Annotated in this window: 339 protein-coding genes, 8 tRNA genes and 1 riboswitch (1 of these 348 only partly in view); of the genes, 193 read left to right on the forward strand and 154 right to left on the reverse strand. The window is 33.7% G+C overall.

Translation table 11 applies throughout. The features are described 5' to 3' along the window. The 3 genes from gldJ to ACFO3N_RS05640 all read left to right on the forward strand — a co-directional run. Window positions 1-870, forward strand: the 3' portion of a protein-coding gene (gene gldJ, locus ACFO3N_RS05630; RefSeq protein WP_250835060.1) for a gliding motility lipoprotein GldJ. It extends 816 nt beyond the left edge of the window; only the last 870 of its 1,686 coding nucleotides appear in the window; its start codon lies beyond the left edge, outside the window; its stop codon occupies window positions 868-870. 117 nt (window positions 871-987) lie between these two features. After that, the gene (locus ACFO3N_RS05635; RefSeq protein WP_379795929.1) at window positions 988-2,271 is read left to right on the forward strand and encodes a UDP-N-acetylmuramoyl-tripeptide--D-alanyl-D-alanine ligase; all 1,284 of its coding nucleotides are present in this window, start codon (window positions 988-990) and stop codon (window positions 2,269-2,271) included. A gap of 470 nt (window positions 2,272-2,741) precedes the next feature. After that, the gene (locus ACFO3N_RS05640; protein ID WP_379795931.1) at window positions 2,742-2,927 is read left to right on the forward strand and encodes a SymE family type I addiction module toxin; all 186 of its coding nucleotides are present in this window, start codon (window positions 2,742-2,744) and stop codon (window positions 2,925-2,927) included. Between the two features lie 42 nt (window positions 2,928-2,969). Here the strand turns inward: ACFO3N_RS05640 and ACFO3N_RS05645 are convergent, their stop codons facing one another. After that, window positions 2,970-5,849, reverse strand: a complete 2,880-nt coding sequence (locus ACFO3N_RS05645; RefSeq protein ID WP_379795933.1) for a helix-turn-helix and ligand-binding sensor domain-containing protein — start codon at window positions 5,847-5,849, stop codon at window positions 2,970-2,972. A 344-nt stretch (window positions 5,850-6,193) separates the two neighbouring features. Between ACFO3N_RS05645 and ACFO3N_RS05650 the strand changes: the two genes are divergently transcribed. The 13 genes from ACFO3N_RS05650 to ACFO3N_RS05710 all read left to right on the forward strand — a co-directional run bounded on the left by ACFO3N_RS05650 (window position 6,194) and on the right by ACFO3N_RS05710 (window position 28,940). Beyond that, entirely contained in the window at window positions 6,194-9,424 is a 3,231-nt protein-coding gene (locus ACFO3N_RS05650; RefSeq protein ID WP_379795935.1) for a SusC/RagA family TonB-linked outer membrane protein, read from the forward strand. A 16-nt stretch (window positions 9,425-9,440) separates the two neighbouring features. Next, the gene (locus tag ACFO3N_RS05655; RefSeq protein WP_379795937.1) at window positions 9,441-11,150 is read left to right on the forward strand and encodes a RagB/SusD family nutrient uptake outer membrane protein; all 1,710 of its coding nucleotides are present in this window, start codon (window positions 9,441-9,443) and stop codon (window positions 11,148-11,150) included. Window positions 11,151-11,178: 28 nt separating this feature from the next. Then, window positions 11,179-11,970, forward strand: coding sequence for a hypothetical protein (locus tag ACFO3N_RS05660; RefSeq protein ID WP_379795939.1), 792 nt, complete (start codon window positions 11,179-11,181; stop codon window positions 11,968-11,970). Between the two features lie 1,004 nt (window positions 11,971-12,974). Beyond that, a complete protein-coding gene (locus tag ACFO3N_RS05665) occupies window positions 12,975-16,085 on the forward strand; it encodes a SusC/RagA family TonB-linked outer membrane protein (RefSeq protein ID WP_379795941.1) in 3,111 nt (1,036 codons plus the stop codon). A gap of 14 nt (window positions 16,086-16,099) precedes the next feature. Beyond that, complete coding sequence (locus tag ACFO3N_RS05670; RefSeq protein WP_379795943.1) at window positions 16,100-17,608, forward strand: RagB/SusD family nutrient uptake outer membrane protein; 1,509 nt, start codon at window positions 16,100-16,102, stop codon at window positions 17,606-17,608. Window positions 17,609-17,636: 28 nt separating this feature from the next. Continuing rightward, complete coding sequence (locus ACFO3N_RS05675; protein ID WP_379795945.1) at window positions 17,637-18,512, forward strand: hypothetical protein; 876 nt, start codon at window positions 17,637-17,639, stop codon at window positions 18,510-18,512. 151 nt (window positions 18,513-18,663) lie between these two features. Next, complete coding sequence (locus tag ACFO3N_RS05680; protein WP_379795947.1) at window positions 18,664-20,118, forward strand: glycoside hydrolase family 30 protein; 1,455 nt, start codon at window positions 18,664-18,666, stop codon at window positions 20,116-20,118. Between the two features lie 91 nt (window positions 20,119-20,209). Next, window positions 20,210-21,661: a glycoside hydrolase family 30 protein gene (locus tag ACFO3N_RS05685; protein ID WP_379795949.1), complete on the forward strand. Its 1,452-nt coding sequence runs from the start codon at window positions 20,210-20,212 to the stop codon at window positions 21,659-21,661. A gap of 28 nt (window positions 21,662-21,689) precedes the next feature. Beyond that, a complete protein-coding gene (locus tag ACFO3N_RS05690; protein WP_379795951.1) occupies window positions 21,690-23,162 on the forward strand; it encodes a glycoside hydrolase family 30 protein in 1,473 nt (490 codons plus the stop codon). A 124-nt stretch (window positions 23,163-23,286) separates the two neighbouring features. Next, on the forward strand, window positions 23,287-24,360 hold the full coding sequence (locus ACFO3N_RS05695) for a glycoside hydrolase family 16 protein (RefSeq protein WP_379795953.1): 1,074 nt from the start codon (window positions 23,287-23,289) through the stop codon (window positions 24,358-24,360). 72 nt (window positions 24,361-24,432) lie between these two features. Further along, entirely contained in the window at window positions 24,433-25,272 is an 840-nt protein-coding gene (locus ACFO3N_RS05700; RefSeq protein WP_250834198.1) for an endonuclease/exonuclease/phosphatase family protein, read from the forward strand. 2 nt (window positions 25,273-25,274) lie between these two features. Further along, on the forward strand, window positions 25,275-26,699 hold the full coding sequence (locus tag ACFO3N_RS05705; protein ID WP_379795955.1) for a glycoside hydrolase family 30 protein: 1,425 nt from the start codon (window positions 25,275-25,277) through the stop codon (window positions 26,697-26,699). Window positions 26,700-26,711: 12 nt separating this feature from the next. Then, window positions 26,712-28,940, forward strand: coding sequence for a glycoside hydrolase family 3 N-terminal domain-containing protein (locus ACFO3N_RS05710; protein WP_379795957.1), 2,229 nt, complete (start codon window positions 26,712-26,714; stop codon window positions 28,938-28,940). A 46-nt stretch (window positions 28,941-28,986) separates the two neighbouring features. Here the strand turns inward: ACFO3N_RS05710 and ACFO3N_RS05715 are convergent, their stop codons facing one another. Together ACFO3N_RS05715 and ACFO3N_RS05720 are read right to left on the reverse strand one after the other, a co-directional pair. Further along, window positions 28,987-31,008: a hypothetical protein gene (locus ACFO3N_RS05715; protein ID WP_379795959.1), complete on the reverse strand. Its 2,022-nt coding sequence runs from the start codon at window positions 31,006-31,008 to the stop codon at window positions 28,987-28,989. A 156-nt stretch (window positions 31,009-31,164) separates the two neighbouring features. Then, a complete protein-coding gene (locus ACFO3N_RS05720; protein ID WP_379795961.1) occupies window positions 31,165-31,422 on the reverse strand; it encodes a hypothetical protein in 258 nt (85 codons plus the stop codon). A 283-nt stretch (window positions 31,423-31,705) separates the two neighbouring features. Here ACFO3N_RS05720 and ACFO3N_RS05725 point away from each other — a divergent pair, with 283 nt between their 5' ends. Both ACFO3N_RS05725 and ACFO3N_RS05730 read left to right on the forward strand, forming a co-directional pair. Then, window positions 31,706-32,461, forward strand: a complete 756-nt coding sequence (locus ACFO3N_RS05725) for an NUDIX hydrolase (RefSeq protein ID WP_379795963.1) — start codon at window positions 31,706-31,708, stop codon at window positions 32,459-32,461. Between the two features lie 63 nt (window positions 32,462-32,524). After that, complete coding sequence (locus tag ACFO3N_RS05730; protein WP_379795965.1) at window positions 32,525-32,845, forward strand: MmcQ/YjbR family DNA-binding protein; 321 nt, start codon at window positions 32,525-32,527, stop codon at window positions 32,843-32,845. Between the two features lie 4 nt (window positions 32,846-32,849). On the opposite strand, the gene ACFO3N_RS05735 is transcribed toward ACFO3N_RS05730, so the two are convergent. The 12 genes from ACFO3N_RS05735 to ahcY all read right to left on the reverse strand — a co-directional run bounded on the left by ACFO3N_RS05735 (window position 32,850) and on the right by ahcY (window position 44,062). Further along, complete coding sequence (locus tag ACFO3N_RS05735) at window positions 32,850-33,458, reverse strand: alpha-ketoglutarate-dependent dioxygenase AlkB family protein (protein WP_379795967.1); 609 nt, start codon at window positions 33,456-33,458, stop codon at window positions 32,850-32,852. Then, entirely contained in the window at window positions 33,445-33,690 is a 246-nt protein-coding gene (locus ACFO3N_RS05740) for an Ada metal-binding domain-containing protein (RefSeq protein WP_379795969.1), read from the reverse strand. Before ACFO3N_RS05740 ends, ACFO3N_RS05735 begins: the two co-directional genes overlap by 14 nt. Window positions 33,691-33,925: 235 nt before the next feature. Continuing rightward, window positions 33,926-34,639: a 2OG-Fe(II) oxygenase gene (locus ACFO3N_RS05745; protein ID WP_379795971.1), complete on the reverse strand. Its 714-nt coding sequence runs from the start codon at window positions 34,637-34,639 to the stop codon at window positions 33,926-33,928. Between the two features lie 82 nt (window positions 34,640-34,721). Then, window positions 34,722-35,564 (reverse strand): bifunctional helix-turn-helix domain-containing protein/methylated-DNA--[protein]-cysteine S-methyltransferase, encoded by an 843-nt coding sequence (locus ACFO3N_RS05750; RefSeq protein WP_379795973.1) that lies wholly within the window; start codon window positions 35,562-35,564, stop codon window positions 34,722-34,724. A gap of 354 nt (window positions 35,565-35,918) precedes the next feature. Then, window positions 35,919-36,386 (reverse strand): GNAT family N-acetyltransferase, encoded by a 468-nt coding sequence (locus tag ACFO3N_RS05755; protein WP_379795975.1) that lies wholly within the window; start codon window positions 36,384-36,386, stop codon window positions 35,919-35,921. Between the two features lie 27 nt (window positions 36,387-36,413). Further along, complete coding sequence (locus ACFO3N_RS05760) at window positions 36,414-37,373, reverse strand: Fic family protein (RefSeq protein ID WP_379796466.1); 960 nt, start codon at window positions 37,371-37,373, stop codon at window positions 36,414-36,416. 42 nt (window positions 37,374-37,415) lie between these two features. Continuing rightward, on the reverse strand, window positions 37,416-37,748 hold the full coding sequence (locus ACFO3N_RS05765; protein ID WP_379795977.1) for a DMT family transporter: 333 nt from the start codon (window positions 37,746-37,748) through the stop codon (window positions 37,416-37,418). A 39-nt stretch (window positions 37,749-37,787) separates the two neighbouring features. Continuing rightward, window positions 37,788-38,867: a hypothetical protein gene (locus ACFO3N_RS05770; RefSeq protein WP_379795979.1), complete on the reverse strand. Its 1,080-nt coding sequence runs from the start codon at window positions 38,865-38,867 to the stop codon at window positions 37,788-37,790. 10 nt (window positions 38,868-38,877) lie between these two features. Then, complete coding sequence (locus tag ACFO3N_RS05775) at window positions 38,878-39,162, reverse strand: hypothetical protein (protein WP_379795981.1); 285 nt, start codon at window positions 39,160-39,162, stop codon at window positions 38,878-38,880. Between the two features lie 267 nt (window positions 39,163-39,429). Further along, the gene (locus ACFO3N_RS05780; RefSeq protein ID WP_379795983.1) at window positions 39,430-41,745 is read right to left on the reverse strand and encodes a patatin-like phospholipase family protein; all 2,316 of its coding nucleotides are present in this window, start codon (window positions 41,743-41,745) and stop codon (window positions 39,430-39,432) included. Window positions 41,746-41,916: 171 nt separating this feature from the next. Next, window positions 41,917-42,588 carry a hypothetical protein gene (locus ACFO3N_RS05785; RefSeq protein ID WP_379795985.1) on the reverse strand — a complete coding sequence of 224 codons (672 nt, stop codon included), beginning with the start codon at window positions 42,586-42,588 and terminating at the stop codon, window positions 41,917-41,919. Window positions 42,589-42,745: 157 nt separating this feature from the next. After that, window positions 42,746-44,062 carry an adenosylhomocysteinase gene (gene ahcY, locus ACFO3N_RS05790; protein ID WP_012023655.1) on the reverse strand — a complete coding sequence of 439 codons (1,317 nt, stop codon included), beginning with the start codon at window positions 44,060-44,062 and terminating at the stop codon, window positions 42,746-42,748. Window positions 44,063-44,374: 312 nt separating this feature from the next. Between ahcY and ACFO3N_RS05795 the strand changes: the two genes are divergently transcribed. Further along, complete coding sequence (locus ACFO3N_RS05795; RefSeq protein ID WP_379795987.1) at window positions 44,375-45,025, forward strand: 4'-phosphopantetheinyl transferase family protein; 651 nt, start codon at window positions 44,375-44,377, stop codon at window positions 45,023-45,025. A 34-nt stretch (window positions 45,026-45,059) separates the two neighbouring features. Here the strand turns inward: ACFO3N_RS05795 and ACFO3N_RS05800 are convergent, their stop codons facing one another. The 3 genes from ACFO3N_RS05800 to ACFO3N_RS05810 all read right to left on the reverse strand — a co-directional run bounded on the left by ACFO3N_RS05800 (window position 45,060) and on the right by ACFO3N_RS05810 (window position 46,421). Continuing rightward, the gene (locus tag ACFO3N_RS05800; RefSeq protein ID WP_379795989.1) at window positions 45,060-45,458 is read right to left on the reverse strand and encodes a group III truncated hemoglobin; all 399 of its coding nucleotides are present in this window, start codon (window positions 45,456-45,458) and stop codon (window positions 45,060-45,062) included. Beyond that, window positions 45,455-45,742, reverse strand: a complete 288-nt coding sequence (locus tag ACFO3N_RS05805; RefSeq protein WP_095927983.1) for a hypothetical protein — start codon at window positions 45,740-45,742, stop codon at window positions 45,455-45,457. Before ACFO3N_RS05805 ends, ACFO3N_RS05800 begins: the two co-directional genes overlap by 4 nt. 82 nt (window positions 45,743-45,824) lie before the next feature. Next, the gene (locus tag ACFO3N_RS05810; RefSeq protein WP_379795991.1) at window positions 45,825-46,421 is read right to left on the reverse strand and encodes a Crp/Fnr family transcriptional regulator; all 597 of its coding nucleotides are present in this window, start codon (window positions 46,419-46,421) and stop codon (window positions 45,825-45,827) included. A 95-nt stretch (window positions 46,422-46,516) separates the two neighbouring features. Here ACFO3N_RS05810 and ACFO3N_RS05815 point away from each other — a divergent pair, with 95 nt between their 5' ends. From ACFO3N_RS05815 to ACFO3N_RS05835, 5 genes are all read left to right on the forward strand, one after another. Continuing rightward, entirely contained in the window at window positions 46,517-47,245 is a 729-nt protein-coding gene (locus ACFO3N_RS05815; protein ID WP_379795993.1) for a phosphoglycerol geranylgeranyltransferase, read from the forward strand. Window positions 47,246-47,266: 21 nt separating this feature from the next. After that, complete coding sequence (pnuC, locus tag ACFO3N_RS05820; protein WP_379795995.1) at window positions 47,267-47,890, forward strand: nicotinamide riboside transporter PnuC; 624 nt, start codon at window positions 47,267-47,269, stop codon at window positions 47,888-47,890. Then, window positions 47,851-49,965, forward strand: coding sequence for a DUF4301 family protein (locus ACFO3N_RS05825; RefSeq protein WP_379795997.1), 2,115 nt, complete (start codon window positions 47,851-47,853; stop codon window positions 49,963-49,965). Before pnuC ends, ACFO3N_RS05825 begins: the two co-directional genes overlap by 40 nt. 1 nt (window position 49,966) lies before the next feature. Continuing rightward, window positions 49,967-50,368: an alternative ribosome rescue aminoacyl-tRNA hydrolase ArfB gene (gene arfB / locus ACFO3N_RS05830; protein WP_379795999.1), complete on the forward strand. Its 402-nt coding sequence runs from the start codon at window positions 49,967-49,969 to the stop codon at window positions 50,366-50,368. Window positions 50,369-50,635: 267 nt separating this feature from the next. Next, a complete protein-coding gene (locus tag ACFO3N_RS05835) occupies window positions 50,636-52,786 on the forward strand; it encodes a TonB-dependent receptor (RefSeq protein WP_379796000.1) in 2,151 nt (716 codons plus the stop codon). 51 nt (window positions 52,787-52,837) lie between these two features. Here the strand turns inward: ACFO3N_RS05835 and ACFO3N_RS05840 are convergent, their stop codons facing one another. Continuing rightward, entirely contained in the window at window positions 52,838-53,254 is a 417-nt protein-coding gene (locus ACFO3N_RS05840; RefSeq protein ID WP_379796002.1) for a Rieske (2Fe-2S) protein, read from the reverse strand. Between the two features lie 157 nt (window positions 53,255-53,411). On the opposite strand from ACFO3N_RS05840, the gene greA reads away from it, so the two are divergent. Beyond that, entirely contained in the window at window positions 53,412-53,888 is a 477-nt protein-coding gene (gene greA / locus ACFO3N_RS05845) for a transcription elongation factor GreA (protein WP_057117494.1), read from the forward strand. A 70-nt stretch (window positions 53,889-53,958) separates the two neighbouring features. Then, a complete protein-coding gene (locus ACFO3N_RS05850; RefSeq protein WP_379796004.1) occupies window positions 53,959-54,348 on the forward strand; it encodes an HIT family protein in 390 nt (129 codons plus the stop codon). Window positions 54,349-54,440: 92 nt separating this feature from the next. On the opposite strand, the gene ACFO3N_RS05855 is transcribed toward ACFO3N_RS05850, so the two are convergent. Next, window positions 54,441-55,592 (reverse strand): sensor histidine kinase, encoded by a 1,152-nt coding sequence (locus ACFO3N_RS05855; RefSeq protein ID WP_379796006.1) that lies wholly within the window; start codon window positions 55,590-55,592, stop codon window positions 54,441-54,443. Window positions 55,593-55,752: 160 nt separating this feature from the next. Between ACFO3N_RS05855 and ACFO3N_RS05860 the strand changes: the two genes are divergently transcribed. From ACFO3N_RS05860 to ACFO3N_RS05875, 4 genes are all read left to right on the forward strand, one after another. Continuing rightward, on the forward strand, window positions 55,753-56,628 hold the full coding sequence (locus ACFO3N_RS05860; protein WP_379796008.1) for a flavin reductase family protein: 876 nt from the start codon (window positions 55,753-55,755) through the stop codon (window positions 56,626-56,628). Between the two features lie 32 nt (window positions 56,629-56,660). Further along, window positions 56,661-57,032, forward strand: coding sequence for a DUF3127 domain-containing protein (locus ACFO3N_RS05865; protein WP_095927972.1), 372 nt, complete (start codon window positions 56,661-56,663; stop codon window positions 57,030-57,032). Between the two features lie 121 nt (window positions 57,033-57,153). Continuing rightward, a complete protein-coding gene (gene aat, locus ACFO3N_RS05870) occupies window positions 57,154-57,792 on the forward strand; it encodes a leucyl/phenylalanyl-tRNA--protein transferase (RefSeq protein ID WP_379796010.1) in 639 nt (212 codons plus the stop codon). Between the two features lie 3 nt (window positions 57,793-57,795). Further along, window positions 57,796-58,590 (forward strand): MOSC domain-containing protein, encoded by a 795-nt coding sequence (locus ACFO3N_RS05875; protein ID WP_379796012.1) that lies wholly within the window; start codon window positions 57,796-57,798, stop codon window positions 58,588-58,590. Here the strand turns inward: ACFO3N_RS05875 and ACFO3N_RS05880 are convergent. The 13 genes from ACFO3N_RS05880 to ACFO3N_RS05940 all read right to left on the reverse strand — a co-directional run bounded on the left by ACFO3N_RS05880 (window position 58,587) and on the right by ACFO3N_RS05940 (window position 68,858). Beyond that, window positions 58,587-59,297, reverse strand: a complete 711-nt coding sequence (locus ACFO3N_RS05880; protein WP_379796014.1) for a HesA/MoeB/ThiF family protein — start codon at window positions 59,295-59,297, stop codon at window positions 58,587-58,589. The two genes, ACFO3N_RS05875 and ACFO3N_RS05880, sit on opposite strands and share 4 nt — an antisense overlap. A gap of 77 nt (window positions 59,298-59,374) precedes the next feature. Then, the gene (gene thiH, locus ACFO3N_RS05885) at window positions 59,375-60,487 is read right to left on the reverse strand and encodes a 2-iminoacetate synthase ThiH (protein WP_379796016.1); all 1,113 of its coding nucleotides are present in this window, start codon (window positions 60,485-60,487) and stop codon (window positions 59,375-59,377) included. Between the two features lie 74 nt (window positions 60,488-60,561). Continuing rightward, complete coding sequence (locus ACFO3N_RS05890) at window positions 60,562-60,939, reverse strand: GxxExxY protein (RefSeq protein WP_095927967.1); 378 nt, start codon at window positions 60,937-60,939, stop codon at window positions 60,562-60,564. A gap of 140 nt (window positions 60,940-61,079) precedes the next feature. Further along, on the reverse strand, window positions 61,080-61,856 hold the full coding sequence (locus ACFO3N_RS05895; protein WP_379796018.1) for a thiazole synthase: 777 nt from the start codon (window positions 61,854-61,856) through the stop codon (window positions 61,080-61,082). Beyond that, on the reverse strand, window positions 61,837-62,475 hold the full coding sequence (locus ACFO3N_RS05900) for a thiamine phosphate synthase (RefSeq protein WP_379796019.1): 639 nt from the start codon (window positions 62,473-62,475) through the stop codon (window positions 61,837-61,839). Before ACFO3N_RS05900 ends, ACFO3N_RS05895 begins: the two co-directional genes overlap by 20 nt. Next, window positions 62,468-63,208: a hydroxymethylpyrimidine/phosphomethylpyrimidine kinase gene (locus tag ACFO3N_RS05905; protein ID WP_379796021.1), complete on the reverse strand. Its 741-nt coding sequence runs from the start codon at window positions 63,206-63,208 to the stop codon at window positions 62,468-62,470. Before ACFO3N_RS05905 ends, ACFO3N_RS05900 begins: the two co-directional genes overlap by 8 nt. After that, entirely contained in the window at window positions 63,175-63,768 is a 594-nt protein-coding gene (locus ACFO3N_RS05910) for a thiamine phosphate synthase (protein ID WP_379796023.1), read from the reverse strand. Before ACFO3N_RS05910 ends, ACFO3N_RS05905 begins: the two co-directional genes overlap by 34 nt. A gap of 120 nt (window positions 63,769-63,888) precedes the next feature. Beyond that, complete coding sequence (thiC, locus tag ACFO3N_RS05915; protein WP_379796025.1) at window positions 63,889-65,712, reverse strand: phosphomethylpyrimidine synthase ThiC; 1,824 nt, start codon at window positions 65,710-65,712, stop codon at window positions 63,889-63,891. 115 nt (window positions 65,713-65,827) lie between these two features. Then, entirely contained in the window at window positions 65,828-66,034 is a 207-nt protein-coding gene (gene thiS / locus ACFO3N_RS05920; protein ID WP_379796027.1) for a sulfur carrier protein ThiS, read from the reverse strand. A 65-nt stretch (window positions 66,035-66,099) separates the two neighbouring features. Next, window positions 66,100-66,197, reverse strand: a riboswitch (TPP riboswitch). 85 nt (window positions 66,198-66,282) lie between these two features. Continuing rightward, a complete protein-coding gene (locus ACFO3N_RS05925; protein ID WP_250834162.1) occupies window positions 66,283-66,846 on the reverse strand; it encodes a DNA-3-methyladenine glycosylase I in 564 nt (187 codons plus the stop codon). Window positions 66,847-66,918: 72 nt separating this feature from the next. Beyond that, complete coding sequence (locus ACFO3N_RS05930; protein ID WP_379796029.1) at window positions 66,919-67,344, reverse strand: lipocalin-like domain-containing protein; 426 nt, start codon at window positions 67,342-67,344, stop codon at window positions 66,919-66,921. Window positions 67,345-67,498: 154 nt separating this feature from the next. Then, entirely contained in the window at window positions 67,499-68,179 is a 681-nt protein-coding gene (locus tag ACFO3N_RS05935; protein ID WP_379796031.1) for a hypothetical protein, read from the reverse strand. 16 nt (window positions 68,180-68,195) lie between these two features. Beyond that, on the reverse strand, window positions 68,196-68,858 hold the full coding sequence (locus ACFO3N_RS05940; RefSeq protein ID WP_379796033.1) for a queuosine precursor transporter: 663 nt from the start codon (window positions 68,856-68,858) through the stop codon (window positions 68,196-68,198). 170 nt (window positions 68,859-69,028) lie between these two features. Between ACFO3N_RS05940 and ACFO3N_RS05945 the strand changes: the two genes are divergently transcribed. Next, window positions 69,029-71,092, forward strand: coding sequence for a M3 family metallopeptidase (locus tag ACFO3N_RS05945; protein WP_379796035.1), 2,064 nt, complete (start codon window positions 69,029-69,031; stop codon window positions 71,090-71,092). Window positions 71,093-71,161: 69 nt separating this feature from the next. Here ACFO3N_RS05945 and tsf read toward each other — a convergent pair whose 3' ends face one another. From tsf to ACFO3N_RS05975, 6 genes are all read right to left on the reverse strand, one after another. Beyond that, window positions 71,162-72,124, reverse strand: coding sequence for a translation elongation factor Ts (gene tsf, locus ACFO3N_RS05950; RefSeq protein ID WP_250834157.1), 963 nt, complete (start codon window positions 72,122-72,124; stop codon window positions 71,162-71,164). A 140-nt stretch (window positions 72,125-72,264) separates the two neighbouring features. Next, the gene (rpsB, locus tag ACFO3N_RS05955) at window positions 72,265-73,029 is read right to left on the reverse strand and encodes a 30S ribosomal protein S2 (protein WP_095927954.1); all 765 of its coding nucleotides are present in this window, start codon (window positions 73,027-73,029) and stop codon (window positions 72,265-72,267) included. A gap of 176 nt (window positions 73,030-73,205) precedes the next feature. Then, window positions 73,206-73,592 carry a 30S ribosomal protein S9 gene (rpsI, locus tag ACFO3N_RS05960; protein ID WP_035645327.1) on the reverse strand — a complete coding sequence of 129 codons (387 nt, stop codon included), beginning with the start codon at window positions 73,590-73,592 and terminating at the stop codon, window positions 73,206-73,208. Continuing rightward, window positions 73,592-74,047, reverse strand: coding sequence for a 50S ribosomal protein L13 (gene rplM, locus ACFO3N_RS05965; protein ID WP_095927953.1), 456 nt, complete (start codon window positions 74,045-74,047; stop codon window positions 73,592-73,594). Before rplM ends, rpsI begins: the two co-directional genes overlap by 1 nt. 194 nt (window positions 74,048-74,241) lie before the next feature. Continuing rightward, the gene (locus tag ACFO3N_RS05970) at window positions 74,242-75,054 is read right to left on the reverse strand and encodes a ferritin-like domain-containing protein (RefSeq protein WP_379796037.1); all 813 of its coding nucleotides are present in this window, start codon (window positions 75,052-75,054) and stop codon (window positions 74,242-74,244) included. Between the two features lie 26 nt (window positions 75,055-75,080). After that, complete coding sequence (locus tag ACFO3N_RS05975) at window positions 75,081-75,827, reverse strand: ferritin-like domain-containing protein (protein ID WP_379796039.1); 747 nt, start codon at window positions 75,825-75,827, stop codon at window positions 75,081-75,083. Window positions 75,828-76,035: 208 nt separating this feature from the next. Here ACFO3N_RS05975 and ACFO3N_RS05980 point away from each other — a divergent pair, with 208 nt between their 5' ends. Next, window positions 76,036-77,061: a LacI family DNA-binding transcriptional regulator gene (locus ACFO3N_RS05980; protein ID WP_379796041.1), complete on the forward strand. Its 1,026-nt coding sequence runs from the start codon at window positions 76,036-76,038 to the stop codon at window positions 77,059-77,061. Between the two features lie 136 nt (window positions 77,062-77,197). Here ACFO3N_RS05980 and polA read toward each other — a convergent pair whose 3' ends face one another. Next, window positions 77,198-80,038, reverse strand: a complete 2,841-nt coding sequence (gene polA, locus ACFO3N_RS05985) for a DNA polymerase I (protein ID WP_379796042.1) — start codon at window positions 80,036-80,038, stop codon at window positions 77,198-77,200. 326 nt (window positions 80,039-80,364) lie between these two features. Here polA and ACFO3N_RS05990 point away from each other — a divergent pair, with 326 nt between their 5' ends. The 6 genes from ACFO3N_RS05990 to ACFO3N_RS06015 all read left to right on the forward strand — a co-directional run bounded on the left by ACFO3N_RS05990 (window position 80,365) and on the right by ACFO3N_RS06015 (window position 84,870). Beyond that, window positions 80,365-80,592: a hypothetical protein gene (locus ACFO3N_RS05990; RefSeq protein WP_379796044.1), complete on the forward strand. Its 228-nt coding sequence runs from the start codon at window positions 80,365-80,367 to the stop codon at window positions 80,590-80,592. 185 nt (window positions 80,593-80,777) lie between these two features. Continuing rightward, window positions 80,778-81,452 carry a response regulator transcription factor gene (locus ACFO3N_RS05995; RefSeq protein WP_379796046.1) on the forward strand — a complete coding sequence of 225 codons (675 nt, stop codon included), beginning with the start codon at window positions 80,778-80,780 and terminating at the stop codon, window positions 81,450-81,452. 10 nt (window positions 81,453-81,462) lie between these two features. Further along, window positions 81,463-82,791: a sensor histidine kinase gene (locus ACFO3N_RS06000; RefSeq protein ID WP_379796048.1), complete on the forward strand. Its 1,329-nt coding sequence runs from the start codon at window positions 81,463-81,465 to the stop codon at window positions 82,789-82,791. A 106-nt stretch (window positions 82,792-82,897) separates the two neighbouring features. After that, window positions 82,898-83,098, forward strand: a complete 201-nt coding sequence (locus ACFO3N_RS06005) for a hypothetical protein (RefSeq protein WP_248729350.1) — start codon at window positions 82,898-82,900, stop codon at window positions 83,096-83,098. 160 nt (window positions 83,099-83,258) lie between these two features. Then, window positions 83,259-84,494: a metallophosphoesterase gene (locus tag ACFO3N_RS06010; RefSeq protein ID WP_379796050.1), complete on the forward strand. Its 1,236-nt coding sequence runs from the start codon at window positions 83,259-83,261 to the stop codon at window positions 84,492-84,494. Window positions 84,495-84,567: 73 nt separating this feature from the next. Then, a complete protein-coding gene (locus ACFO3N_RS06015; RefSeq protein ID WP_008466807.1) occupies window positions 84,568-84,870 on the forward strand; it encodes a thioredoxin family protein in 303 nt (100 codons plus the stop codon). Window positions 84,871-84,893: 23 nt separating this feature from the next. Here ACFO3N_RS06015 and ACFO3N_RS06020 read toward each other — a convergent pair whose 3' ends face one another. After that, the gene (locus ACFO3N_RS06020; protein ID WP_379796052.1) at window positions 84,894-85,535 is read right to left on the reverse strand and encodes a polysaccharide deacetylase family protein; all 642 of its coding nucleotides are present in this window, start codon (window positions 85,533-85,535) and stop codon (window positions 84,894-84,896) included. A 97-nt stretch (window positions 85,536-85,632) separates the two neighbouring features. Further along, window positions 85,633-88,911, reverse strand: a complete 3,279-nt coding sequence (locus tag ACFO3N_RS06025; protein WP_379796054.1) for a glycosyltransferase family 117 protein — start codon at window positions 88,909-88,911, stop codon at window positions 85,633-85,635. Between the two features lie 245 nt (window positions 88,912-89,156). Here ACFO3N_RS06025 and ACFO3N_RS06030 point away from each other — a divergent pair. Continuing rightward, window positions 89,157-89,227: transfer RNA gene (locus ACFO3N_RS06030), tRNA-Gln, on the forward strand. A gap of 108 nt (window positions 89,228-89,335) precedes the next feature. After that, window positions 89,336-89,406, forward strand: a tRNA-Gln gene (locus ACFO3N_RS06035). Window positions 89,407-89,641: 235 nt separating this feature from the next. On the opposite strand, the gene ACFO3N_RS06040 is transcribed toward ACFO3N_RS06035, so the two are convergent. Beyond that, the gene (locus ACFO3N_RS06040) at window positions 89,642-90,448 is read right to left on the reverse strand and encodes an AraC family transcriptional regulator (protein ID WP_379796056.1); all 807 of its coding nucleotides are present in this window, start codon (window positions 90,446-90,448) and stop codon (window positions 89,642-89,644) included. Window positions 90,449-90,509: 61 nt separating this feature from the next. Continuing rightward, window positions 90,510-91,931 (reverse strand): aldehyde dehydrogenase family protein, encoded by a 1,422-nt coding sequence (locus ACFO3N_RS06045; RefSeq protein WP_379796058.1) that lies wholly within the window; start codon window positions 91,929-91,931, stop codon window positions 90,510-90,512. 383 nt (window positions 91,932-92,314) lie between these two features. On the opposite strand from ACFO3N_RS06045, the gene ACFO3N_RS06050 reads away from it, so the two are divergent. Further along, window positions 92,315-92,488, forward strand: coding sequence for a hypothetical protein (locus tag ACFO3N_RS06050; RefSeq protein WP_379796060.1), 174 nt, complete (start codon window positions 92,315-92,317; stop codon window positions 92,486-92,488). A gap of 91 nt (window positions 92,489-92,579) precedes the next feature. Here ACFO3N_RS06050 and ACFO3N_RS06055 read toward each other — a convergent pair whose 3' ends face one another. Continuing rightward, window positions 92,580-93,404 (reverse strand): universal stress protein, encoded by an 825-nt coding sequence (locus ACFO3N_RS06055; protein WP_379796062.1) that lies wholly within the window; start codon window positions 93,402-93,404, stop codon window positions 92,580-92,582. Between the two features lie 175 nt (window positions 93,405-93,579). On the opposite strand from ACFO3N_RS06055, the gene rimP reads away from it, so the two are divergent. From rimP to ACFO3N_RS06080, 5 genes are all read left to right on the forward strand, one after another. Beyond that, window positions 93,580-94,044: a ribosome assembly cofactor RimP gene (rimP, locus tag ACFO3N_RS06060; RefSeq protein ID WP_172426838.1), complete on the forward strand. Its 465-nt coding sequence runs from the start codon at window positions 93,580-93,582 to the stop codon at window positions 94,042-94,044. A 19-nt stretch (window positions 94,045-94,063) separates the two neighbouring features. After that, entirely contained in the window at window positions 94,064-95,317 is a 1,254-nt protein-coding gene (gene nusA, locus ACFO3N_RS06065; RefSeq protein WP_095927936.1) for a transcription termination factor NusA, read from the forward strand. Window positions 95,318-95,375: 58 nt separating this feature from the next. After that, window positions 95,376-98,252: a translation initiation factor IF-2 gene (gene infB, locus ACFO3N_RS06070; RefSeq protein ID WP_379796064.1), complete on the forward strand. Its 2,877-nt coding sequence runs from the start codon at window positions 95,376-95,378 to the stop codon at window positions 98,250-98,252. Window positions 98,253-98,509: 257 nt separating this feature from the next. After that, window positions 98,510-99,292 carry an acid phosphatase gene (locus ACFO3N_RS06075; protein ID WP_379796066.1) on the forward strand — a complete coding sequence of 261 codons (783 nt, stop codon included), beginning with the start codon at window positions 98,510-98,512 and terminating at the stop codon, window positions 99,290-99,292. 71 nt (window positions 99,293-99,363) lie between these two features. Continuing rightward, window positions 99,364-99,876 carry a DUF4920 domain-containing protein gene (locus tag ACFO3N_RS06080; RefSeq protein WP_379796068.1) on the forward strand — a complete coding sequence of 171 codons (513 nt, stop codon included), beginning with the start codon at window positions 99,364-99,366 and terminating at the stop codon, window positions 99,874-99,876. A gap of 78 nt (window positions 99,877-99,954) precedes the next feature. On the opposite strand, the gene ACFO3N_RS06085 is transcribed toward ACFO3N_RS06080, so the two are convergent. Further along, window positions 99,955-100,344, reverse strand: a complete 390-nt coding sequence (locus tag ACFO3N_RS06085; RefSeq protein ID WP_379796070.1) for an SPOR domain-containing protein — start codon at window positions 100,342-100,344, stop codon at window positions 99,955-99,957. Window positions 100,345-100,564: 220 nt separating this feature from the next. Between ACFO3N_RS06085 and ACFO3N_RS06090 the strand changes: the two genes are divergently transcribed. The 30 genes from ACFO3N_RS06090 (at window position 100,565) to ACFO3N_RS06235 (ending at window position 150,185) form a co-directional block, all read left to right on the forward strand. Then, window positions 100,565-101,899 (forward strand): c-type cytochrome, encoded by a 1,335-nt coding sequence (locus ACFO3N_RS06090; protein WP_379796072.1) that lies wholly within the window; start codon window positions 100,565-100,567, stop codon window positions 101,897-101,899. A 32-nt stretch (window positions 101,900-101,931) separates the two neighbouring features. Further along, window positions 101,932-104,982, forward strand: coding sequence for a TAT-variant-translocated molybdopterin oxidoreductase (locus ACFO3N_RS06095; protein ID WP_379796074.1), 3,051 nt, complete (start codon window positions 101,932-101,934; stop codon window positions 104,980-104,982). 34 nt (window positions 104,983-105,016) lie between these two features. Then, window positions 105,017-106,420 carry an NrfD/PsrC family molybdoenzyme membrane anchor subunit gene (nrfD, locus tag ACFO3N_RS06100; protein ID WP_008466839.1) on the forward strand — a complete coding sequence of 468 codons (1,404 nt, stop codon included), beginning with the start codon at window positions 105,017-105,019 and terminating at the stop codon, window positions 106,418-106,420. Then, the gene (locus tag ACFO3N_RS06105) at window positions 106,413-106,937 is read left to right on the forward strand and encodes a DUF3341 domain-containing protein (protein WP_008466841.1); all 525 of its coding nucleotides are present in this window, start codon (window positions 106,413-106,415) and stop codon (window positions 106,935-106,937) included. Before nrfD ends, ACFO3N_RS06105 begins: the two co-directional genes overlap by 8 nt. An 8-nt stretch (window positions 106,938-106,945) precedes the next feature. Beyond that, a complete protein-coding gene (locus ACFO3N_RS06110) occupies window positions 106,946-107,491 on the forward strand; it encodes a c-type cytochrome (RefSeq protein WP_248729362.1) in 546 nt (181 codons plus the stop codon). Window positions 107,492-107,518: 27 nt separating this feature from the next. Then, window positions 107,519-108,913: a quinol:cytochrome C oxidoreductase gene (locus ACFO3N_RS06115; RefSeq protein WP_095928198.1), complete on the forward strand. Its 1,395-nt coding sequence runs from the start codon at window positions 107,519-107,521 to the stop codon at window positions 108,911-108,913. Window positions 108,914-108,932: 19 nt separating this feature from the next. Next, on the forward strand, window positions 108,933-110,123 hold the full coding sequence (locus ACFO3N_RS06120; protein WP_095927928.1) for a cytochrome c oxidase subunit II: 1,191 nt from the start codon (window positions 108,933-108,935) through the stop codon (window positions 110,121-110,123). A 30-nt stretch (window positions 110,124-110,153) separates the two neighbouring features. Further along, the gene (locus tag ACFO3N_RS06125) at window positions 110,154-111,956 is read left to right on the forward strand and encodes a cytochrome c oxidase subunit I (protein WP_379796077.1); all 1,803 of its coding nucleotides are present in this window, start codon (window positions 110,154-110,156) and stop codon (window positions 111,954-111,956) included. Between the two features lie 106 nt (window positions 111,957-112,062). Continuing rightward, window positions 112,063-113,085, forward strand: coding sequence for a Holliday junction branch migration DNA helicase RuvB (ruvB, locus tag ACFO3N_RS06130; RefSeq protein WP_095927926.1), 1,023 nt, complete (start codon window positions 112,063-112,065; stop codon window positions 113,083-113,085). Between the two features lie 4 nt (window positions 113,086-113,089). Then, window positions 113,090-114,436 carry a cytochrome P450 gene (locus ACFO3N_RS06135; RefSeq protein ID WP_379796080.1) on the forward strand — a complete coding sequence of 449 codons (1,347 nt, stop codon included), beginning with the start codon at window positions 113,090-113,092 and terminating at the stop codon, window positions 114,434-114,436. Continuing rightward, a complete protein-coding gene (gene queG / locus ACFO3N_RS06140) occupies window positions 114,433-115,359 on the forward strand; it encodes a tRNA epoxyqueuosine(34) reductase QueG (RefSeq protein WP_250834135.1) in 927 nt (308 codons plus the stop codon). Before ACFO3N_RS06135 ends, queG begins: the two co-directional genes overlap by 4 nt. 657 nt (window positions 115,360-116,016) lie before the next feature. Further along, the gene (locus ACFO3N_RS06145; protein WP_379796083.1) at window positions 116,017-126,864 is read left to right on the forward strand and encodes an Ig-like domain-containing protein; all 10,848 of its coding nucleotides are present in this window, start codon (window positions 116,017-116,019) and stop codon (window positions 126,862-126,864) included. Between the two features lie 47 nt (window positions 126,865-126,911). Beyond that, complete coding sequence (locus tag ACFO3N_RS06150; protein WP_379796085.1) at window positions 126,912-127,823, forward strand: PorP/SprF family type IX secretion system membrane protein; 912 nt, start codon at window positions 126,912-126,914, stop codon at window positions 127,821-127,823. 8 nt (window positions 127,824-127,831) lie between these two features. Next, window positions 127,832-129,844, forward strand: a complete 2,013-nt coding sequence (locus ACFO3N_RS06155; RefSeq protein WP_379796087.1) for an OmpA family protein — start codon at window positions 127,832-127,834, stop codon at window positions 129,842-129,844. 474 nt (window positions 129,845-130,318) lie between these two features. Then, window positions 130,319-130,744 (forward strand): CBS domain-containing protein, encoded by a 426-nt coding sequence (locus ACFO3N_RS06160; protein ID WP_177210944.1) that lies wholly within the window; start codon window positions 130,319-130,321, stop codon window positions 130,742-130,744. 153 nt (window positions 130,745-130,897) lie between these two features. Beyond that, window positions 130,898-133,189 (forward strand): NADP-dependent malic enzyme, encoded by a 2,292-nt coding sequence (locus tag ACFO3N_RS06165; protein WP_379796090.1) that lies wholly within the window; start codon window positions 130,898-130,900, stop codon window positions 133,187-133,189. Window positions 133,190-133,267: 78 nt separating this feature from the next. Continuing rightward, window positions 133,268-133,849: a Holliday junction branch migration protein RuvA gene (gene ruvA / locus ACFO3N_RS06170; RefSeq protein WP_095927916.1), complete on the forward strand. Its 582-nt coding sequence runs from the start codon at window positions 133,268-133,270 to the stop codon at window positions 133,847-133,849. Between the two features lie 25 nt (window positions 133,850-133,874). Continuing rightward, window positions 133,875-141,074, forward strand: coding sequence for a T9SS outer membrane translocon Sov/SprA (gene sov, locus ACFO3N_RS06175; RefSeq protein WP_379796092.1), 7,200 nt, complete (start codon window positions 133,875-133,877; stop codon window positions 141,072-141,074). An 86-nt stretch (window positions 141,075-141,160) separates the two neighbouring features. Then, window positions 141,161-141,541: a glycine cleavage system protein GcvH gene (gcvH, locus tag ACFO3N_RS06180; protein WP_095927914.1), complete on the forward strand. Its 381-nt coding sequence runs from the start codon at window positions 141,161-141,163 to the stop codon at window positions 141,539-141,541. Further along, window positions 141,534-141,917, forward strand: coding sequence for a VanZ family protein (locus tag ACFO3N_RS06185; protein WP_379796095.1), 384 nt, complete (start codon window positions 141,534-141,536; stop codon window positions 141,915-141,917). Before gcvH ends, ACFO3N_RS06185 begins: the two co-directional genes overlap by 8 nt. A gap of 113 nt (window positions 141,918-142,030) precedes the next feature. Then, complete coding sequence (gene deoC / locus ACFO3N_RS06190; protein WP_379796097.1) at window positions 142,031-142,774, forward strand: deoxyribose-phosphate aldolase; 744 nt, start codon at window positions 142,031-142,033, stop codon at window positions 142,772-142,774. A 19-nt stretch (window positions 142,775-142,793) separates the two neighbouring features. Continuing rightward, window positions 142,794-144,917 (forward strand): energy transducer TonB, encoded by a 2,124-nt coding sequence (locus ACFO3N_RS06195; protein ID WP_379796099.1) that lies wholly within the window; start codon window positions 142,794-142,796, stop codon window positions 144,915-144,917. 157 nt (window positions 144,918-145,074) lie between these two features. Further along, complete coding sequence (gene cyoE, locus ACFO3N_RS06200) at window positions 145,075-145,977, forward strand: heme o synthase (RefSeq protein WP_379796101.1); 903 nt, start codon at window positions 145,075-145,077, stop codon at window positions 145,975-145,977. Between the two features lie 5 nt (window positions 145,978-145,982). Continuing rightward, entirely contained in the window at window positions 145,983-146,570 is a 588-nt protein-coding gene (locus ACFO3N_RS06205; RefSeq protein ID WP_379796103.1) for a cytochrome c oxidase subunit 3, read from the forward strand. 42 nt (window positions 146,571-146,612) lie between these two features. Beyond that, window positions 146,613-147,596, forward strand: coding sequence for a cytochrome c oxidase subunit 3 (locus tag ACFO3N_RS06210; RefSeq protein ID WP_095927908.1), 984 nt, complete (start codon window positions 146,613-146,615; stop codon window positions 147,594-147,596). A 19-nt stretch (window positions 147,597-147,615) separates the two neighbouring features. After that, window positions 147,616-147,966 (forward strand): cytochrome C oxidase subunit IV family protein, encoded by a 351-nt coding sequence (locus ACFO3N_RS06215; RefSeq protein WP_095927907.1) that lies wholly within the window; start codon window positions 147,616-147,618, stop codon window positions 147,964-147,966. A 79-nt stretch (window positions 147,967-148,045) separates the two neighbouring features. Beyond that, window positions 148,046-148,687: a hypothetical protein gene (locus ACFO3N_RS06220; protein ID WP_379796105.1), complete on the forward strand. Its 642-nt coding sequence runs from the start codon at window positions 148,046-148,048 to the stop codon at window positions 148,685-148,687. Window positions 148,688-148,700: 13 nt separating this feature from the next. Next, on the forward strand, window positions 148,701-149,387 hold the full coding sequence (locus tag ACFO3N_RS06225) for an SCO family protein (protein ID WP_095927905.1): 687 nt from the start codon (window positions 148,701-148,703) through the stop codon (window positions 149,385-149,387). 2 nt (window positions 149,388-149,389) lie between these two features. Then, a complete protein-coding gene (locus ACFO3N_RS06230; RefSeq protein WP_095927904.1) occupies window positions 149,390-149,932 on the forward strand; it encodes a DUF420 domain-containing protein in 543 nt (180 codons plus the stop codon). Continuing rightward, window positions 149,922-150,185 (forward strand): hypothetical protein, encoded by a 264-nt coding sequence (locus ACFO3N_RS06235; protein WP_379796108.1) that lies wholly within the window; start codon window positions 149,922-149,924, stop codon window positions 150,183-150,185. Before ACFO3N_RS06230 ends, ACFO3N_RS06235 begins: the two co-directional genes overlap by 11 nt. Before the next feature lie 21 nt (window positions 150,186-150,206). Here the strand turns inward: ACFO3N_RS06235 and ACFO3N_RS06240 are convergent, their stop codons facing one another. Further along, complete coding sequence (locus ACFO3N_RS06240) at window positions 150,207-151,613, reverse strand: DUF4403 family protein (protein WP_379796112.1); 1,407 nt, start codon at window positions 151,611-151,613, stop codon at window positions 150,207-150,209. 178 nt (window positions 151,614-151,791) lie between these two features. Between ACFO3N_RS06240 and ACFO3N_RS06245 the strand changes: the two genes are divergently transcribed. From ACFO3N_RS06245 to tsaB, 7 genes are all read left to right on the forward strand, one after another. Further along, window positions 151,792-152,493: an ABC transporter ATP-binding protein gene (locus tag ACFO3N_RS06245; protein WP_095928196.1), complete on the forward strand. Its 702-nt coding sequence runs from the start codon at window positions 151,792-151,794 to the stop codon at window positions 152,491-152,493. Continuing rightward, the gene (locus tag ACFO3N_RS06250; protein WP_379796115.1) at window positions 152,486-153,730 is read left to right on the forward strand and encodes an ABC transporter permease; all 1,245 of its coding nucleotides are present in this window, start codon (window positions 152,486-152,488) and stop codon (window positions 153,728-153,730) included. Before ACFO3N_RS06245 ends, ACFO3N_RS06250 begins: the two co-directional genes overlap by 8 nt. A gap of 2 nt (window positions 153,731-153,732) precedes the next feature. Continuing rightward, window positions 153,733-154,998, forward strand: coding sequence for an ABC transporter permease (locus tag ACFO3N_RS06255; RefSeq protein WP_095927901.1), 1,266 nt, complete (start codon window positions 153,733-153,735; stop codon window positions 154,996-154,998). A 37-nt stretch (window positions 154,999-155,035) separates the two neighbouring features. Next, complete coding sequence (locus ACFO3N_RS06260; protein WP_095927900.1) at window positions 155,036-156,157, forward strand: efflux RND transporter periplasmic adaptor subunit; 1,122 nt, start codon at window positions 155,036-155,038, stop codon at window positions 156,155-156,157. Between the two features lie 85 nt (window positions 156,158-156,242). Beyond that, entirely contained in the window at window positions 156,243-157,625 is a 1,383-nt protein-coding gene (locus ACFO3N_RS06265) for a TolC family protein (protein WP_379796118.1), read from the forward strand. A gap of 6 nt (window positions 157,626-157,631) precedes the next feature. Next, window positions 157,632-158,924 carry an efflux RND transporter periplasmic adaptor subunit gene (locus tag ACFO3N_RS06270; protein ID WP_379796120.1) on the forward strand — a complete coding sequence of 431 codons (1,293 nt, stop codon included), beginning with the start codon at window positions 157,632-157,634 and terminating at the stop codon, window positions 158,922-158,924. Between the two features lie 89 nt (window positions 158,925-159,013). Beyond that, window positions 159,014-159,685: a tRNA (adenosine(37)-N6)-threonylcarbamoyltransferase complex dimerization subunit type 1 TsaB gene (gene tsaB, locus ACFO3N_RS06275; protein ID WP_379796122.1), complete on the forward strand. Its 672-nt coding sequence runs from the start codon at window positions 159,014-159,016 to the stop codon at window positions 159,683-159,685. Between the two features lie 3 nt (window positions 159,686-159,688). Here tsaB and ACFO3N_RS06280 read toward each other — a convergent pair whose 3' ends face one another. The 3 genes from ACFO3N_RS06280 to ACFO3N_RS06290 all read right to left on the reverse strand — a co-directional run bounded on the left by ACFO3N_RS06280 (window position 159,689) and on the right by ACFO3N_RS06290 (window position 162,042). Beyond that, complete coding sequence (locus tag ACFO3N_RS06280) at window positions 159,689-160,501, reverse strand: mechanosensitive ion channel family protein (RefSeq protein WP_379796124.1); 813 nt, start codon at window positions 160,499-160,501, stop codon at window positions 159,689-159,691. 86 nt (window positions 160,502-160,587) lie between these two features. Next, entirely contained in the window at window positions 160,588-160,998 is a 411-nt protein-coding gene (locus ACFO3N_RS06285; RefSeq protein WP_379796126.1) for a YtxH domain-containing protein, read from the reverse strand. A gap of 144 nt (window positions 160,999-161,142) precedes the next feature. Further along, window positions 161,143-162,042 (reverse strand): NifU family protein, encoded by a 900-nt coding sequence (locus ACFO3N_RS06290; protein WP_250834113.1) that lies wholly within the window; start codon window positions 162,040-162,042, stop codon window positions 161,143-161,145. Window positions 162,043-162,185: 143 nt separating this feature from the next. Here ACFO3N_RS06290 and ACFO3N_RS06295 point away from each other — a divergent pair, with 143 nt between their 5' ends. Continuing rightward, window positions 162,186-163,175 carry a PorP/SprF family type IX secretion system membrane protein gene (locus ACFO3N_RS06295; RefSeq protein ID WP_379796128.1) on the forward strand — a complete coding sequence of 330 codons (990 nt, stop codon included), beginning with the start codon at window positions 162,186-162,188 and terminating at the stop codon, window positions 163,173-163,175. Between the two features lie 10 nt (window positions 163,176-163,185). Next, window positions 163,186-163,704 (forward strand): gamma carbonic anhydrase family protein, encoded by a 519-nt coding sequence (locus ACFO3N_RS06300; RefSeq protein WP_379796130.1) that lies wholly within the window; start codon window positions 163,186-163,188, stop codon window positions 163,702-163,704. An 88-nt stretch (window positions 163,705-163,792) separates the two neighbouring features. On the opposite strand, the gene ACFO3N_RS06305 is transcribed toward ACFO3N_RS06300, so the two are convergent. The 6 genes from ACFO3N_RS06305 to ACFO3N_RS06330 form a co-directional block, all read right to left on the reverse strand. Beyond that, entirely contained in the window at window positions 163,793-164,506 is a 714-nt protein-coding gene (locus tag ACFO3N_RS06305) for a LytR/AlgR family response regulator transcription factor (RefSeq protein ID WP_379796132.1), read from the reverse strand. Window positions 164,507-164,614: 108 nt separating this feature from the next. Beyond that, complete coding sequence (locus ACFO3N_RS06310; protein ID WP_379796134.1) at window positions 164,615-165,325, reverse strand: dioxygenase family protein; 711 nt, start codon at window positions 165,323-165,325, stop codon at window positions 164,615-164,617. A gap of 12 nt (window positions 165,326-165,337) precedes the next feature. Further along, window positions 165,338-166,453 (reverse strand): sensor histidine kinase, encoded by a 1,116-nt coding sequence (locus ACFO3N_RS06315; RefSeq protein ID WP_379796136.1) that lies wholly within the window; start codon window positions 166,451-166,453, stop codon window positions 165,338-165,340. Next, window positions 166,454-166,783 (reverse strand): DUF4907 domain-containing protein, encoded by a 330-nt coding sequence (locus ACFO3N_RS06320; protein ID WP_379796138.1) that lies wholly within the window; start codon window positions 166,781-166,783, stop codon window positions 166,454-166,456. It lies immediately after the preceding gene. Continuing rightward, entirely contained in the window at window positions 166,770-167,777 is a 1,008-nt protein-coding gene (locus tag ACFO3N_RS06325; RefSeq protein WP_379796140.1) for a Kelch repeat-containing protein, read from the reverse strand. Before ACFO3N_RS06325 ends, ACFO3N_RS06320 begins: the two co-directional genes overlap by 14 nt. A 14-nt stretch (window positions 167,778-167,791) precedes the next feature. Continuing rightward, on the reverse strand, window positions 167,792-168,631 hold the full coding sequence (locus tag ACFO3N_RS06330) for a DUF6268 family outer membrane beta-barrel protein (RefSeq protein ID WP_379796142.1): 840 nt from the start codon (window positions 168,629-168,631) through the stop codon (window positions 167,792-167,794). Window positions 168,632-168,862: 231 nt separating this feature from the next. Here ACFO3N_RS06330 and ACFO3N_RS06335 point away from each other — a divergent pair, with 231 nt between their 5' ends. Both ACFO3N_RS06335 and ACFO3N_RS06340 read left to right on the forward strand, forming a co-directional pair. Beyond that, on the forward strand, window positions 168,863-170,191 hold the full coding sequence (locus ACFO3N_RS06335) for a DUF4270 family protein (protein WP_379796144.1): 1,329 nt from the start codon (window positions 168,863-168,865) through the stop codon (window positions 170,189-170,191). Further along, the gene (locus ACFO3N_RS06340) at window positions 170,192-171,427 is read left to right on the forward strand and encodes an aromatic hydrocarbon degradation protein (protein ID WP_379796146.1); all 1,236 of its coding nucleotides are present in this window, start codon (window positions 170,192-170,194) and stop codon (window positions 171,425-171,427) included. 4 nt (window positions 171,428-171,431) lie between these two features. On the opposite strand, the gene murI is transcribed toward ACFO3N_RS06340, so the two are convergent. The 8 genes from murI to ACFO3N_RS06380 form a co-directional block, all read right to left on the reverse strand. Further along, window positions 171,432-172,208: a glutamate racemase gene (murI, locus tag ACFO3N_RS06345; protein WP_379796148.1), complete on the reverse strand. Its 777-nt coding sequence runs from the start codon at window positions 172,206-172,208 to the stop codon at window positions 171,432-171,434. 146 nt (window positions 172,209-172,354) lie between these two features. Beyond that, window positions 172,355-172,858 carry an OmpH/Skp family outer membrane protein gene (locus ACFO3N_RS06350; protein WP_172426837.1) on the reverse strand — a complete coding sequence of 168 codons (504 nt, stop codon included), beginning with the start codon at window positions 172,856-172,858 and terminating at the stop codon, window positions 172,355-172,357. 14 nt (window positions 172,859-172,872) lie between these two features. After that, a complete protein-coding gene (locus ACFO3N_RS06355; RefSeq protein WP_379796150.1) occupies window positions 172,873-173,907 on the reverse strand; it encodes an OmpH/Skp family outer membrane protein in 1,035 nt (344 codons plus the stop codon). A gap of 42 nt (window positions 173,908-173,949) precedes the next feature. Then, on the reverse strand, window positions 173,950-176,700 hold the full coding sequence (locus ACFO3N_RS06360) for a BamA/OMP85 family outer membrane protein (protein WP_379796152.1): 2,751 nt from the start codon (window positions 176,698-176,700) through the stop codon (window positions 173,950-173,952). Beyond that, complete coding sequence (locus ACFO3N_RS06365; protein ID WP_095927880.1) at window positions 176,633-177,373, reverse strand: isoprenyl transferase; 741 nt, start codon at window positions 177,371-177,373, stop codon at window positions 176,633-176,635. The genes ACFO3N_RS06360 and ACFO3N_RS06365 overlap by 68 nt, the downstream gene beginning before the upstream one ends. Before the next feature lie 3 nt (window positions 177,374-177,376). After that, window positions 177,377-178,069 (reverse strand): type IX secretion system protein PorG, encoded by a 693-nt coding sequence (gene porG, locus ACFO3N_RS06370; protein ID WP_379796155.1) that lies wholly within the window; start codon window positions 178,067-178,069, stop codon window positions 177,377-177,379. A gap of 173 nt (window positions 178,070-178,242) precedes the next feature. Then, window positions 178,243-179,127 (reverse strand): NAD kinase, encoded by an 885-nt coding sequence (locus ACFO3N_RS06375; RefSeq protein ID WP_379796157.1) that lies wholly within the window; start codon window positions 179,125-179,127, stop codon window positions 178,243-178,245. A gap of 100 nt (window positions 179,128-179,227) precedes the next feature. After that, window positions 179,228-179,887 (reverse strand): CBS domain-containing protein, encoded by a 660-nt coding sequence (locus tag ACFO3N_RS06380; RefSeq protein WP_250834099.1) that lies wholly within the window; start codon window positions 179,885-179,887, stop codon window positions 179,228-179,230. Window positions 179,888-180,002: 115 nt separating this feature from the next. On the opposite strand from ACFO3N_RS06380, the gene ACFO3N_RS06385 reads away from it, so the two are divergent. The 3 genes from ACFO3N_RS06385 (at window position 180,003) to ACFO3N_RS06395 (ending at window position 183,943) form a co-directional block, all read left to right on the forward strand. Next, complete coding sequence (locus ACFO3N_RS06385; RefSeq protein WP_250834098.1) at window positions 180,003-180,716, forward strand: pyridoxine 5'-phosphate synthase; 714 nt, start codon at window positions 180,003-180,005, stop codon at window positions 180,714-180,716. 82 nt (window positions 180,717-180,798) lie between these two features. Then, entirely contained in the window at window positions 180,799-183,072 is a 2,274-nt protein-coding gene (locus ACFO3N_RS06390) for a TonB-dependent receptor (RefSeq protein ID WP_379796160.1), read from the forward strand. A gap of 4 nt (window positions 183,073-183,076) precedes the next feature. Beyond that, window positions 183,077-183,943, forward strand: a complete 867-nt coding sequence (locus tag ACFO3N_RS06395; RefSeq protein WP_379796162.1) for a DUF4249 domain-containing protein — start codon at window positions 183,077-183,079, stop codon at window positions 183,941-183,943. A gap of 37 nt (window positions 183,944-183,980) precedes the next feature. On the opposite strand, the gene ACFO3N_RS06400 is transcribed toward ACFO3N_RS06395, so the two are convergent. Then, entirely contained in the window at window positions 183,981-185,333 is a 1,353-nt protein-coding gene (locus ACFO3N_RS06400) for a hypothetical protein (RefSeq protein WP_379796164.1), read from the reverse strand. A 213-nt stretch (window positions 185,334-185,546) separates the two neighbouring features. Here ACFO3N_RS06400 and ACFO3N_RS06405 point away from each other — a divergent pair, with 213 nt between their 5' ends. The 7 genes from ACFO3N_RS06405 (at window position 185,547) to ACFO3N_RS06435 (ending at window position 192,430) form a co-directional block, all read left to right on the forward strand. Continuing rightward, window positions 185,547-186,311 carry an alpha/beta fold hydrolase gene (locus ACFO3N_RS06405; RefSeq protein WP_379796166.1) on the forward strand — a complete coding sequence of 255 codons (765 nt, stop codon included), beginning with the start codon at window positions 185,547-185,549 and terminating at the stop codon, window positions 186,309-186,311. A gap of 140 nt (window positions 186,312-186,451) precedes the next feature. Next, window positions 186,452-187,381, forward strand: coding sequence for a sterol desaturase family protein (locus tag ACFO3N_RS06410; protein WP_379796168.1), 930 nt, complete (start codon window positions 186,452-186,454; stop codon window positions 187,379-187,381). Window positions 187,382-187,470: 89 nt separating this feature from the next. Beyond that, window positions 187,471-187,815: a phage holin family protein gene (locus tag ACFO3N_RS06415; RefSeq protein WP_095927871.1), complete on the forward strand. Its 345-nt coding sequence runs from the start codon at window positions 187,471-187,473 to the stop codon at window positions 187,813-187,815. A gap of 112 nt (window positions 187,816-187,927) precedes the next feature. Then, entirely contained in the window at window positions 187,928-189,250 is a 1,323-nt protein-coding gene (locus ACFO3N_RS06420; RefSeq protein WP_379796170.1) for a trigger factor, read from the forward strand. Window positions 189,251-189,570: 320 nt separating this feature from the next. Next, window positions 189,571-190,245: an ATP-dependent Clp endopeptidase proteolytic subunit ClpP gene (clpP, locus tag ACFO3N_RS06425; protein WP_095927869.1), complete on the forward strand. Its 675-nt coding sequence runs from the start codon at window positions 189,571-189,573 to the stop codon at window positions 190,243-190,245. A 164-nt stretch (window positions 190,246-190,409) separates the two neighbouring features. Further along, the gene (clpX, locus tag ACFO3N_RS06430) at window positions 190,410-191,642 is read left to right on the forward strand and encodes an ATP-dependent Clp protease ATP-binding subunit ClpX (protein ID WP_095927868.1); all 1,233 of its coding nucleotides are present in this window, start codon (window positions 190,410-190,412) and stop codon (window positions 191,640-191,642) included. A gap of 260 nt (window positions 191,643-191,902) precedes the next feature. After that, the gene (locus tag ACFO3N_RS06435; protein WP_379796469.1) at window positions 191,903-192,430 is read left to right on the forward strand and encodes a murein L,D-transpeptidase catalytic domain-containing protein; all 528 of its coding nucleotides are present in this window, start codon (window positions 191,903-191,905) and stop codon (window positions 192,428-192,430) included. A 166-nt stretch (window positions 192,431-192,596) separates the two neighbouring features. Here ACFO3N_RS06435 and ACFO3N_RS06440 read toward each other — a convergent pair whose 3' ends face one another. Then, window positions 192,597-193,562, reverse strand: coding sequence for a GlxA family transcriptional regulator (locus tag ACFO3N_RS06440; protein ID WP_379796173.1), 966 nt, complete (start codon window positions 193,560-193,562; stop codon window positions 192,597-192,599). A gap of 141 nt (window positions 193,563-193,703) precedes the next feature. Here ACFO3N_RS06440 and ACFO3N_RS06445 point away from each other — a divergent pair, with 141 nt between their 5' ends. The 7 genes from ACFO3N_RS06445 (at window position 193,704) to serB (ending at window position 197,443) form a co-directional block, all read left to right on the forward strand. Beyond that, complete coding sequence (locus tag ACFO3N_RS06445; RefSeq protein WP_379796175.1) at window positions 193,704-194,114, forward strand: VOC family protein; 411 nt, start codon at window positions 193,704-193,706, stop codon at window positions 194,112-194,114. 35 nt (window positions 194,115-194,149) lie between these two features. After that, on the forward strand, window positions 194,150-194,554 hold the full coding sequence (locus tag ACFO3N_RS06450; protein WP_379796177.1) for an SRPBCC family protein: 405 nt from the start codon (window positions 194,150-194,152) through the stop codon (window positions 194,552-194,554). A 134-nt stretch (window positions 194,555-194,688) separates the two neighbouring features. Further along, complete coding sequence (locus ACFO3N_RS06455) at window positions 194,689-194,814, forward strand: hypothetical protein (protein ID WP_379796179.1); 126 nt, start codon at window positions 194,689-194,691, stop codon at window positions 194,812-194,814. Next, window positions 194,805-195,098, forward strand: a complete 294-nt coding sequence (locus ACFO3N_RS06460) for a VOC family protein (RefSeq protein WP_379796181.1) — start codon at window positions 194,805-194,807, stop codon at window positions 195,096-195,098. Before ACFO3N_RS06455 ends, ACFO3N_RS06460 begins: the two co-directional genes overlap by 10 nt. Before the next feature lies 1 nt (window position 195,099). After that, window positions 195,100-195,540 (forward strand): SRPBCC family protein, encoded by a 441-nt coding sequence (locus tag ACFO3N_RS06465; RefSeq protein WP_379796183.1) that lies wholly within the window; start codon window positions 195,100-195,102, stop codon window positions 195,538-195,540. 79 nt (window positions 195,541-195,619) lie between these two features. Then, a complete protein-coding gene (locus ACFO3N_RS06470) occupies window positions 195,620-196,057 on the forward strand; it encodes a VOC family protein (RefSeq protein ID WP_379796186.1) in 438 nt (145 codons plus the stop codon). Window positions 196,058-196,213: 156 nt separating this feature from the next. After that, window positions 196,214-197,443 (forward strand): phosphoserine phosphatase SerB, encoded by a 1,230-nt coding sequence (gene serB, locus ACFO3N_RS06475; RefSeq protein WP_250834083.1) that lies wholly within the window; start codon window positions 196,214-196,216, stop codon window positions 197,441-197,443. A 219-nt stretch (window positions 197,444-197,662) separates the two neighbouring features. On the opposite strand, the gene ACFO3N_RS06480 is transcribed toward serB, so the two are convergent. Genes ACFO3N_RS06480 through ACFO3N_RS06495 form a run of 4 tightly spaced genes read right to left on the reverse strand, consistent with a single transcriptional unit; the run spans window position 197,663 to window position 200,400 of the window. Further along, a complete protein-coding gene (locus ACFO3N_RS06480) occupies window positions 197,663-198,202 on the reverse strand; it encodes an STM3941 family protein (protein ID WP_379796188.1) in 540 nt (179 codons plus the stop codon). Next, window positions 198,195-198,437, reverse strand: coding sequence for a redox-active disulfide protein 2 (locus ACFO3N_RS06485; RefSeq protein ID WP_379796190.1), 243 nt, complete (start codon window positions 198,435-198,437; stop codon window positions 198,195-198,197). Before ACFO3N_RS06485 ends, ACFO3N_RS06480 begins: the two co-directional genes overlap by 8 nt. A gap of 33 nt (window positions 198,438-198,470) precedes the next feature. Next, window positions 198,471-198,872: an NTF2 fold immunity protein gene (locus ACFO3N_RS06490; protein ID WP_379796192.1), complete on the reverse strand. Its 402-nt coding sequence runs from the start codon at window positions 198,870-198,872 to the stop codon at window positions 198,471-198,473. Between the two features lie 16 nt (window positions 198,873-198,888). Beyond that, a complete protein-coding gene (locus tag ACFO3N_RS06495) occupies window positions 198,889-200,400 on the reverse strand; it encodes a GH3 auxin-responsive promoter family protein (protein ID WP_250834078.1) in 1,512 nt (503 codons plus the stop codon). A gap of 242 nt (window positions 200,401-200,642) precedes the next feature. On the opposite strand from ACFO3N_RS06495, the gene ACFO3N_RS06500 reads away from it, so the two are divergent. Beyond that, on the forward strand, window positions 200,643-201,437 hold the full coding sequence (locus ACFO3N_RS06500; RefSeq protein ID WP_379796194.1) for a DUF2797 domain-containing protein: 795 nt from the start codon (window positions 200,643-200,645) through the stop codon (window positions 201,435-201,437). 249 nt (window positions 201,438-201,686) lie between these two features. Further along, window positions 201,687-202,769, forward strand: a complete 1,083-nt coding sequence (locus ACFO3N_RS06505; RefSeq protein WP_379796196.1) for a glycosyltransferase family 9 protein — start codon at window positions 201,687-201,689, stop codon at window positions 202,767-202,769. A 134-nt stretch (window positions 202,770-202,903) separates the two neighbouring features. On the opposite strand, the gene ACFO3N_RS06510 is transcribed toward ACFO3N_RS06505, so the two are convergent. The 3 genes from ACFO3N_RS06510 to sppA form a co-directional block, all read right to left on the reverse strand. Next, window positions 202,904-205,501, reverse strand: coding sequence for an AsmA-like C-terminal region-containing protein (locus ACFO3N_RS06510; protein WP_379796198.1), 2,598 nt, complete (start codon window positions 205,499-205,501; stop codon window positions 202,904-202,906). A gap of 176 nt (window positions 205,502-205,677) precedes the next feature. After that, entirely contained in the window at window positions 205,678-206,625 is a 948-nt protein-coding gene (locus ACFO3N_RS06515) for an alpha/beta hydrolase family protein (protein ID WP_379796200.1), read from the reverse strand. Between the two features lie 12 nt (window positions 206,626-206,637). Next, the gene (gene sppA / locus ACFO3N_RS06520; RefSeq protein WP_379796202.1) at window positions 206,638-208,395 is read right to left on the reverse strand and encodes a signal peptide peptidase SppA; all 1,758 of its coding nucleotides are present in this window, start codon (window positions 208,393-208,395) and stop codon (window positions 206,638-206,640) included. A gap of 138 nt (window positions 208,396-208,533) precedes the next feature. Here sppA and folK point away from each other — a divergent pair, with 138 nt between their 5' ends. Continuing rightward, window positions 208,534-209,667 (forward strand): 2-amino-4-hydroxy-6-hydroxymethyldihydropteridine diphosphokinase, encoded by a 1,134-nt coding sequence (gene folK / locus ACFO3N_RS06525; protein ID WP_379796204.1) that lies wholly within the window; start codon window positions 208,534-208,536, stop codon window positions 209,665-209,667. Between the two features lie 96 nt (window positions 209,668-209,763). On the opposite strand, the gene ACFO3N_RS06530 is transcribed toward folK, so the two are convergent. From ACFO3N_RS06530 to ACFO3N_RS06540, 3 genes are all read right to left on the reverse strand, one after another. Then, complete coding sequence (locus ACFO3N_RS06530; RefSeq protein WP_379796206.1) at window positions 209,764-213,081, reverse strand: Ig-like domain-containing protein; 3,318 nt, start codon at window positions 213,079-213,081, stop codon at window positions 209,764-209,766. Window positions 213,082-213,192: 111 nt separating this feature from the next. Beyond that, window positions 213,193-213,729 carry an RNA methyltransferase gene (locus ACFO3N_RS06535; RefSeq protein ID WP_379796208.1) on the reverse strand — a complete coding sequence of 179 codons (537 nt, stop codon included), beginning with the start codon at window positions 213,727-213,729 and terminating at the stop codon, window positions 213,193-213,195. A 75-nt stretch (window positions 213,730-213,804) separates the two neighbouring features. Continuing rightward, complete coding sequence (locus ACFO3N_RS06540) at window positions 213,805-214,236, reverse strand: DUF1573 domain-containing protein (RefSeq protein ID WP_379796210.1); 432 nt, start codon at window positions 214,234-214,236, stop codon at window positions 213,805-213,807. A 156-nt stretch (window positions 214,237-214,392) separates the two neighbouring features. Here ACFO3N_RS06540 and mutS point away from each other — a divergent pair, with 156 nt between their 5' ends. The 4 genes from mutS (at window position 214,393) to ACFO3N_RS06560 (ending at window position 217,963) form a co-directional block, all read left to right on the forward strand. After that, complete coding sequence (gene mutS, locus ACFO3N_RS06545; RefSeq protein WP_379796212.1) at window positions 214,393-216,999, forward strand: DNA mismatch repair protein MutS; 2,607 nt, start codon at window positions 214,393-214,395, stop codon at window positions 216,997-216,999. Window positions 217,000-217,161: 162 nt separating this feature from the next. Continuing rightward, window positions 217,162-217,234, forward strand: a tRNA-Gly gene (locus ACFO3N_RS06550). 15 nt (window positions 217,235-217,249) lie between these two features. Then, window positions 217,250-217,335: transfer RNA gene (locus tag ACFO3N_RS06555), tRNA-Leu, on the forward strand. Window positions 217,336-217,576: 241 nt separating this feature from the next. After that, window positions 217,577-217,963: a DUF1508 domain-containing protein gene (locus ACFO3N_RS06560; RefSeq protein ID WP_379796214.1), complete on the forward strand. Its 387-nt coding sequence runs from the start codon at window positions 217,577-217,579 to the stop codon at window positions 217,961-217,963. A 132-nt stretch (window positions 217,964-218,095) separates the two neighbouring features. Here ACFO3N_RS06560 and ACFO3N_RS06565 read toward each other — a convergent pair whose 3' ends face one another. Then, entirely contained in the window at window positions 218,096-218,311 is a 216-nt protein-coding gene (locus ACFO3N_RS06565; protein WP_008467260.1) for a PG1828 family lipoprotein, read from the reverse strand. Window positions 218,312-218,628: 317 nt separating this feature from the next. After that, window positions 218,629-219,858: a 3-deoxy-D-manno-octulosonic acid transferase gene (locus ACFO3N_RS06570; RefSeq protein ID WP_379796216.1), complete on the reverse strand. Its 1,230-nt coding sequence runs from the start codon at window positions 219,856-219,858 to the stop codon at window positions 218,629-218,631. A gap of 136 nt (window positions 219,859-219,994) precedes the next feature. Between ACFO3N_RS06570 and ACFO3N_RS06575 the strand changes: the two genes are divergently transcribed. The 5 genes from ACFO3N_RS06575 (at window position 219,995) to ACFO3N_RS06595 (ending at window position 223,863) form a co-directional block, all read left to right on the forward strand. Then, a complete protein-coding gene (locus tag ACFO3N_RS06575) occupies window positions 219,995-221,128 on the forward strand; it encodes a DegT/DnrJ/EryC1/StrS family aminotransferase (protein ID WP_379796218.1) in 1,134 nt (377 codons plus the stop codon). 2 nt (window positions 221,129-221,130) lie between these two features. Next, window positions 221,131-221,571, forward strand: a complete 441-nt coding sequence (locus ACFO3N_RS06580) for a nuclear transport factor 2 family protein (RefSeq protein ID WP_379796220.1) — start codon at window positions 221,131-221,133, stop codon at window positions 221,569-221,571. Between the two features lie 15 nt (window positions 221,572-221,586). Further along, entirely contained in the window at window positions 221,587-222,603 is a 1,017-nt protein-coding gene (galE, locus tag ACFO3N_RS06585) for a UDP-glucose 4-epimerase GalE (protein ID WP_379796222.1), read from the forward strand. Between the two features lie 81 nt (window positions 222,604-222,684). Next, complete coding sequence (locus tag ACFO3N_RS06590) at window positions 222,685-223,590, forward strand: DMT family transporter (RefSeq protein ID WP_379796224.1); 906 nt, start codon at window positions 222,685-222,687, stop codon at window positions 223,588-223,590. A 51-nt stretch (window positions 223,591-223,641) separates the two neighbouring features. Continuing rightward, window positions 223,642-223,863, forward strand: coding sequence for a hypothetical protein (locus tag ACFO3N_RS06595; protein WP_379796226.1), 222 nt, complete (start codon window positions 223,642-223,644; stop codon window positions 223,861-223,863). Window positions 223,864-223,981: 118 nt separating this feature from the next. On the opposite strand, the gene fabD is transcribed toward ACFO3N_RS06595, so the two are convergent. Both fabD and ACFO3N_RS06605 read right to left on the reverse strand, forming a co-directional pair. Next, window positions 223,982-224,854: an ACP S-malonyltransferase gene (fabD, locus tag ACFO3N_RS06600; protein ID WP_379796228.1), complete on the reverse strand. Its 873-nt coding sequence runs from the start codon at window positions 224,852-224,854 to the stop codon at window positions 223,982-223,984. Between the two features lie 69 nt (window positions 224,855-224,923). Beyond that, window positions 224,924-225,286 carry a DUF983 domain-containing protein gene (locus ACFO3N_RS06605; protein WP_095928529.1) on the reverse strand — a complete coding sequence of 121 codons (363 nt, stop codon included), beginning with the start codon at window positions 225,284-225,286 and terminating at the stop codon, window positions 224,924-224,926. Window positions 225,287-225,463: 177 nt separating this feature from the next. Here ACFO3N_RS06605 and ACFO3N_RS06610 point away from each other — a divergent pair, with 177 nt between their 5' ends. Next, entirely contained in the window at window positions 225,464-226,324 is an 861-nt protein-coding gene (locus tag ACFO3N_RS06610; RefSeq protein WP_379796230.1) for a helix-turn-helix domain-containing protein, read from the forward strand. Window positions 226,325-226,487: 163 nt separating this feature from the next. On the opposite strand, the gene ACFO3N_RS06615 is transcribed toward ACFO3N_RS06610, so the two are convergent. From ACFO3N_RS06615 to ACFO3N_RS06640, 6 genes are all read right to left on the reverse strand, one after another. Beyond that, complete coding sequence (locus ACFO3N_RS06615; protein WP_379796232.1) at window positions 226,488-227,021, reverse strand: YceI family protein; 534 nt, start codon at window positions 227,019-227,021, stop codon at window positions 226,488-226,490. A 286-nt stretch (window positions 227,022-227,307) separates the two neighbouring features. Further along, window positions 227,308-227,538 (reverse strand): (4Fe-4S)-binding protein, encoded by a 231-nt coding sequence (locus ACFO3N_RS06620; protein WP_250834058.1) that lies wholly within the window; start codon window positions 227,536-227,538, stop codon window positions 227,308-227,310. A 166-nt stretch (window positions 227,539-227,704) separates the two neighbouring features. Beyond that, entirely contained in the window at window positions 227,705-228,421 is a 717-nt protein-coding gene (locus ACFO3N_RS06625; RefSeq protein WP_379796234.1) for a pirin family protein, read from the reverse strand. A 421-nt stretch (window positions 228,422-228,842) separates the two neighbouring features. Beyond that, on the reverse strand, window positions 228,843-229,253 hold the full coding sequence (locus ACFO3N_RS06630) for a DMP19 family protein (protein ID WP_379796236.1): 411 nt from the start codon (window positions 229,251-229,253) through the stop codon (window positions 228,843-228,845). Between the two features lie 126 nt (window positions 229,254-229,379). Next, window positions 229,380-229,739 (reverse strand): hypothetical protein, encoded by a 360-nt coding sequence (locus ACFO3N_RS06635; protein ID WP_379796238.1) that lies wholly within the window; start codon window positions 229,737-229,739, stop codon window positions 229,380-229,382. A gap of 6 nt (window positions 229,740-229,745) precedes the next feature. Then, window positions 229,746-231,227 (reverse strand): helix-turn-helix domain-containing protein, encoded by a 1,482-nt coding sequence (locus ACFO3N_RS06640; RefSeq protein ID WP_379796240.1) that lies wholly within the window; start codon window positions 231,225-231,227, stop codon window positions 229,746-229,748. A 209-nt stretch (window positions 231,228-231,436) separates the two neighbouring features. On the opposite strand from ACFO3N_RS06640, the gene aceB reads away from it, so the two are divergent. Next, a complete protein-coding gene (aceB, locus tag ACFO3N_RS06645; protein WP_379796241.1) occupies window positions 231,437-233,038 on the forward strand; it encodes a malate synthase A in 1,602 nt (533 codons plus the stop codon). Window positions 233,039-233,366: 328 nt separating this feature from the next. After that, window positions 233,367-234,647, forward strand: a complete 1,281-nt coding sequence (gene aceA / locus ACFO3N_RS06650; RefSeq protein ID WP_379796243.1) for an isocitrate lyase — start codon at window positions 233,367-233,369, stop codon at window positions 234,645-234,647. Window positions 234,648-234,740: 93 nt separating this feature from the next. Here the strand turns inward: aceA and ACFO3N_RS06655 are convergent, their stop codons facing one another. From ACFO3N_RS06655 to ACFO3N_RS06680, 6 genes are all read right to left on the reverse strand, one after another. Further along, a complete protein-coding gene (locus ACFO3N_RS06655; protein WP_073407828.1) occupies window positions 234,741-235,316 on the reverse strand; it encodes a Crp/Fnr family transcriptional regulator in 576 nt (191 codons plus the stop codon). Next, window positions 235,316-235,636, reverse strand: coding sequence for a DUF6370 family protein (locus ACFO3N_RS06660; protein ID WP_379796245.1), 321 nt, complete (start codon window positions 235,634-235,636; stop codon window positions 235,316-235,318). Before ACFO3N_RS06660 ends, ACFO3N_RS06655 begins: the two co-directional genes overlap by 1 nt. A 3-nt stretch (window positions 235,637-235,639) precedes the next feature. Then, complete coding sequence (gene purT, locus ACFO3N_RS06665; RefSeq protein ID WP_379796247.1) at window positions 235,640-236,800, reverse strand: formate-dependent phosphoribosylglycinamide formyltransferase; 1,161 nt, start codon at window positions 236,798-236,800, stop codon at window positions 235,640-235,642. A 474-nt stretch (window positions 236,801-237,274) separates the two neighbouring features. Continuing rightward, window positions 237,275-239,143 carry a peptidase U32 family protein gene (locus ACFO3N_RS06670; RefSeq protein WP_379796249.1) on the reverse strand — a complete coding sequence of 623 codons (1,869 nt, stop codon included), beginning with the start codon at window positions 239,141-239,143 and terminating at the stop codon, window positions 237,275-237,277. A gap of 145 nt (window positions 239,144-239,288) precedes the next feature. Then, window positions 239,289-239,951 carry a hypothetical protein gene (locus ACFO3N_RS06675; RefSeq protein ID WP_379796251.1) on the reverse strand — a complete coding sequence of 221 codons (663 nt, stop codon included), beginning with the start codon at window positions 239,949-239,951 and terminating at the stop codon, window positions 239,289-239,291. 64 nt (window positions 239,952-240,015) lie between these two features. Continuing rightward, the gene (locus ACFO3N_RS06680) at window positions 240,016-240,471 is read right to left on the reverse strand and encodes a ferritin-like domain-containing protein (protein ID WP_379796253.1); all 456 of its coding nucleotides are present in this window, start codon (window positions 240,469-240,471) and stop codon (window positions 240,016-240,018) included. A gap of 364 nt (window positions 240,472-240,835) precedes the next feature. Here ACFO3N_RS06680 and ACFO3N_RS06685 point away from each other — a divergent pair, with 364 nt between their 5' ends. After that, on the forward strand, window positions 240,836-241,894 hold the full coding sequence (locus ACFO3N_RS06685; RefSeq protein ID WP_379796255.1) for a serine hydrolase domain-containing protein: 1,059 nt from the start codon (window positions 240,836-240,838) through the stop codon (window positions 241,892-241,894). 115 nt (window positions 241,895-242,009) lie between these two features. Here the strand turns inward: ACFO3N_RS06685 and ACFO3N_RS06690 are convergent, their stop codons facing one another. After that, window positions 242,010-243,200 carry a pyridoxal phosphate-dependent aminotransferase gene (locus ACFO3N_RS06690; RefSeq protein WP_379796257.1) on the reverse strand — a complete coding sequence of 397 codons (1,191 nt, stop codon included), beginning with the start codon at window positions 243,198-243,200 and terminating at the stop codon, window positions 242,010-242,012. Window positions 243,201-243,273: 73 nt separating this feature from the next. Next, entirely contained in the window at window positions 243,274-244,371 is a 1,098-nt protein-coding gene (locus ACFO3N_RS06695) for a fatty acid desaturase family protein (protein WP_095928544.1), read from the reverse strand. 107 nt (window positions 244,372-244,478) lie between these two features. Between ACFO3N_RS06695 and rsmG the strand changes: the two genes are divergently transcribed. After that, on the forward strand, window positions 244,479-245,108 hold the full coding sequence (gene rsmG, locus ACFO3N_RS06700; protein ID WP_379796259.1) for a 16S rRNA (guanine(527)-N(7))-methyltransferase RsmG: 630 nt from the start codon (window positions 244,479-244,481) through the stop codon (window positions 245,106-245,108). A 57-nt stretch (window positions 245,109-245,165) separates the two neighbouring features. Here the strand turns inward: rsmG and ACFO3N_RS06705 are convergent, their stop codons facing one another. The 8 genes from ACFO3N_RS06705 to map all read right to left on the reverse strand — a co-directional run bounded on the left by ACFO3N_RS06705 (window position 245,166) and on the right by map (window position 254,945). After that, the gene (locus ACFO3N_RS06705; RefSeq protein WP_379796261.1) at window positions 245,166-245,897 is read right to left on the reverse strand and encodes a hypothetical protein; all 732 of its coding nucleotides are present in this window, start codon (window positions 245,895-245,897) and stop codon (window positions 245,166-245,168) included. Between the two features lie 355 nt (window positions 245,898-246,252). After that, window positions 246,253-247,878 carry an L-glutamate gamma-semialdehyde dehydrogenase gene (pruA, locus tag ACFO3N_RS06710; RefSeq protein WP_379796263.1) on the reverse strand — a complete coding sequence of 542 codons (1,626 nt, stop codon included), beginning with the start codon at window positions 247,876-247,878 and terminating at the stop codon, window positions 246,253-246,255. 153 nt (window positions 247,879-248,031) lie between these two features. Further along, entirely contained in the window at window positions 248,032-248,418 is a 387-nt protein-coding gene (gene apaG / locus ACFO3N_RS06715; RefSeq protein ID WP_008467225.1) for a Co2+/Mg2+ efflux protein ApaG, read from the reverse strand. 79 nt (window positions 248,419-248,497) lie between these two features. Next, window positions 248,498-249,751, reverse strand: coding sequence for a type IX secretion system plug protein (locus ACFO3N_RS06720; RefSeq protein WP_379796265.1), 1,254 nt, complete (start codon window positions 249,749-249,751; stop codon window positions 248,498-248,500). A gap of 74 nt (window positions 249,752-249,825) precedes the next feature. Continuing rightward, window positions 249,826-252,729: a DEAD/DEAH box helicase gene (locus ACFO3N_RS06725; RefSeq protein ID WP_379796267.1), complete on the reverse strand. Its 2,904-nt coding sequence runs from the start codon at window positions 252,727-252,729 to the stop codon at window positions 249,826-249,828. Window positions 252,730-252,840: 111 nt separating this feature from the next. Further along, window positions 252,841-253,614 carry a class I SAM-dependent methyltransferase gene (locus ACFO3N_RS06730; RefSeq protein WP_008467221.1) on the reverse strand — a complete coding sequence of 258 codons (774 nt, stop codon included), beginning with the start codon at window positions 253,612-253,614 and terminating at the stop codon, window positions 252,841-252,843. Window positions 253,615-253,654: 40 nt separating this feature from the next. Next, window positions 253,655-254,059 (reverse strand): GxxExxY protein, encoded by a 405-nt coding sequence (locus ACFO3N_RS06735; protein WP_250834040.1) that lies wholly within the window; start codon window positions 254,057-254,059, stop codon window positions 253,655-253,657. Between the two features lie 67 nt (window positions 254,060-254,126). Further along, entirely contained in the window at window positions 254,127-254,945 is an 819-nt protein-coding gene (gene map, locus ACFO3N_RS06740; protein WP_095928550.1) for a type I methionyl aminopeptidase, read from the reverse strand. A gap of 236 nt (window positions 254,946-255,181) precedes the next feature. Between map and ACFO3N_RS06745 the strand changes: the two genes are divergently transcribed. Beyond that, a complete protein-coding gene (locus ACFO3N_RS06745) occupies window positions 255,182-256,435 on the forward strand; it encodes a DUF445 domain-containing protein (protein ID WP_379796270.1) in 1,254 nt (417 codons plus the stop codon). Window positions 256,436-256,662: 227 nt separating this feature from the next. Here the strand turns inward: ACFO3N_RS06745 and gpmI are convergent, their stop codons facing one another. Together gpmI and ACFO3N_RS06755 are read right to left on the reverse strand one after the other, a co-directional pair. Then, window positions 256,663-258,180: a 2,3-bisphosphoglycerate-independent phosphoglycerate mutase gene (gene gpmI, locus ACFO3N_RS06750; protein ID WP_379796272.1), complete on the reverse strand. Its 1,518-nt coding sequence runs from the start codon at window positions 258,178-258,180 to the stop codon at window positions 256,663-256,665. 141 nt (window positions 258,181-258,321) lie between these two features. Next, on the reverse strand, window positions 258,322-260,751 hold the full coding sequence (locus ACFO3N_RS06755) for a DUF5916 domain-containing protein (RefSeq protein WP_379796274.1): 2,430 nt from the start codon (window positions 260,749-260,751) through the stop codon (window positions 258,322-258,324). A 301-nt stretch (window positions 260,752-261,052) separates the two neighbouring features. Here ACFO3N_RS06755 and ACFO3N_RS06760 point away from each other — a divergent pair, with 301 nt between their 5' ends. After that, window positions 261,053-261,778, forward strand: a complete 726-nt coding sequence (locus tag ACFO3N_RS06760; RefSeq protein ID WP_320492789.1) for a murein L,D-transpeptidase catalytic domain family protein — start codon at window positions 261,053-261,055, stop codon at window positions 261,776-261,778. On the opposite strand, the gene ACFO3N_RS06765 is transcribed toward ACFO3N_RS06760, so the two are convergent. Together ACFO3N_RS06765 and ACFO3N_RS06770 are read right to left on the reverse strand one after the other, a co-directional pair. Further along, a complete protein-coding gene (locus ACFO3N_RS06765) occupies window positions 261,767-263,350 on the reverse strand; it encodes a L,D-transpeptidase family protein (RefSeq protein ID WP_379796276.1) in 1,584 nt (527 codons plus the stop codon). The two genes, ACFO3N_RS06760 and ACFO3N_RS06765, sit on opposite strands and share 12 nt — an antisense overlap. A 1-nt stretch (window position 263,351) precedes the next feature. Then, window positions 263,352-263,789 carry a GNAT family N-acetyltransferase gene (locus tag ACFO3N_RS06770; RefSeq protein WP_379796278.1) on the reverse strand — a complete coding sequence of 146 codons (438 nt, stop codon included), beginning with the start codon at window positions 263,787-263,789 and terminating at the stop codon, window positions 263,352-263,354. A 135-nt stretch (window positions 263,790-263,924) separates the two neighbouring features. Here ACFO3N_RS06770 and ACFO3N_RS06775 point away from each other — a divergent pair. Together ACFO3N_RS06775 and ACFO3N_RS06780 are read left to right on the forward strand one after the other, a co-directional pair. Continuing rightward, window positions 263,925-263,997: transfer RNA gene (locus tag ACFO3N_RS06775), tRNA-Gly, on the forward strand. 98 nt (window positions 263,998-264,095) lie between these two features. After that, a tRNA-Gly gene (locus tag ACFO3N_RS06780) sits at window positions 264,096-264,168 on the forward strand. A 167-nt stretch (window positions 264,169-264,335) separates the two neighbouring features. On the opposite strand, the gene pepE is transcribed toward ACFO3N_RS06780, so the two are convergent. Next, a complete protein-coding gene (gene pepE, locus ACFO3N_RS06785; RefSeq protein ID WP_379796280.1) occupies window positions 264,336-265,043 on the reverse strand; it encodes a dipeptidase PepE in 708 nt (235 codons plus the stop codon). A gap of 243 nt (window positions 265,044-265,286) precedes the next feature. Between pepE and ACFO3N_RS06790 the strand changes: the two genes are divergently transcribed. The 7 genes from ACFO3N_RS06790 (at window position 265,287) to ACFO3N_RS06820 (ending at window position 271,331) form a co-directional block, all read left to right on the forward strand. Further along, on the forward strand, window positions 265,287-265,994 hold the full coding sequence (locus tag ACFO3N_RS06790; RefSeq protein ID WP_379796282.1) for a carboxypeptidase-like regulatory domain-containing protein: 708 nt from the start codon (window positions 265,287-265,289) through the stop codon (window positions 265,992-265,994). Continuing rightward, complete coding sequence (locus ACFO3N_RS06795) at window positions 265,981-266,709, forward strand: carboxypeptidase-like regulatory domain-containing protein (RefSeq protein WP_379796284.1); 729 nt, start codon at window positions 265,981-265,983, stop codon at window positions 266,707-266,709. Before ACFO3N_RS06790 ends, ACFO3N_RS06795 begins: the two co-directional genes overlap by 14 nt. Beyond that, a complete protein-coding gene (locus ACFO3N_RS06800) occupies window positions 266,699-267,454 on the forward strand; it encodes a hypothetical protein (RefSeq protein ID WP_250834029.1) in 756 nt (251 codons plus the stop codon). The genes ACFO3N_RS06795 and ACFO3N_RS06800 overlap by 11 nt, the downstream gene beginning before the upstream one ends. Next, a complete protein-coding gene (locus tag ACFO3N_RS06805) occupies window positions 267,451-267,957 on the forward strand; it encodes a DUF6702 family protein (protein WP_250834028.1) in 507 nt (168 codons plus the stop codon). The genes ACFO3N_RS06800 and ACFO3N_RS06805 overlap by 4 nt, the downstream gene beginning before the upstream one ends. Before the next feature lie 66 nt (window positions 267,958-268,023). Beyond that, window positions 268,024-270,267, forward strand: coding sequence for a M1 family metallopeptidase (locus ACFO3N_RS06810; protein WP_379796286.1), 2,244 nt, complete (start codon window positions 268,024-268,026; stop codon window positions 270,265-270,267). A 153-nt stretch (window positions 270,268-270,420) separates the two neighbouring features. Continuing rightward, window positions 270,421-270,768 carry a Sec-independent protein translocase subunit TatA/TatB gene (locus ACFO3N_RS06815; RefSeq protein WP_095928562.1) on the forward strand — a complete coding sequence of 116 codons (348 nt, stop codon included), beginning with the start codon at window positions 270,421-270,423 and terminating at the stop codon, window positions 270,766-270,768. After that, window positions 270,768-271,331 (forward strand): phosphatase PAP2 family protein, encoded by a 564-nt coding sequence (locus ACFO3N_RS06820; RefSeq protein WP_379796289.1) that lies wholly within the window; start codon window positions 270,768-270,770, stop codon window positions 271,329-271,331. The genes ACFO3N_RS06815 and ACFO3N_RS06820 overlap by 1 nt, the downstream gene beginning before the upstream one ends. Window positions 271,332-271,618: 287 nt before the next feature. On the opposite strand, the gene ACFO3N_RS06825 is transcribed toward ACFO3N_RS06820, so the two are convergent. From ACFO3N_RS06825 to ACFO3N_RS06850, 6 genes are all read right to left on the reverse strand, one after another. Beyond that, on the reverse strand, window positions 271,619-272,260 hold the full coding sequence (locus ACFO3N_RS06825) for an O-methyltransferase (RefSeq protein WP_095928565.1): 642 nt from the start codon (window positions 272,258-272,260) through the stop codon (window positions 271,619-271,621). Between the two features lie 110 nt (window positions 272,261-272,370). Continuing rightward, window positions 272,371-272,769 (reverse strand): hypothetical protein, encoded by a 399-nt coding sequence (locus tag ACFO3N_RS06830; protein ID WP_248729477.1) that lies wholly within the window; start codon window positions 272,767-272,769, stop codon window positions 272,371-272,373. Between the two features lie 174 nt (window positions 272,770-272,943). Then, window positions 272,944-273,495, reverse strand: a complete 552-nt coding sequence (locus ACFO3N_RS06835) for a hypothetical protein (protein WP_379796291.1) — start codon at window positions 273,493-273,495, stop codon at window positions 272,944-272,946. 10 nt (window positions 273,496-273,505) lie between these two features. Beyond that, entirely contained in the window at window positions 273,506-274,957 is a 1,452-nt protein-coding gene (locus ACFO3N_RS06840; RefSeq protein ID WP_379796293.1) for a hypothetical protein, read from the reverse strand. 5 nt (window positions 274,958-274,962) lie between these two features. After that, window positions 274,963-275,532, reverse strand: coding sequence for a YceI family protein (locus tag ACFO3N_RS06845; protein WP_379796295.1), 570 nt, complete (start codon window positions 275,530-275,532; stop codon window positions 274,963-274,965). Window positions 275,533-275,832: 300 nt separating this feature from the next. Next, window positions 275,833-276,393 carry a YceI family protein gene (locus tag ACFO3N_RS06850; RefSeq protein ID WP_379796297.1) on the reverse strand — a complete coding sequence of 187 codons (561 nt, stop codon included), beginning with the start codon at window positions 276,391-276,393 and terminating at the stop codon, window positions 275,833-275,835. A gap of 373 nt (window positions 276,394-276,766) precedes the next feature. Between ACFO3N_RS06850 and rlmN the strand changes: the two genes are divergently transcribed. Continuing rightward, complete coding sequence (gene rlmN / locus ACFO3N_RS06855) at window positions 276,767-277,813, forward strand: dual-specificity RNA methyltransferase RlmN (protein ID WP_379796299.1); 1,047 nt, start codon at window positions 276,767-276,769, stop codon at window positions 277,811-277,813. Window positions 277,814-277,976: 163 nt separating this feature from the next. On the opposite strand, the gene ACFO3N_RS06860 is transcribed toward rlmN, so the two are convergent. Beyond that, entirely contained in the window at window positions 277,977-278,837 is an 861-nt protein-coding gene (locus ACFO3N_RS06860) for a hypothetical protein (protein WP_379796302.1), read from the reverse strand. Window positions 278,838-278,999: 162 nt separating this feature from the next. On the opposite strand from ACFO3N_RS06860, the gene ACFO3N_RS06865 reads away from it, so the two are divergent. Further along, window positions 279,000-279,977 (forward strand): polyprenyl synthetase family protein, encoded by a 978-nt coding sequence (locus ACFO3N_RS06865; RefSeq protein WP_250834019.1) that lies wholly within the window; start codon window positions 279,000-279,002, stop codon window positions 279,975-279,977. 3 nt (window positions 279,978-279,980) lie between these two features. On the opposite strand, the gene ACFO3N_RS06870 is transcribed toward ACFO3N_RS06865, so the two are convergent. Genes ACFO3N_RS06870 through ACFO3N_RS06880 form a run of 3 tightly spaced genes read right to left on the reverse strand, consistent with a single transcriptional unit; the run spans window position 279,981 to window position 282,280 of the window. Next, window positions 279,981-280,877 (reverse strand): hypothetical protein, encoded by an 897-nt coding sequence (locus ACFO3N_RS06870; RefSeq protein WP_379796304.1) that lies wholly within the window; start codon window positions 280,875-280,877, stop codon window positions 279,981-279,983. A gap of 31 nt (window positions 280,878-280,908) precedes the next feature. Next, the gene (locus ACFO3N_RS06875) at window positions 280,909-281,796 is read right to left on the reverse strand and encodes a hypothetical protein (RefSeq protein WP_379796306.1); all 888 of its coding nucleotides are present in this window, start codon (window positions 281,794-281,796) and stop codon (window positions 280,909-280,911) included. Between the two features lie 58 nt (window positions 281,797-281,854). Further along, window positions 281,855-282,280, reverse strand: coding sequence for a hypothetical protein (locus ACFO3N_RS06880; RefSeq protein WP_379796308.1), 426 nt, complete (start codon window positions 282,278-282,280; stop codon window positions 281,855-281,857). A 269-nt stretch (window positions 282,281-282,549) separates the two neighbouring features. Between ACFO3N_RS06880 and ACFO3N_RS06885 the strand changes: the two genes are divergently transcribed. The 4 genes from ACFO3N_RS06885 to dnaG all read left to right on the forward strand — a co-directional run bounded on the left by ACFO3N_RS06885 (window position 282,550) and on the right by dnaG (window position 287,167). Continuing rightward, a complete protein-coding gene (locus tag ACFO3N_RS06885) occupies window positions 282,550-283,110 on the forward strand; it encodes an RNA polymerase sigma factor (protein WP_379796310.1) in 561 nt (186 codons plus the stop codon). Further along, window positions 283,097-283,840 carry a hypothetical protein gene (locus ACFO3N_RS06890; protein ID WP_379796312.1) on the forward strand — a complete coding sequence of 248 codons (744 nt, stop codon included), beginning with the start codon at window positions 283,097-283,099 and terminating at the stop codon, window positions 283,838-283,840. Before ACFO3N_RS06885 ends, ACFO3N_RS06890 begins: the two co-directional genes overlap by 14 nt. A 36-nt stretch (window positions 283,841-283,876) precedes the next feature. Next, on the forward strand, window positions 283,877-284,965 hold the full coding sequence (locus tag ACFO3N_RS06895) for a hypothetical protein (RefSeq protein WP_379796314.1): 1,089 nt from the start codon (window positions 283,877-283,879) through the stop codon (window positions 284,963-284,965). Window positions 284,966-285,094: 129 nt separating this feature from the next. Beyond that, window positions 285,095-287,167: a DNA primase gene (gene dnaG / locus ACFO3N_RS06900; RefSeq protein ID WP_379796316.1), complete on the forward strand. Its 2,073-nt coding sequence runs from the start codon at window positions 285,095-285,097 to the stop codon at window positions 287,165-287,167. 91 nt (window positions 287,168-287,258) lie between these two features. Here the strand turns inward: dnaG and ACFO3N_RS06905 are convergent, their stop codons facing one another. After that, complete coding sequence (locus ACFO3N_RS06905) at window positions 287,259-287,888, reverse strand: response regulator transcription factor (protein WP_008467169.1); 630 nt, start codon at window positions 287,886-287,888, stop codon at window positions 287,259-287,261. A gap of 92 nt (window positions 287,889-287,980) precedes the next feature. Next, complete coding sequence (nadE, locus tag ACFO3N_RS06910; RefSeq protein ID WP_379796318.1) at window positions 287,981-288,787, reverse strand: NAD(+) synthase; 807 nt, start codon at window positions 288,785-288,787, stop codon at window positions 287,981-287,983. A gap of 99 nt (window positions 288,788-288,886) precedes the next feature. Here nadE and gldB point away from each other — a divergent pair, with 99 nt between their 5' ends. Both gldB and gldC read left to right on the forward strand, forming a co-directional pair. Then, a complete protein-coding gene (gene gldB / locus ACFO3N_RS06915; RefSeq protein ID WP_379796320.1) occupies window positions 288,887-289,843 on the forward strand; it encodes a gliding motility lipoprotein GldB in 957 nt (318 codons plus the stop codon). Then, window positions 289,843-290,175 (forward strand): gliding motility protein GldC, encoded by a 333-nt coding sequence (gene gldC, locus ACFO3N_RS06920; RefSeq protein ID WP_172426852.1) that lies wholly within the window; start codon window positions 289,843-289,845, stop codon window positions 290,173-290,175. The genes gldB and gldC overlap by 1 nt, the downstream gene beginning before the upstream one ends. Before the next feature lie 126 nt (window positions 290,176-290,301). Here gldC and ACFO3N_RS06925 read toward each other — a convergent pair whose 3' ends face one another. The 3 genes from ACFO3N_RS06925 to ACFO3N_RS06935 form a co-directional block, all read right to left on the reverse strand. Continuing rightward, complete coding sequence (locus ACFO3N_RS06925; protein WP_379796322.1) at window positions 290,302-290,931, reverse strand: hypothetical protein; 630 nt, start codon at window positions 290,929-290,931, stop codon at window positions 290,302-290,304. A gap of 155 nt (window positions 290,932-291,086) precedes the next feature. Continuing rightward, a complete protein-coding gene (yihA, locus tag ACFO3N_RS06930; protein WP_379796324.1) occupies window positions 291,087-291,707 on the reverse strand; it encodes a ribosome biogenesis GTP-binding protein YihA/YsxC in 621 nt (206 codons plus the stop codon). A 44-nt stretch (window positions 291,708-291,751) separates the two neighbouring features. Continuing rightward, on the reverse strand, window positions 291,752-292,516 hold the full coding sequence (locus ACFO3N_RS06935; RefSeq protein ID WP_095928582.1) for an alpha/beta fold hydrolase: 765 nt from the start codon (window positions 292,514-292,516) through the stop codon (window positions 291,752-291,754). A 378-nt stretch (window positions 292,517-292,894) separates the two neighbouring features. On the opposite strand from ACFO3N_RS06935, the gene ACFO3N_RS06940 reads away from it, so the two are divergent. The 16 genes from ACFO3N_RS06940 (at window position 292,895) to ACFO3N_RS07015 (ending at window position 310,103) form a co-directional block, all read left to right on the forward strand. Continuing rightward, window positions 292,895-293,368 carry a division/cell wall cluster transcriptional repressor MraZ gene (locus ACFO3N_RS06940; protein ID WP_035691746.1) on the forward strand — a complete coding sequence of 158 codons (474 nt, stop codon included), beginning with the start codon at window positions 292,895-292,897 and terminating at the stop codon, window positions 293,366-293,368. Continuing rightward, on the forward strand, window positions 293,343-294,251 hold the full coding sequence (rsmH, locus tag ACFO3N_RS06945; RefSeq protein ID WP_248729495.1) for a 16S rRNA (cytosine(1402)-N(4))-methyltransferase RsmH: 909 nt from the start codon (window positions 293,343-293,345) through the stop codon (window positions 294,249-294,251). Before ACFO3N_RS06940 ends, rsmH begins: the two co-directional genes overlap by 26 nt. A 21-nt stretch (window positions 294,252-294,272) precedes the next feature. Continuing rightward, window positions 294,273-294,620: an FtsL-like putative cell division protein gene (locus ACFO3N_RS06950; protein WP_008467159.1), complete on the forward strand. Its 348-nt coding sequence runs from the start codon at window positions 294,273-294,275 to the stop codon at window positions 294,618-294,620. Further along, window positions 294,611-296,617, forward strand: coding sequence for a penicillin-binding protein (locus ACFO3N_RS06955; RefSeq protein WP_379796327.1), 2,007 nt, complete (start codon window positions 294,611-294,613; stop codon window positions 296,615-296,617). Before ACFO3N_RS06950 ends, ACFO3N_RS06955 begins: the two co-directional genes overlap by 10 nt. Then, window positions 296,614-298,077 carry a UDP-N-acetylmuramoyl-L-alanyl-D-glutamate--2,6-diaminopimelate ligase gene (locus ACFO3N_RS06960; protein ID WP_379796330.1) on the forward strand — a complete coding sequence of 488 codons (1,464 nt, stop codon included), beginning with the start codon at window positions 296,614-296,616 and terminating at the stop codon, window positions 298,075-298,077. The genes ACFO3N_RS06955 and ACFO3N_RS06960 overlap by 4 nt, the downstream gene beginning before the upstream one ends. A gap of 86 nt (window positions 298,078-298,163) precedes the next feature. Next, window positions 298,164-299,396: a phospho-N-acetylmuramoyl-pentapeptide-transferase gene (mraY, locus tag ACFO3N_RS06965; RefSeq protein ID WP_379796332.1), complete on the forward strand. Its 1,233-nt coding sequence runs from the start codon at window positions 298,164-298,166 to the stop codon at window positions 299,394-299,396. After that, complete coding sequence (gene murD, locus ACFO3N_RS06970; protein WP_379796334.1) at window positions 299,397-300,728, forward strand: UDP-N-acetylmuramoyl-L-alanine--D-glutamate ligase; 1,332 nt, start codon at window positions 299,397-299,399, stop codon at window positions 300,726-300,728. Window positions 300,729-300,818: 90 nt separating this feature from the next. Next, on the forward strand, window positions 300,819-302,129 hold the full coding sequence (locus ACFO3N_RS06975; RefSeq protein WP_379796337.1) for an FtsW/RodA/SpoVE family cell cycle protein: 1,311 nt from the start codon (window positions 300,819-300,821) through the stop codon (window positions 302,127-302,129). Between the two features lie 45 nt (window positions 302,130-302,174). Continuing rightward, entirely contained in the window at window positions 302,175-303,263 is a 1,089-nt protein-coding gene (gene murG / locus ACFO3N_RS06980; RefSeq protein ID WP_095928588.1) for an undecaprenyldiphospho-muramoylpentapeptide beta-N-acetylglucosaminyltransferase, read from the forward strand. 144 nt (window positions 303,264-303,407) lie between these two features. Further along, window positions 303,408-304,757 carry a UDP-N-acetylmuramate--L-alanine ligase gene (murC, locus tag ACFO3N_RS06985; RefSeq protein WP_379796339.1) on the forward strand — a complete coding sequence of 450 codons (1,350 nt, stop codon included), beginning with the start codon at window positions 303,408-303,410 and terminating at the stop codon, window positions 304,755-304,757. Next, on the forward strand, window positions 304,744-305,466 hold the full coding sequence (locus tag ACFO3N_RS06990) for a cell division protein FtsQ/DivIB (RefSeq protein ID WP_248729504.1): 723 nt from the start codon (window positions 304,744-304,746) through the stop codon (window positions 305,464-305,466). Before murC ends, ACFO3N_RS06990 begins: the two co-directional genes overlap by 14 nt. Window positions 305,467-305,472: 6 nt before the next feature. Further along, on the forward strand, window positions 305,473-306,879 hold the full coding sequence (gene ftsA, locus ACFO3N_RS06995) for a cell division protein FtsA (protein ID WP_250834005.1): 1,407 nt from the start codon (window positions 305,473-305,475) through the stop codon (window positions 306,877-306,879). A gap of 79 nt (window positions 306,880-306,958) precedes the next feature. Continuing rightward, window positions 306,959-308,953 (forward strand): cell division protein FtsZ, encoded by a 1,995-nt coding sequence (gene ftsZ / locus ACFO3N_RS07000; protein ID WP_379796342.1) that lies wholly within the window; start codon window positions 306,959-306,961, stop codon window positions 308,951-308,953. A gap of 247 nt (window positions 308,954-309,200) precedes the next feature. Then, a complete protein-coding gene (locus ACFO3N_RS07005) occupies window positions 309,201-309,650 on the forward strand; it encodes a GatB/YqeY domain-containing protein (RefSeq protein WP_379700681.1) in 450 nt (149 codons plus the stop codon). 116 nt (window positions 309,651-309,766) lie between these two features. After that, window positions 309,767-309,840 (forward strand) — tRNA-Arg (locus ACFO3N_RS07010). Between the two features lie 119 nt (window positions 309,841-309,959). Then, entirely contained in the window at window positions 309,960-310,103 is a 144-nt protein-coding gene (locus ACFO3N_RS07015) for a hypothetical protein (protein ID WP_172426854.1), read from the forward strand. A gap of 126 nt (window positions 310,104-310,229) precedes the next feature. Here ACFO3N_RS07015 and ACFO3N_RS07020 read toward each other — a convergent pair whose 3' ends face one another. The 13 genes from ACFO3N_RS07020 to ACFO3N_RS07080 form a co-directional block, all read right to left on the reverse strand. Next, window positions 310,230-311,108 (reverse strand): hypothetical protein, encoded by an 879-nt coding sequence (locus ACFO3N_RS07020; RefSeq protein WP_379796344.1) that lies wholly within the window; start codon window positions 311,106-311,108, stop codon window positions 310,230-310,232. 114 nt (window positions 311,109-311,222) lie between these two features. Continuing rightward, entirely contained in the window at window positions 311,223-312,221 is a 999-nt protein-coding gene (locus ACFO3N_RS07025; protein WP_379796346.1) for a hypothetical protein, read from the reverse strand. A gap of 6 nt (window positions 312,222-312,227) precedes the next feature. Further along, window positions 312,228-315,020, reverse strand: coding sequence for an OmpA family protein (locus ACFO3N_RS07030; RefSeq protein WP_379796348.1), 2,793 nt, complete (start codon window positions 315,018-315,020; stop codon window positions 312,228-312,230). 80 nt (window positions 315,021-315,100) lie between these two features. Further along, window positions 315,101-315,598: a DUF4280 domain-containing protein gene (locus ACFO3N_RS07035; protein ID WP_379796350.1), complete on the reverse strand. Its 498-nt coding sequence runs from the start codon at window positions 315,596-315,598 to the stop codon at window positions 315,101-315,103. A gap of 11 nt (window positions 315,599-315,609) precedes the next feature. Next, a complete protein-coding gene (locus tag ACFO3N_RS07040) occupies window positions 315,610-316,800 on the reverse strand; it encodes a hypothetical protein (protein WP_379796352.1) in 1,191 nt (396 codons plus the stop codon). 864 nt (window positions 316,801-317,664) lie between these two features. Then, a complete protein-coding gene (locus tag ACFO3N_RS07045; RefSeq protein WP_379796354.1) occupies window positions 317,665-317,856 on the reverse strand; it encodes a hypothetical protein in 192 nt (63 codons plus the stop codon). Between the two features lie 40 nt (window positions 317,857-317,896). Further along, entirely contained in the window at window positions 317,897-318,757 is an 861-nt protein-coding gene (locus ACFO3N_RS07050; protein ID WP_379796356.1) for a tol-pal system YbgF family protein, read from the reverse strand. Window positions 318,758-318,864: 107 nt separating this feature from the next. Then, window positions 318,865-319,368, reverse strand: a complete 504-nt coding sequence (locus ACFO3N_RS07055) for a hypothetical protein (RefSeq protein WP_379796358.1) — start codon at window positions 319,366-319,368, stop codon at window positions 318,865-318,867. A 54-nt stretch (window positions 319,369-319,422) separates the two neighbouring features. Beyond that, window positions 319,423-321,261, reverse strand: coding sequence for a TlpA disulfide reductase family protein (locus ACFO3N_RS07060; protein ID WP_379796361.1), 1,839 nt, complete (start codon window positions 321,259-321,261; stop codon window positions 319,423-319,425). 138 nt (window positions 321,262-321,399) lie between these two features. Beyond that, window positions 321,400-322,293, reverse strand: a complete 894-nt coding sequence (locus tag ACFO3N_RS07065; protein WP_379796363.1) for a class I SAM-dependent methyltransferase — start codon at window positions 322,291-322,293, stop codon at window positions 321,400-321,402. Window positions 322,294-322,300: 7 nt separating this feature from the next. Beyond that, window positions 322,301-322,765, reverse strand: a complete 465-nt coding sequence (locus tag ACFO3N_RS07070; protein WP_379796366.1) for an Mpo1 family 2-hydroxy fatty acid dioxygenase — start codon at window positions 322,763-322,765, stop codon at window positions 322,301-322,303. 45 nt (window positions 322,766-322,810) lie between these two features. After that, complete coding sequence (locus ACFO3N_RS07075) at window positions 322,811-323,326, reverse strand: DUF2199 domain-containing protein (RefSeq protein ID WP_379796369.1); 516 nt, start codon at window positions 323,324-323,326, stop codon at window positions 322,811-322,813. Between the two features lie 2 nt (window positions 323,327-323,328). Continuing rightward, the gene (locus tag ACFO3N_RS07080) at window positions 323,329-324,576 is read right to left on the reverse strand and encodes a TMEM143 family protein (protein WP_379796371.1); all 1,248 of its coding nucleotides are present in this window, start codon (window positions 324,574-324,576) and stop codon (window positions 323,329-323,331) included. 383 nt (window positions 324,577-324,959) lie between these two features. Here ACFO3N_RS07080 and ACFO3N_RS07085 point away from each other — a divergent pair, with 383 nt between their 5' ends. Next, window positions 324,960-325,277, forward strand: a complete 318-nt coding sequence (locus tag ACFO3N_RS07085) for a GIY-YIG nuclease family protein (protein ID WP_379796374.1) — start codon at window positions 324,960-324,962, stop codon at window positions 325,275-325,277. 368 nt (window positions 325,278-325,645) lie between these two features. Here the strand turns inward: ACFO3N_RS07085 and ACFO3N_RS07090 are convergent, their stop codons facing one another. Next, window positions 325,646-326,110, reverse strand: a complete 465-nt coding sequence (locus tag ACFO3N_RS07090; protein ID WP_095928610.1) for a hypothetical protein — start codon at window positions 326,108-326,110, stop codon at window positions 325,646-325,648. Window positions 326,111-326,433: 323 nt separating this feature from the next. Here ACFO3N_RS07090 and ACFO3N_RS07095 point away from each other — a divergent pair, with 323 nt between their 5' ends. Together ACFO3N_RS07095 and ACFO3N_RS07100 are read left to right on the forward strand one after the other, a co-directional pair. Continuing rightward, window positions 326,434-326,853: a DoxX family protein gene (locus tag ACFO3N_RS07095; RefSeq protein ID WP_379796376.1), complete on the forward strand. Its 420-nt coding sequence runs from the start codon at window positions 326,434-326,436 to the stop codon at window positions 326,851-326,853. An 83-nt stretch (window positions 326,854-326,936) separates the two neighbouring features. Next, window positions 326,937-327,338 carry a helix-turn-helix domain-containing protein gene (locus ACFO3N_RS07100; RefSeq protein ID WP_379796378.1) on the forward strand — a complete coding sequence of 134 codons (402 nt, stop codon included), beginning with the start codon at window positions 326,937-326,939 and terminating at the stop codon, window positions 327,336-327,338. 112 nt (window positions 327,339-327,450) lie between these two features. Here ACFO3N_RS07100 and ACFO3N_RS07105 read toward each other — a convergent pair whose 3' ends face one another. Beyond that, entirely contained in the window at window positions 327,451-327,837 is a 387-nt protein-coding gene (locus ACFO3N_RS07105) for a hypothetical protein (protein ID WP_379796380.1), read from the reverse strand. 36 nt (window positions 327,838-327,873) lie between these two features. Between ACFO3N_RS07105 and ACFO3N_RS07110 the strand changes: the two genes are divergently transcribed. Next, entirely contained in the window at window positions 327,874-328,323 is a 450-nt protein-coding gene (locus tag ACFO3N_RS07110; protein ID WP_379796383.1) for a hypothetical protein, read from the forward strand. Between the two features lie 223 nt (window positions 328,324-328,546). On the opposite strand, the gene ACFO3N_RS07115 is transcribed toward ACFO3N_RS07110, so the two are convergent. The 3 genes from ACFO3N_RS07115 to ACFO3N_RS07125 form a co-directional block, all read right to left on the reverse strand. Continuing rightward, the gene (locus ACFO3N_RS07115) at window positions 328,547-328,738 is read right to left on the reverse strand and encodes a hypothetical protein (RefSeq protein WP_379796386.1); all 192 of its coding nucleotides are present in this window, start codon (window positions 328,736-328,738) and stop codon (window positions 328,547-328,549) included. Between the two features lie 235 nt (window positions 328,739-328,973). Continuing rightward, entirely contained in the window at window positions 328,974-329,687 is a 714-nt protein-coding gene (locus tag ACFO3N_RS07120; protein ID WP_379796388.1) for a LytR/AlgR family response regulator transcription factor, read from the reverse strand. Then, window positions 329,663-330,745, reverse strand: coding sequence for a sensor histidine kinase (locus tag ACFO3N_RS07125; RefSeq protein ID WP_379796390.1), 1,083 nt, complete (start codon window positions 330,743-330,745; stop codon window positions 329,663-329,665). Before ACFO3N_RS07125 ends, ACFO3N_RS07120 begins: the two co-directional genes overlap by 25 nt. A gap of 83 nt (window positions 330,746-330,828) precedes the next feature. Between ACFO3N_RS07125 and ACFO3N_RS07130 the strand changes: the two genes are divergently transcribed. The 4 genes from ACFO3N_RS07130 to ACFO3N_RS07145 all read left to right on the forward strand — a co-directional run bounded on the left by ACFO3N_RS07130 (window position 330,829) and on the right by ACFO3N_RS07145 (window position 334,985). Further along, window positions 330,829-331,074: a hypothetical protein gene (locus tag ACFO3N_RS07130; RefSeq protein ID WP_379796392.1), complete on the forward strand. Its 246-nt coding sequence runs from the start codon at window positions 330,829-330,831 to the stop codon at window positions 331,072-331,074. A gap of 241 nt (window positions 331,075-331,315) precedes the next feature. After that, window positions 331,316-332,845, forward strand: a complete 1,530-nt coding sequence (locus ACFO3N_RS07135; protein WP_379796394.1) for a SulP family inorganic anion transporter — start codon at window positions 331,316-331,318, stop codon at window positions 332,843-332,845. A 299-nt stretch (window positions 332,846-333,144) separates the two neighbouring features. Next, window positions 333,145-334,053 (forward strand): helix-turn-helix domain-containing protein, encoded by a 909-nt coding sequence (locus ACFO3N_RS07140; protein ID WP_379796396.1) that lies wholly within the window; start codon window positions 333,145-333,147, stop codon window positions 334,051-334,053. Window positions 334,054-334,145: 92 nt separating this feature from the next. Then, a complete protein-coding gene (locus ACFO3N_RS07145; protein ID WP_379796398.1) occupies window positions 334,146-334,985 on the forward strand; it encodes an oxidoreductase in 840 nt (279 codons plus the stop codon). Between the two features lie 449 nt (window positions 334,986-335,434). Here ACFO3N_RS07145 and ACFO3N_RS07150 read toward each other — a convergent pair whose 3' ends face one another. The 8 genes from ACFO3N_RS07150 to miaB form a co-directional block, all read right to left on the reverse strand. Then, a complete protein-coding gene (locus tag ACFO3N_RS07150) occupies window positions 335,435-336,634 on the reverse strand; it encodes an alkaline phosphatase family protein (RefSeq protein ID WP_379796400.1) in 1,200 nt (399 codons plus the stop codon). A 452-nt stretch (window positions 336,635-337,086) separates the two neighbouring features. Then, complete coding sequence (gene groL, locus ACFO3N_RS07155; protein WP_095928620.1) at window positions 337,087-338,718, reverse strand: chaperonin GroEL; 1,632 nt, start codon at window positions 338,716-338,718, stop codon at window positions 337,087-337,089. An 83-nt stretch (window positions 338,719-338,801) separates the two neighbouring features. Further along, entirely contained in the window at window positions 338,802-339,077 is a 276-nt protein-coding gene (locus ACFO3N_RS07160; protein WP_008467105.1) for a co-chaperone GroES, read from the reverse strand. A 144-nt stretch (window positions 339,078-339,221) separates the two neighbouring features. Then, window positions 339,222-339,566 (reverse strand): preprotein translocase subunit SecG, encoded by a 345-nt coding sequence (secG, locus tag ACFO3N_RS07165; RefSeq protein WP_095928621.1) that lies wholly within the window; start codon window positions 339,564-339,566, stop codon window positions 339,222-339,224. A 3-nt stretch (window positions 339,567-339,569) separates the two neighbouring features. Further along, a complete protein-coding gene (locus ACFO3N_RS07170) occupies window positions 339,570-341,411 on the reverse strand; it encodes a tetratricopeptide repeat protein (RefSeq protein WP_379796403.1) in 1,842 nt (613 codons plus the stop codon). Window positions 341,412-341,518: 107 nt separating this feature from the next. Continuing rightward, on the reverse strand, window positions 341,519-342,022 hold the full coding sequence (locus ACFO3N_RS07175) for an LptE family protein (RefSeq protein WP_095928622.1): 504 nt from the start codon (window positions 342,020-342,022) through the stop codon (window positions 341,519-341,521). Window positions 342,023-342,103: 81 nt separating this feature from the next. Beyond that, window positions 342,104-343,363 (reverse strand): sigma-54 interaction domain-containing protein, encoded by a 1,260-nt coding sequence (locus tag ACFO3N_RS07180; protein WP_379796405.1) that lies wholly within the window; start codon window positions 343,361-343,363, stop codon window positions 342,104-342,106. 145 nt (window positions 343,364-343,508) lie between these two features. Then, the gene (gene miaB / locus ACFO3N_RS07185) at window positions 343,509-344,954 is read right to left on the reverse strand and encodes a tRNA (N6-isopentenyl adenosine(37)-C2)-methylthiotransferase MiaB (protein ID WP_379796407.1); all 1,446 of its coding nucleotides are present in this window, start codon (window positions 344,952-344,954) and stop codon (window positions 343,509-343,511) included. A 550-nt stretch (window positions 344,955-345,504) separates the two neighbouring features. Between miaB and topA the strand changes: the two genes are divergently transcribed. The 8 genes from topA (at window position 345,505) to ACFO3N_RS07225 (ending at window position 356,487) form a co-directional block, all read left to right on the forward strand. Beyond that, on the forward strand, window positions 345,505-348,021 hold the full coding sequence (gene topA, locus ACFO3N_RS07190; protein WP_250833977.1) for a type I DNA topoisomerase: 2,517 nt from the start codon (window positions 345,505-345,507) through the stop codon (window positions 348,019-348,021). Window positions 348,022-348,027: 6 nt separating this feature from the next. Continuing rightward, complete coding sequence (locus ACFO3N_RS07195) at window positions 348,028-349,179, forward strand: formimidoylglutamase (RefSeq protein WP_379796410.1); 1,152 nt, start codon at window positions 348,028-348,030, stop codon at window positions 349,177-349,179. Between the two features lie 262 nt (window positions 349,180-349,441). Then, on the forward strand, window positions 349,442-350,836 hold the full coding sequence (gene porK, locus ACFO3N_RS07200; RefSeq protein WP_095928630.1) for a T9SS ring complex lipoprotein PorK/GldK: 1,395 nt from the start codon (window positions 349,442-349,444) through the stop codon (window positions 350,834-350,836). A 56-nt stretch (window positions 350,837-350,892) separates the two neighbouring features. Beyond that, on the forward strand, window positions 350,893-351,540 hold the full coding sequence (porL, locus tag ACFO3N_RS07205; RefSeq protein ID WP_379796412.1) for a type IX secretion system motor protein PorL/GldL: 648 nt from the start codon (window positions 350,893-350,895) through the stop codon (window positions 351,538-351,540). 51 nt (window positions 351,541-351,591) lie between these two features. Beyond that, the gene (gene porM / locus ACFO3N_RS07210; RefSeq protein ID WP_250833974.1) at window positions 351,592-353,133 is read left to right on the forward strand and encodes a type IX secretion system motor protein PorM/GldM; all 1,542 of its coding nucleotides are present in this window, start codon (window positions 351,592-351,594) and stop codon (window positions 353,131-353,133) included. 44 nt (window positions 353,134-353,177) lie between these two features. Then, entirely contained in the window at window positions 353,178-354,167 is a 990-nt protein-coding gene (gene porN, locus ACFO3N_RS07215; protein WP_379796414.1) for a type IX secretion system ring subunit PorN/GldN, read from the forward strand. A gap of 179 nt (window positions 354,168-354,346) precedes the next feature. Further along, entirely contained in the window at window positions 354,347-355,336 is a 990-nt protein-coding gene (porN, locus tag ACFO3N_RS07220; protein ID WP_379796471.1) for a type IX secretion system ring subunit PorN/GldN, read from the forward strand. A 77-nt stretch (window positions 355,337-355,413) separates the two neighbouring features. Continuing rightward, window positions 355,414-356,487, forward strand: coding sequence for an NAD(P)/FAD-dependent oxidoreductase (locus tag ACFO3N_RS07225; RefSeq protein WP_379796417.1), 1,074 nt, complete (start codon window positions 355,414-355,416; stop codon window positions 356,485-356,487). On the opposite strand, the gene ACFO3N_RS07230 is transcribed toward ACFO3N_RS07225, so the two are convergent. After that, a complete protein-coding gene (locus ACFO3N_RS07230) occupies window positions 356,468-356,851 on the reverse strand; it encodes a DUF983 domain-containing protein (protein ID WP_379796419.1) in 384 nt (127 codons plus the stop codon). The genes ACFO3N_RS07225 and ACFO3N_RS07230 overlap by 20 nt on opposite strands. 338 nt (window positions 356,852-357,189) lie before the next feature. On the opposite strand from ACFO3N_RS07230, the gene ACFO3N_RS07235 reads away from it, so the two are divergent. From ACFO3N_RS07235 to ACFO3N_RS07315, 17 genes are all read left to right on the forward strand, one after another. After that, window positions 357,190-357,765, forward strand: coding sequence for a TerD family protein (locus ACFO3N_RS07235; protein ID WP_250833971.1), 576 nt, complete (start codon window positions 357,190-357,192; stop codon window positions 357,763-357,765). A gap of 9 nt (window positions 357,766-357,774) precedes the next feature. Further along, window positions 357,775-358,440 (forward strand): HAD family hydrolase, encoded by a 666-nt coding sequence (locus ACFO3N_RS07240; protein WP_379796421.1) that lies wholly within the window; start codon window positions 357,775-357,777, stop codon window positions 358,438-358,440. Window positions 358,441-358,442: 2 nt separating this feature from the next. Next, a complete protein-coding gene (locus ACFO3N_RS07245; RefSeq protein ID WP_379796423.1) occupies window positions 358,443-359,249 on the forward strand; it encodes a phosphoribosyltransferase family protein in 807 nt (268 codons plus the stop codon). A gap of 3 nt (window positions 359,250-359,252) precedes the next feature. Then, window positions 359,253-359,807 (forward strand): TerD family protein, encoded by a 555-nt coding sequence (locus tag ACFO3N_RS07250; RefSeq protein WP_095928640.1) that lies wholly within the window; start codon window positions 359,253-359,255, stop codon window positions 359,805-359,807. 3 nt (window positions 359,808-359,810) lie between these two features. Then, window positions 359,811-360,419 carry a TerD family protein gene (locus tag ACFO3N_RS07255; RefSeq protein ID WP_095928641.1) on the forward strand — a complete coding sequence of 203 codons (609 nt, stop codon included), beginning with the start codon at window positions 359,811-359,813 and terminating at the stop codon, window positions 360,417-360,419. A gap of 5 nt (window positions 360,420-360,424) precedes the next feature. Beyond that, entirely contained in the window at window positions 360,425-361,510 is a 1,086-nt protein-coding gene (locus tag ACFO3N_RS07260) for a toxic anion resistance protein (protein ID WP_379796425.1), read from the forward strand. Between the two features lie 35 nt (window positions 361,511-361,545). Continuing rightward, window positions 361,546-362,511 (forward strand): hypothetical protein, encoded by a 966-nt coding sequence (locus ACFO3N_RS07265; RefSeq protein ID WP_379796427.1) that lies wholly within the window; start codon window positions 361,546-361,548, stop codon window positions 362,509-362,511. Between the two features lie 7 nt (window positions 362,512-362,518). After that, the gene (locus tag ACFO3N_RS07270) at window positions 362,519-363,070 is read left to right on the forward strand and encodes a TerD family protein (protein ID WP_379796429.1); all 552 of its coding nucleotides are present in this window, start codon (window positions 362,519-362,521) and stop codon (window positions 363,068-363,070) included. Window positions 363,071-363,089: 19 nt separating this feature from the next. Beyond that, entirely contained in the window at window positions 363,090-363,749 is a 660-nt protein-coding gene (locus tag ACFO3N_RS07275) for a TerD family protein (protein ID WP_095928645.1), read from the forward strand. A gap of 177 nt (window positions 363,750-363,926) precedes the next feature. Further along, window positions 363,927-364,565, forward strand: a complete 639-nt coding sequence (locus ACFO3N_RS07280; protein WP_095928646.1) for a vWA domain-containing protein — start codon at window positions 363,927-363,929, stop codon at window positions 364,563-364,565. Window positions 364,566-364,646: 81 nt separating this feature from the next. Next, complete coding sequence (locus ACFO3N_RS07285) at window positions 364,647-365,282, forward strand: vWA domain-containing protein (RefSeq protein WP_095928647.1); 636 nt, start codon at window positions 364,647-364,649, stop codon at window positions 365,280-365,282. A gap of 9 nt (window positions 365,283-365,291) precedes the next feature. Then, complete coding sequence (locus tag ACFO3N_RS07290) at window positions 365,292-365,750, forward strand: hypothetical protein (RefSeq protein WP_379796432.1); 459 nt, start codon at window positions 365,292-365,294, stop codon at window positions 365,748-365,750. Between the two features lie 252 nt (window positions 365,751-366,002). Beyond that, window positions 366,003-367,055, forward strand: a complete 1,053-nt coding sequence (locus ACFO3N_RS07295; protein WP_379796434.1) for a TerY-C metal binding domain-containing protein — start codon at window positions 366,003-366,005, stop codon at window positions 367,053-367,055. A gap of 5 nt (window positions 367,056-367,060) precedes the next feature. Beyond that, the gene (locus ACFO3N_RS07300; RefSeq protein ID WP_379796437.1) at window positions 367,061-368,470 is read left to right on the forward strand and encodes a PP2C family serine/threonine-protein phosphatase; all 1,410 of its coding nucleotides are present in this window, start codon (window positions 367,061-367,063) and stop codon (window positions 368,468-368,470) included. 2 nt (window positions 368,471-368,472) lie between these two features. After that, window positions 368,473-369,984, forward strand: coding sequence for a helix-hairpin-helix domain-containing protein (locus ACFO3N_RS07305; protein WP_379796439.1), 1,512 nt, complete (start codon window positions 368,473-368,475; stop codon window positions 369,982-369,984). A gap of 30 nt (window positions 369,985-370,014) precedes the next feature. Next, entirely contained in the window at window positions 370,015-371,013 is a 999-nt protein-coding gene (locus tag ACFO3N_RS07310; protein ID WP_379796441.1) for a TerC/Alx family metal homeostasis membrane protein, read from the forward strand. Between the two features lie 230 nt (window positions 371,014-371,243). Beyond that, a complete protein-coding gene (locus tag ACFO3N_RS07315; RefSeq protein WP_379796443.1) occupies window positions 371,244-373,166 on the forward strand; it encodes an ABC-F family ATP-binding cassette domain-containing protein in 1,923 nt (640 codons plus the stop codon). Between the two features lie 186 nt (window positions 373,167-373,352). Here ACFO3N_RS07315 and ACFO3N_RS07320 read toward each other — a convergent pair whose 3' ends face one another. Continuing rightward, the gene (locus tag ACFO3N_RS07320) at window positions 373,353-374,315 is read right to left on the reverse strand and encodes an App1 family protein (protein ID WP_379796446.1); all 963 of its coding nucleotides are present in this window, start codon (window positions 374,313-374,315) and stop codon (window positions 373,353-373,355) included. A 61-nt stretch (window positions 374,316-374,376) separates the two neighbouring features. Between ACFO3N_RS07320 and ACFO3N_RS07325 the strand changes: the two genes are divergently transcribed. After that, on the forward strand, window positions 374,377-375,246 hold the full coding sequence (locus ACFO3N_RS07325) for a diacylglycerol/lipid kinase family protein (protein ID WP_379796448.1): 870 nt from the start codon (window positions 374,377-374,379) through the stop codon (window positions 375,244-375,246). 239 nt (window positions 375,247-375,485) lie between these two features. Here the strand turns inward: ACFO3N_RS07325 and ACFO3N_RS07330 are convergent, their stop codons facing one another. Together ACFO3N_RS07330 and ACFO3N_RS07335 are read right to left on the reverse strand one after the other, a co-directional pair. Beyond that, on the reverse strand, window positions 375,486-376,631 hold the full coding sequence (locus ACFO3N_RS07330) for a peptidogalycan biosysnthesis protein (RefSeq protein ID WP_379796450.1): 1,146 nt from the start codon (window positions 376,629-376,631) through the stop codon (window positions 375,486-375,488). Between the two features lie 119 nt (window positions 376,632-376,750). After that, entirely contained in the window at window positions 376,751-377,239 is a 489-nt protein-coding gene (locus ACFO3N_RS07335; RefSeq protein ID WP_379796452.1) for a DUF1761 domain-containing protein, read from the reverse strand. Window positions 377,240-377,417: 178 nt separating this feature from the next. On the opposite strand from ACFO3N_RS07335, the gene ACFO3N_RS07340 reads away from it, so the two are divergent. Continuing rightward, the gene (locus tag ACFO3N_RS07340) at window positions 377,418-378,260 is read left to right on the forward strand and encodes a leucine-rich repeat domain-containing protein (protein ID WP_379796454.1); all 843 of its coding nucleotides are present in this window, start codon (window positions 377,418-377,420) and stop codon (window positions 378,258-378,260) included. Between the two features lie 260 nt (window positions 378,261-378,520). Then, entirely contained in the window at window positions 378,521-378,826 is a 306-nt protein-coding gene (locus ACFO3N_RS07345; protein WP_248729545.1) for a hypothetical protein, read from the forward strand. A gap of 69 nt (window positions 378,827-378,895) precedes the next feature. On the opposite strand, the gene ACFO3N_RS07350 is transcribed toward ACFO3N_RS07345, so the two are convergent. Then, a complete protein-coding gene (locus ACFO3N_RS07350) occupies window positions 378,896-380,155 on the reverse strand; it encodes an outer membrane protein assembly factor BamB family protein (RefSeq protein ID WP_379796456.1) in 1,260 nt (419 codons plus the stop codon). A 168-nt stretch (window positions 380,156-380,323) separates the two neighbouring features. Then, window positions 380,324-380,395, reverse strand: a tRNA-Glu gene (locus tag ACFO3N_RS07355). Between the two features lie 486 nt (window positions 380,396-380,881). On the opposite strand from ACFO3N_RS07355, the gene ACFO3N_RS07360 reads away from it, so the two are divergent. After that, on the forward strand, window positions 380,882-381,310 hold the full coding sequence (locus tag ACFO3N_RS07360; RefSeq protein ID WP_379796458.1) for a hypothetical protein: 429 nt from the start codon (window positions 380,882-380,884) through the stop codon (window positions 381,308-381,310). The last annotated feature ends 253 nt before the right edge of the window (window positions 381,311-381,563 follow it).

The following is a 381,563-nucleotide window of genomic DNA, read 5'->3' on the forward strand; positions in this document are numbered from 1 at the left end:
GAATGGGAATATGCAGCTGCTGCAGATGTTGGACAAAGAGAATACAACATCTACAAAGGACAAAAGAAATATCCTTGGTCTGGAGATTATACACGTTCTAATAAACGTAAAAACAAAGGTGACCAATTGGCTAACTTTAAACAAGGAAACGGTGATTACGGTGGAATTGCAGGTTGGTCAGATGACGGAGCTGATATTACTAATGAAGTAAAAAGTTATGCACCAAACGATTTCGGTCTTTATGATATGGCAGGAAACGTTGCAGAATGGGTAGCTGACGTTTACAGACCTATTATTGATAATGAAGCAAATGATTTTAACTACTACAGAGGAAATCAATATGCTAAAAACAAAATTGGTAAAGATGGTAAACTTGAAATCGTTTCTACTGCTAATATTAAATACGATACTTTAAGTAACGGTAAAGTTGTTGCAAGAAACCTTCCAGGAGAAATTGCTCAGATTCCAGTTGACGAACAAGAAACGTATTTGAGACAAAACTTTAGCACAAGCGATAATATCAATTACAGAGATGGTGATAAACAATCTTCTAGATATTTTGATTTTGGTGACTCAGAGTCTGGATCTAAAACAGAACAGGCAATGTACAACTCTCCTAAGCATAATGTTACAACAGACAGTTTAGGAAAAATGATCAGAAAATATGACAACTCTAGTAAACGTACTACTTTAATAGATGATAAAGTAAGAGTTTACAAAGGAGGATCTTGGAGAGATAGAGCTTACTGGTTAGATCCAGCTCAAAGAAGATACTTCCCGCAAGATATGGCAACTGATTACATTGGTTTCAGATGTGCAATGTCTAGAGTAGGTTCTAAAGCTGAAAAAAGAAAATCTCCTAGAAACTAAGATTTAGGAATTATAATATCAAAAATTCCAAATTCCAAAAGCTGAATATTCAGTCTGGAATTTGGAATTTTTTTATTGTTTTTTTTCTACTTTTATGACATATTAAAAAAATTATAAATGAATATTCAAGACATTCATAACTTATATTTACAGTGTAGTTCTCTATCTATCGATACCAGAAAAATCGAAAAGAATTCGATGTTTTTTGCTATTAAAGGAGAGAATTTTGATGCTAATACATTTGCTAAAGAAGCATTAGATTTAGGAGCTTTATTTGTTGTTATTGACAATGAATCTTATTTTATAGACGACAGGACTATTTTGGTAAAAAATAGTTTGGAGACGCTTCAGGAGCTGGCAAAGTTTCACCGTGCTTATTTAGCGCTCCCAATTGTTGCTTTAACAGGTAGTAACGGAAAAACGACGACAAAAGAATTAATCAATGTTGTTTTGTCAAAAAAGTTTAAGACAAAAGCGACTGTTGGGAATTTAAATAACCATATTGGCGTTCCTCTGACACTACTTTCTTTTACAAAGGAAACCGAAATTGGAATTGTAGAAATGGGTGCCAACCATCAAAAAGAAATTGAATTTTTGTGTCAGATTGCACAGCCTGATTTTGGCTATATTACCAATTTTGGAAAAGCGCACTTGGAAGGTTTTGGCGGAGTTGAAGGTGTAATCGCAGGTAAAAGTGAAATGTACCAATATCTTTCTGCAAACGGGAAAACTGTTTTTGTAAATTTAGAAGATCCGATTCAGATTGAGAAATCAGCAGGTATAAAATCTTTTACTTTTGGAGTAAAAAAAGAAAAGGCAGACTTGAATATACAGAATATTACGGCAAATCCTTTTGTTGCTATTGAATACAATGATTTTTCAATAGAATCTCATTTAATTGGGCTGTACAACGCCAACAATATAAATGCGGCTACAGCAATCGGAAAATATTTTGAAGTAAAAGAAAGCGATATTAAGAGCGCTATTGAGAATTATATTCCGGCTAATAATAGATCTCAAATGATGCAAAAAGGCTCAAATGAAATCATTTTAGATGCTTACAATGCTAATCCGAGTAGTATGGCGGTGGCGATTACCAATTTCTTGCAATTGGACAAGAAGAATAAGATTATGATTCTTGGAGATATGTTCGAATTGGGAGAGGAGAGCCTTCAGGAGCATAAAATAATAATTGATTCTTTAGCAGATCAAAAACAGGCTTTATGTTTTCTAATAGGAAAAGCCTTTTTTGCTAATAAGATTTCGAGTGAAAATATTCAATTTTTTGAAACATTCGATGCTTTTGCCGAATTTTTAAAGACCTTCAGCTTTGAGTCTAATATGATATTGATAAAAGGTTCACGAGGTATGGCCTTAGAGAGAACATTAGATTATATTTAAAAAGGAAGACCAACTAAATTTAGTTTAAGCCCAAAAGTTTTGGCAAATATTTAGTTAAGTTTTATAATAATGAGTTCGATATTTTATCGGGCTCATTTTGTTTAAATTTGAAAATTACTAGTTTATTGCCTGTATAGCTTTTGAAAATTATTTTTCATCTTTTTTCTTACAAAAATAAAAAGCTTTTAGCTACATTTGCTTCGACTTACATTTATATAGGGCGAGTATTTCGTCAAAGTAAAGTAGATTTTGTCTACTCTAATAATACGCGGTTTTGGTATCCCCGTGTGGTGCGTTAATGCGCCCACTGCTCTTAAAAGGTGTAAGTCAACGGGAAAGGCTGAAACCGTATTTTTTTTGGCCAGCTAAAAAATTTCTGAAATGACTTACGCAGAAAAACAAGCAGTAAAGAAGTAAAGATTACAGGCTCTAAAATCAAAAAAACTTCAAAAGTATTATCAATTAGGCGAATGAAAGCTTATGCATTTTATAGGCTTTCGCGTTCTATTGGCGTGTACAAAACAGAGCCAGTAATTGTACCGCAAATACGTTTGTGTGGTAATTGGCTTAAAGAGGCTGGATTTTTAATTGATGAACCTGTTGCTGTAACCGTAATGAAAGGGGAACTTATTATAAGGCCTGTACAAAAAGAATAATTAAAAAACAAAAGCCATTCAGTTTTGAATGGCTTTTGTTTTTTAAATACTCATCAAAAATCCGATTAAGTTTTCTTTTTTGTTTAGACCTAGTTTTTTTCTTAAACGATAACGAGCTAATTCGACTCCACCTGTAGAAATGTTCATAATTTCGGCAATTTCTTTGGTAGACATATTCATTAATAAGTAAGTAGATAAATCTAATTCTCTTGGAGAAATGGTTGGATATTGTCCTTTTAATCGCTTTAAAAACTCAAAATGAACGTTTTTAATGTGCTTTTCTAGGTCTTTCCAACTCTTGTCTGTATTTACTTCTTTTACAATGCTTTTATGTAATTTGCTAAACTCAGATTTGGTGTTTTCGTCCAAAATCCCAGTGTCAATATCTTTCAGTTTATGAATGATTCCGTTTAAAACTTTGTTCTTTTTTACAACCTGTAAAGAGTTGTTTACTAGTTCTTTATCTTTTGCTAAGATTTTGATTTGAAGCTTATCGTTTTTCAGCTTTTCAATTTCTTTTTCCAAGTCATGTTGCTCATGTCTAATTTTAGACTCCTTTTCAAGATATAGTCTTCTTTGTTCAATGGTTTCATAATACCTGTTTTTTCTAATCTTCAGTTTAATTCTAACTGAGATTAAATACGCGCCAAGCAAAATAAGCACCAGATAAAATAAGTAAGCCAAAAAGTGCCTGTACCATGGCGGAGATACTGTAAATTCTACTTCTGTGATATTAGATTCTATACCATAACTATTTCTGGCTTTTAGTTTCATTACATAATTGCCTTCTCTCAGATTGGTATATTCTTTAATTGCTGTCGATGACCATCCGCGCCAGTTTTCTTCAAAAGGTTCTAATTTATAGGAGTACATTACGTTATCCTGATTTTCATATGTTGGTGACGCAAAAGTAAATTTGACACGATTGTATTTATATGGTATGCTATAGGATTCTAGTTTATTAGCCAAATTACCGGTTAGAATAGTATCTCCAGGATTAGTAAAGCTTTCAATAAAAGCTTTTGGTTTTGTCATAAAAGTGTTTGGAATGGTTGAGTTATAATGCGCCAAACGATCCGTTAATCCTATAAAAATATTCTGCGGATCTATTGCGTTAACAGAGATGTAATTGTTAACCAAATTCCCAGTTAAATTTGAAAAAATAGCTTGTTTTTTCGTAAAAGTTCCGTTCTTGTTTTTGACTAATACACCGAGAGATTCGTTAAAGGCATACCAAAGGTTTCCAGCAGAATCTTCAATTAAGGTATTAATAGTAGGAATTCCGTTGAATAGGTTTGTTATTTTTTTATCTTCAAAAAAAGCTTCTTGCTCAACAGAATATCTGAAAAAATGATTTTTTACTTGAAAATAGACTTTGCCATTTATATTTTGTAGACTGTTTATTCCTTTATATTTTTCTGATATGTTGACGTGCTTTTTTATGAAATCAAAGCGTTGTAAATCTTCAGATAATTTTACCTGATATAAGAAAGGGTTTTTCTTTAGCCAAAGATAATTCGCATCAATTTCTACAGAAAAATTATTGGTCGTTTCATCAAATCCTTTTACCTGATGTAAATAATCGTACCCAGTAGCTGATCGTTTAAAGACTGAAAAGCCATTGTAACTTTCGCCTATTATGTAGTTTTCATGATCGGGTATTTTTTTGAAGCCAAAATATCCTTTATTATCCAATATCTTTGAAACCCTGTTATTCTCAATGATTAGTGCTCCACTATTACTGGCGCATATTAATACATTGTTTAAAACCTGGATGTTCCAAACTTGCGAAATTGTTCCTTCAACTCTTGTAAATGGACTGTCTTTAAAAGAACCTCCCCAAGAATGATAAAATAATCCCTGGTTAGTTGCGACATAAAGATTCCCGTTATACATCGTAGAGGCGTATACAGTACCTATATTATAACTGTAATCAAAATAGGAGAAAGGAGAATTTTCATTTATAAAAGTGATACCATTATCTAGTCCGAGCCAGATATTGCTTTTATTGTCAACAAATGAAGCTAGAATTGTATTGTTCTGAATTCCTTTTTGGCGGTTTAAATGCTGGATTATTTTTCCGTTTAGATCGCAGATAATGGCTCCATCTAATACTGAATTAAGGATTATAAATTTATTTTTAATGATAGATCCACCAAGCGAAGTGTTTTTCTTTATAAATTCATTCGCTTCTGTTGCCCAAGGTTTAATAATGCCATTTTCGGATACAAAAAGTCCTTTCTCTAAAGTAGCGTATAGTAATTTATTGTTAGACAACGGGAAAAGTGACCATATTTCTTTGTCATTAAATACGGTAGTGCCTTTTATTGCAGTAAGCTTTCTGTTTTTATATTCAAGGACACCTAATGTTTTATCTTGAAAATAAAGTCGATTGTTTACTAAAAATGAAAATTGGAATTTATGAGGGGCTGTAAGTGTTGTGACTTTTTCATTTTTCAGAAAAAAAACTTTGCTGAAAGATTGAAAGATAACTTCTCCATTAAAGATGTGAATTCTCCATATTAAGTTGATGTTTTCTTTGTCTATTGGGCTCAAGAGATTATAAAGAGAATGATATTTTAAAATTCCTTTCTCGTCGTTTTTGAAATAACCAAATTCGTTATTTCCTCCAACAAATATTCGTCCTAAAGCATCAATTTTTAAACTTCTGATTTCAGATTTGTTCGGTAAAGAGTATTTATGCCAGTTGGAACCGTCAAATTGAATTAAGCCACTGTTATTTGCAAAATAAATATTTCCATTTTTATCCTGATCAATACTCCAGTTTTGAGTTCCACCTTTATATTCTGATCTTTTATAATTTTTTATATCTGGAATTCCAATATTTTTTACTTGCGAAAGACCTTTGATTTGTAAGAATAATGCCAAAAATAATGTAAAAATTCTAACTGTGGATTTCATAAAATTTTAAATGTATTTTTATTATAAATGCTTTATATTGATTTTAAATTGTTGATTTATCAATCGTGATAAATCTTGTTTTTTGAATTTTTTATAAATTATAACGTAATAGTTACTCTTCTGCTGATGTAATATACGTTTTTTTTAATTAACATTTTTATAACAATTTTTTTTAAAAGTTAAAATTCATTAAATCAATTGTTTAAAAGATAAATGTTGTGTTTTTGTAGTGTGTTAATATTTAGTTTGAAGTGTTTTTGTAAAGATTTTTAATAAGAGTTTATTCAAATTTAACATTATCATTGCATTAAATTACTAATTAATTAACCAAAATTTTTAGAAAAATGAAATTGACAAAATTATTTATTTTTTGTATTTCGTCTTTACTGTTTTCTGTTGTCGCATTAGCTCAGGATGTGACAATAAATGGAATCATTAATGACGAAAGTGGATTACCCGTCCCAGGTGCGACGGTTTTAGTAAAGGGAACCAATAAAGCAACTGCATCTGACTTTGATGGGAAGTTTCAGATTAGTGCTCCCTCTAACGGAACTTTGAGTATTAGTTTCGTTGGTTTTGAAACTGTAAATGAAGCAATAGGAGGAAAAACCAAGCTTACTATTGTTCTTAAAGCAGTATCTCAAAGTTTAAATGAAGTTGTGGTTATCGGGTACGGTACGCAAAAGAAAGCTTTGATTACGGGTGCTTCTACTAACTTAAAAGGAGAAACACTAAAAGAATTGAATACAGGATCGGCAATGGAGGCTCTTCAAGGTATTGCGCCAGGTATTAGCATTACAAGAAATAGTGGTGCGCCAGGAGCGGGTACAAAAGTTGTTATTCGTGGTATTGGTACCATTGGGTCTTCAAATCCGTTGTATATCGTAGATGGAGTTGCTGTTGGAGATATTGATTATCTAAGCCCTTCAGATATTGAATCTATAGATGTTCTTAAAGACGCGGCTTCTGCTGCAATCTATGGTTCTAGAGCGGCAAATGGGGTTGTTTTGGTAACTACAGTGAAAGGACGTAAAGGAAGACCAGCTAAAATTTCTTATGACACTTATTTTGGAATTCAGAACATCTACAAAAATCTGGATCCTTTAAATGCGCAAGAATACATGTATATCATGGATGAAGGAAGAGTAAATGATGGTCTTGCTCCAAATGACTGGAAAACAATGTTGACTACCAACGATTGGTTAGAGAGAAATTATCCTGGAGCTGGAACACAGCTTGGTGAAGAGATCTGGAATAAACTGCAAAATGGTTGGACAGGAACGAACTGGATCAATGAAATGTCTAAAAAAGATGCTCCTGTAGTAAATCATTCGATTAATATTACTGGAGGAACTGAAGATATTACGTATTCATTTGGAGTTTCTTATTTTGATCAAGACGGTATACTAGGTGGAAATATAGTAGATGCTGGATTTAAAAGATTAACCGCAAGGATGAATACCCAAATGGTTTTGAAAAAAAATGAAAGCCATAATATTATCACTATTGGAGAGAATTTAACGTATACCAATATTCAAAAGAGAGATGTTTCAAATGGAAACATTTATGGAAACGACTTGCATAATGCTCTTACACAAAACCCGTTACAACCTGCTTACTGGCAGACAGCGATTGATAGAAATATCAACGAATACGGATTTACTCCTACATTGGATGGGTTAAATACAAATCAAACCAACCCTTTAGCGATAATGTATTACAGAAGTAATTATAATTATCCAAAAGATCATAAAATTATTGGGAACGTATTTGTAGAGATTGAGCCTATTTCTAACTTGAGATTTAAATCAGTTTACGGAATCGATTCATGGTTTGGATACAATAGAACAATGAACCCAACCTATCATTTGGGAGTACTTTACAATGATGCTATTGATGGCGCTACGCAATCTCAGTATTTTGGCGCTAACTCAACATGGACTAATACAGTTGCGTATCAAAAACAAATTGGTAATCATAATATTAACGCAGTAATTGGTACCGAGCTATGGCAAAGAATAGTTGAAAATAATGTATATGGTTCAAGAAACGGTTTATTGTTTCCTAATGATCCAAAGTATGCTTATTTAGACAACACTAAGAGTCCAGGAACTGTTGCAGATATCAACACAACAGGTTTTGACAAAGCAGCAGGTGGCGGGGCTATTATGTCTTATTTTGCACGTGCACAATACGATTATAAAGAGAAATATCTTCTTTCTGCAGTTATACGTCGTGACGGATCTTCCAACTTTGGTGATGGAAACAAATATGGTAATTTCCCTTCTGTATCTGCAGGATGGGTGGTTACAAAAGAAGATTTTATGGCCAGCACTTCAAAATATCTTAATTTCTTGAAGTTAAGAGCAAGCTGGGGACAAAACGGTAATCAATATACTGATTATGCTTTTTATTACTCCTCTAGTATTAAATATGCTTTCCCTGGGTACTTCTTTGGAGACACAAAACCAGTTTCTGGACAGACTGCATATCCTTCAACAGTGCCAAATCCAGATGTTAGCTGGGAAACGTCAGAACAGTTAGATTTCGGATTTGATTCAAGTTTTTTCGATTCAAGATTGGGAGTAACATTTGACTGGTACAAGAAAACAACAAAAGACTGGTTGGTTAAAGCGCAATACCCTGGAACTGCTGGTGCTGATGATCCTTATATTAATGGGGGAGATATTGAAAATACGGGTTATGAGCTTTCTGTTACTTGGAAAGATAAAATAGGTGGCTTTAAATATGGTGCTACTGTAAGTGGAGCTTTCAATAAAAATAGAGTTACAAGAATTGCAAACGGTAATGGTATCATTAACGGTTTATCGCACGTACTATCTCAAGGAACCTCAGAGATTTCAAGAGCTCAAGTAGGCTATGCGATTGGTTCTTTCTATGGCTTTAAAACAGCAGGAATTTTACAAAACCAACAAGAGGTTGAAGCTTATGTAGGTCCTACAGGTCAGCCGTATTTTAATGATCAGCGTCCTGGTGATGTTCGTTTTGTTGATCTAAATAACGATGGTGTTATAGACGAAAAGGATAAAACAATGTTAGGAGATCCAAATCCTGATTTCCAATTAGGTATTCAGTTAAACTTCGAATATAAAAATGTGTATTTAAACACTACAATGGCAGGGAAATACGGAATGCAGGTAATGCAATCTTACAGATCATTTGCTGATAGTCCAAAACAAAATTATACTTCAGATGTTTTTGATCGTTGGCACGGAGAAGGAACTTCGAACAAAATGCCTCGTTTAAGTTCCGTATCAAACAGAAATACAAATTATGTTTCTGATATATACATGCACAATGCTGATTATTTGAGAATTAATAATTTAACTGTAGGTTATAACTTTAATGAAATACTGAAAGATTTTAAATTTATCTCGAATCTTAAATTTTATGTTGCAGTAAATAACTTGTACACATTTACTAAATATGATGGTATGGATCCAGAGGTTCGCTGGGGAGGAGATAATACAAACTATTCATGGGCTTCTGGGGTAGATCTAGGTCTATATCCACAATCGAGAACAGTAATGTTTGGATTAAGTGCAGATTTTTAATATTAAAACATTGACAATGAAAAAACTAAGATATATAATAGCAATTTCAGCAATTTTTGCAGTATCGAGCTGTGATGATTATCTGGATACCGAGAACCTTTCAGAAAAGAGTTTAAATAGTTTTTATAAGAGCCCTACTGATATAAACGAAGCCATGGCAGGTGTTTATAATGCCATTTATACACCAAATGTTCATAGCGAAGAACAAGTTGCTGCCAATTTAATGGATAATATGATGTTTGGTGGAGGAGGTCCTGATGATAAATCTGCAAAGTGGGTAGATAATTTTGAAGACCCGGCTGAAGATACTTATCGCGACATGTGGAAACAATCGTACAATGGAATTTCTAGAGCAAATGCCATTATAGAAAAAGTGCCGACGGCAGATTTTTCTAAACATTTTAATACACCACAAGAAGCAGAGGATTTTAAAAAGCAAGCGCTTGGTGAAGCTTTATTTATGAGAGCTTTCTTTTACTTCAGATTAGCTAAATTCTTTGGGGGAGTTCCATTGATTGTAACATATGATGCTGATAGATTGGTGCCGAGAGCAACTTATGAGGAGACCTTTGCACAAATTACATCTGACTTAAAATTAGCCATTGAAACGTTGCCTTCTACACCATTTACAAGCATTCCAACTTCTAGATATGGACATGCTAATAAATGGGTTGCCGAAGCTTATTTAGGACGTGTATTTTTGTTTTATACTGGATACATGAGCAATATCGAAAAGAAAGCAACCGCAGATTTACCTCTTGTAGGCGGCGGTTCTTTAACAGGAACGCAAGTTGCCTCTTATTTAGATGATTGTATCAATAATAGTGGTCATAAGTTAGCATCTGATTTCAGAAACCTTTGGCCGTATTCTTATGTGAATAAAAGTGCAAAAAGCGATAGCGTATTGCCTTGGGCTGCTGCAGAAGGTTTGTCATGGGTAGGCCAAGATGGCGTTACACCAACATTTGGCACAGGAAATTTAGAGACTATGTTTGTACAAAGATATTCTTTTGGTAACTGGGATTGGACAAATGGTCAGAGCTATACTAATAGACTTGCTCTATTTAATTCATTGCGTGGTAACTCATTGGCGCCTTTCGGAGAAGGCTGGGGATGGTGTACGGTAAATCCGAGATTGTATAGTGGCTGGGATGATGCCGACCCAAGAAAAAGAGGTTCTATACTTGAAGTGGGTAAAGCGGATCAAGGAACAGATGGCTATGCTGCAGATAAAGGGGACCATGAAACAGGGTATTTTAATAAAAAATATGTTTCATTACAGCACGACAATGGTAAAGGATCATATGTTGGTATGTTTGTTCAAATGTATGCTTGGTCAATTACAGATATGCAGTTGATGCACGCTCAAGACTTTATTTTTATGCGTTTTGCAGATGTATTATTAATGCACTCTGAAATTACTAAAACAGCTGACGGTATGAATGCGGTAAGAGGAAGAGCACATCTCGGACCAGTTGCCTATTCTCTTGAAAATATTAAAACAGAACGCTTGCATGAATTGGCTTTTGAAGGTTTGCACTGGTTTGACTTGGTTCGTTGGGGAGATGTTGAAACTGCTTTTAATGACGTAACTCAAGTTAGAAATTCTGGTGTTGATGCTAATTATAGTGTAAAATACAGAACCGAAACTAAAGGGTTGGTTCCGATTCCTGAAACTGAAATCAGACTATTGAATGGAGTTTACAATCAAAATCCGGGTTGGTAATATTTAATAACTATTAATAATTAGAAAGATGAAAATTCATAATATAAAATATTTACTAATTGCTGCGTTTATGCTGGTCTTTTCGGCATGTGACCCAATTGTAGATGAACAGCATTTACAGAATTCTACAGACGTTGCTGGTGTTCAATTAAAAAGTGTGCAAACCCCTCCTGGCGGAAATAAAATTACTTTAAGTATGGATACGCCTGGTGTTACGGGGTATTGGGACTATAATTTAGGAAAAGCGCTTACAAATGAAGTAACTGTTGTTTATCCAATTCCGGGTAAGTCTACTTTTACATTCATAGGAACATTAGGAGGAGAATTTTTTACAAAAACGATAGATGTACAAGTCGACAAACTTGATACACCATTAGATCAAGATTGGTATGATTTAGTTAGTACTAACACTGCGGTAGGTAAAACTTGGGTTTTTGATGGTGCTGCAGGTACAGGTGAAGCTTATTGGTTTATGTCTCCGCCAGATAATCCTGATTCAGCCATGACTGCATGGTGGAATGCGGGAGATTGTTGTCCTCCTCTAGACGTTGCTGGTAAAATGCATTTTGACTTAAATGGGGCTGCGAATTATAATCATTATCAAACAGCTTCTGCAGCAGCTGAAAAAGGAAGCTTTGTTTTGGATATTGCTAATAAAAAGCTATTTATTACGAATTCAAAGATTTTAGGATATGAAGCTGGAAACACTGCCAATGAGTATAATGTTGTTACACTTACAGAAGATAAATTGGTGCTATATGTGCCAAGAAGTTTAAAAGATGCTGGAACTGGTTGGACATTTGTTTATAGACCTGAATAAAATATTTTGTGTTAGTTATTTCGAAAAAGGAAGACTAAAAGATTCCTTTTTCGAATTTCAAACCTTTTATGCTTCATTCTAAGAAAGAAGTGTATTTACGATTTAAACTATGGTTAGTTTAAGTTAAGTTTATTGCCTGGTTAGCCCATAATTTCGATTATGGGCTATTTTTTTTGCTTATTACTTTCTAGAAGTTAAGTGAATGTGATTGTAAGCGATATGCTCTGTAACGCCTCAAAAGGCCTTTTATATCTAGTCTGCTGACCATATCCCAACAAAACTCTTTTTTATTTTCATTTAAGGAAGTATAGGAAATGTACAATGGTGTTTTGAAGCTTTCTAAGGCTTTTTTTAAGATTCTTTTCTTATTTTCTTTTTCTTTTAAAATAAAATTACAATGACTCTTAAAAGCGCTTTAAAAGAAAGTACAATTGCGAGATTAAATTCCAATGAAAAAAACCAACCTTCTTCTCATTTGCGCTAAAAATGATGTTTTTTCCATTTTTTAAGCTGCTATTTCGCATTATTTTGATCCATAAATCTTTTTAAAAGAAAGTAATTTCCTGTAAAATTTTACAAAATAAGTTTTTTCTTATAATAAAAATAATTATTGATAATGTAAAAAAAGTAGGGTAAAAAAATGATATTCTCTGTTTTTTTGGTTTTAGTAAATATGAAAGCTTTATTCCTCTAATTGTTTGTTTAATAGCTATTTACAACGTAATAGTAGGTACTATCACGTTATAGTTTTAATGATTTTTAATAAACTATTGTAGCAAAAAGTTGATGTAGTGTTATTTTTTAATATTAACTTTTCTTTAGTACTATTTTTTGTTTTTTTAAAATGCTAATAATTAAATAATTATAGTTTTTTTGATGTGTTTTTATAATATTATTTTTTTGTTTTTGATGTGTTTTTGTAATGACTTTTAGATGTGAAAAGTAAAAATTTAGTTTTAGTATTGCATCAAATTACTAATTAATTAACCAAAATTTTTAGAAAAATGAAATTAACAAAATTACTTGTTTTTTGTATTTCATCTTTGTTATTCTCGGTTATAGCTGTGGCTCAGGATGTCACAGTAAATGGAATAATTAAAGATGAAACTGGTATGCCTGTTCCAGGTGCAACAATTTTATTAAAAGGTACTACTAAATCTACTGCGTCAGACTTTGACGGAAAATTCCAGATGCAGGTACCTTCAAACGGATCATTAACAATTACGTTTATTGGTTACTCTACAGTAACAGAAGCGGTAAACGGAAGAACAAAAATTACTATTCAATTAAAACCAGAATCACAATCTTTAAATGAAGTTGTTGTTGTTGGATATGGTACTCAAAAGAAATCTGTTGTAACTGGAGCAATCTCTAGTGTAAAAGCAGCTGATCTTGAAAAAGTGCCAAACGGACGAGTTGAACAATCTTTACAAGGTAGAGTAGCAGGGGTTTCTGTTGCAGCTACTTCTGGAAGTCCGGGTGCAGCGTCTAAAGTTCGTGTAAGAGGTATCACTACCTTTAGAGAAGGGGGAAATGATCCTTTATGGGTAGTTGACGGAATTGCTGTGGATGCTGGCGCGATTGGTTTTATCAATCAGTCTGACATTGAGTCTATTGAGGTACTTAAAGATGCGGCTTCTGCTGCTATCTATGGTACTCGTGCTGCAACTGGGGTTATTTTGGTTACTACTAAAAAAGGAAAATCAGGAAAAATTTCTGTAAACTATAATGGTTTTGCAGGTATTTCTGCTCCAGCCAAAAAATTAGATATGTTGAATGCGACTCAGTATGCAACTCTTATGAATGAAAAATCTTTGAATGATGGTGGTGCTATTAAGTATGCAAATCCAGCTGCTTTCGGTAAAGGTACAGATTGGCAAGATGCCATTTTTAACGATTCTGCTTTCAGATACACGCATGAATTAAGCATTAGCGGTGGTGGCGAAAAATCTACTTTCTATGCTTCTTTTGGAATTCAAGATCAGCAAGGTATTGTTGTAACAGATATTTCTAACTATACAAAGAAGAACTTCCGATTAAACTCAACACACAAAATTTCTAATTATTTTACTTTCGGACAGACTTTTGGATATACACACCAAAAAACAAAAGGAATTGGTAACGTAAATAACGAATTTGGTGGGCCTCTAAGCTCTGCAATTAACTTAGATCCTCTTACTCCGCTTGTAGTTACTGATCCTGCTGTTGCAAACACAGGTTATTACACAAACCCAAATGTTGTTAGAGATGCAAATGGAAATCCTTACGGAATTTCTTCTCTAGTACAACAAGAGATGACAAATCCTCTAGCTTATACTCAAACTAGATTAGGAGGATTTGACTGGTCAGACGATTTTGTTGGTAATGCTTATTTAGAGGCTAACATCACAAGTCATTTAAAATTTAGAACAACACTTGGCGGTAAGTTAGCGTACTGGGGGAATGAAATGTTTACTCCGGTTAACTTCTTAAACCCAAACATGAAAGCGGATAGAAATAACTACAGCCAAAATAATGAAAAAGCACTTTCTTGGACTTTGGAAAATACATTGTCTTATGCTAACAAATTTGGAGATCATAATGTAAGTGTTTTAGCTGGGCAAGGTGCTTATGTAGAAAATATTGGTAGTACTATCGGAACAACAATGTTTGGTCTTCCAATTACAAGCTACAAAGATGCTTCTTGGAATTTTGATATTCCTCAGGCTGATAGAACAACAAGAACAAGCGATAAAGTAGAGCACAAATTAGCTTCATTGTTCTTGCGTGCCAACTACGATTACATGGAGAAATATCTTTTTACTGGTATTGTTCGTCGTGATGGATCAACTCGTTTTGGTGAAAACAATAAATTTGGAGTTTTCCCTTCATTCTCTTTAGGATGGGTAGTTTCTAAAGAAGGTTTCTGGAAAGAAAACAATGTGGTAAACACTTTGAAATTCCGTGGAGGTTACGGAGTGGTAGGTAATGATAATATTGAAGAATTTAAATATAGAGCTACGGTTGTAGGAGGTTACAATTACGCTATTGGAAATTCGGGAAGTATTACAACTGGATACGGAAACTCTACTTTGCCAAATGCAAACTTAGGATGGGAAGAAACATCTCAAACTACTGTAGGTCTTGACGCAAAATTATTCAATGATTTTTCTCTTACACTTGATTATTTCAAAAAATCAACAAAAGGAATCTTAAGAAACGTTGTAATTCCTGGATACGTTGGAGCAACTGATGCACCTTCTGCTAACATTGCAGATATGGACAATAGCGGTTTGGAGGTTGAATTAGGTTACAAGAAAAGACTTGGAGACTTTAATTTAGGAGTTAATGCCAACTTTGCTTACTTGAAAAACGAAATTACTTATGTAGGATCATCTACAAATTTCATTGTTGGAGATGCTAGTTTCCAATCTATGGGACCTGTAACTAGAACACAAGTTGGACACTCATTTAACGAATTCTATGGTTTTAAAACAGCTGGAATTTTCCAAAATGAAGCTGAAGTTGCAGCTTACAAAAATGCAAATGGAGCTTTAATTCAGCCAAATGCTAGACCTGGAGATTTCCGTTGGGTAGATACAAATGGTGATGGAGCTATTACTGAGGATGATAAACAATTCTTAGGAACAAATATTCCTAAGTATACTTTTGGTTTCACAGTAAACTTAGACTATAAAAACTTCGATTTTATGGCATTTACTCAAGGAGCTGCGGGAAGCAAAATTTTCCAAGGTTTAAGAAGATTAGATGTATTGAATGCAAACTACCAAACTAAAGCTTTAGAACGTTGGGTTGGAGAGGGAACTTCAAACGATTATCCAAGATTGACCAATAATGACCCAAATAAAAACTACACAAACATGTCTGATTTTTACTTGGAAGATGGAAACTACTTACGTTTAAAAGTGGTAACTCTTGGATATACAATGCCAGCTAGTTTATCATCTAAAATTGGAGCAGATAAATTACGTTTTTACCTAACAGGAGAGAACTTAATCACTTTTACAAAATATACTGGATTTGATCCAGAAATTGGAGGCCAAGTTTTTGGTATAGATAAAGGAGTTTATCCGCAAGCAAGATCTATTCTATTTGGAGCTAACGTTCAATTTTAAAAAATTAAAGAATCATGAAAACGATAAAATTTAAATATATTTATATAGCTGTGGCACTGGCAGTTCTAGGATCTTGTTCTGAAGATTTCGTGACCACTAATCCTGAAGGAAAATTTGATACAAGCACTTATTTTTCTAATGAGCAGCAATGTTATGCTGCTTTAGTCGGGGTTTACGATCCATTGAGAAAAAATACAGGTGGTTTCGAAAACCTAGTAGCAATGCTAAATGCTGGTTCTGATGATTTTTATGCTGGTGGAGGTAGTTCTACAGATGGAACTGGAATTCAAAATTTCTCTACACACTCGCTTTCTTCAATTACTATTCCAGCAAGTTACTGGAACGATCATTACCAAGGTATTTCTAGAGCAAATCTTTTGTTATTCAAATTGCCAGCAGCTAATATGAATGATGGAGTTAGAAAGAGATTTGCTGCAGAGGCTAAGACATTACGTGCGTTTTACTATTTTAATTTAGTAAGAATGTTCAAAAACCTTGCTTTAGTTTTAGAACCGTTAACTACAGAAACGATCTATAATCCTGAACAAGTTGCACCAGAAGTAATTTATGCTCAAATCGAAAAAGATTTAACAGAAGCTATTGCAGATTTACCAAATACTGTGGCGGCAGATACTGAATCAGGAAGATTTAATAAAGGGGCAGCTCAGGCGCTTTTAGGAAAAGTGTTATTGTTTGAAGGTAAAAAACCTCAAGCAGCGGAAATTTTGGCAGAAGTAAACGGTACGCCAGGAGCTGTGAACCAATACGGTAATAAATTATTAGAAAAGTTTAGCGATTTATGGGTAACATCAAACAAATTTAATCAAGAATCATTAATCGAAGTTTCCCACAGTAGTGCTGGTAACTCTGATTGGACTTTCTGGGGACAAGGTAAAGACGAAGGAAACTCTTTAAACATCATGGTTGGACCAAGGGGATACTCTAGACCAAAAGGCTCAGATGCACCAGATCTTCCTGCAGGATGGGCTTTCAACGTTGCAACTCAAAAATTATATGATGCAATGCAAGGCGATCCACGTAAGGATGCTACAATTCTTGACTTAAAAGCATTAAAAGCAGCAGGTAAAGCAGATTACATTCCAGCTTACCAAGATACTGGATTTTTCTTAAACAAATATCTTCCAAGACAGTCAGATGTTAGTACTGGTGGAGGTAACTCAGAGTTGAACTACAAACAAAACTCTTATGTAATCAGACTTGCAGACACTTACTTAATGGAAGCAGAAGCATTAGGGTCTGGACCAAGAGCACAAGCTTTACTTGACGCAGTTAGAAAAAGAGTTGGACTAGATCCAGTTCCTGTAACATTAGCAGCGATCAAACATGAAAGAAGAATGGAGTTAGCAGGTGAAGGACATAGATTCTTCGATTTAGTAAGATGGGGAGATGCGGCGGCAGCCTTATCTGATAGAGGTTTTGATGCTGGAACAGATGAGATTTTCCCAATTCCATACACAGAACTTAACGGTACTAAATTGAAACAAAATCCTAATTACCAATAGTATTTACTAATTAACCAAAACAAAAAAAATGAACCTAAATATATATTTTAGAAAAAGTGTATACCTAATGCTAGCTTTAGCATTAGGAACACTAAACAGTTGCAGCGAAGAAGTTAATGAGAATCCTCTTGTAGCTACAAATGTTGATGCTTCGTTTACAATAACACCAGTTGCAGGTGCTATGAATACTTACCTTTTAACGGCACAGCCTAAAGGAGTTATTTCTTCAAAATGGGATACTGGTGACGGTGCTAGTCCAGGAAAAATGAATCAAGTGATTTCTTTACCTGATGCAGGAACGTATACAGTTACGCATACAGCTATTGGAGCTGGAGCAGCAATGGCAACTTCTTCTCAGCAGATTATAGTAGCACAAACAGATCCTGCAAAAGGAAACTTAGTGCAAGGAGGAACTTTTGCTACAGCCGCAGATCAAGCGAAATGGACTAGCGTACAATTAAGCCCATCTGGTGCTGCTTTTTGGTCTTTTGCTAATAACAGTGCTACAATTCATTCGCCTGGAGGATGGGCTCAAGAAGGTATCTACCAAGCAATCGAAGTTGTAAAAGATAGAGAATATACTATAGATATGACAGTGTCTTGCCCAAGTGGTTCCGATGAAACTTGGTTTGAAGTTTACGCTGGTAAATCATTGCCTCAACCTGGAGTAGAATATAAAGACAATAAAGTAATGGGTCTAAGTACTTGGGATGGTTGCGCAAAAGAGAAATTTTCAGGAAAATTATCCGCAATTGGATGTGTGAAAAACGATGTAACAGGTACAGTTTCAAATGTTGTAAAATTCAATGAAAGCGGAAAAATCTACTTATTGATTCGTTCTGGAGGTAATACTTTCACTAAAGACGGAATTACAGTTACAAAAATTGAGTTCAGAGGAAAATAAAAAGTTTAAGTTAAGTTTAAGTTTAAGTTTGGTTGTAAATAGCCCATAATCATTATGAGTATGGGCTATTTTTTAAATCCTTCAAAGGGTAGAACTCGATTTTTGATTTCTTCTAAACTTCAATTTAATAACACACAATAATTGGAAGCGAATGAAAAAAAATAGCCTAAAAATTTTATGCCTTTTGTTTTCTGCTGCAGCATTTGCACAACAGCCAAAGACAAAAAAAGAGTTTACAACCAGCGGCAAAAAGATAACCGTTTATACTACCGCAGAGAACTCTAAGTTGCGATTAACAACCACAGACAATTTGACTTTTTCTGCCGCAAAACAGCCTTTAGAAATAGAAACTTCTGTTTTTGTACAGCCATCTAAAAAGTTTCAGACTTTTATGGGAATCGGAGGGGCTATTACAGATGCTAGCGCCGAAATATTTGCTAAACTTTCAAAAGAAAAACAAGCAGAATTTTTAAATGCCTACTACGATCAGCAAAAAGGTATTGGCTATTCTTTGCTAAGAACAACAATTCAAAGTTCTGATTTTAGCAGTGGAAGTTATTCTTATATCGAAGAAGGAGATAAAGATTTAAAGACTTTTTCTATTGATCATGATAGACAATATCGTATTCCCTTAATCAAACAAGCCATTCAGAAAGCGGGTGGAAAATTGACAACATATGTTGCGCCTTGGTCGCCAAATGCTTTTATGAAAAGCAATAAGAATGTATTGAAAGGCGGAACTTTACTTCCAGAATACTACCAGACTTGGGCAAATTTCTATGTAAAGTTTATTAAAGCCTACGAAAAAGAAGGTATTCCAATTTGGGGAACTTCTACACAAAATGAGCCAATGGCGGTGCAGACTTGGGAATCTTGTATTTACACAGCTGAAGCTGAAAGAGACTTTATCAAAAATTACCTTGGACCAACTTTGAAAAAAGAGAACCTTGGCAATAAAAAAATAATCGTTTGGGATCATAACCGCGATTTAATGAACTATCGTGCAAACGTAATTTACTCAGATCCAGAAGCGTCAAAATATGTTTGGGGAATGGGATTTCACTGGTACGAAACTTGGTCGGGCGGTGCGCCGATGTTTGATAATGTAGGGAAAGTAAATGAAGCTTATCCAGATAAAAAACTGATGTTTACTGAAGGATGTATTGAAAAGTTTGATGCATCTAAATATCAATTTTGGGGTAATGCAGAACGTTACGGAATCAATATGATAAATGATTTTAATAACGGAACAGTAGCTTGGACAGACTGGAATATTCTTTTAGACCAGTTTGGAGGACCTAATCATGTTGGAAATTTCTGTTTTGCACCAATCCATGCAGATACTACAACAGGAGAATTAATCTACACACCATCTTATTATTATATCGGACACTTTTCAAAATTCATCCGTTTAGATGCAGTTAGAGTAAGTACTGCAGTAAGCAAAAGTGCTTTATTAAGCACCTCTTTTTTAAATGCTGACGGAACAATGGCAACAATTGTCATGAACCAATCGGCAAACGACCTTACCTACAATTTGATTATTGGAGATAAAAAGGCAGAAATAAAAATTCCGCCACACGCTATACAAACACTTGTTTATTAATATTTTGTAGTAAAGTAATGAAGAGGACTAATTTGAATCATCCATCTTAGTCTTCTCTTGCTTTTAATTTTAGAACGATTATTTAAGCAACATGAAAGTTACATCTCAAATATTTTTATCAGCCTTTGTCTTAATACAATTAAGCGGTTTTAGCTCAAAAATAACAGCTCAAAAAAACAGCAAAATAAAGGTTTATACTACTGCCGAAAACACCAATTTGAAATTGACTTTATCAAATGATTTAATTTCAAAAAACAACACTACACAACAAAAAACACCAACAGTATCTATTCGAGTAAATACTGAAAAAACAGACCAGACCTTCCTCGGAATCGGGGGCGCAATTACAGATGCAAGTGCAGAAGTTTTCGCAAAATTATCAACCAAAAAACAGCAGGAATTCTTAACTGCCTATTACGATAAAAACAAAGGTATTGGTTATACTTTGGCAAGAACAAACATTCACAGCTGCGATTTCAGCAGTGACAGCTATACTTATGTTTCTGAAGGAGACAAAGAACTAAAGACTTTTAATATAAACCACGATCGCAAATATAGAATTCCATTAATTAAAAAAGCAATTGAAACAGCCGGCGGAAAACTAACCTTATTTGTTAGCCCATGGAGTCCCCCAGCATTCATGAAAGACAATAATGATATTTTGCACGGCGGCGTTTTGTTGCCAGAATTTGCTCCTGCTTGGGCATTGTATTATGCTAAGTTTATAAAAGAATACGAAAAAGAAGGAATCCCAATCTGGGGTTTAACAGTTCAGAACGAACCAATGGCTAAACAAAGCTGGGAATCTTGCATTTACACTCCAGAAGCAGAAAGAGATTTTCTTAAAAACCATCTTGGGCCAACTTTAGAAAAAGAAGGGTTGGGTTGTAAAAACGTTATTATTTGGGATCATAATAGGGGAGATATGTTGGAAAAAAGAGCCAATCTTGTTTTCTCAGACCCAGAAGTTTCTAAGTATGCTTGGGGAATTGGATTTCACTGGTATGAAACTTGGAATGGAGGCCCGCCTCAATTTGAATCGGTAGCGAAAGTTCATGAAGCATTTCCAAATAAAAATCTCCTTTTTACCGAAGGATGTATTGAGAAATTTGATGCCACAAAATATCAATTTTGGGGAAATGCAGAACGTTACGGAATCAATATGATTCATGATTTTAATAATGGCACTGTAGGTTGGACAGATTGGAATATTCTTTTAGACCAAAATGGAGGCCCAAATCATGTTGGCAATTTCTGTTTTGCGCCAATCCATGCCGATACCACAAAAGATGAATTAATCTATACCCCAATGTATTATTATATTGGACATTTCTCAAAATTCATTAGACCAAATGCAAAAAGAGTACTTGAAACCGTAAACGACAAATCGTTGTTAAGCACTTCTTTTAAAAATTCTGACGGACAATTGATTACAATCGTAATGAATCAATCTGAAAAAGAGATTGTTTATTCTTTAGAAAATCAAAAAGAAAAAACAACAATTACAATTCCGGCACACGCTATACAGACAATTGTATATTAATTGTCAGCTAACTAAATAACCACGAAATATGAAATTTAATCTAAAGAACACCATAAAAGCGTTTTTCTTTATGGCAGCTGTAATGGCTCAAGTAAAATGCTCTTCTTCAAGCGATCCGGTAGAAAATCCGCCAGTAGATCCACCAGTTGTAAACCCGCCAGTAGTGGTAACAAACGATGTTGATTTTTGGCTTACAAAAGGTAATCAAAGTGTTTTATTGGCAAAACAATCAGGAACATTAGGATTTAGTACAACAGCAAATGGGTATGCTAATATTGAAGTGAATGCTGCTCAAAAATACCAGACTATCGATGGTTTCGGATATACTTTGACAGGAGGAAGCGTAGATGTTATAAACCAATTAAATGCGGCTAAAAGAACGGCTCTTTTGCAAGAATTATTCGGAAATGGAGAAAACTCAATTGGAGTGAGTTATATCAGAATCAGTATCGGAGCTTCAGATTTAAATGCAACACCATTTACTTACGACGATCTTGCAGCTGGAGAAACAGATTTAAATCTAGAGAAATTTAGTTTAGAAAAAGACAAAAATCTAATTGCCATGCTGAAAGAAATTGTGGCAATTAATCCTAAAATATTAATCTTAGCAACGCCTTGGTCTGCGCCTATTTGGATGAAAGATGTAGCAAGTTTTAAAGGCGGAAAACTGAAAACAGAATACTATGATGTTTACGCTAAATATTTTGTAAAATACATTCAGCAGATGAAAGCAGAAGGAATTACAATCGATGCTGTAACTCCTCAAAACGAACCTTTGCATGACGGGAATAATCCAAGTATGTATATGTCTGCCACTGATCAGGGGAATTTTATTAAAAAGAGCTTAGGGCCTGCATTTAAAGCCGCAAATCTAAACGTAAAAATTATTGCCTACGATCACAATTGCGATAATCCAAATTATCCAAAAGCAATTTTGGCAGATGCAGATGCCTTTCCTTTTGTAGACGGATCGGCTTTTCATTTATATGCAGGAGATATTAGTGCGCTAACCAATGTGTACAATTCTTATCCGACCAAAAACGTATATTTTACAGAACAATGGACTTCTTCTGAAGGTAGTTTTGATGGCGATTTAAAATGGCATCTTCGTAATGTAATTATCGGATCAATGAGAAATTACAGTAAAAATGCTTTAGAATGGAATATGGCAAATAATGCAAATTTTGGTCCGCACACTGATGGTGGTTGTACAATGTGTAAAGGAGCTATCACGATAACTTCAGCCGATAGTTTTCAGCGTAATGTGGCGTATTATATTATTGCTCATGCTTCAAAATTTGTTCCAATGGGATCTACTAGAATCGAGAGCAATTCTGGTGGTAGCTTGCAAAATGTTGCCTTTATTACGCCTTCAGGTTCTAAAGTATTAATTGTTGAAAATGATGGATCTGCAACAGAAACTTTCAATATTAAATTCAATGGAAAATGGGTAACCACTTCACTTGAAGGAGGATCTGTCGGAACTTATACTTGGAAATAAACGCATAAAATTTAAAACTCGTTTTGATCTAAAACTTTTTGTTATGAACAAAAACAAAAAGTAGAAGAAATAATATTTATCTTGATATTCAATTTATTAACTAAACCATTTAAATAATAAAAAGATGAAAATGATTAATCTCGCAAATAGAGCTGGAGTTCTTACTTTAATTCTGTTGTTTGTATTCCAATCTTGCAGCAGTAACAACGATACGACAGATACCCCTGTCGTTGTAGCTCCCGATAAAATTTCTGTAGAAGTTGATGTAGTGGGCAAAACCGCCGAAATGCCAAATGGAGACGGAAGCGGAAAAATTAATTTAAAAATTGATGCTCCTAATGCAAAGTCATATAAGGTAGTGGTAAACAACGAAACAAAAGAGTTTACAAGTAGTAGTTTTACATACGAATTTACGCAGCCAGGAACAAAAACCTATACGATTGATGTTACAGCATTTAACGGAATAAAATATACCAATACTTCTGCAACAGTAAATATTTTCGTAGCCAGAAAATTAATCTGGTCAGACGAATTTAATACAGACGGAGCTCCCGATTCTAATAAATGGGGTTATGATTTAGGAAACGGAAACGGTTTTGGAAATAACGAATTACAATATTACACAAACCGCCCTGAAAATGTAAAAATAGAAGGAGGTCTTTTGAAAATTACGGCAATCAAAGAAAATTACCAAGGAAGCCAATACACTTCTACAAGAATGCTAACCAAAGGGAAGTTTTCTTTTAAATACGGAAGAGCAGAGATTCGCGCAAAATTACCAGCTGGCGGCGGTACTTGGCCAGCTTTCTGGTTGCTTGGAGATAATATAGATACGGCAGGATGGCCGTTATGCGGAGAAATAGATATTTTAGAATCGGTTGGGAATAATCCTAATGTAATCCATTCGTCCTTGCATTCTCCAGGACGCTCAGGAAACACGCCAGATACCAAAACAACAACGGCTCCAAATTCGACAACCGAGTTTCATATTTATGCTGCAGAATGGGACGCAGAAAACATCAAATTTTTTGTAGACGATAATTTATTTTACACTTATAAAAACTCGAGCACAACTCCATTTAATGCCAAATTCTTTGTGATTATAAACTTTGCAATGGGAGGAAATTTTGGAGGAGCTGTCGATCCAAACTTTCAAAGAGCAACCTACGAAATTGATTATGTCAGAGTATATAATTAACATAATTTTTAAACAGATTTTTTTCTTTAAAGCCTCGTAAACACTAGCTTTACAAGATTAAAATTTTTTAACATGAAAAAGATAAACAAACTTGTTTTTGCAGTAATCCTGCTTTTAAGCGTGAACTCATTTTATGGTCAGAACTTAAAAATTATGACATATAATATCCGTTTGGATGTTGCTTCAGATGGAGAAAATGCGTGGCCGAACCGAAAAGATTATTTTACATCTCAAATTGGTTTTTACAGTCCAGATGTTTTCGGAGTTCAGGAAGCAACGCCAAACCAAGTGTTAGATATTGCATCGGCTTTGCCAAATTATAACAAATTCGGAGTTGGAAGAGAAGAAGGAGGTTTAGGTGAAGCGTGTACGATTTACTATAAAAAAGATCGTTTTAAGGTCGAACAATCTAATACTTTCTGGTTGTCTGAAACTCCAAATGTCGTTTCAAGAGGTTGGGATGCAGCTTGCAACAGAGTTTGTACATACGGACTTTTTAAAGATCTAAAAACTAAAAAAGTATTTTGGGTTTTCAATTTGCATTTAGATCACATGGGCGAAGAAGCTAGAGTAAAAGGCGTACAGCTTGCTCTTTCTAAAATAAAGGAATTAAACACAAAAAATTATCCCGCTTTTTTAATGGGTGATTTCAATTCTGAACCAAACACAACGCAAATTGGAGAAATCAAAAAAGTGATGGATGATACCAAAGATGTTTCAATAGAAAAGCCTTTCGGTCCTTCAGGAACTTTCAACGATTTCAAACACAATGAACCCGTAACATTATTATTAGACTACATTTTTATTTCAAAAAATAGTGGTCTAAAAGTTCAAAAACACGCAGTGTTAAGTGATTCCAAAGATTTAAAATATCCGTCAGATCATTTGCCTGTCTTAATAGAAATAGATTAAAAATGAAAAACATCAACAAAAAACTTCAAATCCTAGTTTTGCTGCCATTAATTGCAATGCAGTTCAACTGTGGATCTTCAACAAATACTGTAAAAAATACTGGAAAAGTTTCTTCTTGGATTACCACAACAGATGAAACTTCAAAACTTAAAAAACAACCTGAGTTAGTTTTCACTTCAGAAACAAATCCAAATCAAACCATTGAAGTAAATCCTTCAGAGAAATTCCAAACTATTGAAGGTTTCGGATTTTCATTAACAGGAGGAAGTGCGCAAGCAATTAAAAAACTAGACAAATCAAAAAGAGAAGCTTTGCTTCAGGAATTGTTTTCTAGAAAAGAAGATGCCATTGGTTTAAGTTATTTAAGAATAAGTATTGGAGCATCAGATTTGAATGAAAAAGTTTTTTCGTATGATGATATGCCAGAAGGTCAAACCGACTTAAAATTGGAACACTTTAATCTTGGTCCAGATTTAGACGATGTGATTCCGGTTTTGAAAGAGATTTTAGCTATAAATCCTAAAATCAAAATAATGGGTTCTCCGTGGTCGCCTCCAGTTTGGATGAAAGATAACGGAAGTTCAAAAGGCGGTAGTTTACAGCCAAAATACTATCAGGTTTATGCAGAATATTTTGTGAAATATATTCAGGCAATGAAATCGCACGGAATTGTAATTGATGCGATTACGCCTCAAAATGAGCCTTTACACCCAGGAAACAATCCAAGTTTGTTAATGTTGGCAGAGCAGCAAGCAGATTTTGTTGGGAATAATTTGGGTCCCGCTTTCGCGAAAGCAGGAATCAAAACCAAAATTATTGTTTACGACCACAACTGTAATAAACCAGAATATCCTTTGACGATTTTAAGAGATCCAAAAGCAAATCCGTTTGTAGCAGGATCAGCTTTTCACTTGTATGAAGGAGACATTAGTGCTTTATCAACTGTTCATAATGAATTTCCAAATAAGGATTTGTATTTTACAGAACAGTATACCGGAAGCGGAACTAATTTCGAAACCGACTTGAAATGGAGTGTTAAAAATGTAGTAATTGGCTCAATGCGTAACTGGAGTAAAAATGCGCTTTCTTGGGGATTAGCAAATGATGAGTTTTACAAACCTTTCACGCCAGGAGGATGTTCAACTTGTAAAGGTGCTTTGATGATTGATCAAAATCAGAATATCAAAAGAGAAGTAGGATATTACATTATCGGACATGCTTCTAAATTTGTTCCAGAAGGTTCAGTAAGAATTGGTAGTAATATCATTGGGAATTTACACAATGTTTCTTTCATAACTCCGTTAGGACAAACAGTTTTAATTGTAGAAAATGACGGAGCTTCAGCAGAAACTTTTAATATAAAATACAACGACAAACAAACTACAACCACACTAAACGCAGGAGCAGTTGCTACTTACGTTTGGTAAACCACTTAAACTATGAAAAAAGCAATTACAATTACACTGTTTATGCTCTCGCTTTTTGCGACGGCACAGCAGCAGTCAATAGATCAGAAAGTCAATGATCTGTTGAAAAAAATGACAATTGAAGAAAAAATTGGTCAGCTAAATCAGTACACTGGCGACAATCAGGCAACAGGACCAATTACAATTAATCCGAACAAACAAAACGAAATCAAACAAGGTTTAATTGGTTCGATGCTAAATGTTATCGGAACAAAATATACAAGAGGATATCAGGAATTGGCGATGCAGTCAAGACTTAAAATTCCGCTGTTGTTTGGCCAAGACGTTATTCACGGTTACAAAATGACTTTTCCTCTTCCGTTAGCAGAAGCGGCAAGTTGGGATTTAGCAGCAATCGAATTGGGCGCAAGAGTGGCGGCAACAGAAGCAGCAGCAAGCGGAATTCATTGGACGTTTGCTCCAATGGTAGATATTGGTCGTGATCCTCGCTGGGGACGTGTAATGGAAGGCGCGGGAGAAGATACTTACTTAGGTTCTAAAATTGCTTACGCAAGAGTAAAAGGTTTTCAAGGAAACAAACTGGGAGACTTAAACTCTGTTATGGCCTGTGTAAAACATTTCGCGGCTTATGGAGCAGGAGTTGGAGGAAGAGATTACAACTCTGTAGACATGAGCGAAAGAATGTTATGGGAAACCTATTTACCGCCATTTAAAGCGGCTTTAGATGCAGGAGCTGCAACATTTATGAATTCATTTAATGATATTAACGGAATTCCAGCAACTGGAAATGCGCATTTGCAAAGAGATATCTTAAAAGGGAAATGGAACTTTCAAGGTTTCGTAGTTTCAGACTGGGGATCAATTGGAGAAATGGTAGCTCATGGTTATTCTAAAGATCTTAAAGAAGCCGCTTATTCAGCGATTACTGCAGGAAGCGACATGGATATGGAAAGTAATGCATACCGTAAGCATTTAGCAGAGTTAGTAAAAGAAGGCAGAGTTTCTATTGATTTAATTGATGATGCTGTAAAACGTATTCTTCGCAAGAAATTCGAATTAGGATTATTTGATGACCCTTACAGATACTCAGACGAAAAACGTGCTGAAAAAGCATTAAACAATCCAGAACACAGAAAAGCAGCTAGAGAAATGGCTGAAAAAAGTATCGTTTTATTAAAGAACGAAAACCAAACTTTGCCAATTTCAAAAAATGCTAAAACCATTGCTTTTATTGGCCCAATGGTAAAAGAATATAAAGAAAACATGGGATTCTGGTCTGTAGAACTTCCAGAAGTTGATTACAATAAATGGATCGTTTCGCAATGGGATGGATTGCAAAATAAAGTGGGCAAAAACACCAAATTATTGTATGCAAAAGGTTGTGAAATAGAAGGAACAAACAAAGATGGTTTTGCAGAAGCGGTTGCGACAGCTAAACAAGCCGATGTTGTGATTTTGAGTATTGGTGAAAGACGCGACATGAGCGGTGAAGCCAAAAGTAGAAGCGACTTGAATTTGCCAGGAGTTCAAGAAGATTTAGTAAAAGCAGTTATGGCAACAGGAAAACCAGTTGTAGTTTTAATAAATGCTGGAAGACCTTTGGTTTTCAACTGGACTGCAGATAATGTTCCAGCAATTTTATACACTTGGTGGTTAGGAACTGAAGCTGGAAATGCTATTGCAAATGTTTTGTTTGGAGACTACAATCCGTCTGGAAAATTGCCAATGACTTTTCCAAGAGAAGTAGGGCAGATTCCAATTTACTACAATCACTTCAGCACAGGAAGACCTGCTAAAGACGAAAACGCAACAAACTATGTTTCGGCTTATATCGACTTGAAAAACTCTCCAAAATATCCTTTTGGATATGGTTTGAGCTATACAACGTTTGATTATTCAGGTTTAAAATTATCTTCAACTAAAATAAAAAGCAATGAAACGATTAAAGTTTCTTTCCAATTAAAAAATAGCGGAAAAGTAGCTGGAGAAGAAGTCGCTCAATTGTATTTGAAAGATAAATTTGGATCTGTTGTAAGACCCGTTTTAGAATTAAGAGATTTCCAGAAAGTGAAATTAAATGCAGGAGAATCTAAAACAATCGAATTTACAATTGACAAAGAGAAACTTTCTTTCTATAATGATAAAGTAGAATGGGTTGCTGAACCAGGAGATTTTGAAGTTATGATCGGAACTTCATCAGCAGATATTAAATTAAGATCTGATTTTGAATTAGTAAACTAAATGAAAAACGGGGCTTCTTTTTGAGCCCCGTTTTTTTATATCGAAATTATTTTAATCGTTTTTTAAAACTATATTTCAGCATGTTCATTAAACCTTGTTCGATAATGTCAATTCCAACTCCATAATTACTGTCGGCAATTTCATGATGAGCATTTCTAAAATCTTCAAAATCTTCACTTGGAATTTCTAAGTTGATCAACGGTTTATAATCAACAACTATAGAAGCACCATGTTTGGTTACTTTTTTACGGCTTGTAAAATCAAAATAAGGATTTGTGATCGTACTTTCCTGAATTGTATATTTTTCCTGAGTATCGATTTTTTGATCTGTTGTTAAATTGATTTCGTACTTCTCGTTATCAAAATTATGCCAAAACAAAAGATCCGTGTGCATAAAGTCGCGTGCAGCATTTTTAACCACATTGCGATCAAAATACATTAGAAAGCGATTCTTTTCGGCATCTATAAAATACGGATTTTCGACTGTAGCATTATACTGAATCGTAAATTCATTTAGTTTTTTATCATCACTTACAAGTTCAATCGTCGCATCTTTAAAAATGGTTCTGATATCCGTTCCGTTTCGATCATTAGAATAATTTAAAGCATAGAACAAGAAATTATTCCAGCTGTCAATGATCTCTCTTTTGTTTGTGTTTTTGAAATATTTACGCATATAATTGGCACGACCTCCTTTGTAAGTCGAAACCAATTTTAGCGTTCCTATATTATTTTGAGCACTAAAATCTGCTTTTTCAGTTATTCCATAATAAGGAAATCTGTAAGGCTCCTTAATCTGCAATTCCTGATTTGGTTTTACTTCCAAATAATGCATAAAATAGATGTAGCCGCGATTTTCAATTAACCCAAATTCGTCTCTTGAAGTAGCATCAACAAAATAAGTTTCGCCTTTGTAATTGATTTTTACAATAACGTGATTAAAAGTCAATAATGACGGAAGGTAATATTTAATGTAAAGATCTGAATTGAAATTAACCAAAACTACAGAAGCATCAACATTGATATAATCTAAAACCACTTTCAGTAAAACCGACTTTGCCTTGCAATCTCCCTGTTTATTTTCATACGTTACTGATGGCTCTTGCGGTTTATGGCCATTCATTTCATCCGCATTATAAATATAGTAAACATGGTTCTGCACGTAATCAATTGCAAATTGTAATTTTTCGTCTTGATCTGCAATGGCATCCAATTTTTCTACAAGTTTTGGAGCAAATTCTGTTAAAGAAGCTTTACTGTATATGTCTTCGTAAAGCGGAGAAATGTAATTTGATAAGTCACCCCAGTTACGATCTGTTGCAAAATCAATAAAAGGAGCAATTTCTCGGTTTGAATCAAAAGAGTTAATATAATCTTCTTTTTCGATTACAAATTTTTCTCCTTTTTTCAAGAAATTAATTTCTGGTTCCAAAACATTTCCTTCTTCATCTCTAAAGAATGTTTTTTTGTATGTAATTGGTTCCTTTCTGTCATTGATAAAAGAAAACTTGTATTTGCCATAAGCCCAGTAAGTACTTGGTGTTACGTACACATACTTAAGAAATTCTTTTCGCATAAAATCGCGATCAGTAAAAACCTTGGTACGCGAATCTTCAGTAATTAAAACATCATAAAGGCGTAAATCTTTAATCGTAATATTTACTTTTTTGTTACTGCTTAAAATGCCGCCTTCACTCTGATTTTCACTATCTAAAACTTTAATTTTAGTATCAGGAATTTTATCAATCAAAACACCATCTCTCAGCACGCTAATTCTGTGTATCAGATAAGTTTCATTTTCTTCTACAACAACATCTTTTACCGAAGCGTTTTCAAGATTTGAAGGCTCGTTAAGTGTATAGGCAACGCAAGCATATTCGCTGTTTTCGGTATCGCTTGTGTAGTAGATTTTATCTAAGAAGTAGCAGAAATCACGACCTTCTTCAACTTGTTTGTTTGAGAAATCGGATTCTTTTATATAGTCGATAAGTTGATCGTCATTAATTGTAGGGGCCCAGTTTTCTGGTTTTTGAATTTTGTAACTTTCTGATTCAATGATGTTTTCCATGTATTCGGTCTATAGGGGTATATTCTTACTTTTAAAACGGCTAAAATAACTAATAAATGACCATTTTCTTTCATTTTATTGTAAAATTTATAATAAAAAACCTCACCGAAGTGAGGCCAGCATTATAAATTATAAATTATAAAAATGTGTAGGTATTTATTTTAAAACGGTATTTATAAAATCCATTGCGCCAATTCCTTTGTAAGATGCATACAAAGCTTTTTCATAAGCTTCTCTCTTTGCTTTTTTGTCTTTTGCATCAGTTTCGACAATCATTTCATTGAAAATTCTCTCCTGTTCTTCGCTATATTTTAGAGATTCTTCCAGAAGATATGTTTTCGAAACAAATCCGAATGAAGACCAGATTCTGGATCTAATTTTTTTATTGATGTCTTTTAAAGGATTGGTAATCATAACTTCTGCATTTAAATTTCTACGCTCACTTGAAGAAAAATGGAAACAGCTTGTATTATTTTTCTTTGAATTTGATTCTAATTTTAACAATTAAAATCATTAATGTGTTATTATGACGCAATGTACTTATTTTTTTTAAATTTGATTTTAAATTTTCGTTAAAATTGTAGTTTCAACACTTCTGTTTTAATGAAAGTCAGCGCTTTGTTTCTATAACATATTTGCATTTTATAAAAATGAAGTAAATTGCAGCGTTATTAAAAGAAGAATTTATACCCATCTGATGTTAAAAGACATTATAGATAATAACGAAAATTATCAACCAGGACTTTCTATAGACTGTGTCATTTTTGGTTTTCATGACAATCAGTTAAAAGTTTTATTGATTAAAGTGGAACGAGCCAATAAATGGTCTTTGCCCGGCGGTTTTATTCCTGTAGATCAAGATATTGATACGGCTGCAATCACGGTATTGAATGGCAGAACAGGTGTTGATGGAGTATTTTTAAGGCAATTTGCAACCTTTGGAAAAGTAAATCGCAACCATCAGCATTTTGATAAAAAAACCTTGGAATATCTCCAAATTGAAGAAGAAAAAGGAAAATGGCTAACGCGCCGTTTTGTTACAATTGGATATTATGCTTTGGTGGATTTTTCTAAAATTCTTCCTAACCCAACAGGCAGATATGAAATAGTGGAATGGATTGATCATAAAGAAGTTCCCGAGCTTATTCTAGATCATAAGGAAATTTTGGATAAAGCCTTAGACACTTTACGTACAGAATTAAATTTAATGCCAGTGGGTTACAATTTATTGCCAGAGAAATTTACCATTCCAGAACTGCAAAAATTGTACGAAACAATTTTGGATAAAAAATTAGACCGGCGAAACTTTTTACGTAAAATCACCAATATAGGAATCCTTAACAAATTGGACGAAAAGAAAAGTAACGTCGCACATAAAGCTCCAAACTTATATTCTTTCGATAAAGAAAAATACGATGAGGTGCTTAAAAACGGACTGAATCAAGGGTGGTAAATTTTACATAACGAAGACCTAACAGGTTTTTAAAACCTGTTAGGTCTAACTAAAAAAGCCGATATGATTTCAATTGAAGAATTTAGGAAATTAGCAATGTCATTTCCAGATGCTACCGAAGAGCCCCATTTTGAGAAAACTTCCTTTCGAAGCAAAAAGAAGATTTTTGCCACTTTTGACGAAAAAAATAATCGCGCCGTTTTAAAACTAAACGAAATCGACCAATCCGTTTTTTGTGCTTCGAGCGAAAAGATTTTTTATCCAATCCCGAATAAATGGGGAGCACAAGGCTGGACTATTGTTGAACTTTCAAGAGTGAGACCCGAAATGTTTGAAGATGCCTTAATACGTTCGTATGAAAATGTTGCTACAAAAAAGAAGTAACATTTTATCTCACAATAGTTCTAAAAGTTAAATTTACTCGAGGTTTTTGGGTTGTTTTTGTTGGAGGTAATCGATGTAACCAATGTGTTTGTGTTTCATCTTTCATAACCAATAAACTTCCGTGTTCCAGAATTAGAGAAATAGTTTCTTTGGTTTCTTTATGTTTGAAGGCAAATTTACGTTCGGCACCAAAACTTACCGATCCGATTGCGCCATTTTTTTTTAAATCCTTCTCGGCATCGCTGTGCCAAGCCATTCCTTCTTCGCCAGTATGATATAAATTTAGTAAGCAAGAATTGAAAGTTTCTCCCGTTTTCTCTTCAATGATTTTCTTTAACTTTAAAAGTTCAGGAGTCCAAGGCAACGCTTTTTTGGTAGTATTGGAATATGTATATTCAAATTCCTGATCGCCGTACCAAGCTACTTTTCTTTTGGTCAAAATTAATTTTCCGAAGATCACCGCTTCGTCATTTTTCCATTCAATTGTATTTAATAAGACATCGCGATAGAAATCGGCTTCCTGTCTGGAGAAGCATTTTCCATAATAATTCACCGTTCCATCTTTCGGAAGCAGATTAGTTGTTTCGTCTGTTTGAGGATTAAATAAGTCCATTTTTCCATTTTTGATATTCCGATTTCATACAATGCCCGCACGGCCTGAAACCATTTTGTTTGGCGTCATTTTCAGATAAAAAGAAAACACGATTTTCTCGTTTCATTCTTTTTCCCGAAGAACATTTGAGCGTTCCGTAGATTTTTAATTTTTGATTGCCGCCGAAACAAATTTCCGCATTTTTAATTTTATTTCGAAGATCTGAATCTGAAATTTTATTGTGTTCAGTCATAGTTTTATCGCATTTTTATTCTGTAGAGGCGCACTGCAGTGCGTCTACGCAAAGATTGGTTTTTAATTTGCCACAGATTAAAAAAAATATTAGGATTAAAATCTGTTTAAATCTGCGGTATCTGTGAGAAAAATGCCTTTGCAGATTTGCGTTACGTAGACGCACTGTGGTGCGTCTCTACAGATATGCATTGTTTTGAAACCTTTGCACCTTTGCGCCTCTGTACCCTTGCACCTTAATTTAACGCATCATGAAAAATAATTCCCAACGTGTATCTTTCGCCAGAATGAACTTCGCTTACTCCATGTTTCATATTCACGCGATAATAGCCTTTTGTACCTTTTACAGGTCTGAAATTAGTTGTAAAAACGAGAATATCTCCCTTTTTAGGTTTTAAGACAATCGCTTTCGATTGTGCTCGCGGAGTTTGTTGCGTCAGCACAAATTCACCGCCAGTAAAATCTTCATCAGGTTCGTTTAGAAAAAGCACAATTTGAATAGGAAAAAATACATCTCCATATAAATCCTGATGTAAAGTATTGAATCCGCTTTTTCCATACTTTAAAATTAGAACCGTCGCTTTCAGCTGATTATTGTCGTGACATTGTTTCAATAATTCTTCGTGTTTGTTAGGAAAAACGGTATTGATGTTCAACGCTTTCATCCAAGAATTAGCAATCGGAGCCAGTTTAGGATAAATTGATGAACGAAGATCTTGAATTAAACTAGGCAACGGATAATTGAAATATTTGTATTCGCCTAAACCAAATCTATAACGTTCCATAACAACTGTTTTTCGATATAAATTCGGATTGTCATAATCGAATTTTAAATTTGCGCATTGTTCGTCATTAAGTACTTTTGGAATAATGGCAAAGCCGTTTTCGTGCATAGATTCGGTGATGCTTTCCCAATCTTGGGAAGCGATTTTTGATTGTGTATTTTGCATAGCAATTAGATTTTATGAAATTTTCAATGAAGATTAATCATTGAAATTTGGAATTTGGGATTCGAAATTTGGAATTTTGTTTTCATGGATTTATTTGAGCACCTTCCCAGCCAATAATGGCTGTTTTTCGTGTATTTCCCCACATATAGCCACCAAATGTTCCCGAAGATTGAATTACGCGGTGACAGGGAATTAAAAACGCTACAGGATTACTTCCAATTGCTGTTCCAACTGCTCGTGATGCATTTGGTTTTTGAATTTGATGCGCAATAGTTCCATATGTAGAAAGCTGTCCCATTGGGATTTTTAGTAAAGTTTCCCAAACTTTCAATTGAAAATCGGTTCCTTTTAAATGCAGTTTGATTTCAGATAATTTGCTCCAATCGTTTTGAAAAATGAATAAGGCATTTTGCTGCAATAAATCCAGTTTTTTCGAAAATTGAGCATTCGGGAATTTATCTTTCAACGCAATAAATCCGGTTATTTCATCTTCGGCGAAAGCCATAAAACAAACGCCTTTTTGAGTAGACGCAACAATAATATTCCCAAATGGACTTTCGGCAAAACTGTAATTTATTTCAAGATTTTTTCCTCCGTTTTTATATTCGGCCGGAGTCATTCCTTCGATATTTACAAATAAATCATGAAGACGGCTGGTTCCTGAAAGGCCAGTTTCAAAAGCAGTTTCAGATATTGTGGCTTGATTTTCTTTAAGTAACTTTTTAGCGTGTTCGATACTGGTATATTGTAAAAACTTCTTCGGACTTGTTCCTGCCCATTCACTAAAAAGTCTCTGAAAGTGAAATGGGCTCAAATGCACTTTTTCTGCAACCTCATCTAGATTGGGCTGCTCTTTAAAATTAGCTTTGATATAATCTATAGCTTCAGCGATACGATTATAATTTATGGTTTCCTGTGTGTTCATCTTCTTTCCATTTTATAATACAAATATCGATTGGTTTTAGAAGGTATAAAATCCGAAACTTGCTGAGTTTTTTTACCGCAAGGAGCGCTAAGGTTTACGCAAAGTACGCAAAGTTTTTTTTCTCGCAAAGACGCGAAGACGCTGAGTTTTTTTAACCGCAAGGAGCGCTAAGGTTTACGCCAAAGTTTGCAATATTTTTAATCTCGCAAAGACGCAGAGTAGCAAAGATTTTTCTCAATTTTGTCTTCCTGAGCGAAGTCGAAGGATCTCAAAGTAATTCTACAAAGATTATAAACTTAAAAAATAAAACTTTGCGACTCTGCGTCTTTGCGAGAGATTTATTTCGCTAGACTTTTATTGTTTTAATTGCTTCTCCATTTTGTAATTGATCAGTTCAATATTTAAGCGTATGTTTTTTTGCTCAGCTTTTGCAACAAATCCTTTCTTTTCAAAAAAAGGTTTGGCAGTAATGCTAATATCCGAAGTTATCATTTTTGAATGCTGTTTTTGAGCTTCAAGTTCTAATTCGGCTAAAAGTTTATCTGCAATTCCTTGTCGTTGAAAATCTTTATGAATGTAGAAAAAATCAATATAATTTTCGTCTTTTAAAGTTGCGAAACCTGCAATTTTGTTTTCAATTACCGCTAGTAAAACGTATTGTTTTTCAATTACTTCAAGCCAGCGCTCTTTATTATTTACCCCATAAGTCCAAGCTTCAATTTGTTCTGCATTGTAGTCGTTTTTGCAAACAGATTGAATGGTCTGGACAAATAACTCCTGCATTTCGGGAAGATCTGAGATTGTAGCTTTTCGAATGTTCATATTTATATTTTTTTAACTGAAAGGAGGCTAAGGGTTAATTAAGGTGTATTTGGCAGTACTCTGATTTCCAGTAATATCAAAAAGTTTTAGTGACAATCCTTTTTTTAAATCTCGGCTTGCAGTAGCTGCAGAAATATCCTTAAAAACATGCATATAATCTTTTCGGGTAAATTCCTTAATTCCTAGAGAATAAAAATACTCTAATCGGTCAATGTCTTTTATTGTTCTGTTATCGTAATTAAGGAGATTTGCCAATGATTTATTTATCACATCTAACATATACTCGATAAAATGGGTTGATTTACCGCTGCTATCACTCATGGCTAGAGACTTATAATAACTGTCTTGCGTTTTACTTATCAATGTTTCAAAAGGCAAAAATTCAAAAACAGGATATTCCTCCATTAGAATAACCGTTTGCCATAATCTTCCCATTCTGCCGTTTCCGTCTAAAAAAGGATGAATAAATTCCATTTCATAGTGAAAGACACAGCTTTTTATTAAGGTTAGTTCATCTTTGTTTTTTAAATATTCAAATAAATCATTCATTAAAAAAGGAACATTTTCGTGAGGAGGAGCTATATGGGCGACTTCGGTTCCTTTTACAATTCCAACTCCTTGTTTTCGGTACTTTCCAGCATCAAGAATTAGATCTTTCATTAATGAGTGATGGGCATTTAAAAAGCTTTGAGGAGAAGTGGACTTATATTTTTCTAAATCTTCATAAACTTTAATTGCATTTAAAACTTCTAAAACGTCTTTTTGAGGGCCAATTACTCTCTTATTTTCAATTAAAGCTGTAATTTGTTCTTCTGTTAAAGTGTTGCCTTCAATTTGTAATGAAGAATGTATTGTTTTAATCCTGTTTTGCTTTCGTAGTTTTGGAGAATGCTTATCAAGATAAACAGCGTTCAGTGCTCCGATCTTTTCAGATATGGAACTTACCAGTTTTAATATGATGGGCGTAATATCGTAAGGAGGTTTCATGATAGTATCATTTGATACTATCAAAAATACTGTTTTTTTGATTTAATGCGCCGTAGTTTTAGAAAAAACATTAATTACAATTACGCCAATTACAATTAATGCAAGACCAATTATTGCTGGCAAATCTGGAATTTCTTTAAAGAAAATAGCACCAATTGCAGTAATTAAAACAATTCCGACTCCAGACCAAATGGCGTAAGCAAAACCAACGGGAATGGTTCTGATGGCAAAACTTAAAAAGTAAAATGCACCGCAATAACCAATAATGGTGATGATGCTTGGAATTAGTTTAGTAAATTCTTCAGACTTTTTTAATGCTGAAGTAGCAATAATTTCGAAGATTATGGCAAGGCCTAAAAATATAAAATTTTTCATAGTTCACTTTTTTACAAAGTTAAACTTTAAAGCTGAAAATTATTTAAGATTATCTGTTCTAGAAGAAACACTGATCAACTTATATCCGTTTTCTGTTCTTAGAAATTCAAAATGATCTTGCCCGCGATCGGTTTGCTTTTTTGGGTTGATAACAATATCCATTGTCGGATAAATCCAATCTTTAGATTCATTACAATGGTTGAAATAAATGTCGTATTCGCTTGTTTCAAAAATAAACTGATTTAATCCGCCAGAAGAAATAAAGTAATCTGTTTTTGGATTTTTAAGCTCCTGAAGTTTTAGTTTTAAATACGTATAATTTTGATTTATGAATTTGGTTTTCGAAGCATTTATCCAGCCGTCTGGTTCTTTCCAATAAGTGATTTTGGCGAAGGTGTGTTTTTCTAAATTGGCTTTGGATAAATCCTTAAGGAGAGTATTTTCTAACCAATATTTAAACTCTTTATCAAAATTTATGAAAGAATAATATTGTCCATCAACTCCAAGAAAACTGTCTCTTGTTGGATCTTTGCTAGGTTCTTTTGACTTCTCTAAAGAGTAAAAATTCAATTTGTCATTATAAGAGAAATTTTCAATCAGGACTTTGTTGTTAATATCGATTAAAAATTCTTTTCCTCCTGTCAAGAAAAAGTGTTCTCCATCTTGTTGTTTTTTGGCGTCTTTCAAAGCCGTAATCATTCCGTTTCTTACTTTGGTTAAGGCACTGTATTCTGCTGGAATTGCAATTTTTCCTTCAGCATTAAATACTCCCATTTTATCAGTTTTACGATCTGTAAATCTTATAAAACCTTCGTTTTCGCAGTCTGGACCATTATCAAATACATACAGGCTATCTCGCCCGACAATCTTTCCTTGTTTGGTTAAATAATAGCTGTTCCATTTGCCGTTTTCTTCTTCAGTAACAGCAATTATATTTTCAAATTTGCGCGCAATGGTAAAACCACTAAACTTGGGTTCTATTTTTATAACTCCGTTTTTGTCTTTAAACCCTGTTAACGTGGTGTCTTTGTTGTGAAATGCAGTCCAGATGTCATTGCTTTGAGCAAATGCTAAAGAATTAAAGAGAAAGAATAGGAATAGGATAAGGGGCTTTTTCATAGAAAAGTATTTATCGGATATGAACTTCTGTTTCGTTGTTTTTTGCTTCTTCAAAACAATCGGAACATAACATTTTAAAATCGGCTAAGGTTTCAAAAGCATCGGTCCAATCTTCTCCATTATCCAAAAGATATTGTTCGCAGGAACCGCACCAAGCAATTTGCGGAAGATCTTCCTCGGTTTCTGAATAGAAAAATCCAACTTGATTTTTTGAATCTATCGCAGTTGCGATATGAATGCAGGTAAAAGACATTTCTTTTGAGCCGTGTATGTCGCAGGAAATTTTTTCGATCATTTTTTGAATTTTAAAAAGCTTTAAGTTCAAATTTAAAGCTATAAATTAAAAACCTTGTAAATGTCTTGTTAAATTAAATTGTTCATGATCTACGTGAGCGTGAGGGATAGAAGTAGGCTACCAAAGTAGCACGGATAGCCCGACAGCATCCTGATAAGAGGGCGAATTAGCAGAAAGTATTTTTGCCCTCTTATCGGGATGGTGGCACGCCCAGATTATTTTTTTGTTCAAGTTTCAGGTTTCAAGTTTCAGCGTTAGGTTTTTCATTTAAGGATTAAGAGATAATCCAACGCTAAAAAATAATCGCACTTTGTCGATATTGTTGATCCATGAAGTATCAAAATGAATTGGACCTAAAATGGATTGATAGGAAATTGCGGCGCCTCCCGATATTACGAGGCTTGTCTCGATATTGTCGTCCCACTTTCCTTTTGGATTGAAGGCATGTTTTAAATAGTCGTTAAAACTATCAAAACCGACAGAGGCAAGATTGAAATGTGGAGTAAGATAAATTTTTCCGATTAGATTGATTTGAGACGCAAGTCGGAGACCCAAATATTGTGTGACATTAAGTTCGTCTTCGTGGAGTCCAGCAAAGGAGAAGCGATTGCTGCCAGAACTAGGTATGATGCCGCCAATGAAATATTTTGCAGCATAACCAAATCCTGAAAATGGAATATCGTCATGTTTAAGTTTATCCTGAAAAATAAAATAAGAATCAAACCCTACGATTCCTGTAATTTTCTTTTTTATGGGCAATCTCTTTTCGTAGGTTAAACCAAATTTGGTGTAGCCATTTGTTGAACCCGAAACACGTGTTAAGTCCGGATCGGAAAATGCGGCATTAAGATCGGTAAGAAATGACCGTGCTATGTTTGATTTTATAATGGTTCCGTTTGTGGCAAAGAAAACTCTATCCATGTCATTATAAGAATAATGTAGGTTGAATTCGATGTTGTTAAAGTTGTAGCTGTTAATGCTCACAGAATTAGGGTTGTATTCTCTGTCATATTTTGGTTTTAGATTCGTGTAGCTATAGTTTAGGCCAAAACCTACATAGCTTTTAAGAGAATTTATATTTCTGTTTACCTCATTGTTGAGTTCAAAAGTATTGTAGAGTATATTGTCTGATGCTTTACCATTTATATAGATTTCTTGACGCAGGAAAGCTCCATAGGCTTCAGTTGCCCACCACCATTCTCTATGGCCTCCAAAATTTTTCTGATAATTGATTCTGGCTTTTGGCTGTTCGGCAATATCGGCAGTTATTAAAAGTCGGGAAGCATCAGCCAAGACGTTTCTTCCGGTGTAGTTAAAAATGATTCCAACACCTCTATACGTATCATAATGCACAGATGTATTTAGTTGATTTTTGGCACGTTCAAAACCAAACAATGTAATGCCTAATTTATCACCGTCTTGGAAATAACTATATGTAATCTCATCAAAAAGATTGGTTCCCATTGCTCTGTTAATGCCTGCGATTAAATCTTTGGTAGTATATTTTACATGAGTTTTAAGATTGGCTCTTCCGACAACCAATGGCATATTTTCAGGGCTTATTTTTTTATAAACAATCGTGTCTAGAACAAAATCATTTGGCATATCAGGCAATTTATGCGTTCGCTGCTGAAATCCTTTTAATTTTTCTGAAAGAGCAATTAAAGCTGGGAGATTTTGATTTGTTGCTATTTTTCCATCCTTATAAATTTCGTTACTATCGGCAAAATCGGCTGTTGAGAAACGGAGATTGGGTAGATGATCAACCAATATAGTGCATAAATCACGATTTGCAGGATTTTTAATGTTGCTCGGAAACATACTGGTCTGCATTAATATGGTCATAAGATTATTTAGCTTATCTACAGGTTCCATTCCGCCTCCAACGTCACTTCCAATAATAATGTCGGCACCCATTTGTTTAGCAACATCTGTTGGAAAATTATTCAATACTCCGCCGTCTACCAAAACCGTTTTTCCGTAAGGCATTGGCTTGAAGATAGCGGGTAGCGACATACTGGCGCGCATAGCATAAGATAAACTTCCTTTGCTTATAATAACTTCTTTTCCTTCTACCAAGTCTGTAGCCATGGCTCTAAAAGGAATCGGAAGACTGTCAAAATCTTTAACATTGTATACAGGGAAAGTTAATTCAGAAAGGTATTCTCTTAGATTTTGATCGTTTAACAGAGAACCAATGCTGTTAAGTTTCCCGTCTTTAACACCTATTCCGACTAAATACCGTTGAAATTCTCTTTTTTCTTCGGCACTTACAGATCGAAGCGCCTGTCCTCCGCCTAAGAGTTTATCCCAATAAATATCTTTGGTAATTTTTTCTATGCTGTCACCAGAATATCCCATTGCATATAAACCGCCTATAATGCTTCCCATACTGTTTCCAACAATAAGGTCTGGAACGATGTGAAGAGAATCTAATTTTTGTAAAAGAGGAATATGTGCAATTCCTTTTGCACCGCCACCGCTTAATACTAAGACAACTTTAGGCTTTTTTTCTTGAGAAAAAATAATTTGTGGGAGACTTAGTAAAAATAAGAAGACGAATAAATAAGATGTTTTTTTCAATTTTTTACTATTTAAGTATTTGATAAATAGATTCTTATTCTGGTTATTAAAAGTAAGCAGATATTTATAAAAGTACAATTTTTTGAGAGAAATGTTTTTTACTGAAGCATAAAAACAGAAAACCCGAAAAGTTTTTAAAAACCTGTCGGGTTTGAAATAAGTATTTAGAATCTAATTAAAATCATAATGATAATTTATTTCCTTGAGATCTTCCTCAAGTCTTTTCCAATCATCAAAATTTTTATCAAGCAATAAGACCATTTCTTTAGTTAGTTTTTTTTCTTGATAAATTTCGAATACTGGTTCAAATGAGGTTGGTTTTGCTTTATAATCATCTTCTTCCTCATCTTCATCTTGGGTGTAATCAAAAAAATATTCATATGCCCAATTAATATAGGTTTCAGGATTTCCATCAAAAATATTTAAAAGCTCTTCTGATCCATCATCATTCATTCTAATATTTCCTACTTCCCATTCTCCACCATTATTCGTCCATAAACAGAAGTCTGTTCCTCTTGATGATACAGGTTCTCCAAATATAAAATCATTATATATTTCAGGCATTCCTAATGTTAGATCTTCTTTGGATGCAACTTGTGAACAATATTCTTTTGCAAGCCCATTTATTATACAATTGTTTTTAAGAAAAAGAATCAGCATATGGTCTCCACTACCATCTCTCATCTCACAAAATTCTTCACCTTCTGCCCATTTTGAATTATAAGAGTAGTATCTGAATTCCCATTCATCGCAAAAGATCGCATCTAATACAGAAATTGCTTTGCATATTCTTTGTAGATCATCTTTGTTTGGCATTAATTGTAAATTTTTTGTAGATATCATAAAATTTTATTTAGATTATTTTTCTTACAAAAATATCATAAATTATTTTAATTTATGATTAATTTGAAAAATAAAAAACCCGACAAGTTTAAAAAACTGTCGGGTTGAATATGTAATTAAAGAAATCTAAAATCAGAAATCTTCAATCTAAAATATGTTAGTATCTGTAGTATTCTGGTTTAAATGGTCCTTGAACTTCAACACCAATGTAAGCAGCTTGATCTTCTCTTAGAACTTCAAGTTCAACACCTAATTTAGCCAAGTGTAAAGCAGCAACTTTTTCATCTAAATGTTTTGGTAACATGTAAACTTCGTTTTTGTAAGCTGCGCTGTTGTTCCATAATTCGATTTGTGCCAAAGTTTGGTTTGTAAATGAGTTACTCATTACAAAACTTGGGTGACCTGTAGCACAACCAAGGTTTACCAAACGACCTTCAGCCAAGATGATGATATCTTTTCCGTTGATGTTGTATTTGTCAACCTGAGGTTTGATTTCGATTTTAGATGCACCGTGGTTTTTGTTTAACCAAGCCATGTCGATTTCGTTATCGAAGTGACCGATGTTACAAACAACAGTTTTGTCTTTCATTTGCTCAAAGTGCTCTCCAAGAACGATATCTTTATTTCCTGTAGTTGTAATGATGATATCAGCATTAGCAATTACAGTGTTTAATTTTTTAACTTCATAACCGTCCATTGCAGCTTGTAAAGCACAGATTGGATCGATTTCAGTAACTGTTACAATAGAACCAGCACCTCTAAAAGAAGCAGCAGTTCCTTTTCCAACGTCACCATATCCACAAACAACAACTCTTTTTCCAGCTAACATTAAGTCAGTTGCACGGCGTACAGCATCTACAGCAGATTCTTTACATCCGTATTTGTTATCAAATTTAGATTTAGTAACAGAGTCGTTAATGTTGATTGCAGGCATTGGAAGAGTTCCAGCTTTTACTCTTTCGTAAAGTCTGTGAACACCAGTTGTAGTTTCTTCAGAAAGACCTTTAATTCCAGCAACTAATTCTGGGTAACGATCAATAACCATGTTAGTCAAATCTCCACCATCATCCAAAATCATGTTTAATGGTTTTCTTTCTTCACCAAAGAATAAAGTCTGCTCAATACACCAGTCAAATGATTCTTCGTCAAGACCTTTCCAAGCGTAAACTGAAATTCCAGCAGCAGCAATAGCAGCAGCAGCCTGATCTTGAGTAGAGAAAATGTTACAAGAAGACCAAGTAACTTCTGCACCAAGAGCAATTAAAGTTTCGATTAAAACAGCAGTTTGAATCGTCATGTGTAAACATCCAGCAATACGAGCACCTTTTAATGGTTGTTCGTCTTTGTATTCAGCGCGAAGTGCCATTAAACCTGGCATTTCAGCTTCAGCTAGTTCAATTTCTTTTCTTCCCCAAGCCGCTAGAGAAATGTCTTTTACTTTGAAAGCCACGTAAGGCGTAGTCGTTGTACTCATTTATATTATATTTGTAGAATTGTAATTTTTTTGCAAATTTAAGGAATAGCTTTTTATTTTTACTAATTTCTGACAGATTTGTGAAATCTTTAATTTCTTAATCTCTAGAATGTTAGTTTCTTAATCGTTTTAAACCATATAAGTAATATAAGTTCATTTTAAAAAAGATTCTGAAACTATTACCTTTGTTGCAAATTGCTTATATTTACTAATACATTTTTTGAACCAGCAGTTATATCTTCTTAAATGACTTATATGGTTTATAGTAATCAAGAAAGTAATTCACCATTCATAATCTACAATTAAAAAGTAATGCCTTTATTTCAGACCATACAATTCAATGAAACGACTAAAATTTTAATTTGGGAAATCACAGAATCTCTCGAAGAGTTATTGAGTAAAGTGGTGCTAAAAGAAAAAACACAAAAGAGATTGGACGGAATGAAATCTCAACTTCATCAGCGTGCTTTTTTAAGTGTTCGTATGCTGATTCAGGAAATGGGTTTTACAGATAAAGATTTGCATTATGATGAATTCGGAAAACCCTATTTTGATTGTGATAATCATATCTCAATTACACATTCGTACCATTTTGCGGCGATAATTATAAGCAAAGAAAAGGTTGGAATTGACATGGAATTGCAGCGAGAAAAAATCCAGAGAATTGCAGATAAATTCACAGACTTTGAAAGTAATTATTTAGATCCTTCATCTATAGAAGAATACATAAAAAAACTTACCGTAATCTGGGGAGCCAAAGAGGCGATCTTTAAAATCAGAAATGAAAAAGGAATCAGTTTTAAAGATCATATTAAGGTGAGCAACTTTTCTTTAGGAGAAACCCAAACGCAGGCAAGTCTTCATTTTGATAATCTGATCAAGGATTTTGAAGTACATTATCAAGAAGTCCAATCAGATAATTTTGAGGGTAAGTTTACTTTGGTTTATGCTTTTGAGAAATAGATTTTAGTCTCAGTCTCAGTAGACAGTTTTCAGTTTAAACTTCACTTTCTTTTTGACGGTGCTGAAACATGCTCATGTATAAAAAAGTGCTCATTTTTCGAGCGCGTCTTTTTAATGTTTCGGGATTTTCGCCTTCAAAATGTTCATCAATAGTTTGAAACCAATGATTCAACCAGATTCCGAATTCGTTTGTTGTGATTTTTTCGTCAAAATGAGCATCAACTTCATTATGGACCGCATGAGGATTTCCTTTGTATTTGCGAACACCAAATAGATTGGTTTCCCAAAAATCAGTTAGTTTTTCAAGATGAGCATCCCAATCCGAAATCATTTCATTAAAATAAAAGCCGATTTCTTTATCGGCTCTTATTTTAGCATAAAACTGATGAACCAAAAAGGAAACATCAGCTCTATTGTCTATTTGTTTTCTCATAGAATTAAACTATTTAAAAGTATAAAGAACAAACTTAAAAATGCACTTAGCATTATAAGGTTGAAAACTACTTTATGTTTCATTTGTGCCAAGATAGAGGTGTTTGCAAAAACACAAGCTAAAACAATAATGCCTAGCTGAATCATTTGCGGAATTGAAGTTCCGTTGGCTAAAACATACATAGCTGCAGCGCCTCCTAAACAGCTTTGTCCAATAACTGCCATTGCAGCAGAGCCCATATAGTTTCTATTGAAAATGTCGAATGTTGTTTGATATAGTGTCATGGTATTCAGTTTTTTATACCAACAAAATTACGCCTACAATAGTGCTGCATTTTATGATTAAAATCATAAAATGGGATTTTTTTTATCTGTATACTTTTCGGTTAATAATCTTCAATTCGCCTTTTTTCTCCAATGCTTTTATGGCTCTAATGACTGTTTCTACACGTAAACCGGTCAAATCTCCAATTTGTTGTCTTGTAAAGTTAATCAGATATCCATTTTTGTCTTTCTGAAAATTGAAATAGGCAATACCGTGATCTATTAGCTTCAGTACGCGATGTTCGGGTTCGTGTGTAGAAATTTCGGCTGCCATAACCGATTTGTAATACAATCGCTGTGCAAGATTTTCGATTACTTTAATGCTGACTTTTGGGTTTTCTTCTAAAAGCTTCATAAAGTTTTCTTTTGGAAGAATGAAAACTGCCGCTTTTTCTACAGCAATAGCATTTGCTGGATATTTTTGATTTAAGAATAAAGGAGGTTCGCCAAAAGACTGTCCGTTATAAAATATACCCTGAATAAATTCGCGTCCGTCATCATTATAATTACTCATTTTTATTTCACCCGAAATAATCTGATAATAGTGCAATGGCAGATTTCCTTCTTCGAAAATAATGTCATTTTTATCAAATGATTTTTTTGCAACACCATACTTTTCTAGTAATTCAACTGTAATCATAATGTATTATTTATGTTATCAAAAGACGTAGAACAAATATAATTTATTCAAAATAGTTCTTTGGCATTAAAAAACTTTTACTTTTACACCTTGGTATGCAAGAACAATTACTCACTATTAGACAACAGATTTTAGAAGCTAAAAGCAACGGTCAAAAGCTACTGGCAGTGCTTTTGGATCCTGATAAAATTGTACTGGAAAATTTAAATCATTTAATTGATAAAATTAATCAGTCTCCAGCAACTCATATTTTTGTGGGAGGAAGTATTGTTAAGAACAATATTTTAGAGGAATTAATTGCGGCATTAAAACAAGAAACGAATCTACCTGTTATTTTGTTTCCTGGAGATCCTTCGCAGATTTCACCAAATGCAGATGGTATTTTGTTTCTGTCTTTATTGTCTGGACGAAATCCCGATTATTTAATTGAATATCAAGTTCAGGCTGCTCCAATTCTTAAGAAAACAAATTTAGAAGTTATTTCTACTGGTTATATTTTGATAGAAAGCGGTAACGAAACCGCTGTTGCTCGTGTAAGTAAAACAAAACCCTTAAGCCGCGAAAATCTTGATTTAGTCTTGGCGACGGCACAGGCAGGAGAAATGTTAGGAAATCAACTGATTTATTTAGAAGCCGGAAGTGGGGCAAAACAGTCCGTTCCGACAGAAATGATTGAGATGATTTCTCAAAATATTAAAATTCCTGTTATTGTTGGTGGAGGAATTGTAGATTTGCACGGAATTCAGAAAGCATATAAGGCTGGTGCAGATTTGGTTGTTATTGGAACTGCTTTTGAAAACAACAGTCATTTTTTTGAACAATAAACGCCAAATACCACATTTCCGATGATAGATTTTTTTTTAGAAAGTTATAAAAATGCACCGCTATGGCATATTGCTTTAGAGTTTTTAGTATTTGTTTGCGGAATTTTGAGCGTTTGGTTTGCTAAAAAAGAAAATATTTGGGTATATCCAACAGGGCTAATTGCTACCGTAATATCGGTTTATTTGCTTTATGTTGCTGGTTATATAGGAGATATGATTATTAATGCTTATTTCTCAATAATGAGTATTTATGGATGGTATGTGTGGGCAAAAGGAGGAACAGCTGAAGACAATCTGCCGATTACCCGTACAAGTTTTAAGGAAAAAATAATCGGAATCTTACTGTTTATTGTGACCGTTTTTGTAGTTTTCGGGATTTATAAATATTTTGACTATGAAATTCATAAAGACAATTATGTCGATATGATTTCGTCTGGGATATTTTTTGCTGGAATGTGGTACATGGCCAGAAAAAAAATAGAAAACTGGACACTTTGGATTATTGGTGATATTATTGTTGTGCCTCTTTATGCTTATCGTGGCTTAGGGATGCTGTCACTTCAGTATATAATTTTTACAATTTTGGCTATTTCAGCTTATTTAGAATGGAGAAAGATCTTAGACAGCAAAAAACAAATATCATAAAAATTGCTTTGTTTGGACCTGAAAGTACAGGGAAAACAACCTTAGCAAAACAGCTTGCCGATTACTACGAAACAGAATGGGTTCCTGAGTTTGCACGTGACTATTTGCAAGAAAAATGGGAAGAAAATCAGCATATTTGCGTCGCAGATGATATGTTGCCAATAGCTTATGGACAGACTGCATTAGAAAACGAAAAGCTTGCAAATGCAAATAGATACTTGTTTTGCGACACCAACTTAATGGTGACTAAAGTATTCTCTGAAATGTATTATGGTTTTTGCGACCCGCTTTTGAATGAAGCGGCATTAAAGCATGAATACGATTTGTTTTTCTTGACCGATATTGATGTTCCGTGGGAAAAAGACGATATTCGAGATACTCCCGAAGGAAGAGAAACTGTTTTTTCTGCTTTTAAACAAACTTTAATAGATACAAAAAAGCCCTTTATAATCTTATCTGGTAATAAAGAAACGAGATTGGAAAAAGCAACAGCCATTATTGAGAATTTGACTATTGCTAAAGAAAATGATTTCTCATCGAATGATTTTGTGCAGATATACAATAGAGGTATTTCTTTTGATGCTATTCTAAAACAGTTAAAAAGTTTTAAAAAAGGAATTGCAAAAAGTAATTTAATTAGACCGGCTACAATCAGTGATGGGATTTTAAATTTGTCGGAGAATGAATTTCAGCAGAAAGCGTTGTTTTTTGATCAACAAAAGGATAAATTTAAAATTAAAAAATTTGTTCCAGCATCTGGCGCGGCAACAAGAATGTACAAATTCTTAATAGCATTTCTGAATGATTTTGATATTACAAAAGAAACCATAAATGCATACATAAACAGAAAAAACGATAAAGAACTTGCTATTTTTATTGTTGGTATGGAGAAGTTTCCCTTCTTTGAAACGGTAGATAAAAAATTAAGAGAAATTTATCCTGAATTTGAGACTTTAGAAAGAGATTATAAAAATTACTATTTTATAAAATTACTCCTGTCTCCAGAATATTTTAATTCAGCGAACAAACCCAAAGCTGTTTTGCCATTTCATCAATATGATACGCACATTGCCAATCCGATTGAAGAACATTTGAATGAGTGCGTACATTATGCGTCATCAAAAAATGTGTCAAATTTGCATTTTACAGTTTCGGAAATACATCAAAGCTTATTTGAAATAGCAGTTGATGAAATTAAAGAGAAAATAGAAAAACCTTCAGGTATCAAGATTGATATTGGATATTCTTATCAAAGTAAAAGCACAGATTCTATCACAATTGATATAAAAAATAAGCTAGTAAAAGATAAGAACGACAACTTGGTTTTCAGGCCAGGAGGACATGGTGCTTTGATCGAAAATTTAAATAATCTAGATGCTGATGTAATTTTTATAAAAAATATAGATAATGTAATCCAGAATCATATTGATCAAATTACATTGTATAAGAAAGCTTTGGCAGGCGTTTTGGTTGAGATGCAGCAAAACGTTTTTGAATATTTAAGATTAATTGATCAAGAGAAAATTAAAGAAGATAATATTGAAGAAATACTTCTTTTTTTAGAAAAGAGTTTTAGTGTTGAAATGACTGCTGATTTCAATAAATTTACTTTTGAAAATAAAATAAGTAAACTGAAAGAGCTTTTAGATAGGCCAATTCGTGTTTGTGGAATGGTTAAAAATGAAGGAGAACCAGGTGGTGGGCCTTTTTGGGTAATGAACAAAAAAGGGATAAAATCGCTTCAGATTGTAGAGACTTCTCAAGTTGATTTGGAAGATAAGAAACAAAAGAAAATTTTAGCCGAGGCAACACATTTTAATCCGGTAGATTTGGTTTGTGGTATAAAAAACTATAAAGACGAAAAATTTAATCTGCTAAAATATGTAGATCAAGAAGCAGGTTTTATTGTGGAAAAAAGTGTTGATGGAAAATCGGTTAAAAATTATGAATTGCCAGGTCTATGGAATGGTTCAATGGCAAATTGGCTTACTATTTTTGTCGCTGTTCCTTTGATTACTTTTAATCCAGTAAAAACGGTAAACGATTTATTGAAAGCGGCACATCAACCACAATAATATGGATGCAGAAAAAATCATATCAGAATTAAGCTTTAAAGCCGTTCGCAGTAGCGGATCGGGTGGACAAAACGTAAATAAAGTTTCATCAAAAGTGGTTCTGAATTTTGATTTGAATGCTTCTCAAGCTTTGTCTGATGAAGAAAAACTGCTCTTGCAGGAAAATATCTCAGCAAGATTAACTTCAGAAAATATTCTGATTTTAAATTGTGATGAAGACCGAAGTCAGCTTAAAAATAAAGAAATTGTAATTAAACGATTTTTGGAAATTATCAAAAAAGGTTTGTTTGTGCCTAAAGTTAGAAAAGCTACAAAAGTTCCAAAATCGGTAATAAAGAAAAGAATCAAAGACAAAAAGAATGTTTCTGATTTAAAACAATCTAGAAGAAAACCAGATTTTTAGTATTAAGACAGTAGAATTAAGTATTAAGAAATTCAAAGATGAAAAATCTTAATACTTAATACATTTATCTTAATACTTTTTTATATTTGCACTGTCTCAAAGGGGTGCTCTAAATAACGAGCTGAGATCATACCCAAAGAACCTGAGCGAGTAATGTTGCTAAGGGAAAAACGACACGATCGAGCGTATACACTTTATTTTGTCGGGAAACACATTTATTAATTTAACAAAAGAATAATTCCCCCTTTTATTCGTAATTCTTTACGAATGAAAATTTTATTTAAAGGTACAAAGGTACAAAGTTTCAGAGGTCCAAAGCTGACCAAAAAGACGTCTATTTTATTTCTTTCTTCTTTCTTCTTTACTCTATTCTCTTTTGCACAACAGCAAGATTCTACAAAGGTTAATCACCTTGATGATGTTCTAGTTTCTGCAGTTCGTGTTACTTCTAAAACTCCAGTGAGTTTTAGCAATATGGATAAAAAAGAAATTAAGTATAGAAATTTAGGTCAGGACATTCCTGTTCTGATGAATTACCTTCCTTCGGTTGTAACAACTTCAGATGCAGGTAACGGTGTTGGTTATACCGGAATTCGTGTGCGTGGAAGTGATGCTACTCGTGTAAATGTAACCATAAACGGAATTCCGTACAATGATGCCGAAAGTCAAGGAACTTTTTGGGTGAATATGCCCGATTTTGCTTCTTCTGTAGAAAGCCTTCAATTGCAACGCGGTGTTGGAACATCAACAAATGGAGCAGGTGCTTTTGGAGCTAGCTTAAATTTACTGACAGATAATTATGCTAATAAAGCAACTGGCGAAATTTCTAGTTCTGCAGGATCTTTCAATACATTTAAAAATACAGTGAAATTTAGTACTGGTTTGATGAATGATCATTTTGAAATTGCGGGACGTTTATCTACAATAAAAACAGATGGTTATATTGATCGTGGAAGCGCAGACTTAAAATCATATTTCCTTCAAGGAACTTATGTTGGCAAAACAACCTTGATTAAAGCTTTGGTTTTTGGCGGAACTCAAAAAACATATCAATCTTGGAACGGAATTGACGGGGAAACATTAAACGAAAACAGAAAGTATAATTCGGCAGGAGTATATACAGATGAGTTTGGTGTAACGCGTTATTATGATAATGAAACCGATAATTACAATCAAGATCATTATCAATTGCATTGGAGCGAATCTCTTTCTGATAAATGGAGTACAAATTTTGCATTGCATTATACAAAAGGAAAGGGGTATTTCGAAAATTATAAAGAAGATGCAGACATGGCCGATTATAGTTTAAATCCTGTTGGAACAGTAACAACGACAGATTTGATTCGCCAAAAATGGTTGGATAATGATTTTTACGGAACTACTTTCTCTGCTAAATATGTAACAGAGGACTTGAATGTGATTTTAGGCGGAGGCTGGAATAAATATGAAGGAGATCATTTCGGAAAAGTAATCTGGGCGAGATATGCTTCTCAGTCTGAATTAGAAGATCACTACTACGATGATTATTCATCAAAAACAGACGGTAATATTTTTGCGAAAGCAAATTATCAATTCACAGAAAAATTAAGTTTCTATGGAGATTTACAATACAGAAATGTAAAATACAAAGCGAATAGTGCAGAAACTGGTTTGGTAGATGATAATTTCAATTTCTTTAATCCTAAAGCAGGTTTAAATTATGCCTTTACTCAAAATAGTACTTTGTATTTTTCTTATGCAAGAGCGAATCGTGAGCCAAATAGAACCGATTACGAAGGCGGAAATGTAAAACCTGAAAAATTAAATGATTACGAGTTAGGATGGAGATTCAATTCAGAGAAATTCCAACTGAATTCCAACGTGTATTATATGGCTTACAAAGATCAATTAATCTTAACAGGAAGATTAGACGATGTTGGAAACCCAATTCGCGCCAACACAGAGAAAAGTTACCGTTTAGGTTTTGAATTTGATGCGACGATTGTGCTTTCTGAGAAATTCACCTTAAGACCAAACTTTACTTTAAGCAGCAACAAAAATGTAGATTTAGCAGTTGATGGCGAATATTACGGAACAACTAAAATTGCCTATTCTCCAGAAGTTATTGCTGGAAACGTTATTGTTTACAAGCCTATGGAAAGATTGTATCTTTCATTGTTGCAAAAATATGTTGGAGAACAATACATGAATAACATTGAGCTTCCTGCAGCAAAATTGGCAGATTACTTCGTAAACGATTTTAATGCTTCTTACGAAATAATTCCTAATAAGATTTTTAAATCGATAACCATAACGGCTTTGGTTAATAATATTTTCGACAAAAAATATGTTTCAAATGGATACATGTATGATGTTTATCCGTACTATTATCCTCAAGCAGGAACCAATTTCTTAATTGGTTTAAATTTGAAATTCTAATAAGTCAAATACAAAAAAAGCCTGAAATTTATTTTTCAGGCTTTTTTGTATTTAGTTGTATACGTGAATAACAGTTCCAGAAGATTCGACACGATATTGTTTCATCGGATATTCTTTTCCGCCAAGTCCTGTAAATAAATTATATTGAGTTTTATCGCAAGAACAAACAGCATAAATTCCGTCAATTGTCATTGCAGTGCAAGAAGTTAAGGCTTGGTTTGGACACGCAGCATCAAAAGCGGTGTAGGTTCCTTCGCCAGTCTTCATAACAATAATTCCTTTTGCACCGTAATTGGCAACGTAAACGGGGTTGCTCGGATACATTAACTTGTTATAAGTTGGCAAATTGGTATCAAGATATGCGTTTACAGAATAATTAGGAATGTAAGGATTGTTGCTGCTCTTGCTATTGTCACTACAAGAGAATAAAATAGCAGTAAATGCGATAAAAAACCAGATTTTTTTCATTATTTGAATAAGAATTAGTTAAAACAAAAATAATTTATTTAGATTTGAAATCTATATGATTAACATATAATTATGTACTATTAAAAATTATAGTATATTTGTGGTAAGAAAATCCCGTCGCGATGGGATTTTTTGTATTTATATAAACGATGAAGTTATGAGTAAAGTATCTTATTATACAGCTGAAGGATTAAAAAAATTAAAAGATGAATTGGAGCACCTGAAAAGTGTAATGCGTCCAAAAGCATCTCAAGATATTGCAGACGCAAGAGATAAAGGAGATTTGTCTGAAAATGCAGAATATGATGCCGCAAAAGAAGCACAAGGCTTGTTAGAGATGAGAATTTCTAAACTAGAAGAAGTATATGCAAACGCAAGATTAATTGACGAATCTCAATTGGATGTTTCTAAAGTTTTGGTTTTATCGAATGTAAAAATTAAAAACCAAAGCAACGGAATGGAAATGAAATATACGCTTGTTGCTGAAAGTGAAGCAGATTTAAAGACAGGAAAAATCTCTGTAACTTCTCCTATCGGGAAAGGTTTATTAGGAAAATCAGTTGGAGAAGTAGCTGAAATTACAGTTCCAAACGGAATTTTGAAATTTGAAATTCTAGAAATTTCTAGAGACTAAATTTTAGTTAACTGGTTAATCGTTTATTCGTTTAACCGATTTAACGATTAACTGATTACACAAATAAACCATGGCATCAATATTCACTAAAATAGTTAACGGAGAAATTCCGGCATACAAAATCGCTGAAGACGAGAACTATTTGGCATTTTTAGATGTAAATCCAAATGCTAAAGGACATACGCTTTGCATTCCGAAACAAGAAATCGATAAGATTTTTGATATGGAAGAAGAATTGTATTTAGGATTAATGAAATTCTCAAAAAGAATTGCAGCAGCTTTAGAAAAGACAGTTCCATGCAAAAGAATCGGAATCGCAGTTGTTGGACTTGAAGTGCCACATGCACACGTACATTTGATTCCGTTAAACCATATGGACGAAATGCGTTTTATTGATAAAGTTTCTCTTTCAAAAGAAGAATTCGAAGCTTTAGCAAAAGATATTCAGTCAAATTTATAAGATTCAAATAGAATAAGCTTGTCAGGCTGAGCGGAGTCGAAGCCATGTAAAGCTGAAGAATTATATATTAAACAAAAAAGTGCAGTAATTGATTACTGCACTTTTTTGTTTAATGAAATCTGAAAAGTAGTTCCTTTTCCAATTTCAGAATGCAGGACTTTTATTTTTCCATTGTGATATTCCTCGACAATTCTTTTAGTTAAAGAAAGACCAAGACCCCAGCCACGTTTTTTAGTTGTAAAACCAGTTTCAAAAATAGTTTTAAACTGCTTTTTAGGAATTCCGGTACCAGAATCTTTAATATTGATTTTTACATGATTTGCATCTTGTTCGAGATAAAGATCTAGTGTTCCTTTTCCTTTCATAGCATCAATCGCATTTTTAACTAAATTTTCTATAGTCCAGCTATGTAATGTTGGATTTATCATGGCTAAAATAGGTTCGTTTGGAGCTTGAAACGAAAATGCAACCTGTTTAGAAAAACGAGATTGTAGATATTCGTAAGCCGTTTTAGTTTCTTGTACGATGTCATGAAGTTCCAAAACGGGTATCGAACCAATTTTAGAGAAACGATCAGTAATAGTTTGTAGACGTTCAATGTCTTTTTCTATTTCAGTGCTAATTGACGGATCAATATCTTCTGTTTTTAATATTTCGACCCAGCCAATTAATGAAGAAAGCGGTGTACCAATCTGATGCGCTGTCTCCTTTGCCATTCCTGCCCAAAGTTTGTTCTGGGTTGCCATTTTTGTGCTTTTATAAAAGTTGTAAATTAAAGCAATACATAAAAATATAATTAGAAGCAGTGCAATAGGATAATATTTGAGTTTATTTAGCAATGAAGAGTTGCCATAATACAACGTCTGATATTTTCCTGGTGCATATTCGAAAGTAATTGGTTCATTTTCATTTTTTAGCTTATTCAAAAAAGCGATCCTTTTTTTCTTATCATTCAGGATTTCGTCGGGAACATTTACTGCACTCACTACTTTATCATACAGCATTATTATACCCGGAATAGAAGTGTTATTGTTGAAAATCTGAAGAGGAAGTTCTACATCGGTATTTTCATCGGCATTAACTATTGAAATTTGCGCCTTTACAAAAAGGTTCATTTTCAAGCGTTCTTCATTTTTAAAAATTTGGAAGAAAGTATAAGTATTCCAAAGAATTAGAGAAATGATTATAAAACAGACCGAAATAATAATCCAGCGGGTTGTATTTGTTCTTTCAGAAAAAGACATATCAGTTTTTTTGAGGTATAAATATAACGAAATATACACATTTTATATTTTGCCGATGTGGAAAGATTTTTCGTTTTTATCTGCAAAACTATTTCTTCGAATTAAACCATTTCAATACTTTTGTAGCTACTAAAATGAGATTCTGTCTAAATTTTAAAGTATGATCAGCGTTAACCCAAAAGAAATTCCAACGGCCAAATTGCAAGGCTATCTGCAGAGTTCAATCGGACCGAGGCCTATTGCTTTTGCAAGCACAATTAGCGAAACAGGGATTCCAAATTTATCTCCGTTTAGTTTTTTTAATGTATTTAGTGCCAATCCGCCAATTTTGGTTTTTTCGCCATCAAGACGTGTTCGCGATAATACGATTAAACATACTTTAATTAATGCCGAAGCAACTCGAGAAGTAGTGATAAATGTTGTAAATTACGATATTGTACAGCAAACTTCTTTAGCAAGCACAGAATATGGAGACGGAGTAAATGAATTTATTAAAGCTGGATTAACCCAAATTCCTTCAGATTTAGTAAAACCATATCGTGTAAAAGAATCTCCTGTTCAGTTTGAATGTAAGATTACGCAGATTATTCCGTTAGGAACAGAAGGAGGAGCAGGAAATCTGATTTTGTGCGAAGTGGTGAAAATTCATATCCACGAATCGATTCTAGATGAAAACGGAGCAATCGATCAGCATAAAATTGACTTGGTTTCGAGACTTGGAAATAATTGGTATTCAAGATCTAATCAAGGACTTTTTGAAGTTGCAAAACCCTTGACAACACTAGGGGTTGGAGTAGATGCAATACCAGATTTTGTAAAAGAAAGCAATGTTTTTGATGGAAATGATTTAGGTAAATTAGGTAATATAGAAGCCTTGCCTACAATTGAAGAAGTTACTATATTTGTGAAAGAAAATTTCGCAGTCAAAGGGGTTTTAAACTCAGACGACCAGAAAAAAGTACATTTAGAAGCCAAAAAATACTTGGATAATGGCGATGTAGAATCGGCTTGGAAAGTACTTTTAGCTAAAAAATAAAAGAAATAGAAACAATAATTAAATAGACGAAGATGGAAGTTACAGGAAAAGTAAAAGTGGTTAACCCAGAGCAGCAAGTTAGTGCCTCATTCAAAAAAAGAGAGTTAGTTGTTACTACTGAGGAGCAGTATCCACAACATATTTTAATCGAATTTACACAAGATAAATGCGATTTATTGAGTAGCTATAAACAAGGAGATGCAGTAAAAGTTTCTATCAATTTAAGAGGAAGAGAATGGGTTAACCCACAAGGAGAAACTAGATATTTCAATAGTATTCAAGGTTGGAGAATCGAAAGATTAGCTCCAGAAGGGCCTGCACAAGGAGCACCAATGCCAGCTGCAGAAACTTTTGCGCCAGCAACAAGTATAAACGAAGACGAACCAGACGATTTACCGTTCTAAAAAAGGTTTAAATTCCAAATTATAAATTCCAAATTCCAATTCATTCACGTGAGTTTGGGATTTGGAATTTTGTTTTTGAATTAATAATTCTAATTAGAATTTTGTCATTGAAATTTAAATCATGTATTTCTTATTTGATAATTTATATTTTCCGCCTGTTTCAGAAGCCGATGAAGAAGGTATTTTGGCTGTTGGTGGTGATTTAAGTCCCGAACGCTTAAAATTGGCGTACCAAAGAGGAATTTTTCCTTGGTTTAATGAAGGTGAACCTATACTTTGGTGGGCACCTGATCCTCGTATGGTTTTGTTTTTAGACGAATTAGTTATTTCTAAAAGCATGCGGAATATTTTAAATAGAAAACAATTTACAGTTACTTTTAATACCAATTTTAAAGAAGTAATTTCGAACTGCCAGAAAATACAACGTATTGGCCAGGACGGAACTTGGATTTCAGATGATATAGTAGAATCGTATTGTGAACTTAATCGTCAAGGAATTGCAAAATCGGTTGAGGTTTGGCAAGACGATGTTTTAGTTGGAGGTTTGTATGGCGTCGATTTGGGACATATTTTCTGTGGAGAAAGTATGTTTTCGAAAGTGTCAAATGCTTCTAAAGTGGCTTTTATATCTCTAGTAAAGCATTTAGAAAAAGAGAATTATAAATTATTAGATTGTCAGGTTTATAATCCACATTTGGATAGTTTGGGTTGTCGCGAAATTGATCGTGAAGAGTTTATGTCCATTTTAAAAAGTAAATAGAAAATGAATGCAATTTACAGCGTAAAAGAAATTTATATTTATCCGATAAAGAGTTTGGCGGGAATCAGCCTTGCGTCTGCAAAAGCTGAAGAAATGGGATTTGAAAACGATCGACGTTGGATACTCATTGATGCAGAAAATCAAATGCTGACGCAGCGAGAACATCGCGTAATGAGTCAGTTTTATCCCCAGATTTCAAATGAGAAAATCAGTATTACTTTTCAGGATCAAAAGCATGAATTTTCTATAGATGAACATTTAGAAAACACAATAGCAGTAAATGTCTGGGATGATAAAAGTGAAGTTGTTGAGGTGAATCTTGAAACTTCAAAATGGTTTAGCCAACATTTAGGTTTTGAATGTAAATTGGTCAAAATAATAAAAAATGGAGATCGTAAACATGAAAGCTCTAAATTAAAAGAAACGTTCAATGTGAGTTTGGCAGACGGATATCCGTACTTATTAATCGGATCAAAAAGCCTAGATTTTTTGAATGATAAATTAGATGAAAAAATTACCATAAAAAGATTTCGTCCCAATATTGTAGTAAGCACTGAAAATCCTCATGAAGAAGATGATTTTAAGACTTTTACAATAGGAGAAGTTCAATTTAAAAACATAAAACCTTGCGGAAGATGTGTTATGGTGAACAATGATCCCGAGAATGGGCGTTTAAAAAAAGAACCTTTGAAAACTTTAAGTAAATACCGAAATGTAGATAATTCGGTTTTATTTGGGACTAATATCGTGAGTTTGAATTCTGGAATTATTAGCGTTGGTGATGAGGTTATTTTTTAGAAATTCAGTTTTGTAAAATTCCAATTTAGAGTATTAAAAATGACCAATTCATTTTTTAAAGTTGGTAATTCTAAAATTAATTTTAAGGTTTCGTGCGCCATCATGTTGCCAATAATTCCTGGCAATGTTCCCAAAACACCGTTTAAATTGCAATTTGGAACATCTTTTGGATCTGGCATTTCGGGAAATAAATCTCTAAGATTTTTACTTCCGTTATGATTGAAAACCGCAATTTGCCCTTCAAATTTTAAAATGCTTCCATAAACTAAAGGTTTGTCATGCTCAACGCAAGTGTCATTGACTAAATAGCGAGTAGAAAAATTATCAGAGCCATCTACAACAATATCATACTGCTGAATGATTTTTGAAGCATTTTCAGCAGTTAGCTTTTCATTAATTGCAACAGCCTCAATCAGTGGATTTAGTTTTGAAACGACATCTTTTGCGACAATTGCTTTATGCTGACCAATTTCATTTTCAGTATATAAAATCTGTCTGTGAAGATTGTGAATTTCGATCGTATCAAAATCCATGATTCCAATAAAACCAACTCCTGCAGTTGCAATGTATTGTAAAATAGGGCAACCTAAACCACCAGCGCCAATTACTAAAACTCGTGCTTTTTTTAATTTTTCCTGACCTTCATCACCAATTTCTGGAAGAATAGTTTGTCTGTTGTAACGAAGGAATTCTTGTATAATGCTCATCTTTTTAATTGTGAATTGTGAGTTGTGAATTGTAAAATGTTAAGTTTTCAAACCTGAAACCTGAAACTTGAAACATTTCAACTATAAGCTTTATCCCAATCTTTCCAAACAGGTTCGTAGCCAGCATTTTTTATAATTTTTGAAATTTCTTCCGCCGAGCGCTCATCGCTGATTTCGAATTGCTCCAAAGATTGCGGGTCTACAACATAACCACCCGGATTTGTTTTAGAACCAGCACTCATGCTTGTAACCCCAATCGGAATAATATTATTTCTAAATTTCTCGTTTTCACGAGTTGAAATCGAAATTTCTAGATCTTCATTCCACAATCTGTAAGCACAGATAAGTTGTGTCAAATCTTTATCATCCATAATAAAATTAGGTTCTATAATGCCTTCAGCAGGACGGAGACGCGGAAAAGAAACGGAATATTTGGTTTGCCAATATTTCTTCTGGAGATAATCTAAATGCAGAGCATTAAAAAAGCTATCTGTTCGCCAGTCTTCTAAACCTAATAAAACGCCCAAACCTATTTTATGAATTCCGGCCGTTCCAATTCGATCTGGAGTTTCCAATCGATAATCAAAGTTTGATTTTTTTCCTTTGGTGTGATACTTTTTGTAAACTTCCTGATGATATGTTTCCTGATAAACCAAAACCGAATATACTCCAGCATTGTGCAAGCGTTCATAATCTTCTGTAGAAAGGGGTTGAACTTCAACAGAAATAATCGAAAAATCATTTTTGATTAAGTTAATGGCATTAAGGAAATAATTGATGTTTACAGTATAATTCGCCTCGCCTGTAACCAACAAAACATGATCAAAACCGGTGTTTTTTAGGGCTTCAACTTCCAGTTTTATTTCGGCATCCGAAAGGGTTTTTCTTTTTATTTTATTGTCCAGACTAAATCCGCAATAGGTACAGATATTTTGGCATTCGTTGCTTAGATATAATGGAGCGTACATTTGGATGGTTTTTCCAAAACGTTTTTTGGTGATTTCGTGGCATTTCTGTGCCATTTGCTCTAAATAATTTTGAGCAATAGGCGAGATTAAGACCAAGAAATCCTCGAGATTATATTTGGTTTTAGTCAAAACGCGTTCGACATCTTTTGATGTGGTTTTATATATCCTAGATTGGATTTCATCCCAATTATATTGCTCAAAAATAGATTTGAATGTTTTCATTTTGTTTTGGTTTCACGCAGATTTTACAGATTTAAGCTGATTAAAATGATTTAAATTTTGATCTGTGTGATTGATTAGATTTTATTTGCAATTCTTTTAATGTCATTAAGAATGTTTGTCGTATTGAAATTTACTAACAAGCCTAATTTTTTGTTTGTTAATCTTAAGTATGTTGCTACTTGTTTGTAATGAATAGGGGCTAAATCCTCTACAGATTTTAATTCTATAATTACTTTGTCTTCTACTAAAATATCAATTCTAAAAGCTGGATCTAACGTTATTTCTTCATATGGAATTATAACTTCAACTTGTTTTTGAATCTTTAAATCCAGCTTTTCTAATTCATAAAACAAAGCACTTTCATAAACAGATTCAAACAAACCTGGCCCTAAATTGTTATACACTTTAAAAATTGCTCCTCTTATCAGATACGAAATTTCATTCTCAGTCATAATTCTTTAAATTTTATTAAAAAACAAAATTAAAGAATTTTCCTTCTTTTTTTAAAATATTGGTTTTATACAGATTTGAGCGATAAAAAAAATCAAATTAAATCTGCTTTAATCTGCAGAAATCTGCGTGAAACCAAAAATTACTCATAAAGAAAAGAAGTCAACGGGCTAGAAGCCGAAGCATAATTCTGCTGATTGGCAACTTTGGCTTCAAAGGCTTTTCTTCCTGCAATTACAGCTTCCTTAAAAGCCTCAGCCATTAATTTCGGGTTTCCTGCAACAGCAATTGCAGTGTTCACCAAAACAGCATCAGCACCAATTTCCATTGCTTTTGCGGCATCAGAAGGAGCTCCAATTCCTGCATCTATAATAACAGGAACGGTACTTTGTTCGATTATAATCTCTAAAAAATCAATCGTTTTTAAACCTTTGTTACTTCCAATTGGTGAACCCAAAGGCATAACGGCAGAAGTTCCTGCACTTTCTAAATGTTTGCACAAAACAGGATCAGCGTGAATGTACGGAAGAATAATAAAGCCGAGTTTAGCCAATTCTTCTGTTGCTTTTAAAGTTTCAATTGGATCTGGCATTAAATATTTCGGATCGGGATGAATTTCCAGTTTTACCCAATTGGTTTCCAAAGCTTCACGAGCCAGTTGCGCTGCAAAAACAGCTTCTTTGGCATTTCTTGCTCCCGAAGTGTTGGGTAATAAATTGATATTTGGATGATTTAAATGCGATAAAATAGCATCTGTATCCGTTTCAAGATCGATACGTTTTAAAGCAACCGTAACCAATTCACTTTCTGAAGCTAAAATGGCGCTCTCCATTTCTTCATTCGAACCAAATTTCCCAGTTCCAAGAAACAAGCGGGATCGAAAGGTTTTGTCTCCGATATTAAACAATGATGTTTCCATGTAATTTTTCGTTTAGTTGTTGAATTAATTTTTCTTTCTCATCACTTTCGGTAATGATTCCAGAAACAGCAATTCCATGAATTCCTGTCTCCATTAACGGATTCACATCTCTTAATGTAATTCCTCCGATAGCATAAACAGGAATATCGATTTTATTTTTTTTTAGTTTTTGAAGAATATCAAAGTAACCCGATAAGCCTAAAATCGGACTTAGTTTTTCTTTTGTGGCAGTAAAGCGAAAAGGTCCTAATCCAATATAATCACAGCCATTTTTAACATGATTTTCAATATCTTCAAAAGTATTTGCAGTTCCTCCGATAATTTTTGCAGCGCCTAAAATTGCTCTTGCTTCGTCGATTTTGGTATCGGTTAATCCTAAGTGAACTCCACAAGCGTCTATTTCTTTGGTAAGATGCAAATCGTCATTTACAATAAAATTGGCGGTGTACTTTTCGCATAAAAATTTTACCGCTTCCGCTAAGGTGAAAGCATCTTTTTGTGTTTGGTTTTTAAAACGCATTTGTATCCAATTGCAACCAGCGTCAAGTGCTTTATGAATATTATACAATTGATTTTCGATCGTTTCGCCCTGCGAGATATATTGAAGTTTGCTATACATAGTGATATCCGATTAAAGTTGTAGTTGAGCTCAAGTAATTTTCGATATAGATTTTAGCGTTTTTACAGGCTTCTATTAGTGTCTGATTTAAAGCTAAATTCGAAGTAATGGCAGAAGAAAGCACACAACCTGAGCCATGTTTTTCAAAGCAGTTTTTTTCTGATGGAAGTAATTCTAACATTTCATCTTTTAGAAATAGATGATCTGTTCCTAGTGCCTTTTCGTTATGTCCGCCTTTTAATAAAATGTTCGTTGAAAATCTATTTTCTTTAGAAATATAATCAGGAAATAAAATTTCAGCTTCATGAAAGTTCGGTGTAATCAAATCGATTTTTGACAGTATTTTATTTAAATCAAATTGATCTTCAGTATTCATAAATTCAAATTTTGTAGTCGATTTCAACACAGGATCCCAAACAATTTTTGTTGAAGGAGAAAGCTGTTTTATAATTGAAAGAATCTGGTTTAAATCATGTAAAGAAGACACTATTCCGATTTTCACAACGCTAATTTTATAATTTAAAAACAAAGTTTCGATCGAACGAATTACAAAACTCAAATCAGTCCACTGGATTTCATAAAACTGATTTTCAGTCTGAATCGTATTTGCCGTCGAAATAGCAAAACCAGTCACTTTGTGCTGCTCAAATGTCTTGATGTCAGCCAAAATTCCAGCCCCTCCAGACGGATCTAAACCTGCTATTGTAAGTACGAATGGACGATTTTCTGACATAATTTAAATTGTTTTAACGGATTTTCATTTTTCCAAATAGTTCCCAAAAGTGCGACATCATCAAAACCATTTTCAAATGTTTTTTGAATGTTTTCTGAATCAATTCCGCCTAAAGCAACCATTTTTGTTTTATGATTTTTTCTTGATTTTATTTCTTCAAAAAGATCTTTTTCAGGAGAATAATTTTCTTTAGAAATACTTTTGAACACGGGGCTTAGAAACGCATAATCAAAATCATTTTCTAACGAATTGAAATCTTCAATAGAATGTGTTGATATTGAATTATACCTACAAGGTTTTGGAAACCTTGCAGGAAATTCTTTTCTATCTTTCTCAGAAAAATGAAATCTTTCAATACCAAGATCTTCGGCTAACTGATGATGACTGTGCAAAACCAGATTAGTCCGAAATTCTAATTTGATCTGATGAATGAACTTTGCCATTTCTACTTCTGAAAAATCAGGTTTTCGAATATGAAGCAAAGACAATCCTTCTTGCAATAAAGAATGAAGAATTTGAATTTCATCTTCAATAAAAAAAGGATTTGTAATTACAATCATTTTTTTTTGGAGTATTAAGATTTGAGTATTAAGAATTAAGACAAGAATATCAAGATGAAAGCATTGAAAGTTTATCGATTTAAAATCTTAATACTTAATTCTTTCATCTTAATACTTTGATTATATATAAATCTCTTTCCCTTGTTCAATAAATTCTTCTGATTTCTCCTGCATTCCTTTTTCAGCCGCAGCGACATCTCTAATTTCCTGAGATATTTTCATGGAACAGAATTTTGGTCCACACATCGAACAGAAGTGAGCGACTTTTGCGCCATCAGCAGGAAGTGTCTCGTCGTGGAATTCTCTTGCTGTATCTGGATCTAAAGCCAAATTAAACTGATCTTCCCAACGGAATTCAAATCTTGCTTTACTCAACGCGTTATCACGATATTGCGCACCTGGATGACCTTTTGCCAAGTCGGCAGCATGAGCAGAAATTTTATAAGTGATTACCCCATCTTTAACATCTTTTTTATTCGGTAGACCTAAATGTTCTTTCGGTGTAACATAGCACAACATCGCACACCCGTACCAGCCAATCATAGCGGCCCCAATTGCCGAAGTGATATGGTCGTAACCTGGTGCAATATCTGTAGTTAAAGGGCCTAAAGTATAAAATGGAGCTTCATGACAATGCTCCAGCTGTTTGTCCATGTTTTCTTTAATCATGTGCATTGGTACGTGCCCTGGACCTTCAATAAAAACCTGAACATCATGTTTCCAAGCGATTTTTGTCAATTCGCCTAAAGTTTCTAATTCGGCGAATTGTGCAGCGTCATTGGCATCTGCAATCGAACCTGGACGTAAGCCATCTCCCAAAGAAAAGGCAACGTCATATTGTTTCATGATTTCGCAGATTTCTTCAAAATGCGTGTAAAGGAAGTTTTCTTTATGATGAAATAAACACCATTTTGCCATGATAGATCCGCCTCGAGAAACGATTCCGGTAACGCGATTGGCAGTTAAATGAATATAACGAAGCAAAACCCCAGCGTGAATGGTAAAATACGAAACGCCCTGTTCTGCTTGTTCAATCAGTGTATCACGGAAAATTTCCCAAGTTAAATCTTCTGCTATTCCCTTTACTTTTTCTAATGCCTGATAAATTGGAACGGTTCCAATTGGTACAGGAGAATTACGAATAATCCATTCTCTGGTTTCATGGATATTTTTTCCTGTAGATAAATCCATAATCGTATCAGCTCCCCAGCGACAAGCCCAAACAGCTTTTTCTACTTCTTCTTCAATGCTTGAAGTCACGGCACTATTTCCAATATTGGCATTTATTTTCACCAAGAAATTACGTCCCACAATCATAGGTTCGCTTTCTGGATGGTTGATGTTGTTCGGAATAATAGCTCTACCACAAGCAACTTCAGAGCGTACAAATTCTGGAGTGATTTTGTTTTTTGGAGTATTGGCGCCAAAGCTGTTTCCACCGTGCTGGCATTGCATAGCTTTGGTTTGTTCATTTAAAAGTTCAATACGCTGGTTTTCACGAATCGCAATATATTCCATTTCTGGAGTAATGATTCCTTGTTTGGCGTAATACAATTGTGTTACATTCGCGCCTTTCTTAGCACGTTTTGGCTGATGTAAATACTCAAAACGAAGATGATTTAGACTTTCATCTTTTAATCGGCTTAAGCCATAATCTGAGGTAATTTCGTTTAGAATTTCAACATCATTTCGATCTAAAATCCATTGTTCTCTTAATCGCGGCAATCCTTTTCTAATATCAATTTCAATATTCGGATCTGTGTAAGCGCCCGAAGTGTCATAAACGGTTACGGGTGGATTTTTCTCAATTCCGCCATTTGAAAGTTTGGTATCGCTCAAAGTAATTTCGCGCATTGCTACTTTTATGGGATGAATTTCTCCATCGATATATACTTTCTTAGAATTTGGAAACGGGGTTCTTGATATTTGTTCTTCTGTAGTCATAGTAAAAGAAGTTATAAGTTATGAGTCATGAGCTGTTGTAGAGACGTACTGCAGTGCGTCTTCGTAAAGGATGAAAATTTGGAATTTGAAATTTTCTGTTTTGGAATTTTAAAAATTAACCTCCCTGCGTTGCAGAAATAATCAAAATTTCGTCAGTTTCTTGTACGAAGAATTCGCTCCATTTGTTTTTTGGAACAACAGTATTGTTGACGGCAATAGCGATTCCGTTTTGTTTTTGCGGAATTTCGAGATCGAGCAATGATTGAACGCTTAGCGATTCAGCATTGAATTTTTTAGTTTGTTGATTGATTTTAAGTTCCATTCCTTTTGAGTTTAGTGTATAGATACACCTTAGGAATGGCTACAAGAACGCATAAAAATGCGTGCAGAAGTCATCTTACTTTTCCCTACGCTAGTATGAACTAGATCAGGTTCAGAGGGTAAAATCTCAGCCTACAAGTTTGTAGACACCCCTAAAGTGTGAAGCAAATATAGGTAATTTTTGTTTAAAAGTTTCAGATTTAAAATTTCAGGTTCAAAAAAACTGAAAACTGTGACTGAAAACCGAGACTATTTTCCTTTTCGGGTAAAGCAATCTTCCACGTGATCATTGACCATTCCAGTTGCTTGCATGTGTGCGTAAATAACGGTCGAACCGACAAATTTAAAACCACGTTTTTTTAAATCTTTGCTGATTTCATCTGAAAGTGGAGTAGTAGCTGGGGCATCTTTTGAATTTTTTAAATGATTTACAATCGGTTTTCCATCAGTGTATTTCCAAATATAATCAGAGAAAGAACCAAATTCCTCTTGGACTTTCATAAAAGCCAGAGCGTTTGAAACCGCTGCCTTAATTTTAAGTTTGTTCCTAATAATTCCTGTATTCTGCATTAACTCTTCAATTTTATCTTCAGAGTAAAGGGCTATTTTTTTATAATCGAAATAATCAAAAGCAGCTCTGAAGTTTTCTCTTTTGTTTAAAATTGTAATCCAACTTAAACCAGCCTGAAAAGTTTCTAAAATTAAAAATTCAAATAAAGTAGGATCATCATAAACAGGAACGCCCCATTCTTCATCATGATATTTTTTATACAAATCGCTGGCAGAGCACCAGCTGCATCTTATTGGTTCCATCTTTTTATTTTAAATGTATAAAAAAACCTCAAACTTAAAGGCTTGAGGTTTTAAAAAAGTTTCAAAAAAAAATTATATGCGTTTAAACTCAACTACATATGTTTCAGATACACCGTATGTATATTTAATTTTTAAAGTTGTTTTATTTAATACTAAGATTTCTCCATTATCTCCAGAAGTATCTCCGTCATATAGAACAGTTATCTTATTGTCTTTTCTAGTCCAAGTTCCATTTTCAGTATAATCATTACATTTTGAATTGCTGTATTGAGAATAATGATCGATGAATTTTCCTCCTGCTTGAATTTCAAAAACATCTTTGTTACAGCCTCCTTCGTAAACTACTGGAGTTAATTTTTCTTTTCCGTCAACAATGGTTCCGTCTTGGTATACTTCCCATTTTCCTTCAAGAGACGCGTTGTCATTGTCATTACTGCTACAAGATACTGATAATCCTAGTGCCAATACAGACACAAAAAAAATACTTAGTTTTTTCATTTTGGTAGATTTGTTTTTGTTAAAATTTTTAACAAAAGTAAAATCTTTTTTAAGAAAATCTAGTCTTTAAAATCAGTATTTTCGCATCTATTTAACATTTTTTTATAATTTATTGATTTTCAGGCAAATCTGACTTTTAATATTTTTTTCTTTTCTATCTTCCTATTTGCCAACTATATCCCTTTACACTTGGGATATATGCAGAACGTCCAACAATGACTAGATTGGTATAGATTTTTCGGTTGTATTTAATGCCAATTGCATTTCCGGAAGTGTACATTTTATTAGCTTTAAATACTACTTTCATTTTACCATCTTCAAGTTCTGCGTCCGATACTTTTTCAACAAGCCAAGTAGATTGCCACTTTAAGGCCAATTCATTTTCTGCTGTTTTGGTTACGCTTTTTACTAGTTTGACAGCTTCTTCTGGAATTTCAAAGTGTTCTGTTAGTTGCTTTTGAGTGATAGTCTCACCTATTTTGCATTTTGCTAATATTTTACGAACATTAACAAAATTCAATAATTCCTCGTTAACTTCTTTTTTTACAGAGATTGGAGCACTTGCAGCGGTATTTTCCGCTTGAGAGTTTAAAGTGTTTACTTCTATCGGGTTTTTAAGTGAAAAAGGATTTTTTTGAGCAGTAGTTTTCTTTGAACCAAACTCTTTTGGAGCGGTGATATTTTTTGAAGAAACTTTACGAGGTATCTTCATAGCTGCTGGTGTCAACTTGTTGACAGATTGAATGACTTTTTTAGGCTGTTTTTTTTCGTCATTGCCACAGCTGAAAAAGAAATAGGTAACAGAGAATAAAATAAGTAAGTAATTATTTTTCATGACCTAACTATGTTTTTTATACTTTGTGTGCTGGATCTTGGTCTAAATATTTTTTAATCAGATGATGTCCTAAATAAATTGCTGGAGTTAATAAAATAGCAATTGCTAATTTAAAAGTATATCCTATTAACCCTGAAGATATAAAAGTGTCAAAATCAATTTTTCCTGGAAGCCAAAAAGCAATTCCTAGAACAATAAACGAATCAAATAATTGCGATATAACAGTAGAGCCAGTCGCCCTTAGCCATATTTTCTTTTCGCCAGTTCTGTTTTTAAAAAACCAGAATATCCAAACGTCAATCAGCTGAGAGGCCATAAAGGCAATTAAACTTCCTACAATAATCCACATACTTTGTCCAAAAACCGCTTCAAACTGTTGATCGTTAACAGGGCTGATTCCTTTTGCGGCGGGAATAACAATTGCCATAAAAAGTATCAGAAAAGCATAAGCAATCAGACATGCTGTAATGAAAGAAAGCTTTTTTACTCCTTTTTCGCCAAAATATTCATTAATCAAATCGGTTGTAAGAAATACAATAGGCCAAGGCAAAATTCCTATACTCATCACAAAAGGACCAATTTGAATTAGCTTTCCTCCAATTAACTCAGCCACAACGGCATTGGTTATAAATATTCCTGCTAAAATTACAAAAACAATTTCTTTTCTGGTTTTAAACATGTCATTTTTAAATTGATATTTCAAAAATAAACTATTTCTTTTAAATCTTTGAAACGGATTAATTTTTATAATCCGTTTCGATATGAAGTTTGCTTTTGATTGGTTAATTTTGAGATTCTGTTGCTTTTTTTTAATTGAAATTTTGCACAGAATTAATTAATGTATTTGTTATGAAAACACCAATAGAATTAGATAATTCATTATTAAAAAGCTGGTCTGGTCCTTATGGAGGCGTTCCAGATTTTACAGCTTATAAAGTTTCTGATTTTCAGCCCGCGATAGAATTTGCGATCAAGGAAAAATTAGAAGAAATTGATGCAATCGCCAATAATCCAGAGAAGCCTACATTTGAAAATACAATTGAAGCTTTAGAGCTTTCGGGCAGAAAATTAGATCGAATTCATGCGGTCTATGGTATTTACAGATCCAATTTGAGTACTCCAGAATTTAATGCAGTTGATACCGAAATGTCGCCAAAATTGGCGGAGATTAATGACAAATTGTATCAAAATGAAAAGCTGTTTTCTAGAATTGAAACCTTATACAAATCGGATGAAAAGGAGAATTTAAGTAAAGAACAACAACGCTTGCTTTGGCTGTATTATACCGATTTTGTTAGAGAAGGAGCAGAGCTAAACGAAGAGGATAAGGATAAAGTAGCAAAGATCAATCAGGAATTAGCAGGACTTTTTACTGCTTTTAGTCAAAAGTTGCTAGCGGAAGAAAACAATCAATATATAGAGCTCAATACAGAAGCTGACTTTGATGGTTTACCCGAAGAATTTAAGAAGGCAGCAATTGCAGAAGCGAAAGAAAGAAATCTAAATGTTTTAGGATGTATTGGGAATACAAGATCTTCAATCGAGCCTTTTTTGACTTTCTCAAACAGAAGGAATTTAAGAGAAAAAGCTTTTGATATTTTCGTAAAGAGAGGTGATAATAAGAATGGAAATGATACAAATGAAATATTGGTATCTATTTTAAAATTAAGAACTGAAAAAGCGAAGATTTTAGGGTTTAAAAACTTTGCTGAATGGAGCTTGTCTAATAAAATGGCCAAAGATCCGCAGAAAACGCTCGACTTGATGAATTCGGTATGGAAACCTGCTGTAGAAAAGGTGAAAAACGATGTTTCTGCTATGCAGGAAATGGTAAATAATGAGGGTGGAGATTTTAAAATACAGCCTTGGGATTACCGTTTTTATGCGGAAAAAGTCAGAAAAGCGCAATATGATTTGGATCAAAATGAAATAAAGCAATATCTGCAATTAGAGAATTTGCGAGAAGGAATGTTCTGGACGGCTGGTGAATTGTTTGATTTAGGATTTAAACAATTATTTGATGTTCCCGTTTATCATGCCGATGTTCGTGTTTGGGAAGTGAATAATAAAAATACTGGAGAGCCAATCGGTTTGTGGTATTTTGACCCCTACGCACGTGTTGGTAAACGTTCGGGAGCGTGGATGAATTCGCATAGAGATCAGCAGAAGATAAAAGGAAATGTACTTCCGATTGTTTCAAATAATTGCAATTTTATTAAAGGAAATAGCGATGAAGCTGTTTTGATTTCGTGGGATGATGCCACAACTTTGTTTCATGAATTTGGTCATGCACTTCACGGATTGTGTTCCAATGTTACTTATCCGAGTCTTTCAGGAACTTCTGTTGCGAGAGATTATGTAGAGTTTCCTTCGCAATTGCTAGAACATTGGTTAGCGACTCCAGAAGTGTTGAATAAATTTGCACTTCATTATAAAACGAACGAACCTTTATCCCAATCATTAGTAGAGAGAATAGGAAAAGCGGCCAATTTTAATGAAGGTTTTGCAACAGTAGAAACGATTTCAAGTTCGTTTGTTGATATGAAACTGCATTTAACAACTGAAACGGTCGATCCGGATGCATTTGAAGAGAAAGTCTTAAGTGAAATTAATATGCCTGCAGAAATTGTGATGCGACATAGAATTCCGCAATTTGCTCATATTTTTTCAAGTGACGGATATGCGGCTGGGTATTACAGCTATTTATGGGCAGATGTTATTAATGCAGATGCCTACGAAGCATTTTTGGAAGGAAATGGACCTTTTGACAAGAATGTTTCTGAACGCCTTTATAAAACGGTTTTAAGCGTTGGAAATACGATTGATAATGAAGAAATGTACGAGAATTTCAGAGGACATGCTCCGCAATCTGACGCATTGATGAGAGCAAGAAATTTTCCAATTGAAAGTTAGTCTTGTATGAAAATAAAAAAGCCCGAATAAATAAATATTCGGGCTTTTTAATATTGAAAAAATAATATATTAACCTAAAGTAACTCTTTTGAAACCTGTAATTTCAACATTGAATCCTTTTACGTAATCACTAACTTTTTTACTATCATCTTTGATGAAGTTTTGATCTAATAAAGCTTTCTCTTGATCTAAAGTAGTGTTGTCAGAGATAAAACGTTGAACTTTACCTGGAAGAATTTTATCCCAGATTTGCTCTGGTTTTCCTTCAGCTTTTAATTCAGCTTTAGCATCTTCTTCAGCTTGTTTGATAACTTCAGGAGTTAATTGAGAGAAAGAGATGTATTTAGGAACATTTTTTAAAGTTTTTCCTAAACGTTTTGCTTCTTCATTGTCTTTTTCGATTACAGCAATACGAGCAGCAAGTTCAGATTCAACGAAAGCAGGATCAAAATCTTTGTAAGATAATGTGTCAGCTCCCATAGAAGCAACTTGCATAGAGATGTCTTTTGTTAAAGCTTCAGCGTTTGCAACTGGAGCAGAAATTGCAGTTAAAGCAGCAATTTTATTAACGTGAACATAAGATCCAACGTAAGCACCTTCTAAAATTTCGAAACCACCGATTTCGATTTTTTCACCGATAACGCCAGTTTGCTCGATTAATTTCTCAGCAACAGTGATTCCGTTGAAATCAGAAGCTAATAATTCTTCTTTAGTAGAGAAGTTGATCGCTTTTTCAACTAAATCCTTAGCTAAAGTTACGAAAGCTTCATTTTTACCTACGAAGTCAGTTTCGCAGTTTAAAGTAAGGATAGCTCCTTTAGTGTTGTCAGCATTGATAAAAGAAACAGCAGCTCCTTCAGAAGACTCACGGTCAGAACGGTTAGCAGCAACTTTTTGTCCTTTTTCTCTAAGGATTTGGATTGCTTTATCGAAATCTCCTTCAGCTTCAACTAAAGCTTTTTTACAGTCCATCATTCCGGCACCTGTAGATTGTCTTAATTTATTTACGTCTGCAGCAGTAATTGTTGACATAATATTTTGAATTTTTAATGTTAAAAGTAAAAAATTCCAGCTTTTAAATCCCAAGCTCCAATTTTAATAAATTATCAACATAACGTTTTTAATTTTGTATTTGGACTTTGGAATTTAAAATTTGGAATTTAAAATTTGATTTATTCTTCAGTTGCAGGAGCAGCTTCAGCCTCAACAGCAGGAGCTTCTTCAGCAGCTTCAACTTCTTTTTCAGCACCTCTGTCAGAAAGACCTTCGATTACTGCAGTAGTTACTAAAGATAAAATTTTGTCAATTGATTTAGAAGCATCATCATTTGCAGGAATCACGTAATCAACCTCTCTTGGGTCAGAATTCGTATCAACCATTGCGAAAACTGGAATGTTTAATTTTTGAGCTTCTTTTATTGCGATGTGTTCAGCTTTGATATCTACTACGAACAATGCTGCAGGTAGTCTAGACATATCAGCAATTGAACCTAAGTTTTTCTCTAATTTAGCACGTAGACGATCAACTTGTAAACGCTCTTTTTTAGATAAAGTGTTGAAAGTACCATCTTTCTTCATTTTATCGATAGAAGACATTTTTTTAACTGCCTTTCTGATAGTTACGAAGTTAGTCAACATTCCACCTGGCCATCTTTCAGTGATGTAAGGCATGTTTGCAGCTTTTGCTTTATCAGCAACGATGTCTTTTGCTTGTTTTTTGGTAGCTACGAATAAGATTTTTCTACCTGATGCAGCGATTTTTTTCAAAGCTTCGTTAGCCTCTTCAATTTTAGCTGCAGTTTTATATAGATTGATAATGTGAATACCATTACGCTCCATATAAATGTAAGGAGCCATGTTTGGATCCCATTTTCTAGTCATGTGTCCGAAGTGAACACCTGCTTCTAGTAATTCTTTTACTTCTATTTTGTTTGCCATTTTTGTACTAGTTTACGTTCTGTTGATTAGCAATGTATAAATGGCGATTTCTCTGGCTTTATACATTTAGATGCTAAACTATATCCTACCTCGGTAGGAGAGCAACAATAACTGTGTTTTTTAATTTCAATAAATAATTGATAATGTCTTGTCCCATTTGAACAAGACAGGTAATATTAACGTTTAGAGAACTGGAATCTCTTACGAGCTTTCTTCTGACCGAATTTCTTACGTTCAACCATTCTTGGGTCTCTTGTTAATAAACCTTCTGGTTTAAGGATTCCTCTGTTTTCAGCGTTAACTTCACACATTACGCGTGCTAATGCCATTCTTACAGCTTCTGCCTGACCAGTTGTACCACCTCCGTAAACGTTTACTTTTACATCAAAGTTACCAGCGTTTTCTGTCATAGAAAGCGGTTGTAAAACTTTGTATTGTAAAGTTGCAGTTGGAAAGTAAGTTGCGAATTCTTTTTTGTTTACAGTGATGTTTCCAGTTCCTTCAGAAACGTATACACGTGCAACAGCGGTTTTTCTTCTACCGATTTTGTGAATAACTCCCATTACTTAAGATCATTTAGGTTAACAGTTCTAGGTTTTTGAGCTCCGTGAGTGTGCTCAGATCCTACAACAACATTTAGATTTCTAAAAAGTTCAGCTCCTAATTTGTTTTTAGGTAACATACCTTTTACAGCTTTTTCTACTAATAATGCAGGGTTTTTAGCTTGCAATACTTTAGCAGTTAAAGTTCTTTGTCCTCCTGGGTAACCTGTATGACGCATGTAAATTTTGTCATTCAATTTTGTACCTGTAAGGTTAATTTTTTCTGAGTTGATAACAATTACGTTATCTCCACAGTCAACGTGCGGTGTGTAACTTGGCTTGTACTTACCTCTTAAAATCATTGCAACTTTAGAAGCAAGACGTCCTAAGTTATGACCCTCAGCGTCAACAACAATCCACTCTTTAGTTACAGTGGCTTTGCTTGCTGAAACTGTTTTGTAGCTTAATGCGTCCATAATATTATTTTAATTAAACATTCCATCCCCAATAAAGGGGATGCAAAAGTACAATTAATTATTTTAAAACCAAATACCTGAAAGAATATTTTATCTGCTGAAAATCAGGGCTTCAGTTTTTTAAATAATTAGCGAATAAAAAAACCGTCTCTACAATAAAGCAAAGACGGTTAAATATTTATGAAAAAAAGTGATTATACAATAAATATATTGGCAATATCAACAACTTGCTGTGTCGTAAGTGGCTCATCGTAAGCTTCTGAGCCCGCTGCGGCACCAAAAGCGGTTGCGGTATTAAATCCCGCTTGCATCGTTACGCCTTCGCCATCGTAAACGGCTTGAGTTGCTGCTGGCATGCCAGCGCCTCTTTCTGCATTAGAGATCCATCCTTTTAAACCTCTTAATCTTCTTACTTCAGAAGCATGGCGCGCTTCAACAGAATGTATCTGTAATGCTGCAGTCAATAAATCGGGTGTGGTTATCAAGTTTGCAGCTTGTCCTTTATATGCTCTAACACCTGTATCTTCAAATGCTTGTGCCAAAGCTAAAAAGGTTGGGTAATCTCCAAACGGATTAAATGCTCCTCCAACCGTAAAATCAAAAGTAGGTTTAGGGACGAAGTTGGCACTTGCGGTACCGCCTAAGCCTGCAATTAAAAATTTAACATGATCAGATTCGTGTGCTGCAATTTGTTGGAATACTTTTAAGTCTCTTCCTCCGTTTTCTGAAGCTGGAATTACTCCAGAATCTAATGCCATGGCGTAAAATTCGTTTTCAAGATATTCTAACGTTAGCGCGAATTGCAAAGCTCCAATAGGTGTTGCCGGAGTTGCTGTAATGTCTTTTGCGAAAGCTTTATTGGTAAGAGCCGACAATCCGAATGGGATTGATGCTAAAGCTAAATTTTTCCCGATATTTCCAAACTGTGCAAAACTGTCTCTGCGAGAACCAGTACTGTTCATTAAATTATCGTCAGTAAAGGATTCTATAAATTTTAAAATGTTCATAATTTCTAAGTTTTTGACGGTTAAGATTAAGGTAGGTATTTAGCTGTAAATTTTGTGGTGATAAAACCAGCAGCAATTGGCAGTATTTTAGATGGATCTTTTGCATCATCTAAGCCTGTTGACATATTTACAATATCATCTCCGGCAAAATCTTTCGAATTAGGATTAATTAAACTTCTTATTGCTGAAGCATGTCTGGCTTCGACAGAAACAATTTTTCCTGCCAATAATAAGTAGTCAGCTGTTTTAATTAATTTCCCTGCTCCGTTATAAGCAGCAACGCCAGTATCTTCTAATGCTTTTGCAGTTGCGAGAACTTCGGCGCGGCTGTTGAAATTTAATGAACCATAATTAAAGGCTAAAGAAGGAAGTAATTGTGAACTAGGATCGGGAAGTGCTCCATTCAAAGCTGCTTTGAAGAAATCTCTGTGAACCACTTCATGATGGTATAAATCGGTTAGAACTTCACGTTCAAGACTGCTAAATACAGTATTAAAACTACTTGCATTAACAACTTTAGTATAAAAGTCGGCTTCTAGTTGTTCGAGAGCGTACGCGTAAGTCAAAACTCCAAAATCTCCAGAGCCCAAATCAAAAACACCATTTCTTATTCCAGGCAATGAGGTGTCTGGCATATCATTATCATTGTCATTGTCGCTGCAGCCAGCTAGAACCAAACCTGTGGTGACTAATGTTAATCCGCTGAGCTTAAGAAAGCTCCTTCTGCTATTCAGTGAAGGGTCAACTTCATGAATTTTAACTTCGTTTTTCATAATCAAGTTTTTTATTAGGTTAATAACATTGGTTTTTAGTTAACGGGTATTTAGTTATTAACGAAATTTTAGTAAGAGCGGTTTTAAAATCTCTGTTTAATTAATTATTATTTCGAAATGACTTATATTTTTAAATACTAATGGCTTGTTTTTGTTTTATTTTAGGTAATTCTACTATATTTGTATTAATTACATAAAATTCAATTGGATGAAAGCTAAAGCAACTCTAAAACAAATTGCGAAGGAACTGGGAGTTTCTGTTTCGACTGTGTCTAAAGCATTGAATGACAGTCCAGAAATTAGTGAACAAACCAAGGTGAAGATTAAAGAGTATGCCAAACTCAAAAATTATAAGCCGAATGTTATTGGTTTGAATCTTAAGAATCGTAAGACAAAAACGATTGGCGTAATTATTCCTAATATTTTAAATTCTTTCTTTGCGAAAGTTTTTAGCGGTATTGAGAAAGTTGCCGATAAAAAAGGATATAATGTAATTACCTGTATCTCGAACGAATCTTTGGAGAAAGAAATTCATACGCTTGAAATGTTGAGCAACGGAACTATTGACGGGTTTATTCTTTCGGTTTCTCAAGAAGCTCAGAAACTTCAAGATTACAATCACTTTTCGGAAATAATTAATGATGGAACACCAATCGTGATGTTTGACCGTATTGCCGATGAAGTAGATTGCGATAAAGTTGTCGTAGATGATTTTGATTCGGCGTTAAACTCAACGCAGCATTTAATTAATTTAGGATGCAAAAATATTGCTCTAATTTCTTCTGTAGATAATTTAAGTGTTGGAAAATTGAGAGCCGATGGATATTTGAAAGCTTTGGCAGATAATAATATTCCGGTTAACGAAAAAATTATTCTTCGTACCGATTCTGAAGATGATATGAAAGCAAAAATTGATTCGATTTTTGATCATAAAATTGACGGAATTTTTGCCTTAGACGAAAATGATTCTGTTGCGGCTTTAAGAGTAAGTTTGAAAAAAGGGTATAGAGTTCCTGAAGACATTTCAATCATTGGTTTTGCTGACGGAATTTTGGCCTCAAGACGTTTATCGCCAAGTCTGACTACTGTAAGTCAGCATGGAGTTGAAATTGGAGAAGTTGCTGCAAAAAGATTAATCGAAAGATTGGAAGAGCCAGAAGGAACAATTTCTGAATACGAAACAATCGTCATCAAAACAAAATTGAAAGAAAGAGAGTCAACTCGAAAAAAATAATAAAAACAAAAAAATCCATTCGAAAGAATGGATTTTTTTATACATATGTATGTCAGAAATGACAAGATTGGGTTGATTTTTTATTTAGATATCTGAAATCAATAATCTAAAATCAACAATCTAAAATCTAAAATTATTAATGCGCTTCTAGCCAATCTTTACCCATTCCTAATTCAACTTCTAAAGGAACCGACATTTTAAAAGCATTTTCCATTTCATGTTTAATCATCGGCTGGATTTTTTCGAGTTCGTCGTTATGAACATCGAACACAAGCTCATCATGCACCTGAAGCAACATTTTAGATTTCCAGTTTTCGTCACGAAGTTTTTTATGAATGTTGATCATCGCAATTTTAATCACATCAGCAGCGCTTCCTTGAATTGGAGCATTTACAGCATTTCGTTCAGCGGCACTTCTCACAACGGCATTGGCAGAATTAATATCTTTTAAATATCTACGACGGCCTAAAATGGTTTGTACGTATCCTTTTTCTCGTGCAAATTCGATTTGCTCAGAAATGTATGATTTCAATCTTGGATACGTTTTGTAATAAGCGTCAATCAAGGCAGCGCTTTCGCTTCTTGATAACGAAGTCTGATTACTCAATCCAAAAGCAGAAACACCGTATATAATTCCGAAGTTTACCGTTTTAGCGTTGCTTCTTTGTTCGCGGGAAACTTCTTCCAGCGCCACATCAAAAACTTTTGCTGCGGTTGCTCTGTGAATGTCTTCTCCGTTTTGGAAAGCTGCAATCATATTTTCTTCACCGCTCAAAGCAGCAATAATTCTTAATTCAATTTGCGAGTAATCGGCAGAGATTAAAGTGTAATTTTCATCACGTGCCACAAAAGCTTTACGAATCTGACGGCCTCTTTCGGTACGAATCGGAATATTTTGCAAGTTAGGATTATTAGAGCTCAAACGTCCTGTTGCAGCAACCGTCTGCATATAATCGGTATGAACGCGTAACGTTTTTTTATCAACTTGTTCTGGTAAAGCCAAAATATAAGTGCTTTGCAGTTTTACCATCTGACGCCAATCTAAAATCTGTTTTACAATCGGGTTGTCATTGGCCAAATAAGTCAAAACTTCTTCGCCAGTTGCGTACTGACCCGTTTTGGTTTTCTTTTGCTTTGCGCCACCAATTTTTAGTTTGTCAAATAAAATATCTCCTAATTGTTTCGGAGAAGCCAAGTTAAATTTCTCGCCAGCAGTTTCGTATATTTTTTCTTCTAAAGATTTGATTTCAACTTCCATTTCAGAAGACATTCCTTTTAAGAAATCTACATCCAAACGAATTCCTTCCGTTTCCATGTCGGCCAATACGCTTACTAATGGAATTTCGATTTCGTCAAATAACTTTTTAGTTTCGGTTTTGTCTAATTCGGTTGTGAAGATTTCTTTTAATTGTAAAGTAACATCGGCATCTTCAGCTGCATATTCTTTAATGTCTTCTAAAGGAACATCGCGCATATTAAGCTGGTTTTTTCCTTTTTTACCAATTAAAGTCTCGATAGATTTTGGTGAATATTTCAAGTATGTTTCTGCCAAAATATCCATATTATGACGCATATCCGGATTAATCAGATAATGCGCAATCATCGTATCAAAAAGTTTTCCTTTTACGGTTACGCCATAATTAGAAAGGATTTTTAGATCGTATTTTAAATTCTGTCCGATTTTCTCAATATTTTCATTTTCAAAAAAAGGAACAAATTTATCTATTAAAGCTTTTGCTTCTTCCTGACTTTCTGGAAACGGAACATAAAATGCTTTTCCTTTTTCGTAAGAGAAAGACATTCCAACAAGTTCTGCGTGCAAAGCATCGATTCCTGTGGTTTCAGTATCAAAACAAACCGAAGTCTGTTTTTGTAAATTTTGTAAAAGCATTTTAATACCTAAATCACCTTGAATGGTTTGGTAAAAATGCTCGGTGTTTTCTAAAGTATTATAAAACGAAGTTCTTTCGATTTCAGCGTTTTCTCCATTCGTATTTCCGCCTCCAAAAAGATCAAATTGGTCTTCATTTTTAGGTTGTGCTTTTTTATACAATTTGGCATCAGAAGCTGGAGCAGCAGTTTGGGTGCCATCCGTTTTAAATAAATTATCAAACTGTTCTGCCATTCTTCTAAACTCTAGTTCTTGAAAAATAGCATCTGTTTTTTCGATATCAGGACGAGAAAGTTCGTAATCTTCTTCATTAAAAGTAACATTGCAATCGGTAATAATTGCGGCTAATTTTTTAGAAAGAATCCCTTTTTCTTTGTTGGCTTCGATGTTCTCTTTCATTTTTCCTTTTAGTAAATGTGTGTTTTCTAAAAGGTTTTCCATTGTTCCAAATTCTTTCAAGAACTTTTTGGCTGTAACTTCGCCAACTCCAGGCAATCCAGGAATGTTATCCACGGCATCGCCCATCATTCCAAGAAAATCAATTACTTGTTCTGGTCTTTCAATTTCAAATTTTGCTAAAACCTCAGGAACACCCCAGATTTCGATTCCGTTACCCATTCGGGCAGGTTTGTACATAAAAATGTTTTCAGAAACGAGTTGGGCAAAATCCTTATCTGGAGTTACCATGTAGACTTTGTAGTTTTGTTTTTCTGCTTGTTTAGCGATTGTTCCAATTAAGTCGTCGGCCTCACAGCCCTCGATTTCAATAATAGGAATATGCATTGCTCGTAATAATTCCTGAATATACGGAATGGCAATTTTAATAGCCTCTGGTGTTGCATCACGATTGGCTTTATATTCTACAAACATTTCGCTTCTTACGTGGCTACCGCCTTTATCAAAAGCAACGGCTAAATGATCTGGTTTTTCTCTTTTAATAACATCCAAAAGTGAGTTCATAAAACCCATAATTGCAGATGTATCCATTCCTTTTGAGTTGATTCTCGGGTTTTTTATAAAGGCATAATAACCACGAAAAATTAGTGCATAAGCATCTAGAAGAAAAAGGCGTTTTTGAGTTGACATATTAAAAATATTAGTCTGTAAAAATAAACAATTGAGATTGCAAAAATTAATCAAAAAAGAAAATTTTTACCATATAAGTTATATAAGTTCATTTTAGCTGAGATGCGCCTGTAGAGACGCACCGCAGTGCGTCTCCTATTTTATCGTTAATGTTATTGTAGTGAATGTTTAAAGTGAACTTATATAACTTATATGGTAAAAAACCGCAAAGCGTTAATATCAAGTTAAAAATTTTTATTCAGGCATTTCTTCATTTTCTCTTCATGTTGCGAAGGTAATTTTGATCTGTAAAATAAAAGGTTATTAATTCTTAAATCTTAGAAATCATGAGAAATTTATTAATGTTACTAGTAGCAGTTTTAGGAACAAGTGCAATGGTTCACGCATTTCCTGCAAAAGATGGAAAAGAAGCTCCAGCTAAAGAAGTAAAAGCAACCAAACACCCTAAACACAAATCTGATAAAAAAGCAAAATCAGCAAAAACTGAAGCGGCAAAAACAGAAACTGCGAAACCAGAAGCTGTAAAACCAGAAACAGCAAAGGCTAAAAAATAAAAATTGCTCTCGTTTTGTTTTCGAAGCTTTGTAACGAAGGCAAAACAGGAATAATGATTATGAGAATGCGATTGAAGAAGCTGATGAAGAAATTTATCAGCTTTTTTCATTCGTTAATTTTTTAATAATACACTACTCAATTTTTTATAATTGATTAATTTTAATTTCGCTTAAATGTTGTGCTTATGAATGTTTTAATTGTTGAAGATAATAAGGAACTTGCCGTAGAGGTCTACGATTTTTTATGTAACGCAGGATATATTTGTAAAATTGCAAATAATTGTGCCGAAGCTCTTGAAGAATTTGGAAGCAATGATTATGATGTTATGCTTTTAGATCTTGGTTTGCCCGATGGTGATGGTTTTGATGTTTTGCAGGCAATTAGAAAAACAAAATCGAAAATTGCGGTAATTGTTCTTACTGCCCGTGGAGAGTTGGATGATAGAATAAATGGATTGCATTTGGGCGCTGATGATTATTTGACCAAACCTTTTGCTTTGACAGAATTGGCAGCAAGAATGTTTGCCGTAGTTCGCAGAATTCATGGTTTTACTTTAAACAATTTAAGCATTCATGGTTTTTTATTGCAACTTCAAGATTATAAAGTGAGCTTTAGCGATCAACCAATCAGTCTTACCAAAAAAGAATTTGATATTTTTCAGTATTTGGTTCTCAATAAAAACCGTGTTATTACAAGATTGCAATTAACAGAGCATATTTGGGGCGATATTCTAGAAGTTAATTCTGATTCTAATTTTATAGATGTGCATGTTCGAAATCTTAGAAAAAAACTGGATAAGCATACTGCTATAGATTGGTTTGAAACTGTTCGAAATGTTGGTTATCGTATAAACGAATAAATCGATTCTTGTGAAAATAAAACATCAATTAGCTATTTTTAACGCCTTGACCAGATTGCTGGTCATTTTGGTTTTATGGCTAATGCTTCCAATTTTGGTAGAAAATGTGGTTTATCATCATATTAATAATACGCTGCTAGAGAAAAAGAAAAAATTTATTGAACACCTGAATAAGGAAGAAATAAATGATTTTATTGAAAATCCAGAAGATTCAACCGACGCTTTTTCTGAATTTTCAACACTTCACAGTGAATTTTTAGTTTTATCCAGAGTTCCTATAAAACCACATCAGAAAAAAACAACTTTCAGTAATGAGTATCGAAAAATAGAAGGAGAAGAAAGCGAGTATCGGATTTTGCAGCATCATTTTACGTATGAAGGTGAAGATTATCAGCTTGAAATAGGAAGTAGTTTGAGTGAGGTTAATGATCTGACTTTTGCGATTAAACTTTTCATTATAATTGTTTTTGTGGTAATTCTTCTGATTACTTTTTTGGCCGATACTTTTTATATAGAATATCTTTTAAAACCATTTTACAAAATTATCGATACCAAAATTAGGCGTGTAAATGAGCCGGAAACATTTGATCATACTCCAATAAAAGCAACTTCAAGAGATTTTAGAGAATTAGATTTTGTTTTAAATCAAATGATGGATCGAATCACGGAGGTTTTTAAAAAGGAAAAACAGTTTATTTCGAATGTTTCACATGAACTTCTTACGCCAATTGCACTACTTAAAAATAAACTTGAAAACTTGTTGCAGAATGAGTCTTTGGATGATCATGCGATTGATAAGATTGCAGGTTCGTTGAAGACATTAGATATGCTGAAAAAAATCATTAACAACTTGCTGTTGATTTCTAGAATAGATAATAATCAATACGAAGCAAATGAAGAAATCAATCTTAGAGAAATTGTTTCTGATTTGCAGGAAGATCTTCTGGATCGAATTGAGGATAAAGATATTCAGTTTATGAACGAAATGGAAAATGATTTTGTTTTTATAGGAAATAAAACCTTAGTTCATATTCTTATTTATAATCTCGTAACTAATGCTATAAAATATAATAAGCCTAAGGGAGGAATAATTATAGAGGACGGTTTTGTAGACGAACATTATTTTATTTCGGTAAAAGATTCGGGAATAGGAATGGACGAATTGCAACTTGAAAAAGTATTTAGTCGTTTTGCGAGAATTAATTCAGATCAAGAAGGTCAGGGACTAGGACTTGCAATTGCACAAAGTATTGCTTCTTTTCATCATATTCAAATCAAAGTTAAATCGGCTTTAAACCAAGGGACAATTTTTACGTTGCTGTTTGAAAAAGCCAATTAAAAGTTAAAATTTTCTGTAAGACTTTTTCTTCATTTTGTCTTCATTTTGCGATTATATCTTTGACTTGTAAAAATGAAAATAAACAATCATAAAAAATTTAAAAGTCATGAAAAAATTAGCAATTTTAGCAGTAGCAGTTTTAGGAACATTCTCAATGGTAAACGCACAAACAACTCCAGCGCCAGCGCAAACGAAAGAAGTGAAAGCTGCTAAACACGATAAAAAAGCAGAAAAGAAAGCAGACAAAAAAGCTAAAGGAGAGAAAAAAGCAGAAGCTGCAAAAACAGAAGCTCCAAAAGCAAAATAAAACTAGACTTAGGTCTTTAAAGTAAATAGTTTTAAAGGTTGGTAGGTTAAAGCTGAAAGAGCCATCTTTCAGCTTTTTTATTTTAACAGCGTTAAATTTTTTATAATAAAAAGAAATAAAATTTTCATTCTTTGTTACTTTGTTTAAAACTATAAATTAAATGATCTTTCGTTTTATAATTCTATGCGCTCTTTTATTATTTATTGAGTTCTATTCTTATCAAGCTTTTCGAACTTTAATCAAAACGCGTTGGGTTTTGATTGGCTATCAAGTTATAAGCTTGCTGGTTTTAATTTTTATTATCTATTCTTTTTCGCAGGTAGACCGATCAGTTGGCCAGACTAGGCAATTTATGTTTACTACAGGTTTGATGCTTGTCGTTTATGTGCCAAAAATTGTACTGACATTAATAATGTTTGGCGAGGATATTATTAGAATAGGTGCCAGTATACTAAATTATTTTGTGTACAATACACCACGAAAAGAAATGATGCCTGACAGAAGAAAATTTGTAAGTCAGATTGCTTTAGGTTTGGCTGCTATTCCGTTTCTTTCTATTATTTATGGAATTTTTGAAGGGAAATATAATTTCAAAGTAATCAAACAAACCATATTTTTTCCAGATCTTCCAGATGCTTTTGATGGTTTTAAAATCACTCAAATTTCTGATGTGCATAGCGGTAGTTTTGATAATCCAGAGAAAATTAATTACGCTATTGATTTGATCAATGCACAAGAAGCAGATTTGATTTTGTTTACAGGAGATATTGTTAATACACATGCTAAAGAGATGCATCCTTGGCTGGAAACTTTTAATCGCATTAAAGATTATAAATATGGAAAGTTTGCTGTTTTAGGGAATCATGATTATGGTGAATATGTGACATGGCCATCTGAGAAAGAAAAAGACGAAAATTTTAAGGCGATTAAAAACCTTTATGGTCAGATTGGTTTTAAATTAATGTTGAATGAGCATACTTACATTCAAAAAGGGGATGATAAAATAGCTCTGATTGGCGTAGAGAATTGGGGAGTGAATTTTAAGAAAGCAGGCGATTTAAACAAAGCTTCAAAAGATGTGCATCAAGACGATTTTAAAGTTTTAATGAGCCATGACCCAAGCCATTGGGATGCTGAAATTAAAGACCATCCAAAGAATTTTCATCTGACTTTTGCTGGCCATACGCATGGTATGCAGTTTGGAATTGAAATTCCAGGTTATTTTAAATGGAGTTTGGCACAATACATTTATAAACAGTGGGCAGGTTTGTACGAAAACGTCGGAAAGTACGTTTATGTTAACCGCGGATTTGGTTTTCACGCTTATCCAGGACGAGTTGGAATTATGCCTGAAATAACAGTAATTGAACTAAAAAAAGGCCGTAATGTCGCTTAATTCGTTAAAAATGCTACATTTGTATAATATTTATTTCTTTTAAGAGATTTAAAAAACTTAAATTTTTGGTTTTATGTCAAAATTTGGAGAACTAATAAATGCCCAAGTTCCAGTGTTAATTGATTTTTACACAGATTGGAATGAATCTTCGGTTTCTATGCATCCTGTAATTAAGGACGTAGCGGCTGCGCTTGGCGATAAAGCCAAAGTAATCAAAATTGATGTAGATAAAAATCAGGAACTCGCAGAAGCGCTTCGTATTAAAGGACTTCCCACTTTAATGATTTACAAGGAAGGACAAATGATCTGGAGGCAATCTGGAGAGCTTGATGCTAATACTATTATCGGAATTGTTCAGGAACAATTTAATGTCTAAATAACTTCTTTTATTGATGTTATTTAGTGAATAATGTCAAATTTATACCCGTTTTCTTTTAAAAAATGCAGTGTTCTAGGCAAGGCAAATCTTAAATTTGGAGAAGCCTTAATACTGTCATGAAAAACAATTACACTACCTGATTTTACATTCTTTGTTACGTTTTCAAGACATTTTTCTGGCGTAATGCTTTGATCAAAATCGGCACTCAAAACATCCCACATTACAATTTTATAGCCTAAACTTCTAAGGATTTTAGACTGCGCTTTTTTTATTTTTCCATAAGGAGGACGAAATAATAAACGATGAGGGTTTTTCTCTTGTTCGTCTAAAATAGCGGCGCAGTTTTGTACATTTTCAATATACTCATTCGTGTGGCTTTTCCATCCATTAACATGATTCATAGTATGGTTTCCAATTGAATGTCCGTCGGTAATTAACTTGTCGAACAAAGCCAGATTAGCTTTAATGTTTTTTCCGATGCAGAAGAAAGTAGCTTTAGCATCAAATTTTTTTAATTCAGACAAAACCCAGTCTGTAATTTCTGGAGTAGGGCCATCATCAAAAGTGAGGTATATTTTCTTTTCGTTGTTAGGAATATCCCAGCAATATTTAGAAAATACCTTTTTGATAAATGCGTTAGTTTTTACCCAATAGAAGCTCATTTTGAATTAAAATTATTGTAGTATAAAATTAAAAAATGCAGCGCTATTTATCAAACAGCGCTGCATTTTTTTAATAAGTAAGATTTTCGTATATTAATTACTCTTTTTCACGTCCAAAACGCTCAAAAACATTCACATAAGTGTTAAACGTAGTTTTGTGCTGGTTGTAAAAAGCTGTGTCTTTATTATCGTCCATTACGTGTAGCAAACTTCTGTAACGTTCAATATCAGTAATAATGTCTACTGCTAAAGAAGTTTGATCAGAAGGAGGCAATGTGCTATAATAGTTTAGATTCTCTTTATATTTCTGAACTAATTTATTTAAAAGATCTTGCGCCTTAGCTTTTTCGCCAACTTTGTAATAGCCATCTCCAAAAGCTTCAACTAATGAATAATAACCATATTTGTCCAATGGCATTTTAGTCATCGCTAAATTGATTACATTTTTGGCTTTGTCAATTTTACCTTCAGCAATAAGCTGATTCATTAATCTCGAAAGATTAGTGCGATAAGTAATACTGTTTCTTCTAGTTTCAGGATCATGATAAATGTTTCCATTGCTATTTCCCCAATCCCATTTCATTACAATATCGTACATTTTATCTGCATCAATTTGTCCCATATCTAATGGTCCGCCATCTTTAGAAGGAGTATTTTTTACTGGAACCAATTTGTAAACCATTCCGTCCAATTGCAGATAATCTTTTAACCATAAATAGTCTTCATCATCAAAAGCACCACCGCTAAAGTAAATTGGTCTCTTCCAGTTGTTATTTGCTAAAATATCAAGCATCATTAAACGGTTTTTGTATAACGCGCTTCCTTTGATATCTATATCTAAGTAAGGAACAATAGAATCGTAATATTTAGGATTAACTACTTTATTTTGGATAATAGTGTTTTTGTCCACATTTACTCTAATCTTGTTTGTTGGGTAGAAATGGATGGTTTGTCCGTTTTGTAAACCAACAGTCGATTTAGGATTTTTGATAAAATCGATAAAATCTTTAATGTTCCAGCGTGTGTCAATTTTCTGGATGTAAGCGGTATAATCTAAATTATCTCCCACATATTGGCTATGTTCAAACGAAATAGGCAACGGATTTGACTCGTAAGACTTCGCTTTCATTTGATCAATGTACCAATCTGTCATAAATAAACTTGTATTTACGATCTTCACATCGGTTCTAAAATGCTCAATTTCCTGCGCATACCAAAGAGGGAAGGTGTCGTTATCTCCAATGGTAAATAAAATAGCATCTTTATCGCAAGAACTTAAATAAGCTTTTGCCATAGCAACTGCTGTATATCTTCCAGATCTATCGTGATCATCCCAGTTTTGAGAAGCCATTAAAACAGGAGCTGCCAATAAACTTCCAGCAATAATTACTGGACCTGCAATTTTTGGGGCCAAGTATTTCTGGAGACTTTCATAAAGTGAATAAACACCAAATCCGATCCAGATGGCAAAGACATAGAAGGAACCTACAAGAGCATAATCTCTTTCACGAGGTTCAAAAGGTCTTTCATTTAAATATATTTTTAGTGCAATTCCTGTAAATAAAAACAAAGCCAAAAGAACGTAGAAACTCTTCAAATCTTTGTTAGCATGGTACATAATACCGATTAATCCTAAAATAAACGGAAGGAAATAATAAGCATTACGCCCCTTGTTATTTAATACATCAGTAGGTAAATTGTCTTGAGAACCTAAATGAACAGAATCTAAAGCTTTGATACCGCTAATCCAGTTTCCGTCAAGGTTATCGTATTTACCTTGAACGTCGTTTTGGCGTCCAACAAAATTCCACATTAAATATCTCCAGTACATATATCCAAATTGGTATTCAAACATAAAGCTGAAGTTGTCTGCTGTAGATGGTTTTTCAATAAGCAAATACTCACCGTAGCTTCTTAAGAATTTTACGTAACCTTCGTTGTCAATTTGTTTTTGAGCGTAAGCTTTTCTAAATTCAGAAACTGTTTTTTCAACCTCATTACGCAATTGAGCAGTAGCTTTGTTGTATTCATCTTCGCTTAATTGACTTGCATCGATGCCATATTTTGCCAAATCTTCATCATAATTGTAATTAGGATTGATTCGGAATTTTGGAGGATTTGTAAAGTTGATATAGTTTTGAATATGACCGGTTTCTGTACTCCACATTCTTGGCAGAACTGCTTTCTGGTTGTCGTCAGAATTCTGTTCTGCGTTTTTATAATTATTGGTAATAATGTATTTACCAGTTTTATAATCTCTTTCGTAGTTTGGTTTTTTGTCTAAATAAGGTGTTTTAGCATCAAGGCCAGCAAAAAGTTCAGTGTATTGAGGTCCGTAAAACAAAGGATTCACACCATATTGCTCACGATTATAATATGCTAAAACCTCGGTAGCATCTGATGGTTTGTTTTCGTTAATAACGGTATTCGCATTTGCACGAACAGGAAGCATTAACCAAGTTGAGAAACCAATCAGGATGAATAAAACACATAATATAATAGTGTTGTAGAATATTAAGCCTTTTTGTCTTGTGTATTTTAATCCAAAATAGAAAAACGCAATAAATAATAATGCAACAAAGATAGTTCCGGAATTGAATGGAAGTCCCATACTGTTTACCATGAAGATTTCGGTTTTTCCGAAAAATGCCATAGTCAATGGAAGAAGTAATTTAAAAATAAACAACAAGATTCCGATAACGACTACATTGGCAATAAGGAAGTTTTTTATGGTAACTTTTTCGTAGTGTTTGAAATAATATAAGAATCCAATAGAAGGAATAGTTAAAAGAGCCATGAAGTGAACTCCAAACGAAAGACCAATAACCAAAGAAATAATTAAAAGCCATTTATTTCCTTTTGGTTTGTCCATGTCTTGTTCCCAACGTAAACCAAGCCAGAAAAGCAATGCGATTAACAAAGATGCCATTGCGTAAACTTCGGCTTCTACTGCGTTAAACCAAAAACTATCAGAAAATGTATAAGCCAAAGCTCCTACAAAAGAGCTTCCTAAAATAACAATCGAATTGTTTTGGTCAATTTCTGTAAAACGAGCCACGATCTTTTTCAAAATCATAGACGATGACCAGAACATAAATAATATGGTAAATGCGCTAGAGAAAACAGACATCATGTTAACCATAAGAGCCACATGCTGAGCATCTATAGCAAACATTGCAAAAAATGCACCCATCATCTGGAAAAGTGGAGCTCCCGGTGGGTGTCCTACTTCAAGTTTAGCTGCGGTAGCAATATATTCTCCGCAATCCCAAAAGCTCATTGTAGGTTCTACTGTTAATGTATAAGTTATTAAAGCGATTGCAAATGCAAACCAACCAATAATTGTATTCCATTTATTGAAATTGAATTGTGCCATATTTAGGTGTTAAAAATTTGAGTGTTTTTCTATCCTACAAAGAAAATGTTTTTTTATGTAAAGAAACGAGCATTAACAAAAAATTCTATAAAACTATCAGCAAAGAGCAATATGTTGTTTATGAGGAACTTCTATTGTTAGTAAAGATTTCAAACGAAGAAAAAGCAAAAAAAATGATTTTTTTTGCCCAAAAAGTTTGCACAAACTAAATAAAGACTTAAATTTGCACTCGCTAATAGCACTGCTGGTCTATGGTGTAATGGTAACACTACGGTTTTTGGTGCCGTCTTTCTAGGTTCGAGTCCTAGTAGACCAACAGAAAAGTCTCTCAGAAATGAGAGACTTTTTTTATTTAAAAAAGTTTCGTTTAAAATTTGCATAAATTAAATAAAGTTTTAATTTTGCACCCGCTTAACCGCACTGCTGGTCTATGGTGTAATGGTAACACTACGGTTTTTGGTGCCGTCTTTCTAGGTTCGAGTCCTAGTAGACCAACAGAAAAGCCTCTCAGAAATGAGAGGCTTTTTTTTATGCTTTAAATTCTGGCTGTTTTTTAACCGCAAAGTGCGCTAAGATATACGCAAAGTGCGTAAAGATGTTTTTAGGTTATGCAAAATCCGTAAAGCGTTATAATTTGTTAAGCCTTCTTTTGTTTTAAATATAGCCCGTGGTTTTAACCACGGGGATTTATTTCGAAAGATGTATTTTGGGAGGTCTATTGTGGAAGGTTCTATTTGTGATTTAAAGAGGAAGGAACGATTCCGAATTTCTTTTTGAATGAAAAGGAAAAATGTGAAAGATCTTCAAAACCAACACCGATATACACTTCTGATGGCGGATTTCCTTGACTAATTAAATAATAAGCTTCTTGAAGTCTTTTGTTTAAAAGCCATTTCCCGGGTGTTTGCTGGAAAACTTTTTGAAAATCTCTCTTAAATGTAGCTAAGCTTCTTCCGGTTAGATAAGCAAATCGTTGCGTTTGAACATTAAAGTGGAAGTTTTTATTCATGAAAGCTTCTAAATCAATTTTTCCAGGTTCATTAAAATCAAACAAAATGTCTTTTAATTCTGGATTTACTTTTAGTAAAAGATGAATGGCTTCTTTGATTTTTAAATTGAATAAAGTTTCGTTGTTTTCTTCTTCCACTTCCAGATAGGATATTAATGATTCCATGAAAGATTTGTAGAGTGGGTTAGGAGTCAATGAAAACATAGCTTCTGATTCGGATTTTTTATCAGATTTTAAATTGTATTCTTTGCTGACTTCTCTTAAAATTTCCTGATCAAGAAAAAGGGAAATAGTTTTGAATTCTCCTCCTTCTGGCGGAATTTTAGTAAACTTTGCTAAGTGATTTCTTCTGCTGAAACGGAAGTCCCCTGGTTTTGAGTGAAAAGTATTTTGATTATCTGTAACGATCATTTCGCCAGAAATCTGATAGCTGAAAACATGTTCGGGTATAAAATGTTCGCCCTCTCGACTGCGTGAGTAATAACAGGAGTAAAGAATCTTGGGTTTTGTATTTTGTTTGATGCTCATGATTGTAAAAATACTAAAATCTGGAAATCTTTAGATGTAAAGACTTCCAGATTGATGAAGATTATTTAGGCTGAATTAATGCTCTTGGTTCTAAGTAAGCTTCTAGGCCAAGTGTTCCAAATTCACGTCCGATTCCAGATTGTTTAAATCCTCCAAAAGGTGCCATTGGATCATGACCAATTCCGTTTATCTGAACACGTCCTGCATTAATCTGAGAGGCAACTCGATGAGCTCTTTCTATATTTGAAGAGCTTACATAAGCTTGTAATCCGTATGTTGTGTCATTGGCAATTTCTACTGCTTCTTCTTCTGTTTTATAAGTAATAATAGATAGAACAGGGCCAAATATTTCTTCTCGTGCAATTCTCATTTGATTTGTTACATTGACAAAGACTGTTGGTTTAACAAAATTTCCGTTTTCTAGCCCTTCTGGTTTTCCAAGTCCGCCAGTTAATATTTCTGCGCCTTCATTAATTCCGATTTGAATATAATCTTGAACACGATTGTATTGTTTTGTGCTGACCATTGGTCCTACAGCTGTATTTGGATTTTTTGGATCATCAACAATAAGATTTGAAATTATTTCTTTAATAAAGACTTTGGTTTCGGCTAACTTGTTTTCTGGAATAAGTAATCTAGTTCCGGCAATACAAGCTTGTCCGCTATTCATAAACGCAGCTCCAAGTGCAAGGGGAATAGCTTTTGAAAAATCGGCATCGTCTAGAATAATGTTCGGAGATTTTCCGCCAAGTTCAAGAGTTACTCTTTTCATGGTGTTGACAGCTTCCTTTGCGATTATTTTTCCAACGTTCGTTGATCCTGTGAAAGATATTTTGGCGATATCTGGATTTCTGCTTATTTCTGCTCCAACAATTTCTCCCAAACCATTTACAATATTAAATACGCCTTTTGGAAGATTTGCTTCGTGAAGACATTCAGTAATTAATTGTGTCTGTTGGGCGCTCATTTCACTTGGTTTAATTACGGTTGTGCATCCTGCTGCAATTGCGGTAGAAAGTTTGCTGCAGATAAAGCCGTTGCTTGAGTTCCAAGGAATGATAATTCCGACAACGCCAATTGGGGCCATTTGAACTTCTGATTCGCCCATCGTTTTGATAAAGTTGTAGTTGTTAAGGAGGTTAATTGCAGAGTCAAAACCTTTTAGCATATATTCGTAACTTATACTTGCAAATTGAAATGTGCCTCCATATTCTTCTATCATTACATTGATAAAATCGTCTTTTCTTTTTTCAATAGAAGATTTAATGTTTTTGAGGTGTTGAATTCTTTCTGAAACTGTTGTCTTTGAGAAAGTTTTGAAGGCATTTTTTGCTGCTTCGATTGCTTTTTTGGTGTCTTCCGTGTTTCCTAAAAGTACTTTTCCTAATTTTTCGTTTGTTGTTGGGCTAATAAGGTCAAAGTATTCTGTTCCTTGTGGAGTAACAAATTCTCCATTGATGTAAATTTTGTCTATTGTTTTCATTTTGTTGTTTTTTAATGAATTTTTATTTGACAAATTTCTGCATTAACTATGTGAGGTGCTTTGTTGTAAAGTTCAAAATGACTTTGTTGCAAAGCTCATTCTGAAATGAGTTTTTGATTAAAAAAAAAACATTGATCTAAGAAATCAGATGGTTTTTTATGATTAAATCCATACGCGAATCAATTTTAAAGTCTACCGGACAAGGAATTAAAGATTATATCTTTTTTAAATTTATCATATAATATATTTTGATTTATATATGAAGTAAGAATTGTTTTGTTTTTTAATTGCTGTGTATCAGTATTTTAGTTATATTTGGTATGATGAAAAATACTGCAGAATGTTTTTGTTTTAACTGAATGATAATTTAATAATTTAGAATTATGAATAATTTAGATAATTTGAATTTTACAGAGTTGAGTTCTTCCGAGATGAAATTAGTGCAAGGAGGAAACTGGATTGATGACTTACTAGTTTTTTTTGGTGGTAGTATTGAGGCTCTAGCGGCATATCTTGGTATGACTGTAGAAGAGGTGCGAAAATTACTGGGGACGTGAAGATAAATTGAAGAATGTTTTATTAATTCTTTATGTTTAATGTATAAAAAAAAGCTTCTCAACATGAGAAGCTTTTGTATTTATGTTACTTTTAAATTTTTAAAGTGATCACTGGTCTAACGGCATGATTGACTAATCCTTCGCTTATGCTTCCATTGAAAAAGTGTGCAAAACCGGTTCTGCCATGCGTGCACATTCCGATAACATCGGCATTTATTCTGTTGGAGAAGTTTATAATTCCTTTTTCAATATTGGTATCGTTGTAAATTTGAGTGGTGTAATTTGTAATATTGAATTCGGCAAGAAAGTCACTCATGGCTTTTTCGCTTACATGAGTTGGCTTAAAGCTGTTAGGTGTGCAAATGGTGACTAAGTGTAATTTTGAATCAAATAGCTTGGCGAAATTTAAAAGTTTTTCAAATGGTTTTTTTGCTTCTTCAGAAAAATCAGAGGCGAAAACAATATCAGAAGCATTAAAATTCGGGATATTTTTCTTAATGACTAAAACAGGAATTTCTGAATTTCTAACAACTTTCTCGGTGTTGGAACCAATTAATAATTCTTCAACGCCAGAAGAGCCATGAGATCCCATAATTATTAGGTCGACATCATAATCTTTGCTGATCTGTGTTATTCCATGTATAGGTTTGTCTATTTTTACAATTTCAGTCACCGGTATTCCTTCGAGATATTCTCTTGAAGCGACTTCATCTAGTGTTTCGTTTGCTTTTTTCATAAAAAGCATAGTTTCAGGAATGCTTGCTCCGCCCACTATAGCGTCGTTAGATTGCTGTGGCAATTCAAGCATATGAAGGAGAATGATTTCAGAATTGTTCTTTTTTGCGATTTGGGAGGCAACTCTTAAAGCGTCTTCTGCGTGTTCGGAGAAGTCGGTAGGTACTAAAATTCGTTTCATGATTTTGAGGGGTTAAAATATGAATAATTCTGTGTTTTTAATGCTATTATAAAGATACGGAATTATTTTAGAGCAATCAATTTATTTGATTTATAAAAAAAACACTATATTTGCACTGTTATTTATTAAAATCTAAATAATGAGGGGACTAAGTGTCCCCTCTTTTTATAAAATTATGACATTTAAAGAAAAAGTAAACGGATTAATTACAGAAGCTCTTCTGGAAAAACCATCAGTCTTTTTGGTTGATTTGGCAGTTTCAGATTCTTTTAAAATTAGTGTTGGTTTAGACGGTGATAATGGAGTGGCGTTGCAAGACTGTATCGACATTAGTCGTGCAATCGAGAATAATCTAGATCGTGAAGAACAAGATTTTTCTCTTGAAGTAGCATCAGTTGGAGTAGGAACGCCGTTAAAAATGGTAAGACAATACAAGAAAAATGTTGGTAGAACGTTGATTGTTACCACAAATACGGAAAAAATAGAGGCAGAATTAGTAGAAGCTAATGATGTTTTTATAATTTTGTCTTGGAAAGCAAGAGAACCGAAAAAAGTAGGAAAAGGAAAAGAAACAGTTCAAAAAGAACAACAAATACCTTATACAGAAATTAAAGAGGCAGTTGTTACGGTAACATTTTAATTTTAATTAAAAAATTCGCATGGAAAATTTAGCATTAATCGATTCATTCTCAGAGTTTAAAGATAATAAACTTATTGATCGTGTAACGCTTATGGCAATTTTAGAGGACGTATTTAGAAATGCATTAAAGAAAAAATACGGTTCAGATGAAAATTTCGATATCATTATAAACCCTGACAAAGGTGATATGGAAATCTGGAGAAGAAGAGTAATTGTTGCTGATGAGGATCTTGATTTTGAAAATGAGGAAATTACATTGACTGAAGCAAGAAAAATTGAAGCGGATTTTGAAATTGGTGAAGAGGTTTCTGAAGAAGTAAAATTGATTGATTTAGGAAGAAGAGCTATCTTAGCGCTTCGTCAGAATTTAATATCTAAAATTCACGAACACGATAATACAAATCTTTACAAGCAATTTAAAGATATTATCGGTGATATTTATACAGCCGAAGTGCATCACGTACGTCCAAGAGTAGTTATTTTAGTTGATGACGAAGGAAATGAAATTGTACTTCCAAAAGAAAAACAAATTCCGTCAGATTTCTTCCGTAAAGGAGATAATGTGCGTGGAATTATTGAAAGCGTTGAATTAAAAGGAAACAAACCTCAAATTATTATGTCTAGAACTTCAGAGAAGTTTTTAGAAAAATTATTTGAACAAGAAATTCCAGAAGTTTTCGACGGATTAATTACAGTTAAAAATGTAGTTCGTATTCCTGGTGAAAAAGCAAAAGTAGCTGTTGATTCTTATGATGATAGAATTGATCCAGTTGGAGCTTGTGTGGGGATGAAAGGTTCTCGTATTCACGGAATTGTTCGCGAATTAGGAAATGAAAATATTGATGTAATCAATTATACAAACAATATTCAATTATTTATAACAAGAGCTTTAAGCCCTGCTAAAGTTTCTTCTATCAAAATTGATGAGGATAACAAAAGAGCTGAAGTTTTCTTGAAATTAGAAGAGGTTTCTAAAGCAATTGGTAGAGGTGGTCACAATATCAAATTAGCAGGTCAATTGACAGGTTATGAGCTAGATGTTATTCGTGAAGGAGATGTTGCCGGTACTGTTGCAGATGAAGACGATGTTGAATTAACAGAGTTCTCAGATGAGATCGAAGAGTGGGTAATTGAAGAGTTTGCAAAGATCGGTTTGGATACAGCAAAAAGTATCTTGAAACACGATGTAGAAGATTTAGTAAGAAGAACAGACTTAGAAGAGGAAACGATTCTAGATGTTATGAAGATACTAAAAGAAGAGTTTGATAATTAAGCAATGGCTTAGATCTGCTCTAACAACACAACGAAAAAGGTAATAATAAAAAGGTTATATGTCTGAAGAGAGAGTAATAAGAATAAACAAGGTTTTAAGGGAATTAAATATTTCGTTAGAAAGAGCTGTAGATTATCTAAAAGATAAAGGAATTGCTATTGATGCAAATCCAAATGCAAAAATTTCTGATAGCGAATTTAATATCCTTCAAAGCCAATTTGCGGGCGATAAGGGGAACAAGGAGGCTTCTAAAGAGGTTGGAGAAGAAAAAAGAAAGGAAAAAGAAGCATTACGTGTAGAGCGTGAGAAAGAAATTGAAGACAAACGCAGACAAGAAGAAGAGCGTCAAAAACAGCAAGAAATAATTAAAGCGAGAGCAGTTGTTTCGGGACCTGTACAAGTGGGTAAAATTGACTTGAATCCAAAAAAACCTGCGATTACTCCTTCTGAGGAAACGGTTAAGGCTGAAGAGCCAAAAGCTGTTGTTGCACCTGTGCAACCAGAAAAACCTGTTCAAAATGAAACAGTAAAATCTGAACCAGTTGTTTCAACTCCTGTTTCTGAAACAAAAAAAGAAGAACCTATTATTACTGAGAAAAAAGAAGTTAAGGCAGAATCTAAAGTTGCTCAGGAGCCAATCGTGTCTACTGATCCAACAACTTCAGAGGAAACTATTACTACTCAATACCAAAAACTTACAGGAACAACTCTTACAGGTCAGACAATTGATTTATCTCAATTTAATAAACCTAAGAAGAAGAAAGAAGATCCTAAAGCGGCTCAGAATAAACCTGGAGCTCCTGGTGTTGGTAATAACAACAACGCAAATAATAAAAACAAGCGTAAAAGAATTGGTCCAAAACCGGGTACGCCTGGTGCGCCAAAACCTGCTACAGGTAATGCGGCTGGAACGCCAAATTCGAATAATAAACCAGCTCAAAATAGTGGAGGAGGTTTTAATGCGAACAGAAGTCAGAGACCAGGTTTTGTAAAAGGAAACCGTCCTGCAATTGTAGCAAAAGTTGAGCCTACTGAAGAAGAAGTAAAAAACCAAATTAGAGAAACTCTTGAAAAACTTCAAGGTAAAGGAGGGAAATCTAAAGCGGCAAAATATAGAAGAGATAAAAGAGAAACGCACCGTCAGAAATCTGATGATGAGCAAAGAGCTCTTGACGAAGGAAGTAAAACGATTAAAGTTACCGAGTTCGTTACTGTAGGTGAAATTGCAATCATGATGGATGTGCCGATTACTAAAGTAATTGGAACTTGTATGTCTCTTGGTATCATGGTAACTATGAATCAGCGTCTAGATGCTGAAACATTAACTATCGTAGCAGATGAATTTGGTTATGATGTTGAATTCATTACGGTAGATATTGAAGAAGCAATCGAGGTTGTAGAAGATAGAGAAGAAGATTTAGTAACACGAGCGCCAATTGTGACTGTAATGGGGCACGTTGACCACGGTAAAACATCTTTACTGGATTATATTCGTAAAGAAAATGTAATAGCTGGTGAGTCAGGAGGTATTACTCAGCACATTGGAGCATATGGAGTTACTTTAGATAACGGACAAAAAATAGCATTCTTAGATACTCCGGGTCACGAGGCGTTTACCGCGATGCGTGCACGTGGAGCTCAAGTTACAGATATTGCGATTATCGTAGTAGCGGCAGATGATGATATCATGCCGCAAACTAAAGAAGCAATTTCTCACGCACAGGCTGCGGGAGTGCCAATTATATTTGCAATCAATAAAATTGATAAACCAAACGCGAATGTTGATAAAATTAAAGAGCGTTTGGCTGGTATGAATTTACTTGTTGAAGATTGGGGTGGAAAAATTCAGTCACATGATATTTCTGCAAAAGTTGGAACAGGTGTTAAAGAATTATTAGAGAAAGTTTTATTGGAAGCTGAGATTTTAGATCTAAAAGCAAATCCAAATAAAGGAGCTCAAGGAACTGTTGTTGAGGCTTACTTAGATAAAGGAAAAGGATATGTGTCTACGATTTTAGTACAACAAGGTACTTTGAAAATTGGAGATTATATGTTGGCTGGTAAGCACCACGGTAAAGTTAAGGCAATGCATGATGAAAGAGGGCATACTATTTTAAGTGCTGGTCCTTCGACTCCGGTATCTGTTTTAGGTTTAGATGGAGCTCCAACAGCGGGTGATAAGTTTAATGTATTTGAAGACGAAAAAGAAGCAAAACAAATTGCATCTAAACGTTCTCAATTAATGCGTGAACAATCTGTACGTACACAAAGACATATTACACTTGATGAAATTGGACGTCGTATCGCTCTTGGTCAGTTTAAAGAATTAAACGTGATCCTTAAAGGAGACGTGGATGGTTCTGTTGAGGCATTATCAGATTCGTTCTCTAAGCTTTCTACAGAAGAAGTTCAGATCAATATTATTCATAAAGGTGTTGGTGCAATTACAGAAACTGATGTTAACTTGGCTTCTGCATCAGATGCAATCATCATCGGATTTAACGTTCGTCCAGCAGGAAATGCGAGACAGCTTGCTGATAAAGAAGAAATCGATATCCGTTACTATTCTATTATCTATGCTGCTATCGATGACTTGAAAGATGCAATGGAAGGAATGCTTGCTCCAGAGATGAAAGAAGAAATTTTAGGAAATGCTGAAATTCGTGAGATTTTCAAAATTTCTAAAGTTGGTTCGATTGCTGGATGTATGGTGACAGATGGTAAAATCTTAAGAACTTCTAAAATTAGAGTTATTAGAGATGGAGTTGTGGTTCATACAGGTGAGTTAGTTGCTTTAAAACGTTTCAAAGACGACGTGAAAGAAGTAAGTAAAGGTTATGATTGTGGTATCCAGATAAAAGGATTTAATGATATCGAAATTAATGATGTTATTGAGGCTTACCATGAAGTAGCAATCAAAAAGAAATTGAAATAATATTCAATTAATATATTTAAAAGTCCCAATGAAAATTGGGACTTTTTTTGTTTAGGTTTTTTATGCGTAAAGATTGTGGTTGTCATAGGATCAATTCTTATAAATATGTTTCATTTTATAATATGAAACCTAAATGAAAGATTTGACAGCGGTTTGGTTAGGAGATTGTTTGTTTCTTTGTGTAGTAATTTTCTTTTATTTTTTTAAACATAAATTCATGTAGGAAAGTATTGTTGGGTAAAATTATTTGTACTGATATGGGGATAAATGTAAGGATAAGTTATATTGTGAATACAATTTTAGGCAGGCGTTTTAAATCAGAGAATCCTGTTAGTAATTTTACAAATGTTCAGCAGTTAAGAGAAATAATGCCTGCCTTGTTAGAGGGATATTTGTCTGAAGCAGAAATGCCAAACAGTCTTCTTTTGTTATCACCGCCTCCGGCACACGACTCAAGTCTTTTTGAGTCAGATTTAGAGCATGCAAGAAAGGCTTTGGAGTCTAAAGATGATGAGCGTTTTTTGCAAGCGGCAAGAGATGCAGGCTTGTCTTTTCCTTTTGCGGTTAAATCATTTGAGCCAATTATAGGCATGGCAATTAGTGAGTCAAATACTCCTAAGCTTTATGTATTGATGCGAAGGGTTATGACAGATGCAGGATTGTCGACTTATGCTGCGAAAAATCATTACAAACGTGAGCGTCCTTTTATGGTTAATAATCAAAAAACATGTACTCCAGATCAGGAAAATATATTGTACAAAGTGGGCTCATTTCCTTCAGGTCATGCTGCTGTAGGTTGGGCATGGTCATTGGTTTTAATTAAGCTTTTTCCAGAAAAAGAGAGGGAGATTTTGAAACGCGGACATGATTTTGGTCAAAGTCGCATTGTTTGTAATGCGCATTGGGATAGTGATGTAAAAATGGGTAGGGTTATGGGACAGGCGGCTGTAGATTGTTTATGGGCTAATTCAGATTTTTTGACTGATTGGGATGGTGTCGAAAAAGAAATACGACAAATTTTAGATTCTAATTCAGAATAAAGTAAAGTGGATATGAATTTGGAGGGCTGTTTCAAATTTTAATATTATTTTTGAATATAAATGATGTAAATATGAAAAGAGTTTTAATATATGCGGCCTTGGTTTTTGTGAGTTTCTCAACGGTATCTTTTTCGCAAGAGAATGTTGAAAAACCAGCTCCGCCAGCAGGTAATGCTTTAGTTGGAGATTATTATGGCGAAGATGTTTCAGATGCTTTGATAGGAAAAGTAATTTCGGTAGAGGAATTACAGAAAAATCTAAAAGATGCAAATAAAATAGAAAGTGTTGCGGTTAGGGGAGAGGTGACTGACGTTTGTCCGAAGAGAGGATGCTGGATAAGCGTTAAAACGGAAGACGGGGCGTCTTTCTTTGTAAAAATGAAGGATTACGCTTTTTTTGTGCCTACTGCATTAAAAGGTAAAAATGTAGTTTTAGAAGGGAATGCCGAAAAAAAAATAACGTCGGTTGAAGAGCTTAAACATTATGCGAAAGATGCTAAGAAAACAAAGACGGAAATAGATGCGATAAAAATACCAAAAGAGGAAATACGTTTTTTAGCGAGCGGGATCAAAGTGGTAAATTAGATTTAAAAGTTGCAGTTCTGAAATAGAAACAAAAAAAGCGAGATATAAAGATCTCGCTTTTTTTTGTTTCTGCATGAATCATTTTCCGGGTTTAAGTAAGAAAACGCTTTTGTATCTTTTTTTGATTTCCGCTAAATTTCTTTCCGCTTCTATTCTAGTTTTAAAATTCCCAACAATTACTTTGTAATTTGGGGTGCTGAAAATGATAGTTCCGTCAATATTGGAATTTTCTCTTTTGAAATCCGATAATGTTTTTTTTGCTTCATCGCTTTTGCCGCTAAAGATTTGAATTCTATAAGTATCGTTTGTATTTATTGACGTGTTAATTTTGCGCTTTTCGTTTAGTAACTGCTCAAATTTAGAATCTTGATTCAGTGTTAAATTTTGATCTTGAGCATTAATATTGTGTGCGAAAGCAATCGTTGTAATTGTTAAGAAAAGGTTTTTTGAAGGACTTAAAATTCTCATAATGTGATGGTTTTTATGCAAAAATACTATTTAAAGTTTGAGTGTGAAATTTTAATATTATTTAGAATTGATATAAATTGATAATTAAGACTATTTTAAGGTTTTGAGAATAGTTCATAAGTCGTATTTTTGTGCAAGTTTTAAAAGAGGGTATAGGTTTTTACTGGATTTAGTACAGAAAAAATCATACCAAAAATTAGTAGACAATTATTTATACTATATGAAAAAGGTGGGTAACCATAATTCGATCTCAAGAAAATTGCTGTTTGGCTTATCGCTAACGTTAATTTTCTCCCTAACTTCATTTGCTCAAGATGCTGCTGCTCCGGCGGCGCCTGAGGCTGCTGCGGCTGCTCCAGCTGCAGGAGGCGGTGATCCAGTAAAAGGGAAAGAACTTTTTAATGCAAATTGCGCTGCATGTCACAAATTAGATGCCAAATCAACAGGTCCGGCTTTACGAGGAGTTGCTGATAAACATGATAAAGCTTGGCTTTATAAGTGGGTGCATAACAGTTCTGACATGATTAAGTCAGGTGATCCTGTTGCTGTTAAACTTTTTGAGGAAAATAATAAAGCAGTAATGACTTCTTTTCCTCAGTTATCTGAAGGTGATATTGATAATATTATAGCTTATACTTCTGAGCCGAAAGCTGAACCAGCTGCAGCTCCAGGAGGTGCTGCAACTCCTCCTGGGACAAGTGTTCAGGATGGTGCTATTTCAAATAACATTATTTTAGGAGCTCTTGCTCTTGTGATGGCTATTTTAGTTGTGATGTTGTTTATGGTAAACAAGGTTTTAACTAAAGTTGCAAACAAAAACGGTATTGAAATTGCTCCAAAAGAAGCTAGAACTCCAATTTGGAAAGCTTTCGTTAAAAACCAATTCTTGGTTTTGGTAACTTCAATCTTCTTGCTGTTGGCTAGTGGTTATTTTGTTTACGGATACTTAATGCAAGTAGGTGTAGATCAGAATTATGAGCCAATTCAGCCAATTCACTACTCTCACAAGATTCACGCTGGTGATAATGAAATCAATTGTAAATATTGTCACTCTGCGGCTCGTGTAAGTAAAACTGCTGGTATACCTTCATTAAATGTTTGTATGAACTGTCATAAAAACATTTCTGAGGTTGCTGAAACAACTGCGACTCCTGAGTACAGTAAAGCATTCTACGATGCTCAAATTCAAAAATTATATGATGCTGTTGGATGGGATAAGACTAAACAAGCTTATACTGGAAAAACACAGCCTGTAAAATGGGTTCGTATTCATAACTTACCTGACTTTGTTTACTTCAACCACTCTCAACACGTTTCTGTTGCAGGTATTGAATGTCAAACTTGTCACGGTCCAGTACAAGAATTTGAAATCATGAAGCAGTACTCTAAATTAACAATGGGATGGTGTGTTGATTGCCATAGAAAAACTGATGTTAAGATGGAAGGTAACGCTTACTATGACAAAATTCATGCTGAACTTTCTAAAAAATACGGTGTAGAGAAATTAACTGCAGCGCAAATGGGAGGTTTAGAGTGTGGTAAATGCCACTATTAATCGATTTATTAAGATTTTAATATATATATACAATGTCATCAAACAAAAAATACTGGAAAAGTGTTGAAGAGCTAGAAAATAGCTCTATTGTTGAGGCGCTTAGAAATAACGAATTTGTTGAAGAGATTCCTACTGATGAGTTTTTGGGTAACGCTGAGGCTTTATCTACATCTGGGACTTCACGTCGTGACTTTTTAAAGTACGTAGGGTTTAGTACAGCGGCTGTAACATTAGCTGCTTGCGAAGGTCCTGTTCACAAGTCTATCCCTTATGTATTACAACCAGAACAAATCATTCCTGGTGTTGCAGATTATTATGCAACTACAGTTTTTGACGGATTTGATTTTGCTAATCTTTTGGTGAAAACTCGTGAGGGTCGTCCAATTAAAATTGAAAACAATACAATTGCAGGAGCTAAATTTTCTGCGAATGCTAGAATTCATGCATCTATCTTAGGATTGTATGATAGTACTCGTTTGAAAGAGCCAAAAGTAGATGGTAAAAATTCTTCTTGGTCAGCTGTTGATTTAAAAATTAAATCAAGTTTGGCAGATGCAAAAGCAAAAGGTGGGCAAGTAGTATTATTAACGAATACTTTAGCTAGTCCATCTACTGAGAAATTAATTGCTGAGTTTATTGCAAAAAATCCAAACGCTAAGCACGTTGTGTATGATGCGGTTTCTTCATCTGAGGCTTTAGATGCTTTTGAATCTGCTTATGGTCAAAGAGCTTTAGTTGATTATGATTTTTCAAAAGCTTCTTTAATCGTTTCTGTTGGTGCTGATTTCTTAGGAGACTGGCAAGGTGGAGGATATGATACAGGATATGCACAAGGACGTATTCCTCAAAACGGAAAAATGTCTCGTCATTTTCAGTTTGAATCAAACATGACATTATCTGGAGCAGCTGCTGATAAGCGTGTTCCAATGACTGTAGCTGCTCAAAAGCAAGCTTTAGTTCAAATTTATAATATTGTTGTAGGTGCTTCTATTCCTGTGGCTTTAGAAGGAAACTTTAAAACTGAAGTAGTAAAAGCTGCACAACAGCTTAAAGCTGCTGGTTCAAAAGGAGTTTTAGTATCTGGAATTGAAGATAAAAATGCTCAATTATTAGTTTTAGCTATCAATCAAGTATTGGCTAGTGAAGCTTTTAGTACTGCTGGAGCTAGACAAATTAGAAAAGGTTCTAATGTTGCAGTTGCACAGTTGATTAAAGATTTGAATGCTGGAAGTGTTCATACTTTAATTATGAGTGGAGTTAATCCTGTTTACACTTTAGCTGATTCAGCTTCTTTTGTATCTGGATTGAAAAAAGTTAAAACGTCTGTTGCTTTTTCATTAAAAGAAGACGAAACTGCATCAATTGTTTCAATTGCTGCGCCAGCTCCTCACTACTTAGAATCTTGGGGAGATCTTGAACTTACAAGCGGAACATATAGCTTAACTCAGCCAACAATTCGCCCAATCTTTAATACAAAACAATTTCAAGATGTTTTATTGTCAGTAAATGGTACAGCTGGTACTTTTTATGACTACTTAAAAACAAATTCTGGAGCTTACACTGCAGGAGCTTCTTGGAATAAAGTATTACATGATGGTGTAGCTGTTCTTGGAGCTACAGCTTTGTCTGGAGGTACTATTGATGCTGCTACTGCTGCAAATGCTGTTACAAGATCTAAATCTGCTGGTGATTTTGAATTAGTATTATATACTAAAACAGGATTAGGAGATGGACAACACGCTAATAACCCTTGGTTACAAGAGTTTCCAGATCCAATTACAAGAGTTTCTTGGGATAACTATGTTACAGTTTCTAATGTAGATGCTAAAAAACTTGGTTTATCAAATGAAATTGTTGCAAACGGAGGTTTAAATGGTAGTTATGCTACTATTACTGTTGATGGCGTTAAATTGGAAAATGTTCCAGTTATCGTTCAGCCAGGTCAAGCAGTTGGTACTTTAGGTCTAGCTCTTGGATACGGACGTAAAGCAGCTCTAAAAGAAGAAATGCAAGTAGGTTTAAATGCTTACGCTTTATATAAAGGTTTCAATAATGTTCAATCAGTATCTATTGCTAAAGCTGGTGGTGTACATGAGTTCGCTTGTGTTCAAGGTCAGAAAACTTTAATGGGTAGAGGAGATATTATTAAAGAAACTACTTTAGAAATATTCAATACTAAAGATGCTGAACATTGGAATGAAAAACCAATGGTATCTTTAGATCACCAAGAAGTTGAGGCTACTACTGTAGATCTTTGGGAATCATTTGATCGTACAACTGGGCATCACTTCAACCTTTCAATTGACTTAAATGCTTGTACTGGATGTGGAGCTTGTGTTATCGCTTGTCACGCAGAAAACAACGTTCCAGTTGTAGGTAAAGCAGAGGTAAGAAGAAGCCGTGATATGCACTGGTTGCGTATCGATAGATATTATTCTTCTGAAAGTACTTTTGAAGGTGATAACGAAAGAAAAGAAGGAATTGCTGGTTTATCTAGTTCATTATCTACATTTAATGAAATGGAAAAAGCAGGAGATAATCCTCAAGTTGCATTCCAGCCTGTAATGTGTCAACACTGTAACCACGCACCTTGTGAAACAGTTTGTCCAGTTGCTGCAACTTCTCACGGTCGTGAAGGTCAAAACCATATGGCTTACAACAGATGTGTTGGTACTCGTTACTGTGCGAACAACTGTCCATATAAAGTACGTCGTTTTAACTGGTTCTTATACAACAAAAACAGCGAGTTCGATTATCATATGAACGATGATTTAGGCCGTATGGTATTAAATCCAGACGTTAACGTACGTTCTCGTGGTGTTATGGAGAAATGTTCTATGTGTATCCAAATGACACAAGCTACTAAATTAAAAGCTAAAAACGAAGGCCGTCCAGTTAGAGATGGTGAATTCCAAACAGCTTGTTCTAGTGCTTGTTCTTCAGGAGCAATGATATTTGGTGATGTAAATGATAAAGAAAGTAAAGTTGCTAAATTAGCTGCTGACGAAAGATCATACCACTTATTAGAGCATGTAGGTACAAAACCTAATGTGGTTTACCATGTTAAAGTTAGAAATACTTAGTAAAATTATTAATTAAGAAACAATATAAAGGATTATGTCGTCTCACTACGAAGCACCCATTAGAAAACCTTTAGTTATTGGTGATAAATCTTATCACGATGTAACTGTAGATGTAGCTGCACCTGTTGAGGGGCCTGCAAACAAGCAATGGTGGATTGTATTTTCAATCGCATTAATAGCCTTCCTTTGGGGGTTAGGTTGTATAATTTACACCGTATCTACCGGTATCGGAACATGGGGATTAAATAAAACAGTTGGCTGGGCTTGGGATATTACTAACTTCGTTTGGTGGGTTGGTATTGGTCACGCTGGAACATTAATTTCTGCGGTATTATTACTTTTCCGTCAACGTTGGAGAATGGCCATCAACCGTTCTGCTGAAGCTATGACTATTTTCTCTGTAGTTCAAGCAGGTCTATTTCCAATTATTCACATGGGACGTCCATGGTTAGCATATTGGGTATTACCTATTCCAAACCAATTTGGATCTTTATGGGTAAACTTTAACTCACCTTTACTTTGGGACGTATTCGCGATTTCAACGTATCTTTCAGTATCATTGGTGTTCTGGTGGACTGGTTTATTACCTGACTTTGCAATGCTTCGTGATAGAGCTATTACTCCATTTAACAAAAGAGTTTATTCTATCTTAAGTTTTGGATGGAGCGGTAGAGCTAAAGACTGGCAACGTTTTGAAGAGGTATCTTTAGTATTAGCTGGTTTGGCTACTCCACTTGTACTTTCTGTACACACAATTGTATCTATGGACTTTGCTACTTCTGTAATTCCAGGATGGCATACAACAATTTTCCCTCCATACTTCGTTGCTGGAGCGGTTTTCTCTGGATTCGCGATGGTAAATACATTGTTGATTGTTATGAGAAAAGTATCTAACCTTGAAGCATACATCACATTGCAGCATATCGAGTTAATGAACATCATTATCATGATTACTGGATCTATTGTAGGTGTAGCTTACATCACTGAGTTATTCGTAGCTTGGTATTCAGGTGTAGAATATGAGCAATATGCATTCTTAAACAGAGCTACTGGACCTTACTGGTGGGCATATTGGTCAATGATGACATGTAACGTGTTCTCTCCTCAGTTTATGTGGTTCAAAAAATTAAGAACTAGTATCATGTTCTCATTCATTATTTCGATTGTAGTAAACATCGGTATGTGGTTTGAAAGATTCGTAATTATTGTTACTTCTTTACATAGAGATTACCTTCCATCTTCTTGGACAATGTTCTCACCAACATTTGTTGATATTGGAATTTTCATTGGAACAATTGGTTTCTTCTTTGTATTGTTTTTATTATACTCTAGAACATTCCCTGTAATTGCTCAGGCAGAGGTTAAAACAATTTTGAAAGGAACAGGAGATAATTATATTAGAGAAAGAGCAAACAGTAAAGATTCACATCATGAGTAATAAAGTTATATACGCCATTTATAATGACGATGACGTTTTGATGAATGCAGTAAAGAAGACTAGAGCTGCTCATCATCATATTGAAGAGGTTTTTACTCCATTCCCGGTTCACGGATTGGATAAAGCCATGGGATTAGCACCAACAAGATTAGCAATATGTGCTTTTTTATATGGATGTGTTGGTATTTCTGTTGCAACAACTATGATGGGTTACATCATGATTCATGACTGGCCACAGGATATTGGAGGTAAACCAAGTTTTAGTTTTATCCAAAATATGCCATCTTTTGTGCCAATTATGTTTGAGATGACTGTGTTTTTTGCAGCTCATTTAATGGTTATTACTTTTTACATGAGAAGTAGATTATGGCCTTTTAAAGAAGCTGAAAACCCAGATGTAAGAACAACTGATGACCACTTTTTAATGGAGGTTGCTGTAAATGATAACGAAGCTGAATTAGTTTCTTTCTTTGAAGGAACTGGAGCTGTTGAAGTTAAAGTAATAGAAAAGAATTAATTGTAGCTATGAAAAGGATATATAAAATAACACTTTTAGTTGGTATAACTATTTTAGTTTCATCTTGCCACAATAATTCGGCACCGAACTATCAGTATTTCCCTAATATGTATGAATCTGTTGCTTACGAGCCATATTCAGAAGCAAAAATATTTAAGGGAGGAAAAGAAGGACAGCTTCCTGTTGAAGGAACTATCAATAGAGGTTTTGAACCTTATGAATATGAAAACTCAACTGCTGGTTATGAATTAGCAAAAGCTAATTTAAAATCACCTTTGACAGAAGAAGAGAAAAACTCTGGAAAAGGTAAAGAGCTTTTTGATATTTATTGTATCAGCTGCCATGGTGCAACTGGTAACGGTAAAGGTAAATTGGTTGAAAGAGAGAAATTTCTTGGAGTACCTAGCTATAAAGACAGAGAGATCACTGAAGGAAGTATCTTTCATGTTGAGACTTATGGTTTAAATGCAATGGGTTCACATGCAAATCAATTAAGTGCTCACGAACGTTGGTTAGTTGCTGACTATGTTCTGAAACTAAAAAGCCAATTATAATTGTTGAACAAACTGATCGTAATAGATATGTATACATTTTCAAGTAAATTAAAAACTTTTTCTATCATCTTAATGGCTGTTGGTCTATTAGGAATTGGGTATGGTTTTTTAAGTGCACCAAAAGATATTCAAGAAGTTGAAAAAATACTTGCTGCAGATGAACATGGTTCTCATGGCGCTGCGCATGAAGAAAAAGCGGAGGCATCTCACAAAGAAGCAGGTCATCATGAGGCTGCTGAAGTTGCACATGACTCTCACAAAGGAGCTGAGCATGCAGAAGTTTCTGGTGCAAATGAGCACGAAAAACATTTAGAGCACGTATTGCACCAATTGCAAAATAAGCCTTGGTCTGCTGTATATGTGGCTTGTATTTTCTTTTTACTTCTTTCAATGGGGGTTTTAGCTTTCTATGCAATTCAACAAGTTGCTCAAGCAGGTTGGTCTCCAGTTTTGTTTAGAGTTATGCAAGGTATAACAGCTTATTTGCCAGCTGGTTCTATAATCTTCTTTATACTTTTAGTATTATGTGGATTACATTTTAATCATATCTTCGTATGGTTAGGAGAAGGAGTAACTGATCCTAAAAGCCCAAATTACGATGCTATCATCGCTGGAAAATCAGGTTATTTAAACTTTCCTTTCTGGATTGCAAGAGCTTTTATCTTTTTATTAGGATGGAATATCTACCGTCATATTTCTAGAAAAAACTGTTTGGCACAAGATGAAGCAAATGATGATCTTTACTACAAAAAGAATTTTAAAGCATCTGCTGGATTCTTAGTATTCTTTATTGTATCTGAGTCTATTATGTCTTGGGACTGGATTATGTCTTTTGATCCACACTGGTTTAGTACTTTATTTGGATGGTATGTATTTGCTTCTTTCTTTGTAAGTGGTATTACAGCTATTGCATTAGTAACTATCTATTTAAAATCTAAAGGATATTTGGAGTATGTAAATACAAGTCATATCCATGATTTAGCTAAGTTCATGTTTGGTATTAGTGTATTCTGGACTTATTTATGGTTCTCTCAATTCATGTTGATTTGGTACGCTAACATTCCAGAAGAGGTAACTTATTTTGTAACAAGAATTCAGTTATATAACCTTCCTTTCTTTGGAGCGGTTGTTATGAACTTTGTTTTCCCATTATTAATATTAATCAATACTGACTTTAAACGTCTTAACTGGGTTATTGTTATGGCTGGTGTTGTGATATTATTAGGTCATTATGTTGATTTCTTTAATATGATCATGCCTGGTACAGTAGGAGACAAATGGTTTATTGGAGTTCCTGAAATTGCATCGATTCTTTTCTTCTTAGGTTTATTTATATTTGTTGTATTTACTGCATTAACTAAATCTCCTTTGCTTGCAAAAAGAAATCCTTTCATCGAAGAAAGTAAACATTTTCATTATTAATATTTAAAGAAGTAAACAGATGACAAGTTTGTTGGTAATTATAGTTTTAGTTTTATTAGCAGTTGCATTATGGCAATTGACGAAGATATTTGATCTTACTCAGGTAGGAGCTTCTTCGGACGATTCTCAAGTTGCATCAGATAATGATAATAATATTCAAGGGTATGTTATGTTTGGCTTCTTGGCATTCATATACATATTTACGATTTACGGTTTACTAAAATGGGGAGGTTTAGCACTTCACACTCCTGCTTCAGAGCATGGACTTTTAGTGGATAATTTAATGAATATTACTTGGGTTTTAATTTTTTTAGTTCAATTTATTACACAAGGTTTACTATACTGGTTTTCTTTTAAAAATAGAGGACATAAAGATAAAAAAGCATTATTTTTTGCTGATAGTAATAAATTAGAAGCAATCTGGAGTATTATTCCATCTGTAGTTTTAGCTTGTTTAATTCTTTACGGATTGTACGCTTGGAATAATATTATGTTCGTTGATAAAGATGAAGATGTAATCGAAATCGAATTATATGCTCAACAATTTAAATGGACTGCAAGATACGCTGGACAAGATAACGTTTTAGGTAAAGCTAACGTGCGTTTAATAGAAGGAATAAATACATTAGGAGTTGATATGTCAGATCCAAATGCTCAAGATGATATCGTAGTTTCAGAATTGCACATTCCTAAAGGTAAAAAAGTTCACTTTAAAATGCGTTCTCAGGATGTATTGCACTCTGCTTACTTTCCTCACTTTAGAGCACAAATGAACTGTGTTCCAGGTATGGTAACTGAATTTGCTTTCGTTCCAACATATACTACTTCGGAATATAGAGAATTACCATTTATGGTTGAAAAAGTTGCCAACATTAACAAACTTAGAGCTGAAAAAAGCATTGAGTTAGTTGCAAAAGGTGGTACAGCTTTAGATCCTTATACATTTGATTACCTATTATTGTGTAATAAAATTTGTGGAGCATCTCACTATAATATGCAAATGAAAGTTGTTGTAGATTCTCCAGAAGACTATAAAAAATGGTTAAGTGAAAAAACTACTTTGGCTCAGGATATTGCTGCTGCAAAAGCGGCTGAAAAACCAGCTGAAGGAACTGCTCCAACTGCAGATTCTACTGCAAAAGTAATTGACACTGTTAAAGCTGTTGTTGATACTGTTAAAGCAGCTGTAGCTAAAGTTGCATTGAAATAATATTATTTAGAAAATTTAAAGTACACATATATGTCAGCAGAAGCGCACGATCACGATCACGGACACGATCACGAGCACGAACATCATCATAAAGACACGTTCATTACTAAATATATTTTTAGTATTGATCACAAAATGATTGCTAAACAATACTTGATTACTGGTATTATTATGGGAATCATTGGTATTGCAATGTCCTTGCTTTTTAGAATGCAATTGGCGTGGCCAGAGGAGTCTTTTAAGATATTTAATGTTTTATTAGGAGATAAATTTGCACCTGATGGTGTAATGGCAAATGATATTTATTTAGCTTTAGTAACAATTCACGGTACCATTATGGTATTCTTTGTACTGACGGCTGGTTTAAGTGGAACTTTTAGTAATTTACTTATTCCGCTTCAGATTGGAGCAAGAGATATGGCATCTGGATTTATGAATATGATTTCATACTGGTTGTTTTTCTTATCAGCTGTTATAATGTTATGTTCTTTATTCGTTGAAGCTGGTCCAGCATCTGCAGGATGGACAATCTATCCACCTTTGAGTGCATTGCCACAAGCAATTCCAGGATCAGGAACAGGAATGACATTATGGTTAGTATCTATGGCTATTTTCATCGCATCTTCTTTGATGGGATCTTTAAATTACATTGTTACTGTACTTAACTTAAGAACTAAAGGAATGTCTATGACTAGACTTCCTCTTACAATCTGGACATTTTTCGTAACAGCTATTATTGGTGTTATTTCATTCCCAGTATTATTGTCAGCTGCTTTATTATTGATTTTCGATAGAAGTTTTGGTACTTCATTCTTCTTATCTGATATCTATATTGCAGGAGAGGTTTTACATTACCAAGGAGGTTCTCCAGTATTGTTTGAGCACTTATTCTGGTTCTTAGGTCACCCTGAGGTTTACATCGTAATTTTACCAGCGATGGGTCTTGTTTCTGAAATTATGGCTACGAACTCTCGTAAACCAATCTTCGGATACAGAGCGATGATTATGTCAGTTCTTGCAATTGCATTCTTATCTACTATTGTTTGGGGTCACCACATGTTTATTTCAGGTATGAATCCTTTCTTAGGATCTGTATTTACTTTTACTACTTTATTGATTGCAATTCCTTCTGCTGTAAAAGCATTTAACTGGATTACAACTTTATGGAAAGGTAACTTACAATTTAACCCTGCAATGTTGTTCTCTATCGGAATGGTTTCTACTTTCATCACTGGAGGTTTAACAGGAATCATTTTAGGAGATAGTACTTTAGATATTAACGTTCACGATACTTACTTCGTAATTGCTCACTTTCACTTAGTAATGGGTATCTCTGCACTTTACGGAATGTTTGCTGGTATTTACCACTGGTTCCCTAAAATGTACGGAAGAATGTTAAATAAAAACTTAGGTTATATTCACTTCTGGATTACTGCAGTTTGTGCTTACGGAGTTTTCTTCCCAATGCACTTTATCGGATTAGCTGGTTTACCAAGACGTTACTATACAAATACTAACTTCCCATTATTTGATGATTTACAAAATGTGAATGTTTTAATTACAACATTTGCTCTTGTAGGAGGTGCATTCCAGTTAGTATTCTTATACAACTTCTTTAGCAGTATTTTCTACGGTAAGAAAGCAGTTCAGAACCCATGGAAATCTACAACTTTAGAGTGGACTACTCCAGTTGAACATATCCACGGAAACTGGCCAGGAGAAATTCCTCACGTATATCGTTGGCCATATGACTACAGTAACCCTAATCATGATGTAGATTTTGTTCCTCAAAATGTACCAATGAAAGAAGGTGAAGAAGTTTTACACCACTAAAAATAATCAAAGGCTATCAGAAATGATAGCCTTTTTTGTTTAGTTAAAGTTTTAATCGTTCAGTCTTGCTATTTTACAAACTGATTAGTTTATATATCTTTGTAGGATGAATGAAAATCTAGATCCTACTACTAAAGGATATAACTCAGAAGAGTTAGATCTCGAAAAAAGATTGCGTCCGCTGTCATTTGATGATTTTGCTGGACAAGATCAAGTTTTGGAAAATTTAAAAGTGTTTGTTGCCGCCGCTAATCAGCGTGGTGAAGCACTCGATCATGCACTTTTTCATGGACCTCCTGGTTTAGGGAAAACGACTTTGGCTAATATATTGGCTAACGAACTGCAAGTTGGCATCAAAATTACTTCAGGACCAGTTTTGGACAAGCCTGGTGATTTGGCTGGTTTGCTAACTAATTTAGACGAAAGAGATGTTTTGTTCATTGATGAAATTCATCGATTAAGTCCTGTTGTTGAAGAATATCTGTATTCTGCAATGGAAGATTTCAAGATTGATATTATGATTGAATCTGGCCCGAATGCGAGAACAGTGCAAATCAATCTGAATCCCTTTACTTTAATCGGAGCAACAACGAGATCTGGATTACTAACGGCTCCAATGCGTGCGCGTTTTGGAATATCTTCGCGTTTACAATATTATACTACAGAACTTTTGACAACAATTGTTGAAAGAAGTGCCTCTATTCTAAAAATGCCTATTGATCTAGAAGCTGCAATTGAAATTGCAGGAAGAAGTCGTGGAACTCCTCGTATTGCAAATGCATTATTAAGACGTGTTCGTGATTTTGCTCAAATTAAAGGAAATGGAAGAATTGATATCGAAATTTCAAGATATGCTTTAAAAGCCCTAAATGTAGATGCTCATGGTCTAGATGAAATGGATAATAAAATTTTATTAACTATTATTAATAAATTTAAAGGTGGCCCGGTAGGACTTTCGACTTTAGCTACAGCTGTAAGTGAAAGCAGTGAAACTATAGAAGAAGTTTATGAGCCTTTCTTAATTCAAGAAGGGTTTATCATGCGAACGCCTCGAGGTAGAGAAGTTACAGATAAAGCGTATAAACATCTTGGAAAAATAAACACAAATATACAGGGAGGTTTATTTTAATTGTATGTCCGACAAGTTTAAATATAATTATCCTCAGAAACTATCTTTATTTAGATTTTTCAAGGATGCTGAAGGTGTTCGTAGAAATCCGATTCCCTTTCATAAAAGATATTTTGAGAAATTCGGAGATTCTTTTTCTATACGAATTGGTTTTTCTAAGTACATAATCTTGTCGCGTGATAATGATATTGCACAGCATATTTTAGTTAAGAACCAAAAGAATTATAACAAATCTAAATTTCAATCGGTTTATCTTTCCAAATATTTAGGAAAGGGACTTTTAACCAGTGATGGTGACTTTTGGTTAAAACAGAGGCGACTTATTCAACCGGCATTCCATAAACAAAAAATGAATCAGCTGGTTGATAATATGAATGCGACTATTGCTTCAGAAGTAAATAATTTAGTTGAAGAAAGGCCAATAGATCTTTTTCCGGTTATGAGTAATCTTGCGTTTAATGTTGTCGCAAAATCTTTATTCCAGCTTTCAAATGCTGAGGATAAATTTCATCGCATTAAATTTATAATAGAAGAAGTGCAAAACTTCTTGATTAAGGAAATTAGACTTCCGCATAAAGCTTGGTGGTTTTCATTGAGTGGACAGGTCAAGAAACATCTTAAGTTAGCGGAAGAAAATAATGCTATTATTAAGGAAATCATCGAAGAAAGAAAAGCTTCGAATGAACAAATTAATGATTTATTGAACATGCTTCTAGAAACCAGATATGAAGATACGGGCGAAAGCATGTCTATTGAACAATTGATTGATGAAATTAAAGTTCTCTTTATCGCAGGGCATGAAACTACGGCAAACGCATTAACTTTTACACTTTATCTTTTAGGAAGAAATCCCGAAGTTCAACAAAAGGTTTTTGAGGAAATCATTGAGGTTGAATCGCAAACGAGCAATAGTATCGAACAGCTTCAAAAAATGGTCTATACGAATGCCGTTTTGAACGAGTCTATGCGTTTATATCCGCCAGCTTGGATTACTGACAGACAAAATCTTGAGGATGATGCTTTGGTTGAATTTAAAATTAAAAAAGACACTTTGATTGGAGTTTCTTTTTACGAATTGCATCGTAATCCAAAATATTGGAATAATCCTGATGAATTCATTCCAGAGCGATTTCTTGGAGAACAAAAAAAGGAATCAATGCAATATTTTTATCCTTTTGGAGCTGGTCCTAGAATGTGTATCGGAACTGGATTTGCCATTTATGAAATGTGTTTAACGATATCTCAGATTGTTAAAAAGTATATTATTAAATCTGATAATGATACTGTTCATTTTAACCCATTAATTACTTTGAAACCTATTAACGTTGAAGTTTCATTTTCTAAACGATGAGTATCAATTCAAAAGAAACATATTCAAAATTTATAAAAGAAGAAGCCAAAAGACTTGGGTTTATTTCTTGCGGAATATCGAAAGCTGGTTTTTTAGAACAAGAAGCTCCTCGACTTGAAAATTGGTTGAAGAACAATCGCAATGGTCAAATGGCCTATATGGAAAACCATTTTGATAAGCGTCTCGATCCAACTTTGTTGGTTGATGATGGTAAAAGTGTCGTATCGCTTTTGCTTAATTATTTCCCAGATTCTAAGCAAAACGATGAGAGTTTTAAGATTTCTAAATATGCTTACGGTCAAGATTATCATTTTGTAATTAAGGATAAGTTAAAGGAGTTTTTGCATTCAATCCAAGAAAATATTGGAGAGGTATCAGGACGTGCTTTTGTCGATTCGGCGCCTGTTTTAGATAAGGCTTGGGCGGCAAAGAGCGGTTTAGGTTGGATTGGAAAAAACAGTAACCTTATTACTCAAAAGGTTGGCTCTTTTTACTTCATTGCTGAACTTATTATTGATTTAGAATTAGAATACGATTATGCAGTTACAGACCACTGTGGATCTTGTACGGCTTGCATTGATGCTTGCCCTACACAAGCAATTGTAGCACCATATATTGTTGATGGTAGCAAATGCATTTCTTATTATACCATCGAATTAAAAGAAAATCTTCCTGAAGAAATGAAAGGGAAATTCGATGAATGGATGTTTGGCTGTGATACCTGCCAAGATGTTTGTCCATGGAACCGATTTTCTAAACCCCACTCAGAACCTTTATTTAATCCTAATCCAGAGCTGCTTTCTTTTGCTAAAAAAGACTGGATAGAGATTACAGAAGAAACCTTTAAGCTAGTTTTTAAAAACTCTCCTATTAAAAGAACCAAATTTGATGGTTTAAAACGTAATATTAAATTTTTACAGTAACAACCAAATGTGTGTTGTTATTTTATCTTTTTGATTATCAGTTTTTTATTTTAAAAGGATCTTTCTCCTTTGCGCTATTTTTTTTCCTACGTTTTTTTACTTATTTATCAATAAATTCTGTAGGAATTGAACATCTCTTTAAATTTTTAAGAAAATTCAGCTGTTTTATTATCAAATATTTACAGAAATTAGATTTTCAATAGGTAAACAATTGTTAAAAAATGTTGTTTAACGACTTTATGTGCACTTTGTCGAAATAATAAGGATTCATTTCATTCCTAGATATACTTTCGCACTTTCCAAATCTACTTAATTTAAAACCAGTGAGACTTTTGTAGTCTTTAAATTACTATATGACAATGGTCTGCATAATGTCTTTTTTATATGTATGTCTTGAAAAAGCTGTTCTAAGTTTTTTTAAATCCATTTTATATTTTTTCACGTATCTCATCAATATGCTAAAAACAATCATCTGTTTTTTAGCATACGAAATTTCTGTTCCACAAACTCAAGTTGTCTATGCGTAACTCTACTTTTTGTAAGTCTGGATTTTACAGGCTAATTTTTCTTATTTTATTTATTACATTACCAATATTCTCATACTCACAAGTATGTGGTACCCCTGGAGTTGACGGACCTGTTGCGGTGTCAAGTTCAGTGAATACATATTATCCAATCACAGGAAATGTTACACTGAATGCAGGAGCACAATCTATATATCTAGCAGGTGTGCCAGCAACGGATCAATACTCGAATAATTTTGGCACAACTCCAATCTCTGCTGGAGATTTGATTTTAATTATTCAAATGCAAGATGCTTCAATAAATTATACAAATACAAGTAGTTATGGTTCTGGTACGACGAACAGCGGTCCAGATAATCTAGGAGGAACAGGATTTACAGCTCTCGGTAATACCGGGGTTTTTGAGTATGTAATTGCAACAAATAATGTACCCTTGACAGGAGGAAATTTAACGTTTAAAGGTACAGGTGCTAATAATGGTGTCTTGAATAGTTTTTATAATGCAGATCCAACTACTTCAAGAGGAAAGAAAACATTTCAAGTCGTTAGAGTACCTCAATATTCTAATTTAACTCTTACAGCCAATATTACTACTCCCCCTTTTAATGGTGTTGCAGGTGGTATTATTGCATTTAATGTTTCCGGAACTTTCAACTTTAACGGTTTTAGTATTGATGGAAGTGCAAGAGGTTTTAGAGGAGGATATAGCCCAAAAGCAGGTTCGGATGCTAATGACTCAAAAACTTATGTTGGTGATTCATCAAATAGCAAAATTTCAGGAAAAGGAGAAGGAATAGCAGGTACACCTAAGTATATGTGGGATGGTTTTAATCAGGTAGCAAATACAGTCGAAGGAATGCCAGGAGGTTCTTCAGGAAGAGGAGCTCCAGCGAATGCAGGAGGTGGTGGTAACGACCATAATACCGGCGGTGGAGGCGGTGGAAATGGTGGATTTGGTGGACTTGGTGGCGCTGGATGGCAAGGTGGAGGAGGAGATTTATTCTCCAATAACCTTACAGGAGCAGGAAGACCAGGATCAAAATCGTATACTGTGATTGAAAAATTTCCAAGGCTTATTATGGGCGGTGGAGGAGGCGCAGGTGATGCAAATGATGCTTCTTCTGGTGTAAAAGGTGGTGTTGGAGGAGCAATTATTCTTATAAACGCAGGGAATGTTTTAGGGAATGGTACTATTTATGCAAATGGAGGAAAAGGAGCACCTGGAACCTACGCTAACTCACCTGATGGTGCTGGAGGTGGAGGAGCAGGTGGAACAGTTTTGCTGAATGTTTCTAACAATAGTACTGCTACCATTCAAATTCAAGCTAAAGGAGGAGTAGGTGGAAACACTGAAAACGATAATAATAACGAGCACGGACCAGGTGGTGGTGGTGGTGGTGGAATAATCTGTCATAATGTTTCAAGTTCAGTAACCATTACAACAAATGTAACAGGTGGAGCAGCTGGTAAATCTAATGCAGGAAACGGAATTAATCATGGAGCTATTGCTGGAACAGATGGTTATGTATCAACTTTTACAGTTGCAGACGTACCTGCAAACCTACAAGTTAATGCGAATTGTTTCCCAGTTCTTGAGACAAAAGCCAAAACATTATCTACTACTGCAATTTGTAATGCTATTGATGAAAAAGTTTCTTATGAAATCGAAATAAAAAATACGGGAGCAGGAAATGCTGCTGGCGTGATGTTGGATTTTAGTTTTCCAACAGGTATCGAATTTGATTCCGCTACAGCAACTTACTCTACCGGAGCTTCAGGACCAGCAGGAACTCTAGCTAATTCGGCTACAGCTACGGCTAATAATCCTGTTTTTGGAGGATTTAACATTGCACAAAATGGTATTGTTACCATCACTTTAGTTGGAAAAGTAGCAGCTTCGATAGCAGCAGGAACTTATAGTGCAAATGCGCAAGCATTATATCTTGACCCAACACGTACAACAGCCAATTCTACTAGAAGAATAACGGCATTTACAAATGCTTATGGTACTGCGAATAAAACGTACGAAGGTACAGGCCAATCAAATGTTCCAGGTATAAATTTTAATGGAACAGGCACTGTCGTTGACGATATCTCAATTTTAGCTTTGCCTGCAGCTCCAACAGTGAGTGTAACGCAAACAACTTGTACTGCTCCAACAGGTACAATAACGGTTAATACACCTGCAAACGGTTCTGGAATAAGTTATACATTAACGGGAACAAATCCTGTTTCTGCTTCAGTAAATAGTACAACTGGTATTTTTTCTGGATTGGTACCAGGTACCTATTCGGTAACTACAACAAATGCACAAGGATGTACTTCTGCTGCAAACACTGGTATTGTTATTAATGCAGTTGCTGGAGCGCCAACGACGACAGGTGTGACTATTTGTCAAGATGGAACTGGTTCATTGACGGCTACTTCGCCATGTGGAACATCTAATAGCTCAGGAGCAAAAATTGCAAGAGCAGGTAATAGTGTAGGCACAGCATCACTTTCTTGGTCTAATCCTTCAAGAGTGAATTCTAATGATTCAAGCTATGCATCTGCAACTGTTAGCAGTGGAGGGAATATCACTGTTGTGACAAGGTCTCTTCAAGGAACAGATTTTGATTTTAATATTCCTTCTAATGCTACAATTACTGGAATTCAAGTTACAATTGGTCGTTATAGTAGTACTGCCAGCTCTACAGTGAATGTTAAAGATAATGTTGTTAGTCTAATTAAAGCAGGAACTGTTATTGGTGAAAATAAAAGTATAACAGGATCTAATTGGCCAATAAGTTCTACTTCTGCGGCAAATTATGGTGGATCATCAGATTTATGGAATACAACTTGGACGCCCGCAGATATTAATAATGCAAATTTTGGAATTGCTTTATCTGCAAGTATCACTAGAACATCAAATAATGACATTACTGCCTATGTAGATTATATGCAGATTACTGTAAATTATACTATAGGGGGAATTGAATGGTATACTACATCTACAGGAGGTTCGTCAATTTATACAGGTACTTCTTTTAATCCAGTGGGAGTTACAGGATCTGGATTGGCAAATACCGCTACAGCAACAACAAAAACGTATTATGCGGCTTGTTCAGGTAATTCAAATTGTAGAGCAGCGGTTAATTTTGTTGTTAATGCAAAACCAACCATTGCAACAATTACTTCTAACTCACGATGTGGTGCAGGAGAAGTAACTTTAGAAGCTACAGCATCAGCAGGAACTATTAATTGGTATGCAGCAGCAACAGGAGGAACGTCGTTAGGGACAGGAGAGAGTTTTACGACGCCAAGTTTATCAACATCAACTTCTTATTACGTTGACGCAACAGAAAATGGCTGTACTACACCAACAAGAACTGAAGTTAAAGCAACAATAAATGCAGTACCAACAATAAATTCGACAACAGAAGGTTCAATATGTGGCTCTGGATCAGTGAGATTAACTGCAACAGCGTCAACTGGAGCGACTATTAATTGGTATGCTGATCCTACAAGCGCGACAGTATTAGGAACAGGAACCACTTTTGATACTCCAACTTTAACAGCTACTACAACTTACTATGTAGGAGCAGTAACAGCATCAGGTTGTACTTCAACGTCTAGAATTGCTGTCGCGGCAGTTATAAATACAGCTTCTAGTATTATATTTACAAGTGGTACTCAAAATCCGACAGTTTGCTCTGGAGGATCAGTTCCAAATGCAGTATATACTTTTGGAGGAAGTGCTACAAATGCCACAGTATCTAATTTACCAACAGGATTATCTGCAACGGTTGATACTAATGCAAAAACAGTAACAATTTCCGGAAATCCAACAGCTGCTGGTACTTATACCATTACTACAGTTGGTCATACTGCGCCTTGTGTAGAAGTTACAATTCAAGGAAAGATTTCCTTAACACCAAATGTAACGATTGCATCATTTTCACCTGCAACGTCTTCTCGTTGCCAAGCAGTTGAAACAATAACAAGAACTACAACAGCAACAAATTCAACAGGAGGTATTACATATAGTCTAGATTCTGCAAGTAGCACAGGCGGAAATACTATAAATTCAACTACTGGAGCAGTAACTTATGTTGCTGGATGGTCGGGAGTAACTACAATCACAGCAAGTGCTGCAGGATGTAATGGACCAGTAACGACTACTCATACAGTAACGACAAATGCTTTACCTACAGCAACTATATCTGGAAATTTAACCGCATGTTTAACTACGACTTTGACAGCGAATTCAAATGCAACTTCAGCAACTTACGTTTGGTATAAAAATAATGCTGTAATCTCTAATCAGACTTCTTCTACATTAGTTGTAAATTCTGATGGAGATTATAAAGTAAAAATTAGAAATTCTTCAACTGGATGTGAAGCAACTTCTGCTGCTTCTACAGTAAAAATTAGTGACACAGAAAAACCTGTAAAACCTGTTTTAGCAGATATTACAGCAGAATGTTCGGTGACAGTAACGGCTCCGACAACAACTGATAATTGCAAAGGAACAGTTACGGGAACAACAACAGATCCATTGACATATAATGCTCAGGGAACTTATACCATTAACTGGAGTTTTAGCGATGGAAATGGAAACGTGGAAACAGCAACTCAAAAAGTAATTGTTAAGGATACTCAGAAACCTGTAAAACCAACATTAGCAGATATTACGGGAGAATGTTCTGCAACAGCAACTGCTCCGACAACAACTGATAATTGCAAAGGAACAGTTACGGGAACAACAACAGATCCATTGACATATAGTGCTCAGGGAACATATACCATTAACTGGAGTTTTAGCGATGGAAATGGAAATACAGAAACCGCGACCCAGAAAGTAATTATAAAAGACACTCAGAAACCTGTAAAACCAACATTGGCAGATATTACGGGAGAATGTTCTGCAACAGCAACTGCTCCGACAACAACTGATAATTGCAAAGGAACAGTTACGGGAATAACGACAGATCCATTGACATATAATGCTCAGGGAACATATACGATTAACTGGAGTTTTAGCGATGGAAACGGAAACGTAGAAACCGCAACTCAAAAAGTAATCATTAAAGACACTCAGAAACCTGTAAAACCAACATTGGCTGATATTACAGGAGAATGTTCTGCAACAGCAACTGCTCCGACAACAACTGATAATTGCAAAGGAACAGTTACGGGAACAACGACAGATCCATTGACATATAATGCTCAGGGAACTTATACCATTAACTGGAGTTTTAGCGATGGAAATGGAAATACAGAAACGGCGACTCAGAAATTAATTGTTAAAGACACTCAAAAACCTGTAAAACCAACATTGGCTGATATTACGGGAGAATGTTCTGCAACAGCAACTGCTCCGACAACCACAGACAACTGTGCGGGAACAGTGACCGGAACAACAACGGATCCATTGACATATAACGCTCAGGGAACTTATACCATTAACTGGAGTTTTAGCGATGGAAACGGAAACGTAGAAACCGCAACTCAGAAAGTAATTGTTAAAGACACTCAAAAGCCATCAATTACTTGTCCTTTGGCAGTTTCAGTTTCTACAGATACGAATTCATGCACCGCAACTGGAGTTGCTTTAGGTGCTCCGACAGTATCGGATAATTGCTCTGCAACTGTAACAGTGACGAATGATGCACCTTCAAGTTTCCCAATTGGAAATACTACAGTGACATGGACAGCAACAGATGCAGGAGGAAATACAGAGACTTGCACGCAAATCGTTAAAGTAATTGGTGAAATTATAGCAAATAATGATAGCGTTTCTTCATCAGATGGAGTAACTGGAGGAATAGTTATTACTAATGTTTTTGATAATGATGTTTTAAATTGTAATAAAGTAAATAGAGAAGATGTTGATGTTATAGTAAAAGGTACCGTACCTTCAGTGTTAATTTTCAATACTGCAAATGGTGCTGTTTCAGTAAAACCGAATACTCCAACAGGTACTTACACTTTTGATTATTCAATTTGTGAAATTGCTAATAGTGGAAATTGCAAGACAGCTACAGTAGAAGTTGAAATTGTAAATGATTTAATAGCCGTTAAAGATGATTTCGGAACAAAAACTTCTGGATCAGCATCGGCAATTGTCGGAAATGTTAAATCAAATGATACTTTAGACGGCGCATCTGTTACGTCCACAAATACTGTTGTTACAATTGACAGCGACGGGCCACTAAGCGTTGATGCAAATGGAGATGTTACTCTAGAGGCAAACACGCCAAGCGGAACCTACAGCATCACATACGAAATCTGCGAGAAAAATGCGAACCCTTCAAACTGCAAAACGGCTACAGCAGAGGTTAAAGTTGAAAACGGTCTAATTGCCGTTAAAGATGATTTCGGAACAAAAGCTTCAGGATCTGCATCGGCAGTTATCGGAAATGTTAAAACGAACGACACTTTAGACGGCGCATTTGTTACGTCTACAAACACGGTTGTTACAATTGATAGCGACGGGCCACTAAGCGTTGATGCAGACGGAGACGTTACTCTTGCAGCAAACACGCCAAGCGGAAGCTACAGCATTACATATGAAATCTGCGAGAAAGATGCGAATCCTTCAAACTGCAAAACAGCGACAGCAGAAGTTAAAGTTGTAAATGGTTTAGTAGCAGTTAAAGATGATTTCGGAACAAAAACTTCTGGATCAGCATCGGCAATTGTCGGAAATGTTAAATCAAATGACACTTTAGACGGCGCATCTGTTACGTCCACAAATACTGTTGTTACAATTGACAGCGACGGGCCATTAAGCGTTGATGCAGACGGAGACGTTACTCTTGCAGCCAACACGCCAAGCGGAAGCTACAGCATTACATACGAAATCTGCGAGAAGGGTGCGAATCCATCAAACTGCAAAACTGCAGTTGCTGAAGTTAAAGTTGCAAATACAATAGAGGCAGTATTAGATACGATCACTCCAATTAATGGAAACATTGGTGGAACAACAATATCTCTAGCAGGAAACGATACATTAAACGGTAATAAAGTAGTAATTGGGACTAATTCAGGAGAAGTTACAATAAGTATTGTACGCACTTTGCCATCAGGATTGACATTAAATACAAATGGAACTATTACAGTAGCTTCAGGAACTCCAAAAGGAGATTATAAAGTAGAATATACAATATGTGAAGTAGGTGCAGTTCCTGCAAACTGCGACTCGGTTACTATTACCGTACCAGTTACAGCAGGAAATCTTGTGGCAAATGCTGATGAAATCCCATCAGTTTTAGGATCGAATGTTCCTCAGACATTAGGGAAAAATGTATTTGACAATGATACTAAAAACGCGCAGCCATTAGACCCAGCAGATGTTACGCTGAAAACTACAGCGGCAGATCCGAAAGGATATCTGACTTTGGATGCAGACGGAAAAATTATCTTGGGAGCAAATCCTCCGGCAGGAGATTATGAATTAACGTATGAAATCTGCGAGAAATTAAATCTGGACAACTGCAGTTCAAACACTGTGAAGGTAACGGTAGGATTGCCTGTAATTGATGCAGTTGAAGACGTGATCGCTTCGATAAATGGAAACATTGGCGGAAAAACGATTTCCTTAACTGCAAACGATAAATTGAACGGAAATCCAATCACAGTTGGAACGGCAGCAGGAGAAGTTAAGTTTGAAATTATCGGAACGCTTCCATCAGGATTAACCCTTAATTCAGATTACACCATAAGTGTTGCGCCAAATACTCCAAAAGGAGATTACAAAGTAGAATATAAAATCTGCGAAAACACGAATCCAACAAACTGCGATTCAGTTATTATAACTGTACCAGTTACGGGAGGAAACCTTGTGGCAAATGCAGATGAAATTCCATCAGTTTTAGGATCGGATGCTCCTCAGACATTAGGGAAAAATGTATTTGACAATGACACTAAAAATGGGCAGCCATTAGATCCGTCAGATGTTACGCTGAAAACTACAGCAGCAGATCCGAAAGGATATCTGACTGTAGATGCAGACGGAAAAATTATCTTGGGAGCAAATCCTCCAGCAGGAGATTATGAGCTGACGTATGAAATCTGCGAAAAATTAAACCCAGACAACTGCAGTTCAAATACTGTGAAAATAACAGTAGGATTGCCAGTAATTGATGCAGTTGAAGATACGGTAAGTCCAATAAACGGAAATATCGGCGGAAAAACGATTTCCTTAACTGCAAACGATAAATTGAACGGAAATCCAATCACAGTTGGAACGGCAGCAGGAGAAGTTAAGTTTGAAATTATCGGAACGCTTCCATCAGGATTAACCCTTAATTCAGATTACACCATAAGTGTTGCGCCAAATACTCCAAAAGGAGATTACAAAGTAGAATATAAAATCTGCGAAAACACGAATCCACTAAACTGCGACTCGGTTACTATTACTGTACCGGTAACAGTAGGAAACCTTGTGGCAAATGCAGATGAAATTCCATCAGTTTTAGGATCGGATGCTCCTCAGACATTAGGGAAAAATGTATTTGACAATGACACTAAAAATGGGCAGCCATTAGATCCGTCAGATGTTACGCTGAAAACTACGTCGGCAGATCCGAAAGGATATCTGACTGTAGATGCAGACGGAAAAATTATCTTGGGAGCAAATCCTCCAGCAGGAGATTATGAAATGACGTATGAAATCTGCGAGAAATTAAATCCAGACAACTGCAGTTCAAACACTGTGAAGGTAACGGTTGTATTGCCAGTAATTGATGCAGTTGAAGACGTGATTGCTTCGATAAATGGAAACATTGGCGGAAAAACGATTGCATTGACTGCAAACGATAAATTAAACGGAAGTCCAATCACAGTTGGAACGGCAGCAGGAGAAGTTAAGTTTGAAATTATCGGAACGCTTCCATCAGGATTGACGCTGAATTCAGATTACACGATAAGCATTGCGCCAAATACTCCAAAAGGAGATTACAAAGTAGAATATAAAATCTGCGAAAACACGAATCCAACAAATTGCGATTCAGTTATTGTAACTGTACCAGTTACGGGAGGAAATCTTGTAGCAAATGAAGATCTTATGTCGTCAGCAGTAGGAGTAAACATTCCACAGAAACTAATCAACGTTTTTGAGAATGATACTAAAGATGGAAATAAATTAGTACCATCAGAGGTAGATCTTAAAGTAACGCAAGAAGATCCAAAAGGATATTTAACGGTGGATGCAGACGGAAATGTTGTACTAGCTCCTAATGCACCTGCGGGAGAATATGAATTGACATACACAATATGCGAGAAATTAAATCCGAATAACTGTGATTCAAATGTTGTAAAAGTTACAGTAACAGAACCAAAAATGGCAGTAACTGCAAATAGTTATTGTTTAAACAATGTTCCTTATGTTAACTATTCGGTTTCACCAGAAAATTTCACAACAAATAATCTATTAACAGTAAAATGGATTGATAGTAATAATAATGTAGTGGCAACTCAAACCAATCTGCCATTAAGCGGAAATATTTTATGGCCTGGAGCAGAGATTGACAGCAACAAAAATGGAACAGATTGGCCAGGATGGATTTTAAATAACGGAATATGGTCAGAAGGTGCCGACGGATTTGAAGCTACTAGAAATGGAGTGAAAATTGAGTTTTCATTAAATCCAACGGTTACAGTTTCTGTTGCTTATCCGCCAGCTACGCCAGATTGTAATGCACGTCCAACATTCTCAATAAAAGCAAATAATGATGAAACGGGACCTGTAAATGTGAAAAAAGGAGCAAATGCTACGGTTAATATTTTTGAAAATGACTTATTGAATGGAGCGCAAATTAAGCCTTCAGATGTTATTTTATCAATACCTGCAGTAAATCCAAACTTCTCATTAAATGCAAATGGTTCAGTCAATATTGCTGCAAATACGCCAGATGGAATTTACGAATTGACTTATCAGATCTGTGAAGCTGCAAATACATCAAATTGCAGTCAAGCAGTAATTAAAATTACAGTTGATAATGTTGCAGACCCAGCTCCGCCAACAGAAAATCAAATTACTTTAAATAATGATAATGATGTTAGTGCAGATGGAATTAATGGTTCATTAGAATTTGTAAATGTTTTAGAAAATGATTTAATAAACGGACAGCCAATAAATCCTGCTGATGTTATAATTAAGCCTTTAACAGAAAGTCCGTATTTTGAATGGAATGCTGACGGAACGGTAAATGTTAAGCCAAACACGCCAGGAGGAAATTATCCGTTGACTTATCAGGTTTGCGAAAAGGCAAATTCGTCAAATTGTTCTACTGCGACATTAAATGTTTTTGTAGAAGTGCCTGCTATTTCTGTGATTAAAACAGCAGTTTTTAATGACGAAAATAAGAGCGGTTTTGCAAATGCAGGAGAAACAATCACATACAAATTTACTGTAACCAATACAGGAAATGTACCACTTGTCGGAATCACAATAAACGATCCGTTGCCAGGAGTAGTAGTTTCTGGACCAGCAATTAATTTGGGTGTCAACGAATCTAACGAAACTAATTTTACAGCGGTTTATAAAATCACTCAAGAAGATATTAATCGTGGCAGTGTGAGTAATCAGGCAACAGTTAAAGGAAGCAGTCTAAGAGGAGTTGTAGTTGAAGATCAGTCAGACGATGCAAGCAATAGCGGAGATAGTCCAACAGTCTTAGACCTAAATGGATGTTCTATTAAAGTAATGAATGCTTTCTCTCCAAATGGAGATAGCAAGAATGCAAGATTCTACATTAGAGGAATTGAATGTTATCCAGATAATACGGTTGAAATTTATAACCGTTGGGGAGTTTTGGTTTTCAGTATAGATCAGTACAATAATAACGATCGAGTTTTTGAAGGATATTCTAACGGACGTTCTACAATCAAACAAACAGATGGTCTTCCAGTTGGAACGTATTTCTATATCTTAAAATACAAAGACAGCGCTCAGAAATCTCATCAAGAATCAGGGTACTTGTACCTTAATAAATAAAAAGGATTACGGCTTAGTTAACCCTAAGCCGTTCTAAAACTTAATAAATGAAAAAATTAATTTTAGTTTTTATGTTTTTTTCGATTGTGTCAAATGCGCAGCAAGATGCGCAGTATACACAATATATGTATAACACAATCGAAGTCAATCCAGCGTATGCGGGTTCACGTGGAGCTTTAAGCGTTTTTGGTTTGTATCGTACGCAATGGGTCGGGTTAGATGGAGCGCCAGAAACGAGTACATTTTCTGTTAATACACCTTTGAATAATACTGATTTAGGACTTGGAGTTTCTTTGGTAAATGATAAAATCGGACCAACGGTAGAGAATACTTTATCGGCAGATTTGTCTTATACAATTCCAACTTCCGATACATGGAATTTGTCTTTTGGTATAAAAGGAACAGCTAATCTTTTTAACATCGATATCAATAAATTGAGTTATGAAGACCAAGATGATCCGCAGTTTCAGAACCTTAAGAATAAATTTTCGCCAAATGTTGGAGCAGGACTTTATTTTCATTCAGACAGAGCATATGTCGGGTTATCGGTTCCTAATTTTATAGAAACAAATCGTTATGACTCAGACGATGTGGCTATTTTTAAAGAAAAAATCAATTATTATTTAATAGCAGGTTATGTATTTAATTTAGATCGTTTAGAGTACATAAAATTCAAACCAGCTTTAATGACCAAAATGGTAGAAGGAGCTCCTTTGCAGGTTGATGTTTCAGGAAATTTTATGTTTAATGACAAATTCGTTTTAGGACTTGCTTATCGTTGGAGTGCATCTGTTAGTGCAATGGCAGGATTTCAAGTTACAAAAGGAATGTACATAGGCTATGGTTATGATCATGAAACGACACGATTAAGAAAATACAATTCTGGATCTCATGAGGTTTTCTTAAGATTCGAATTCTTTAATAATTACAATAAAATGATATCCCCAAGATTCTTTTAATACAACCTATGAAAGCTAGAAATTTAATATTGATTATTTTACTGTTTTGTTTTTTTTCAAATGTAAATGCACAAAATCCATTTACTACGATGAATATAAAATATGCAGATAAAAAATACGAAGAGTACGCTTACGCGGATGCCATAAAAGTATACGAGACTTTAGTAAATGCTGAAACTACCAACGAAGGTGTAATTCAGCGTTTAGCAAATTCATACTATTTTAATGGTGAATTAAAGAAAGCCTTAAAATGGTATGAACAACTGTTTATAATAAACGAAAACCAAGAAGCTGAATATTTGTATCGATACGCACAATCATTAAAGTCGGGAGGAGACTATCGTAGATCTGATGAGATTTTGCAGAAATTCAATCAAAAAGCAACTGCAGAAAAGAGGGCAGATCTTATTAGAAGCGACAAGAATTATTTAGAAGATATAAAAGAAAACTCAGGCCGATTCCAAATTGCTGATGCTGGTGTTAATTCTCGATACTCGGATTACGGAAGTGCTGTTTATAATAATAAAATTGTTTTTACTTCTGCACGCGACACAGGCGGAGTTGTTAAAGCTAATTTTCAATGGACAAACAGATCTTTCTCTAGATTATATACAGCCGATCTACTTCCAGACGGAAGCGTTGGAAAACCAGAACTTTTAGTAAAAAGAAAAAAAGATAATTTCAATGAGTCAAGTCCTATTTTTACAAAAGATGGACGAACGATGTATTTTACTAGAAATAATTTTACAGATGGTAAAAGAAGAAGCAACGATAAAAACGTAACGCTATTAAAATTGTACAAAACAGAATTGATAGATAACGAATGGAAAAATGTTGCAGAACTTCCGTTCAATAGCGATCAATACAGTACGGCGCATCCCGCTTTAAGCGTAGACGAAAAAACACTTTATTTTGCATCAGATATGCCGGGAACTTTAGGACAATCTGATATTTATAAAGTTGCAATTAATAATGATGGAACTTTTGGTACACCCGAAAACTTAGGCCCAACTATTAATACAGAAGGAAGAGAAACTTTTCCTTTTATTTCTGGAGAAAATGAATTGTATTTTGCTACAGACGGACGTCCGGGTTTAGGAGGATTAGACATTTTTGCTTCTCGTATTAAAGCTAACGGAACTTATGATGACGTTTTAAATGTTGGAGAACCTGTAAATAGTAAACAAGACGATTTTGCCTTCAGTATTGACAGCAAAAGCAGAAGCGGTTATTTTTCTTCAAACAGAGAAAACGGACTAGGGATGGATGATATTTACAGATTTACAGAAACAAGAAGATTAATCTGCGAACAAAACTTATCAGGAACAGTAACAGACGCAGAGACAAACGAAATATTGTCCAATACTTCTCTGACTTTGTTTAATGAAAAATTTGATCCAGTTGGAACAATCACCACAGACGAAAAAGGAAATTACATTTTTCCTGATCTAAGATGTGGTAAAAAATACACCATTAGGACTGCTAAAAACGATTATAATGCCAAAGAAGTTGTAGTAACAATCCTTAAAGAAAAAGGAGAAACTACAGAAATGATTGCATTAAATAAAGTCTTTAAACCACTTGCAGCAAAAACGGTAGCGATCAAAAAAGTGGCAATTAGTCCTGTAAAATTGAGTTCTATGCGTGTAGGAGTAGACATTGCAAAATTGTTAAACCTTCCTATGAACTTCTTTGATTTGGGTAAAGCGACTATTAAAAAGACATCAGAACCACAATTAATGAAAGTGGTAAATCTTTTAAATGATTATCCAAACATGAGACTAGATATTCGTTCGCATACCGACAGCCGTTCTTCTTCAGAAAGCAATCAGATTCTTTCAGAAAAAAGAGCGCAATCGACAAAAAACTGGTTAATTCAAAAAGGAATCAGCGAAGATCGATTAACTGCAAAAGGTTATGGTGAAACGCAATTAGTAAACAAATGTGCAGACGGAGTGAAATGTACAGAAAAACAGCACATGCAAAATAGACGAAGCGAGTTTATTATTGTTGCGATGTAAAAGAATTTTCACATAAAATTTAAAAACCCTTTTCTAAATTATAGAAAAGGGTTTTTTGGGTTATAAATCATCCCTACGGGATAATGGATAGGTGGTGTGATAATTTTTTTTCTACCGATCAGTCACTCCTAGCGGAGTGAGGTTCGAATTATATATAATGTGTAAAAAAAACACTCCGGTAGGAGTGACTGGTCGGTAGTGAATGTTTATCCATATTTATAATGTCCCGTAGGGACATTTGATTGGTCAAAAAAAATGAAAACTCCGCTAGGAGTTTCTGGTCGGTAAACGTTAAAAAATCTAAATTTTCTTAAAAAACGATTCTAAACAAATTCATTCTTTACACTATAAATTTGAAAATCTCGATTTTTGTGTATTATGTTTAAAATGAATTGGTTATGTTTTAAAAAATCGATTTCGCTGTAGATTGCGTTGGTTTTTGTTTTAACTTTATAAACCTAAAAATTTTTCATTATGACTGTAGATCAAATACTTAAAGCAAAAGGAAGGAATGTGTATTCTATTTTCTCCAATTTAACGGTTTATGATGCGTTAAAAGTTATGGGAGAAAAAAACATTGGAGCAATTTTAGTTATGGACGATAATATTTTAAAAGGAATATTATCGGAGAGGGATTACGCCCGAAAAATTGTACTGAAAGATAAATCTTCTAAAGAAACTTTTGTTCATGAGATTATGGAAAGCCATGTCTTTACAGTTAAACTTTCAGATAATCTTGAAGATTGTATGGAACTTATGAGCGAAAAAAGAATAAGACACCTGCCTGTTTTAGAAGATGGAACAGTGGTTGGAGTAATTTCAATCAGCGATGTGGTGAAGGCAATTATAGAAATTCAAAAAGACACAATCAACCATTTGAATTCTTATATTTCTCAATAAACAGTAGCTAAAAACGATAAAAATTCAAACGAGTCCAATTTCTATTGGACTTTTTTTATTTATTCGAATAGATTTTAAGAAAAGAAAACGCTAAAAAGACGCCATTTTAAAACAAGACTTATATCTTTGTAAGCTAGAATAAATGCTAAAAAAATGAACAAAGAGAGTAAAAGAAGAGAGGCGTTACTGTACCATGCAGAACCAACTCCAGGAAAAATTCAGGTAGTTCCAACAAAAAAATATGCAACCCAGAGAGACTTATCATTGGCTTATTCGCCAGGAGTTGCAGAACCATGTTTAGAAATCGCAGCAAACAAAGAAGACGTTTATAAATATACAGCAAAAGGAAATTTAGTAGCCGTAATCTCAAACGGTACAGCTGTTTTAGGTCTTGGAAATATTGGTCCAGAAGCAGGAAAACCTGTAATGGAAGGAAAAGGTTTATTATTTAAAATATTTTCTGATATAGACGTTTTTGATATCGAAATCGATACTGAAAATGTGGAAGAATTTATTCAAACGGTAAAAAATATTGCCCCAACTTTTGGAGGTATCAATCTGGAAGATATTAAAGCTCCAGAATCTTTCGAAATAGAAAGAAGATTGATCGAAGAATTGGATATTCCAGTAATGCACGACGACCAGCACGGAACAGCAATTATCTCTTCTGCAGCTTTAATCAACGCACTTGAATTGGCAGGTAAAAAAGCAGAAGACGTAAAAGTAGTAGTTTCTGGAGCAGGATCTGCGGCGATTGCGTGTACAGATTTATATGTTTTACTTGGAGTAAAAGTTGAAAATGTTTTAATGTACAATAGTAAAGGACTTTTAACAAAAGACAATCCTGCACTTTCAGATTTACAATTAAAATATGCAATTGATGGTGCTAAAATTCCTTTAGAAGAAGCAGTAAAAGGTGCTGACGTTTTCATCGGGTTATCTTCTGGAGATATTCTTTCGCCAGAAATGTTATTAACAATGGCAAAAAATCCGATCGTTTTTGCAATGGCAAATCCGAACCCGGAAATCGATTATAATTTGGCTACAGAAACTCGTAAAGATGTTATTATGGCTACTGGACGTTCAGATTTTCCTAATCAGGTAAATAACGTTTTAGGTTTTCCTTATATCTTTAGAGGAGCGCTAGACGTAAGAGCGACAAAAATTAACGAAGAAATGAAAATGGCGGCTGTAAAAGCTTTAGCTATTTTGGCGAAAGAACCAGTTCCAGAACAAGTTAACGTAGCCTACGGTGCTATGAAACTTGGATTTGGACAGGAATATATCATTCCTAAACCTTTCGATCCTAGATTGATTACTGTTGTAGCTCCTGCAGTTGCAAAAGCAGCAATGGAATCTGGAGTAGCTAAAAATCCTATTACAGACTGGGCTGCTTATGAAGATCATCTTCGTGAGCGTATGGGTAACGATAACAAAATGGTGCGTTTGATTACAAACCGTGCAAAATTAAATCCAAAGAAAATTGTTTTTGCTGAAGCAGATCAATTAAACGTTTTAAAGGCAGCACAAATTGTTTACGAAGACGGAATCGGATTCCCAATCTTATTAGGGAACAAAGAGCAGATTTTGGAATTAAAAGCAGAATTAGGTTTTGATGCCGATTTAGAAATTATCGACCCAAAAACAGATGAGGAAGCCGTAAGACGTAACAAGTTTGCAAAATCATTCTGGGAAACTAGAGGAAGAAGAGGTGTTTCTAAATTAGATGCTGAAAAATTCATGCGCGAAAGAAACTACTTTGCCGCTATGATGGTTAACGAAGGAGAGGCAGATGCAGTGGTAACAGGACATTCTAGAAGCTATCCTTCGGTAGTTAAACCAATGCTTCAGTTAATCGAAAAAGCGCCTAACGCTTCTTTGGTAGCAACTGCAAATATGATGCTTACTTCTCGCGGGCCAATGTTCTTATCAGATACAGCAATAAACATTAATCCGTCTGCACAAGATTTGATTAATATTGCCATTATGACTGCAAAAACTGCAAAAATGTTTGGCATTGAGCCCGTTATAGCAATGGTTTCATTCTCAAACTTTGGATCTTCAACTAGCGAAAGCGCTTCAAAAGTTAGAGAAGCGGTAGCTTACTTGCATAAAAACCATCCAGAATTAATTGTTGATGGAGAAATTCAAGCAGATTTTGCATTAAATCCAGAAATGCTTCAAGAGAAATTCCCATTCTCTAAATTAGCAGGAAAAAAAGTGAATACATTGGTTTTTCCTAATTTAGAGTCAGCAAACATCACTTACAAATTATTGAAAGAATTGTATAAAGTGAATTCAATTGGACCAATTATGATGGGTATGGGCAAACCAGTTCATATTTTCCAATTGGGTGCTAGCGTTGAGGAAATGGTAAATATGGCAGCTATTGCTGTTATTGATGCACAGGAAAAAGAAAGCAAAAAGAATAAAATAACACAATAAACGTTCTAACAAGGATTGAACAAATTTGTCGTAGTTTTATGGCATTTTTGTTATATTTGATACTAATAAATTATATTTATGATAGCACATTTGCAGGGAAGATTAGTAGAAAAGAATCCTACAGAGGTTGTAATTGATTGTGGAGGGGTTGGTTATCAGGTAAATATATCGCTGCATACCTTCTCCTTAATTCCAAATTCTGAAAATATAAAATTGTATACGCATCTTCAAATTAAAGAAGATGCGCATACTTTATATGGTTTTGCCGAAAAATCGGAGCGCGAGATTTTTAGAATGCTACTTTCTGTTTCAGGAATCGGAGCTGGAATCGCGAGAACGATGCTTTCGTCTATAGAACCAAAACAAATTATAAACGCTATTGCATCAGGAGATGTTGGCGTAATCCAGTCTATCAAAGGGATTGGAAACAAAACAGCCCAAAGAGTTATACTTGATTTAAAAGAAAAAGTTGTTAAATTGTACGATATTGACGAAGTTTTTGCTGTTCAAAACAATAGAAATCGAGATGAAGCGTTATCTGCTCTAGAAGTGTTAGGTTTTGTCCGAAAAGCTTCCGAAAAAGTGGTAGAAAGAATCGTAAAAGAAGATCCAGAAGCTACCGTTGAAACAATTATCAAAAAGGCTTTAAAAAGCTTATAAATTTCATTTTATATAAAAGAATTCTATGCGTAAAATTTGTATTTTGTTGCTGGTATTGCTCTGCGGTAATGTTTTACGGGCACAGGTTACACCGGCGGCACAAGATACAACTAAAACTCAGTTTTCAGTAGGTAAGATAGAGCTCGAAGATCCTCCGAGTGTACTTTCGGCATATAGATATGATCCTATTACAGATCGTTATATCTATACCAATTCGGTAGATGGTTTCTCCATCAATTACCCTTTAATTCTAACTCCAAAAGAATACGAAGATTTAGTTCTTAAAGAATCAAGAAGAGATTATTTTAGAAAAAAATCAGATGCTATTGATGGTAAAAAAGCGGGAGCTGAGGCAGCAAAAAAAGATTTATTGCCAAGATATTACATCAACTCGAGCTTATTCGAAAGCATTTTTGGAAGTAATACTATAGATGTAAAGCCCACAGGATCAGTAGAAATGGACTTGGGTATGCGTTATACCAAACAAGACAACCCGTCATTTTCGCCAAGAAACAGATCCTCTCTAACTTTTGATTTCGACCAAAGAATCAGTATGAGTTTAATGGGGAAAATTGGAACTCGTTTGGAGGTAAATGCCAACTACGATACGCAATCTACATTTGCTTTTCAGAACTTATTTAAACTAGCTTACACGCCTTCAGAAGACGATATTGTTCAGAAAGTTGAGGTCGGTAACGTTAGTATGCCTTTAAATAGTACTTTAATTCGAGGTGCTCAAAGTTTATTTGGGGTCAAAGCCCAACTGCAATTTGGTAAGACAACTGTTACGGGAGTTTTCTCAGAACAAAAGTCTCAAACCAAAAGTATAGTCGCAGAGGGTGGTGGTACCGTACAAAACTTCGATTTGTTTGCCTTAGATTATGATAATGACCGACATTTCTTCTTATCACAATACTTTAGAAATAAATACGATTCTTCTCTAAAAAACTATCCGTTAATTGACAGCCGTGTTCAAGTTACAAGAATCGAAGTATGGGTAACGAATAAACAGAATAGGGTAACAACAACAAGTAACAACTTAAGAAACGTTATTGCACTTCAGGATTTAGGGGAAGGACAAGTTTCTGGTGTGCCAGATAATCAAGTTGTTGTCATTACAAATCCTGTAGGATTCTTTAATAATCCAATAGATTCACCTACAGATAATACAAATAACAAATACGATCCAGCATCAATCGGAAAAGCAGGAAGTTATTTAAACTCTAATATTAGAGAAATTGTAACAGCAAAATCTGGATTTAATAATACCAACGTAAACGAAGGAACTGATTATTCTGTTCTAGAAAATGCTAGAAAATTAACTACAAACGAATATACTTTCAATGCACAGTTAGGTTATATCTCGTTACAGCAGCGTTTGGCCAATGACGAAATTCTGGCGGTTGCATTTGAATATACCGTTGGAGGAAAAACATACCAAGTAGGGGAGTTTGGTAGTGATGGTGTAGATGCAACTGTAGTTACAGGAAACAACAATGCCAATCAAGCAATTGTAACACAGAGTTTGGTTTTAAAAATGCTGAAAAGTAGTTTGACAAACGTTCAAAATCCAGTTTGGAACTTGATGATGAAAAACGTTTATCAAATTCCTCAAGCCTACCAAATCAAACAAGAAGATTTTAGGCTTAACATTCTTTATACAGATCCTTCGCCAATAAATTATATTACGCCAGTAACAGGAAGTACTTTTCCAGCAAATCCTTCACCAGACGATAAAGTAGACCAAACGCCATTATTGAATGTTTTTAATCTTGACCGTTTAAATTACAACAACGATCCGCAAACTGGAGGAGACGGATTCTTCGATTATGTTCCAGGAGTTACGGTTGATGTGCAGAATGCCCGAATTATTTTCACCACTAAAGAGCCTTTTGGAGAACTTTTATTTAGAAAATTGAATACCAACTCTGGAGAAAGTTATGATGATCCAGCTACCTATAATGCAAATCAGAGGAAGTATGTGTTTAGAAACATGTACAAGAATACTCAGGCTGGTGCATTGCAGGATAGTGATAAAAACAAATTTTTATTAAGAGGAAAATATAAATCTTCGGGAAGCAGTGGTATTCCTATCGGAGCCTTTAATGTTCCGCAAGGGTCTGTTGTGGTAACTGCAGCAGGACGTGTTTTAGTGGAAGGTATTGATTATAGCGTCGATTATCAATTAGGACGTGTACAGATATTAGATCCTTCGCTTCAAGCTTCTAATACACCAATTGAAGTTTCGTTGGAAAATAATTCAATCTTTGGTCAGCAGACAAGAAGATTCATGGGATTCAATGTTGAACATAAAATTTCAGAAAAATTTGTTGTTGGAGGTACATTCTTAAAAATGACAGAACGTCCTTTTACTCAAAAATCAAGCTACGGACAAGAATCTGTAAATAATACCATTTTTGGCTTTAATGGAAATTATGCAACAGAAGTTCCGTTTTTGACAAGATTGGCTAATAAATTACCAAACATAGATACAGACGTTCCGTCTAATCTTTCGATTCGTGGAGAAGTCGCATTTTTAAAACCAGATGCTCCAAAGGCAAGTGATTTTGAAGGCGAAGCAACTATTTATATCGATGATTTTGAAGGTACTCAGACCACAATTGATATGAGGTCTGCTTACGCGTGGAGTTTGGCTTCTACACCATTTATTACTTCTGCAACAGACAATACTTTCAATGCCAACTCCAATACGCTTGAGTATGGTTTTAAACGTGCAAAATTGGCTTGGTATACTATTGATCCAATTTTCTACACCTCAAAACCATCTGGAGTTTCAAATGATGATTTATCATTAAACTCAACAAGAAGAATTTACAGCAGAGAGCTTTATCCAAATACAGATATTGCACAAGGGCAGATTCAGGTTGTTAATACATTAGACTTAACGTATTATCCATCAGATAGAGGACCTTACAATAATAATCCTAATTTTAGTTCAAGCAATCCGTCATCTAATTTTGGAGGAATTATGCGCGCGCTGAATTCTACAAACTTTGAACAAGGAAATGTTGAATACATTCAGTTCTGGGTACTTGATCCTTATGTTGGAACAGGGCAGGCTCAAGGAACTAATAATGGAAAAATTTACTTCAATTTAGGAGAAGTTTCAGAAGACGTTCTGAAAGACGGAAGAAAACAATATGAAAATGGTTTAGGTCCAGATCAGATTATGGTAAACCCACAGCCAATTTGGGGAGACGTGCCAGCATCTCAATCATTGATTTATGCATTTGATACTAATCCAGATAATCGTAAAAATCAGGATGTTGGTTTAGATGGTTTACCAGACGCAAAAGAGGGATCAATTTACACCAATTATGCAGGAGAAGAAGATCCCGCAGCAGATAACTACAAGTACTTCTTAAATACAGAAGGAGGCATTTTACAGCGTTATAAAAGATACAATGGAACAGAGGGGAACTCTGCCGTAAGTGTTGATGATCCAAATCGTGGTTCAACCACTCTTCCAGATGTCGAAGATATCAATCGTGATAATACCATGAGTACAATCAATGCGTATTATGAATATAGTATTGACGTAAGACCAGGAATGCAAGTTGGAGAAAATTATATTACGGATATTAGAGAGGTTCAAAATGTAGATCTTCCTAATGGTAGTACTACCAATGCAAGGTGGATTCAGTTTAAAATTCCGGTTTCGAAACCTCAAAATACTATTGGAAATATTACCGATTTTAGATCTATTCGTTTCATGCGTATGTTTATGACTGGGTTTAACGATCAAATGACAGTTCGTTTTGGAGCATTAGATTTAGTTAGAGGAGAATGGAGAAAGTATACAGGAACGCTTGATGCAAATGATACGAACCCTGATGATGACGGAACTCAATTTGATGTTGCAGCTGTAAATATTCAGGAAAACGGAACTAAATGTCCTGTAAACTATGTTATTCCGCCAGGAGTTCAAAGAGAGCAATTGTACAACAACAATACAATTATCAATCAGAACGAACAGTCTTTAGCATTGAGAATTGCAGGTTCAGGATTAGAATATCAAGATTCTAGAGCGGTTTTCAAAAATGTAAGTGTTGATATGCGTCAGTACAAAAAACTGAAAATGTTCCTTCACGCAGAATCTCTTCCAAATGAAACTCAGCTTTTAGACGATGAGATGATCGGATTTATTCGTTTTGGTAATGACTTTACACAAAACTTTTATCAAATTGAGATTCCATTAAAAGTAACGAGAACTGGAGGAAGTTGTACTATAAGTCCAGATCAAGTGTGGCTTGAAGAAAATAATATTGATGTAGCACTGTCATTACTTACTAGAATGAAAATCTTGGGAATGAATATCGATATTAATTCACCAAAAAGAGATGTAAATGGTATTTATTATCCAGACCGAGATCCAGATGTAGATGGTGGTGACCAGGATGGTAAATTGACTTTAGGTATTAAAGGAAATCCGAATTTCGGTTTAGTTCGAAATTTAATGGTCGGGGTAAAAAGCGCGGCAAACCATAAGGATATTATGGGAGAAGTTTGGTTTAACGAACTTCGTATGTCCGATTTAGAAAACAAAGGAGGTATGGCTGCATTGCTTAATGTAGATACCAATATGGCCGATTTAATGACATTATCGGCTTCTGGAAAAAAGAGCACAATCGGTTTTGGTTCTCTTGAACAAGGAGCCAACGAGAGAGATCGTGAAGATATTCAGCAGTACAACATTGTAACCAATATAAATTTAGGAAAGTTATTGCCACCGAAATGGGGTATTAATCTTCCATTCAATTATGCTATTGGAGAAGAAGTTATTACGCCAGAATACGATCCGTTTAATCAGGATATTAAGTTAGATCAATTGATTAAAGAAACGGCAGATCCGGCAGAAAAAGAAAATATTAGAACTCGTGCGGTTGATTATACGAAGCGTAAAAGCATCAATTTTATTGGGGTAAGAAAAGATAGAGCGCCAGAACAGAAACCGCATGTTTATGATGTAGAAAACTTTACGTTCTCGCAGTCTTATAATCAGGTAGAGCGACATGATTATGAAGTTGAAAGTTATAATGATGAGCAGTCTAATACTTCTGTCAATTATGCTTATACTTTTCAGCCTAAAGAAGTAGTTCCGTTTAAGCAAACCAAATTCATGAAAACAAGTGAATATTGGAAATTGCTAAGCGACTTTAATATAAATTATCTTCCCTCGAATGTTTCATTTAACACGAATATTTTAAGGCAAAGTAATCGCCAGCAATATAGACAAGTTGATGTAGAAGGTATTGGATTAGATCCTCTTTACAGAAGAAACTTTGCGTTTAATTATCAATATGGTTTCGGATTTAATTTGACAAAATCGTTAAAATTAAATTACACAGCAGCGTCTAACAATATCGTAAGAAACTTTTTGAACGACGATAATACGCCAAAAGAAGATTTTAATATCTGGGATGATTATTTTGATATTGGTATACCAAATCAGCATTTACAGCAATTGGTTTTAAACTATGACATTCCAATTAATAAAATTCCAATATTTAGTTTTATAAAAGCAAACTATTCTTATACGGCAGATTACAATTGGCAAAGATCGTCTACGGCACTTTCTCAATACGTTGATGATAGTGGAGTGTCTTGGGATTTAGGAAATACGGTTCAAAATGCCAATTCGAATACTTTCTCTACGACATTAAATATGAATACACTGTATAAATATTTAGGTTTGACACCAGGAGGCAAGCCAGCAAAAGCAAAACCTGCTGCACCGCCAAAACCAGGAGAGAAAATTGTAAATACGGCTAAACCAGTTACCAGCAGTAATCCTTTTTATGATGGTTTGATTGGAGTTTTGACAAGTGTTAAAAATGTTCAGATCAACTATACAAAAAACAGCGGAACCGTTTTACCAGGATATATTCCAGGAGTTGGTTTCTTTGGAACCTCTAAACCTTCGTTGGGATTTGTTTTTGGTAGTCAAGATGATGTGCGTTTTGAAGCTGCTAAAAATGGATGGCTGACTAGTTACCAGAACTTTAATCAAAATTATACGCAAGTAAGTAATAAGCTTTTGAAAGTAATGGCAAACGTAGATTTATTGCCCGATTTGAAAATCGATCTGGCTATGGATCGCGCTTATTCTGAAAATTCATCAGAGCAATATAGTGTAGACCAAAATACAGGCGAGTATATCTCATTGTCACCATACAGTTATGGAATGTTTTCAATTTCTACCGTATTGATTAAGACTGCTTTCTCAACAAGTTCAGAAACGGAGTCTTCTGCGTTTGATGATTTTAGAAGCAATCGTTTGGTTATTGCAAATCGTTTGGCAGAACAGCATTATGGAGGAGGAGAGATTCCTAGATACGGAGATGCAAGTAATCCTATCCCAGATGAATCAGATCCGAATTATAAAATTTATGTAGCCAATCAAGGTTATCCTATAGGTTTCTCAAAAAGTAATCAAGCGGTATTGTTGCCTTCATTTATGGCGGCGTATACAGGAGCAGATGCTTCAAAGAGTTCAACAGGTATTTTTAGAAGTTTCCCTATCCCAAACTGGAATGTGAAGTATAATGGTTTAATGCGTTATAAGTATTTTAAAGATCATTTTAGACGTTTTTCGTTACAACATAATTATAGAGCATCATATACAATAAGTCAGTTTAGGTCAAATTTTGATTATTTGGAAACCCCTGGAGGGCAAGACGTAAATACGAACTTCTTCAATAAAACAATCATGTCTAATGTTAACTTAGTGGAGCAATTTAGCCCGCTGATGAGAATTGACTTTGAGTTGAAAAATTCATTCCGTTTATTGACAGAAGTTAAAAAAGACCGTGCTTTGTCTATGAGTTTTGATAATAACTTATTGACAGAGGTTAAAGGAGTTGAATATGTTGTTGGAGTAGGATATCGTTTCAAAGATGTTATTATCTCATCAAGATTGGCAGATAATCCAACTGGAATTATTAAGAGTGATATCAATATAAAAGCTGATTTTTCATATAGAAACAATGAGACTTTAGTTCGATATTTAGATTACGATAATAATCAGCTGGCAGCGGGACAGAACATCTGGACTTTAAAATTAACGGCCGATTATGCCTTCAGTAAAAACTTAACAGCAATATTTTATTACGATCATTCGTTCTCGAAAGCAGTTATTTCGACTTCTTTCCCTTTAACGAATATCAGATCAGGTTTCACACTTCGTTATAATTTTGGAAATTAAATTTTAGTTTCTAAACTAGATTTTATTAGAAGATTATTACATTTGTGGCTTAAATTTTAAACAATCAATTTTCAAACACAACGATTATGAGCATACCAGCAAATTTAAAGTATACAAAAGATCACGAATGGGTTAGCATCGAAGGAGATGTTGCAACTGTAGGAATTACTCATTTTGCACAAAAAGAGTTAGGAGATATCGTGTATGTTGAGGTAGAAACTTTAGATCAGACACTTTCAAAAGATGAAGTTTTTGGAACTGTTGAGGCTGTAAAAACAGTTTCTGATTTATTTTTACCATTAACAGGTGAGATCATTGCTTTTAATGAAGACTTAGAAAGTGCTCCAGAAACTGTAAATTCAGATCCTTATGGAGCTGGGTGGATGATTAAAATAAAAATTGCTGATGCTTCAGAAATAGACACTTTATTGTCTGATCAAGCTTATAAAGAATTAATCGGTGCCTAAACAACTATTATTAATTTGGGCAATTATCTGCTCTGGAATCATTACTTATTTTTGTCTGACAGATTCTAGTAATATACCAGCGGTTAGTTTTCCAAGCATTGATAAAATTGTACATTTCTGTTTTCATTTTGGATTTACAATTTCATGGATTTTGTTTTTCAAAAAAGAATTAAAAGGAAAAGAAGCAGACGCTTATAAAGCGTATTTAATTTCTTTTATATTCTCTGTTTTTTTCGGAATTACAATTGAAATTCTCCAAAGCGCTCTTACACTAACAAGAGCTTCAGATGTTACAGATGTTTTAGCAAATGCACTAGGAGCGTTTGTGGCAGTTTTTTCTGCAATAGCTTTTAAAAGTCAAATCGATAAAATATAATTTCAAAACCCACTTCGGTGGGTTTTTTATTACAAGAAAATCAAGCAGTTAAAAGCTATGTTTTTTCAATATAAAATGTACTTTTGTGCTGGTTTCCTGCAACTTCAATCAATATGAATGTAAAGCAATATTTAGACTCCACGTATTTGAAAACTGCATCGCAAGCTGGTCTTTCGGAAGCAGAAAATACTGTTGTGGTTAAAAATGCAATTAAGGAAGCAATTCAAGAAGGTTTTAAGCTAATTATGATTCGTCCAGAATATGTTTCTTTGGCAAAAAACATGATTGTTGAAGCCAATTCTGTTTTATTGGTTGGAACTGTAATTGATTTTCCAGAAGGAAAGTCAAGTTTGGAAACCAAAATTAAAGAAGCAAACGAAGCAATTGCAAATGGAGCTGATGAATTAGATTTTGTTTGTAATTATGAAGCATTCAAGAATGGAGATTTCGATTTGGTTAAAAAAGAAATCTTGATTGGAACGCAGATTGGATTGGCAAATGATAAAACAGTAAAATGGATTATTGAAGTTGCGGCCTTAACAGATAAAGAAATTATCCAGTTGTCTTCTTTAATAAAACATGTTGTAGTATCTAATTTTAAAGAAGAAGATTTTGATTCTGTTTTTGTGAAATCCTCTACAGGTTTTTATAAAACAGAGAATGATCTTCCAAATGGAGCAACAGTTCCAGCCATAATTATGATGCTCGAAAATGCTTCGCCACTTTCAGTAAAGGCAGCTGGTGGAGTCCGTTCATTTGAAGAAGCTGCAGAAATGATTCGTTTAGGAGTAAAACGTATCGGAACTTCGGCAGCAAAAGCAATTGTAAACGGAGAAATTTCCCCAAATCAATATTAAATAAATACCCAAATTTTAAGTGAATAAGTTTTTTTTGTCCCTTGTTTTAATTTCTTCGTTCTTTATTGTTTCTGCTCAGCAAAATGGTAATTCTTCTGTTCAGCCAGGTTTTGCGGCAGAAATGTTTCCAGTTTTTCCTAACTGCGAAAATTTAGAAGGTAAAAAATTAGAAAATTGTTTTTATAAAGAAGTTCAAGATTTTGTGTTTGGCAATTTTCAAGTCCCTCAAAAATTAAAAGAAAACAATTATAAAGGAGTGGTAAAAGTACTTTTTGAGGTAAATGCAGAAGGCGAATTTAAAGTAATTTATGTTTCTGCAGAAACTGAAGAATTGTCTGAAGAAGCAAAAAGAGTTTTTAGCACATTTCCAAAAATAAAACCTTCAACTTACAACGGAAAACCCACGTATTCTAAATATACGATTTCTATTGATATACCGTTAAAAAGTGCATCGCAACTTGCAGCAGAAGCTCAGGCAGCGGCAGAAATCTTAAAGCCAACACAAAAACCAATGACTGAGCTGGATAGTATTGTGTACAAAAAATACAATAATCCAGAATTTGATAGCCATTTAAATATTCCTTTTTCACATAGTTATTATGCGCAGTTTGATGCAGAAATGAATCAGGTTGGGATTAATAACCACACGGCATCTAAGCCTTATACTTACGCTGAGGTTTCAAAATATTATAATTTAAGAGCGGTCAATGAATCGTTGCAGAAAAAAACATCGACTTGGCTGGGAAGAAAATGGTGGAATGAAAATCTAGTGCAGATTCAAGGAGAGGATTATTGGTTTTCATTAAATCCGATTGTAGATTTACAAATGGGTAAGGCTTCAGATCTTGATGCATCTTACACTTATGTGAATACTAGAGCACTAAACTTTAGAGGGGGGTTAGGGAAACAAATTAACTTTACGACTACTTTTTTTGAAAGTCAGGGAAGATTTGCAGGATATTTTAACGATTATGCTGAATCGATTAAACCATCTGGAGGAAATCCAGCAATAATTCCGGGGATTGGAATTGCAAAAGGATTCAAAACTGATGCCTATGATTTTCCTTTAGCGGAAGCGAATATTACTTTCGCGCCAGGAAAAATATTTGATTTTCAATTGGGTTACGGAAGAAATTTTATAGGTGATGGTTATCGTTCTTTGTTGGAAAGCGATGGAGCAAGTCCGTATCCATATTTTAAAATCAATACTAAATTTTGGAAAATTAAATATACCAATACGTATATGTGGATGAAAGATGTTCGTCCAGAAGTAACAGCCGAAAAGACGTATGCAACAAAATTTATGGCGAACCATTATTTGAGCTGGAACGTTTCGAATAGAGTAAACTTAGGTTTTTTTGAATCGGTTGTTTGGACAGACACCAACAACAGAGGTTTTGATGCTAATTTTGTTAATCCGATTATTTTTTATCGTGCAGTAGAATTTGGATCTTCATCTAAAAGTGGGAATGCGCTTTTGGGGATTACGGGTAAATACAAATGGAATAATAGCATAAATCTGTATTCGCAGTTCTTGATTGATGAGTTTTCTGTTTCAGATGTTGGAGCTGGAAACAAAAGTTGGAAAAATAAATTCGGATTTCAGCTTGGAGCAAAATACTTTAATGCATTTAATGTAAAAGATCTTTTGGTGCAGGTTGAATTGAACAGTGTTCGTCCTTATGTGTACTCGCACAGCGCTGTTATTACAAACTACGGACACAACAATCAGAGTGTAGGACATCAATGGGGTGGGAATTTTAAAGAACTTATTGCAATTGCGAGATACCATAAAGGACGTTGGCTTGCCGATGCGAAATTGACAGTTGGAACAAGAGGTTTGGATTTTGATACCGCAGCAGACTCATATAACTACGGAGGAAATATTTATAAAAGTTACGATGTAAAACGCCCTTATGATACAGGGGTGAAAATCGGGCAAGGAAATAAAACTAGTGTTTTTATTGCAGACGTTCAAGGAGGATATTTAATTAATCCAATGACAAACTTGAAATTATTTGGAAGTTTGATTTACAGAAATTTTGATCCGACTCAAGAAACGGCAGCAACTTTTAAGCAAAGTACAACTTGGTTTAGCATCGGATTACGTTCAGATATTTTTAATTGGTATTTTGATTACTAGTTTTTAATAAGATTTTTCGAAATAATAGTGTTAAAGAATGCTGAGATCTTAATTTGCAAAGGTTTTATTGAAAAAAATCTATTTTTATAGGCTTAAATTCTACAATCTAATTTGTACATTTGCACCACTCAAAAAAAATACACAAAATACAACGGTATTGAACGCTGCAAAAAATACATTATCAATCAAATCAATATTTCTGGATTTTAAAGAGATTACTAAAGCTGGTTTAGCTATTAGTGTATTGTTCTCTTCAATCGCCGGATATTTATTAGGAGTAGATTCTGAACATCCCTTCAAATGGAGTGTTTTGGCTGTTTTGGCAGTTGGAGGTTATTGCATGGTTGGAGCTTCGAATGCTTTTAATCAAGTAATAGAAAAAGATATCGATTCTTTGATGGATCGTACTAAAAATCGTCCGGTTCCATCAGGGCGTATGTCTCCTAAAGTGGCTCTGTTAGTAGCAAGTTTGCTTACTGTTATTGGTATTGCACTTCTTTATACGATAAATGCAAAGTCAGCAATGTTTGCTGCGATTTCTATATTTCTGTATACAAGTGTTTATACACCATTAAAAACAGTAACTTCGTTGTCTGTTTTTGTTGGGGCATTTCCAGGAGCAATTCCGTTTATGTTGGGCTGGGTAGCAGCAACGGGCGAATTTGGCATCGAGGCAGGGACTTTATTCTTAATTCAATTTTTTTGGCAGTTCCCGCATTTTTGGTCTATTGGATGGTTTTTATATGAAGACTATGAGAAAGCAGGAATTTTTATGCTTCCGACAGGTAAAAAAGATAAAGGAACAGCATTACAGATAATATTGTATACAATTTGGCTTATTATAGCATCGTTATTACCTGTGTTAGGTTTTACGGGTCAGTTGTTTATTTCTCCAATTGCGGCAGTTTTAGTGTTTCTATTAGGGATTTGGATGCTTTTTTATGCGGTTCGTTTGTATAAGTTAAGAACTGCAAAGGCAGCGAGAACATTAATGCTAGTGAGTGTTTCTTATATCTCGCTTTTGCAAATTGTATTTATAGTAGATAAATTTTTAAGATAGTTGTTATGGAAATGACATTGAAAACAAATGAAGAGCAAGCAAGGAAATCAAAATCGGCAAAACTGATTCTGCTTTTCGCGATGGTTAGTATGACCATGATGTTTGCTGGTTTAACAAGTGCATTTGTAGTTAGTAAATCAAGAGCAGACTGGTTGAAGAATTTTGAACTTCCTTCAGCTTTCTATTGGAGTACGGCAGTAATTATTGCCTGCAGTGTTACTTTTTACTTGGCAAAAAAAGCCATTCAAAAAGACAATAGAAGCGCAGTTACTGGATTGCTTCTTGGCACTTTAGCTTTAGGGATTTTATTTGTGGTATTACAATTCAAAGGATTTGGACAAATCGTTTCAGAAGGGTATTACTTTACAGGAGAAGGTAGTTCAATTACTACAACTTTTCTTTATGTGGTAACAGTTACACACTTGTTACACTTAGCTGGCGGATTAATTTCACTTTTAATTATAATTTATAATCATTTTAAACAAAAATACAATTCGACTCAAACTCTTGGGATAGAGCTAGGTGCGATGTATTGGCACTTTTTGGATTTATTATGGGTATATTTATTTTTATTTTTATATTTCTTTAAATAAGAAAAAAACGTAAATTTGGGAACTTTTTAACGAATATCTTTTATGGGAGCGACAGTTACTACTGCAAACAACGACGAAAAAACTTGGGGAGGCGGTCACAATGAGCCTTTAGGAGCAAGTTATGGTAAAATGATGATGTGGTTTTTTATCGTATCAGATGCCTTAACATTCTCTGGATTTCTAGGAGCTTATGGTTTTTCTAGATTTAAATTTATTGAAACTTGGCCTTTGGCTGATGAAGTGTTCACTCACTTCCCATTTATGCATGGTGTTGCGGCTCCAATGTATTATGTAGCATTAATGACTTTTATTTTGATCTTTTCTTCTGTAACAATGGTATTAGCTGTTGATGCAGGACACCAATTGAAAAAGACAAAAGTTGCTGTTTACATGTTCTTAACTATTATTGGAGGTTTAATTTTCGTTGGTTCTCAAGCTTGGGAATGGAAAAACTTCATTAAAGGAGAATATGGTGCAGTTGAAACTGCTGGAGGTAGTTTACTTCAGTTTGTGGATAAAGATGGTAAAAGAGTAGCTTTAGCTGACTTTGCTGTTAAATTGCCAGAACAAAGAGAAGCTTTAACAAGAAGCCACTCAACTTGGTTCATGGAAGATGCTCAGTCTCTTCCAACTTACACAGTTGCTGAAGTTCAGGCTGGTTTTAAAGCACACCCTGAAGTTTTAATCAGAACAGAAAAACTTACAGATAAAAAGAAAAAGACAATCTTGTCAAGAGAAGAATCTGAAAAACATTTAGCAACAGCTAAGTATGTAGTAGAAGGTGCTAACTTGATCAGAAACGAGTACGGTAATAAATTATTTGCTGATTTCTTCTTCTTTATTACAGGTTTCCACGGTTTCCACGTATTCTCTGGAGTTATTATCAATATCATTATTTTCTTTAATGTATTATTAGGTACTTACGAGAAGAGAAGAAGCTACGAAATGGTAGAAAAAGTTGGTTTATACTGGCACTTCGTAGATTTAGTTTGGGTATTTGTATTTACAGTTTTCTACCTAGTTTAATTTTTAGCATTTAATTATTATGTCACACGAGCACGTATCAAATACAAAAAGAATCTGGTTTGTTTTCGCATTACTTTCAGTAGTAACTACAGTTGAAGTTATTTTGGGTATCTACAAACCTGCATCATTAGAATTTACTCATTTTATTGGTTTGAATTTGTTAAACTGGATTTTCTATATCCTTACAATTTTCAAAGCATACTATATTGTATGGGCATTTATGCACATGGAAGGTGAAAAAAGCAGCCTTAGATGGTCTGTAGTTTCTCCTGTTATCTTCCTAGTTTTATATTTATTGTTTATTCTATTGACAGAAGGACATTATATTTATGGGGTTTTTAAAGATTCTACTATTAAATGGAATTTTTAACATGATATTAATTCGAAAAGAAGCTCCGATTTACGGAGCTTTTTTTATTTTTGTACCTCAATAATTCTCCGTTTATACAATGAAAAAAAATATAGTTCTCTTTGTACTTTTTGTATTGCCAATTGTAGCGTATTTGTTTTTCGCTTCAGGTGTAAATAGTTTTACAACACTTCCTGTAATAACACCAAAAGTGGCCGATTTTGGAAATTGGAATTCATTAAACGGAAAAAAAATCTCCCTTGATAAAAAGATTACCGTGTTAGGTTTTGCTGGTAAAAATATTCTAGAAAATAGAGGTAATTATTTTAATCTAAATGAAAAGATCTACAAACGTTATAACGGTTTTGAAGATCTTCAGTTTGTAGTGTTGTGTCCTATAGGAACTGAAAAAGAAGCTCAAAAAATTGTTGATGCTTTATCTCCTTTTACAGATGTTAAGAATTGGAATTTTGTTTTTGCTTCAAAAGAAGAGATTCAGAAATTTTATGACGGACTTCATTTAAAAGAAAAACTGAATGAAAACCTTGGAACTTCTAATGTGTATATTGTCGATAAAGAGCGCAATTTGAGAGGTAGAAAAGATCAGAAAGAATACAAAGAAGGTTATGATACTTTTCATCCGTCTGAGTTGAGTAATGAAATGCTTGATGACTTCAAGATTATTCTTTACGAATATCGCGCAGCTTTAAAGAAGAATCATAACGCTACAAAGCAACTTTAAAAAATCATTTATAATGTTTAAAAACAAATCATATATCGGAATCTCTTTTGTGATTCTAATTTTCGGGATTTATGCCATTCCTAAAATTGTCGATCGAGTTAAAAACGGTGACGTTGTAAAAGGAAACCGTTTGGATAATGTTGGGGTTAAAACTTCAAAAGATGCTAAGCTTTTGACAATTGGTCCAGCTCCAAAATTCGAATTGACGAATCAAGACAATGTGAAAATTTCGAATGAAACGTATAAAGGAAAAGTGTATGTTTTGGAATTCTTCTTTACAACTTGTCCTTCTATCTGTCCAAAGATGAACATGAGCATGCTGGAGATTGAAAAGACTTTTTTTGGAAATCCTAATTTTGGAATTGTTTCTATTACAATCGATCCGAAACACGATACTCCACAAGTTTTAAAAGACCATGCTAAATTGTTAGGTGTGAAATCTTCAAACTGGAATTTCCTAACTGGAGACAGAAACGTAATTATGGATTTGTCTAATAAAGGATTTAATCTTTATGCAGGAGAAAATGATAAAGTAAGCGGCGGATTTGAGCATTCTGGTTTGTTTGCTTTAATTGATAAAGATGGAAATATTCGATGCAGAAAAGACGAATTCGGAAATCCGAGTATTTATTACGACGGTTTAGACAAAAAAGGAGTTAGAGATATTCAGCAAGACATTAAAATTTTATTAGAAGAATAAAAATGGAAGATAATACTTTAGAGAAAAAATATAACAAGTTTATTATTGCGGTTTCAATTGTAATTCCAGTTGTCGTGGCAATTTTATTTGGTGTTAAATTAAAAGATTTTGGTTTTAATGTAGAACCTTTATCATTTTTACCTCCAATTTATGCAACTACAAATGGTATTACTGCTGTTGTGCTAATTTTGGCTGTTATGGCAATTAAGAAAGGAAATCAAAAATTACACGAAAGATTAATGACTTTTGCTATTGCATTGTCGGTAGCATTTTTGGTTATGTATGTAGCGTATCATATGACTTCAGATTCTACAAAATACGGAGGAGAAGGAGTATTGCGTTATGTGTATTTCTTTATTCTTGTAACGCATATTTTATTGTCAATTGCTATTATTCCGCTTGTTTTGATTACTTATGTAAGAGCGCTTGCAAAACGTTTTGACAGACATAGAAAAATTGCTAAAATCACTTTCCCGCTTTGGTTATATGTAGCAGTAACGGGAGTGGTAGTTTACTTAATGATTTCTCCATATTATGTACACTAAAAAAAATAATATTCAAATCGTGAAATTCAAATTTCGAGCTCTGTTTTTTGGAATTTGTTTTTTCTTTATTGGAATTTCTGCTAATGCGCAATGTGCAATGTGCCGTGCGGCTTTAGGAGGAGATTCTAATATTAAAAAGGCTGAAGCTGTAAATGATGGAATTGTTTACTTAATGGTAATTCCCTATTTACTTGTATTAATAATTGGATATTTGATTTATCGAATGTATTCTAAAAAGAAAAAAGCAGTGTAATTTACACTGCTTTTTTTGTTTTTATTTAAGTCCGTTTACGGATACATTTACCGTTCCGTTTATTTTGATGAAGGCTATAATGGCTTGATTGGTCAACTGTATTTTATCAAACTGAATGTCTTCCATTTTTCCGTTAACAAATACTCCAGGCATCGGCGAATAGTTTTTTAAGTAACCCGCCATACTTTTTTTGCCTTCTTCTAAATTCGGTTGAATGGAATAACTGCAGCTTTCTTCCATTTTTCTTAAAATATAACCCTGCGCGAGCCAGTTTGCTGTACGCATCAATTTGCTTTTGGTGTCTAAGACATAATCCAACTTTTCAAAATAAATCTCTTTAGTTTGTGCATTGTATGAAGGAAATCCATTTAAATAAATGGTTCCGTTTATAGATCCTAAAATGTCTAAAGCAATGACCATTTTTCCGTCTTTATGCCAAATTGAAACATTTTTTACGGTTACTTTTTTGCTTCCAGAACCAAACTCCTGACCTGCAAAATTCTTGGTCATAATCTTGGATGCATCTACATAGCTCGAAATGGCAGCAATATTAGCAGAAATCTGATTTGGGATTTTGGCAACAGGTTTTAGAGCAATTTTGCTAGCATTATATTTTGATTCTGGCTGTTTTCCAACGATGGTTTCCATATTGCATTTCATTCCCATATCAAGCAAGAAAGAATCGTTTTTCAGTTTTGCATTTGTAGAGTAAATTTCGATCGGAACAATTCGCAACCAGCTTTCATAGGTATCACTCATCTGAAAAGGAGTAGAGATTTTTTCAACAGCCTGAAGAACGTTTGGTTTAAAATCCATTGATTTTTCAATTGCTCCATCAATTTCCTTTTCCAATTGGGTTTTAAAAATAGAAATAGCTGGATTTATTAAATAAGTAATCGGCATATTTTTGCCAAATACAGTCATTGTTGGGCTTTCGTTCCAATTTAGAGACTTGAATTCTGTTTTTGTTGTTAGTTTCCAATTGGTAAGAGTGGTTTCACTAGATAAAGTTATAACTCCATTTAAGTTAAATTCTCTAACGTCGTACAGCTCTATCCCCATTTTTTTTGTTCCGATTCGATATTTGATATTCGCTTTAAGCGGTAAAATCGTTCTAATTTTTTTATTAGGATTTGATGGGTCATTTTGAATTTTGATCGGAGCCTGTTTCCAGATTTTCATTTCGATATCATCATCTTCGATGTTGTTATCCTCATAAATCAATCCGTTAAGGAGCGTGTTTGTCTGATTTTCGATATCACTTAATTTGATCGTAATCGGAAGGTTGATAAAGGATGGACTGCTGTCATAAACTAGCGGGCTGGCATCATCGGGTTCAGGTTTTAATGTTTCTAATTTTGAAGTTGAAGAACAGCTTGTTAATACGGCAAGCACCGAAAACATTGTAATAATAGAAGTAAGCTTCATTTTAGTATGAATTTTTAGACAAGGTAAAATTACAAAAACAATCATATTTTCTGAAAAAAGTGTAACAATAACTAAAAAAGGTAGTCTAATATAAAATAGGTAACACAAGTATTAACTTTTTATTATCATAAATTACTTAATAAATACGTTATTATTGTCTAAAAAATTTAACAATACCATGATTGAAATTAAAGATTTACACAAATCCTATAAAATGGGAAGTTCGCAATTACATGTATTAAAAGGGATTAATTTTAATATAGAGGAAGGGGAATTGGTTGCAATCATGGGATCGTCTGGTTCGGGTAAATCAACACTTCTTAACATTTTAGGAATTTTGGATGAAGCCGATTCAGGAAGTTATATTTTAGACAAAACACCAATTAAGAAATTAAACGAAACAATTGCTTCAAAATATCGTAACAAATTTTTAGGTTTTGTTTTTCAGTCTTTTAACTTAATAAATTACAAAACAGCATTAGACAATGTAGCGATGCCATTGTATTATCAAGGTGTTAAAAGGAAGGAACGTTACGAGATAGCGATGAAGTATTTGGAGAAAGTAGGTTTGGGTTCTCATGTTAACCACTTGCCAAATGAACTTTCTGGAGGTCAAAAACAACGTGTCGCTATTGCGAGAGCATTAGCTTCGAATCCGAAAGTATTACTTGCCGATGAACCGACGGGAGCTCTTGACACCAAAACTTCTTATGAAGTTATGGAGCTTATTCAAGGGATTAATGATGAGGGAAAAACAATTTTAATTGTGACACACGAACCTGATATTGCAGCAATGTGCAAAAGAAATGTAGTCCTAAAAGATGGGCTAATTATCGATGATAAAAGAGTAGAACAAGTTAGAGCTTCGTCTTATGTTTAATATTGAACGTTGGCAGGAAATATTTGAAGCCATTTCTAAAAACCGTTTAAGAACATTCTTAACGGGAGTGTCTGTGGCTTCGGGAATTTTTATTTTGGTAATCTTGCTTGGTGCAGGAAAAGGTCTTCAGAACGGAATTGAAAAACAATTCGAACGCGATGCGGCTGGAATTATAGAGGTTTGGTCTGGAACTACTACTAAAGAATATAAAGGATTAAATCCGGGGAGACAAATTCAATTTCGCAATAGCGATTACAATCAATCGGTACAGAAATTCGAAGATAAATTAGATTTGAGAGCTTCAACAAATAATTACTGGGGGCAGTCTTTTGCTTATGGCAAAGAATCTGGTAGTTATCAGTTTAGAGGAGTAAATCCAGATTATGGCGGAATCGAGAATCTAACCATAGTTCAAGGCCGTTATGTAAACGCGAAGGATTTAGAAAGTAATGCAAAAGTGGCTGTTATCGGAATGAAATTGAAAACCGATTTGCTTAAAGATAAAGAAGCAATAGGAGAAGAAATTCTAATTAACAACATTAACTTTAAAGTTGTTGGAGTCTTTACAGATCCAGGAGGAGAAAGAGAAGAAACTCGTGCTTATTTGCCCTTAACTACAGTTCAGAAAACATTTGGAGGTGGCGATAAAATTAGCAACTTGTTTTTTACCCTAAAAAAGACAAGCGATTATGATGAAGCATTGGCTCAATCAGAAAAATTTACCCAAGATTTAAAAAACTTATTAAAAAGTAAAAACGTAGTAGCTCCCGAAGATGATGGAGGTGTAGGAGTTTATAACTCGGTTAAAGACGCTAAACAGTTTTACGATTTAAATTTATATATCAGACTTTTTTTCTGGTGGGTTGGTATTTGTACGATTATAGCAGGAGTTGTTGGAGTAAGTAATATCATGCTTATTATTGTAAAAGAACGTACAAAAGAAATCGGAATTAGAAAAGCACTAGGAGCTTCGCCTTTTTCTATTATCACGATGATTCTTCATGAATCGATTTTTATTACAACCATTGCAGGTTTTGTCGGATTATTGGCTAGTCTTGCTTTATTGGAATTTGTTGGTCCAATGGTTCAGAGCGAGTATTTCAGAAATCCTGAAGTAGATTTTAGTGTAGCTTTAACTACTTTAGTATTACTTGTTTTTGCCGGAGCAATGGCAGGATTTTTCCCAGCCTACAGAGCAGCCAAAATTAAACCTATTGTAGCACTTAGAGACGAATAATTATGTTTAAAAAAGATAATTGGGACGAGATTTTACAGGCCTTAACCGCCAATCCTTTCAGGACTATCCTGACAGCTTTTGGTGTTTTTTGGGGTATTTTTATCTTGGTAATTTTACTTGCTGCAGGTAATGGTTTGGAAAATGGTATTAAAAAAGGTTTTGACGGGATTGCGACCAATACCATGTTTATGTGGAGCCAGACTACTTCTAAGGCGTATAAAGGTTTGCCAAAAACACGACGTTATGACTTTAGAAATAGTGATGTAACAGCTTTAAAAGCAGCATTGCCAGATTTGTTATATGTTTCTCCTAGAAATCAATTAGGTGATTTTAACGGAACAAACAACGTGGTAAGAGGTACAAAAACTTCTGCATTTACAATTTATGGAGATTACCCAGAGCTGATTAAACAACAGCCGATGGATATTATTAAAGGAAGATTTGTAAATCAGCAGGATATTGAGCAGAGAAGAAAAGTTTGCGTAATTGGTAAAGGAGTTATCAGTGAGCTTTATGGTAAAGAAGAGGAAGCTGTTGGAACTTATATAAAAATAAACAGCATTAATTTCATGGTTGTTGGAGTTTATAAATCAAAACAGCAGGGAGGAAATGCAGAACAGGAACAAAAGAATATTTTTATTCCTTTTACAACTTTTCAGCAAGCCTTTAATTATGGAGATAAAGTAGGATGGATGGCGCTTACCGCAAAAGATGAAACTTCTATAACCGATTTAAAACCTAAAATTTTAGAGATTATAAAAGCACTGCATTCTATAAATCCGACGGATGAAAGAGCGGTTGGAAATTTTGATTTGTATGAGCAGTTTAATAAAGTGCAAAGCTTATTTAATATCTTAAAAGTAATTGCGTATTTCGTAGGAACATTAGTTCTGATTTCAGGTGTAATCGGAATTTCGAATATCATGTTGATTGTGGTAAAAGAACGCACAAAAGAAATCGGAATTAGAAGAGCCTTGGGTGCAACTCCTGGAGCAATTAGAGGGCAGATATTATCGGAGTCTATATTTTTAACCATTATTTCAGGTATGCTCGGAATTGCTGTTGCAACAGGAATTATAGCACTTTTAAATATGGTACTAGATTCGATGCCTCCTGATCAAAATACTATGTTTGCTAATCCAACTGTAGATTTAGGAGTTGTATTTGTTGCATTAATTATATTAGTTGGATCTGGTTTGCTCGCTGGATTTATACCGGCACAGACCGCTATCAATGTGAAACCCGTAGATGCATTAAGGACAGAATAAATTATCAATCAAAATAAATCGATTAAACCAAGAACAAATGAAAAAAGGAGTAACCGTAACCATTTTAATATTTATTGCAGTTGTTTTTTTTGGCGCGCTTTACTATTTGTATGCTAAAAACCAAGAATCGCCAATTGTATTTAAAACGGAAAAAGCAGAAATAAAAACTATCGTAAAAAATACTATTGCGACAGGAAATATTCAGCCTGATGAAGAAGTTTTAATCAAACCAAATATTTCAGGTATTATTGAAGAAGTGTACATCAAAGCTGGTGAAAAAATCAAAGCTGGCGATATGATTGCTAAGATTAGAGTTGTAGCAAACGTTTCGAATGTAAGTAGTTCTCAGAATCAGGTACAGACTGCTAAAATAGCATTAGATAATCAGGAAAAAATCTACAAAAGACAGAAAACATTATTTGAGAAAGATGTAATTTCTGCAAATGATTATGATGCTGCACAGCTGGCTTACAATCAGGCAAAACAAAATTATCTAGCGGCAAAACAAGGTTTGGATATTGTTAAAACAGGAACAACTTCATCTTTAGGAAATTATGCTAATACATTAATTCGTTCGACAGTTAACGGAATGGTGTTAGACGTTCCAGTAAAAGTAGGGAACCAAGTTATCGAAAGTAATAACTTTAACGAAGGAACTACAATTGCTAGTGTTGCTGATGTTGGAAGAATGATTTTTATAGGTAAAATTGATGAATCTGAGGTTGGAAAAATTAAAGAAAAAATGCCAATAGAGATTACAATTGGTGCTATCGAAAACAAAAAATTTGATGCAGTTTTAAACTATATCGCTCCAAAAGGAGTTACAGAAAATGGTGCGATCCAATTTGAAATAAAAGCACAAATGATCAACAGAGACGATACTTTCATTAGAGCTGGTTTAAGTGCCAATGCTTCTATTATTTTGGAGAAAGCAGAGAAAGTTTTAGCAATAAAAGAATCTTTGGTTCAATTTGACAAAAAAACACAAAAGCCTTATGTAGAAGTCGAAAATGCCCCACAGAAATTTCAAAGAAGAGATTTGGTTCTGGGGGTAAGCGACGGAATCTACGTTCAAGTTAAAAGCGGTATAAGTGATACAGATAAAATTAAAATCTGGAATCAGGGCTTGATTAACGAAGGAGATAAAGAAAAAAAATAAGCTAATTTGAAAGGTTAAGGATCTTTTTGGTTTTAAAAATGTTAAATTTGCGTAGTTCGGTTTACTGCGCCTTCATTAAAAGTATATGAAAATAAATAAATATAATAGTCTGGTTTTTGCAGTGTTATTCGGATTCGGATTAACTGGGCAGGCGCAATCAAAACAATGGACTTTGGAAGAGTGTGTGAGATATGCACTCGAAAATAATATCACGGTAAAACTATCTGAATTAGATGTCAAAAATGCTGAGATCGATAAAAGAGGAGCTTTAGGAAATTATCTTCCATCTGTAAATGGAACCGCTTCTCACTCTTGGAATATCGGTTTGAACCAGGATGTTACAACAGGTATTTTACGTAATCAAACTACACAATATTCTTCAGTTGGGATAAACGCAGGAGTTGACATCTACAAAGGTCTGCAGAATCAAAATACGATGAGAAGGGCAAAATTAAGTATTATTGCCTCACATTATCAGCTGTTAAAAATGCAGGAAGATATTTCGTTGAATGTTGCTAGTGCCTTTTTGCAGATTTTATCTAATAAAGAAGATCTTAAGGTTAAAAAAGAGCAATTGTTAATTGATGAAAAACGATATGCTCGTTCTGAAGAAATGGTAAATGCAGGAACTATTCCGCGTGGAGATTTGTTCGATTTGAAAGCTACTGTAGCGACAGACAAACAAAACATTGCAGTTTCTGAAAACAATTTACTGATTTCTAAATTGAGTTTAGCACAGCTCTTACAATTAAAAGAATTTGCAGATTTTGATGTAGTTGACGATACGAATGTAGCGGATGAAAATAATATCCTAGCTCAGACTCCAATTGAAATTTATAATAAAGCGAAAGAAACTAGAACAGAGTTAAAATTAGCACAGACCAATTTGGAGATTGCCGAAAAAAATGTTGCTATTGCAAAAGGAGCTTATCAGCCAACGCTTTCTGGTTTCTATGGGTTTAATACCAGAGCAAGTTATAGCGATCAAGTTAGGTTGGATGCAAGCGGTAATCCATATACAGTAGGGCCAGATCCTATATTCCAACAGTTTAGCGACAATAAAGGTCATAATTTTGGTTTGCAGTTAAATGTTCCTATTTTCAATGGTTTCTCAGTTAAGAATAATGTAGAACGTAATAAAGTAAGTTTAGAAAAATCTAAAATAGATTTAGAGCAAAAAAGTTTAGATTTGCAGCGTAACGTTTACACCGCTTTTACAGATGCAAGAGGAGCTTTAAATACATATGAATCTTCTACTGTAACTTTAGAGGCAAGACAGCAGGCTTACAATTATGCAAAAGAAAAATACGATGTTGGTTTAATGAATTCATTTGATTTCACTCAAGCTCAAACATTATTGACTAATGCGCAGTCTGATGTTATCAGAACAAAATACGATTACATGTTTAAAATTAAAATATTAGAGTTTTATTTCGGAATTCCAATTGTTCCAATTATTACAAAATAATTCATTATGTCAAAAAAAACTGTTTATTTCTTATTAGGTGGTGCAATAGTTATTATTGCAGCTTTGGTCGGTCTTTCTAAGGCTGGAGTTATAGGAAATAAGGACGAAGGAAAAGAAGTAGAAATTGCAAAAGTAACCGCTTCAACAATTGTTGAAACTGTTTCTGCAACAGGTAAAATTCAGCCTGAAATTGAAGTTAAAATTGCTTCGATGGTGTCAGGCGAGATTATTTCATTAAACGTAAAAGAAGGGCAAGTGGTTAAAAAAGGAGATTTATTAGTAAAAATAAATCCCGATTTGTATACCTCTGGACTAGAAAGATCTGTTGCAAATTTAGCTGGAACAAAAGCAAGTCTAACTCAGTCTGACGCAAGTTTTAAAGAGGCAAAAGCAAATTATGAGCGTAATAAAATATTGTATGATAAAGGTGTAATCTCAAAATCGGATTGGGATAAAGCTATTTCTACTTTTGAAGTTGCCAAAGCAACAAAACAAAGCGCTTATTACAATGTTCAAAGTGCTTCGGCATCTGTTACTGAAGCTCGAGATAATTTAGGACGTACCACAATTTATTCTCCTGCAGATGGAACCATTTCGGTATTAAATGTAGAATTGGGAGAAAGAGTTTTAGGAACACAGCAAATGGCCGGAACGGAGCTTTTGCGTGTGGCAAACCTAAACAATATGGAGGTTGAAGTAGATGTGAATGAAAATGACATCGTAAAGATTAAAATTGGAGACGAAGCAAATGTTGAAGTTGATGCTTATTTAAAAAAGAAATTTAAGGGCGTTGTAACAAGTATTTCTAATTCTGCAAGCACAACATTAACTTCAGATCAGGTAACGAATTTTAAAGTTAAAGTTCGTATTCTGAAAGATTCTTATCAAGATCTATTAGAAGGAAAACCAAGTACCTATTCTCCTTTTAGACCAGGAATGACTGCTACTGTAGATATTATTACAACAACAAAAAATAATGTTTTGGCAGTGCCAATTAGTTCTGTTGTAGTAAAGTCAGATACTACTGCTGTAAAAGATTTTAAGGTTGAAGATCCGAATGAAGATAAAAAAGCAGCTCCAAAAAGCGATAAAAAATTCGAATGTGTTTTTGTGAAAGTTGGAGATAAGGCTAAGATTAGAGTTATTAAAACTGGAATTCAAGACGATACTAATATTGAAGTAATGTCTGGTCTTAAACCTGGTGATGTCGTAATTACAGGGCCTTACACAACAGTTTCTAAAGATCTTAATTCTGGAGACAAGGTAAAGCTTAAGAAAGCTGAGGCTCCAAAAAAATAACAATATAAGCATATTGTCATCCTGAGCAAATTCGAAGTTGCAACTTCGCTCAGCCTGACATCAATAATTAATTTTTAAAACTACATATTTTGTCTTTTATTCTCAATATCGAAACGGCTACTAAAAATTGTTCTGTATCTATTGCAAAAGATGGTGAAACAATTGTTTGCAATGAATTGGCAGATGAAGGCTATTCGCATGCCGAAAAACTTCATGTTTTTATTGAAGAGGTAATAGCAAAAGCAGGCATTTTGGCAAAGGATTTAAATGCTGTTGCAGTTAGCCAAGGCCCGGGATCTTACACAGGTTTAAGAATTGGCGTTTCAGCAGCAAAAGGGTTGTGTTATGCTTTAAATATTCCGTTAATTGCTGTCGACACTTTACATGCTCTAGCTTCTCAGGCTGGAGTTACAGACGGAAAAATTATACCGATGTTAGATGCACGCCGTATGGAAGTTTACAGCGCTATTTTTAATTCAGATTTGACAGTCGAAAGGGCTATCCAAGCTGAAATTATTGACGAAAATTCATTTCAAGAATATACAGAGAAACTTTATTTTGTTGGCGATTGTGCTGATAAATGTAAATCTGTTTTGACTAAAGACAATTTTGTGTTTTTAGAAGACATAAAATATCCTTCAGCGCAAGCAATGAGTAAAATCAGTTTTGATAAGTATCAAAAAAGCGACACTGTAGATGTCGCTTATTTTGAACCTTATTATTTAAAAGATTTTATGATTGCTCCTCCAAAGAAACAGTAATATTTATTTTTGTATAGTGTAGGGTTGAACCGATATTCCGGCTTCATCTAATGCTATTTTACAGTTTTCTAATGTTTCAGAAAAAACGGCTCCATAATTGGCATTTTTAGCCCAAGGGCGAACTGCAAAATCCACCGAACTTGCAGATAAATTTTTTACAAAAACTTCTGGAGCAGGATTTTTAAGAACCTTTGGGTTTTTAAGCAAGACATCTAAGAGAACTTCTTTTGCTTTTTTAATATCAGAGTCGTAGGAAACTGAAAATGTCAAGTCGGCTTTTCTTTCTCCCTTCATGGAATAATTAATGATATTTCCGTTAGACAAAGCACCATTGGGAACAAAAACAGTCTGATTGTTTCCAGTAATCATTTTTGTTACAAAAATTTGAATTTCTTCAACCGTAGCAACAATGCCTTGTGCTTCTATCGTATCTCCAACTTTAAATGGTTTAAAAACAATAATAAGCATTCCGCCAGCAAAATTAGAAAGTGATCCTTGTAATGATAAGCCAACTGCTAGTCCCATTGCTCCTAAAATGGCAACAAATGAAGAAGTTTCAATTCCTAATTTAGAAATAAAGGTTACAAATAATAAAATTCTTAAAGCCCATAATAAAATATCAGCTAAGAATTTTGTTAAGGTTGGATCAAGATTTCGCTGAATCATTATTTTTCTAATAATTCGATTAATCAATCTGATGGCGTATAAACCAACAAATAAGATAAAAAATGCAGAAATCAGTTTTGGTGAATAATCGACTAAAATATCAATAAATCGAGCAACGTATTTACTGACTTGTTCTGGGCTAATGTTCATAATTTAGAAATAAAAAAACCTTCTCAAAAGAGAAGGTATATTAGTAGTGCAAATATAAAAATATTTACATTATCAGAAAAGTGTGTTTATGCCTTGTCGGCTGCTTCATCGGCGATTTCTTCTACTTCTGCAGCCGATTTTTCGCTTACATCAACAACAGTTTCAGAAATAGTTTCTGGCGTCTCACTAACGGCTGTAGAAGCTGTTTTTTCTTTAACAGAATCAACCACATCATTTACTACTTTAGCGGCTTTGTCGGCATATTCGCTTACAGTATCTTTTGCTTTTTCAGCATACTCGGCTGCGTTGTCAATAATAGGTTCCGAAGCTTCTTTTACTTTTTCAATTGCTTCTTCTGCAAAAGCTTCCGCTTTCTCGATGTATGGCGCAGCAGCTTCTTTTGCTTGCTCAAAAGTACTTTCGGCATTATTTGCCAATTCAGTTACAGACTCTTTGGTTGAGCCAAATAGATTTTTAAAAAATGAAGATAATCCCATGGTTGTTAATTAATTGGTTAAGATTACAATATTAATTAATTTTATAGAATTACTCGTTTTTTAAATGGTAAATAATTGGTAACTAGTGGTTAATAATAAAAAAAGCGCCTCAATGAGACGCTTTTGAATAATAATTTAGTCAAATTATGCATTTGATGCTTCTACTTTTATAGCGTCATCATTCAACATGCTTTTCAGCATATTTTCGATACCACTTTTTAAAGTAAATGTTGATGAAGGGCAACCGCTGCAAGCGCCTTGCAATAGTACTTTTACTGTTTTGTCATCTTCATTATAAGATTCAAAAGCAATGTTTCCACCATCAGCAGCTACAGCTGGTTTTACATACTCTTCTAAGATATTGATGATTTGCTGTGAAGTAACATCCAATTTATCAAAAGCTTCATCTTTTGTTGCTTCATTTTTGACTTTAGTTTCGATTAAACTTTCGTCTAAAACTGTTCCTCCGTTTTCAATAAATTGTTTAATGAAAGTTCTTAATTCTAAAGTGATTTCATCCCAATTATTGATTTCATATTTGGTTACCGAAATATAATTTTCGTCAATAAAAATTTCTTTCACATAAGGAAATTTGAATAATTCCTGAGCTAATGGAGAAGAAGCAGTCTGGTCAATATTTTTATATTCTACAGCATTGCGAGTTAACATTCTGCTTACAACAAATTTTAATGCAGAAGGGTTTGGAGTTGTTTCTCCGTAAACTGTAATAGGCTGTTTTTTTGCTTTTGTTTCATCAATTTTAATGATAACGCCACCTTTGTCCACAAAAGCACTAATTTGTTCTGCAACTGCATCTTTTACATCATCCCAATCTACAATGCTATATCTTTCGATAGCGATAAAATTTCCTGAGATATAGACTGTTTTAACAAACGGTAAATAGAATAATTGCTGTGCGAGAGGAGAAGCTTGTGCTTCATCAATATTTTTGAACTCAAAGTTTTGATTTTGAGTAATGAAATCATCAAATTCGAACTTTAAAATAGTTGGATTTTGAGTTTCTTTTATAGTGATTTTAGTCATGGTAATATATTTTTTGCAAATTTACTAAAGTTATTTTCTACTAATGGCTATATTTGATTTTTTAATGAAATAATTAAGACTCTTTTCAAATAAATCGTGTTAAATTGCAAGAGTGAAAATTATCTGAAAACAAAATTGTCTTTATGGAATTTAAAATCAAGGTTTTATTAATTTTTCTTATTACTACTTTTTATTCCTACTCTCAAGAGGGACTACCTGTTTATTCTGATTATTTGTCTGATAATTATTACTTAATTCACCCTTCTATGGCTGGCGCGGCTAACTGTGCCAAAATAAGATTAACGGCCAGAAAGCAATGGTTCGGAGAAGAAGACGCTCCATCTTTACAGACTCTAAGTTTTAACGGAAGAGTTGGAGAACGTTCTGGAGCTGGTATAATTCTTTTTAATGATAAAAACGGATATCATTCTCAAAAAGGTGTGAAATTGACTTACGCGCACCATATTATGTTTTCAAGAGATGAATTAGATTTGAATCAGTTGTCTTTTGGAATTAGCGGAGGTTTAATACAAAGCCAATTGGACGAGACAAAGTTTGGTGGAACTTTTGATCCAATTGTTTTTGGGTCAATTCAGAAAGATTCTTATTTCAATCTTGATGTCGGAGCATCTTACAATTATTTAGATTTCTATGCGCACGCAACAGTTCAAGGATTGTTAGAAACTAGAAGAGAATTATATACCGATTATGAATCGGATAATCTTAGAAAGTTTTTATTGAGCGCTGGTTATGTTTTTGGAAAAAATAGCAGTTGGACTTGGGAGCCTTCTTTTCTTTTTCAGCTATTTGATCAGACAAAAGCAAAAACGCTTGATTTGAATATGAAAGCCTACAAAAATATGGATTTTGGAAGTCTATGGGCGGCTTTATCTTATAGAAGAGGTTTTGATGGCGCACAGTATATTTCGGGAACTGGAGTGTCCTCTCAAAAATTACAATACTTTACACCAATTATTGGAGTTAATTTTAAGAACTTTATGTTTGCTTACACCTATACTCAGTTAATGGGAGATGTTAAGTTTGATACAGGCGGTTTTCATCAAATTACTTTAGGAGTTAATTTATTCTGCAGAAAAGCACGTTACGACTGTAATTGTCCTGCTGTTAACTAAAATTATTATTATGCTTATTAAATCTGTAAACGGAAAATCACCTCTTATTCCAGAGGATTGTTATGTTGCCGAAAACGCGACTATTGTAGGAGATGTTACTTTTGGAGAATCTTGTAGCGTTTGGTTTAATGCTGTTGTGAGAGGAGATGTTCATTTCATTAAAATCGGAAACAAGGTTAACATTCAGGATGGTGCCATAATTCACTGCACGTATCAAAAACACCCAACAATTATAGGAAATAACGTTTCAATTGGACATAATGCAATTGTACATGGCTGTACTATTCACGATAATGTTTTAATCGGAATGGGAGCAATTGTAATGGATAACTGTGTGGTAGAAAGCAATGCTATTGTTGCTGCAGGTGCCGTTGTAACTCAGAATACTGTTGTAACCTCTGGAAGTATTTATGCTGGAGTTCCTGCTAAAAAAGTAAAAGACATCGATCAATCTGATTTTGCAGGCGAAATAGGGCGTATTTCAAACAATTATGTGATGTATTCTAGTTGGTTTAAAGAAGAAAAATAAAAGCTAAAAAATTCCAATAAAAAAATTCCAAATTCCAAGATGCGACTCTTTTGGAATTTGGAATTTTTATTATTGAAATTTCAGAAAATTATAGGTTGATTTTTTCGAAGAAAGTATTTTTATAGCTTTCGCTGATTGGAATTCTTTTATCGCTTATTAAAACCTTGTTTTTCTGAATCGATTTTACGTGTTTGATATTGATGATATACGATCTATGAATTCTTGCAAAACCCTTGCTTGAAAGTAGATTTTCAAGTTTGATCAAACTAATTAATGTCAGTGTAAATTTATTATCTGTTGTATAAATTTTGACATAATCTTTTAGGCCTTCAATAAAAAGAATGTCAGCAAAATTCAATTTTACATTTTCATATTCAGCCCTAACAAACATAAAATCCTGCTCAATTTCGGGTGCATTATTGTTTTCTGCAATTGCAGTATTGGCTACAGGCTGCAAAACTTGTTGTGCTCTTACGACTGCTTTCAAAAATCGATGAAACGGAATTGGCTTCACTAAATAATCGACAGCACCCAGATTAAAACCTTCTACAGCATAGTCAGAATAAGCAGTTGTAAAAATAACAAGAGGTTTTTTTTCAATTGTATTTAAAAAATCAATTCCAGAAAAATGAGGCATCTGAATGTCTAGGAAAACCAAATCAATATTATTCTGGTTGATAAATGAAACAGCATCAATAGCATTATTGAAAGTGCTTACCAGCTCTAGAGTATCTACTTTTTTGACAAAATCCTGCAATAAGTCTACAGCTAAAGGTTCGTCATCAATAATTACACATTTCATTTTTTTCGGGATTAATTTTTTAAAGTTTATTTCGCAGTCAAAAGTAGTTTGAAACCAGTAAATTAAGTTTTAAAATTTTCATAAAATACTGGTTTTTACAAATCAAAATTATGCGTTAACAGTTATAGTTTTAGTCAATGTGAAACCATCTGTCAAATTACCACTTATTGTAGCTAGCTCGTCGGATAAGCTATCAGCAAAAACATTGTCTTTTGTGTTTGCAGTATCTGCTTGCCCGTGTGCGATATAATTGGTGCTTGAATATACTTCACTTGAGATAGTTTCAGGAAAAGCAATCTGCGTTACCAATAAAGAAGTTCCTGTGCTCGATAGAACTTCTACATGCACATGTGGCGCTCTTCCTTTGTACCAACCAGGATAAATTGAAATAAAAGAAACTTCTCCGCTAGCATTAGAAGTTTGTCTGCCTCTAAGGAAATGAACAGAAGTATAATCTGTCTGCTGCATTTGCGTGCCGCCGTATTCAGAATAATTTCCATCTTTGTCGCAATGCCAAACATCTACTAAAGCTCCCGAAAGAGGTTGGCAATTGTTGTTTTTATTTTCGATTTTTAAATTAATCAATAGCGCAATTCCAACACGATCAGATTTGATGTTTTCTAAAACTAGCTGACTTGGCGTTTTGATAGGGAATGGCCCCTTTGTTTCTGAAGGAGAAACGGCACAGCTTCCGTCTCCAGAATTGCTTGTGTCAGTTTCGTCATTGTCGCTTTTAGAACAAGACTCTAAAAATTTTGAAGCTGTTGCCAATGATGCAATGCCCAAAATGCCATTTCGGATAAATTTCTTTCTGTCCATAATCAGTTTTGTTTAATGTATTGCGGTTTTAATTTCGTCCAACTTTAAATTTAAATGAACTCGGTAATATTCATTATCCTGAGTAATGGTTAGTTCGTGTGCGTTAGGATATAAAAGATCAAGACGGCTTTGAATATTTACCAATCCGATTCCTGAGTTTTCAGGATCTTTTACGTAATTCTCAATGGTGTTTTCAATCCAGAAATCCAGATTATGATCTGTAATTAGAATCTTAATTTTTACATGAGCCGCGCCTTTATAATCTGTTCCATACTTAAAGGCATTTTCGACAAAAGAAATCAGTAACAAAGGCTCAATAAATTTATTTTTAGTATCGCCATGTACGTTGATAATAATGTCTTCGATATTATTTAATCGCAGCTTTTGTAACTCTATATAATTCTGGATATAATTGACTTCTTTTTCTAAAGCCACCGTTTTGTTATCTGTCTCATACAGCATGTAGCGCATCAGTTCAGACAAGGTCACGATGGCATCAGGGACCAAATCAGATTTTTTGTGTGCCAAAGAATAAATACTGTTTAAAGAATTGAATAAAAAATGCGGATTGGTTTGTTTGCGCAAATAAATCAATTCTGTATTTGTTCTATGCGTTTCGGCAATCAGTTTATTTTGCTGATTATTGTAAAATTCAGTTAATGTTCTAAAAATTGCTGAGACTGTAATAATCAGAATATAGAAAAATGAAGGAGCAATTTTAAAGAAAAGAGGCTGTCTCATTTCTATTCTGTGATGCATTCTGCCATCTTTAGGGAAAAAATGGGGCTCCCGAATAATGGTTTTAGCATACTTCATGTTTTCAGGTCTTAAATGCCTAAATTCAGGAACAAAATAATTAAATCTAATTACCATAAATAGCGCAATAAGGCCAATAGCAAATATACCATACAGCCAATATTTTTTTTGCAGCAAATAATTTGGCACCAAATAAAAATAGTTCAGATAAAACAATAAAATTCCAGAAAGCCATTGGGCGTAAAAATCGTTGTCGAGTTTAAATGGACTTTCGTAAAATTGAATCAAAGAAGTTAAAATAAAGAAAATCCATATCATAGAATGGAATAATATTTTGTTGTAGCCTGTATTTTTAATGGTATCGATCTGCATTTACAATTTTATTTTTAATAAAATTAATTCATTTTTGGTTACCGTTGGAGATAAGTTTTGTTTGAGTTTCTGCTTAACAAGATCTGCAACTTTTAGAGCATCTGTTTCTGTTTCAAAACTTTTAGTATCGCTTATTACGGGAATAACAGACTGCTTAATTAAAACTTTTTCCTTGTAGGCAATTGTATATCCCCAACCAGAGTTTGTTTTAAAAGAAGCCGTGGTTAAAGTTTCTTTTTTCGCGCAAGCGATAAAAAATAGAAGAGCAAAAACTACAAAACTCTTCTGGATGTTACTCCAGAAGAATTGTTTAGTATTAATTATCATCATCGCTTTGTTCGTCTAATGGTCTAAATTCCCAAGCATCATCAAAATAAGTAGAACCAATTCTTCCTAACATGTAGAATCCGCGGTTGTTGATGGCAAAACCAACAGCATCTGTTCTTGTAGCGCCTTCCATTGGAGTTCTTTCTGTCCATAAATCAGTTGACGGATTGTACTCCCAAACTGTTTTTACGTTTTCACCACCTATAATGTATCCTAATCCATTCATAGAGAAACTTGAAGCATTAGAACGTACAATTGCATAATCATCATTATAGCTGTAATCGTCATCTGTATCTTTGTCAACGTCTCTTTTTCTTGTCCAGACATCTGTAGCTGGATCAAATTCCCAGAAATCTTCCTGATAAACACCATTGTTTACACCAGTAACTAAATATGCTTTGTCTGCAATTGTGAAAACAGTTGCATTTCGTCTTTTGTTACCACTAAAGCCATTTACCAGAGTCCACGTATTTGTCTGGTCATCGTACTGGTAGAAATCTTTCAAATAGTTTCCATCGTAACCTGTTCCAAAATAAGCTTTACCACCAACTTGAAAGCCTACAGCGGCATAACGCGCCGTTCCTGCAAAATCTGTTTTTTGTGTCCAGCTATTCGCAGAAGGATCATATTGGTAAAAGTCTTTCAGTCTGTTTGTTCCGTCATAACCAAGACCAACATAGCCTTTTTCATTTAGTGCAAAACTAGATGCAGAACTTCTTCCTACACCTCCAAAATCTGCTTTTTGCTCCCAGTAATCTCCGTTCGAGTTATAAACCCATAAATCTTTTAAATAAACATCGCCAGTATAACCGCCAACTACATAAGCATAATCTCCGATAACGAAACTTGTAGCACTAGATCTTGCAGGACCGTCAAAAGCTGATTTTTTAATCCAGTTACCCATCAAATCATCATCATCATTATCATTGCTGCAGCTTATCAAAAAGAGACTTGAAAAAAGCGCTGTGAATAAAATTCCTTTTTTTAGATTAATCATAGTGTATTTAATATTTATTGTTTGTATTTGATCCCTATTCCTAAAACATAACCATTTCCGCTATTATAGTCATATACTTTATGGTCACTGTTATCTAGTAAATTGTATTTTTTATTGAAATCGTAACCAGCTTTAAAATTTAAAAACCAATTGCCAGTAACATTTCTTTCATATTCTAAAGCCGATGTTATTTGCGATAAAACTGCTTTTTCGGCATTATTGTCTTTATTTATTTCATCCAAATGATAGAAATTTCCATTAAAACTATTCGTCAGGCTGAAATGGTTTCGATCATTATTAGAATAAGAAATTCTCGAATCTGGAAATCCAATTTTAAAATCGGTTTGCTCATTCATTTTATAATCAAAAGCCACAATCGGTGTTGTTTTCGGCGCTCCAAAAATTGATGTTCTGCCAACTCCAACAATTACATTTAATTTTGAACTCAATTGCTGGTTGATTGCCAAACTTCCTAGAACTGTCAGGTCTGAAAAATCCAGTTTGCTTTGGAAATTTGCTGTCGGAATTACAGAAAGTTGCCATTTTGTTTTTTCTGTTATTTCAGACGAATATTCGAATTTGTTTTGAACTTGATTGAATTGAGCCTGATCCGCATAAAAATTATAGGGATTGAATTCGTAATTCACCTTCAAATTAGAATATTCTAACGTGTTCATTATTTTGCTTTTTGTTCCTAGTTTCTTCTGATAAAAAACTGCTATATCTGTTTCGTTAAAATTTATCTTTTCTGTTGGCTCCGTTTTAAAATTTACTGCGGCACTAAAATTTTCCTGAGCTTTTAAACCTAAAAACGAAATCAAAAAAAGAGAACAAACTAAAAACCTTACTTTCATTATTTATTTTATTGGTTCAAAATTAGATGGATGACGCCCTTAAAAAAAAGAAGATATATATATGACGCGTTTTGATAGACAAAATCGCTGTTTTTAAGGTCGAATTAGAATTTGAGAATAGAAATCAGATTATAGATCGTTTTACGCAATTTGTAGCTTAAAAAAGCGCGATAGTATATGTTGTAGTGTGTTGCCGAAGTGCGCAATTTATATTTGTCCAAAAATTAAATTATGCACAAGTTTATATTGATACTGCTTTTTGTATTTACGCTATTTTCATGTGGTACAGATACAGATACTGGAGAATTTACCGTTGGTTCAGATTATCTGGCTTTAAGCAATAAAGTGATTATGATAGATACTGTGACAGTAGAAATGTCAACCATCAATTTTGACTCGCTGGTAACTTCGGCTAAAAACAGAATCTTGGTTGGGAATTATGATGATCCTATTTTTGGGAAAGTAAAATCAAACAGCTATTTTCAGGTTTCAAGCAATATTTACACTTTAAATAGTTCAGGCTCTGATACTGAATCGGTAAATTATGTTTTCGATTCTATTTCGATGATTCTGAAATATGATAAATATTATTACGGAGATACTACAAAAGTTCAAACATTTGATATTCATCGTTTACTTCAAAAAATTAAAGCCAATACTGGCGAGAGTGATTTATACAACAACTCGGCATTTAATTATAGTTCTGAAAGCTTGGGAAAGATATCCTTTATGCCAAGACCAACACAAAAGGACTCTATAAATATTAAAATGAATGATGAGTTTGGAGAAGCTCTTTTTCAGAAAGTAAAAAAGAAAGAAGTTACAGATTTAGATAGTTTTACCGAATATTTAAAAGGACTTGTTTTGGTTCCAGACACATCCAATTCTTCAAGTGTAATCGGATTTAATGCAGGAAGCAGTAAAATAAGAATGTATTACTCAAAATATAAGGGAGATGCAGATCAGGCATCTTATTATCTCGATTTTACAATTATTGATAACACAAAACAGTTCAATTCTATTTCTTTGGATAAAACTGGAACCATACTACAGAATCTCCCCGTTTCTAGCAGTAATCTTTCCAGTAAACTGACCAATAATCAAGGATTTATTCAGTCAGGAACAGGAGTTGCTTGTAGGGTTGAATTTCCAAATATCAAACAGTTTAAAAATATCTCGACCAACGGAGCTATTGTCAATGCTGAATTGTTTGTAAAACCAATTAATAATTCTTATTCGGATAAATATCCGCTGGCAGATTCTTTAGCAGTTTATGTTGGAGATAATTTGAATAGAATAAGCGGAACATTGGTAAATTCTGCCGGAACCACTGTCTATGGAATATTGAATAAAAAGAGTGACGAGTTTAATGAAAATTTAGGCTATACAATTCCGATTGGCGCTTTTCTTCAAAAAGAAATGCTTAAGCAAGCCGATTCTAGATCATCTCTTATTCTGACATTGCCTTCGATTTCTAAATCGGTTAACCGAATTGTTTTAGGAAATCAAAAACATGTCGACAACAAAATTCAGCTCAAAATTTATTACATCTCTTATTAAATGAAAAATAAAATTGTTTTATGGAGTTGCTTCCTTTTAATGTCGCTGACTTCATTTTCTCAAAGCATCTCAAGTTCTCCATATTCACTTTATGGTGTCGGAAGTTTGTACGATTCAGATTTTGGTAATCTGCCTTCAATTGGTGGTTCTGGAATTGCTTTGCCTTCAGATACTTTTATCAATAATTTAAATCCGGCATCTTTAGGATTTATGTATCAGAATCACTTTCTTTTTGATATTGGAGGGAAAGCCATTGCTACAGCTTATCAGAGCAGTACTCGCACAGAAAAGAGAAATAATTTTCAATTTTCTCATTTGGCTTTTGCCTTTCCAGTTACTAAAAATTCTGGTTTTAGTTTAGCACTTCGTCCGTATTCTAGCTCGGTGTTTAAGATTTCAAATTTAAAACTTCCTATTGCCGATAGCCAGGAATATTATTATGTGACGGCACAGGGATCTGGAGGTTTAAACAATTTGGATTTTTCGTACGGATATAGATTTGGAAAAAAATTAACATTGGGAGCAACAGGAACGTTTCTTTTTGGAAACACTGTAGACGATCGTGCTTTTTTGATTTCGAATGCTATTACGACCATACATAAAAAAACAGATTATAGTGGTGTACGCGCAACATTAGGAGGGCAATTCAAAATAGATTCCACTTTTACAATCGGTACAACAGTTAAAGTTCCGTCAAGAATAAAAGCATCCAAAGTACAATCGGTAGCAAGTATTGCAGATGATGTGGAAACTGCTGTAGAAACCAATGTAGCTACAGATACAGACGATTATTACTTGCCTTTAGAGCTAGGCTTTGGAGTCAGTAAACGATTTAAGAATAATTTGAATGTAACTTTAGATTATGAGAAAAGTTTCTGGGATAGTACAAAGCAATCTGAACTTTATGGAGAATTTGTAAATCAAGATCGTTTTGCGTTCGGAATTACCTATAACGCTAAAAAGAATATTAGGAAATATTGGGATAGAGTAGGGTATTCTGCTGGTGTAAATTATGACAATGGTTATCTTGAGGTAGATAAACATCGTGTTAATAATGCGTCTGTTTCTATTGGATTAAATTTGCCAATCGAAAATACATTTTCGTCACTTAACATTTCGTATTCTTATGGGCAGAAAGGCCGAATTGCAAATGATTTAATAAAAGAAAATTACCATAAAATATCAATCAATTTATCGCTGGACGGAATTTGGTTCGTCAAGCGAAAGTTTGAATAATAATCTAAAAGTCTTTTATGATTACGGGATATTTATGTTCTAAAATTGACTCTAAAACTTTTGGGTTTGAGTTGACATAAAATATAGGGTCGCGATCTGCACTTTCAGAAAAACCAACTTTATCACGTAACAGATTTTTAGTCTGACGTGCAACAGCTTCTCCTGAATCGATTATTTTAATATGATCTGGGAGAATTTTTTTTATCTGAGGAATTAGATAAGGGTAATGGCTGCATCCTAAAACCAAATAATCAATATTAGCTTCAATCATAGGTTGTAGATAAGATTCTAATAACTGAGTCATTTCTGGCGAGTACAAATTGCCATCTTCAATTAGCTGTACAAGTCCGTGTCCTACTTGCTCAATGATTTTAGTATTCTGAAACATCTCAGCAGTTTTATTAAACAATTCGCTGTTAAGAGTTCCTTTTGTAGCTAGAATTCCAATTACCTGTGTTTGAGAATTGTTTGCAGCAGGTTTAATAGCCGGCTCAATTCCAACAAAGGGAACATCATAATCTGCACGAAGTTCAAATATGGCATTTGTAGTTGCAGTGTTACACGCTACAACAATTAGTTTACAATTATTCTCTAGCAAAAATTCTACGTTTTTTTTGCTTAATGCAACAATCTCTTCTTTGCTTCTTTGCCCATAAGGAGCATTTTTACTGTCAGCCAAATAAATGGTTTTTTCGTTTGGAAGAAGATCATGAATGGCGCTCCAAATGGAAGTTCCGCCAATACCAGAATCAAAAACGCCTATAGGATTATTGTTTGTCATAAAGCAAATTTAATATTTTTTACTATAATTCTTTATTCTAAGTTAAGTCAAATCTTGAAATAATTCCAAAGATTACTTTTAAATTTTTGTAAAAAAAAACTGCTCAATTGTCTAATTGAGCAGTTTAATTATAGAGATTTAATTTCTTAGAATCCTAAATCTTTTTTAACGTCAGCAGTGATGTTTGGACCATCAGCTAATAATAAAGTAGAACCGTCTAAAACATATTGGAAACCTTTAGCTTTTCCTACTTTTTGAATAGAAGTTCTAACTTTTTCCATTAATGGTTTTACGATGTCAGTTTCTTTTTGTTGTAATTCTTTTTGAGCATTGTCTCTGTAATCAACAATTCTCTTTTGCATATCTTGAACCTCTTTAGAACGCTCACCGTTTACAGCATCAGTTACAGTTGCAGCTTCAGCTTCGTACTTTTTGATTTTTACTTGATATTCGTCAACCATTTTTTTGTATTCAGCATCATATGTACCACTTAATTTTTGCAGTTGATTTTGAGCATCTAGCATAGCAGGCATTTTCGACATGATCTCGCTTACATCAACATGAGCTACCTTCGCTTGTGCGTTCATTGTGTTACTTGCTCCTAAAATAAGAATTGCAGCAATTAGTAAAGTTTTGATTTGTTTCATCATTTTTAAAATATTAATTAATTATTGGTCGTATTTGTTTTTTGCGATTCGGCTTCTTTTGCTTTTTTAGCCGCTTCTCTTTCTTCTAAAATTTTCTTTCTTCTTTCTTCCAATTCTTTTTTACGTTGTTCGTAAAGTAATTGTCTTTCTTCTGCTTTTGTCATTCCAGACTGTTCAGCTGAAGGTGTCTCTCCGTTGGCATCAGGTGTTGCTGTTTTTGCAGTCGAGTTTGTATTAACCGCACCACTCGTTGCAGCAGGAACGGCTGTTGTTGTAGCTGTTCCAGAAACCGTGCCATTTTTTTTCGCGTCTCTCTCTTCTTGCAGAGCTTTTCTTCTGTCGTCGTATTCTTTTCTCTTAGCCTCTTGCTCTAGTTTTCGATCTTGAATAAGCTTTTCTCTAGCAGCTCTTTTCTCGTCAAGTGCTTTTTGACGGTCAGCCATTGCTGGATTTTCGTCAATTGCATTCTCAAGATTTTCTTTAACTTCTTGCTCTTTCAATTGTTTCTTTGTTAGCTGCTCACGTTTTTCAGTACGGTTTAAGATTCTTAAAACCTGATCGCTAATATCAAATCTTTTATTGCTAAAAAGCATGGTAAGATCTGATGATTTGTCAAAAACAAAATCGTAATTTTTTGCTTCTGCGATATCTTGTACAGCAGTAAAAACCTGATCTTGTATAGGCTTTGCCAAAGCCGCTTTTTGTCTCATTAGATTTCCATCAGAACCAAATTGTTTCTGCTGATAATCCATCATTTCTTGTTCAAGAAACTTAATTTCGGTTTCTCTCTCTTCTATTAACTCTTTTGTAAGTAAAGCTTTTTCTGTCTTTAAGCCTTCCTTCAAATTATTTATATTTAATTTTTTGGCCTCTACCTCTTGTTTCCACTTTTGAGCCTTTTGCTCTAATTGTGATTTAGCTTCTTTATAATCGGAAACATTTTCTAAAATATATTCCATGTCGATGTAGCCAATTCGAGTAGTCTTACCTTGTGCCTGACTTGTATTTGCTACAATCAAGGCTAAAAATATAAATAAAAATTGTTTTCTCATAACATAACTTTATTTGATGATTTTTAACCAAACGTATTATTTCTAAAATTGTTGTCCAATGATAAAGTGTGTTTCCCAACCATTAGCTTTTGTTTGTCCTGGAAGAGCGTCAAACCCATAACCAAAGTCAATACCCAATAATCCAAATGCAGGCATGAATACACGTAAACCAGCACCAGCAGAACGGTTTAAGTCGAATGGGTTGTAATCTTTGAACGTTGGGTATGATGAACCTGCTTCTAAGAACGTTAATGCAAAAATAGATGCCGACGCTTTTAATGTAATTGGGTAACGTAATTCCATAGAGAATTTGTTGTAAATCGTTGCCCCAATTGCATCACCATTTGCATTTACTGGAGTTAAAGAGTTGTTTGGATAACCTCTCAACTGAATAGTCTCTCTACCGTCCATTGAGTAGTTTGCCATACCATCACCTCCTAAGTAAAAACGCTCAAACGGAATTACACCTCTTTCTTGGTTATAAGCCCCTAAGAAACCAAATTCAGTAAGTGTTCTTAATACTAATTTTCCATAAACTTTAGTATACCAGTCTCCTTTAAATTTAATTTTATAGTATTCTAACCAGTTGTATTTTTTCTGATCTACTTTTGCCACATCTGTATCAGCACTTGCAAAATCAGATCCAACACTTACATATCCAGATGTTCCATTTATAGTTTCTGTTTTAACATAATCACCAGTGTTAAGTGGTTTTCCGTCTATACCGCTTCCTGATGTTCCTGTATATTGTGTTTTATATTCCTTTTCATTTTGTAAATTACCATAATCAACACCGTTAAATAATGAATATGGAGGTGTAACTTTAGCACTAATACTAAATTCAGAACCATAAGTAGGGAATATTGGGTTTACCCCTTTATTACTTCTTGAAAGCCCGATTGTATACGCTAAGTTTCTTGATGCACCATTACCAAAAGTAAATAAACCTGTGTTATAATTGTTCAAGTCATAGTGCTGATAACTTACAGATTGTGATAATACGAAGTAATCATCTGGCACCGTTAATCTTTTTGCTAACCCAACTTGGATTGTAAAAATATTAAAACTTTTGCTTCTATCAACAGTTCTAGTGATGTAATTGTTAAGAAATTGCTTACTGTATGAAATAGATGAACTAAACTGTACTGGTTTCTTTCCTCCAAACCATGGCTCTGAGAAAGATAAACTGTAGGTTTGGAAATAGGTACTTCCTTGTAAACGAAGCGCAACTTTTTGTCCGTCTCCCATTGGTAAAGGCTTATAAGCTTCTTTATCAAAGAGCTTTCGTGCCGAGAAGTTGTTAAACGAAAGTCCCAATGTACCAATGAAACCTCCACCACCATAACCTCCTTGAAGCTCGACCTGGCTAGATCCTTTTTCTACTACATTATACTCAATATCAACAGTTCCTGCTCCGGCATCTACGTTTTTAAACTTAGGATCAATTGCCTCAGGATCAAAGAAACCTAATTGTCCAATCTCACGAATGGTTCTAACTAATTGTTCTTTACTATATTTTTCACCTGGTTTTGTTCTTAACTCACGGTAAATAACGTGGTCGTTTGTTTTGTCGTTACCAACAACCGTAATTTTATTGAAATAAGCAATAGGACCTTCTGTAACTCTAATCTCAAAATCGATAGTGTCATTAACTGTTTTTACCTCTACAGCGTTGATGTTAGAGAATAAATAACCATTGTTTTGGTATAAATTCGTAATGTCTTCTGCGTCTGGTTTTGTCTTATCTGCAATTCTTTTTTCTAGTAAAACCCCGTTGTAAGTTTCTCCTTTTTTGATTCCTAAATAACGGCTTAGAAGCTGATCTGAATAAACAGTATTTCCTAAGAATTTGATATTTCCGAAGTAATATTTGTTTCCTTCTTCTACATTAATCTTAATTGCAAGGGTATTTTTTTGCTTGCTGTATTGAACAGAATCGTAGATAATACGAGCATCTCGATATCCCTTTTCTTTATAGGCAGCGATTACTTTTTCTAAGTCAGTTTTGTATTTCTCTGGAATGAATTTAGAAGCTTTAAATACACGAATGAAATTTTTCTGTTTCGTGTCTTTCATTGCGGCGCGCAATTGATTGTCAGTAAGCTGTTTATTGCCTATGAAATCAATACTGCTAATTTTAACTTTGTCTCCTTTATCTATTCTAACAAGCATATTAACTTGATGTCCGTTAATAGTGTCAGGAGTGTTTGTTATAGTAACTTTCGTATTATAAAAACCTTCTTTTTTGTACTTGTTTTCGATGTAATTTTTTGTCGTAGTAATTAAGTTTTCGTTGACAATTTTATTCTTTGTCAGGTTGTTATCTTTAATTAATCCTTCGATTTTGCTTTTCTTAACACCAACGATTTTAACTTCGTTTAATTTAGGAAGCTCCACAATATCTAAGTCTAAATAGATACTGTCGTTTTCTACTTTATTAACATAGAAAGCGATTTCGTCAAAAAGTCCTAGTTTGCCTAGTTTTTTAATTGCGCTACTGATTTCTTCTCCAGGCACAGTAATTTCTTGACCTTTTTGAAGTCCTGAAAAGGTTACAACAGTTTGCTCATTGAAGCTTATTTTACCAACAACAGAAACTTTAGCTAGAATATATTTTTTTCCTTGATCAAAAGGAACTCTTTCTTGTGCTTTGACTTGTGAAAAACTACCCAGTAATAAAAGGGCACAGATTATTTGTGGTATTCTTTTTTGTAACACTAAAAAATTATTTAATTTGTTCACTGGTTTTTCCAAATCTACGTTCTCTTTTTTGATAACTAATAATAGCCTCATATAAATCTTGGTCTTTAAAGTCTGGCCACAAGACATTAGTAAAATACAATTCTGCATAGGCAATCTGCCACAGTAAAAAATTACTTATTCTATGTTCTCCACTTGTTCGTATTAATAAATCTACGTCTGGTAAATTTTGCGTGTAAAGATGCTCATTTATAATTGAATCGTCAATAGTGTCTATTGAAATTATATTATTTTTAACTTTATCACTAATTGACTTTATGGCATTTACTAATTCTTCTCTAGAGCCGTAGCTTAAAGCGAGAGTAAGAGTTAAGCGAGTATTGTTTTTCGTTTTTTCCATAACATCCAAAAGTTCTTTTTGGGCTGTTTTGGGTAATTTGTCAAGATTTCCGATTGCGTTAAGACGAATATTGTTTTCTTGAAGCGTAACAAGCTCTTTCTTTAATGAATTGATCAATATTTTCATCAATGCCTGAACTTCTAATTTAGGACGATTCCAATTTTCTGTAGAAAAAGCGTATAAGGTTAGATATTCAATACCCAGCTTAGCTGAAGTTTTGATTATTTCTTTTACAGATTTTGTACCGTTTTCGTGGCCAAATGCGCGCAAAAAACCTTGCTGTTTTGCCCATCGTCCGTTACCGTCCATAATAATGGCCAGATGCTTAGGTAAGTTTGTGTGATCTATTGATTCTAGTAAATTCATTTTTTAGTATGCGCAATAGCATGGTTTCTTTCCAAAGGTATACGTTAATGTCATACCTGAAAAAATATACCAGTCATTATTATTTAAATTTCCAAATTTCATGATATTTGGACTGCTTGTATTAGGATTACTTCCGTCAATATTATCTGTAAAGGTATAGCGCGCACCAACTTCAGCGGCTAAAACAAAACGTGGTGATATATTTGATTTTATACCTAATATAATAGGTATAGCAACTGAGCTTTGATTTTTTAGCTCGTATACGGTGTTTGGGCTTGAAGTATATCGGTATAAATTATTGTAGAAAAAGTAATTTAAACCAGTAAATACATAAGGTGTCATTTTTGTATGATAATCGTGAAGATTAAAATCAAAAAAATTGAATTCTAAACCAGCAGAAAGTTCTTTTATATCATTGTCAAAACGATAGCCTCTCTGATTTCTTCCAGTTTCATCGGATTTATAATCATTTCCACTAATGTTTGATTGTGTGTAAGAGAATCGCCATGCATGTCTCGGACTTCTGTTCCATTTGTAAAGAACTCCAAAAGCTAGCTTTTCTGGGGCTATGTAAGTTGTTTTTCCAACATCACCTACAAAGTTGCTTCCGCCAAGAAAAACACCAAGCTCATTGATTTGAGCATTAAGTGTAATAAAGGGGAAAAAACATAACAATAAATTAAAAATTTTCTTCATTTAATTCAAAATTGCGTGCAAATATAATAATTATCAATACGAATCAAAGTTCCTTTGGTTAAATGTGCTTCTTTTTCAATTTACGATATGATTTCGAGCCATTTAATGATGATTCACTACATGCAGAACGAGAAAATGTGGTATTATCGTATAGTGAAGAATCAGAAAAGAGTTTAATTTCTTTTATCTTCTCCCCAGAGCAGTTTATTTCTTAAGGTCTTTAAGAAAGTCTCGCCTGGTATTTCAACCATTTTAATTTTGTAATCTGTTTTTTTAATCTTTAAAATAGACTCGTTTTTTACAGAAGAAATTCTCGAGTCTAAAGAAACCAAATATTGGTCTTCTCTTCCTGTTACTCGAAGTGTAATTTCGGTGTCGTCTGGAATAACAAGCGGTCTGGCAGTTAAATTGTGAGGGGCAATTGGCGTAATGACTAAACTTTTTACATCTGGAGTTAAAATGGGTCCGCCGCAGCTTAGAGAATATCCAGTAGAACCAGTTGGTGTAGAAATGATTAATCCGTCGGCCCAATAAGAGTTTAAATATTCGTTGTTCAAATAAGTCTCAACTGTAATCATCGAGGTTGTATCTTTTCTACTCACTGTAACTTCGTTCATAGCGAAATTAAGTTCTTTAAAGGCTTCATTAAAAGGTTCGCATGTAATTCCTAATAAAGTTCTTTCAGAAGTGGTGTAGTTTTGATCTATTACATATTGCAATAAACTCTCGATATTTTCTTTCTGAACTTTAGCAAGAAATCCTAAACGTCCAGCATTTATACCTAATAAAGGAACACCAGAATTACGAACAAAGGCAGCAGCTCTTAAAATCGTTCCGTCGCCTCCAATACTAATCAGCATTTCGAAACTATTGTCTAAAGCAGTACTTGGCGAAAAAGTTTTGTATTCTTTTTTTACAAGCTGTTTTTCATAAAGCATATTCAGGAAGTTTTCTTCAATTACCATTTCGACATTATTGGTATTGAAGAATGAGAAAATGTCTTTTATGATAGGTTCAGTGCTATTCTGATAGTATTGTCCGTAAATGGCTATTTTCATTCTTTGTAAATTAGATAATTTGTCAATGTGTCAATTAGATAATTTGGAAAAATGCGAAAATTATCTAATTAACTAATTCTCCCATTGGCACATTCATAATTTATATGTTGAGATATTTGTCTAAATAATCTGATCGCTCTTTTAAGCTGTTGATATAGTTGTCCTCTTGATGTTCTGAAATAATTTCGTATCCGTATCTTCTATACGTCTGGATAATTTCATTGATTGCTCCTAAACCTATTTTTACCGTAATCTGAACATTTTCGGTATCAGCTTCAGAAACAAAACAGCCTAAAATCTTACCATTATTGCTTTCTACAATTTGGGTTACTTCGCTCATAGAATAATCCAAAAGGCCTTTCTGAACAATAATAATGGCACCAGGCTCTTTTAAAAACGGAGTTTCCTGAAAAAACTTCATGATATCTTCCATTTCATAGTAGCCTATGTAAGTATTGTTTTCGTCAAGAATAGGGAGAATATTGGTATGATTTTTTGCAAAAACTTCTAGAACATCTAACCAAATCATAGATTTTCTCGCAAAAAAACGTTCCAAAGTATATTTGTAATCAATTGCTTTTTTATCAATGTCAAATGTTTCAACATCGTCAGAAGAGATGCTTCCGATGAAAATACCATCTTCTAAAATCGGAAAATGAGAAAAATTTACATCGATAAAAAAGTCCTGAATCGAAGCAATCGTTTCCTGACTGTCAATCGCTCTGAAATCGTTTGTGATATAGTTTGTAATTTCTGTCATAAATCAATTGAGGATATTTGATGCAAAATAATCAAAAAATACCAAAAACCGCTCTGTTTTACTTTGTATTTTTGTCGTAACAAATATAAGATTACTAGAATTAATATCTATTTATATGACAAAATTAAGTGTAAATATCAATAAAATAGCAACGCTTCGAAATGCTCGAGGCGGAAATGTTCCTGATTTATTAAAAGTAGCTGCAGATATTCAGCGATTTGGCGGGCAAGGAATTACCATTCATCCGCGTCCAGATGAGCGTCATATTCGTTATCAGGATGCGCGCGATTTAAAAGCAGTAGTTACTACAGAATATAATATTGAAGGAAATCCACAGCATAATTTTATTGATTTGGTTTTAGAGTGCAAACCAGATCAGGTTACCTTAGTTCCAGATGCAATTGGAGCAATAACATCATCTGCAGGCTGGGATACCATCAAAAATCAAGAATATTTGACAGAGGTTATTGGCGAGTTTCAAAGAAACGGAATTAGAACTTCGATTTTTGTTGATCCAATTCTAGAAATGATTGAAGGTGCTAAAAAAACAGGGACAGATAGAATAGAATTATACACCGAATCTTTTGCGCATCAATATAGTTTAGGAAACGAAAAAGGAATTGATCCTTACACTAAAGCAGCAGTATTGGCAAACGAATTAGGTTTAGGAATCAATGCGGGACATGATTTAAGTTTAGACAATATCAAATTTTTCAAAGAAAATATTCCAGGTTTATTAGAAGTTTCTATAGGCCACGCTTTAATTTCAGAGGCACTTTATCTTGGATTGGATAATACCGTAAATATGTATCTGAATAAATTGAAATAATATTAAATTTAAAAACAATTATAACCTGATATAATTGGGTTATAATTGTTTATTTTCGCACTTTTCTTATTAAAATTAAGTGTTGAAAATAATTGCCCTCTTCTTCTGTTTTATCTCTTTTTCTGGTGTATTTGCACAATCAAAGGCAACTATTTCAGGTAATGTAAAATCTTCCGACAATGAAAATTTAGTTGGTGCAACTTTACTTTTTGCATCAAACGATTCTCAAGTTTTTTTCACAGCCGATTCTTTTGGTAATTTTTCGGTAACAATTCCGTCAGGACAAGTAAAAATTAAGATTGATCATTCAGGATATATTCCAGCAAATATTCGATTTGAAGTAAAGAAAGACACCTTTTTTTCAATTGTTTTAGAAAAAGATATTGCGCATTTAAAAGAAGTTGTGATTTCCAACAATAAAAAAAATGCAATAACCAATCTCTCTAACGGAAAACTATCTTTTAATGTAAAAGAATTAGCTGCTGTTCCAAACATTTTGGGAACAACAGATATATTGAAAATTCTGCAGTTAACTCCAGGTGTTCAAAATTCAGGCGATGCAAATGGTTATTTTTATGTAAGGGGAGGAGATCCTGGGCATAATGCAATATTGTACAATGGAACTCCGATTTATGGAATGTCTCATTTGTTAGGTATTTTTCCTTTTTATAATGCAGACCATATAAAAGATGTAGAGTTTGATAAATCAAGTTCGAATGCAAAATACGGCGGAAGATTAAGCTCGACAACGTTATTAAATTCAAATAAAAAACTGCCATCAGAAGTTGGAATTCAAGGAAACGTTGGGATTTTAGCTTCGCAATTAAGTATTGCGGTCCCGCTTAGCAATAAAACAGGGTTTTATATTTCTGGAAGAAAAACTTATATAGATGAAATTGTGGGGCCGATTATGAAATCTGGCTCAAAAAGCAATGATGTTAAGGATATGAAATATGGTTTTTCGGATGGGAATTTTACATTTTTGTCTCAAATTTCTAAGAACAATTTATTTGTTTTAGATGCTTTTGTGAGCGGAGATGAATTGAAAGTTAAAGATGAAAATCTTGCACTCCGGACTAGTTTGAAATGGAGTAATTTTACAGTATCTCCATCACTTATCACGGCAATTTCGCCTAAAATAAGTATGTCAAATGCGGTTTACTTTAGTCAATATTCTAATGATTTAAATATGGAGCAGGCAACAATTCAGTTTAATGTCTCGTCTTATGTAAAAGACTTTGGATTTACTAATTCAGTTCGATATTCATTTAAAAATATTCCTTTTGAATCTGGATTTCAATATGCTTACCATAATTTACAGCCACAGAAAGTAAATGTGGAAAACTTCACAACAATAAACAACAATTCACAAGATATTATAAATGCCAGTGAAGCAGCAATTTTTACTTCTATAAAGCCTAAAATAGCAGAGAACCTGACTGCAGATTTAGGAATTCGCATTAATTATTATGCATCAGGAGCAGATTCTTATTTGCATTTTCAGCCTCGTGCGATGTTGAATTATGTTCCAAATGAAAAATATTCGTTTTATGCATCCTATAATAAGCAGTATCAATATTTAAGTTTAATTACCACATCGAGTGTTGGAATTCCTACCGATTTTTGGATTGCAAGTTCTGATGGTATTGAACCGCAATCTTCTCATGAATTTTCTGTTGGTTCCAATCAAAATATAACAAGAAACTGGACTTCTTCTTTAGGAGGATTTTATCGTTCGATGAAAAATTTATTAGAGTATCCTTATGGAATTACCCAGTTTAATGAAATCACAACATTCAAAAATGATTTGTATGTGGGTAAAGGAAAAGCGTACGGACTTGAAATGATGCTCAAAAAAAGCAATGGAAAGTTTAGCGGATGGCTGAGTTATACTTTAAGCTGGTCTGACAGAAATTTCGATGAACTTAATAATGGCAAAACGTATTTTGCTAAATATGACAGACGCCATAATCTTTCTCTTGTCGGAATGTACGATTTGAATTCAAAATGGAATTTTGGCATTACTCAGTTATTTAGCTCTGGAAATAGGTTTACCATGCCAACTTCATGGTATTTTATTAATAATAATCCAGTTAAAGAATATTCTGGGTATAATAATGCACAAATGCCAAATTATATCAGAACAGATATTGCGGCTAATTATTATTTTATAAAAACAGCAAAAAAAGAAAGCGCTTTGAATTTTTCAATTTATAACACTTTTAATATTTCCAATCCAATTTATGTCGTTTTAGATGTTGAAGTAAACGAAAACAAAGATAAAGTAGTAGTAACCCAGAAAGAAAAGGTGCTGTATCGAATACTGCCTTCTGTTAGCTGGAGATTTAAATTTTAAGCATATGAAAAAGTATCTATTCTTTATTTTAGGTTTAATTTTAATAGGCTGTTCTAATGATGATTTTAAAACAGAAAAAAGCCTAGAATCTAAAATAGTGGTGGAAGGCTGGATTGAAGAAGGCGATTTTGCCAATGTGTTATTGTCAAGCAGTATTCCCGTAACAGATGTTATTGACTCAACAAATGTTTTAAATCATGTTATCAGATCTGCAAAAATTACTATTTCTGACGGTGTAACATCTGAAGTTTTGAGGGTTAAAAATGATAAAAATAGAGTGCCCCCGTTTGTTTATTTCGGTTCAACATTAAAAGGAGAAGCGGGTAAAGAGTATTCGTTAAAAATTGAATATTTAAATCGTGTGATAAGTGCGGTAACAACTATTCCTAAAAGCGTTGGTTTAAAGAGTGCAGAATATATAAAAAGAAATCCGGCTGATACCACGGGATATGTTTTTGTAAAATTTGATGATCCTTCTGATCAGAAAAATTATTATCAGATTGCAACTAAAATAGAAGGGGAAGAGCCTATTTTTGTCCCTTCATTTTATGGAAACTTAGATGATAAAAATTTTGAAACTTCATCTGTTTCTGTACAGATAAATCGAGGTGTAATATTGTTTCCTAAAACTAAATTTACACCATATTTTGCCGATGGAGATCTAATTCATGTGAAATTAAGAACTCAGACGAAAGAATCTCTAGATTTTTGGAATAGTTGGCAAAATGAAATTGTAAACAGTCAGAATCCAATTTATCCGGCCAATATAAGTTTAAAATCAAATGTTAAGGGAGGAATAGGAATTTGGTCAGGATACGGACAAAGTACTATAACTGTCAGGACTCCACCTAAAAAAGAAAAGCCGATTTGAGTGATCAAATCGGCTTTATAGTTGTATTTAAAGTTTATTATTGTTTGTTAAAAGCAGTAATAAAATCTTCAAATTTAGTTTGTAATTTTTCAAATCCAGTAGAGAAGTAAGCGCTCATTTCAACTTCAGTGTTGTCATTGAATTTTAAGTAATATGCTTCGTAAAGATATGGTCGTGTAAAAGACTCTCCAGTGCTATTCCAATTATCCCAATACTTAAACTCTGCATCCCAAATTGGCAAGTTAAAAGTGTATTCACCATCTTTCTCTGAATGTTGAACAATATCAGCAATTTTAGTTCCGTCTTTTTTAGAAACTAAAATAAGTTTCATGTTTTTGTTAGCATTAGCTGCATTTCCTTCAGAGATTTTTTTCTCATAAGCATTCAAAGCAGTATAATAAGCTTTGTAATCACTTTTAGGGTCATCATATTTTGGCTCTTTTGGACGTGCAATATTATCTAAAGCAGCTTTATCAGCAGCTTCAGCAGCTAAATCCATATCTGCAATAATTACAAAATTATCCATCAAAGTAAATAAGCCATTAGCTTTTCCTCTGTATTGAATTAACTCGTCATTATCAATTAATTTGTCAACTTCAGCAGAGCTTCCAGCGCTAAATGAAATTAAATTTTTCCCATTGTAAGTAAGTGTAGCTTTTGAAGTATTAGCAGCAGCTTTTGTACCGCTCATTTCCCAAACATAACCATCGTTTAAGCTCATTTTGTATGAGAATTCAGTTGGTACTTCTTTTCCGTTAGTATATTTAGCTGCTTGAGTAAATACTGCAGCTTCTTTACTGTCGATCGTTAAAGTTGCATCCGAAGTATTAGGAAGGAAGAACCAATCGTTTACTTCTACATATCCATTTTCTGTCCAGTTATAAGTATCATTGTATTTTACTTTTATGTCAGAAGAAGTGCTTTTTGAAGAAAAAACGGCATTGTTTGTAGTTAGAGATTCTTTAGCAGGGAAAACAAATTTTAATTCTGTTGTTGAAGCAGTTTTAATCCATTTTTTTCCAGCATTATCCCAAGTGTAAACACCGTAAACACCTGATACATTTAAAATATCTTCAACTTCATTGTCATTTTTTCCGTTAAAAATATCAACATTGCTAATATCTAGTAAACGGTTTAAGTTTTCTACTGCTTCAATAGCACTAGAGCTTTTTGATTTGTCTAATTGAACAAGCATTTCATTAGCTTCAACTTCTAATTTAGCTTTTTGCTCAGTTGGAGTAAGTTTTGAGTAAGGTTGTTTTACTAAATTAGCAATTTGCTCTTCTAGAGTTAGATCTTTAGTTGGATCGGTTGTTGGGCTGTCGTCACTAGAGCAAGAAACCATAAGTTGAGAAGCAACCAATGATAACAAAATGAATTTTTTAATCATGATTTGGTGTTTAAATTAGTTTGTTAAATCAAGACTTTGATGCTTGATTTTGGTGCGAAAGTAGCGTTTTTAAAATGTATAACCTTACGGAAAACCGTAAAATTCAAAATATATATTTGTATTAAATATCTTGCAATATGTTGCAACTGTGTTTTTGAATATTTTTTGCTAATAACTTTTCTACCTTTGTAAAAGATATTAATACTAATACAAATGTTATACTCAAAAATAGAAGGCGAAGGAAAACCATTTGTCATCATGCACGGATTTCTAGGAATGTCTGATAACTGGAAAACTCTTGCTGGGCAATATGTAGAAGCGGGATTTCAGGTTCATATTTTAGATTTAAGGAACCACGGGCGCAGCTTTCATTCAAGCGAATGGAGTTATGAAGCAATGGTTCAAGATGTTTATGAATACTGTAAGGAAAATAATCTAACACGAATTGATATTCTTGGACATTCTATGGGAGGAAAAGTAGCAATGCTTTTTGCAACAACGCACCCAGAGATTGTAGATAAATTAATTGTGGCAGATATTGGCCCGAGATTCTACAAACAGCACCATCAAGAAATTTTGGCAGGATTAAATGCGGTTGATTTTTCGGTAAAACCAAGCCGAAATGATGTTGAGGAAATTGTTTCTCAATACGTTCCAGATTTTGGAACACGTCAGTTTTTGCTGAAAAATTTATACTGGAAAGAACCTGGGCAATTAGCTTTTAGATTTAATCTTGAAGCGTTTAATAATAATCTGGATGCCATTGGAAAGCCTTTGGCAGACGATTTAGTTTTTAATAACCCGACATTATTTATTCGTGGCGGAAACTCTGGATACATTCAAGATGAAGATTTGGACGGAATTCGTAAGCATTTTCCAAATTTAAAATTAGAAACAATTCCTAATGCTGGGCATTGGCTTCATGCTGAAAATCCGAAAATGTTTTTTGAATTGACAACAGAGTTTCTGAAAGAGTAATTCTAAATGAGTATTGATTTTTAGTGGCGTATTTTATTAATGCCATATTTTTAATCAGACAAAATAAAAAATAAGAATTAACTTACAAATAAACATTAAAATCCATAAATTTGCTTTTTGGATTTTAATGTTTATTATTTATGAATTTCAATTTTTATAATTTATTTGACGAAAGCGGTCTAGGTCTGATTTATTTGTATTCCTCTCCATTTTTTGCACTTTTGATTCTTATCGAAATGCTCTTTAGTCATTTTGGTAAAAAAAATCTATATACTAAAAATGACGTTTTTGTAAATGTCACATTTGCAGTGCTTAATTTTGCATTAGATTTCATAATGAAATCATTTGCCTTTGGGGTTATGTTTTTCTTTTTTCAACATCGCATTTTTTCTTGGAATATAGAAAGCTGGTATTATTGGGTCGCTGTTTTTTTATTGCAAGATTTTGCTTATTATGTTTTGCATCTTGTAGATCATAAGTCACGTTTTTTCTGGTCAGTACATATTACGCACCACAGCTCAGAATACTATAATATTTCTACTGGGTTCAGATCTTCTGTCTTCGAGCCACTTTATCGCTACCTATATTTTTCTCCCTTAGCTTTTTTAGGTTTCAATCCTTGGCATATTATGGCCGCTTATGCATTATTTCAGGTTTATGGAACCTTGGTGCATACACAAAGTATAAAAACTATGGGTATTTTAGAATGGATTTTAGTGACTCCATCACATCATAGAGTACATCATGCTAGAAATATCAAGTATTTGGACAAAAATATGGGAATGGCATTAATAATTTGGGATAGAATGTTTGGAACTTTTCAGAAAGAAGAACCAGAAATACCTGTAAAATTTGGAATCTATCCAAAACCAAAAAGCGACGGTGCTTTTGACCTTTTATTTTACGAATGGAAAAAAATGTGGCAAGATGTTAAGCAACCTAACATTGGCTGGCAAAACCGATTGAAATATATATTTTATGCTCCTGGATGGAGACCAAACGGACAAGGAAAAACAGTAAAAGATTATCAAAGAGAATATGAATTGAAGCAAAATAATATATCTATGTAGCTTGAAGTTTTTATTCAGAAACCATTTCTGAATAATATACGGTTAGATAAAAAATCATTACTTTTATTAAAAATTTAAAAGAAAAAGTTATGAAATTATTACTTAGACTTCTTGTTACAGCTGCCTTAGTTTTATTATTGTCTAATATTTTAACTGGAGTCCATGTTGCTAGTTTTGGTACGGCCGTAATTGTTGCAGTAGTTTTAGGATTGCTAAATATCTTCATTAAACCAATTCTAGTATTGCTAACTCTGCCGGTAACGTTTGTTACACTTGGTTTATTTTTATTGGTTATAAATGCTTTGATTATTTTGCTTTGTACAAAAATTGTTGGCGGTTTTGTAGTCGATACGTTTTGGACGGCATTAATATTTAGCATTATTTTGTCTATCCTTCAATCTCTTACTTATAAAATATTGGGAGACGATAAATAAAACAATTGAGTAGATTAAAACTGCTTCAAATACAATAGATTAAAAACTTGGTTGGGTTGCAAAAATTTTATAATTTTGCAACCCAATTTTATTATGTAAATTAAAGAAGAAGATGGATATTAAAAGAGTAGCAATAGACGCTGTAAACGAGACAATCGTTATGAACGTTGTTCATATGGATTATAAAGGTCAAGTAGCAAAAAGAATTAACGAAAAAATGCCTTTAGCGCAAGTAAAAGGATTTAGAAAAGGGGCTGTGCCTAAAGATCTTGTTGAAAAACAATACGGAAAAGCTATTAAGCAAGAAGAGATCAAAAAAGTAGTTGATTTGGCTTTAGAGCGTTATATTCAATCTGAAAGATTAAATCTTTTAGGAACTCCTCTTGCTAAAGTAAACGAAAACTTTAACTGGGATGCTGAAGAGTTAACTTTCGAATACGAAATTGGTTTAGTGCCAAACTTCGAAATTGATCTTGAAGCTAAAAATAATATCGTAAAATATATCGTTACTGCTGACGATAAATTAATCGACGGACAAGTGGAGCGTATCCAAAAACAATTTGGAAAAGCAGTTCCTCAAGAAGTTTCTGACGCTAAATCTGATTTAACTGGAACTTTCTCAAACGAAGCAAACGGAATCAATAATACGACTACAATTTCTGTTGATACATTCAGCAAAAAAGCTCAAAAACAATTCACAGGTAAAAAAGTTGGAGATGTTGTTACAGTAAGCACAAAAGGTTTATTTGAAGACGATCACCAATTAATGGATTACTTAAAAGTAGGTCACGAAGGTGTTCACGGTTTAGATGTTGAAGTAAACTTTACTATTGAGGCAATCAACGGTTCTGAGCCAGCTGAATTAAACCAAGAATTATTTGATAAACTTTTTGGTGAAGGAAAAGTAGCTTCTTTAGAAGACTTAAAAGCTAAAATTAAAGAAGATGCTGAAGCACAATTTGCTCAGCAAGCAGACCAAAAATTATTATTAGACGTTCAGGATTTCTTGATCGAAAATACAAAATTCGATTTGCCAGCTGAATTCCTTAAAAAATGGTTGCAAACTGTTGGAGAGAAAAAACTTTCTGCAGAAGAAGCAGAAGTTGAATACGCAAGATCTGAAAAAGGTTTACGTTTCCAATTAATTGAAGGAAAAGCATTGGCTCAAAGTAATATCCAAATTACATTTGATGACTTGAAAGAGTTTACATCAAATGCAATCAGACAGCAAATGGCTCAATTTGGTCAAACAAACCCAACTGACGAAGAAGTTCAAGGAATCGTGGCTAGAGTTTTATCTAACCAAGACGAAGTAAAAAGACTTTCTGAGCAAGTTGTAGCAGCTAAAATGTTAGATATCTTCAAAGAAAAAGCTAACCCAACTACTAAAGAGGTTACTTACGAAGAATTTATTGCTGCATCTTACGGAGAATAAATTTAAGTCTTAAAGTCTAAAGTTGTAAAGTCTAAAGTTAAGAAGTATACTTTTTAAAAATTAAGATTTTATTACAGAAACTGAAAGATAAAAATAATTATATTTGAACGTCAATGGAATTTTTTATTCTGTTGACGTTCTTTTTTGTTTCAAGTTTCAGGTTTCAGGTTTCACGTTTTCTTCAGTTAACTTGAAACCTTAAACTTGAAACAAAAGAAACGTTTCAGACAAATTGGCATCTCTTATAAAAAGGTATGAACTTTGTTTAATTCGTTTAAGTCACATGCTGACTTTAGACTTTTCAACTTTAAACTAAAAATATGAACTACGGTAAAGAATTCAAAAAATTTGCTACAAAGCACCAAGGAGTAAACGCAATGTATTACGATAAAATCGTAGCTGCGATGACACCAACAAACATGACTCCATATATTATCGAAGAGCGTCAGCTGAATATTTCTCAATTAGACGTTTTTTCAAGATTAATGATGGACAGAATTATCTTTTTAGGAACTGGTATTGACGATCAGATTGCTAATATCGTTCAGGCTCAGTTGTTATTTTTAGAGAGCGCTGATGCTTCAAAAGATATTCAAATTTACTTAAACTCTCCAGGAGGAAGTGTTTATGCAGGTTTAGGAATTTATGATACTATGCAGTACATCAAACCAGATGTAGCGACAATCTGTACCGGAATGGCAGCTTCTATGGGAGCAGTTTTATTATGTGCAGGAGCTGCTGGAAAACGTTCTGCATTACCTCACTCAAGAGTAATGATTCACCAACCATCTGGAGGAGCACAAGGTGTTGCAACAGATATGGAAATCAACTTACGTGAGATGTTGAAATTGAAAGATGAATTATACAACATCATCTCTCAACATTCTGGACAAACTTTTGATAAAGTGCACAAAGACAGTGAGCGTGATTACTGGATGAAAGCAGATGAAGCAAAAGAGTATGGAATGATTGACGAAGTATTAAGAAGAAGCTAAGAATTAGTTTCAGGTCTCATGTTTCAACTTGCTTCGGCAAATCTGAAATCTGAAACTTTAAACTTTAAACAAAAATATTAAGCTGTAAAGAGCTAAGTTTTTAAGTTTTAGGTCAAAAAGCTTAGAAACTTAGTATCTTTGCAGCTTAGTAACTTAAATATAGAATGGCAAAAGTAGTATTAGAATGTTCGTTTTGTGGAAGAAAGAAGCCAGAAACTAATTTATTAATTGCAGGTATCAATGCACATATTTGTGATAAGTGTATTGAACAGGCTCACGGAATTGTTTTAGAAGAATTAAAATCTAGTGGAAGCGCGAAACTAGTTGGGGACTTAATTTTAAAGAAACCGAAAGAAATTAGAGCTTTTCTAGATCAATATGTTATTGGTCAAGACCAGACGAAAAAAGTGATGTCAGTTGCGGTTTACAATCACTACAAACGTTTAATGCAACAGCAATTAGACGATGAAGTAGAGATCGAAAAAAGTAACATCATCATGGTTGGTCAGACAGGAACTGGAAAAACATTAGTGGCAAAAACTATTGCTAAAATGTTAGATGTTCCGTTAGCAATTGTTGATGCAACTGTATTGACAGAGGCGGGTTATGTTGGAGAAGACGTTGAAAGTATTTTGACACGTTTACTTCAAGCTGCAGATTATGATGTGGCTAAAGCAGAAAGAGGAATCGTATTTATTGATGAGATTGATAAAATTGCTCGTAAGAGCGATAATCCATCAATTACTCGTGATGTTTCTGGAGAAGGTGTTCAGCAAGCTTTATTGAAATTATTAGAAGGAACAGTTGTAAACGTACCGCCAAAAGGTGGACGTAAACATCCAGACCAGAAATTTGTTGAGGTAAATACTCAAAATATCTTATTTATTGCTGGTGGTGCTTTTGATGGGGTAGAACGTATTATTTCAAAACGTTTAAACCGTCAGGCAGTTGGGTACTCAACTTCTAAAAATGCTGACAATATAGATAAAGACAATTTGTTGCAATATATTATCCCAAAAGACATTAAAGACTTTGGTTTGATTCCTGAGATTATTGGACGTTTACCAGTTTTAACGCACATGGATCCTTTGGATAAAGCAACGCTTCGTGCAATTTTGACACAGCCTAAAAATGCGTTGATCAAACAATATCAGAAGTTATTCTTAATGGATGATGTTGAGTTTACAATTACAGATGAAGCTTTAGATTTTATTGTAGATAAAGCTTTAGAGTACAAATTAGGTGCGCGTGGATTACGTTCTTTATGTGAAGCTATCTTAACAGATGCCATGTACGAACTGCCAACATCTGATGATATTAGTCTGACAATCGACAAAGAATATGCAGAACATACGTTAAGTAAAAACTTATTGAAACGTATGGAGATTGCTTCGTAAATTTTAAAATCAACTTTTTCAAAGATTTAGACTTTGGTAAAGTTCAATTTATAGAACCTGCTCATTTATTTGAGCAGGTTTTTTTATATACTTTTTTAATTCTATTTTCGTTTGTGCTTTTGTGTAAATATTTGATATGAAAAGAATGCTTTTTATAATTTGTCTGGTATTTGTTTTTTCTTGTAATAAAGAAAGCAAAAGAATAACTATTTCTGAAAATAAGCATAAAAACGAAGCGGTTTCATTAGAAAAATCCTCGTATTGAAGTTAATTACAGTAATTATTATAAAGAAGCAGCATACTATTGTGAAGTCAATAATTTAAATCAAGATAAATTTATTTTGATTGACCTCGGATTGCATTCTGGTTATAAAAGATTTTTTGTTTACGATTTTAAAAAGAAGGAAGTCTCAAAATCGTATATGGTAAGCCATGGTTGTGGAGATAATCAATGGGGAGGAACTTCTTCTAAAAATAACGCAAGGATGAGCAATGAATTTGATTCACATTGTTCTTCACTTGGAAAATATGTTGTTTTAGATCGTGGTGTAAGTCAGTGGGGAATAAAGGTAAATTATGTTTTGCAGGGAAAAGACAAAACAAATTCAAATGCCAGAAGTCGCGCTATAGTTCTGCATTCTTGGGATGCAATTTCAGATAATGAAGTTTATCCCCAAGGAACACCAGAAGGCTGGGGCTGTCCTGCAGTTTCAAACGAAAGCATGAAAGAAATTGACGAACTTTTGAAAACGAATAAAAAAGTTTTAATGTGGGTTGTTAAGTCCTGATTTTGGGTTCTTCTGAAAAACTAAAGCTGCTCAATAGCCCTGATCGAAACGACATCTCCCGATTTAGAAAAACAAGGCTTTTTAGCCGTAGTTTTTGTTTATCGGGAATACAGTGTAGAGCAGGACAAAACGTTCTGATGAAAATGAATTGATCTGCTTCTAAAAATTACTGCACTCTAAATTTTTCTCGGTATTCAATTGGTTTCATACCGACCATTTTATAAAATACTTTTCTAAAAGCTTTTGGGTCGTTATAGCCGGTTTTTTCGATAATTTCTGAAATCGAAAGTTGGGTTTGTTCTAAGTATTTCTTCGAACTTTCTACTCTGATATTCTGTAAATATTCAATCGGAGGAATTCCTGTCACTTGTTTGAAACGACGAGTCATGTTTCGGGCACTTGTTGGGATATCTTTTGTGATTTCTTCCAGTTTTTCGATAGAATGATACTGATTTTCAATTTTTTGCTGTAAAAGTGCAACTAAGGAATCATTGTGTAAATGATTGGGTCTGAAGGTGCTGAAATAACTTTGTTTGTATCGATTCAAATCGATTGAAAATATTTTAGCAATTTTAACAGCCATTTCGTTACCGCAGAATTTCTGAACCAAGAGAATCAATAAATGAAAGGTTGAGGTAGATCCGCCGCTGGTGTATAAACTTCCGTCTGCAGTCAAAGTTTCTTCAGGTTTTAATTTTACCATCGGAAAAGCTTTGGTAAAGGCACTGCAAGCGTCAACATGTGTTGTGGCCAATTTTTCGTTCAATAAACCAGAAGCAGCAAACAAAAAAGCTCCAGTGCAAAAACTGGCTAATTCGGCTCCATTTTGATGTTGTTTTTGTAACCACGGAATAAAATTTCTATTCTTTTTAATCATTTCACTCATATTGTCAGTCGTAAAAGCGGGAATCAAAATGAGGTCTAAAATAATATCAGAAGTTTCAATTTCGTTAGAAGTATAACCAAATATCTTTCCTTGATCCGATTGTTCTTTAGATTGAAAAATCATGATTTCGAATGGTTTTTCGATTCCCGAACTTAATTTATTGGTTGTTTCGAATACTTCTAAAATAGCCGCAATACTTAATAATTTATAGTCGTGAGGCACGATTAATCCTAATTTCTTGCTCATGATTTTGATTGTTTTGAAAATTTCACATCCAGGCAAAAATAAGCATTTTGTCTTAAATGCCCCTAAAAATGACTTTTATTGGCATTTTTAAGTAATCTTAAAAAATTAAATTTGTTTTAATTAATTCGTAATTTTATCAATATGAAAACAAAAATCTTCTTAAATCTTGCTGTAAAAGATTTGAACAAGGCAGTGTCTTTTTACAACGGACTTGGTTTTTCAACCAATCCGAAATTCACAAACGAAAAAGGAGCTTGCATAGTTATTGACGAAAATATATTTGTAATGATATTGGTAGAAGAGTTTTATAAAACCTTTACTAATAAGCAGATTTGTGATTCTGCTACAACAAGCGAAGTTCTTATTTCGATTTCTCTTGATTCTCGTAAACAAGTAGATGAAATGCTTGAAAAAGCTGTTAAAGCTGGAGGAACAGATTATATTGAAGCAAAAGATTACGGATGGATGTATCAAAGAACTTTTCTAGATGTAGACGGACATCACTGGGAAGTTTTCTTTATGGATGAAAGTCAGATTCCAGCTAACATGTAATAATCAATTAACAAATCACAAAAAAAACGATAAAAATGATAACAATAAAAAACACTGTCAACGCATCTCTTGATAAAGTTTGGAATTTTTGGAATACTCCAGAACACATTACAAAATGGAGTTTTGCATCTCCCGATTGGCACACACCTTATGCTGAAGCGGATTTGAGAGAAGGAGGCAAGTTCAAATCGACTATGGCAGCCAAAGACGGAAGCATGAGTTTTGATTTTGGAGGAGAATTTACTTTGGTTAAACCAAACGAAGCACTTTCGTATGTTCTGGGAGACGGAAGAAAAGTTGAAATTACTTTTACAGAAACTCCAGACGGTGTAGAAATCGTTGAAAGTTTTGATCCAGAAACACAAAATCCAGAAGAAATGCAGCGTGCAGGCTGGCAGGCAATTCTGGATAATTTTAAAAGTTACGTTGAGGCTAATTAGTTTTTAGGTTTAAAGGCTCAAAGTAACAAAGGTTCAAAGTAACAAAGGTTCAAAGATTACAAACTTAAATAGCTTATATCACTTATATGGTTTAAAAAAAATAAACATCTAACCCAACAAAAAAAAAACAAAAAATGACAAAACAAATATGGTTGAATCTTCCTGTAAAGGATGTGGCAAAAGCGAAAGATTTTTTCTGGAAAATAGGTTTTTCGTTAATGAACAGCATGACACGCCAAGTTCGACGTGCATGGTGGTAGGTGAAGGACATTTTGTAGTAATGCTTTTTGAAGAAATGCTTTTTTCAAGCTTTTCGCAAAATAGTATTACAGATACGAAATTAAGCTCAGAAGTGTTGATTTCGATTGATGCAGAAAGCAGGGAAGAAGTAGATGAACTAGCAGAGAAAGTCAAAGAAGCTGGCGGAAACGTTTTTGCTCCTCCTGCCGAAAGTCAGGGTTGGATGTACGGCTGTGGTTTTGCCGATTTGGATGGTCATCGTTGGAATGTTTTATTTATGGATTTTAGCAAATTACCAGGTTAAGATGGAAAAATTAGTGTTTAATATCGATATAAAGGCTCCAAAAGAAAAGATTTGGAAAGTCTTATGGGACGATGAAACGTACAGAAAATGGACAAGCGTTTTTGCCGAAGGAAGTTACGCTGAGTCAACTTGGAACGAAGGGGACAAAATTTATTTTTTAGGTCCTGGAGGAGCAGATGGAATGAATAGTCTGATTGAGACCAAAATTCCGAATGAATATATGGCTTTTAAGCATCTTGGCGAAATCAAGGATCATAAAGAAGTACCACCAAATGCAGAAACAGAAAAATGGAGCGGTGCAATGGAAACTTACAGACTGACTCAAAAAGGAGATGTTGTAGATCTTCATATTGAGGTAGATGTAATTGAAAAACATATTGATTACTTCAAAGATGCGTTTCCGAAAGCGGTGGAATTAATTAAAGAATTGTCTGAGAAGTAAAAGTTAGAAGAAAGAGAATAGAATAAAGAATAAAGAGGAGAGATGGAAGGTAGATAATTAACAATTAAAAAGAAATATCATGGCAACAGCAGTCAATCCATATTTAATGTTTAACGGAACATGTGAAGAGGCATTTCTGTTTTATAAATCAGTTTTTGGTGGAGATTTTCCGTACATCGGAAAATATAAAGATGCACCAGCAGAAGAAGGAGAAGTGCTTTCTGAGGAAGCTCTAAATAGAATTATGCATGTTTCTCTTCCAATTGGAAATACTATTTTAATGGGAAGCGACAGTCATCCGAGATACGGAGATGTAGGTTTTGGAGATAATTTTTCGATTTCCATTAATGCAGAAAGTAGAGAAGATGCCGATAAAATTTTTAACGGACTTTCGGCTGGAGGAAAAGTAGAAATGCAGATGAACGACACTTTTTGGGGATCTTATTTTGGAATGTTTAAAGATAAATTCGGCATCAATTGGATGGTGAGTTTTGATAAAAATGAAGGAATGAAATAACATAAAAGTTACGTTATTTTAATAATAAAAGATAATTGTTAAATTACTCGAAAAAGCACATTTATATGTGCTTTTTCTTTTCAAAAAAACAAGGATTATTCTTTTTTATCAACGAGAGATTGCCGATTTTTGTCGCTTCATAATCAAGAAAGAAAAATGGCAGCAGAAGATAAAGAAATAATTTTATTAAAAGTTTCAGGACACGATAAAATTGGGGTTACAGCAGGTTTAACGGCTGTTTTGGCAGCATATGATGCTAATATATTAGATATTGGCCAAGCCGATATTCATGATACGCTTTCTTTAGGAATTTTGTTCGAAATTGCTGCAGGTTCTTCTTCGGCTCCCGTTTTAAAAGATCTTTTGTTTAAAGCATACGAATTGGAAATCAAAGTGAAATTCATTCCGATTTCTATCGAAGATTACGAAACTTGGGTAAAATCACAATCAAAACAACGTTATATCATTAATATTTTGGGTGAGAAACTTGCGGCTTCGCAATTGTCTGCAGTAACTCAAATATTGTCAGATCAAAATTTAAATATCGATTCTATTATCCGATTAACAGGGAGAACTTCAATTGTAGAAAAAGAAGAATATCCGCGTTCTTGTATTCAATTGTCTGTAACGGGCGAAATTGTAAACAAGATCATCATGACGGCGAGTTTTATGGAGATCTCTAGAACGCTAAACGTTGATATTTCATTTCAAGAAGATAATATTTATAGAAGAAACCGTCGTTTGGTTTGTTTCGATATGGATTCGACTTTAATTCAAACCGAAGTAATCGATGAGCTTGCAGAATTGAATGGCGTTGGAGATCAAGTTCGAGCGATTACAGAATCGGCTATGAATGGCGAAATTGATTTCAACGAAAGTTTTAAAAAGCGTATGGCTCTTCTTGAGGGGTTAAGCGAAGAAGTTCTACAAAACGTTGCTGTTAATTTGCCAATTACACAAGGGGCACATCGTTTAATGAAAGCCTTAAAATACTACGGCTACAAAACCGCAATTCTATCTGGAGGATTTACTTATTTTGGAGAATATCTTCAAAAAGAGCTAGGAATAGATTATGTTCACGCCAATCAATTGGAAATAAAAGACGGTAAACTGACCGGTAAATATTTAGGCGATATCGTAGACGGCCAGAAAAAAGCCGAATATCTAAAAGCAATTGCCGAAAAAGAAGGAATTCACATCAATCAGACCATCGCAGTTGGAGACGGAGCAAACGATTTACCAATGCTAAACTTAGCAGGTTTAGGAATTGCTTTTCACGCCAAACCAAAAGTAAAAGAAAGTGCCTCAACTTCAATCTCAAGTTTAGGTCTTGATGGTGTTTTATACTTATTAGGATATCACGATAGATATATTGATATGATGTAAAGTCTAGTTTGTCATTTCGACCGAAGGGAGAAATCACACTAGCAATTCCACAATCAAAATAAAAAAACAAAACCTCAGTTCTTCATAAAAGAGCTGAGGTTTTTTATATGGGCATGTCCCGCCAGAAAAAGGCGGGTCGGGCTATCCGTTCCAATCTTTTATGCCGAACCCCGGCATAAAAGGATTTCCACTTCTATCCCTCATGCGGGTTTAGTGGAATTAACGTGATTTGTATTTGTTCCATTCCTCATGCAGTAATTTCTCAAGATCATCAAAATTATAATTTAAACTATTAGAAGTAATAGAAAGAGGAGTTCCATACATTCTTAAGTTAGTTTTCATCAATAATCCTTTTAAATGAGAGCTTTTTTCAATAAACTCTTTTGGATTTGAAACATCAATTAATAAAAATTTAGTAGACATTACTTGTTGAATTCTTATCCCTTCGATTTTTGACCAAGCAATTAATCCAACACTGCCATAATGGGAATTGTCAGTAATTCCAATATCACTAATTATTAAGCCTGGTCTTGTGTCAAAGATTTTGAAAAAAATATAAATTAAACATATTCCAAAGAAAGATAATGAGGCAAAACCAGCAATTTTTATAAATTCAATATTTCTACATACATGCGAAATATACTGTTCTGGGTTTATAACAAATTGAATTCCTAATGCCACGAAGATTGCGGCGCCTATAAAAGCTAAAGCCATTTTTCTTTTGCTTAATCCAATTCTAGTTTCACTTATTTTATTCACGAGATTCTAATTCCTTTTTTATCTCTTTTAAATTCTTAATATTCAAAAAAAGAATAGGCAACAAAGCAATCGGAATAATATTCATGGCGCTAAAACCTTTCATGAAAACAATGAATAGATTAAGAACGAAAAGCATAAAAAGCACAACACAGAATATAGTATTCACAGTTTTTAATGTCTTCTGATTTTTAATCAGTTCTTCAGTAGTCATATCGCTGAATTTGGTATCCTTCATTTTGTATAATTTTTATTTAAGAAAATTAAATAGTTATTTGGAATGACTGATTTTTAAAACTTTTGCATTCCTAGCATCAATTATAATTAGAAATGTTCCGCCCTGTTCTCCCCACATTAACGTTCCGTTAATAACATAATGATTATAAATTAGATTTACTTCATAAGGTTTTTGATGTTTAATTTCATCTTCTCCATAAATATTAAAAAGAATAGGCTCTGCGATTTTGATTGCAGTTTGATTATCCTTGATGAGTAATTTTTTGTTATCCACAAAATTGCCCTTCCTTGGATTTTCAAGAGCATCTTTTAATTCAAATTCAGCCTGATCACTTCCAAACTTTGAATGAGAACAGCAACTGAAAATAAGAATTAAAAGAAGAGCAATTAGAATTTTAACCTCAATTTCTCTTTTAGATAAAAATTTCTTGATCAAATGAGTTAGATATAAATTAGCACATTTCTTTTAACTGCTCCAAATAATCTCTCTGATTCGATAATCTAGGAATCTTATGTTGGCCTCCCAATTTATCTCTTTCTTTCAGCCAATCATAAAAAAGGTTTTCTCTGGCAACATTTATTACCAAAGGATTTAAAGTCATGTTGTTGTAACGTTTTGCTTCGTAATCTGAGTTTAAAGTCTGCAACGTTTCGTCTAAAACTTTTTGGAAAAGACCAACATCAGCAGGATGTTTCTTAAATTCAATCATCCATTCGTGAGCGCCTTTTTCTTTATCTTGCATAAAAATAGGAGCTACTGTATAATCGATAACTTCAGTTTGGGTTACCTGACAAGCTTTTGCAATAGCCTGATCAGTATTTTCTACCATTAATTCTTCCCCAAAAACATTAATATGATGTTTGGTTCTTCCCGTAACTCTAATTCTGTACGGATTTAAAGAAGTAAAACGAACCGTATCTCCAATCAAATAACGCCACAAACCAGAATTGGTAGTAATTACAATGGCGTAATTTTTATTCAATTCTACATCGGCCAGGCGAACTACTTTTTGGTTTGGAGTTCCAAAAGTATCCATCGGAATAAATTCGTAGAAAATTCCATAATCCAACATCAATAATAAATCACTTGAGTTATTTAAATCCTGAATAGCAAAGAACCCTTCAGAAGCGTTGTAGATTTCATAATATTTAAAATCTTTGCTTGGTAAAATTTTCTTGTATTGTTCTTTGTACGGAGAAAAACTTACTCCGCCATGAAAATAGACTTCAAGATTCGGCCAAATTTCCAATAAACTCTGTTTGCCAGTATTTTCTAAAACTTTATTCATTAAAACCAGCATCCAAGAAGGAACTCCAGCAAAACTGGTTACGTTTTCATTTTTAGTTTCGTTGATAATCGCAGCCATTTTAGTTTCCCATTCGCTCATTAACGAAGTTTTACTGCTAGGCGTACTACTAAATTCAGCCCAAATAGGCATGTTTTCAATCAAAATTGCCGATAAATCGCCAAAGAAAGTGTTGTTGTTTTCGTAAATCTGAGAACTTCCACCCAAACGAAGGCTTTTTCCTAAAAACAATTCAGAATCTTCATTATTATTCAAATAAAGACACAAAAGGTCTTTACTTCCTTTATAATGACAATCTTCCAAAGCTTCGTTACTTACTGGAATAAATTTACTTTTTGCATTTGTGGTTCCGCTAGATTTGGCAAACCATTTAATTGGGGTTTCCCAAAACACATTTTGCTCGCCTAAACGTGTACGTTCGATTAGCGGTTGTAATTCTTCATAAGTGGCAATTGGAACTCTTTCTGCAAAGGTTTGATAAGAGTTAATACTCGAAAAATCATATTGTTTTCCAATAACCGTATTTTCAGATGCCGTCAATAAGTTGTGCAATAATTCTTCCTGAACTTCATTTGGGTATTTTAAAAAAAGCTCTATTTGATGAATCCTTTGTTTAAGGACCCAAGATGCAAACGAATTGATAATAGATAAAGGCATGAATCTGTTTTTTAGTTAGCTAATTTTAGGTTTTAAATCTTACAATCTCTGTAAAACAAAAAACTTAAAATTTGAATATCGATAGACAAATAGTAACTTTGTCTTCATATCAAAAATAATATTTTTTTGTAATAAACAATTCGATTTAAGGTAAAGATTCTACCTGATAAGTCGAATTTTAACACAAAAAATTTTAAATCTTTTGAGAAGTCTAAATCAGCAATTATAAATAAAAAATACGAATGCAATATCAAGGTGTACTCACAAAAATGCAAACCGAACTTGGAAGTCCAATTCAATATTATTTGGTTTTCGAAGATAGTTTCTTAAATGTTAATCAATTATTAGATAAAGAAATTGAAATCAATTTTGTGGGTTGTCAATGTTTAAATTGCGGTAAAAAGAAAAAAATATACCGACAAGGTTTCTGTTACGAGTGTTTTTATTCAAGCCCTGCAGTAGGAGATTGGATTATGAGACCAGAATTGAGCACAGCGCATTTAGGAATTGCAGATAGAGATTTAGAATATGAATCAAAAGCGCAATTGCAACCGCATGTTGTGTATTTGGCTTCGGCTTGCGAAATAAAAGTTGGAGTGACTCGTAAATCGCAAGTTCCAACTCGTTGGATCGATCAAGGCGCTTCTCAAGCGATTGCCATTGTTGAGGTTCCGAACCGATATTTGGCAGGAATAACAGAGGTAGCATTAAAAGACCATTATACAGACAAAACCAATTGGAGAAAAATGTTGCAAAATTCTGTTGAAAGTTTTGATTTAATTGCAGAGAAAGCAAAAATTAAAAGTTTAATTCCAACAGAAGTTAGAGATTATTTTTATGCTGAAAAAAATGATGTTTACGAACTTAAGTATCCCGTTTTGAGTTATCCTGCTAAAGTGAACAGTTTAAACCTTGATAAAACACCATCTTTCAGCGGAAAATTAACTGGAATTAAAGGTCAATATTTGCTATTTGAGAACGGAACCGTTTTTAATATTCGCGGTTCTGAAGGGTATGTGGTTTCAATAAATGTCTAGGTTTTTTAAGGATTTGTCGATATTTATTGCGTAATCGTCTATTAATTTGTTAATTATGTGATGATTTATTGTAATTTTAGCTCAATTCCAAAACACAAAAAAGTGTAAATGATGATACATTTGGTTACAATTTTGTAACAAATGCTTATTGGAAGAATTTATTTTTAGATAATAAAAGAAGGTAGATTTGAGACTGCCACTATTTCTAAAATTTAATTAAGATTTTATAATCAATAAATTATTCCATAAATGAGTGTTTTAAGCAAAATAAACGTACACAGACGTAGCATAATGCGGAATCTGACTAGGAATGTTGGAAAGACAAATATGCAGGACGATTTTATTTTGGTCGATAAGAGCGAGATTAAAAAAGTTCTGATCTGTAGACCAAATGGAAGATTAGGAAACCTTTTGTTAATCACGCCACTTGTTCAGGAAGTGTCTGAAATGTTTCCAAATTGTAAAATTGATTTATTTGTAAAAGGAACTTTGGCTCCAATTATTTTTGAAAAATACGATACTGTTGACAAAATAATTCATCTGCCTAAAAAACCATTTAAAAGTTTACTGGCCTATTCAAAAGTCTGGATTTCATTAAAGAGAACACCTTATGACTTAGCGATTAATGTAGATCAAAACTCTTCTTCTGGACGATTAGCTGTTCAATTTTCAAATGCTAAATACAAGTTTTTTGGAGACTCGAATGAAGAAGAAATAGAGCATAAAAGTGATTTTGAGCATATTGCAAAGTATCCTGTTTATAATTTCCGCAATTATCTTTCAAAACTGAGACTGCCAACAAACAGTAATAAAATAATTGCTCCTTTAGAGCTTAAATTATCGGCTTCTGAAATTGCAGAAGGTAGAAAGATATTAAGCGAACTAACGAATAACGATAAAAAGACGATTTGTATTTTTACCTATGCAACAGGAACAAAATGTCTTTCAGAAGAATGGTGGGAAAAATTCTATTCTCAACTTACTTCAGAGTATAAAGACTATAATATTGTGGAGATTTTGCCTGTAGAAAATGTGTCGCAAATTGGGTTTAAAGCACCTACATTTTACAGTAAAGATATTCGAGAAATAGGATCTGTTATTGCAAATGCAGATTTGTTTATTGGTGCCGATAGCGGAATTATGCATTTATCAAGCTCGGTACATACGCCAACTATTGGATTGTTTTCTGTGTCTAATTTGAAAAAATATGAACCGTATGACAATTGCAGTATTGGAATAGATGTTAATCTCTACACTAAAAAGCAATACATAAAAACAATAAATTCAATTCTGAATAACGGTAGATTAAATTTTTATTCAAGAGCAATATAATAACAAAAAAAAATCCTGTTCATTCGAACAGGATTTTTTTTTAAAGATGCTAAGTTTCTAAGATACTGAGGTTCTATGTTTTTTAAGCTTAGAGAAACTCAGTATCTTACAACCTTTGCATCTTAGCAACTTTTTTATGGATTCTTCTTCTTAAACAATCCATTCAATAAATCACTCGCTTTTTTAGTTACTTCCTGAGTTTTTTGCTCTTTCTCAGTTTTAGCAGCTTGAGTTGTATCTTTCGCTTTAGTATTTTTATTAATTAAATCTGTAAGCGCAGAAGTTCCTTTTTGAGTCAGTTTTTCTTTTTGCTGATTAACCAATTGTGTAGTCAAATTGCTTACAGCAGCTTTCATATCTGTACTAATCTTAGGATTTGAAAAGTTACCCGTCAAAGCAGCATTAATTGGAATATTATCCAGTTTTGCAGCATCTGCAGGAGACATTTTTGCAATTAAGTTGTTAGCCTCTGTTCCTAAATACTTAGCAGGAACATCAAATTTTAGAGTATAATTCATAGTTTGATCGAAACCATGAGTTCCTCCAACCGTTACTTTAATATCTTGGTATTTAATGTCAAAAGGTTTAACATTTACTTTTCCATTATCAAAAGTTAAAGCAGCTTTAATGTCATTCAGATTCACTTTATTTAAATCAAGAAACTTAACATTAGAACTTAATGCAGTGAGTAAAGTAGAGTTACTCGAGTTTACTGTAGTAGATAGTAATTGGCCAATTAAATCTCCTGAAATTGATTTAAGATCTGGAGTCAATTCTTTAGCATCCAAATTACCATTCAATTTGATAGTCGAATTTAATTTTCCGTTGATGATTCCCGCAATTGGAGCGATTTTTTTCATCATATCCAACTGTGTAAAAGTCTGTGCAATATCAACTTGATTGAAACCTAAGTTCATGTCAAAAGTAGGTACTTTTTCTTTTGTAGAAACAGCTCCGTTAAGACCAATTGATCCGCCGAAGATATTTGTTTTAAAGTTTTGAAGAGTTGCTTTCTCGTCTTTAATAATTAAGGTTCCAGCAACATCCTGAAGTTTTAAATTATCGTATAAAACGGTTGTCGCTTTAGCATTTAAAGTACAGTTTAAGAAAGCCGGAATCTTCATCGCTTCAGCTGGTTTAGCTTCTGTTTTTGCAGTTGCTGGTTCGCCAGAAGTCATAAAATCATCAACAGCCAATTGTTTTGAGCTCATGTTGAAATTTCCTCTTAGTTCTTGTTTCTTGAACATAAACCCATAGAAATTTTCTAGAACTCCGTTAATGCTAATATCACTTTTTCCAGTTGTAGCATCAAATTGTTTTAAATTAATTCTGCTCGGATTAAATTCAACCAATGCTGTACTAATGTTCATTGCTTTATTATTTTCATCAGTATATTTAAATCCTGACAAACTCATTGTACCCGCATTTTTTATGTTTTGATATTGACTTTTTTCTACAGAAGCCATATCAAAATTTGTTGTAACGTCCGCTTTTAAAATACCCGCCAAAGGCTTGTCCATTTTAATTGGATAGGCTTTCGAAAGATTAGTCAGGTTGATTGTTCCTTTTAAAGCAGCATCAATAATTGGATTTACCGTTATATTTTTGATATTCGCTTTAGCGCTAAAAACATCCTGGTCAATTCTGAAAGATAACTTATCTAAATTAACGTAAGTATCATTTAAGATTCCAGTTTCGTTAATGATTTTTGTATCAATTACAATATTCTGAACCGATTTTGGAAGGTTTGGATATTGGAAAGAAGAGTTGTTTGATGCAATTTCGATATTAAATTTAGGAACTGTCGTATCTGTCAATTCACCCTTTGCAAAACCATTTACAGTAAAATCTCCAGTCGTTTTTACACCTTCTAAACTAGAGGCGTATGCTGAAGGAATTAAACCTAAGAAGTTAGTAAACGATGAAGTAGGCGTTTTGAATTTCAAATCGTAAATCTGTGCTTTTTCAGTCATTTGAATAAATCCGTCAAACTCTAAAGGCAATTGATTGATTAAAGCTTTATTTTCTTTGAAAGTATATTTGCTCTTCTCTAAATCAATTCCTAGAACGGCATCTAAAGTCAGTTTCACATTTTTCATGTAATTCATTTTATCCATGTCCAATGAAACTTTTGCAGTAGATTTTGTTGTCAAATCTAATTTTGAATTGGTAAAATCTCCAGTTCCTTCGTGGTTTAAACTGTCAATTACCATTTTAATTTTAGAACCTTGATCGATGTATCTAAAAGTAAAATTCTCAATTTTATAGTTTTGAATTTTAAGCGCAAGTGGTTTGCTTGCTTCCTCTTTTTTATCTTCTTTTTTGTCTTTTAAGGCAATATCGAAGTTTCCGACACCATCTTTATTGAAAATAATGTTTATTAATCCGTTGGTAGAACTGATTCCCTGAATGCTTAAAGGTTCATCTTTTCCTTTGAAAAGTTCTTTAACGCTCATTTTTAAATTCAACTCTCCTAAAGAAACCAATGTGTCACCTTCAAAAGGAGCTTTGTTGATGATGACTAATTTCTCGATTCCAACCGTTGCATTTGGAAAATTTTTAAATAGACTTAAATCCGCATCTTTAAAACTTACTTTGGCATCAACACTTTCGTTAATTGCCTCGACGATTTTAGATTTGATCTGGTCTTTAAATAAAAACGGAATGGCAAATAGCGCAGCAACAAATACCACAATAACTATGGCACTTATTTTTAAAACTTTTTTTAGCATATATTAATAGATTTGAGGGTTAACATTTTAAAATCGACTCTTGCAAAAATAGTTTTTTTTACTACAGTTTGCAGATAAAGTTTTCTTAAAAAAGTAGGAATTTTATTAAAATTGTTAAATAAAAAAAATCCGTTGAGAACTATTTTCAAAACGGATTTTTAAGTGAATTTATTTTATTATTTCTGAATAAATGAAGCTATCTTCTCGACCAAGACTTCCGAAATAGGAAGTGTTTCATTGTTGTAGGTGGCTAAATTAGCTTCCTGATTGCCATCAACAATTTTCATGATATGATTCATTTTATCAATAATCTGCAAATCTGCATTTTTGTTGGCTTGTTTTAAATTCTCTGCATCTTTTACTGCAATTTGAATATCATTATTTCCTTGTACTAGTAAAATAGGAATAGTAAGTTTTTGTATTTCGGTTTGCGGATTGTATTTAAACCACGAAATCAAATAGGGTTGAATGCTTGGTCTGAAAAGCGAATTCAGCATTGGATCAATTTTTTTAACCTCAAATCCGTTTTTTAAACTATCGATAATTGGAAAAGTCATATCGTTTAGCTGTTTCATTGATTTTGCACCAATCTGTGTTTTTAGAATTTGATCTGCTGGTTCGCCCGCTCCGGCAATAGATACAAATTTGTCTGCTTTTGCACTGGCAACCATGCCAATTAAAGAGCCTTCACTATGGCCAATTATAATTATTTTAGAAAAACGCTTGTCTTGTTTCAAGTAATTAATCCAGCTTTTGGCATCTTGAATATAATTTTCGAAAACTAGACTGCCTTCAGATCCGCCTGCTGCCTTACTTTCTCCTATAGCCCTTTTGTCATATCGCAAAGAGGCAATTCCGTTTTTAGCCAAAGCTTCTGCCAGCATTTTTAACGAATTGTTTTTCATCATCGGATTATTCCCGTTTCTGTCTGTTGGGCCAGAGCCTGCAATGATTAAAGCAACCGGAAATTTTTTAGTCAAATCTGGCGTTGTTAGCGTACCAAAAATTTGGTCGTTGTTAATCTTTAATATTGCTGGTGTTTCCTTAAACGTGATTTCTTTTTTGTCTTGAGCATTTATGAAACTCCAAAACAAAACCGTTAAAAAAAGAATTACTTTATTCATCTTTTAATTGAATTAATAAATATTGATTCCGTAAGGCAATATCGTTTGCACTCCTTTTTGTTTTTGAAATTTCTTAACCTGTTCGATAAGAAGGTAGTTTTCTTCTCCAATTTCTTCTTTAATGAAAGCTTCTTTAGATCTTGCAAAAGGGAGATTAGAAAGAAGATCGTTTAGTGTTTTTTCGTATTCAGGATAATTCTGAGTGCTGTATTTTTTTACTTTAGCAATTTTAGCTGCTTCAGCAATGGCATCATTCAGTCCGCCAATTTTATCCACCAAACCAATTTTTAGCGCTTCAGTTCCCGACCAAACGCGACCTTGCGCAATTGAGTCGACTTGTGCAAAAGTCATTTTTCGGCCTTCGGCAACATGAGTTACAAAAGTGTTGTATACTTTTTCAACTCCTTCTAAAGTAAAAGCTTTGAATTTTTCATCAACAGGCACAAACGGACTGTAGTTTGCTGAGTTTTCGTGCGTTTTAACTTGTTCAGAATTGATTCCTAATTTGTTTGCCAATGGACTAAAGTTTGGCAGCATTCCGAAAACTCCAATAGATCCCGTAATGGTATTGTTTTCAGCAAAAATTTTATTGGCGTTGCAGGCAATATAATAACCGCCAGAAGCCGCATAATTACCCATAGAAACTACAACAGGTTTAACTTTTTTAGTAATTTCAATTTCCCTCCAGATTAAATCAGAAGTTAGAGCGCTTCCGCCTGGACTGTCAATTCTAAGGACGATTGCTTTAACATCATCATTTTTTCTAGCTTCCTGCAAAGAGCGGCGCATAGAACCTTCTCCAATTGTATTTACATCTCCTTCACCGCTTCCAATTTCACCTTGAGCGTAAATAATCGCAATCTGATCGCTTGAAGTATCTGCTAAAGCAGTTGTTACATGATTTTGAGTGTAATCTGAGATTGAAATTTTGTTGTAATCTTCATCTTTGTCTACTTTTAGAACTTTTCTAATAGCATCGTGATAAACATCTTCGTAAGCAATAATATCTACTAAATGCTGCTGTTTTGCCATTTCTGGAGTTCTAGCCAAAAGACCATTTGCAATTTCGTTTAATTTTGGTAACGGAATATTTCTGCTTTTTGAAATATCTGTCGAAACGATACTCCAAATAGAGTTTAAAAGTGCAGTAATCTGCTCTCTATTGGCATCGCTCATTTTATTGTCTAAGAAAGGTTCAACGGCACTTTTGTATTTTCCGTGACGAATTACCTCCATATGAATTCCAGATTTATCTTGAAAATCTTTGAAAAACATAACTTCAGAAGAAAGCCCTTTAAAATCTAAATCTCCAGCTGGATTTAGATAAATGGTATTGGCAACAGAGTTTAAGTAATATTCTTTTTGAGAATACGTATTGGCATAAGCCCAGACAAATTTTCCAGATTTTTTGAAGCTTTCAAGAGCATTTCTTAAATCTTTATATTGTGCAAGTCCAAGAGACGATTCATCATTTAAGATCGAAATTCCTTTGATGTTATCGTCTTTTTTTGCCGCTTCAATAGCGTTAATTACATCGGTTAAACCAATGCCTTTTTGTTCAGAAAAACGAGTTACCCATGGATCTTTATATTTTCCTGCGTAATCGTTTTTAATTTCTTTTAAATTTAATTCAATAACCGAATTAGATTTAACAGAGACACTGTCGTCACCGCCAAAAACAACTCCGATAAAGATTACTCCAAAAAAGAAGAGCATAATAAAAACAAAAATACCAATAACTGTGGCAATTACATTTCCTAAAAACTTCATATGTATATTTTTTTAATAAGTAGCAAAAAAGGGCAAAATGTTACAAACTAGACATCTAAATTTAGGATTGTATTTGAGACGTCGTTTCACAAATATATTGGTTAATTCTAAAATAGTTTTAGTTAATTTGCATTAATTATGAAATTACAGCATCAAGTCGTTTTATCGATAGGCAGCAACCAAGGCAGCAGACTAGAAAACATTCAAAATTGTATTGATTTAATACATCAAAATGTGGGGACTGTTATTGAGGTTTCAAAACTTTACGAAACTCCTGCGTGGGGGTTTGAAAGTGATGCTTTTTATAATTGCGCACTTCTTTTGCACACCAATTCATCTGCGCAAAAAGTATTAAATCAAATTTTAAAAGTCGAAAAAGAACTAGGAAGAATCCGCTTGAATCAAGAAGGGTATCAGTCTAGAATTATTGATGTTGATTTGATTGCTTTTGATAACGAAATAATCGATACAGAAAAACTTCAAGTCCCGCATCCGCTAATGCAGAACAGAAATTTTGTTTTGCTTCCAATGCAGGATTTAAAGTTAAGTTGGAAACATCCGATTTTACAAAAAACAATTCCAGAATTGATCGCCGTAACTCCAGACGATAGTGTTTGTACAGTTGTGCAGAATCTGAAAAGTCCGATTTCAAAAATTCCTCTAAATCAATTTAATTATGTTGCTTTTGAAGGAAATATTGGTGCAGGAAAAACCACTTTGGTGCATAAAATAGCCGAAGATTTTAACGGAAAAACTGTTTTAGAACGATTTGCAGATAATCCGTTTTTGCCCAAATTTTATAAAGATCAAAATAGATATGCGTTTCCTTTAGAAATGTCTTTTTTAGCAGATCGTTATCAGCAATTGGCCGATGATTTGGCGCAATTTGATTTGTTTAAAGATTTTATAGTGGCCGATTATCATATTTTTAAATCTTTGATTTTTGCGAAAATAACGCTTGCCGAAGATGAATATCGTTTGTATAGAAATCTGTTTGATATTATTTATAAAGAAATGCCAAAGCCAGATTTGTATGTTTACCTGTATCAGAATACAGAGCGACTTCTTCAAAATATAAAAAAACGCGGACGTATTTATGAGCAGAATATTGAAGGATCCTATTTGGACAAAATCAATAATGGGTATTTGGAATACATAAAATCTCAAACCGATTTGAATGTTTTAATCATTGATGTTTCAGACCGAGATTTTGTAAAAAAACACGAAGATTATCTTTATATATTAAATGAAATTAAGAAGAAGCTTAATTAATTGAGATAATGAGATAATGAGATAATGTGTCAATTAGATAATTTTTTAGAGATGTCTTTTTTTAATTATCAAATTGACATATTCTCTCATTAAAAACTATCTTTTCAAAGTAAAATGTCCTCTTAAAATAGGCATTGAATCATCTACTTTTAAAGCATACCAATAATCTGAAGCAGGAAGCGGAACTTGATTTAGAGTACCATCCCAAGTCATTTTGAAGCGGCTTAACTGCGCTATTAATTTTCCGTATCGGTCAAAAATCGTAACGACCGCCTGAGGATAATTTTCCATTCCGGTTACTTCCCAAACATCATTGTAAGAATCGTTGTTTGGTGTAAAAAATGAAGGAAAAACAAGCACTACAAATTGTTTGGTATCTTGCCCGCAGCCATTTTTTTCTCGTGCATATGCAGTTTGTAATCCGCCAGGGACATCGTAGAAAATAGTAGAATCTTGAAAATTGACACCATCTACAGAATATTCATAATAATCTTCTGCTTTTACAGGATAGATAATAGCTCTTGTTCCTTCAACGTCAACTCGCGCAATTTGAGGAATTTTATGTTCTTCGACTATAATTGTTTTTGTGCTCGTGCAATTTTCAGGAGACGGACTTGTAACGGCTACTGTGTATGTTCCGCCAGTACTAACAGTAGTAGTTTGAGTTGTAGCTCCATTTGACCATAAATAATTCATTCCAGAAATCCCAGCATCTAATGTTATGGTCTTGAATTCGCACAATGGCAAAGTTTCATCAGTAACAGCTGGGGGTGTGTAAATCTCTATGTTTATTGGAGTTCTTGTTGGGTTGATACATCCACTATTTGATGCTTCGGCATAATAAGTGGTATTGGATGAAATTGTTGGAGTGGTAAAAGTTGTTCCAACATAAAGACTAGTTCCTCCAGTTGCTGAAGAATACCAATTTATAGAACCAATATTTGAAGTTGCTTTAATAGTTAAAACCCCTGGCCCGCAATTGGTATAGGTGTCTCGTTCTGCAATAGGAGTCGAAGGAGTTATATTTACAGTTGCAGTTATCGATTTTCGGTTTAATTCGCAACCTGCATCAACGTAATAAGTGGTAGTTGTACTTATTATTGGAGTGGTGTAGGTAGTTCCGGTTCCTAATAAATTTCCTCCTGTAGCGGCATCGTACCAGTTAATCGTACCAGCATTTGCGGTTGCAGTTAAAGTAAAACTTCCTGAGTTGCAAACGGGACTCAGATTGCTAGCTGGTGTTGCCACAGGAATGGTGATTTTGGTACTGGTTGCAATTTGTAAAGGAGTTTCGCCCGGCATTCCGCCATATTCTACCACATATCCTTTTGGCTGATAATCGCCAGAGGTATCTCCTGCATTTGATAAGTCGTTCCAAGAGCCTCGTATTCCTACACCAGGTTGTGTAATATGAGCATAATCTTCATCGCCTTGTTGGTTGGGTTCATTTGTGTTCCAAAAAGCATAATTTGGTGTTGATCCGTTTGCGTTTCCATTCCAAAAAATAGTTCCTGCTTCAGGACCCGTAACCCATTTCCAGACTCCTTCAGTTTCGGCATCGCTGCCTCCAATCCATCCCGTTCCAGAAGCTTGTTCGCCAATTAGTTTTGCTTCATCAGCAGATAATATAGTGGCTAAATATCCTTGAAGACCATAATAAGTACGAGCCGCTGCTTCATCTTTTGCTGTCGTCCATGTTATTCCGATACTTGGAACATATTCGTAATAATGTTGTGTAGAGGGCAAGTAATTTGCTTTACCCATTGTGATAGAAAATGTCCTGATTCCAGAAGCTGTTGCAGAAGAATTTGTAAAGGCAACATCTTTAATAGCGGCAACAAAATCGGAATATAAAACATCGGCTCCAGTGGTAGTGCTAGATAATGTTAGTTTTCCTGCCACAGGATCCCAACTTGTGGTAATGTTGGAATGCGCTGTAGGATTTAAAAGTACAAGTTTATCAAAACCGCTAGAATATCCAGAAGAAATTTGAATGTAAATGGCTTCGGTTCCAGTTTCAGAAGGATCATTTGTTATGGTTACGTCTGTTACAATTTTTATAGTGCTTTGAGGACAGTATAATTGATCGCCAGTAGCTTTAATTACTGGTGGAGCCACAGCCGAAAATTTACTGCAATTGTTAGAATAAATAGCCGAATTGTCTTTGTAAGCAGCCCAATTGGCATTCGAATAATTTGCGTTGTCTACTTGAATGCAGTTAAGGCTTGGGTTGGAGACAAAACTTAAATTATTAAGTAGAGTATTGTTTCCGTTTTTTAAATTCAAAGAACTTAATGAATTACCATTGCAGACAAAGCTGGTTAACTTAGGATTTTTAGAAACATCTAAAGAAGTTAATAATGTGTTAGAACAATATAACTGTGTTAGTTTGGGGTTTTTAGAAGTATCAATATTGGAAACCTTTGTCGAACGAAAAGATAATGATTCTAAAGCGCTATTGTTTGTAATATCTAGATTGGATATTGGATTACTACCAATATTTAAATTGTTCAAACTTAAATGTTTTGTTGCATCGATACTAGTTAGTTGATTATTGCCAGCATCTAAAACAAATAACTGAAGATTTTTAGAAATGTCCAATGCACTTATTTTATTGTTATTTAAAGTTAAAGTTTTTAATATGGGGTTATTGCTGACATCTAAACTTGTAAGCTGATTGATATCGCAGGATATGCCTTGAATAATAGTATTTTGACTAACATCTAGAGTGGTTAATTTATTGAAACTGCAATTTAAATTATCAAGATTTATGTTTTTACTGATATTAAGATTTGTTAATTCGTTGTAATTGCAGGATAAACCGATTAATGCTGTATTGTTTGATAAATCTATATCTGTTAATTTGTTTCTGTCGAAAGATAAATGTTTTAATGCTGTGTTTTGGGTTACATCTAGATTTGTAAGATTGTTGCCGCCGCAATTAAAAATGGCTAAAAGGTTATTGTTAGATATGTTGATGCTATTTAATTTGTTTCCATTTAAATGTAGTTCAGTTAAATTGGTGTTTTTTGATAAATCAAGACTGGTTAGATTGTTGAAGTTGCAGCTTAGAAGCTTTAGCTTTGTGTTTTTGGTGATATTTAAATAGCTGATCTTGTTATTCCTATTAGGATCATTATTAATTGCACCTAAGTCTAAATATTCCAGATTTGTAAAGTTTTCTATTCCTGTTAAATCTGAAATATTTTTTCCTTGTAGGACTAAAGTCTTTAGATTAATAATATTTGCAGTCAGAACTTGACCATCAATAGTGCCACTATCAATATTTAAATCGATTAAAGCTTGTTCAAAATTAGAATCGGGAATTGAAGTATATTGTTGTGCAGATCCAATAAAACTGGACAGCAGTAAAATGAATAAAAAAGATGCTTTTAAGAAATAATTATTTTTCATTTTATAAAAGTATCAATTTTATAATAATAAAAAAATATATTTACATTTCTAACATCTTAAGGCTTGAAAATATCATAAAATCACATTTTTTTAATAAAAATCCGATTGATTTTATTCTGGCCAGTTCATTTTTTGAAATAAATCCCAAACGACAATTCCGGCACTTACAGAAATATTAAGAGAGTGTTTGGTTCCAAGTTGCGGAATTTCAATGCATCCGTCGCAGATTGCTACTGCTTCTTGCGAAACGCCATAAACTTCATTTCCAAAAACTAAAGCATACTTCTGGTTTTTCTCGATTTTAAAATCTTGAAGAAAAACAGAACTTTCAACCTGCTCAATTGCCATTGTAAGAACATTTTCTTTCTTTAAGTTTTCGATAACTTCCAAAACATTTTCATGATGTTCCCAAGCAACAGTTTCGGTTGCGCCAAGAGCAGTTTTATGGATTTCCTTATTTGGAGGAGTTGCAGTGATTCCGCATAGGATTATTTTTTCAATCAAAAACGCATCAGCAGTTCTAAAAACAGAACCAATATTGTGTAGACTTCTAATATCGTCTAAAACTAATATTAAAGGTGTTTTCTCCGATTTTTTAAAATCTTCAATAGATTTACGGTCTAGTTCGCTGTTTTCGAGTTTTCTCATTGTTTTTGAATTGTAGTCATAAAAAAAGCTTCCAAAGATAAGGAAGCTTTTTGATTATTTTAAATGTTTTTCAGATTAGCTTTTTGCTGGATCTGGTAAAACAGTACCTTTAATAGTAAGGATTTTTGTAGGTTGTCCTTCTGCGTTAGAAGTTACAGTTACAGTTTTTGTAAAAGCACCAACTCTATCAGTAGCATATTTTACACCAATAACACCTTTAGCTCCTGGAGCGATTGGTTCTTTTGGAGTAGTTGGAACAGTGCATCCGCAAGATCCTGTAGTGTTAGTAATGATTAATGGCTTAGTTCCGTTGTTTACAAAAACGAATTCACGTTTTCCATCAGCATTGTGAGCGATAGTTCCGTAATCAATAGTTTCAGTTTCGAAAGCCATTCCAGCTCCTTCAACTTTAGCAACTTTAGCCGCTTTAGCTTTTTTAGTTGTTTGTGCATTAGTAGCCGTAATACCAGCTACAGCTAACATAGCGAATAAGATTATTTTTTTCATCTTTAAGGGTCTTTTTTAATGATAAACAAAGCTATGTAAAAATCTTATACTACAACCTAAAAAAATCTTAAAATATTTTAATTTTTGAAGCTTTTTATATGCGGCTAAAAAAGCATAAATTCGCTGTCTTAATTTTTCATTTAAAAACATTACAATTTGGCAGCTAAAGAGAAAGTGGTGAAGGAAACACCTTTAATGAAACAGTACAACGAAATCAAGGCTAAATATCCTGATGCATGTCTGCTTTTCAGAGTAGGAGATTTTTATGAAACCTTTGGAGAAGACGCCATTCGAGCTTCTAAGATTTTAGGGATAACATTAACAAAAAGAGGTGCAGGATCTGATACAGAAACGGCGCTTGCTGGTTTTCCGCATCATTCTGTTAATACTTATTTGCCAAAATTGGTTAAAGCTGGACTTCGTGTTGCGATCTGTGATCAGCTGGAAGATCCAAAAATGACAAAGACCATTGTAAAAAGAGGGGTAACAGAATTGGTGACTCCTGGAGTTTCTTTGAACGATGAGGTTTTGCAGTCAAAATCAAATAACTTTTTAGCATCTGTTTATTTTGCTAATAAAAATATCGGAATTTCATTTTTAGATGTTTCAACTGGAGAGTTTTTAACGGCTCAAGGAAATGCAGAATATATTGATAAATTGTTGCAGAACTTTAACCCAAGTGAGGTTTTGGTTGCAAAGAATAATAAGAATGATTTTAAAACTGCTTTTGGAGAAGATTTTCATAGTTTCTACCTAGAAGATTGGATTTACAAAGAAGATTACGCTTTAGAAACTTTAACAAAGCACTTCCAGACGAATTCGTTAAAAGGATTTGGTGTTGAAGAATTAAAAGAAGGAATTATTGCGTCTGGAGCAATTTTATATTATTTATCCGAGACGCAACATAATCGTGTGCAACATATTACGGCTATTCAGCGTATTGCAGAAGATGCTTACGTGTGGATGGATCGTTTTACTATTCGAAATTTAGAATTGTATCATAGTTATAATCCAAATGCAGTTACGCTTTTGGACGTTATCGATAAAACCCTTTCTCCAATGGGAGGTCGTTTATTGAAACGTTGGTTGGCATTGCCTTTAAAAGATGCTAATAAAATAAAAGGGAGACATGAAGTAGTAGCGTATTTTAAGTCAAATCCTGAAATTCTGCATAATATCCAATATCAGATTAAGCAGATCTCAGATTTAGAGCGTTTGATTTCTAAAATTGCTGCAGGAAAAGTTTCGCCAAGAGAAATTGTGTATTTAAAGGAATCTTTAGATGCCATTATTCCGATTAAAACTCTTGCGCTGGAAAGTCCGCAAGAAGCGGTGAAAGTTATCGGAGATAGTTTGCATGCTTGTGATTTGCTTCGCGAAAAAATTAAAACAACTTTAAATCAAGATGCGCCAGTTGCAATCTCAAAAGGAAATGCGATCGCAGCAGGAATAAATGAAGAATTGGATGAACTGCGTGCGATTTCAACTTCAGGAAAAGAATTTTTAGAAGGAATTGAAAAAAGAGAATCGGAAAGAACAGGAATTTCTTCATTGAAAATTTCTTTTAATAATGTTTTCGGATATTATATTGAAGTTAGAAATACGCATAAAGATAAAGTTCCAGAAGAATGGATTCGTAAACAGACTTTGGTAAATGCAGAGCGTTATATTACGGAAGAATTAAAAGAATACGAAACCAAAATTTTAGGAGCAGAAGAAAAGATCTATAAAATAGAAAGCGAGCTTTTTGAACAATTGGTAGCTTGGATTTCGACTTACATCAAACCAGTTCAAATGAACGCGTATTTGGTTGCGCAATTGGATTGTTTGTGTTCGTTTACGCAAATGGCTGTCGAAAACCAATACGTGCAGCCCGAAATCGATGATACATTCGAATTGGATATCAAAAACGGAAGACACCCTGTAATCGAAAAGCAATTGCCGGTTGGAACGCCTTATATTGCCAATGATGTTTTCTTGGATAGGGAGACACAACAGATTATTATGATTACCGGACCAAACATGTCGGGTAAGTCGGCGATTTTAAGACAAACGGCTCTAATTGTGCTTTTGGCTCAAATGGGAAGTTTTGTTCCTGCTGATAGTGTTAGAATGGGAATTGTCGATAAGATTTTTACTAGAGTTGGAGCTTCAGATAATATCTCTATGGGAGAGTCTACTTTTATGGTCGAAATGAACGAAACGGCTTCTATTTTGAATAACCTATCAGATAGAAGTTTAGTGTTGTTAGATGAGATTGGAAGAGGAACAAGTACTTATGACGGAATCTCGATTGCGTGGGCAATTGCTGAATTCTTGCACGAGCATCCAGGAAGAGCAAAAACGCTTTTTGCAACGCATTATCATGAGCTGAATGAAATGACAGAATCGATGCCGAGAATTCAGAATTTTAATGTGGCAGTAAAAGAATTAAAAGACACCGTTCTTTTTGTTAGAAAGCTAGTAAAAGGAGGAAGCGCCCATAGTTTCGGAATTCACGTTGCAAAAATGGCAGGAATGCCTCAGTTAGTTATTTCGAAAGCACAAAAGCTTTTAAAGAAATTAGAAAAGAATCATTCAAGTGACGCTTTAAACGGAATAAAATCTGCTAATGATGAAATGCAGATGAGTTTCTTTAATCTAGATGATCCTTTGTTAGAAGAGATAAAAGAGGAAATTTTGAGTCTCGATATTAATGCAATTACACCAGTAGAAGCATTGATGAAACTGAATGAGATTAAAAGAATGCTAGTTAAAAAATAAAATCAAAAAATTTTCAATTTTAAAGTTTAGGTTATCAGAATGTTATAAAATAAGTGGATTTTTTTTTGAAAAAACGCTTGTGTAATTGAATAAATGTCCTAAATTTGCACTCGCAATACGAAACAAAACAAGTGTTGCAGTTCTTAAATAGAATTTGAAAATGCGAAAATAGCTCAGTTGGTAGAGCGCGACCTTGCCAAGGTCGAGGTCGCGGGTTCGAGCCCCGTTTTTCGCTCAAAAACCATACAATGCTCGGATGGTGAAATTGGTAGACACGCTGGACTTAAAATCCAGTGAACAGCAATGTTCGTGCGGGTTCAAGTCCCGCTCTGAGTACTAAAGCCTCTTCTTTTGAAGAGGCTTTTTTTATTTGCAGACTTGCAGATAATAAATTTACGCAGTAAATTTATTAGAATCTCAGAATCTCAGAATCTCAGAATCTCAGAATCTCAGAATCTCAGAATCTCAGAATCTCAGAATCTCAGAATCTCAGAATCTCAGAATCTCAGAATCTCAGAATCTCAGAATCTCAGAATCTCAGAAAAAAAATCAACAATCTAAAATCTAAAATTTATAAATGGGTGCTTTTGTAATTAGCAAGCGGTTTAATGATGAATATAAGTTTACGTTTACTTCTCGGAGAGGGAAAGTAATTTTTACGAGTTTGAGTTATGAGTTGAGGTTTGAGTGTGAAGAGGATATTGAAAGGTTTAAAGCGAATATCGATCTTGCGAAGTTTTTGAAGTTTAAAGGCTCTGGTGGGAAATATTTTTTCAAATTGATGCTTGGTGATGTTCATTTTGCTACAAGCCGAAAATATAGCACAGAATTGCTTTTGCAGAAAGGGGTGAAAGAAATTGTTACTTATTCTTCTGGGTCGGAGATTTTGGATTTTTCTTCGAGTGAATCAATTTTTGGTGACGAAGAATCTGAAGATGAAGAAGTGGAGGAGGCAGCTGAGTAAAAAAAAAGCGTTCGCAATTGCGGACGCTTTTTTTTTTTTTTTTTTTTTTTGTGGAATTTGCGAAAAAAAAGTTAATCGCAAAAAAAACCATCTATAAAGATGGTTTTAAAATCGTTAGAACTTAGGTTCTAATTATTTTTTTACTTCTTCTACTTTAGCAGCAGCAGAATCAACTTTAGCAGCAGCAGAATCAACAGTTGCAGCAGCAGAATCAACAACAGCAGCAGCTGAATCAACAGCAACAGCAGTAGAATCTACAGCAGGAGCTTCAGCAGCAGCGTCAGCTTTTTTACAAGATACAACAGTTAAAACAGCAACAACAGCTAAACTTAAAAATACTTTTTTCATCTTACTTTATTATAAAAGGTTAATTATTAATTCGTGGCAAAGATATAAATTTTTTAATATGTAAAATATTTTTTCACTTTTTTTTTAAAATATTTTCCTTACTCACGTTTATCTTATTTATCAAAGAATATGCCAAAATTATAAATTTTTCTTAAATTATCTAATTTCTAGTCTAAATAATTTTTTATTAAATAAACTTCATGAAAATCAGTTATTTAGTTTCTTTGATTAAGGATTTATTTTGTTTTTTAAGAGTATTCGAGCAGAATTGTTTTTGCTTTTTTCTTCAAATTTAACATCTTTATCAAATCAAAAGGTTACGAGATGAGTTTCATAATCGTTTCAGTGGCTCCTTTATTGTCTTGAATAAACGATTTGCAAATTTTGCTTTTTTCTTCTAGAAAGTTTTTATCATTCAATAATTGGTTAAAAATTGCTTTGAGTTTTTCGCTAGTTGATATGGGTATGCAGCCACCGATTTTCACTAAATCAACTGCTTCTGCAAATTTTGAATAATTAGGGCCAATTACAATTGGAATTCCAAAAGTAGCAGGTTCTAATATATTGTGTATTCCTGGATTTCCAAATCCGCCGCCTACATAAGCAATGGTGCCATAACTATAAATCTTAGTAAGAATTCCGATAGTATCTATTATAAAAACACTGTAATCAGATAAATCTTTGTTTTCTTTTTCTGAAAATAGAATCGTTGGTTTCGTGATTTTTGACAGAAGATCTGAAATTTGATCTGGTTTAATATTGTGCGGAGCAATAATAAATTTCACATTTTCAGGAGCTTGATTGATGTATTCGGTAATTAATATCTCGTCTTTTGGCCAAGAGCTTCCAACAACAATTGTTGATTGGTTATTTTTAAAATTTTCAATAAAATCCAATCGATTGTCTCTTTCTAAAATAGCATTTACACGATCAAAACGAGTGTCGCCAGAAACAATTACGTTATGAAATCCAACTGACTCAATTTTTTCTTTTGAGCTTTCATTTTGAACAAAAAAATAAGTAAAAGTATTTAACGCTTTTCTGTAAAAACCGCCATACCATTTAAAAAACATCTGATTATCTCTGAAAATTCCCGAAATAAGGTAAGTTGGTGTTTTGCTTTTTTCTAACTCCTTTAAATAGTTTAGCCAGAACTCGTATTTGATAAAAAAAACAAATTCGGGATGAACGAGCTTCAAAAATCTTTTCGCATTCTTTTTAGTGTCAAGAGGTAAATAAATTGTCAGATCGGCAACTGTGTTATTTTTACGCACTTCGTATCCAGATGGTGAAAAAAAGGTTACAATAATTTTATAAGATGGATATTTTTCTTTGATTTTTTCTATAACAGGAAGTCCTTGTTCGTATTCGCCAAGTGAGGCCGAATGAAACCAGATTGTTTTGTCGTCTGCTTTAATTTTTTCTTCTAATACTGAAAATACATTTTTTCGGCCTTCAACAAAAAGCTTAATTTTCGGACTAAATAGTGCTATGATTTTTAAGAAAAATCCTGTGATGTAAATGGTTAGATTGTATAAAAAAAGCATGTAATTTTTTTTGCAGCTAAATTACATTTCTTTCGACTATTTTCATTGGTTTGAAGCTATTAATAACTATTTTTGTTCCTCCTTTTAGAGATTTCTGTCTGAAAACGGTGTCTTTAATTTTTTAAATAGATTCAAAATGAAAAAAATACAAATGGTTGACTTAAAGAGTCAATACGAAAAAATAAAATCAACTGTAGATGCTTCAATTCAAGAAGTTTTAGATACAAATACTTATATCAACGGACCTTTAGTGCATCAGTTTCAAAAGAATCTTGAAGATTATTTAGGAGCAAAACATGTTATTCCTTGTGCTAATGGTACAGATGCATTGCAGATTGCAATGATGGGACTTGGTCTTCAGCCTGGAGACGAAGTTATTACTGCCGATTTTACTTTTGCTGCTACTGTTGAGGTGATTGCTTTATTGCAATTAACTCCAGTTTTAGTAGATGTTGATTTGCATAATATGAACATCGATATTGATGCGGTGAAAAAAGCAATTACGCCAAAAACAAAAGCAATTGTTCCTGTGCATTTATTTGGACGCGCTGCAAATATGGATGCGATTATGGAAATTGCCGCTCAATACAATTTATATGTAATCGAAGATAATGCTCAGGCAATTGGTGCAGATTATATTTCTAAATCTGGATCAAAAGTTAAAGTAGGAACAATTGGTCACGTGGCAGCAACTTCATTCTTCCCGTCTAAAAACTTAGGATGTTATGGAGACGGAGGAGCGATTTTTACAAATGATGATAAATTGGCTCACATTATCCGCGGAATCGTAAACCACGGAATGTATGAGCGTTACCACCACGACGTTGTGGGAGTGAATTCTCGTTTGGATAGTATTCAAGCAGGAGTTTTAAATGCTAAATTACCGTTGTTAGATGAATATAATGCAGCGCGTCGTTTGGCGGCTACTAAATACAATGCGGCTTTCGCTGGAAATGCACATATCATAACTCCTGATTTTGATGCAAACGAAAATGACCACGTTTTTCATCAATATGTATTAAGAATTTTAAACGCAGACAGAAATGCTTTAATGCAACATTTATTAGATAAAGGAATTCCATGTGCAATTTATTATCCAATTCCATTGCATTCTCAAAAAGCATATTTAGATCCTCGCTATAAAGAAGAGCAATTTCCGGTTACAAACCAATTAGTACAGGAAGTAATTGCTTTGCCAATGCACACAGAACTTGACGACGAACAAATTAAATTTATTACCGATTCTGTTTTAGAATTTTTGAATAAATAAAGATGAGAAAAGGTAGTCTTTTAATTTTAATGATTCTTATTCAGTTTTCGGTTTTGGCTCAAAAAACGAATTCTAAAGAAGAGAATGCTGTCAGCAGTCAAGTTGAAATTTTGCGTCAGGCAATGATTGATGCTGATGGAGCGAAATTGAAAGCGCTAACTTCGGACAAATTAAATTATGTCCACTCAAATGGTAATTTTCAAAACCAAGCTGAATTTATAGAAGGAATAGTAAGTGGAAAATCTGATTTTGTTTCGATCGATTTTCAGAATCAAACTATAACTATTCAGAACGATGTTGCCATAGTTCGACATGTTTTATCGGCTCATACCAAAGACGATGGAATAGATCGAGACATTAAAATAGGAATAATGCTCGTATGGCAGAAACAAAAAAGCAAATGGACTTTAATTGCTAGACAAGCTTATAAATTAACTACATAAAACAACCACAAAAAAATGAAAGTATTAGTAACAGGAGGATTAGGATTTATCGGTTCTCACACTGTAGTCGAATTACAAAATGAAGGCTTCGAGGTAGTGATCATTGATAATCTTTCTAATTCTTCAGAAGATGTTTTAAAAGGAATTACTGCGATTACAGGAAAAACGCCTTTATTCGAAAAAATTGATTTAAGAGAGAAAAGTGCCGTTCGGGATTTTTTTAAAAAACATAATGATGTTACTGGTGTAATTCATTTTGCTGCTTCAAAAGCTGTTGGTGAAAGTGTTGAACAGCCTTTGCTGTATTATGAAAACAACATTAGCAGTTTAGTTTATCTTTTACAAGAATTACAGCAAAAACCAGAAGCAAGTTTCATTTTCAGCTCTTCTTGTACGGTTTACGGTCAAGCCGAAAAGATGCCAATTACAGAAGATGCACCAGTTCAGGCAGCAATGTCTCCTTATGGAAATACAAAACAGATTGGCGAAGAAATCATTACAGATACAGCTAAAGTTACTAATATCAGTGCTATTTTATTGCGTTACTTTAATCCAGTTGGAGCGCACGAATCAGTAGAAATTGGAGAATTGCCTTTGGGAGTTCCTCAAAATTTAGTGCCTTTTATTACACAAACGGGAGTAGGATTGCGCCAGGAATTATCTGTTTTTGGTAATGATTACCCAACTCCAGACGGAACTGCAGTTCGCGATTATATTCACGTTGTCGATTTAGCAAAAGCACACGTAATTGCTTTACAGCGCTTGTTAAATAAAAAGAATTTAGCAAAAGTGGAAACGTTCAATTTAGGAACTGGAAAAGGAAGTTCCGTTTTGGAGGTCATTCATAGTTTTGAAAAAGTCAGCGATATAAAATTGCCTTATAAGATGATGCCTCGTCGTGAAGGTGATATTACTGAAGCTTACGCGAATACTGATAAGGCAAATAATGTCTTAGGATGGAAGGCTGAACTAAGTTTAGACGAAGCTATGGCAAGTGCTTGGGAATGGGAACAAAAAGTGAGGAATAAATAGTTTTTTAAATAAAATTATAAATTTTTAAAATCCCAAATTATAGCAGTATAGTTTGGGATTTTTTTTAGCGTATTAATTATCATGAAACAAAGTTTAGATTATAAATTAATATTTGCCTTAGCGGCTGTTGGAATTATTTGGGGAACTACCTTTTTAGGAATTCGTGTTGCGGTTGAGACTATTCCGCCTTGGTTTGTAACTTCAATTCGTCAGGGATTGGCGGGAATAATCATGATGATTATTTTATTGTTTAAAAAAGAATTGAAATGGATTGGATGGGAAAATTTAAAACACCAGCTTGTTCCTTCTATTTTGATGATTGTAATTGCAAATGGTTTTACAACCGTTGCGGAGCAGACAGTGCCAAGCGGACTGGCTTCGGTAATCAGTGCTATGGCTCCTATACTTATTTTTCTGGGCAGTATTTTATTTAAATTACAAAAACCAAGTTTAAGAGGGTTTATTGGGGTCATAATAGGGTTTTCGGGAGTGGTTTTTATATTTAAAGACGGACTAGGATCTTTTTTAGATGCCGATTATAGAATTGGAATGATGTTTATGGGATTTGCGATTACTGCCTGGGCGGGCGGAACAATTTATACCAAACTTCATGGAAATAAATCTAAAAATATAGTTCTTAATTTATTTTACCAGTTTACAATGGCTTCGTGCATTCAGATTGTTTTGGCATTTATTTTTTCGCCCACTATCGATGTGAATTTATGGAGTACTAAAAGTATTTTTGCGGCATTATATTTGTCGATTTTCGGATCTGTAATTGCTTTTTTTAGCTATAATTATGCTCTGAAACATGTTACTCCGGTTCAGGTTTCTATTTTAGCCTATATCAACACTATAATTGCGGTATTTTTTGGCTGGCTTATTTTGGATGAAAAAATTACCATTGATTTTATAATTGCAACTATCCTGATCATTTTGGGAGTTTTTATTATTAATTACAAAAAGAAAGAAAAGAAAGTTTTGTAAAATTTGATTCATTTTATTTTGTAAATTTGTAAGAATTAAAATGTAGGAATAATGGGGTTTGAAAAAGAAAAGATTAGAAATGATTTTGATTTTGATGCGGAATTTGCAAAAGGATTAACTGTAGAGGAAGCAAAAGCAGAATCAATTAGGAGAATTAGAGAATGGTGGGTAGATGACTTTGAGGCTGAATTTGAGAAAGGATTAACTCCGGAAGAATTTAAAACGGAAATGTCGAAAAGAATAAAAGCTTATCCTTGGAAGGATAAATCTTAAAAATAAAATAATAAAGCAAAAATCCTCATAAACAATCTGTTCATGAGGATTTTTTATAAGTATAGTTTTTAACTGATCACTAAAAACTGAACACTGAATACTGAATACTGAACACTACTTAAGCATTCGCAACAGCAACTTCTTTATCAATTTTATTAATCAAACCGGTTAATACTTTTCCAGGACCAACTTCAGTAAACAAAGTAGCGCCATCAGCGATCATTTGTTGTACAGACTGAGTCCATTTTACAGGAGCAGTTAACTGAATGATTAAGTTCTTTTTAATTTCGTTAGCATCAGAAACCGCATTGGCAGTTACGTTTTGATACACTGGGCAAATAGGAGCAGAGAAAGTAGTTGCTTCAATTGCGGCAGCCAATTCTTCTCTTGCTGGTTCCATCATTGGAGAGTGAAAAGCACCTCCAACAGGTAAAATCAAAGCACGTTTTGCTCCAGCAGCTTTCATTGCTTCACAAGCTTTTTCAACAGCAGTAGTTTCACCAGAAATAACTAATTGACCAGGGCAGTTGTAATTTGCTGCAACCACAACACCGTCGATAGAAGCACAAACTTCTTCTACAACATTATCCGCTAAACCTAAAACAGCTGCCATTGTTGATGGAGTGATTTCGCAAGCTTTTTGCATAGCCAAAGCGCGCTGAGAAACTAATTTAAGACCATCTTCAAAAGATAAAGTTCCGTTAGCAACCAAAGCTGAAAATTCTCCTAATGAATGTCCCGCAACCATTTCCGGTTTGAAATCTTCTAAAGTTTTAGCTAAAATAACTGAGTGTAAAAATACTGCAGGCTGTGTAACTTTAGTTTCTTTTAGTTCTTCGGCAGTGCCTTCAAACATAATATCTGTAATTCTGAAACCTAGAATTTCATTTGCTTTTTCGAATAATTCTTTGGCTAAAGCCGAATTTTCATAAAGGTCTTTACCCATTCCTGTGAATTGCGCTCCTTGACCCGGAAATACGTATGCTTTCATTTGTCTAATTTGTTTTTTACTTTTTTGATTGAAAATTAGTTTCAATTGAAAGGCAAAAGTACTATTTTTTTAGCTCGTATATCCCTTAAACATATAAATCCATGCTAATCTTGAAAATCTAAGATTAAAAGGAGTCAGTAAAGTAATAACCACAGCAATAATTGGAATGATTCTTAAATCGAAATTTTTCTCAAAGAAAAATTGAGCAATACAATAGGTTGCAATTCCTTGAGCGACTGTTAATCCGTAGTTTACATACATAGCACCAAAGAAATAACCAGGCTCTTTTTGGAACTTATAATTGCAATGGCTGCAGTATTCATTCATTTTTGGAAAACTGAAATTCAGAAAAATATTTTTGTCTGTAAAAACTTTTCCTTTATGACAAACAGGACATTCGTTTTTTAAAATATGAGTTAATGCGCTTGACATGATATTGTTGATTTTTGTTTATACAAAGGTAATTCAGAGCATTATAAAAGTCTTTTTAGTATCTTCGCTTATTATAGCACAATAAAGACATTTTGATTTAAATTTTCAAAAAGCAAATTCCAAATTAAAAAATGGAAAACGGGGATTTTTATAATCAAGAAAATAATAATACCTATTATGAAAAAATATCCCATTTATAGTGTTCAGAATTTTAGCTGTAACGATATTCACCGCGATTTTTATGTCAATACTTTTACGGAGCATTTAAAAAATCACAGTTTTGTCGAAGAACCGCATAGACACGATTCCTATTTAATGGTCTTTTTTACAAAGGGATCGGGATTGCATGAAGTCGATTTTGATCAATTCGAAATCAAAAGAGGAAGTCTTTTTGTGCTTCAACCTGGACAAATGCACCATTGGAATTTATCGGAAGATATTGAAGGTTTCGTTATTATCTTTTCACAGGAATTGTACAATCTGTATTTCGGACAAAAAAAGATCAACGATTACAATTTTTACCATTCCATTCAAAACCGTCCCGAGATGGTTTTTGAAGAAAAGGAAATCCCGAAAATCCTTCCTTATTTTGATTTGTTGATTCAGGAAAATAGTCAAGCTAATAAATATCAATTAGACAAATTATTGAATTTACTAGACTGCATTCACATCGAAGTGGCAAGAAAATATGGCGAAACGTATTCGCATCAAACCCATTCATACAATATCAAAATCAATACGTTTGAATCACTTTTAGAAGAATATTTCAGAACCGAAAAACTACCTTCGTTTTATGCAGAAAAACTAAATATTACGCTGAAGCATTTAAACAGAATCTGCAACGAAATTCTCCAAAAAACAGCCACAGAGGTAATCACAGATCGGGTAATTCTGGAAATAAAAAGAATGCTGATCGACAAACAATTAGCAGTAAGCGAAGTTGCCTTTAAAGTAGGCTACGAGGATTATTCGTATTTCTCCAGATTCTTCAAAAAACAAACCGGAATGTCGCCGACTGAATTTAGAAATATAAAGTAAAAAAGGGCTTCGACTTCGTTCAGCCTGACATATGATATCTTTAGGAATACGATTGTCAGGCTGAGCGAAGTCGAAGCCCCGTTCCTAAAAGCAAAAAAGCCTGCACTCCCGAGAAAAGGTGCAGGCTTCTTAACCAACCAAATTAAAACCTATTTTTAAAGTATTAAGCTTGTTTTACAAATTGTAATTCGATGTTTAATTTTACTTCTTCACCTACCAAAACACCACCTGTTTCAAGAGCTGAGTTCCAGTTTAAACCCCAATCTTTACGATTAATTTTTCCTTCTATGCTTAAACCTACTTTTGTATTTCCCCAAGGATCAGTCATGATTCCGCTAAATTCAACTGGGAATTTTACTGTTTTAGAAACACCTTTAATATCTAAATCTCCAGTTAATTCATATTCACCATCATTGATTTTTTTGAAAGCAGAAGATTTGAAAGTTAATTTCGGGTGATTTTCAGCGTCAAAGAAATCACCGCTTCTTAAATGTCCGTCACGATCCGCGTTTGCAGTGTCTACTGAAGAAATATCAGCAGAAAAACTGAAATCTGCATTATCAAAACTTTCTCCTTCTGTGATTGCAGAAGCATCATAAGTTCCGAATTTTCCTGAAACATTTGTAAACATCATGTGTTTAACTTTAAAACCAATTTCTGAGTGAGTTGGGTCAATTGACCATTTTGTAGTTGCCATAATTTTATTTTTTTAAATAATTAATTTGTTTCATTTTGATAGGACAAAGTTACGGTTACAGTTGTCCTGGAGCACTTAACCTAGATTAAGAAATGAAAAAGGTGATTGTTTTTGCCACAGATTACACAGATTAAAAGGATTAAAAGAAATATTGCCACGAATTTCCACAAATTTCAATTCAATTTATTTCGAGCAATTGCTACGCCTGTTCGCTATCGCTCGAGACGTGACGAAAAAAATCAATTTAATCCTTTTAATCTGTGGCAAAAAAAACTAATGCTTAAGCTTAGTTTTTGCTATTCATATAAAATGTCAGCGCTCCCGAAGGACATTTATTAACAGTAGAAATTATTTTCTCAGTTGTAGATTGCTCTGGAGTAATCCACGGTTTTTCTTTTGGGCGAAAAACATCTGGATTATTTTTGACACAATTGGCAGAATGAATGCATTTTCCAGATTGCCATACAATTGTCACTTCTCCGTTTGTATATTCTTTAGTTAGGTTATTTGGATTCATGGTTTTAAAATTTTAAGGATGAATTTAATTTTAAAGTCAGACCAATTTTCTTATTCATAAAGTTAGTCTTTCTTTTTTGAAATGGAACAAAAAAAGAAACGATAATAATCTGATTTCCAGATTTATTATCGTTTCAAAGTACAGGTATTAATTGTTTTTGTTTGAATTAATAATTCATCGGAATGTCCATTAATAAAAATTCAGCGTCTGTATTTGCTTTAATATTTAAAACATCAGTTTCTGAAATTCCAACCGCATCACGAGAATTTAATTCCTGACCGTTGATGGTTACATTTCCTTTTAAAACGAAAGCATAAACTCCGTTTCCTTCTTTTTTGATTTTATATTCGGCCGTAATTCCAGAATCGAAATTCCCCATATTGAACCATGCGTCTTGGTGAATCCAAACTCCTTCATCATCTGCATTTGGAGATAAAACCTGAGACAATTTATTGTGTCTATCGGCAACATCCAAAGTAATTTGCTGATAACGTGGCGTAACATTTCTTTTGTTTGGAAACAACCAAATCTGCAACAATTTAGTGTGCTGATCTTCATTCGGATTAAACTCACTGTGCTGAATTCCAGTTCCAGCGCTCATTACCTGAATATCACCGTTTTTGATCACTTCCGTATTTCCCATGCTGTCTTTGTGAGCCAAATCACCTTCCAACGGAATTGTAATAATCTCCATATTATCGTGAGGGTGAGTTCCAAATCCCATTCCGGCAGCAATTGTATCATCGTTCAAAACACGAAGCGCTCCAAACTGAATTCTATCAGGATTGTACCAGCTCGCAAAACTAAAGCTATGATAAGCGTTCAACCATCCGTGATTTGCGTTTCCTCTTGTGTCTGCTTTGTGCAATACTATATTTTCCATGATTTTGTCCTTTTGTTATTTTTATAGTACAAAGATACGGTCGATGTAGACGAAAAGCACTTAATGTAGATTAAGAAAAGATTCTGAGGTTCTAAGATGCTAAGTTTCTAAGTTTTTTTCGGGAGCAGAAGTATTGTTTTCAAAAGACGTTCAGTCCCGCTATCCGTTTCAATCTTTTGTGGTGAACCCCACCACAAAAGGATTTCCACTTCTATCGGGGCTAGGTTAGAAATTTTTATTTTCAGAAGAAGTTATTGAGACAAAAACTTAAAGATTTCAGTTTGTCATCCTGAGGAATGAAGGATCACACGCGAAACTCTACAAAGATCAGAAATTACAAAGTTTTCATGCCAAAGTAACCACGCAGTTTTGTCATCTCGACGAAGGAGAGATCTCCACAAGTAGCTCTACAAAGGAAAGATTATTCTTGTAAATTTCCATCAGCATATTTATAAAACTCTAAATCCAAGAGTTCTAATTTTGCATTTATTTCTTCATTGTCTAGTTCTTCTACTTCTTGATTTCGAAGTTTTATAATTAAATCTTCATTAGATAGTTTTTTCGGATTAATTAAATTAATTGCCGATTCAAGAATTTTCGCGGTTTTAAACTTTTTATTTTTCTTCAATGCTTTTAATGTTTTGAAACAATTTTGTCCGCTAGAATTGAAAAAATATTGATTAAATCCTCCATTATTTACTTCCATTTCTAATTCTTCAATATTAGCTGTAGGCTTTGAAATATGGGTTTTCTCTTTCTCTGATGTAGCTTGGCTTAAACAACTTGAAAATGTCATTAGTAATAAGGATAAAATGAAGTTGAATAATTTCATTGTTTTTCGTTGTAGATTTTACTTTGTCGAGCTACTCGCGGAGATCTCTCCTTCGTCGAGATGACAAGATTGTGTTAAAAAACAATCTTTGCGACTTCGCGTCTTTGCGAGATTATTAAAAAACTTTTATTTAATCCTAACCAATTTCCCTTTTCCAACCACTTCATCAAGATAATTCGCAGAAGTACTTTTCTTATCATGCATAAAAAAAGGAATCGTATCTTTTTCGATTTGATCTTTCGAAATGCTGATAATCAAATCAGTATTAATGAAATTGTCTAACAATATGACATTTCCATAAGAAACTTTCCCTTTTGGCAGATACTTGTTGTCAAAAGAAAAAACGCTGTCCTTAAAAGTAATTTTATCTTTTTGAACGTAGGTATTATCGTCTTCAATTAAATAATTGTAACGGCCAGTAAGTCTATCTGTTTTCTGGTTGAAGTTGATAAAAAACAAAGTAATTATTAAAGCAAAATATTTCATAAGATTCTAACTGTATTGATTGATAAACTGCTGTACAACAGTATCCGTATTTTCATGGCGTTTCTCTCTTTCCAAAACAGTCGGTGGAGCGCTTCTTTCCAAACAATCCTTCACGGCACAAGTTTCACAAGTTACACCAACAATTCGTTTCACCAAAGGTTTTCCATCAATGAATTTGAATTTCTTTTTCATTGTTGGATTTATTAAGATTCCAACGGAAATACTTCTGATGTAATTTTCTGCAAAAGGATCTTTTGTAGCCGATGAAAAAACCAAATACTCGTTCCCGCTATTGGCATAACTAGAAATCTGAGCGTCAAAAAAATGAGATTTGTTTTGTTTGATGGCTTCATCAATTGTTTTTATCGAGACCCATCTTCTGCAATAATGCTCATTGGTTTCGTTGGCGTGAGGTTCTTGCTGATGTGTAATGTGTAATTCTTTATTTATCTGGTAAAAATCAGAACCGATTTTATGCGATAATCTTAAGAAAAATAAGTTTTTTAGCTGAAAATCTTTCGGCAATAAATTGGTCAATCGCTGATAGAAAGATTCTGGCGAAACTTCAAAACTTTCAATTAATTGAACAAATTCTTCTGGTTTTGGGTTTTCGTTTTCTAGAAAATTATTGATTTTATCTACAACCAATTTTCTCGGCAATAATAAAGCACCGGCAAAGTAAGAAGCGTAAAAATTATGCAGTACTTGATCAAAATTTTCAAACTTAATCCAGCTGAAAGTCAGCAAACGATCGGATATTTTTAAATAATTATAAGCTATTTCTTTAGCTAAAATAAAAGCTTTCTGCGGAGCATCAAGTTCGGTCGAAAGCAATAAAGTTTTACTTTTCGGAACATAAATCGAACGTAAATCGTCTAACGCTTCCTGATCTGTAAAAGCAATTTCTTTGATGTTGTATTCGTATTCTTCTTTTAAAATCGCTTCTAATTCTTCAATGCTAATTTTAGAATCCAGATTGATTTGAAATGACTTCGAAAACGAAATTACTTTTTCTTCTAAATCTTCAAAATAATTACTGTGCGCTTCCTGATACGAACGTAAAGCGGCCAAAAAGAAGCTTTCACGACTTAAGTTATAATGCTGTGCAATTTCGATAATGGTACTAATAAACGCATTGACTTTGGCTGGAGCATTCGCAATAATATCAATTAAATCTGCCTCCTGAATTCCGAAAAGCTCTAGTGGAATTTCTTTTAAAATTCCTGATTTCAAGATTTCGCCAATGGGAGAGAGGTTATTATCGAGTTTTAAAGACACCATTTGGTCGTAAGTCACGTCCAAATGTTCGCATAAAAGCAAAATTTTATCGGTTTTGGGATATTTTTTTCCCTTTTCAATTTCGTTTAAGTACGATTTTGAAAGATTGGTCAGTTTGGCTAAGCCAAAAAGAGACAAGTTTTTTTGCGTTCGAACTTGTTTCATTTTTAGCCCAAAAATCAGCTTTATATAGTCTTTTTCGATATCCATAATCCAAATGTAAGTAATCTAAAAATAATCGCCAAAAAAATATTTTTAAAATTTAGCGAACGTTCGCTTGTTTTGTAAAAAACTTTTTTATAACATTGTATCGTTGAAACTTGTTAATTATGAATTAGTTATGATTGAGTTGTTTTGATGGATGAAAAGGATTGAATAGAAAATCTGTTTAGTCAAATTAAAAATTAAAATCTGCAGCTATGAAAAACCAATTAGAGATTACTGAAATGGCTATAGAATTCCTAGCCGACAAAAAGCTTGCTTATCCAAAAATCTGGACAGAAGAAGCGACTGCGTTTATTATCGAATTGCACAGAAAATTCGAATCGCAAAGAAAATTATTGCTTTTACAGAGAGAACAGAAACAAGTCACTTTTGATCAGGGAATCATGCCCGTTTTTACTCCTGAAACAAAAAGCATCAGAGAAAGTAATTGGACAGCTGGAGAAATTCCTAAAGATTTACTGGATCGAAGAGTAGAAATTACCGGGCCGGTTGACCGTAAAATGATTATCAATGCTTTGAATTCTGGCGCCAAAACGTTTATGGCCGATTTTGAAGACAGCACTTCACCAACTTGGCAAAACCTTATGGATGGGCAAGTGAATTTAATTGATGCAGTAAAAAAAACAATTACGTTTACAGATTTGGTTAAACAGAAATCGTATCATTTGAATGAAAAAACAGCAACGCTGATTGTTCGCCCAAGAGGTTTGCATTTGCCAGAAAAGCATGTTTTAATTGAAGGAAAAGAAGTTTCGGGTTCTTTGATAGATTTCGGACTGTATGTTTTTCATAATCATAAACGACTTTTGGAAAATAATTCTGGACCCTATTTCTACATTCCGAAATTAGAACATTATCTGGAAGCGCGTTGGTGGAATAATGTAATTGATTTTACCGAGGATTATTTGAAGTTGAAAAGAGGAACGATAAAAGTGACGGTTTTAATTGAAACCATAACAGCAAGTTTTCAGCTGGATGAAATTATTCACGAATTGAAAGAACATATTGTTGGCTTGAATTGCGGACGTTGGGATTATATTTTCTCATACATCAAGAAGTTTAGAAAAAATCCAAAATTCATTGTTCCAGATCGCGATCAGGTAAATATGACTTCGCCTTTTATGAATGCCTATTCGAATTTGGTAATTCAGAGATGTCATAAAAGAGGAATTCATGCGATTGGCGGAATGGCAGCACAGATTCCGATTCGAAACAATGAAGAAGCCAATGCTGTTGCTTTTGCAAAAGTAAAAACCGACAAAGAGCGTGAAGTTCGAAACGGTCATGACGGAACTTGGGTAGCGCATCCAGATTTGGTTGCGGTTGCAAAAGAGATTTTTGATAAAGGAATGCCAACTCCAAATCAGATTCATATAAAAAGAGAACATCGAAAAATTACAGTAGCCGATTTGATTGAACCACCAATCGGAATCATCACTGAAAATGGTGTTCGAAAAAATATCAATGTTGGAGTTTTGTATCTGGCTTCCTGGCTGAACGGACAAGGCGCTGCCGCTTTGCATAATTTGATGGAAGACGCAGCAACGGCCGAAATTTCTAGATCGCAATTGTGGCAATGGCTTCAGAATAAAGTGCTTTTGGATAATGGACGAAAATTAGATTTGGCTTATTATCATGAATTGGCTTTAGATGAATTCAGTAAAATCAAAGAGGAATTAGGCGAAGAAAATCATGAAAAACAACAATTTCCATTGGCTGAAAAAGTATTAGAAAGATTAGTTGTAAATCCAGATTTTGTTGATTTCTTGACGATTCCGTGTTACAAATACTTATAAACTTTTAAAATCTGCTCAATCTGCCAGATCTGCGAGCGAATAAATTTTTTCCCGCAGATTTAGCAGATCAAGCAGATAAAATTTACTCTTAAATTATTTAAACACATAGAAACATAGATTTAGATTTTAAATAAAAGGGAAAAGAAAAAAACTAGTTTTTCACACATAGTCCCGATAGCTATCGGGATGTATTAAAACAAGTGAAACGCCTTTAATCACAAAGAATAACTATGTTTCTATGTGTTGAAAAAAAAAGTACAGTTAAAACTGAACACTTTTAACTGTAAACTGAACACTAAAATACGAACCACTTTAACTAAACTATATTATGAAAACAACAGAAGACAGAATTCAGGAATTGATTAACGATTGGATTACAAACCCGAGATGGAAAGGTGTTGAGCGTCCTTACACCGCAAGCGAAGTAGTAACGCTTCAAGGGTCTTATAAAATTGAGCATTCTATTGCGAAAATGGGTGCAGAGAAATTATGGAGAAAGTTAAAAAGTCAGGATTATGTTGCGGGTTTGGGAGCGTTGACTGGAAATCAGGCGATTCAGGAAGTCGATGCGGGTTTGGAAGCGATTTATTTAAGCGGATGGCAGGTTGCAGCTGATGCAAATCTGGCGGGAGAAATGTATCCTGACCAATCGCTTTATCCAGTAAACAGCGTTCCGATGGTGGTTAAAAAAATAAACAATGCGTTGTTGCGTGCCGATCAGATTCAGATTGTAAATAATATTGAAGATAAAAAAGATTATTTAGTTCCCATTGTGGCTGATGCTGAAGCAGGTTTTGGAGGAAACTTAAATGCTTTCGAATTGATGAAATCTATGATTGAAGCAGGAGCTTCTGGAGTTCATTTTGAAGATCAGCTGAGTTCTGCTAAAAAGTGCGGACATTTGGGCGGAAAAGTTTTGGTTCCAACTCAAGAAGCAATAAATAAATTAATTGCAGCGCGTCTGGCATCAGATGTTATGGGCGTTTCAACTTTAATTGTAGCGAGAACAGATGCTGATGCAGCAAATTTATTGACAAGCGATGCCGATCCTAGAGACAGAAAGTTTTTAACGGGCGAGAAAACGCCTGAAGGTTTCTTTTATGTAAATAACGGAATCGATCAAGGAATTGCAAGAGGTTTGAGTTACGCACCTTACGCCGATTTAATTTGGATGGAAACCAGTAATCCAGATTTAGATTATGCTAGAAAATTTGCAAAAGCAATGAAAAAAGAATTTCCAGATAAAATGCTGGCTTACAATTGTTCACCTTCTTTCAATTGGGCAGCAAAATTATCAGTAGCCGAAATGGAAACATTCAGAGAAGATTTGGCTGCAATGGGATATAGTTTTCAGTTCATTACTTTGGCAGGATTCCATGCTTTAAATACCAGTATGTTTGAATTGTCTAGAGCTTACAAAGAGCGTGGAATGGCAGGATATTCTGAATTGCAGGAAAGAGAATTCGCATTACAGAAAAATGGATTCAGAGCAGTAAAACATCAAGCTTTTGTGGGAACTTCTTATTTTGATGCCGTTCAGAACACAGTAATGTTAGGAAAATCAGCAATAACCGCAATGGAACATTCTACAGAGGTTGAGCAATTTTAATTCTTTTTTTTACCATTAAGATATTTTTATATCCTTAAAAATAAGGAAGATTAAGTCTAGCTTAATGAATCTTAATATCTTAATGGTTTAATTTTACTTTTTCAAAAGTCTTGCTTTCATTTTGCTGAAGAATTCCGGTGTTACACCAATGAAAGAAGCGATTTGTTTTTGAGGAACTTTGTGAACCAATGTTCCGTATTTTTTTGTGAATTTTTCGAAACGTTCTTCCGCAGGTAAACTCAAATTGTCCATTAATCTCTGTTGATTCGCAACTAATGAATTCTCAATTAGAATTCTGAAAAAACGTTCCAGTTTCGGAATTTCAAGATACAATTGTTCTTGATTTTCTTTAGATAAAGAAACAACTTCTGCTTCTTCCAGAACTTCAATAAAAAGCTGGCCTGGTTTCTGTGAAAAAAAGCTGTACATGTCACTCATCCACCAGCCTTCGCAGGCAAACGATAAAACATGTTCAACAATATTGTCGTTGATATTGAAACTTCTTAAAATACCAGAATTTACGAAATACGAATGTTTGCAGACTTCGCCGGCGTTTAATAAAAGCGTTTTGGCTTTGTAAGTGTTCGTTTCTAGTTTAGATAAAAAAAGCGCCTGTTCTTCTGGTGTCAGAGAAACGTGTTTGGCAATGTTTTCGAGAATTAATGCCATTATTTTTTATCGTCGATTAAGGTAAATGAAGTTGCTTTAAATCTGTCTCCTTTGATTTCTCCTGTAACTAAAGCTTTACTGATTGCGTTACAAAAACCTTTTTCGGAGTGTGCATCACCGTGATCGTGAATTGTAGTTCCGTCCACGAAATAGCTTTTTCCGTCAATGCGAACGGCTAAATCACAGCTTTTACCTTTCATTCCGAACTGACATTCTCCGCAAGAAGCTTCAACGATTGTTGGTTTGTCAAATTTCTTTTTGTCTTGCGCCTGTACTGCGATTCCAATAAAAAGGAAAGTCGCTAAAAGTATATTTTTCATTTTCTAAGAGTTTACAGTTATTAATTTTGCCGTTTCTTTGGCACGCTCTATTACTTCGGTAATTGGAGTTGAAAGTGTATCGTGGCTTAAAACCACACCCATTCTTCGGTAAGGTCTTGACGTCGGTTTTCCAAAAATCCTGAAATCGGTTTTGGGTAAAGCGGCTACTTTTTCGATTCCGCTGAAAGTTGGATTGGCTGAATCTTCTGATGCTAAAATTACAGCACTTGCTCCAGCTTTTTCTAAAGTAATTTCAAAAATCGGAAGACTTAAAATCGCTCTCAAATGCAATTCAAATTCGTTAAAATTTTGAGTTCCTGCTAAGGTTACCATTCCGGTATCATGAGGACGCGGAGAAAGTTCGGAGAAATAAACACCTTCATTGGTTAGGAAAAACTCAACACCAAAAAGTCCGGCACCGCCAAGCGCTTCCGTAATTTTTTCAGCCATGTCCTGAGCTTCGTATAAGTCTTTTTCTGAAACTAAAGCAGGCTGCCAGCTTTCTTGATAATCACCTCTTTCTTGTCTATGGCCAATTGGAGCGCAGAATAAAGTTGGATTATTATTTTGAGTAATCGTTAAAAGTGTAATTTCTGAATGGAAATCGACAAATGCTTCTACAATAACTTCGATGACATCGCCTCGTGAACCTGCAACGGCATATTGCCATGCTTTTTCGATATCGCTTTCTGCTTTTATTGTCGATTGTCCTTTTCCTGAGGATGACATTAGGGGTTTTACAACACATGGAATTCCAACTTCTTGAACGGCTTTTTGAAGTTCTTCGGCTGATGTTGCGTATTGATATTTTGCTGTTCGTAATCCCAATTCTTTTGCTGCTAAATCACGAATAGCCTTACGATTCATGGTAAAGTTTGCCGCTTTCGCTGAAGGAACAACAGTAATTCCTTGTTTTTCGTAATCGTAAAAACGCTCGGTGCGAATAGCTTCTATTTCTGGAACAATAAAATCGGGTTGGTGTTTGGCTACGATTCTGTCAAGCGCTTCGCCGTCAAGCATATTGATGACTTCAAAACCGTGTGCAACCTGCATTGCCGGTGCATTTTCGTAACTATCAACTGCAATTATGGTTTGTCCGATTCGTTGTGCGGCAATGACAAATTCTTTGCCTAATTCACCTGAACCTAGGAGTAGTATTTTCATTTTGGAGTAGTGTATTGTTTGAGTAGTAAAAGTAGGGAAAAAGCTTTTTTTAACCGCAAAGTTCGCAAAGATTTACGCAAAGAGCGCTAAGTTTTTGTTTTTAAGATAAAAAAACGCAAAGAATTTTTCACGCAGATTTTGCAGATTCAGCAGATTTTGATTTAATTGAAATCTTAAGATAAAAGTAACCATGTAGTTTGTCATTTCGACGTAAGGAGAAATCTCCACGAGAAGCTCTACAAAGATTGGCTTATTGGAACGGAGCGACTTGCGAAGATTTCTCCTTACGTCGAAATGACAAGATTGTGGAAATAACAGATTATTTAACCGCAAAGTTCGCAAAGAATTACGCGAAGAACGCAAGGTTTCGTTTTTGAGTAAAAGAAAGGTTCGCAAAGATTGTTTTAAAATCTTTGCGAACCTTTTGCGTAATTCTTTGCGCTCTTTGCGGTAAAAAAACTTTGCGTTTAAACTTTAATGAAAATGATCTTCTTCAATTTCAAATTCGGCATCTTTTTCCCAGATTTCCATTTCGCAGGGCTTGCAGTTGAATTTTAGTTTGTATTCCAACTCACCTTGTTTTAAAACCAAAGGTTCTTTTACTTTAACACCCACGATATCTTTTTGATGTATTGGGCATTTTTTCAACTCGTATTTGATGCAATATTTGGTTGTCATTACACGAGATTTTCCTGGATCCCATTGTAATTCGAATGCTTTTTCGATTTCAGTAACACCGTGACGTTCGTAGAATTTACGAGCCGTTTTGTTTGAAACGTTGTACATGAAATCCAATTTAGTTTCTGGATATGGATGTGACGTTTTTACCAATTGGTGTTCTTCACGTTTGTAATTTGCCAAACGAATTTCTGATAATTGATCGAAAACATTTCTTCTCATTTCATTGATTTTTGAAATAGGAAGGAACCAGTTTTCAGAAAACATTACATTAATTTCATCGGCACTGTAAGGTGTAAAACCTGTTTTTGCCAATTGAACTTTGATGTTTTCTTCGATCGATTCGCCCGTTTTAGTCTGTTCTTTCGGATGCTCTAATTTTACTGTACTTACGTTTCCATCTTCGTCGGTAGCGATTAGTTCAAAACCGTTTTCGTTTTCTGTAAGCAATAAAGTAGTTCCGATTTTACGGATCGCGCTGTCTTCTCTTTCAACAATTTTAATGAAAGCAGCGTCGTTGTTTCTATAGATGAAAGTTCCTTCTTTGATTTCTTTTAAAACGTTTGGATAAACTTTTCCGTTCTCGGCTTTGTTTACGTAGATTCCGTCAGCTTCATTATTTTCGTTGATAAAGCAAAGTCCGTCACCGTTGTTTAATAATTCGCCGTTTTCGATTTCGTAAGCGTTTCCAACAGTTCTAATTAATTTACCAATGTATTGGCCTTTTGATTTTGGGCTTTCCCAAGAACCAATAGAACTGTGTCTTTCGTTTACGAAATAATCGGTATAACCACGGTTGAAAGTTCTGCTTAAAGTAGAATCAAAAGTATACGTGCATTTTCCTGAAGAGGCTTTAATGTATTTATCGCTTCCTTCTAAATAGCTGTCTAATTTCTGACGTAAATAAGATACGTTATTTTTAACGTAAGCAACATCTTTTAATCTTCCTTCGATTTTGAAAGAAACGATTCCAGCTTCAATCAAATTCGGAATCTGATCTGAAACATCTAAATCTTTTATTGAAAGCAAGTGACTGTTTCGGATTAAAGTATCTCCGTTTCCGTCTATTAGGTTATAAGGTAAACGGCAGTTTTGTGCGCATGAACCACGGTTAGCGCTTCGTTCTCCGTTCGCCACACTCATATAGCAGTTTCCGCTAAAAGAAACACATAAAGCTCCAGTTACGAAAAACTCTAGTTCAACATCAGCTTCGTCGTATATTGTTTTAATTTGATGCAAGTTTAATTCACGTGCTAAAACGACACGTTTGATTCCGGCATCTTTAAGGAATTTAATTTTATCTGCATCACGATTATTGGCTTGTGTACTGGCGTGAAGCACAATAGGAGGTAAGTCCATTTCCATAATCGCCATATCCTGAATGATCAAGGCATCTACACCAATATCGTACAATTCCCAGATCATGGCACGACAAGTTTCTAATTCGTTATCGTACAAAATGGTATTCATAACCACAAAAACCTGTGCGTTAAATAAGTGCGCGTATTTTACCAATTCGGCAACATCTTCGATTGAGTTGTTGGCATTAGAGCGTGCTCCAAATTGTGGCGCGCCAATATATACAGCATCTGCACCACTATTAATGGCAGCAATTCCTCCAATTAAATCTCTAGCAGGAGCTAATATTTCGATTTTCTTCTTCATTTCTAAAACTTTAGACTTTTGTGGTATTCCCGAAAAAAAGTGTGCAAAGGTCTAATAAATTATTCGAGTTTGCTAGTGATGAAGCGATTTTTTTGAAATTGTTAACTTAATATGGAATGAAGATAAATGAAATTATTTGATACAATTAATCTATTGGAAAATTGTATCCTGCAGAAAACACTCCTGTTGATTGTTTTGCATCTGGATGAAAATAACCTGAAAATCCAAGTTCAAAATTATTTTTTCTGCCAACTGCTAATCCAAAACTGATGGGAATATGCATTAAAACAGTATTTTTATTGTAATTAACGGCTGGTGTAAAAGTTTGAAATTTTCCAAATGAAGCGCCAATGCCGCCTTCAATAAAAGGCGCAACCCACGGAATTGGAGCGCAAATACGAGCTTTTCCTCCAACTAACAAAGCACGAGTTGTTACTTTGTATCTTGGCTGGTCGAGATAAAATTGTTCCCCATCAATTTTTGTAGAAATTGTAGCAGTATAAGGTTTTATGCCAAACCATGAAGTTATTCCCCAAGCATATTCTGCTTGTACATACAGTCCGCTGCCCATAACATCTAATTGGTCCTGACTTCCATAATCTTCAATGTAATACGAACTACTGGAAGCAAAACCTATAGAAGCATTTATTGATTTACCAACTCTTGGCTGGGCTTTTGAAATAAAGGAATAAAGGAAAATAAAATGGTAAAGATTGTGTAAATGAGAAAATTGCGTAAAGTTAATTTCATGTAGTCTGCTAGTTAGAATTGGTTGAGACGAAAATAAGATTTTATTTTCCAGTGGCAATGAAAAATAAAAAAACCGCCCAATCCGAAGACTGAGCAGTTTTCAAAAAAAAAGCATGAATCGTTTAGCTTGCTCTCATTTTAATTTGTGATAAAGTATTTTGAATACTGTTTAATTGTTTTGAAACGATATACACTTGATCGTGTTCTAAATGATTTTCTTCTAGTGCTTTTTTGTATTTTTCAACAGCAGCTTCTTCACCTGTAATACAAGCGTTTATAATGGCTTCTGTGTCACCCCCAGTAAATGCCGATTTAATATCGATCCAAGCTCGGTGTAGTGCGCCAAGTGGACCTCCGCCAGAGTTGTCTGTAGATTTTCCTAATTTGTTGATTTGATTTTGTAATTCTACAATAAATAGAGCTCTTTCGCGGGCATATTCTAGGAAATCGGTTTTAATTGCTGGATTTTCTACATGTTCTGCTGCATCTGTATATCCTAGTTTTCCGTCTTCAAGAATTGAAATTAATCCTTCTAAAGTTTTAATTGCTTCTTGTGTGGTTTCATCTGTATGTATCATGACTAATAGTTTTTAAATTAATACATTACAAAGATGGGACTTCTAGAATGGAATGTTTTACAGGATTACATTTGGGGTTTTATAATATTGTGGAATGGGAATTTTGAAAGTGTTAATTTATTTTTTCCCGCAGATTCAGCAGATTTAGCAGATTTTTTTATTTTGAAAATGAATTTTCTCGTTTTCCGTTTTGCGTGAGGGATAGCAGTGGAAAGCCCACAGCCTGACGAAGGAAGTGCGAGGACTTGTAACGGATAGCCCGACCCGGAGGGGCACGCCCAAAAATTATAGAAATTTACTTTTTGTAACCATTTGTTGATTGATGCCGTCAAAGCTTTATCAATCAAACTCAAATAATCGCAAAATGAAAACATTCTTAAAATCGTTTATAGTTTTATTTATAATGGCTTTTTCAGGTTTATCGGCTCAAAATCTGGAAACTAAAATAGATAGTTTAATCACTTCGAAGTTTAAACCCGAAAATCCTGGAGCTGTTTTTCTTGCGGTTAAAAATGGAAAAGTGATTTATAGAAAAGCTTTTGGAATGGCTGATTTGGAAATGAATGTTAAAATGAAGCCTGAATTTGTTTTTGAAATTGGTTCGATGACCAAACAATTTACGGCTGTTTCTATTTTGATGCTTGCTGAACAGGGAAAACTGAAGCTTAATGATGAAATTACGAAGTTTATTCCAGATTACCCAACAAATGGAAATAGGATTACATTGCATCATTTGCTGACTCATACTTCGGGAATTAAGGATTTTACGAGTATGAAATCGATTAAAGATATTGCCAGACGGGATTTGGAGCCTAAAAAGTTAGTAGATTTTTTTAAGAATGAACCAATGGATTTTAAACCTGGCGAGGAATATAAATACTGCAATTCAGGATATGTGATTTTGGGGTATATTATTGAAATGGTGTCTGGGCAGACTTATGAGGAATTTATAACTCAAAATATTTTTAAGAAAATAGGAATGCAAAACAGTTATTATGCCAGCCATGATAAAATTATAAAAAATAGGGTTTCTGGTTATCGTGACAGTAATGGATATGTAAATACAAATTACATTAGTTTTTCTATTCCGTATGCTTCGGGGTCGATCATGACAACTGTAGATGATTTGCTGAAATGGCAAAATGCAATAAATAGTAATGTGTTATTAAATCCTATTTACACAGAAAAAGCTTTTACCAATTATAAATTAAATAACAGAACCTATATAGATTATGGATATGGCTGGCATTTAGAAAAAGTAAAAAATAAAATAGTTCGCGAGCACGGAGGAAGTATTTTTGGTTTTAAATCTATGGGAGTTTATGAGCCAACTGAACAAATTTATGTAGTAGGTTTGAGTAATTGCGAATGTAATTCTCCAACGACTATTACAAAAGATATTGCTACTCTTTTAATTGATTAGAGAAAGTTGTTATTGAACCATCTTTGTCGAATAAGCAAATAAAAAAACAGCTTAAAGTATAAAAGTGATGAAACTTTTGAACCTTAAGCCGTTTTTAATAAAACTTAGAATATTGTTATGCAGTCAAAGCTTCTTTGATTCTGCGTAAAGCTTCTTTTAAAATGTCGTTGCTTGTTGCGTAAGAGAAACGAATACAGTTTGGATTTCCAAAAGCGTCTCCTGTTACTGTAGCAACGTTTGCCTCAGCTAAAAGATACATCGAAACATCGTTTGCATCTTTGATTTCAGTTCCTTTTAAAGTTTTTCCGAAGAAAGAAGAAACGTCTGGGAATACATAAAATGCACCTTCTGGCACGTTGATTTTTACTCCTGGAATTTCTTTTAATAATCCAACCACTAAATCTCTACGACCGTGGAAAGCTTGAACCATTTCGTTTAATACGCTTGGATCAGCATCTACAGCGGTAATAGTAGCTCTTTGCGCTACAGAATTTGCACCAGAAGTTACTTGTCCTTGAATTTTTGTACACGCTTTTGCGATAAATTCAGGAGCTCCGATATAACCAATTCTGTATCCCGTCATGGCAAATGCTTTTGCAACTCCGTTTACAGTAATTGTTTTTTCGAACATTCCCGGAATTGAACCGATACTGCAGAAAGTTCCTGAGAAATTGATATGCTCATAGATTTCATCTGCAACTACGTAAATATTTGGGTGTTTTTCTAAAACTTTTGCCAATGCTGTTAATTCTTCTCTGCTGTAAACAGATCCAGAAGGATTACATGGAGAAGAAAACCACATCATTTTTGTTTTTGGCGTGATTGCAGCTTCTAATTGCTCTGGAGTAATCTTGAAATCGGTTTCTACAGAAGTTGGAACTTCAACTGGAACTCCTCCAGAAAGTTTTACAATTTCGAAATAAGAAACCCAGTATGGAGCTGGTAAAATAACTTCGTCTCCATCGTTTAACATTACTTGTGCAATGTTGTATAATGATTGTTTTGCTCCTGTAGAAACTACGATTTGAGATGGTTTGTAATCTAAATCGTTGTCTCTTTTGAATTTTCTGCAAATTGCTTCTCTCAATTCAAGGTAACCTTCTACTGGAGAATAAGTGCTATAATTTTCGTTTACTGCTTTTATTACTGCTTCTTTAATAAAGTCTGGCGTATTGAAATCTGGCTCACCTAAACTTAAGCTGATAATGTCTTTTCCTTGTGCTTTTAATTCTCTTGCCAAAGCGGCCATTGCTAATGTCTGCGAAGTTGCAAGATTGTTGATTCTGTCCGAAAGAATATGATTCATTATAAAAATTTTGAATGTCCTTAATTTGCTGCGCCTATTAAGGAAGGTTAATTATTAATAGATTTTTTTTAGTTTAAACAGATAATTCAGGTTTCATTCCTAAGTCACGTAAATGTTTGAAGTGGGCTACAATAGCACTTCCCATTGTTTTGTATTCGTAATAGGGTAAATTACATTCTTTTGCAGTTTCTTTTACGATTTTTGCAATTTTACCATAGTGAATGTGACTAATATTAGGGAAAATATGATGTTCGATTTGATGATTTAATCCGCCTGTATACCAGTTTACGATTGCATTTTTTGGTGCAAAATTAGTAGTAGTGTACAATTGGTGAACAGCCCAAGTGTTGTCCATTTCTCCCAATTCATTTGGAGAAGGATTTGTAGTATGATCTACAACGTGTGCTAACTGAAATACAATACTTAAAATTAATCCGGCAGTATAATGCATTACGAAAAATCCAAGAAGTACTTTCCACCATGTAATTCCGATTACCATTGGTAAAACAATCCAAATAGAGATATAAATAACTTTAGTAATAATAAGAGTTGTCCAAAGAATTTTCGGACTTTTTGGTTCACCGTACGATAATTTTCTTTTCAAATAATTTCTCATCTGTTTAAAATCGGTAGTAATGGCCCAATTGAAAGTCAATAAGCCATACAAGAAAACAGAGTAATAATGCTGGAAACGGTGAAAACTATGCCATTCTGCATGTTCTGTAAAACGGATAATTCTTCCTGCATCTAGATCTTCATCGTGACCAGGAATATTGGTGTAAGTATGATGCAATACATTGTGCTGTACCTGCCAGTTGTAAACATTTCCGGCAAGAACATAGATTGTTCCCCCCATAAATTTATTAATCCAGCTTTTAGTCGAATAAGAACCGTGATTACCATCGTGCATAACGTTCATTCCAACACCAGCCATTCCAATACCAATTACGATAGATAAAAGCAGCATTACCCAAAACGGCATGTCAAGTGTAAGAATTAAAAAGTATGGAGTTAAAAAAACTGCAAATAGAATAACGGCTTTTAAATGTAATTTCCAGTTTCCGGTTTTTTTGATATTGTTTTCTTTGAAGTAATTGTTTACCCGAGAGTTAAGCGTTCTGAAGAACTTCAAATTGTCTTGCCTTGCAAAAGTTGGAGCCGTGTTATTCATAATTGTTTTAAATAGGTTTCAAAGGTAATTATTATAAATTCTCAATTTGCAAAATTGAGTTAAATATTTCAATCGTAAAGTAGTACTTTTGTTAAAAATTTACAGCAATGGATGAGATATTGAAATATTTTCCCAATTTGACCGATCTTCAAATCGAACAGTTTCAAAAATTAGACTTATTATATCACGATTGGAATGAAAAAATCAATGTTATTTCGCGCAAAGACATTGATTCTTTATACACAAAACATATTTTGCATTCGTTAGGAATTGCTAAGATTATGAAATTTGAGCCTGGAGCGACAGTTCTAGATGTTGGAACGGGAGGTGGCTTTCCGGGTATTCCGTTAGCGATTCTTTTTCCTGAAACCCGTTTTTATTTGATTGATGTGATTGCTAAAAAAATAAAAGTAGTGCAGGGAGTTGTAGATGCGTTAGAATTAAAGAACGTAAAAGCGGAACAAAAACGTGCAGAGTTGGTAAAAGGTGATTTCGATTTTATCGTTAGCCGTGCGGTTACCAATATGCCAGATTTTGTTTCTTGGGTAAAAGATAAAATAAAAAAGCAGCACAAGCATATTTTAAAGAATGGAATCCTGTATTTAAAAGGTGGAGACTTAACAGAAGAATTAAAAGATTTTCCGAATGCCACTTTGTATGATTTAGCTGCAATATTTGAGGATGAGTTTTTTGAAACTAAAAAAGTGGTTCATCTTCCTTTAAAGTTTAAGCCTTAGTTTGATATAAAAAAACCGGAAAGAATTTCTTTCCGGTTTTTGAATTAATAGGCCTTACTAAGATGCTTTTTTAGAAAAATCTAAGAAAGGATTTGCTTTTATATTTAAATTATCAATGAAGTTATGAATTGAGTTTTCAGCTGCTTCAACTGTATATTTGAATTCTGCATCAAAGAAAAATTCTCTGGAAATTACAGGTTCGTTTGAAGAATCGTAAACAGCTTCATCACTTTGATCTAATTCATCGTTTTTGTATGGATTAGGATGTGAGTGAATTAAATTTATAATGGTTTGACTAAACCACTTGTCAAATTTTTTCTTTTTTGGAGTAATATGACGCGCAAGGAGAACCAGCCCAATAAGTTCGCTTTGCAAAAAGTAAGAGCCTTTTCTGTACCTCACATCAATCATTCTAACATTCATTAAAGCAATCCATAATGCGCCATTTACTGAACCTGACGCAGATATTTCAAAATCGGTATCAAATAATAAAGGGTTTGTTTGTTCGCGATTATTAATGGAACACCAAAGTGCTTCAATACGTTTCTGTGTGTCGGTTGTTGCTTGAGTGTATCCTGTAAAACGCCAATAAATCCATTCTAGCAATGCAGCAGTTAAACCAATTGACCCCTTGTGATTAATTTGCATTAGAGTGTCTTCAAGGTTAATATTTTCTTCTGAAGGATCTAAAAGTTCGTTTATTTTTCTTTTTGTCCATTTGTAATCTATTGGATGTCCAATACTTTTTGATTCCATAATAATCTTAGGAACATTGTTTAGATTTCTCATTCTTATATTGTTTATTTTATTAAATCTTTTAATATCATTTAAGATTGAGGCAAATTTATAAGGATGATTTTTTTTTGACTGGAACAAAAAGCTTTTAAAGTATTAAAATAAGGTAAATAAATTTTTTAAAGTGCTGATTCTTAAATAAATAAGAAAAGTATTACAAAATTTGACTGTCAATTATTTTAATGTAAGGAATGATATTTTTTAGATGAAGGAATTGTCTATCTATTTTAGGTGAGAGTACGTGCTTATTATGATCTACATCTGAGGTCGTAATCGAAAAATAAAGGCCTAAACTTCAGAATGAAGTTTAGGCCTTTTATAAATTTATAATCTGAATTCTAAAATCAGATTAACCTAAGAAAGGATATCTATAATCTTCTGGAGTTACAAAAGTTTCTTTGATAGTTCTTGGAGAAGCCCAACGCAATAAGTTCAATGCAGAACCTGCTTTGTCGTTAGTTCCAGAAGCTCTTGCTCCACCGAAAGGCTGCATACCTACAACAGCTCCAGTTGGTTTATCATTAATATAGAAGTTACCAGCAGAGTTTTGTAATTTAGTTGTAGCTACTTCAATAGCGTAACGATCTTGGCTGAAAACAGCTCCTGTTAAAGCGTACTCAGAAGTAGTATCTACCAATTCAAGAGTTTCTTCCCATTTAGCATCTTCGTAAACATAAATCGTGATAACTGGTCCAAATAACTCAGTTTCCATTGTAGTATATTTAGGGTTTGTCGTTACAATAACTGTTGGCTCAATAAAGTATCCTATAGATTTATCGTAATTCCCTCCAACGATGATTTCAGCGTCAGCATCTTTTTTTGCTTGGTCAATATAGCTAGCTAATTTGTCAAAAGAACCTTCGTGAATAACTGCTGTAATGAAGTTTCCAAAATCTTCTGGAGAACCCATTTTCATAGATTTTACATCAGTGATTAATTGCTCTTTTACGGCTGGCCATAAACTTTGCGGAACATAAGCTCTAGAAGCTGCAGAACATTTTTGTCCTTGGAATTCGAAAGCTCCACGAGTAATTCCTGTAGCTACTTGTTTTACGTTTGCACTTGGATGAGCAATGATAAAATCTTTACCTCCAGTTTCTCCAACAATTCTTGGGTACGTTTTGTAATTATTGATGTTTGCACCAATTTTAGCCCAAATATCTTTAAATACATGAGTTGAACCAGTAAAGTGTACTCCAGCAAAATCACGACTTGCTAAAATGGTATCGGTAATCATTAAAGCATCTCCGAAAACTACATTGATAACTCCATCTGGAACTCCAGCTTCTTTGAAAACGTCGATGATAACTTTTGCAGAGAATACTTGGCTATCACTTGGTTTCCAAACCACAACGTTACCCATCATGGCAGCACTTGCAGGAAGATTTGCAGCAATAGCAGTAAAGTTAAAAGGAGTAATAGCGTAAACAAAACCTTCTAATGGTCTGTATTCTACACGGTTCCAAACAGTAGAATCTGATTTTGGCTGATCGTTGTAGATTTGAGTCATAAACTCAACATTATAACGTAAAAAGTCGATTAATTCGCAAGATGCATCAATTTCTGCTTGGTGAATATTTTTAGATTGACCAATCATTGTAGCAGCGTTAATACGAGCTCTATATGGTCCTGCGATAAGTTCTGCAGCTTTTAAGAAAATAGCAGCACGTTGTTCCCATGCCATGTTAGCCCATGCTTTTCTTGCTTCAAGTGCATTAGCAATTGCTTTTTCAATATGTTGTTTTTCAGCTAAATGGTATTTTCCAACAACGTGTTTGTGGTTGTGTGGAGCTGTAATGTTTCTTGTATTTCCAGTTCTAATTTCTTCGTTTCCAATATATAAAGGAACGTCAATTTGAGAATTCCACATTGTGGTATAAGCAGCCTGAACAGCAGCTTTTTCTGGTGAGTTTGGTGCGTAGCTCTTTACAGGCTCGTTTACCGCTTTTGGTACATGAAAAAATCCTTTAAGCATGTTATTTAAAATTTGTGAATTAGACAATTTAAAGTTAGACGATTTGTTTTGTTACGAATAATCTAACGCTGCACAAAAGTACAAAGGATAAATTAATAAATTGACAATTTTATGATTAAGATAACGATAAAAGCTATAGAGGTAAACTATATCTTAATTTAATGCAAAAGGAGCGCACATTCTAAAAGTAGGAACAATTACTTTGAATGTTTTTGTAGTAGTAAAATTGATCATATTGAAATGACCTTTCATTGCACCATAAGGAGACGATAATAAACACCCAGAGCTGTAAGTGTGGTTTTCGCCAGGTTTTAAAACTGGTTTTTTACCAATTACACCTTCACCATCTACAACTTCTAAATCATTTAAAGAATCAAAAATTTCCCAATGGCGAGAAGTTAATTGTACCGAATCTTTACTATGATTTTCGATGGTAACTACGTAGCTAAAAGCAAAATGAATCTTATAGTTTTTGAAGTATGTACCTTCAAAACTAGTCAAAACAGATATTTTTATGCCTCGTGTAATTTGAGAAACCATACTAACGCCGTATATATGTGAGTGTTATAGAGGCAAAGCTACGAAAAAAAATCGTTTAAACTAAAACCTTAACATTGTTTTAATTGACTATATTGATAGAGTTTGCATTTCCCTTTCCGATTACACGCTGATAACGGTCTGTTGCCTCTTTGTAATAAACCAGCACGGTGTACTCGTTTTCAGTCTGATAAAAGTTTCCGTCAATAGCATTTTCAAAGTCAATAACTCCTTTTTTATCTGCAACGGTATACTGAAAATTAGTAAAACCTTGTTTGATCATAATAGCTTTTTCAAAAACTCCTTTATCAGTATTGTAGTCCATTTTGTATTCTGGTGAAAGGCTGTAATTGTTGAACATTCCAGTGATATAAATGTCTTTGTTCATTCTAAAAGCGGGAGCAGAAAGAGTGAAGTAAACCCAAGCATAATCGGCTTCAATGTCGTTGTTAGAACCATTGATGTTCTTAACTACAAAATTTCCGTTTACATCTTCATAATTCGTATAAATCTGATTTCCTCTTGCGGCATTGGTGTACAAAAACGCATTGTAAATATCATTGTTCGAACCTATTTTGGCAACATTATTATTGGCTGCTCGAATGTCTTTGTTTTCAAAATACAAAAACTCATTTCCGCCCCAAAATTGGGTTTCTTTGTCATATTTATAAACCAGCTGATTGCCAATTGTATATTGAGGTACAATATTTTTTATCTCGGTACGAAAGTTGCCATTTTGAAGTAAAAGCACTTTTACATTTTGTAGTGGAGTTTGAAAAACAATATCGTTAGATAAAATCGCAAAATCAAGATTCTGTTTGTAATCAATATTGCTGAGGTTGCGGCTTCTTTTTACTTGAACTCCAACTGTACAATGGTTTTCATACAAAATGAATTTTCTAGAGAAAATAACTTCTTTATCTTCATTCAGAATTCGTAGCATATAATTGCCCGAAAGTTTCAGAAGCTGTGTAAACTGATTTGGAAAAGAAAGTCTGTAATGTGTATAAACCTGTAGTGTATTAAACGAATTCGAAAAATCGGTAATTCTCTGATTATCCATGCCAAGAACATAGTCTGTTTTCGGAATATTTGTTGGAAACCAGTTATAGTCGCAATGAATAACTTCAAAATAATAATTGGCTTCGTTACCAAATAAATCATCAAATTGAAAGGTAAATGCAGAGCCTAATTCGAAAATAGGAGGGACATTGCTGCCATTCTGGATAAACGAAACCGTTTTAATATTATACGGTGGGTCGATTTCTTTTTCTTGAGCTTTCGCTAAAGTGAAAATAAAAAGAAAAATAAAGCTTGTATATAAAAATTTTGGCATCTTATAACATTGTAAGATTGTAAATATAACAATTTTATATAACGAAAAAGATGCCATTCTATTGGATTTAACGATTACGAACCCAAAATATATTCTAAGTTGCCTTCAATTTCATCATTAATATAACTTTCTTCTAAAAGGGAATCAGACAATAGTTTTTTGTTTTCCTGCAGTTTGATGATTTTTTCCTCAACGGTGTTTTTAGAAATAAAACGAATCACGTTTACTTTATTTATTTGTCCAATTCTATGTGCACGTCCAACACCTTGTTTTTCTGCGAAAGGATTCCACCAAGGATCCAAGAATAATACATAAGAAGCTTTTGTAATATTCAAACCAACTCCACCAGCTTTTAGCGAAATAAAGAATAACAACGGGTTTTCTTTTTCCTGAAATAATTTTACTTGCTGTTCTCTTTTATCGGCAGGCGTTTCACCTGTAATTTCGCAAAAATCAATTTTGTTTTCTTTACACCAGTCGGTATAAAAACTTAAATTGGTAACAAACGAACTGAAAATAATCGCTTTCTGTTTTCCTTTTACTAAACTTTCCAGATAATTGGTAACCGCAATATATTTTCCAGAATCAATTTCAGAATCTGCATCAACCATTTTTGGGTGATTACTCAACTGGCGTAATTTCATCAAAGTATTGATAATGCTAATTTTGTCAGGAGATCCGTCGGTTTTAAGAAGGAAATTACGAGCTTTAGATTTTTCTTTTTCGTATAATTTTTCCTGTTCAGGATCCATGTCGCAGTAATAAATCTGCTCTGTTAATTCTGGTAAATCTTTTAAAACCTGTTCTTTAGTTCGTCGCAAAATATAAGGCTGAATCAGGTTTTTTAATTCTGCCAAAACTTCTTCATTCTGCTTTTTCTCAATCGGATTTTTGAAATTTTCCATAAAGAAAGCATAGCTTCCTAAAATCTCTGGATTGATAAACTGCATTTGTGACCATAAATCGTCAAGCGAATTTTCGATCGGCGTTCCGCTCAAAGCAATTTTATGTCCTGTGCTTATTTTATTGATCGCTTTAAAAATCTTAGAATTTTTGTTTTTGATGTACTGGCTTTCGTCCAAAATCAAATAACGGAAATCGTATTTTTCTAAAATAGAAATATCTCGGTGAATGATGCTGTAACTTGTAAAAATCAAATCGGTTGAATTGATTCTGCTTGCTAAAGATTTTCGGTCATTCCCCACATATTGCATTTTCGAAAAGTGAGGCGTGAACTTTCCAGCTTCATTAAACCAGTTAAAAACCAGCGAAGAAGGCAGGACGATCAAAGCTTTAAGCGGTTCTCTTTCGATAGTGGTTTCGTTGGCAAACAAATCGAAATTGGTTGTTTTGGTTGTAAAACCTAATTGTTCTTGTACAGAGACTAAAACAGATAAAGTTTGCAGCGTCTTTCCAAGTCCCATATCATCGGCCAAACACGCGCCCATATTGGAGTTAAAATGTCCTAAAAGCCATTTTACTCCATCAATCTGATACGGTCTTAAAGTTGCTTTTATTAAGTCTGAAGCTGTAAATTCAGCTTGATGAATTTGATCTAGATCGTTGTCAATTTCTGAAATTCCGTCCAGAGCAGTAAAATTGCTTTTTCGTAAAAGTAAAACGCCATTTTCTGTTTTGGCCAATTTTGCCAAAGAACCATATTTGCTAAACCATTCTAGCGGAATTAAAAAGTAGTTTCCGTCAGGCAATGCAAAAAGTCTTTCTTTGCTTTTTATATTCGGAATAATTTCGCTGAAATTAATTTTATAATTTCCAACGGTAATAATTATTTTAATATCAAACCAATCTCCAGTTGTTTCTTTTGAAGCAGAAATGGTATGATTTTCTGTAATGATTTCTTTGCTTTCCAGTTTTAGATTTTCAATCGTAAAACCTAAACGTTTTAGCTCTTCTTTATTGTTAATAATCAGTTGGATATTAACGTAAGGGTCTGTGTTTTCGGTTTCTGAATTTAATCCAAATAATTCGTTTTTGATTTTGGTTAAACCAATTTCACTTAATTTATCGATATATAAATTTTCGTCAAGATTTCTTTTAAACTGAATTATTTTAGGTTCATTGGCAACGCTGAAATCTACAAAAGAATGTGATTTTTTAGCTTTACTTCCGTCAAATGAATAGCCGTTATAATCAAAATAAAGATTGAGATAATAACAGTTTTTGAAGAAATCATGAATAGGCTGGATTGTGCACGAAATGATTTTATCACGAAGCTCGATCTCAAAACCAGTTGCTTCAATATCTATTTTCTTTGCAATCTGCGGAATAAAACTCTTGAAATAATCATCAACTAATTTGGATGGAATTTCAATAGATTTTTTCTTTAAAAAAGGCATTAATTTTTTGGAATTAAGCTCTTTTAACTGTCCTAATTTTTTATTGATAATCAGCCATCCTGGTTCGTCTAAAAGAATGTCAACTTTGGTATCCATTGGAGGAAAAATAGTTTCATTTTCTTTTAAAGATAGCGTGTAAGTAATTCCTTCGGCATGTTTGTCAAATTGAATCTGAGGTTCAAATTCAAGAGGCTCAATGCTAATTCTAGAACGGTAGAAATCTTTTTCAGGTCCGAGGTTTAAAGATAAAGGAAATTGTTCTTTTACAATTAAATCGTAAAACGAACTTAAATTGAATTTTAAATGTTGGCGAATGGCAAATTCAATTTTTGAATCTTTCTGTAAATCAGCAATTGTTTTGGCTGATTTAATTTTGGCACCAAACTTTTTAAAAATAAATTCAGGTTTAAGAGAGTCGCAAGCGGTTAATATTCTTTTTGAATTGGAATCTAAATTGTCAAAAATGATTCCGAAACTTTCAAGTACATCTGGACTTGCTTTTTTGTCTAAATATTTAATTTCGCTAGTATTCTCAACAATGTACGCGGTTGGAATATAGACATTCAGATTTTTTTCCAAACTGATGTCAAAACAGAACTGAAATGATTTTGTAGGTTCCAAGATTTAGGGATTTTGTTAGGCTTGTATTTGGGATTTGGGCAAAAAAATAAAGAGTTTTCAAATCTAAATATTTTGAAAACTCTTTATTAAATGAACTTATATGGTGAAAAATTAGTTTTCCTGTTTAAAGCAAAGCGGAATAATTTCGCCTTTTGCCAAACAGTATTTCTCAACCAATTCTGGTGCAATTTTATTGGTATAATCTTCTTCGATAACAATAAAGCCAATGCTTCTTAATTTGTCAAAATAATCGCGCCCATAAACACGAACGTGATCGTATTGTCCGAAGATTTTTGCGCGTTCTTTCTGGTCTGTAATCGAATCATCAGCAAAAGTAACTTCGCGAGATAAATCCTGAGGAATCTGCAAAATTGCCATTCCGCCTGGTTTTAAAACACGGTATAATTCCTGCATTGCTTTTGTGTCATCTGGAATGTGCTCTAAAACGTGATTGCATAAAATAACGTCGTATTCATTATCCTTAAAAGGTAAATTACAGATATCTGCTTTTACATCTGCCAATGGCGAAAGTAAGTCAGTTGTGGTATAATCTAAGTTTTTCTGCTTACGAAATCTTTTGTAAAAAGCTTGTTCTGGAGCAAAATGCAACACTTTTTTTGGTGCTGTAAAAAAATCAGTCTGATCGTTTAAATAAAGCCAAAGCAAACGGTGTCTTTCTAAAGAAAGTGTACTTGGCGAAAGCACATTATTACGCTGTTTTCCGTATCCGTAAGGCAAAAACGACTTAAAGCTTTTTCCGTCAATTGGATCTGTAAATTTATCTCCTTTTAAAGAGAAAGCTAAAATGGGACGCGCCACATAACTCAAACGAATTAATAAAGGACGCGGGATTGTATTTAAAACTAATTTGAAAAGTTTTTTCATGGGGTTATTTCGCAGAGTTACACAAAGTTTGCACAGAGCTTCACAAAGTGTTTATAAATCTCTTTATATTGTTTTTTAATATTTTTGAATCAAAATTAATAAGCAATCCTAATGGATAATTTCCTAATTTTAGGTAGGTTAATATTTGAGCAAAATGGACATCTGTAAAAGCCTCAACAGTTTTTAATTCGATGACAATTTTATTTTCAATCAGCAAATCTATTCTATATCCGTGATCTAATTTTATGTCTTTATAAATTATAGGTAAAGCTTTTTGTTTTTCAACAATTAAACCTGAATTCATAATTTCATAATACAAACATTCTTGATAAGCAGATTCTAATAAACCTGGACCAAGCTGTCTGTGAACTTCAATTGCTAAACCAATAATTTTATAAGAAATAGCATCCAGTTCATCCTGTGAGACTAAATTTTGAGAATACATTTTAAAGGCGTATAAATAATTTTTTGTGAATCTTGGCGTATATCTCTGTGAATCTCTGTGGAATACCTTACAGTACTAAAGGAACTTGTCTGAATTCATCTTCTTCATTGCTTTCAATTCCAAGAGCTTTGTAGATGTATTTGAAAGTTGATAATAATTCAGGTTTTCCATCAATTAAAGCTACGTCGTGCTCAAAGTGCGCACTAGGTTTTCCGTCAGCAGTTAAGATTGTCCAGCCGTCTTTAAGTTGTTTTATGTTTCTAGTTCCCATGTTGATCATAGGTTCGATTGCTACAACCATTCCTTCAACAAAAAGCTTTCCGCGTCCGCGTTTTCCGTAGTTTGGCATTTCTGGTTCTTCGTGCATTTTTTGCCCAACACCATGTCCAACCAATTCACGAACTACTCCGTATCCGTGAGCTTCAGTATATTTTTGAATCGCATTTCCAACATCTTCTACGCGATTTCCGGCTTTAAATTCTCTAATTCCAACGTAAAGAGATTCTTTAGTTACGCGTAAAAGTTTTTTAACTTCTGGTGCAACTTCTCCAATTTCGAAACTGTAAGCGTGGTCTCCGTGGAAACCATTTTTAAAAGCGCCACAGTCAACCGAAATAACATCACCATTTTTAAGAGGTGTATTATTAGGAATACCGTGAACAACTTGAGCGTTTGGACTCATGCAAAGCGAATTCGGGAAATCGTACAATCCAAGGAAACTTGGAACTGCACCGTGATCACGAATAAATTCTTCGGCTAATTTGTCAAGATATAGTGTAGTTACTCCTTCTTTAATTTCAGAAGCAATCATTCCTAATGTTTTTGATACGATTAAAGCACTTTCGCGCATCAATTCGATTTCCTCTCTAGTTTTTTGGATAATCATATTTTTTCCATTTTTCAGTTCGCAAAAGTACAATTTTTATCTCATTTTTTATGTAATTTTTTTTCGCCACGAATCCACAAATTATCTCAAATAAAAATCTTAGAAATCGAATTTCACAAACTTCATTAATAAAGAATTTAAAGGTGAAGTTTTGATATAATTCGTGAATTCGTGGCTAATAACTCGTGAGGCTTTCAGAAAAAAGCCATAAATTAGTAGTGCAAATGTTTATAATTATGGAAATTTCAACTGATCAAGATATAGCTAAAGTAAAAGCATTAAAGAAAATGAAAGCAACAGCTTTGTCGCTTTTGGGTTTTGCGGTGCTTCTTTTTATAATTGCCATTTATTTTAAAATTCCAATACTTCAGGCTTTTAGCGAGGCGGCAATGGTTGGCGGAATTGCCGATTGGTTTGCGGTTGTGGCACTTTTTCGTCATCCGATGGGAATCCCGATTTGGCACACAGCGATTATTCCAACCAAGAAAAATGAAATAGGAGAAAACCTTGGAAATTTTGTTTCTGAAGAATTTCTGAATCGCGAAAAAATGGAGGTTAAATTGGACGAATTTAATTTTGCTGTTAAAGCATCAGATTGGATTTCAAACGAAGAAAATGCCAATAAAATAGCAAATGTTGTTGCCGTAAATATTATTCCGGGAATTTTACGAACAATAAAAGACGAAGATGTCAAAAGATTTATTCAGGTTCAATTTAAAGAAAAAATAGAAGGAATTAATTTCGGAAATTGGGTTGCTGTTGCTTTGGAACCTTTGCAAAAAGGAGAATTAAAAAATCAAATGCTGACGAACCTTCTCGAAGTTATGAGTGCCGAGTTGACCAATAATAAAGATTTAATCAGGCAAAAAGTAAAAGCTTCGACTCCGCTTTTAAGTTTCGGATTGGCAGATAAAAGCATCACAGAAGGTGTTTTTAATGGTTTGCAGGATTTTTTAAATGAAGCTAAAAAGCCTGAAAGTGCCGTTCGTTTAAAAATTGACGAATATATTTTTAATTTTTTGGAGAAAGTAAAAAACTCCGAGGAAATGAGAATTAAAATCAATGATATGATTTTGGGTTTTGTGGGAAAAAAAGAGGTTCAGGATTACATCAACGGAATTTGGGATGAAATAAAATTGTCCATTACAAACGATTTGAATAAAGGCGATGATTCTTCCATAAAAAATAGCATTTCAAATTTAGTTCAAACTTTCGGAAACGGAATTAAGGAAGATCCTGTTATGATTGATAAAATCAACAGTTTTATAAAAAATGATTTGTTATCGGTCCTTTTAAATAACAAAAAAGTAATTGGAGATTTGATTTCTTCAACCGTAAAAAGCTGGGACGGAAAAGAAGTTTCAGAAAAATTAGAATTGGAAATAGGAAAAGATCTTCAATACATTCGAATCAACGGAACTTTAGTTGGTGGAGTTATTGGGCTTATTATTTATGGAGTGGAGCAGATTTATCATTATTTTATTGTTTGATAAAAAACATTTCCAAATATTAGGTTGTCAGGCTGAGCGAAGTCGAAGCCCATTTACGTTTCATAAGCCTTCAACTTCGCTCAGGATGACAATAAGAGTATGTATAAAATAGTTCTCGCTAAGTCGCAGAGACGCAAAGTTTAATATTCTTTGCGACTTAGCGTCTTTGCGAGATTTTTTAAATTCCGTTTAAATGAACTTATATCACTTATGTGGTTTTAAATTTTCTACAAAAGCGAATGACAAGTCATTGCATTTGGCTGCTGCACTCCCATTAATTCTAAAATTGTTGGAGCGATATCGCCTAACACACCGTCTTGAATGCTTTTTAATTGTTTGTCAACTAAAATAATCGGCACTGGGTTTGTTGTGTGAGCAGTATTTGGAGAACCATCAGGATTAATCATGGTTTCGCAGTTTCCGTGATCGGCAATTACGATTGTTGTGTAATCATTTGCAAGAGCAGCATCGATAACTTTTTTCGCGCAAGCGTCAACAGCTTCACAAGCTTTAATTGCAGCTTCCATAATTCCAGTGTGCCCAACCATATCGCCATTTGCGAAATTTAAACAAACGAAATCAACTTCGCCTTTGTTCAATTCTGGAACAAGAGCATCAGCCAATTCGTAAGCGCTCATTTCTGGTTTCAAATCGTAAGTTGCTACTTTTGGAGAGTTTCTTAAGATTCTTGATTCACCTTCAAAAGGAATTTCTCTACCACCAGAGAAGAAGAATGTTACGTGAGGGTATTTCTCAGTCTCCGCAATTCTGATTTGTTTTTTGCCTGCTTTTTCTAAAACCTCACCAAGCGTTTCAGTGATATTATCTTTATTGTAAACTACTTTTACGTTTTGGTACGTTTCGTCGTAGTTGGTCAATGTTACATAATATAGGTTTAGTTTGTGCATGTTTTGCTCGTGGAAATCTTGCTGAGAAAGCGCTTCAGTAAGTTCACGTCCTCTATCTGTTCTAAAGTTAAAGAAGATCACAACATCGCCTTCAACAATTGTAGCAAGAGGTTTTGCATTTTCATCAACAATAACAACTGGTTCGATAAACTCATCTGTTACGTCTTTTGCGTAGCTGTCTAAAACACTTGCAACAGCGTTCGTTGATGGAGTTCCAACGCCATTTACCACTAAATCGTAAGCTAATTTTACACGTTCCCAACGTTTGTCACGGTCCATTGCATAATAACGCCCAATAATAGAAGCAATTTTAACTGGAGTATCTTTAATATAATCTTGTAAATCATGAATATATTTTCCTCCCGATTTAGGGTCAACGTCACGTCCGTCTGTAAAAGCGTGAATGTAAACTTGATCTAAACCATATTCTTGAGAAGCATCGATTAATCCGCGAAGGTGTGAAGTATGTGAGTGAACACCACCATCTGAAACTAATCCTAAAAAGTGTACTTTTTTATTGTTGTCTTTAGCGTAAGTAAAAGCATCAATTAAAACTTGCTCTTTTGCTAAAGTTTTGTGTTCTACAGCTAAATTTATTTTGGCTAAATCTTGGTATACAATTCTTCCAGCACCAAGATTCATGTGTCCCACTTCGCTATTTCCCATTTGTCCTTCTGGAAGACCAACATTTAATCCGTCAGTTCTAAGTTGAGCGCTTGGGTAATTTTTGTATAGACTGTTTATAAAAGGAACATTTGCATTGTCTATTGCAGATACTTTAGGGTCAGGAGATTTTCCCCAACCATCTAAAATCATAAGGATAACTTTCTTGTTCATTACATTTTTGTTTTCTACAAATATAAGGCATTTCTAAAGTTTGAAACCTGAGGAATGTTACATTTATATTTAATAAAATGAACTATAAAAAAAAATATTGATTTAATTAAAGAAGCCTTTATTTTTTAAAATTAATTCACGCTAAGCTCTTTTTCTGACTTTATTTTTGACGGCATTGTAGTCAATAAAGTATTTGACACTTATAGAAAAGATATGTTTTAGTGCATCATTATTTAATAATCCTGCCACATTGTGTCTGTAATCTTTATCAATAACTCGTTCAAAATTAGCTGCATTATTTCGGTACAGGGCCGAAAGCTGACTTCCAGGTGCAAACCACCAAGAATAAGATAAATCGGCATTCCAAGAATAGAAACTTGAATTTTTGTTGTCAGTGTATTGTGGATACGGACTTAGATTTCCGTTTGATTCTAAAGTCAGAATATCTTTATTGTCTGCATAAGACCAATATTGGCGAACGGCTAGATTTATAGTCATCGCGCTGTTAATGGCATATTTTCCTCCTAAAGTGTTAGAGTACGTAATGACGTTTCGGTTGGCAAAAATGATATCATTTGGAGTGGCGTCATTCTCGTCAGCATCAATCTGATCGATGTACCCTTTGTTGTTATTTTTTCTTAAATAACTAAAGAAATAAGTTAGTAAAAGTTTATCGCTGAAACGATATCTCGGGCCAATATCAAAGCCATAAGTAATGCGTTCAGACTCATCAAACACATTCAATGTCCCATTTAGGTCAATCGCAAATTTATGGTTGTAATTGGTTGAAATGCTTCCCCAAGTTTCTATTTTTCGCGGAATTATTACATATCTGTTGTCGGCACGGGGTTCGTAATAATCATTAATTTCTATAGGATAAAAAGTGATTCCCGTTCCGTAGTAATTGTTTTTTACCGTGGTTAAATTTAAGTTCGCATTTACACTATTGTCTTGCAGTTTTCCAGATTCTTTGTTGAATTCGGTATACATATTATAGTTGATTCTAAATGTATTAAAACGTTTAGTTGGATTTAGAATTCTATAATTGGCATTTCCGTAAAAGTTGTAATAATTGGTATAGAAATTAATCCCCAAATCATTCGGGTCATAATCTTTTGTAACAAAATCAGAACCTATGCTATATCTGTAATTTCCGCTGGTTTCGGCTAAACTTACCGTAGAATAAAAGCCATTTTTATCTTGAAGATCATTAATGTGGCTGTATTTTACGTTTCCAAATAAACTATAAGTATTGGCTTTTGTATTTAAATCCCAAGCCAGACCAGTAACATTTGCATCTCTGGTATGACCATTTCGAGTTACATTGGTGTTAATAAAAGTAACCGATGAGTTTTTTCTAAAACGCTGATCCAAAACCAATACATTATAATTGGTAAGCGGCTCTACAATTACTTGTCTTGTTTCGCCATTTTCGGTATTTTTTATGGTGGCAAAAGTTTTTTCTGTAACAGCATTTAAAACCCCAATTCCGAGTCCGTTTTTTGTTCTTCCTGATAATTTTAAAGCGTTAACTAAATTTACTGCAGCGGGCAATTCGGTAATTTCTTCATTTTCATTTAATGTGGGATCAATCGATGGAGTGCCACCAATTCTTCTAGAATAGAAAATATTTCCTTTACTGAATAAATCTGTTCCTTCTGTAAAGAATGCCCTGTTTTCGTTAAACTGCTGCTCAAAAGGTCCAAGATTTAAAATCTGATCATCATATTTTGTCTGTCCAAAATCTGGAATTAAAATAGCATCAACTGTAAAAGCATCTGTTATACCGTATTTGATATCCATTCCGCCTTTAATTGTTCCGTATGTTTTTTGTCCCTCGGCAGCATTTAAATAATACGAGGCATAAGGCATAAAGAACAATCGAGTAGGAGGTTTGATGTTTTCAATTCCTTCCAAAGTTCCAGCCTGTTGTGTAAAAGTGCCAATCTTTCTGTCGACAAAATTCCAAGTATATTTATAACGGTCACGTTTAATTTCTCTAAAGAAGTTAATTCCCCAGATTTGTTTGTTTTCTCCTGAAAAACGCAACGCCGAGTACGGAATCTTCATCTCAACCACCCATCCATTTTCTGCCATAGCGGCTTTACTGATCCAAACCGCATCCCAAGAATAATCTTCACCATTTGCATCGGTCATGATGCAATCGCCTTGAACATCGGCTGCAGAAACGTAAAACATAAAATCCTGTTGTCCGTCATTGAAGCCGTTTATAAAAACACCAAATAGATCTGCCGTTCCAAAATTATCACGCTGAGAGATTTCCTTTAAAATTTTAGAAGGCTCATCATCGTACATCATTGCGGCAATATAAATGGCGTCATTATTATATAGGACTTTTACTTCTGTACGTTTTTCATGTGGAATAGCTTTTCCATTGTCTGGCTCCAGCATTATAAAGTCTGTAGCAACTGGTACATTTTCCCAAGCAGGTTCATCTAGTTTTCCATCAATAGAAATAGTGTGCGAAGTTACTTGTGCCTGAATTGATTTTTTCTGGCCATAACTCCATACAGAGCATATTAGAAAACAGAAGAATAGAATTTTTTTCATTGGTTTTTTGATGCGAAATAAAATGCAAATGTATTTTTTATAGTAGAAATAGACTCTGTTTTGTTCTACTTGTTACAGTTTTTGTTTCAAGATTTCCATTTTTGTTTCATTTTTTTTAAGAAATAGGCCAAAATGTTATGATTTTTTCTGTAAGGCAAAATCTTACAGAAAAAGCATTTTTATGTTAATAATGTTAAAGTTTAAGTAAAAAAGGCTTGAAAATCAGGCTTATATTTTGCAAGGCGTGATTTTTTTATATTTTTGCGATACCCAAATTTTTTGTTTAACCTAAAGAAATTCAATGATTTACAAAATTTATCCGCTATTTGTGTTTTTGCTATTGTCTTTTGGAAAAGATTCAAAAAGCACACCCGACCTTAAAAAAAATGCCACTGTAAAAGCGATTGCTAAAGTCGAAAAAGTTACAGTAGATTCTAAAATCGAGAGCGTTTATAATTCATTAAATTCAAACAACTTTAAAATGCCTGAGCTTAAAACTTTCTCGGAAGCTTTAAAAGGATTTTATTTGTTGAAAGAAAAAGGAGTGATTAAGAAAAATATCTTAACACTGATTGATTTTAGTTTGTCATCAAACTCCAAACGTTTGTGGGTGATTGATTTAACTAGCAATACTATTTTATTTAATTCTCTTGTCGCTCACGGAAGAAACACTGGTGAAGAATTTGCTTCAGCATTTTCAAATCTTAATTCTTCATTTAAAAGCAGTTTAGGATTTTATGCAACTGGCGAAATTTATCAAGGAAAACATGGTGCTTCACTTCGTTTAGATGGCCTAGAAAATGGCGTAAACGACAATGCTCGTGAAAGAGGCGTTGTAATGCACGGTGCAGACTATGTATCTGAATCTTTCATCAGAGATCATAAAAGATTAGGCAGAAGTCAAGGCTGTCCTGCGGTTCCAGTTGAATTGACAAATGAAATTATTCAATTAATAAAAGACAAATCGTGTTTATATATCTATCATCCATCTAGAAGTTTTTCGATGGAGGAGAGGTTAATTTCTTAATTGATCATATAAATCCGAATCTAAATCATAAATATCAGCTCTGAAAATGAGCTGATTTTTTTTGCTCCAAGCGGTCCAATACCATTGATATAAAGCATATTTTTTGGTAATCTTAAAACTCATCGTTGTCTTGCTTGCTATAATTGTATCTATTCTATCTTGAGGCCAGTTTCCGTCAACATCCAAAATATGCTGAGCAAGCTCTAATGGATTTTCAACACGCACACATCCAGAACTCATAGAACGATTATTGCGTCCAAAAACACCACGGTGATTGGTATCATGCAGATAAACACTGTGATGGTTTGGGAACAAAATTTTCATTAATCCCAACGAATTATTAGAGCCGGGACTTTGTACATATCGATAATTATTAGGTTTGTTTTCATTCCATGCCATTGGGGAAACTACCTTTCCAGAAGTATCATAAATCGTAATGTTTTTATTGGCCAGATAATTTCGGTTCCTTTTCATTGCTGGAACCACATCTTCTTTTAAGATCGTTGGAGGAACAGTCCAAGTCGGATTAAAAACAACTGTTTTTAAGAAAGATGTAATAATAGGTGTTCTTCTTTTGCTAGTTCCTACTACAACATTCCGAACCAAAGTGGTGTCCTGATTTTCAACAACGTTTAAGCTGTAATCGGGAATATTTATAATAAAATAATTTTCAGCCAATTCTGACGGATACCATCTCCAACGCTCCAAATTGGCAATTATCTGTTTTTTTCTACTTTCTTTAGAATAGTTTAAAGCACGAATAGTTCCTGCTCCGATAACGCCGTCAGAAGCTAATCCATGTCTTTCTTGAAATCTTTTAACGGCTTCAAAAGTTTTTTGATTGTAAATTGTTGTTAGACTGTCCTTTCCTGACATATCGTTCCAATACAAAAGCCTTTTTTTGATGTTTATTAAGGCAGGATTAGTATCGTTTAAAACGATTTTATCAGCAGCTTCAATCGTTTTTACATGGTCATCTGGAAAAGTGTTTATGATTTGAAGTGCTTTTAACAGCTCTTTGTAAATTTGTGTTTTAGGCTGAATGTTTTCAACAATGCTGTCCAATTTGTTTTTATTGAATCCTTTAATTAAAACAGAATTTACATCAAATTCCTTCGCGTCCAAATCCCAATTGGTATATAATTTTTTAGGGTCTAGTTTTCCTTTATAAATATGATTTAGATATTTCTCAAAATTATAAGTTAGTAAAATGTCATAAGCAGCCAAATCTTTATCGCTAAGCGAAGCCACTTTGCTTTCAAATTTTTTCAGCTGAGATATTTTGTAATCTTCTGGATTTAACCCTAGTTCTTCAGATTTTTCTAATTGCGATAAAACAAAAGCCCTCTTTTTAAGATTTCCCCATACCGTCTGATTTTCAGATGCAATGTAAAATTGTTTCAGCGTTTCGCTTTTAAAAACGTTTATCGTTGCAGTATCTATTTCAACTTTTCTCTCATCAGTAAGTATAATTGCTGGCACCTTTTTTTTGACAATGGGTGTGATTTCGGGGCGCTCTTTTTTGCAGCCCACAAGAATACATATTACTACTAAAAAGTAGATTTTTTTCATATTATAATTTTTTAAACATCAAATAATGTTCGCCAACATCTTTAATATCAAACGATTCGCCTACTGTTTGGTAGTTCATTTTTTGATAAAAGCCTACGGCGGCTGTTCTTGCGTTGAACCAAATCAGATCCACTTGATTTTCATTGCAATAGGTTTCACAATGTCTTACCAAAGCTTCTCCAAATCCCTTTTTTTGATGGGTGTCTAGAACAGCCATTCCGCGAATTTGCGCTTGATTTTGTGCGGCAAATATAGTGTTGATTTTATCAAATAATGAAATAATTCCTATTAAATCTTCATCCTCAAATAAACCAAAATGATGAGTAGACTTCAAATCATCGCCTTCAAACACGCAACTTTCGATAGGTTTTCCTTTTCTTAAAACGGGTTGGCGAACAGCATAAGTTTCTTTTGATGTAATTTCTCTAATTGTAATCATGATTTTTTGAAAAAATATTGCATTTATAACTTTTTAATTTTAAATAAGTTATAAAAAAATGTTGTTTTTTATTGATTTTTTTTGCCGAAAAGCTTGTTTTTAACTGAACTTTCTTTCTATATTTGCACAACCAATGCGAAAGTAGCTCAGTTGGTAGAGCTCCAGCCTTCCAAGCTGGTTGTCGCGAGTTCGAGCCTCGTCTTTCGCTCTAGAAAACAAACTTTTTAGTTTTGTTTTTGTGAAAATAAAATTTTTGATTTTTATTTGTTTTTAAAATTAAAATTTTTAAATTTGCACCCGGTTAATGCGAAAGTAGCTCAGTTGGTAGAGCTCCAGCCTTCCAAGCTGGTTGTCGCGAGTTCGAGCCTCGTCTTTCGCTCTTCAAAAGCCTCAAACATTGTTTGAGGCTTTTTTGTTTTTAGACTAAACGTAAATTCCAATATTTTTAAAATTGCTTCGCCTGTTCGCTATCGCTCGAGTCCAAATTCCAATTCTGTATTTATTATGTTGACTTAATTTTGGAATTTGGAATTTTAAAATTGGATTTTACTTTAAATCGCTTAAGTCGCTTTCTGGTTCTGATTCTTGAGCTTCTTGATTTTGTTTAAACAATCTCGCAGATAAAGGGCCTTTCAAAGTAATTTTTTCGCCTTTTACTTCAAGCCAGCTTCCTTCTCTTAAACCTAAAACCGGAATCGAATTGAATGCATGAAATTCTTTGATTCTTGTTTCGCGAGTTTCTCCCATGTGTTTAGATTGCAAATCGGCATCTAAATAATGTGGATTTAAGTTAAATGGAATTAATCCTAAAGTCTGAAAACTTGGAGGATAAATAATAGGCATGTCATTGGTAGTCTGCATTGACAAACCGCAAATATTGCTTCCTGCGCTTGATCCTAAATACGGAGTTCCATTTTTTACAGTTTCAGAAAGTAACTGCATAATATTATTTTTATAAAGCTGGGTAACTAGTAAAAACGTGTTGCCTCCGCCTGTAAAAATTCCTTCCGCATTTTTTACAGCATCTTGCGGATTTTCAAATTCATGAATTCCTTTAACATCAATGTTGATGCTTGCAAAAGCCTCCGCAGCTTTTTGGGTATACTCATCATGGGAAATTCCGCCAGGACGCGCATATGGAATGAATAAGATGGTTTTACAGTTTTTAAAATGTGTTTTTAAAGTAGGTAAAATATATTCTAAGTATTTGCCTCCGTGTAAAGTAGAGGTGCTTGCAATAATAACGCTTTTCATGATTTTTTAAACTCAAATTTTGTTTGTTAAAGATATTAAAAACTCTGTTTTTGTCTAAGTTTTTAATGTTTTAATTAACATATTTTTACGAAGTCATTAGTATTAAATTTGGAAGGACTTGAGATATTTTTACCGTTTTAAGAATATTTCTAATTTTATTTTATTTTGTTTCAGAAAATTACTTGTTTTTTAATTGTGGTCGCGGGCCAAGTTTGTTGGTCTCAAAGTCAAGATCGTTCCGTTTTGAATGGGAAAGTGGTTTCAAGCACTTTAGATTTGGAGGGTATTTATGTGATTAATGCGCAAACAGAAGAAACAGTAATAACAAATGCTTCTGGATCTTTTTCAATCTTAGCAAAACCAACTGATATTCTGGTTTTTTCTTCAATAAGCTTTAAAGAAAAAAGAGTGATGCTGAAACAAGAAGATTTTTCAAATCTTAATTTTGCCGTTAATCTTAGTATGATTATGTATCAATTACAAGAGGTTGTGGTAAAACGGTATGATAATATTAATGCTGAAAGTTTGGGGATAATTCCGATGGGGCAAAAGAAATATACTGCAGCAGAACGTAAATTACAGACCGCAACGGCATTAAATCCGACGGCAAATAGCGGGTCAACAGCTGAAGGTTCTCTTATGGCTGGTGGTTCTATTTCTGCAGATCCGTTGCTGAATTTCTTTTCAGGAAGAACGGCTATGCTTAAGAAAGAAGTTGCGGTTGAGAAAAAGGAATTTTTCATGAGGCTTCTGGAAAATATGTTTAGTCTGGATCATTTTATTGACCGATTAAAAATTCCGGCAGATTATGTAAAGGGATTTGAATATTATGCGATCGAAAATGATAAGTTTACTGTGATTTTAAATTCTAAAAATAAAACTTCTACAGAATTTCTTTTAGGAGAATTGGCTGTAAAATATAAAGAAATGATTGCTGGTGAGGGTAAATAAGATTATATCAATTATTGTTTTTCTTTTTTTTGTTCAGATTGGTTTTGGACAAAAAACAGATTTGAAGTTATTGGTGGGAAGAGTGCAAGAACAATCTACTTCGCTTGAAGGGGTTAATATTATAAATAATGCCACGCAAGCCGCTACAGTTTCAGATTCTGATGGTAATTTTTCGATTGCAGTGCATGAAGGAGATGTTTTGGTTTTTTCTGCTGTAAACTTAGAGCCTGTTAAACGAAGAATATCGGCAGAAGATTTGACTGTCAGTTCTTTAGTTATAAAAATGACGGCTAAGGAAGTGGAGTTAAAAGAAGTAATTGTCAATGAAAACGCGAATATAACGGCTGAGAATTTGGGAATTATTCCGTATGGGCAAAAAAAATATACGCCTGCAGAACGAAAACTTTATACGGCAAATTCGACTTCTGTAGATAAGTTGTTAAATGCAATTTCGGGACGAACTGCGATGCTAAAAAAAGGGGTGAATGTAGAGAAAAAAGAAGCGCTTTTTAGAAAATTGGAATACCTTTTTGAGGAGAATTATTATACGGATAGATTGAAAATTCCAGTAGATGATATTAAAGGATTTCAATTATTTTGTGTGGATGATGCTGATTTTGCTGTATCTTTGAATACCAAAAACAAAACAATGAGTATGTTTTTAATCACAGATCTAGCAAGAAAATATCTAACAATTCTCGAAAATGAAAAATAAATTAGGAGTACTCGTTGTATGCTTATTTTGTCAAATTGCATTAGGGCAAAACGGTTTCAGGAAACCATTACACGGTCAGGTTATCAATGATTTTTTAGCCATAGAAAGTGGTTATGTAATGAATATTAATGCCAATGTTAGGACATTTATTGGTTCTGGCGGTTTGTTTGATATTGTTGCACAGCCAAAAGATACTTTATTATTCTCAGGCCTTACATTTCAATCAAAAAAAATAGTTTTAACCGAGAAAGATTGTGCTGAGATCCTTTTAAAAGTAAAATTAGATTTAGTTAATAATCAGCTTAAAGAAGTTGTTGTACATAAAGAATTAAAGGTAAAAGCTTTACAAGGCGGTTCGCAGAAATATGTAGATATGCAGTTTGAAGACGATCAACAGTCTACTGCAAAAAACAATGCAATGCTTTCTGATCAAACTATAAAGTATGGAACCGATTTTGTTCGAATCTTTAAAGATGTCAAAAAACTTTTGAGTAAAAAAGACGAAGTAAGAGAGGAAGAAGTTACCGATATTGCTTTTGTAGAATACGCTAAAGATAATTTTACAAAAGATTTTTATTCTAAAACGCTTAATCTTAAAGACGATGAAGTAGAGCTTTTCTTAATGTATTGCTCAAACGATCCGCATTCTAAAGACTTGGTAAATCCAGATCAGAAATTTCAGTTAATGGATTTTATGATTAATAAGAATAAAGAATTTAAGAAAGCTGAGGCTACTCAAAAATGAAAAAAAAGTTAGTTTTCCCTTTGCTGGGAGTTTTGTTTGTATTGTCTTCGGCATTTGCTTTTCATAAATTTTATGTTGGTGTTTTTCAGGTAAATTATGCGGCAGAAAAGAAAATGCTGCAAATTACTTCCCGCATTTTTATTGATGATTTAAATAATGCAATGGAGAAAAAGTATCACAAAAAGACATTTGTTGGTACAAGCAAAGAAACTCCGGCAGATGTCGAATTATTAAAAAAATATTTATCAGAACACTTTCTGATTAAAGTAAATGGGCAATCAAAAACAATAACTTTTTTATCCAAAGAAGTCGAAGCTGATGATGTTTTGGTCTGTTATTCCAGAATTAAGGACATAGATAAGTTTAAAACACTTGAAATTTCCAATACAATTTTGGTAGATTGGAATTCAGAACAGCAAAACATTACACATATTTCAGCATTTGATACAAAAAGAAGTGTTCTTTTTACAGAATCTTCAAGGAAAGAATTGTTAAAATATTAAGGTATTAGTAAAATTAATGTTTTAATTACTATTTTCACAGCCTAAAGAAATTACCATTAAAATTTTATGAAAAAACTTTCATTATTATTACTTTTTCCTGCAATGTTAGTAGCGCAGGATAAAGCAACAACCACACCAACCAAACAACAAGGAAAGTACGATACGAACAAGTTTAGCCAAATGTACGATTTGCTGGCAACACCAAATATGTTTCGTACGGCATCTGGAGCTCCAGGGCCTGCTTATTACCAACAGCAAGCAGATTACAAAATTGATGTTGAATTGGATGATAAAAATTCAAAATTAAGCGGATCTGAAACTATTACCTATACAAATAATTCGCCAGATAGTTTGGAATATTTATGGGTGCAGTTAGATCAAAATCAAGCAAAAGCAAATACGCAAACTTCATTGGCAGAAAGTGACAAAATAAGTCAGGTTCTTCCATTGGATGGTTTTTCTTCTAAATATTTGAAAAAAGATTTAGAGCGCGGTTTTAATATTGAACAAGTTAAAGACGCTAAAGGAAGTGCATTGTCTTATACGATCAACGAAACGATGATGCGTATTAATTTGACTTCGCCATTAAAACCAGGAGAAAAAATTTCTTTCTCAATAAAATGGTGGTACAATATCAATAACTATAGAAAAGAAGGCGGTCGTTCAGGATACGAATTATTCGAGAAAGACGGAAATAAATTATATGTAATCGCACAATTCTATCCAAGAATGGCAGTTTACAACGATGTTGAAGGGTGGCAGAACATGCAGTTCTGGGGAAGCGGAGAGTTTGCTCTTCCTTTCGGAAACTTTGATGTGAATATTACAGTTCCTGCAGATCACGTGATCGATGCAACTGGTGAATTAATGAACAGAAGCGAAGTCTTTACTGCTGAACAAGTTAAGCGATACGAGCAAGCACAAAAATCATTTGACAAACCTGTTGTTATTGTGACGCAGGCAGAAGCAGAAGCGGCCGAAAAAGGTTTTTCTGAAAAGAAAAAAACTTGGAAATTCAGTGCTAAAAATGTTCGTGATTTCGGAATTGCTTCTTCTAGAAAATTCATTTACGATGCAATGGCTGTGAAAATTGGAAACAGAACTGTTATGGCAGAATCTGTTTATCCAAAAGAGGCAAACCCGCTGTGGGGAGAAACTTCTACAATGGTTGTGGCGCATACTTTAAAAAGCTATTCTTCTCATACTTTTGATTATCCTTATCCAAAAGCAGTTTCTGTTTCAGCAGAAGATCAAGGTATGGAATATCCAATGATTTGCTGGAACTATGGTCGTCCAGATGAAAATGGAGTGACAAGCAGAGAAGTGAAAAACGGAATGATTGGTGTTATTATTCACGAAGTTGGGCACACTTTCTTCCCAATGATTGTAAACTCAGATGAGCGCCAATGGACTTGGATGGATGAAGGTTTGAATTCATTTTTAGAGTATCTGGCAGAGCAGGAATTAGATCCAAATTTCCCTTCAAGAAGAGGACCGGCAAAAAATATCGTTCCTTACATGAGCGGAGATCAAAAGTTCTTGGAGCCAATTATGTCAAACTCTGAGACCATTCACCAATTTGGAAATAACGCTTACGGAAAACCAGCTACAGGTCTTAATATTTTGAGAGAAGTAGTTATGGGAAGAGAATTGTTTGATCACGCATTCAGAACTTATGCAAACAGATGGAAGTTTAAGCACCCAACACCAGAAGATTTCTTTAGAACAATGGAAGATGCTTCGGCAGTAGATTTGGATTGGTTCTGGAGAGGATGGTTTTACTCAACAGATTTCGTAGATATCGGAATTAAAGATGTAAAACAATATTACGTTTCAGATACACCAACTACAGACATTAAAGATGTAAAAGTTAGAAAAGGACGTTTTGGTTTTGAAAAAGGGCCTTTTGTTTACTTAGTTTCTGGAGATAATGCAGAAGTAAGCGATTCTAAGAAAAAAGCTTTAAAAGTACAAGATTTCAAGTCTTTGGCAGATTACGTAGATCAGACTTTTACTGCTGAAGAAAAAGCTTCTATTAAATCTCCTAAATACTTCTATGAAGTAGAATTTAACAAACCAGGCGGAATGATTATGCCGATTTTAGTTGAGATTACTTATGAAGATGGTTCTAAAGATAATTACAAATATCCAGCTCAAATCTGGAGAAAAAGTAACGAGACAGCTAAAAAAGTATATGCTACTACAAAAGCAATTAAGAGCATTCAAATTGATCCACAATTGCTAACAGCAGATATTGATGTGACCAATAACTCTTGGCCAAAAGTAGAAACTAAGTCAAAATTTGACTAAATAAAATAAAAATTAATAAAAAGCTCATCAGGTTTATAAAAGCTTGATGAGCTTTTTTATTTTAATAAAATGTATTTTCAAGGACTTTTTAAGTTAATTTTAAAACTCTAAGCTGAAAAGTTTAATATCTTTGCGACAACAAAAATAAAAGTTATGTTTGGTATAGGAGGAGGAGAATTAGTTTTCATACTGTTTATAGTGCTAATGCTTTTTGGTTCTGATAAAGTGCCAGAAATTGCGCGCACAATGGGAAAGGCTATGGCTCAGTTAAAAAATGCAACTAATGATATTAAAAGTGAAATTCAAAAAGGAGCAGAGGCTAATGGGCTTGACGCGAAATCTTTGAATGATATTACTGGAAATATCAACGCAGAAATTGATAATGCCAAATCTAATTTGCTTGGAGATACAGGAAATCTTTTAGGAGACACTACAGCTGAAATCGAAAAAGTAAAAGAAGATATTGATACTCTTTCTGGACCTATTAAACGCCAAATGTAATGCTTGAAAAAATACAGGAATTAGATAAAGATCTTTTAATCTTTCTTAACGGATTAGGTTCTGAAACATACGACAAATTATGGCTTATTATTACCAATCAATTGTATTGGACGCCATTTTTTCTATTACTATTCTATCTTATTTATAAAAAAATAGGAGGAAAACAAACCCTGTATTTGTTGCTTTTTATAGCTGTTCTAATTGCTTTTACAGATCAGACCTGTAATTTATTCAAACACACTTTTCAGCGTTTGCGACCATGCAATGATCCAGAAGTAAATACAATTATTAGAGTTGTTCAGGTTCGAAAATCCTATAGCTTTTTCTCTGGACATGCTGCCAACACTATGGCGGTTGCAACTTTCTTATTTTTGATTTTAAAACGCTATTTCAAATATTTCGGATTCCTATTTCTTTGGCCCTTAATATTTGCTTACAGCCGAATTTATTTAGGATTGCATTTTCCAGGTGATATTCTTACCGGATATTTCTTCGGAGCACTTTTCGGATTTTTACTTTATTTAGTTTATAGAAAATTAAAGCCACAGTATTTTCCAGGATAGATTTTTTTTATAAGATGCTGAGTTACTAAGATTCTGAGATTCTAAGGTTTTAAAGATATATTATAAATTGCCTCCAGCTTTAGCTGGAGGTTTTTTTATGGGCAAATAAAAAGACTTTAGCCAAATATTATGAAGTATTTGGCTAAAGCCTTGTGTGGTTAAATTACATACCTCCAGCTAAAGCTGGAGGCAAGTAAGTAGTGTAAAACTTAGTATCTCAGAATCTTAGCATCTTTAAAAAAAAAACTTAGAATCTCAGCATCTCAGAACCTTAGCATCTTAAAAATCTACAATACTCTCGAAACCGTCAACCCATCACGAATTGGCAATAAAACCGTTTCTACTCTTGGATCGTCTTTTAAAAGCTGATTGTATTCTAAAAGTACTTTTGTGCTTACGTCATTTGGATGAACTGGTTCTAGGATTTTTCCGCTCCACAAAACGTTATCAGATAAAATGATACCACCCTTATTCATTTTTGGAACAATCATTTCCCAGTAGTTCAAGTAGTTTTCTTTATCAGCATCAATAAAAACCAAATCAAATTTTAAGTCTAAATCTGGAATAATGTTTACTGCTTCTCCTAAATGCTGAAAAATCTGTTCTCCCCAAGGAGACATATCAAAATATTTTCGCTGAAAATCAATTAATTCTTCTTTAATATCAATGGTGTGTAATTGACCATTTTCCTGCATTCCTTCGCATAAGCACAAAGCAGCATAACCGGTGTAAGTCCCGATTTCCAGAATATTAACCGGACGAATCAATTTTGACAACATACTTAAAACACGACCTTGAAAATGACCACTGAGCATTCTAGGCAAAAGTATTTTCTGATACGTTTCTTTATTAAGTTTGGCTAGCAATTCTGGTTCATTTTCAGAATGCTGTTCGATATAATCTTCTAATTCTTGTGATATAAAATGCATGTTGTAGTATCTTGTAATTTGAAGGCAAAAATACAAAAATATCTGTTTGCGATTGGGCATAAAAAAACCATTCGTTTTGCGAATGGTTTATTTTAAGATTTAAAAAGGCTTTATTTTTTCAAAGCTTCGTTTACGTCTTTAGCTGTTTTTACAGTTCCATCTTTGGCAGCTTTAGCCGCATTTTCAACTTTCTCAGCTCCTTTTTTAGTAGCATCTTTTACATCAGTTGCCGTTTTTTTAGCCGCATTCTCAACATCGTTTGCTGCTTTTTTAGTAGCGTCTTTTACATCTTGAGCAGCAGTTTCTGTAGCATCTTTTGCTTTAGCAGCAGCGCCTTCGGCTTTGCTTACAGCACTATCTTTTACTTCTTCGATATCTGTTGTAAGAGAATCTACTTTATTGCCTAGCGTTAATTCATCTTCGGCAGGTTTATTTTCTTTTTTTTCGCATGACTGAACAGCAAATGCTAGTAAGGCAACAACAGCTAAACTTAAAATTTGTTTTTTCATAATTACATTTTTTTAGGTTGATAAAACTTAAAGGTTAAATGGCTGAAAATAAAATTACAAATTTTAAAATGATTGAGCTCTTTGTAAGATTATTTTTCTTTTGAGAGCAAAACAATTCTTGTGCCAAATTTTGACTTTTTTAGCTTGGTGTTCAATTTTTTTCTACAAGAAGATTTAGTTTTTATATAAACTGAAATTAATTACAATGTCGTCTTTTACTTTAATCAAGCCAGCCATTTTTACTGGTGGTTCCAACTCAATATCAGAGAACTTTAAACTAAGCGTTCCTTGAATCTTATCATCGGTATTATATAATATAAAATCTTTGTATTTGAGTGTTTTGTCGGTTATAAAAAAGTTTAGTCTGCATTTGTAATTTTTTCCCATTGGCTTTATGTCGCTAATAGAAACAGTGCTGTTTGGAAATTTTTTTGCTTTTACAGTTCCTTGTAAATCTTTCGTCATTATTTTATTGCCACAATCAAAGTCAGACATTTTGATGTCGGTATTGAAAGTGTTTTTTTTAATGCAGTTTACATAAACAGTATCCCTTATAGCAAAGGTATTAGAGCAATTATATTTGCCAACTGTAGATAGTCCTGTGATTTCTATTTTAATTTTATTAATTGCCACAGCGCTATCTTCTGCGAAAAAAGTGGGTTTAGCACTTCCTAGTAAAAAGAACATTGCTAAACCCATTATTAATATTTGAAATCTCGTTTTCATTTTTTTTATATTAGAACGCAATGGTTGCTTCGAATACTATACCTTCAAACTTACCTCCATAAAAGTTGTTTACATTGCCAGTAGCAGGATCTCCTACAAATTGTGAGTAATCTTTATATTTTTGATTCACGTAGTTTAATTTAGCTAAAATGTTTTTAGTCATAAACCAACCAGCGCTTGCTTCAAATTTATCTACAGTAACCTTTTTAGCATCAGCATTAGATAGTTTTCCAGATACAGTATTGTATTTTCCTCCGATATAGAATTGTTCAGTTCCTCCAAATCTGTAAATAAGCTCTGAAGCATATTGATTAGCAGTACGTTTGTCGTCAGTACCAGCTTTATCTCCTCCTGAAGCTAATTCGATTGTTCCAAAGAATTCAAGTCCTTTATATTTCACAAAAGGATTAATCATGTATGTTGTAGCCCAATTTTTGAAATTAGGGTTGAACGTTGCCTCTGGAGTAGATGTTTTACTGAAACTAGTAGGAACATCAGTAGTAGTTGTAGAAGTAACATTACCATCAGCGTCGGTCTTAGTAATCGTATTTTTATAAGCATTATTATTCAATATACCCCAATAACCAAATCCTGATCTATTAGCAGAATATATGTTTGCATTACCAAGATTTGCATTATGGTAAAGAGAACCAGTTAATCTTACTCTTAAATCTTCATTAAGCTGTTTGTCATAACCTAATTTAGCTAAGATTGAAGGACTATGCGTTGTATTGGTGTTTGGGCCGGTAGTGTAAAAAACTTCTTCGTTACTTTGATTTAAATTACCATTTGTAACACCTAACATACTTACCAATCCATTTCTGTTGTAGTAAACCTCCATACCCATTTCTGTAGTAAAAGAATACATGATGTTGTTTCCAACAAATGCATTTCTAATGGTATTACCATTATCAGAACCTCTAAAGTGAGCATCACCAAAATTGTTCTCCATCTGTCCAATTTTAATGGTAGCATATTTCATTACATCAGCCAAGAAGTCTTTTTTGATGAAGTCTAACTTGTCAATTTGCAAGTATCCACCTTTTACATAAGAGTCATTGTGGTGTCTTGAAGCTAAATAAACATCTAAATTTACTCGTACTCCGTCAAATAGTTGTGCGCCAATATACATGTCAGCTGCAGGAAGAGTAAAATTGTTTTCAGTATTCATTAAACGATATCCAGTAATTGTTCTAGTAGTAGTCCCAGTTGCTGTAGTGGTTGTACTCGTAGAACTAGCAGGTTGGTTGTTGAATGAATTTGTGGCTTGGAAATCCATGTTGAAAGCACCACCAAAGTCAATGCTGATACCTTTAAATTCTCTATTGTCTTTTTGTACGTCAAAAACGTTGATACCGTCTTTCCCTCTAGATATTTGGTTTTGCATATTCCCAAAGCTTACTTGTGCATTTACAGCGAACGTACTTATTACTGTAATAAATAGGATATAAATCTTCTTCATGGCGGTTATAAATTAAAGTTTAAATTAAATTTTATAGTCAGGTCTTGTCCTGTTTTGATTGTTCCAAGCATTGCTGTTGGCGATTTCATTCCGAAGTCTGCAAAAGTAATTTTGTTACTTCCTTGAAGATTTAGTCCATTTGCAGTAACAGTTGTTTTTACAGAAGTTTTGTAAACTTTGCTAACTCCAGCAATGGTGTAAGTACCAGTTAGTTCCCAAGTAGTTTCGTTTACTTTTTCAGCAGATTTCAGAACATATTTAATTTGCTTGTTTTTATCTGTTTTTATCGTTTCGTAAGCCACTTTATCCATACTTTTTTTCTCACTTTTTACGCTTTCTGCCAATAAAGTAACGGTTAGAGCGTCTATGTCAGTTAGCTTTCCGCTAGCAATGTTTAGAGTTGCTGTTCCAGTTCCAGACGCCGATTTCATCTCCCAGTCGTGAAGTGTAGATGTACCAGCTACAGAAAAAGTTGATTTACTGTCTAAGGCATATGATTTTTGTGCTGTCGCAAATGAGCTAATTCCGAAAATTGCAATAACAAGGGCGAATAATTTCATTTTGTGGGTTTTCATTTTAATTATGGATTTTGATTAAAAAAAATAGATAAACTCGGCCAATTCTATCTCTAAGTGTTTTGTTTGTCTTTAACTTGTATCAAAGATCTACTTATAAAGCAGCTTGGTACATGATAATAATCATTGTTAAAATTTTATTAAATTGGTATTTAATAACTACAACGTTTTCATTTTCTGCATAATCGATTACTAAAGCAAAAGAGAGTATTGATTTTTATTAAATTGTCATTTTTTAACATTTTTCTAAAAATTGAAAACCCTAAAGAGAGATAATTTTTAACATTAAGGCGATTCGATTTAGCTTAAAATAATATTGAAGATTACCGTTAAATCTTTTCCTGCTTTCACAACTCCAAGAGCTGCTTTAGGGGGTGTCATTTCAAAATCGCCAAAAGTAATTTGGTTAGAACCTTGCAGAATAATATTTCCTTTACTAGAAGTTACTTTTACTTGAGTTTTGTATTCTTTGCTTACTCCTGCAATAGTGTAAACTCCCGTTAAGTTCCAAGTGTTGTCATCTATCTTTTCAGCAGATTTTAAAACGTATTCGATATTCTGGTGTGTTTCGGTATCCAAAGCTTCGTAGGCTACTTTGTCCATACTTGCTTTATAGCTTTTTAAGCTTTCGGCCAATATTGAAATTCTTAAACTATTTATTGTAGCAAGTTTAGAATCCTTAATTATTAAGTTGGCCATTCCAGTTCCTTCTGTAGATTTCATTACCCAGTCGTGTACTGTAGAGGTTCCTGCTACTTCAAAAGTTGAGTTTGCAGCTACACTATAATTTTTTTGAGCATTTGCCTGTAATGCTATTGTAGTAAAAATTACGGTCAGTAAAAATGATTGAATTGTTTTCATGTTGATAAAGTATAGGTTAATCATTTAAATGAGGACGCTTTAAAATTCAGTTAGTGGATGCAGAATCAAAAACTATCCTTATTTCTTAGACCAAAATTATCGCGCGCGCGAAAAAAACGAAATGATAAAAATCATGGCTAAAGTTTTATTAAATGGTTATAGTAAAGGAGGGAATGGCCTATTAACGCTCAGATTTTATCTTTGAAGAAAAGAAAATAAAGTGTAAGTAATTGCCTATTAGTTTATTGTGTGTTTGGATCGAAAATATCTTGTATTGTTTTTTTAGCCTATTTTTTTGGGAAAGAAATCAACAAAAAAAGCGGGAAATTGCTTTAAGTTTTAGAAAACACTGGAAATAAACTAACTTTGCAGCATGCAAATGGAGAAAAAAGACATACGAGCCTTATCAAAAGAACAGCTTCGCGATTTTTTTGTTGAAAATGGAGATAAAGCTTTCCGCGGAAATCAGGTTTACGAATGGTTATGGAGCAAAGGAGCTCACAGTTTTGAAGACATGACAAATGTAGCCAAAGCTACAAGGTCTATGCTTGAAAATAGCTTTGTTATCAATCATATTAAGGTTGATACAATGCAAAGAAGTAGTGATGGAACAGTAAAAAATGCCGTTAGGCTTCATGATGGACTTGTGGTAGAGTCTGTTTTAATTCCGACAGAAACCAGAACTACTGCTTGTGTTTCTAGTCAAGTGGGCTGTAGTTTAGATTGTAATTTCTGCGCAACGGCAAGATTAAAAAGAATGCGAAATCTAGAACCTGGCGAAATTTACGATCAAGTTCTAGCTATTGATAGAGAGAGCCGTTTGTATTACAATCATCCGCTTTCTAATATTGTTTTCATGGGAATGGGAGAACCTTTAATGAATTATAATAATGTCATTAAAGCAATAGACATGATTACTTCAGAAGAAGGTTTAGGAATGTCTCCAAAACGAATTATGGTTTCGACTTCAGGAATTCCGAAGATGATCAAAAAAATGGCAGATGATGACGTTAAGTTTAAGCTGGCAGTTTCTCTGCACTCTGCTATAGATGAAACTCGCGCTCGCATTATGCCTTTCAGTAAAAACTTCCCTTTAAAAGATTTACGAGAAGCATTGGAATATTGGTATAGAAAAACCAAAAGCAAAATTTCTTACGAATATGTAGTTTGGAAAGGAATTAACGATGATAAAGCTTCGGTTGATGCGTTGGTTAAATTCTGTAAATATGTCCCATGCAAAGTCAATTTGATTGAATACAATCCAATTGATGATGGCGAATTCCAGCAAGCTTCAGAAGAATCGATTATGGCCTATATAAAAGCGTTAGAAAATATTGGAGTAGTAGTAAAAGTAAGAAGAAGCCGAGGAAAAGACATTGACGCTGCTTGTGGACAATTAGCGAATAAAGAAGCAGAATAATTTTTGCTAAAAAATATTCCGTTAGGAATATCTCGTTGGTAGAAAAAAAATATTCATAATGATAATTATGTCCCATCGGGACAATTGATTGGTTAATTAAAAAGCATTAAAAACAAGAATTATTTCTCGTTTTTAATGCTTTTTTCTTGGACAAAAAGGATGCTTATTTTTTCAAATCTACTTCTTCAGTAACGCCGTCTTTTGTTACTTTTACAAGCGTATCGCATTCTCCGCTACCATAATCAAGAGTTGCTATAGCGCCATTTTTGGTTATAGAAACAATTCCTTTTACAGCAATAGATTTTCTGCAAGACGCATTAAACTCTAGAGGAGTTGTAATTTCTGCCGAAAAAGTATCTCCGTTTGGGAAAGTTGTAGAACCGCTACCAGTAACCACAAACACATTATCATCCCAATCAAACCATGTGTCGTAGCCAGAAGTCATTTCTTTTGTTAGCGTTCCTTTTCTAGTATACACTTTTCCATCATCAAACGTAATGGTTAAATCTATAGAAGCTGTAGAAACAGGATGGGCTGTCACCAATAAATTGGTTTCTTTAATAGTTCTCACAATACTTTTGCTTCCCTGAATTTTTTTACCATTATGATAAAACCCGTCAAAAGTGTAGCTAATGGTTTGTGTAGAAGAAGTAAAATCGTTTGAAAAAGAAACAACCATTTTACCTTTTACTGTATTTCCGTTATTAAGAGTGCAACCTTCCACGCCAAAATCTACTGTTTTTGTCCAAGTGTTATTGGTTAAAACTGTAGTGATTGTAGCACAGCTAGGAAGATATTTTTTTATAGGTCCGTTTGGTTTGGCATTTACATTCAATTGAGAGCTAAATTGATCTTCAGCAATATCCGTAACATCCTCAACAGAAGCATCGATTTTAGCATTGGTTACAATCTCCTCGTTGGTAATCGCTGCTGCCGATCCGTCATTTGTTTTTTCATCAGAATTACAGCCAATGAAAAAAGACATAGTAATAAAAGTACTAATTAATAAAAGTTTTGTTTTCATAAAAAAAATGGTTTTAGGTTCTTTTTTTAACTTAATGAATTCAAATCAGTATTAGTTAGAGCTATTTTTGGCGTTTTTTTTCAGGTTAAAACATAAAATATTTAAATCCTAACCTAAAATAAACAACGTATTTTTATTTAAAATAGTATATTTGGAATCTAAATGAATATTACGTCTCAAATAAAGCAGCCTATTTTTACCGAGATGGAACTTTTCGAGAAAAAGTTCCATGAATCGATGACTTCTAAGGTTGCGTTGCTAAATCGAATCACTTATTATATCGTAAACCGCAAAGGGAAACAAATGCGTCCGATGTTTGTTTTTCTTACTGCAAAAATGGTTTCTGGAGGTACTGTAAACGAAAGAACGTATCGCGGAGCTTCGGTAATTGAACTAATTCACACCGCAACATTGGTACACGATGATGTGGTAGACGATAGTAATCGCCGTCGCGGATTTTTCTCAATCAATGCGCTTTGGAAAAATAAGATTGCCGTTTTGGTTGGAGATTATTTATTGTCTAAAGGTTTATTGCTTTCTATTGATAATGGCGATTTCGATCTGTTGAGAATTATTTCTGTAGCCGTTCGTGAAATGAGCGAAGGAGAATTGCTTCAAATCGAAAAAGCAAGAAGACTTGATATTACAGAAGACGTTTACTACGAAATCATCAGAAAGAAAACAGCAACGCTTATAGCTGCTTGTTGTGCGCTTGGCGCGAAAGCTGTAATAGAAGATGATGCTCAGGTAGAAAACATGCGCAAATTTGGTGAATTGATCGGAATGGCATTTCAAATCAAAGACGATTTATTTGATTACAGCGAAGAAGCCATCGGAAAACCAACGGGAATAGATATTAAAGAGCAAAAAATGACTTTGCCTTTAATTCACGTTTTAAATACTTGTACTCCGCAAGAAAAAAAGTGGCTGATAAACTCCATAAAAAACCACAACAAAGACAAAAAACGCGTAAAAGAAGTTATTGCCTTTGTAAAAAATAATAATGGTTTGGCTTACGCCGAAAACAAAATGGTCGAATTCCAGCAAGAAGCACTTGCATTACTTCAAAACTTTGAGGATTCTGAGTACAAAGATGCTTTGACTTTGATGGTGAATTATGTTATAGAGAGAAAAAAATAAATCTTATTTCTGTCTAGATTTTTTAGGTAAGCGATATTCTCCCTTCCCATTATTTACATAACCATCTGGAGGTAAACGGTCGCTCCCATTAGGATAATAGTATACGGATTCTTCTTCTACCTCTTCTTCTTCTTTGCTTTCAATTAGTTTAATATTATCCTTATCTACCAAGAAGACAATCTTACCTTTCATTACAATCTCCCATATATCTCGATTAGAAGAAATAAATTTATAATAAGCATAAATTTTATTTCCTTTTACTGTCAGATTAATTTCACTAAAATAATAAAGTACTGACCCACCAGCAATTGCTTCCGGACAATTGTCAGCAGTTATTTCACTCAAGGATTTACTATCATTTCGAAACCAAAATTGCATGTAATTCATAAATTGATCTGTACATTTATCATAATGCAAATCATTTTCACTATCCAGATTTAAGGCATGTCGCATTGTGTATTCATTGTCTATATCCTTTTTAAAATAGCAGTAGTTCGTAGTGCCATATAGTGTTGTTAAATAACCCAATGCTGCACGTTCTGGTTCAGATATTGATTTGCAATACTCTTCATTTATTAAAGATTTATATTCTTTTTCAATCCATAAAAAGGTTACAGTCTTATCTTTTAATGGAAATGAATTAAGTAAGGCATGTTTATATATCTTACTTAATGAATCTCTTTTAATAATTTCCTTCCAATACATTTCAGTAATACTATCTTTAGAAGTATTTTTTAGCCAATTTGTATTTGGATGAAATTTATAATTTGCGGTATCCTTAAACTTTAAAGAAGCTTTTTTAGATATGGAGTCTTTTTGAGTGGTTATTTTTTGTTCAGTTTTATTTTGTGTGCAGGAACAAAGTAAAACGAAAATTGCGATACAGGTTTTTTTGATCATTTTAATACGTTATTGAAAAAAAAAATAAATCTTATTTCTTTCTAGATTTTTTAGGTAAGCGATATTCTCCCTTGCCATTATTTACATAACCATCAGGTGGATCTATTCCACTGCCGTTAGGATAAAAGTATGTATATTCTTCCTCTGACTTTTTGGATTCAATTAATTTAATATAGTCTTTAGCTACTAAAAAGGTTAATTTTTCAGTCCAGATAACCTCCCAGTCACTCCGACCAGCACCTTCAATCTTAAAATTTATATAAATTTTATTTTCTTTTACTGTCAAATTAATTTTGCTTAAATAAAAAAGTACTGACCCATAAGCAATTGCTTCTGGACAATGATCAGCAGCTATTTTACTCAGGGATTCAGTATCATTGCGAAACCAAAACTGCATATAATTCATAAATTGATCTGTAGATTTATCATTATAGGAATAATTTTCACTATCCAGATTTAAGGCATGTCGCATTGTGTATTCTTTGTCTATATCCTTTTTAAAATAGCAGTAGTTTGATGTAGGGTAAAGAGTTGTTAAATATCCTAATGCTGCACGTTCTGGTTCAGACATTGTTTTGCAATACTCTTCATTTACTAAATTTTTATATTCTTTTCCTCTCCTTAAAAAATTTACGGTTTTATCTTTTAATGGAAATGAATTAAGTAAGGCATGTTTATATATCTTACTTAATGAATCTCTTTTAATAATTTCCTTCCAATAAGTTTCAGTAATACTATCTTTAGAAGTATTTTTTAGCCAATTTGTATTTGGATAAAATTTATACTTTGAGGTATCCTTAAACTTTAAAGAAGTTTTTTTAGATATGGAGTCTTTTTGAGTGGTTATTTTTTGTTCAGTTTTATTTTGCGTGCAAGAACAAAGTAAAACGAAAATTGCGATACAGGTTTTTTTGATCATTGAAAATATGTCATTGGTGAAATGAAGTGAAAAGTTTAGGTTTAAATGAGTAAGTTATTTAATGATCAAAATTGTCTAAAAGCATTTCCTTAATACATGCCTTAATTAATTCAATTAAACTATTAAATTCATATTCTTCAGAAAAGCTTATGTCACCAGCATCACCCAAACAGAATTTACCATTAGCCCAACGAAGAGTATAAAAATCTTTTTGTCCTATCCATAATTCTTGATAGGTCCACCACTCAAATATTACTAGATCATCACAACTATAAAGTCCTAAAATGTCATAATTATTCGCAACTTCATATAAATCTACAAGTTGATCAATAACAGTTTGTTCAACCTGTTTTTTTAGTGCTCTTTCTTTGAAAAGTTCAATTTGACCATGTGTTGCTGACTCTGGTTTATAATAATTCTTATAATTGATGGATTCTAAAAGGTTTAGAATACTAAGCTGATTGGAGTTAAGGTTTTTTGTCATACTAATTAAATTGCCAACACAAAATTATAAATAAAAACCTACAATTTTGTTTTTTAAATAGTTAATTTTCAAAGCAATTCTAATTTGATTTTTATCATTTCTGCTTAAGTTTACATTGAATTAAAATTAATGTTAAATTCAGTTTTGGAATTTGGAATTTAAAAATTTGATTTTTTTTTTAAGACCATGCAACCATTTCAAATCGACAATCGTCTATGCTAATAGAAGTCTGTTTCTAAAACCAAAAACCAAAACCGAAAAGCTTATTAATGAAAATTATCCAGTTACATCAAGAAGAAACCAAAATCATAAAGCTGGCTGTCGAGAACAATCGTCAGGCACAGCAGCAGATTTATAGTAAGTTTTCTTCGAAAATGTTAAGTGTGTCTCGTCAATACATAAAAGACATTCAATTGGCAGAAGATGTAATGATAACGGCTTTCATGAAAGTTTTTACCAATTTAGGCAAGTTTGAACACAAAGGAAGTTTTGAAGGCTGGATCCGCCGAATTATGGTTAACGAATGCATTTCGTATTTAAGAGTTCAGAAAAAGGTAAAATTTGCCGAAGATGAATTTTTTGTAGAAGAAAGCTTCAATGAAATCGACAGCCAATTTACCGTAGAACAAATTCAGTATTTAATTGATGCTTTGCCCGACGGCTATAAAATGGTTTTCAATTTATATGCAATTGAAGGTTACAAACACAATGAAATTGCCAAGATGTTAGGAATTAATGAAGGAACATCGAAATCGCAATTATCGCACGCTAGAAAAATGCTGCAAACACAAATTACTATTTTAAAAAAACAAGATAATGGAACCGAATAATTTTGAAAAGGATTTCCGTGAAAAACTAAATCAACGCGAAATTGAACCAAGCAACAAAGCCTGGGATCGATTGGATGCGATGCTGACTGTGGCAGAAGAAAAAGAACCAGTTAAGCTTAATTCAAAAAAATCAAAAAGAAAATGGCTGTATATCGCAGCAAGTTTCATCGGACTTCTATTGGTTGGAACGCTGTTTTTCAATCAAAATAAAAATGCAGTTAAAACGCCAGAAACGGTAGTTGTTGAAAAAGAAACTGAAGCCGAAAAAGAATCGGTAACAGAGCCTGTTTTAAACACTGTTGATTCAGTAAAAACGGAAACTGCAATTGCCGAAAAAATTTCTGAAGAAACAGTAAACAAAAACAAAAAAAGCAATTCCGGAGTTTCGGAGCCAATTTCAAATAAAAACACTCAAAATGAATCCAATCAAATAGCGGAGTCTTCAATCATCAAAAACAATCAAGAAAAACAATCAACAAACAATCCAACTTTAATTGCCGAAACGTCTAAACAAGATAATGTCGATCAATTATTGGAAAAAGCTGAAACTAAAATTTTGGCAGAAAATGCAGTTAAATCAAAATCAAAAATCAAAATTAATTCGAACGATTTATTAGATCAGGTTGACGGCGAACTGGAACTTTCTTTTAGAGAAAAAATGATCGCAAAAATCAATAAAAGCTACCAGACCGTTAAAGTTGCTGTTGAAAATCGAAACGTTAAAAATTAAATCATCAATCAAATCAATCAATCAAAAAAAGTAATCATGAAAAATTTTACAATTTATCTATTCCTCTTAGTATTCCTGTTTGTTACTAAAATGGTAGGACAAGAAACTTTTGAAAATAAAGCAAAAACAATTGCAGTTAATATCGAAAATATAACCAATGAAGAGAAAGCAGCATTAAAGAAAGAAGTCGATGAGGTTAACAATCAATTGGTAGAAGGAACAATTTCTAAAGAAGAAGCAGAAAAAAAGAAAAAGGATTTTGCAGAAAAAAGAGCACGCAATATCGAGAATAGAGTAGCTGTAGAACAGGAAAAATTGCAAGAATTGGTTCAGGAAAAAGTCGATGGCAAAGTGAATTATACTAAAGAAAGAGGAACGGTTTTGTTAATTGGTACAGGCAGTGATTCTATCAGCCCTCATAAAACAGAAATAAAGATTCCTGCAATGAAGGTGTACAACGGTCAAGATGATAAAGTTAAAAGAGAATCTAAAAGAACAACTTCTCAATTTGTATTTGCAATGGGGTTAAACAGTACAATGGTTGACGGTAAACTGCAGGATTCTAATTATGATTTTATCGGATCGCATTTTTACGAATGGGGTTTGACTCTTAATTCTAGAATTCTGAATGACAATAATTTGCTGCATGCCAAATACGGACTTTCATTAATGTATAATAACCTTAGACCAACAGATAATCGCAGTTTTGTTTTAAATGGCGACCAAACAGATTTAGTGACAAATCCGATACATTTAAAAGAATCTCGTTTTAGAAATGTGTATTTAGTGGCGCCAGTTCATTTAGAATTTGATTTTTCGAAAGATGGAAACTACGATGGAAAATCCTATTTTAGAACACATAAAGGATTCCGAATGGGATTTGGAGGTTATGCAGGAATCAATGTAAAATCGAAACAGATTTTAAAATTTGAAGACAACGACTATAAAACAACGCAAAAAACAAAAGGCGATTATAATGTAAATAATTTCATTTACGGATTGAGTTCTTATATAGGTTACAAAGAAATAAGCTTGTATTTGAAATATGATTTGAATCCAATATTTAAAAATAATGCTGTCGATGAGAATAATATTTCGTTAGGTATTCGATTCGATTTCAACTAAGAATAAAATTAAGTTTAGTTAGTAAAAGGGCATCTCGTGAGAGATGCTTTTTTTGATTTAAAAATGATTAGAATTCCAACAAGATTTACGTATTTTTGCAAGCTCTCAACTTCTAAAATTTAATACACTTTGATTTCACAAACCACCATTGATTCTGTTTTTGAAACTGCTCGAGTAGAGGAGGTTATTGGCGATTTTGTGAATTTGAAGCGTGCAGGAAGTAATTTTAAAGGGCTGAGTCCGTTCTCAGATGAGCGTTCTCCTTCGTTCATGGTTTCTCCGGCAAAAGGGATATGGAAAGATTTTAGTACCGGAAAAGGCGGAAACTCTGTTAAATTTTTAATGGAACATTCGCAATTTACCTATCCGGAAGCCATTCGCTATTTAGCCAAAAAATACAATATCGAAATTGAAGAAACGGAGCAGACTGAAGCAGAAAAAGCCAATACAGATCTTCGCGAGAGTATGTATTTGGTTTCTGAATTTGCTGCCAAGTATTTTCAAGATGTTTTGGTAAATTCTGAAGAAGGAAAAGCAATTGGTTTATCGTATTTTAAAGAAAGAGGATTTACGAATGAAACCATTAAAAAATTCAATTTAGGATATTCTCCAGAAACTTGGGACGCTTTGACGAAAGAAGCCTTAGGAAAAGGATATAAATTAGAATTTCTAGAAAGTACGGGTTTGACAATTCCGAGAGAAGACCGGCCATTTGACCGATTTAAAGGGCGTGTAATGTTCCCGATTCAAAGTATGTCGGGTCGTGTTTTAGGTTTTGGAGGACGTATTTTAACGAATGATAAAAAAGCTGCAAAATATCTCAATTCGCCTGAAAGTGATATTTACCATAAAAGTAAAGTCCTTTACGGAATTTATCATGCCAAACAATCTATAGCCAAACAAAATAACTGTTACCTGGTTGAGGGTTATACCGATGTGATTCAGTTTAGCCAAGCGGGAATAGAAAATGTTGTGGCTTCATCTGGAACAGCTTTGACACCAGATCAGATTCGTTTGATCAATCGTCTGACGCGAAATATCACCGTTCTTTTTGATGGAGATGCGGCTGGTTTGCGAGCGGCCATTCGAGGAATTGATTTGATTTTGGAAGAAGGTATGAATGTTCGTGTTTGTTCTTTTCCTCAAGGAGAAGATCCGGACAGTTTTGCGCGTAAAAATTCTCATGACGATTTAGTCGCTTATCTAGAAAACAACAGTAAAGATTTTATACAATTTAAGGCTTCGATTTTAATGGGCGAAGCCAAGAATGACCCGATAAAAAAGGCAGATCTGATTCGCGATATGGTTACGAGTATTTCTAAAATTCCAGACCGTATTCAGCGTGAAGTTTATATTCAGGAATGTGCTCGAATCATGGATATTTCGGAGCAGGTCTTGACGAGTACTTTGGCGCAGCTGATTCAGAAAGATATAGCAGACGCTAATAAAAAACAGAAACAGGAACATAGGCCTTTTGAGGTAGTTAGAAATCAGCCTCCGCAAGCAGGTACATTTTCAGGAGGAGATCCAGAAGATCCAAGAACTGGCCCGCCAGAAGGTTACGATTATCCGGGAGATCCAGGATATTTTCCGCAAGAACAAAATCAAAAAGTAGATATTTTATATGGTTTCGAAAGAAAAGTCATTGAGATTTTACTATTGTACGGAAGTGTGGTAGAAAATTTTGAAGATGTTTTTTTGAGGGCAGATGAAGAAGGAAATGTAAAAGAAGTTTCAGAAAAAAGACAGTATAAAGTATTCGAAAAAATATATCTAAGTCTTCAAGAAGATGAGGTTCAGTTGTCCAATATTTTGTTTCAGAATATTTACACGAACATCATTGATTTTTACAATCAGAATGAAACATTTAGTTTAGATAAATATTTGATGCACTTAGAGCCTGATTTTGCTCAAGAAGTAACCAATATTTTGATGGAAGATGAAAGATTAACCATTCATAATTGGGAAGGGCAGAATATTTTTCCAAAACATAAAAGTGAAACTATTGAGCAAAATGTTTCAGACACGATATTTTCTATGAGATGGTATTTGGTGTCTGGAATTATTGCAGAATTAAAGAATTCTCTTTTAACCGATCCGCAGGAAGATAATTCAGAAGTTTTGAGTATGGTGATCGATTATTCTAAATTGCTGAATAACTTTTCGAAAAAATTAGGACGTGTAGTGGTGCCTTATCACTAAAAAAGAAAAAACTCTATCTAATTGATAATTCAAAATAGATAGAGTTTTATAATTTTTCGATTCTCTTAAAAGGCTAAGATTTTCGACTTGATTAAATAATTTCTAAAGTCTTAGCTTTGTTCACTAAGTCAACAAGATTAGTAACATTTAATTTTGTTAATAATCTCAGTTTGTAAGTACTGATTGTTTTTTCGTTCAGATTTAAGATTTTAGAGATTTCATTGTTTTTCTTACCATCGCTTAAATAACGTAAAACCTCGATTTCGCGGTTAGAAAGTTTTCTGTACAGACGCTCACTTTTGCTTTGTTTAGCAATAAGTGCCATGTTTTTACGTACTGTTTCGTTGATGATAATTTTTCCTTCGTGTACTTTAATAATAGAATGACCTAATGTTTCAAGTTTTTCTGTTTTGTGTACATACCCAGAAACTCCTGCTTTAATTGCATTTGGAGCGTACATTTGCTCAGCAAGATCACTGAAAATAACAATTTTTGTTTTTGGGAAATTTTTTAGGATAGATTTAATTTCAAAGATGCTTGAAAGACCTTCTAATTCTAGATCTAGAATTAAAATGTCGATCTCCTTCGTTTGAAGAATATCTCTAACCATTGAAAAATTGCCTACGTTGGCAACAATTGAAATTTGATCGTGGTCTTTAAAATAAGACTTAACGCCAAAGTGCGTCACAGGATGATTGTCTGCTAGACATACTTTAATCATAATTTTTACCTTTTTTAGAATTGTTCATGTTTTTGGAATGGTAAAATTAATAAATAAATTCTGTAATAACTCGCAGAGAATGTTAAAATGTATTATTTTAACGTTTTTGGGATTAAACAAACCGGAATTGGATCCATTTTATGCTTGTTGCTGGTGTTTAATCGTTTATAGATTTCAAAGACAGATTTTTCTCTCCCCTCGAAGTCAGATGCCGATTTTCCTGACTCCGCGGCTAACATTGCCCATTCTAATTCATCATAACTTGCGCCTAATTGATCTTCATCTGTACGATTGTCTCCAAATAATCCATCGGTAGGAGCGGCTGTTAAAATAGATTGTGGAATTTGCAAAAATTCTCCTAAAGCATATACATCAGATTTCATTAAATCGGCAATCGGACTTAAATCTACGCCGCCATCTCCGTATTTGGTGTAAAAACCTACGCCAAAATCTTCTACTTTGTTTCCTGTTCCGGCAACAAGTAAACCATGAATTCCGGCTAAATAATATAAAGATGTCATTCTAATGCGGGCACGTGTGTTTGCTAAAGCTAAATTAACTTTTGCTGCATCTTCAGTAGATGGCACTGCGCTTTTAAAAGATTCAAAAGTTTGGGTCAAATCGGTTTTAACATCAGAAACATTAGGGAAACGTTTTTTAAGCTGTTCAATATGCTCTCTTCCTCTAGAAACTTGACTTTCTGCCTGATGAATAGGCATTTCTACACATAAAACATTCAGTCCTGTCTGTGCGCATAAAGTAGAAGTTACTGCAGAATCTACACCTCCTGAGATTCCAATTACAAAACCATTTACTTTTGCATTAGCAGCGTAATTTTTTAACCACTCTACAATGTGCGTATTTACTTTTTCTGTCTGAATTGTGCTTTTTTTAGCCATAATAGTTTAAGTTTTAAGATGCAGGGATGTATATTTGCAGAATTATTTTGAGTATGCAACTACTTAAAATTCTGATAACACAAATCTAATTAAAATAAAATGAAAATATATCGCTTTGCAGTGGTTCTATGCCTGTTTTTTTTGTCTTGCAATCAAAAAAGTAAGGTTGAAAAAGAAGTAGAAGAAATTCCTGTTGATATTAAAGTAGAACGATTTGATAAGGTGTTTTTTGAAACCAAACCGCAAGATCTTGCGAAAGTAAAAAAACAATATCCGTTTTTCTTTCCTGGTAATGATGATAACGTTTGGGTTCAGAAAATGAACGATCCGATCTGGAGAGAAGTTTATGAAGAAGTTCAGAAAAAGTACAGCAATTTTGAGCCGGTTCGCAAAGAGTTTAACGAACTTTTTCAGCATGTAAAATACTATTTTCCTAAAACTAAAATTCCTAAGGTAATTACAGTAATTGGAGAAATGGATTATAATGCAAAATCTATTTACGCGGATAGTCTAGTAGTGGTAGCTTTAGAATTGTATTTAGGTAAAAACCACAAGTTTTATGAGTTCCCAAATTACTTAAAAGAGAACTTTGAAGAAAGACAAATTATGCCAGACGTGGTTTCTAGTTTTTCGTATCGAAATATTCCAAATTCTATAGATAAGAGTTTGGTTGCTCAAATGGTTTTTGAAGGGAAACAGCTTTACGCAAAAGATTTGCTGATTCCTGAATATACAGATGCAGAAAAAATGGGATATACTCCAGAGCAGATAAAATGGTGTGAAGAAAACGAAGCCTATATGTGGCGTTATTTCATAGAAAATGAAATGCTTTACAACGAAGACCCAAAGCTGAGAGCACGATTTATAGCTCCAGCGCCTTTTTCTAAATTCTTTTTAGAAATAGATAACGATTCTCCAGGACGAGTGGGAGCTTGGATTGGCTGGCAGATGGTACGTTCTTACATGAAAAACAATAGTGATGTAACTTTGGCTGAATTATTCAAGCTTGAGCCAAAAGAAATCTTCGAAAAATCAAAATATAAACCTAAGAAATAATGGCAAATATAAACTCAGAGATTAAATTTAATATAGAATTGGACGAAAACCGTGTTCCTGAAAAATTAACATGGAGCGCACAAGATGGTGGAGTTCAAGCTGAAGAAGCAAAAGCAATCATGCTGTCTATTTGGGACAGTAAGGTAAAAGAAACAATGCGTATTGATTTGTGGACAAAAGATATGCCGGTAGATGAAATGAAGATTTTCTTCCACCAGACTTTAGTTGCGATGGCCGATACTTTTAAACGTGCAACAGACGACGAAAAAATGTCTGACACAATGAAAGATTTCTGTGACTACTTTGCAGAAAAACTGGAGCTTACGAAGTAATAGAAATTCCAATATAAAAAAATCCCAAATTCCAATTTCAAATAATTGGGTTTGGGATTTTTTGCTTTTTATTGTAATTGTCTAAGTAAGTCAAATAACAGGATATTTCCTTTTTTTTGTTCTTTTTTATTTGATAGATCTTTTGTCTAGGTCTTTGAATATCTTTTTTAAAGCTCCTTTCATTAATTTATCTGATGTTTTGTAAAACTCTACATTGTCAATAAACTTGTTTGATTTTTCGGTAGACCACATCGGTTCGGTTTTTGTTTTTTGAGAAATCCCGACCACATTTTGAGAATAAATAATTTCTTGAGAATTTAAATCGTAAATTTCAACAAGTACGGCAGCTTCGTTTTTTCCTACTTCGTCATCGGATTGATAGAGCTCAATATAAGAGAAATCACTTTTTCGTTTTGTAGTTGAGATATTGATAAAAAAATCAAAACCGGTTCCGTCCTTTAATTCTTTTAGTTTTGTTTTATTAGGATTTAAATGAATCTTTCGACTAACTAATATTCCGTTAACATCATTTATATAAAACAAACGATCTCCTAAATTCTTTTTAAAAAAGGTTAAAGATTCTTCCGTTAATTTGTCTTTGGATTTTTTAGGACAATCTAATTCATTCATTAGCCATCTTCCGGAGCTAAAATTAACACCAGATCTTGGTCCAGATGTAAACATATAAGTTGGTGTTCTGCAAGATGTCAGGATGAGAATCAAGAGAATAAAAAACAATGGTTTTGGGTTCTTCATAAACTATTTTTGGTTGTGTCAAATGTACTTTAAAAGATAGCTTACTGGCTATAAAAAACGATTTGTTTTTAAGGTTTTACTTTCAAAAAATAAAATCCCAAATTCCAGATTTATAATTGGAATTTGGGATTTTAATATTGTGAGTTTTTAAAACTTTAAAATTCAGAGTTGTTTTTAAAAACTTCTTGATTCACTTGATCTATATAAGATAATAGTTCTTCTTTTCCGGTAGATTCTGTAGATGAAGTTACAAAATATTGAGGCATTTCAGCCCAGTTGTTGGCAAACATCTGTTTTTTGTAAGCTGCAATATGCGAATCTATTTTTGTTTTGCTAATTTTATCTGCTTTAGTAAAAATAATGCAGAACGGAATTTCGCTTTCGCCCATATAAGACATAAATTCAACGTCGATATTTTGAGCTTCGTGGCGAATGTCAATTAAAACAAAAGCACAAACCAGTTGTTCTCTGTTTTCAAAATAATCAGTAATAAATTGCTGAAAAACTGATTTTGTTTTCTTAGAAACTTTAGCGTAACCATAACCAGGCAAATCGACCAAAAACCAATTATTGTTGATTTTGAAATGATTTATTAATTGTGTTTTTCCTGGTTTGCCAGATGTTTTGGCTAAGTTTTTATTGTTGGTAAGCATATTAATCAAAGATGACTTACCTACGTTTGATCTTCCTATAAAAGCATATTCTGGCAAAAAATCCTTTGGACATTTTGATGCATCAGAATTGCTAACAATAAATTCGGCGGTGTTAATTTTCATGTTCTTTCGTTTTAAAACCTCCTAAAAAAAATAAATTTTGACGGCTAAAAATTCTTTTCAGTAAGCCATTTTTCAAGAATTTCATTAAATTCCTGAGGGTGTTCCATCATCGCTGCGTGTCCGCATTTGTCAATCCAGTATAAAGTTGAATTTGGTAACAATTTATCAAATTCTTCAGCTACATTTGGAGGAGTTACAGAGTCATTTCGACCCCAAATAATACAAGTTTCAACGTCCATTTTTGGCAAATCTTTAGCCATATTATGACGAATGGCACTCTTTGCAATGGTTAAAGTTTTGATTAATTTGATGCGGTCATTAGCTGTAGCGTAAACTTCATCAATCAAATCGGGAGTTGCAATTTTTGGGTCATAAAATACAGCTTCAGCTTTTGTTTTGATGTATTCGTAATCGCCTCTTCTTGGATAGCTATCTCCCATTGCGCTTTCGTAAAGTCCAGAACTTCCAGTAATTACAAGTCCGGCAACTTTCTCAGGATAAAGTTTTGTATGGTACAAAGCAATATGCCCTCCAAGAGAATTTCCTAGAAGAATAACTTTGTCAAACCCTTTGTAAGTGATAAAGTCTTTTACGTATTTCGCAAAACTTTTTACGTTCGTTTTTAAAATGCTTTGGGTGTATATTGGCAAATCTGGGATAACAACTTTATATCCTTTCGTTGGGAAATATTGTGCTACACCATCAAAGTTACTTAGACCTCCCATTAAACCATGCAGAATAACGATCGGAGTTCCTTCTCCAGCTTCGAAATAGCTGTATTTGCCTTCTTTTTTATAGTGTTTGTCCATCTAATCTAATGCCAATTTCAATTTCGACAAATATAGGGTTAATTCAACAAAAATGAATTTTTGATGCCATTTTTTAACTAGATAATTTCAGTAGAATATCTAAAATGTTAAAAATCAGCAATTAAGATGATATTTGTTAAAATGCGCAAATGTTAAGAAATGTGCATTATAATCAATTTTTTAAGAAAATTAGCGCATTATTTTTTTGAATGAATAACGTATTTAAGAATCTGTTAATTAATAGTTAAAGTATTGATTAATTGCAGGTTATGGAAAGTGGTAGCAAAGTGGTTAAACTTATTAACAAAGTGGTATAAAGTGGTAATATGTGGTAATATTTTTTATATTTTTGCTGTATAACATGTTAACTAGTTTTTTTTGAACACAATTGTTGGAACATATGAATGTAAAGTCGATGCTAAAGGAAGGCTAATGATGCCTGCACCTTTAAAAAAGCAGTTGACGGCTTCTCTTCAAGACGGATTTGTTTTGAAGCGTTCTGTTTTTCAGCCGTGTTTAGAGTTGTATCCGATGGTAGAATGGGATGCGATGATGAAAAAAATCAACAAGCTTAATCGCTTTGTAAAAAAGAACAACGATTTCATTAGAAGGTTTACTGCTGGTGTTAAAGTGGTTGAGGTTGATGCATTGGGAAGATTGCTTGTTCCAAAAGATTTGGTAACGTTTGCAAGTATTTCTAAAGATGTGGTTTTTTCATCTGCGGTTAATATTGTTGAGATTTGGGACAAAGATTTATACGAGAAATCAATTAGTGGCGAAGATATGGATTTTGCAGATCTAGCCGAAGAAGTAATGGGAAATATTAATGACGACGAAGATGGAATATCATAATCCGGTTTTGCTTCATCCAACAGTAGATGGTTTAAATATTAAACCTGATGGTGTGTATGTAGATGTTACGTTTGGAGGCGGTGGTCATTCAAAAGAGATTTTAAAAAGATTAGGGCCAAACGGAAGGCTGTTTGCATTTGACCAAGACGAAGATGCGCTTGCCAATGCACTGCCAGACGAAAGGTTCACTTTGATAAACGAAAATTTTAGGTTCATAAAAAGGTTTTTACGTTTTCACGGAGTAAAAGCAGTAGACGGAATCTTGGCAGATTTGGGAGTTTCATCACATCAGTTTGATGTTCCAGAAAGAGGTTTTTCTACCAGATTTGATGCAGAACTAGATATGCGGATGAGTCAAAAAAATGATTTAAATGCTTATCGAGTGGTTAACGAATATGAAGAACAGGATTTACGTCGTGTTTTTTTTGATTATGGGGAGTTGAAAAATGCACCAGTTTTGGCTAGAACAATTGTTGAGGCAAGAAAAGATTACCCGATCAAAACGACTGAAGAATTGAAAGATGTTCTGAAAAAGTTTTTGCCAGAGAAAGTTAGAAACAAAGTTTTGGCTCAGATTTATCAGGCAATTCGAATCGAGGTAAATCAGGAAATGGATGTTCTAAAAGAATTTATTGAGCAGTCTCTTGAAATTTTGAAACCAGGTGGAAGATTTTCGGTAATCTCGTATCATTCTCTAGAAGATCGTTTGGTAAAGAGATTTATTAAAAACGGAATGTTTGAAGGAGAACCAGAAAGAGATTTTTACGGAAATTTTTCAGTTCCATTCAAAACTATCGGAAAACTGATTGTTCCAGACAACGAAGAAATCAAAATTAATAATAGAGCAAGAAGTGCCAAATTAAGAGTCGCAGAAAAGCTATAATATATATTAAGGTAGGAAATAATGAAAAGTGGTGTATTTAGCATATTAAAAGCAAGATTCCTGATTCATGAAGATGCAGTGAAAAATTGGCGATTTATCGTCTTTATAATTCTGCTGGCCATTTTGATGATTGCCAATACACAGCGATACGAACAAAAGGTTTTTGAAATCGCGAAATTAAATAATGAAGTAAAAGAACTAAGATCAGAATTTGTAGATCGACGTTCAGAATTGATGAAGTTAAAAATGGAGTCGACTATTTCGGATAAAATGTTAGAAAAACAAATTTTTCCGTCGACGGTTCCTCCAGTGAAAATAGAAGTTAAAAAAGAAGAAGAAAAAAGTTTCTTTAAAAGAATATGGCAGTAGACGATAAACATATATCCTACAGAATTTACCTCGTAGCAGTTTTCATCTTTTTGATGGCAATTGCTATTGTCGTTAAATTAACCAATATTCAGTGGGTTGATGGAGATTATTACAGAAAACTGGCGAAACAGCGTACCGTTAGAAATTTTGTAATTCCTGCCAATAAAGGAAATATTTATTCTGCGGATGGGAGTTTATTGGCAACATCAATTCCGAATTATGAAATTCGTTTTGATGCAAAAGCGCCAAAAAAAGAAACATTCGAAAAATATGTAAAGCAATTGTCAGATTCTCTAGCAACTGTTTTAGATAAACCAAGCGGTTATTTTCAAAAAGAATTAAGAAAAGCAAGAGAGAATAAGAACCGTTATTATTTAATTGCCCGCAATTTGAGTTATACGGAATATGTGAAAATTAAAGGGTTTCCATTATTCAATTTAGGTGCTTTCAAAGGTGGAATTATTGTTGAGCAAGAAACTGTTAGAAAACATCCAATAGGTAAAATTGCAGAAAGAACAATTGGTTACGACCGTATTGATCCAGCAACTGGAATAGAAGTAGGAAAAGGAATTGAATGGGCTTTTAAAAGCTATTTGAACGGTAAGGATGGTAAAATTCTAAAGCAAAAAATTGCAAAAGGACAATGGAAACCAATTCGTGATGTAAACGAAGTGGATCCAATTGACGGTTACGATGTGATTTCGACTATAGATGTTTTTATACAGGATATCGCACACCATGCTTTGTTGAAACAATTGGAAGATTACGAAGCAGATCACGGTTGTGTGGTAGTAATGGAAACAGAAACAGGATACATAAAAGCGATTTCAAATTTAGGAAGAGCAGAAGATGGTTCTTATTACGAAACAACCAATTATGCGGTTGCTGAATCTCACGAACCTGGATCGACTTTTAAATTAGTTGATTTAATGGCGATTTTAGAAGATAAGGTGGCTGATACAAGTACAGTTTACGACAGCCATGGCGGGGAAATTAGATATTATGGAAGAGCTGTTCGTGATTCGCATAGAGGCGGTTACGGGAAAGTTACTTTGGCACGTGGATTTGAGCTTTCGTCCAATACCGTAATGGTTCAGGCGGTTTACGAAAATTACAAAAGCAACCCGCGTAAGTTTGTGAATCATATTAATGAATTAGGTTTAAATAAGCCATTGGGATTGCATTTTAAAGGAGAAGGAAGGCCTTATATTCCGCAGCCTGGAGACAAACATTGGTCAGGAACTACACTTCCTTGGATGGCTTTTGGATATAACGTTTCAGTTACGCCAATGCAGACTTTAACTTTGTATAATGCGGTTGCAAACAATGGGGTAATGGTAAAACCACAGTTTGTGTCAGAAATTAAAGAATGGAACAAAACCATTAAAAAGTTTGATACAGAAGTAATGAATCCAAAGGTTTGTTCGCCAGAAACACTAAAAAAAGTAAAAGCAGTCTTGGCGAATGTGGTGAAAAAAGGAACAGGTTCTAAGTTGTATTCGAAAGATTTTTCAATGGCAGGAAAAACGGGAACAGCTATGGTAAATTACGGTAACGCAGGAAGAGAAGGTATGTATTATGCATCTTCTTTCGCGGGGTATTTTCCAGCTGATCATCCAAAGTATTCTTGTATTGTAGTGGTTCATAAACCTAATACGTCTAGAAATAATTACTATGGAGCAGATGTTGCCGGACCGGTTTTTAAGAGAATTGCACAAAAGATTTTTACCGATGCGCCTTCGACAAATAAAATCAAAAAATTAGATTCTAGAATTCCAAAGCAGGATGCTAGTTATGATAAATATACGGCTGAAGCTAATAAAAAGCTTAACCAGATTCCGAATTTAAAAGGAATGCCAGGAATGGACGCGATTGCTTTATTAGAAAATTTAGGTTTGAAAGTAAAAGTAAATGGGATGGGGAAAGTAAAGAATCAATCGATTCAAGCGGGAACCAGTATAAGTAAAAACACAACAATTGTATTAGAATTATCGTGAAAGTATTAAAAGACATATTATATAAAGTAGCTATTGAATCTGTAAAAGGTTCAACAGATATTGCTATTTCTAAAATTGAATTTGATTCACGTAAAGTAGAGGCAAATGACATTTTCGTAGCAATTCGCGGTTCACTTTCAGATGGACACGATTATATCGAAAAAGCAATCGAACTTGGAGCAAAAGCTATTATTTGTGATACGCTTCCTGAAAATACAGCTAGTGAAGTAACGTATGTTCAAGTAAAAGATACCAATACAGCTTTGGCTTTTATGGCGGCTAATTATTTTGAAGATCCATCTGCAAAACTAAAATTAGTTGGTGTAACAGGAACAAATGGTAAAACAACGATTGCATCATTATTGTTTCAGTTGTTTCAAAAAGCAGGTTTTAAGGTTGGCTTATTGTCAACGGTAAAAATTGTAGTAGATCAAACAGAATATCCAGCAACGCATACAACACCAGATTCTTTAACTATTAATCATTATTTAAATGAAATGGTTGAAGCGGGAGTTACGCATTGTTTTATGGAAGTAAGTTCGCATGGAATTCACCAGAAACGTACAGAAGCTTTGCATTTTGTGGGCGGAATTTTTACGAATCTTTCTCACGATCACTTAGATTATCACCCAACATTTGCTGAATATAGAGATGTTAAAAAGTCATTTTTTGATTCTCTTCCAAAATCAGCTTTTGTTATATCGAATATTGATGACAAAAACGGATCAGTAATGCTTCAGAATACAGCGGCTAAAAAACTGACTTACGCTTTAAAATCTTATGCAGATTATAGAGCGCAGATTTTAGAAAGCCAATTGTCTGGATTATTGTTGAAGGTTAATGATAATGAAGTTTGGGTAAAACTAATTGGTACATTCAACGCATACAACGTTTTAGCGATTTACGGAACTGCTGTAGAGCTAGGAATTGATAGTCTTGAAGCGTTGCGTTTACTGTCTGATTTAGAAAGTGTTTCGGGACGTTTTCAGTATATCGTATCAGATGGCGGAATTACTGCTGTTGTAGATTATGCGCATACGCCAGATGCCTTAGAAAATGTTTTAAAAACGATAAATGATATCCGTACCAAAAATGAGCAGTTGATTACTGTTGTTGGATGTGGAGGAAATCGGGATAAAACAAAACGCCCAATTATGGCAAAGATTGCTTCAGATTTAAGCGATAAAGCGGTTTTGACTTCAGATAATCCAAGAAATGAAGATCCAGAAGTTATTTTGGATGAAATGGAGCAAGGAGTTGAGCCTCACAACTATAAAAAAATGCTGCGAATTACAGATAGAAAACAGGCAATTAAAACGGCTTGTCAATTGGCTCAGCCTAAAGATATCATTTTAATTGCAGGAAAAGGGCATGAAACCTATCAAGAAATAAATGGTGTTCGCCATCATTTTGATGATATGGAAACGGTAAAAGAGATTTTAGAACAACTAAATAAATAACAAAAAGGAAATTTCAAATTCCAAAACCAATTTATAATTGGAATTTGGAATTTAAAAATTGGGATTTCGAAAAAAAACAAAGAAATATGCTGTACTATTTATTTGAGTATTTTGATAAAACATTGGACATTCCTGGAACAGGGGTTTTCCAGTACATCACATTTAGATCAGCTCTGGCATTTATGCTTTCGTTGCTTCTGTCGACTATTTATGGTAAAAGAGTGATTAACTTTTTACGCCGTCAGCAAGTTGGAGAAACAGTACGTGAGCTTGGTCTTGCTGGTCAGAATGAAAAAGCTGGTACGCCAACAATGGGTGGATTAATTATCATTTTTGCAACATTACTTCCGGTTTTGTTATTTGCAAGATTGCATAACATTTATATCGTTTTACTAATTGTAACTACATTATGGATGGGGACAATTGGTTTTGTTGACGATTATATCAAGATATTCAAAAAAGACAAACAAGGTTTAAAAGGTATTTTTAAAGTAATTGGTCAAGTAGGTCTTGGAATTATAGTAGGAGCGGTTCTTTATTTTAACCCTGCTGTTACCGTAAGAACAGATACTGGACGTACAGATATTTTTAAAACAGCTGGAAATACAACAGTAGTATTGCCGGCGCCTATTGAAGAAAAATCTACAGCAACGACAATTCCTTTTGTAAAAAACAATGAATTTGATTACGCTGAAGTATTGTCTTTTATGGGAGATGGATATGAGAAATGGGCTTGGCTAGTTTTTATTCCAGTAGTGATTTTCATTATTACAGCGGTTTCAAATGGGGCTAATTTAACAGATGGAATAGACGGACTCGCGGCAGGAACCTCTGCAATATCCGTCCTCGCGCTCGGGATTTTTACATTCGTTTCGGGTAATATCATTTTTTCAAATTATCTGAATATTATGTACATCCCCAACTCGGGAGAAATGACGGTCTTTATTTCGGCTTTTGTTGGTGCGCTTATTGGTTTTCTTTGGTACAATTCTTATCCAGCTTCTGTATTTATGGGAGATACGGGAAGTTTGACCATTGGAGGGATTATCGCAGTTTTAGCCATTGCAGTTCGTAAAGAAATATTGATTGTTTTATTCTGTGGAATTTTCTTAGCAGAAAGTGCGTCAGTAATTATTCAGGTTACTTATTTTAAATATACGAAGAAGCGTTTCGGAGAAGGCCGAAGGATATTTCTAATGTCGCCTTTGCATCATCATTATCAGAAAAAAGGATATCACGAAAGTAAAATCGTAACTCGTTTCTGGATTGTTGCCGTGATGTTAGCCATTTTATCAATCATCACTTTAAAACTGAGATAAATGAGGCTAGTAGTTTTAGGAGGGGGAGAAAGCGGTGTAGGAACCGCGATCCTCGGTAAGAAACAGGGATATGATGTTTTTGTATCCGATTTCGGAAAAATAAAAGAGAGTTACAAAGAAGTTCTTATCATTAATAAGATAGCCTGGGAAGAAGAGCAGCATACAGAAGGTCTAATTCTAAATGCAGATGTGGTAATGAAAAGCCCAGGAATTCCAGATAAATCTCCGATAGTAAAAAAGCTGGTTGCGGCAGGAGTGAAAGTGATTTCGGAAATTGAATTTGCAATTCCTTATACAGAAGCCATGACCATCGGGATTACAGGAAGTAATGGTAAAACAACCACCACAATGCTGACCCATCACTTGTTGAAATATGCAGGATTAAATGTCGGATTGGGAGGGAATATTGGAAAGAGCTTCGCTTGGCAGGTGGCTGAGAATAAATTTGATGCCTACGTTCTTGAATTAAGCAGTTTTCAGTTGGACGGAATAATAAATTACAGGCCAGATATTGCTATTATAACCAATATAAGTCCGGATCATTTAGATCGATACGAATATAAGTATGAAAATTATATCAATTCGAAGTTTCGAATAACAATGAACCAGATTGAGAACGATTATCTCATTTACGATGCAGACGATGAGGCAAGTACAGAATGGTTAAAGAAGAACAAAACAAAAGCAAAACTAATTCCTTTTTCATTGACAAAAAAATTTGATGAAGGGGCTTCTATAAATAACAACAAAATGGAAATAAAGATCAACCAAGAAGAGTTTACAATGGATACAGAACACATTGCGTTAGAAGGAAAACATAATATGAAAAACGCCATGGCAGCAAGCTCTGTAGCTAAATTGATGCAAATTAGAAATGCAACGATTCGTGAAAGTCTATCTAATTTCCAAGGTGTTGAACACCGTTTAGAAAAAGTATTAAAAATACAGAACGTTCAATATATCAATGATTCAAAAGCAACAAACGTAAACGCTACTTTCTTTGCTTTGGATAGTATGAATGCACCAACAGTATGGATTGTCGGAGGTGTTGATAAAGGAAACGATTATAACGAATTAATGTCGTTAGTACGCGAAAAAGTAAAAGCTATTATCTGTCTTGGAATCGATAACCGTAAAATTATCGATGCATTTGGAAACGTTGTTGATATTATGGTTGAAGTAAATAATATGAATGATGCAGTAAAAACTGCTCAAAGATTAACAGAAAAAGGTGATGTGGTTTTATTGTCTCCAGCCTGCGCAAGTTTCGATTTATTCGAAAACTACGAAGACCGTGGAAAACAATTTAAGCAAGCAGTACACAACTTGTAGAAAATAGTTTAAAGTTTCAAGTTTCAGGTTTCAAGTTAGATACCTGAAACTTGAAACCTGAAACAAAACAAAACCTGAAACAAAAAGATTATGAAGGAGCTAGTAAACAAACTAAAAGGAGATAGGGTAATATGGTCATTTGTGGCCTTATTGGCGTTGTTTTCGTTTATGCCTGTTTTTAGTGCGAGTAGTAATTTGGCTTATATTGGACACGGAACAGGAAATACATTAGGGTATTTGGTAAAACATCTGGCGCATATTTGTATCGGATTCTTGATTATTTACTGGGTGCATAGAGTTCCGTATCACTATTTTAGAGCCATTTCGAAGATTGCGCTTCCAGTGGTTTGGATTTTACTGCTTTATACGCTTTTAAAAGGAACTGTTATCGCTGGTGCAAATGCGAGTCGTTGGATTCAGGTTCCCTTTATCGGAATTACGTTTCAGACATCAACATTGGCATCTATTGTTTTGTTTATTTATGTAGCGCGCTATTTGTCTAAGACTAAAGAAGAAAATGAGCCATTTCAGACCTCGTTGATTCAGCTTTGGGTTCCAGTATTTATCACATTAGTATTAATTCTTCCAGCAAACTTTTCGACTACGGCGTTAATTTTTGCAATGGTTTTGATGCTGACATTTATTGGTAAATATCCATTAAAATATATTGCTTTTATCATTGGTTCAGGAGTTGCGATGTTAGCATTTTTCCTTTTAGTGGCAAAAGCTTTTCCAGACTCAAGATTCTTTAGCAGGGTTTCAACTTGGGAAAGTCGTATTACGAATTTTACAACAGACAAACCAGACGAAGATGACTATCAGATTGAGAAAGCAAAAATTGCAATTGCATCTGGGAAATTAGGAGGGTTAGGTCCAGGAAAAAGTGTTCAGAAGAACTTTTTACCGCAATCTTCTTCCGATTTTATTTATGCCATTATTGTAGAAGAATACGGTTTGGTTGGAGGAGTTTCAATTGTTATTCTGTATTTGTTGTTATTGTTCCGATTTGTAATTGCTTCGCATAAAGCTCCTACAGTGTTTGGAAAATTAGTTGTCGTTGGGGTTGGGTTTCCGATGATATTTCAAGCAATGATCAATATGGCGGTTGCGGTAGAATTGTTGCCAGTTACAGGGCAGACACTTCCGTTGATAAGTAGCGGGGGAAGTTCGATTTGGATGACCTGTCTTGGGCTCGGAATTATCATTAGTGTAACGAGAAAAGAAGAAGAAATTGCTGAGGATAAATTAGAGAGAGAAAAACGAAAAGAAGCCTTACAGCGATTGATAGATAAAGAAATGGCAGAAGAGGATTTACCAGCAGATGAAATATATGAAGAAGAGGCAGTGTATTCGATAGAAGACAATTCAAGAAATCCGATGAATGCGGTTTTAAACAAATAAGATTAAAATATAAAATTTTTTAAAAAAGTTGTAATTTTTAGACAGATGACAAAGTATAAATTCATACTTAGCGGAGGAGGAACAGGAGGGCACATCTATCCTGCGATTGCAATTGCAAATGAATTAAAATTACAATTTCCTGATGCAGAATTTCTTTTTGTAGGTGCCAGAGATAAAATGGAAATGCAAAAAGTGCCTCAGGCAGGTTACGAAATAAAAGGTCTTTGGATTGCGGGTTTACAGCGAAAATTGACATTACAAAATTTGATGTTTCCACTTAAACTGGCAAGCAGTTTATTGGAATCAAAAAGGATAATTAAAAAGTTCAAGCCCAATGTGGTAATCGGTACAGGTGGTTTTGCCAGTGGCCCTTTATTGCAAGCGGCAGGTTCGGCAGGAATTCCCACGGTTGTTCAGGAGCAGAATTCTTATCCAGGAATTACAAACAAATTGTTGAGCAAGAAAGCCAATGCGATTTGTGTGGCTTATGAAAATTTAGAGCGTTTTTTTCCAAAAGAAAAAATTGTTTTAACAGGGAATCCAGTTCGTCAGGATTTAATTGACATTGAAAGCAAACGTGAAGAAGCAATTGCTTTCTATGGTTTAGATCCGAATAAGAAAACATTATTGGTTTTAGGAGGAAGTTTAGGAGCAAGAAGAATCAATCAGTTAATTGAAAAAGAATTGCAAAATTTCCTTTCGCAAGACGTTCAGGTAATCTGGCAATGCGGAAAATTATATTTTGAAGATTATAAAAAATACAATCAGCCAAATGTAAAAGTGGTTGATTTTATTGAAAGAATGGATTTTGTTTATGCAGCATCAGATGTCATAATTTCACGTGCAGGTGCTTCATCAGTGTCAGAATTGTGCATTGTGGGGAAACCAGTGATTTTTATTCCGTCACCGAATGTAGCTGAGGATCACCAGACTAAAAATGCACAAGCGATTGTTGATGCTAAAGGTGCGATTTTGTTGAAAGAATCTGAGCTTGACAGTCAGTTTAGCATTGTTTTTGAAGCGCTGCTGAAAGATTCTGGAAAACAGAAACAATTAAGTGATAACATTAAAAAATTGGCAAAACCAAGGGCTACACAAGATATTGTGGCTGAAATTGTCAAGTTAATTAGATAAGCTGTAAGCTATAGGCAATCAGCTTTAAGCTTGAGAATGCTATCTAAAACGTAATATAGATTAAAAGGATAAAAGAGGATTAGAAAATAAAGACAAAAGTTATAGGCTTACAGCCTAAAGCTTACGGCATAAAGCAAAAAAAAAATGAATTTAAATCAAATACAAAACGTTTATTTTATTGGTATCGGAGGAATCGGAATGAGTGCTCTGGCTCGTTATTTCAAGTTTATTGGAAAACAAGTTTCAGGTTACGACAAAACGCCTTCTATGCTAACTAATGAATTGATTGAAAGCGGTATTGATATTCATTTTGAAGACGATATAAACTTAATTCCAAAAGATTATTATGTAGAGAATACGTTGGTGATATATACGCCAGCGGTTCCAAAAACACATTCAGAATGGAATTATTTTATTGAAAGACATTACGAAGTTAAAAAGCGTGCAGAAGTTCTTGGAATTATAAGTAAAGACACTTTTTGTTTTGCAGTTGCAGGAACACACGGAAAAACAACAACTTCTAGTATTTTGGGGCATATTTTGTTTCAAAGCGGTGCTGATGTAACGGCTTTTATTGGAGGAATTGTAGAGAATTATAATTCAAACTTGATAGGAAGTGGAAAAACGGTAACAGTTGTAGAAGCAGATGAATTTGACAGATCATTTTTGCATTTGCGTCCAGATATCGCTTGTGTGACTTCTATGGATGCGGATCATTTAGATATCTACGGAACAAGTGATGCAATTGAGGCTTCTTTTAGAGAATTTGCTTCAAAAGTTGAGGATAAAAATAATCTCTTCATTACCAAAGAATTGCCTTTAGAGGGAGTTCAATGTGCTGTAAATGAAGATGCTGTTTATAAGGCTTTTAATGTTCGCATTGAAGATGGGGCCTATGTTTTTGATGTGCAGACGCCATCAGAAATTATGAAGGATTTGCGTTTTGGATTGCCTGGAAGACACAATTTAATGAATGGATTGATGGCTATTGCGATGGCTAAAACTTATGGCACCCCGACTGATTCTATTGCAAAAGCCATTGCTTCGTTCAACGGAATTAGAAGACGTTTTTCATACCAAATTAAGAGTGAAAATTTAGTGTATATTGATGATTATGCACATCATCCAACAGAAATAAATGCTGTTCATCAAGCAGTTAGAGAGTTGTATCCAGGACGTAAAGTTTTGGCAATTTTCCAGCCGCATTTGTTTAGCAGAACAAGAGACTTTATTGACGGATTTGCAGCAAGTTTATCGCAGTTTGATGAAGTGTTTTTGATGGATATTTACCCTGCTAGAGAGCTTCCGATGGAAGGAGTAACTTCTGAGTGGCTTTTGGGTAAAATGACAAATTCGAACAAAAAGATTGTTGCAAAAGAAGATTTATTAGGTGAAATTAAAGCCAGTGATGCACCTATTATTGTAACAATTGGAGCTGGTGATCTGGGAGAGATGGTTCCGTCAATTAAAAAGGTTTTAAATGAAAATATTTAATTGGGCAAATATTAGATTAGTACTTATTTTCGGACTGGTTTTGTTCCTGTATTCTTTCGCTAAACACCGAAATGGAGATCGAAAATTGAAAAAATCAGTGGTCGTTTTTGTAGGAGAAAATACGCTTTTTGTGAAGCCAGAGACGGTTAATAAATTGTTGATAGAAAATAGAAGAGACGCTTCCAGTATTAGAAAAGATGAACTAGATTTGAATAAGATAGAGAAAACCCTCGATACGCAAGAGATGATTGAGAAGTCAAATGTTTTTGTAAGTATTGATGGAGTTCTAAAAGCAGTAGTAAAACAGAAGACGCCCATAGCAAGAGTTTATGATGGCGCTGCTTCTTTTTATATTGACTATGAGGGAAATAAAATGCCCTTATCGGACAATTTCACTGCGCGAGTTCCTCTTGTTTCAGGGGCAATAAATGAAAAAAATAACGAAGATTTAGCAGCTTTATTTCGCACAATTTATGACGATGCGTTTTTGAAAAAAAACATCATTGCTGTAGAGATTATGCCGAATGGAAGCTTAAAAATGTTTAATCGTAACTATGATTACTTCATAGATTTTGGAAGAACGATGAATGTTGATAAGAAATTTAGAAACTATAAAGCCTTTTTTCAAAAAGCAGTTTTAGATAGTTCGTTATACAAATACAAAAAAATTGACCTTAGGTTTACGGAACAAGTAGTTTGCACTAAATAATAGAAAATGGAAAAAGATAATATTGCAGTAGGTCTAGATATTGGAACAACCAAAATCGTTGCCATGATTGGCAAAAAAAATGAATATGGTAAGTTGGAGATTTTGGGCATTGGTAAATCCAAAAGTTTGGGTGTTGCCAGAGGAGTAGTAAACAACATTACGCAGACGATTCAATCGATACAGCAGGCGATAGTCGAAGCAGAAAATAATTCAGGATACAAAATTAAAGATGTAGTTGTGGGTATTGCCGGACAGCACATCAGAAGTATTCAGCATACAGATTACATCAGCAGAAATAATCCAGAAGAAGTAATTGGCGAAAAAGATATTCAGCTTCTAATCGATCAGGTAAACAAACTGGCGATGTTACCAGGAGAAGAAATTATTCACGTTTTGCCACAAGAGTTCAAAATCGATGGACAGTCTGAAATTAAAGAGCCAATCGGAATGTATGGCGGAAGATTAGAATCTAGTTTTCACGTTGTAGTAGGGCAAGCATCTTCAATCAGAAACGTCGGAAGATGCATTCAGAGTTCAGGAATAGAATTGTCTGGATTGACATTAGAACCATTAGCTTCAGCAGATGCTGTTTTGAGTCAGGAAGAAAAAGAAGCTGGTGTTGCGCTTATCGATATTGGTGGTGGAACAACAGATTTAGCTATTTTCAAAGATGGTATCATTCGCCATACGGCTGTAATTCCTTTTGGTGGAAATGTAATTACAGACGATATCAAAGAAGGCTGTTCGATCATCGAAAAACAAGCTGAACTTTTAAAAATAAAATTCGGATCTGCTTGGCCAGGCGAAAATAAAGATAACGAGATTGTTTCTATTCCAGGTTTGAGAGGAAGAGAGCCAAAAGAGATTTCGCTTAAAAACTTATCTAAAATTATCCACGCAAGAGTGGTGGAAATTGTAGAGCAAGTTTTTGCAGAAATTAAAGCATACGGACACGAAGATCCTCGTAAAAAGCTAATCGCTGGAATTGTATTAACAGGTGGTGGTGCACAATTAAAGCACATTAAGCAGCTGGTAGAATACATTACAGGAATGGATACGAGAATTGGTTATCCGAACGAGCATTTGGCAGGAAACTCTGGAGAAGAAATCTCTAGCCCGTTATATGCAACTGCAGTAGGATTAGTAATGAACAGTATCGAAAACAGTTCGCAAAGTGCTGTTAGAATGGAAATGGTAAAAGAGCAACCAAAAATTGTTTATAGAACCGCTCCGCCAGTACAGCGATACGAAGTAGAAGAAAACTACGTTGAAAGAGTAGAAACTATTGATGAGCCTGAAGAAGTTGTAAGTCAGAAGGCGCCTAAAAATGAATCTACTGAAACCAAAATAAGAAGATCATTTTTTGATCGATATGTCGACAAAATCAAAGAATTTTTAGACAACGCAGAATAATAAAAAGAGAAGGATTATTTCTTGCCCCAAGTCAAGAAGTAAAAAATGTACTTAATAAGAATTTCAAAAAACCAAAAAGATGATGAGCAACTCAGAATTTGGAAGTATTTCATTTGATTTACCAAAAAATCAATCAAATGTAATCAAAGTAATAGGTGTAGGTGGAGGCGGAAGTAACGCAATTAACCACATGTTCAAACAAGGTATTAAAGGTGTAGATTTTATCGTTTGTAATACCGATTCGCAAGCGCTTCAAAATAGTTCAGTACCCAATAAAATTCAGTTAGGAGTTAATTTAACTGAAGGGTTAGGGGCTGGAGCAAACCCAGATGTTGGACAGCAGTCTGCAATTGAAAGTATTTCTGATATTGAAAAGATGTTGGACCGCGGTACTAAGATGGTATTTATTACTGCTGGTATGGGTGGAGGAACTGGAACTGGTGCAGCTCCGGTAATTGCGCAATTAGCAAAAGAAAGAGAAATATTGACAGTTGGTATCGTGACCATTCCGTTTCAGTTTGAAGGGAAAGTGCGTCAGGAGCAAGCTATTATTGGAATTGAGAAATTGCGCAAGCAAGTCGATTCTTTAATTGTAATCAACAATAATAAATTAAGAGAAGTATACGGAAATCTAGGTTTTAAAGCTGGATTCTCGAAAGCGGATGAAGTTTTGGCAACAGCCTCTAGAGGTATTGCTGAAGTAATTACGCACCACTATACTCAGAATATCGATTTACGTGATGCGAAAACTGTTTTGGCCAACAGTGGGACTGCTATAATGGGGTCTTCTGTAGCTGAAGGCGAAAACAGAGCTAAAGATGCTATCGTTTCGGCTTTGGATTCTCCATTGTTGAATGATAATAAAATTACAGGTGCCAAAAACGTATTGTTGCTTATCGTTTCTGGAACTAATGAGATTACTCTGGACGAAATTGGAGAAATCAACGATCACATCCAAGCTGAAGCGGGTTACAATGCAAACATTATCATGGGAGTTGGTGAAGACGAAAGTCTTGGCGAAGCTATTGCAGTAACTATTATCGCAACAGGTTTTGATGTAGAACAACAAAATGAAATTGTAAATACAGAACCAAAGAAAATCATTCACACGTTAGAAGATGAGCAAAGAAGTGTTCATAATCTAACCAATAAACCGCTTGCATCTTTTGATTTAACTGTGGATACACCAACAGCAAAAGTGGAAGATAAAGTAGTGTTTGACTTAATTGATGATGACGAAACTTTTACTCCGACTCCAGTTCAAGCTGTTGCTCCAGCTATTAATCAGGAAGAGTTAGTGGTTATGTCTGAGTTTATCAAAAATCTTGACGTAACTTTCGAAATTGTTTCGCCAATTACCGATATCGATTTTACAATATCTGCTCCTGAAACGCCAGCAGCAAGAGAAGTGCAACAGCCACCAGTACAGCAGCAGCCAGTACAACAGCAAAGAGTATTTGAAAGAGAAGAGCAAACTACTTTTTCTTTTGATCTTCCTTTGTTCAAGCAAGAGCCTATAAAAAGAGAACCAGTTGTTGAAGATAATAGAGTTTTGTTTGAATTGACAAATGAAACTCGTGATATTAAAGTAAACGATCCAGTACAATTTGTTCCAGTAACTGAAGTTTCAGATAACGGAATCATTAAGTATTCTCTAGAAGAATATATGGAAGTTGAAAACGATTTGTTGGCTTCTAAACCAGTTGAGAAAGTAGTTGAAGAAACCATTCCAGAGGAATTAAACATCACGTTGAAACCAAGACCAGATTTTGCTAGTCAGCCTGATTTGGCTACAACTTCTGAAGTTTCTCCTTTAGAATTAACTATTGAAGAAACATTACGTTTAAGAGCTGAAGAAAGAAGAAAGAAACTAAAAGAATTTAACTATAAATTCCATAACAATGTTTCTAGAATTGATGAGTTGGAAAAAGAACCAGCTTATAAAAGATTAGGAATAGATTTATCTAATTCACAATCTAACAATACAAATTCTAGAATTTCTGTTGGAACAGATAGTAACAACGATTTGCAATTACGTTCAAACAATTCATTTTTGCACGATAACGTAGATTAATTTTAGAATCATAATATTTGGTAACCCGAAAATTGGATTTAATTTTCGGGTTATTTTTTTTATCTTCGCACAGAATTTAGAAATTTGACTTTTAAAATAGTATTTTAAAGACAATATTGTCACCCTGAGCGAAGTCGAAGGGCTTCTTGCTGGAAAGGGCTTCGACTTCGCTCAGCCTGACAAATCACAATTTCAAGAACTAAATATCAATTAATAAGCTTTGGCTTATTTTAAATAAAACATAAACATGAGTTTACAAACACAAATCATGGACGAAATCAAAACGGCCATGAAAGCAAAAGATACTGTAGCTTTAGAAGCGTTAAGAGCTGTAAAATCAGAATTATTATTGGCTTCAACAGCTTCTGGATCTAAAGAAGATTTGTCTGAAGATGATGAAATTAAATTACTTCAGAGATTGGTTAAAACTCGTAAAGAAAGCGCAAGAATCTTTACAGAGCAAAACCGTCCAGATTTAGCAGAACCAGAATTGGCTCAAGTAGCTGTAATCGAGAAGTTTTTACCAGCTCAATTAAGCGAAGAAGAAGTAGAAGCTGTAATAGCAAAAATTATTGCTGAGACAGGAGCTTCTGGAATCGCTTCAATGGGTAAAGTAATGGGATTAGCATCTGCTCAATTAGGAGGAACTGCTGAAGGAAAAACCATTTCTACAATTGTAAAGAAATTACTTTCGTAATAAATTCCAATAAAGAAATTCCAAATTCCAAATTGGAAAGTTCAATATATAAATTCCAAATTCAAATAGTAAACTTGGAATTTGGAATTTTAAAAAATTGAAAGTTTAAAAATTTTGACCTCGTAGTTCAACTGGATAGAATATCAGATTTCGGCTCTGAGGGTTGGGGGTTCGAACCCCTCCGGGGTCACTAAAAAAAAGCCTGAGAATATTGTTCTCAGGCTTTTTTATTTAAAAATACATTATGCCTTAAATATTTGTTCCCTGAGCCAAGAGTCTTTATTTGAAGGGACATCATGATCCAAAAGCATGACAAAAGAAGAATCAATTAAAGAAGATTATTTTAGAATAAACAAAAGTATAGATTATTTTGAAGATAAATTAAAATTTCAGAATAACAGACATATTGAGCGTATCTTAAATAATTTATGGGCTCATAATCATAATTCTTAATAGTTTTAAGCATTATTTTCATGTAGTTTTTACTCGTTAATCGCTGGCTTTGTTAGTTTGTTTTTGCGAACAAGCGCAAAAACAAACCAATAAAAAGATGTACAACAAATACTTCTTCATCAAAATTTATCTTAGAATTTCTAATTCATCCTTGCCTTCAGGGATGTATAGATAGTATTTTCTGTATTTAGCTCTTAACGAGCCGTCTTTCTTATATTTTCCCCATAAAGCAGATTTGCCTCTCATTTTTGCCTCTGTACTGGTAAGTTCTAAACAAACTATTTTACCATCTCCATAAAATTTTAATTGATAATTTTCTAATGGCTCAAGTCTAAAAGTTGGATTTATAAAAGGTTCTAAATATGCGCTTAAATTTTCTTCTAATTCTTTTCTTGAATCAAAAGCACTCTGACAAGTTTCTTTTTCCTTTAATTCTAAAAATGAAAAGTACTCTTCTATTTCTTTATAATTTATCAGCCTCCATTGTTTTTTATAAAAATCAACAACTTTCTGTTCCAGTTTTTCCTGATTCCATTTTCTTAAATCCTGACTTTTCTCTAAACTAGTAAATTCGTAAGGGACTTTTGCTTCAAAAGTAAAACTGGCTTCATAATAGTTTTTCCCTGCAGCAGCAAATATCTTTATTGGACCATTCTCATTGACTCCATCTACAGTAGGAGTCAAATAAGAGGCTATTTCTTTTCCTTTTTTATACCTATCAACATTATCAGATTCGCTAATATCAATTTGCATATCGGTTTCTTCCCGTAAGATTTTATAATCAAAGTCCGAGCCCTTAATAGCTGGGTACAATCTAAAGGTTACTTTTTGTGTACCACTCTTAAAAATGTAATTATTAATAGTAACTGTTGAACCTTTTCCAAGATCTGTATAATTTTTATCCACAGGTATATCATTTACTAAAATTTCTGAGTAGCAAATGTTTTGTTTGTATGTTAAATAATACATGGGTTCATAATCGTAATGCTTAATAGTTTTAAGCATGGTTTCTATATAATTTTTACTGGTTAAATTGCTGCCTTTATTGGTTTGTTTTTGCGAACAAGCACCAAGACAAATCAACAATAAAAAACACAAGAAATACTTCTTCATCAAAATTTATCTTAAAATTACGAGTTCGTCTTCACCTTCTGGAATGTATAGATAGTATTGTAAAAAATCTGCCATCATACCATCTCCTTCATCAAATTTTGCCCATAATGCTGATTTATCTTTCATCTTTGGATCACTACTTATTAATTCTAAGCAAACAATTTTACCATCTCCATACAATTTTAATTTATAGTTTTCTAATGGCTGAAATTCATAATTTGGAATAGTGAAAGATTCTAAATACGAATCTAAAACCTCTTGCAATTCCTTTCTGTTATAAAACAAACTTTGGCAAGTTTCTTTTTCTTTTAATTCTAAGTACGAAAAATATTCCTCTATTTTCTTCTCGTTTAGAAGCATTAATTGGTTTTTATAAAAATCAACCACTTTCTTTTGTAGTTTTTCCTGATTCCATTTTCTTAAATCCTGCCCTTTATCTAAGCTATTAAACTTGTAAGGGACTTTAGCTTCAAAAGTAAAACTAGCTTCATAATACGTTTTTCCGGTCGCTATAAATTGAGTTATAGAATTACCATACTGGTCTAATTTATTTATGGTTGGAGTTAAATAAGAGGCTATTTCTTTTCCTTTTTTATTTCTATCAATATTGTCAGATTCGCTAATAACAATTTTCATATCGGTTTCTTCATTTAACGTATGATAATCAAAATCTTTCCCTTTAGCGGCAGGATATAATCTAAAAGTTACTTTTTGAATACCACTTTTAAAAATGTAATCATTAATGGAATTCCCGTCACCATATGCAATTTCTTTGTAATTTTTATTAACCGGTATATCATTTATTAATATTTCTGAATAACAAATGTTTTGTTCATACGTTAAATAATATATGGGTTCATAATCGTAATGCTTAATCGTTTTTTGCATTGTTTCTATGAAGTTCTTACTCGTTAAATCGCTCATTTTTATTTGTTTTGTATTATTGTTTTCTTTACAGGATGGAAGTATAAAAAGTAATGCTAAAATTAGAATTGTATTTTTCATGTCATTTTATTTTTGTGATGCAGTATTAAATAGGTAGATGGTTTTTAGAGTTTTTGTAAAACCTTCAAGTACTGTAAAATCTAGTGGTTTTCCTTTGTTAGTAGCATAACCAATAAGTTCTCTTTTCTTTCTTTTGGCAGAAAAAGTTCCTTTAAAAGTTCCTTTCAATCCTGAAAATTTTAATTTTTGTGTCATAAATAATCCTTTTCCATTTACTTTGTCAAAACCATATTCGGTTATAACAAGAGCTTCACAAGCCATTTTAAATTCCAGATTCCCATCTATTTTGGTCTCTAATGGAGAGAATTGAAAGAGGTTTTTATGATAATCTACTTCAAACGAAACATTTCCTTTTATTTTGTTGCTGTAACTCATAATACGTCTTTGAGGTAAGTTATTGAACTTATCCTTTAATGTATACTGCTCCGTTAGTGCATTGTATTGTATATTTTGTTGTATGATAATATCTCCAGCGATAGTTAAGCTAAATTTCACATCATTTTCACCCATTTCAGACAAGATATCATTTATTGCCTCATTGGTTTCTTTCTTTTCTTCATCTGTTTCATTTTTTGTTGCTTTAGCATGAAGGAGGCTTTTTATAGTATAATTTTTTGTAAAGTCTATACCTATAAGCGGGTCTGCCTTAATATTGGCTTCAAAAATCAATGCCATTCTCCTCTCTGCCTGCATTTTATAATAAATGCCAGTATTTACTGCAATAGAGGGAGATATAATTTCAAGTCCAACTTTTTCTAAGGCGTCTGCTACTTTTTTTGCTTTTGCTGCAATTTTAACCACTTTAGCTTCTGCACTTCCTCCTCTGGTTACATACAGCATGATTAAATCGATTACGATTCCTATTGCAACCATTTCATAAATTATAAAGGCAACAATACGCCTGGTAGTCGCATCTGTTTTTATAAAGTCTAATTCTGTACCTTCATTTAAGCTTAATGCTTCTCCCGTTTTTTCTAATTTTCGATCGTATATAGCATGCAAACCCGCATCATAAAATTCAGACTGGGTTTCCAAGTAGGCTAATAAAACCTTTGCGCTAATCCATTTTTCATGGAAAAAACTTAAAATAAAACCAACAATAGAATTTTTAAGTTCATCTATTTCTTTACCGATTCCATTCTTTAATTCTAAATTTTTATCATGAAAAAAAAACGGATCTTTAGAGTTTTCATCTTCATCTCCCCAATTTCTGGTTTTATAATTGTACATAAAATGCCCTATCCAAACAATGTCAGGATACGCATTTATAGCGAAACTAGGGTATTTGGTACCCGAATAGTACGTACAGGAATGCAGATAGTAGCTGTAAATATTTCTGTATTCTTCTCCGAAACTAAAAATATCCATTATTTTCGGTACGGTAGGCAGTCTAGAATTCAGTTTAACATCAATAATATTAGGTTTACTTTCTATTAAATCATAAACAGCCGACTCCTTATAACTATCAAAAGATTTTATGTTATTAAGGTGTTCCTTTTCTTTATGGCAGCCTTTTCTAATAAATCCGTTTATATTAATTTTTAACGCTGCTGGTTTTTTATAACTGGGCACAATAGCATCGTAGACTAATGTTTGGGCATTATTTTCGAAAATCTTAAATCGCAACGTTGTTCTTCTGTTTTCCTGATGCTGTGCTTCAGACAGATTAGCTCCTGTGCGAACTGGTTTGGTTTTTCCGTAGCCTTTTCCGGAAATTAAATGAGAAGGAACTCCTTTTGAAATTAAATATTTGACCGCAGCATCTGCTCTTTTTGCTGATAAATCCAGATTGTATTCTGCTGTTCCTCTGCTGTCTGTATGAGCACCGAGTTCAACAGGAAGAAAAGGTGGCTGTTTTAAATAAGCAGCTACTTTATCTAAAATGGGTTTTGCATCGTTACGAATATCCCATTTATCATAATCATAATGAATTTGCTCTACAATATTAAAATTATCCTTAGGATCCATTGTACGGATAAACTTTCCTTCATCAAAAAGCAAATCGTTTTCTTCCAAGTAGTTGATTTCAATTTTTGAAAACTTGCAGGTACCTGCATTTTTTTCATACGTTTTAGATTCTCCAACTTTTCCTTTGCTTAAGCCCAGTTCAATTTTAGGCAAATCAAATTTATTTTCATTCTTCACACGCAAATATCGAGCGTGAAAGATATCGTTGTTTTCATCTTTTATATATTTATTTGTTGAAGAATTTTTAACTTTTATATAAAAATCTTCTGTGTTGGCCCTATTTGTCATCTTACCTTGCCAGGAAAGTGTGTCTTTTATAATAATATTAACCTCCCCATTATTCACAGGAGTTTTGTTGTAGACTTTTATTAACTGATCGTCTTTTTCTTTATTTCCTCCCGTAACTCTTCTGTAAATTTCGATAATCAGATTATTGGCTCCATTTAATCCTTCGGTAGTAAGGTTCAAATAAAGCGGTTCTCCATAAGTAAACAGATGTGTTTTTCTTACGTCTTCTCCCTGAGTTTCTGTTGCCCATGCACTGGAGATTATTTTAGGCTCACACCATCCGCTAATGATTAAACCTGCGGATTTTGAGTAAGAAGAATTTAGCAGGCTTGTCTGCAGATAATACGTGAAAGGGCCACAAAATTTTTTAGCCAATTTGATTCCGTAAGTTTCATCGCCTCTTTTTGTCAATTTCAAAACACTATCTCTTGGAGAATAGGTTTGAAAATGCCATAAAACATTTCCTTTTTTTTCTTCCGAAGTGGTGCCATCATGCCATTCTGTTATTTTGAAGTAAACAAATTGGTCTGCTTTAATTTTCAATTTAGCACTTTTTAATAAAAAGCTACTTACTATTTCACCCTTACCGGTCCATTCAATTTTTTTAATTCCTTTTGCCATAATTATATTTGTGCTATACCGGTAAAATCAAATTTTGGTTTTGTTAAATCATTCAAACCCAATAACGGATTAATTTTATTTTGAACATCTGGATTTGCATTTTTAAAATTTTGTTCCGTTGGTTCTGCAATTTGTCCATGATCTACTATTTCGATACAATCTGGAGTTCCCATTTTGCAGGTAGCTTTGCTGTCTTCTAGCAGTATATTTCCTCCATTGCTTAAAGTTACTTTATCGTAAAAGTTTTTCCACTCAGAAATATCTACTTTGCATGGATTGTAACTTCCGCTACCGTTTGGCTGCATTTTACACGTTCCAAAAGTGTTCTTCTCCATAGTCTGGCCAATATCTTTTGAGGTAGCTGTTAACTTTTCAGATCCATCTTTATCGTTTGTATAATGTTTAGATTGTGTTTTTACTTTTAAGACATCGTTTTGTGATTCATTGCTGTATTTGCATGTACAAGTCGCGCCTTGCACGACAATATGTTTTTCGCTCATAATGATTTACTTTATTTTCCTGTTATTACTTCCAGAAATAACTTAAAAATGCTTGATTTTTTCTCTTTTATTTCTTCATCAAAAAATGAAATATTTGAACTCAAGTTCAATTTGGCGTTTTCCTCTATATTTGAAATAACAATAGTTAGTTTTTGAGGAATATCTAATTTAATTTCACACTCCAAATAAACACTTTCCAGAACGTTGGTGTTCGGGGCCAAAAAATAATACGCCACATAACTGCCTTCTGCTTTTTCAGCATTGTTTTCTTCTAAATCATCTTCAGGAAATAATAAACTGTTTTCAAAGTCATTTTTGCTTCTTGCGTCTGAAAGTATACCGGTTTGTGTTATATTAATCAAATTATAAGCATCAAGAGTGGGCAAAATAGTCTGCTCAGCAGTAAAAGACACATTTCCGGTTTTTTGTGATAGAGGAAATTCTATCCCTTTTTGAATAGTAAGATTTTGTGTATATTCAATGTTTAGGCTGTTAAAAAAGACTTTTAAAAACCAATCTTTGGATAATGAATCAAAAATAATTTCATCATTTTGAAGTCTATCTTCAAATTTAAGCAGTGCTTCATGTAATACTTCTCCCTGAAAATCCTTAAGTACTTTACGTTTTACTTTCTGCCAGCGGTCACGTATGTCTTCATAATTATAGATGGCTGCTAATTCTCCTTTTGCATCAATAACTACTTGTAGGGGATAAAAGACTTTAGCCGTTTTCTCAGCTAGTTCATCGGCCATAGTACCAGCCTCTTTTCCATTAATATATACTTGTGATATTCTATTAATTTCTATTAGTGAAAAATCATTTTTATCTTTATTTATGAACTTCACATTAATTTCTTCTTTTAAAGTGTGCTGTTCCTCACCATTTTCTATGGTGTACATCGCTAAATAATTTGTATTGAGTCCCTGAGGTGCAAATGGTAATTTGAAATTGTTTGCAAAATGTACATTTTCGCGATGTGTTGCTCTGGCGATTTTAGATTCTTCAGATTCAATTATCAAAAACTTCAAATGTGGTTTAAAGTCAGCTTCGATTAAATCATCTAGGGGACAACGCATATTATGATAAGATCTCAAAGAATAAGAATCAACTTCTAATTGTTCTGCTACTTTTTTTAATGTGTCACCTTCCTTTATTTTGTAAACGAAGTGATTTTCATACGCGAAATCTGGGATATATAACATTAGTTAAAGCTTGTTTTTTGTTTGATAGTTTTGTGTAGTTTTTTTGATCCTTATTTTGACTTAATTGACAAAATAGGAAATACGTTTGGCAGCGTAGTGTTTCTTAAAGTGAGCCATTAATTTTTGAGGTTATTACTGACTTAAGATCGATATCAAAATGCAGTTTATCGAAAAGTTTTTCATTTTCAAAGTATTGATATGAGTATCTATATTTTCTTGTTTTATGAAAACTGCTATATTTTAACGTAAGGCTACTATAAAAAATTATTTTTTTCAAACTGAAAACTATTAAGAAAAGGCTTGTTATTTTTTTGGAGTAAATGTAAGTTTTTGTTTTCAAAAAAAGTATTCAAAATTTAAAACTTAGCAGAAAATTTCGGAGGTAAATGAAGAAATTAGTTTAATAACCTCATATGGTTCTGATATTAAAAAACTTACAAATTAAAAACTAGAGAAATTAAGGGCAAAAAAATGCGTTGAAAATTAATCTTTATTTAATTTGATGAATCTCCCTACTTGATGTGCTACCTTAGCATGAAGATCTAAGGGCTAGATCTTAACTTTAGAGGATGGGAGAGAATAATAAAACTTTCTGAGTTCTTTAAAAAAAATAGCTTATTAAACGGAATAGTTTTTATTTGTTAGAGGTAACACATGACTCTAAACAATATTGGTTCCCGAAGCGAAGAGTCTTTAGTTGAAACGACATCATAGATTCAGAAGCATGATAAAAGAAGAATCTATTAAAGAGTGTTATTTTAGAATAAAAGTAAATAGCACAAAATAAAAGTGCATTCCTTTGATTATTAAATGAATGCACTTTTTAGATTATATATTACAGTGATTTTTCCGCAAGCTTAGAATTTACTTTGGCTGTTTCTTAGAATTTTTAATAATATAATAAACCGAAAACGCAAAAACTACGATATATATAACTGCTAATGCAGGATTCTCAAATTTTAGACTTTTAAAATCAAATTGCTTGTATAAAGTTACGCCTAAAATGATCGCAATAATCCAAAAAACAAATGTAATAGGTTGGTTTTTATTTTCCATATTCAGATTGGTTAGTGTTAAACATATTTCAAATTCAGATTTACAATTTATCTTGTTCAGTCGTTATAAGATCATAGATTTTTTCATTTTTAAAGTTTTCTTTAAATAAACTTATTAAAGGAACCGTTGGGCTTTTTGGATATTTTTTCAAGAAACGATTAAATTCCTGAATGTTTTCTGGATAAATATATTTTTCGTCTGAAGACCTTTCGGCTGTTGGCGTATTGTCTTGACCCACCAGATAATCCATTTGATAACTTTTGTATTGCTCTTTTACAGATGGAATTAATTTTGAATTCGGGTATTTGGTCATAAAATTTTCCCACGAAATGATTCGGTCGCCCAAATCTTTAAAAGAGATTACAAGCCCAGCATCTGCAGAATAGAGCGACTTATTTTCTTCACTCTTTAAGTACAAATAATCTTTATAATCATTCGTTACATAATCTTTGAAGATCTTGTAATAGAAATCATGAAGCGGATCTATTTCAACATATCCTTCTCCAATTTCAGAATACTCCAATTCATGTTCAGAAAGTTTTTCTCCTAAAAGTTTAACCGCTTTTTTGTCGGCTTCATCTTCATTATAAAACTTATCCAATACTCCAGATTCTTTTGCGGCGATCTCTTGCAATAAAGTGCCATTTGCTTCAAAATATTTTTCATACAATGCATTGGCAGCTTCTCTGTTGGGTAATGATTTTAATTGGAGAACCACTTCATTTTTGTTTTTAGAAAACTGTTCTAATAAATTAGAATCTGATTGTGCTGTTTTGGCACCATCTTCAACTTTAGCACTGTCTTTTTTTATTTCTGCTTTGCTAGAAACGCTTTTAGTAGCTGTTTGTTTGCAAGAAGAAAGTAAAATTACAGAGGTAATCGCGATAATGAATTTTTTCATTTTATAGGTTGAATTTTTTGTAGTGTTTTTTAAATAAAAAAAGGACAAAAAGATAAAATTCTTCTTTGCCCTTTATTTTTTTTAGAAATGAATTAGATTAAAGAAAATTACAAAGACTTAAACTCGCCTGAGCCTTTAAAGTCTTTTGACTCTGAGTATACTTCTATACCAAGAAGTATCCATTTTCTAGTTCCTCCAACCTCATATTGAAAGGCGTTTTTCTTTTCTGTTTTATTTATAATAATGTACTGTGTAGACCATGTTGTACCACAAACAAATCCAATTCTTCGAATCATTGCTGAAGTAGCATTTTCGCCATCGGAGTTAGCGTACAATTCGATTTTTGAAAGGAGATCCTCTTCAAGAACAATATTTGAAAAATAGTTATTGTTATTTAAAGACTGCGTTTTGGTTTCCCTATTGTCAAATTCAAATTTTTTATCTTTTTCTTCTTTGCTAGGTCTTGTTATAAAAGATAAAGCAAAAAAAGAAAAAAGAATCGCAGCTGAAAGGCTAATTTTTTTGCGAATTTCTGAAGCCGTTTTGGCGCAAAAAAAGACAAGACCCAATACTAGAGTAATGTTTAATATCGCCCAAATTAACTGTATCATAAATTTAGTTTTGGTATATCAAATGTACATTTTATTTTAAAAATAAGAGAATACTTATTTTAATTGTGCATCGATAATGGCTGCAATGTCAGTATTAGAATAATCGTAAGCCAGAATAGTTCCGTTTTTGTCAATAACAACTCGCGTCGGGATGCCGTTTACTTTGTAATTCGTAACTACTTCTGTTTTTGAATCAAAAACAACGTTAAAGTCAAATTTTTTATCTGTTATATACGAAGATACTTTTTTAAATATATCTTCTTCTTTGCCATTTTCCCAAGTGTTTACAAACAAAAAAGCCACATCTTTTCCTTTGTACTTAGTTACTAAATTCTGCATCTTCGGAAAAGAAGCTTTGCATGGTCCGCACCAAGTTGCCCAAAAATCAAGAACGACAACTTTACCTTTATAATCAGAAAGTTTGGTTTCTTTTCCGTCTAGATTTTTTAAGGTAAAATTAATTGCATTCGTACTTCCAAATCTTTCAATTAGATCTTTGCTTTTGTTTTCTTTTGCTTTTGCATCTGTTTTTTGCTCAATGGCATTAAATTCTGCAAGAGGCAATTTCTTCTCGATATAAATCTCTTTTAGTTTAGCAAGAAATACTGATGATGTATTGCCTTTACTAATTTCGTCGTCAATATAAGCTTTTACTTCGTCTTTGCTTTTTACCTTATCCATCATGGTCAAATAGCGGTCTTTTCCTCCAGAATCCAAACCATTATTCTCTTTAACGCCACTTTGATATTTAAAAGCTTCTCCATATTTACCTTGTTTATAAAGCAAAAGAGCATAAGTGTCTGCAAACATATTAAACGACTCTTTGTATGCAGGATAATAGCTTTCTTTATTTCTCTGTTCAAGCAAATACATTGCTCTCTCAGATACTTTTACAACAAAATCTAGATCTTTTACGGGTGTAGTTAGATCTCCTCCCGATTTTCCCCAAGCAAAGTCGTTATATAAATCACTAGCATTTTTTAAGTGTGGTTCTAATGCAATTGCTTTTTCATATTGTCCATTCTCCAAATATACCGTTAGTAAAGCGCGATAAAAAGTTCTCAAAGATTCTGGAGAAGCATCTTTAAACTTAGTTTTGAAAGTATTCATGCTTTCCATAATCGAAGCCTCCGTTTTATTAGGCTGATCGTAGAAGCTTCGCATAAAAAACAGTTGCTCAAGTTTACCTGTAGGATACCTAGCCGAAATTTCTTTTCCAAGTTTTTCAGTTTCTTCGGGCTTACTGCTGCCTTGAGAAATATTGTAAGCAAGAGTTAAATACTCTTCTGTGTTTTTTTCAATGCATTTTGATGCGAAAGCATTGAGATCTTTTTGGCCTTGCTCGGCATTAAGAGACTTCTTTAAATACAAATAATTTACAGCATCTTTGTCTTCTCTTAGTTTTGGATATTTTGCAAACAAAGCGTCATAAGCGGCAATAACGTTTTCTTTTTTGGTATCTAATTTTAGGTTTAAAAAATGATTTCCATAATTTCTCATGAAAATTTGGTTCATCAGTGATTTTCCTAATTCAATATCATTTTGTGTTTTCAGCAATACCGAATAGCCTTGGTCATTATTACTATCCGCGATTTTGTGCAGATCATTTATAGTTACCATAAGCACTCTAGCCGAATCGGAAACTTTTGTGGTGAATTCATAACGTTTTCCGTCCTTTTTTAAAGAAACTAAATCATTAGAAAAATCGTCAGGAGTAGCGTACAAAACATTGGCTTTTGCATTGTCTTCTATAACAAGACCTTGCGGTGGTTCGTACATATAGGTATTGGGTTTGCCTACATTGAATTTATTGTTTTTTAAATAGACTTTTCCACTTTGAGAAAAAGCAGTGTTAAAGATTGCAAAGAGGAGTAAAAGAATAGTTTTTTTCATTTGTTTTTGGTTTTTTGATTGATGATTTCTTAAATTTTAACGAATGCTAAATTATACAATGTTGTCTTTGTACGATTTTTATTAAGAAAATATTAGCATAAAAAGACATATAATAATTTCAGAACAATCAAAAAGAAGTTAGATCATAGAAGAAAAATGGGTTTCTTTTATGCCAATTGCAGTGCGATAAAATTCGTAACCCTTTTCAGAACGATCGGGGAGAAATCTATTGCGGTATTCATCGGCTCCCAAATCTTCCAAAAGCTTGATGCCAAACAGATTTAAAAAGCTGGGCACTTCTTCAGGAAACAATCCAAAAGTCCAGTGTTCTTCTATGTTTTTCAGATCTTCTAACAATTTTTGTCCCCCTAAGAAAGCATTAGGATTTTGAAGAATATCTTTATGTACATAAGTAAAAATAATTTGACTCTTGTTGGCAAATTTTGAAATAAAAGAAAAAGTATTTTTTACCGCTTCTTCGGTTAAATAATTGGTAACACCTTCCCAGATTATCGTGGTCGGTTTTGAAAAGTCAAGATTGTGTTTTAGCGCCAGCTGATTTAGATCTTCTTTATTAAAATCAATTTGAAGAAAAGTTACATTTTCTGGAATCTTGCCAATACGTTTCTTATAGATTTCAGCCTTAAAATTTGAAGTATTCGGATGATCGATTTCTATTACGGGAATCGATTTTAGAGAATTAAGACGAACTGCTCTGGTGTCAAATCCGGCACCTAAAATGATGACTTGTTTTACGCCTTCGGAGATCGAATTTTCCAATAAACTATCAATATATTTTGTTCTTGCAATTCCTGAAGAAAGAGCTCCAGGAATTTTTTTGTTTATAATGTCATTGATATATTTTCTAATAAAAGGATATTGAGACAGGCGTACAGCAAGCCTCAATTTAAAGTCTATAAAATGTATGGCATAAGGATCTGAAAACAATCTTTCGTTTGCATTCCGTTTAGTTTCCAACGCTCTAAAGAAGGCCATATATTGTGCCGTTCTACTTGTTTTTGCAGCTTTCATTCTGCTTTTATTTCTTAGAAAATAAATTCTCTACAACCCAAGCTGGACCAATCAATAAAAACTGAAGATCTTTAAGGAATGAAGGTTTTTTGCCTTCGATATTATGCCCGTAAAATTGTCCAATCCATGCCAAAGCAAAAACACCAATCGAGAAGATCCATAACGGAACAAATTGCGAGATATAATAATTGACAACGAGGCAAAGAATAGAAAAAATGGCAATTTTAGCAGCCATTGCAACCGATAATCTGATGTAAAAAACGAGAACAAAAAGCAAAACCAGAAATGCCCAATTTTCAATAATAGGCGCATTTAATTGCAATGTATTGGAGATTATCGTACTCGGAATACTCATAAGTAAACCAACGATAGAAAAGTAAATAGCAGGTACACAAATATAATGTATCGCTTTGTTTTTTGGGTTCTGATGACTTACGGCATATTCTGCAAACCATTGATCTAATGTTCTCATTTTTGTGGTTTTAAGGTTAGATGCGTAAATCTAATGAAATTTCTTTTAGGTTTTACCGTGCTCTATTTTCATTATTTCATCGACAATAGAAATGGCTTTTTCTAGTGTAATTCCGTTTTCTTGATCTAGCGTCAAAGGATGATTTTCTTCGATCATTTTTATTTCGGGAATTAAGCCTAAACCTTGTTCGATTGCAATTGTTTTAAGCGAAATAGTTTTGCCGTAAGTAGGCACATTGGTTTGCATCCAGCCAAAATAAGGCTCTTGATTTACTCGATTTGGATCTTCCCATAAGTCCATTCGCAAGCAGAAATTATCTTCACTTATTGTGGTCCAAACATTAAAAACCAAATTTTCATGATAGTCTAGAATAGGAATGGTTAATCTGCCACGATGAAAAAAATGTTCCTCATCGATGTAACACCAGCTTCCTCCAAATTCGATTCTTTGTTCTCTTTCTTCGGGCGGAACGGAAAAATAATAAGCAGGAAATTCATTTCCAAAACACAAAGGCATTTCATCAAAAACCTCTCCGCAGCAAGAACATTTGTAGGTATACATTTTTAATTTTTTAAAGAATCAACTTTTTGGTTGTACTGAAAAACATTATCCCATAATTCATCAATGGCAACAAGGGCTTCATTAAGCCGAATTACATTCCATTTTCCGTTCGTTTCTATTCCTAAACCAATACTTTTTAGTTTTATTAAAGCATCGTTTACATCAAAATCCAAATCGGTATTTAGTTTGGTTTTAAACCAAGATTCTATTTGATCGTCTAGCTCTTCGGCAGTTAAAGATTTTTCACTTTCGTGCAAAAAAGTATAAGCAAGAATCGTTTCTTTCAAAGCTTCTTCTTCAGAAGAATTTAATAAAGAATAAAATGCGCCGCTATTGTTACCAACATTCTTAAAATACAAACTGTCTGAAAGTGTTTTAGAATATCGGATTTTTTTGTTTATAAAGTTATTGTATTGACGGAAACAATACGCTCCTAAGATTCCCAATGCAATTAAGCCTTGATTTAAGGACGTTTTACTGTTTAAGAGATCAATTGTTTCGCCCGATTGGTAAGCTTCGTACATATTAATCAAAGCCGGAATTACTTTGGCGCTTAATAGAGAAAGTCCACCAAAAACACCCGGAACCCAAAGCAATAATTTATCCTTCAAAGACATTTTCGGAATGGCATTAGGAAAAACCGTTTCCAGATCATTTTTAGGGACACGTTTAAAGATCTTTAATGCAATAGAACCTGGATCGATTGGCATTTTTCCCAATTTGACTTTCTTTTCTTTAAGGTAATCTGCATCGCTGTAATTGAGGTAAATGAGAACACGATCGTAATATTCAATCTCCACTTCTTTGGTCCAGAAAAAATATTTTTTGACTTTTTCTTTCGCTTTATGATGCCCGCGTGCGTAGAGTTCAAAATCTTTAAAAGCATTAAAATCGATAGCAAGATTCAGACCCACCAAATCAGATTCATTAAAAGCTTCGTCTAATGCGGTCTGATTGATTCTGTAGTAATTGCCGCGTTCTAAAACTTTAAGAAGTGTTTCTTTAAAAACAGGAAAATTGCTTTTATTGATAAATTGCTCACGTTCTTTTTCGCTTAAATCTGGATCATAAAGCGCGTAATGCTGTTTTAGATTTCGATTAAGATTAAAAGATTCGTAATGATAATAATGCTCGATAATTTCGAACAATTTTTTAAAATCGCTAACTTTTTCTGGATTTTCGGCAAAAGCTGCGATTTGCTGTTCCAGTAAGAATTCTTTGTTGAATGGAATATAATGTTCTCTAGTCATTTGGACTTTAATTTCGTGGCATTTACAGAACGCAAAAATAGCGCTTTTTTTTTAGGTGCAAAGAGGCAAAGAGGCGGAGAACATTCAGTTTGTCATCCTGAGGAACGAAGGATCGCACAAGTAGCTCCGCAAAGATAATCAGATAACAATTTCCTCATAGTTTTGTCATCCTGACGTAAGGAAGGATCACACAAGTAGCTCCGCAAAGATAATCAGATAACAATTTCCTCATAGTTTTGTCATCCTGACGTAAGGAAGGATTACACAAGTAGCTCCGTAAAGAGAGTCGACAAACTTTGTCGATTCCCGAGTGTGATCCTTCGTTCCTCAGGATGACAAGATTGCATATTATATTGTAATAATGTATTTTCGTACAAAAAAATATGTTCAACCCACAACAAGGTTATCACACCTATTACATTTACATTATTACAAATAGACATCGTTCAACCTTTTACATCGGTGTGACGCAAAATTTAAAAGTAAGGCTTAAGCAGCATAAAGAAAATATTGAGAATAACATTAAGACGTTTGCGTCTAAATACGGAATCGAGTTTTTGGTTTATTACGAAAAATTCACTTGGATACAAGAGGCAATTGCAAGAGAAAAGGAACTAAAAGGATGGATTAGAGCAAAGAAAGTTGAACTAATAAAAGATTTTAATCCAACTTTTGAATTTCTAAATCACCATTTTGAATAGTCTGTTTAGTTTTGTCATCCTGAAGAACGAAGGATCACACAAGTAGCTCTGCAAAGAGAGTCGACAAACTTTGTCGATCACCGAGTGTGATCCTTCGTTCCTCAGGATGACAAAGTAAGGCGTATGCTTTTTGTGTTTAAGAGGATCACAAACAAAAAAAAGTGAAATTTCCAATCGGTACCAGCGATTTGAAATTCCACTTTCTGTTCCAAAAAAAAAGTGACAAAAAATTAAGAAGCCCTCTAGAAGCTTTTTTAGAAACTAAAAATTATTTACCGCAATATTACCACTAAATAAAATGGTGGCTATAGGTGTTTTTACCTGTTTTTGTAAACGGTCGTAGATTTTGAGTAGCCGAGCTGCAAATGTTATTGTAACACCGTTTTCTTTAGTTCGATTACGCCTTGAATGTATTTTATTAATTCTTCTTTGGTTACAGCAAAAGGAGCTTTTTCTGCCTCGAATTTTAAATACAAATTGGCAATGCTTTCGGCATCGAGATTTTCAGTAAGGTAATGATGTTCTGAATATTGTATAAGATGATCTACAAAAAGTTCGCGTAACTTTCCTTTTTCGACTGTTTCAGGATCGCCTTCTTTTATTTTTTCGATTACAGATTCTGGCAAATCGATTGTGAGATACATGCAATCGACAGAAACTTTTGAAAGCATTTCTTTTGGGACTCTTCCTGTGGCATCGCAATAGGCGCATGGTGCGGGAACCCATTTCAATTGTCGGTTTAAACGGCGGATATCATCCCAATCAACAAATCTTTTTCCAAGGCATCTTGGACATTTTACAGTAGATCTTTTAAAAAGATTAAAAATGGACATTGGTTATTAAATAGCTTAGGGGTTGGTTTGCGGCGAATTTAAAGAATTAAGTAGGAAAAGTTACTTTAATCTATACTTTTTTTAAGAAAAGAATTAACAAAATTGCAAATTTGTATATTTTGAGAGAGGATTAGAAGTAGAAAAAAAATAGTTTCGGTAACAATATTAGGCCATGACAAAAACGAAAGAAATCATTTTTTATTTTCAATTAAAATGAGAGGATATGGTTATTAAACAAAAACAACATTAAAAATATAGAAAAAATCTCACTTTATTTCTTGTAAATTTGATAGAAAGTTCATTTAAAAAAATAATAATTAGATATGGAACATATAAAAACTTCAAAGCTTCAAAATTTTATCCGAATATTTTTGGGATTGTTTATGATAACAGCTGCTATCGGACATTTTACTTTTCAGAGAACAGATTTTCAGGCACAAGTTCCCAATTGGGTTCCTCTGGACAAAGATTTGGTAGTTATACTTTCTGGAATTGTCGAAATTGCTTTAGGTTTGGCAATGGTATTTTTAACCCAATACAAAGTGAAAGTCGGAATAACGCTGGCCCTATTTTACGTGTTAGTTTTCCCAGGAAATATAGCACAATACCTAAACGGAACTTCTGCCTTTGGACTCGACACAGATCAGGCGCGTTTAATACGATTGTTTTTTCAACCCGTTTTGATTTTTCTGGCTTTATGGTCAACTGGGGCACTTGCTGCGTTGTTTAGCAATAAGAAATAAGAGAGAAAAATATTTAGTTTTTTTTAAAGTAAGAGATTTCTTGAAATTAAAAAAAATTAAAGAATTTTAAATATCTTTGAATTATGAGCACAGCAACAAAACCAAAACATATAGGCAGAAATATTAGCCGAATTAGAGAGTTTAGAGGTATGAAACAAGAAGCGCTAGCGATTGCCCTTGGTATGAGCCAGCAATATGTTTCTACTCTTGAAGGAAGCGAAAACATTGATGATGAAAGACTATCTAAAATTGCCGAAGCTTTAGGTGTTTCTACAGAAGCGATTAAGAGTTTTAGTGACGAAGGAGTCATTAATTATTTCAATAGTTTTAGTGACAATAGTGAAGGAATTTTTGGCAACGATGGAACATTTAACAATCATTGTACTTTTAATCCTATCGATAAAATTGTAGAACTTTATGAGCGTTTGGTTCAGGCGGAGAAGGACAAAGTGGATTATTTGGAGAAGTTGTTGAAGGAGAGATAATATTTTTGAGAATAATATAAAAATGGGAAAAGAGACTTTTGTTAGAAAGTCTCTTTTTTTGTTTCTTCTTTTAAGAATTTGTTTGAGCGGGTATTGGTAAGAGAAAAAATATTTATAGTAGAAACTTTGTCCAGTATATATCAATTTCAGAGGCAAAATCTGCAAAAACTATATTCTTGCCCACTTTATCATAGATGAATATGCTTTTTCTATAACCTCCTTTAAAAAGATCTTTTTCGACAGAAATACAATAGTACCAAATACAGTTTATTCCATTGTAGGGTTTCATTTCTGATCTTTCAATTATTCTTATTAGATCTTTTGTGTTATTGTTTGCGTAATTTTTTAATATTATTTCTGAGTCAGTTATTGTAATTTCTGTTTCTTGTTCTCTGTCCACTATATTAGACTCTTTTTTTATAAAAGAATGGGATTTTAATTCTTGTCCGTTGGTAAAATTGTAAATGCATATTAAAAATAGTGTGATAATTTTTTTCATTTTGTTAAAATGTTATATTTGTTTAAATGATTTTCTATGGAAGATATAAAAGAGCGTAAAAAACTTTCTTGGGATAGTATGTTTTATAGTATTCAGAGAATTGATTTATTAATTGTTGCCTTTTGCGGAGGAGGAATCTACATATGCTTAGAAACTATAAAATATTTTGTTGAAAAGCAGTTGGTTGTTGATCCTTTAATAAAAGTAACAGGTGGAATTTTTTTACTTGGAATTATACTTAATTTTTTTTCACAGTGGTTTGGTCAAAAATGTAATGAGCAGGATTACCTAATGTGTGATGCGAAACTGTGTGACAAAAAGAAATTAAACAAATGTGAACGAAAAGCTCTTAAAAAGGAAATAAAAAAATATGATTTACTTTCTGAAAAATATTCTAATTATACTAAAGCATTAAACTTCTCAAGTATGATTTCTATGCTTATTGCTTTAGTATTATTAGGTGTATTTTTTTCTATTACCTTTTAGGAGGTCTTGGTGTTCCTTTCTGTTCAGATCCTCTTTCTGGTGATAATGGTTTAGTGGGTGGCGAAGAAGGTTTGCTCGGTTGAGTTGGTTGTGGACCGGTAGGATGTTGCTTAGCCATAATTAAAAATTTAATAAAAATTAATACTAATAAAAGATTGTGTTTTGGCATTGATCAAGAATATCTATATCTAACTAACAAAAATTCTTGGTTTACCTTTTTAGTTTATTTTTTTTCTAATAAAAAAGTTAACGAGTACATGTAAGCTGTAGTAGAATTCAGTATTACAGGTGTCACTTGAATAACTTTATATCCTTCTTCTAAATATTTGTTAACTATAGGATATTCTTTTTCGATAAATGTATTGCCACTGTCAATAATATTAGTATGAGTCGTAACTGTAATTATTTTTTGCATAATGTAATAGTTTTGAGTTATTTTTTAAACAAAGATTATTTCTTTTTATAATAAATTTTTACGGAAATCCATAATTCAACAAATTTATTTCCAAACAATTATACCAATAAATAAAAACTCACCACCAAGTACTTTTACGCATTTTTACAAACCATCAAAAAACAAAAAAGCCCAACCTAAAAAAGTTGAGCTTTTCAAAAATTATCTCATTATCCAAATTGACAAATTATCTCATTTACTTGAGAGCCAGATTGGCTAAAAGAATCTGATACTTTCTTCCCACAGGAATAATATCACCGTTAGACATCGTAAGATTTTTGGTTGTAACAGCAGAAATTTTGGTTGTATTTACAATATAAGATCTGTGAACTTGTACGAAATGCGCACAATCAATTTCGGCACTTATACTCGCAAGCGAACCGTAAATGACAATCGGAGATTTTAATTTGCAGTTGTACAATTTCATATAATTGCCAAGACTTTCTATGTATAAAATATCAGAAAGAGGCGTTTCAATTACTTGTCCGTTCGAGCGGTAAGAAAGCACTTTTTCGTTGGTGCTGTTTTCTTTTTTAAGATTGTTTCCCGAATGATACGTTTTGGCTTTTTCTATTGCCTTTGAGAATTTATCGAACGAAATAGGTTTCATTAAATAATCGATCGCATCGTTTTGGTAAGCCGAAAGCGCAAAGTCAGAATAAGCCGTCGTTACAATCGTAATTGGGCGTTTAGGCTGCAGTTCCATTAATTCTACGCCCGAAATTACGGGCATATTAATATCGAGAAAAATAATATCGTATTGGTTTTCGTTGAGCAGTTTTATGGCTTCCATACCGTTAAAAGCGCTTCCAGAATGTTCCAGTTCGTCAAATTTGGAGATATGCGAAATCAAGGCCTTATGTGCTGGCGATTCGTCATCAATTATCAGACAGCGGTAGGTAAGTGCCATATGGTCAATTTTACGGTAAATATATTTTTATCTTTTTTACAGCTCAAATTGTGTTTTAAGCCATAAACTTCCAAACGTCTTTTTAGATTTTCAATTCCGATGCCTGTGCTCGAAAGTCTCGAACCCGAATCGAGATAATTGTTTTTTAAGGTAAAAATAACGCCTCGGCATTGTACTTTCAAATCCAGATTAATAAACGGTTCTACTGTTTCGGCAGAAAACTTGACAGCATTTTCAACCAAAGGCAGAAAAAACAAAGGCGGAATTTCGATTTGATCGTGCAGACCTTCAATGTTTTGTTTTACAGCGAGTCTTTCGTTTCTAAACGTATAATATTCTATATATTTTTTAATAAAGGCGATTTCTTCTTCCATAGAAACAAAATCCTTTTTAGAAGCTTCAATTTGGTAGCGCAGCATGTCTGAAAGGTTTAGAATTCGATCAGGAACTTTGTCTGGTTCTGCAAGGGCTTCTCCGTAAAGATTATTCATTGCATTGAGCAAAAAATGCGGATTGAGCTGCTGTTTTAAAAACGAAAGTTCAGATTTAAAATTCATAATGTCTTTATCGGCCTGACTCATTTTTTTGCTAATAACAATATGCAGGAAATAAAAAAAACAGCCGTTTATGATTAAAGATACGATCTGAAGCGCTTTTAAATTTCCTAACTCCACAAGCGGAAGAAACCAGTTCATGAAGAAATAAAAACAAGTCCAATAGATGGCAAGAAGTGTGAAAAAGATTTTAAACCTTTTGTGAAATAAAAAAGGCTTAATGATACAAATATTAAAAATCGTAATCCAAACGATACAAGGAAAGTAGCCCATGGCAATTTTACCCAGAATATAAGACCAGCTATGTCCGTCGAGTTTGACTTCGTCGTAAATACAGGCGAAAATAACTAAATAAACAAGTGTGTTTACGATTAGGTTTCGTAGAAAAAAGTTCTGGTAGATTTTTGCAATTGTCATAGCGGCAAAAATAATACAATCGTATAGTTTGTAGGCATTTATCAGGAATAATTTATACCAACGCCATTCGTATAAATCATACGCCATTGGTATAAAATTGCTGTTAAAATAGGGACTTCTCCTTTATTTTTGAATTCGAATTTCTAATCTCTTTTTAATAAAAAATAAAAATGTACCAGTTTAAAGAATTAAAAGATGCCGATATGGTCGTGGAGATTTTTAAAACAAATGTTCAGAAAGAATCTGATCGAGACTATGTGGTAACCATGATGCAAAAGCAGTTTCCAAATTATAAAATCAATTTTGATTTGGAAGATTGTGATAAAATATTGAGAGTTGAAGGCTTTGATTTGCAGTGTAATACTGTAATGAATCAAGTAAGCGGTTTAGGTTATACTTGCGTGCGATTGGAATAATTTTAGATTTTAAATCAGGTGTAAATACGCTATCGTATTTGCTTTTTTTGTAAGTATTTTGTGTAATATTTTAATTCCAAAAATAATACTGAAATGATAGGTTTTATACTTTCTCTTTTTCTTTTTCTTCTCGAACAGCTATCCTGATTTAGCTGTTTATTCCTTAACAGGGTTTTTGAGCCACTTTTTATGCTATAAAAGGTTTGTTCTTTTTTGCGTATTATTTTTTTAATTTTGCGCCATGAAAAAAACATTCCAACTCTTTGATTTTAGCCAGAAAGTCAATTATAAAAACGAAATTTTAGCGGGCTTAACTGTAGCCATGACTATGATTCCAGAATCGCTGTCGTTTGCTATTTTAGCTGGATTTCCGCCATTAGTTGGTTTGTATGCTGCTTTTATTGCGGGATTGGTTACGGCTATTTTTGGAGGAAGACCCGGAATGATTTCGGGCGGAGCAGGAGCAACGGTAATTGTTTTGATTGCCTTAATGAAATCGCACGGAATAGAATATGTTTTTGCCGCGGTCGCATTGGGCGGTGTGGTTCAAATTTGTATCGGACTTTTTAAACTTGGAAAATTTATTCGATTAGTTCCGCAGCCCGTTATGTTTGGTTTTGTAAACGGTTTGGCGGTTGTGATTTTCATGTCGCAGCTAGAACAGTTTAAAACCATGGTGAACGGTCAGGTTTCTTGGCTTCAGGGAACTCCGCTTTACATTATGTTAGGTTTGGTCGCTTTGACCATTGCAATTGTTTTGATTTTTCCAAAGATTACAAAAGCGGTTCCAGCATCTTTAGTAGCTATTATGGTCGTTTTTGCTTTGGTCATTGTTTTTAATATTGAAACCAAAACGGTAGAAGATATTGCTTCGGTTCAAGGCGGATTTCCACCGTTTCATATTCCGAATATTCCATTTTCTTTTGAGACTTTTAAAGTGATATTTCCGTATTCGGTAATTGTTGCCGCTGTAGGTTTAACAGAAGGTTTGCTTACGCTGAATTTAGTTGACGAAATTACTGGAACGAGAGGAAACAGCAATAGAGAATGTATTGCGCAAGGAAGCTCGAACATCTTAAACGGCTTTTTTTACGGAATGGGTGGATGCCCAATGATTGCACAAACATTGGTAAATCTTGGAGCTGGTTCTAGAGCTCGACTTTCGGGAATTATTGCTTCTCTGACCATTTTGATTATCATACTTTTTGGAGCACCCGTAATTGGAAAACTGCCCATGGCGGCCTTAGTTGGAGTCATGATGATGGTGGCCATTACAACTTTTGAATGGGCAAGTTTTAAGATTATCAATAAAATGCCAAGACATGATATTTTTGTTGGAATTCTAGTGGCATTAATCACGATTGTATTGCATAATCTAGCTTTGGCGGTTTTAATTGGCGTAATTATTTCGGCTTTGGTTTTTGCTTGGGAAAGTGCTAAACGAATTCGCGCAAGAAATTATATAGATGAAAACGGAGTAAAACATTACGAAATTTATGGTCCATTATTCTTTGGTTCAACTGCTGCTTTTTTAGAAAAATTTGATATTCAGAACGATCCTGATCATATTATAATAGATTTTAAAGAAAGTCGAGTTTCTGATATGTCGGCAATAGAAGCTTTAAATAATCTGACAAAAAAATACAATCAGCTCAATAAAACAGTAGAGTTGCAGCATTTAAGCCCAGACTGCAGGCAATTACTCAAAAATGCAGATGCTGTTATAAATGTTAATGTTATTGAAGATCCGACATATAAAGTGGTGTCTTAATAATTGTTAATTGTGAATTATTAATTGTAAATTAATGCAAAGCCCCCAATATTCTGTAGAGACGCACTGCAGTGCGTCTAAGCAAAGTATCTCAAAAAGTTAAACCCGACAGGTTTTTAAAATCTGTCGGGTTTGTTGTTTTTGTCAGGCTGAGCGAAGTCGAAGCCCGCGCAGTAGTTGGAAAACCCTTCGACTTCGCTCAAGGTGACAATCAGTTGATCATCAAATTTTCTAATTTTCTAATTGACACATTCTCAAATTATCTAATTGAAATAATTTGATTTTTGTAACTTTGCAAAATGAAACTGACAGAAACTTTAGAAGACTTTTACACTGTAAAAATCAAAGGAATGCCCGAGAATCTTAAAAAGGAAATCGGACATTTTAATGTTTTTAAATTGGATGATTATGTTGGCAGTACTTGCAATCCATTGCCTTATACCAGAAAAGACTTTTATAAGATAAGTCTAATTATTGGTAAAAATAAAGTACATTATGCAGATAAGGTTGTAACGATTGAAGATCAGGCATTATTCTTTGCAAATCCGCAAATTCCTTATAGTTGGGAACATATTGACGAAAATCAAACAGGCTTTTTCTGTATTTTTACAGATGCATTTTTTAGTCAGTTTGGCAATTTAAAAGAATATCCATTATTTCAGCCAGGCGGAAATCCTGTTGTTCCTGTTTCTGCAGCATTAGCAGAATCTCTAAAAACAGTTTATTTAAAAATGTTCGAAGAAATTAATTCTGATTATGCTTTTAAATATGATGTGCTTCGAAATCTGGTTTTTGAAATTATTCATTTAGCATTAAAAACACAAACTGTAACTGCTTCAATATATAGTAAATCGAATGCTACAATTCGAGTTTCTTCTTTGTTTTTAGAATTATTAGAAAGGCAATTTCCTGTCGAATCCATTTCACAGCAAATTAATTTTCGTTCGCCTTCGGAATATGCCAATCAGTTAAATGTACATGTGAATCATTTAAATAAAGCGTTAAAAGAAACAACAGGAAAAACAACTTCTCAGATCATTTCGGAAAGAATTGTTCAGGAAGCTATGATTCTTTTAAAACAAACCAATTGGAATATTAATGAAATTGCTTGGTGTTTAGGTTTTGAAGAATTGTCTCATTTTATTAATTTCTTCAAAAAAAATGTTCAGGTTTCTCCTAAAAACTATCGACTAGCAGAAATTGATTGATTTTTGCAACTTCTTACTTGATTGCTTTAATTTTTAAGAAGCACTTTGCCAATACCTTTGTCCTGTAATTATAAACGTAAAAATTTAAGATCATGGAAAATAACAAAGTTTGGTTTATCACAGGTGCTTCAAAAGGACTTGGATTAGAGTTAGCTAAAAAATTATTAGCAGAAGGTTTTAAAGTGGCTGCAACGTCAAGAAATGAAGCTTCTTTAAGTGCAGCATTAGGAAAAGCATCAGAAAATTTTCTTCCTCTTGAGATGGATTTAGTGGATGAAAAAAGTGTAAAAACAGCAATTGATAAAGCCGTAAATCATTTTAAAACAATCGATGTTTTAGTCAACAATGCTGGTTACGGATTGTTGGGAGCTTTAGAAGAATTAACAGATGCAGAAGCTAGAAAAAACTACGAAGTAAATGTTTTCGGATTATTAAATGTAATTAGAAATGCAATGCCTATTCTTCGTACCAATCAATCGGGGCATATTTTTAATATTTCTTCTGTTGGAGGATATTATGGAGAATTTCCGGGTTGGGGAATTTACTGCTCGACTAAGTTTGCGGTTGCAGGCCTAACTGAATCTTTAGCTGCAGAAATTAAGCCTTTTGGAGTTCATGCTACAATTGTCTATCCAGGTTATTTTAGAACCGATTTCTTAAAAGACAGCTCGCTTTTAGTGCCAGAAAATCCAATTGCCGAGTATAAAGAAGTGAGACAATCTGAAAGCGCTCATAAAGACGATATCAATGAAAATCAGCCAGGTGATCCAATTAAATTGGCTGAAGCTTTAATTAAAGTAAGTCAGGACCAAAATCCGCCTTTACATTTATTTTTAGGTGAAGATGCTTTTAATATGGCAAACCAAAAAATAGCAAGTGTTCAGAAAGAATTAGAAGGATGGAAATCGGTTTCGGTTTCGACTGGTTTTTAATGGGCCAATTTGATGATGTGTCAATTTGATAATGTGTCAATTTGATAATTTGATAATTTGATAATTTGTCAATTAGAAAATGATTTAACATCATGTATGTCTGTAGAGATGCACCGCAGTGCGTCTCACGCAACGTAACCACAATGATTGATATGCATAACCTAGACGCACTGCGGTGCGTTTCTACAGATGTATACTGTGCGAATTTGTTTTTTTTGAATTGCCTCCAGCTTTAGCTGGAGGTAAGTATTTAGAATAGAAGAAAGGCTTTAGCCAAACGACAAAGTTTGCCTAAAGCCTTTCTCTTATAAAGTTTAATTTTTTTACAGCGATTGTGTTTTGTCAGGCTGAGCGAAGTCGAAGCCCACGTGCTAATTGGAGCGCCCTTCGACTTCGCTCAGGGTGACAATCAGTTTATCATCAAATTTTCTAATTGCCTCATTCTCTTATTAGCGAAGCATCGATTTGACATCACTTAACTTCCCGTCAATTTCTCCAATCTGCAGACCTAAAATATGAGCAATTAAAGGGTAAACCGACACATTCTGAAATGTTTTTACTGTTTTATCAACTTTAAAAGCAGGACCTTTTGCATAAAAAATAGCGTGCATGTCTTTTTCCTCATTGTCATAACCATGCGTTCCGCCATTTATATGTGTGCTTTCTTTGCTTACTAAACTCCAACCTTTATCGGCTTCTATAACGAAATCATGCACACGCGGATTTGTTCCGTAATGTAATCTTTTTGGGACTTCTGTTGATTTCCAAAATTTAATATGTGGCACTTTTTTCAAAGCATTGGCAATAGAATCTTGATAGCCTGGTTTTGCCTGTAAACTCATAATTGGATTGACAACATCTTTATATCCTAGCCATTCTGGTTTTAAATAATCTAAAACCGCTACTTTTTTATCGTTACTGATAGTGGCCATTCCGTGATCTGAAACGATGATTAAATTGATTTGTTTCCCAATAGGCAATTGATCTAATCTTCTAGATATTTCACCCATAATCGAATCCATTTTGATTACTGTTTTTTCGGTTTTTGGCGAAAGCGGACCAAAATTATGGCCCGTATGATCGGGTTCGTCAAAATATAAAGTAACCAAATGCGGACGTTGCTTTTCTGGAAGCTGTAACCATTTCATAACCGTATCGATTCTAGCGCCGTATGGAACCTTACCATCGTAGTTTTTGAAATAACTCGGATTTCTTTTGTCAATATCAGAACCTGGCCAAAAGAAAGAAGCGGTTTTTACACCTTGCTGCTCCGCTAAATTCCAAATCGGATTTCCGCCATAAAATCTCGAATCGTTTTTAGCATTACTAGATAATGAGAAAGATTGATTCAAAGAAGCATCATAAAAAACATTATTGATGATTCCGTGATGGTCGCGGTAAAGTCCCGTTACAATCGAATAATGGTTTGGAAAAGTTTTACTTGGGTAAGAAGGTTTCATTGATTTGGCATGAACGCCTTCTTTTTCAATTTGCTTCAGATTCGGAAGATTATACATTTTGCCATAATCCCAGCGAAATCCGTCCATAGAAATTAAAACAACATAATTGTCTTTGCTATTTTGGGCTTGTAAAAAAGTAGTAAGAAGTAAAAATGTAAAAGATAAAAAGTGAGTTGTGAATGTTCTCATTGTGCAATTTTATATAGAACCGCAAAGGTAGAGATAACAGATTTTTTAAAGAAAAAGAGAATGTTAAATAAAAAAGATAGCCACGATTCGACCGAAGAATAGCCACGAATTCACGAATTATTTATTTTATAATCTGTATCTATTTTATTAGCCACAGATTACACAGATTAAAAGGATTAAAATAAAATCTGCGAAATCTGTGGGAGTAAATTTTCACGCAGATTTAAAAAAGATTTAAGCAGATTTTTTAAATTTTAATCTGCATAGATCTGCCAAAATCAGTAAAATCTGCGTGAAAAAAATTATAGACAAAGCTTGGAAAATCCATTAAATCAATGAAATCTGTGGCAAAAAATAAACACACAGATTTGAAAATATAATTCGTGAATTCGTGGCTAAAAAAAAGCGCTAGAAGTAAATCCAGCGCTTTTAAGTTTTAAGAAGAGAATGAATTACATCATTCCTGGCATTCCGCCTCCCATTGGCATTCCGCCTCCAGCATTTTCTTCTTTAATATCAATTAATGCACATTCTGTAGTTAAGATCATTCCAGAAACAGATGCAGCGTTTTCAAGAGCTACACGAGTTACTTTTTTAGGATCGATAATTCCAGCAGTAAGCATGTCTACATATTCGTCAGTTTTTGCGTTGTATCCAAAATCACCTGAACCTTCAGAAACTTTAGCCACAACAACAGAACCTTCAAGACCAGCGTTTTCAACGATAGTTCTTAATGGAGCTTCAACAGCGCGAGAAACGATTTGGATTCCAGTAGCTTCGTCAGCGTTGTCTGCTTTTAAATCAGCTAAAGCAAGTTTAGCTCTCAATAAAGCTACACCACCACCAGCAACGATTCCTTCTTCTACAGCAGCACGAGTTGCGTGTAAAGCGTCGTCAACTCTGTCTTTTTTCTCTTTCATTTCAACTTCAGAAGCTGCACCAACATAAAGAACTGCAACACCTCCAGCTAATTTAGCTAAACGCTCTTGTAATTTTTCTTTATCGTAATCAGAAGTAGTAGTTTCCATCTGACCTTTAATTTGGTTTACTCTGTTTTTGATAATATCAGCTTCGCCAGCACCGCTTACGATAGTTGTATTATCTTTATCGATAGAAACTCTTTTTGCGTTTCCTAACATTTCGATAGTTGTATTTTCTAGCGTATAGCCTCTTTCTTCAGAAATTACAGTTCCGCCAGTTAAGATTGCGATATCTTCTAACATTGCTTTTCTTCTATCTCCGAAACCTGGAGCTTTTACAGCAGCAATTTTAAGAGCACCTCTTAATTTGTTTACTACTAATGTAGAAAGAGCTTCTCCGTCAACATCTTCAGCAATAATCAATAATGGTTTTCCTGATTGAGCAACTGGCTCTAAAACTGGTAGTAATTCTTTTAAAGAAGATACTTTTTTGTCGTATAATAAGATATATGGAGAGTCTAATTCAACTTCCATTTTCTCTGGATTTGTTACGAAATAAGGAGAAAGGTATCCTCTGTCAAACTGCATTCCTTCAACAACGTCAACGAAAGTATCAGTTCCTTTAGCTTCTTCTACAGTGATAACACCTTCTTTTCCAACTTTAGCAAAAGCTGTAGCGATTAATTCACCAATAACTTCGTCATTGTTAGCAGAGATAGAAGCAATTTGTTTGATTTTATCAGAATCACTTCCAACAACTTTAGCTTGTTTTGCTAAGTCAGCCACGATAGTTTCAACAGCTTTGTCGATACCACGTTTCAAGTCCATTGGGTTTGCACCTGCTGCAACGTTTTTAAGACCTTCTTTTACAATCGCTTGCGCTAATACTGTAGCCGTTGTAGTTCCGTCTCCAGCTAAATCATTGGTTTTAGAAGCAACTTCTTTTACCATTTGCGCACCCATATTTTCTAGTGCGTCTTTTAATTCGATTTCTTTTGCAACAGAAACACCATCTTTAGTAACAGTTGGTCCACCAAATGATTTTCCGATAATTACGTTACGACCTTTTGGTCCAAGAGTTACTTTTACAGCATTTGCTAATGCATCAACACCACGTTTTAATCCGTCACGTGCTTCAATATCAAATTTTATATCTTTTGCCATTTTAATTTTTGTTTAAAGTTTGATTTGTTTCAAGTTAAATGAAGTTATTAATTCTTAATACTTCGTACTTAATACAATATTTTTTAGATAATTGCTAAAATATCATCCTCGCGCATGATTAGATAATCAGTGCCTTCCAGTTTTAACTCGGTTCCTGCATATTTACCGTAAAGAACAGTATCTCCAACTTTTACAGTCATTGTGTGATCTTTAGTTCCGTTTCCTACTGCAACTACAGTTCCTTTTTGTGGTTTCTCTTTGGCAGTATCTGGAATAAAAATACCTGAGGCAGTTTTAGTTTCAGCTGCAACAGGCTCAATAAGTACGCGGTCTGAAAGCGGTTTAATGTTTAAAGCCATGATTTTATATTATTATAAGTTATACGTTTTTTTTCTGTTCTATAAACTTTCAGAAACTGTGCCATGCTAGAAAAACTGACATTATTTCTTAAAAAAAATGCCAGCTTTGACAGGCTGGCATTAGATTGTATATCGAGCTACTTTTTATTTTGCTGGTGCAGGTGTTGCAGGAGCAGGAGTAGTTCCTTGCGCTGGAGCTGCAGGTGCATTTACAGGAGCTTCAGTTTTATCAATGATTTTAGAATCTGTATCGCTTAAAGATCCAGAGAAGCTTAAGCTAGAAAGTAAAATTAGCACAATTAAAACAGTAGCTAAAGTCCAAGTACTTTTATCTAAAAAGTCAGTTGTTTTTTGTACTCCACCTAACATCTGCGTTCCGCTGATAGTAGAAGACAATCCGCCTCCTTTAGGGTTTTGTACCATGATAACGATGATCAATAGAAAACAAACTATTGTAATTAAAACTAAAAAAATTGAAAATGTGCTCATTACTTAATTATTGTTATTGTTATTTTGTTGTAAAATCTTTATATCCGATATGCGGTCTGCAAAGAAAGTAATTTTTTCTGGATATTTCAAAATTAATATTTCATAAGCTTGAATTGCTTTTGTATATTTCTTTTGTTCCAGATATACTCTGGCCAGAGTCTCGGTCATTAAATATGAATTGTCCTCTATAACAGGCTCAATTTGAACTACTGGAGCACTTGTTCCAGGTTTAATTGGAGAGATTTTCGGATTGGTTTCGATAAATTTATCGATAATTTCAGCCTTCTTTTGTCTCTCTTCTTCTTTAGCCGCTTCAATTTTTGCTTGTTCTTCTGGAGAAATTTCATTTGAGCGGTCAATTGGTTCTGTTCGAGATAATTGAAGCCATTCTTGAAATGAATGTTTTTCGCTAAGAGAAAAATCCAAAGGTTTTCCAATTTCTAAATGTTCTGCAGCTGTTCTTGCAGGCTCATTAGGCTCTTCTTCTTCGATTATTTCTTCAATCGGCTCTTCATTTTCTTCTATAATTGGCTCTTCTTCTTTATCCTCAGATTGAAGAACTTCTTGAATTTCTACTTTTGGTTCTTCAGGTGTTTTTGTTTCAGCTTCTTTAATCGAAGAAAGAATAGATCGTTCAACAGAATTCATTTTAAATTCTGGAATAATCATTTCTTCAATTACGCTGTCGTCTTCATCTTCTTCAACAACATTTAGAGCAGGTTTTTCTATAATAGGATCTGCTTTTACTTCTTCAGTTTTTACAGGTTGTTCAATAGTTTTAGCTTCTGCTTCTTTAATCGAACTTAAAATAGAGTTTTCGACACGCTCATTTTTAGGTTCTTCAACTTTCACAGGTTCTGGTAGAGAAGGTGTTTCAGAGCCCTTTATCGAACTTAAAATGGAACTCTCTATACGATCAATTTTAGGTTCTTCAGTTTGTCTAGATTCTGAAAACGGAGCTGTTTCAACTTCTTCTTCTTCTTCTTTTATATTATCTGAAATAGTAAGTTCAACAGAATCAATTTTCTGTTCTTCTTCTATTGTAGATTTTTCAAAAGTTACAGTTTGCGCTTCTTTTATTGCAGTAAAAGTAGATAAATCTATTTCTGGAAGCGGTTTTGGTTTTTCCTCTTCTATTATAGGTTTTTCAAAAGTTACATTTTGTGCTTCTTTTATCGCAAAAATAGAAAAATCTATTTCAGGAATTGGTTTTGGCTCTTCTTCCTTAATTGATGGCTTTTCGAAAGTTATGGTTTGAGCCTCTTTTATGGCAAGAAAAATAGAGGGATCTATTTCTGGGAATTTTTTAGGCTCTTCAACAATTACTGGTTCTTGAGCTTTTATTTCCTCAACTTGTACCAGTTCTTCTTTTAAAGGTTCCTCAATTTTTGCAGTTTCTTCAACTTTCACAGACTGTACAACCAAAGGTGCTTCAATAACAGAAGTTTGAGCTTCTTTAATTGTATCTGAAACAGCCAATTCTTCAATATCAGTTTTTACTTCGATTGCTTTTTGAATCTGCTCTGGTGAAATTATTTCACTGTCAAAAACAGTAATCTCGAGAAGATCTCTCAATTTCTGTTCGTAAAAATCATTTTGAATAGAAGTGAAAGCTTCAGATGTAATAAAATCAAATAAAACAGAACGATCAGCCGTGTATGCTGCTGTAACTTTCAAAGCATAATTATACTTAAAACTATTTTGATTGTAAAGTCCTTTTAATCGTAATGCGCGTGCACTTTGAAAATACGGAAATTCGTTCAAAACACTTCCTAATGCGTCCGCCTGCTTTTCTGTAATAGCATCGGGTTTATTCATTAAGTAGGTATAATCGCTAACGTTCATTATTTGTTTTTTTGTTTGATCGGTTAATTGTTTAATCGTTTATTTGTTTTTGCTTGTTTTATCGATTAAACGGTTTTATAGTTTAACGATTAAACAAACAGGCAAAACTACCATTTTGCCAATGACTGATTAAAGATATCTTGCGTGATTCTCTCAAAAATTACTCTGATTGCCTCGTTTAAAACAGATCCTGTTGGAAGATCTCGACCAGGGAAATCATAATAGAATTCAAAAGATTTTTCAAAATCGTCTGTTTCTTTCTTTTTGTTCGTAAAACGTACATTTACACGAATAGATAAACGGTTTTGTGCTGCCTGCTGATCTGCGGTTGCCGTCATTGGTGTAATTCGGTAATCTGTAATTTCACCTTCGTAAACCAAATCGCCACTATTGCTAACCAAGTTTAAGTTGGTCTGATTCATAATCAAATCCTGCAAAGCCAAAGTAAAAGTTCTATCGATTCCTGGTTCAATCAAATCTGCATTATTCTGAAAGAAGTTAACCTGAAATGTTTTGGCGTCGATTTTTCCAGTTCCTGTAAAGTTGTAAACAGAACAGCCACTCAACATAAAAAGGCTTAATAGTGCGAAAAGAGAATATATTTTTTTCATAATGTGTATTAGTCGAATTCCAAATTTCAAATTTCGCCAAATATAGTAATTTGGGATTTAGGATTTAAAAATTGAGATTTATTATAGATCGAATTGCTTGATTTTACGGTACAAAGTTCTTTCAGAAATACCTAATTCGTCAGCAGCGGCTTTACGTTTTCCTTTATTTTTTTCTAATGATTTTTTGATCATTTCGATTTCTTTCTGCTCTAAACGTAAAATTTCTTCCTCCTCGATAGTTTCAGCAAATAAATAATTATCGTCTTGCATCTGATAATTATCTTCACGAACAGCAGGAGTCGTCACAACAGAAGTTCTTGGTTCTTCTTCAAAATCAATCTCACTATCATTTTGCTGATTTCCGTAAATTTTCTGGATCAAATTCGGGTTAATGTCCTGAACTTTAGAAGTTCCATTTTTCATCAATTCGAGAGTCAGTTTTTTCAAGTCGTTCAAATCGCTTCTCATATCAAAAAGCACTTTGTACAAAATATCTCTTTCAGTACTAAAATCACTTTCTTTTTTGCTGTCGTTAATAACTGAAGGCAAATTGCTTCCTTCGGCAGGCAAATAAGATTGTAAAGTAGCTAAGGTAATATCACGATTAGTTTCTAAAACTGAAATTTGTTCTGCCACATTTCGAAGCTGACGAATATTTCCACTCCATCTAAATTTTTGTAAAAGCTGAACAGCATCATCGTCCAGTCTTAAAGGTGGCATTTTATATTTATGAGCAAAATCGGCTACAAACTTTCTGAACAACAAATGAATATCGTCGTTTCTTTCCCTTAATGGAGGTAAAGTAATTTCGACTGTGCTTAAACGATAATACAAATCTTCACGGAATTTACCTTTTTCAATAGCATTAAATAAATTCACGTTGGTTGCCGCAACAATTCTCACATTCGTTTTTTGAACCTGAGAAGATCCTACTTTAATAAATTCACCGTTCTCCAAAACACGAAGTAATCTTACTTGAGTTGTTAAGGGTAATTCACCAACTTCATCAAGGAATATTGTTCCGCCATCAGCCACTTCAAAATAACCTTCACGCGTGCTTGTTGCGCCTGTAAAAGCTCCTTTTTCGTGACCAAAAAGTTCACTGTCAATTGTTCCTTCTGGAATTGCACCACAGTTTACGGCAATATATTTACCATGCTTTCTGTGTGAAAGCGAATGTATAATTCTTGGAATATTTTCTTTACCAACACCACTTTCCCCAGTTACCATAACCGAAATATCAGTTGGAGCAACCTGAATGGCTTTTTCGATAGCGCGATTTAATTTCGGATCATTTCCAATAATCTCAAATCGCTGTTTTATTGCTTGAACTGTTTCCATAGTTTTTTGTTTCAAGTTTTTGTTTGTTTCAGGTTTCAAGTTTTAACCGTTAACCTTTAACTTTTAAACTTTTGGCTTATAGTTTTGTTTCAGATTTTTATTTTCAAGTTACGGAAATAACCTGAAACTTGAAACCTGAAACAATTTAATTCATATCAGAATATCCTACCGCTTCACCTTTTAAAGTTCCAGAAGTACAGCTTGTGATTTTTACGTTTACGAAATCTCCAATCTTATAATTCTCCTTTGGAAAAACAACCGTAATACTCTGAGAATTTCTTCCAGAAAATTCGTATTTAGATTTTTTAGAAACTTTTTCTACCAAAACTTCAACTGTTTTTCCAACAAATTCTTCGCTTCTAAACCAAGCATGTTTTTGTTGTAAATCAACGATTTCTTGTAATCTTCGGGCTTTGGTTTCTTCTTCAACATCATCCTTCATTTTTCTTCCTGCCAAAGTTCCAGGGCGTTCAGAATACGAATACATATAACCGAAATTATATTTTACATATTCCATCAAGCTCATTGTATCTTGGTGATCTTGTTCGGTTTCTGTTGGGAAACCAGCAATCATATCTTGCGAAATCGAAGCATCGGGAACAATTGCCTTAATTTTATCAATCAAAGCCATATATTCTTCACGAGAATGCAGACGATTCATTTCTTTTAAAATTCTGTTACTTCCAGACTGAACCGGTAAGTGAATATGTTTACAAATGTTTGGATATTTCGCAATAACATGCAAAATGCTTTCGTGCATATCCTGCGGATTAGAAGTCGAAAATCGAATACGCATTTTTGGAAAACCAACCGCAACCATTTCTAACAATTGATCAAAATCAACCGCAGTTGCTTTCTGCATTTCAGAAGCATTTACGAAATCCTTTTTCAAACCACCGCCATACCAAAGGTAGCTGTCAACGTTTTGACCTAAAAGAGTAACTTCTTTATAGCCTTTGTTCCATAAATCCTGAATTTCAGCCATAATACTCTGTGGCTCACGACTGCGTTCGCGTCCTCTTGTAAAAGGCACAACGCAGAACGTACACATATTATCGCATCCGCGAGTAATCGAAACCAAAGCTGTGATTCCGTTGCTCATTAAACGAACAGGCGAAATATCTCCGTAAGTTTCTTCTTTTGATAAAATTACATTAATGGCATCACGTCCTTCTTCAACTTCAGCCAATAAATTCGGAAGATCTTTATAAGCATCTGGACCAACAACTAAGTCAACGATTTTTTCTTCTTCTAGAAATTGGCTTTTCAAACGCTCCGCCATACAGCCCAAAACGCCTACCTTCATTTTCGGATTCGTGCGTTTTACTGCATTGTATTTCTCTAAACGTTTGCGAATAGTCTGTTCTGCTTTATCTCTAATAGAGCAAGTGTTCACCAAAACCAAATCGGCTTCTTCTAGAACAGAAGTAGTGTTATAACCTCCGTCAGACAAGATGGAAGCTACGACTTCACTGTCCGAAAAATTCATCGCACAACCGTAACTTTCTATAAATAGTTTTTTAGTATTCTCAGGTTTATTTTCCAAAACAAGACTTTCGCCCTGTTTGCTTTCTTCAATAATCTTTTCCATTGTAAAAATTCAAAGTGCAAAGATAGCGTAATTGAATCTAATATGACAAGATGTCAGATAAAGAATTAACAATGTTTTGAGAAATGTTGATACCTAATGCTTTGAGTTCAATTTAAGAGTAATTAGGAGCTATTTCCAGCTTTTCACTTCAAGTCCTCATAAAAAAAGCAAAGTTTCTAATGTTTCAAAAAGAGCTTCCGTTGGTCGCTTTTTTAAAACAAGAAACTTTTGCTTTTTTTACTCCGGGCTTTTCGCTGCAATCTGGGCTAGGAAATTCGATTTCAAAAGAAAACTTAACTAAAGTAAGTTGCAAATTAAATCGTAGATTTTAAGAAATGTTTTTTACAATTTAAAATTTTAGCTCTGAAATCTAAAATTAAAAGGGATTTCTTGGTTAAAAATCACTAAAAGTTATACCTATATATATTATCGAGATTATTACAGATAAATCTGCAATTTTAAGTTTCATAATATCAAAATACCTCAAAAATGCATTCGTAAGGTTAATATTTAAAAAAAATAAATACTTTTGTTGCAGAAAAATAGAGCAATGGCAAAGAATTTAGTAATAGTGGAGTCACCTGCAAAGGCGAAAACGATCGAGAAATTTCTTGGGAGTGATTTTCAGGTGGAGTCAAGTTATGGACACATAGCAGACTTACCATCAAAGGAAATAGGAGTAGATGTAGAAAATGGTTTTAAACCTAAATATGAAGTTTCTCCGGATAAAAAAGCCTTGGTAACGAAGCTGAAGTCACTTTCTAAAAATGCCGAAACGGTTTGGTTAGCATCCGATGAGGACCGCGAGGGAGAGGCTATTTCATGGCACTTGGCGGAAGAATTAAAGCTAGATAGAAAAAAAACCAAACGAATTGTTTTTCACGAGATTACAAAATCTGCGATTCTTAAGGCAATCGACAATCCAAGAGAAATTGATTATAATTTAGTAAACGCACAACAAGCACGTCGTGTTTTAGATCGTTTAGTAGGTTATGAATTATCTCCAGTTTTATGGAGAAAAATCAAAGGCGGACTTTCAGCAGGTCGTGTACAGTCAGTTTCTGTACGTTTGATTGTAGAAAGAGAACGCGAAATACAAAGTTTCAATGCAGTTGCAACATATTCTATTGTTGCAGAATTTGTAAACGAAGCAGGAAAAGCTTTCAAAGCAAAACTTCCAAAAAACTTCAACACTAAAAAAGAAGCCGAAGATTTCTTGAATCAAAACATCGGTTCTAAATATAAGGTGGCTGATTTAGAAACTAAACCTACCAAAAAATCTCCAACAGCGCCTTTTACAACTTCTACGTTGCAACAAGAAGCAGCAAGAAAATTGTACTTGCCAGTTGGAATTACCATGCAATTAGCACAGCGTCTATACGAAGCCGGACTTATTACTTATATGAGAACCGACTCGGTAAACCTTTCTAAAGAAGCAATGGATGCTGCACAAGCAGAAATTATCAAATCTTACGGAAAAGAATTTTCTAAACCGAGAGTTTTTGCTAATAAAAGTAAAGGAGCACAAGAAGCGCACGAAGCAATTCGTCCGACCGATATGTCTCGTCACACCGTAAATATTGACCGTGACCAAGCTCGCTTATACGATTTGATCTGGAAAAGAACTTTGGCTTCGCAAATGAGCGACGCACAATTGGAAAGAACAAACGTAAAAATCGAAGCAGATAATCACAGCGAAATTTTTACAGCTTCTGGAGAAGTATTGCTTTTTGAAGGTTTCTTAAAGGTGTACTTAGAAGGTCATGATGATGATGAGGAAGAGCAAGAAGGAATGCTTCCGGCTTTAAAAGTAAACGAAAAACTGGCGAATAACTATATTACAGCCACAGAACGATATTCAAGACCGCCTGCACGTTACACTGAGGCATCTTTGGTTAAAAAATTAGAGGAACTTGGAATTGGTCGTCCATCTACATACGCACCAACTATTTCGACAATTATCAATAGAAATTACGTTGAAAAAGGGACTCTTGAAGGTGTAGAACGTAATTATACACAGCTTACTTTGCAGAATAGTAAAGTAGGAGAGAAGCTTTTAAAAGAAAATACAGGTTCTGATAAAGGAAAATTAGTTCCAACAGATATCGGAACTATTGTTACTGATTTCTTGGTAAAGAATTTCGGAAACATCCTAGATTATAATTTCACTGCAAAAGTAGAGCAAGATTTTGACGAAATTGCCGAAGGAAATATTGACTGGGCAAAAATGATGCAGGATTTCTACAATAAATTTCACCCAAATGTAAAAGAAGTTGAAGCAAATGCTGAACGTGAAAGTGGTGAAAGAATTCTAGGAAAAGATGCAGACGGAAGACAAGTTTCTGTTCGTTTAGGAAAATTTGGGCCAATGGCGCAGATTGGAGAAGCAGATGATGAAGATAAAAAGTTTGCTAGCTTAATGGCAGACCAAAATATAGGAAACATTACACTTGAAGAAGCATTGAATTTGTTCTTGCTTCCAAAAAGTTTAGGTGAATATAAAGGAGAAGAGGTAGAAGTGAGCAATGGCCGTTACGGTCCTTATGTTCGTCACGGAAGCGTTTTTATTTCATTGCCTAGAGGAGAAGATCCTTTAAGTGTTTCTAAAGAAAGAGCTCAAGAATTAATTGACGAAAAAGCACTTGCTGATGCGCCAATTGCAGTTTATAAAGGCGAAGCTGTTCAAAAAGGAGTGGGACGTTTTGGACCATTCATTAAATGGAACGGACTTTTTGTAAACGTAAGCAAGAAATACAATTTTGATAATCTTTCTCAAGCTGATGTTGAAGAGTTGATCGAAGATAAACTTCAGAAAAACATCGATAAGGTTATTCATAATTGGGAAGAAGAAGGAATTGTAGTAGAAAAAGCCCGTTGGGGACGCTCTGTGATTCTGAAAGGAAAAATTAAAATTGAATTAAGTAAAGATGTTGATGCAACAAAATTAACATTGGCTCAAGTTCAAGAAATGATCGCGGCAAAAACACCAGCAAAGAAAACTGCTGCTAAAAAAACAACAACGGCTAAAAAAGCTCCAGCTAAAAAAACGGCTGCTAAAAAGAAATAAGTATAAATGGAATTTGATTTTCTAGAACCAGTTAATGACGCAATTGTAAAATTCGTCGGCGCACTGTCTTCACAAGAGCTTGGAAGCAAAGTTGTCTTCCATACCCAAGATCAGTTTCCTGATATTGCACAGATTAATATTGCTATAATTGGGGTTTTAGAAGACCGTACCAATATCAATATGATTAACGAAGTTAATCTAACTGCTGTGCGTAAAAAGCTTTACGGAATGTTTCCTGGTAACTGGGATGCTTCAATTGCAGACCTTGGAGATATACTTGCAGGCGATTCTGTAGAGGATACTTATTATGCATTAAAGAAGGTTACGGCTGCATTAATTAAGAATAAAGTCATTCCTATAGTCCTGGGAGGTTCTCAGGATTTGACCTATGCTTTGTATCGTGCTTACGATGATTTAGAGCAGATGGTGAATTTGGTTGCAGTCGATAATAGATTTGATTTTGGTAAGGAAAATGAATCAGTTTCGGCTAATTCATACTTGACAAAAATTATTATTGATGAGCCAAATAACCTTTTCAATTACTGTAATATAGGGTATCAGACCTATTATAATTCGCAAGAAGAAATTGATCTAATCGAAAAGTTATTCTTTGATGCATATCGATTGGGTGAAATTTCAAACAAAATCACTTTGGCTGAGCCGGTTTTCAGAGATGCAGACTTGGTTAGTATTGATTTGAATTCTGTAAAGTCTTCTGCTTCAGCAAATATGGTTACTTTTGAGCCAAACGGATTTAATGGAAAAGAAATTTGTGCTTTAGCAAGATATGCTGGTATTAGTGATAAAGTTTCTTCATTTGGAATATTTAATCATAACAGTACAACGGCAGAGTCGGCCATTATTGCTCAGATTGTTTGGTATTTTATTGAAGGTTATCACTATCGTTCAAAAGAATATCCATTTGGAAGCCGAGCAAACTATTTAAAGTATATAGTTCCGTTAGATGATGAAGAATTGATATTCTATAAAAGTGATAAAACGGATCGTTGGTGGATCGAAATTCCATTCGAATCAAACGGCAACAATAAATTGAAAAGAAATACGTTATTACCCTGTTCTTACGACGAATATTTGTCGGCTTGCAATCAAGAATTGCCAGAAAGATGGTGGAAAGCGCAACGAAAAAACGCTTTGTAGTTCGAAAATTTAAGCGAAATCTTAAATTTTTAAAACTTGTTTAAAATAGTTAAAATTAATTAGTAAGAAAATACGTGTAATATATAAAAATTAACGTTTTACATCGATTTTTTAGAACAGTTTATCGATAAAATATTTTTTTTTTATTTTATTTAACATTATTTTTGAACGGTAAAATAAATTCGCAAGTAGTATTGTTTTTTAGATAAATAATAAATACGTTTACGGACTTTTAATAATGAATAGATAATCCCAAATTTATATGAAGAAGTTTATTGCATTTGCAGCAATGTTAACACTAGTAATCGGCTGTGGTAAGTCAGGTGACAAAGGTGAATTAGTTGGTGTTACAGGAGGGAAATGGCATCCCGAGAAGCCTTATGGAATGACATTAGTTCCGGGCGGATCTTTTATTATGGGTAAATCAGATGCTGATTTAGCTAACGTAGAAGATGCTCCAACTAAAACTGTAACCGTGCGTTCATTCTATATGGATGAAACAGAAATTACAAATAGTGAATATCGTCAATTCGTAGAATGGGTGAAAGATTCTACAATGAGAGTTCGTTTAGCAATCCTTGCAGATGAAACTGGACAAAAAGCTACTGATGGAAAAGGTAAAAAAGGCGGAAGCATTGCTGATTACGCTTTTAATGATTCTGATCCAGAAAAAATGACAGCTTATGATAAATACATGTATGACAACTACTATAGTGTTGGTACTAAGGATGATCCATATGCTGGAAGAAAATTAAACAGAAAAGTTAAGTTAATTAAAGATACAAAAGCATATCCAGATGAGTATTACGCTGAAGTAATGGATTCTATGTATTTACCAATTGAAGAATCATACAATGGTTTAAGAACAATTGATGTAAATAAATTGAAATTCCGTTATTCTTGGATGGATATTCAAGCTGCTGCAAAAGCTAAAGTTGGAAAAAGAAGTGACTTCGTAAAAACAGAGCAGGTAAATGTTTATCCTGATACTGCAGTTTGGATTAAAGACTTCGCTTACTCATACAATGAGCCAATGCATAACGATTATTTCTGGCACAAAGCTTATGGAGATTATCCTGTAGTTGGTGTTACTTGGAAACAAGCAAAAGCATTCTGTGCTTGGAGAACTTTAAACAAAAACAGTTATATTAAATCTAAGAAAAAAGGGCGTGATCTTGTAAACTCTTTCAGATTGCCAACTGAGGCAGAGTGGGAGTACGCTGCTAGAGGAGGTCTGGAGTCTGCTACTTACCCTTGGGGAGGTCCTTATACTAAAAGTGATAGAGGTTGTTTCTTAGCAAACTTTAAACCAAGTAGAGGAGATTATGCTGCTGACGAAGCTTTATATACAGTAGAAGCAAAATCATATGACGTAAATGGTTACGGATTATATAACATGGCAGGAAACGTTTCAGAGTGGACAGATTCAGCTTACAATCCAAACGCATACGAATATGTTTCTACAATGAATCCAAACGTAATTGATGGTAAAAACCAAAGAAAAGTAGTTCGTGGAGGTTCTTGGAAAGACGTTGCTTATTTCCTACAGGTAAGTACTCGTGACCACGAATATGCTGATTCTGCTAGAAGTTATATCGGATTCAGAACTGTACAAGATTACATGGGTACTCAAGTTACAGGAAACAGAAAAAAGTAATTTTATAATTTTATCAATATCCAACAAATCTATTTTAAACCTAAAAAAAAAGTATTATGGCATTATTAAGTAAAAAAGCAATGAATTTCGCTTATGGTATGGGAGCGGCAGTGGTAATCGTTGGAGCGTTATTCAAAATTACTCACTTTGAGATTGGACCATTAACAGGTACAGTTATGCTTTCAGTAGGATTAGTTACTGAGGCGTTAATTTTTGCGCTTTCTGCTTTCGAACCAGTTGAAGAAGAACTAGATTGGACTCTAGTTTACCCAGAATTAGCTAATGGACAAGCAAGAGAGAAAAAAGCTAAACCTGAATCTGCAACTGATGCTCAAGGATTATTATCTCAAAAATTAGACACATTATTAAAAGAAGCTAAAATTGACGGTGAATTAATGTCAAGTTTAGGAAACAGCATCAAAAATTTCGAATCTGCTGCTAAAGGAATTGCTCCAACTGTAGATTCAATCGCTGGGCAAAAGAAATATTCTGATGAATTAACTTTGGCTGCTACTCAAATGGAATCATTAAACAGTTTGTACAAAGTACAATTGGAAAGTGCTTCTAGAAATGCTGAGGCTAACAAAGAAATCGCTGATAACGCTACTAAATTAAAAGAACAAATGGCTTCTATGACAGCAAACATTGCTTCTTTAAACAGCGTTTACGGTGGTATGCTTTCTGCAATGAGTAACAAAGGATAATTAGTTTTTAACTAAATATTAAATTTATTAATAAGAACTAATTAAAGAAAAATGGCAGGAGGAAAATTAACCCCTAGACAGAAGATGATTAACCTGATGTACCTGGTTTTCATCGCAATGTTAGCAATGAACGTATCAAAAGAAGTAATTTCTGCTTTTGGTTTGATGAATGAAAAATTCGAAGGTGCAAACACTAGTTCTATAGAGTCAAACGCTGGTTTATTAAGCTCTTTAGATCAAAAAGCTGCTGAAGCAAAAGGAGAATTCGCTATTGCTGCAGTAACAGCTCACAAAGTTGAAACAATTACAAAAGATTTTTATGATTATATAGCTACTCTAAAAGCTCAGGCAGTTAAAGGTTTCGAAGTTGATAAAGCAACAGGAAAAATGCCTTATGAGGCTATGGATAGAGGAGATAATATCGACGACTGGTTTACAGGAGACGGTTACACTAAAAAAGGTAACGAAATTATATCTAAAATCGAAAAATATAAAGCTGATATCAAAGCAGCTTTAGGAACAGACAAAAAGTACGCATCAATTATTGCTGAGGTTGAAAAGAAATTTGATGTTTCTGATGTTAAAAACAAAGAGGGAATTAAAGAAAAATACTTAGCGTACCACTTTAAAGGATTTCCTGCAATCGCTACAGCTGCAAAACTTTCAGCTTGGCAGAATGACGTTAAAAAAGTTGAAACAGACGTTTACAACAGTGCTTTAGGTAAAGCTGCAGTTGCTGCTGCTTCTTATAGCAACTACCAAGCAATCGTTGTTTTAGATAAAAATGCTTATTTCCAAGGAGAAAAAGTTACTGGTAAAGTTGTTTTAGGTCGTTACGATGAAAACACTACACCAACTTCTTTCCAAGGTCCAGGACAAATCGTAAACGGACAAGCTGTTATCTCTTTAACTGCTGGTGGAGTTGGAGAACAAGACATCAACGGACAATTTACTTTCTTAGAGGATGGAAAAAATATTCCTTTAAAATTCTCTGGAAAATATGTTGTAGTTCCAAGACCAAACGCTGCTACAATTTCTGCAGACAAAATGAACGTAGTATATAGAGGAGTTGTTAACCCAATCTCTGTATCTTTTGCTGGTGTTGATGCAAACAAAATTGTTGCAAGTGCTCCAGGTTTAGCTTCTGCTGGAAAACCAGGAAAATATAACATGAGCCCAGGTCAAGGTACTGAAACTACAATTTCTGTAACAGGTACTTTACCAAACGGTGACAAAGTAACTGATAAGAAAACATTCAGAATTAAAGGTATTCCTGGTCCAACAGGAACAATTAGAGGTGAGATGGGAGTTGTTAAAGGTCCTAAATCTAACTTAGAGATTGCTACTATTGGTGCAAAACTTCTTGATTTTGATTTTGAAGTTGGTTTAGATGTTGTTGGATTCAATATGAAAATTGCTGGACAGCCTACAGTTGTTGTTACAGGAAACAAAATGAATGCACAATGTAAACAAGTACTTTCAAGAGCAGGTAAAGGAGACCAAGTTACTATTTCTGAAATTAAAACTAAACTTGTTGGAGCTGGTAGTTATTTATTGCCAAGAACTGCTCCTGTAATTTACGAAATACAATAATAAAGTAGTGTAAGCTACATTCAATATCTTATAACGATACCACGATGAAAGTAAGAAATTTTTTAATAGCTATTGTTTCTATCGCTGGAGGTTTTGCTTCTAATGCGCAATCTAATTTGCTAAACGCTAAAACTCCTGCTCAGATTGGACTTAAAACTCCTGCTCAATTAATATCTGATAATGATAAGCCATTGGCTTATGGTTACGTAGATGATAGAGATATCTTGATGGGAAAAACAACATGGGAGATCATTGATTTAAATGAAAAAATCAACTTTCCGTTATATTTTCCAGTAGATACAGCTAATATTGGTCCTAACAGACGTTCTCTTTATGACGTTTTAACTAAAGCTATTAAAGGTGGAAAAGTTACTGAAGTTTATACTGACAGTTATTTCAATACTAAAAAATCTATGAAGGACATCGAGGGCTCATTATCTCGTATTGATACAACAGATGCAGGTAGAGAGTTAATTAACCAATATCCAGATGACTACAAATCACGTGTTGTGAAGAAAAAAGTAGTTTCAGGTAAAGGTAAAAACAAATCAGTTTCTTATGTTGAAGAGACAGTTGGACCAACAAGAACGGTTCCTGCTGAATATATCTTAAAACAAGATCTTACTGCTGCAGATGTTACTCAGTATAAAATTAAAGGATACTGGTATTTTGATAAACGTCAAAGTGAATTAAAATATCGTTTACTAGGAATTTGTCCTGTAACTCCAGACGTTTATACGATGAATAGTGATGAAAAGGATTATATTGAATTGTTTTGGGTATTCTTCCCAAATGCCAGAGAAGCATTGCATGAAGCAAAAGCGTTCAATGACAGCAACTCAGCTCTTCCAATCTCATTCGATCAGATTTTAAATTCAAGACGTTTTAATGCAGTTGTTTACAAAGAGGAAAACCTTTATGGAGACAGAGCAATTAGCGATTATATGAAAGACAACGCACAAAATCAGTTGTTGGAATCTGAAAGAGTGAAAGAAAAAATTCGCAACTTCGAGCAAGATATGTGGAACTACTAAGTTGATACATAGCATGATAATTAAAAAACTCTTACTACATTTGTAGTAAGAGTTTTTTTTTGTCGATATAGTAATATAGGCTGTCTAATATAGATGAGATATATTATTTTATATTTATGTAAGAAAAATAACAATATTTATAATAAAATTTCGTTTAATCTCTTGTAAAAATTATCATGATGAAAGTAAGAAATTTATTAATCGCTATTGTTGCTGTTCTTGGAGGCATATCTTCTAATGCTCAGTCTAATTTACTTAATGCCAAAACTGCCGATCAGATAGGGTATAAGACACCCGCTCAAATGATATCTGATAATGATAAACCTCTAGCGTATGGTTATGTTGATGATCGAGATGTTTTGATGGGAAAGATGGTTTGGGAAATTATTGATTTAAATGAAAAAATAAATTTCCCATTATATTTTCCGGTTGATACGGCCAATATTGGTCCAGATAGACGTTCGCTTTATGATATATTAACCAAAGCAATGAGAAACGGTAAAATAACAGAAGTTTATACAGATAGTTATTTTAATACAAAAAAGACTTTAAAAGACATTCAGGGATCTTTATCTCGTGTTGATACAACAGATGCTGGTAGAGAACTTATTAATCAGTATCCTGATGATTACAGAACGCGTGTGGTTAAGAAGAAAGTAGTTACAGGCACAGGAAAAAATAAGAAAGTTACTTATGTTGACCAGACAGTAGGGCCAACCCGAACAGTTCCTGCCGAATATATTTTGAAGCAAGATCTTACGGCTGCTGATGTAAGTCAATATAAAATTAAAGGATTTTGGTATTTTGATAAGAGAGAAAGTGCATTAAAATATCGCCTTTTAGGAATTTGCCCAGTAACGCCCGATGTTTATACCATGAATAGTGATGAAAAAGATTATATTGAGCTATTCTGGGTTTTCTTTCCCAATGCTCGAGAAGTGCTGCATGAAGGAAAAGCTTTTAATGATCAGAATTCTGCAATGCCAATTTCGTTCGATCAGATTTTGAATTCAAGACATTTTAATGCAGTCATTTATAAAGAAGAAAATGTTTATGGTGATCGTGAGATTAAAGATTATATTAAAGATAATGCACAAAGCCAATTGTTAGAATCTGAAAGAGTAAAAGAGAAGATTCGTAATTTTGAAGAAGATATGTGGAATTACTAAGTTTATAAACTTATAATAAGAAAAACTCTTGCTACCTTTGTAGTTAGAGTTTTTTTATTTTATCTATACACTTCACAATGCTTGATTATTTAATCGTCGGATCTGGATTGGCTGGAATTTCTTTTGCCGAAATCGCCCTAAAAAACAATAAATCTATTTTAGTTGTTGATGACAAATCTCAGAATTCTTCGAGAATTGCTGGAGGTCTATATAATCCAGTAATTCTGAAACGTTTTAGTGAAGTCTGGAACGCCAAAGAACATTTGGTTTTAATGAATGAGTTTTACGAACAGGTTGAAAGTAAGCTGAACGAGAAATTCAATTTTAAAATGCCAATTCTAAGAAAGTTTTTTTCAATTGAAGAACAGAATAATTGGTTTGCAGCGTCAGATAAAATAAACTTAGCTCCTTTTTTGTCAACAAAACTAATTACTAAGAAGTATCAAGGTATTGATTCTCCTTATGATTATGGGGAAGTTCTACATACGGGTTATGTCAAAACTGGACAGCTATTGGAAAGTTATAAAGCCTATTTAAAGGAAAATAGTTTGCTTCTTGAAGAATCTTTCCATAGTTCCTTCTTGGAGATTCTTGATTTAGGAATTCAGTATAAAAATGTTAAAGCACGCCATATCATTTTTGCAGAGGGGTTTGGGTTGCATAAAAACCCTTATTTTAATTATCTGCCTTTGGATGGAACAAAAGGGGAACTATTTTTAATAAAAGCGCCAGATTTGAAATTGGATTTAATTGTTAATACCAGTGTTTTTATTTTACCAGTAGGAGGCAATTTGTTTAAAGTTGGAGCTACTTACAATTGGCATGATAAAACAGATCTTCCTACCGAAGAGGGAAAACAAGAGCTTTTAGATCGCATTAAAGAAATTATTACCTGCGATTTTGAAATTGTAAAGCATTTTGCTGGAGTTAGGCCAACAGTTGCCGATAGGAGGCCTTTGGTAGGTACTCATGAAGCATACGAGTCTATTCATCTTCTTAACGGACTAGGGACACGTGGTGTAATGCTTGGACCGGCTTTGGCGAAAATGTTGTATGATAATATTGAAAACGGAACTCCAATAGATAAAGAAGCAGATATAAAACGCTTCCATAAAAGATATTTAAAATCTCTTATTCCTGACCGGCCTTAGGATCGTACGAAACAAACATATTAATGTATAAGTTTCTCGAAAGACGAAGTACAAAAGGAAACAATGCAACTAATGTCAAGATAATTGCAATAAAGGCTTGTTCGATTGTGGCTCCAAAAAAGACAAACGAAACAATAAAAGCTGCAATTCCTACCGCAACATTTAATCCGTAACTAACATACATTGCGCCATAAAAAAAAGAAGGTTCAATTTGGTATTTGAATCCGCAATGGCTGCAATGCTCGTTCATTTTGAGAACTTTACTCAAATGAAGCGGATTTTTGTCTTCATACATGCTTTCTTTTTGGCATTTTGGACAACTTCCTGTTGTAATGCTATTTAATTTGGAACCTCTTTTAAACATTTTAATGCTGATGTAATTTTAAAAATATTGTAAACTAAGAATTGATCTTTAATAAAAGCACTTATAATTTCAATTTTGAGTTTTTAGAATAAAATGTAAATATAGCAATAATGTTTGTTTTTTGCTCGGTCTTGTATTCTCATTAGTTTAAGATAAATCTTTGTCGTAATTTTTTGTTGGTAAATAATTTATTATGTAAAAATTAAATCAACGCAATTTTAATAGAATTGTACTTTAATTTGTTGATAATTTTTTTGCTTTTACGGTTTTCCTCATTATTAATGGTCTTCTTTTTCGTATTATTGTGCAAGTTAATTTTTTTAATATAAAATAGAATAATGGCAATAAATTTACAAAAAGGACAAAAAATTGATATAGGCCTGTCTAATATTACTGTTGGTTTAGGATGGGATCCAAATGAAGGAACTGGCCATGATTTTGATTTAGATGCTTCAGCCATTATGATTAATGCTGATAGAAAACTTTTAGGTGAAAGCTATTTTGTTTTTTATAATAATTTATCATCTCCAGATGGAGCTTTATTGCATACAGGTGACGATCCAACAGGAGGAAATAGTGATGGAGACGATGATGAAGCGATAAAGGTTGATTTAGCTAAAATTAACGATGCAATAGAAGAAATTCTTTTTGTAGTTACAATTGAAGATTTTGAGCGCAGAAAGCAAAACTTTGGGCAGGTGCGAAATTCTTATATTAGAATTGTTGATGATGCCAATGGTCAGGAGATTGCTAAATATGAATTAGGAGAAGATTTTTCTATTGAAACAGGTGTCGAATTCGGAAGATTGTATAAGAGAAACGGTAACTGGAGATTTGAGGCTTCAGGAATTGGTTACAGAGCCGATTTAGGTTTCTTCTTAGAGAAATATTATTCGGGAGAAATAATTAAATAAAGGAGATTCTTGAAAATAAATCATGAAAATTACAGCCATCTTTCTTTTGATTTGTGGCTGACATTAATAAAATCAAATCCAGAATTTAAACAAAAAAGAAATCTATTATTTAAGGATTTTTTTGAAATAGAGCATGGAATTGAAAGGGTAAATGAAGTCGTAAGGTATTATGATGTTTTATGCAATAACATTAACGAAAAAACAGGATTAAATATTGATACGTACGAAATTTATTATTTAATTTTAGGAGCTTTAAATGTTGATTTTGATAAAAATGGTACAGATCGCTTACAGGAGTTTTACAGCCATACAGAAGAGCTATTTATAAAATATAAGCCAGTTTTAATTTATTCTGATATTGAAAAGATGTTTAAAGAAGTGACCAATCAAGGTAAATCGATAAATATTTTGAGCAATACAGCATTTATTAAAGGAAATGTTTTAAGGAAAATATTAGAACATTATGATCTGGCTGAATATTTAAAATTTCAGATATATTCTGATGAAGTCGGATTTTCAAAACCAAATACTGAAATTTTTAAATTGGTATTTGATGAAGTTAATAAATATAAAAAAATAGAAAAAAAGGATGTTTTGCATATTGGCGATAATAGTATTGCTGATTATAATGGAGCATTAAAATTTGGTTTTGATGCACATCTATTAAAAATATAAAAGTGAATATAAGCTATAGTTTACATAAAATTGTTGAAGAAGAAATCTGTCCTTTTAAAGAGGCAGAATACAGCCGATTTAAGTTTGGAGATAAGTTTTTTGCAGAGAAATTTGCAGAAGATCTTTTCGACGGATTTGTTGCTCAACATAAAGATTTAATTTTATCAAATAGAGACATTGTTATTTTACCAAGTCCTTATTTGTCTATTCCAACTGCATCCAACTTTTTGTGCTATTATTTTAAAAAAGAGCTAAACAGCTATTTGTTTAAAAATGGGAAAAAAGCTTGTATTGAATCTAAAATTTATAGAAATCAAACTTACGTAACAGATTACGGAAATTTAGATTTTGAACAAAGAGTAAAATTAATATCGAATGATACGTATTACATCGATCGTAATTTTATTGAGGGCAAACTATGCATTTTTGTAGACGATATTAAAATAACAGGCAGCCACGAGCATACAGTAAATAAAATTTTGGATCAGTATAATGTAAAAGGAGATTTTCTATTTGTTTACTACGCAGAATTGACTAATAAAGAGATTCATCCGAAAATAGAAAATCATTACAATTATTTTGCGGTTAAAAACGTAGAAGATATTGTCTCTATTGTAAATAGTGAAGATTTTCAATACAATACGAGAATCGTAAAATATATATTAAGTCTGGATGACAAACAATTTGCTTATTTAATTTCTAATATTTCTAGAAAAAAAAGTAACGAATTATTTCATCTTGCAATTAGTAATAATTATCATCAGATTTTAGAATATCAAAACAATATTAACGTAATAAAAATAGATTAGATTATGGCTATTAATTTACAGAAAGGACAAAGAGAAAATATTAATGCACCAAAGTTTACAATTGGTCTAGGATGGGATACAAACAACAGTAGTACAGGTTCTAGTTTCGATCTTGATGCTTCGGCTTTTATTGTTGGTGCTAACGGAAAAATATTATCCGATTCTCATTTTATCTTTTACAATAATCTAAAAGCTCCAGACGAATCTGTTATTCACACAGGAGATAATTTAACAGGGGATGGAGACGGTGATGATGAGCAAATTAAAATAGATTTAACTAAAATAAATCCCGCTGTAAAAGAAGTTTGTATCGTGGTTACAATTCATGATGCTCAAGAAAGAAGACAAAATTTTGGACAAGTGCGTAATTCATTCATTCGTATTGTAGATGATTCTAACAATACAGAAATGGTTAAATACGAATTGGAAGAAGATTTCTCTATCGAAACTGCAGTTGAATTTGGAAGAATTTACAATAAAGATGGGCAGTGGAAATTTGAGGCAATGGGTGTTGGAATGAAAGGCGGATTGGAAGATTATTTAAATAAATATAACTAAGATATGGCAATTAATTTAGAAAAAGGACAACGTATTAATCTTGAAAAAAGCAATGGCTCAAAACTAGTAAACATCTGTGTAGGTGTGAATTGGGGAGCAATCGAGAAAAAAGGATTTTTTGGCACAAAAAAAGAAGCAGTAGATCTAGATGCTAGCTGTGCTGTTTATGACGACAAGAAAAATCATATTGATTCGGTAAACTTTAGAAAATTAATTTCTAATGATCGTGCAATTAAACACAGTGGAGATGATTTAACGGGAGATTTAAATGGTGACGACGGATTGGATAATGAAGTTATCACTTTAGATTTTTCTCAGTTAACGCCTTCTGCAAGTCATGTTGCGTTTTTTATAAACAGTTTTAGAGGTCAGGATTTTAAAGATATTCCTTTCGCATCTATCAGAATATACGAAGGTACTCCAACTAGAGTAACTCAAGAATTTGCGCGTTACGATGTTGCAAATGATGCTTCCTTTGCCGGAAACGTATCCATGATTTTAGGTGTTTTTTATAAAAGAAACGACGAATGGAAATTTAACGCAGTTGGAGTACCAACAAGCGATAAAAAATTAGAACAAACTATTGTTACAATTCAACAGAATCACTTATAAAAATCATGGAAAATCAATTAGTTACTCAGGAGAATACTGCTTTGATTGATAAAGATGGAAATGTGAACTTAGCTTCAATAACAGAGGCGGAAGTAAGTAGTTATAAAAGCATTTCAAACCAATTGAATGAAAATGATGCCAATTCGATTCTGAATTATGGTGCAGAAATTCAAAATTCTATTGCTAAACAAAGTGATAATTTCTTAACAAATGTAAGAACTTATAATTCTGGCGAAGTAGGAGGTTTGATTAATGATTTATTAACTGAACTGAATTATATTGATGTAGAGCAGTTAAATCAAAGTCCATTTAAAAGATTTATATCAAAAGTTCCATTGCTTAATAAGTTTATTATTGACGTAAAAAAATTATTCCAGGAATACGATAGAATTACTGTAAATATTGATAAAATCAGTAATAAGGTAAAAGCAGGAATGATTAATTCTGTGAAAGATAACAGCGCACTTCAAACTATGTTTGATGGGAATGTGAATCTTATCAAAGAAATGGAAAAACACATTATTGCAGGACAAATTCGTTTTAAAGAATTAAACGAAGAGCTTGCTGTAATGGAAGCAAATAGCGCGCAATATCAGGATTATCAAATATCAGATAAAAGAACTTTCATCAATCGTTTAGACAAACGTCTGGCAGATATGAAGATTGTGCGTTTTATCATGTTACAGTCTTTAGCGCAAATTAGAGTGGTGCAAAACAATAACACTTCTATTGCAGAAAAAGCACAGTCTATATTGACTACAACAATGCCAGTTTGGAAAAACCAGCTTACACTTGCGGTAGCACTTCAAAGACAAAAACAAAATATAGAAGTACAAAGAAAAGTATCAGAAACAACAAATACTATTTTACAGAAAAATGCTGAAATGCTGAAACAAAATAGTATTGAAGTGGCTAAAGAAAACGAAAATACAGTCGTTTCTCTTGAAACGCTTAAGATGACAACGAAATCTTTAATCGATACTTTGACAGAAGTGAAGCAAATTCATGAGCAAGGTGCAGAGACCAGAAGACAACTTGATGCCGGTTTACAAAGTCTAGAACAAGAATTGAAAAAAGGTGTTGTAAGCTAAGATTAATAAAAATTGAATGTTTGGAAATTAAATAAATGCAGGAGGAAGAGGAAAGATATCTTGAAATAATAAAAGAGAGTAATAGAAAATTAGTGGTTTTAGAATTGTTATCCAATTTCTTTAATCACAAGGATCTTGTTGGAGTTTTGGTACGAACAAAAATCATTCACAAACTCTTCGAAAAAAATAGAATTTTAGATATTAATAAACTGGAACTTTTTCATATTCAATATACTAACAGTTTAATTGATTTGTTTCAAAAACTAAAAAAATCAAAAGAACAGCAGTATGTTTTAATTTCAGATGAGATTTATATTAACGAAGATATTTTAGCAAAATTAAAATCGGAAATCGGGGAGACAAAGCTTGCAAAACAACTGCAGCTTCATGCTCAAAATATGTCAAGAAAGATAGAAGAACTCTATCAATTGTTTGTCACCGAAAAAGATGTTTTTTTCAATTGGAATGATTTGTTGACATACTCGCAAAGCATTCAAGCAGAATATTATAGAGAAATTACTATTGATCAATACGAGAAGCTTTCGCAGTTCAATAAAAGTGTATATGAAAATGCACACGCACGATTTGAAAGAAAGCTTTTAGGTCGACTAAATATTTTAGGTTTTAAGATCAAATTTTGTTGCGGATTAGTTTGTAATAATGAAATTATAGAAGTTTATGAATTCAGGGATTCTAATGACAAATTTGTTTTTGTTGCTAACGAAAAATCATTCTATTTCTTAAATGAAGAAGCTGTAAAAGGAATTGATCTTTCTAAAAATGATTCTTCTAAACAAGTTATTATAAAAGGGCTGAAAAATAAAAATGCGGACCTAAAAAAGGAACTTAGTACAATAAAAACAACACTGCCTGAAAGTGTTTTAGAAGTGCTAAATGAATATCTAGAAAAAATTTCGTCTGTCGATTTTCTGGATGAATTACAGAATGTTGATGAACAGACTAATATTTTAAAAACAATGTTGAATATTAATATTAATTAAAAATAAAATGGCAATTAACTTAGAAAAGGGACAAAGACAAAGTATCGATGCTCCAAAATTTACTGTTGGATTAGGATGGGATAGTAATTCAAGCAACACAGGATCAAGTTTTGATTTGGATGCTTCAGTTTTTTTAGTTGGTGCAAATGGAAAAATTCCAAATGACAATCATTTTATTTATTACAATAATTTAAAATCACCTGACCAAGCGGTTACGCATGCAGGTGATAACTTAACAGGAGACGGTGACGGCGACGATGAAAAAGTATACATCGACTTATCTAAAATTTCTCCAGAAGTTCACGAAATCTGTTTTGTGGTTACCATTCACCATGCTGATACAAAAAGACAAAATTTTGGACAAATTAGAAATTCATTTATTAGAATTTTAGATCAGGCTAATGTTGAGTTAGTGAAGTATGAACTTGACGAAGATTTTTCTATAGAAACGGCTGTCGAATTTGGTAGAATTTACAAAAGAAACGAAGAGTGGAAATTTGAAGCTGTTGGTATTGGAATGAAAGGCGGTTTACAAGATTACTTAAATAAATATAATTAATTTTAAAACATTAACTCAAATGGCAATTAACTTAACCAAAGGTCAAAAAATTGATTTAAGAAAAACTAGTGGTGAAACATTAACCAACTTCTGTGTTGGAGTAAACTGGGGAGCTATTGAAACAAAAGGCTTTTTAGGATTATCAAAAAATGTAGTAGATATCGATTTAGATTTAAGCTGTGTATTAATCGACGATCAAAACAAACTATGCGATCATTTGTATTCCCCGCTTTACAGAGTAGAGGTTTTACAGCAATTTGGTTTGCCAAAAGGTAAATTGATAAGTGTGGATGGTGCATTGAAGCATACTGGTGATGACCTTGCAGGTGATACAGGCGGTGATGATGGTTTGGATAATGAAATTATTACAGTTGACCTTTCTAAAGTTGATGCCAAAGTAAATCAGATATTTTTCTTTTTGAATAATGCAGGAAAAGAAGACTTTTCTCAAATTCCTTATGCAAAAATTAGAATGTATGAAGGAACTCCAACAAAAGTAGTTTCTGAATTTGCTTCGTATAATGTAGCCGCAGACCGTCAATACGTAAACAAGCGTTCTATCATTATGGGTAAATTGTACAAACGTAATGGAGAATGGAAATTCAGCGCAATTGGAGATCCAACAGACGATACTTTTTTAGGACAGACTATTCATAAAATAGTTCAATCTTACCTATAAATTGAAAACATTAATGGATTAGAGTTTCTCAGGTGATAGATTTGTTTATCAAGCTGAGAAACTTGTAATATTTTCATGCATTATTTCATTTTTAGTAGCGACTTTCAAAAGAAGCTCTAATATTTATAGCGCTTTTGAAACTCTAACCTATAATATTCCTGTATAAATCGTTATATCATGAGAAGACTGCCTGTATATTTACTTTTAGACACATCTGGTTCAATGACTGGCGAACCTATTGAAGCCGTTAAAAACGGTGTGCAAATGATGATCAGTTCGTTGCGACAAAATCCGCAAGCCATAGAAACTGCTTTTTTGAGTGTCATTACTTTTGACAGCACGGCACAGCAGATTATTCCATTAACCGATTTGGCATCTTTTCAAATGGTTGATTTAAAAGCGACTGGAGTTACGGCTTTAGGCGATGCTTTAAAATTGACTGCACAGAAAATAGAAACTGAAGTTGCAAAAACAACCACAGAGCAAAAAGGCGATTGGAAACCATTAGTATTTATTATGACTGACGGAATTCCGACAGATAATTGGGAAAACGGTCTGGCAGAATTTAAAAAAGTAAAAACAGCTTTTACGGTTGCTTGTGCAGCGGGAGGCGGTGCAGATACCAACGTTTTAAAACAAATTACCGATACTGTAGTAAGTTTAGAAAACGCAGATAGCGCTAGTATTGGCAAGTTTTTTCAATGGGTAACAGCTTCAATTGGTGTAACTTCTACAAAAATTGAAGATTTAGGCAGAGAATTTACCAATGTAAAAGAATTACCTCCGCCACCATCTGAATTAAACATTGTGGTTTAAATTCAGTAAAAAGACGGAGTTACAATACCGTTTTAATTGATAGTTCAGAATTCATTGTTTTACTAGTTTTTAAAAATTATTATGAGAAGACTACCAGTATATTTTTTGCTAGACACTTCGGGTTCAATGTACGGAGAGCCAATTCAAGCTTTGAATAATGCTTTGAGTGGTATGATTAATACATTGCGTTCAGACGCGCAAGCATTAGATTCTCTTTGGATTAGTATTATAACCTACGACAGAGAAGTAAAAGAAATTGTACCCTTAACCGAATTGGTTCATTTTCAGCTTCCTGAAATAACTTGTCCGCAAAGTGGGCCAACCAATACGGGAGCAGGTTTAGATTTTGTAATTCAGAAAGTAAAAACAGAAGTTATAAAAGGATCTGCAACTTTAAAAGGCGACTGGAAACCATTATTATTTGTTTTTACAGACGGAAAACCATCAGATATTCAATTCTACAGAGAAAAAATTCAAGAAATTAAAGCCTTAAATTTTGGTGCAGTTGTAGGTTGTGCGGCCGGACATATGGCCAACGACAGTATTTTAAAGGAACTTACAGACAATGTTGTACATTTAGATTCTGCTGATAGTTCTACTTTAAAGCAATTTTTTAAATGGGTTTCTGAAACTATCGAACAAGGAAATAAAAGCCAGGGAACAGGAGAAAGTGTAACGCTTCCGCCACCACCAAGCGAGATAACAGTTGTGATTTAATTAAAAAAAATGCTTGATATGCTATTTACATTTTCAAAAGTGCTTATACATGTTGCCACAGCAGTGGACGAAGCTTATTATGAAGGAAAAGAAAATGAGCTTGAAAATTTAGAGCAAACTTCAGATGAGATATTAGATACCATGAATATAGATAATATCAATATGTGTTACGGGACAACAGGTATTGAAGATTTCAATATTAAAAATGTAGAGCAGATCTTAAAGCAGAATTATATTAAAAAGGATTTTATTATCCACGATGTTATTGTTAGAAAAAGTTGTGCTTATTTAAAAGTGAAACATGATATACCTTTAAATAGAGGGAATAAATGTTATGGCGCTTGTTTCTCTATAAATTATATGCAACCAAATAACGGAATAGCAGTTTACGGCTATCCAACCAAAAATACCGCAGAAAGAGAGGCTTTTAAGGAAATAGCGAGCGAGATAATCAAGGCACTTTCATAATGTATACAATTAAAATTCTTATTGAAATTCTGATTATTGCATTATTTTTTTATTCCAAATTATTGCCATATAAAGATAAGCTTCATCCTCAGTTTAAATCGTATTTTAATTTTTTCAATAGTATATTTTCCCCCATATTAAATTTCCTGAAAACATTTGTAAAACCTGCCCAAGTCGGCGTTGGATTGGCAGTTGATATGACACAAATTATCCTTTTATTTATTTTTTTAATGCTATTAAAATTCCTTTAAAATGAGAAGATTACCAATATATTTTTTAATTGATATTTCAGAATCAATGGTTGGAGAACCTATTCAGCAAGTTGAAGAAGGTTTATCAACTATTATTCAGGCATTAAAAACAGATCCGCATGCTTTAGAAACGGTTTATGTTTCTATCATCGTTTTTGCAGGACAGCCAAAAACTTTAGTACCGTTGCAGGAAATAGTGAGTTTTTATCCGCCTAAATTTCCAATTGGAAGCGGGACATCGCTTAGTAAAGGTTTAGGGCATTTAATGTACGAATTAAGAAATAATATTGTTAAAACGACTTATGAAGTAAAAGGAGATTGGAAGCCAATTGTTTTCTTATTTACAGACGGAGTTCCGACAGACGATACGCAGGCAGCAATAAACGAATGGAAAAATAATTGGCAGCGAACTGCAAATTTAATTGCGGTTTCATTTGGAAACGAAACGGATACAAAATTATTAGGGCAGTTGACAGAAAACGTACTTCACTTTAAAAACACAAATGTACAATCGTACAAAGAATTTTTTAAATGGGTTACAGATTCTATTAAAACCAGCAGTATTAGCGTAGAAAATAATTCATCTGGTTTTGAATTGGCAAAATTAGATGGAGAAACGCTTTCTAAAATTGATTTGACAAAAGAAGAGCCAAACAAACAATATGTAGATGATAATTATGTGGTTTTAAGCGGAAAATGTCAAAATACCAAGAGGCCATATTTGATGAAATACCGCAAAAATATTGCGCCATCTATTTATGCTGGAATCGAATTGGCGTCAAAAAATTACAAATTAGTTGGCGCTTATCAAGTTGACAATAATTATTTTGAATTGGCTGATACTAGTAATTTCAATACAAAAGTAAATACAGAAGAATTGTTTGGTGCACCAACTTGTCCATGTTGTGGCAATCAAATTGCATTTGCAGTATGCGTTTGCGAAAAAATACATTGCATTGGCGACGAGCAAATTAGTACATGTCCGTGGTGTAACAATCAAGGATCTTACGGTTATGGCGAAGGCGGTTTTGATGTAAACAGAACGCAAGGATAATACGTATGGAAGAGACCAAAAGATATCTTCAGTCTTTTTTATTCCAGAATAAAATCGATATTCCAAAAGGCAAGCAATCGCTTTTTGAAGATTTTATTTCTAGTGAAAACAATATTGCAGCAGTAAAAATAATAAAAGAAAAACAGCAGATCATTATGCAAAATTGGAACTTAATAAATCGAATAGATGATATTACGAATCAATCTGTTTTTCTGCCAAACGGTACCGTAAATAAAGCATACCAAGCAAAAATTGATTTTATGCAATTGGGTTGGGATGATATTATTTCGTACGAAATGGAAAATTTAGAAGAAACCGGACTTTCATTTGATCGCGAAGAAAAAGTGCTTTCGGGAAATCCGAAAATAAGCGGCGATTTAAAAATAAAAATGCTTTTTAAAATTGATGGCGAATCGGAAGAAACGCCTTTAAACGAAAAAGTTTTTACCATAATTATAAATCCTGATCCAAAATCACTTTGGAAAAGTATTGAAAGTGACAAAAATGCTCCTTTTGCTAAAGAAGATAATGTAGCGGTTGCGAGTACTTTTTTAGATAAAAAAATTGTTGTAGCTTCCAAAAGAGGAAGAAGTCATGCCAATGTGGGCTCTTTTAGAGAAGACGATTTTGCATTCAAAAATTTTGATACAAATGGCTGGAGTATTTTGGCTGTTTCGGATGGAGCGGGTTCGGCAGCTTTGTCGAGAAAAGGTTCAAAATTGGCTTGCGATACTTTAATTGACTATTTTGAAGAAAATCTCGATAAAGAAAATTTAAAAGAATTTGACGAAATTTTACTTCATCATTACCATAAAACAGATTCAGATTCATCCAAAAAAATAAGTCATTTTGGTTACAATACATTATCAAAAGCGGCTCATTTTGTTAATCAAAAGATTGAAGAATTTGCGAAGACGAATAACGAAGAACCGAAAAAATTTCATGCAACTTTAATTTTTGCTTTAGTTAAAAAATATGATTTCGGATATGCCATCTTAACTTTTGGAGTTGGCGATTGCCCGATTGGTTTGCTAAATAAAGATTTAACCGAAATTACATTGATGAATGTTATCGATGTAGGTGAATTTGGTGGCGGAACTCGTTTTATTACCATGCCAGAAATTTTTCAAAGTGATAAACTTTCTTCACGTTTCGGCTTTAAATTAGTAGATGATTTCTCTTATCTAATGTTGATGACAGACGGAATTTACGATCCTAAATTTGTGGTTGAAGCCAATTTGGAAAAAATAGAAAAATGGAATGAATTTCTGTCTGACTTAAAAGGCAATAATGAAGACGGATCTAAAGTTGATTTTGAATATGAAAATGCAGATATTGCAACACAACTTTCTATCTGGATGGACTTTTGGAGTCCAGGAAATCATGATGACAGAACGCTTGCTATAATTTACTAAATATGAGTACAGTTACAGTAAAATCGATAAACGATCCTACAAAAACCTATAAATTTGTTGATAATGGCGAACCTATGCGCGGTGGTGTAAAAGACGTTTATTTTAGTCCCGACAGAAAATATGTTGTTGCAACTTTTAGAGGAAAATTAGATTTTAATCAAAAAGAAAGACTTCAAAAAATCACAAATAAATATCATTCCCAAATTAAAAATGGAGAAGCGGGTGATTACTATTTGAATGAGGTTTTTAGATGGCCGATAGATGTTGTTGAATATAATGGATTGATTGGAGTTATTGTTCCAATTTATAATTATAATTATTTTTTCAAAAAAGGATATGCGACAAGTGACTTAATTCAAGGAAAAGAAAAAGAAGGATTGTGGTTTTCAAGTTCCAAATTTAGAAATCCACATTATCCACTTCGAGTAGCAACTTCTGAATTGGGTAATTGGTTAAATTATTTTCAGATTTGTGTTAATCTGACAAGAGGTGTAAAAAAAATGCATGCTATGGGGCTTGCACATTCTGATTTGTCTCATAAAAATGTATTAGTAGATCCTATTGAGAAAACAGCCTGTATAATAGATATTGACGGATTGGTTGTTCCTGGTATGTTTCCAGCAGAAGTAATAGGTACGCCAGGTTTTATAGCTCCGGAAGTACTCGCGAGCAAACATTTGGATAAAAACGATCCGAATAGGAAATTGCCAAACAGATTGACAGACCTGCACGCATTGCCAATTTTGATTTATATGTTTTTATTGCATAGGCATCCGTTAAAAGGAGGAAAAGTCCATGATTTAGATACCGAAAAAGACGATTTATTGTCTATGGGCGAGAAAGCGATGTTTATCGAACATCCAACCGATGCTACAAATAGGCCAAAATTAAACCAAGTTTCTAAATGGGATTTGCCTTGGGCAGATATAACAAAATTGCCATACACCATAACTGGGCCTTATTTGAAGACCCTGTTTGATAAAGTTTTTATAGACGGATTGCATAATCCGATGCAGCGACCAAACGCAGAAGAATGGGAAATAGCATTGTTAAAAACAACCGATTTAATGCAGAAATGTCATAATCCGACATGCGACCAAAAATGGTATGTTTTTGATAATACAAATACTCCAAAATGTCCTTTCTGTGGTACTCCGCATCAAGGAACACTGCCTATTCTAGATCTGTATTATCAGTTTCAAGAAACGACCTGGAAGCCCGAGAATCATCGATTAATGGTTTATAATGATCAATATTTGTTTCAATGGCATGTTAATCGTAATATTGCCAGAAATGAGAAATTAACACCGCAGCAAAAAGTGCCTGTTGGTTACTTTACTTTTTTTAATGGGAAGTGGGTTTTGGTCAATCAAAAACTGACTTCGCTAAAAGATTTAACCGAAGACAAAGAAGTTCCAATAGGTACAATGATAGAACTTACACACGGAAAAAAAATACTGCTTTCTAACGAAGAGGGCGGAAGAGTCATTGTGGTAACAATGGCCAATACATAATTTAAAAATTAACCTAATTAATATCTAAAAATGAATCAACACCCAATCTTTTCGGAACATCCCGGTTTAATTATTGTTTTTGCGGTTGCAGTAGTGATTATGCTGTTGCTAGATTTAGGAATCTTCAACAAAAAAAGTCACGTCGTAACAAATAAAGAAGCTATAACTTGGTCATTAGTTTGGATCAGTTTAGCCATGATCTTTAGTGGTTTAGTATATTATTTTGCAGGTGCTGCTAAATTCTATGAATTTCAATCGGCATATTGGATCGAAAAAGCGCTTTCTGTTGATAACCTTTTTGTATTCATATTAGTATTTAAATTTTTTGATGTTGCCAATGACAACAAACATAAAGTGTTGTTTTGGGGAATCATCGGAGCATTAGTTTTAAGAGCAATCTTTATTTTCTCTGGTGCTTTCTTAATCGAATTGACGTATTTAAACAAACTTTTAGGACTTGCAGGATTAGAAGGATTTAAATATGACATTAACTTAATCATGACAGCTTTCGGATTGTTCTTGGTATATGCTGGGGTTAAATCTTGGTCTTCTGGAGACGATGACGATGATGAAGATTACAACAATACTAGAGGAGCTAGATTGATTAGAAAGTTCTTTAAAGTTAGCGATAAGTATGACGGAGATAAATTCTTTACATACGAAAATGGTAAAAAATTAGCCACTCCACTTTTAGTAGTTGTAGCCGTAATTGAATTTACAGATTTACTGTTTGCAGTAGACTCTATTCCTGCGATTTTCGCCATTTCAAACGACCCGTTTATTCTTTATACTTCTAACATTTTTGCAATTTTAGGGCTTAGGGCATTGTTTTTCTTGTTAGACAACTTTATTCACTTGTTTAGTAAATTGCAATACGGCCTAGCAATTATTTTGTCATTTATCGGAATAAAAATGATTATTTCTCCATTCTACCATATTGAATCTATTTATTCTTTATTAGTAATTGGAGGTGTACTTTTAATTTCTGTTTTAGCTTCGATCTTAATGCCAGAGCCTAAAGAAGCTTAAAAAAGCATTCAATAATTTAAATTTTAAAAAACGGATTGAAAATCACATTGAATTTTCAATCCGTTTTTTGTTTTAGAATATGGTAAAAGCGATTGTTTTTCAGTATAAAAACTTCAATTAAAAGTTATACTTTTGCACTTTCAAAATTGTAAATGCCAAAGGTTTATTTACAGTTTGTTTTTTATTAATAAAATAAAGGTTTTTCACAGCCTTTAGTTTTTACTCAAATTATGCTTAATATACACAATCTTTCCGTTTCTTTTGGAGGAACCTATTTATTTGAAGAAGTTACTTTTCGTTTAGGCGCCGGCGACCGCGTAGGTCTTGTTGGTAAAAACGGAGCGGGTAAATCTACAATGCTAAAAATGCTGGCAGGAGATTTTAAACCAGACTCAGGAGTTATTTCGCAAGAGAAAGATATCAGAATGGGTTTTCTACGTCAGGATATTGATTTTGAACAAGGAAGAACCGTTTTGGAAGAAGCCTATGAAGCTTTTACAGAGATTAAAGTTGTAGAGAAAAAACTGGAAGAAATCAATCATCAATTAGTTACTAGAACCGATTATGAAAGTGAAGAATACGGGCAAATCATTGAAGATTTATCTGATTACACACATCGTTTTGAACTTCTTGGAGGTTACAATTATGTAGGAGATACAGAGAAAATTCTTTTAGGTCTTGGTTTTAAAAGAGAAGTTTTTAATAACCAAACAGAAACATTCTCTGGAGGATGGAGAATGCGTATTGAGTTGGCTAAATTATTATTACAATCCAATGATGTATTGCTTCTCGATGAGCCAACCAACCACTTAGATATCGAAAGTATCATCTGGTTAGAGAATTTCCTTCGTAATTACCCTGGAGTGGTGGTAATCGTATCGCACGATAAAATGTTCTTGGATAATGTTACCAATAGAACAATCGAAATTTCGTTAGGAAAAGCATACGATTTTAATAAGCCATATTCTCAATATTTAGAGTTGCGTCATGAAATTCGCGAAAAGCAATTGGCTACTCAAAAGAATCAGCAGAAAAAAATTGAAGAAACAGAAAAATTAATCGAGAAATTCCGTGCAAAGGCTTCAAAAGCTTCAATGGCGCAATCGCTGATTAAAAAGTTAGATAAAGTAGAAAGAATCGAAGTTGATGAAGATGATAATTCGGTAATGAATATCTCTTTCCCAGTTTCTAAAGAGCCGGGAAAAGTTGTTATTGAAGCTGAACACGTAACAAAATCTTACGGAGACAAAACGATTCTTAAAGATATTAGTTTACTGGTTGAAAGAGGAAGTAAGATTGCTTTTGTTGGACAAAACGGGCAAGGAAAATCGACTTTTATCAAGGCTCTTGTAAACGAATTTGAATATGAAGGAAATATCAAATTGGGACACAATGTACAATTGGGATATTTTGCTCAAAATCAGGCGGAATATTTGGACGGAGAAATTACTTTGCTTCAAACTATGGAAGATGCAGCAACCGATACTAACCGAATGAAAGTTCGTGATATGTTAGGTTCGTTTTTATTCCGTGGAGATGATGTAGAGAAAAAAGTAAAAGTACTTTCTGGAGGTGAACGTAACCGTTTGGCACTTTGTAAATTGTTGTTACAGCCAATTAACGTCTTGCTAATGGATGAGCCAACGAACCACTTAGATATTAAATCTAAAAACGTTTTAAAAGCTGCACTTCAAAAATTTGGCGGAACTTTATTATTAGTTTCTCACGACAGGGATTTCCTTCAAGGAATGTCAAATATTGTTTACGAATTTAAAGACCAAAAAATCAAAGAATATTTAGGTGATATCAACTTTTTCTTAGAGCAGCGTAATTTGGAAAACATGCGTGAGGTTGAGAAAAAAGATGTTGTAAAAAATGCTCCAACCGCAAAAGAAAAAGAAGCGAGTAAATTATCTTATGAAGATCAGAAGAAAGGAAAAACCCTTCAGAACAAATTAAGTAAAATCGAAAGCCAGATTCAGCAATTGGAAAAGCAAATTCAGCATGATGATAAAATGTTGGAAACCAATTATGACAAACATATCGAAGACGCTTCATTCTTTACTGCTTACAATAAAAAGAAAGAAGATTTGGAGCAATTATTAATTGACTGGGAAGTTGTTTCAGAAGAGATTGATGGGTTGAATGCTTAATTTTTTTGTTTCAGGTTTCAAGTTTCATCTTGACGAGTAAATTTAACCGCAAGGCACGCTAAGTTTTTTGTAGTTTGCATTTACAATTTACAAAGTTCGCAAAGCTTTATCAATAGATAGCTTTGCGAACTTTGCGTTTTTACAAAACTTGAAACTTGAAACTTGAAACTTGAAACTTGAAACAAACTATTTAATAATCCCTATCGATCTAGAATGTTCAATCGCTTTACTGCTTTCTTTAAAATAACAAACCGAGACATTCAGGCTTTCTAAATTCTTCAAAATTTTATTTACTTCTTTTTTTGGAGCTTTACCAGTTTGTCTAATGTAAACTGCAATTACAGTAACAGGGAAAATTTTGCAAATTCTTTCGTAAAGCATTGGATCGTGCTGCGAGTCATCGCCCATTAAAACATATTTTAAAGTTGGGTAGAACTCCACAACATGCTTTATTTTTTCGTATTTATGATCATGATTTCCTCTTCCGCTCATGAAGAAATCGGTGACTCCTCTTTTGATGTCTTTTAAGAGAAAAACTGCTTTAGGGAGTTTGTGAATTCGGGTGAATTTAGCAATAAATCGGTATAAATTCCATTCGCTGCTAGAGATGTAGAAAAAAGCATTTCCTTCTTCAGGGTTTTCTCTTCCAGACTGGCTCAATGCTTGATAATGTGATACTACATCTTTAAAAACTTTTCGGTCGTTTACATTTTTAAAAAGTAAGATGTAAATTTTAAGGAATAAATTTTTAGTATGAGAGATTAGAAAAGTGTCATCAATATCAGAGATGATTCCGAGTTTTCCTTTATGAGGTCTAATAAAACTGCCTTTGCAAGTTGTGGTTTCGTCTTTATATTTTAAGCTCACTTCGTAAGGCATCCATCCAAAATGGGTTTCTTTTTCTAATGGAATGCAAAAATTGAAAAAGCCATCATCTAATGTTTTAGTGTGGATGACTTCGCCATTGTAGTGAAGATAAACATCAAAATTTTTAATGGTTTTTATTCTGAACAATCGGAGTATCGAGGTGGCATTTTTTAATTTTCTTTTCTCAAAATCGTATTTGTTTTCTCTTTTTAAAACATGCCCCATTACAATTAACTCTTGCTCATTTGCATAACCGCGATATAATTGTAGAATTGGTTTCATTAATTACGTATATTTATGTAACTGTAAATTACTTAATTTAATTGGTTTTAAAAATAAAATTTTGAAAAAGAATATTCTATTTGTTGTAAATCCTATCTCGGGAGATTTGGATAAATCAGATCTTATTGACGCTGTTGAAGAGTTTGCAGCAACCAATCATTTCGATTTGGAAGTCTACGAAACTACGGGAAAAAATGATCTAAGAGCGATACAATCTTTATATAATGAATCTAAGCCGGAGCGCATTATTGTTGCAGGAGGTGATGGAACGATAAAAATGGTGGCCGAAGCGGTAGAAGAGCAGGATGTTATAATTGGGATTTTGCCTGCAGGTTCTGCAAACGGACTTTCGGTAGACTTGAATCTTCCTGATGGAATAGAGGAGAACCTTAAAATAGCGTTTCTACACCATTATATCGAAATGGATATGATTTGTATTAACGGAAAAAAAAGCATCCATTTAAGCGATATCGGATTAAATGCCAATTTGGTTAAAAATTATGAAGAAAGTGATGTGCGTGGTTTTTGGGGATATGCATTGCAAGCTTTCACAACGCTCAAAGAATCTGAAGAACCTTTTGTTGCTACCATTTCGGCAAATAACAAAACGGTAGAGCATGTAGCACGAATGATTGTCATTGCCAATTCGCAGAAATACGGAACAGGAGTTGTAATTAATCCAAATGGAGCTATGAATGACGGTAAGTTTGAGCTCGTAATTTTAAAGAGTCTCGACCTGCTTTTGATCGGAAAAATAATTACCGGAAATATGCCAATTGATTCTGATGATATTGTAATTATTTCAACCGATAAGGCTGAAATAAAAACAGATTATCCCGTTAATTTCCAAATTGATGGTGAATATTGCGGTGCACAGACTTCTTTAGAAATTCATATTTTGCACAAGCAAATGAAAATTGCGGTTCCGTAGATTTTGATTAAAGAAATATTGGTGTCGCTCCGCTGGAGCTTTTAGCACTTTAGGGCAAACATTTCTATAAATATTTCGCTCTTCCAGAGCTCAAAAAAAAAGCTTCTTGAGGAGCAAAGTATATATAGAAAAAATAGTCTATAATATTTTGCTCTTCCAAAGCAAGCTCCGGAGGAGCGAAATATTTATAGTTTAAATTGAACATGCAAATGAAAAGCTCCAGCGGAGCGACACATTTTTTATTTAAACGGATTACGTTCCTGCCATTCTGTTTTTGGTTCTAAATAATTGAAAAACCTTGAAATGTTATGGTTAATCAATGCATTGCTATGTGTGATTAAACCATACATTTTAACTGGTTTTGCCCCAACCGAACTTTTAATTTCAAGAGCTGTTCTGGCAAAAACAATTTCTTTGAAACCTTTCTTAATAGAATAAGCGATCATATCGTAGAGCATATTTAAATACAGCATTTTTTCGCGTTGAACACTTTCGTCATAACCTAGAAAATAAGTATCCATTACATCGCCATTTTTGATTAAAGTGTTGAAGCCGATTAGTTTTTCGTCTAAAAAATAGCCATAGAGAAGAAAGTTGTCTCCCATGATTTCTTTGAAAAAGCTGAAATGATTTCTCGCGAGAAAAAAGGTATTGAAAGGTGCATTTTTTGCAACATGAAAATACAGATCGTAAATTACATCTTCATATTGTTTAATGTCGGAAAGAGACATTTGCTGTTTTATAATTCCTTCCGATTTTTTGCGTGCCCGTTTGTACTGGTCGCGATATTTTTTTAATAAAGCATCAATATAATCTTGTTCGGTTTTCCAATTTTCATTGATTTCAAAAATCATATTCGGTTGTGTCGAAAACGTGTAGTTGTTTTTGAATTCTGCCTGAAGCGGTTCGATTTCTTTTGCTGTAAAATCTTTTATGCTCGTTATATGAACCTTTCTTCCGCTTTCTTTCAAATCTTTTTTAAGCTGATTGATAGCCTTATGAAGTGTTTTAATCGCTTTAGATTCTTTAATGTTCTTGTCAAAAATAAAAGCATTTTGTCCTGTAAGCATGTTGTTGCCAACAAATAAAACGTGTGAAGCAAAATTCTTTAATGCAAAATTACGCACCGAAGTTTTTAAGCATTTATCACGCTCTCCAAAAGATTCGAGTTTTTCTGCAAATAAGAATTGCGTTAAAGCAATTCCGATTAGTTTTTTTTCTTCAAAAAGCCCGATAAAATGGCAAGTCATATTTACTGGACAAGAATTTTCCAGTACTTCGAGATATTCTCGTGTCAAAAAAATGTTATTTGCTGCAAGCGAGTTCCATTCTAAAGGCAGTAACGATGCGCTTTTGTAAATCTGGAAAGAATATGTTGTATTCAAAAGAGTGAGCTAATTTCTTCAAAATTAGATAATATTTATAATAACTAATGGGGTTTAAGTTATTATTAAGAAAAACCCATTTGAAATAAATTTTTCAAATGGGTTTTTTATAAATGATATTAAGCAAATCCGCAGATGATTCCGCCCATAAGAGTCAGAGTAATAATCCAGTATCCGCTATGGATGAAAATATATTTCCAAGATTTTCTTTCAAACAAACCGTTGATTCCAATTAATGGAAAAGCAAAAAATAGTCCCGACATAAATCCGTGAAGTGCCCCATGTTTAAAAGTTCTGTAAGCCATTCCGTAATCGGCCATAAAAGCAGCAAATGATGGTTTTGCGCTATCAATTAATGGCGGTCCTCCAACCATACCCATTGCGCCAGACTGATGAATGGTTAGAGACATTAAAGTCATGGTAATCATTAATGAAAAAATATACGTTAGTCCGAAGATTTTAAGCATATTTCCTTTTTTTAACTCTTCTTGAGTAAGATTATTTTCTTTCATCCAGATTGTTCCGAATACTTTTGGGCTGTACCAGATAAAACCAGTTACGAGTGTGACAATTGCTGCAAGGAATAAAGCAACGAAGTTAATTTGCATAATGTGAGGTTTTTAGAATTAGTTGATCAAATGTAATCAAAAAAAATGCAGGTTCTGAAAAATAATAAAAGTAGCCTAAATCTTACTATTAAAATTTTTTTCAACAGTTTGCCGATATTTGGTGTATTATAACTGTGAATTGCATAATTTTACGCGAGTAACAAATCCCAAATCTGTTATGAAAATTTTAATTACTCTTTCTTTATTATTTGCTTTTACGCTAAACGTTTTGGCAGATACCATTTCGGATAAAGAAAAAGAAGCGCTTATAAAATTGTATCATGCAACAAATGGTTTGCAATGGAAAAACAAATGGGACTTAAGTCTGTCTGTTTCTACTTGGTACGGTGTTAAAGCCGAAAACGGAAAAGTGGTCGCGCTCAATTTGGCAGATAATAATCTGCAGGGAGAATTGCCTGAAGCTTTTTACGATCTTGTGAATTTAGAATCGCTGAATCTGGAAAAGAATAGAATTGAAGGGAGTTTGTCTTCTGCCATTTTTAATCTGAAAGAATTGGAAATGCTCAATATTGCCGATAATAAATTGTCAGGTACAATTCCGTCTTCGATTTGCCAGTTGACTAAATTGAAAGATTTAGAGCTTTTTATGAATAAGATATCTGGAGAGCTTCCGTTGGAAATTGGAAAACTAAATCAGTTAGAAATTTTAGCGGTTTGCAATAATGAATTAAACGGAAAACTGCCTGTTTCGATTTATAAAATTTCTGGTCTAAAAGTATTGCTGTTGAATAATAATAAGCTATCGGGAAATTTGACAAATGAAATTATTAATTGGAATGTATTAGAAAATTTTAGTTTATTTGACAATGAATTTTCAGGCGCAATTCCGCAAGAAATTGAAAAGCTTAACAAGCTTGAAGAATTGAATCTTTCGTACAATAAATTTACAGGCGAGGTTTCAAAAAAAACAGCATTATTAGATGCTTTGAATATGACCATGATGGACGAAAATGGAAATCCATTTTTATTAGAAATAAACCAAGAAAATAAATTACAATAATTACCCAAAATTAATCGATGCTTATGAATGAATTTTACACTCGTTAAACAAGTTGATTAAATATATTTAGTTAATTGCCAAAACCGTAATTCGTTACGGTTTTCTGGTTTCTAGAGGTTTCGTCTTTTTGAAAAAATAACATTTAATTTAGAATTGAATTCTTTATGTTTGCCTAAATTTTTATAACTTTAATATAAGTATCTGGAGAACCAAAAACCGATTAACCAACGGCATTACTAATCACTTAATAAGAAGAAATTATGACACTACAATATCAAGGAGAACAGTACGGAAAACCAACCACTTTTACAATTAGAATTATTGGTAATAACTTATCAAAAAGTAGTTCAAACTATCAGATTGATCTTTTGGTAGGAGATAAAAAACTGCCGACTTTTACAAGTGAAATTCACCAAAGTCTTTCTAATTGTTTAAAAGAAATTTACTTGTTTAGAAAACATAACGGAATCACATTCAATGAATCATCAGAAAAAATAGTTTCGCTTTATGTTGCTTATGATAAAGTTTTGTACAACTATAATAAATATGCTTTGTTTAGAGCATAGATTTTTCTCAAGAGAAAAAAAAAGACCATTTGAAAAAATGGTCTTTTTTTTATTTTAAAAAGCAGTAAGCTATTCTCGAATTATCTTTAAATAAGCGCTGTAAGGATCGTCTTTAAGAGAAGTACGCATATAGTATACGTTTTCGTCTTTTTCTTTTAAATCAAATTGAATTAAGCCTGCGTCGCAATAATAATAAAGTAAGTTCTCGTCTGCGGGAAATTCTATATTTGAAATTGGCAACGTAGTTAGTTTTTCTTCAAATGCAATTTCTCCGTTTGATAAGTCCAGTTCAAAAAGCTTCTTTTTGCGAGTGTATCCCCAAAGATTATCAACTTCCTTAACAATGTATTCTACATTGTCACCTTTAAAATCTGTTTTCCAAAGCTGAGTTCCCGTTTTAGAATCAACAGCGTATATCGAAGAAGTTTCAGAGCCTTGCGCTGCAAAATATAGTTTTTTGTCATGGCATACTATGCGCTCCTTTACGTTGTTTTGGTTTTCGTCTATTTTAAACTGCCACAAAACATCAAGACTGTTTGGCTTTAGAGCATATAACCAATTTTTATCGCCTGCTATAAAAACACTTTCGCCATCTGTAACTGGTTTTCCGGTCATGGTTTCATCAAAGCTTTTTTGGTAAAGCAATTTCCCTGTATTAGCTTCAAAACAGTACACATTTGTTCCGCTTTGGGTAAAGATCTTATTGTTGAAAAAAAGTGGCTCAATATCGTTGTTTGGAGTGTCTAATTTGTAGTTCCAAGCCAAGCTTCCATCTTTTAAATCTAAAGCGTATAAATTACTGCTCTGATTTTGATTTTGAGCCGTAATAAATAATTTTCCGTTAGCTATAATTGGAGTCTGGTCTTTTAAGACAATTTGGTCTGTAATGTTTCCTATTCTAGATTTCCAGAAAATAGTTCCTGTTCCATTATCTACAGCATAAATTTCTCCATTAATAAACGGAATATACACCACTCCATCATGAATGGTTATTTTGTTGGCGCACATCTCTGTGTGGGCATCTGAAGCTTTTACCGTCCAAACAATGCTTTCGACTTCTAAATCCCATGAAAAAAGCGAACCATCGTAATCGTAAATTAAAATTGAGGTGTCGTCTAGAGAAATCTTTTTAAGCGGTTTTAGAGATTTATTAGTAACAGCTTCTTCTGCAGGTAATTTGCTGTTGGTGTAGTTGGTTTTGCTGGCGGGAGCTTGTCCAGACATATTTGCAAAGGCGAATACAAATAAAAGGGCTATTAATTTGTGTTTCATTTTAAGATTTGGGTTGATTTTCTGATTGTGTTTGTAATCTGAAATTACTTCATTCATAACTTCTTGTTTGCTTTGTTATTGTGTTTGCTGTATTTGTGTCTTTATTAATTGCCAATTTGTAGGTTTTGTGCGCTATTAATACTGTTCTCAAATCCTCAAACATTTAAGGAAGTAAATATAAACAAAAAAAGCTCCAGATTTCTCTGAAGCTTTTGTCTTAGTAAGTAGTCCGTGGGGGAATCGAACCCCCCTTACCAGGATGAAAACCTGGCGTCCTAACCGATAGACGAACGGACCTGCTTTGCTATTGCGGGTGCAAAAGTGCAACTATTTTTGACATGTACAAAGGATTTTGAGAAAAATTTTTAATTTTTTTTTTGATTGGAAATTGTTTTAGATGGTCTTTTTTTGTGTTTTAATTGAGTTAATGTGTTTGTATTTGTTTGATTAATAATTTGTTATTTGGAGTTTGTGTGGTTGAATTTTTTGATTTTTAAGGGATGAATAATTTTTGTAAATATTGAAATATTTTATTTTTGAAAGAATAATTCTACATAAAAAAAATAAAAATTCTCGGAAACTTTTGTTTTAATTTGATGCTCTTGAAAAAAAATAATTTTGAATTTATGGGAAGCCGTAATGGTAGGGTATTTTTTTTATGTAGTATTGTAATCTTACACTGTTTATGGTGCACTTCTATCCAGAAAAGTGATATATACAATGGGATCGCAATTATATAAAGATTGTGCTCAATTTCAGTAATTGACAAGTTAATAACAAAAAATGATGAATATTAAAGAATTAAGAATAGGTAGTATTGTAGTAGATAAAAAAGATAATTCAGTTATTAGAATTTCAACTATTTCAAATGAAGGATATATTTTAGGTGATAATAGTAAAAAAGCAGTTTATAAAATCCTAATTGAAGATCTTGAACCTCTTGATTTAGACCCAAAAGTATTAGATCAAATAATAGAACAAGGAGTTTTGCTAAAAATGCCACGAAAAAAATATATATACTACTTTCCAGATAAATCAACAACATATTTTTTGGTGTTTGATAACAAAGCGCAAAATTATTTTATAGGAATGATAGATCTCAATTTGCCTGAAAAGCATCGCAGACTAACAAGACCCTTTTATGAATATCATAAGCTCCAAAATTCTTTTAACGTAATATACGATGCTGAATTAAAAAGATTAAATGTGTAAATTGGGAAAAATATATCAAGTACAATAGAATAGTGATATAGAAAAGAGATTAGTCAGTAAGTATCTCTTTGCATATTAAAACTTTGTGAAGCTGAATAAATAATTTACAAAAAAAAAGAGACTCAATGAACTGCCCCCAAAAAGTTAGACACTATTTGGGGGCATTTTTATGGAAAGAAAAGTCAAGTACAATTGTGAATTTAAACTTCGTTGTGTAGAAGAAGTTATGAAAAGGCATAACTCGGTTAAAGGC

The sequence above is a fragment of the Flavobacterium chungangensis genome (genome assembly GCF_042654045.1).
Lineage (GTDB): Bacteria > Bacteroidota > Bacteroidia > Flavobacteriales > Flavobacteriaceae > Flavobacterium > Flavobacterium chungangensis.

Bases quoted from the DNA above. Each gene is read 5' to 3' on its own strand.
- ACFO3N_RS05635 (WP_379795929.1), top strand. From the start codon at position 988: ATGAATATTCAAGACATTCATAACTTATATTTACAGTGTAGTTCTCTA.
- ACFO3N_RS05640 (WP_379795931.1), top strand. From the start codon at position 2,742: ATGAAAGCTTATGCATTTTATAGGCTTTCGCGTTCTATTGGCGTGTAC.
- ACFO3N_RS05645 (WP_379795933.1), bottom strand. From the start codon at position 5,849: ATGAAATCCACAGTTAGAATTTTTACATTATTTTTGGCATTATTCTTA.
- ACFO3N_RS05650 (WP_379795935.1), top strand. From the start codon at position 6,194: ATGAAATTGACAAAATTATTTATTTTTTGTATTTCGTCTTTACTGTTT.
- ACFO3N_RS05655 (WP_379795937.1), top strand. From the start codon at position 9,441: ATGAAAAAACTAAGATATATAATAGCAATTTCAGCAATTTTTGCAGTA.
- ACFO3N_RS05660 (WP_379795939.1), top strand. From the start codon at position 11,179: ATGAAAATTCATAATATAAAATATTTACTAATTGCTGCGTTTATGCTG.
- ACFO3N_RS05665 (WP_379795941.1), top strand. From the start codon at position 12,975: ATGAAATTAACAAAATTACTTGTTTTTTGTATTTCATCTTTGTTATTC.
- ACFO3N_RS05670 (WP_379795943.1), top strand. From the start codon at position 16,100: ATGAAAACGATAAAATTTAAATATATTTATATAGCTGTGGCACTGGCA.
- ACFO3N_RS05675 (WP_379795945.1), top strand. From the start codon at position 17,637: ATGAACCTAAATATATATTTTAGAAAAAGTGTATACCTAATGCTAGCT.
- ACFO3N_RS05680 (WP_379795947.1), top strand. From the start codon at position 18,664: ATGAAAAAAAATAGCCTAAAAATTTTATGCCTTTTGTTTTCTGCTGCA.
- ACFO3N_RS05685 (WP_379795949.1), top strand. From the start codon at position 20,210: ATGAAAGTTACATCTCAAATATTTTTATCAGCCTTTGTCTTAATACAA.
- ACFO3N_RS05690 (WP_379795951.1), top strand. From the start codon at position 21,690: ATGAAATTTAATCTAAAGAACACCATAAAAGCGTTTTTCTTTATGGCA.
- ACFO3N_RS05695 (WP_379795953.1), top strand. From the start codon at position 23,287: ATGAAAATGATTAATCTCGCAAATAGAGCTGGAGTTCTTACTTTAATT.
- ACFO3N_RS05700 (WP_250834198.1), top strand. From the start codon at position 24,433: ATGAAAAAGATAAACAAACTTGTTTTTGCAGTAATCCTGCTTTTAAGC.
- ACFO3N_RS05705 (WP_379795955.1), top strand. From the start codon at position 25,275: ATGAAAAACATCAACAAAAAACTTCAAATCCTAGTTTTGCTGCCATTA.
- ACFO3N_RS05710 (WP_379795957.1), top strand. From the start codon at position 26,712: ATGAAAAAAGCAATTACAATTACACTGTTTATGCTCTCGCTTTTTGCG.
- ACFO3N_RS05715 (WP_379795959.1), bottom strand. From the start codon at position 31,008: ATGGAAAACATCATTGAATCAGAAAGTTACAAAATTCAAAAACCAGAA.
- ACFO3N_RS05720 (WP_379795961.1), bottom strand. From the start codon at position 31,422: ATGATTACCAATCCTTTAAAAGACATCAATAAAAAAATTAGATCCAGA.
- ACFO3N_RS05725 (WP_379795963.1), top strand. From the start codon at position 31,706: ATGTTAAAAGACATTATAGATAATAACGAAAATTATCAACCAGGACTT.
- ACFO3N_RS05730 (WP_379795965.1), top strand. From the start codon at position 32,525: ATGATTTCAATTGAAGAATTTAGGAAATTAGCAATGTCATTTCCAGAT.
- ACFO3N_RS05735 (WP_379795967.1), bottom strand. From the start codon at position 33,458: ATGGACTTATTTAATCCTCAAACAGACGAAACAACTAATCTGCTTCCG.
- ACFO3N_RS05740 (WP_379795969.1), bottom strand. From the start codon at position 33,690: ATGACTGAACACAATAAAATTTCAGATTCAGATCTTCGAAATAAAATT.
- ACFO3N_RS05745 (WP_379795971.1), bottom strand. From the start codon at position 34,639: ATGCAAAATACACAATCAAAAATCGCTTCCCAAGATTGGGAAAGCATC.
- ACFO3N_RS05750 (WP_379795973.1), bottom strand. From the start codon at position 35,564: ATGAACACACAGGAAACCATAAATTATAATCGTATCGCTGAAGCTATA.
- ACFO3N_RS05755 (WP_379795975.1), bottom strand. From the start codon at position 36,386: ATGAACATTCGAAAAGCTACAATCTCAGATCTTCCCGAAATGCAGGAG.
- ACFO3N_RS05760 (WP_379796466.1), bottom strand. From the start codon at position 37,373: ATGAAACCTCCTTACGATATTACGCCCATCATATTAAAACTGGTAAGT.
- ACFO3N_RS05765 (WP_379795977.1), bottom strand. From the start codon at position 37,748: ATGAAAAATTTTATATTTTTAGGCCTTGCCATAATCTTCGAAATTATT.
- ACFO3N_RS05770 (WP_379795979.1), bottom strand. From the start codon at position 38,867: ATGAAAAAGCCCCTTATCCTATTCCTATTCTTTCTCTTTAATTCTTTA.
- ACFO3N_RS05775 (WP_379795981.1), bottom strand. From the start codon at position 39,162: ATGATCGAAAAAATTTCCTGCGACATACACGGCTCAAAAGAAATGTCT.
- ACFO3N_RS05785 (WP_379795985.1), bottom strand. From the start codon at position 42,588: ATGATATCTACAAAAAATTTACAATTAATGCCAAACAAAGATGATCTA.
- ahcY (WP_012023655.1), bottom strand. From the start codon at position 44,062: ATGAGTACAACGACTACGCCTTACGTGGCTTTCAAAGTAAAAGACATT.
- ACFO3N_RS05795 (WP_379795987.1), top strand. From the start codon at position 44,375: ATGCCTTTATTTCAGACCATACAATTCAATGAAACGACTAAAATTTTA.
- ACFO3N_RS05800 (WP_379795989.1), bottom strand. From the start codon at position 45,458: ATGAGAAAACAAATAGACAATAGAGCTGATGTTTCCTTTTTGGTTCAT.
- ACFO3N_RS05805 (WP_095927983.1), bottom strand. From the start codon at position 45,742: ATGACACTATATCAAACAACATTCGACATTTTCAATAGAAACTATATG.
- ACFO3N_RS05810 (WP_379795991.1), bottom strand. From the start codon at position 46,421: ATGATTACAGTTGAATTACTAGAAAAGTATGGTGTTGCAAAAAAATCA.
- ACFO3N_RS05815 (WP_379795993.1), top strand. From the start codon at position 46,517: ATGCAAGAACAATTACTCACTATTAGACAACAGATTTTAGAAGCTAAA.
- pnuC (WP_379795995.1), top strand. From the start codon at position 47,267: ATGATAGATTTTTTTTTAGAAAGTTATAAAAATGCACCGCTATGGCAT.
- ACFO3N_RS05825 (WP_379795997.1), top strand. From the start codon at position 47,851: ATGGAGAAAGATCTTAGACAGCAAAAAACAAATATCATAAAAATTGCT.
- arfB (WP_379795999.1), top strand. From the start codon at position 49,967: ATGGATGCAGAAAAAATCATATCAGAATTAAGCTTTAAAGCCGTTCGC.
- ACFO3N_RS05835 (WP_379796000.1), top strand. From the start codon at position 50,636: ATGAAAATTTTATTTAAAGGTACAAAGGTACAAAGTTTCAGAGGTCCA.
- ACFO3N_RS05840 (WP_379796002.1), bottom strand. From the start codon at position 53,254: ATGAAAAAAATCTGGTTTTTTATCGCATTTACTGCTATTTTATTCTCT.
- greA (WP_057117494.1), top strand. From the start codon at position 53,412: ATGAGTAAAGTATCTTATTATACAGCTGAAGGATTAAAAAAATTAAAA.
- ACFO3N_RS05850 (WP_379796004.1), top strand. From the start codon at position 53,959: ATGGCATCAATATTCACTAAAATAGTTAACGGAGAAATTCCGGCATAC.
- ACFO3N_RS05855 (WP_379796006.1), bottom strand. From the start codon at position 55,592: ATGTCTTTTTCTGAAAGAACAAATACAACCCGCTGGATTATTATTTCG.
- ACFO3N_RS05860 (WP_379796008.1), top strand. From the start codon at position 55,753: ATGATCAGCGTTAACCCAAAAGAAATTCCAACGGCCAAATTGCAAGGC.
- ACFO3N_RS05865 (WP_095927972.1), top strand. From the start codon at position 56,661: ATGGAAGTTACAGGAAAAGTAAAAGTGGTTAACCCAGAGCAGCAAGTT.
- aat (WP_379796010.1), top strand. From the start codon at position 57,154: ATGTATTTCTTATTTGATAATTTATATTTTCCGCCTGTTTCAGAAGCC.
- ACFO3N_RS05875 (WP_379796012.1), top strand. From the start codon at position 57,796: ATGAATGCAATTTACAGCGTAAAAGAAATTTATATTTATCCGATAAAG.
- ACFO3N_RS05880 (WP_379796014.1), bottom strand. From the start codon at position 59,297: ATGAGCATTATACAAGAATTCCTTCGTTACAACAGACAAACTATTCTT.
- thiH (WP_379796016.1), bottom strand. From the start codon at position 60,487: ATGAAAACATTCAAATCTATTTTTGAGCAATATAATTGGGATGAAATC.
- ACFO3N_RS05890 (WP_095927967.1), bottom strand. From the start codon at position 60,939: ATGACTGAGAATGAAATTTCGTATCTGATAAGAGGAGCAATTTTTAAA.
- ACFO3N_RS05895 (WP_379796018.1), bottom strand. From the start codon at position 61,856: ATGGAAACATCATTGTTTAATATCGGAGACAAAACCTTTCGATCCCGC.
- ACFO3N_RS05900 (WP_379796019.1), bottom strand. From the start codon at position 62,475: ATGTATAGCAAACTTCAATATATCTCGCAGGGCGAAACGATCGAAAAT.
- ACFO3N_RS05905 (WP_379796021.1), bottom strand. From the start codon at position 63,208: ATGTCAGAAAATCGTCCATTCGTACTTACAATAGCAGGTTTAGATCCG.
- ACFO3N_RS05910 (WP_379796023.1), bottom strand. From the start codon at position 63,768: ATGATTGTAATTACAAATCCTTTTTTTATTGAAGATGAAATTCAAATT.
- thiC (WP_379796025.1), bottom strand. From the start codon at position 65,712: ATGACTACAGAAGAACAAATATCAAGAACCCCGTTTCCAAATTCTAAG.
- thiS (WP_379796027.1), bottom strand. From the start codon at position 66,034: ATGGAACTTAAAATCAATCAACAAACTAAAAAATTCAATGCTGAATCG.
- ACFO3N_RS05925 (WP_250834162.1), bottom strand. From the start codon at position 66,846: ATGGAACCAATAAGATGCAGCTGGTGCTCTGCCAGCGATTTGTATAAA.
- ACFO3N_RS05930 (WP_379796029.1), bottom strand. From the start codon at position 67,344: ATGAAAAAACTAAGTATTTTTTTTGTGTCTGTATTGGCACTAGGATTA.
- ACFO3N_RS05935 (WP_379796031.1), bottom strand. From the start codon at position 68,179: ATGAAAAATAATTACTTACTTATTTTATTCTCTGTTACCTATTTCTTT.
- ACFO3N_RS05940 (WP_379796033.1), bottom strand. From the start codon at position 68,858: ATGTTTAAAACCAGAAAAGAAATTGTTTTTGTAATTTTAGCAGGAATA.
- ACFO3N_RS05945 (WP_379796035.1), top strand. From the start codon at position 69,029: ATGAAAACACCAATAGAATTAGATAATTCATTATTAAAAAGCTGGTCT.
- tsf (WP_250834157.1), bottom strand. From the start codon at position 72,124: ATGTCAACAATTACTGCTGCAGACGTAAATAAATTAAGACAATCTACA.
- rpsB (WP_095927954.1), bottom strand. From the start codon at position 73,029: ATGGCAAACAAAATAGAAGTAAAAGAATTACTAGAAGCAGGTGTTCAC.
- rpsI (WP_035645327.1), bottom strand. From the start codon at position 73,592: ATGGGAGTTATTCACAAAATCGGTAGAAGAAAAACCGCTGTTGCACGT.
- rplM (WP_095927953.1), bottom strand. From the start codon at position 74,047: ATGGACGCATTAAGCTACAAAACAGTTTCAGCAAGCAAAGCCACTGTA.
- ACFO3N_RS05970 (WP_379796037.1), bottom strand. From the start codon at position 75,054: ATGAACATTTTAAAATTTATAGAATCCTTTACTGACGATAATTTAATG.
- ACFO3N_RS05975 (WP_379796039.1), bottom strand. From the start codon at position 75,827: ATGAAAAACGAAGTTAAAATTCATGAAGTTGACCCTTCACTGAATAGC.
- ACFO3N_RS05980 (WP_379796041.1), top strand. From the start codon at position 76,036: ATGAAAGCTAAAGCAACTCTAAAACAAATTGCGAAGGAACTGGGAGTT.
- polA (WP_379796042.1), bottom strand. From the start codon at position 80,038: ATGTCAACTCAAAAACGCCTTTTTCTTCTAGATGCTTATGCACTAATT.
- ACFO3N_RS05990 (WP_379796044.1), top strand. From the start codon at position 80,365: ATGAGAAATTTATTAATGTTACTAGTAGCAGTTTTAGGAACAAGTGCA.
- ACFO3N_RS05995 (WP_379796046.1), top strand. From the start codon at position 80,778: ATGAATGTTTTAATTGTTGAAGATAATAAGGAACTTGCCGTAGAGGTC.
- ACFO3N_RS06005 (WP_248729350.1), top strand. From the start codon at position 82,898: ATGAAAAAATTAGCAATTTTAGCAGTAGCAGTTTTAGGAACATTCTCA.
- ACFO3N_RS06010 (WP_379796050.1), top strand. From the start codon at position 83,259: ATGATCTTTCGTTTTATAATTCTATGCGCTCTTTTATTATTTATTGAG.
- ACFO3N_RS06015 (WP_008466807.1), top strand. From the start codon at position 84,568: ATGTCAAAATTTGGAGAACTAATAAATGCCCAAGTTCCAGTGTTAATT.
- ACFO3N_RS06020 (WP_379796052.1), bottom strand. From the start codon at position 85,535: ATGAGCTTCTATTGGGTAAAAACTAACGCATTTATCAAAAAGGTATTT.
- ACFO3N_RS06025 (WP_379796054.1), bottom strand. From the start codon at position 88,911: ATGGCACAATTCAATTTCAATAAATGGAATACAATTATTGGTTGGTTT.
- ACFO3N_RS06040 (WP_379796056.1), bottom strand. From the start codon at position 90,448: ATGAGCATCAAACAAAATACAAAACCCAAGATTCTTTACTCCTGTTAT.
- ACFO3N_RS06045 (WP_379796058.1), bottom strand. From the start codon at position 91,931: ATGAAAACAATAGACAAAATTTACATCAATGGAGAATTTGTTACTCCA.
- ACFO3N_RS06050 (WP_379796060.1), top strand. From the start codon at position 92,315: ATGAATAATTTAGATAATTTGAATTTTACAGAGTTGAGTTCTTCCGAG.
- ACFO3N_RS06055 (WP_379796062.1), bottom strand. From the start codon at position 93,404: ATGAAACGAATTTTAGTACCTACCGACTTCTCCGAACACGCAGAAGAC.
- rimP (WP_172426838.1), top strand. From the start codon at position 93,580: ATGACATTTAAAGAAAAAGTAAACGGATTAATTACAGAAGCTCTTCTG.
- nusA (WP_095927936.1), top strand. From the start codon at position 94,064: ATGGAAAATTTAGCATTAATCGATTCATTCTCAGAGTTTAAAGATAAT.
- infB (WP_379796064.1), top strand. From the start codon at position 95,376: ATGTCTGAAGAGAGAGTAATAAGAATAAACAAGGTTTTAAGGGAATTA.
- ACFO3N_RS06075 (WP_379796066.1), top strand. From the start codon at position 98,510: ATGGGGATAAATGTAAGGATAAGTTATATTGTGAATACAATTTTAGGC.
- ACFO3N_RS06080 (WP_379796068.1), top strand. From the start codon at position 99,364: ATGAAAAGAGTTTTAATATATGCGGCCTTGGTTTTTGTGAGTTTCTCA.
- ACFO3N_RS06085 (WP_379796070.1), bottom strand. From the start codon at position 100,344: ATGAGAATTTTAAGTCCTTCAAAAAACCTTTTCTTAACAATTACAACG.
- ACFO3N_RS06090 (WP_379796072.1), top strand. From the start codon at position 100,565: ATGAAAAAGGTGGGTAACCATAATTCGATCTCAAGAAAATTGCTGTTT.
- ACFO3N_RS06095 (WP_379796074.1), top strand. From the start codon at position 101,932: ATGTCATCAAACAAAAAATACTGGAAAAGTGTTGAAGAGCTAGAAAAT.
- nrfD (WP_008466839.1), top strand. From the start codon at position 105,017: ATGTCGTCTCACTACGAAGCACCCATTAGAAAACCTTTAGTTATTGGT.
- ACFO3N_RS06105 (WP_008466841.1), top strand. From the start codon at position 106,413: ATGAGTAATAAAGTTATATACGCCATTTATAATGACGATGACGTTTTG.
- ACFO3N_RS06110 (WP_248729362.1), top strand. From the start codon at position 106,946: ATGAAAAGGATATATAAAATAACACTTTTAGTTGGTATAACTATTTTA.
- ACFO3N_RS06115 (WP_095928198.1), top strand. From the start codon at position 107,519: ATGTATACATTTTCAAGTAAATTAAAAACTTTTTCTATCATCTTAATG.
- ACFO3N_RS06120 (WP_095927928.1), top strand. From the start codon at position 108,933: ATGACAAGTTTGTTGGTAATTATAGTTTTAGTTTTATTAGCAGTTGCA.
- ACFO3N_RS06125 (WP_379796077.1), top strand. From the start codon at position 110,154: ATGTCAGCAGAAGCGCACGATCACGATCACGGACACGATCACGAGCAC.
- ruvB (WP_095927926.1), top strand. From the start codon at position 112,063: ATGAATGAAAATCTAGATCCTACTACTAAAGGATATAACTCAGAAGAG.
- ACFO3N_RS06135 (WP_379796080.1), top strand. From the start codon at position 113,090: ATGTCCGACAAGTTTAAATATAATTATCCTCAGAAACTATCTTTATTT.
- queG (WP_250834135.1), top strand. From the start codon at position 114,433: ATGAGTATCAATTCAAAAGAAACATATTCAAAATTTATAAAAGAAGAA.
- ACFO3N_RS06150 (WP_379796085.1), top strand. From the start codon at position 126,912: ATGAAAAAATTAATTTTAGTTTTTATGTTTTTTTCGATTGTGTCAAAT.
- ACFO3N_RS06155 (WP_379796087.1), top strand. From the start codon at position 127,832: ATGAAAGCTAGAAATTTAATATTGATTATTTTACTGTTTTGTTTTTTT.
- ACFO3N_RS06160 (WP_177210944.1), top strand. From the start codon at position 130,319: ATGACTGTAGATCAAATACTTAAAGCAAAAGGAAGGAATGTGTATTCT.
- ACFO3N_RS06165 (WP_379796090.1), top strand. From the start codon at position 130,898: ATGAACAAAGAGAGTAAAAGAAGAGAGGCGTTACTGTACCATGCAGAA.
- ruvA (WP_095927916.1), top strand. From the start codon at position 133,268: ATGATAGCACATTTGCAGGGAAGATTAGTAGAAAAGAATCCTACAGAG.
- sov (WP_379796092.1), top strand. From the start codon at position 133,875: ATGCGTAAAATTTGTATTTTGTTGCTGGTATTGCTCTGCGGTAATGTT.
- gcvH (WP_095927914.1), top strand. From the start codon at position 141,161: ATGAGCATACCAGCAAATTTAAAGTATACAAAAGATCACGAATGGGTT.
- deoC (WP_379796097.1), top strand. From the start codon at position 142,031: ATGAATGTAAAGCAATATTTAGACTCCACGTATTTGAAAACTGCATCG.
- ACFO3N_RS06205 (WP_379796103.1), top strand. From the start codon at position 145,983: ATGGAAATGACATTGAAAACAAATGAAGAGCAAGCAAGGAAATCAAAA.
- ACFO3N_RS06210 (WP_095927908.1), top strand. From the start codon at position 146,613: ATGGGAGCGACAGTTACTACTGCAAACAACGACGAAAAAACTTGGGGA.
- ACFO3N_RS06215 (WP_095927907.1), top strand. From the start codon at position 147,616: ATGTCACACGAGCACGTATCAAATACAAAAAGAATCTGGTTTGTTTTC.
- ACFO3N_RS06220 (WP_379796105.1), top strand. From the start codon at position 148,046: ATGAAAAAAAATATAGTTCTCTTTGTACTTTTTGTATTGCCAATTGTA.
- ACFO3N_RS06225 (WP_095927905.1), top strand. From the start codon at position 148,701: ATGTTTAAAAACAAATCATATATCGGAATCTCTTTTGTGATTCTAATT.
- ACFO3N_RS06230 (WP_095927904.1), top strand. From the start codon at position 149,390: ATGGAAGATAATACTTTAGAGAAAAAATATAACAAGTTTATTATTGCG.
- ACFO3N_RS06235 (WP_379796108.1), top strand. From the start codon at position 149,922: ATGTACACTAAAAAAAATAATATTCAAATCGTGAAATTCAAATTTCGA.
- ACFO3N_RS06240 (WP_379796112.1), bottom strand. From the start codon at position 151,613: ATGAAGCTTACTTCTATTATTACAATGTTTTCGGTGCTTGCCGTATTA.
- ACFO3N_RS06245 (WP_095928196.1), top strand. From the start codon at position 151,792: ATGATTGAAATTAAAGATTTACACAAATCCTATAAAATGGGAAGTTCG.
- ACFO3N_RS06250 (WP_379796115.1), top strand. From the start codon at position 152,486: ATGTTTAATATTGAACGTTGGCAGGAAATATTTGAAGCCATTTCTAAA.
- ACFO3N_RS06255 (WP_095927901.1), top strand. From the start codon at position 153,733: ATGTTTAAAAAAGATAATTGGGACGAGATTTTACAGGCCTTAACCGCC.
- ACFO3N_RS06260 (WP_095927900.1), top strand. From the start codon at position 155,036: ATGAAAAAAGGAGTAACCGTAACCATTTTAATATTTATTGCAGTTGTT.
- ACFO3N_RS06265 (WP_379796118.1), top strand. From the start codon at position 156,243: ATGAAAATAAATAAATATAATAGTCTGGTTTTTGCAGTGTTATTCGGA.
- ACFO3N_RS06270 (WP_379796120.1), top strand. From the start codon at position 157,632: ATGTCAAAAAAAACTGTTTATTTCTTATTAGGTGGTGCAATAGTTATT.
- ACFO3N_RS06280 (WP_379796124.1), bottom strand. From the start codon at position 160,501: ATGAACATTAGCCCAGAACAAGTCAGTAAATACGTTGCTCGATTTATT.
- ACFO3N_RS06285 (WP_379796126.1), bottom strand. From the start codon at position 160,998: ATGGGATTATCTTCATTTTTTAAAAATCTATTTGGCTCAACCAAAGAG.
- ACFO3N_RS06290 (WP_250834113.1), bottom strand. From the start codon at position 162,042: ATGACTAAAATCACTATAAAAGAAACTCAAAATCCAACTATTTTAAAG.
- ACFO3N_RS06295 (WP_379796128.1), top strand. From the start codon at position 162,186: ATGGAATTTAAAATCAAGGTTTTATTAATTTTTCTTATTACTACTTTT.
- ACFO3N_RS06300 (WP_379796130.1), top strand. From the start codon at position 163,186: ATGCTTATTAAATCTGTAAACGGAAAATCACCTCTTATTCCAGAGGAT.
- ACFO3N_RS06305 (WP_379796132.1), bottom strand. From the start codon at position 164,506: ATGAAATGTGTAATTATTGATGACGAACCTTTAGCTGTAGACTTATTG.
- ACFO3N_RS06310 (WP_379796134.1), bottom strand. From the start codon at position 165,325: ATGGACAGAAAGAAATTTATCCGAAATGGCATTTTGGGCATTGCATCA.
- ACFO3N_RS06315 (WP_379796136.1), bottom strand. From the start codon at position 166,453: ATGCAGATCGATACCATTAAAAATACAGGCTACAACAAAATATTATTC.
- ACFO3N_RS06320 (WP_379796138.1), bottom strand. From the start codon at position 166,783: ATGATGATAATTAATACTAAACAATTCTTCTGGAGTAACATCCAGAAG.
- ACFO3N_RS06325 (WP_379796140.1), bottom strand. From the start codon at position 167,777: ATGATTAATCTAAAAAAAGGAATTTTATTCACAGCGCTTTTTTCAAGT.
- ACFO3N_RS06330 (WP_379796142.1), bottom strand. From the start codon at position 168,631: ATGAAAGTAAGGTTTTTAGTTTGTTCTCTTTTTTTGATTTCGTTTTTA.
- ACFO3N_RS06335 (WP_379796144.1), top strand. From the start codon at position 168,863: ATGCACAAGTTTATATTGATACTGCTTTTTGTATTTACGCTATTTTCA.
- ACFO3N_RS06340 (WP_379796146.1), top strand. From the start codon at position 170,192: ATGAAAAATAAAATTGTTTTATGGAGTTGCTTCCTTTTAATGTCGCTG.
- murI (WP_379796148.1), bottom strand. From the start codon at position 172,208: ATGACAAACAATAATCCTATAGGCGTTTTTGATTCTGGTATTGGCGGA.
- ACFO3N_RS06350 (WP_172426837.1), bottom strand. From the start codon at position 172,858: ATGATGAAACAAATCAAAACTTTACTAATTGCTGCAATTCTTATTTTA.
- ACFO3N_RS06355 (WP_379796150.1), bottom strand. From the start codon at position 173,907: ATGAGAAAACAATTTTTATTTATATTTTTAGCCTTGATTGTAGCAAAT.
- ACFO3N_RS06360 (WP_379796152.1), bottom strand. From the start codon at position 176,700: ATGAGGCTATTATTAGTTATCAAAAAAGAGAACGTAGATTTGGAAAAA.
- ACFO3N_RS06365 (WP_095927880.1), bottom strand. From the start codon at position 177,373: ATGAATTTACTAGAATCAATAGATCACACAAACTTACCTAAGCATCTG.
- porG (WP_379796155.1), bottom strand. From the start codon at position 178,069: ATGAAGAAAATTTTTAATTTATTGTTATGTTTTTTCCCCTTTATTACA.
- ACFO3N_RS06375 (WP_379796157.1), bottom strand. From the start codon at position 179,127: ATGAAAATAGCCATTTACGGACAATACTATCAGAATAGCACTGAACCT.
- ACFO3N_RS06380 (WP_250834099.1), bottom strand. From the start codon at position 179,887: ATGACAGAAATTACAAACTATATCACAAACGATTTCAGAGCGATTGAC.
- ACFO3N_RS06385 (WP_250834098.1), top strand. From the start codon at position 180,003: ATGACAAAATTAAGTGTAAATATCAATAAAATAGCAACGCTTCGAAAT.
- ACFO3N_RS06395 (WP_379796162.1), top strand. From the start codon at position 183,077: ATGAAAAAGTATCTATTCTTTATTTTAGGTTTAATTTTAATAGGCTGT.
- ACFO3N_RS06400 (WP_379796164.1), bottom strand. From the start codon at position 185,333: ATGATTAAAAAATTCATTTTGTTATCATTGGTTGCTTCTCAACTTATG.
- ACFO3N_RS06405 (WP_379796166.1), top strand. From the start codon at position 185,547: ATGTTATACTCAAAAATAGAAGGCGAAGGAAAACCATTTGTCATCATG.
- ACFO3N_RS06410 (WP_379796168.1), top strand. From the start codon at position 186,452: ATGAATTTCAATTTTTATAATTTATTTGACGAAAGCGGTCTAGGTCTG.
- ACFO3N_RS06415 (WP_095927871.1), top strand. From the start codon at position 187,471: ATGAAATTATTACTTAGACTTCTTGTTACAGCTGCCTTAGTTTTATTA.
- ACFO3N_RS06420 (WP_379796170.1), top strand. From the start codon at position 187,928: ATGGATATTAAAAGAGTAGCAATAGACGCTGTAAACGAGACAATCGTT.
- clpP (WP_095927869.1), top strand. From the start codon at position 189,571: ATGAACTACGGTAAAGAATTCAAAAAATTTGCTACAAAGCACCAAGGA.
- clpX (WP_095927868.1), top strand. From the start codon at position 190,410: ATGGCAAAAGTAGTATTAGAATGTTCGTTTTGTGGAAGAAAGAAGCCA.
- ACFO3N_RS06440 (WP_379796173.1), bottom strand. From the start codon at position 193,562: ATGAGCAAGAAATTAGGATTAATCGTGCCTCACGACTATAAATTATTA.
- ACFO3N_RS06445 (WP_379796175.1), top strand. From the start codon at position 193,704: ATGAAAACAAAAATCTTCTTAAATCTTGCTGTAAAAGATTTGAACAAG.
- ACFO3N_RS06450 (WP_379796177.1), top strand. From the start codon at position 194,150: ATGATAACAATAAAAAACACTGTCAACGCATCTCTTGATAAAGTTTGG.
- ACFO3N_RS06455 (WP_379796179.1), top strand. From the start codon at position 194,689: ATGACAAAACAAATATGGTTGAATCTTCCTGTAAAGGATGTGGCAAAA.
- ACFO3N_RS06460 (WP_379796181.1), top strand. From the start codon at position 194,805: ATGGTGGTAGGTGAAGGACATTTTGTAGTAATGCTTTTTGAAGAAATG.
- ACFO3N_RS06465 (WP_379796183.1), top strand. From the start codon at position 195,100: ATGGAAAAATTAGTGTTTAATATCGATATAAAGGCTCCAAAAGAAAAG.
- ACFO3N_RS06470 (WP_379796186.1), top strand. From the start codon at position 195,620: ATGGCAACAGCAGTCAATCCATATTTAATGTTTAACGGAACATGTGAA.
- serB (WP_250834083.1), top strand. From the start codon at position 196,214: ATGGCAGCAGAAGATAAAGAAATAATTTTATTAAAAGTTTCAGGACAC.
- ACFO3N_RS06485 (WP_379796190.1), bottom strand. From the start codon at position 198,437: ATGAAGGATACCAAATTCAGCGATATGACTACTGAAGAACTGATTAAA.
- ACFO3N_RS06495 (WP_250834078.1), bottom strand. From the start codon at position 200,400: ATGCCTTTATCTATTATCAATTCGTTTGCATCTTGGGTCCTTAAACAA.
- ACFO3N_RS06500 (WP_379796194.1), top strand. From the start codon at position 200,643: ATGCAATATCAAGGTGTACTCACAAAAATGCAAACCGAACTTGGAAGT.
- ACFO3N_RS06505 (WP_379796196.1), top strand. From the start codon at position 201,687: ATGAGTGTTTTAAGCAAAATAAACGTACACAGACGTAGCATAATGCGG.
- ACFO3N_RS06510 (WP_379796198.1), bottom strand. From the start codon at position 205,501: ATGCTAAAAAAAGTTTTAAAAATAAGTGCCATAGTTATTGTGGTATTT.
- ACFO3N_RS06515 (WP_379796200.1), bottom strand. From the start codon at position 206,625: ATGAATAAAGTAATTCTTTTTTTAACGGTTTTGTTTTGGAGTTTCATA.
- sppA (WP_379796202.1), bottom strand. From the start codon at position 208,395: ATGAAGTTTTTAGGAAATGTAATTGCCACAGTTATTGGTATTTTTGTT.
- folK (WP_379796204.1), top strand. From the start codon at position 208,534: ATGAAATTACAGCATCAAGTCGTTTTATCGATAGGCAGCAACCAAGGC.
- ACFO3N_RS06530 (WP_379796206.1), bottom strand. From the start codon at position 213,081: ATGAAAAATAATTATTTCTTAAAAGCATCTTTTTTATTCATTTTACTG.
- ACFO3N_RS06535 (WP_379796208.1), bottom strand. From the start codon at position 213,729: ATGAGAAAACTCGAAAACAGCGAACTAGACCGTAAATCTATTGAAGAT.
- ACFO3N_RS06540 (WP_379796210.1), bottom strand. From the start codon at position 214,236: ATGAAAAAAATAATCTTATTCGCTATGTTAGCTGTAGCTGGTATTACG.
- ACFO3N_RS06560 (WP_379796214.1), top strand. From the start codon at position 217,577: ATGGGTGCTTTTGTAATTAGCAAGCGGTTTAATGATGAATATAAGTTT.
- ACFO3N_RS06565 (WP_008467260.1), bottom strand. From the start codon at position 218,311: ATGAAAAAAGTATTTTTAAGTTTAGCTGTTGTTGCTGTTTTAACTGTT.
- ACFO3N_RS06570 (WP_379796216.1), bottom strand. From the start codon at position 219,858: ATGCTTTTTTTATACAATCTAACCATTTACATCACAGGATTTTTCTTA.
- ACFO3N_RS06575 (WP_379796218.1), top strand. From the start codon at position 219,995: ATGAAAAAAATACAAATGGTTGACTTAAAGAGTCAATACGAAAAAATA.
- ACFO3N_RS06580 (WP_379796220.1), top strand. From the start codon at position 221,131: ATGAGAAAAGGTAGTCTTTTAATTTTAATGATTCTTATTCAGTTTTCG.
- galE (WP_379796222.1), top strand. From the start codon at position 221,587: ATGAAAGTATTAGTAACAGGAGGATTAGGATTTATCGGTTCTCACACT.
- ACFO3N_RS06590 (WP_379796224.1), top strand. From the start codon at position 222,685: ATGAAACAAAGTTTAGATTATAAATTAATATTTGCCTTAGCGGCTGTT.
- ACFO3N_RS06595 (WP_379796226.1), top strand. From the start codon at position 223,642: ATGGGGTTTGAAAAAGAAAAGATTAGAAATGATTTTGATTTTGATGCG.
- fabD (WP_379796228.1), bottom strand. From the start codon at position 224,854: ATGAAAGCATACGTATTTCCGGGTCAAGGAGCGCAATTCACAGGAATG.
- ACFO3N_RS06605 (WP_095928529.1), bottom strand. From the start codon at position 225,286: ATGTCAAGCGCATTAACTCATATTTTAAAAAACGAATGTCCTGTTTGT.
- ACFO3N_RS06610 (WP_379796230.1), top strand. From the start codon at position 225,464: ATGAAAAAATATCCCATTTATAGTGTTCAGAATTTTAGCTGTAACGAT.
- ACFO3N_RS06615 (WP_379796232.1), bottom strand. From the start codon at position 227,021: ATGGCAACTACAAAATGGTCAATTGACCCAACTCACTCAGAAATTGGT.
- ACFO3N_RS06620 (WP_250834058.1), bottom strand. From the start codon at position 227,538: ATGAATCCAAATAACCTAACTAAAGAATATACAAACGGAGAAGTGACA.
- ACFO3N_RS06625 (WP_379796234.1), bottom strand. From the start codon at position 228,421: ATGGAAAATATAGTATTGCACAAAGCAGACACAAGAGGAAACGCAAAT.
- ACFO3N_RS06630 (WP_379796236.1), bottom strand. From the start codon at position 229,253: ATGAAATTATTCAACTTCATTTTATCCTTATTACTAATGACATTTTCA.
- ACFO3N_RS06635 (WP_379796238.1), bottom strand. From the start codon at position 229,739: ATGAAATATTTTGCTTTAATAATTACTTTGTTTTTTATCAACTTCAAC.
- ACFO3N_RS06640 (WP_379796240.1), bottom strand. From the start codon at position 231,227: ATGGATATCGAAAAAGACTATATAAAGCTGATTTTTGGGCTAAAAATG.
- aceB (WP_379796241.1), top strand. From the start codon at position 231,437: ATGAAAAACCAATTAGAGATTACTGAAATGGCTATAGAATTCCTAGCC.
- aceA (WP_379796243.1), top strand. From the start codon at position 233,367: ATGAAAACAACAGAAGACAGAATTCAGGAATTGATTAACGATTGGATT.
- ACFO3N_RS06655 (WP_073407828.1), bottom strand. From the start codon at position 235,316: ATGGCATTAATTCTCGAAAACATTGCCAAACACGTTTCTCTGACACCA.
- ACFO3N_RS06660 (WP_379796245.1), bottom strand. From the start codon at position 235,636: ATGAAAAATATACTTTTAGCGACTTTCCTTTTTATTGGAATCGCAGTA.
- purT (WP_379796247.1), bottom strand. From the start codon at position 236,800: ATGAAAATACTACTCCTAGGTTCAGGTGAATTAGGCAAAGAATTTGTC.
- ACFO3N_RS06670 (WP_379796249.1), bottom strand. From the start codon at position 239,143: ATGAAGAAGAAAATCGAAATATTAGCTCCTGCTAGAGATTTAATTGGA.
- ACFO3N_RS06680 (WP_379796253.1), bottom strand. From the start codon at position 240,471: ATGATACATACAGATGAAACCACACAAGAAGCAATTAAAACTTTAGAA.
- ACFO3N_RS06685 (WP_379796255.1), top strand. From the start codon at position 240,836: ATGAAAACATTCTTAAAATCGTTTATAGTTTTATTTATAATGGCTTTT.
- ACFO3N_RS06690 (WP_379796257.1), bottom strand. From the start codon at position 243,200: ATGAATCATATTCTTTCGGACAGAATCAACAATCTTGCAACTTCGCAG.
- ACFO3N_RS06695 (WP_095928544.1), bottom strand. From the start codon at position 244,371: ATGAATAACACGGCTCCAACTTTTGCAAGGCAAGACAATTTGAAGTTC.
- rsmG (WP_379796259.1), top strand. From the start codon at position 244,479: ATGGATGAGATATTGAAATATTTTCCCAATTTGACCGATCTTCAAATC.
- ACFO3N_RS06705 (WP_379796261.1), bottom strand. From the start codon at position 245,897: ATGAGAAATCTAAACAATGTTCCTAAGATTATTATGGAATCAAAAAGT.
- pruA (WP_379796263.1), bottom strand. From the start codon at position 247,878: ATGCTTAAAGGATTTTTTCATGTACCAAAAGCGGTAAACGAGCCTGTA.
- apaG (WP_008467225.1), bottom strand. From the start codon at position 248,418: ATGGTTTCTCAAATTACACGAGGCATAAAAATATCTGTTTTGACTAGT.
- ACFO3N_RS06720 (WP_379796265.1), bottom strand. From the start codon at position 249,751: ATGCCAAAATTTTTATATACAAGCTTTATTTTTCTTTTTATTTTCACT.
- ACFO3N_RS06730 (WP_008467221.1), bottom strand. From the start codon at position 253,614: ATGAAAAAACTTTTCAAATTAGTTTTAAATACAATCCCGCGTCCTTTA.
- ACFO3N_RS06735 (WP_250834040.1), bottom strand. From the start codon at position 254,059: ATGTATTCTCAAAATTTAGTCTCACAGGATGAACTGGATGCTATTTCT.
- map (WP_095928550.1), bottom strand. From the start codon at position 254,945: ATGATTATCCAAAAAACTAGAGAGGAAATCGAATTGATGCGCGAAAGT.
- ACFO3N_RS06745 (WP_379796270.1), top strand. From the start codon at position 255,182: ATGGAAATTTCAACTGATCAAGATATAGCTAAAGTAAAAGCATTAAAG.
- gpmI (WP_379796272.1), bottom strand. From the start codon at position 258,180: ATGAACAAGAAAGTTATCCTTATGATTTTAGATGGTTGGGGAAAATCT.
- ACFO3N_RS06755 (WP_379796274.1), bottom strand. From the start codon at position 260,751: ATGAAAAAAATTCTATTCTTCTGTTTTCTAATATGCTCTGTATGGAGT.
- ACFO3N_RS06760 (WP_320492789.1), top strand. From the start codon at position 261,053: ATGATTTACAAAATTTATCCGCTATTTGTGTTTTTGCTATTGTCTTTT.
- ACFO3N_RS06765 (WP_379796276.1), bottom strand. From the start codon at position 263,350: ATGAAAAAAATCTACTTTTTAGTAGTAATATGTATTCTTGTGGGCTGC.
- ACFO3N_RS06770 (WP_379796278.1), bottom strand. From the start codon at position 263,789: ATGATTACAATTAGAGAAATTACATCAAAAGAAACTTATGCTGTTCGC.
- pepE (WP_379796280.1), bottom strand. From the start codon at position 265,043: ATGAAAAGCGTTATTATTGCAAGCACCTCTACTTTACACGGAGGCAAA.
- ACFO3N_RS06800 (WP_250834029.1), top strand. From the start codon at position 266,699: ATGAAAAATAAATTAGGAGTACTCGTTGTATGCTTATTTTGTCAAATT.
- ACFO3N_RS06805 (WP_250834028.1), top strand. From the start codon at position 267,451: ATGAAAAAAAAGTTAGTTTTCCCTTTGCTGGGAGTTTTGTTTGTATTG.
- ACFO3N_RS06810 (WP_379796286.1), top strand. From the start codon at position 268,024: ATGAAAAAACTTTCATTATTATTACTTTTTCCTGCAATGTTAGTAGCG.
- ACFO3N_RS06815 (WP_095928562.1), top strand. From the start codon at position 270,421: ATGTTTGGTATAGGAGGAGGAGAATTAGTTTTCATACTGTTTATAGTG.
- ACFO3N_RS06820 (WP_379796289.1), top strand. From the start codon at position 270,768: ATGCTTGAAAAAATACAGGAATTAGATAAAGATCTTTTAATCTTTCTT.
- ACFO3N_RS06825 (WP_095928565.1), bottom strand. From the start codon at position 272,260: ATGCATTTTATATCACAAGAATTAGAAGATTATATCGAACAGCATTCT.
- ACFO3N_RS06830 (WP_248729477.1), bottom strand. From the start codon at position 272,769: ATGAAAAAACAAATTTTAAGTTTAGCTGTTGTTGCCTTACTAGCATTT.
- ACFO3N_RS06835 (WP_379796291.1), bottom strand. From the start codon at position 273,495: ATGAAAACGAGATTTCAAATATTAATAATGGGTTTAGCAATGTTCTTT.
- ACFO3N_RS06840 (WP_379796293.1), bottom strand. From the start codon at position 274,957: ATGAAGAAGATTTATATCCTATTTATTACAGTAATAAGTACGTTCGCT.
- ACFO3N_RS06845 (WP_379796295.1), bottom strand. From the start codon at position 275,532: ATGAAAACCCACAAAATGAAATTATTCGCCCTTGTTATTGCAATTTTC.
- ACFO3N_RS06850 (WP_379796297.1), bottom strand. From the start codon at position 276,393: ATGAAAACAATTCAATCATTTTTACTGACCGTAATTTTTACTACAATA.
- rlmN (WP_379796299.1), top strand. From the start codon at position 276,767: ATGCAAATGGAGAAAAAAGACATACGAGCCTTATCAAAAGAACAGCTT.
- ACFO3N_RS06860 (WP_379796302.1), bottom strand. From the start codon at position 278,837: ATGAAAACAAAACTTTTATTAATTAGTACTTTTATTACTATGTCTTTT.
- ACFO3N_RS06865 (WP_250834019.1), top strand. From the start codon at position 279,000: ATGAATATTACGTCTCAAATAAAGCAGCCTATTTTTACCGAGATGGAA.
- ACFO3N_RS06870 (WP_379796304.1), bottom strand. From the start codon at position 280,877: ATGATCAAAAAAACCTGTATCGCAATTTTCGTTTTACTTTGTTCCTGC.
- ACFO3N_RS06875 (WP_379796306.1), bottom strand. From the start codon at position 281,796: ATGATCAAAAAAACCTGTATCGCAATTTTCGTTTTACTTTGTTCTTGC.
- ACFO3N_RS06880 (WP_379796308.1), bottom strand. From the start codon at position 282,280: ATGACAAAAAACCTTAACTCCAATCAGCTTAGTATTCTAAACCTTTTA.
- ACFO3N_RS06885 (WP_379796310.1), top strand. From the start codon at position 282,550: ATGAAAATTATCCAGTTACATCAAGAAGAAACCAAAATCATAAAGCTG.
- ACFO3N_RS06890 (WP_379796312.1), top strand. From the start codon at position 283,097: ATGGAACCGAATAATTTTGAAAAGGATTTCCGTGAAAAACTAAATCAA.
- ACFO3N_RS06895 (WP_379796314.1), top strand. From the start codon at position 283,877: ATGAAAAATTTTACAATTTATCTATTCCTCTTAGTATTCCTGTTTGTT.
- ACFO3N_RS06905 (WP_008467169.1), bottom strand. From the start codon at position 287,888: ATGATTAAAGTATGTCTAGCAGACAATCATCCTGTGACGCACTTTGGC.
- nadE (WP_379796318.1), bottom strand. From the start codon at position 288,787: ATGGCTAAAAAAAGCACAATTCAGACAGAAAAAGTAAATACGCACATT.
- gldB (WP_379796320.1), top strand. From the start codon at position 288,887: ATGAAAATATATCGCTTTGCAGTGGTTCTATGCCTGTTTTTTTTGTCT.
- gldC (WP_172426852.1), top strand. From the start codon at position 289,843: ATGGCAAATATAAACTCAGAGATTAAATTTAATATAGAATTGGACGAA.
- ACFO3N_RS06925 (WP_379796322.1), bottom strand. From the start codon at position 290,931: ATGAAGAACCCAAAACCATTGTTTTTTATTCTCTTGATTCTCATCCTG.
- yihA (WP_379796324.1), bottom strand. From the start codon at position 291,707: ATGAAAATTAACACCGCCGAATTTATTGTTAGCAATTCTGATGCATCA.
- ACFO3N_RS06935 (WP_095928582.1), bottom strand. From the start codon at position 292,516: ATGGACAAACACTATAAAAAAGAAGGCAAATACAGCTATTTCGAAGCT.
- rsmH (WP_248729495.1), top strand. From the start codon at position 293,343: ATGACGACGAAGATGGAATATCATAATCCGGTTTTGCTTCATCCAACA.
- ACFO3N_RS06950 (WP_008467159.1), top strand. From the start codon at position 294,273: ATGAAAAGTGGTGTATTTAGCATATTAAAAGCAAGATTCCTGATTCAT.
- ACFO3N_RS06955 (WP_379796327.1), top strand. From the start codon at position 294,611: ATGGCAGTAGACGATAAACATATATCCTACAGAATTTACCTCGTAGCA.
- mraY (WP_379796332.1), top strand. From the start codon at position 298,164: ATGCTGTACTATTTATTTGAGTATTTTGATAAAACATTGGACATTCCT.
- murD (WP_379796334.1), top strand. From the start codon at position 299,397: ATGAGGCTAGTAGTTTTAGGAGGGGGAGAAAGCGGTGTAGGAACCGCG.
- ACFO3N_RS06975 (WP_379796337.1), top strand. From the start codon at position 300,819: ATGAAGGAGCTAGTAAACAAACTAAAAGGAGATAGGGTAATATGGTCA.
- murG (WP_095928588.1), top strand. From the start codon at position 302,175: ATGACAAAGTATAAATTCATACTTAGCGGAGGAGGAACAGGAGGGCAC.
- murC (WP_379796339.1), top strand. From the start codon at position 303,408: ATGAATTTAAATCAAATACAAAACGTTTATTTTATTGGTATCGGAGGA.
- ACFO3N_RS06990 (WP_248729504.1), top strand. From the start codon at position 304,744: ATGAAAATATTTAATTGGGCAAATATTAGATTAGTACTTATTTTCGGA.
- ftsA (WP_250834005.1), top strand. From the start codon at position 305,473: ATGGAAAAAGATAATATTGCAGTAGGTCTAGATATTGGAACAACCAAA.
- ftsZ (WP_379796342.1), top strand. From the start codon at position 306,959: ATGATGAGCAACTCAGAATTTGGAAGTATTTCATTTGATTTACCAAAA.
- ACFO3N_RS07005 (WP_379700681.1), top strand. From the start codon at position 309,201: ATGAGTTTACAAACACAAATCATGGACGAAATCAAAACGGCCATGAAA.
- ACFO3N_RS07015 (WP_172426854.1), top strand. From the start codon at position 309,960: ATGACAAAAGAAGAATCAATTAAAGAAGATTATTTTAGAATAAACAAA.
- ACFO3N_RS07020 (WP_379796344.1), bottom strand. From the start codon at position 311,108: ATGCTTAAAACTATTAAGCATTACGATTATGAACCCATGTATTATTTA.
- ACFO3N_RS07025 (WP_379796346.1), bottom strand. From the start codon at position 312,221: ATGAAAAATACAATTCTAATTTTAGCATTACTTTTTATACTTCCATCC.
- ACFO3N_RS07035 (WP_379796350.1), bottom strand. From the start codon at position 315,598: ATGAGCGAAAAACATATTGTCGTGCAAGGCGCGACTTGTACATGCAAA.
- ACFO3N_RS07040 (WP_379796352.1), bottom strand. From the start codon at position 316,800: ATGTTATATATCCCAGATTTCGCGTATGAAAATCACTTCGTTTACAAA.
- ACFO3N_RS07045 (WP_379796354.1), bottom strand. From the start codon at position 317,856: ATGGAAAATAAAAACCAACCTATTACATTTGTTTTTTGGATTATTGCG.
- ACFO3N_RS07050 (WP_379796356.1), bottom strand. From the start codon at position 318,757: ATGAAAAAATTCATTATCGCGATTACCTCTGTAATTTTACTTTCTTCT.
- ACFO3N_RS07055 (WP_379796358.1), bottom strand. From the start codon at position 319,368: ATGATACAGTTAATTTGGGCGATATTAAACATTACTCTAGTATTGGGT.
- ACFO3N_RS07060 (WP_379796361.1), bottom strand. From the start codon at position 321,261: ATGAAAAAAACTATTCTTTTACTCCTCTTTGCAATCTTTAACACTGCT.
- ACFO3N_RS07065 (WP_379796363.1), bottom strand. From the start codon at position 322,293: ATGAAAGCTGCAAAAACAAGTAGAACGGCACAATATATGGCCTTCTTT.
- ACFO3N_RS07070 (WP_379796366.1), bottom strand. From the start codon at position 322,765: ATGAGAACATTAGATCAATGGTTTGCAGAATATGCCGTAAGTCATCAG.
- ACFO3N_RS07075 (WP_379796369.1), bottom strand. From the start codon at position 323,326: ATGTATACCTACAAATGTTCTTGCTGCGGAGAGGTTTTTGATGAAATG.
- ACFO3N_RS07080 (WP_379796371.1), bottom strand. From the start codon at position 324,576: ATGACTAGAGAACATTATATTCCATTCAACAAAGAATTCTTACTGGAA.
- ACFO3N_RS07085 (WP_379796374.1), top strand. From the start codon at position 324,960: ATGTTCAACCCACAACAAGGTTATCACACCTATTACATTTACATTATT.
- ACFO3N_RS07090 (WP_095928610.1), bottom strand. From the start codon at position 326,110: ATGTCCATTTTTAATCTTTTTAAAAGATCTACTGTAAAATGTCCAAGA.
- ACFO3N_RS07095 (WP_379796376.1), top strand. From the start codon at position 326,434: ATGGAACATATAAAAACTTCAAAGCTTCAAAATTTTATCCGAATATTT.
- ACFO3N_RS07100 (WP_379796378.1), top strand. From the start codon at position 326,937: ATGAGCACAGCAACAAAACCAAAACATATAGGCAGAAATATTAGCCGA.
- ACFO3N_RS07105 (WP_379796380.1), bottom strand. From the start codon at position 327,837: ATGAAAAAAATTATCACACTATTTTTAATATGCATTTACAATTTTACC.
- ACFO3N_RS07110 (WP_379796383.1), top strand. From the start codon at position 327,874: ATGGAAGATATAAAAGAGCGTAAAAAACTTTCTTGGGATAGTATGTTT.
- ACFO3N_RS07115 (WP_379796386.1), bottom strand. From the start codon at position 328,738: ATGCAAAAAATAATTACAGTTACGACTCATACTAATATTATTGACAGT.
- ACFO3N_RS07120 (WP_379796388.1), bottom strand. From the start codon at position 329,687: ATGGCACTTACCTACCGCTGTCTGATAATTGATGACGAATCGCCAGCA.
- ACFO3N_RS07125 (WP_379796390.1), bottom strand. From the start codon at position 330,745: ATGGCGTATGATTTATACGAATGGCGTTGGTATAAATTATTCCTGATA.
- ACFO3N_RS07130 (WP_379796392.1), top strand. From the start codon at position 330,829: ATGTACCAGTTTAAAGAATTAAAAGATGCCGATATGGTCGTGGAGATT.
- ACFO3N_RS07135 (WP_379796394.1), top strand. From the start codon at position 331,316: ATGAAAAAAACATTCCAACTCTTTGATTTTAGCCAGAAAGTCAATTAT.
- ACFO3N_RS07140 (WP_379796396.1), top strand. From the start codon at position 333,145: ATGAAACTGACAGAAACTTTAGAAGACTTTTACACTGTAAAAATCAAA.
- ACFO3N_RS07145 (WP_379796398.1), top strand. From the start codon at position 334,146: ATGGAAAATAACAAAGTTTGGTTTATCACAGGTGCTTCAAAAGGACTT.
- ACFO3N_RS07150 (WP_379796400.1), bottom strand. From the start codon at position 336,634: ATGAGAACATTCACAACTCACTTTTTATCTTTTACATTTTTACTTCTT.
- groL (WP_095928620.1), bottom strand. From the start codon at position 338,718: ATGGCAAAAGATATAAAATTTGATATTGAAGCACGTGACGGATTAAAA.
- ACFO3N_RS07160 (WP_008467105.1), bottom strand. From the start codon at position 339,077: ATGGCTTTAAACATTAAACCGCTTTCAGACCGCGTACTTATTGAGCCT.
- secG (WP_095928621.1), bottom strand. From the start codon at position 339,566: ATGAGCACATTTTCAATTTTTTTAGTTTTAATTACAATAGTTTGTTTT.
- ACFO3N_RS07170 (WP_379796403.1), bottom strand. From the start codon at position 341,411: ATGAACGTTAGCGATTATACCTACTTAATGAATAAACCCGATGCTATT.
- ACFO3N_RS07175 (WP_095928622.1), bottom strand. From the start codon at position 342,022: ATGAAAAAAATATATTCTCTTTTCGCACTATTAAGCCTTTTTATGTTG.
- ACFO3N_RS07180 (WP_379796405.1), bottom strand. From the start codon at position 343,363: ATGGAAACAGTTCAAGCAATAAAACAGCGATTTGAGATTATTGGAAAT.
- miaB (WP_379796407.1), bottom strand. From the start codon at position 344,954: ATGGAAAAGATTATTGAAGAAAGCAAACAGGGCGAAAGTCTTGTTTTG.
- topA (WP_250833977.1), top strand. From the start codon at position 345,505: ATGGCAAAGAATTTAGTAATAGTGGAGTCACCTGCAAAGGCGAAAACG.
- ACFO3N_RS07195 (WP_379796410.1), top strand. From the start codon at position 348,028: ATGGAATTTGATTTTCTAGAACCAGTTAATGACGCAATTGTAAAATTC.
- porK (WP_095928630.1), top strand. From the start codon at position 349,442: ATGAAGAAGTTTATTGCATTTGCAGCAATGTTAACACTAGTAATCGGC.
- porL (WP_379796412.1), top strand. From the start codon at position 350,893: ATGGCATTATTAAGTAAAAAAGCAATGAATTTCGCTTATGGTATGGGA.
- porM (WP_250833974.1), top strand. From the start codon at position 351,592: ATGGCAGGAGGAAAATTAACCCCTAGACAGAAGATGATTAACCTGATG.
- porN (WP_379796414.1), top strand. From the start codon at position 353,178: ATGAAAGTAAGAAATTTTTTAATAGCTATTGTTTCTATCGCTGGAGGT.
- porN (WP_379796471.1), top strand. From the start codon at position 354,347: ATGAAAGTAAGAAATTTATTAATCGCTATTGTTGCTGTTCTTGGAGGC.
- ACFO3N_RS07225 (WP_379796417.1), top strand. From the start codon at position 355,414: ATGCTTGATTATTTAATCGTCGGATCTGGATTGGCTGGAATTTCTTTT.
- ACFO3N_RS07230 (WP_379796419.1), bottom strand. From the start codon at position 356,851: ATGTTTAAAAGAGGTTCCAAATTAAATAGCATTACAACAGGAAGTTGT.
- ACFO3N_RS07235 (WP_250833971.1), top strand. From the start codon at position 357,190: ATGGCAATAAATTTACAAAAAGGACAAAAAATTGATATAGGCCTGTCT.
- ACFO3N_RS07250 (WP_095928640.1), top strand. From the start codon at position 359,253: ATGGCTATTAATTTACAGAAAGGACAAAGAGAAAATATTAATGCACCA.
- ACFO3N_RS07255 (WP_095928641.1), top strand. From the start codon at position 359,811: ATGGCAATTAATTTAGAAAAAGGACAACGTATTAATCTTGAAAAAAGC.
- ACFO3N_RS07260 (WP_379796425.1), top strand. From the start codon at position 360,425: ATGGAAAATCAATTAGTTACTCAGGAGAATACTGCTTTGATTGATAAA.
- ACFO3N_RS07265 (WP_379796427.1), top strand. From the start codon at position 361,546: ATGCAGGAGGAAGAGGAAAGATATCTTGAAATAATAAAAGAGAGTAAT.
- ACFO3N_RS07270 (WP_379796429.1), top strand. From the start codon at position 362,519: ATGGCAATTAACTTAGAAAAGGGACAAAGACAAAGTATCGATGCTCCA.
- ACFO3N_RS07275 (WP_095928645.1), top strand. From the start codon at position 363,090: ATGGCAATTAACTTAACCAAAGGTCAAAAAATTGATTTAAGAAAAACT.
- ACFO3N_RS07280 (WP_095928646.1), top strand. From the start codon at position 363,927: ATGAGAAGACTGCCTGTATATTTACTTTTAGACACATCTGGTTCAATG.
- ACFO3N_RS07285 (WP_095928647.1), top strand. From the start codon at position 364,647: ATGAGAAGACTACCAGTATATTTTTTGCTAGACACTTCGGGTTCAATG.
- ACFO3N_RS07290 (WP_379796432.1), top strand. From the start codon at position 365,292: ATGCTTGATATGCTATTTACATTTTCAAAAGTGCTTATACATGTTGCC.
- ACFO3N_RS07295 (WP_379796434.1), top strand. From the start codon at position 366,003: ATGAGAAGATTACCAATATATTTTTTAATTGATATTTCAGAATCAATG.
- ACFO3N_RS07300 (WP_379796437.1), top strand. From the start codon at position 367,061: ATGGAAGAGACCAAAAGATATCTTCAGTCTTTTTTATTCCAGAATAAA.
- ACFO3N_RS07305 (WP_379796439.1), top strand. From the start codon at position 368,473: ATGAGTACAGTTACAGTAAAATCGATAAACGATCCTACAAAAACCTAT.
- ACFO3N_RS07310 (WP_379796441.1), top strand. From the start codon at position 370,015: ATGAATCAACACCCAATCTTTTCGGAACATCCCGGTTTAATTATTGTT.
- ACFO3N_RS07315 (WP_379796443.1), top strand. From the start codon at position 371,244: ATGCTTAATATACACAATCTTTCCGTTTCTTTTGGAGGAACCTATTTA.
- ACFO3N_RS07320 (WP_379796446.1), bottom strand. From the start codon at position 374,315: ATGAAACCAATTCTACAATTATATCGCGGTTATGCAAATGAGCAAGAG.
- ACFO3N_RS07335 (WP_379796452.1), bottom strand. From the start codon at position 377,239: ATGCAAATTAACTTCGTTGCTTTATTCCTTGCAGCAATTGTCACACTC.
- ACFO3N_RS07340 (WP_379796454.1), top strand. From the start codon at position 377,418: ATGAAAATTTTAATTACTCTTTCTTTATTATTTGCTTTTACGCTAAAC.
- ACFO3N_RS07345 (WP_248729545.1), top strand. From the start codon at position 378,521: ATGACACTACAATATCAAGGAGAACAGTACGGAAAACCAACCACTTTT.
- ACFO3N_RS07350 (WP_379796456.1), bottom strand. From the start codon at position 380,155: ATGAATGAAGTAATTTCAGATTACAAACACAATCAGAAAATCAACCCA.
- ACFO3N_RS07360 (WP_379796458.1), top strand. From the start codon at position 380,882: ATGATGAATATTAAAGAATTAAGAATAGGTAGTATTGTAGTAGATAAA.